This is a genomic window from Rhodococcus sp. Z13_19A (assembly GCF_058133575.1).
Genome location: NZ_JBYUNN010000001.1, coordinates 505,487 through 955,616, shown reverse-complemented (window position 1 = coordinate 955,616; position 450,130 = coordinate 505,487). Strand labels below are relative to the sequence as shown.

The window sequence follows — 450,130 nt, the reverse complement described above, 5'->3', positions numbered from 1 at the left end:
GGCACCCGATGGTCAGCGGCGAGGTCCAGCCCCACGAGCTGCCCTGCGACAGCGGCATCAACAGCAGCGCGAGGGTGGCACCGAGGGTGAGCGCGCCCAGCACGTCGGTGCGCCCCCGCGTGGTGGTCTGCGGGTCGGGCACCAGCAGGAACACCCCGACCAGCGCCACCGCGGAGAGGGCGAAGGCCAGCCAGAACACCCGGTGGTAGCTGCCGCCACCGGTGGTGAGCAGCCCGGTCGCGACCAGTCCGGCGCCGCCGCCGATGGACAGGGTGGCGCTGACCACGGCCATGCTGGTTGGCAGCTTGTCGGCGTCCACCTCGTCGCGCAGCACGCTGATGGCCAGCGGGAAGATGCCCGCCGCCGCGCCCTGCAGCACCCGGGCGACGATCAGCAGCGCCAGCGAGGTGGTGGTGGCGGCCAGCAGCGACCCGGCGAGCATGAGCACCAGGCAGCCCAGCAGCACCTTGCGCTTGCCGTGCTGGTCGCCGTAGCGGCCGAGCAGCGGGGTCATCACCGCCGCGGCCAGCAGGTTGGCGGTGACCACCCAGCTGATGCCCCCGGCCGAGGTGCCCAGCGTGGACTGCATCAGCCCGAGGATGGGGACCACCAGGGTCTGCAGCATGGCGACGGTCATGCCGGCCAGGGCGAGGCCCAGCAGGATGGTCCAGGACGGCCGGCCGGTGCGGCTGGGCAGAGGTCTGAGCACGGGACACCGTTCTGGCTGGGCGCGAGAGGCCTCGCAGGTCGTCAAGCGTTGACCTCCCACGCTAGAGCGGCCCCGACACACATGTCAACGACGGGTTACTTGCCGGGAGCACCGAGCCCGGCCACGCCGGCACGTGCTGGGCCAGGCTGGGCGGCGTCCAGGCCTGCCCACCGGGCGCGCTTGGTCAGCTCGACGCCCGGTGCGCGCTGGTGGGGCTGGCGGGGGCGGAGCGGTGCGCGGGCTCGTCGGCCTCGGTCAGTGTGCGGGCCCACCGGTAGTCGGGCTTGCCGGCGGGTGAGCGGCGGATCTCGTCGGCGAACCACAGCGCCCTGGGCACCTTGTAGCCGGCGATCATGGTGCGCACGTGGGCGTCGAGCTCGGCCAGGGTGACGCCAGCGCCGGGCCGGCGGGCGACCACCGCGGCCACGGCGGTGCCCATCCGCTCGTCGGGAACCCCCACCACCAGGGCGTCCAGCACCGCCGGGTGCGACTTCAGCGCGCCCTCCACCTCCTCGGGGAAGACCTTCTCGCCGCCGGTGTTGATGGACACCGACCCGCGGCCGAGCATGGTGACCGTGCCGTCGGCCTCCACCCGGGCGTAGTCGCCGGGGATGGAGTAGCGCACGCCGTTGAGCTCGCGGAAGGTCTCGGCGGTCTTCACCGGGTCGTTGTAGTAGCCCAGGGGGAGGTAGCCGCTGCGGGCGAGCATGCCGATCTGCCCGGAGCCCGGCTGCACCGGGACCCCGTGCTCGTCCAGGACCTGGGTGGAGGAGTCGATCTTGACCACCGGCCCCGCCGACCCGGCGGTGTCGGCGGAGACCACGCCCATGCCGCTGAACCCGGTCTCGGAGGAGCCGATGGAGTCGGTGATGAAGGCGTGGGGCAGGGCCTCGAGGTACTGCCGCTTGACGCTGGGTGAGAACAGCGCCGCGGTGCTGGTCAGCGCCACGACCGAGGAGGTGTCGTAGCGGCCGGAGAGCAACCCGTCCATCATCGGTCGCGCCATCGCGTCGCCGGTGATGAACAGGACGTTCACCTGGTGCTTCTCCACGATCTGCCAGGTGCGCTCCCCGTCGAAGTCCGGGTACACCACGGCCTTGCCGCCGGTGAACAGGCTCTGCAGCACCGCCCACTGCGAGCCGCCGTGGATGAACGGCGGGATGGGGAAGCGGGTGGCCTGCGGGCTCTCCGCGCCGGTGCGGGCCTGTTCCCACTCGTCGGCCAGGTGCTCGCCGGTGAGGAAGCTGATGCCCCCGCCCAGCACCCGCCACACGTCCTCCTGGCGCCACATCACGCCCTTGGGCATGCCCGTGGTGCCGCCGGTGTAGATCATGTAGATGTCCTCGCCGGAGCGTTCGCCGAAGTCGCGCTCGGGCGAGGCCTGCCCCAGCGCCGCCTCGAGCTCGAGCGCACCGAGCGCGGTCAGGTCAGCGCTGCTGCCGTCCTCGACGGCGACGAAGCTGCGCAGCCGGGGGCAGCGCGAGGCCACTGCGGCGACCTTGTCGGTGTACTGGCGCTCGTGGATGAGCGCGACCATGTCGGAGTTGGTGAACAGGTACTCCAGCTCGGGCTCGGCGTAGCGGAAGTTCACGTTCACCATCACCGCGCGGGCCTTGAAGATGGCCACCATCGCCTCGACGCACTCGATGGTGTTGCGGCTGTACAGGCCGACCTTGTCGCCGGGCTGCACGCCCTGGGCCAGCAGGTGGTGGGCCAGCCGGTTGCTGCGGTCCTCCAGCTCGGCGTAGGTGCGGGAGCGCTCCCCTGACTCCAGGGCCACCCGCTCCGGGACGAGGTCGATGCAGTGCTCGATGAGGTCAGCGATGTTGAGGGCCACGTGGCTGAACCTAGAAGGTGATCTGCGTCACCACAAGGTCTTCGCGGCAGTCAGCCCGGCAGCCCCAGCGTGCGGTAGCGCTTCCAGCGGGCGGCCAGTCGCTCCTCGGTGCCCGCACCCAGCACCGCGGCCAGCTCCTGCGACAGCGTCGCCCCCATCCGGGTGCAGAACGCCTCGCTCTCCTCGGCCGCGTCCGGGTGCTCCACCACGATCCGGTCCACGATGCCGGCCGCGGCCAGGTCGGCCGAGCGGACCCCCTGCTCGGCGGCCATCTGCGGCGCCTTCTCCGCGGTGCGGTGCACGATGGCGCTGGCTCCCTCCGGCGGCAGCGGGGACAGCCAGCCGTGCTGGGCGGCGACCACCCGGTCGGCGGGCAGCAGGGCCAGCGCGGCGCCGCCGCTGCCCTGGCCCAGCAGCACCGACACGGTGGGCGAGCGAGTGGTGATGAGGTCGGCCAGGCAGCGGGCGATCTCCCCGGCGAGGCCGCCCTCCTCCGCGGCCGGCGACAGCGCCGCCCCCGCGGTGTCGATCACGGTGACCAGCGGCAGGCCCAGCTCCTCGGCCAGCCGCATGCCGCGGCGGGCGGTGCGCAGCGCGGCCGGGCCCAGCGGGTCGGCGGTGGTCTGGCGGGCCCGGTCCTGGCCCAGCACCACGCAGGGAGCACCGCTGAAGCGGGCCAGCGCCAGCAGCAGCGACGGGTCGGACTCGCCCTCCCCGGTGCCGTTGAGGGGCACCACGTCGGTGGCCGCGTGGCGCAGCAGCGCCCGGACCCCGGGCCGGCGCTCGTCGCGGGAGCGGATGACCGACTCCCACGCCTCGACGTCGGGCACGTCCTCGTCGGGCACCCTGGGCACCTCGAGGCGGCGCGGGGCCATCAGCACCGCCAGCGCCCGGTCGATCAGCCCGGCCAGGCCCTCGGCGGGGATCACGCCGTCCAGCAGGCCGCAGCGGTGCAGGTTCTCCGCCGTCTGCACGCCCTCGGGGAAGGGAGCGTCGTAGAGCGCCTCGTACACCCGGGGGCCGAGGAAGCCGACCAGGGCCTGCGGCTGGGCGATGGTGACGTGGCCGAGCGAGCCCCACGAGGCGAACACCCCACCGGTGGTGGGGTGACGCAGGTAGACCAGGTAGGGCAGTCCGGCGGCCTTGTGGGCGGTGATGGCGGCGGTGATCTTGACCATCTGCAGGAAGGCGATGGTGCCCTCCTGCATGCGGGTGCCCCCGGAGGCGGTGGTGGCCAGCAGCGGCAGGCCCTCGGCGGTGGCGCGCTCCACGGCGCTGACCAGGCGCTCGGCCGCGGCGACCCCGATGGAGCCGGCCAGGAAGCTGAAGTCGCAGCCGATGAGCGCCACGGGGCGCCCGCGCACCAGCCCCTTGCCGGTGAGCACCGACTCGTCCAGCCCGGAGCGCTCGCGCGCCTTGGTCAGGGCAGCGTCGTAGCTGGTGCTGCCGGGCACCGGGACGAGTGGCTGGTCCCAGGACTCGAAGGTCCCGTCGTCGACCACGGTCTCCAGCAGCTGCAGCACGCTCGGGCGGTCGGGGGCCTCATCGGTCATGGGCGGTCATCTTTCCCTACGCCGGAGTCGTTCGTTACCAACACCTTTGGGAAAAAGCACGGCGCCCGCCCCACCGAGGTGGGACGGGCGCGCACTGGTGCGGGGGGAGGTGGGAGCCGGCTGGCTCAGGCCTCGCCCTCGCCGGCGATGAACGCCTCCAGCTGGGTGCGGGCGACGTCGTCGGCCAGCTGGCGCGGCGGCGACTTCATCAGGTAGCTGGCGGCGGCGAAGACGGGGCCACCCACGCCGCGGTCCTTGGCGATCTTGGCCGCGCGCACGGCGTCGATGATGATGCCGGCGGAGTTGGGCGAGTCCCAGACCTCGAGCTTGTACTCCAGGCTCAGCGGCACGTCACCGAAGGCGCGACCCTCGAGGCGGACGTAGGCCCACTTGCGGTCGTCGAGCCACGCCACGTAGTCGGACGGGCCGATGTGGACGTTGTTGGCGCCCATGTCGCGGGTCAGGTTGCTGGTGACGGCCTGGGTCTTGGAGATCTTCTTGGACTCCAGGCGGTCGCGCTCGAGCATGTTCTTGAAGTCCATGTTGCCGCCGACGTTGAGCTGCATGGTGCGGTCCAGCTGCACGCCGCGGTCCTCGAACAGCTTGGCGAGCACGCGGTGGGTGATGGTGGCGCCGACCTGGCTCTTGATGTCGTCACCCACGATCGGCACACCGGCGTCGACGAACTTCTGCGCCCACACCGGGTCAGAGGCGATGAACACCGGCAGGGCGTTGACGAACGCCACGCCTGCGTCGATGGCGGCCTGGGCGTAGTGCTTGGCCGCGGCCTCGGAGCCCACCGGCAGGTAGCAGACCAGGACGTCGACCTCGGCCTCGCGCAGCGCCGCCGCGACGTCGACGGCCTCGGCGTCGGACTCGGTGATGGTCTCGGCGTAGTAGCGGCCGATGCCGTCCAGCGTCGGGCCGCGCTGCACGACGATCCCGGTGGGCTCGACGTCGGCGATCTTGATGGTGTTGTTCTCGCTCGAGACGATGGCCTCGTTGAGGTCGAAGCCGACCTTCTTGGCGTCCACGTCGAACGCGGCGACGAACTCCACGTCGCGGACGTGGTACGGGCCGAAGCGCACGTGCATCAGCCCGGGCACCGTGGTGTCCTCGGGGGCGTCGCGGTAGTACTGCACGCCCTGTACCAGGGACGAGGCGCAGTTGCCCACGCCCACGATTGCCACGCGCACGCTGGTGCGATTCTCAGCCATGGTCGGCCTCTCCTCTGTTGGTTCGACTATCGGTCTGGGTGCTGCGGTGAGCAGCGGGTCTTGCCGTGGTGCTCTCGAGGGGGCTCGAGGTCGGCTCCGTGGAGCCTCCCGTGGTCGTGCTGTCCTCGCTGGTGCGTTCCCCCGTGGTGCTGTCCCCGGTGGTGGCTTCGCCCTCTGCCACGATCAGCTCGTTGAGCCAGCGAACCTCGCGCTCGCTGGTCTCCAACCCGAGTCGGTGCAGCTGGTGGGTGTAGCGGTCGATCTGCTCGCCGGCCCGGCCCATCGAGGTGCGCAGTCCCTCACGGCGCTCCTCCACCTGCCGGCGGCGGCCCTCGAGGATCCGCATGCGGGCCTCGGCCGGGGTGCGGCTGAAGAACGCCAGGTGCACCCCGAAGCCGTCGTCGGTGTAGGTCTGCGGCCCGGTGTCGGCCACCAGCTCGGCGAAGCGCTCCTTGCCGGCGACGGTCAGCTGGTACACCCGACGGGCGCGCCGCTTGGTGCCGGTGCCGTCTGGGTCGGCCTCCTCGGTGATCAACCCGTCGGCCTGCATGCGTCGCAGCGTCGGGTAGAGCGAGCCGTAGGAGAAGGCACGAAAGGCGCCGAGCAGACCGGTCAGTCGCTTGCGCAGCTCGTAGCCGTGCATCGGTGCCTCGTGGAGCAGACCGAGCACAGCGAGCTCAAGCATGGTCCACCTCCTCGAAACGTTTGCGATGCAGTCACTGACTATATCGCGCCGATACATTGAGCGCGCGCCGCGGGCCGGTGTCCGCAGGTGACGGGCGTGTGTGGGCCCGGTGCCGGGTGCACATCCGTCCTCAACCCGGCAAACGCCGCACGTACCCTGATCACGTGTGGATGCAGCGACAGGTGGTGGACTACGCGCTGCAGCGCCGCGCCCTGCTCGCCGACCTGCACTCCGGCCGCACCGACGTCGCCGACGTCTGCGACGCCCATCCGTGCCTGCTCCGGGCGGCGAAGTTCCACGGCCGCACCAGCAACGTGACGTGTCCGGTGTGCCGCAAGGAGCCCCTCACCCTGGTGTCGTGGGTGTGCGGGGAGCGCCTCGGAGCGGTGTCGGGCTCGGCGCGCAGCCCGGAGGAGCTGGTGCGGATGGCCACCACCCAGGACGAGTTCTCGGTGTACGTGGTCGAGGTGTGCCGCACGTGCAGCTGGAACCACCTCACCCAGTCCTACGTCCTCGGCGCACCGGCGGCCAGCCCGCCGACCGCCCGCCGCAGACGCTCCCGCAGGACCGCCAGTGAGTGACGCACCCCGACCTCGAGGCCCACGCAGAACCATGGAGAACCAGCACGTGACCGACACCCAACCCGCCAGATCCCGACGCAGGGACGGCGGACGGCCCCCTGGCTCCACCCGCTGGCGCACCGTGCGCAGGGTGGCCTACGGACTCGTCGGGCTGGCGATCATCGGCCCGATCGTGGCGTTCATGGTGGCCTACCTGCTGGTGGACGTGCCGCAGCCGTCCGACCTCAAGGCCAACCAGGTGGCCACCATCTACGCCCAGGACGGCAACAACCAGATCGCCCGGATCGTGCCGCCGGAGGGAAACCGCACCGACGTCACCATCGAGCAGATCCCCACCAGCACCCGCTTCGCCGTGCTGGCGGCCGAGGACCGCTCCTTCTACTCCAACCCCGGCTTCTCCATCACCGGCACCGCCCGGGCCGCGCTGAACAACGTGCGCGGCGGTGAGCGCCAGGGTGGCTCGACCATCACCCAGCAGTACGTGAAGAACGCCATGGTCGGCGACGAGCAGACGCTGGTCCGCAAGTTCCGCGAGCTGGTCATCTCCACCAAGCTGGCCCAGCAGACGTCCAAGGACGACATCCTCGCCGCCTACCTCAACACCATCTACTTCGGGCGCGGCTCCTACGGCATCGCCTCGGCCTCGCAGGCCTACTTCGGCAAGGAGAGCAACGCCCTCACCGTGGCCGAGGGCGCGGTGCTGGCCTCCACCATCCGCAGCCCCTCCGCGCTGGACCCCACCGACCACCCCGAGGCGGCCGAGCAGCGCTGGAGCCTGACCCTCGACGCGATGGTGCAGGAGGGCTGGCTCACCGCAGACGAGCGGGCCGCGCAGGTCTACCCCAAGGTCCTGCCCCCCGCCGACCCGGACATGACCAGCGGGACGCAGGGCCCCAGCGGGCTCATCGTCCGCCAGGTTCGCAGCGAGCTGGTCACGGCGGGCATCAGCGAGCAGCAGCTCAACACCGAGGGCCTGCAGATCACCACCACCATCGACCCCAAGGCGCAGCAGGCGGCGGAGGCCAGCGCGGCCAAGACGCTGGGCGGGCAGCCGCCCAACCTGCGCGCGGCGGTGGTCTCGGTGGACCCGCGCAGCGGCGCGGTGCGGGCCTACTACGGCGGTCCCAACGGCAGCGGGCTGGACTACGCCCAGTCCACCAGCCGCCCGCCCGGCTCCTCGTTCAAGGTCTTCGACGTCGCTGCCGCCCTGAAGAAGGGCATCTCGCTGAACAAGACCTACGACGGGTCCACCCCGCAAACCATCGCCGGGCAGAAGATCACCAACTCCGAGGGTGCCTCCTGTGGCCGGTGCACCCTGGCCACCGCGCTGAAGCTGTCGCTCAACACCGTCTTCTACCAGCTCACGGTGGACGTCGGTCCGCAGGCGGTGGCCGACGTCGCCCACGCCGCCGGCGTCCCGACGGTGTTCCCGGACACCAACCAGCGGACGCTGCAGGAGGCCGACGGCCCGCCCAACGCGGGCATCGGCCTGGGCTCCTACCCGGTGCGGCCGATCGACATGGCCGCCGCCTACGCGACGCTGGCCGACAACGGGATCCAGCACGACCCGTACTTCGTGCAGAAGGTGGTGACCGCCGACGGCAACGTGCTGCTGGACCGGGGTCTGCCGCAGGGCACCCGGGCCATCGACGACGCCATCGCCAAGAACGTCACCGCAGCCATGGAGCCGATCGCCGCGTACTCGCGCAACCACAACCTCGCCGGGGGACGGGAGTCCGCCGCGAAGACCGGCACCAACCAGCTGGGCGAGACCGGCAACAACCGGGACGCCTGGATGGTCGGCTTCACGCCCTCGCTGTCCACCGCGGTCTGGGTGGGCAGTGACGGCGACGACCCCATCAAGACCAGCGGGGGCGCCAACATCTACGGCTCAGGGCTGCCGTCGGACATCTGGAAGTCGACGATGGACGGGGCGCTGCAGGGCACGCCGCAGGAGCGGTTCCCCAACGCACCGGCCCTCAACGGCGGCTCGGGCGGGGTGCCCGCGGAGACCTCCTCGGCCACGCGCAGCACCGGCACCACCACGCGGCCGAGCACCACCACCTCCACCCCGGCGCCCACCACCACCGCGCCCACCACCACCCCGACGCCCACGCCCACCAGCACGGCGCCCACCACCACCCGGGCGCCGAGCAGCACCACCTCCGCGACCACGACGACCCCGCGGACGACGACCAGGACCGCGGCGCCGGGGCCCACCACCACGCTGCCGGCCGAGGCGGAGGACGACTAGCCGCACCACGGACCAGCACACGACGGGACCAGCACACGACGACGGGACCAGCGACGTGGCTGGTCCCGTCGTCGTCGTGGGTGCCGGGCAGCGCCCGGCGGCTGGTGCTGGCTAGCCGACCAGCGCGGGCTGGGGCTGGGTGCGGGGCAGCTGAGCTGCGAACGCGTCGGCGATCACCTGGTAGCCCGCCGGGTTGGCGTGGATGTCCGGTTCGTCGGTGCACATGTAGGTGAGGGTGCAGATCTGGTACACCGGCAGCGGCACCGGGCCGACCCCGGGCAGATCCCGCGCCTCCAGGAAGCGGTAGCTGTCGAAGGCGGCGGAGACGTCGGCCACGCGCACGCCGAAGCCGCTGTAGACCGCACCCTGCACGGAGTTCACCGCGTAGGAGAACAGCGAGGTGAGCGCAGCGGTGAAGACGCCGCTGCCCCCGTCGAGGTAGGACGCCAGGAACGGGTTGTAGTAGTTCATGCCCACGAAGACCGGGTGGGAGGTCACGGCCGCGACGTTGAGGTCCAGGACGATGCGGGGCAGGTTCTTGCTGATCGTCCCGAGGCCGTCCACGGCGCAGCGGATGTCGATGGAGCCGCCCTGCGCGCACTTCTGGACGTCGTTGGCGCCGATGTCGTTGGTGATGTAGCGGACCTGACCCGGGTGGTCGCGCAGGAAGGTCTTGGCTGCCTCCAGCTGGGAGACGGCACCGTCGTAGGTGCAGCGGCCGCCCTCGATCATGGTGGTCGTGGTCTCGCCGGTACAGCCGAGCTTGACCAGCTCCAGGGTGGGCTCGGTGACCTTCAGCTGGGCGTACAGCTTGTCGGCGTAGCCCTCCTCGGTGTCGCCCGCGGGCTGGCCGTCGTGCGCCGGCTGGTAGCCCACCGACAGCGAGTCGCCGAGGGAGAGCAGGTAGGTGGTCGGTTGCGGGGCTGCGGTTGCGGCGGCCTGGGAGGTGGCGGCGGCAACCAGGGCGACAGCCAGGGCTCCCGCGAGGCGGCGAATGTTCATGTGGTCCTTCGATCGTTCGGTGCGGCGGAGAGCCAGTGACCGGCGCCTCGCAGTGTGACTTCGGGTGCGGCGGAGCGCGAGTCGACTCCTGGAGAGTCTTACGCCTAGTAGTCCATTAAGTACAGAACGTGAGTGTTTGCCGCGAGCCGTCACCGGCGGCCGCCGGTCGCGACGGGCTGCGTAGGGTCGGGTCCGTGCCTGGTGACCCCCGCGGACGTGTCGCGCCTGCTCGCCTCGCCGACGACACCCGCGGGCTGCGGCTCGGCGTCGACCGGGTGGCGCCCACGCGCACCGATCCCCTCGTGGCGCAGGCCAGCGAGCTGGTCGGGGGACCGGTGGGCCGCCACGCGCTCGTCGGACGGGTGCGGTTCTTCACCCCGCTGCGGATCATCCTGCTGCTCGCGGTGGTGTTCCTCGCCCTGGGCTGGTTCGCCAAGGCGCCGTGCCTGCAGCAGACCGGCCCGGCCTCGGCCCTGCAGCTGGACTGGGGAAACGGCCGCCAGTACCTCGCGATGTGCTACTCCGACACGGTCCCGCTCTACGGCGCCGAGCACCTCGACGAGGGCGCCCTGCCCTACAAGAAGTCGTGGGTGGAGAACCCGGGCACCGACCAGGAGCAGGTTCGCCACATGGAGTACCCGGTGCTCACCGGGATGTACCAGTACGGCGCCATGCTGGTGGCCAAGAGCTGGTACGTGCTGGCCCAGCAGGGCGTGCTGCCCGGCGCGCTGGAGGTGGTCCTCTACTTCACCGTGGTCGCGCTGGGTCTGGCGCTGGCCTGGCTGGTGACGGTGTGGGCCACCGCCGTCGTCGCGCGCCGACGCATCTGGGACGCCGCGCTGGTGGCGGTGTCGCCGCTGGTCGCGGTGCACGCCTTCACCAACTTCGACGCGCTGGCCACGGCGGCGGCGGCGGCCGGGCTGCTGGCCTGGGCGCGCAGGCGGCCGGTGCTGGCCGGCGTGCTGCTCGGCCTGGGTGGGGCGGCCAAGCTGTACCCGCTGCTGCTGCTGGGCCCGCTGCTGCTGCTCTGCCTGCGCAGCGGTGACCTGGCCCGCTGGCGGCAGAGCCACTGGTGGCGCGCCCTGGGCGGGGCCGCGCTCGCCTGGGCGGCGGTGAACCTGCCGGTGGCGCTGCTGTACCCGGAGGGCTGGAAGGAGTTCTACCGGCTGAACTCGGTGCGCGGCGCCGACCCGGACTCGCTGTACAACGTGGTGCGCTCCTTCACCGGCTGGGCCGGCTTCGACGGACCGCTGGCGCACGGGCAACCCCCGAGCGTGCTCAACGCGGTCAGCCTGCTGCTCTTCGTCGCGGTCTGCGCCGGGGTGGGCTGGCTGGCGCTCACCGCGCCGCGGCGGCCGCGGGTGGCCCAGGTGTGCTTCCTGCTGGTGGCCGGCTTCCTGCTCACCAACAAGGTGTGGAGCCCGCAGTACTCGCTGTGGCTGGTGCCGCTGGCGGTGCTGGCCATCCCGCGCACCCGGCTGCTGCTGGGCTGGATGGCGCTGGACGCGCTGGTGTGGGCGCCGCGGATGTACTACTACCTGGGCACCACCAACCGGGGCCTGCCTGAGCAGTACTTCACCGGGGCGGTGGTGCTGCGCGACGTGGCCGTGCTGGCGCTGGTGGTGCTGGTGGTCCGGGAGATCTACCGACCGCAGCAGGACCTGGTGCGCGCCGACGGCATCGACGACGACCCGGTGGGCGGCGTGCTCGACCGCGCGCCGGACGAGCCCCCGCGGTGGTTGCCGCAGTGGCTGCGCCCCCGCTCGCCCGACCCCCGCCCAGTCCCGGCCCAGCCGCACCCGGTCTAGCCGGGCCCGGCCGCGCCAGTGGGCTCAGTCCAGCACGCTGTGCAGGTACTCCAGGTCGGCGGCCATGCCTGCGCTGGGCGTCTCCAGCACCACCGGCGCCTGTGCGGAGCGGCAGACCGCGGCGAGCACCTCCGGCTCGATGGAGCCGGCGGCGATGTTGGCGTGGCGGTCGCGGGCGGAGTTGAACTCGTCGCGGGAGTTGTTCAGGTGCACCAGGTCGATGCGGCCGGTGATGGCCCGCACCCGGTCCACCGCGTCCACCAGGTCCTCCCCGCCCGCCCAGGCGTGGCAGGTGTCCAGCACGAAGCCGGCGCCCAGGTCGCCGACGGCGTCCCAGAGCCGGGCGATGTCGTCGAAGCGCCGGGCCATGGCGTTGTCCCCGCCGGCGGTGTTCTCGATGAGCACCGGCACGGCGAAGCCCCCTGCGTCGTTCTGACGCTCGAACATCTTGCGCCAGTTGGCAAAACCCTCGGCGGGGTCCTCGCCCTCACGGACGTGCCCGCCGTGCACCACCAGCCCGAAGGCGCCGATGGCCGCAGCGGCCTCGGCCTGCTGGGTCACCGCCTTGCGGGAGGGGATGCGGATGCGGTTGTTCAGGCTGGCCACGTTGATGACGTAGGGGGCGTGCACCACCACCTGCACGTCGCTGGCCAGCAGCGCCTCGGCCTGCGGGTGCGGCGTGGGCTTGTGCCACTTCTGCGGGTCGGTGAGGAACAGCTGCACGACCTCGGCACCGAGCTCGGTGGCGGTACCGATGGGGTCGCTGTCGTTGCGGACGTGAGCACCTATGCGCATCGCCCCAGCGTAGGGTCCCTGTCCGCCAACGACCGTCACCGGCCCGGCACCCGGTCGTTAGACTCACGACAGCAGCTGTGCGGTGGGTCACCTACAGTTGCCCATGTGGGTGCGGTGCTCCGGTCACGGGGACGCCGCACCGTCGGGCGTGGTGCCGTACCGGGCGCAGCGCACGCGGGACGTGAGGAGCACGGCATGCGGGGACTTTCCAGGGCAGCAGCGGTCACCGGACTCGTGGGGGTGTGCGCCACGGGACTGTCCGTGCTGGGCGCAGGCACCGCCGCGGCCGCTCCCGCCGACGTCGCGGTGGAGAGCTGCACCGTGCCGGTGCAGGCCAACCCCGGCGACCGGCTGGTGGTCAGCGCCAAGACGCTGCTCGCGCCCCAGATGCAGGGCCTCAGCACCATCCCGCTGGTGGGTCCGGCCCTGGTGGACGCGCTCACCCCGGCGCTGAAGTCGCTGTCGCTGCCGCCCTTCGTCGTCTCCGCCGACCGCGCCCCGGTCACCGGCGCGCAGATCGCCGACGCACTGGTCGTCGCGATCCCGGCGATCCCGCCGCCCGCGGTCCAGCCGCTGCGCGACGCGATCAGCAGCGCCTGCACCCTCGCCGTGGTCCCGCCGGTGCCGGTGCAGACCCCTGAGGCCGTCCCCAGCGCCGCCGCGGTCGCCGCCGCTCCCGCCGCTGCCGGCCCGGTCCCCGGCGCGGTGGCCCCTGGCGCCGGCGTCGCACCGAACACCACCCAGACGGCCGGCTCCGCCTCCACCGCCGCACCGGCGGGGCAGAGCAGCTACGGCCGGGTGCCCCGCTACACCTACAACGACCTGACGGCCGTGCCCTCGGGCGGCGCCGGGTACACCGTCGGTGTCGCCCCGACCCTGCCGCCCAAGTCCCTCAGCGGCTACGGGCTGCCCGCGCTGCCCAGCCTGGGCGTGCCCGGCGCGGCGCAGGCCCCGGGCCTGCCCCCGCAGACCGACCTGCTCCGCCCCGGGGCCGGTGCGGCCACCAGCCAGGCCCAGCCCCCCGCGGTGCAGCCCGCCTCCTCGGCCAGCGTCGTCACGGCGATGCCCACCGTCCCCGCGGCCTCCACCAAGGTCCCCGCAGAAGCCGTCGTCGCGGCCCTGCTGCTCTCCCTCACCACGGCCGCCGTGGTGCGCACCTGGGTGCTGCGACGCACCGCGCCGCTGCCCGCCTGAGACACTCGCTCCAGCCAAACAGCCCCCTACCCAGCGATTTCGCTGGTCAGGGGGCTGTTTGCTACCCTTGCTCGGTTGCTGACGCAACGACCCTCCTGCCGCGGAACCGCCGCGGCCGAATTCACTAGTCCACAGGAGGTGCAGAGGTCCTATGCGTCATTACGAGCTCATGGTCATTCTCGACCCGAACCTGGACGAGCGCACAGTCGCTCCGTCCCTGGATACATTCCTCAACGTTGTTCGCAAGGACGGCGGCTCGGTCGAGAAGGTGGAGGTCTGGGGCAAGCGCAGGCTCGCCTACGAGATCCTCAAGCACGCCGAGGGCATCTACGCCGTCGTCGACATTGCCGCCGAGCCGGCCACCGTCACCGAGCTGGACCGTCAGCTCACCCTGAACGAGTCGGTGCTCCGTACCAAGGTGCTGCGGAACGAGCCCAAGAAGGTTCGACCGAAGGCAGTGCGCACCGAGAGCTGAGCCTCTCGCTCAGCGCTTGTGCCACTCCCACGACTCCAGGAGGACCCATGGCAGGCGAGACCAACTTGACGATCGTCGGCAATCTCACCGCCGACCCCGAGCTGCGCTTCACTCCCTCAGGTGCGGCGGTCGCCACCTTCACGGTGGCGTCCACCCCCCGCAAGTTCAACGCACAGACCAACCAGTGGGAAGACATGGACGCACTGTTCATGCGCTGCAACATCTGGCGTCAGGCTGCGGAGAACGTCGCTGAGTCACTGACGCGCGGTTCCCGGGTCATCGTCTCCGGACGACTGCGCCAGCGGTCGTTCGAGACGCGCGAGGGTGAGAAGCGGACCGTCGTGGAGCTCGAGGTCGACGAGGTCGGCCCGTCGCTGAAGTACGCGACGGCCAAGGTCAACAAGGTCAGCCGGGGTGGCGGCGGAGGCGGCGGCGGATTCAGCTCCGCACCGTCCGGCGGAGGCGGCGGCGCAGCCAACGACGACCCGTGGGGCTCCGCCCCGCAGACGGGCTCGTCCGTGGGCGGCGGCGGCGGTTTCGGTGGCGCGCGCGGCGGCTCGGACGACGAGCCTCCCTTCTGATCGACACGCAGGAATTACCCCGCCGCGTGCGGGGTCCCAGGTTTGAGATAGAGACCGGAGAAGATCCATGGCCAAGGCGCCAGTTCGCAAGGTGAAGAAGAAGGTGTGCACCTTCTGCAAGGAGCGCACCGCTCACATCGACTACAAGGACACGACGCTGCTGCGCAAGTACATCAGCGACCGCGGGAAGATCCGCGCGCGTCGGGTCACCGGCAACTGCACCCAGCACCAGCGGGACGTTGCCGTGGCCGTCAAGAACGCCCGTGAGGTAGCGCTGCTGCCCTACACGTCCACCGCACGCTGAGAGGGGGAACAACGATGAAGCTCATTCTCACCGCTGATGTTCCCAACCTCGGTGCCCCCGGCGACACCGTCGAGGTCAAGGACGGCTACGGCCGCAACTTCCTGATGCCCCGCGGACTGGCCATCAAGGCCACCCGGGGTGCCGAGAAGCAGGTCGAGAGCATCCGCCGCTCCCAGGAGGCTCGGGCCATTCGCGGCCTGGACCACGCCAACGAGGTCAAGGCCGCGATCGCGGGCCTGGACTCGGTCACCCTGCCGGTGCGTGCCGGCACCAAGGGCAAGCTGTTCGGCTCGGTCAGTGCCGGCGACGTCGCCGGTGCCGTCAAGGCCGCCGGTGGTCCCACGCTGGACAAGCGCACGATCGAGCTCCCCGCGTCGCACATCAAGACCGCGGGCAAGCACAGCGTGAAGGTGCACCTGCACCCCGAGGTGACGGCTGAGCTCGTCCTCGAGGTCACTGTCGCCAGCTGATCCACCCGCTCTGCAGAGCCCCCAGGCGATTGCTCGCCTGGGGGCTCTGCGCGCGTTGGGGGCGGTGCTCGGGCCCGACGGCAGTTAGCGCAGCGTAAAACTTGATCACCGTGTGCAGATGGCCTGGTCAGGCGTGCCTGTGGGTAACTCTGCCGTGCCGGACCGTTTCCGGAAGTCGACACGCCCGACCTGTCAACCCCCACGACACGCCGTGCCCAGAAGTAATCCACATCTGCCAACAGGCTGAAAACGGCGCTGACCTGCGGGTTGGGTGAGAACTTTCTTGTCTGTCCACAGGTTGTCCCCAGGGGGTGCACACCAACGCGCCCGCCCGTCCCCAACTTGTCCACAGGCGCGTGCACAGGGTCGATTGATGTTGTGTCTTCAGGCTCCTAACGTCTGCACGTCACCGCCACGGTGTGCACCGCCCAGCGCGGTGGCGCCGGCGTGAAGGCGACGTTCCTGACGGTGCGTCGCGGTAGGAATCCCTGCGGAAGTTCGCAGGGCTGAGCTCATGAGCAGAAGGTCAGGTGAGGTGCCCGTGGCGCTGGTTGATGATCGAGGACGGTCGCTGTCCTCGGCGCCACAGGAGTCGACGCCGTCGGAGGACTTCGGTCGGCAGCCGCCCCAGGACATGGCGGCCGAGCAGTCGGTGCTCGGCGGCATGCTGCTGAGCAAGGACGCCATCGCCGACGTGCTGGAGGTGCTCACCCCGGAGGACTTCTACCGGCCGGCCCACCAGTCCGTGTACGACTGCATCCTGGACCTGTACTCCCGGGGTGAGCCGGCCGACGCCGTGACCGTCTCGGCCGAGCTGGAGCGCCGCAACGAGCTGCGCCGGGTGGGCGGGGCCCCGTACCTGCACACCCTCATCGCCACCGTCCCCACCGCGGCCAACGCCGGCTTCTACGCCGCCATCGTGGCCGAGAAGGCGATCCTGCGGCGGCTGGTGCAGGCGGGCACACGCATCGTGCAGTACGGCTACGCGGGCGCTGACGGCCAGGACGTGGCCGAGGTCGTCGACCGCGCCCAGGCCGAGGTCTACTCCGTCACCGAGCGCAACACCAGCGAGGACTTCGTCCCGCTGGAGGAGCTGCTGCAGCCGACGATGGACGAGATCGACGCCATCGCCAGCCGGGGCGGGATGTCCAACGGCGTGCCCACCGGGTTCACCGAGTTCGACGCCATCACCAACGGCCTGCACCCGGGGCAGATGATCATCGTGGCCGCCCGCCCCGGTGTCGGAAAGTCCACGCTCGGCCTGGACTGGGTGCGCTCGTGCTCCATCAAGCACGGCATGCCCAGCGTGATCTTCAGCCTGGAGATGAGCCGCACCGAGATCGTGATGCGGCTGCTCTCCGCCGAGGCGCAGATCAAGCTGGGCGACATGCGCTCGGGCAAGATGACCGACAGCGACTGGACCCGGCTGGCCCGCCGGATGGGTGAGATCAGCGAGGCGCCGCTGTTCATCGACGACTCACCCAACCTCACCATGATGGAGATCCGCGCCAAGGCGCGGCGGCTGAAGCAGCGCCACGGCCTCAAGCTGGTGATCGTGGACTACCTGCAGCTGATGAGCTCGGGCAAGAAGGTGGAGTCCCGCCAGCAGGAGGTGAGTGAGTTCTCCCGCCACCTCAAGCTGCTGGCCAAGGAGCTCGAGGTGCCCGTGGTGGCCATCTCCCAGCTGAACCGTGGTCCCGAGCAGCGCACCGACAAGAAGCCGATGGTCTCCGACCTGCGCGAGTCCGGCTCGCTGGAGCAGGACGCGGACATGGTCATCCTGATCTACCGCCCGGACGCCTTCGAGCGCGACGACCCGCGGGCGGGCGAGGCCGACCTGATCCTGGGCAAGCACCGCAACGGCCCGCTGGCCACCATCACCGTGGCCCCGCAGCTGCACTACTCCCGCTTCGTGGACATGGCCCGCGGCTAGGGCTGGGGGGTGCTCAGGGGTGGTGCGGGGCAGCCAGCGCGCTGAGCTCGCGCACGTCCTGCAGGTGTCGGGTCATGGCCGCAGCTGCTCCCGGTCCGTCCTGGCTCAGCACCGCGGCGAAGATGGCCCGGTGGCCGTCGACGGAGATGCGTCGTCCCAGCGCCGTCCGGTGGGACAGCGCTCGGGTGGGCTCGGTCCAGGTCATCGTCATGGAGCACAGCGCCACCAGGAGCGGGTTCTGCGCTGCGTGCGCGAGCAGGCTGTGGAACTCGACGTCCAGCTGGATGGACGCCTCAGGCGTGAGGTCCGCCCCGGACCGGGTCAGCACGCTCTCCAGCGCCACGAGGTTGGACTCGACGGCGCGCAGGGCAGCCAGCTCGGCGATTCCCGGCTCCACCAGGTCCCGCACCTCGCTGGCGTTGCCGATCTGCACGTCCAGGTCGCTCAGGCTGTCGTAGAGCTGCGCCGTGCCTCGCGCGGGCTCGGCCACGATGCTGCCGCGACCTTGGTGGCGCTCCACCAGCTTCTTGGACTCGAGCTCGAACATCGCCTCCCGCAGCGACGGGCGGGAGACTCCCATCGTCGCGGCCAGCTCCCGCTCCGGAGGCAACCGGTCGCCCGGGCGCAGCTCTCCGCTGACGATGAGCCGCTCCAGGTGGGCGGCGACCTCTGCGCTCACGCTGTGGGTGCGACGCACCAGCGGAGGCACTGACACCGGGGTCATGGCAGGCGCCCTGCGTGAAGTGCCATGCGCACCATCCGTTCTCTGTGGTCTGACCAATCATTCCCTGGGCACCGGGTGCCGCGCAACCACCGAACAGCTGTGGGCGAAGCACGCCAGGGCGGTGGAACACCCAAACCGCGGCATTGCGGGCTGGTTAAACACCCGTTACGTTCGCCGGTTCCCCCTGTTCGGCAGTCCGGCCGAGCCATAACGTGCTCCGTGTCCGGTGGTCGGACCAATCGACGCCCGAGCAAAGGAACCTACGATGACCCGCACCCTCAGTCGCCTCCTGGTGGCCCTGATCGCCGTGCTTGCTCTGGGCTCGTCCTTGACCGCGTGCATCTCCTCACCCGGAGGTACCGCCGCCAGCGATCCGAACGCCGTGAAGGTGGGCACGCTGCGCGGCCAGCCGCACCTGTACCAGCCGTACTTCATGGAGCAGTTCGCCCCGGAGGGGACCAAGTACGAGATCGTCCTCTTCGACAGCTCGCCGGACATGAAGAACGCACTGGCCTCCGGCTCCATCGACTACGCCGTGATGGGTGCGCCGTCGGTGATCGCCGCGGTCGCCGCCGGGCAGGACCTGCGGATGGTGGCCTCGGCCGCGAACGGGGGCTCCGGCTTCGTCGGCAAGTCCGAGATCGCCTCGGTGAAGGACCTCAAGGGCAAGAAGATCGGCTTTCCCGCCGGTGCCTCGCAGGAGCTGCTGCTGCGCCTGACGCTGCAGGCCAACGGGCTCGACCCCAGCCGGGACGTGCAGCTGGTGAACCTCGCCTTCTCCGACATGGCCACCGCCTACAAGTCCGGCCAGATCGACGCGTTCCTCAGCGCGGAGACGGCGCCGTCCATCGTCATGCAGTCCGGGGCGAAGCAGATCACCTCGCCCTACGAGACCGCGATCGGCGGCGTGAACATCGTGTTCGCCACCACTGGCACCGTCACCGGCAAGGACCCGAAGCTGGCGCAGGCCGTCGTGGACAGCTTCACCAAGGCGGTGGACCACATGAACGCCAACCACGTTGCCTGGGTCGACGGGCTGGTCAGCACGTTCGGCCTGGACCGCACCGTCACCGAGACCGCGATCAAGAACATCACCCCCCGCTGGCAGCTGGACACCGCCTACCGCGCCCAGGTCGGCGCCCTGGCCGAGCAGATGGTCGCCTTCGACCAGCTCTCCGGGGTCCCGGACATGGCCAAGGTCTTCGACACCACGTTCGTGGACGCGATCCAGGCGGCGCGGTGACCCCGCCAGGACGGAGACGGACATGACCGCCTCCGGTGACCTGACCCCAGCCGCCCAGCTCGCCGCGACGGGGACCGCGCCCTCGCGACCGGCGGCCGCCACGGGAGCGCGCCGCGGCAGCGGGCTGCGTCGACGGCTGGCCGCCACGCTGTGGGCGCTGCCGGTGCCGCTGGTGCTGCTGCTGCTGTGGGACCAGGGGGTGAGCGGTGGGTGGACGCTGCCCTTCGGCATCCAGATGGAGTTCGTGCCCAGGCCCTACGACGTGGCCCGGCGGCTGGCGGACCTCGCGCTCGGCGGCGTCATCAACGACTCCTACAGTGGGGTGCTCTGGCTGCACCTGTACGCCAGCACGTTGCGGGTGGTGCAGGGCTTCCTCATCGCCGTGGTGATCGCGGTGCCGCTGGGCATCGTGATGGGCCGCTCCCGGGTGGTCTACCGGATGCTCGAGCCGACCATCAACCTCGTCCGTCCCATCCCCGTGACGGCCTGGGCGCCGCTCGCCCTGCTCATCATCGGCTTCGGCGACCGCTCGACCATCTTCCTGGTCTTCCTCGCCTCCGTGTTCTCCGTGCTGCTCAACACCATCTCCGGAGTGCAGGCGATTCCCGAACGGCTCTTCGAGGCCGCGGCGATGCTGGGCACCCGGCCGGTGCAGACGCTGTACAAGGTGGTGCTGCCTGCCGCGATCCCCAGCATCATCGGGGGGATGCGCATCGCGCTGGGCCTGGGCTGGGTGATTCTCGTGGTCGGCGAGACCGTGGGCATCAGCACCGGGTTGGGCGCGCTCATCACCCAGGCCCGCGAACAGTCACGCACCGACCTCATCGTCGCCGTGATGATCGTCATCGGACTGGCCGGGTTCCTGGCCGACCGCCTCCTCGTCCTGCTCGTGCGGCTGGCCAGCGGCCGCCGTCCGCTCGTGCCCTAAGTCCGGGCTCGCCCCCCGCACCCCACCCCTCCAGGGAGAAGACCCATGAAGATCTACTCCACCCGCCGTCGGCGCAACCCACCTGCTGGCATCACCATCACCGGTCTCGACAAGCGCTACGCCGGCGCGGACGACTACGCCGTCTCCGGGGTGAACCTCGACATCGGTACCGGGGAGCTGGTGTGCGTCATCGGCGCCAGTGGATGCGGGAAGTCCACCCTGCTGCGGATCCTGGCCGGCTTCGAGTCCGCCACGAACGGGACGGTGAGCGTCGGCGGTGAGGTGGTGACGGGGCCGGGCCCCGAGCGTGGGGTGGTCTTCCAGGACTATGGGCTGTTCCCCTGGCTCACCGTGGCAGAGAACGTCGCCTACGGGCCCAAGCAGGCACGGATGCCCCGAGCGGACGTCAAGGCGACCACCACGCGCTCCATCGAGGCGGTCGGGCTGACCCGGGTGGAGAAGTGGTTCCCGCACCAGCTCTCCGGTGGCATGCAGCAGCGCGTCGCCATCGCCAGGGTGCTGGCCAACCAGCCGTCGGTGCTGCTGATGGACGAGCCGTTCGGTGCGCTCGACGCCTTGACCCGCACGACCATGCAGACCGAGCTCACGCGCATCCACAAGGAGGCCGGGGTGACCATCGTCTTCGTCACCCACAGCATCGAGGAGGCGGTCTACCTGGCCGACCGGGTGGTGGTGATGGCAGGCGGGTCCTCGCACGGGAACTCCGGGTACGTGCGCGAGGTCGTGGAGATCGACCTGCCGGGCAAGCGGGACGTGACCTCGCCGAAGTTCAACGACTACAAGCGCACCCTCGACGCGCTGGTCCACCAGGGCAACCACGCTGCGGCCTGACCAGCCCGACACCACATGTCAGGAGAGCGACAGATGCCCCTCACCGATGAGCACAGCGCCGGTCCGTACGACACCGTGCTGCTCGGCGGCCACGTCATCAGCCCAGCCTCGGGGCTGGACGCGGTGCTCGACGTCGGGATCCGCGGCGGTCGCATCGCCGCGATCGGCGCCGACCTGGCAGGGGTGGCGGCCACCGAGGTTGCCGACGTCCGCGGCACGCTGGTGCTGCCTGGCCTGATCGACACCCACGCGCACGTGTTCGAGCACGTCTCGGGCCGGTTCGGCCTCAACCCGGACGTGGTGGGCGTGCGCTCCGGGGTGACCACCGTGGTCGACCAGGGCGGACCGTCGTGCATGACGTTGCCGGGCTTCCGGCACTTCATCGCCGAGCCTGCGCAGACGCGGGTGCTGGCGTTCCTGTCGGCCTACCTCGTCGGAGGGCTGGAGGGGCACCTCTACGACCAGCTGTACAGCCCGACGGGCGTCAACGTGCAGGCCACGGTGGCGTCGGCGGCAGCCAACCTCGACCTGGTGCGCGGGATCAAGGCCCACGCCGAGATCGGTGGCTTCGCCCGCTGGGGCATCGAGGTGATCGAGCTGGCCGCGGACATCGCCCACCAGGTGGGGCTGCCCCTGTACGTGCACTTCGGCCAGCTGTGGGGACTGCCCGCGAGCGGGGCCAACGGGGAGGACGCGGACACCATCGTGGAGCGGGTCATTCCGCTGCTCAGGGAGGGTGACGTGCTGGCCCATCCCTTCACCCGGCACCCCGGCGGCTTCGTCAACCGCGACGGCGAGGTGCACTCCGTCATCCGGGCGGCGCTGGATCGGGGGCTGAAGATCGACGTGGGTCACGGCAGCCACTTCTCCTACCGCCTGGCGGCCAAGGCCCTGGGGGCCGGGATCGTCCCGCACACCCTGGGCGCGGACATGCACGGCTACAACACCGAGGTTCCAGCCCCGGCCGGGACCCCCGTGGAGCACCCGGACGAGGAGAACCACCCGTTCCTGGGTCAGGCCCGGTTCAGCCTGACCCAGGCGATGAGCTCGATGCTGGCGCTCGGGCTGTCACTGCACCAGGTGGTCGAGATGGTCACGGCCAACCCGGCGGCGATGCTCGGCATGAGCGACCAGCTGGGATCGCTCGCCGTGGGCAGGGGCGCCGACATCACCGTGCTCCGCGACGAGCGTGGCTCGTTCCGCCTGCAGGACAACGACGGCACCGTGGTGACCACCGACCGGTTGCTGCAGCCGATGTTCTGCCTGCGTGACGGAGTGCGCGTGGACGCCGACTCGCCGATCCTGCCGCAGGCCGTCCCGGCATGAACGCGGAGCCGGCCTTGACCAGCTGCTGGGCGGGGTTCGGCAGCTAGCCACGTCGCCCTTGGGGAAGAAGGCGACGGCGATGGCGTTGGGCAGCTGTCCACGTTCAATCTCACAGCGATCAAGGTGCGCGACCGTCCGCAAGCGGTTACACACAGGGTGTGCACCCAGACCCGAGCGATCCTTTCGTCCACGTGCGCGGAGCCAGCGAGCACAACCTCAAGAACATCGACGTCGACCTGCCCCGCGACGCGCTGGTCGTCTTCACCGGCGTCTCCGGCTCCGGCAAGTCCTCCCTGGCCTTTGGCACGCTCTACGCCGAGGCGCAGCGCCGCTACTTCGAGTCGGTGGCGCCCTACGCACGTCGGCTGCTCCAGCAGGTCGGCGCCCCGCACGTGCAGGAGATCACCGGTCTGCCGCCGGCGGTGGCGCTGCAGCAGCGGCGTGGTGCCCCCAGCGCCCGCTCGACGGTGGGCACGCTGACCACGCTGTCGAACCTGGTGCGGATGCTCTACTCGCGCGCCGGCACCTATCCGGACGGTGCCTCGCGGCTGGAGGCGGAGGCGTTCTCGCCGAACACCGCAGCGGGGGCCTGCCCGCGCTGCCACGGGCTGGGGGTGGAGCACGACGTCAGCGAGGAGCTGATGGTCCCGGACACCTCGCTCAGCATCCGTGAGGGCGCGATCGCCGCCTGGCCCGGTGCCTGGCAGGGCGCCAACCTGCGCAGCATCGTGGCCGGTCTGGGGATCGACGTCGACGCCCCCTGGCACACGCTGAGCGCGAAGGACCGCAACTGGCTGCTCTTCACCGACGAGCAGCCCAAGGTTCTGATCAAGCCCGAGCGCGACCGCATCGACCACGGCTACTACGGGCTGTTCTGGAGTGCTCGCGCACACGTGCACCACGTGCTGGCCACCTCCAAGAGCCAGATGATGCGGGACAAGGCGCTGCGCTTCGTCCGCAGCGTCGAGTGCTCGGCCTGCCATGGTGCCGGGCTGCGGGCGGAGTCGTTGGCGGTGACCTTCGCGGGGATGACCATCGCGCAGACCAACGCGTTGTCGTTCAGCGAGCTGGTCGCGCTGCTGCGCCCGGTGGCCGAGCTCACCGAGGTTGCCGCGGCGACCTCCTCGGCCAGCTCGGGGGAGGGCACCGAGGTCGCGGTGCGCATCTGCGCCGACCTGGTGGCCCGGGTGCAGGTGCTGCTCGAGCTGGGGCTGGGCTACCTCTCGCTGGGGCGCAGCTCCACCACGCTCTCACCCGGTGAGGCACAGCGGCTGCGCATCGCCACGCAGCTGCGCTCCGGCCTCTTCGGGGTGGTCTACGTCCTCGACGAGCCCTCCGCGGGCCTGCACCCCGCCGACGCCGAGCCGCTGCTGGACGTGCTCGACGCGCTCAAGGGCTCGGGCAACTCCCTGTTCGTCGTCGAGCACGACCTCGACGTGGTGCGCCGCGCCGACTGGATCGTCGACATCGGCCCAGAGGCCGGCGAGCGCGGGGGGCACGTGCTCTACTCCGGGCCGGTGGCAGGCTTGGAGCACGTCGAGGGGTCGATCACCGGAAAGCACCTCTTCGGCCGTGCGGAGCCACTTCAGCGTCCCCAGCGCACGCCCCACGGGTGGCTGCGCCTGCATGGGGTCAGCCGGCACAACCTGCAGGACCTCTCCGTCGACGTGCCGCTGTGCGTGCTCACCGCCGTGACCGGGGTGTCCGGCTCGGGCAAGTCGACGCTGGTCAGCCAGGTGCTCGCCGAGCTGGTGCGCCGCCGCCTCGGCCAGGCCCCCGACGAGGAGGGCAGCGAGCTCGAGGTCGACGTCGACGACGCCATCGGCCTGGAGTCCTTCGATCGGCTCGTGTGCGTCGACCAACGCCCGATCGGGCGCACGCCGCGCTCCAACCTGGCGACCTACACGGGCCTCTTCGACGCGGTGCGCAAGCTGTACGCGGCGACCCCGGAGGCGCGCAAGCGTGGCTATGGCGCCAGCCGCTTCTCCTTCAACGTTGCCGAGGGTCGCTGCAAGACCTGCCAGGGAGAGGGCTTCGTCTCCGTCGAGCTGCTCTTCCTGCCCGGGACCTATGCGCCGTGCCCCACCTGCCACGGCGCGCGCTACAACGACGAGACTCTCGAGATCGACCACCGCGGCAAGAACATCGCGGACGTGCTGGCGCTCTCCGTCGACGAGGCGGTCGAGTTCCTGGCCGACGTGCCCGCTGCCGCGCGCAGCCTGACCACGCTGAGCGAGGTCGGGCTGGGCTACCTGCGCCTGGGCCAGCCGGCGACCGAGCTCAGCGGTGGTGAGGCCCAGCGAATCAAGCTGGCGACCGAGCTGCAGCGTGCCCGCCGCGGGCACGCGCTGTACCTGCTCGACGAGCCCACCGCGGGCCTGCACCCCGCCGACACCACCCTGCTCCTCCGCCTGCTGCACCGGTTGGTGGACGCAGGCAACACCGTGGTGCTCGTCGAGCACGACCTCGACACGATCGCCAGCGCCGACTGGGTCATCGATCTCGGCCCCGGCGGTGGGGACCAGGGCGGGTGCGTGGTGGCCGCAGGCACTCCGGAGACGGTGGCCCGGGCCGAGGGCAGCGCCACGGCGCCGTACCTGCTCACCCGGCTCGCGGCCCACGAGGCTGACCGGTAGCCGGCGGCCCGAATCGGCGCGGGGCCAGACCCTCTGCGGTCAGCGGCCGGACGGGTCCAGCCTGCACAGCGGCTGCGCGGTCTGCAGGCCCCCGGTGGTCACCGTGGTGTTCAGCCGGCACGGGTCGAAGCCGGCGTCGCTCACCGCGGCGAGCACGGTGCGCCACTGCGCCTCGTCCAGGGCGGGGGTGCGCGACAGGACGAACCCGGTGCTGCGGTCGGGCGAGCCCACCAGCGCCCAGGTGTAGTCCTCGTCGAGGGTGTCGGGGCTGTGGGCGGCCACCACGTAGTTGGTGCCGCCCAGGAACACCGGCTGGTTGAACGCAGCCAGGAAGGTCACCTGCAGGGCTCCGGTGGTCACCGGGTCGCTCACCCGTGCGGTGCCCTCGATGGGCACCGGGATGCCGAACGGTCCGGCGCAGCGGTTCTGCACGCGCACGGTGCCGTCGTCGTTGAGGCTGTAGCGCGCCTGGGTGTCGCGGACGCAGAAGACGTCGAAGAACGCGGGGATGGACGCCAGCTGGTTCCAGGTGCCCAGGTAGCGGGACAGGTCCGTGGGCACCGGTTGCAGCGGCCCGGGCGCCTGGGTCTGCGCTGGAGCCGGGGCCGCGGCGGCGGTGGCGAGGCCGCCGCTCAGCACGGCGCCGAGCGTGGCGGTAGTGAGGGTGGCGGCGGTGAGCGCCCGCCGGATCTGTGCACGCATGGTCGGCCTCCAGGTCAGTGTCCGGCAGAGTCACCTGGTCTTCGCCGCACCCGCGCCCCCCGGTTCGCCGGGCAGTGGTTGACGCCCCCTGCGTGGTCGGCTGTACTCCGAGCGTCTGCTTGTGTCCCTGCGCCACTCGACGTTCGCCGAAGGAACCGCCCATGCTTGCCGTCATCGCCACCCTCACCGTCCGCGAAGGAACGGGTCCCGACTTCGAGGCCGCCATTGCCGCGCTGGGGGTGCAGGTGCGGGAGAACGAGCCGGGCAACCTGCTCTACCAGCTCACCCGGTCCAAGACCGAGCCGAACGTCTACAAGATGCTCGAGCTCTACGCCGACGGCGCCGCCGCCAAGGCGCACGGGGAGTCCGCGCACTTCAAGGAGGGCGGCAAGGTGATGGCCGGGTTCCTGGCGGCCGCGCCCGAGCTGGAGTACCTTGACGCGCTCTGACCGGGCCGGTCAGTCCTGCAGGTAGTCGCGCACCACGGCACGCTGGCGCAGCTGGGAGATCTGGGTCTGGCTCCACGCCGAGAACTCCGCGGCGCGTCGGGCGACCTCGCTGGGCAGCTCCTCCCAGCTGAGCCACACCCAGTCGTTGACCTCGTCCGGGCGGGGCTGCGGGGTGTCGCCGGTGCGAGCGAGGTACACCGGGCAGATCTCGTTCTCCACCACGCCCTGGAACTCGGCGCGGTAGCGGAAGTCCGGCAGCGCCGGGCGGATGTCGGTGACGGTGATGCCCAGCTCGTGCTCGGCCCGGCGGCGGATGGCGTCGACGTCGTCCTCGCCGGGCGCCGGGTGCCCGCACACGGTGTTGGTCCACACCCCGGGGAAGGTGGACTTGTCCAGGGCGCGCTGGGTGAGCAGCACCTGTCCGTGCGGACCGAAGACGTAGCAGGAGAACGCCCGGTGCAGCGGGGTGTGCGCGGTGTGCACCTCGCTCTTGGGCATGGTGCCGATCTCGTGGCCGGACTCGTCGAGCAGGACCACGAGCTCGACGGCGGCGGGGGCGTGACTCACGGAACCAGGGTAGAGAAGTTGCCTCCCAGCAGCACACTTGCGATCTTTGGCACCGCCAGCAACCCTGGCCCCGGTGCAGCGCAGCGTGGACCAGGACGAGACGGCGATCGTGTGGTTTCGCCGGGACCTGCGCCTGGGTGACCTGCCGACGCTGAGCGCGGCCGCGGCCACCGCCCGCTCCTCGGTGGCGCTGTTCGTGCTGGACGACGCGTTGCTGGGTCCCGCCGGTGCCCCGCGCACCACCTTCCTCTACCGCTGCCTGCGTGAGCTGGACGCGGCGTTGCAGGGTCGGCTGCTGCTGGTGCGTGGCGACCCGGTGCAGGTGGTGCCCGAGGTGGCCAGGCAGGTGCAGGCGCGCACCGTGCACGTCAGCGCCGACTTCGGCCCCTACGGCCGCCGCCGGGACGACGCGGTGCGCGATGCGCTGGGCGAGACCGAGCTGGTCACCACCGGCTCGCCCTACGCGGTGGCGCCCGGCCGGGTGACCAAGCCCGACGGCACGCCCTACCGGGTGTTCACCCCGTTCCGGCGGGCCTGGGCCGAGCACGGCTGGCGCCCGCCGGCGCAGACCTCGGCCGCCACGGTGAGCTGGCTGGACCCGCCCCCGGTTGCTTCGCGGTGCGCCGTCCCGGCGGACGTGGACCTGGGCGCACTCGAGCTCCCGGACCCCGGTGAGGCGGCAGCGCTGGCCCGGTGGGAGCAGTTCCGCACCGAGGACCTGCCTGGCTACGCCACCGACCGCGACCGGCCCGACCGCGACGTCACCAGCCGGATGTCGGCGTACCTGAAGTGGGGCTGCGTGCACCCGCGGACGCTGCTGCACACCCTGGCGAGCGACCACGGCGAGGGCGCCACCACGTTCCAGACCGAGCTGGCCTGGCGGGACTTCTACGCCGACGTGCTGCACCACCGGCCGGACTCCGCCCGGCGCAGCTACGACCGGCGCTTCGACGCGCTGGGCTACGACAGCGGCCCGGACGCCGAGCGGGCCTTCGCCGCCTGGCGGGAGGGACGCACCGGCTTTCCCATCGTGGACGCCGGGATGCGTCAGCTGCGCCACGAGGGGTGGATGCACAACCGGCTGCGGATGATCGTCGCGTCCTTCCTCACCAAGGACCTGCACCTGCCCTGGTGGTGGGGCGCGCGGCACTTCATGGACCACCTGGTGGACGGCGACCTGGCCAACAACCAGCACGGCTGGCAGTGGACGGCCGGCACCGGCACCGACGCCTCCCCCTACTTCCGGGTGTTCAACCCGGTGACGCAGGGACAGAAGGTGGACCCCGACGGCGACTACGTGCGCCGGTGGGTGCCGGAGCTGCGGGGCGTGCCCGGCAAGGCGGTGCACACCCTGCCCGACGGACCCCCGTCCGGCTACCCCGAGCCACTGGTGGACCACGCCCACGAGCGGCAGGTGGCGCTGCAGCGGTACGGCGCGGTCACCGGCAAGAACTAGAACACATGTTCGACTGGTTCTGCTACCGTGGATCCATGGCAGGTGCGCTGCAGTCGTCGCTGTTCGACGTCGCCGACGAGGGCCCGGTGCTCGGCGAGCTGGGTGCCGCGGTGCAGCGCCGCCAGCTCAGCCACGGCGCCTGGGTGGACGTGCTGCCCGGCTGGCTCACCGGCTCCGAGGCGGTGTTCGACCGGTTGGTGGACGGGGTGCCCTGGCGGGCGGAGCGCCGACAGATGTACGACCGGGTGGTCGACGTGCCCCGGCTGGTCTGCTTCTACCGCGACGGCGACCGGCTGCCCGACCCACTGCTGGTGCAGGCCCGCCGACGCCTGGACGCCCACTACGGTCCGGAGCTGGGCGAGCCGTTCACCACCGCGGGCCTGTGCTTCTACCGCGACGGCGCCGACAGCGTGGCCTGGCACGGCGACCGGGTGGGGCGTGGCCGCAGCACCGACACCATGGTCGCCATCCTGTCCCTCGGCGCCGATCGGCCGCTGCTGCTGCGGCCCACCGAGGGCGGTGGACCCACGCTGCGGTACTCGCTGGGCCACGGCGACCTGCTGGTGATGGGCGGCAGCTGCCAGCGCACCTGGGAGCACGCCGTGCCCAAGTCGACCCGGCCGACGGGCCCGCGGATCAGCGTGCAGTACCGCCCCGCGCACGTCCGCTGATCCACGAGCCCGCCGAAGAACCCGGGCGTCAGCCGAAGACCACCACCGCCATCACGGTGGCCACCACCAGGCCGCTCATCACCGGGATGAAGCACTTGCGGGCCAGCTCCACCGCGGGCACCCGGACGAAGCCGGCCACCGCCAGCAGCGAGGACCACGCGACCAGGGTGCCGCCGCCGGACCAGATGTTGCCCATCTGTCCGATGGCCGCCAGCGTCGGGCTGCTCACCCCGGAGGTCTCCCCGAGCGAGCCGGCCAGCGACCCGGTGAGCGGCAGGCCGGAGAAGCCGGAGCCCTCCAGGCCAGCGACCAGGCCGACCAGCAAGATGCCGAACGCGGTGATCATGGTGTTCTGCGGCAGGCTGTCCTGGGCGGAGAGCACCAGGTCGAACAGCAGCGACGGGCCCTGCGCGTCCTCGCCCAGGCTGAGGATCTGGGCGGAGAAGTCGCCGTTGCCGAGGAAGAAGAACCCAGCGATGGGCAGCACCACACCCATCGCCTTGAAGGCGAACACCAGTCCGTCCACGATGTGCTCAGCGGAGGCCTCCATAAACGTGCTGCGGTCGCGGACGAAGGCGGCGCCGAACACCATCAGCAGCGCGATGCCGCCGACCAGTGCCGCGGCGTCGCCGCCCTTGAGGTCGGTCACCGAGTCGGAGGCGCTGGCCAGCACCATGTAGATGATCAGCGCCAGGTATGCCGCCGGTACCAGCACCGCGAAGGCCTTGGCCGCCCATGGCTTGTCGACCGGGAGGATGCTGTGCCGCTCCGGTGGCATCGGCTCACCAGCCGGGGTGCCGCGCAGCGCCGGGCCGTGCCCGACCACCGGCGGCGGACCGCCGTGCCCGCCAGTACCGGCGCCGACCAGCTCTCGCCGCTCCACCGCTACCGCGGTAGACCCTTCCGCGAGCTCCTCAACCACCTCGGCGTCCGCGGTGGGCGCCCCACGCTCGGCGGTGGACTCCCACTCCTCCAGCAGCGCGTCGGAGGGCTTACGCATCTTGCGGATCTCCATGGCATAGCCGATGGCCAGCGCGACCGCCCCGACCACCAGCGACATGACGAAGGCCCGGTCCGCGACGACGGCCGGGTCCGCCCCAGCCGCGGTGGCCGACAGGCCCGGCGCCACGCCGATCACGTAGTCCGACGACAGCGCCATGCCCTGGCCCGCGATGGCGATGGTGAAGCCCGCGGCCAGCGGCCGCAGCCCGGCCCGAATGGCCACCGGCACCAGCACCGCGCCAATCAGCGGCACCGCGGGCGTCGGCCAGAAGAAGAGCGAGATGAAGTAAGTGACGATCACCAGAGTCCAGAATGCGAGGTGGCCGTTGCGCATCACGCCACGGAATGGCGCGACCATTTTCCGGTCGGCGCCCAGCCCCTCGAGGGCGCGCAGCATTGCCGTGACCATGGCGATGATGAGAAAGATGTTGAAGAGCGAGGTGGCGGCGACCAGGCTGGCGTTGAAGATCGCGGAGAGCCCGGTGGCCAGGCTCTTCGACCAGACCAGCGCGGTGAGGAAGGTGGCCACCACCGCGGGGACCACGATGTTCTTGCGCATGACCATGGTCGCGAGGATCACCACCACCCCGGCCAGGAACACCCAGTGAGCTGCTGTCAGTTGCATCGTCGTCTCCCGGGGAAGCCCAATGTGATATTGGCGAAACTCCCTGACTTGGCTAGGCCCGTCCATGAACGATGTGCACACCCGGGTGGCCCACAAATGTGCAGCGTGCCGTAGTCCCTGCTCATGTGGTGCTGCACGATGTTTCGCAGACGTAAAAACATTGCGGCCGGCGAGAGGACGAGGGTGACGGCACGTCTCACGGCGTCTGACCAGGCGGTCTCGGCCGCCACCGGCCCCTCGCGGCGAGGGTGGCTGCTCGCCGCCCTGCTCGGCGCGACCTTCCTCGGGACGGTCAGCAACAACATCGTCAACGTCCCGTTGCGCCAGATCACCGACGACTTCGGCGCCCCGGTCACCCAAGGGGTGCTGGTGGCGTCCACGTCGGTGCTGGTGCTCGCGGTGATGATGCCGCTGACCGGGTGGGTCAGCGACCGGCTCGGGCGGCGCCGCACGCTGGTGCTCGCCCTCACCGTGCTCACCCTGGGCACGCTGGGCGCTGCCCTGGCCCCCAGCCTGCCGCTGCTGGTGGCCGCCCGGGCGGTGCAGGGTCTGGGCTGCGCGGCGGTGCCGACGGCGGTGATGGGGATGCTCTCGGCCAGCTGGCCGGAGAACCGGCGCAGCCGCGTCATGGGCGCCTGGGGCGCGGCCAACGGCATCGGCCAGGCGGTGGGTCCACCCGTCGGGGGCATCGTGTCCGACCTGTTCGGCTGGCGGGCGATCTTCGCCGGGCTGGTGCCGGTGACGGTGGGCGTGCTGGTGCTGACGCTGGTGGTGGTGCCCCAGCACGTCGGCCGCGGCGCGCGCATCGACTGGCTGGGGGCGGGGTCGCTCACCGCCGGGGTGGCGCTGCTGATGTGCGCCGCCACCGCGGCGCCCCAGGCCGGGGTGCCGCTGGCGCTGCCGCTGCTGGGCGTGGTGCTGGGCTTTGCCTCCCTGGCAGTGTTCGTGGTGACCGGGCTGCGCCGGCCCGCGCCGTTCATCGACCCGCGGGCACTGGTGGAGATCCGCTGGCTGCGCAGCGCCACCGGCGTCTTCGTGCAGCAGTCGTCGCTGGCGGCGGTGCTGGTCGCGGTGCCGCTGCACCTCACCGGCGCGGTGGGGCTGTCGGTGACCACCACCGGGCTGCTGACCTTCGCCCTCCCGCTGGTGTGGGCGGTCTCCGCGCCGTTCGTGGGCCTGCTGGCTGACCGGGTGGGACCTCGGCTGGTGCTGCGGGTCGGCCTCGGCGTGCTGGTGCTGGGCGACGTCGCCCTGGCGGTGGTCGTCGGCTCCGGGGTTCGGTCGCTGCCGGTGATCGCCCTGGTGCTGGTGGGCACCGGGTTGGGCGTCGCGCTGGTGCAGACGCCGGCGCTCACCGGCGCCACCAGGTCGCCGGCCGGCCAGCTGGGGCCCGGGCTGGGCCTGTTCAACATGATGCGATTCGTCGGCGCCGCGCTGGGTACCGCAGGGGTGGCTGCCGCCTACCCGGGGGCGCTGGGCTGGCTGTTCGGCGGCTGCGCCGTGGTGGCGGTGCTGGGCCTGGCGCTGAGCTTCGGCGGACGCGACGACCACCTGCAACCCACATCCGCGCTCAGAGTGGGCTGACCACGCGGTTGACCTCAGCGGTGGTGGTGGCCAGCAGGTCGAGGGTGTGCGCCAGCCACACCGCGAACTGGTTGTCGGCCTGCCGCAGGTCCATCCCCAGCCGCCGCGACGCCCGGTCGAGCTTGTAGAGCATGGTGTTGCGGTGGATGTGCAGGTCCCGGGACGCCGCGTTCACGTTGCCCCCGCTGGCGATGTAGGCCAGCACCACCTCTTCCATGTCGCCCACCGTCGGGTCGCGCAGCGGCGCCAGCAGGTCGGCGGCGAAGTCCCGCCCGGTGCGGCTGACGGCGACGTCCTGCAGCACGGCGTGCACCTGCAGGTCCTGGTAGCTGCACACCTCGGCCAGCCCGAGCCGGTTCTGCAGGCCCAAGGTCATCCGGGCCTCCCGGTAGCTGTCCGGCAGCGACAGCGCCCCCGTCACGGGGCGCCCGTAGGAGACGTGCACCGGGCGCCCGGCCTGGGCCCGTCGCCCGGTGAGGTGGCGGTGCAGGGCGGCGGCGTACTCGGCGGCCTCGGCGACGCCAGCTGCGGGAGCACCCTCGGCGGCGGTACACAGCTCGCGCACCATCACCAGCACGTCACCAACCACCGCCGCCTGGGTGTGGCGCTCCTGCTCGGGCACCAGCCGGGACGTCAGCGCGGCGAGGCTCAGCGCCTGCCCGGCCGAGCTGTCCCCGACGCCGACCACCCCGGAGGCAACCACCACCGCGAAGGTGGAGCGCACCGGCAGGCCGTAGTGCGCTGCGCGGGCGCTGAGCTCCTGCAGCGACGCGAAGTGCCCGTGCAGCAGGCCGTGCACGAAGTCGCCGCGGGCCTGCTCCTGGGCGCCGTGCACGCTGCGCAGCCGCAGCATCTCGGTGCCCACGATGGGGACTGCCTGCTCCACCAGCACCTGGTGCTCGGCCAGGTCGTGCGGGTGCGGCTCGGTGGAGGGCTCCACCAGCACCAGCCAACCGTCGTGCCGACCGCCGAGCACGATCGGGCTGAGCACGCAGGCCACCTCACGGCCCCCGACGGTGAAGGGCACCACCCGAGGGTGCAGCTCGGCGGGGTCACCGCCCGCCCCGAGGCGCTCGGCCCGTTCCTGGAACACCTGCGCCAGCTGGCGGGGCTCCACCATCCGTGGGTTGGCCTGCTCCATGGCCACCAGGGCGCCGGTGGCGTCGAGCACCGCGACGGGGCACTGCGACATGCGCGACATCTGGCTGCACAGCGCCGGCAGCTCGGCCCCGCGGTAGAGCAGCTCGGCCAGGGCGCGGTGCACGCTGAGCCCGTAGCGCAGCACGTGCGTCTCCCGGGCCAGCGTCAGGTCGGCGACCAGCCGGTTGACCGCGGCGAAGGAGACGGAGTCGGCGGTGGTGACCAGCGGCAGCCGGGCCGCCGCGGCGGCATCATCCGGGCCGGGTTGGTGCCCGTCCACCAGCAGCGCCGCCGCACCCCGCTCGGCCAGCGCGGTGGCCACCGCGTCCAGCCCACCGTAGCTGGGGATCTCGTGCTGGGCAGCGTGCACCAGCACCCCGTCGAGGCGGTCGTCGCGCTGTGCCGCGACCGCCCAGGGCACCACCCACTCCAGCGCGACCGTGGTCTCGTGCGGACCGGGGTGCCAGCAGGTGCGGCGCAGCACCGGCTCCTGCAGCAGTCGGGCCAGGGTCAGGACGTCTTCGTCGTGATGGTGCGGCACGGCTGGCTCCTCTGGGACAACATCCGCGCGACGCCCACCGCCGGCGGGTCCGGCGTGCGGGGGGCCACGAGGGTCAAACTTCCGGAAGCGACGACCGCCGTCCATGCGCAACGTGCACAACTGCACAGGGCCGATGATGTGCAGTGTGCACCGTGTCACAACTACTGGGTGTAAATGGCAGTTTCGGCTCGGTTAACAATCGGACCGCAACAGCTCTGGCCTAGCCGGACGAGGGCCCGTCGGTTCCCGTGAAGAGGTTGACAAGGCCGGAGGGTGCACTGGCGCCGAAGATGAGCTCGATGGTCTCGTGCGCGGCGATCGCTTCGGCCTCGCTGCGTCGGAACATCGCTTCCTCGTAGCCGGCGAGGGCGGCCTCGACGTCGTCCGGGTGGGCGGCGATCGCCTGGCCCAGCTCGGCACCGTCGAGCATCGCGATGTTCGCACCCTCGCCCCCGGGGAGGGTCACGTGCGCGGCGTCCCCCAGAAGTGTGACGCCGGGGACGCGGTCCCACTGGTGGCGGTTCGGGAGCCGGTAGATGCTGCGCAGAACGGGTCCGGTCTCTCCGTCGGCGATCAACGAGATGAGCTCGGGCGCCCATCCCTCGAGCTCGGCCGCGACGCGCGCCTTGGCGGCGGCGGCGTCGGTGAAGTCGATGTCGGCGAACCACTGGGCTGGACGGCTGAGCACGACGTAGGTGTGGATGGTCCCGCCCGGTTCGCGGTGTGCGAGGAACCCCTTGCCCGGAGCAAGGGCGTACAGCGCGCCACTGCCAACTACAGCCGCCGTTGCGGCATGGCGTTCGTCCACGTCGTGCAGGTACGTCTCCACGTAGCTCACGCCCGCATACGTGGGCTTCTGGCCGGAGAGCAGCTCCCGGACCTTCGACCACGCGCCGTCAGCACCGACCAGGACCTCGGCGCGGACCGCGGGCCCGCTCGCGAAGGCAAGCTCGTGCTGTCCTCGGCCGAGCGGAGTGGCGGAGAGGAGCTTCTTCCCCCACTGCACCGTGCCCGCCGGAAGGGATTCCAGGAGGATCCGTCGGATGTCGCCCCGGAGGGCTTCGGGGCTTGCCATGGAGCCGTCGTCGGGCAGCTCGGCAAGCACTGTGCCGTGTTGGTCGACCACTCGCTGGGCTGCGCCGCCCCGGTGGACGATCCCGCGGTACTCCCGGGTGAGCCCGGCGATCTCCAGCGCGCGCTGGCCGTTGTGCTCGTGCAGGTCGAGCTGCCCGCCCTGCGTCCGTGCCTCGGGTGAGGCGTCTGCGTCGTAGACGGTGACGGGAATGCCGTTCAGGTGCAGGACGCGAGCGAGGGTGAGGCCGCCAAGGCCCGCGCCGACGACGGTGACTGGAGTGATCATGGTGTCCCTCTCGAGAACTATTGGACCGTTGGTCCATCGGTACTTTGGACCTATGGTCCAATCGTGTCAAGATGGTGCTCATGACCAGCTCCACGCCGCGAGGTCCACGGCGCTCAGACGCGCTCTCGCGGGACCGGATCGTCGAGGCGACCATCGAGCTGCTCGACACGGCAGGCGAGAGTGGTCTGACGGTCCGGGCGCTGACGACACATCTCGCGACCGGTCGGGGCGCGATCTACCACCACGTCGCCAACAAGGAAGAGCTCCTTGCCGCGGCCACCGACGGCATCATCGGCCGAATCGTGGCGCGTGCCGAAGGTGACGAGGGCCCGAGGCGGAGCATCCGTGCTCTGGCGCTGGGGATCTTCGACGCGATCGATGCGCATCCGTGGGTCGGGACTCAGCTCTCCCGTGAGCCGTTGCAGGCTGCGGTCTTCCGGATCTGGAAGGGCATCGGCGCGCAGCTTCACCGCCTCGGCGTGACCGGGTCGGCCCGGTCAGATGCCGGATCAGCGTTGGTCAGCTACATCCTCGGTTCGGCAGCACAACACGCGGCCGGCGCACGCCGGGTTCCCCGGGACGCGGATCGAGAGGCGTACCTCAAGGCCCTGGCGGCAGAGTGGACGCGGCACGACTCCGACCCCATCGCGCAGGAGACAGCATCGCTGCTCCACGAGCACGACGACCGCGAGCAGTTTCTCGCCGGAGTGGACATCTTCCTGGCTGGCATCACGACCAGCCACTAGGTGTCGCTCCTCGGTAGGTTCAGATCAGAGTGGGCATTGTGCACAGCGAAAAGCGGTTCAGCACGGGCACTCTCACCATTGGCGCCACTACGGTGAGCCGCCAGGCTGGTGGAAACGGTCCCCCCGGGGCTGTGCCCATCGTCTGACCGGCTCGCCCGGAGAAGGAGCGTCCTGTGCACCAGGTCTTCCGCATCACCCTCGACGACGCGCTGCCCGTCCTCGTCGCCGCCCGGGCCAAGGCCGAGGAGATCGGCGTCAAGCAGACCATCTGCGTGGTCGACGACGGCGGCAACGTCATCGCTCTGCACCGGCTGCCCGGCGCCCGCCTGACCGGCGTGGACATCTCCATCGCCAAGGCGTTCACCGCAGCCGGCCACGAGCGGGCCACGCACCTGTTCAACGAGCCGCCCAACGGCCCGGTCCTGCCGGGCAACGAGGCGTTCGGCATCCAGCACATGCTGCCCGGCAAGTTCGCAGTCTTCGTGGGTGGCTTCCCGATCGTGCACGAGGGCCAGATCGTCGGCGGCGTGGGCGTCAGCGGTGGCAACGGTGAGCAGGACAAGGCCGTGGGCGCCGCAGCGCTGCAGGCCTTTGCCGACCACGTGGCCGCGCAGCAGGCCGCAGCGAGCACCGTCACCGCCTGAGCCAGGCCAACACAGTAGGGGCGCACCCGTGGGTGCGCCCCTACTGGTGCGTGCAACCCTCGCTAGTCGGCGAGCGCGACGGTCAGCTCCACCTCCACCGGTGCGCCGGAGGGCAGCGAGGCCACCCCGACCGCGCTGCGGGCCGCGCGACCCCGGGGGCCCAGCTGGGCGGTGAGGGCCCGCGACGCCCCGTCGGCCACCCGGGAGTGCTCGGTGAAGCCGTCGACCGCGGCCACGAAGACGGTCATCCGCAGGACCCGCGCCACCCGCTCCAGGCCGCCGGCGGCCTCCGCGACGGCCAGCAGCGCGTTGCCCGCCGCCATGGCTGCGGCTTCTTGCGCGGCGGCCAGGTCGACGTCGTCGCCGACCGTGCCGCGCACCTGCAGCACCCCGGCGCGGCGCGGGGTCATCCCCGCGGTGAGGACGAGCCCGCCGTGCACCACCGCGGCCACGTAGTCGCCCTGCGGTGGAACCGCACTGGTGAATTGATCAGACACCGAGGGCCACCCCGTCCATCCGGGGGTCCGCGGCACCGGCGAGCACACCCCGGTCGTGGTCCACGCTGATCACCTGGGCGCTGCCCCCGGCGCCCCACGGGCCCATGTCCCGCAGGTCGTGCCCGCGCTCGGCCAGCTCGGTCAACACGGTCGCGCCCAGCCGGCTCTCCACCTGCAGCGTCTCCGGCTGGTGCAGCGCGTCGGCGTCGGAGCCGGGGTGCACGGTGTGCCGCGGCGCGCTCACCGCGGTCTGCGGGTCGACGCCACCGTCGAGCAGGTGGGCCAGCAGCTGGGTGTTCCACTGCACCTGGCCGTCGCCGCCCGGGGTGTTGCCCACGTGGCGCAGCCGCCCGGCCGCGTCGGTGACGATCCAGGCGTTGAGGGTGTGCAGCGGCTTGCGCCGGGGAGCCAGGGCGTTGGGGTGTCCGGGCAGCAGGTAGGACCCACGCGCCAACCGGTTGTTCAGCGCGATCCCGGTGCCGGGAACGCTGATCCGGGCGCCGTAGGTGAAGGCCAGCGAGGAGATTGCGCTGACCGCACGCCCCTCGGCGTCCACCGCGACGCAGCTGGTGGTGTCACCGGCCACCGACACCGGCACGGTGGCGGGATCGGGGCGGGCGCCCAGCTCGGCACGGGTCGCGGCCAGCACGGCCGGGTCCAGCAGCGCCCGCCAGGCGTCGTTGTCGGAGCCGCAGCTGCGGTAGCGGTCGGCGAAGGCTCGGCGGGCGGCCAGGGCAAGCAGGTGCACCGCCTCAGCGTCCCAGGTGCAGCGACCGGCCAGCCGTCCGTCGAGCAGCCCGGCCTGCTGCAGCACCATCCAGCCGGGCGTGGGCGGCGGCGTCTGGTGCACCACGTGCTCGCCCCAGGACGCGCTGATGGCGGCCTCGGCCGGGACGTCGAGGCCCAGCGGCCACTCGTCCCCGGAGAACGGCGCCCCGCCGGCCTGCAGCAGCGCCACCGCGGCCTCGCCCATCCACCCGCGGTGCAGCAGCGTGGGATCAGCGGCCAGCGCCTCGATGCTGGTGGCCAGCTCGGGGCAGGCCAGTCGCTGGCCCACCGCGGGCAGGTGCCCGTCCGGCAGCAGCCAGCGGGCCAGGCTCTCGTCGGCCCGCAGCGCCGCGGTGTGCTCGGCGATGTCCGCGCGGTTCTTCGCGGTGCACGGAAAGCCCGTGCGGGCGGCGGCCGCGGCACCCGACCACAGCTCGCTCAGCGGCCGGGTGCCGCCGCGGGTGTGCAGGGTAGACAGTGCGCCCAGCGCGCCGGGGGTGGCGACCGACAGCGGTCCGGTGCCGGGCAGCACCCGCTGGCCACGCTCGGCCCAGCTCTCCGCGCTCGCCCCGTCCGGACCGTAGCCACTGCCGTTGACCGTCCACACCTGACCGTCGGGCTCGCGGACCACGGCAAACGCGTCGCCGCCGATGCCGGACTGGCCGGGCAGGGCGATCCAGGACAGCGCGGTCATCGCCAGCACGGCGTCCACCGCGGTGCCGCCGGAGGCGAGAACCCCCGCCCCCACCTGGCTCACTGCCGGGTGGGAGCTGCTGACCATCCCGCCGGTGGCCAGGGTGGAGGTGCGCACCGGGCCCCAGCTGTCGGGCCAGGAGCCGGTGGACACGGTCACTTCGGCAGCCGGCGTCGCCGGGGCCCGCCCTCGAGCACGTCGCGCTCGGTGAGCCCGACCAGCACCTTTCCGTCCTCCTCGCGCACCGGGTAGGTGGCGATCGGCTCGGTGGCCGGCGGCTGGATGGGGGTGCCGCCCTCCAGCTCGAACACGCTGTTGTGGCAGGAGCAGCGGATGCCGTCGTCCTGCAGCTTGCCCGAGCTGAGCAGGCAGTCCAGGTGGGTGCAGTAGTTGGACGTGGCGTAGGCCTTGCCGTGCAGCCGGGAGATCGCCAGCTCCAGCTCGCCGTGCTCGGTGGTGGCGTAGAACCGGCGGACGTAGCCGTCCCGGACCTGCCCGGCGCGGCAGACCGCGACGAACTCGCAGGGCGGGGGTGACGCGTTGTCCACCGGGGTGCCGTTGGTGGGTGTGCTGTCGGTGGGGGTGGCCGCGACCTGCGGCTGGTGGTCGGTCATGCGCTCAGGTAGACGGTCTTGTCCACCGTGTAGAAGGCCATCATGGCGTCACCTGCCTGTTCTTTGGATGTCTGGGTGCTGCTGTCCTTGATGCCGCCGAACGGCGCGTTCATGGCCTGCCCGGTGGTGGGCTGGTTGATCTTGACCAGGCCGGCGGGGGCCTCCCTGGCGAAGCGCATCGCCCGGCCGAGGTCGGCGGTGACGATCGCGGCCGACAGCCCGAACCGGGTGTTGTCGGCGATGGCCAGCGCCTCGTCGAAGGAGCCGACCCGCAGGAACGCCAGCACGGGGCCGAACACCTCCTCGGTGGCCAGGGCGGAGAGTGGGTCGACGTCGGCGAAGACGGTGGGCCGCACGAAGTGTCCGTGGGCCAGCGCGCCGGCTTCCATGTCGCCGTCCTCCGGGCCGCCGGCCACGCGGCGAGCCCCGTCGGCCAGGGCCCGCTCGACGTGGCCGAGCACCGTGGCCTTCTGCCGGGCGGTGGCCAGCGGCCCCAGGTTCACCCCGGCGGCGGTGCCCGGGCCCACGGTGAGCGCCCGGGCCGCGGCGGCGACCCGCTCGAGCAGCTCGTCGTGCACCGACTCGTGCACCAGCACGCGGCTGGTGCCGGTGCAGGCCTGACCGGCCAGGCCGAAGGCGCCCTTGACGATCAGGGCGGTGGCCCGGTCCAGGTCGGCGTCCTCGAGCACCACCACAGGGTTCTTGCCGCCCATCTCCAGCTGGGTGCGCCGGCTGGCGGGCACCGCGCGGTGGATGGCCTCGCCGACCGGGGTGGAGCCGGTGAAGGTCACCGCGCCCACCCGGTCGTCGGCCACCAGGGCCTGGCTGACCTCCGCGCCGCCGTGCAGCACGGCCAGCGCGCCGCGGGGCACGCCGGCCTCCAGCAGCGCGTCCACCAGCCGCTGCCCGAGCAGCGGGGTGACCTCGCTGGGCTTGAACACCACGCCGTTGCCCGCGGCCAGGGCGGGACCGAGCTTGCGGGAGGGGATGTTCAGCGGGAAGTTCCACGGGGTGATCGCCGCGACCACGCCCAGCGGCGCGCGGGTGGTGAACACCCAGCTGCCCTCCGCCGAGGCCAGGGTGCGCCCGGAGGTGCGGACCGCCTCGCCGGCGTAGAAGCGCAGGTTCATCGGGGTGCGGCTGACCTCGAAGGCCGCCTCGGCCGCGGTCTTGCCCTCCTCGCGGACCAGGTCCTGCGCCAGGCTGTCGGCCTGTGCCTCGAGCAGGCCGGCGGCGCGCTCGAGCACCACCGCGCGGGCCTCGGGGGCGGTGTCGGCCCAGGTGCGCCAGCCGGCGGCGACGGCGCCCACGGCCGCGTCGGCGTCCTTGGCGCTGGACTCCGGGGCGGTGCTCACCAGCACCCGGGTGTCGGCGGGGTCGCGGCGCTCGAAGGACCGGCCGGTCACCGACTCCAGCCACTCGCCGTCGAGCAGGTTGCGGACGGAGCTTGTCATCAGACCACCACTTCTTCGTCGTACATCGCGTCGGCCAGCGTCTCCACCAGCTCGTCCAGGTCGGTCGTGTCGTCGCGGAGCTGCTCGGGGTCCACCGGCGCGGCCAGGTCGATCAGCTCGCGGGCGGCCATCACGTCCTCGCCGCGGTCGATGGCGGCGGCGGCCACCACCACGCCGTGGCGGAGCCAGAACAGCGATCCGTCCAGGCCCGCCACGTCGCCGCGGGTGACCACGACGTCGCTGGGCCGGATGTCGCTGAGGCCCAGACCCTGCAGGTTGACGTCGTACTGGTCGGTCCAGAACCAGTGCGGGCCGTCGAAGGTGGTGGGTCGGCCGGCGATGGTGGCGGCGATGGCGGCGGCCTGCTGCTGGGCGACGTCGACGTGCTCCACCCGCACCCGGCCGTAGCGCGGGTGGTCGTGGGCGGCCACGTCGCCGGCGGCGAACACGGTGGGCAGGGAGGTGCGGCCCTGGGCGTCGACGTCGATGCCGTTGCTCACCCGCAGGCCCGAGCGCAGCGCCACCGCCATGTCCGGCTCGATGCCGATGCAGACCACCAGGTCGTCGACCACCTCGGTGGTGGCGCCCACGCTCAGGTGCACGCCGTCGGGGCCGACGCGGACGTCCTGCACCGGCTGGCCCAGCGCCAGCTCCACGCCGTTGTCGCGGTGCAGGCCCATCACGGCGGCACCGATGTCGGCGCCGAGCACGCGGGACAGCAGCACCGGGTCGCGGTCGACCACCACCACGTCGGCGCCCCGGCTGCGGGCGGCCGCGGCCACCTCGGTGCCCAGGAAGCCCCCGCCCAGGACGCCGATGCGCCGGCCGGGCTGCAGGCGCTCGCGCAGCCGGTCGGTGTCGGCGAGGGTGCGCACGTGGTGCACCCGAGCACCGCCGACGCCGGGCAGCTGCCGGGCCTGGCCGCCGGTGGCCACCAGCACCAGGTCGGCGCGCACCGCGGAACCGTCGAACAGCAGCACCTCGCCGGTGTCGGCGGCGATCCGCTCCACCCGGCTGTCGGTGCGCACCTCGACGTCGTTGGCGGCGCACCACGGGGCGTCGAGCAGCCAGAGGCCGTCCTCGGTGGCCGACGTCAGGCGCTCCTTGGACAGCATCGGACGCTGGTAGGGGCCGGTCGGCTCGTCGCCGAGCACGATGACGCGCCCGTCGAAGCCACGGCGACGCAGCCCGCGGGCGGCGGCGGCGGCCACGTGCCCGGCACCGACGACGACCAGGGTGGGGCGTGCAGTCATGGGGACACCTCGCTCGCTTCGTGGGGGGCTTCGGGGACGGCGACGGTGCCCCGGGGAGTGCTCACCCGGGGCACCGGGTCCAGGAGGATGCGGCCGTCGTCGGTCACCTGGACGGCGAAGACGGGCTGGCACAGGGCCTGGTCCTCGGCCTGGCCGGTGCGGGGGTCGAACTTCCACTGGTGGCCGGGGCAGATCACCTGCCCGTCCAGCACGGTGCCCTTGACCAGCGAGCGCTGCTTGTGGCCGCAGACGTCGTCGATGGCGTGCACCTCGTCGTCGAGGAGGAACAGGGCGATCGCCCGGCCCTCCACGACCACCAGCTTCTTCTTGCGTCGACTGAGCTCGCGGAGCTCGGCCACGTGCACCCAGCTGGTCACGCTGACCTCCGGTGTTGGGGGGCGGTGAAGGGGCCGGGGCGCCAGGCAGCTGCCCAGCGCCCCGGTCGATCCCGGTTGAGCGGAGTGGCTCAGGCGGTGACGAGGTCGGGCGCCACGTAGCTGTCGAACAGCGACTTGGTGTAGGAGTAGCGCATCTCCGCGCCCCACCGGACGAACTGCAGGCAGCGCTGCTGCAGCTCCACCGTGTTGGCGTGCTCCAGCACGATCTGGAAGCCGCGCTCGCCGTGCACCACGTCGGAGGTGATGTGCAGCTCGAAGAACTCGATCTCGTCCTCGGTGAAGCCGTACACACCGCGCAGCGGGACGATCTGCTTCTTGTAGATGTCGGGCACCTGCGACTCCAGGCCAACGACCAGGGCCGCGGTGGCGACGACGAAGTGCTCGCGCATGGCCACGGCGTAGCACCAGGCCTGCAGGCCGCGGGTGACGGCGTTGGCGTTGTTCGGGTCCTCGATGCGCTCCTTGGTGGTGCCGCAGACCTCACCGAAGCGGATGAGCAGGTCGGTGTGTCGGATGTCGGCCAGCTCCTCCTCGTACATGTTCTGCAGCAGGAAGTCCTTGGCGTCCACGCAGGTGTCCGGGGTGTTGCAGTAGATGTAGCCCAGGTAGTCGGCGAAGGGGCCGACGTACTGGTAGTGGTTCTCCGCCCAGCGGGCGAAGTGGTGGCGCTGCAGCTCGCCGTCGGCCCAGGCTTTGCTGAAGGAGGCGTTCTTCGCCTCGCGGCCCTTGATCGCGTCCTTGAGGGCGGCCCGGAAGTCTTCCTGGTTGAGAAGCTCGGTCATGTCATGCCTTCCGTTCTCGGGTGGCTCGCGTGCTGATGGCACTAGTCAAGCGGCCAGCGAGCAGCCCGAGGACGGTCAAGTGGCACAGGGGTTTGCCCTGTTCCTGTGCACGGTGCCCAAGCTAGAGGCGGGTCGCCGTTCGGACGAGGTCGGCGACCACCCGGGAGCGGCTGTGCGTCGGCCACGCGATGACGGTGGTGACCGCGGGTGCGTCGACCACCGGGGCGGTGGTGTGGCCCTCGCGCAGCTGGGCGCGGACCGATTCCGGCAGGATCGCTGACGCCCGACCCAGGGCGATCATCTGCAGCACCTGGGTGTGGTCGTGGGCCTGCGGGCCAGGACCGTCGGGGTACGTGCCGTCGACGCGGGGCCAGCGGGGCAGCGGCAGTCCGGGCAGCGCGGACACCTCGGCGGTGGTGACGTGCTGGCGGCCGGAGAACGGGTGCCCGGCCGGCAGCACCGCCACCTGTCCCTCGGTGCACAGCTCCTCGGTGTCGAACCCGGCGGTGGCGTCGAAGGGCTGGTGCAGCAGGGCGACGTCGGCGCGGCCGTCGGCCAGCAGCTGCGCCTGCTCACCGATTCCACAGAGGACCACGTCGACCGTGGCCGAGCCGGGCTCGGCGGCGTAGGCGTGGAGCAGCTTGGCCAGCAGCTCGCTGGACGCGCCGGCCTTGGTGGCGAGCACGACGGCGGGCTCACCGGCTGCGGCCAGGGCGGTGCGGCGAGTGCGACGCTCGGCAGCCGCCACCGCGGCCAGCGCCGCTCGCCCCTCCTCCAGCAGCACCGACCCGGCCTCGGTGAGGGTGACCGCGCGGCGGCTGCGCTCCAGCAGTGTCGCGCCCAGGCGGCGCTCGAGCTGGCTGATGGCGCGCGACAACGGGGGCTGCGCCATCCCGAGCCGCTCTGCGGCCCGGCCGAAGTGCAGCTCCTCGGCGACGGCCACGAAGTACCTCAGCTCTCGGGTTTCCACCCCGCAACGATACCCAGACCCTCCCTGTATCGATACCCGTGCGGTATCACGGCTCACCCGATCGGTCTTGGACGCTGCCCCCCTGGGCCGGGCACTGTTGCCGGCATGAGCGAACAGAGAACAGCGCTGGTGACCGGCGCGAACAAGGGCATCGGGTACGAGATCGCGGCCGGCCTCGGCCGCCTGGGGTGGAGCGTGGGGGTGGGCGCCCGGGACGAGCAGCGCCGCGATGCCGCGGTGGCCACGCTGCGGGCGGACGGGATCGACGCGTTCGGGGTTCCGCTGGACGTCACCGACGACGCCAGCGTGGCCGCAGCAGCCGAGCTGCTCGCCGAGCGCGGCGGCCTGGACGTGCTGGTGAACAACGCCGGGATCACCGGCAGCGCGGAGCAGCGGCCCACCTTGGTCGACCCCGCCACGGTGCGCGCGGCCGTGGAGACCAACGTCATCGGCGTCATCCGGGTGACCAACGCGGTGCTGCCGCTGCTGCGCCGCTCGGCCTCGCCGCGCATCGTGAACATGTCCAGCAGCGTGGGGTCGCTGACCCTGCAGAGCGCTCCCGGCTCGGACACCGGTCCCATCTCGGCCGCGTACTCGCCGTCGAAGACGTTTCTCAACGGCGTCACCGTGCAGTACGCCAAGGAGCTGCAGGACACGAACATCCTGATCAACGCCGCCTGCCCCGGCTTCGTCGCCACCGACCTCAACGGCTTCCGCGGCACCCGCACCCCGGAGCAGGGCGCTCAGGTGGCGCTGCAGCTGGCGACGTTGCCCGACGGCGGGCCCACCGGCGGGTACTTCAACGATGAGGGGCCACTGCCCTGGTGAGCGGCCGCGTGGCTACGCCTGAGCGTCCCGCGGTCGAGCGCCGTCGAGGAACAAGGCGACCAGCTGTCCCTCGCTGTGCGGTGTGGCCAGGTCGATCGCGCGGGCGAGGTGCAGGAAGGCGTTCATCAGCAGCTGTGGATCGCCGACCAGCTGGCCCTCGGCCACGGCGGCAGCGAAGAGCGCGGTGACCGGGTCAAGCACCTTGCTCACGTACAGCTGGGACACTCGTTCCCTGGTGGCGTCACTGACGTGGTCGAGGGCGTCGTAGACACGCTGCTCGAAGGAGATCGTTGACTGTCCGTGCTCAGCACAGGCCATCGCGAGGGCGGTCAGGCGTGCGTCGAGCGGACCCGCGCTGTCGACCGCTTGCTGCACTCGGTGGTGGAGCTCATCGATGTACCGCTGTGCCACGGCCAGGTAGAGGTCCTCTTTGCCGCCGGGGAAGTGGTGGTAGATCGACGGCTTCTGGATCCCGGCGGTGCGAGCAACACCCAGGAGGGAAACGCCGGAGTACCCCGTGGCGGCGAGCTGCTCGCCGAAGGCGGCCATGATCTGGGTCCGGGTGTCGGGGTGAGCGGTCATCGGGTCCTCCGTGCGTGGTGTATCGCGAGGACACAGGCAACGAGTGCGACTGCGACGAGTGCAACGAGCACGGCTGCGGCGAGCGGGCCCGCAGCGAGCGCGGCGCCACTCTCGAGCTGGCGGGTGGCTTCCACGATGGGGGTGAGGGGGTTGACGGTGGCAGCCGCACGCATCCATCCGGAGAGCTCGTCGACGGGCGCGAAGACGCCGGTGAAGAAGGACAGCCCGAAGACCACGAGCGTGACCAGGTTGATGCTGGACGTGGACGCGCCCCGGACAGCCAGTGCAACGGTGAACAAGGCAATGGCCAGGCCTAGGCCGAGCATCGGCGCCAGCATCGCGGTGGCGCCGAGCCACGTCTCCGGCCGGTAGCCCACCAGCATGGAACCGGCGACGGTGACGACCAGCTGGAGCGCGACGCCGGCCAGGGCGGCCAGCAGCGTGCCGACGAGGAACGGTGTCGTGGTTCCGTGCGCCATGCGGAGGCGGTCGAGGTAGCCACTGGTGACGTCCTGGTGCACCAGCGTGCCGGCCATCCCCGCGCCGGTAGCCACCCCGGTGAGGAGGATCAGCGGAAGCAGGAAGGCGATGAAGCTGTCGCCGGGGAGGTAGCTGTTCCCGACGGCACCCAGCTGCCCCGTGTAGACCACCAGGAAGAACAGTGACTGGGCGAGCGGGCTGATCAGCATCGATGGGGAGCGCAGCAGTGCTCGGAGGGAGCGGCGAGTGGCCGCGAGGGTGACCCGTGACGAGGCGGCGGGGCGTGCCGCCGCGAGCGGTATCGGGGGAGCTGACATGAGGAGGCCCTTTCTGGCGTGGTGGTGGGTGCGGTCAGCGGTCAGCGGGCGGCGAGAGCGAGGAAGACGTCGTCCAGGGACGGCTCGGTGAGGCGTATCTCCTCGACCGCCCCCGCGCACGCGCCGATCTCGTGCAGCGCGGCCTCGAGCGCCGCGGAGTCCCGGGGTAGCGCGAGGCGGACGGTGGTCGGTTCGCCTGGCTCTGCGCGAAAGCCCGCCCGGGTGGCCTGGAGAAGGTGCCGCGCCGCGCTCGGGTCGGCCAGTCCGAGCGTCAGCGTGCGGTCACCGACGCGGCTCTTGAGGACGTCGGGGCGGTCGTGGGCCACGACCTGGCCGTCCCGCAGGACGATGATGTCGGTCGCGAGCACCTCTGCCTCGTGCAGGTCCTGGGTCGAGATCAGGAGCGTTCGTGCGCTCTCCCCCTCGTTCAGGCGCATGAGCTCCTCCCAGAAGCTGATCCGGCTGAGGGGGTCGAGCCCGGTGGTGGGCTCATCCAGGATGAGCAGCGGCGGCTCCCCCACCAGGGCCACCGCCAGGTCGACCTTTGCGGCGAGTTCCTCCGGAGAGCGTTCCGATCCGCTTGCTGCGGTGCTCGCCCAGACCGAATAGCGCGACCAGTTCTTCCGTCCTGCTCCGGGCGGCGCGCGTGCCCATGCCCAGGGCCACGGCCTGGAAGCCCAGCACCTCGTCGGGCGTGGCCAGGGGATCCAGTGCCTGCGCCTGAGGGGTGAGGCCAATCAGCCGACGGGCCTCACGGACCTGGGTGATGGTGTCGTGCCCGTCGATCAGCACCGTCCCGGAGTCGGGGGTCCGGAGGGTGGCGATGATCTCCATCAGCGTGGACTTGCCGGCGCCGTTGGGTCCGAGCACGAGCGTCCGACTGCCGCGCGCGACGGTGAGCGAGACGTCAGCGAGGACGGCGCGACCGCCGTAGGACTTGGTCAGAGCGGTCACGGTGACCGCGGGGGTGGTAATCACGACTGCAGCCTACCGACCGGTCGGTAGGGGCGCGAGCGCGGTCTCCCTCCCTGTGCGGCTAGCGCAGCGGGTCGAGCTGACTGAGCACGTCTGGCACCGGATGCCCGGTGATCGCGTCCGCCAGCAGCCGCCCGCTGGCCGGACCCAGGGCCACGCCCCACATGCCGTGCCCACCGGCCACGTGCACCCGGGGTGAGCGGGTGCGGCCCAGCAGCGGCAGCCCGTCGGTGGTGCACGGCCGCGAGCCCACCCACTCCTGGGTGCGGGCGGCCCAGTCCACCCCGCGCAGCATGGGCGTCGTCGCGTCCACGATCGCCTGCACCCGGCGCGGGTCCAGCGGGGCCTCGGGGCTGCGCAGCTCCATCATCCCGGCCACCCGCAGCTGATCCCCGCCCAGCGGCGTGCAGGCCACCCGCTGGGTGGGGAAGTACAGCGGGTTGTCCACCGGCGTCTCGGTGCGCACGGTGAAGCTGTAGCCGCGCCCGGCCTGCACCAGCGCTCGCACCCCGAAGGGGCGGGCCAGGGCGTTGAGCCGGGCGCCTGTGGCCAGCACCACCGCGTCGGCGCTCACCTGCTCGTCGCCGGACCCGAGCACCTGCACGCCGCTCGCCGTCTCCCGCACCTGCCGCACCGGCCAGCTCGCGGACACCTCCCCGCCCCGGGCGCGCACCGACTCGGCCAGCGCCGCCAGGAACCGCGGCGGGTGCAGGAAGCGCTGCCCGTGCAGCCGCAGTCCCGCCACCACGCCCTCGCCCAGCGGCAGCCCCAGCGCGTGCGTCTGCTCTCGGTCGAGCAGGTCGTAGGCCACCTTGCCGCCCAGCTCCTGCACCGCCTGCAGCTCGCCCACCAGCACCTCGCGCTCCTGGACGTCGGCGAAGGCGGCCACGAAGGGATCGGCGACGTGGGTGGGCTCGGGCACCGGGTGCGGGCCCTCAGCCAGGGCGTCGTAGGCCTCCAGGGCCAGCGGGGTGAGCTGCTGGTACACCGCCAGCGCGCGGCGCCACCGGGACTCGGTGCAGTGCCGGGCGAAGCCCACCAGGAATCGCAGCAGGCGCGGGTCGGCGGTCAGCGGCACGTACACCGGCGAGGACGGCCGCAGCATCGCCCGCAGCCCGTAGCGCAGCACCGCCGGCTCGGGCAGCGGCAGGGTGAGCGCCGGCGTCAGCCAGCCCGCGTTGCCCCAGGAGGCGTCCGCGGCCACCCCGGTCGCGTCCAGCACCGTGACCCGCACGCCGCGCTCCTGCAGGAACCACGCCGCGCTCAGCCCCACCATGCCGGCGCCCACCACGACGACGTGCTCCGGTCGCGCTCCTGCACTCGCCACGTGACGCCTCCTGCCGCTTCGCACCAGCCCGCGTCGACTCAGTGTGGACCGCGACGCACCGGCGCGACAGGGTGGCGCCGGTCACCCACCCCGGGCCGCCATACTGGCGCGGTGATCATGGTCAGCACGGACGGCTCCTGCCTGCGCAACCCCGGGGGAGCCATCGGCTGGGCCTGGGTGAACCACGAGGGCACGTCCGCCTCGGGCGGCGCGGCGGTGGGCACCAACCAGATCGCCGAGCTGCAGGCGGTGCTGGAGGCCATCCGCGCGCACCCGGGCAGCGACGAGCTCTACATCGAGTCCGACTCCCAGTACGCCATCAAGTGCGCCTCGGTGTGGGTGCAGGGCTGGAAGCGCAAGGGCTGGAAGACCGCCTCCGGTGGGCCGGTGAAGAACCTGGAGCTGGTCAAGGCCATCGAGGCGGCCATTGCCAGCCGCGCCGGCACGGTGCGCTTCCAGTGGGTGAAGGGCCACCAGGGCAACCACTTCAACGAGAAGGCTGACGTGCTCGCCGGCCAGGCCGCCCTGCTGGCCGCGGCCGGCAAGCTCCCCGTGGCCGCCGCCACGCCGGCACCGCCGGAAGACCTCTCGCTCTTCTAGCCCCGGGATGGTCCCGGCGGTGCGCCGGTGGCCCCGGGCGCACCGCCGCGACGGGCGACCTCCTGGGCGGCGCGGTCGATCGAGCCGTGCTCCAGCGCCGCCAGCGCCGACTCCCCCTCCCACACCAGGCGTCCCCGGCGCTTCACCCGCACGCGCATCCGCCCGCCCAGGTGCTCGATGGCCCCGGGCACGTTGCGTCGCTCGGCCGGCAGCGGCACCGGCAGCACGTGCGCGGCGTGCAGCGGGGAGCTGGCGTCCACGTCGACGCTCCAGCCGAGGCTGCGCCCGTGCAGCAGCCACCGCTCGTCGCTCACCTCCGCCCGCACCGGGGAGACCACCGGGTCGCCCAGGCGCACCAGCGTGCCGTCGGGCAGCAGCACCACCAGCGCGGTCACCTCGGTGTGCAGCGGACCCGCGGTGACCTGCCCGCCGGCGAAGGCCACACACACCTGCGGCTCGGCGAAGGCCTGCGCCTGCCCCCACCACCAGGAGTCGGGGAATCCCCCACGGCCCCAGTTCTTCTCCGCGTACACCTGCGCGCCGTCGAGGTCCCACCGCTCGCCGCCCAGCACGGCGCTGCCCTGCGCGCGACCGCCCAGCAGCCACGGGTGCCAGTACTGGTTCAGCGCCGGCACCGACTGGAACACGCTGGAGCCGCCCCAGCGCCGACGCGGCCAGGGCACCGGCTCGGTGATGCGCACGTCCAGGCGCGCGTCCGGACCCAGGTCCACGGTCAGCCGGTCGCCCTCCCCGCGGAAGGCGGACCCGGCGTGGGCGCCGATGCCCACCGGGGCGGCCGCGCCCTCGTCGTGGACGGTGGTGCGCAGGAAGCCGTTGGGGTGGCTGGCCAGCCCGAGCGTGGCCCAGTGCCCGTCCTCGGCCCGGTTGACGCCGTTGAGGGCGAGCACCACCCGGCCGGTGTCGGGCTGGGTGAACCGCCAGAAGTAGCCCTCCATGGCCACTCCGTGCGCGTCGCGGGGGTCGCCGAAGGGCAGGTCGGCGCCGGTGGCCCGGTAGGCCTGCAGCAGCCGGCCCGGCAGGGTGCGTGCGGTGGCCGGCGTGGTGGGTGCGGTCATCGACGGATCATCCCAGCAGCGGGAACGAGCGGTGCCCGGCCTGCAGGGTCATCGACTCCTGCAGCGCGTCGACCACCTCCTGGTACTTGGCCTGCACGAAGTCCGGGTCGTCGGCCATCTCCGGGTCGTCCCCGACGTCCACCACGGGCAGGAACTCGGTGCGGATCTTGGCCGGCAGCGGCAGCTGCGGGATCACGCCCGGGGCCAGCCCGAACGGGAAGCCCAGGGCGATGGGAAACGACTTGGCCCGGGCCAGCTTGTCCAGGCGCAGCAGCCGGGCCAGGGTGCGGCCCTCGGTGAGCATGAACAAGGTGTCCGACCCGCCGACGCTGGCCACCGGCACGATGGGCACCCCCAGCCGGGTCGCGAGCTTCACGAAGCCCATCCGGTCGTCCAGGATGGCCTGGTCGCGCTGGGTCCACGGTCGCAGCGCGTCCACGTCACCGCCGGGCCACAGGATGACGTCGTGACCGGCCTCGAGCGCCTCGGTGATCGCTGACTTGCTGGCGGGGACGGTACCGATCTTGCGGAGGAACTGGCCCCAGCCCGGCAGGGACATGAGCACGTCGTGCGCGGTCCCGTGCAGCGGACGGTCGGCACCAAATCGGCGATACCACTGAAATCCAGTCAAGTACGCCTCCACCGGCAGCAAACCGCTGGCGTGCACTCCGATCAGCAGGGCGGGCGATTCCGGAAGTCGTTCCCACCCTTTGATTTCCATCCGAAAGTACCAATCAAGCACCGGTTGTGAAGCCCAGACGAGAAATTGCTGAAAACGTTCGCCGGCACTGTCCAGGGAGTACTCGTTTGCCCGACGATCGATCAATCCCCGAAGTCCCCCAGCGGATTTCTCGTCCGACATACCTCTCCTCCCGTGGTTGTGACACGGATCGTGGTGCCTGCCAGACTCTATGGGGTGGGTCCGCAGTTCGCTCGCCGACTCCGGTGGGCGGCTTTGCGCCTGGGTGGATTTGTGCTGGATAACGGCATGGGTGCAAAACCGCATCGGGTCCGACGGAAATGGCACGTCGTGCCCTACCCTCCGATGGTGGAGATGCGTTCAGCACTCCGACGGATGAAGGAGCCCAAAGACGTGCTCAGTGACCTGCCGTTGAGTGGTGTGCGCCGCCTCGTTCCGCTGCCCGAGCTGGTGGGTCGGCACGTCGGGCAGGTGGTCGACCTCCCCGGCCGCGGCCAGACCTACGTCACCGACATCGGCCGCCGTGAGGGGCCCACCCTGGTGATGCTGCACGCGCTCGCCTGCACCGCGATGCTCACCTGGTACCCGGTGCTGGAGGAGCTGAGCAAGCGCTACCGGGTGGTGCTGCTCGACCAGCGCTGGCACGGCCAGGGCATCCGGGCCGCGGGGTCCTCGCTGGACGACGCGGCGAGCGACGTGGTGGCGGTGGCCGACGCGCTCGGCATCGACCAGTTCGTCCCGGTGGGGTACTCGATGGGTTCGCTGGTGGCCCAGCTGACCTGGCGCCGGCACCCCTCGCGGGTGGCAGGCCTGGTGCTGTGCGCCACCAGCAGCTCCTTCAAGCGCAACAGCCGGGACCGCCTTGCCATGCGGTTGACCGAGATGGCGGTGTCCACCACGCGTCGTCGCGCCGAGCACCTGGCCACGCTGGCCCCGCACCCGTACCTGCCTGCGGAGGAGACCTACCGGTGGGTGCTGGGCGAGTTCCGTTCCACCAGCCCGCTGGCGCTGGGGCAGTCGGTGTCGGCGATCAGCCGGTTCAACTCCTCGGAGTGGATCGGTGACGTCGACGTCCCCACGTCGGTGGTGATCACCGGGCGTGACCGCATCATCCCGCCGGGGCGCCAGCGCTGGATCGCCAACCAGATCTACGGCTCCACCAGCTACGAGATCGCGGCGGGGCACGCCTCCTGCGTGTTGAACGCGGAGAAGTTCAAGCCAGCGCTACTGGCTGCCTGCGCCTCCGTCGCCGGTCGGCTGGCTCCCGCCTGACGCTGCGGAGCTGGTCGAGCCGGTAGCCGCGCTGGGACCGGTGGCCTTGGCCGCCGTCTTGCGCGGTGCGGTCTTGCGCGGTGCGGTCTTGCGTGGTGCCGCCGCCTTCTTCGTGGCGGTGGACTTGGCGGCGGTCGTCGCAGCTGCGGTCTTGCTGGCACTGGTCTTCGTGGCGGGGGCCTTGGTCGCTGTCGTCTTGGCTGCTGTCGTCTTGGTCGCTGTCGCCTTGCTTGCAGCCGCCCTGGGTGCAGCCGCCTTGGTGGCGCCAGCTTTGGAGGCGGTCTTGGTGGCAGCGCTGGTGGCCTTCTTCGCCGGCGCCTTGCGCATCGCCTTCTTGGTCGAGACCGCCTTCTTGGTCGGGACCGCCTTCTTGGCCGGGGCTGCCTTGGGAGCGGTGGGGGCCTCCTTGCCGGTGCGCTTGCGCGCCGCGGCCACCAGCAGCTCGATCTGGCGCGGGACCTCGTCGGCGATCGCCCACGGGTTGGGCACCTGCTCGAGGCACGCGATGATGCCCACGTCCAGCTTTCCGTTGTTGGACAGCACCGTGACGTTGAGCCCCGCACCGTGGAACACCGGGCCCAGCGGGTACAGCCCCAGCACCTCAGCGCCCAGGAAGTACATCGGGATGGGTGGCCCGGGCACGTTGGAGATCACCAGGTTGTAGACCACGGGGTGCCGCTCGGCCAGGCGCAGGCTGGAGTACGCCCGCACGGCCAGCCCGAACGTGGTGGGTGCCGCAAACTCCGCCCAGTCCTGCAGCATGGCGGCACTGATCGTCTGGTGGTGCTCCTTGGTGACCGCGTTGTCCGTGGCGATCGTCTCCAGCCGCTTGACCGGGTCAGCGATGTCGGTGGGCAACGACGAGAACAGGCCGGAGACCTTGTTGCGGCTGCCCGCGCTGGCGGCGTTCTCGTCCTCGCGCACCGAGACCGGCACCATCGCCAGCAGCGGGCTCTCGGGCAGCTCGCCCCGAGACTCCAGGTAGCTGCGCAGGGCGCCGGCGCACACGGCCAGCACCACGTCGTTCACCGTGGTGCCGAAGGCGCGCTTGATCTCCTTGACGTCGTCGAGGTTGGCAGCGGTGAAGGCCACGCTGCGGTGGCCGGTGATGGTGCCGTTGAACGAGGTGCGGGGCGCGGAGAACGGCGGCGGCATGGAGTCTCCGCGCTGGTGGCGGACTATCCAGTCGCCGGCCAGTGCCACCGTCTCCGGCAGCAGCTTCACGATGTCCAGGGGGCGCAGCGCCAGGTGGGTGATCCCGTCGATCGCCAGGCGCAGGGCACTGGGCTTGCGGGCCGGACGATAGCTGGGGTCGGGCTCCGGGCGCGGGGCGTCCGGCTCGATGCCGCAGAGCGCGCCCAGCAGGTTGGCCCCGCTCACGCCGTCCACGCTGGCGTGGTGCATCTTGGTCATCACGGCGATCTTGCCGTCGGCCAGCCCCTCGATCACCCAGAACTCCCAGAGGGGGCGCTGGCGGTCCATCGGTATCCCGGCGATGTGCGCGCAGGCCTCGGCCAGCTGCTCACGCCCGCCCGGGGCCGGGATCGCGGTGCGGTGCAGGTGCCGGTCGATGTCGAAGTCGGCGTCGTCGATCCACACCGGGTGGTCGACATTCAGCGGCGAATCGTAAAGCTTTCGTCGAAACGCCGGAATTGCGCGGGTGCGCAGAAAGATCTCATGCTTTAGCTTGTCAAACGAATATCCGTCGGGAACGGTCTCCGGGTCAAGCTCCAGCAGCCCGCACACGTGCAAGAGCTGGGTCGGGGTCTCGAGGTAGAGAAAGCTGGCGTCAAGGCCGCTGAGGCGTTCCATTCCCGGGATGGTAGCCGCAAGATAGAACCAGTTCTAGGCAAAAGATAGGATTGCGCAATGGGTCTCGGACATGTGGGTAGGCAGGCGCTCCAGCTGGCGGCGATCGGAAATGCCGTACGGCCGTACGGCAAGTCCTGGTCGGTGATTCCTGCCTTCTTCTCCGGGTGGCTCACCACCGAGCTGGCGCCGCACCTGCTGGCGCTCAACGCGGCCGGTGCAGCGCTGCACGTCCGCAGGCACGGCACCCGCGGGTGGGACGACCGGCTGGCGCTGGCGCTGCAGGCGGTGTCCGCCGCGGGCTACGTCAAGCTGATCCGTGACTCCCAGCTGGCCAAGGGCGAGATCGAGGACGCGCTGCGGGAGGCGCTCGGCGACGACTACGCCTCCGGCCTGGAGCGGGAGCCGGACGCCGACGACCTGGCCACCCCCTGGGGCCAGCTGGCGATGCCCTTCCGGATGGCCAACGACGAGGTGGTCCGCGAGTCCAACATCGCCTACGCCGAGGGCGGGAAGCGCTACCGGCTGGACGTCTACCACGGCCGGGAGCCCCAGCAGGGCCGGCCGGTGCTGCTGCAGGTGCACGGCGGCGGCTGGGTGATCGGCCACAAGGCGCAGCAGGGCGTGCCGCTGATGCAGCACATGGCCGAGCGAGGCTGGATCTGCGTGGCACCCAACTACCCGCTCAGCCCCAGGGCGAAGTGGCCCGAGCACGTGGTGGCCCTCAAGCGGGCCATCGCCTGGGTGCGGGAGAACATCGCCGACTACGGCGGAGATCCCTCCTTCGTCGCCGTCACCGGCGGGTCGGCCGGCGGGCACCTGGCCGCGCTCTTGGCGCTGACCTCCGACGACAAGAGCTGGCAGCCCGGCTTCGAGGACGCCGACACGTCGGTGCAGGCCTGCGTGCCGCACTACGGCGTGTACGACTTCGCCGGCCAGACCAACACGGCCGCCGCGGTGCAGCGGCGCGAGGAGGTGCTGGGCCGGGTGGTGATGCCCGCGCGCTACGAGGTGGACCCGCAGTCCTACCTGCAAGCCTCACCCCTGGAGCGGATCACCGAGGACGCACCGCCCTTCCTGGTCATCCACGGGCGGCTGGACTCGCTGGTGCCGGTGGCCGAGGCGCGGGAGTTCGTCCAGCGGCTGCGGGAGATCTCCCCCCACCCGGTGGCCTACGCCGAGATCAGCGGGGCACAGCACGCCTTCGACATCTTCCCGTCCATCCGCAGCGCTCACGTGGTGCGCGGCGCCGAGCGCTTCCTGAACTGGACCTACCGGCAGGCCACGGCGCAGCAGCCGCCCACGCCGACCGACCCGGACGAGAGCGCACCGACGGAGGTCGCCGCGCCGCAGGGCTAGCCCCGAGCAAGCCGCGGCAGGGCCGCGGGTGCCGGGTTGCTAGTGCAGCGCCGGCTCGGGGACGTCGGCCAGCACGCACCGGGTGCCGGTGTAGATGGTGGGCATGCACTTGTTGCAGTGCACGCACAGGCCGGTGGTGCGGCCCTTGGACTGGTACTGGTTGATCAGGTCCGGCTCGCGCAGCAGAGCCCGGGCCATCGCCACGAACTGGAAGCCCTCGTCCAGGCCGAGCTGGATGGTGTCCAGCTCGTTGATGCCGCCGAGCAGGATCAGCGGCATGTCCAGCGCCGCCCGGAACTGGCGGGCGAAGGGCAGGAAGAACGCCTCCTCGAAGGGGTACTCGGGGAACAGCATCTTCTTGCCGAACGCGCGCAGGCCCCACCCGACCACCGTCGCCTGGGTGGCGGCGAGCTCGCGCAGCGGCACCTCGCCGCGGAAGAAGTACATGCCGTTGAGCAGCGAGCTGCCACCGGTGAGCTGCATCGCGTCGAGGTGCCCGTCGTCCTGCAGCAGCCGGGCGAACTGCAGGCTCTCCTCCAGCCACAGCCCCTGGGGGACGCCGTCGGCCATGTTCAGCTTGGCGGTGACGGCGACGCCGGAGCCCACCACCTCGCGCACGGCGGCAACCACCTCTCGCGGGAAGCGCGAGCGGTTCTCGATGCTGCCGCCCAGGTGGTCCTTGCGGCGGTTGAGGTTGGGACTGAGGAAGGAGCTGAGCAGGTAGTTGTGCCCGAGGTGGATCTCGATGGCGTCGAATCCGGTGTCCACCGCGACCTGCGCGGCTCGGCGGAAGTCGCCCAGCACCCGCTCGAGCTGGGCCGGGGTGGCCGCCTTGACCAGGCCCATGCCCGGCGCGCTGAGGCGGGTGGACGGCCCCATGCTGGGCATCCGGTTGGACCGCTGGTCAGCGACGTAGCCGGCGTGGCCCAGCTGGGCAGCGACCAGCGCGCCCTCGGCGTGCACCGCGTCCGTGAGCCGGCGCAGCTCGGCGTCCTGCTTGCCGTCCATCACCAGGGTGTTGCGGTGCACCCGCCCGTCCGCGGAGACCGCGCAGTAGGCCACGGTGGTGAGCGCTGCCCCACCACGGGCGACCCGGGCGTGGAAGTCGATGAGGTCCTGGGTGATCGTGCCGCGCGGCATGACGCCCTCGAAGGTCGCGGCCTTGATGATGCGGTTGCGCAGGGTCAGCGGTCCCAGCCTGGCCTGCTCGAAGGGCACGGCACCGGTGGGCGCTCCCACGCCGGGCGTGCCCAGCGAGGCGCGGGTGGTGCTGGGCGTGCCGGGCTCGGGCGTGGTCATTGCTGGCCCCTCTCGGTGGGGTTGGCGAGGGCGCCTGCCGGTGCGGTCTGGCGCATGGTGTCCATCAGGGCCTGCCGGATCGGGCGCCAGGTCAGGCCGAGCTCGGAGCGGGTGCGGGAGTCGTCCATGGGGGTGGCCGCGGTGAGCAGCCAGGCCGCCTCGTAGCTGATGCCTGCCGACATCGGCAGGAATCGTCCGACGAGGTCGCTGATCCGGCCCAGCGTCCGGATGGCGCCCTGGCTCATCGGGATGCGCCGGATCTTGCGTCCGGAGAACTCCTCCAGCAGGTCCACCATGGTCCCGAAGGGCACCATCTCGCCGCCGCAGACGTAGCGGCGCGGCCCGCGGCCTGGCTCCATCAGCGCCGTGTGGACGGCGGCCACGTCGCGCACGTCGATCATGGCCATGCCGCCGTCGAAGACGGGTGCCACGCCCAGCTGCAGCATGGCGGCCCAGCCCATCGCGGTGATGCCCCGCTGGGTGCCCGCGGCCGGGCCCACCACCGAGGAGGGGTAGGTGATGACCACGGGAGCGCCGCCGGCCTGCAGCCCACGGGCGATGCGGTCGGCGGCGGACTTGGTGCGCCCGTACGCGCTGCGCCCGTCAGCGGTCTCGCTGTCCGGGCCGATCACCGGGTCCTTGCAGGGGAACAGCGCGCTGTAGCTGGCCACGTGCACGATCGGGTCGAGCCCCAGGCCGACCGCGCGGGTGAGCAGGGTGGCCGTCGCCTGGGTGTTGACCTGCCACATCAGCTTCTCGCGGCTGTCGTCCACCCCGACGATGCCCGCGGCGTGCAGCACCGCGTCGCAGCCGATGAGCAGCTCGGTGATGACGTCACCGTCGCGGACGTCCCCGACCATGGTCTCCAGCGCGGTGACGTCCACGCCGAGCGCACCCAGGGAGTCCTGCGGCGAGTCGTCGGGATGGATCAGCAGGCGCACCTGGTGGCCGGCGTCGAGCAGCGCCTTGGTGGTGTGGGCACCCAGGTACCCGGTGCCGCCGGTGACCGCGATCTTCATCCGTGTCCTCTGCTCGGAGTGCGCCCCCGCGGGCCAGCCACATCCTTGTTACGGTACCACTGGCCCCGAAAAAGGGGAATGGTTCTTCACCAGCTGTCGGGAGCTTTCATGAGTTCACCAGCCGCAGGACGTCCGCGCGACCCGCGCATCGACACCGCCGCGCTCGCCGCCACCCGGGAGCTCCTGCTGGAGGTGGGCTGGGAGGAGATGAGCATGCGCTCCATCGCCGCCCGCGCCGGGGTGGGCCGCTCGGCGCTGACCCGGCGGTGGCCGTCCAAGGCGCACCTGGTGCTGGACGCGCTGCTCGGCGAGGCGCCGGACCTCACCCCGTTCGCGGGCACCGACCGGCGCGGCTGGGTGCAGTGGGTCGTCGACGGCGCCAGCGAGCTGTTCACCCGCCCGGAGGTGCGTGCTGCCGTGCCCGGGCTGCTGGCGGCGCTGCGCGACCGCGAGGACCTGCGCACCGAGCTGTGGCAGGGCTTCTCCGTCCCGGCCACCGCGATGTTCGCCGGTGCCGACGACGAGGGACAGGCCCTGCGGAGCGCCCGTGCCGCCCTGGTGCTCGCCGGCGGGGCCGCCCTCCTGCTCAGCCTGGTGGCCACGGAGGACGACACCCCGCAGGTGCACGAGGAGATCGTTCGGCTGCTGGCGCCGATCGCCGACTAGACCAGCCCCTGGGCGTGCATCGCCTTGGCGACCCGCAGGAACCCGGCGGCGTTGGCGCCGAGCACCAGGTTGCCGGGCTCGCCGTACTCCTCGGCCGTCTCGAAGCAGTCGGCGTGGATGCGCTGCATGATCTCGGCCAGCCGCTGCTCGGTGTACGCGAAGCTCCAGCTGTCCCGCGAGGCGTTCTGCTGCATCTCCAGCGCCGAGGTGGCCACCCCGCCGGCGTTGGCCGCCTTGGCGGGGCCGAAGGCCACACCGGCGTCCTGGAGCACCGCGAGGGCGTCCGGGGTGGTCGGCATGTTGGCGCCCTCGGCCACGGCCACGCACCCGTTGCGCACCAGGCGGACCGCGGCGTCCTCGTCCAGCTCGTTCTCGGTCGCCGAGGGCAGCGCCACCGTGCACGGGACGTCCCACACCGACCCGTCCTTGACGAAGCTGGCGCCGGGCGTGCGGTCGGCGTAGTCGCTGATGCGGCCGCGCTCGACCTCCTTGATCTGCTTGAGCAGGTCGAGGTCGATGCCGTCCTCGTGCACCACGTAGCCACCGGAGTCGGAGCAGGCGATGACCTTGCCGCCCATCTGGTTGACCTTCTCGATGGCGTAGGTCGCCACGTTGCCCGAGCCGGACACCACCACGGTCTGGCCCTCCAGCGAGCTGCCGCGCGCGGTGAGCATCTCGGAGACGAAGAAGGCCAGGCCGTAGCCGGTGGCCTCGGTGCGCACGCGCGCCCCGCCCCAGCCCAGGCCCTTGCCGGTGAGCACGCCCGACTCGTGCCGGTTGGTGATGCGCTTGTACTGGCCGAACATGAAGCCGATCTCGCGCGCGCCCACGCCGATGTCGCCGGCGGGGACATCGGTGTACTCACCGATGTGGCGGTAGAGCTCGGTCATGAAGGACTGGCAGAACCGCATGATCTCGCTGTCGGAGCGGCCCTTGGGGTCGAAGTCCGACCCGCCCTTGCCGCCGCCGATCGGCATGCCCGTCAGCGCGTTCTTGAACACCTGCTCGAAGCCCAGGAACTTCACGATGCCCAGGTACAGCGAGGGGTGGAAGCGCAGGCCGCCCTTGTAGGGGCCCAGCGCAGAGTTGAACTCCACCCGGAAGCCGCGGTTGATCTGCGGGTTGCCGGCGTCGTCCTGCCACGGCACCCGGAAGATGATCTGGCGCTCGGGCTCGCAGATGCGCTCGATCATGTTGAAGGTCGTGTACTCCGGGTGGCGCTCGAGCACCGGTGCCAGGGAGTCGACCACCTCGCGAACCGCCTGGTGGAACTCGCTCTCACCGGGATTTCGGCGCAGCACTCCCTCGTAGATGTGCTCGATCGTCGCTCGGATGTCCGACATGACGCCTGGGTCCTCTCCTCGGTGTCTGCGCGGCAGCGGGGGTGTGCACCGCGCACGGCGGAGCCGCGATGACCTGTCCGGGTCCGCGCGCTCCCCCTACAGGCTGGCACGAAGCCGGGAGCGGTCTTCGTCCACTACCGTCTTGCTGTGCTTCTCGCGGACCCCACCACCACCACCCGGACGTGGCTGCGATCGCACCTGCGGGTGCTGCTGGGAGTGCTCGCCGGTCTGGTGCTGCTCGGTCTGGTGGAGGCACTCTGCGCGAGCCAGCAGCTCACCGGCCCCACCCTGGCGCTGCTCAGCGTGTACGTCACCGAGCAGCCCTCCGCGCCGGGCATCTACTGCGGCCTGCTCATCGCGCTGGTGCTCGCGCCCCGGCGGCTGTGGTGGCCCACGCTCGGCGCTGCGCTCGCGGTGGATGCGGTGCTGTCGCTGGCTCGGCTGGTGGTCAACGGCGAGGTTCGCTCGGTGGGCGCCGGCGCGCTGGTCGCCCTCACCGGCCTCGCGGTGCACGCCACGACTCGACTGCACGGCGCCGAGCGGCTCGCCGCCCTGCGGGGGCTGGGCTGCGGCGCGGCCCTGGTGGCGGCCACCGCGCTGGGCAACGTCTGGCTGGAGCTGACGGCGGCGCTGCGCCCGGAGGTGCTGGACGAGTACCTGGCGGTCGCCGACCACGCGCTGCTCTCCCCGGCGTGGCTGGTGGGCCGGCTCTTCGACCACCTGGGCGTGGTGGGCCACTACTTCTTCCTCACCGTGTACTCGATGCTGCCACTGATGGCGGTGTTCGCCGCCGGGGTGCAGCTGTGGCGGGGCTGGCAGCGGCACAACATCATGCTGACCTTCGTGGCGGTGGGGCTGCTGGGACCGGCGCTCTACCTGTTGTTCCCGGTGGTGGGGCCGATGTTCGCCTTCGGTGCCGACGGTGGGGAGTTCGCCTACTCCACGCAGTGGCCTGACGTGGTACCCGTGGTCGCGGCACCCGAGCCCCTGCTGTTCAACGACTTCACCCCCCGCAACTGCATGCCCAGCCTGCACACCGCGTGGGCGGTGGTGATCTTCGTGCACACCCGGCCGATGGGGCGGGCGATGCGCGCGGTGGGCACGTTCTGGCTGGTCGGCACCCTGGCCGCCACCCTGGGCTTCGGCTACCACTACGGCGTGGACCTGGTGGTGGGCGCGGTCTTCGCCCTCACCATCGAGGCCGCCCTGCGCTCCCGCGTGCACGGCTGGTCAGCGGGACGGGTGTGGCTGGTGGCCGGTGGCAGCGCGGTGGTGGCCCTGCTGCTGCTCAGCTTTCGGTACGCCGCGTCGCTCTACGCCGACCGACCGGCCGTGCTCGGAGTGCTGGTGCTGGCCGCGCTGGGGCTGGTCTGCGTCGGCTACGGCCGGCTGCACGGACGCCAGATCGCGACGCCCAGCACGGGGCAGGCAGCAGGGGGCACGGCCCCGTCCAGCTGAGCTGGGACGCCGCACCGGCTCTGGGTGCTCCGACCGGGGCAGATTTGCTGTTTGCGCGATCTTTCGATACGCGCCGCGGAGTGTCTACTGTGATCCCGCGCACCTATTTGGCGCTGCCGACGTTGAGTACTCGGGGTCGGTGGCCAGGTCCGTTACCAGGATTTGACACCGCAGAGCTGTAACGTGTTCTAGTTAGTATGGTTCTTGTCACACTCAGAACCCGGCGGGCGTCACGTCTGCCGGTCGGCGAGGCGGAGAGGGGGCGGGCGCGACGATGGCGGTTCCTGCGCTGATCGACACGCCGTTGCGCAACCTCGGCAGCTTCTTCGCGATGACCCTGGACGTGCTCCGGTTCTCCTGGCGCCGTCCCTACCAGTGGGGCGAGTTCGTCGACCAGTGCTGGTTCATCGCGCGGGTCTCCATGCTGCCCACCGTCCTGGTGGCGCTGCCGTTCACCGTGCTGGTCAGCTTCACCCTGAACATCCTGCTCAAGGAGATCGGCGCGGCCGACCTCAGCGGTGCCGGCGCCGCGCTCGGCGCGGTCACCCAGGTCGGCCCGATCGTCACCGTGCTCATCGTGGCCGGTGCCGGTGCCACCGCCATCTGCGCCGACCTGGGCGCCCGCACCATCCGCGAGGAGATCGACGCGATGGAGGTGCTGGGCATCGACCCCATCCGTCGCCTGGTGGTCCCGCGGGTGCTGGCCTCGACCTTCGTGGCGCTGCTGCTCAACGGGCTGGTGGTGTCCATCGGCCTGCTCGGCGGCTTCTTCTTCTCGGTCTTCCTGCAGGACGTCAACCCCGGGGCCTTCGTCTCCGGGCTCACCCTGCTCACCCACCTGCCCGAGGTCGTGATCTCCGAGGTCAAGGCGGGTCTGTTCGGCCTGATCGCCGGGCTCGTGGCCTGCTACCGCGGGCTGTCGGTCAAGGGCGGTCCCAAGAGCGTCGGTGACGCGGTCAACGAGACGGTGGTCTACTCCTTCATGGGTCTGTTCGTCATCAACGTGATCGTCACCGCGGTCGGCATCAAGGCAACGGCGGGCTGAGTCGATGGCTATCGCGATGACCGGCAAGTTCCCCCGCACGCGGCGCGTGGGCCAGCGCTTCTCCGGGTCCACGGACAGCTTCGGCGAGCAGGCTGTCTTCTACTGGACCGCGCTGCGCTGGTCCTGGCGGGCGGTCACCCACTACAAGAAGGAGACCCTGCGGCTGATCGCCGAGATCAGCATGGGCTCGGGAGCGCTCGCCGTGATCGGCGGCACCGTGGTCATCGTGGGGTTCCTGACGCTGGCCTCGGGCGCGACCATCGCGGTGCAGGGCTACAGCTCGCTGGGCAACATCGGCGTGGAGGCGCTCACCGGGTTCTTCGCCGCGTTCATCAACGTGCGCATCGCCTCGCCGGTCATCGCCGGAATCGGCCTGGCCGCCACCATCGGTGCCGGCTCCACCGCCCAGCTCGGCGCCATGCGGATCAGCGAGGAGATCGACGCCCTGGAGGTGATGGGCATCCCCTCCATGCCCTACCTGGTCACCACCCGAGTGGTGGCCGGGCTCATCGCCATCATCCCGCTGTACTCGCTGGCCGTGATCATGTCCTTCCTGGCCAGCCGGTTCGCCACGGTGGTGATCTACGGGCAGTCAGGCGGGGTCTACGACCACTACTTCACGACGTTCCTGATACCTACCGACATCTTGTGGTCGTTCCTGCAAGCCATCTTGATGGCCGTGGTCATCATGCTGATCCACACGTACTACGGCTACACCGCCAGCGGTGGCCCCGCCGGCGTGGGTGAGGCCGTCGGCAACGCGGTGCGCGCCTCGCTCATCGCCGTGGTGGTGGTGACCCTGCTCGTCTCCCTCGCCATCTACGGCGGCACCGGCAACTTCAACCTGTCGGGATGAGGGGCTAGCCATGGTGCGACACCACTACAAGCTCGCGGCGCTGGCACTGGTCGTCGCGCTGCTGGCCATCGTCGTCGTCGCCCTGGGCATGTTCCGAGGCAGCTTCACCAGCACGGTGCCGGTCACCATCTCCACCGCCCGCACCGGCCTGGTGATGGATCCCGGCGCCAAGGTGAAGGTGCGTGGCGTCGAGGTGGGCCGGGTGTCGGAGGTGCGCGTCAGCGGTGACGACGCCGAGATCACCCTCGCGCTGCAGCCGGACATGCTGCGGCTCATCCCCGCCAACTCCGGGGTGGACATCAAGTCCACCACGGTCTTCGGTGCCAAGTTCGTCAACTTCCTGCCACCCGAGCAGCCCTCCGCCACGCCCATCGCCGCGGGTGCCCGGATCGCCTCGCAGAACGTGACGGTGGAGTTCAACACCGTCTTCCAGAACCTCAACCGGCTCCTGGAGGCCACCCAGCCGCAGAAGCTCAACGCCACCCTGGGCGCGATCGCCGAGGCTCTGCGCGGCCGGGGCACCCAGCTCGGCGAGACGCTGGACCAGGCCAACAACGTCCTCACCCAGCTCAACCCCAGCATCCCGGCCCTGCAGAACGACCTGCAGAAGGGGGCCATCGTGGCCGACGTCTACGCCGACTCGGCCAACGGGCTGCTGCGCACGCTGGAGAACCTCACCACGACCAGCAACACCGTGGTGGACCAGCAGGGCAACCTCGACCAGCTGCTGCTGGGGCTCACCGGGCTGGGCACGGTGGGCACCCAGGTGCTCAACACCAACCAGGCAGGGCTGGCCGACGTGGTCAGCCTGCTGCGCCCGACCACCGCGCTGCTCTACGAGTACTCCCCGGAGTTCACCTGCTTCTTCAAGGGTCTGAACACCGCCCGAGGGCTCGGTGAGGAGATCGCCGGCGGCATCAACCCCTGGATCGGCGTGGACACCTCGTTCATCGCCGGCGGCGACATCTACCAGTACCCGCAGAGCCTGCCCGTGATCGGCGCCTCCGGCGGCCCGCGGTGCAACGGCCTGCCGAACCTGACCCTGGACCAGCTGCCGGGGAAGTACCTGGTCACCAACACCGGCAGCAACCCCAACAAGCCGGGCACCAACGTCCAGACCCCGCGGGTGCCCGACATCATCGACTACCTGCAGGGCGAGCAAGCCGGAGGAGGCTCATGACCTCGGCCCGTTCCACCCTGGTCAAGCTGGGTGTCTTCACCACCGTGATGGTGCTGATCCTGGCCGGGCTGGTGGTCATCTTCGGCCAGATCCGGTTCACGCCGACCACCTCCTACCAGGCGCTGTTCACCAACGCCTCCGGCATCAAGACCGGCGAGCGGGTGCGCATCGCGGGCGTGCCGGTGGGCACCGTCAACGGGGTGAAGGTCACCGCGGACAACACGGCGCAGGTGGACTTCGAGGTGGACACCAAGTACCGCCTCGCCGCCAGCACCAAGGCCGTGGTCCGCTACGAGAACCTCACCGGCGACCGGTACCTGGAGCTGCTGGAGGGCTCGGGCAACCCGCTGCCGCTGGAGGACGGTGACTCGATCCCCGCCTCCCAGACCACGCCCGCCCTCGACCTCGACGAGCTGCTCAACGGGTTCAAGCCGCTGTTCCGAGCCCTCGACCCGGCCCAGGTCAACCAGCTGTCCTCGGAGATCATCATGGTGCTGCAGGGCCAGGGCGGCACCGTGCAGTCGGTGCTGGCCCGCACCGGCTCGCTGACCAACACCCTCGCCAACCGCGACCAGCTCATCGGTCAGGTGGTTACCAACCTCAACACCGTGCTCGACACCGTCGCCACCCGCAGCACCCAGTTCGACACCACCGTCACCCAGCTCCAGCAGCTGGTCAGCGGGCTCTCCGGGGACCGGGCGGTGATCGGTGACGCCCTCAACAGCGTCAACACCGGGACGAACCAGCTGACCTCGCTGCTGCTGGACGGCCGCGAGCCGCTGCAGGGCGCGATCAACCAGGGCAACCGGCTGGCCACCGTGCTGGACGAGGGCAAGGGCGAGATCGACAGCGTGGTGTCGCGGCTGCCCGAGACCTACGCGGCCCTGGTGCGCACCGGCGTCTACGGCAGCTTCTTCCAGTTCTACCTGTGCCAGATCGTGCTGAAGCTGACCGGCCCGGACGGCAAGCCCACCACGGTCACGCTGAACGACCAGAAGACGGGCAGGTGCGCGGCGTGAGGCGCTTTCGCGAGATGAACCCGGTGCCGATCGGGGCGGTCGGCATCGTGGTGACCGCGGGGCTGGTGATGACGGCGCTGAACTACGACAAGCTGCCGATCTTCGCCAGCGGCACGGAGTACCAGGCCCTGTTCCCCGAGGCTGCCGGGATCAACCCGGGCGACGACGTCCGCGTGGCCGGCGTGAACGTCGGCAAGGTCGAGAGCGTCAAGCTGAGCGGGCCGCAGGTGCTGGTGACCTTCACCGTCGGCGACAGCATCACCCTGGGGCAGGACACCGGCGTGGACATCGAGACCAGCACCATCCTGGGCCGCAAGGCGCTGGGGGTCCGGCCCGCCGGGCCGGGGGAGCTGCCGACCGACACCCCCATCCCCCAGGGCCGCAACACCTCCCCGTACTCCCTGACCGGTGCGCTGGGCGACCTCACCGACACGGTGGACGCCCTGGACACCAACCAGCTGAGCGAGTCGATGAAGACGCTGGCGGCCACCCTGCAGAACACCCCACCAGACCTGCGGAACGCGCTCACCGGGCTGACCAACCTCTCCGCCAGCATCAGCTCGCGCGACGCCCTGCTGCAGGACCTGCTGCGCAACGCGGAGAGCGTGACAACGGTGCTCTCCCAGCGCAGCACCCAGCTGAACACCCTGGTGCTGGACGGGAACACCCTGCTGGGCGAGCTGGACAACCGCAGGCGGGTGATCGGCGAGCTGTTCACCAACGTGCAGGCCGTCGCCAACCAGCTGCGTGGGCTGGTGGCTGACAACGAGGCCCAGCTCGGCCCCACCCTCACCCGGCTGAACTCGGTGCTGGACGTGCTGCAGAAGAACCGGGACAACCTCACCGCCGGCCTCGAGGGGTTGTCGAAGTACCAGATCACCCTGGGTGAGGCCGTCTCCAGCGGGCCGTTCTTCAACGCCTACGTGCAGAACCTGATCCCCGGCGACAACGTCAAGCCCCTGGTGGACGCTGCGCTGCAGCCCTACCTCAACCAGGCGCAGGCCGGCCAGCCACCGGCACCGGCTGCCCCTGCTGCCCCCGCACCGGGAGGTGGCCGATGAGCACCAGGTCGATGGTGGTCCGCGGCGCGATCATCGCGCTGGTCGTCGCGGTGCTCGCCGCCGCCACCTACGTGCTGCTGCCGGGCACCAAGCAGCACACCGTCGTCGCCTACTTCACCTCCACCGCGAGCATCTACGAGGGCGACGACGTCCGCGTGCTCGGCGTGAAGGTGGGCACCATCGACTCCATCGAGCCGGAGGGCGACCGCGCCAAGGTGACGATGTCGGTGGATGCCGACCAGCCGGTGCCGGCGGACGCCAAGGCCCTCATCGTCGCCCAGAGCCTGGTCTCCTCCCGCTTCGTCCAGCTGGCCCCGGTCTACGACGGTGGGCCGGTGATGGCCGACAACGCGGTGCTCAACGAGGACCGCACCGCAGTGCCGGTGGAGTGGGACGAGATCAAGGACCAGCTGGGAACCCTGGCCACTGCGCTGGGCCCCAACGAGTCCAGCACCACCGGGGCGCTCGGGGAGACCGTGAACTCCGCCGCGGCCGCGCTGGACGGCAACGGGCAGTCGCTGCGGCAGACGCTGAACCAGCTCTCGCTGGCCATGAAGACGCTCTCCGACGGCCGGGACGACCTCTTCTCGATCGTGCGCAACCTGCAGGTCTTCGTCAGTGCGCTGGCGGCCAGCGACCGGCAGATCGTGGAGTTCGGCGGCCGCCTGGCCAGCGTCTCGGACGTGCTGGCCAAGAACACCACCGCACTGGGTGGGGCGCTGGCCGACCTGAACATCGCGGTCGGCGACGTGGAGCGCTTCGTGCGGAGCAACCGGACCGGGCTGTCCGAGGCGGTGAGCAGCCTCGCCGACGTTACCCAGGTGCTGGCCGACAAGCGCCCGGAGGTGGAGCGGATCCTGCACTCCGGACCCAACTCGCTGGCCAACTTCTTCAACATCTACCAGCCCGGGCACAACTCCCTGGTCGGCAACCTAGCCATCTCCAACTTCCAGAACCCGGTGAACTTCATCTGCGGTGGCATCGCTGGGCTCGCCACCGCCGCCGCGGACCAGAGCGCGAAGCTCTGCGTGCAGTACCTCGCGCCGTACCTGAACACGCTGAACTTCAACTACCCGGCGCTGGGCCTCAACCCGGTCAACGGCTACCGGGCCGAGCCGACCGACCTCCAGCTCAGCGAGCCCGGGCTGGACGTCGCCACCGGCACGCTGCCCGCGGCCGACAAGCCCGGCGCCCCCGGCTACACCGGGGTCAAGTGGCCGACCGTCGCCGAGCCCAAGGTCCCCGGCCTGACGGGTCTGCTGATGCCGGAGGGAGGACGTTGATGAGCAGGTCACGACGTGCGGCCGGGATCGGCGCGGCAGTGCTGGTCTCGTCGGTGGTGCTCGGCGGGTGTGAGTTCAAGGGGCTGAACTCGCTGCCGCTGCCGGGCACGGAGGGCTCCGGGGGCGGAGCGTGGACGGTGCAGGTGGAGATGCCCAACGTCACCACCATCGACCAGAACTCCCCGGTCCGGGTGGACGACGTCATCGTCGGCAAGGTCAGCGGCATCGAGCTGGACGGCTGGCACGCCAAGGTCACGCTGTCGCTGAACGAGGACGTCCAGCTGCCCGCCAACGCCACCGCGATGATCGGCCAGACGTCGCTGCTGGGTTCCAACCACGTCGAGCTGAACCCGCCGGTCTCCGAGGCGCCGGTCGGCCAGCTGCAGCCCGGGGCCACCATCCCGCTCAGCCAGGCCGGTGCCTACCCGACGACGGAGCAGACGCTGTCGTCGCTGTCGGTGGTGCTCAACGGCGGCGGGCTGTCGCAGATCCAGGAGATCGCCTCCGAGCTGAACAACGCGCTCAAGGGCCGCGAGGACTCGGTGCGCAGCCTGTTCACCCAGCTGAACACCCTGCTGACCGGGCTGGACACCCAGAAGCAGGACATCATCCGGGCGATGGAGGGCCTCAACCGGCTCGCCGGCCAGGTGGCCCAGCAGAACCAGGTGCTTGGCGGGGCGCTGGACTCCATCCCGCCGGCGCTGGCCGTGCTCAACCAGCAGCGCGCCGACCTCACCACCACGCTCGCGTCCCTGGGCAACCTCGGGTACGCCGCCACCCGGGTGGTCACCAGCTCCAAGGACGACCTCATCGCCAACCTGCAGTACCTCTCACCCAGCCTCGCCGCGCTCGCCGACGCGGGCAAGGACCTCCCGGAGAGCCTCAGCGTGCTCGGCACGTTCCCGTTCCCGATGAACTCCTTCAAGAACGCCTTCCACGGCGACTACGCCAACCTGGGCATCACCATCGACCTGACGCTGGCCCGCACCGACAGCGCCCTGCTCAAGGGAACGCCGTTCTACGGGGTGCTCACCCAGCTGCAGAACGTGCTCCAGCAGAACGCCGGGCAGGGCACCACCGCGGCCGACCCGCTGCAGGCGCCGCTGAACACCCCGCCGCAGCAGCAACCACCCAGCCAGGCGCTGCCCGGCCAGCCAGCAGGAACGGGGACCGGCCAGTGATCCTCTCCCGCTTCGTCCGCATGCAGCTCGCCATCTTCGCGGTGCTCACCGTCGTCGGCGTGACGGTGATGGGGCTGTACTACATCCAGCTGCCCGCGCTGGTCGGTGTCGGCCGGCACACCGTGACGGTGCAGCTGCCCGCCGCCGGTGGTCTCTACCCGTTCGCGAACGTCACCTACCGCGGCAACACCATCGGCAAGGTCTCGGCCGTGCGGCTCACCGACACCGGGGTGGAGGCGGAGCTGTCCGTCGACTCCGGCGCGGAGGTGCCCAGCGACCTCGACGTGGCCGTGAAGAGCGTCTCGGCCATCGGTGAGCAGTACGTGGACCTGATGCCGCGCACCGCCAGCGGGCCGTTCCTGCAGGACGGCGACGTGGTGCCCCTCGGCCGGGCCACCGTGCCCTCGGAGGTGGGGCCGCTGCTCGACCAGGCCAACGCACTGGTGGCGAGCATCCCGCCCGGCAACTTCCGCAAGGTGGTGGACGAGTCCTTCAACGCCTTCAGCGGCTCCGGCCCCGACCTGCAGCGCCTGCTGGACAGCACCCGGCTGTTCCTGCAGGAGGCGCAGAACAACATCGGGCCCACCCGGACGCTGCTCGAGGAGCTCGGCCCGCTGCTGGACACCCAGGTGGTCACCAGTGACGCCATCCGGGCGTGGACCAGCAACCTGGCCACGTTCACCGACCAGGTCCGCAGCAGCGACTCCGACGTGCGTGCGCTGCTGGTGAAGGGCCAGCCCTTCTCCCGCGAGGCGACGGCGCTGTTCCAGGACCTGCAGCCCACGCTGCCGATCCTGCTGGCCAACCTGACCAGCGTCGGGCAGGTGGCGGTCACCTACAACGCTGCGCTGGAACAGGTGCTGGTGATCTACCCACCGCTGGCCGCCGCGCTGGTGTCGGTGGTGCTCCCCTCGGCCGGCACCGGCCGGGCCAACCTGGACTTCGTCTACGCCCTCAACACGCCACCGCCGTGCACCACCGGCTACCTGCCCGCCTCGGAGCGGCGGCTGGCCACCGAGGTGGACGTGCCCTTCACCCCGGACGGGTTGTACTGCAAGATCCCGCAGGACGCGGCCAACGGGGTGGCTGTGCGCGGCGTGCGCAACCTGCCCTGCGCCGAGGTGCCCGGCAAGCGGGCGCCGACGCCCGAGCTGTGCCGCGACCCGGAGGGTTACGTCCCCGTCGGAACCAACCCCGGCGTGACAACGCCGTCGCAGCCGGTGACGGCCCAGTCGGCAGCGGCGCCGGAGGTGCAGCCCACGCCTCAATCCGTCACGGCCACGGCACCTTACGACCCCGTTACCGGCAAGTATGTTGGATCGGACGGCAAGACCTACGCCCAGGCCGACCTCGCCATGGGCAGCACGTACCGACCCGGCATGACCTGGCAGCAGCTGTTGACAGCACCGACGGGATCAGAGCAGTAGTGACACGAAGTGAGCTGGTAGTGCAGCAACGTTCACGCAGGAGAGCCACCAGGGCCCAGGGCCCGGCGGCCGGTGAAGTCGGCTCCACCGCCCCGCAGCAGACCGAGACGGCGGAGGAGCCGCAGTTCACGGCCGCACCGACTGCATCCCCGGCGCCGACCGCAGCACCGGCACCGGCTCCCGTCGACGAGACCGCGAAGATCGAACGTCCGTCGCTGGTCAAGGCGAGCACCGCCGCCACCGGGTCCACCACCGCTGACTCCACCACCGCTGACTCGGCCACAGCTGACTCCACCCCGGCTGACTCGGCCACGGCTGCCCCGGCCGGCGCAGGGCCCGACCTGCCCCCGTCGCGACCCCGGGTGCGCACCCTGGTGGGGGCGGCCGGTGCGCTGCTGCTGGTGCTCGCGCTGGCCGCGGCCACGGTGCTGCTGCTGCGTGCCACCACCTCCGCCGAGGACGACGCCCGGCGCGAGGCGTTCGTGCAGACCGCGCGGCAGGGTGTGCTCAACCTGACGAACATCCGGCACCAGACCGCGGCCGAGGACGTGCAGAACCTGCTTGACGGGTCCAGCGGGACCTTCGCCGAGGAGTTCGGCGCCGGCAAGGACTCCTACATCCAGGTGGTGCAGCAGGCGCAAGTCGACTCCGCCGGCACCATCGAGGCCTCCGCCCTGGAGCGGCTCGACGACAACACCGGGGTGGTGCTGGTCGCCTCCAGCGCCAAGGTCTCCAACTCCTCGTCCCCGCAGCCGGAGGACCGCAGCTACCGACTACGAGTGACCGTGGTCGACGATGGAGGCCGCATGACGGTCTCGAAGGTGGACTTCGTACCGTGAAGCTGATGCGCAGGGGCCGCGACGAGCAGCTGCCCAACACCGAGGACGGGGAGCCGGCCGAGACGTCGGAGACCGCGTCGGTCAAAACAGAGACGGCCAAGACCGAGACGGCCAAGACCGAGACGGCGGACACCAAGCCGGCGGAGACGAAGACCGAGACCGGGTCGGCTGAGGCCGAGACGGCCGCGACTGCCGGAGCCAAGACTGGGTCCGCGACGGCGAAGCCGGCCGCCACGAGGGGGGCCACCACCGCCTCGCCGCTGGCCGACGGCGTGCAGCGCCGGGCGCTGCTCGGCGCCGGTGCCCTGGTGGTCGTGGCCCTGGCGGTGGTGGTCGGAGTGCTCCTGACCCAGCGCACCACCGGCTGGCCGCTGCACCCGCAGCTGAAGACCACGGCGCTGGAGCAGGCGCGCACGGAGGCCGTGCAGGCTGCCTCGGACAGCGCCGTCGCGCTGCTGTCCTACGACCACACCACCGTGGACGACGAGCTGCGCAACGCCGCGGAGCGCACCACGGGCTCGTTCCGCGACGACTACACCAAGGTCACCACCGCCACGGTCGTTCCGGCGGCCAAGCAGAAGGCCGTGACCACCCGCGCCACCGTGGTGGGGGCGGCAGCCTCCAGCGCGAGCCCGGACAAGGTAGACGCGCTGGTCTACCTCAACCAGTCCACCACCACCCAGGACGCGCCGGACCCGTCGATGTCGGGCAGCCGGCTGGTGCTGACCATGGAGAAGGTCGACGGCCGCTGGCTGGTCGCGGCCATGACCCCGGTCTAGCGCCCCTGGTCGTCCAGCTCCGCCAAGCGGTTCCACTCCTTCTTCTCCGCCCGCCACACCTCGTCGGTGCGGCCGCGCTTCCAGTAGCCCGACGCCGACAGCGCCGCCACCGGGATGCCCACCTCGGTGCGCAGGTAGCGCCGCACCGAGCGGACGGCGGCTGCCTCGCCGTGCACGAAGGCCTGTGCACCGGGGGACACGGTGAGCTCGCGCACGGCCGCCAGCAGCAGGTCGGGGTCGGTGCTGTCACCGCGGTGCAGCCACCGCACCCGCACGTCGGCCGCGCTGGGAAGCTCCTGCTCGTCCGCGGGGCCGTCCACCTCCACCACCACCTGCGCGCGGGCACCTGCCGGCAGCTGCTCCAGCGCCACGGCGATGGCGGGCAGCGCGGTGGCGTCGCCCACCAGCAGGTGCTCCTCGGCGTCCGGGTCGATCGTGTAGCCACCACCGGGGCCCATCAGCGAGATCTGGTCGCCCGGCTGGGCGTGCAGCGCCCACGCACCGGCCAGCCCGGTGTCGCCGTGCACCACGAAGTCCAGGGTCAGCGTCGTGGCCGCGGGGTCGTAGGCGCGCACCGTGAACGTCCGGGTGCACGGCCACTGGTCCTTGGGCAGCTGCTCGCGCACCTGCTCCACGTCGAAGGGCATGCCATAGCTGGCGCCGGCGGGCGGGAACAGCAGCTTCACGTAGTGGTCGGTGCAGCTGCCCACCGGGAAGTCGCGCAAGCCTGGGCCGGTCAGCACCACGCGCACCATGTGCGGGCTCAGCCGCGTGCTGGAGAGCACCTCGGTGGCGATGGGCGCGCGCTTGGGCTTGGTGGCTGGCTGCGTCACCGCGGCCTCCTCAGGTTGGGTGGTCGGGCACGAGGGGAGAGGCATATGCTTGTTGGCAAGTAAGTGTAAGGGGAACCTGAGGTGAGCATGACACCGGTGAACACGGAGGACGTGGCGCGGCTGCGCTCGGCGCTGGGGCGCACCTCCCGGTGGCTGGACCGCAGCTCCCGGGGTGGTGACCTCAGCCGCTCGCAGATGTCCATCCTCGGCACGGTGGTCCGCCGGGGTCCGCTGGGCATCGGCGAGCTCGCCGACATCGAGGGGGTCAACCCCACGATGCTCTCCCGGGTGGTGGCCAAGCTGGACGAGCAGGGGCTGGTGGAGCGCCGGGTGCACCCGCAGGACCGCCGCGCGGCCACCGTGGAGGTGACCGAGCCCGGCCGCGAGCTGTTCCTGCGCATCCGGGCCGAGGGGACCCGGTTGCTGGCCGCGAGCCTGGAGGCGCTTCCCGAGGACCAGCGCGAGACGCTGCTCTCCTCGGCGGCAGCGCTGGAGACCCTCCTGGGCGTGGTCGAGGGCGGGCCCCGATGACCGGGGCCGCTCGCTCGCTCGGCCGGGAGACCTTCTCCTCGCTGGCCAACCCCAACTACCGCAGGTACTTCTTCGGCCAGGCCGTCTCGCTCATCGGCACCTGGATGCAGGTCGTCGCCCAGTCGTGGCTCGTGCTGGAGCTCACCGGCTCGGGCACGGCCCTGGGCACGGTGGTGGCGCTGCAGACGCTGCCCATCCTGCTGCTGGGGCCCTACGGCGGCGTCATCGCCGACCGGGTGGACAAGCGGCGGCTGATGATCGGCCTGCAGTCGATGATGGGCGTGCTGGCTCTGGTCCTGGGCCTGCTCATCTACACCGACACGGTGCAGCTGTGGCAGGTGTACGTCCTGGCCGCCCTGCTCGGGCTGAACAACACCTTCGAGAACCCGGCGCGCCAGGCGTTCGTGCTGGAGATGGTGGGCCCGGAGCACCTGCGCAACGCCATCAGCCTGAACTCGGTGCTGGTGAACTCCGCCCGGGCGATCGGGCCCGCGACCGCCGGCCTCATCATCGCCACCGGCGGGCTGGCGGTCTGCTACTTCATCAACGCCGTCAGCTTCATCGCGGTGGTGCTCTCGCTGCTCGCCCTGGACGTGTCCCGGCTGCAGCCGTCCCCGCCGGCGACCCGGGGCAAGGGTCAGCTGCGCGAGGGCTTCGCCTACGTGCGGCGCACCCCGACGCTGGCCATCCCGCTGCTGATGATGGCCCTGGTGGGCTGCCTGGCCTACGAGTTCCAGGTGGTGCTGCCCATCCTGGCCGACACCACGTTCCACGGCGGACCGGAGGCCTACGGGTTCATGACCGGTGCGATGGGGCTGGGTGCGGTGGTGGGCGGCCTGTACGTGGCCGCCCGCGGGCGCACCGGGCTGGGCACGCTGGTGACCAGCACCGTGGTGTTCGGGCTGACCATCCTGCTGACGGCGCTGGCCCCCAACCTGGTGACGGCGCTGCTGTGCCTGGGCCTGGTCGGCGCCGCCAGCGTGGCGGTGATGTCGAAGGGCAACTCCACGCTGCAGCTGGAAGCCGCCCCGCACATGCGCGGGCGGGTGATGGCGCTGTGGACCGTGGCGTTCCTGGGCTCCACCCCCATCGGCGGGCCCATCGCCGGCTGGGTGAGCGAGGAGCTGGGCGGGCGGGCCGGGCTGCTGCTCGGCGCCACTGCCTGCCTGGTGGCGGCCGGGCTGGGTGCGATGGCGGTGCACCGCCTGGGGGAGGTCACCGTGCGCGAGCGGGTGGACGCCGTGCGAGCCGGCCTCAGCCGCCGGCTGGTTCGCGTCCGGTGATGCCCAGCAGCCGGTCGTGCAGCGGCGCACCGGCCGGCACCGGCACCTCGGGCCCCAGCACGCCGGCGGCGCGCCACTGCGCGACGCGGGGGCTGAGCGCCTCCCACAGCGCCCGCACCAGGCTGGGCGACAGGACGCTGTCCACGTCGATGACCCGGGCGACGTCGTGCGCCCGGATGCCCCGGAAGTAGCTGGTCTGCCAGAAGTACTCGCGCGCGGAGACGTCGCCGAAGCTGCAGTGCACCACCCGGTCGTAGTCGTCGACCGCACACGCCGCCGCGCAGGCCCGCTCCACCAGGGCCGCAAAGGCGCGCTGGGGGGAGTCGCCGAGCAGGTCCCCGTCGTAGCGACCCGGGCCGACGTCCTTCATGGTGCGCCCGGCCAGCATGTCCGGCACCCAAGCGTCGTCGTAGGCGTGGTACCCGATCACCTGCCACAGGCTCAGCGGCGCGGCCGGCCGCGTGGTGAGCGCCGGCGGGAACGAGAGCGTCCAGTGCTCCTCCCGCAGCTGCTGCACCACGTCGTTGAGGGCGTTGTCGGCGAGCACGAACACGTCAGCGGCATCCATGGCCTGCCTCCCTTCGGTGACGTCGCCGCTCCCGGGCGACGGCGTCGGTGGGCCTCCCTCACCGACGGTAGGAGCAACTGGGACTGATTCCCACCACTGGCTGCGGTTGACACTTCGCAGGGCCTGCCGAAAGGTCACGACGGTGGATGCGAGCAGAGACATGAGCAGTGCCGGGGCCGGCAGCGTGACGACGGCGGGCCGCGGTACCGCGGCAGAGCGACCGACGCCCGGTCGCAGCACTCGCCGGGTGGTCTCCACCGACGGCGTCGGCCTGGCCGTGCACGTGCACGAGGTGCGGGACCCCGCGGGGCGGGGCACCGACCCGGACGTGCCCACGGTGGTCTGCGTGCACGGCTACCCGGACAACAGCACGGTGTGGGACGGGGTGGTCGCCGAGCTGCGCCAGCGCTACCGGGTGGTCACCTACGACGTCCGCGGCGCCGGCGACTCCGACAAGCCCCGCGGCCGCAGCGCCTACCGGATGGAGCAGCTGGCCGCCGACCTGGCCGCCGTGGTGGACGCCGTCTCCCCGGAGCGACCGGTGCACCTGCTGGCCCACGACTGGGGCTCCATCCAGACCTGGCACTCGGTGACCGGGACGCGCCTGGCCGGGCGCATCGCCTCCTTCACCTCCGTCTCCGGGCCCAGCCTGGACCACGTGGGCGCCTGGATGCGCGACCAGCTGCGGCCCAGCCCGCGCGCACTGAAGGCACTGGTGCGCCAGGTGCTGCACTCCACCTACATCGGCTTCTTCCAGCTGCCGCTGCTGCCGGAGCTGGCGTGCCGCGCCGGTGTGCTCGACCAGATGGTGGAGCTCGACATCCGCAGGCACCAGAGCCCGGGCGGGCGGCACGTGCGCCCGCACCGGTCCACCGCGGACAAGATCAACGGGCTGCAGCTCTACCGCGCCAACATGGGGTCGCGCATCGGCGGGCCCACGGAGCAGCGCACCGACGTGCCGGTGCAGGTGCTCGCCCCCAGCGGGGACAGCTACGTCACTGCCGCGATGCAGACCGAGGCGCCCGCACCGTGGGTGTCCGACCTGCGCACCCGCACGATCGCCGGCGGGCACTGGGTGGTCAGCAGCCGCCCCGACGTCATCGCCCGCTGCACCAGCGAGCTGGTGGAGCACGTCGAGCACGGCACGCAGACTCGTGACCTGGCGGTGGCGCACGCGTCAGCGCTGGAGGGCCGGCGCTTCGCCGGTCAGCTGGTGGTGGTCACCGGCGGTGGCCGCGGCATGGGCCGGGAGACGGCGCTGACCTTCGCCCGCCAGGGCGCCGACGTGGTGGTGGCCGACCTCGACGACGACGCGGCCGCCGAGACCGTGGACCAGGCCCGTCGGCACGGGGTGAGTGCGGCGGCCTACCACCTGGACGTGGCTGACGGCGAGGCCTTCGCCAGCTTCGCCGAGCAGGTGCGCACCGAGCACGGGGTGCCGGACGTGGTGGTGAACAACGCGGGCATCGGCATGGCCGGCCCGTTCCTGGCCACCACCGACGCCGACTGGCAGCGCATCGTGGACATCAACCTGTGGGGCGTCATTCACGGGTCCCGGCTGTTCGGGGCGCAGATGGTGCAGCGCGGGCAGGGCGGACGCATCGTGAACATCGCGTCGGCGGCGGCCTACGCACCCTCGCGCACCTACCCTGCCTACGCCACCACCAAGGCCGCCGTGCTCATGCTCACCCAGTGCCTGCGGGCCGAGCTGGGCCCGGACGGGGTCGGGGCGGTGGCGATCTGCCCGGGCTTCATCGACACCGACATCTCCCGCAGCACCGAGCACGTGGGGCTGAGCCCGGCCGCGCAGGAGAAGCGGCGCGAGCACGCGGTGCAGTCCTACGGCCGGCGCAACTACACCCCGGAGCGGGCGGCGCGGCACATCGTGGAGGCGACCTACCGCAACACCCCCGTCGCCACCATCACCGCGGAGTCCAAGGTGTTCCTGGCCATGTCGCGGCTCACCCCGGCGCTGGCGCGCCAGGTGGCCAAGGTCGACCTGAACAACCTCTAGGCCGTCAGGGGTGGGCGCCCTCCTCGTGGTCGGCGTGCCCGGCCGGCTCCAGCTGGAAGGTGGAGTGCTCCACGTCGAAGTGCCCGCGCAGGCAGGCCTGCAGCTGGTCCAGGATCTGCGGGCAGTGCCCGCTGTCGAAGCAGCCGTCGGCCACCACCACGTGCGCGCTCAGCGCGGGCAGGTCGGAGGTGACGCTCCAGGCGTGCAGGTCGTGCACGTCGGTGACGTGCTCGATCTCCAGCAGGTGGCTGCGCAGCGCGGGCAGGTCCACCTGCTCCGGTGCCGCCTCCAGCAGGATGCGCCCCGAGGCTCGCAGCAAGCTGTAGGCCGCCCGCAGCATCAGGGCCACCACCACCAGCGAGGCGATGGCGTCGGCGCGGGTGAAGCCGGTGGCCATGATGACCGCGGCGGCCACCGCGGTGGCGAGGAACGCGTAGAGGTCGGTCAGCACGTGCTGGAACGCGCCCTCCACGTTGAGGCTGGTGCGGTTGGCGCGGCCGAGCACCCAGGTGGCGGCCAGGTTCACCACGACGCCGACGATCGCCACCACCAGCACCAGCCCGCCCTCCACCTCCGGTGGGTGGACCAGCCGGTCCACCGACTCCACGGCCACCAGCAGCCCCACCACCAGCAAGGTGATGCCGTTGACGGCCGCGGAGAGGATCTCGGCGCGCTTGAAGCCGAACGTCCACACCCCACGGGCGGGCCTGGCGGCCAGGTTCAGCGCCCAGATGGACGCCGCGATCGCGCCGGCGTCGGTGAGCATGTGGCCGGCGTCGGCGAGCAGGGCCAGCGAGCCGGACACCAGCGCCACCACCACCTCGACGGCCATGAATGCCAGCAGCAGCACCAGCGCGATGGCCAGGTACCGGCGGTCGGCGTTGGCCGCCACGCCGTGGCTGTGCCCCTGGTGACTGTGCCCCTGGTGATTGCGCCCCTGGTGACTGCGCCCCTCGTGCTTGCGCCCCTCGTGCTTGCGGCCCTCGCGACGGGGCTCTGCGTGCGTCTCACCCATGGCTCGCCACGGTCCCCGCCGCGAGACCGGACTGGCAAGGTGATGCATTCATGCGCATGTATGCATACGCTACCGGGTCGTGACCGGGATGGGTAGCCCTCGCCGGCACCGCGGTGGGCGCGATGCTTGACGCTGTCGGTGCACCTCTGTGCAATGAGTGCTGTCGGTCACGACGACGTGGCCGACACGTCATCACCAGAGGAGCTCGTAATGGACGATTTTCAGGGTCGCGTGGCGCTCGTGACCGGAGCCGCCCGCGGGCAGGGCCGGGCCCACGCCCTGGCCTACGCCGAGCGCGGTGCCGACCTGGTCATCTGTGACCGCTGCGAGGACAGCCCTGCCGTCCGCTACCCCTTGGCCACCGAGGCCGAGCTCGCCGAGACCGAGAAGATGGTGACCGACCTGGGTCGCCGGTGCATCTCGCAGAAGCTGGACACCGCCGACCGGCCCGCGCTGGAGGCGCTGGTGGCCCGGGCGGAGTCCGAGCTGGGCAAGATCGACATCGCCGTGGCCAACGCCGGCGTCTCGGTGATGGGCGGGGTACAGACCCTGACCAGCGAGCAGTGGGACGAGGTGATCGGCTCCAACCTCACCGGCGTCTTCAACACCATCACCGCGGTGGCGCCGGGAATGATCGAGCGCGGCTACGGCCGGATCGTCACGGTCTCGTCCATGCTCGGCCGCCAGGGCGGACCCGGGATGATCGGCTACTCCGCGTCCAAGTGGGGCGTCATCGGCATCACCAAGTCGGCCGCTCAGGACCTGGCCTACAACGGCATCACCGTGAACGCGGTGGCCCCGGGCAACATCTCCACCCCGATGATCCACAACGACACCATGTACCACCTCATGCGCGGTGACCTGGAGAACCCGACCTGGGACGACGTCGCGCCGGTGTTCGCGTCGTTGCACGTGCAGCCGGTCCCCGCGATCGAGTCCGAGGAGGTCAGCCGGGTGGTGCTGTTCCTCACCGCGGAGGCCAGCGCCCACCTCACCGGCATCGTGGTGCCGGTGGACGCCGGCGTCGCGGCGAGGGTGACCGCCTAGCTAGCGGACGCGGGCGAGGCGCTCCCGCCGGAGCCCGTCGATGTTCGGCATCGGCAGCGGCTCCAGCGGGGCGCCCACCGCCCACTCCAGCAGCCGGTCGGCCAGGTGTGGGTTGCGGGCCAGCACCGGCCCGTGCAGGTAGGTGGCGATGATGTGGCCGGCGCAGGCGCCCTCCACGGGCTCGCCGGCACCGTTGCCCACGCCGTGCACCACACGACCCAGCGGGCGTGCGTCGGGCCCGATGGCGGTGGAGCCGCGGTGGTTCTCGAAGCCGGAGATCAGCTCGGTGGACCAGTCGCCGTCCGGGCGCACCGCGATCTCGCCGATGGTGCGGGTGGGCGCGGTGATGGTGGTGCTGACGTCCAGCAGGCCGAGGCCGCGGTAGCCGCCCTCCAGCTCGCCGACGTGGTGGCCCATCAGCTGCATGCCCGCGCACACCGCGAGCACCGGGCGACCCGCCTGCACCGCGCGGCTGAACGCCGGCTGCTGGGCCAGCAGGGCGGCGGCGGTGCGGCCGGGACCGTCCTCGCCCCCGCCGAGCAGGTAGATGTCGGCACTCTCCGGGATGTCGGCGTCGAGGTCGACGTCGAGCACCCGGGCGCTGATGCCGCGCCACTCCAGCCGGCGCAGCAGCACCTGGGCGTTGCCGCGGTCACCGTAGGTGCTCAGCAGGCTCGGGTAGAGCATCGCGATGGTGATCTCGGAGTCAGGCACTGGGAGACACCTCCGCGATCAGCTCTCGGAAGGCGGTGTAGTTCGCGAACACGTCCACGGTCCCCTCTGGTGCGTGCAGCAAGGCCTGCCGCGGCACCGGCACGGTCTCGTGCTGCACACCGGCGTAGCTCAGCCGCACGGACAGGTCCTGGCACCGCTCGCCGGTGGCGATCACGGTGCGGCCGGTGAGCTCCTCGAACGGCACGTCCCACAGCCACGAGAGGTCCCGGCCGTCGGCCTCGCGGCCGTTGATGGCGACCACCACGGGGGTGTCGGTGGCGCTGAGCATGTGCAGCGTCTCGGTGGCGCCCGCCGGGTTCTTGGACAGCAGGAACCGCAGCTCACGGCCCTGCAGGGTGACGGTGCTGTAGCGGCCGCTGACCGCGCCCATCTGCCCCATCAGCGCGACGGCAGCGTCCAGGTCGGCGCCCAGGGTGTTGGCCGCGGCGATGGCGGTGACCGCGTTGAACCGGTTGAACCGGCCCGGCAGCGACACCGACAGCGGCAGGACGGCGCCCCCGCGCAGCAGCTCGGTGTCGGTCACCGTCCAGCCGGCCTCGGGGCGGCGCAGCCCGCACTCGCAGGCCCAGTGCCGGCCGTCGCGCACGAGCACCCGGGCGCAGCGCGGGCAGGTGGTGGAGTCGTGCAGCCACAGCGCGTCTCCGCTGACCCACTCCGCCGGGTTGGCGCTGCCGGCGGAGGACACCACCACCGGGTCGTCGGCGTTGGCCACCACGGTGCAGGCGGGGTGGCGGCCCAGTGCCTCTCTCAGCCTGGCGTCGAGGTGGCTGACCTCGCCCACCCGGTCGAGCTGGTCCCGGCTGAAGTTCAGCAGCACCAGCACGGCGGGGTTGGTGGCGTCGATGACGGCGGGCACGTAGGGCTCGTCCACCTCCAGCACCGCGAACGGCGCGCGCGGGGCCGCGCACAGTGCGGCCACCAGCCCGTCGGGCATGTTCGCGCCGTCGTCGTTGGTGGCGACGTCGGCCAGCTGGCGCAGCACCGAGGCGGTCATGGCCGTGGTGGTGGTCTTGCCGTTGGTGCCGGTGACCAGCACGACCTGGCGCCCGGCCGTGAGCTTGCGCAGCGCGTCCGGCTCCAGGGCGAGGGTGACGCGCCCGCCGATGATGCGCCCGGCGCCGCGGCCGGTGCGGCGGGACAGCCAGGCGGTGGCCCGGCCTGCGCGCACCGCGAGCGCCGTGCGCAGGGGGAGGCGCGGTGCGCTGGGCGCAGCAGCGAGGGGCCCCACGGGCGGCTGCAGGGGGGCGTCGGGAAGCGGAGCAGTAGTCATCGCTACTCATTATGCGGGGCGGGCAGAGCGGATCTAGCCGGGGCAAAAGCGACACGCCACGGTGCGTGCGTCACAGGGGCGTGTCCGCACACCAGGACGCGAGGACGCGCAGTGGCCGGACTCACGGTAATCACAGGTGAACCACGAGATACTCAGGACTACTCCCTGTGCGGAAGGCATGCCATTGGACGCTCGCCCGACCCCGCAGCAGAGCGGCCGTCACCGCCTCCGGGCCGCCCGCCGCAGCCGGGCCGCGTCGCTGCTGCTGCAGTCGGTGGCCCTGCTCTGCTCGCTGGCGGTGGTGGCCTGCACCGGCGTGGGCTGGTACGTGCTGCGCGACGTCACGCAGGGCATGACCACCTCGGACGCGCTGGCTGGCGGGGTCAGCGGCGAGGGCGTGGCGCCGTCCACCGACGGAGCGGTGAACGTCCTGCTGATCGGGCTGGACTCCCGCAAGGACCAGAACGGCGAGCAGCTGCCTGCGGAGGTGCTCGAGCAGCTGCACGCCGGCGACGGCACCGAGGGCGGCTACAACACCAACACGCTCATCGTCATGCACATCCCCCGGGACGGGAGCACGGTCGCGGCGTTCTCCATCCCGCGCGACGACTACGTGCCGGTGCGCGGGATCCCCGGGCGCGACCACGTCAAGATCAAGGAGGCCTACGGCCGCGCCAAGGTCGCTGCCGAGGACGAGCTGGCCCGCACCGGCGTCTCCGACCGGCGCACCCTGGAGAGCGCCGGGCGCGAGGCAGGCAGGCGGTCCACCGTGCAGACCGTGCAGGACTTCCTGGGTGTCACCATCGACCACTTCGCCGAGGTGAACCTGGCTGGGTTCTACGACATGGCCACCGCCCTCAACGGGGTGGAGGTGTGCCTGAACAACCCGGTGCGCGACCTCTACTACTCCGGGGCGGACTTCGTGGCCGGGCGCCAGACGCTCAACGGTGCCCAGGCGCTGGCCTTCGTGCGGCAGCGCCACGGGCTGGCCAACGGCGACCTGGACCGCACCCGCCGCCAGCAGGCCTTCCTGGCCTCGGTCACCCACAAGCTGAGCAGGGCCGGGACCTTCACCAACTTCTCCCAGCTGCAGAGCCTGATCGAGGTGGTCAAGCAGGACGTGGTGCTCTCCGCCGGGTGGGACATCCCCACGTTCGTCCAGCAGGCCACCAACCTCACCGGGGGCAACGTCGAGTTCGCCACCCTGCCAGTGGAGCGCTTCGACACCGTGGACGGGCAGGCGGTGAACATCGTGGACTCCGCCGCCGTGCGCAAGCAGGTGCGCATTGCCTTCGGGATGCAGGACCCGGATCCGCCAGTGCCTGCCTTCGCCGGCCCGTACACGGTGGACGTGCACAGCGCCGCCGGCTCGGGGGCGGGAAGCACGGTGTCCAGGGCACTGGTGGCCGCCGGGATGCTGGCCGGCGCCCAGGAGGTGGCCGCCGCCGAGGACACCGCGGTGACCTTCGGCGAGGGAGCGCGTGACACTGCCGACGTGGTGTCCGGGCTGCTGGGTGCTCAGGCGGCCACCCCCGACCCGGCACTGCCGATCGGCCGGGTGAAGGTGGTGCTGGGCAAGGGCTTCCGCGTTCCCACCGCACTGGCGCAGGACGCCAGGACCCGGCTGGCGCCCCCGTCGGCGCCGGCTGGTGAGGCGCCAGCCGGTGCGGCGCCGGCAGTCACCCCGAGCGGACCCCTGGCGCTGCCGGCGGACAGCTCCGGGATCCCCTGCGTGGACTGACCCCGCGGCACCTCGGTACCGGTTCTGTCAGCCGGCGGGCTCGGCCTCCAGCAGCCGGCGCACCTCGGCGTTGAAGGCGTCCACGTTCTCCACGCTGGACATGTGCCCCACGCCGGGCAGCTGCACCAGCAGGTCGAGGTGGCCGTCGCGCTTGAGCGCCTCGGCCAGCCGCTTGGCGTGGCTGGGCGGGGTGAGCCGGTCGGCGGTGCCCACCAGCACGGTGGTGGGCACGGTGAGGTGGGTGAGCGACTCGCGCAGGTCCAGGCGGGCCAGCGCTGAGCCCCACTTGGCGCGGTCGCGGGTGCGGCTGCTGAGCACGATCTCCTCGCAGAAGGCCACCTGGGCCGGGCTGGCGCTGGGCGAGAGCGCGACGTACTTGACCGCGCGGTAGGCCAGCGGCGACGGCGGGCCGAAGGGCGTGGGGATGCCCACCGCGCCGCGGCCGATCGCCTCGGCGAGGCGGGGGAAGCGGCTGGGCAGGCGCACCACGGCGGTCTCGGTGAGCAGCGAGTCCAGCGCGGTGCTGGCCAGCAGCACCCGCCGGACGCGGCGGGAGACCTGGTCGGGCTGCTGCCCGGCCCACGCCACGATGCTCATCGCGCCCATGCTGTGCCCCACCAGCACCGCCTGCTCCTCCGGCGCCAGCACGTTCTCGAGCACGGCCTCGAGGTCGGCTGCCAGCAGCTCGGGGGTGAACCGGCCACGGCTGCTCCCGCTGGCACCGTGCCCGCGCTGGTCGTAGGTGACCACCCGGTAGGTGTCGGCGAGCGCTCGCACCTGGGGGATCCAGTACCGGGTGGAGCAGGTCCAGCCGTGGGCGAAGACCACCACCGGTGCGCCCTCCGGTCCGTGCAGCTCGACGTTGAGCCGGGTGCCGTCGGTGGAGGTGACCCAGCGCTGCTCCCCGGGCACGTCGAGGTCGTCGAGCAGCGGGGCCTGCGGGTCGGACCGCACCGCCTCGGCATCGGCGTGGGCCTGCGTCCGCCACAGGCCGGCGCCGGCGGCCAGCGCGGCACCGGCAATCACCATCGTCTTGCGCAACACGGGCTCTCCTCGTCTCGACCGGCTCCGCGTCGCCGGGCGGGGGTGCGGAGCCCGCACCCATCCCCGGCGTGGCGCGGACGATGGTGACATCGTGCATGGTCACACTGGGTGTTGGGTGCCTCGGGTGGCCCGAGGACCTCGGGCGGCTCGATCGCGCGGCTCGAGACCCACCGACAAGCAGGAGGAGACGCAGATGCTGGGTGACGTGGGCGGGCTTGGCCACCTCAAGAGTGGGATCGACGAGATGAAGGGCGCGCTGAACCACACCAACGAGCTGCTCGAGGCCGTGCTGGTGGAGCTGCGGCAGCTCAACGGCGAGCGGATGGCCGGCATGGTGGACCAGCTGCAGGTGATGAACGACCAGCTGGGCGGGGCGGCGGAGCGCTCGACCGACTGACCCAGGGCTCAGTCGCTGCTGGGGGTCTCGCGCTCGTCCCGCTGCTCCTCGGCGGCGGGGCCCTCGGTGAGCCGGGAGGCGGCCGCGTCGAACGCGGCGGCGGTGGCCTCCTTCATCGCACGGCCGAAGGTGGCGTCCACGGCCTGCGCGGCGTGCGGGCGCAGCTGGTGGATGAGGGCCGCGATCTCGTTGAGCTGCTCGGTGCTGGAGGCCAGTGGCCGCCCGTCGTCGGGCAGCACGTGTCCAGCCAGCAGGTCGACGAAGCGCTCCGCCACGCGCGCCATGTCGTGCTGCAGCGCCTCGGCCAGGTCCAGCACCGCGTCGATGGGGATGCCGGCGGTGACCAGGTCCCGGCCGGCGGCGAGCAGCCGCGGGCTGTTGACCAGGTAGCCAGTGCCCTGCCGGGTGAGCAGGCCGATCTCGCAGCCCCGCTGCAGCACCGCGCGGGACGCCTCCTTGCCGAACATCCGCCGCAGCTCCAGGGCGGACATCCGTCGCGGCCGCTCGTCGGTCCAGGGCTCGGCCAGCTCCTGCTCGATGTCCAGCAGGTCCTCCACCCGCCACCCCTGGGCCACAGCCGTGAGCAGCTCGTTGATGGTGGCGAAGGTGTAGCCGCGGTCCAGCAGCCGGCCGATCAGCCGCAACCGAGCCAGGTGGGAGTCGGAGTACCAGCCGGTGCGCCCCTGCTTGCGCGGTGGCGGGAGCAGTCCGCGGTCCTGGTACACCCGCACGTTGCGCACTGTCGTGCCACCCAGGCGGGCCAGCTCGTCAATGCGGTGCTCGGTCACCTGGACGACTATATCGACCGCCGGCGCGCCGCTCGGCGAGCGCGAACGCTGCGGCGCTCGTCGTCGGGCACCCCATCGGCTAGGTTCCGAGTGTGCAACGTTCACCCGGCCGCGCCCGCAGTGCCGCGACCCGGGTGGTGGGGCACGTGCGGGAGCTCGACCGCCACCCCCGCGCCGTGGAGGTGCTCCGGCGCCTGCGGCACTCCATGCCGGGTGATCCTGGCCTCGGCGACCCGTTGTCGGTGGCCGGCACCAGCGGCATCTCCACCGTGGTGCGGGTGGCTGACCGGCTCTTCGACGAGAGTCCCCGCGCCTCCCGCGAGGCCGGCCTGGGCGTGCTCCAGCTGTACCAGTCGCTGGCGGAGCGCTTCGGCAAGGGCCAGGGCAGCAGCGAGGTGACGCTGCTGTTCACCGACCTGGTGGGCTTCTCCTCGTGGGCGCTGCGCGCCGGCGACGACGAGGCGCTGCGCGTGCTGCGCGCGGTCTCCGCGGCCATCGAGCCGCCGATGCTGCAGCGCCGTGGACAAGTGGTCAAGCGGCTGGGCGACGGCGTCATGGCGGTGTTCCCGTCCGCCCAGCTCGCCTTCGACGCGGCGGTCGCGGCCCGCGAGCAGCTGGCCGAGGTCGCCACCGACGGGTTCACGCTGCGGCTGCGTGCCGGGGTGCACACCGGCTGTCCCCGGGCCATCGGGGGCGACTACCTGGGGGTGGACGTCAACGTCGCGGCCCGGCTGGTGGAGAAGGCCTCGGCCGGAGAGATCCTGGTGTCGGAGCCCACGCTGGCCGGCCTGGACGCAGAGGCGATCAGCAGCCGGCCCAAGAAGACCTTCCGGTTCACCAGGGTCAAGGGCGTCCCCGACGACCTCAAGGTCTACGTGGTCGAACCACAGGGCCGCTGATCTCGCACCCGCGGCAGGCCACGACTGCCTGCCAAAGCCGCTGTGCAGCAACAAGGTCAGGGATCTCATGGGCCGCGGAAAACTAACCGTCCGCTGGGACTGTTTTCCGGGTAGGTTCGTGGCGGAGTAACCCACGCCACACTTGAGGGAGCCATGCCCACCCTGCCCCAGCGCGTCCTGCACGAGCTCAGCAAGGTCACCGACCCGGTGCACAACATCGCCGTGATGCAACGGGCCGGGCTGGTGAACCTGACGCGGCCCGACCACACCTTGGCTTCGATGGTGGCCTTCCGGCGGTTGGGGCCGGTGGCCGGCGCCGCCGTCGCGGCGGCCGCACGGGTGCCCGACGCGGTGGCGCTGGTGGACGAGCGACGCTCGCTGACCTACCGCGAGCTGGACCTGCGAACCAACGCCCTCGCCCGCGCGTGGGGCACCCAGGGGATCACCGCGGGATCGGTGGTCGCCGTGCTCTGCCGCGACCACGCAGGGCTGGTGGAGGCGATGATCGCGACGGCCAAGATCGGTGCGCGCCTGCTGCTGATGAACACCGGCTTCAGCGCCCCGCAGCTGGCCGACGTGGCCCAGCGCGAGGGGGTCACCGCGATCGTGTGCGACCAGGAGTTCGCCGGGTTGCTGGCGGAGCTGCCGGAGTCGGTGCTGCGCTTCCTGGCCTGGACCGACGAGGCGCGCCCCGACCTGTCCACGGTGGAGGAGCTGATCAGCTCCACCGACAGCGGACCGGTGCCGCGCCCCGCGCAGGTCGGTGGGCTGGTGCTGCTGACCAGCGGCACCACCGGCACCCCCAAGGGCGCTCCCCGGCAGGTGCGCTCCCCGCTGGCGTCGGCGCACTTCCTCGAGCGCATCCCGCTGCGCCGCGGCGAGGCCACCTTTCTGGCCGCCCCGATCTTCCACGGGACCGGCCTGTCGCAGTTCCTCATCATGATGGGGCTGGGCTCCACCACCGTCGTGCGCCGGCGCTTTGATGCCGAGGCCACCCTGGCCGCCGTGGCCCGGCACCGCTGCACCGCGCTGGTCCTGGTGCCCACCATGCTGCAGCGCATCCTCGACCTCGGCCCGGAGGTGCTGGCCCGTCACGACACCTCCTGCCTGCGCATCATCTTCACCGCCGGCTCCGCGCTGTCGCCGGCGCTGGGCGAGCGCGCCACGGCGGAGTTCGGCGAGGTGATCCACAACCTCTACGGCTCCACCGAGGTGGCCGTGGCAACCGTGGCCACGCCGGCGGACTGGCGGGCAGCGCCGGGCACCGTGGGCAGACCGCCGCACGGCTGCACGGTCAAGCTGTTCGACGCGGAGGGTCACGAGGTGACTGCCCCGCACACCCAGGGCCGGATCTTCGCCGGCAGCGGGCTCGCCTTCGGCGGCTACACCGGTGGCGGGCACAAGGAGCTGATCGACGGTCTGCTCTCCAGCGGCGACGTCGGGCACTTCGACGAGGAGGGCCGGCTGTTCGTGGACGGCCGCGACGACGACATGATCGTCTCCGGCGGGGAGAACGTCTTCCCCCTGGAGATCGAGAACCTGCTGGTCCAGCTGCCCGGCGTGGTCGATGCCGCCGTGGTGGCGGTGGGCGACGTGGAGTTCGGTCAGCGGTTGCGGGCGTTCGTGGTCCGGGCAGAGGACAGCAGCCTGGACGAGGACCAGGTGCGCGCCCACGTGAAGAGCAACCTGGCTCGCTACAAGGTGCCCCGCGACGTGGTGTTCCTCGACGAGCTGCCCCGCAACCCCACCGGGAAGCTGCTGCGGCGCGCGCTGGCCGAGATGCCCGCCTAGACCAGGTGGGCGCGCTGCAGCAGCACCCGTGAGGGGCCGCCGACCAGCCCCACGTCGTCCAGGAAGGACAGCGTCCGGGACGCGCCGTGCCGCAGCTGGGCGTGGTAGTGCTGGTTGTTCCGCACGGCCCGGCGCGCCTCCCGCACGTCCAGCCCCGCAGCCGCGTAGACGTCCGGGTGCACCAGGCTCTCCACCACGGTGAGGGCGGTGGCGGCCAGCACGGCACGCACCCGGGCCCGCTGCAGGGGGGTGATGTCCTGTACGCGGCGGACGATCTCCTCCCGGGCGAAGCGGATGTGGCGCGCCTCCTCCAGCACGTGGATCTTGCTGATGGTGCGGCTGATCGGCTGCACCCGCTCGTCCTTCATGAAGTCGCGCTGCATCACGTCCAGCAGCTCCTCGACGAACAGCGTGCCGCCGTAGGCGACGGCACCGGTGGCGGTGGCGGCGAAGCCGCGTCCCAGCTCGAGGACCAGGCGCTGGGGCCGGTAGGAGGGGCACCCGAAGGCGGCCGCGCCGCGGGCGAACATCACCGAGTGGCGGCACTCGTCGGCGATCTCGGTGAGGGCGAACTGGAAGTGCGGCTCGGTGGCGTCGCGGCCGTACATGTCCCGCACCAACATCTGCATGAGGATCATCTCGAACCAGATTCCGGCCCCGCTGATGCTGGCGACCTCGTGCTTGGTGAGCGTGACCCGTTGCTGGTGGGTCATCCGGTCCCACAGCGACGTCCCGTACAGCGACGACCACTCCGGGCTCAGGCCGTAGAGGTCGTCCGGCACCTCAGCGGCCCAGTCCACGTCCACGGCAGGGTCGTAGGACTTCTTGGCCGAGGAGGCGAGCAGCCGGGTGGCGGTCTGCCCGCGGTCGGTGACCGGCCAGGCTCGGCTCCTGGTGCTGGCCGCGGATCTGGCGGCGGAGGTGGTCGAGGTGCTCATGGGCGCTCCCGGTGAGGCGGCTGCTGTGGCCTGAGTCACCACCTTAACGTGACAATGCTCATTGGGACAATGCCGAACGTGTGCGCAGGTCGAGGTCAGCGGCCCGGTGACCAGCAGGGTTGCCGACATATCTGTCAATCAATAGGGTCAGCGGCCGCGGTGCATCCGGTTCGTACCGCTCCGGGTGGGCCCGTTCGGGTCTGTCCGACATTGACAAAGGAGAGTCATGATCACCCTTGGCGTCATCCTTCTGGTTATCGGCCTGCTGGTCAGCGTGCCTGTTCTCACCACCATCGGTGCCGTGCTCCTGGTCGTCGGCATCGTGCTCTTCGCCCTCGGTGCCGCGGGCCGCGCGGTCGGTGGCCGCAAGCACTACTACTGACCTGACTCAGACGCAGAACGGCCCCCGTCCACGGACGGGGGCCGTTCTGCGTACTTCGCCGACGGCTCAGTCCTTGAAGACGTCCTTGACCTTCTCGCCAGCCTGCTTCAGGTTGCCCTTGGCCTGGTCGCCCTTGCCCTCGGCCTGCAGGTCCTTGTCGTCGGTCGCCTTGCCGGCGCCCTCCTTGGCCTTGCCGCCGAGCTCCTCGGCCTTGTTCTGTGCCTTGTCCGCAAGTCCCATGACAGGTCTCCTTCACGTCGCTGTGCCGGAAGCGCGCCCGATGTGCCGGACGTGCAGTACGTCCCACCGTAGCCCGCCAGCTGTTGTCCTGCAGCAGTGCTGGCCACGGGTGGCACCACGCGTCAGCCGCGCTCGCGGATCCCGTCGGTCGCCATGCTCAGGTCCCCGCAGGTGACGCCACTGGCGGTGTCGGCCGCGCCGGATCCCGGCAGGGCAGCCACGGTGTCGCTGGCTCCGTTGCGGGCCGAGGTGCCCTCGATCAACACCTGGGTACGGGTGACGTCCACCGACTGCCCGGAGTCGTCCAGGCGCTGGTTGAGCCCCACCAGGGTGCGACCGCTGCTGCCCTGCACCTGCGAGCAGCCCACCCCGGTGCCGTTGCCACGCAGGCCCAGGTCGAACCGGTAGGTCTCGCCCTGGGCGTTGTGGGCGGGGAACAGCCCGCAGTTGCGCACCACGAACAGCTCCACCGTCCGGCCGTCACTGACCAGGGCCGCGATGGTGCTGCCGCGGCCGTCGGGGTCGGCCACCAGCGCAGAGCGGGACCCGCCACCGGCCAGGTCGACGGGCAGGCTGAAGGTGGCCCCGGAGGCGGTGGTGATGCCGAGGGTGGTGCCGCGGTCGAGCCACCCGGTGTCGCGACGGCCGTCCCCGTCCACGTCGATCACCTCCCGGGTGCTGGCGGTGGCGGGTGCGCCGCCGCCGGTCGGGGCGCAGCCGGAGGCGGCCGGCTTCACCGGGGTGGCGGAGGTGGAGCCGGTGGTGACCGGTGGTGGCGCGGGCGTGGTCGCCGAGGGGGTGCTGCTGGGCGCCCCCACGGTGCTGGTTGCCGCGGCCGAGGGCACGGCGGCGCTGCTGGGCGCCGGCGCGGGGGAGGCGGAGGTGTCGTCGCTGGAGGAGCAGGCGCTGAGCGCCAGTCCGCCCGCCAGCACCAGGGCTGTGGTCGCGCTCCGTGCTCTCATCGCGTTCTCCATCCGTGCAGCGCTCGAGAAGTGCTCCGAATGGCGATCATACGACTACTGAAAGTGATGTCAGATCACTATTCGATCGCATCATCCGGCCGCACGGACGGCTGGACCCGATGCAGCACAGGCGATTCGCGGAGGGTGGCGACGCAGCTCGGCCAGAGTCCGATCAGGACCGCAGCGTCGCCTGCACCCGGCCGCCCACCACCTGGGTGTCGAACACCGGCTGGTCTGCCGTCGCCGGCCCGCGCCGCACGGCACCGTCGGCGAGGGCGAAGACGCTGCCGTGCCACGGGCACTCCACGCACAGCTCGCCCGCGGCGTCACGGCTCACGGTGCCCTGGTGCAGCGGCCCGTCGGCGTGCGAGCACTGGTCGGCCAGCACGTGCACGGCGTCGTCCTGGCGCAGCACCATCACCGGCACCGGGCCGATCATCCGGCGGACCGCCTCGCCCTCGGGCAGCTCGGTGAGCGAACCCAGGTCGGTGCTGCCGCTGGGCACGACGTCCGGCACGCCCTCCGCCCGGTTGGCGCCCATGGCCATGCTGAAGCTCAGGTGCCCTCCCAGCGAGGCGGCGATCCCGGACACCGCGAAGCCCGCCAGCGCGGTCAGCCGACCCGCGGTGCGACGTCCTCGACGACGCTGCGCCAGCGAGCCCAGGTACAGCAGGCTGGCGACGCCGTTGGCGGCGGCGTGCACCAGGCCCACCCGCTGCTGGTCGGGCTGGCCCTGGCTGTAGTCGGCGGCGCCGGTCACCGCGGCGGGGACGCTGGCCAGCAGCCCCACCGCGAGCAGGGTGTCGGCGTCGCGTCGGTCGCCAGGCAGCCAGTCCAGGATCACGGCGCTGGCGAACGCGCCGACCGGGAGCTGCACCAGTGCTGGGTGCAGCGGGTGCCCCAGCCACACCCCGTGCAGCGCGTCGCGCACCGGTCCGCGGGGCAGCACCTTCTCGATGGCGGCCGCGTAGAGCCCCGCCGGCTGGTCCAGGCCGGCCTGCTTCTCCAGCGCGTGCGCCGGCTCGTCCACCCGCAGCCTCATGCCGGGACCTCGTGAACGCCCTCGGCGAACTCCTCGATGATCTTCGCGCAGAACGCGTCCAGGTCACCGGGGTTGCGACTGGTGACCAGGCCGTTGTCGGTGACCACCTCCTCGTCCACCACGGTGGCGCCCGCGTTGCGCAGGTCGGTGCGCAGGCTCGGGTAGGAGGTCAGCGTGCGGCCCTGGGCCACCCCGGCGTCGATCAGCGTCCACGGCCCGTGGCAGATGGCGCCGATGGGCTTGCCGGCCGCGGCCATGTCGCGCACCAGGCGGACCGCGTTCTCGTCCATGCGCAGCTTGTCGGGGTTGACCGTGCCGCCGGGCAGGATCAGGCCGTCGAAGTCCTCGGCGGAGACGTCCGCGGTGACCGCACCCACCGCGAAGCTGTCCGCAGGGTGGATGTCGGAGTTCATCGCCTGGATCTTGCCTGCGCTGGGGGAGACCAGCGTGACCTGGGCGCCGGCGGCCGCCACGGCGTCGCGCGGCTGCACCAGCTCCACCTGCTCGACACCGTCGGCGGCCAGGATGGCGATCCGCTTTCCGTCCAGCTCGTTGCTCATCGGCTCTCCTGTCGTCCTCGCGTGGGTGGGGGCGCCCGGTTGCTGGCAGCGCCTCGCCGTGGAAACCAGCCGTCGGTGCGAACCTGGCGGCCGTCCCGAAAGTAGCGCTGCCCATGGGCACTCGCAGGACGAGACCGCGATGCGGGGGAGGTGTCCGGCGTGTACTCGGCGGCGGAGCGCGCGACCGGCGCCTTCCCCCAGCGGTGGCGGGCCGTGAACCGTAACCTCAGGGACTGCCCGTCAGCGTGCGCGCAGGCGGGCAGCAGCCCGTGCCTCAGCAGTGACGCTGGCGCCGCACCGACTAAGGAGATCGCACGATGACCGAAACCCAGGGCGTCAGCACCAGCAAGGACGTCAGCTCCCGCGAGTCGTCGTCGCCACTCGCGACCTCGACCGGCAAGACCACCATCGCCGACACCGTGGTCTCCAAGATCGCCGGGATCGCCACCCGCGAGGTTGCCGGGGTGCACGCGGTGGGCGGCGGCGCGTCCCGCGCAGTGGGGGCGCTGCGCGAGCGGATCCCCGGAGCGCGCATCAACCACGCCCAGGGCGTGGCCGTGGAGGTCGGCGAGCGCCAGGCCGCCATCGACATCGACATCGTGGCCGACTACGGCGTGGGCATCGCCGAGCTGGCCGCGGGCATCCGTCGCAACGTCATCGGCGCGGTCGAGCGGATGACGGGGCTCGAGGTCACTGAGGTCAACATCGACGTCCACGACGTGTACCTCAACGACGGGCAGGACGACAACGGCGAGGACACGCCGTCCCGGGTGCAGTGACCGCACCACGGGCGGACGGATCCCCGGCGGGCAAGGCTGCCGCCGGCGAGTCCGCTCCGCCACCGCCCGACCGCGCCGACCAGCTGGCTGCGGCGGTGCTGGCGGTGCCGGGGGTGGCGGGCCTACACGGCGGCATGTTCGGTGAGGCCGCCACCTACCTGCCCGGGCGCAAGGTGGCCGGGATCCGGCTTGCCGACACCGGCACCACCACGGTGCACGTCACGGTCGTCTACGGCCGGGACATCGACGAGGTCGCCGCGGCGGTGCGCCGCGCCGCTGCCGCGCTGATCGACGGACCGGTCGACGTGGTCGTCGAGGACGTGGCGGTGCCCGGGGCCGACCCGCTCACCGAGATCGCTCGACCGAGCTCACCCCAACCTTGGAGCACAGCATGAACGTCACCACCACTGGCCTGTACGCGGGACTGCTGCTCGGAATCGCCGCGGCTGCGGGCGGCTTCAGCGGCTTCCTCATCGCCATCGTGCTGGGGATCCTCGGTGTCGCCGTCGGCGCGCACTACGACGGGAAGCTCGACCTGGGTGAGCTCTTCCGCGGGCGCAACCGTGGCTGAGCACCCGGTCACGGACCGCGCCTCGACCGCCACCGCCGAACCCGGGGAGCGCGGCTCGCTGACCGTGCACGACCGGGCGGTGAACCGGGTGGCGGAGTACGCCGCCCTGCACACCGAGGGCGTGGTCCGCCAGTCCAGCGGGCTGGGCTGGATGACCGGGCGCGGACTGCCCAAGGTGGACAGCAACGTCAGCGGCGGCCACGTCCGGGTGAAGGTCAACATCGCCACCGAGTGGCCGCGGTCGGTGGCGGCCGTGACCGCTGCCGTGCGCGACCAGGTCGCCGACCAGCTCGGCGAGTACACCGGCCTCACCGTGGACCGCGTCGACGTCCGGGTGGACGACGTGGTGCACACCGACCTCGCCGAGGCCCCGAGGACAGTCCAGTGACCGCCGCGGCCGCGCAGGGCGGCACCGGCGCAGAAGTTGCTGCCGGCGCCGACCAGGAGGAGCGCACCGGGCGGCACCGCAGCGAGGCGGCAAGTCCGGGGCTGGCCGGGCGGACCCCGGTGGCCGCTCCTGGCGCAGCGTCGGTGGGCATCTTCCTGGCCGGCGTCGTCATCGTCATCGGACTGGTGGGCATCCGTGAGGCCGTGCTCGGCAGCGACGCGCTCGACGGTGAGTCGTGGGTGGCCGAGCTCGGCGACTGGGTTGACGGTCTGACCCCGCAGACCTGGATGGTTCCGGTCGGCGTGGTGGCCATCCTGGTGGGCCTCTGGTGGCTCTACCTGGCCCTCAAGCCCCGCCGGCGGACCGAGCTGAAGATCACCAGCGACGGCGGCCTGTGGATGCGGCCCCGGGACGTCTCCCGCATCGCCGCAGCCACCGCGGACGACGTCGCCGGCACCACCACCGCCCGCGCCACCACCGGCCGACGGCGGGTGACGGTGACCATCACGGCCGCCCGCAAGGAGGCGGACGCGCTGCGGGAGTCGGTGGCCGAGGCGGTCAGCACGCGCCTGCAGGCGCTGGACCGCCGACCGAGCGTGAAGGTGCGCACCAAGATCAGCCATGACGGGGGTGCCTCGTGAGCAGGGTGACGGTCGGCATCGACCGGTTCTTCGCGTTCGTCATCGGCGCTGCGCTGGTGGCGCTCGGCGTGCTGGGCATCCTGTGGCAGGCCGACGAGCTGCCCTGGGCGCAGGACGCCCTGCAGGCCTCGTGGATCGTCACCGCCACCGAGCAGGGCTGGTGGCCGTGGGCGGCCGGCGCCGCCGGCGTGGTGCTCGTGCTGCTGGGCCTGTGGTGGCTGGCGGCGCACGTGCCGCGCGCCCGCCTCACCGAGATCCGGCTGCCCGGCAGCGGGACCCGGGGTATCCTGCGCGCCGACGTCGGGGCGGTGGCCAACGCCGCCGCCAGCTCGCTCGGCGCCACCCACGGGGTGCGCTCCGCGACCGGCCGGGCCAGCCTCGACCGGGGCCGTCCGACCATCGTGCTCACGGCGACGGTCGACCCCAGCGCTGACCTGGCCACCGTGCGCGACGCCGCGGAGCGGGTGCGCGAGGAGGTGGACTCGGCGCTGGACGGCTCCGAGCTGGCGACTCGGCTGCACGTCCGCGTCGCCCGCAGCTGAGACACCAAACAGCGACGAGAGACCGCCCCCGCGCGTGCTGCGCGGGGGGCGGTCCTTCGTCCGGGGTGCGTTCGGTCAGCGGGTGCTGACCACGCCGGTCGCCGCGTCCCAGAACAGCGAGCCCCCCTGGAAGTCGCTCTGGCGGCCGCCGGGAACGGCGCGCTCACCACTGGTGGGATAGCCCAGCGCGCCACGCTCCCAGCCCTGCGCCGACCACGCCTGCTTGATCGCTCCGCGCACCTCGTGCGCACCGGTGGTCGGCGTCCAGTAGATCGACCCGCCCTGCAGGTGGTTGTACCGCCCGCGCCCGTCGGGGGTGCCCAGCTCGTCGGTGGTGGGGTAGCCCAGCACACCTGCCTCCCACGAGAGCGCGGCCCACTTCAGCTTGATGTCACCCCGGATCGACTGGGCCCCGGTGGTGGCCGTCCAGTAGATCGAGCCCTGCTGGAAGTGGTTGTAGCGGCCCTTGCCGTCGGGCGTGCCCAGCTCGTTGGTCACCGGGTAGCCGTGCGGGCCCGCCTCCCACGTGAGTGCGCCCCACTTCTTGTCGATGTCGCCGCGCACCTCGCGCGCGCCGGTCTTCGGCGACCAGTACAGGGCCCCACCACTGGCGAAGTTGTTGTACCGACCGGCGCCGTCGGCCGTGGACAGCTCGTCGGTGACGGGCAGGCCCAGCGGCGAGGACGGGCCCCCGAGGGCCAGGTACTGCTCCAGGATCGCGCCGCGCACCGCGCGGGCGCCGGTGGATGCTGACCAGTAGACGACGCCGCCGGCGAAGTTCTGCGCCCGCCCGCCCGGCACCGCGTACTCGCTGCTGGTCGCCGCGCCCAGGTAGGAGCGGGTGCCGCCGAGGGCCTGGTGGTGGGCGAGGATGGCCGAGGGAGCCACGACGGGCTGCTTGCCGCCGACGCCGCCGTTGGACAGCGAGGCCAGGGTGCCGGAGTCGCAGCAGAAGTGGGAGATGTCTACCCCGGTGCTCACGCCGGGGATGGTGCCGCGGTCGGTGTACTGCCAGAACGTCCAGCTCGTCCAGCCGCCGGGCAACGGGGTCTTGGGGGCGGAGGCGCCGTTGTAGTCGGCGATCCACAGCGGGTACTTGGTGAACGCGGTGCTGTTGGCCATGGCCGAGCGCCAGAAGTACGGGTAGGTGTAGATGATCGGCGTCCGACCGGTCAGCGAGGTGATGGTCTCCAGCCAGGTGCGGGCCCAGGCCACCAGCTCGGGGGGCGTGAGACCACCGGAGTCCTCGAGGTCGAGCACCGGAGCCAGCTCGCCGGCGCCCTGCATGGTGCCGGCCACCGAGACCATGTAGCGGGCCTGCGCCGCCGCCGATCCGGGCACCCGGTCCGGGCGGGCGTAGTGGTAGGTGCCGCGCACCATCCCGTTGGCCTTGATGGCCGCCCAGTCCTTGGTGAAGTAGGGGTTGGTGTAGCCCACACCCTCGGTGGACTTCACGAACGCGAACTCGCGCCCGTTGTTCTTCACCTTGGCCCAGTCCACGCTCGCCCCGTTGGGGTGCTGGTGGCTGGACACGTCGGGTCCGCTGATGGCTGCGGTGGCCACTCCGGCGGCGACGAGCACCATCAGGCCGGCCAGGAGCGTGGCCACGGTGGCTCGGGGGCGGCGCCGCGCCGCGCGGAGCGAGATCTGCATGAACGTGACACTAGAGGTACCAAAGTGACAACGGGGAGAATTGTTACCAAAGGGATTACTTTGCGTCCCTTGGCTATTGCGGCTGACGGCGCCGGTCCGCCCAGGTCCGCCCCGGTCAGGGCTTCGGTCCCGGACGCTGCTGCGGTTTCTCCCCGGTCTTCGGCTCCGACCGCGCTGGGGGCTGCTGGAAGGTCACCGTCACGTCCTCGAAGCCCTTGTGCCGGGTGGCCTCCGCCCGCGTGGTGTACACCCGGCGGTCCCCGGCGGTGAGGTCGACGTTGTCGGTGAAGGGCGTGAGCAGTGCCCGCGGGTAGAGGTGGTCCACCCGCACCACGTTGGCCTCCGCGCACAGCACCACGACCAGTGCCGCGATGTAGAGGAAGGCGATCAGCCCGAGCACCAGGGCGAAGACACCGTTGATGGCGCTGGCCCGGGCGATCACCCGCTGGACGAAGGTGGCCCCGAACACCTGCAACAGCTGCCAGGCCACGGCGGCAGCCACCGCCCCGGGCAGGACGTTGCGCAGCGTGAGCTTGCGGGTGCTGGCCAGCCGGAAGGTCAGCGAGAAGATCCAGCTGTTCAGCACCACGGTGGTCAGCATCAGCAAGGTGCCCACCCCGGGCCCGCGGATGCCGAAGCCGTCGGCGTAGCGGGCGAAGATGGACAGCGCGGTGATGCCCAGCACGGCCAGGCCCACGGTGGCGATGAGCAGGACGCTGCGCCCGCGAGCGGCGAAGGGGTTGGGCCGGTTGTTGCGCGGCACCCCCCAGGCGGTGTTCATCGCGTGCTGGGTGGCCTGGGCGACCCCGGAGGCGCCGTAGAGGGAGCCGAGCACGCCGATGCTGACGGGGACGAACCCGCCGGTCATCCGGTCGGGGTGCTGCAGCTGGTCGCCGATCACCGGAAACTGCCCCACCGCGGAGTCGATCAGCTGCTGCTGCAGCTGGACGTCGTCGGAGAGGACGTAGCCGAGCACCGTGGAGGACAGGTAGAGCAGCGGGAACAGCGAGACGAAGGCGTAGTAGGCGATGAGTGCGGCGAGGTAGTTGCCCTGGTCGTCGAAGAACTTGTAGACCACGGCCAGCGGGTACCCGGCCCACCGGTGCCGCCGCTGGAAACCGTCCACCCGCTCGGTGAAGGTGCCCTTCATCGTGGCGCCCCTACCACCGGCGGCAGGTCACTGCTCGACGCCGTCAACGGCGGTGGTGACGCCGGCACCGGCGAAGCAGCGCAGCCCGGCCACCGCGGCGGCCTCGGCGTGCGGCTCCGGGTAGCTCCAGCAGACGTCCTCGACGTCGCCATCGGGGCCGGCGAGGCTCCAGTAGGACGCAGTGCCCTTGTAGGGGCAGACGGTGGAGGTGTCGCTCTCCCGCAGCGTGGCGCGCACGTCGGCCTCGGGCAGGTAGAAGTGGGCGGGGAAGCCGGTCTCGAACAGCGCCACCGGGTGCCGGCTCTCGGCCAGCACGGTCTCACCGTGGCGCACCACCACGTGCCGGCTGGACGGGCGCGCGTCCACCCGGTGGAAGGGGTCGGTCGGGGGGCCGAAGACCTGCTGGTCCTCCTCGTACCACTCGTCCACGGCGTCCGTCCGCAGCGAGCACGTCCCCGCCACGGCGGCGGCACCGGGCAGCGGGTCGGCGTAGAACCAGGCGGCGTCAGGGACCAGCCGCCCACCCACCCGCAGGTTGTAGTAGCTGGCGTCTCCCTTGAACGGGCAGTGCGTGCGGGTGTCGCTGCGCTCCAGCACGCCGATGCTGAAGTCGTCCACGGGCAGGTACCAGACCGGCGGCAGGCCCGTCTCGTGCAGCATGACGGCGCGGTCGGTGCTCAGCACCGTGGTGCCGTCCAGCACGGCGGTGACCCGGCGCGGCTCGGGGTGCGCGTAGAGCGCGTGCGCGGGCAGTGCCGACCAGATGTCGCCGTTGAGGCGGCCCTGGGCGGGACGTGCGAGCGGGCCGAGGCCACGGGTCAAGGACATGGCGCGAGCCTAGTGGTGGGCTCCGCGCGGTGCCGCGCAGCACGAAGCCGCCCGCACCCAACGACGGTGGGGGCGGGCGGCTTCGGAGCGCGGCGGACGGCGCTGGGCGTCCGCAGTGGTCAGGCCTGCGGGCCGGCCTCGATCTCGATGGTGATCTTCACCTTGTCGCCGAGCACCACACCGCCACCCTCCAGGGGCATCTCCATGTCGATGCCGAAGGCGCTGCGGCTGATCTCCGTGCTGGCCTCGAAGCCGGCGACGGGGCCGTTGCCCATGCCCGGGCTGACGCCGTTGAACTCCACGGCCAGCTCGACCGACTTGGTCACGCCGTGGATGGTGAGGTCGCCGACGAGGGTGAACTCGGAGCCGGAGCCCTGCACCCCGGTGGAGCGGAAGGTGATGGTCGGGTACTTGTCCACCTCCATGAAGTCCGCGGAGCGGACGTGGCCGTCGCGCTGGGCGTTGCCGGTGTCGAAGGAGTCGACGGCGATCTCGGCGTTCACGGTCGGGGTGCCCTCGGCGGGGACCTCGATGGTGCCGCTGAAGGTGTGGAAGGAGCCGCGCACCTTGCTCACCATGAGGTGGCGCACGCTGAACGAGACGCTCGAGTGGGTGGGGTCGATGGTCCAGGTGCCGACGGACAGGTCGGGCAGGGCGAGGGTGGACGTCATGAGTGCCTCCAGGTGCGTGGTTGAACTTTCAACAATACTAACAGGCCGGCGCTCCGACTTGTTCCCACGGCACCGACTGGCTGCTGGTGGCCCCGCTGTTCGCCATCGTCAGTGCGGGCCGTCGCCCTCGGGGTCCTCGTCGTCCGGATCGAGGTTGGTGGAGCGGAAGAGCACCGCGAAGACCAGCCAGCCTGCGGCCGCCACGAGGGGGAAGCTGATGAGCCGGTAGACGACCACGGCGGGCAGCGCCGTGACGGCGGGCAGTCCCGCAGCGACGAGGGTGGCGGTGAGCGTGCCGTCGACGATGCCCAGGCCGCCCGGGAGCAGCGGCACGCTGGAGACGATCTTGCCGGCGGTGAAGGCGATGAGCACCCCGCCCACGCTGGGGTTGGCCCCGGCGGCCAGGCAGGCCGCCCACAGGCACGCGACGTCGGCGATCCAGTTGGCCAGGGCCCACCAGGAGGCCCGCAGCAGATCGGGGACGCGCAGCTGCACCGCCTCCAGCTGCGACAGGATCTCCCCGACGCGCTCCATGCCCTTGTCGGCGGGCTGTCCGCGCACGGCGTTCCAGCCGTGGAACAGCGGGCGCGCCATGGTGACCAGGAGGCTGGGCCGGGTGACGAGGAGGCGGACACCGAGGATGAGGACCAGGGCGAGGACGATGGCGGTGACCAGGCCGGCGATGTTGGAGGCGCTGCCCGCCAGCAGGCCGCCGGTGACGGCCACCAGGGCAAGGGTCCCGGTGGCGAGGACCCCGCTCATGGCCAGCTGCCACGAGGCCACCACGCGACTCGCCCCCCACTTGCGGGTCTGCCGGAAGGTGAAGGTGGTGGAGAACAGCGGCCCACCGGGCAGGCTCACGCTCAGCGCGTTGGCGGCGTAGACCACGGCGGTGGAGTCACGCTGGCGCACCGGGACCTTGGCGGCGGTCAGCAGGGTGCGCTGCAACCGGCCGAACGCGCTCATGGACAGTGCCTGTGCCGTGATCGACGCGGCCACCCACCACCAGCTGACGTCGCCGAGGCGCTGCCAGGCGTCGCGCAACGACGGTGCCAGCAGCACCACCTCGACGGCAAGCACCACGACGAGGGCGGTGCCGGCGACCCAGCGCAGCACCCGCATCCAGCGCTGGCGCTGCGCTGAGGGGGAAACGCCTTGGTCGCCTGGCACCACTGGAGGGTAACGATGATGGCTGCGCTTGTGGCGCACGCCCGCCGCCACGGGTCGACGTCGCTCCACCAGCGTCGATTCGCGCTGCTTGTCCGGATGCGCGGAGCCGCTCTACGCCGGTCGTGGCAGGGTGCGTGCGTGGGTGGCGAGCCGCCGAGGCGTGCCGTCACCGGAGACAACCGCTACCCGGAGGTGTGAGTCAGTGCAGGATCTGGTCGCGGTGATCGGCGGGAGCGGGTTCTACTCGTTCTTCGACGACGCCGACACGGTCACCCTGGAGACCCCGTACGGGGCTCCGAGCGGACCCATCACCATCGGCGAGGTGGCGGGCAGGCAGGTCGCGTTCCTGCCGCGCCACGGCGTTGACCACGAGTACCCGCCACACAAGGTGAACCACCGGGCCAACCTCTGGGCGCTGCGCAGCGTCGGGGTGCGGCAGGTGTTCGCCCCGTGCGCGGTGGGCAGCCTGCAGCCGGAGCTGCCCGCGGGCTCGGTGGTGGTGCCCAACCAGCTCGTGGACCGCACGTCTGGGCGCGCACACACCTACTTCGACGACGGCGGCGTGCACGTGGAGTTCGCCGACCCGTACTGCCCCGACCTGCAGGCAGCGGCGCTGCAGCCGGGCGTGCTCCCCGGCGGGGCGATGGTGGTGGTGGAGGGCCCGCGCTTCTCCACCCGGGCGGAGAGCCAGTGGTTCGCCGCACAGGGATGGAGCCTGGTGAACATGACCGGGCACCCTGAGGCGGTGCTGGCTCGGGAGCTGGCCCTCTGCTACACCCCGATCGCGCTGGTCACCGACCTGGACGCCGGCATCACCGCCGGGTCCGGCGTGCGGGCGGTGGACGTGTTCGCCGAGTTCGGCCGCAACATCGGCCGGCTCAAGGACCTGGTGCGTGCGGCGATCGCGGCCGCACCCACGACGCGGGACTGCCCGTGCGGACGGGTGCACGACGGCATCACCCTGCCCATCACGCTGCCGTAGCCGCCGCACGCTGGTTGGTTAGCTGGCGAGCGAGGTGGGGGTGTGGCTGGCGATCTCGACGCGGTCGCGGCCCGCCCGCTTGGCTGCGTAGAGCGAGGTGTCGGCCACCTCGAGCAGCTGCTCGACGGTGACCCCGTGGGGGCGCGGGCAGAAGGCCACCCCTACCGAGGCGGTCACCGGGGTGCCGGCGATGCTGCTCGCCGGGATGCACGCCCGGATGCGCTCGGCGATCTCGGTGGCCTGCCGCAGCGTGGGTCCCTCGAGGAGCACCACGAACTCCTCCCCGCCGAATCGGCCCAGGAGGTCGTGGCCGCGCAGCTCCACGCGCAGCACTCCGGCGACCTCGCGGATCACCCGGTCGCCCACCAGGTGGCCGTGGTTGTCGTTGACCAGCTTGAAGTGGTCGAGGTCGATGAGGATGACGCTGACCGGCACCCGGGCGCGGGCGGCGCGGCTGAGGCCCTCCCGAGAGCGCTCCTGCCACGCGGTGAAGTTGAGCAGCCCGGTCTTGGAGTCGGTGCTGGCTGCGACCTGCAGCTCCTTCACCAACGAGCTGCGGTGGAGTCCAGTCAGCAGGCCGAGCACCAACGGGGTGAGCCAGGGCATGTGCAGCACGAACAGCGCGGTGACCAGGCCCAGCCCCAGCGTCATCATCTCGAAGCCCACGCTCTCCCGGTCCGGGAGCAGGGTGCGCAGTCGGGTGGGTCTGCTGGCCAGGCCCATGCCCGCCATCAGCACGCCCAGGTTGACCACGGGGAAGACCGCGAGGGCACCCAACGTGGTGACGGCAGAGAGGAGTCCGCCGTTGAAGAGGCTGCCGCCAGCGAGGTTGAGCACCCCCGACGCCGCGAGGGTGGCCAGGACCATCGTGGCCGTGGTGAACATGAGGCGGTGCGGCCGGGCAGAACGGTGTCGGTGGCACAGCAGGAGATGGTGGCCGTACACCAGCATCAGCAGGATGGCTGCGTACCCGGCCGGCAGGCTCAGTGCGCCGGCGAACGCCCAGACCGACTTGTGGTTGGACCAGATGCGGTCACTACCGAGGTAGCGCTTGAACCGCTCGATCCGATCGGCGGCCTCGCCGTAGAGAATGCCCATGCTGGCCAGCAGCAGGAAGTGTGACGGCACCCCGGAGCGCTGCTCGCTGTCGACGGTGATGAACACGGTCAATCCGACAGTGAACAGCTCGACGCCGACGATGAACCAGCGCGCGCTGCGCGGCAGGGTCCACAGCTGCCACTCGCGAAACCACGTGATCAACGACCGGGGCGCGGAATCGCCGATGCCGGACTGAGTGATCACGAGCGACCGCCCCCAGTCCGGCGCACCTTCGTGGCTGCCACTGGATGTGAGCAGTTCCCCCTGCGCCCGGCTGACGATACAGCAGCAGGGCTGAGCCAGGTGGGTGAAGTTCCCGTCTGGGCAGGAGCGTCAGCAGGGCTTGGCCGCCAGCGGGATTCGGCTGTGCCGGAGGCGCGGGCCCTGGCGGCGGCGGTGGCGCTGGCAGGGCACCGACACGCGCGAGTCGACCAATCCAGCACCTCCACCACATCGGCGAAAAAAGTCGCACAATTGGGCTAGAAGGTGACTGGATGCGCCATTGTTCAATGGCGGCTGACAGTGCACTGAGTGCTGCCCTGATTGGAGAGCGAGGTGACCTTGATGCGCGGTTTCGAGTGGGGCTGACGAGTGAGCTGGCGCGTCCCGAGGCGTCCTGGGTGCACGGCCACGGCGTGAGTGGCTGCTTCCGTACCGCCTGGTGAGCGACGTGGGGGCGTGTCCCGTGTCCAGTCTGAGCTGTGGCTCGGCGAGGAAGCTGAGGAGGTGAGTGCGATGCGTGGCTTCGAGTGGGGCTGACAAGAATTGTCCAGCAAAGGCGTGCAGCAGTGCGGAAGGGGGTGCCGGCAATGCGTGGATTCGAGTGGGGCTGATGGGCGAGTAGATGTGTGTGCGAGCGGATCAGACAGGAAGGTGATGCGAGTGCGCGGATTCGAGTGGGACTGAGGCACGACGGCGGGGCCCCGGTGATCTCGCCGGGGCACGCCGTCGTCTCAGTGGCCAGCGCGTCTTAGTGGGCAGCGCGTCTTGGTGGGCAGCGCGTCTCAGCCGGGCTGTTCCGTCACCGCAGGGCCACGAGGTGGGGACGCCACGGACGGCGCCTCGGCCACCACGTCGGTGGACCGTGCCCGGCGCAGCGCCAGCGGGGCGGCCAGGGTGACCCCGAGAGCGCCTGCGGCGGCAACAGCGACGGAGACGTTCCACAGCTCGGCGGCCAGACCCCCGACCAGCAGACCGACACCCTGCGCGGCGAGCAGGCCGGCCGACGCGATGCCGATGGCCTGGCCCCGCCGCGGGCGGGGCACCGCGAGCACGTACTCCACGACGATCTGCACCTGGTAGGCCGAGCAGAGGCCAGACACGGCCCACAGCAGCAGGGTGACCTCCAGGCCTGGTTGCAGGCCGCAGAACAGCAGCGGCACGCCCGCGGCCACGGCCAACGGTCCCACCAGGGCGGTGCGCAGCCGGTGCGGCAGCAGGCGCACGAACAACAGCGATCCCAGCAGGACGCCAGCGGGGCCCGCGGCCAGCAGCAGACCCACGGTGCGGGCGCCGCCGCCGAGGGACTCCGCGTACGGGGCCGCCAGCCCTTCGGGAACGACGAACACACCAGCCAGCCACGCGAGCCCCACCAGGGACCGCAGCCGGCGAGTCCGGAACACCAGGGTGAGACCGTCGACCCAGCCGTGGCTCCCGGCGGGCACGCCGTGCCGGGCCGCCGGCCTGGCCTGCACGTGCAACCGGATCAGCACGGCAGACACCACGAAGGTTGCGGCGTTCACCGCCAGGGTGGTGTGCGCCCCCACGGCGGCAACTGCCGCGCCGCCGACCGCGAACCCGAGGAGCTGGCTGCCCTGGGTGGTGGCGATCCGAAGACTGGTACCGAGGACGAACCCTTCTCCGTCGAGGACCTCCGCCACCAGTGCGGTCTCGGCGGCTCGCCACGGGGTGCCCACGAGGACGGACACCACCAGCAGGGCTGCCACCACTGCCAGCGGCATGCTGGGCAGTGCCATCAGCGCCAGCAGGCCTGCGCGCAGCAGGTCGCCGCCAACGAGCAGGCGGCGGACGGGCAGGCGGTCGGCGAGCGTGCCCAGCAGGATGCTGCCGAGCAGCGCCGGCAGGTAGGTGAGGGCGTAGACGCCGGCGGTGAGGATTCCTGACCCGGTCTCGCTGAACACCAGCACCGACAGCGCCACGCGAGCGAGCTGGTCGCCAAACATGGACTGGATGTCGGCGAACCACAGCCAGCGGAACTCCCGCACTCGCAGCACGTCGCCGAACGTCGGCGAACTGGTGGCCGAGCGGGCGCCGTCGGCCTCCTGGCGTGCTCCCACGGGCTCCCGCCTCCCTGCTGCGACTCACCTGAGCGCGAGGAAGAAGCACTGCTCCGCAGGACGTTCCGCCCCCAGGTCGCTCGGGGGCACTCTAGGCGGTCTGCCGGTCGGGGGCGGGCGACTCGCGTGGATCCGCCACCGGGCTCTCCTTCGACGCTGAACGCACCCATTCGCCCGGTCAGCGCAGGTCAACGCTGTTTCTGTCCAGCACCACGGCACGTGGGATGCGCCACTTCGTCGCGCGGAGGCGCGACAACACTGCAAATGTACGAACAGGAGTTCAGTCGAGAGCCCGTCCGTCCCCACCCTTTGGATTGCTGAAGAGAGGAACGACCAACGTGTCCGACAATGACACCGGCAAGATCATCACCCAGCTCCGCATGCTGCTGCAGCTGACCAACACCGAGGCCCAGATCGCCCAGGCTCGGCAGGCCCAGGCGCGCACCGATGCGGTGCGCCGCGAGCTGGCAGAGAACGAGAAGAACTCCCGTACCCGCGCCCTGCAGATCGAGCGTGTGCTCCGCGACGTGGGCGGCGTGCCCGACGTGGTGTCCCCGCTGCTTGGCCGGCTGGCGGCCATGGTCAAGACCGTCGTCGAGCAGGCGGAGCCGCTGGACGGCGCCCTGCTGGAGGACCTGTCCCTGGAGCACCAGCTCTTCGACCGCGCCCGCTACCTGAAGGTGCTGGCCACCAGCGCCGACATGGCGCGCGTGCGCACCCTGGCCGAGCGCCTCGAGGTGGCCCACCAGGCCACCATCGACTGGCTGAGCACGGTGCTGGCCGAGGAGGCGCTGGGTGGGCCGACCGCGCTGCGTCCCACGCCGCTGCAGGCGGTCGCCGGCACGGCCACCCGCATCGTCAACAGCCCGGCGCGCTGGTCTGCCGATGGCCTCAACCGCGCCGTGGCCACGGTCAAGCAGACCCGCAGCAAGGCCGAGGACTTCGCTGACGACGTGGCCGATCGCGCCAGCGACGTCGCGGACAAGGCCGGCGACGTCACCGACGCTGCCCGCGAGGCGGTGGCTGCCGGCCGAGACGCCAGCATGCGCCAGGCCGAGAAGGTGGCCCGTCGCGACGGCAACTCCAACGCTGCCGAGGCGGTGCACGACAGCCGCAAGAGCAGTGGTCAGCTGAGCGCGTCGGAGCTGCCGATCAAGGGCTACGACTCGATGACCATCACCAAGGCCGTGGCCGCGATCAAGAAGCTGAGCGACCCGGACGACGTCCGGACGATCATCGCCTACGAGGAGGCCCACAAGAACCGCAGTGGCGTCGTCTCCGCGAGCCAGACACAGCTGGCCTCGATCGCCAAGGATGTCGCCGGGATCGGTTGATCTCTCGGCTGCACCAGCTGAGCACCGCCCCAGCCGAACGGCCAGGACCCCGCACCGGGGCCCTGGCCGTTCGGCCGTGCCGGCCACGCCGAACCGCCCGGTCGCGGAGAACTGCCTAGCCTCAGCCCATGCGGGTACTGCTGACCGGCGCAGCCGGCTTCATCGGGGGACACGTCTGGGACGCGCTGGCGGCAGGCGGGCACGAGGTGGTGGCGGTCGACGCGATGCTGCCGCTCGCCCACGGCGAGCAGGCGCCCACGCCGGACGGGGTGCGGCGCCTGGACGTGCGGGACGCCGGGGCGCTGGCGGCGGCGCTGCACGGGGTGGACGTGGTGTGCCACCAGGCGGCCATGGTCGGCGCCGGGGTCGATGCCGCCGACGCACCGATGTTCGCCGACCACAACGACCTGGGCACCGCCGTGCTGCTCGCCGCGATGGCGCGGGCCGGGTGTGTGCGGCTGGTGCTGGCCTCGTCCATGGTGGTCTACGGCGCGGGGCGCTACACCTGCCCGGTGCACGGCGAGGTCGAGCCGTCGCCGCGCACCACGGCCGACCTCGACGCCGGCCGCTTCGACAGTGCCTGTCCTCGCTGCGCCGAGCGGGTGGACTGGGCGCCGGTGGACGAGGACGCCCCGCTGCGCCCGCGCAGCACCTACGCCGCCAGCAAGCTCGCCCAGGAGCACTACGCACTGGCCTGGAGCCTGGCCACCACCGGGGCGGTCACCGCCCTGCGCTACCACAACGTCTACGGCGAGCGGATGCCGCGCGACACTCCCTACTCCGGGGTCGCAGCACTGTTCCGCTCGGCGCTGGAGGCCGGGGAGGCGCCCCGGGTGTTCGAGGACGGCCACCAAGCACGCGACTTCGTGCACGTGCACGACGTGGCCCAGGCGAACCGCCTCGCGGTGGAGGCGGCGCTCGCCGGCTTCCAGCCGTTCAACGTCTGCTCCGGGACACCGGTGACCATCGGCGAGGTGGCCGCCACGCTCTCCCGTGCGCACGGCGGGCCGGCGCCGGTCACCACCGGCCAGTACCGCCCCGGCGACGTGCGGCACGTGGTGGCCAGCCCGGAGCGGGTGGCCCGCGTCCTCGGCTTCCGGGCGTCCGTGCAGCCCGAGCCAGGCATCAGCGCCTTCGCCACGGCCCCGCTGCGACCGCAGCCCGGCAGCGGTTGAGGCACTTCCCCCTGGTGGCGAGCACGCTGACACTGGAGGGGTGACCGATCCGGAGCTCGCCTTCCCCGCCCGCCTGTGGCGTGGGCTGGCACGTCACCGGCCCCCGGGGCTGGGCCGCACCCGTGCGTGGCGCTCGCCGCTGCGCGGTCCGTGGCTGACGTCGGTGCTCGGGCTGGTGCTGCTGGTGGGACTGCCGGTCGTCGCCGTCACCGGGCTGCTGTCCTACGTCGCCTACGGTCCGCAGCTCAACCAGGCCATCCCCGCCGACGTGGGGTGGCTGCACCTGCCGTTCTTCGAGTGGCCCACCCGGCCGGTGTGGCTCTACCGGCTGAACCAGGGGCTGCACGTGGGCCTGGGTCTGGTGCTGGTGCCGGTGGTGCTGGCCAAGCTGTGGTCGGTGGTGCCCACGCTGTTCGACTGGCCGCCGGCCCGCTCCCTGGCGCAGGTGCTGGAGCGGCTGTCGCTGCTCGCGCTGGTCGGTGGCATCCTCTTCGAGCTGGTCACCGGTGTGCTGAACATCCAGTACGACTACGTGTTCGGGTTCAGCTTCTACACCGCCCACTACTTCGGCGCCTGGGTGTTCCTCGCCGGTTTCGTGGTGCACGTGGCGCTGAAGCTGCCGCGCCTGGTGACGGCGCTGCGCTCGGTGTCGCTGCGCGAGGTGCTGCGGACCTCTCGCGCCGACACCCGCCCGGAGCCGCCCGACCCGGACGGGCTGGTGGCCCTCGACCCCGCCCCGGCGACGCTCAGCCGGCGCGGGGCGCTGGGCCTGGTGGGCGGGGGTGCGGCGCTGGTGGCCGTGGTGTCGGTGGGGCAGACGGTGGACGCGCTGCGCCCGCTGGCCTTCCTGCTGCCCCGCGGCCGCGACCTGGGCGACGGCCCCAACGACTTCCCGGTCAACCGCACCGCCACCGCCGCCGGCATCAGCACGGACCAGGCCGGACCGTCCTGGCGGCTGGAGCTGAGCGGGGCGGGCACCCGCACGCTGGACCGGGCCCAGCTGCTGGCCCTGCCCCAGCACACCGCGGTGCTGCCCATCGCCTGCGTGGAGGGCTGGTCGACCACCCAGCGCTGGAGCGGCGTGCGGCTGCGGGACCTGGCGGCGCTGGCCGGGGTGGCGGACCCGGCATCGGCGCTGGTGCAGTCGCTGGAGACCAGCGGTCCGTTCAGCCAGGCGGCGCTGCAGGCCAACCAGGTGCTCGACCCGGACTCCCTGCTGGCCCTGCGGGTCAACGGGGTGGAGCTGTCCGCCGACCACGGCTACCCCGCGCGGGTGATCGTGCCGGCCCTGCCGGGGGTGCACAACACCAAGTGGGTGCGGGCCCTCGAGTTCCGGGCGGCCTGAGGTGCTTGCCAGGTTCCGGGCCTTCTACGGCGCGCACCCGCTGCACCTGCTGGCGATGCTGGCCAGCTTCGCACTGGTCGGCTACGTGATCACGGTGCTCACCCCGGAGGCGCTGTGGAACCGGGAGACGTGGTGGCAGTCCGTCCTGGTGTGGTTCCTCGGCGCGGTGGTGCTGCACGACCTGCTGCTCTTCCCGCTCTACGCCCTGGCCGACCGGTCCCTGGTCGCCGGGCTGCGGGCGGTTCGTGGGCGCTGGCCGGTCCGACCGCTGCGGGTCCCGGTGGTGAACTACGTGCGGGTGCCGGTGCTGGTCAGCGGGCTGGCGTTCCTGCTGTTCTTCCCCGGCATCGTCGAGCAGGGGGCACAGACCTACCTCGCGGCCACCGGCCAGACCCAGCAGCCGTTCCTGCGGCGCTGGCTGCTGGCGACGGCCGTGGTGTTCGGTCTCAGCGCGCTGGCCTACGCGGGGCGGGTTGGCCTGGCCCGCACCGACGAGGAGCCGGGTCGCTAGCCCTCCCCCTCGCCGAGCTTGCGGTACAGCGTGCCGATCACCGGGGCGGACAGGGCTCGGGGGGCGTAGCCGCCGGCCACCGACATCACCTTGCCCACGATGCCTGGCACCACACGCATCTTGTTGCGAGCCAGTGCGTCGATCGACTCCTTGGCCACCGACTCGCTGGTCACCCACACCGAGTCGGGCAGCACCTTGTCCACTATGGACGCCTCAGCCGGGTCGGGCGTCTCGGTGCGCACCGGACCGGGGGCCAGCAGCGTCACGTGCACGCCGGTGCCCTTGAGCTCGTGGCGCAGCGACTCGGTGAAGGTGTTGGCGAAGGCCTTGGTGGCGGCGTAGGTGGCGTTGTTGGGCACCGGCAGGTTGCCGGCGGCGGAGCCGGTGACCAAGATGGCGCCGCTGCGGCGGGCCAGCATGCCGGGCAGCACCGCCAGGGTCAGGTCGTGCACTGCCACTGCGTTCAGCTGCACCAGGTCGCGCTCGAACCCGGCGTCCAGCTGGGCCACCGGGCCGAAGGTGGCCACCCCGGCGTTGTTGCACAGCACGGTGATCTCCCGCTCCGCCAGCTCGCCGGCGAGCTTCTCCCGGGCCACCGGGTCGCTGAGGTCGACCGCGCGGACCTCCACCTGCACGCCGTGGCTGCTGGTCAGCCGCTCGGCCAGCGCGGTGAGCAGCTCGGTGCGCCGGGCCACCAGGATCAGCGAGTACCCGCGTCCGGCGAGCTCGGTGGCCAGCGCGGTGCCGATGCCCGAGGAGGCACCCGTCACCACGGCGCGGCTGTCGGCGGTGGGGACGGGCAGGCTCATCAGGGTGCTCCTTGGGGCGAGGGCGGGCAGGCGGCGGCCGGCCCACGGTAGCGAGGCCGGATCAGCCCTGCCGCTGGGAGGTGACGGTGCCGATGGTGCAGGCCTTGCCCTCCGTGCCGCGGGTGGTCACCCGAGCGATGCTCACGGACCGGCCGCGGTGCACGATCTCCACGGAGAAGGTCAGCTCGGCGTCCATCGGCGCCGGACGCAGGTAGTTCATCCGCACCGAGCTGGTGATGCCCTCCGGCATGATCTCGGCGATGGCGTGGTGCGCGGCGATCTCCGTGCCGCCCAGCAGCACCCCGCCGTGGGTCATGCTCAGCGGGTTGGTCAGGTCCAGCGAGGGCGCGAGGACCAGGTCGGTGCCGTGCTCGGTGGGCTGCAGCCGCGCACCCAGCGTCCCGAACAGGTCGCGGTCGCCGGAGGGCTCGGTGAGCGGCCAGTCGTCGGTCTTGGTGGGCATGGTGACGCCCTCGGGCAGCGGGATGTAGCGGCACCAGGTGGTGGCCACGGCGATCAGCCGGTCCTGGTCGTCGAGCACGCGGCACTCGGCCACGCCGCCGTCGCGGTGGGCGTGCAGCATGCGGGACTCTGCCCGCAGGTCCGGTGAGCTGGTGCGCTCGTCGGTGCCGCGCGGGTCGACGTCGGGCATCCGCACGATGTCCATGGACAGCTCGGAGGTGACCGAGGCCTTGTCGGCCGGGCGCTGCGTGAAGATGCGGTGGCCCACCGAGTCGTCCACCAGCACGCCGATGGCGCCGGCCGCCGGCTGCCCGTCCGGACCGATCATCCAGGCGCCGGTGCGCATCCGGGTGATGCTGACGTCGCCGAGGTCGTCGGGCGGGCCCACTCGGAACAACGACTCGGGAGTGTGGGTCCGGGTGGTCGCAGAGCTCTCGACGGGCATTGGCTGAGCCTAGTCACGCCGCCGTTCACCGCCTCCCACCTGCGCGTGTCGTGGTCGAGCGCTAGCCCCTGCGGGGGGCGTGGCCCAGACTGTGTCCACATCGGAGCAGGACGGGAAGAGGCAGGGCATGGGCACTGGGGCACGCAGGTTCACCGGCAGGCTGGCTCGTCGACCGGGGGCGGTGCTGCTGAGCGCGGTGCTCGCCGTGACGGTGCTGGACGGCGCTCTGGCGGCGGCTCCGGCCCAGGCGGCCCCAACCCCCAGCGCCGAGGACGCCCAGCCCTACCTGGTGGGGCGCGGCATCGGCGACGTCACCGGGGAGGCGGCCGACGCCGGCATGCTCGGCTACGCCGACCTCGAGCAGACCACCGCGGGCATCCACCAGCGGCTGCGGGCCCGCACGTTCATCGTGGTCGACCGCGCCAGCAACAAGCGGCTGCTGCACTCCACCGTCGAGGCGGGGCTGATGTTCCAGAGCGTGCGCGAAGAGGTCCTGCGCCGACTGGGTGAGCGCTTCCCCGGGGAGTTCGGTGAGGACAACGTGCTGCTCACCGTCACCCACACGCACTCCGCGGGGGGTGGCACCGCCGGGCACGGCCTCTACAACGTCACCACCCTGGGCTACCGCCCCAAGACCTTCGAGGCGCAGGTGGCGGGCATCGTGGACTCCGCGGTGAAGGCGCACGACGACCTGCGTCCGGCGCAGCTGAGCCTGTCCCGGGACGAGCTGACCGGCACCAGCGCCAACCGAACCAAGGTCGCCTTCGACCGCAACCCGGCCGAGGACAAGGCGCACTTCCCCGACGGCATCGACCCCACCTCCACCACGCTGCAGGTGACCAGGGACGGCCGGGTGGACGGCGCCATCAACTGGTTCCCGGTGCACGGCACCAGCATGTCCACCCAGAACAGGCTGATCAGCCCGGACAACAAGGGCTACGCGGCATACCAGTACGAGCACGACCACGCCGGGGTGGACTACCTCGGCGGCGACGACCCCGCCTTCGTCGCGGCCTTCGCCCAGAGCAACTCCGGGGACATGTCGCCGAACCTGGACCTGCACGAGGCTGAGGGCGAGCAGCAGTTCACCAACTCCCAGGCCGTCGGAGCCCGGCAGTCCGCCTCCGCCCAGGCCCAGGTCGCGTCGAGCGCGTCGGCCACGCCGCTGTCCGGCGGCCTGGACACCCGCACGGTCTACGTGGACCTCAGCAACGTGGAGGTGCGTCCGGAGTTCACCGGCGACGGCGCCACCCACCGCACCTGCAGCCCGATCCTGGGGGCGGCGTTCGCCGCCGGCAGCACCGAGGACGGCGGCGGCGGGGTCGCGCTGTTCAAGGAGGGCCAGTACGGCGGCAACCCGGTGCCGGCGGCGCTGAGCACGGTGCTCTACAACCTCGACCCGGCACTCGGGGACTGCCAGGGCCCCAAGGAGCTGCTGCTGCCGGTGGGCCTGGTGGACAACGCCGTGCAGACGGTGCTGCCGGTGCAGCTGGTGCGCATCGGTGACTTCTACCTGGTGGCCATGCCCACCGAGGTCACCGTGGTGGCGGGCCTGCGGCTGCGCCAGCAGGTGGCCGCCGCGGTGGGCACCTCGCTGGACAACGTGCTGGTGCAGGGCTACTCCAACGCCTACGCCCACTACCTGACCACGCCGGAGGAGTACGACACCCAGAACTACGAGGGCGCCTCCACCATGTTCGGCCGCTGGCAGCTGCCTGCCCTCGAGCAGACGGTGTCCGGGCTGGCCACCGCGATGGCCGCCGGGGAGCCGGTGAGCACCAGGGCCCCCAAGCCCGACCTGGGCGCGAACCAGCTGGTCAGCCCGGCGGGCCAGGTGCTCTTCGACACCACCGCAGTCGGTTTTGGCGCGGTGCTCACCCAGCCGGCCGCCAGCTACGCCCCCGGCGAGCGCGCCACCACGGTGTTCTCCGGGGCCAACCCGAACAACAACCTCCGGCGGGGCGGCACCTTCCTCACCGTGGAGCGCCAGGACGGCGACGGCTGGACCCGGGTGGCCGACGACGGCGACTGGTCCACCCGCTTCGGCTACGCCCACGACGGGCTGACCGGCTCCGTGGTCACCATCACCTGGGACGTCCCGGCCGCAGCGGCGCCGGGCACCTACCGCATCACCTACTCCGGTGACGCCAAGAACCCGTGGGGTGCCATCACGCCGTTCACCGGCACCTCGCGCCCGTTCACCGTCACGGGGTAGCACGCACACAACGGACGGGAGGCGGGACCGAGTGCTCGGTCCCGCCTCCCGTCTGGTGTGGAGCGGCTGTGAACCAGCGACTACTTCGGCTGCAGGCGCGCGCCACCGTCGACGCGGACGACCTCGCCGTTGGCGTAGGTGTTGGTGATGAGCTCCAGCACCATGGAGGCCAGCTCGTCGGCGGTGCCCAGGCGCCTGGGGAACAGCACGTCGCGCTTGAGCTTGTCCTTGAACGCCTCGGAGCCCTCACCCTCGCCGTAGATGGGGGTGTCGATCAGGCCGGGGGCGACGCAGTTGACCCGGACGCCGATGGCGGCGAGGTCGCGGGCCACGGGCAGGGTCATGCCGACGATGCCGCCCTTGGAGGAGGAGTACGCGGCCTGGCCGATCTGGCCGTCGAACGCGGCGACGGAGGCCAGGGTGACGATGGCACCGCGGGAGCCGTCGGCGTCCACGGGCTCGGTGCGGCCCATGGCGGTGGCGGCCAGGCGCACGCAGTTGAACGTGCCGATCAGGTTGATGGTGAGGACCTTGGTGTAGAGCTCCAGGTCGTGGGCGGAGGAGAACTGTCCGTCCTTGCCCACGGTGCGGGAGGCCCAGCCGACACCGGCGGCGGCCACCAGGCTGCGCAGCGGGCCGAGCTTCTCGGCGGCCTCGACGGCGGCGATGACCTGGTCGGGGTCGGAGACGTCGGCGCGGACGTACTCGCCGCCGATGGACTCGGCGACGGCCTTGCCCTTGTCGTCCTGCAGGTCGAGGATGACGACCTTGGCGCCACGGGCGGCAAGCTGGCGGGCGCTGGCCTCCCCGAGGCCGGAGGCGCCACCGGTGACGATGGACGAGGTTGCGGTGAGGTCAAGCACTGTTGCAGCTCCTGTACAGATCGGCCGCGGTGCGGCGACGGCTCGTCCTGGCGGGGCGCAGGCCGAGGGGGTCCTCGTGGGACTCGACGGGCCTGAGCCTATCGCGGTGACCCGGCCCGGAGGTGCCCGTCGCGCCAGGGTGTTCAGCTCACCGCGCGGTCGGGGTTAAAACCGGCTAGGGTCCTCCGCCCGCCATTTGAGCTGAGGCCATTTCGGGGCCTTGTCTGCACCACTCAGTTTTGATGTTTCTACATTTAGTGACTAGGTTGACGCAGTACGCATTCTGAAGCAGTCGGGATCTACATGAATTCGCCGCAGTTCCACTAGGCGGTGACTCCGGTGGTCCAGCCCTCAAGCGGCTGACCATCCTGATCCCAAGGAGCAACATGAGCAGCAACCAAGGACCCGCAGTGCGCACCGATGGCGGCCACGCGCAGGTGGACAACCGCACCCCTCGCCGCAGCACCGAGACCAAGATGGCCACCAAGACCACCGAGCTGATCGTGTACGTCGTCGCGGTTCTCGCGGTCGCCATCACTGCGCTCATGGTCAGCGGCAACGACGAGGGCACCCAGGACCCGTTCGGTGCCGCTGAGGCGCTGCGCTACATCACCTGGCTGAGCATCGGCTACATGATCGCCCGTGGCCTGGCGAAGTCCGGCAGCCGCGAGAGCTACAACGGCTCCTGACCGGCCGCCGCGCTCCGCGCGGCAGCACGTGAAAATGTCCCCTCTCCGCAGTCGCGGAGAGGGGACATTTTCCTGCACTGCACTCCGTGCGCCGGCGACAAGGGTGGAGCGCCATTTCCGGATCGGCGGTCGCGGACTCTCGACGCCACCCTTGAGCCATTTGTGACGTGTGCCGCAGGAAAAGGCGGTTGGGTCGGGGCGGCCTCAGCTCAGAGCAGGCGAGGGATGTTGCGCAGGTTGGCGCGGGCCATGTCCGCCATGGGCCCCACCCCGCCGTCGAGGACCGTCTTTGCTGGCTGGTCGGTCACGGTGGGCATGGTGTCTCCTCGCTGACCCGGTTGGGGGATCAGGCGGGTGCTGCGCCAGACGGGTGGTGCCGAGTCAGGTGGCGGGGTAGTGCACCGGCATCCGCTTGATGCCGTTGATGAACATCGACCGCAGCGCCCGGGGGGGCTCGGTGGGGGCGATGTCCGGGATGCGGTCGGCCAGCACGTCGAACATGATCCGGACCTCCGCCCGCGCCAGGTTGGCGCCCAGGCAGAAGTGCGGGCCGCCACCGCCGAAGGCCACGTGCGGGTTGGCCTCGCGGCGCACGTCAAAGGTGTCCGGCTCGGCGATGGCGGCGCCGTCCCGGTTGGCTGCCGTGTACATCAGCAGCACGCGCTCGCCCCTGCTCACCTGCTGGCCGCCCAGCACGTAGTCGCGCATGGCGGTCCGCTGGAAGTGCATCACCGGGGTGGCCCAGCGGATGATCTCCTCCGCCGCGGTGTCCAGCGGCCGCTCGGTCTTGAAGATCTCCCACTGCTCGGGGTTGTCGAAGAACGCCTGCATCCCGTGCGAGATCGCGTTGCGGGTGGTCTCGTTGCCGGCGACCGCCAGCAGCAGGAAAAAGACGTCGAACTGTTCGGAGGTGAGGTTGTCGCCGTCGATCTCGGCCCGCAGCAGCCGGGAGATGATGTCGTCCTTGGGGTTCGCCCGGTGCTCGGCGGCGAGCTCGTCGGCGTAGACGTACATCTCCATGGACGCGACCTGACCGTCCGCCGGGGAGGTCTGGTACTCCGGGTCGTCGAAGCCCACCATGCGGTTGGACAGCTCGAAGATCTTGGCGCGGTCGGCGTTGGGGATGCCCATCAGCTCGCACAGGGCCAGCAGCGGCATCTCCGAGGCGATGTCCTCCACGAAGTCGCCCGCACCCTGGGCCAGGGCTCGGTCGACGATCTGGTGGGCGAACTCGGTGAGCTGCGGCTCGAGGCTGCGGATGGTGCGGGGAGTGAAGGCCCGCTGCACGATGTTGCGCAGGTGGCTGTGCTCCGGGGGATCGATGTTGAGCATGAGCAGCCGCATGGTCTGCAGCTGCTCCTCGGGCTGGCCGAAGGTGTCGGCGCTGATGATGGTGCCGCGCTCGTAGGAGGAGAAGACGTCGGGCTGGCGGGACACCTCCTCGATGTCCGCCCGGGTGGTCACCAGCCAGAAGCCGTCCCCGGAGGTGCCCGGTGCCGGGTACCAGGACACGGGGGCCTCTTCGCGGATGGTGGCGAACTCACCCAGGGGCTGGCCGGCAGCGAACGTGTCCGGATTCATCAGGTCGACGTTCACCGGACAACCGCGCTTGGTGGGGGTGTGGCCTTGCTCAGACGCTGTCATCGGACGATCCTCCGATCAAGTGCGCTGCGTCACACGACCAGAACCACGGTAACCAGCGCAGATGGGCCGGTCAAGAACATGTTCTACCGAGGAGGGATCCATGGCTCGTTCGTTGAACGTCGAGGTTGACGCCACCTGCATCGGCTCGGCGTACTGCCGCGGCAGCGCCCCGGAGGTGTTCCTGGAGGGACCGGAGCGGCAGACGGTGGTAGCCACCAACCCCGTCCAGGACTCCCCGGAGGTGCAGGAGGCGATGGAGAGCTGCCCGGTGGAGGCCATCTCCGCCACCGACGCGCAGACCGGCGACGAGGTGTTCCCGTGAGGGCTTCCGGCCAGCGCCGGCCGGTGGTGGAGGAGCTCCGTCCGATCCTGCGCGGTCTGCTGGGCGAGGACTTCCCGCTGCGGCTGCGTGCCTGGGACGGCTCCGAGGCCGGACCACCCGACTCCCCGGCAACTCTGGTGATTCGCACGCCGCGGGCAATGCGGCGCTTCCTGTGGAGCCCGGACGAGCTGGGCCTGGGCCGCGCCTACGTCAGTGGTGACCTGGACATCGAGGGTGACCTGTACGCCGCGTTGTCGCTGCCGGACCTGCTCGCCGCCGAGGAGCGCCCCGACCTGTCGCTGAGCTGGCCGGACCGGCTCGGGGCGGTGCGCACCGCGCTGCGGCTGCGGGCGGTGGGGCTGCCGCCGGCGCCGCCGCCGGAGGAGTCCCGGCTGCGGGGCCGCCGGCATGCGCTGCGCCGGGACGCTGACGCCATCGCGCACCACTATGACGTCGGCAACGAGTTCTACCGCCTGGTGCTGGGCGAGACGATGACCTACTCCTGCGGCTACTGGCCGACCCCGGAGTCCACCCTGGACCAGGCGCAGGAGGCCAAGTACGCACTCATCGCCACCAAGCTGGGCCTGCGCCCGGGCATGCGGCTGCTGGACATCGGCTGCGGCTGGGGCGGGATGGTGCTGCACGCCGCCCGTGAGCACGGCGTGCACGCGGTGGGGGTCACCATCTCCACCGCCCAGGCCGAGCTGGCCCGCAAGCGGGTGGCCGAGGCCGGGCTCAGCGACCTGGTGGAGATCCGGCTGCAGGACTACCGCGAGGTGTCCGACGGGCCCTACGACGCCATCTCCAGCATCGGCATGGCCGAGCACGTCGGGCAGGAGCAGCTGCAGGTCTACGCCAACCAGGTGCACGGGCTGCTGGCCCCGGGTGGGCGGCTGCTCAACCACGCCATCTCCCGGCGGCCCGGCCCGGTGATGGACCCGCGGCGCAGCTTCCTGGTGCGCTACGTGTTCCCGGACGGCGAGCTGCACCCGCTGGCCACCACTGTGGACACCTTGGAGCAGGCGGGGCTGGAGGTGCGCGACGTGGAGTCGCTGCGCGAGCACTACGCACGCACCTGCCGGGCCTGGGTGCAGCGGCTGGACGATCGGTGGGAGGAGGCGGTGGAGCTGGGCGGTCCGGGCCGGGCGCGGGTGTGGCGGCTGTACCTCGCGGCGTCGGCGCTGGCGTTCGAGCAGCTGCGCACCGGCCTCAACCAGGTGCTGGCGGTGCGTCCGGACGTCCAGCTGCGCAGCGGCCTGCCACCCACCCGCGGGGAGTGGCTGGGCTAGCGGCTGCGCCGTGGCCCGGCGAGCACCCGGGCCACGGTGCGTGGGCTGACCCGGCCGAACGCCAGTCCCACCTCCACCAGGTCGTCGAACACCACCTGGTCGGCGGCCGCGGCCCGGATGCCCGCGCGCACCAGCAACCCGCTGGAGGACAGCCGGGCCACCGCCGCGGTGTGCCGCTGGTGCGAGCCGAGCCGGGCACGCAGCGCCGTCCGGTAGCGCCCGCCCGCCAGGTGGCCCAGCCCCTGCCCGATGGCGGTGGCCGCGGTGCGGCCAGCGACGATGCCGCTGGTCACCGCGTGGTAGATGCCCTCCCCGGTCATCGGGTTGACCAGCCCGGCCGCGTCGCCGACCAGCAGCACCCGGCCCAGCGGGTGCGGCCACCGCCACGACGACAGCGGCAGCAGGTGGCCCTTGACCTCGGCCACGCCGTCGGTGGCGCCGGGCAGCAGCTCGGCCAGCCGCCGCAGCAGCAGCGCACGGGAGGGCGGTGCCCCCGCCGGGTGCAGCAGCTCCCCGTAGCCCACGTTGGTGTAGCCGTCGCCCCGGTCGAACGACCACGCGTAGGCCGGCTGGTGGCCGTGGCCGTAGGCGATCACCTGCTGGGCGGCGCGGGCGTCGGGGGTGGGGGCGTAGCCGCGCAGCGCCAGGGCTCGGCGTCGCACCGGGGCGAGGCCGCCGCAGCGGCGCACCAGCGACTGCGCCCCGTCCGCCCCGATGAGCACGGTGGCGGTGCAGGCGTCGTCCACCAGCACCCGGTCGCCGTCCGGTCGCACCGCGCGCACCCGGTGCTGGACCAGCTCGGCACCGGCCGCGGTGGCGGCGTCCACCAGGCGGGCGTCCAGGACGGCGCGCGGCACCACCCAGGTCTGGCGCGCCAGTGGCCGGCAGACGCTGTCGGCGCCCAGGTCCAGTCGCAGCTGGGGCACGGGCGTCCAGTCGTCGAGCAGGCCGTGCACCCCCACCTCGGCCAGGGCGTCCAGGACGTGCGGGGTCACGCCGTCACCGCAGGTCTTGTCGCGGGGAAAGGCGTCGCGGTCCAGCAGCAGCACCCGCAGGTTCGGGTCGACCGACAGCGCGCCGAGTGCGGTGGCAGAACCGGCGGGCCCGGCGCCCACGACCACCAGGTCCCAGTGCGCGGTCCGTGCTGGTTCGGCCGTCATCGCCACCCCCTCGCCCCGCCGGCAAGGCTACGGCCGAGCCGCGGGCAGCGCTGGGAGCATCAGCACGCCCCCAGGCGGTGCGGCTGCCGGTTAGGGTGACCAGGACACGTGAGACCGTGTGGCGCAGAAAGCGTTTGCGGACGGGACGAGGTTCGGGGGAGGCCCCAGATGACGTTGACGACCGTGCCGGACCTGATCCGCGCAGCATCAGCGGCGGCGAAGGACCTGGCTGAGCAGGTGGGCGCGGTGAAGCTGCCCGTGGTGGCCGACACCGTGGAGACCGCGCTGCCGGCGTCGCAGAGCGCCTCGGCAGCGGCGACGCTGGGCACCGCGTGGAAGGCGCGGGTGGACAGCCTGGCCAGCCAGGTCGACACCCACGCCACCGGGCTCAAGACCGCGGCCGAGGCGTACTCCAGCCAGGACGGTGCCCTCGCGCGCGACTTCCGGGCCGTGCCGTGAGCCTCACCATCGGGGACGTGCGCCGCTGGTCGTTCGGCGGGGTCGACTCGGCGGCGACGGCCGCGCTGGGGCACCGCGGCACGCTCGTGGGACTGCAGGACGAGCTCGACGCCGCCGCCCGACCGGCCGACTGGACAGGTGGTGGCGCCACCGCTGCGGCCACTCGCCACGGCGAGATCTCCGAGGCGCTGCGCCGCACCGCCGCGCAGGCCGGCGCCGTGGCCAGGGCGCTGGACCAGGCTGGTGCCACCGTCACCACGCTGCAGCAGATGCTCTCCGAGGCGGACACCCTCGCCTCCCAGAACGGCTTCAGCCTCGGTGACGACGGCGTGGTCCGGGACGTCTCGGACATGTGCCTGACCGAGGCGGCGATGGCCGACCGGGTGCGGTTGCGCGACGAGCTGGTGACCCGCCTCGAGCGGGTGCTGGCCACCGCCACGGACATGGACGCCGACCTGGCCAAGGTGCTGCTGGCCGCGGCGCACGACGAGATCGACGACGGTGAGGGGACGAGCCTGTACGGCGCGGGCGCCACCGGCAGCGACTCCGGCCGCCTCAGCGCGCTGCCCCCGCCGGAGGACGGCTCCCCCGCGGAGAACGCCTCCTGGTGGGACAGCCTGACGCCCGCCCAGCAGCAGGACTACCTGAGCAACCACCCAGACGTGGTCGGCAACATGGACGGCGTGCCTGCCGACGTGCGCGACCAGGCCAACCGCTCCCGCCTGGACGACGAGCGGGCCGCGCTGGAGGCCGAGGCCGAGCGGCTGCAGAAGAACCTGGACGACAACCGCTTCGGCGGCTGGTTCACCTTCGACGACGGGCGGCTGGACGACGTCAAGAACAAGCTCAAGGACCTGGACGCCATCGAGGACACCCTCAACGGCGACGACAAGCAGCTGCTGCTGCTGGACACCTCCGGAGAGATGGTGAAGACCGCGATCGCCACCGGCGACGTGGACACGGCCGACCACGTCTCGGTGTTCACCTCCGGATTCGAGTCCAACACCCACGACAGCCTGGAGGGCTACGACCGCGCCCAGGCGGCGCTGCGGCAGGAGTCGCTCAACCAGCTCAAGCTGGAGGGCCGTGGGGACGAGACCGTCGCCAGCATCACCTGGATGGGGTACGAGGCGCCCTCGTGGGGCAGCTTCGTCGACGACTTCGACAACACCGACCTGGTGACCAACGACGGGGCCGCCCAGAAGGGCGCTCCCAGGCTCAACGACTTCCTCAACGGCATCGACGCCTCGCGGCCGACCGACCCGCACCTGACGGCGCTGGGGCACTCCTACGGCTCGCTGACCACCGGGCTGGCGCTGCAGCAGGGCACCGGCGTGGACGAGGCCGTGCTCTACGGCTCGCCCGGGCTGGGCACCGACGACGTCAAGGACCTGAAGGTGCCGGAGGGCCACGTCTACGTGGCGGAGGCCAAGAAGGACTACGTCGCCGACGCCGGGGGCCTCGGGCTGATGGGCTACGACCCCAACCAGCTGAACGGGGTGAACACGCTGTCCACCGAAGCGGGAGACACCCCGAGCGGGGACCACCGCACCGGATCGGAGGGGCACAGCGAGTACGTGCGCGACGGCACCATGTCCCAGTACGGCATGGGTGCCGTGATCGCCGGCATCCCGGACAACATCGTTGCCGGTGACCACTTTGGCTTCGGTGACGCGCTCGGCTGGAACCCCTTCTTGTGATGGTCGTCCGGCGCACCGCCGTGGCCACCGTCCTCGCCACCGCTGCCCTGCTCGCCGGGTGCAGCACAACCTCGGGAGAAACCATGGATGCCGACGAGGCCCGCTCGGTGCTGCAGTCGCGGCCCAGCTCTGCGGAGGCGGTCGCCACGGTGGTGGCGCTGCGCGACGCCATCGCCACAGCGGTCAGCCAGGCTGCCGGGTCGTTGGCGTGGGAGCCCGCGGGAGAGCAGAGCCGCGCAGGCTGCGGCGCCCCCTTCAGCGGTCAGGACGCGGCGACGGTGTTCGTCGGTGACCTGCTGGCCAAGCAGGCCATCCACGCGCAGTGGCCCGCAGCGCAGCAGGCGGCGCAGCGCCTCGCCGCCGACGCGGGATTCACCCAGGTGGTGGTCAAGGTGGACCGCCCGGACAACCACCAGGTCCGCTTCGTGGCCGAGGACGGGGCCTACATCGACCTCGGCACCAAGGTCACCACGCTGGTGAGCGGCGCGACGGGCTGCCACCTGCCCTGACCTGGTCGGGTGCGGGTGGGGCCGATCGTGGCCCTGCCGCCCGGGGCCCGATCGGCGTATGACTGGTGGGAGGGTCTTTCGCGGTGATCGACGCGCGTGGGCCGCGCAGGCCTGCCGAGAGGACGCCCCGATGTCGCACCCAGCCACCGCTGATCCGTCTCTTGCCGAGCTCTACAAGGACCTGCACCGGCACCCGGAGCTCGGCTACCAGGAGCACCGCACGGCCGGAATCATCGCGGATCGGCTTGCCGCGCTGGGCTTCACCGTCACCACGGGGGTTGGCAAGACCGGCGTGGTGGCGGTCCTGCAGCGCGGCAGCGGGCCGGTAGCCCTGCTGCGGGCGGACATGGACGCCCTGCCGGTGAAGGAGGAGACCGGACTGGACTACGCGAGCACCGCAACCGCCGTGGATGAGGCAGGCAACACCGTGCCGGTGGCGCACGCCTGCGGCCACGACCTGCACATCACCTGCCTGCTGGGCGCCGCGGAGACCCTCGCCGCCGACGGCGCGGGCTGGGCAGGCACGCTCGTCCTGGTCTTCCAGCCGGCGGAGGAGCTGGGGTCCGGTGCGCAGGCGATGGTGGACGACGGGCTGTTCGAGCGGTTCCCCCGGCCCGACGTCGTGCTGGGCCAGCACGTGGCCCCGCTGCCCGCCGGGAAGATCGCCGCGCACCCGGGCCCGGCCTACGCAGGTTCGGACTCGCTCAGCGTGCGAATGATCGGCAAGGGCGCCCACGGCTCCATGCCGCAGAGCTCCATCGATCCCGTCGTCATGGCGGCGGCCACGGTGCTGCGGCTGCAGACCATCGTCTCCCGAGAGGTTCCGAGCACCGACGTCGCAGTCCTCACCGTCGGCGCGCTGCGCGCCGGCGACGCGGCCAACGTCATTCCGGGGGAGGCCGAGCTGAGGCTGAACCTCCGCAGCTACACCGAAGCGGTTCGCCAGCAGATGCTCACGAGCGTGGAGCGCATCGCAAGGGCCGAGGCGGCCGCCGCGGGGGCTCCGGAGCAACCCGTGATCACCGAGACGGAGCGCTTCCCCATCGTGGTGAACGACCCGACCGCGCTGTCGAGGACGCTGGAGGCGTTCGCCCAGTGGCTGGGCGCGGGCAACATCATGGACCCGGGCGCAGGGGCCGGCAGCGAGGACGTCGGAAACCTCGCGACCGCGGCCAACGCCCCGCTGTCCTACTGGCTGCTGGGGGGAACCGATCCCGCCCTGTTCACCACCGGCGACCTGACCGATCCCGCCATGGCGAGCATCCCGTCCAACCACTCGCCCCGGTACGCCCCCGCCATCGAGCCGACCCTGAGCATCGGCGTGAGCGCGCTGGTGACGGCGGCCAGGACGTGGCTGCCGGCCTCGTGAGCCTGGGGGTGGGTGGGTGCCGTTGCATCCGCGCCCTGACCTGCGCCGACGGGGCAGATGGAATGCACGGCGGGGAGTGGTCGCTGCACCTGGGGAGAAGCGAGCACCGACTCGCGGCCACTCGATCGCAAGGAGAACCACATGTCTTCCGTGCTCATCGTCGTCACCGGCGCCAACCACTGGACCCTGTCCGACGGCACCCAGCACCCCACCGGCTTCTGGGCCGAGGAGCTGCTCAGCCCGGTCTCGGTGTTCCGCAAGGCCGGTGTCGACCTGACCTTCGCCACCCCCAACGGGGTGCGGCCCACCGTGGACGAGGGCAGCCTCGCCCCCGACGCCGTGGGCGGGCAGGAGGCGTCGGACAAGCTCCGCGCCGAGCTGGACACCCTCGCGGACGTGCTGGCCAAGCCGGTGCCGCTGGAGGAGGTCTCTGCTGGTGACTACGACGCGGTGTTCATCCCCGGTGGGCACGGCCCGATGGAGGACCTTGCCGTCGACCCGCAGCTGGGACGGCTGCTCATCGAGCTGCTCGACGCGGGCAAGGTCGTCTCCTCGGTGTGCCACGGACCGGCGGCCTTCCTCCCGGCTGTGCGCACCGACGGCAGCTGGGCCTTCACCGGTCGTGACCTGACCGCCTTCACCGACCAGGAGGAGACGCAGGCGGGGCTGGCGGACAAGGCGCCGTGGCTGCTGGAGGACCGGCTGCGCAAGGCGGGGGCGAAGTTCGAGCTGGGTGCGGCCTGGGAGCCGTACACCGTGGTTGACGGCACCGTGGTCACCGGCCAGAACCCGGCGTCGAGCACGCGGGTGGCCGAGCTGGTCGTGGAGCAGCTCAACGCCTCCTGATGCAGGAGGAGCTCAGCGGGCCTCGCGACACGCTCGTCCGCTACACCGCCCACCTGCGGTCCGCAGGGGCGACATCCACCGAAGGAGAACAGCCATGAAGACCCTGTACACCGCCGAGGCCCTCGCTACCGGAGCCGGCCGCAACGGCCACGCCCGCTCCTCCGACGGTCGCGTCGACTTCGACCTTGCCGCGCCCAAGGAGATGGGCGGGTCCGGGGAGGGCACCAACCCCGAGCAGCTCTTCGCCGCCGGCTACGCCGCCTGCTTCCACTCCGCGCTGCAGATGGTGGCCCGCGAGGCCAAGGTCGACATCGGCGACTCCAGCGTGGGCGCGCAGGTCAGCATCGGTCCGCGGGAGGAGGGCGGCTTCGGCCTGGCCGTCACCCTCGAGGTGACCCTGCCCAACACCGAGCACGCGCAGGCGACCGAGCTGGCGGAGAAGGCTCACCAGGTGTGCCCGTACTCCAACGCCACCCGCGGCAACATCGAGGTCACCCTCGTGGTCAGCGACGACTGACCGCTCAGTCGTCGACGCCGAGGCGGCGGGCCAGCTCAGCTCCACCGACCCTGCGGATCAGCTGCGGGTCGGCGCAGACGACGAGCTGGTCGCGCGCCCGGCTGAGCCCGACGTAGAGCCGCTCGCGGATGCGGGAGTGCTCGGCCAGGGAGTTCACCGCCAGGGCCACGGCTCGCCGCTCCAGCCCCTTGAAGCCCAGCACGTGACCGTAGAACACCTGCTCGCTGTCCCAGAAGCTGTCCCAGTAGGCCTCGTGGCCCTGCTGCTGCCGCTCCTTCTGCTCGGGGTGCCGGCTGCCGGTGGTCAGCAGGGCCACGTCCTCCGGACGCCAGCCTGCCTCGAGCAGCGCCTCCACGGCGTCGTCGGCGCAGTCCACGGCGTCGTCGCTGCTGCAGGGCACGAAGCGGACGGCTGGGCCCTCGCCGCCGTGCAGGCGCATGCGCTGCCCGGCGAGCGGGGTGAACGACTCCGCGATGGGCCGGGTGTTGCGCAGGTTGGCGTCCAGGATCAGCGGGACCAGGGGCACCGGCGGGCTGCCGTACCGCTCGAACACCCGCTGGCCCTCGTCGTTGAACACGTACAGCCCGCTGCGCTCGGGGTCCTTGAGCGCGGCCAGCACGGGGTACCACCACGAGTCGGCGAAGTCCTGCGCCTCGTCGACCACCACCGCGTCGAAGCGCTGACCGGGAGGGAGCGCCTCGGCCAGCTCCGTCATCTGCTGGGGCAACCGCTGCTCGAAGAAGCGGGGCGCCTCGTCGGAGTTCTCCGGTGGCCCCTCGTCGGCACCCCACCGCATCCCCAGCTCGTGCAGCTCGCCCACGTAGGCCGGCCGCTGGTTGCGCGGCCACTCAGCGCACAACCGCCGCAGGTACGAGGCCAGCCCGTGCGAGTAGCACAGCAGCGCCACGCGTTGTCCTTCCCGCGTGAGCCGGCGGGCCTGCTCGCAGGCCAGGTAGGTCTTGCCGCTGCCGGCGCCGCCGCGCACCTCGATGCGGTGCAGCGCCCTCGTCGCGGACAGGATTGACGACTGGGCCTCGGTGAGCCGGTCCGCGGCGTCCTCGTGCTCCATGGCGCGAGCGACGACGTCGCGCTGCGGCAGCATGCGCCCACCCAGCACCTCCTGCACCACCTCGACGTCCTCGGGGTTGGCGCACCGGTTGGCGCTGGCCTGCTGGCGCAGCGCGTCGCGTGCCAGCTCGGCGATGCTGCCGAGCTGGGTGCGGTCCACCACCGACCACCGGGGACAGTCGGGCAGGGCGAAGTCCATCTCGACGGCCGCGTGCGGGAGCACCACCAGGTGCGCCCACCGCACCCGACCGCGGCGGCCCCAGCGGGGGTCGGACTCGAGGTAGCTGCGGAGCGCGTACTTGGCGCCGCGGACCTGTCCTACGGGGTCGATCGGTCCGTGCCGCTGCCGCCAGGACTGCCCGTCGTGCCAGACGTCGCCACCCTTGACCTCGATGGTGACGATGCCGGCCCCGTCCAGCACAGCGACCACGTCGATCTCGAAGTCCTTGGCATGGTTGGTGACCCGCTGGCCGGCGACGAGCAGGTCCTTGCTGCCGCACTGCTCGCGCAGCGCGTCCCACACGACCTGCTCGGCGCCGTTGGCCAGGCGCGGACTCTCCGGTAGCAGTGTTGGCACTGTCGCATCCCCCGATGTGTGTGGTGAGAACCACATCATGCCCAGGGGGTCCGACAGCTGTGCGCAGCGTCAGGCGCGGCGGCGCTTCTCCAGGGCGGCGAGCCCGGCGGCGACCCCTCCGGCGGCGGCCACCCACGGTCCGGCCACCAGGATCGGGTCGATCCAGGTGTGCGAGTTGTCCACCCGCTTGCGGCCGAACCGCGAGGTCAGGCCGTGCCCGGTCAGCTCGGCCCGGATGCCCGTCTCGGTGATCGGGTTGTCCGGGTGCAGGGTGAGCAACGACCGCACGTGGCTGCCGACGGCGTCGACCCGGTCGGCGCCGAGCAGGATGAGCCAGTGCGCCGCCCGGGCCTCGCTGTACCGGCGGTAGGCCAGGCGCCGGATCGCTCCGGACACGCCGTGCAGCGGCGCCGACGTGCCGAACACTGGGGTGAGCATCGCGTGCTCGATGGAGCGCTCCCGGGGCTGGTGCTCGGGCTGGCGCTCCGGGAAGTCCCAGTGCGCGCCGGTCGCACCGGGGTCGAAGCGCAGCTTGGGCACCGAGGGACGGTCCTTGGGGTCGAGGTCAGCGCCCCACCCGGGGATGCGGGCACGCAGCTCGTCGGCGGACTCGGGTGGCTGGGGCCGGTCGGCGGTGTAGGTCATGTGGCGCTCCTTCCGAGCTAGCTGGCGTCCGGCACGATGATGGGCTTGATGACGTCGTCGAGCTTGGCCGAGAACAGGTGGTAGCCCTCGGCGATGTGCTCGAGCGGGATGCGGTGCGTGACCAGCTCGTTCGGCTTGATGTAGCCGTTGCGGATGTGCTCGAACAGGCGCGGCCACTGGCGCTTGACCGGGCACTGGTTCATCCGCAGGGTCAGCCCCTTGTTCAGCGCGTCGCCGAACTTCACGGCGCTGAACATGGGGCCGTAGGCACCCATCACCGAGATGTTGCCGCCCTTGCGCACGGAGTCGATGGCCCAGTTGAGGGCAGTGGGTGAACCGCCCTGCAGCTTGAGCTTGGCTGAGGTCACCTGCTGGAGGAAGCTGCCGTCGGCCTCTGCGCCCACGCACTCGATCACCACGTCGGCGCCGAGGTAGTCGGTGGTCTTCTTCATCTCCACCACGATGTCGTCGTACTCGGCGAAGTTGCGGGTCTCGGCGTGGGCGAAGGTGCGCGCCTTCTCCAGCCGGTACTCCAGGTGGTCGACCACGATCACGCGGCCGGCGCCCATCAGCCAGGCGGACTTGGCGGCGTACAGCCCGACGGGGCCGGCGCCGAGGACGAGGACGGTGTCGCCCTCCACGATGTCACCCAGCTGGGCGCCGAAGTAGCCGGTGGCCAGGGCGTCGGTGCAGAGCAGGGCGTCCTCCTCGTCCATCCACTCCGGAATGATCGAGGGTCCGACGTCGGCGAAGGGCACGCGCACGAACTCGGCCTGGCCGCCGTCGTAGCCGCCACAGGTGTGCGAGTAGCCGTAGATCCCGCCGACCGCCGTGGCGTTGGGGTTGACGTTGTGGCAGTTGGAGTACAGCCCCCGCGCACAGAAGTAGCAGGAGCCGCAGTAGACGTTGAACGGCACCATCACGCGGTCGCCGCGCTGCAGGTTCTGCACCGAGGGGCCGACCTCCTCGACCACGCCGATGAACTCGTGGCCGAAGGTGTGCCCGATCCGGGTGTCGGGCATCATCCCGTGGTAGAGGTGCAGGTCAGAGCCGCAGATCGCCGCCTGCGTCACCCGGATGATCGCATCGTTGGGGTGCTCGATCTTGGGCATGTCCTTGTTCTCCACCCGGACCTTGTAGGGCCCGCGGTACACCATCGCTCGCATCAAGCCTCCAGGGCGCAACATCGTCTGGTGCAGGACCGCGCCGCGACGTGGCGGCGGGTGCTTCTAGATCCGATACGGACCGTCCTGCGGAGCGTGCCCCGAGTTTGCCACCCCGGGCGTCCGGGCACTCGCTGAAACCTGGTGTGGCAGCAGGAGTGCCCGGCGGGGTGGGCGTGCGCGGTGGGTCAGCCGGTGGGGCCGGAGAGCTTGAAGACGATGCCGGTGGGGTCGGCGAGGGTGGCGAGCCGGCCGAAGGGCGTGTCCTCCGGCGGGTGGATCACCGTGGCGCCGAGCTCGCGGCCCTGCGCGACCGAGGCGTCGGTGTCCTCGGTGGTGAAGTAGATGCTCCAGCCGGTGTGGTGGTCGTCCGGGAACCTGCTGACGTCCATGATGCCGGCGCTCTGCGACGCACCCTCGCCCAGCGTGGTGTAACGGAAGTCTTCCGCGTCGCTGGCGGTGTGTGCGTCCCAGCCGAAGGCGTCCCGGTAGAACTGCACGGTCTGGTCGTAGCCGCGGGTGTGCAGCTCGAACCACGCCGGAAAGCCCGGCTCGGCCAGCGCGCCGAAGCCAGGGTGGGTGCCGGGCTGCCAGGCGGAGATCGGGTGCTGGCCCGGGTCGGCGTAGACGGCCATGGTGCCCAGGTCCATCACCGGCATCGGGGGGACGAGCACCGCGCCGCCGTGGGCGGTCACCGACGCGGTGGTGCCCTCGACGTCGTCGGTAGACAGGTACACCGACCACGCGTCGGGGCCCCCGGAGGAGCCGTCGTTGGGCATCCCCCCGGCCGCCAGCTTGCCGTCCCGGCTGTACTGCACGTAGTTGCCGTACTCGGGCCCCATGTGCTCAGCGGACCAGCCGAGCAGCTCGCCGTAGAAGCGGTCGGCGCGGTCGAGGTCGGAGCTGAACAGCTCGATCCAGACGGGTGCTCCGGCGAGCGCGGATGCGGTGGGCGTGCTGGCGGACTGGGTGGACACAGGCTCGGTCATGACGTCTCCTTGGAGTGGGTGGTGCTGCCATCTCCTGGGTAGACGCGGCGCCGGGCGCCGATTCATCGCCGGACTGGCCGCTACCCCGCAGCCGGCGGCGCCTCGGCCGAGTGCAGCACCCCCAAAAAGGCGCCGAGGGCCCGCAGGCCGTCGGTGGAGGTGGGCGTGATGCGCCGCAGCAGCGGCGAGTGCACCAGGTAGGCGGTGTGCATGGCCCGGGACAGCGCCACGTTGAGCCGGTTGCGGTTGAGCAGGAACTCCACGCCGCGGGGCAGGTCGTCCCCGCTGGAGGTGGTCATGCTGACGATCACCACCGCCGCCTCGCGGCCCTGGAACTTGTCCACCGTCCCCACCGCCACGTCGGGGTAGCCGGCGTGGTCCAGGCCGCGCCGCAGCGCCACCACCTGGCGGTTGAACGGGGCGACCACCAGTACGTCGGACTGGTCCAGTGGCCGGGGCGCGGCGTCCACGTCGGTCCACTCGGCGCCGAGCAGGCCGCTGACCAGCTGCATCACTGCGGCCACCTCCTCGTCGCTGCGGGTGCGGTTGTCGTGGTGGTCGACGTCCACCAGGTGCACCCCCGGGGCGACGCCGGCCAGGGTGCGACGGACACACTGCTCGTGGGAGTGCAGGGCGCCCTCGTACTGCAGCGCCGAGACCGGGGCACACACCTCCGGCCGCATCCGCCAGGTGACGTCGAGCAGGTAGCCGTGCGTGGCCGGGATGAGCGCGTGCTCGCCCAGCACGTGACCGAGCGCGGAGACGTCCACCGGCTCGGGGTGCTGGCCCTGGCTCACCTGGGGCAGCTGCTGGGGATCGCCGAGCAGCAGGATGCGGCTGGCCGCGGAGCCGGTGACCAGGGCGTCGGGCAGGCTGAACTGGCCGGCCTCGTCCACCACCACCAGGTCGAGCGGGTGCTCGCGCACCGTCGGACGCGCGAAGGTCCACGCCGTGCCGCCCACCACGTAGCCGCCCTCCTGCGCGGCCATCCAGTCGGCCAGCTTCTTCGGGGTCTGCCAGGTCTCGGTGCCACGCGGCCCGCTGGCGGGGACTTCCTTGGCCACCGTGGCGCCGAGCGCCACCACCCGCTCCAGCAGGTTCTCCACAGTCTTGTGCCCCTGGGCGGTGACCCCGATGCGCCAGCCCCGCTGGGCCAGCGCCGCGATCACGTGGCTGCCGACGTAGGTCTTGCCGGTGCCGGGCGGTCCCTGCACGGCCAGCACCCCGTGGTCGAGGGCGGCGACCGCGGCGGTGATGTCGGCGACGTTGTCCTTGGTCCGCGGCAGCGGGGTCACCGGCGGGCAGGCGGTGAGCAGCGCGAACCAGGCCGCGCGCGGCGCGGGATCGTCGAGCAGGTGCTCGCCGAGGCCGCAGAGCACCGCCTCCAGGGCCGCGGTGTGCGGCGGAGCGGCGGGGGTGAGCGCCAGGGGCAGCTGCGTCCACCCCTCGCTGCCCTTGGGTGCGCGCTCGGTGAAGCTGACGGAGCCGACCGCGGCCGTGAGGTCCTTGGCGCCGGTGTGGGTGGCGCGGTCGGAGTCGGCGCTGGGCTCCAGGTGCTCGGGCAGCGGCGAGCCGTAGACGACGAACGGTTGCTGGCCGAGGCTGGCGACGTCCTCGGGGGTGGACACCGTCTCGGCGGTGACGGTGCGGGCCAGGTTGCTGCGGGACGTGGGCTTGGCCCACTCGCTGCCCTCCGCGCACTCCAGCACCACCACCGCGTCGTCGTCCACCAGCTCGGTCAGCGGACGACGCAGCCGGTCGAAGTGCTCCCACCAGAACGTCTTCTGGTTGCGCCGGTGGTAGCCGAGCGCCGCGGCAACCAGCGCGGTGGCCTGCTGCTCGGGGGTGCGGTCGGCGTCGGGCACCCCGGCGCGCAGCCGCTCGGCGAGCAGCTCGGTCTCCGGCGTCTCCCGCTCCACCACCTCGGCCGGGGGCAGCGGGGCGGAGGTGGTGGTGGCCTGCAGCGACTGCAGCCACTGGTGCAACCGGTGGGTGCTGACGCAGTCGTACTCGTTGTAGTCGCGGATCGACTCCAGCAGCTCGTCGGCGGCGGCGTGGCGCCCGGCGCGGCGGTGCTCGACGGCCTGCTCGTACTGCACGATGGAGTCACCGGCGTTGGTCACGTCGCCGGTGCGCAGCTGCGCACCCATGTAGAGCGGCTCGAGCTTCTTGATGGAGTAGCTCTCGGTGGACACCCGCACGGCGCGGCGGACCACTCCGTAGAGGTCGACCAGCCGCCCGTCGCGGAGCAGCTGGTCCACCTGCTCCTCCCGGGTGGCGTGCCGGGCGGCCAGCGTGGTCAGGGCGGTCCGCTCGTAGGGCGCGTAGTGGTAGACGTGCATGCCCGGGTGGGCGGCGGCCGCGGCGGTGAGCGCGTCCACGAGCTGCTCGAAGGCCTGCTTCTCCTCGGGGCGGTCGTGCGCCCAGAACGCGGTGAATCGCTCGCTGGTGTCGACCAGGCCGTGCAGGTACTCCAGCCCCGCGCCGTCCTCGGCGAAGGGATCGCCCTCGATGTCGTAGTACAGGTCGCCGGGGTCGGGGGCAGGCAGCAGCGCCAGGCCCGCGTGGTCGAACACCTCGTGCCGCGGCGGCAGCACCCCGGCCCCGGCGACCTGCAGCGCCGCCTGGGCGCGCAGCCGAGTCCAGGTGTCGGTGCCCATGGTGGGCGGTCGCTGCCCGTCGGCGGCGGTGGCCAGCGCGTCCACGGTGGCAACGCCCTGCTCGCGCAGCCGGTGGATCTGGTCGCGCCGCATGCCCGCGACCAGGCTGAGGTCGCGGGCCTGCCGGCGTCCGTCGGCGCAGTGCTCCAGCCAGCCGCAGGTGCCGCAGGCGGGGCGGGCGTCGCCCCAGGTCGGGGTGGGTACGGCCGGCTCGGCGGTGAGCTGGGCGAGGACCCGGCCGCGGTACTCCCGGGCCAGCGGCAGCACGTCGGCCGCGGGCACGGCTTGGCGCGAGCCGTCGCCCAGCCACAGGTGCACCTGGCGGGGCACCGGGCGGCCGAGACGGACCAGGGCGTCGGCGTAGCAGGCCAGCTGCAGCAGCGCGGTGGGCTTGGCGTGGCGGGCGAGCTTGGTGTCCACCGGCTCGTAGCGCTGCCGCCCGTCGGCCTCCAGCAGGGGCTTGCCGGTGCCGAGGTCGACGCCGACCAGGAAGTCGGCGTAGCCGAGGAAGCCGTCCACCAGCAGCACCGCCTGGTAGATCACTGGGACACCGGCGTCCATGGCGTCGGTGGTGGCCTGGGCGGCGTCGAGCAGGGCCGGGTCGTCGTGGCCGGGGACGTCGATGGTGCGGACCTCGGCCACGCGGCCCAGGGCAGCCAGGGCGTCGTGCTCGTGCCGCAGGCCGTGGCTCTTGACCAGCTCGAGCGTGGCGTCGGGGCCGCCGGCGGCGCGCGGCAGCAGGTGCTGCGCCGCGGCGTGCTCCAGCTGCAGGCGGTGCTCGCACTCCAGCACGGCCAGCACGTCCCGCGGCGAGTACAACCACGTCTGTCCGAACCGTCGCACGGCTACCTCCCCAGTCCTTGGTCAGGGTAGGGGCGGGGTCCGACAGGTCCGGACGCTGGCTCGGCGACTACGCTGCGTGAGGATCCATGACGACGCGACGGCGATCCACGGTGTCTCCGGCCCTGTTAGCTCTAGCCGCGCGCGTCCGTGATCGGTGCGCGGTACCCGCAGAGCGCCCCCGCAGACCCAGCTGGGTGCGAGGCCGGCTCTGGTTGGGGTGCCGCGGCATCCCGAGACCGGCCCCCGACAGGGCAGACAGCAGAGGAACGATGTCGCGTGAGCTCAGTGCACAAGGCGTGGAGAGGACTCCGTAAACCCGTCTTCATCCCCGCCTCGATCGTGATCGTGGCGATGATCGTGTTCTCGGTGGTCTTCGCCAGCACCGCCTCGGATGCCTTCGAGTCGCTGAACTCGACGATCACCGACGGGGTGGGCTGGTGGTACATCCTCAGCGTCACCGGCTTCGTGATCTTCGCGCTGTACTGCGGGGCCAGCCGCATCGGCAACATCCGCCTGGGCCGCGACGACGAGAAGCCCGAGTTCGGGGTGCTGTCCTGGTTCGCGATGCTGTTCTCGGCAGGAATAGGCATCGGCCTGGTGTTCTACGGCGTGGCCGAGCCGCTCTCGCACTACGTCACCCCACCCGAGGCCGGGGGCGTGGAGGCCTCCACCGACGCCGCCGCCAACCAGGCGATGGAGCTGACGCTGTTCCACTGGGGGCTGCACGCGTGGGCCGGCTACGTCCTCGTCGGGCTGGGCATGGCCTACATGACCTACCGCAAGGGACGGCCGCTGTCGGTGCGGTGGCTGCTGGAGCCGCTGTTGGGCCGCGCCCGTATCGAGGGCTTCGTCGGGCACGCCATCGACACCGTGGCCATCATCGGCACCCTCTTCGGCGTCGCCACCTCCCTGGGGTTCGGCGTGCAGCAGATCTCGGCCGGCCTGGAGTACCTCGGGTGGATCGAGACCAACAACTGGTTCACCGTCGCGCTCATCGCGGCGGTCACCGGGCTGGCGACGTTCTCCGTGGTCTCCGGGGTGACCAAGGGCCTCAAGTGGTTGTCCAACATCAACATGGTGCTGGCGGCGCTGCTGGCGCTGTTCGTGCTGCTGCTCGGCCCGACACTGTTCCTGCTGCAGTCCTGGGTGCAGAACCTCGGCGGCTACGTCCAGGCCCTGCCTGACCTGATGCTGCGCACCTCGCCCTTCGCCGACGACGGCTGGGCCGGCGCGTGGACCATCTTCTACTGGGGCTGGTGGATGAGCTGGGCGCCGTTCGTCGGCATGTTCATCGCCCGCATCTCCCGGGGCCGCACCATCCGCGAGTTCGTCTTCGGCGTGCTGCTCGCCCCCACCATGGTGGCCTCGCTGTGGTTCACCATCTTCGGCGGCGCCGGCATCCTGCGGCAGCGCAACGACAACGACATGCTCGGCAGCGACGGCTCGGTGGACACCAACACCACGCTGTTCCACCTGCTCGACGGCTTCCCGCTGGCCACCGTCACCAGCGTCCTGGCCATCGCCGTGGTGGTGTTCTTCTTCGTCACCTCCTCCGACTCCGGGTCGCTGGTGATCGACATCCTCGCCTTCGGTGGCGAGCTGGAGACGCCGAAAGTCACCCGGGTGTACTGGGCCCTGCTGCAGGGAGTGGCGGCTGCGGTGCTGCTGCTGGTCGGTGGAGCGGGATCGCTGACCGCTCTGCAGACCGCTTCGATCGCCACCGCGGCGCCGCTTTCCATCGTGCTGGTGCTGGCCTGCGTGTCCATGCTGAAGGCCTTCCGCTACGAGGTGGCCAGCACGCCGCACTACGTGCGGATCGACAGGCCGGACGGCCAGTCCGCACCGGTCTCGGACTCGCCGGCGGCAGCGCGCGAGCCGGGACTGCGCCGCCGCACCGGCGCCGGCATCTCAGCCACCTTCTCCGGGTTGGCTCCCGCTCCGGAGGCCGCGGCGCCGAACGACTCGGGCCACCTGCTGGTGGCGGTGCACCCCGTCACCGCGAGCGAGCTGGAGGTCAACCGGACGACCGGGTCGGTGGAGTACTCCGCCGACAACAGCCCGCGCGACCCGTTGCGGGGCGAGTCCTTCGACACCCCGCAGTTCGCGGACTCGGCCGAGGGCCGCTCGCAGGCCGCGGACAGCGCACAGAGTCGCTGACTGCGCTGAACTGCGGGTGGCTTAACCGCGGGTGCTGCGCGCGCTGGCGGGGCTGCCGAAGGTGGATGGCGCGCTCGCCGCGGGTACCGGTGAGCAGCGTCGCGCTCCAGGTGGCCACCGTGCTCATCCGGTTGCGGATGCCGGCCAGGAACGCGACGTGGATGACACCTCAGGCCAGCCAGCCGAGCGCACCGGACAGGTGCAGCGGACCGGACTGCACGACGGCGTGGCCCCGGGCGATGTACGCGGCGCTGCCCAGGTCGCGGTAGCGGAAGGCGCCGGGGTTGGGCCTTCCGCCGAGCCGGGCAGCGATCCGGGCGCCGGCGTGGCGGCCGGACTGCATCGCCACCTCCGCCACGCCGGGTAGATCATCCACCGCCATGACGTCACCGACGACGAACACGTTGTCGTGGCCCGGCACGGTGAGCTCAGGGGTGACGGCGATGCGGCCGGCACGGTCCTGGTCGCGGCCCAGCGCCTTGGCCAGCGTGGTGAGGAAGGGGATGGCCTCGACGCCGGCCGTCCACACCACGGTGCGCGTGTCGTAGCGGGTGCGAGCCTTGGGTGCTGACTTGGTGGTGGTCTCGATGCTCGTGGCGGTGACGTCGGTGACGTGCACCCCGAGGTGGGTCTCCACCCGACGGCGTCCAGGGTTCGCTGAGCGCTGCGCGAGAGCGCGGTGGCGAAGGAGGGCAGCACCCGGTCTCGGGAGTGCAGCAGCAGGACGCGGGCCTCGGTGGGGTCGATGGAGCAGAACTCGTGGCGCAGTGCGTGGGTGGCCAGCTCGCGGATCTGTCCGGCCAGCTCCACGCCGGTGGGGCCACCGCCGGCGACGGCGAAGGTCAGCCATGGACGGCGCTGCCCGGGGTCGGGCAGCGACTCGGCCGTCTCGAAGGCGGAGATCACTGACCGGCGGATGGTGAGCGGGTCGTCCAGGGTCTTCATGCCCGGCGCGAGCTGCTCGAACTCCTCGTGCCCGGCGTAGGACTGGTGCATGCCGGCCGCCACCACGAGGTGGTCGTAGGGGAGGTCGTGGGTCGAGCCGTCGATGCAGTGCGTGATGACGGTCTGCTGGGTGACGTCGACGTCGACGGCCCCACCCATGGTCGCGTGGGCGTTGCGCTCGTGGCGCAGGAGGCGCCGCAGCGGACTGCTCATGGCGCCCTCGGAGATGAGTCCGGTGGCGCACTAGCAGAGCAGTGGCTGAAACACGTGGCTGGTGAGTGGTGTAGAACGGCTACTGCCAACCCGAGGTTAAGCCAGGGCAAGTGCGGTTCGTGGCCAGGCTTCGCGGGTCAACCGCTAAACATTTGGTCAAACTGGGCGCGTTGGGTTAGGTAAAGGTTAGGCGGCCGGACTGGCGCCCAGGCCGCGAACCAAGTAGGAAGCGGCGCAAACAGCTCCCTGGCGACCGCCTGGTCCATGAGTGCTGCGACGGTGCCCTTCGAGACAAGCACGCCGCGGTTGTTGGTAGATACCGGAACATCAACGAGCAGCTCTCTAGACAGCAGGTAGACACCCGGACGCAGGCCTTGAGAACTGACGGTGACTTCGGTCGAAGAATTCCCGTTTTGGGTGAGTGCTGAAACCTGGCGGGACGCCGCCAGACTGCTCGCATGCAGGACCTCCAGCGTATTCGCGCCCGCTCCATCCGCGTGCGGCCCTGTGAATGCTCCCCACAGCGTCCTGAAGGACACCAGCAAAGCTACGGTTGTGTCAGTCGATGCCTTCCATACCCCGAGGACTGTTGCTGTGCCCGTGGGCTCCCACCGCACAGCGACCAGGGAGTGTCCGGCCTTTACCGGCTGGTCCGGGCGCCCGGTCAACGGGCGAAGGTGGATGGTTTCCTCGTTGACATGAAGGTCGATACGTTTTGGTGAGTGCTCACTGCTCGTGAAGAGCACAGCACTGTCGAAGGACCAGGTCTTGAGCTCAGTTTTCGTGGCATCCCACAGGGCGGCGATAGTGGTTGGGCCCTGGCCTACCTTGTGCGACACTTGGGTATCTTCGAAGCAATAGTCCCAGCCCCGCGTCCCGCGCCCGGGACGAACTAGTTTTTTGCCTGGTTGGTACTGCTGCAAATAGTTGCTGAAGGCGTCGAAGAATAGGTCTTCCAGCAGTGCCGCGGCACTCATTCCGTAGTAGGCGTCGCGGAACTGCCGCTGTGCCGCTGCAAGCGGAAAGAGGTAGCCGCGTTCGGCCAGCATCGCACTCACGCCATCAAATAGTTCTCGTTCCCCGCGCTCCATGTTGCGGAGCGTAACTGCCCGCCTTCCACGCCCAATTAGGGGGTGGCTCTGGGGGTGTCTCGCTGATCGCTGATTCACTGCCAATGCAAACGGTGGCTTTCCTCGGCGCGGGAGGCGTGGCACGGCGTGCAACACGGAACCTGCCGCAATGAGCACTAGGTGTCCACGCTGTGCGTCCCGAGATGGACCCACCTGGCAGTTCCGAGGCGCGTGGCCCTGTGCATTGTGGCGGTCCAGAGCCGATGCGCAGCTAATTAGTGCCATACGTTGCATACCCGCCACCGGAGCGGACAGCGTTCAATGATGACGGCCGAACCCGGACCTGTCCGACGCCTTCCACGTCAGACGACGAGACGCATCCCCATATGGGCCGGTGTGTGGGGGCGCGTGCTTCTTGTGACGTTGCGCGCCGGACCGTGTCGCAGCTTGCCAAGCTCGAACGCACGTTCTAAGCTCCTTCCATGACTGCGGCACCCGGCTTCACCTTCGTGGACCTCTTCGCGGGTATCGGGGGCTTCCACGCCGCGCTCACCGCGATGGGCGGCACCTGCGTGTTCGCCTCCGAGATCGACCGGCACGCTGCTGCGGTGTACGAGCGCAACTGGAGCATTGACCCGCTGTGCGACATCGTGGACGCGACGACCGACCGGATGGACGTCCCCGAGCACGACGTGCTCGCCGCCGGCTTCCCGTGCCAGCCGTTCAGCAAGTCAGGCTTCCAGCGAGGCATGGACGAGGCTCGCGGCACCCTGTTCTGGAACATCCTGCGGGTGCTGGAGGAGCGCCGACCGGCAGTGGTCCTGCTGGAGAACGTGCGCAACATCGCCGGACCGCGCCACCGCCACGAGTGGGAGGTGATCATCGCCAGCCTCCGCGAGCTCGGCTACCAGGTCTCCAGCCAGCCCGCGGTGTTCTCCCCCCACCTGCTGCCGCCAGAGCGGGGCGGGCGCCCACAGATCCGCGAGCGCGTCTTCATCGTCGCGACGCTGGCCGGGTCGGAGGCGGCGAAGATCGACCCGCTCCCCGTGGTGACGCGCGGTCCCGTCGACTCGTGGGACCCGCAGTCGTGGTCGCTGGAGCAGCACCTGCCGCTCACCGCCGAGTCGGAGGTCGACGGACGCGAGCGCTACGCCTTGAACGGCGACGAGGTCGAGTGGATCAACGCCTGGGACGACTTCGTGGCCACCCTGCGGCGCGACGGTGTCCGCCAGCTCCCGGGATTTCCGGTGTGGGCCGATCACTTCACGCCCCTGGACCACCTGCGCATCCCCGTTGGCACTCCGGACTGGAAGAAGAACTTCCTGCACAAGAACGCCCTGCTCTACACCACGCACCGGCAGGCGATCGACGAGTGGCTGAGCCGCTGGAACGGGCTCGCGCACTTCCCGGCGTCGCGCCGCAAGCTCGAGTGGCAGGCAAAGGACGCCCCGTCGCTCTGGGAGACGGTGATGCACTTCCGCCCCTCCGGCATCCGGGCCAAGCAGCCGACCTACACGCCCGCGCTGGTGGCCATCACCCAGACCAGCATCCTGGGCGCGCACAAGCGCCGGCTCACCCCGCGCGAGGCGGCGCGCCTGCAGGGCCTGCCGGAGGACTTCACCTTTGGCGAGCAGCGAGAGGCGCTGACCTACAAGCAGCTGGGCAACGGCGTGAACGTCGCCGTCGCCTACCACGTGCTGCGCGAGCAGGTTCAGCGCGACCGGGACGTCATCGCGCAGAACGCGCCCGGTCTGGTGGCAGCCGTCGACGCTGCGCCGCTGAGCCCTGATGCGGCGCTGGAGAAGGAAGAGGTGCTGGCCGAGCTGGGTCGTCCAGGGCTGAAGACCCCGGTCGCGCTCGCCGGCTGAGGCAAAGTCACCGCCCGAGCGCCCGGGCCACCTGGTCGGCGGCCGCGTCAGCGCTCTCGTGCTCCCAGATGCGGAGCACGCTCCACCCCGCGTCCTCGAGCAGCTGCGTGGTGTTCTCGTCGCGCGCCTGGTTGCCCTCGATCTTCCAGCGCCACCAGTCGCTGTTGGCCATCGGCTTGGTCGCATGAACCGGGCAGCCGTGCCAGAAGCAGCCGTCCACGAAAACTGCCACCTTCGCGCGCGTGAACGCGATGTCGATGGTGCGGCGGCGGTTGCCGGGCACCTTGACCTGTAGGCGGTAGCGCAGCCCGCGGCGGTGCAGCTCCCGCCGCAGCGCCAGCTCGGGCGCGGTGTCGCGGCGGGCCAGCGTCGACATCTTGGCCGTCAGCGGCGCGGCCGGTCGCACCCGCGAGGGCTCGCTGCCTCGGCGGGGCACCACCACTTGGTCCTGGCTGGTCACAGGTCTGCCTCCCTTCGCGCCCTCCCAGCATCGCACCCGGATGACCCGTGGTGCAGCAACCCTTGACGAAGTAAGACACTGACTTATAGCGTCCGGACATGGAGACACTCATCTTTCCCGGGCCCACCGACGTCCTCGCCGCCTACGGCCCGCTGATCGCCCCCCGCGTGCCGGAGACCTTCGACGACCGGCCCTACGAGCGCTTCACCGTGCGCCCGATGACCCCCACCATCGGCGCCGAGATCGGTGGCGTCCGGCTCACCGGCGGCCTGGATGCGGAGCTGCTCGCCGAGCTGCGCCGCGCCCTGCTGGAGTGGAAGGTGCTGGTGTTCCGCGACCAGGACATCGACCGAACCGACCACCGCGCCTTCGCCGAGCAGTGGGGCGTGCTGGAGCAGCACCCGTTCTTCAAGTACATCCAGCCCGGCCAGACCGACGTGGACGTCGTCACCCTGGCCAAGGACGCCGAGACCGCGGGCACGGAGAACAACTGGCACCACGACATCACCTGGCACGCCACGCCTTCCCTCGGCGCTGTGCTGCGGGCGGTGGAGGTGCCCCCCGTCGGCGGCGACACCCTGTGGGCCGACACCGGCGCCGCCTACGACCTGCTGCCCGCCGACCTCAAGGCCAGGATCGACCCCCTGGTGGCCGAGCACGACTGGATCAGCTCCTTCGGCCGCTCCATGCCGGCCGAGGCGGTGGAGGCGCTGCGGCCTCAGTTCCCTGCGGTGCACCACCCCGTGGTCCGCGTGCACCCGGAGACCGGACGCAAGTGCCTGTTCGTCAACATGCTGTTCACCCAGCACATCGTGCGCATGGATCCGGCCGAGTCGAACGAGCTGCTCACGACGCTCTACCGCCACGTGCAGCGTCCGGAGCTGCAGTGCCGCCTGCGGTGGGAGCCCAACACCATCGCCTTCTGGGACAACCGGGCCTGCCAGCACTACGCCGCCAGCGACTACTTCCCGGCCCGCCGGGTGATGGAGCGGATCTCCATCATCGGCGACCGGCCCGTGGGCGTTGCCGGCTGAGGCTGGCCAGAGCCGGCCGTGCATGCTGCACGGATGAGCGAACCGGGCAGGGCAGGGGGCGCGCGGCAGCAGATGGTGGAGGCGGCCGAGCGGCTCTTCGCCGAGCGCGGGCTGCACGGAGTGTCCATGCGCGAGGTTGCCGCGGCGGCGGGCCAGCGCAACAACTCCGCGGTGCAGTACCACTTCGGCAGCCGCGAGGGCCTGGTGCACGCGGTGTTCGCCTACCGCATGCGCGACATCAACCTCGCCCGCCAGGAGGTGCTCGACGAGCTCGACCGGCAGGGCCAGGGCTCCGACGTCCGCGCCCTGGTGCGCGCCTACCTGGTGCCGCTGGCGGAGTTCCTGGAGTCCGCACCGGAAGGGCACTACGCACAGTTCATCGCCAGTGCCGCACCCGTCACCAACTTCACCGACGCGGACCTGCGGGAGGTGACCGACGCGCTCCTGGAGGTGGCCCGGCGCCTGGCCCTGAGCCTGCCCCAGCTGTCGCCAGAGGCGGCCCGGGCCCGTGTGTACCTGGTGCTCGGGATGCTGCCCAGCGCGCTGGCCGCCCACGAGCAGCGTCAGCTGGCCGGCCTGCCACAGCTGCACGCCAGCTTCCAGCACCTGGTGGACGACCTGGTCGACACCGGCGTGGCTGCACTGCAGGCTGCGCCGGGGCAACAGAACTAGCATCGGTGCAATGCCTGAGCTGAGCCGCGGACGCCGGTTGCTGGTGCTGGCGATCTGCTGCATGAGCCTGCTGATCGTGGGCATGGACAACACCATCGTCAACGTGGCGCTGCCGTCCATCGGCGCCGACCTGGGCGCCTCGCTGTCCGGTCTGCAGTGGACCGTGGACGCCTACATCCTGGTGCTGGCCAGCCTGCTCATGCTGTCCGGCTCCATGGCCGACCGCTTCGGCCGCCGCCGCGTCTTCCAGCTGGGGCTGGTGCTGTTCACCGCCGGCTCGGCGCTCTGCAGCATCGCTCCGAGCCTGGGCTGGCTGGTGGCCTTCCGCATGGTGCAGGCGATCGGTGGATCGATGCTCAACCCGGTTGCCATGTCCATCATCACCAACGTCTTCACCGATCCGCGCGAGCGTGCGCAAGCCATCGGGGTGTGGGGCGGGGTGGTCGGCATCAGCCTGGGGGTGGGCCCGGTGCTCGGCGGCGTGCTCATCGAGACGGCAGGCTGGCCATCGATCTTCTGGGTGAACATCCCGCTGGGCATCCTCGCGCTCGGCCTGGCCTGGCGCTACGTCCCCGAGTCCAAGGCGCCCCGCCCGCGCCGGGCGGACCTGGTGGGGCAGGCACTGGTGATCGTGCTGCTGGCGAGCCTCACCTACGCCATCATCGAGGCGCCCCGCGTGGGGTGGGGCTCCTGGCGCACGCTGGTGCTGCTGGGCGTGGCGGTGGCGGCCCTGGTGGCGCTGCTGCGCTACGAGCCGCGGCGTGCCGATCCGCTGGTGGAGCTGCGCTTCTTCCGCAGCGCCCCGTTCTCGGGCGCCACCGTCATCGCGGTCAGCGCCTTCGGGGCGTTCGCCGGGCTGCTCTTCCTGGGCACCCTGTACCTGCAGGAGGCCCGCGGGCTCTCGGCGCTGCGAGCCGGGCTGTGCATCCTGCCGCTGGCGGTCATGACCTTCTTCCTGGCCCCGTTGTCGGGCCGCATCGTCGGCTCCCGCGGGCCACGGGTGCCGCTGCTGCTCGCCGGTGCGGCGATGTGCGCGGGCGGGCTGATGCTCGTCGACGTCGGCGCCGAGACCCCGATGGTGTGGGTGATCGCCAGCCTGGTGGTCTTCGGCGCCGGGTTCGGCCTGGTCAACGCCCCCATCACCAACACGGCCATGGCGGGCATGCCCCGAGCCCAGGCCGGGGTGGCCGCAGCGGTGGCCTCCACCAGTCGCCAGGTGGGGACCGCGCTGGGGGTGGCGGTGGTCGGGTCGCTGCTCAGCGCGGGACTGGCCGGGGCAGCGGTGGGCACCGGTTTTCCGGACGCCAGCCGCGCCGCCTGGTGGGTGGTGGTGGCCGGCGGCGCCGCGGTGTTCGTGGTGGGCGGGCTCAGCACCAACAAGTGGTCGCTGCGCACTGCGGCGCGCACCGCGGCGCTGCTCCGGGACGAGGAGCGCACCGCGGCCGCTCCCGCCTGAGGAGCGCCACGACTTCACCGCTCCCACGTCGTGAACACATGTCTGGACGGGAGTCCGACCGGCCCATAGTGTCCTGCGTCACACGGGCTGCTCGAGCCCGCAGACCGGGGGAGACGCTGTGCACAGATCCACCATCAAGCTGGGGGCAGCTGGTTTCGCACTCTTGATCGCCGTCGCGGGGTGTAGCAGCGACCGCGCCGAGGACTCAGCGGGCGCGGCCCCCAGCGCCAGCGCGTCCGCAGGCGCGGCCACCAAGTTCGGCACCATGGACTCGCCGTGCGGCAACGGTGACGCCAAGGGCTCCACCGACCAGGGCGTGACCGACAGCGCCATCAGCATCGGCTACGGCGACGACCGCGGCTTCGCCGGCAGCCCCGGGCTGAACAAGGACGTCGGCGACGGCGTCACCGCGATGATCAAGTGGTGCAACGACCAGGGCGGCATCAACGGCCGCCAGATCAAGGGCACCAACTACGACGCGGCGATCACCAAGGTCAACACGGTGATGCAGCAGGCGTGCAAGAGCGACTTCATGCTCGTCGGGGAGGGCTTCGCCGGCGACGACGGCGCGGAGCAGACCCGCATCGGCTGCACGCTCCCTGCGGTGCCCGCCTTCGCCGTCGGGGCCAACTTCGCCAACGCCCCGATGATGTACCAGGCGCTGCCCAACCCGGTGGACCTCAACCCGGCCGCGATCTACAACCAGCTCGCCGCGCTCAAGCCCGAGACCAAGGGCGCGTTCTCGGTGATGAACTCCAACAACCCGGCGGCGGCCACCAACGTCACCAAGAGCCTGCCGCTGATCAAGGACGCCGGCTTCAACGTCATCGACTGCGGCGTCACGGTGAACATGCAGGGCGAGGCCAACTACGCGCCGTTCGCGCAGAAGTTCAAGGACTGCGGCGCGAAGATGGTCTGGGTCGCCACCAGCCCGGACGTCCCGGTCTTCAACTTCCTCACCGCGATGAAGCAGGCCGGAGTGCAGACCGACTACATGATGGTGGCCAACGGCTACACCACCGAGTTCGCCAAGTGGAACGGCGCCAACGGCGGGATCGCGGACAACCTCCACGCACCCAGCGCCTTCCAGCCCCTGGAGAACGCCTCGGCCGTACCCGCGGTGCAGGACTACCTGGACATCATGAAGGCCGGCAGCGCCGACCCGTCCCTGCTCAGCATGCAGGCCACCTCGTCGTTCTTGCTCTGGGCCAACGCCGCCAAGGAGTGTGGCTCCGACCTCACCCGGCAGTGCGTGATCAACAAGCTCGCCACCGTGCACGAGTGGACCGCCGGCGGGCTCAACGCGCCCACCGACCCGGGGGCCAACATCCCCACCAAGTGCGGCGTGCTGCTCAAGCTCGACGGGGCGTCCTGGAAGCAGGTGGTGCCCGCCAAGCTGGGTGAGTTCGAGTGCAAGGACACCTACCTGGGCAAGGTCCCCGAGGCGGCCTGGGGCACCAAGCTCAACGCCGAGCGCATCGCGACCACCTTCCTCACCCCCGACGTGATCAAGCCGCAAGGCTGATCGCGCAGGTGAGTGGGGCGGCGCCGGTGCCAGCGCCGCCCCACTCACCTGTCTCAGTGTTCGGGATCACACCCCGCTGTGGCTCGGCTGCGGGTTCTACTGCTGGCCATCACCCAGGGGCGCGCCAGGAGTGCACCCCGTGCTGTCCGGGAGGACCCGATGACCGACGCCCCGCGCTGGACCGACGCCCACGGCCAGGCTCAGCTGGTGGCCGCCGGGGAGCTCACCCCGCTGGAGCTGGTGGACGCCGCCATCGAGCGCATCGAGCGCCTCGACCCGCAGGTGAACGCGGTGGTCTCCGAGCGCTTCGAGCGGGCCCGCGCGGAGGCCTCCGCCGACCTGCCCGACGGCCCGTTCCGCGGCGTTCCCCTGCTCCTCAAGGACATCGCCGCGCACTCCACCGGTGACCCGCTCTACGCCGGCACCAGCTTCCTGCGGGAGCGGGACTGGCGCAGCGACCACGACAGCGCCTTCGTCGCCCGGCTGAAGCGCGCCGGGTTCGTCATCCTGGGCAAGACCACCACCCCGGAGCTCGCCGGCGCCATCACCACCGAGCCGCTCGCCACCGGACCCACCCGCAACCCCTGGGACACCGCCCGCTCCACGGGCGGCTCCTCCGGCGGGGCGGCGGCGGTGGTCGCAGCGGGCATGGTGCCGGTGGCGCACGGCAGCGACGGTGGCGGCTCCATCCGGATCCCGGCCAGCGAGTGCGGCCTGGTCGGACTCAAGCCCACCCGCGCGCGAGTGAGCATGGCCCCCGACGCCGGGGAGGGCTGGATGGGGCTGTCCGCCCACGGCGTGCTCAGCCGCACGGTCCGCGACACCGCCGCGCTGCTGGACGTGATGTCCGGCGCCGAGCCGGGTGATCCGTACCCGGCGCCGCCGCTGGCCCGTCCCCTCGCTGCGGAGGTGGGCGCCGACCCGGGCCGGCTGCGCATCGGCGTGCTCGACCACCCCGCGATGGCCGGGGCGTCCGCCGACCCCGACGCCGCGGCCGCGGTGAACGCCACCGCGAAGCTGCTGGCCGAGCTGGGCCACCACGTCGAGGTGTCGCACCCGGCGGCGATGGGCGACACCGACCTGTGGGCGCACTACGGAGCCGTCGTCTCCAGCTCGATGGCGGCCGAGGCCGACCGGTGGGCGGAGGTGCTGGGCACCTCGGTGGACACCCTGCTGGAGCCGGTCACCGCGGGCAGCGTCACCGGTGGCCGGGCGATCACCGCCGCGCAGCTGCTGGCCACCACTCGGTGGATCAACCGCTACCAGCGCCGGATGGCCACCTGGTGGGCCGAGGACGGCTTCGACGTGCTGCTCAGCCCGGTGCTCAACGGTGTCCCGCCGGAGATCGGCTGGCTCACCCACCCGGAGCAGCGCCTCGAGCGCACGGTGCAGCTGCTGCAGTACACCCCGCAGCTCAACATCACCGGCCAGCCGGCCATCTCGCTGCCGCTGCACTGGACCGCGGGCGGCCTGCCCGTCGGGGTGCAGCTGGCCGGTGCCTACGGGCGCGAGGACGTGCTGGTGCGCCTGGCCGCCCAGCTGGAGCAGGCCCAGCCGTGGGCTGACCGCCACCCGCCCCTGTAGTGCTGCGCCCCTGCGCTCCGCCCGAGCTCCGCTCACCCCTTCCGGAAGGTTCGTCCATGTCGCTCAACCTCGCCGACCTGCTCGAAGCCGTCACCGACGCCATCCCCGACCGGGTCCCGGTGATCTGCGGTGAGGACCGGCTGACCTACCGCGAGCTGGAGCTGCGGGCCAACAAGCTGGCGCACTACCTGCAGTCGGTGGGCGTGCAGCCCGGCGACCACGTGGCCATCCACATGCGCAACAGCATCGAGTACGTCGAGACGCTGCTGGCCTGCCTGAAGATCCGCGCCGTGGCCATCAACGTGAACTTCCGCTACACCGACGCCGAGCTGGTGTACCTCTACAACAACTCCGACACCAAGGTGCTGGTGGTGCAGGGCGAGTTCACCGCCACGGTGGCCAGCGCGCTGCCGGAGTGCCCCACGGTGGAGACGGTGGTGGTGGTCGGCGACGAGGCCGCGGACACCACCTGGGGCGCCGTGCGGGTGGACGACTACGCCTCGAGCGTGGCGGCGCAGTCCGACGCCCGCGACTTCGCCCCGCGCAGCGAGGACGACCACTTCATCATCTACACCGGTGGCACCACCGGCATGCCCAAGGGTGTGGTGTGGCCGCACAAGGACTTCTACTACGCGGCGCTGTCCGGGGCGAACATCGACGGGGTGCCGCACGACACGGTGGAGCAGGTGGTGGCCGCTGCGGTGGCCAACACCCACCCGCGGGTGGCGCTGCTGACCCCGCCGCTGATGCACGGCGCGGCGGTCTACTCGGTGCTCACCGGCTTCCTGATGGCCGCACCCCGCGTGCTGATGACCAGCTTCGACCCGGTGGAGGCGCTGCGGCTGATCGAGCGGGAGAACGTGGTGGTGGTGACCGTGGTGGGCGACGCCATCGCCCGGCCCATCGCCGACGCCATCGCCGCCCACCCCGGCCAGTTCGACCTCAGCTCGCTGCGCGCGTTCGGGTCCGGTGGTGCGCTGTTCTCCCGCACCACCAAGGACCAGCTCGCCCAGCTGGTGCCCGGGCTGGTGGTCCGCGACGCGTTCGGGGCGTCCGAGACCGGCAGCCACGGCACGGTGGAGATCGGCGACGACGGCACCATGCGCATCCGGCGCAACGACAACATGCTGCTGCTGGACGACGACCTCAAGCCCATCGAGCCGGGCACGGACACCATCGGTCGGATCGCCCGCACCGGTCACGTTCCCGTCGCCTACTACAACGACCCGCAGAAGACTGCGGACACCTTCCCCGTGGTCGACGGCGTGCGGATGGCCGTCATGGGCGACATGGGCCGGATGGAGGCCGACGGCACCATCGTGCTGCTGGGCCGTGGGTCGGGCTGCATCAACACCGGTGGGGAGAAGGTGTTTCCCGAGGAGGTGGAGGAGGCGCTGAAGAACCACCCCGCGGTGATGGATGCGCTGGTCGCCGGTGCACCCGACGAGCGGTTCGGCGAGCGGGTGGCGGCCGTGGTGCAGCTGCGCGAGGGCGCCGAGGACACCGACCTGGACCAGCTCGTCGAGCACTGCCGCACGCTGGTGGCCGGGTACAAGATCCCGCGGTCCATCGTGGTGGTGCCGCAGATCCCCCGCTCGCCCAGCGGCAAGGCCGACTACCGGTGGGCCAAGGCGACGGTGTCGGCCCCGTAGCGTCCGAAAAGCAGGAGCGACACGCGAAATCGCTACGGAGAGTCATGAGAAGCGCGTGTTCGTCGGGGTGGCGTGTCAAGGTGGGAGGTGACTGCGCCGCGCAAGGAGAAGCCTGATGAGCACCCCCACGACGACCGTTGCCTCGCTGCACCGCTTCCCGGTGAAGTCGATGCTCGGGGAAGACCTCGACAGCTGCGTCATCGGTGACCGCGGAGTGGTGGGCGACCGTGCCTACGCCCTGCTCGACGCCGAGGACGGCACCGTGGCCAGCGGCAAGAACCCCCGCAAGTGGGCCGCGCTGCTGCAGATGCGGGCGCGCTTCGTGGCCGAGCCGCACTCCGGCGAGGTGCCGCCGCCGGTGGAGATCACCTTCGCCGACGGCAGCGTGCTGCGCAGCGACGACCCCGGCGTGGACGAGGCGCTGTCGGCGGCGGTGGGCCGACCGGTGCGGCTGGTGTGCGAGCACCCGGGCGACGCGCGCTTCGAGGAGGTGTGGCCGGACATCGACGGCCTGGCGCCGCCGGAGGTGATCGCCTCGACCGCCTCGGGCACCGAGCCCACGGGTGAGACGGTCAGCACGATGCCGCTGGGGATGCTGGCGCCGGGCACCTTCTACGACCTGGCCCTGCTGCACGTGCTCAGCACCGCCACGCTGCAGCGGCTTGCCGAGCTCAACCCCGAGGCCGACTTCGACGTGCGGCGGTACCGGCCCAACCTGGTGCTCGACGGAGGTGCGCCAGGCTTCGTCGAGGACGGCTGGGTGGGGCAGACCGTCGCGATCGGCGAGCGCGCCCGCATCGGCGTCACCATGCTGACCATGCGCTGCGTGATGACCACCCTCGCCCAGCACGACCTGCCGGCCGACCCGGCCACGCTGCGCACCATCGCCAAGCACCACCGCAAGGAGATCCCCGGCCTGGGGGTGTGGGCCTGCGCGGGGGTGTACGCCGGGGTGGAGCAGGGCGGCGTGGTCCGGGTGGGCGACGAGGTGGTGCTCTGATGGCCACGGTCACCCGGATCTCGGTGACGCCGGTGAAGGGCACCGCACTGCAGCACCCCGACTCGGTGCAGCTGGACGAGCACGGTTGTCGCCACAACCGGCTGTTCCACTTCATCGACCCCGAGGGCCGGCTGGTCAACGGCAAGCAGTGCGGACAGCTGGCCACGGTGCACTGTGCCGTGCAGGACGATCGGCCGGACAGCCCGGTGCTCAGCACGCGGCTGCCCGACGGCACCGTGCTCACCGAGCCGGTGCAGCTGACCGCGGAGCGGGTGCAGACCAGCTTCTACGGCCGCCCGGTGGCCGGCACGGTGGTGGGTGGGCCGGTGGCGGCCGCCATCAGCAAGGCCGTCGGCAAGGAGCTGCGCCTGGTGCAGGTGGACCAGCCCGGCGCGGGGGTGGACGTGCACCCGGTGACGCTGATCGGCACCGCCAGCATGGAGCAGCTGCGCGCGGACGTGGCCGCCCCGGCGAAGCAGTGGGCCGACCGCTTCCGGATGCTGCTGGAGCTGGACGGGCTGGCCCCGTACGAGGAGGAGGGCTGGGCCGGCGGGCAGGTGCGCATCGGCGAGGTGGTGCTGTCGGTGGGAGACCGGGTGCCGCGCTGCGTGGTGACCAAGCAGAACCCCGCTGACGGCAGCCGCGACTTCAACACCCTCGACGCGCTGCAGAGCCACCGCGAGGGCCTGCTGCTGGGCATGTACGCCACCGTCCTGCAGCCCGGCACGGTGCACCTCGGCGACGCGGTGACCACCCGGTAACCACGCCCTCAGACCGCGGCGCGGAACCGCTCGTAGCGGATCGCCAGCAGCTTCTGGCTGGGTTGCTCGGATCGCTTGGTGGGCACCGCCATGAGCGGTTGACCGTGCCGCTCCACCAGCCCGTGGCGCAGCATGGGGCCGTCCACCTCGTCGAGCAGGTCGGTGCGGATCTCGACCACGTTGTCCGGGCGGATGCCGAGAATCTGCGTGTCGTACGCGGCGTGGTGGATCTTGCACAGCGCCAGGCCGTTGGTGACGACCGGAAGACCCTGCTCCTCGACGTCCGGGACGATGTGGGCGGCATCGAGCAGCTCACCGTGGCGCAGCGCGCACACCGCGCACCGGGTCTCGTAGGCCCGCATGACGGTGGCGCGAAACACCGGCTGGTGCAGCCGTCGCTTGGTCTCGGCCACCGCGTACCGGCGCAGCAACGCATCGGCGGCGGTTTCCACTGGAGAGTCTGGTCGCAGCGCGTGGCCGGCCTCGGTGGCGATGGCGAACTGCTGCTGGTCGACCTCCTCGCCAATCAGGTACACGGGATAGACCGGCTGGTAGAGCGCCGGGCCCACGCCGAAGAACCAGATCAGTGGCACCTGCTGCTTCATGGCTTCCCGCAGTGCACGGTTCTCGGCGTGGGCGGGGTCGTTGCCACGCCACTTGTAGCGCAGGTGGCCGTCAGCGCCGGTCGCGTCCTCGTACGGCCGGGTGACCCCTTCGGGGCGATAGACGGTCCGGATGGACAGGGCGGAGGTGAGCTGACGGGGCTTGCGGATGCCGCGCTGGTTGTCCATCAGGCGGAAGGGCTCGCCGTCGAAGGTGAAGTCACGCAGCTCGGCGGAGGAGATGGGGTTCAGCCCGTCGTGAGTTCTGACGGCCAGCCACGCCATGGCCTCGAGCCGAAGCCGCGCGTCGTCGAATTCCTCTGTCACGCAACGGAGCTAACCAGCTGAACCCCCACCGGTGGGCATTGGGGGCCCTAAGCCCTTGTCCGGCGTCCCTGAGGGCGACAAGGGCCCTCAATGCCCCCAGAGGAGTGGGAGGAGCCACCTGCCTCAGCCCGGCCATCGGGATGCCCGCCACCGCCCCTGCCCGCCGGAAGTGGTCAACTAGCGGTACAACGGTTCGGACACCGCGAGCCCACGTCGATCGGAGTGCTGCTGATGTCACGACCACTGAAGCTCGGGTACAAGGCGTCGGCCGAGCAGTTCGGCCCCCGCGAGCTGGTGGAGCTGGGCGTGCTGGCCGAGGCCGCCGGCATGGACTCCGCCACGGTCAGTGACCACTTCCAGCCGTGGCGCCACGAGGGCGGGCACGCACCGTTCTCCATCGCCTGGATGACCGCCGTCGGCGAGCGCACCGAGCGCCTGCAGCTGGGCACCTCGGTGATGACTCCGACGTTCCGCTACAACCCCGCCGTGGTCGCGCAGATGTTCGCCACCATGGCCTGCCTGTACCCCGACCGCATCTTCCTCGGCGTGGGCACCGGCGAGGCGCTCAACGAGATCGCCACCGGCTACCAGGGCGAGTGGCCGGAGTTCAAGGAGCGCTTCGCCCGCCTGCGCGAGTCCGTCACCCTCATGCGCGAGCTGTGGCTGGGCGACCGCGTCGACTTCGACGGCGAGTACTACCGCACCCGCGGCGCCTCCATCTACGACGTCCCCACCGGCGGTGTCCCGGTGTACGTCGCCGCCGGCGGACCCGTGGTCGCCCGCTACGCCGGCCGCGCCGGCGACGGCTTCATCTGCACCTCGGGCAAGGGCATGGAGCTCTACACCGACAAGCTGCTGCCCGCCGTCGCCGAGGGCGCGGCCAAGGTCGAGCGCGACGTCGCCGATATCGACAAGATGATCGAGATCAAGATCTCCTACGATACTGACCCGGACCTGGCGCTGGAGAACACCCGCTTCTGGGCCCCGCTGTCGCTCACCCCCGAGCAGAAGCACTCCATCGACGACCCCATCGAGATGGAGCGCGCGGCCGACGAGCTGCCCATCGAACAGGTGGCCAAGCGCTGGATCGTGGCGTCGGACCCCGACGAGGCGGTGGCCAAGGTCAAGCCCTACGTCGACGCCGGGCTCAACCACCTGGTCTTCCACGCCCCCGGCCACGACCAGCGCCGGTTCCTCGACCTGTTCAAGGCCGACCTGGAGCCGCGGCTGCGCCAGCTCGCCTGACCCAGCCAGATGACTGACGCCGCCGCCCTGGCCGCCGCGCTGCGCGGTGCCGGCGTCTCCGACGTGCTCGACGACGGCACCACCCGCGCCGCCTACTCCTCGGACGCCTCGCTGTACCGGGTGCCGCCCCTGCTGGTGGTGCGGCCCCGGCACGTCGAGGAGGTGGCGGCGGTGCTGGCGGTGTGCCGCGAGTCGGGGGTGCCGCTGACCGCCCGTGGGGCGGGGACGTCGATCGCGGGCAACGCCGTCGGCGCCGGGGTGGTGCTGGACTTCAGCCGGCACCTGGGCGCGGTGCTCGACGTGGACGCCGAGGCCCGCACCGCGGTGGTGCAGCCCGGGGTGGTGCAGGCCGAGCTGCAGCGGGTCGTGGCGCCGCACGGGCTGCGCTTCGGTCCCGACCCGTCCAGCTCCACCCGCTGCACCCTGGGCGGGATGATCGGCAACAACGCCTGCGGTACCCGCGCCCTGGGCTACGGCCGCACCTCCGACAACGTGCTCGGCCTGCGGGTGCTCACCGGCACCGGCGAGGCGCTGACCCTGGCCATCGGCACCCGACCGTCCTCGCCCACCCTGGACGCGCTGGAGGCGATCACCGCTGGCGGGCTGGCCACCATCCGCACCGACCTGGGCACCTTCTCCCGGCAGGTCTCCGGCTACGCGCTGGAGCACCTGCTGCCGGAGAACGGCTTTGACGTGGCCCGGCTGCTGGTGGGCAGCGAGGGCACGTTGGGCGTCGTCACCGAGGCCACGGTGCGCCTGGTCGCCGAGCCCGCCCACCGGGTGCTGGTGGCGCTGGGCTACCCCGACATCGCTGCCGCCGGCGACGCTGTCCCCGCGGTGCTGCCCTTCGCCCCCACTGCCTGCGAGGGGATGGACTCCCGCATCGTGGACGTGCTGCGTGAGCGCCGCGGGCCGCTCGCGGTGCCCGAGCTGCCGGCCGGCGGGGCGTGGCTGTTCGTGGAGGTGGTGGGCGAGACCCTGGGCGCCACCCTGGACACCGCGCACGCCGTGGCCCGCAGCTGTGGGGCGCTGGACGCCCGGGTGGTCACCGACGCCGCGCAGGCCGCCCAGCTGTGGCGCATCCGGGCCGATGGCGCGGGCCTGTCCGGCCGCAGCCCTGCCGGGTTGCCCGCGCACGCCGGGTGGGAGGACGCGGCGGTGCCCCCGGCGCGGCTGGGTGACTACCTGCGCGACTTCGAGGCGCTGATGGCGCAGCTGGGCCTGAGCGGGCTGCCCTACGGACACTTCGGCGACGGCTGCCTGCACGTGCGGGTGGACGTGCCGCTGCACCGCCCCGACGGCACGGCGGCGTACCGCGCGTTCGTGGAGGCTGCCGCGGCGCTGGTGGCCGGCTACGGCGGGTCGTTCTCCGGCGAGCACGGCGACGGCCGCGCCCGCAGCGAGCTGCTGCCGGTGATGTACTCACCCGCCGCGCTGCAGCTGTTCAGCCAGGTCAAGCACGCCTTCGACCCGGACAACCTGCTCAACCCGGGGATCCTCGTCGACCCGGTGCCGCTGGACGCCGACCTGCGCGTCCCGTCTGCGCCCACCCTCCGGCGAGACCTCGCGCTGGCCTACGCCGGCGACGGCGGTGACTTCAGCCAGGCGGTGCACCGCTGCACCGGGGTGGGCAAGTGCCGGGCGGACAACACCGCCACCGGCGGGGTGATGTGCCCGTCCTACCTGGCCACCCGCGAGGAGGTGCACTCCACCCGCGGCCGGGCCCGGGTGCTGCAGGAGATGCTCAACGGCACCGCGGTGACCGGTGGTTGGCGCGCCCCCGAGGTGCACTCCGCGCTCGACCTCTGCCTGTCCTGCAAGGGCTGCGCCTCCGACTGCCCCACCGGGGTGGACATGGCCGCCTACAAGGCCGAGGTGCTGCACCAGAGCTACCGGCGCCGCCTGCGCCCGGTGGCGCACTACTCGCTGGGCTGGCTGCCGCGGTGGGCGCGCCTGGCCAGCCACGCCCCACGGGTGGTCAACGCCGCGCTGCGCCTGCCCGGCGCCGGTCGAGCGGCGCTGTCGGCGGCCGGTGCCGACCCGCGCCGCGCCGTGCCGGCGTTCGCCGCGGAGACCTTCCGCGCCTGGTTCGCCCGCACCGCCGAGCAGCGCAGCGCCGACGGCGACCCGGTGGTGCTGTTCGTGGACACCTTCACCAACTACTTCGCCCCCGAGGTCGGCAAGGCCACGGTGGCGGTGCTGCAGGCCGCTGGCTACGCGCCGCGGCTCACCCCGCGCCAGCAGTGCTGCGGGCTCACCTGGATCAGCACCGGTCAGCTCACCGCCGCGCGCCGGATCCTGGGACGCACCGTGGACGGGCTGGCGCCGGCGGTGCAGGCCGGCGTGCCAGTGGTGGGCATGGAGCCCTCCTGCACGGGGGTGCTGCGCGCGGAGACTGCCGAGCTGCTCGGCACGCCGGCGGCCGCGGCGGTCGCCGGCGCCACCCGCACGCTGGCCGAGCTGCTCACCGAGCGGGGCTGGCAGCCGCCGTCGCTGGCCGGGGAGCAGGTGGTGGCGCAGCCGCACTGCCACCACCACGCGGTGATGGGGTGGGGTGCCGACGCGGCCCTGCTGCAGGGAGCCGGTGCGCAGGTGCAGCGCCTGGGCGGCTGCTGCGGCCTGGCCGGCGACTTCGGCATGGAGAAGGGGCACTACGACGTGTCGGTGGCCGTCGCCGAGCAGCAGCTCTTGCCCGCCGTGCGCGCGGCCGGCGCGAGCACCACCGTGCTCGCCGACGGGTTCTCCTGCCGCACCCAGCTGGCCGACCTCAGCGACCGGCCCGGTCAGCACCTCGCCCAGCTGCTCGCGTCCCGGCTGGACCGGGGCTGAGCAGGGACTCCGGCAGATACCGCTCACCGGGAGCGGCCGGCCACCGGCGGTCCCCGCGGTGTCTGCTGGCCTGCACCAGGTCGCAGAATCAGCAGGAGGTACGGATGGACGCCGTGATGTCGAGCTTCCGGATGGACGGCCGCGTGGCCCTGCTCTCCGGCGCGGGGCGCGGCATCGGCGCCCGTTCCGCGCTGGCCCTGGCCGAGGCCGGCGCCGACGTGGTGCTGCTCTCCCGCACCCAGTCCCAGCTCGACGGGGTGGCCGAGCAGGTGCGCGCCCTGGGCCGTCGCGCGCTGCCGCTGGCCACTGACGCCGCCGACCCCGACGCCGTCGCCGCTGCCGTGGAGCGCGCCGTCACCGACCTGGGCCGCCTGGACGTGGTGGTCAGCGTGACCGGCGGCAGCACCCCCAAGCCGTTCCTCAAGACCAGCGACCGCTCCCTGGCAGTGTCCTTCGAGACCAACGTGATCCAGGGGCTTCGCCTGGTGCGCAACGCCGTGCCGCACCTGCTCGGCTCCGACGCCGCGAGCATCGTGATGATCTCCAGCGCCATCGGCCACGTGGTGGGCCGGGGCTACGTGGGCTACGGCTCGGGCAAGGCCGCGCTGGATCACGCGGTGCGGCTGCTGGCCGCCGAGCTCAACCCAAAGATCCGGGTGAACGCGGTGGCGCCGGGGGCGATCCTCACCGAGTCCCTCGAGGTGGTGGCCGCCGACCCGGACATGAAGAAGGCGCTGGAGGACGCCACCCCGCTGCAGCGCATCGGCACCGTCGAGGACATCGCCGCCGCGGTGCTCTACCTCGCCAGCCCGGCGTCGTCCTACATCACCGGTCAGGTGCTGGCGGTGGACGGCGGACTGGCCGTGACCAACATGGACATGCCCTTCCCCGACCTCTAGCCCCCGGCTACCGGAACACCAGCGCCGCGGCGGCACGGGCGCAGCCCCAGGACAGGCTGACCCCGCTGCCGCCGTGGCCGTAGCTGTGCACCACCCGGGTGCTGCCGATGGTCTCCGCCTCCAGCCGGATCGCCGGTCGCTCCGGGCGCAGGCCGGTGCGCACCGCGCTCACCTCGGCCTCGCCCAGCCTGGGCTCCACCGCGCGGCAGCGCTGCAGGATCCGTTCGGTCACCTGCGGGTCAGGGGTGCGGTCCTGGCGGCCGGGAATGCTCACGCCGCCACAGAGCACCCGGTCGGAGTGCGGGAAGATGCTGGTGGTCTCCGCGGCGCTGGCGAGCTCCAGGAACACCCGGTCCAGGCCGGGGTTGGTGAGCACCACCCACTGGCCGAACGAGGGCTGGACCTCGGTGTCGCCCACCAGCTCCCGCGCCCCCAGGCCCGAGCAGTTGAGCACCACCTCCGCCGCCGCCACCGGCTCCGCCAGCGACACCACGGGCCGGATCTGCAGGCTGCCGCCGAGGTCGGCGAGCCGGTCGGTGAGGTAGTCGAGGTAGCGCGGCATGTCCACCAGCGGCATGGTCGCGGTGTAGCCCCTGCCGAAGCCGCGCGGCAGCTGCGACGCGGGGCACGGCCGCAGGTCGGGGATCAGCCGGGCCTGTGGCGGCAGCTCGTCGCTGGGCGGCAGCTCACCGACGGTCAGCGTGGGAGCCAGCCGCACCCCGGTGCGGGCGTCCTCGGCGAGCGAGCGGAAGTCGCGCAGGGACTGCTCCGTCCACTGCAGCGTCTTGGCCAGTGGCTCCTGGAAGGACGGACCCCACAGCGCACCGGCCACCGCCGACGTGGTGTCCTGCGGGGCCTCGGCGGCCCAGACCTGCACCGCACAGCCGGCCTCGGCCAGGCAGATGGCGGTGGTCAACCCCGTCACCCCTGCGCCGACCACCACCGCGGACGGGGACTTCTCAGCCATCACCCGAGACTCCCGACGTCGGCCGTCGGTGTCAACGGCTAGCGTCAGCGCCACCAGCACCAGCCGTGGTCACCATGCAGGAGGTTTCACCGTGAGCGAGCTTCTCGACCAACCGGTCACCACTCTGCAGGGCGAGCGGACCACCTTCGGTGCGCTGCTGGGCGGCCGTGCCGCGCTGGTGGTCAACGTGGCCAGCAAGTGCGGCCTCACCCCGCAGTACACCCAGCTGGAGCAGCTGCAGCAGGAGCTGGGCGGGGAGGCGTTCACGGTCATCGGCATGCCCTGCAACCAGTTCGGTGGCCAGGAGCCGGGCTCGGCCGAGGACATCGACACGTTCTGCTCCACCACCTACGGCGTCACCTTCCCGATGACCGACAAGGTCGACGTCAACGGCGACTCCCGCGCCCCGATCTACACCGCGCTGACGGCGGTGCCGGACTCCGACGGCACGGCCGGCGACGTGCAGTGGAACTTCGAGAAGTTCCTGGTGGCTCCGGACGGCACCGTGGTCAACCGCTTCCGCCCGATGACCACTCCGGACGCACCCGAGGTGCGCGAGGCGATCAGCGCGGTGCTGTCCGGCTAGAGCCCCGCCGAGCTGAGCCAGTCCTGCAGCACCTCGACGGTGCGGGCGTTGGCCCGCTGCACGCTCTGCGGCACCTGGCCGAACAAGGCACGTGGCAGGGGGTCGGCGTCGAGCACCTCGGTCGCCTCGTGGCACCACGCCACCTGCGCCACCCAGGAGCCCTCCGCCTCGTCGTGGCGCACGTCCAGCACCCGCGCCACCGCGTAGAGCACCTGCTGGCCGGCGGCGTAGAGCCACACCAGGTCGCCGGGGCGCATGGTGCGGTAGCCGGAGCTGAGCAGCCAGGTGGCGGTGCCGTCCTCGCCGACGCGCTTGCGGGAGCGAACGTTGCCCGGCGCGAGCACGTCCTGGGCGTCGCGACCCACCCAGCACCGCCGTCCCGGGTTGGTCGGGTAGAGCCAGTGCACCCCGGTCCACTGCACTGCGGTCACGGCCGAAATCCCTTGTGGGAAGACCCACATCGGGAAGCCCCGGCCTCGGCCGGTGGTTGTGCCCCCCATGACCGCTCTCGCATCTGACTCTCCCCTCCTGCAGCCGATCACCGTCGGCTCCCTGGTCGCGAACAACCGTCTGTTCATGGCACCGCTCACCCGCAGCCGCGCCACCGACGACGGGGTTCCCACCGACCTGCAGGTGGAGCACTACCGCCAGCGCGCGAGCGCCGGACTGATCATCGCCGAGGGCACCCAGCCCTCCGCCGGCGGCAAGGGTTACACCAACACTCCGGGCCTGCACACCGACGCCCAGCAGGCCGGCTGGGCGCGGGTGGCCGACGCCGTGCACGAGCAGGGCGGCACCATTGTGGTGCAGGTGATGCACGCCGGGCGGATGTCGCACCCGGACAACTCCGGCCACGAGTCGGTGGCACCCTCGGCCATCGCCCCTCCGGGGCAGACGTTCACCAAGTCCGGCATGCAGGACACCCCGACCCCGCGGGCGCTGGAGACCGATGAGCTGCCCGGGATCGTGGCGGACTTCGTCGCCGCGTGCACCCGCGCGGTGGACGCCGGCCTGGACGGGGTGGAGCTGCACGCCGCCAACGGCTACCTGCTGCACGAGTTCCTCTCCAACGGGGAGAACCTGCGCACCGACTCCTACGGCGGCAGCCCGGAGAACCGGGCCCGGTTGGTGGTGGAGGTGGCGCGCGCGGTGGCCGAGGCCATCGGCGCCGACAAGGTGGGCATCCGCATCTCACCCGGGCACGCGGCCAACGGCATCACCGAGACCGACAACTGGGACACCTACGCCGAGCTGCTGGCCCAGCTCGAGCCGCTGGACCTGGCCTACCTGCACGTGCTGATCGAGTCCGACGACCCGGTGCTGAGCAAGATCCGGGACGCCTGGAGCGGCGTGCTGGTGCTCAACACCGGCTTCGCCGTGCTCAGCGAGCGCGACGAGATGGAGCGGCTGCTCGCCGACGGGGCGGCCGACGCGGTGTCGGTGGGCCGGCCGTTCATCGCCAACCCCGACCTGGTGGAGCGCTGGGCCCTGGGGGCGCCGCTCAACGAGCTGCAGCAGGAGACGCTCTACGGCGGCGGCGCGGAGGGCTACACCGACTACCCGCCGCTGGCCCGCCGTTAGCTAGCGGTCGAACGGCGAGCGCAGCAGCGGGCCGTCCGGTCCGTCGTCCTCGTCCTGCTCACCCGGGCCGGACCGGGCTGCGGCGGCCTGCCGCTCGCCCTCGGCCGCCAGCTCGGCCTTCTCCTCGTCGGTCAGCGCCTCCCAGCGCTGGGCGAAGGCGCGCACGTGCACGTTCATCACCCGGGCGTAGGCGGGGTCGGTGTGTGCCTCGCGCAGGGTGCGCCGCCCGGCCAGCACGTCCTCGACCAGGCGGCTGAAGTCACGGTCGTCGCTGCGCTGCGACAGCGTGCGCAGCGACTCGGTGAGCTGGCGAGAGAGCACGGGGTCGCCGCCGGCCACGTCGAGCAGGCGCTCCTTCGGGACAGGCACGGTCAGACTCCCGGGTGGTCGTAGGCGGCGGACGGTAGGGCGTGCACGTCCAGGTCGTGCAGGCCGCCGAGGTAGCCGGCCATCACCCCGACCAGCCCCTGGCAGGCGATCCAGGCGGCGGAGTGCGCGTCGAGCACCGCGCGCCACACGCTGGTGGCCTTGGCGAGGGTGAGCGCGAGAGCCGCGCCGCCGGCCACCAGGCCCACGCCGGTCCAGCTGGTGGCGGCGGTGGCGGCGGCCTCGGCGGCGGCGGCGATGAGCAGGTCCAGCAGCGTGGAGAAGAGCCCGCTGATGGCGTTGGCGGTCTCGTACATGCCGGTGGCCATGGTGATGAGCTCGTTGCCCATGGCCTTGAGGTCCGGCGCCTGCGACTCGACCGCGTCGCCCAGGGTGGTGAAGTAGGTGCTGGCCGAGCCCGCCGCCTTCCCGTCCCAGGTGCCGGACAGGGTGCTCATCCCGTTGCGCAGGGCCACCCCGTACCCGGTGTTGAACTCACCCAGGTTCTCCAGGGCCTTGCCCGCCTTCTGCACCGCCTGCCAGTCGCCGGCGTACTGGTCGGCGATCCACTGCCAGGGGTTGGTGCCGGTGGCTTGCTCGGCCACCCAGCCGAGCCAGTAGGCCGGGCTCACGTAGTCGGAGACGCCGAGAATCTTCTCGACGAGGTCGGGCACCGGGTCGTGCGCGACCGGGGGCACCAGCTCGTCAACGGGTTGGGGGGTCATCGTCACTCCTGGAGGGGGGAGAAGTGGACTGGCTCAGTACTGGACTGGCTCAGTAGCGGGAGTCGAGGTCGGCGGCGGTGGCGGTGTCGGTGCTGGCGTAGAACACGCTCGCCTTGTCCAGCTCCACGGCGGCGTCCGCGCTCAGCCGCTCCATGCTCGTGTAGTTGGGCGGCAGCTCGCGGCACACCTCGTCGGCAGCGGCCACCACGGTGGCGAACATGCGGCCCTCGTTGGCCGTGAGCGACACGTGCTGGAGCAGGTAGGTGCCCGCCTGCTGGGCCTGGCTGGCGAGGTCGTCGAGCTGGGTGGCGTAGCTCTCCACGTCCTGGGGGACGACGGCGAAGGGCATGAGGACTCCTCTCGAGAGGGCGATCGCGGGGACGGTCGGGATTCTGACGCTGCCCACCCCGAAAGGGTTCCTGCGGCAAGATGATTCGTCATGACTGAGCTGAAGGTTCCCGTGGCCGTCCCCGCTGAGGGGCCGCCACGGCTGGACGCGACGCAGCTCCCGGTGTGCTCGCGCCACGGGGCGCCGGCGGCGCGGCGGGTGGACCTGGCCGCGAAGTGGCTGCCGGCGCCCGGAGAGCTCCCTGACCTGCCGGCCTCGCCGCGATGGATGCCGCTGGCCCGCTTGGGTGACCTCGCCGGCCGGATGGGCGCTGCCACCTACGTGCAGCTGGCCGGGTGGCCGCTGTGCGCGGACTGCGCCCGCACCCGCCGCAGGTGGAGCGCGCTGACCCGGGCGGTGCTCGGCCTCGGGGTGGTGCTGCTGCTCGCGGTGGTGGTGCTCCGGCTGGCGCTGGGCGAGCCCGTCGGGTGGCTGATGGCCCCGCTCCTGGGTGGTGCTGCCCTGGTGCTGCTGTCGGTGCTGCCGTTCTCCCGGGGCAGCCTGGCCACGCTCACCGGCACCACCTGCACCCGCGACACCTCCGCGGTGCTGGTGCAGGATCCGCACCCCGCGTTCGTCGCCGCACTGCAGGGCGACCTGCGGTAGAAAGACGGGCATGGCTGACGCGCGCACGGGCGAGGTACGAGGAAGCACCCAGAGTCTCGCCACCCGCACCTGGCCCAACCCCGACGCCACCTACGTCGCGGTGCTCGCCCACGGCTACGGCGAGCACGTGGGGCGGTACGAGCACGTGGCCGACGCGCTGGTGGCCCACGGCGCGGTGGTCGCCGGGCTGGACCACCAGGGCCACGGCCTCAGCGGCGGCGAGCGGGCGGTGATCACCGACTTCGAGTCCGTGGTGGCCGACCTCGACCAGCTGGTGCGCCAGACCGGCGAGGACAACCCCGGCCTGCCCACCGTGCTCGTCGGCCACTCCATGGGAGGGTTGATCGCCGCGCGGTACGCCCAGCGCTACGGGCACTCCCTGGCCGCGCTCGTGCTGTCCGGACCGGTCCTCGGCAGCTGGCCCACCGTGGAGCACCTGCTCGGGCTGGCGGAGATCCCGGACGAGCCGCTGGACGTCACCACCCTCTCCCGCGACCCCGCCGTCGGAGCTGCCTACACCGAGGACCCGCTGGTGTGGCACGGACCCTTCAAGCGGCCGACGCTGGAGGCCCTCGCCACCGCCCTCACCGCCGTCAACGACGGCCCCGACCTCGGCAGGCTGCCCACCCTGTGGCTGCACGGCGAGGACGACCAGCTGGTACCGCTGGCGGCCACCCGGTCCGGGGTGGAGGTGTTGCGCGGCACCCGCTTCGAGGCACTGGTCTACCGCGGTGCCCGGCACGAGATCTTCAACGAGACCAACCGCGACGAGGTGCTGGCCGACGTCACCGACTTCATCACTCGGGCGCTCAACCCCGGTGAGTGAGGCGGCGCACCAGGTACGGGTGGGGATCTCCGGGTGGCGCTACCCGCCGTGGCGCAAGGTGTTCTACCCCGAGGGGCTGGTCCAGCGCCGCGAGCTGTCCTACGCGGCCAGCAAGCTGCGCACCATCGAGATCAACGGGTCCTTCTACTCGCTGCAGCGACCCACCAGCTACCAGCAGTGGTACGCCGAGACTCCCGACGACTTCGTCTTCTCGGTCAAGGGGCCGCGCTTCGTCACGCACATGAAGAAGCTGCGCGACGTGCAGACCCCGGTGGCGAACTTCCTCGCCTCGGGGGTGCTGGCGCTGGAGGACAAGCTCGGCCCGCTGCTGTGGCAGCTGCCCCCCAACCTCGGCTACCACGCCGATCGCCTCGCGGAGTTCTTCGCCCTGCTGCCCCGCACCACCTTCGCCGCCGCCGAGCTGGCCCAGCGGCACGACGAGCGGATGGACGGCCGCAGCTGGACCACGCCCAGCCAGGACCGGCCGATGCGCCACGTGCTGGAGGTGCGCCACGACAGCTTCACCACCCCCGAGCTGCCTGCGCTGCTGCAGGAGCACCAGGTGGGCCTGGTGGTGGCGGACACCGCGGGCAAGTGGCCGCTGCTGGAGACGGTGACCGCCGACGTGGTCTACGTGCGCCTGCACGGCGCCGAGGAGCTCTACACCAGCGGCTACACCGACGAGGCCCTGCAGGCGTGGGCGCGCAAGATCCGGCGCTGGGCCGAGCAGGCCGACGTGTTCGTCTACTTCGACAACGACGTCAAGGTGCACGCCCCGTTCGACGCCATGGCGCTGGCCGAGCGGCTGGGCGTGGCGGCGGCTGCGGCCACCTGAGCCGAGCCCGGCTAGGCCTGCTCGCGCGAGCACCAGTAGGTGGTGCGCCCGCCCACGGTGGCCCGTTCCATCGGCGCCCCGCAGCGCGGACAGGTGCCGTCCCGCTTCCGCGCGGCGACCACCTCACCGGTGTGCACCCCGCCCATCGCGATGGCGGACTCGATGGCCCGGCCCAGGGCCTCCCACAGCCGGTCCAGCTCGGGCGCGGTCACGTCCCTGGCCGGTCGGCTGGGCCGGATCATCGCCTGCCACAGCACCTCGTCGGCGAGCAGGTTGCCGATGCCCGCGACCACCGTCTGGTCCATGAGCCGCGCCTTGATCGGGGCCAGGCTGGCGCCCACCCGCTCGCGCAGCTCTTCCCGGCCGATCTGCTGGGCGTCCGGCCCCAGCAGGTGGATGTCCGGCTCCAGGCGCACCCGGCCCAGGCGGCGCTTGTCGAACAGGGTCAGCTCGCCGCCGTCGGCGAAGGTCATCCGGAAGCGGGTCCACACCGGCTTGTCGTTGTCGCCAGCGACCAGGAACGGCTCCCCGCCGCCGTAGCGGCCGCCGGAGACGTGCGGGCCCTCCGGGTCGAGCACGTAGATGCGCCCGCTCATGCCCAGGTGGATGCCCAGCCGAGGGCCGGCGTCGCCGTCGGCGGTCGTGGTCTCGCACCACAGCGACTTGCCCACGCGGTGGGCGGCGACGAGCTCGCCGCCGCGCAGGGCGGCCGCGATCTCGCCGGGGACGTGCGGGCGGCAGACGTAGGTGTCGGTGTCGTCGACCTCGGTGATGCGCCGGTGCAGCGCACGCTCCAGGACCTGTCGGGCGCTCTCGACCTCGGGCAGCTCAGGCACCGGGTCAGTCTGGCAGCCCGCCGACTTCGCCAGGCCGCCGGTGTCAGGAGCCCTCGGCCCGGCCCAGCCGCCAGTAGCCCATGAACGCCACGTTGGTGCGGTCCACCCCGAGGTCGCGCACCAGGTGCCGGCGCAGGTCACGCACGGTGGCGGCCTCGCCGGCGATCCAGGCGTAGAACGACGACGAGCCGTCCTCGTCGTTGGCGGCCTCCCACAGGATGTCGCGGTCGATGTCCACCTCGGGCAGCACGTCGGCCGGCGGTGTGTCTCGGCTCGCGGTGGCGGGCGGGACGTCGGCCAGGGCGGCACGCACCGCCGTGGCCAGCGCAGCGCCGTGCGGCCGGCCGTCCCGGGGCAGCCACACCACCTCCACCTGGGAGGGAGTGGTCACCGCGAAGGTGTCCTCGGCGCAGGGCACCTCCAGGATGGCCTGCCCGTGGTAGCCGGCGGGCAGCGTGGCCAGCACCGACGTCACCGCGGGCACCGCGGTCTCGTCGCCGGCCAGCAGCACCCGCACCGGGTGCTCCTCGCTGGCCCGCGGCGGGTGCCACTCGATGCCCCCGGGCACCCCGCCGGTGGCCTGGTTGGGGCCGAGGATGGTGATCGGGTCGCCCACGGCGGCCGCGGCCGCCCACTGGGTGGCCGGGCCGCCGTGGCCGTCGGCGTCCAGGTGCAGCACGAAGTCCAGGTCGAGCTCGGGCACCGGCAGGTCCAGCCGCAGCCCACGGACGGTGTAGGTGCGCATGCATCCCCGCACCCGCGGGTCGGTGGCCAGCCAGCGCGGGTACCAGCCGGGCGAGAGGTCCAGCGGCGCCCACGGATCGCCCAGCTCGCCGGGCACGATCACCTTCACCCGCAGGTCGCGGGTGCCCAGCGGTCCGCCGCGGTGGAACTGCGCCAGGTCAGCACCTCGGAAGGTGATGCGCAGGTAGCTGGGGGAGAGGCGCTGCACCGCGGCCACCGTCACCGGGAAGGCGAGCAGCGTGGGCACCTCGACCGGGGCGGTCATCGGCGCACCGGGGCGGTCGTCGCGCCGGAGCGGTGCCGGCCCAGCGGCACCACCATCGGCGTGCCGGTCACCGGGTCGGGCACCACGGTGGAGCGCAGCCCGAAGACGGTGCGCACCATGTCCTCGGTGACCACCTCCGCCGGGCTGCCGCTGGCCACCACCGCGCCCGCCTTCATGGCCACCAGGTGGTCGGCGTAGCGGGCGGCGAGGTTGAGGTCGTGGAGGACGATCGCCACGGTGGTGCCTCGTTCCTGGTTGAGGTCGGTGAGCAGGTCGAGCACCTCGACCTGGTGGGCCACGTCGAGGAACGTGGTGGGTTCGTCGAGCAGCAGTATGTCGGTGTGCTGGGCCAGCGCCATGGCGATCCACACCCGCTGGCGCTGTCCGCCGGAGAGCTCGTCCACGCTGCGCCCGGCCAGCTCCAGGGTGTCGGTGGTGGCCATCGCCTGGGCCACGGCCTCCTCGTCGGCGTCGGACCACTGCCGGAACCACCCCTGGTGCGGGTAGCGGCCGCGGCCGACCAGGTCGGCGACGGTGATGCCCTCCGGCGCCACCGGCGACTGGGGCAGCAGGCCCAGCGAGCGGGCCACCGTGCGGGTGGAGAGCTGGTGGATGGCGCGGCCGTCCAGCAGCACCGCCCCCGAGGCCGGCTTCAGCAGTCGCGCCAGGCCGCGCAGCAGCGTCGACTTCCCGCAGGCGTTGGCTCCCACGATCATGGTGACCTGCCCCTGCGGCAGCGTCAGGGACAGGTCGTCCACCACCGTGCGCTGGTCGTAGGCCAGGGTCAGCGACCGCGCCTCGAGCGTGTGTTCGCGGTTCACGGTCATCCTCCTCGGCCCACCCGGTTGGCGGTGATCAGCAGGTACAGCAGGAACGGGGCACCCAGCGCACCGGTGACCACGCCGACCGGCACGGCCGCCCCGGGCAGCAGGTTGGCAGCCACGTAGTCGCCGGTCAGCACGATGAGCGCACCCACGGCGGCGGCGACCGGCAGTGCCACCCGGCCGCCCAGCAGCCGCCGGGCGATGGGGCCGGCGAGGAAGGCCACGAAGGCCACCGGCCCGGCTGCTGCGGTGGCCACCGCGGCCAGCGCCACGCCGATGAGCAGCAGCAGCAGGCGGGCGCGGGCCACCGGCACCCCCAGCCCGGCGGCGGTGTCGTCGCCCAGGGCCAGCCCGGTCAGGTAGCGCGCACCCAGCACCGCGGCCGGCAGCAGCACCACCAGGGCGATGGCCAGCGGTGCGGCGCGGTCCCAGCTGCTGTTGTTCAGCGACCCGTTGAGCCACCGCACCACGTCCGAGGCGGACTGGATGCTGGTGCGGGTGAGCAGGAACGAGGTGACCGCCTGCAGCACGGCGGCGATGCCGATGCCCACCAGCACCAGTCGCTGCCCGCCGAGGCCACCGGAGCGCGACAGCACGTGGATGGCCAGCGCCACGGCGCAGGTGCCGACGAACGCGGCCAGCGACACCGCGGTGCCGGTGGCGCCCAGCACCACCACCGCGAACACCGCCGACGCGCTGGCCCCGGCGGTCACGCCGATCACGTCGGGACTGGCCAGCGGGTTGCGCAGCATGGTCTGGAAGATGGTGCCGCTGATGCCGAAGGACGCGCCCACCAGCACGGCGATGACCGCCCGGGGCAGCTTGTCCTCCATCACGATGAAGCTGGCGCCGGGGATGGTCTCGCCGAGGAGGATGCGGAAGAAGTCCGGGATGGTGACGGTGTAGGAGCCCAGCAGCACGTCGACGAAGAACATGACCAGCACCGCCAGCGCCAGCGCGCCCGCGGTGAGGGTGGTGCGGCGCCGGTCACCGCGGCGGACCGCGCGCACCGTGGCGCGGGCCTCGGTCAGCGCCTGCTGGTCGGCTCCGGTGCCGGTGCGGAGGCTCACGAGGTGGCCACGGACTTGCGGCGACGGACCAGCCAGACGAACACCGGGCCGCCGATCACGGCGGTCATCACCCCGGCCGGCACCTCGCCAGGGGGCAGCGCCACCCGGCCGATGATGTCGGCGCCCACCACCAGCACCGCGCCGAGCAGCGCCGAGCCGGGCAGGATCCACCGGTAGTCCCCGGCGACGAAGCCTCGCAGGACGTGCGGCACCACCAGCCCGACGAAGCCGATGGGTCCGGCCAGCGCAGTGGCGCCGCCGCACAGCAGCACCACGCCCAGCCCGGTGACCACGCGGGTGAGCCCGACCCGTTGGCCGAGGCCCCGCGCCACGTCGTCGCCCAGTGCCAGGGCGTTGAGCACCCGGCCGGTGGCGAGGGTGAGCAGCAGACCCACCAGCAGGAAGGGCGCCACGGTGCGCACCTCGTCCCAGCCGCGGCCGGCGACGGCACCGACCTGCCAGAACCGGAAGGTGTCCAGCGTCTGCCGGCTGCTCACCAGCACGGCGCTGGTGAGGGAGACGATGCCGGCGTTGAACGCGGCGCCGGCCAGGGCCAGCTTCACCGGGGTGGCGCCCTCGCGGCCGATGCTGGCGACGGTGTAGACCACCACCCCGGCGACGGCGGCACCGGCCAGGGCGAACCAGATGTAGGCCTGCAGGGAGCTGAGGCCGAAGACGAAGAGGGCGATCACCACGGCCAGCGAGGCACCGGCGTTGATGCCGAGGATGCCGGGGTCGGCCAGGGGGTTGCGGGCCAGGCCCTGCATGGCCGCGCCGGCCAGGCCCAGTGCGGCGCCGACCGCGACGGCGACCACGGTGCGCGGCAGCCGCGCGCGGACCACGGTGTGGTCGGTGTCGGCCGGGTCGTGGTCGGTCCAGGCCTGCCAGACCGTGCTCCAGGCGACCGTCCGGGCGCCGTACTTCAGGGACAGGACGCAGACCACCGCCAGCACGAGCAGGGCCAGCACGAGCGCGGCCGAGCCGGCCACGCGGGATGCGCGTGGCCGGCTCGGGGTGCTCGCGGCGGTCGCCGCGCGGGTGGGGGTCTGCGTCACCGTCAGGAGGCCTTGCCGGCGGCGTCCGCCAGCAGCGGGAGGTACTGGTCCAGCGCCCACGGGATGCTCAGCACGCTGGCCGCCGACAGCGACAGGGTCAGCGTGTTGTCGCTGGTGGTGACCAGGGCGCCGTTCTGCACCGCGGGGATCTGGCTCAGCAGCGGGTCGGCCTTGATGGTGTCCACGGTCTTGGCGTCGGCGACCCAGCTGACGAAGACGTCGGCGGCGAGCTGGTCGGCCCGCTCCGGGGACCAGCTGACGTAGAACTCCTCGCCCTTGGCGTTCTGGGCCACCACCGGGGCCAGGGTCATGCCCAGCGAGGAGAGGAAGCGCGGCCGGTTGTCCACGTCGGTGTAGAGGTAGATCTTCTCCGCCGCAGACGGGTCGAGGTTGCCGTAGATGAAGGTCTTGCCCTTCAGCTGCGGGTACTGCGCGACCTTCTCGGCGATGAGCTTCTCGTTGTCGGCGATCAGCGTGTCGGCCTCGCTGGACTTGCCCAGTGCCTGGCCGATCATCTTGGCGGAGTCCTGCCAGGAGGTGCCGTAGGCGACACCCGGCGGGGCGATCACGGGGGCGATCTTGCTCAGCTTGTCGTACTCCTCCTGGGTGATGCCGGAGTAGGCGGCCAGGATGACGTCCGGCTGGGCCTTGGCGACCTCGGTGAAGTTGATGCCGTCGGTCTCGGAGTACTGCGCCGGCGCCTTGCTGGTGCCGATCTCCGCGCCCGCCTTCTTCAGAGCCTCGTCCTTCCAGGGGGTCGAGCCCTTGTCGTTGCCACCGAACTCGTCCTTGGACATCCCTACGGGGACGACGCCCAGCGCCAGCGCCACGTCGGCGTTCACCCAGGAGACGGTGGCGACGCGGGTGGGCTGCTTGGCGAGGGTGGTCTCACCGAAGGAGTGCTTGATGGTGACCGGGTAGGCCGTGGACGAGCTGGTGGTGGGCTCGGTGGCGGCGCTGTCGTCGGAGGTTCCGGTCGAGCATCCAGCCAGGGCGAGTCCGAGCACCACGGACACGGCGGCGATCGCGCGTGTGCGGCTCCAAAGGGACATGGTTCTCCTCAGACGACGGTTAGGTAAGGGGAACCTAACAGCAGGGGTGGGTCGCTGCCTACCGGGGCGGCACCAGCGCTGCCTGCAGCGTTGTTGTGGACGGTGAGGGAGCCCACGGTCGGAGGAAGTGGGCGAAGACGGACAATGGACCCGTGGGTTCCTCGAGCAAGAAGCGTCCGGGTGCCCAGCGCACCTCCCGTCCGGCCCCCGAGCCGGCTGCCGACGCGTCGGTGGCCGAGCTGCTGCACGCCGCGGCGGCCCTGGTGGGCGGCACCCGCACCGAGACCCGTCGCCTCGACGGGTACGTGCAGCGCCTGGCGCGGCTGGATGCTGAGGCCGAGGGCGCCTGGCCGGTGCTGCAGCCGGTGCTGGAGACGCTGTGGGAGCACGGGTGGCAGCCCGCCGACGTGGCCCACGTGGTGCGGCGTGACTGGCCGGCCACCGTGGTTGACCTGGCCGTGGGGCTGGTGGCGCGCGACGTCCGGGCCCGGCCGGACCTGCCGGAGGAGTGGTCGGTGCAGCTGCACACGATCGGCGCCGAGACGGCTGCTGCGGACACCGCGGCGTGGAGCAGGCGCCACCTGCTCTCACCCACCGAGGCCTGGTACGACGTGGCGTGCCTGCTGCACCGCCTCACCACGCTGCCCACGCTGCAGGTGCTCAGCCCTCCGCCGTCACAGTGGTCCACCGGCCCGGTGCTCACCCCGGTGGCGGGCAGCGGAGGCGCTGGCGAGCCGAAGATGCTGGCCCGCATCCGGGCCCTGCTGGCCAAGGCGGAGTCCACCGACTATCCCGAGGAGGCTGAGGCGCTCAGCGCCAAGGCCCAGGACCTGATGACGCGCTACGCCATCGACGTGGCCGTGCTGCGGGCCGGTGCCGGCAGCGGGGTACTCGGCCAGGTGCGCGCCCGCCGGGTGCACGTCGAGGCCCCCTACCCCGACGGCAAGGCACAGCTGCTCAGCGTGGTGGCCGAGGCCAACGGGGCCCGGCTGATCTGGGCGGAGAGCCTGGGCGTGGCCACCCTGGTGGGTCTGCCCGAGGACCTCGACCTGGTGGAGCTGCTGTTCACCTCGCTGCTGCTGCAGGCCACCCGGGCGATGACCGAGCCGGGGCAGGGCAGCGAGAACCGCTCGCGCTCCTTCCGGCGGGCCTTCCTCATCGCCTACGCGGTGCGGGTGGGCGAGCTGCTCGAGCGCAGCAGCCGCCACGCCCAGGACGAGGCCGCGCAGGCCTACGGCGCGGAGCTGGTGCCGGTGCTGCGCGAGCGCGGCGAGGCGGTGACGGAGGTGTTCACCCAGCTGTTTCCCGACGTGGTGGTGCGCCGCAGCCGGCCGGTGGACGCGCAGGGCTGGCACGCCGGCCGCGCGGCTGCCGACTCCGCTGACCTGGGCGCCAACCGCACCCGCCTGGCCCAGTAACCCACCGCGCTCGCCTGGCCGGGTGCTGCCGGGCTGCGTAGCGTCGGGTCCTGGCCCCGGTCGGCGGCGTGCGGGGAGGCGTGGGTGTCCACAGGTCGCTCCTACGCACAGCTCAGCGCGGCGCAGCGCCGCTCGCTGCTGCGTCGGGCGGTGGTGTGGCCCATCGGCACCGCGGTGGTGCTGGTGGTGGCGTACTTCGTGCTTCCACTGCGGCGGGTGGACGACGTGCGCACCTGGGTGCTGCTGGTCGCCGTGCTCGTCGTCGTCGTGGTGGTCGCGGCGTGGCAGGTCTACCGGATCACCCGGGACCGGTACCCGGTGGTGCAGGCGGCGGAGGCGCTGGCCGCGGTGGTGCCGACCTACCTCGTGGGGTTCGCGATGGTCTACCACCTGATGAGCGAGGCCAGCCCGACCAGCTTCGCCGAGCCGCTGTCCCGGATGGCCGCGCTGTACTTCACCGTCACGGTGGCCAGCACGGTCGGCTTCGGCGACATCACCGCTGACACCGACGCGGCCCGTGCGGTGGTGACGGTGCAGATGCTGGCCAACCTGGTGCTGCTGGGCCTGGGCGGGCGGTTGGTGCTGCTGGCGGTGCGCGCCGGGCGCAGCCGGTCCGCCGCCGGGGACGACCCGCCGTCCTAGCGGAGCTGGCGCTGGATCTCCTCGGCCACCGCCGGTGAGAACGCCACCAGCGTCACCTCGTCCACCGTGGTGGGTGCGTTGCGGATCGCGGTGATCGCCTGGCTCACGGCGTCCTCCAGCGGCCAGCCGTAGGCCCCGGCGGAGATCAGCGGGAAGGCCACGCTCGTCGCGCCCAGCTCGTCGGCCACGGCGAGGCTGGCGGTGTAGGCCGAGCGCAGCACCGCTGAGCGGTCCTGGCTGCGGGAGTACACCGGGCCCACGGTGTGGATGACCCACCGGGCCGGCAGGCGACCCGCCGTGGTGGCCACCGCCTGCCCGGCCGGCAGCCCGTCGGGCAGGCTGCTCGCGCGCAGCTGCCGGCACGCCGCGAGGATCTCTGGTCCGCCGGCACGGTGGATCGCCCCGTCCACCCCGCCACCGCCGAGCAGCCCCGAGTTGGCTGCGTTCACCACGGCATCCACCGGCAGGGCGGTGATGTCGCCCTCGACCACCCGAAGCTCGGTCACGGCTGGTCCTCCGCCCCGGGGGCTCCGCTGGTGCCCACCGCCCGCCCGTCCAGCAGCCGGTGGCAGGCCAGCCGCAGGTCGTACTCCGCCTCCGCGGTGGTGAACCGGGCGTTCAGGCTGGACTGCAGGATGCCGAACCACATCATGATGAGGATGCGGATGACCGCGGCGGTGTCCTGGTCGGGGTCGTCGGTGCCCAGCACCCGGGCGAGCGCCTCCCGGATGGAGGTGTCGATGACGCGCACCTCGGGCACGGTCTCGGCGTTGGCCGACTGCACCGCCTGGATCATCGCCGACGCCAGCGTGGGGTTGTCCAACAGGTAGCCGTGGATGCCCCAGAGCGTGTCGAAGATGCGCGAGGCGGGGGTGCCGCCGGTGGGGGGGTTGCGGGCGAAGCCCTCGCTCAGGCCCTGTACCTGCCGGGCCATCACGCCGACGAACAGGTGGGTCTTGGACGGGAAGTAGCGGTACAGCGTGCCGATGGCGACCTCGGCGGCCTCGGCCACGTCGTGCATCTGCACCCGGTCGAAGTCCTTGGCCATGGCCTGCTCGGTCGCGGCCTGCAGGATGCGCACCCTGCGGGCCCGTTGCGGCTGGGTGGTGGGAGCGGCCGCTGACCTGCTGTCGGCTACACGAGGCATCTGCCTACCCTTCCACCGTCCTGGGTGGTACACAATTAGAATACATACTAGTTTCCCTGCCCGTCCGGGCGAACAGCCCCGAGAGGCAGAATGCAGATGACCCAGGCAGACACCGGCTTCGGCTCGGCCAGCCCCAACGGCCAGAGCCCGACCGGCCACCCGGTGGCAGTGGTGGAGGCCACCCGGCGCGTGGGGGAGGCCCTGCTGCGCACCGACCTGCCGGCCGAGGAGCTGCAGGACATCGCCGCCCAGCTCGACGCCATCGCCGCCCGCCTGGCCGTGGGCGCCCCGAGCCACGAGCAGGTCGCTGACGAGCTGCGCGGGTGGAAGCGCCCGCCCGAGCACGACCCGGCCTCGGGGGCCCGCAACGTGGTGGCACCACCGCTGCGGCTGGTCGGCGACGGCCCCCGCACGATGATCGGCGAGGTCACCCTGAACTGGCTGCACCACGGGCCGCCGCACCACGCCCACGGTGGGGTGAGCGCGCTGATCCTGGATCACGCCCTCGGGGTGTGCAACGGCTGGGCGGGCAAGCCCGGAGTGACCGCGTCGCTGACCATGACCTACCACCGGATGACCCCGCTGAACGTCCCGCTGACGGTGCGCACCGAGTGCCTGAGCATCGAGGGCCGCAAGATCCGCACCGTCGGGAGCATCGAGCACGAGGGTCAGGTCTGCGTCTCCGCGGAGGGACTGTTCATCGCGCTGCCGGGCATGCAGCAGCCGGAGCAGGACTAGCGCCACGGCGGCCTACCCGGTGGCCGGGGCGGGCTGCTCACCGCCGGGCTCGGTCGCCCCGCCGCCCTCAGCCTCGGCGTTGCCGAACACCGCCACGGCCACCGCGCCCACCACCGCGAAGACGAAGCCCAGCGCCGCCAGCCACTGCAGCCCGGGCTTGGCGGCGTCGCCGAGCAGCCACACGCCCACCACGCCCGGGATCACCGTCTCGCCCACCACCAGCGCGGCGGTGGCCCCGGTGACCGAGCCCAGCTGCAGGGCGACGGTGAAGAGGTAGTACCCGCCGATGCCGCCCAGGGCGATGGTCCACGAGGCCGGGTCGCTGAGCAGCACGGGAACGTCCAGCGGGTCCAGCCCCTCGGTCACCCGCACCGCGATGGCCAGCACCCCGAACCCCAGCCCCGCGAACAACCCGGCGGCGATCGATCCACGGCTGCCCAGCCGGCGCACGGTGAGCTGGCCGATCACCAGCAGCGCGACGGCGATCCCCAGCAGGCTCCAGTGCAGCACCGGGTCGACGTCGCCGCCGCCTTCCTTGCCGGCCGAGACCCCCAGGGCCAGCAGCGAGGCCACGACCACCGCGATGGCCACCCAGTCCCGCCGGTACAGCCGGGTGTGCAGCACCACCACCGCCAGCAGCGCCGTCACCACCAGGTTGGAGCTCATGATCGTCTGGGACAGGAACAGCGGGATCAGCCGCGCCGAGACGGCGTTGCTGGCGAAGCCCAGCACGTCGAGCAGGGTGCCGGCGACGTACCAGAAGCTGAGCACCGCGGCGAGCGTGGCGGCCAGGGTGGGGGCGCCGGAGCTGGTGGCCTGGTTGGTCGCACCCTGCGCCTTGGCCCGGGCGGCGGAGCGGCGGGCGGCGTAGGCCTGCAGCACCGACGAGGTGCCGTAGCTGATGCAGGCGAGCAGGGCGCAGAGCAGGCCGACCAGCATGGATGCCCCTGCCTCTCAGCGAGCGCGGCAGCGATGGTTCTGCTCACCGACGATAGAGGAACCAGACCGGTGGGGCGTGCGGTCTCATCGCCGGGGTGCGCGGGGCTCACCCAGGTTCAGGGATCAGGTCAGCCGTCGGGGAGCTCACCGCCGTGGAACAGCAGCTCGGTCAGCGTGTCGACGTAGGCGTGAAACTCGGCGGTCCGCATCGTCGCCGCGGTGCGGGGACGCGGCAGGTCGATCGGCACGACCTCGATCACCCGACCGGGCCGCGCGCTCATCACCGCCACGGCGTCGGACAGCAGCACGGCCTCGCTGATGCCGTGGGTGACCATGAGGGTGGTTGCCGGCTTCTCGGTCCAGATGCGCTGCAGCTCCAGGTTCAGCCGCTGGCGAGTCATGTCGTCGAGCGCACCGAAGGGTTCGTCCAGCAGCAGGACCGACGGACGGAGCACGAGGGCTCTGGCGATCGAGACCCGCTGGCGCATGCCGCCGGACAGCTGCGCCGGCTTGGCCTTCTCGAAGCCGCTGAGGCCGACCAGGTCGATCAGCTCCCGCACTAGCTCCGGTTCGGCTGCCAGACCAGCCGCCTGCCGCGGCAGCGCGATGTTCGCCTCGACGGTGCGCCAGGGCAGCAACGCCGAGTCCTGGAACGCGACCCCCAGCTCGTGCGCCGTGCGCAGCTCTCGCGGGCTCATGCCGTGGACGAGGGCCTGCCCCGCATCGGGCTGGTCCAGTCCCGCGAGGATGCGGAGAACGGTGGACTTGCCGCAGCCCGAGGGGCCCAACAAGGACAGGAACTGGCCCTCCGAGGTGCGTAGGTCCACGTTGTCGAGGGCCGCGACGGAGGTGCGCCCAGACTTGAAGGAACGGGTCAGGCCGGTCACGTCGAGGCCCGTGCCGAGCGGGCGCTGGGGACGGGCAGCGGCGGTGCTGTGCTCCGCGGGTGAGCGAGTGGCAATCACGTTGTCGGAGCTCCGATCGGTGGGCACGGCAGGGGGCTGGGAAGAATGGCCGAGACAGCATCCGGAAATGGTGACCTGGCGAAAGCGCACGCTCCGGCAGATGATTGCGCTGCGCTTGCCGAGCGCTCACCGTGCCCGGCCGCAACATCTGCTGTCAAGCGGCAGTGGGGGCGTTACGCACCGTTAACGCGACAGCAACCACGCCGTTGTTCGCCGCGCGTAGCTTCCTTTCTGCGAGGGCGTGAACCACTGGCCCGAGCAGTCCGTCCGGCTCAGCCGGCAACGAGCTGGAGCTCCCCTCCAGCGGAGGACGTCATCTCCAGTGATGGGCGCGAGGGCCATCGCAGACACACATTCGTCTGTCTGTGGGAGGTACCTCATGCACGACCTGGTCATTCGCGACATCGGCCACCTCGTCCTCGAGCCCGGGTCTGAGCTCAGCAACGCCTGGTTGGCGGTGACGTCCGGCCGTGTCGCGGCAGTGGGCGAGGCTGGCACGGAACCTGCTGCGGAACAAGTGGTTTCGGTGGGTGGGCGAACGGTCACGCCCGGCCTGGTGAACACCCACCACCACATGTACCAAAACCTCACTCGCTCCTACGGGCCGGTGGTGAACGGATCGCTCTTCGACTGGCTGACCGGGCTCTACCCGATCTGGGCGGGCCTGGACGAGGAAGCGGTCTACGTCTCCACCTACGTCGGGATTGCCGAGCTGCTGCTGGGCGGGTGCACGACGTCCACCGACCACCTCTACGTGCACCCCCGCCCCAATCTCGTCGACGCACAGATCCGAGCCGCCCGCGACATTGGTTTTCGCTTTTATCCGACCCGCGGCTCCATGTCATTGTCGGTGAAGGATGGCGGATTGCCGCCGGACAGCGTCACGCAAGACACCGACACCATTATGGCGGACAGCCAGCGACTCATCGATGCGTACCACGACCCCGCGCCTGGGGCGATGACCAGAATTGCGCTGGCGCCCTGCTCGCCATTCTCTGTGGACGACACGCTGATGCGGCAGACCGCGGAGCTCTCCGAACGGACGGGGGTGCGAATGCACACCCACCTCGCCGAGGACGTCGACGAGCACACCTTCTGCTTGGAGCGGTACGGACGGACCCCGGTCGAGCACTTCGAGGACGTCGGCTGGGCCGGTGACCGCTCGTGGGTCGCGCACTGCATCTACCCGTCCGCCGACGAGATCCAGCGGCTGGCGAACGCCGGCGTCGGTGTGGCGCACTGCCCGAGCTCCAACATGCTCATCGGCAGCGGGACGGCGGGCGTGGCAGCGATGCGCCGGGCCGGAGTGCCCGTCGGACTGGGGTGTGACGGCTCCGCCTCCACCGATCACGCGTCCCTGTGGCTGGAGGCGCGGACCGCGCTGCTGCTGGGGCGCTTCGCCGGTGGTCCGACCGCCATGACTGCGCGCGACGCGCTGGAGATCGCCACCGTCGGCTCGGCACGGTGCCTCGGCTGGGAGGACGAGCTGGGCAAGCTCGTCCCGGGTTCGGTCGCTGACCTGGTCGCCTGGCACATGGACCCGGTCTCGCTCGCGGGTGCGCACAGCGACCCCGTGGAGGCGCTGCTGCGGTGCGGCCCTGCGCGCGCCTGGACGACCGTGGTGAACGGCCGGATCTTGGTCGACTCCGGTCAGCTGGTCCTGCCTGGCCTGGCGGATGCGCTGACCGACCACCGCCGCATCGCCACCCGCCTGCAGCACGCACTCGTGCACTGACGTCTCGCCAGCCGAGCCAGATCGGAGGTTCTGCACGTGATGGTGATCAGCAAGAGTCACAAGCCCCGTGTTGTTCCCGCCCACCTGGCGGGTGCGCTGGAGAACCCGCCGCTGCGCGCGAAGGGGTGGGCGCGATGACCGCGGTACCGATGGCCGGCGCGGGCCGCACGGCGGCCCCCGGGGCGGCTGTCGGCCTGCTCCGTCAACGGGGCGGAGGGCTGCTGCGGCGGGCCGGCGGAGTCGTCGCGGTGCTCGTGGTGTGGCAGGTGCTTGCCGCCACGGTGTTCTCGTCCTACTACGCGTTGCCCGCTCCGACCGCGATTCTCACGCAAGCAGTGGCTGACTGGTCGCTGGTGCAGCCGAACCTGGTGCAAACGGCCAAGGAAGCCGGCCTGGGCTGGCTCTTCGGCAACGGCTTGGCGTTCGCGCTGGCGCTGGTGTTCCTCACCGTGCGTCCGGTCGAGAAGATTGCGACGCAGGTGGCCCTGGCCCTGTACTGCCTTCCGGTCATCGCGATCGCGCCGATCCTCACCGCCGTGCTCGACGGTGATCGCCCCCAGATCGCGATCGCCGCGCAGAGCGTGTTCTTCACGACGCTGGTGGCGCTGATGCTGGGCGCGAAGTCGGCAGATCGCTCGTCCCTGGACGTGGTGGACTGCGCCGGCGGCTCCCGGTGGCAGCAGTTCCGCCGAATCCGGTTGCCCGCGGCGCTGCCCGCGACGTTCGGCGGACTGAGGATTGCGGCTCCCGCAGCGGTGCTGGGGGCAATCATCGGCGAGTACCTGGGCGCGCAGTCCGGGCTGGGCGTCGCCATGGTCTACGCCCAGCAGTCCCTCGACGTGGAGCGCACCTGGGCGCTGGCGCTGTACGCCACGCTCCTTGCCGGAGCCGCCTACGCCGCCACCGCCCTGGTCGAGCGGAAGGTCTGCTACTGGTCGGCGGACATGGCCAACGGCGCAGGGGCGGCCCCGGCGCCGCAGTCGATGCTGAAGCGGGTCGCCACGACCACCGTCACCGCGGTCGGTGCCACGGCGGGCGCAGCCGTGCTGTGGCAGCTGGCGATCGGGGGCCTGGACCCGTACTTCGCCAAGGGTCCCGCAGACGTGTGGACCTACCTGACCACGCCCGGGGAAGACCGGACGCAGCTGTTCGAAGCCCTCGAGACGACGGTGGTCCACGCCTTGGGCGGATACGTGCTCGGCACCGCTGCCGCGCTCGCCACTGCGGTGGCCATCCTCGTGTGGCCGGCGGTGGACGCCGCCGTGATGCCGTTGGCCATCGCGCTGCGGGCGGTACCCCTGGTGGCGATGACCCCGCTCATCGCGCTGGTCTTCGGCCGCGGTCTGGTCACGGTGCTGGTGATCGCCGGCATCGTGACCTTCTTCCCCTCGCTCGTCACCATCGTCACGGGCATGCGCACGGTCCCGCAGGGCGCGGTCGACCTGCTGACCGCGTACGGGGCCTCCACGCTCGGCGTCATGGCTCGGGCTCGAGTCCCCTACGCGCTGCCCAGCGTCTTCGCCGCCGCCCGGATCGCTGCTCCCTCGGCGGTGATGGGGGTGCTGCTCGCTGAGTGGCTGGCGACCGGGGACGGCATCGGTTTCCTCATGCTCCGCGCGTCCATGAATGCCAGCTACGACCGACTCTGGGCCGCGGTCGTGCTGATGACAGTCGTCTCCCTCACCGCTTACGCGCTCGCCGCCGCTGCCGAGAACGCGCTCACCCGCATCCGCTTTCACTAAGGAGCCATCAATGACCCCTGCAACATCTCCGCTCTCACGCCGCACCCTGCTTCGGGGCGCACTGGGGCTGGGCGCCCTCGCCCTCGGCGGCCCGGCCGTCCTGTCGGCGTGCGCGTCCGGCGCCACGAACCAGGTGGCCGCGGACGGCACCAGGGCGATGACCTACCAGCTCAGCTGGTTGCCGACCACTGAGCACTCGGGAAGCTGGATCGCCTCCGACCGTGGCTTCTACCGAGACGGCGGGCTGTCGGTGGAGTTCCTCAACGGTGGACCGAACACCAGCCGGGAGACGGTGGTGATGTCCGGCAAGGCGCTGGTCGGCGGCAGCGAGGCCGACGTGGTGGCCAAGGCGATCACGCAGGGTGCCGATCTCAAGATCATCGGCACCCGGTTCCAGAAGAGTCCGTTCTGCATCCTGTCGCTGGCGGACACCCCGATCAAGTCGCCACAGGAGATGGTCGGAAAGAAGATCGGTGTCGCGGCGGCGAACGAGACCGTGTTCAACCTGCTGCTGAAGATCAACAACATCGACCCGGCGTCGATCGACGTGGTTCCGGTGCAGTTCGACCCTGCCCCCGTCGCGAACCGCGAGGTGGATGGCCAGGTCGTCTTTGTCATCAACGAGCCGACCCAGCTCGAGGCAAAGGGCATCGACACCCACACCTTTCTGTTTGCAGACCACGGCTACACGCTGTTCTCCGGCGTCTACTTCGCGAAGACCCAGACCGTGCGCGAGAACCCCGAGCAACTCAGCGCGTTCTTGCTGGCGGAGCGCCGCGGCTGGGAGGCCAACATTGCCGATCCCCAGCTTGGCGCCGACCTGACGGTGAACGTGTTCGGCAAGGACCAGGGATTCGACCGCGCGCAGCAGCTCGTCGAGTCGCGCACCATCCCCCAGATCATGGTGACGCCGGACACGAACGCCGGGGGCTTGTTGACCCTCCCACCGGCGCTGATTGAGCAGAACATCAAGACGCTCAACACCGCTGGCATTGCTGTGGCGGCCGACCAGCTGTTCACCACGTCGATCCTCGACCGTCTCTGACGGCGCACCCCAGGAGGGAGAACATCTGATGACGGAGTGGATCCCGGTCGCGCTCGCGCGCGACATCGAGCCCGGATCGGCAACGGGCACCAGCATCGGCGGTGCGGCGGTCGCGCTGTGGCGCGGTGCTGACGGATCCGTGCACGCGTGGGCCGATCGCTGCCCCCACCGGGGCATGCGCCTGAGCCTGGGATTCGTGGCCGGCGAGCGACTGGTCTGCCTGTACCACGGCTGGCAGTTCGACCAGGCCGGTGCGTGTCGGCACATCCCCGCCCACCCCGACCTCGCTCCTCCAGCAGCCGTGCGCACGGTGCGCTACCGGGTGCGGGAGGAGTCGGCGATGGTGTGGGTGGCGTTGCCGGGTGACGACGAGGGCCCATTCTCCGCCGACCGCCGGGCAGAAGGAGAGTCAGTACCGGCGTGCTCGGTGTTCGTCGAGGCCGACCGGCACCGCGTCCTCGACGAGATGATCTCGTGCACGGGGGGCGGGGAGGTCGCCGGGACCACCGTGCGGGTAATGGTCGGCGGCACGCCGGTGCTGGTGGGGACTCAGGCGATGGGCGACGAGGTGACCGCTCTGCACGTCGTCGCGCAGGCGGGAGCCGACACTGCCGCGGTCACTTCCGTCGTGCGGTGGGCCCACGAGCTCCGCGACCGTGTGCACGCGACGACGGAGCTGGTGACCGCGTGACCGGCACCCTGGTCCTGCACGACTTTGCGCTTGATCCACGGTGCTACGCGGTGCGGCTGGCGCTGTCGGTGCTGGGCATCGACCACCAAGTCCGGCCGGTCGACGTGTACCCGGGTGGTGAGCACCGCGGCGCCGTCTACCGGAGGCTGACCCCGACCGGAGAGCTGCCGGTGGTCGAGCACGACGGCACCGTCGTGGTGGGGACTGCGCGGGTCCTCCAGCACCTCGTGCAGCTGACCGATCACCGGCGGACGTGGGCCGGACCGGGCGTTGACACCTGGCTGGAGTTCTCGGCCGGACCGCTGGCTGCGGTGTACGCGGCCAGGGACACCGCCATGTACACCACCGAACCGTTCCACCCCGGTGCTGCGGTGTCGGCGCTGCGCACGCTCGACGACCACCTCGCGCTACAACGACTCCAGGACCACTGGGTGGTGGGGAACCGTCCGACCATCGCCGACCTTGCCCTGTTCCCGGCCGCCGCACTGAGCCGCGACATCGGGGTTGACCACGACCGCTTCCCGGCCCTGCGGCACTGGATGCGCAAGGTCAAGTTGCTGCCCGGCTTCACCGAGATGCCCGGCATTCCGGTCTTTCCCTGAAGACCATTTCCCTCCAAGAGAAAGGGTCCAGCACGACAATGGACTCATCTACCGTTGCAGCGGTCATCCGCGGCCTCAAGCGGGCCGGTGTCAGCACCGTCTGCTACTTGCCTGACTCGCTGTTCAAGGAGCTCTACCCCGCGCTTGACGCCGACCCGGACATCCGCACCATCCAGGTGACCAACGAGGGGGAGGGTGCCGCCATCTGCGGCGGAATCTTCTTGTCCGGCAAGCGGGCAGCCCTCATCATGGAGAACTCGGGGCTGCGCGCCTCCGTCGAGCCCCTGGCTCGCATGGGCCTCGGCGCCGGGATACCCGTGATCATGCTGATGAGCTACCGCGGCGAGCTCGGCGAGAACAACTGGTGGGCTGTTCCGCACGGAATCACCATGGATCCGATTCTCGATGCCCTCCGGATTCCGTACCGCATCGTCCGCGAGGTGGACTCCGTGGAACGCGCGATCACGGACGCGTTCGACTGGTCCTACGCGGCTTATCACCATTCCGCTGTGGCTCTGGGTGGAGGACTCGTCCGATGACCATGACCCGTTTCGACTGCATGACGCTGCTCGCCGAGAAGCTGTCCGACGAGCTGGTGATCGTCTCGCTCGGCGCCAGCGTCGATGAGTGGTACAACGCCGCGCCGCACATGCGGGAGGCGAGCCTGTTCCAGCAGCAGCTCGGCTGCGTGACGCCGCAGGCCTTCGGGCTGGCGACCGGTCTGCCCCACCGCAGGATCATCTCCCTCGACACCGACGGCGGGATGCTGTTCAACCTCGGCATCCTTGCGACCGTGGCCAACGAGCGGCCCCGCAACCTGTTCACCGTGGTGTGGGACAACGAGTGCTACCAGTCCATCGGCGGGCCTCCCACGCACACCGCCAAGGGCATCGTGAGCATCGCCGCCATCGCTCGGGGCGCGGGCATCGAGCACGCCTACACGGCCACCACCGTGGAGGAGTTCGACAAGCACTGCGTGGCTGGGCTGGCGGCGGACGAGCCCTACGTGCTGGTGGCGAAGGTGTCCAGCGCCGTTCAGCCGGGGATCAGGCGCAAGCACAGCGACGGACGGGAGGACAAGTACATCTTCGTCCGCCACGTGGAGGCGACGGAGGAGATCACCATCATGGGGCCCAGTGAGCACAACTGAGGTCTTCGACTACGTCATCGTGGGCGGCGGGTCAGCGGGGTGCGTTCTTGCCGCTCGGCTCTCCGAGGACCCCGGCACCCGGGTCCTGCTCGTGGAGGCGGGTCCGGGCCACGCCGGCGCCACGCAGCTGGAGAAGCCCGCCACGTGGGCAGCACTGCTCGGCGGTGCCTACGACTGGGGCCACACCTACGCGCCGAACCCTCGGCTCGGCGGCCGGGCGGTGCCGATTCCGCGCGGACGGGTGCTCGGCGGCTCCAGCAGCATCAACGCGATGCTGTGGTACCGCGGCTGTTCCGCCGACTACGACGCGTGGGAGGCGGCGGGGGCGAAGGGCTGGAACTTCGCGTCCCTGCTGCCCTACTTCCGACGAGCGGAGGACTGGGAGGGAGGTGCCACCGACCTGCGGGGTGCCGGTGGCCCGATACGCATAACCCGTCCCGTGGATCCGCACCCGGTCGCCCGCGCGCTGCTGGAGGCCGCCGCTGAGCTCGGCATGGCAGTGCTCGACGACTCCAACGGCCACGACGTCGCGGGCGCGTCGCTGGCCAACCTCACGATCGCCGATGGCCAGCGCGTGAGCACTGCCCGTGCCTACCTTGACCCGGCGGCCCGCCGCGGCAACCTCACCGTGCGAGTGGGAGTGACCGTCAGAGAGCTGCTGTTCGAGGGGAACCGCTGCACGGGGGTGCGGGTCGACGGCCCGGACGGCGCCGCCGACATCCACGCGGACGTGGAGACGCTGCTGTGCGCGGGGGCCATCTCCAGCCCGCACCTGCTGCTGCTCGCTGGCATTGGCGACCCAGCTCAGCTGCGCCGCCACGGGCTCCCAGTGCGGCTGTCCCTGCCGGGCGTCGGGCGCAACCTGCAGGACCACCCGCTGCTGATGGGCGTGAACTTCCGCGCCCGTGCTCCGCTGGGCCCCGCGCGGGACAACGGCGGCGGGGCGATCCTCAACTGGCGGTCCGATCCGCAGCTGGAGCACCCGGACCTGCACGCGTTCGTGGTGCAGGGAGCGCACGCCACCCCGGAGGTGGCTGCCCGCCACGACCTCACCGGCGACGTCTTTGCGGTCTCGCCCGGCCTCATGCGCGCCCACAGCGTGGGGGAGCTGACCCTGCGGTCGGCCGACCCGGGGGTGAGTCCGCACATCGATCCGCGCTACCTGTCCGATCCGCGGGACCTCGCTGCCCTGGTCGCGGGGCTCGACCGTGTCTTCGACCTCGCGGACACCGTGGCGTACCGAGCGCTCGTGGAACGCCCCGTGGCGCCGGAGCGGCGTCTCGGACCGAGTGAAGCCGCGGAGTTCGTCCGGATGAGCTGCTCCACGTTCTTCCACACCGCAGGCACCTGCGCCATGGGCTACGGGGCGGAGGCGGTCGTCGACGCCGAGCTGCGCGTGCACGGCGCCGACGGCCTGCGGGTGGTGGACGCCTCGGTGATGCCAGTACTGCCGTCGTGCAACACCAACGCACCAGTGATCGCTCTCGCCGAGCGCGGCGCCGCGTTGATTCGTGGAGAGGAATGACGTCGTGCCCCAGCTGACCCTGCTGACCGCCGATGCGGTGGTGACGATGGACGCCGATCGAACCGTGGTCCCCGGCGGAGCCGTGGTGGTGTCGGGCGACCGGATCGTCGCGGTCGCCACCGCCACCGAGCTGCGGTCCCAGTTCCCCGACGCCACCGAGGTCGACCTGTCCGGGCGGCTGCTCATGCCGGGGCTCGTGAACACCCACTCGCACTCGGGGCTCCTGCGGGGAACTGCTGAGCACCTCCCGGTGTGGGAGTGGCTGCGGATACACATCGACCCGATGCATCGCGTCCTCACCGCGGACGAGGCCGAAGCCGCGTCGTGGCTCTGCTACGCGGAGAGCGTGCTGGCGGGAACCACCACCGTCGTCGACATGTGGCGCTTCATGGAGCGCAGCGTGGCCGCTGCGGCCGAGATCGGAAACCGGCTAGTCACCGTCAGCTACGTCGGTGCCCACCCAGACCACGACTACTTCGACTCGCTCGACGACAACGAGCGCCTGCTGCAGCGCTGCCAGGGAGCGGCCGACGGACGAGTGACCGTGTGGGTCGGTCTCGAGCACGTGTTCTACGCCGACGACGCCGGCCAGCGGCGCGCCGTCGACCTGGCCCGCGACTACGACACCGGCTTCTACACGCACTGCAGCGAGTCAGAGATCGAGATCGCCGAGTTCGATCGGAGGTTCGGCGCGCGCCCGGTGTTCGCCCTCGAGCGGCTCGGGTTCCTGGACACGCCGCGGACCATGCTCGCGCACGCGGTGTGGCTGGACGACGCCGAGATCAGGCACCTCGCGCAACGCGGGGTTGGAGTCGCCCACAACCCGGTCAGCAACATGAAGCTGGCCAGCGGCATCGCGCCGATCACCGCGATGCTCGACGCGGGCGTCGCGGTGGGGCTGGGAACGGACGGCGAGAAGGAGAACAACAACCTCGACATGTTCGAGGAGATGAAGGTCGCGTCCCTGCTGGGCAAGCTCGTCAGGAACGACGCGGCCGCGATGGACAGCTGGACGGTCCTGGAGGCCGCCACCACGGGTGGTGCCCGCGCGCTCGGGATGGACGCTGACATCGGGTCCCTGGAACCAGGCAAGAAGGCGGACCTCATTGCGGTGCGCACGGACACGCCGCGCATGACGCCGCTGTTCGTGGACGGCCCCTTCGCGAACCTGCACCACAACCTGGTCCACGCCGTCCGGGGCGGCGACGTCGACCTGACGATGGTGAACGGCTGTGTCGTCGTCCGTGACGGGAAGCTGGTCGAGCACGACCTGCCGTCGATCATCGCCCGTGCCCGGGCGGCCGTGCCCGGCTTGTTCGCGCGCCGTGCCCAGTGGTTGGCGAGCACCCATGAAGGTGACCTGAAAGGCGTGTTCCATGCAGAAGTGTGACGACCCGGTGGTTCTGGACCAGTGGTACGCCGTGTGCGCCGAGGACGAGCTCGTCGACGGAGTGGTCAACACCCGGCTGCTCGGCGCGGAGCTCTGCTGCGGCCGTGAGCCCGGTGGCAAGCCGGTAGTCACGGCTGACGGCAGTCCGGTGCCGGTTCGGCAGCGGTACGGCTTCGTGTGGACCACGCTGGGCACGCCGGCCCGCGACGTGTTCGACATTGAGGAGTCCCGTGAGCCCGACCGCCGCTACGTGCCCTGCGGCTGGATAACCCTGCGGACCTCGCCGGGACGCGTGGTGGAGAACTTCCTGGACATGGCGCACTTCCCGTTCGTGCACACCGGGATCCTGGGTGGTGATGCGAACACCGAGGTCGCCAAGTACCAGGCGGAGATCCGGCACGACGTGGACGAGGTGTGGGCCACGAACTGCAGGTTCTTCCAGCCGCAGGTCTCCGCCGCGACCGAGGGCGCCTACGCCCAGCTGACCTACCGAGTCCCCGCGCCGTACATGGTCATGCTGTACCGAGTGTCGCCGGTGGATCCGAGCCGCAGGGACGCCATTGCCCTGTTCATCCAGCCGATCGCTGAGGACCTGTGCCGGGCGCAGCCGGTGATGTACCTCGTGGACCCGGACTCGGAGCACACCGATCTGCTGCACTTCGAGCAGATCATCTTCCTGCAGGACCGGATCATCGTCGAGAACCAGCGTCCGCTGCTGCTTCCGCTCGAACCTCGCGAAGAGATCCCCACCCGCGCAGACAGCTCCTCCGTCACCTACCGGCGCTGGCTCAAGTCCAAGGGGCTGCGCTGGGGTGCGCTCCCCTTCACCCAGGTTCACCCCAGCAAGGAGGGCTCCCGATGACCAGCCTGTCCGTGGCGCCAGCCGCCACCGTCCGGCACAGCGCCGACTTCTTGTCCGGGGCCGCGAAGAAGCTGCTCATCGATGGCGAGTGGCGCACCGGGGGCGGTCCGGAGCTCCTGTCGGTGGATCCGGCCACGGACCGCGTTCTGGCCGTGCTCGGGTCGGCGGACGCGACGGATGTCGACGCCGCGGTGGAGGCCGCGCGCGCGGCCCTTGACGGCAGCTGGACCGCCCTCACCCCGAGCGCACGAGCGCGGATCCTGTGGCGTCTTGGCGAGGTGATCGATGCGCATGCCGATGAGCTGGCCGAGCTGGAGACGCTGGACCAGGGCAAGGCCTGGGCGACGGCGCGATTCGCGGAGATCCCCGCCGCCGCCGAGCAGTTTCGGTACTACGCGGGATGGGCCACCAAGATCACGGGCAGCACAGTGACGCCGTCGATCACCTACCAGCCGCAGGGTCGGAAGGTGCTCGCGCACACTGTGCACGAGCCCGTCGGTGTGGTGGCCGCGATCGTGCCGTGGAACTCTCCGCTGCTGATGGCCGCGATGAAGCTGGCCCCCGCGCTCGCTGCCGGGTGCACGGTGGTGCTGAAGCCGGCTGAGGACACCTCGCTCACGGCGCTGCGGTTCGGTGAGCTGCTCTCCGAGGTGGGGATGCCGGCAGGGGTGGTCAACATCGTGACCGGTGGCGGCGAGGTCGGACGCATGCTGGCCGAGCACCAGGGAGTCGACAAGGTGACGTTCACCGGTTCCACCGAGGTGGGGAAGAGGCTGGTGGCGGGGGCAGGGGCCGGCAACCTCACGCGGCTGACCTTGGAGCTGGGCGGGAAGTCCCCAGTGGTGGTGCTCGGCGACACCCATCTGGCCGAGACCATTCCGGGTGTCGCGCGCGGCATCTTCACCAACTGCGGGCAGGTGTGCGTCGCCGGGAGCCGGGTCTATGCCGAGCGCTCCGTCTACGCGGAGGTGGTCGACGGGCTCGCGCATGCTGCCGGGGCGCTGCGGCTCGGGCATGGGCTGGACAGCGGCACTGACCTCGGTCCGCTGGTGAGCCGGCGACACCGGGCAACGGTGGCCTCGTACGTCGATGACGGTGTGCGCCGCGGTGCCACGGTCGTGGCCGGGGGCCGGGAGGTGGGCGACGTGGGCAGCTTCTACGAGCCCACCGTCGTGGTGGACGCCGCGCCGGACCTGCCGATGATGCGGGAGGAGATCTTCGGCCCGGTGGTGACGGTGACCCCGTTCGACGACGTCGACGAGGTGGTCGCCTGGGCCAACGACACCGAGTACGGCCTCGCTGCGAGCGTCTGGACCTCTGACCTCTCCCGTGCCCACCGGCTGGCCGGCGCGATCCGCGCCGGCACCGTCTGGATCAACTGCCACTCCTACTTCTCACCCGAGCTGGTGAAGGGCGGCCACAAGCAGTCCGGCTGGGGATACGAGAACGGTGCGGCGGGGCTGCAGAGCTACCTCGAGACCAAGACGGTGTGCATGACCGTGTGAGGAACCAGGCCGGTGGGGCGTGCGGTCTCATCGCGAGTCCGTGCGGCGGGGTGGTGTGCCAGGCCGAGACGACAGCAGCTTGGCGTCGGGCAGCGGGAGGTTCGTAGGCTGGTGGTGGGTGCCCGGCCTCGGGCTCCGACGCCGGGCGAACCAACGCCACCCCCTGGTGAACGCGCCGCTGAGGCAGTCGCGCTCCGCAGACCGTAGAGGAGCAGCAGCTTTGTTCGTGGCGCACGGGTTGTGGTCGTCGGCGGCGGGACTCCTGCTGTGGACCGAGACCGACGAGCGTGCGGGTGCGCCCGTTCCGGCGGGACTGCACCCGCTGGCGGTGGCCGACCCCGCGAGGCTGCCTCCTCCGCCCTCGGACTGGTCAGGGCCGCTCAAGGAGGCGCTCACCCCGTACGAGCTCGACCGGCTGCCCACCCTGCTGCTGCCCACCGGCACGATCGCCGGCCTGGCACCCGCCCCGCTGCCCTCGCCGGCGCTGCGGGCGCCCGACGCCGGGGCAGCCCGCGGCACGGACCTGGCGCCGTGGCAGGTCCCCGCCTGCGCGGTGGCCCGGGTGGACTCGGCTGACCTGCTGATGGAGGTTGCCTCGCTGCGCACCCCGAGCAACGGGGCCTGGGTCGTCGCTGACGAGCTGGCGTTCCTCGGCGACGTGGCCGCCGGCGTTGCCCGCTGGGTCTACTCCGGACGGGTGGTGCCGACCGTGGTGCGCGACGGCCAGCAGTGGCGGGCCCGGTGGGTGCTTGCCGACGACGGCCCGATCCGCACGTGGCGCACCCAGGTGGGCGCGGCCCTGCCCCCGGTGCTGCGCGCGGAGGTGGTCAACGGGTGCACCCCCAGCGGCACCGCGGTGGTGGACAGCCTCCTGGAGTCGTTGTGCGACAGCATCACCAGCGCCACGCTGTCGCTGGTGGAGCCCCGGGTGCGCCGGCCCGCGCACCCGCTGTTCGAGGCCCTGGACACCGGCGAGCCGCTGGCCGCGGGTGAGGCCCCGGACCCGGCCCGGCTGAGCAGCCGGCTGCACCGCTGGGCGACCAGCTCCACCCTGGACACCCCGGACGTGGTGTTCCGGCTGCTGGAGCCCCCGGACGACGAGGCGGAGGAGCCCTACCCGGGCGCCACCGAGGAGCCGAGCCCGCGCTGGATGCTGGAGGCCTGCGTGCGCACCGCCGACACGGCCCCGGTGCCGCTGCGGAGCCTGCCGCGCTCGGCCGCCCACGACAGCGCCGCCATGCATGCCCTGGGCCGGGCGATGGCCGCCTACCCGCCGCTGCGCGGGCACACCCCCAACCTGCACGAGCACGTGCTGATCCTGACCACCGCCGAGGCGCTCGACCTGGTCACCACCGGGGCGGCCGCGCTGCGGTCGGCGGGGATCACGGTGCTGCTGCCGCGGGCGTGGGCCCGGCGCGACCCCACGCTGGCGCTGCGGGTGATGGCGCCGGACGCCCACGTGGCGGCGGAGGAGGCAGCCCTGGGCATGGCGCAGCTGCTCGGCTACCGGTGGCGGATGGCGCTGGGGGAGGTGGAGCTGACCCGCGCCGAGCTGACCCGGCTGGCGCGGGCGCAGGCACCGCTGGTGCGGCTGCGCGGCGAGTGGGTGCAGGTCGATCCCGAGGTGGCCGGTCGGGCAGCCCGCTACGTCGCCGAGCACCAGGGCAGCGACGCCACGCTCGCGGAGCTGCTGGCGATGCTCGCCGGCGACGACCAGCCGCCCGCCCCGGTGACGGAGGTGGTGGCCGAGGGATGGTTCGGCGACCTGCTGGCGGGCCGGGTGCCCAGCGAGGCGCCCGAGGGGGTGGGCCTGCCGCCCGGCCTGCACGCCGAGCTGCGGCCCTACCAGCAGCGCGGGCTGGACTGGCTGGCGTTCATGAGCGGGCTGGGCCTGGGGGTGGTGCTGGCCGACGACATGGGCCTGGGCAAGACCCTGCAGCTGCTGGGCCTGCTGGTGCACGAGCAGGCCCAGCGCACCGAGCCAACGCTGGTGGTGTGCCCGATGTCGGTGGTGGGCAACTGGCAGCGGGAGGCCGAGCGCTTCGCCCCGGGGCTGCGGGTGGCGGTGCACCACGGGCCGGAGCGGGCGCGGGGGGCGGCCCTGGGGGCGCTCGCCCGGCGCAGCGACCTGGTGCTCACCACCTACCAGCTGCTGGCGCGCGACCGCGACGAGCTGGCCGCGGTGCAGTGGGACCGCGTGGTGCTCGACGAGGCGCAGCACGTGAAGAACAGCGCCACCGAGCAGGCCCGCGCCGCCCGCGCCCTGCCGGCCCGGCACCGCGTCGCCCTCACCGGCACTCCGGTGGAGAACCGGCTGGAGGAGCTACGTGCCCTGCTGGACTTCGCCAACCCCGGCATGCTCGGCTCGCCGCAGGCCTTCCGGGCTCGCTTCGCGGTGCCCATCGAGCGCGAGCAGGACCCGGAGGCGCTGGCCCGGCTGCGCACGGCCACCGCGCCGTTCATGCTGCGCCGGGTGAAGTCCGACCCTGCGGTGATCGCCGACCTGCCCGAGAAGCTGGAGATGACGGTGCGGGCCAACCTCACGGTGGAGCAGGCGGCGCTGTACCAGGCGGTGGTGGACGACATGCTGGCCACGATCAAGCAGTCGCGGGGGATGCAGCGCAAGGCGCTGGTGCTGTCCACGCTCACCCGGCTCAAGCAGGTGTGCAACCACCCGGCGCACTTCCTGGCCGACGGCAGCGGCGTGCTGCGCGACGGTGAGCACCGCTCGGGCAAGCTCGAGCTGGTGGAGGACCTGCTGTACTCCGTGCTGGCCCAGGCCGCCGGTCAGCACCCGGACTGTCCGCCGTCGAAGGTGCTGCTGTTCACCCAGTTCACCCAGTTCGGGGAGCTGCTCGCGCCGTGGCTGGGCCGCGAGCTGGGCGTGCCGGTGCCCTTCCTGCACGGCGGCGTGAGCAAGGGGCGCCGCGACCGGATGGTGGAGGCGTTCCAGCGCCCAGCGGGCCCGCCGGTGATGCTGTTGTCGCTGAAGGCCGGTGGCACCGGGCTCAACCTCACCGCGGCCAACCACGTGGTGCACCTGGACCGCTGGTGGAACCCAGCGGTGGAGAACCAGGCCACCGACCGGGCGTTCCGCATCGGTCAGCAGCGCGACGTGCAGGTGCGCAAGCTGGTGTGCGTGGGCACCGTGGAGGAGCGGATCGACGCGCTGCTCACCGGAAAGCAGGAGCTGGCCGACGTGGTGGTGGGCGCGGGGGAGACCTGGCTGACCGAGCTCGGCACGGACGAGCTGCGCGCGCTGATGACCCTGGGCGAGGAGGCGGTCGGTGAGTGAGCGTGCGAGCGCACCGGTGGGCCCGCTGGACACGGACCTGGCTGACTGCCTGGACCGCTACTACCAGCCCAGCGCCCGCGTCCCGGTGCCGCCGGTGCGGTTCCGGCCGGTGGTGGACGAGCTCGACCCGGCGCTGCTGCGCACCGCGCTGGGCAGCGACCGGGCCGTGGCCTACCTGCGGGACTGCTACCGGCGCCTGGGCTAGACCTCCTGCAGCGGCGGGAACAGCGGTCCGCCCCCGAAGAACGGCCGGTGGGTGGGCGGCTGGCGCCCGTCGGAGTTGGTCAGGCCCTGCTCGCGCCCGTACTCGGCGGTGATGATGGTGTGGCCGTTGTAGGCGCGCAGCTTCTCGTCGTGGGCGAGGGCGTTGATCACCTGGCCGATGTACTCCGGCTCCTCGGCGTCGGCGATGGAGAACCCCTCGAAGCTGTCGCCCATGGACTTCACCCGCTCGGTCTGCACCAGGCCGAGCCACAGCGACACTGCGGTCACCCCGGTACCGGCCAGCTCGACGGCCATGTCCGCGGCCATCTTGTCCAGTGCGGTCTTGGACATCCCGTAGAGCACCGAGTGCAGGTAGCCGCGGGAGCCGAAGGAGGAGATGTTGGCCATCAGCCCGGAGCCCTGCGGCACCATGATCTTGGCCGCCTCGACACACGCAACGTAGTGGGCGCGCAGCCCGATGCCGATGAGGCTGTCCCAGTCCTGCACCGGCCGCTTCCAGAACGGCTGGGTGAACCCGGCGTATCCATCGGGGTTGGCCCACGCGTTGTTCACCAGCAGGTCCAGCTGGCCCTGCTCGTCGGCGATGCGCGCGAACACCTCCGCCACCTGGTCGTCCTGGTGGTGGTCGCAGGCCATGGCGTGGCCGGCTCCACCGGCGGCGGTGATGGCCTCGGCAGTGCTCGCGAGCCGGTCGGCGTGCCGGCCGGTGACGTAGACGGTCCAGCCTTCCGCGCCCAGCGCGCTGGCCACCCCCTTGCCCACGCCTCGTCCGCCTCCGGTGACCAGGGCGACCTTGTGCGCGCTCACGGCTGCTCCACCACGGTGTCGTCGGTGAGCGGGCGGGTGATCGACCAGCCCCGGGTGAAGTGGCAGCGGTCCATCTTCCAGTCGCCGTCCTCGATGACGTAGTGGTCGTCGTACTCGCCGCTGAGCACCGTCTCGGTGCGTGCGTGCAGGTCGACCTGGCGGAACTGCAGGGTCCAGCGGCCGGTGGCCTCGGCGGGGCCGACGATGGTGACGTCGGGGTGGAACCCGTGGTGCATGTCCAGCACCCGGTGGCCGCTACTGTCCTGGGCCAGCGCGATGCGCTCGAACACCGCGGCCATGCCGTCGGCGTCGGTCGCGCCGAGCGTCCCGTAGTCGATGGACGAGCCCGTTCGAGTGAAGCAGCTGCGAAACCCCTTGGGGTCCTTGGCATCACAGGCTCGCCAGTAGTCGTGCTTGAGCTTCTTGATGCGCTCCACCTGCACCAGCTGCTCCAGTTGTGTCACCGTCACCACGGCTCCCCTCGCCGGCGACCTCCGTGGTCGCCGGCGCCAACCTAGGGCAGATGAGGCGTGATGTCTCTCACAGTGTCCGTTCACCGGAACGGTCGTTCGTCTATCCCGCTCACCTGCGTGCCGTCGAGCCAGGTATCCAGAGTTATTGACCTATCACTAGATGGGCGCATAAAGCGCGAGCGGCGCCGGACGCAGCCCGCCGGCGAGGCCGTGGGCAATGCTGTCGAGGGCCCACGACGCGGTGGTGAACGAGGCGTCGTCCGGCAGGGAGAATGGGGGGGTGCACCCAGTCCCGCAAGAGCTCGCCGATCGTGTCCGCCGCCCCATTCCTGAAGGGTGCTCGGTGATCCCGCGCAGCCTGCCCATCGTGGCGCAGGGCGACCCCAGCGTGGCCGCAGTGGCCACCCTGACGGTCAACCCGAGCAAGCTCGAGCTGACCACTCCCACGGGGACCTGGCTGGCCGGGGAGTACCGCCGGGTGGAGTCGTTGCGCTCGTTGGACGTCACCGACGCCGCGACGCTGACCGACGAGCAGGTCGCCGCGGTGGTGGCGCGTTGCTACGGCTACTTCCAGGCCAACCCGCACCGCCCTGCCTTCGCCGCGCTGGAGGAGCTGCTCGGCGCGGTGGGAGCGGGCAGCTACTACGACGGCACCGCCTGCCACCTGCACCTGGTCCAGTGGGCGACCAACCCGGTCTGGCACGGGCTCCCTCCGGCCGTCCGGGAGCAGCTGGTGGCGGCGGACGCGGACTTCCTGCGCTGGCAGCTGCGCAGCTCCGGCGTGCGCCGAGTCCTGGTCAACGGCGGCAACGCCCTGGAGTGGCTCGTCCGCGCAGGGCTCGTCGCCGCGTTCGAGACCGAGGAGGTGGAGTACCGCAACGCCAAGGGCAACCTGCGCACCATGACGCTGTCCTCGGCCGAGGTCGACGGTGTGCGCTGGCAGGGCTGGCCCACCCCCGTGGAGGACACGCTCAGCCCGGACGGCCAGGCCGCGCGGTCGGAGTGGTTGCGCGCCTGAGCTTCACCGCTCGATCATGCTCTCTTCGGGAGTGTTGGGCCGACGCTAGACAGCTCTAGGCGCCGGTAGCGAGCGCTACTGGTCGATCACGGTGACGCCCGGTCCGGCGAAGCGGCCCGCCACCGGCCGGGGCAGGAACAGCGTGCGGGCGGAGCGGGCCGTGGTGGTGATGCCCACCATGTTCACCCCGGCCCCCACCCCGCCGCCGACGAACGGCACCAGCTTCACCAGGTTGACCGCGCCCCGCTGGCCGAACTTGGCCACCAGCTGGTACCCCACCGACCGGTTCAGCTCGCTCAGCTCGGCGGTCGACAACCCGCTCAGCGCGGTGAGGACGTCCTTGCCGTCGGTGCTCACCCCGTGCTGGGCGAGCAGGTCGGTGCCCTCCTCGCCGAGCAGGGTGATCAGCACCAGGCTGCGCACCTGCGGCGCGGCCAGGTCGTAGCCGCGCAGGTGCGCGATCGCCGCCGAGAGCCGGGCGGCAGCCACGTGGTAGCTGGTGACATCGGCGGGCAGGCCCACCACCAGGGCGAGAGCGCCGCCGATGCTGGTGGCGAACCCGGTGGCGCCCACCATCCTGCGGTGCGCCACCAGCAGCCGCTGGATCGCCGGCTCGGGATCCCCCTCGGCCGCGAGCGCCTCGGTGGCCACGGCCTCGGCGCTGCGCCACGGACCGAGCCCGTCCACCCCGGCGGTGAGCACCCGCTCCACCAGCTGGTCGCCGGTGGCGCGCAGGGCCGGGTTGTCGGAGAGCTCGCTCATGGCCCCACCGTAGCGACGTCAGCCGCAGAAGTGCCTGCCGCGCTCAGCGGTCGGTCCTCTGCCTCAGAGCTCGGCCTGCGCGTCAGAGGTCGATGACGACGACGGTGACGTTGTCACGCCCGCCGGCCTGCACTGCTGCCTGGACCAGCTCGGTGGCCGCCTGCGCCGGGTCCTCGGGCGCCAGGCCGGCCGCGATCTGCTCGTCGGTCAGCTCGCTGTTGAGCCCGTCGGAGCACAGCAGCAGCCGGCCGGCGTGGGCGGGCAGCTGGTGCACGGCCGGCACGGGGGGAGTGGGCTGGCCACCGCCGAGGGACGCGGTGAGCAGGTACTGGCCGGGGTGCACCCGGGCCTCCTCCGCGGTGATGTCGCCGTGGGCGAGCAGCACCTCGGCCTGGTTGTCGTCGGTGGTGACCTGCTGCAGCGCGCCGTCGGCGAGCAGGTAGGCCCGGCTGTCGCCCACGTTGCCCACCAGCACCTCGCCATCGGCGTCGCGGCAGGCGAGCACCATGGTGGTGCCCATCCCGGCCAGCTCGCCGTGGGCGGCGTCGCGCACCCGGCCGTGCGCGGTGGCGAAGGCGGCGGCGACCAGGTCGGCGTCGGCGGGCTGGTCACCGAGCACCTCGGCGGCTGCCTCGACCGCCATCCGGCTGGCCACCTCGCCGCCCGCGTGGCCGCCCATGCCGTCGGCGACGATCCACACGGTGTCGGTGGTGAGGGCGGCGTCCTCGTTGTTCTCCCGCACCTGCCCCACGTCGCTGGCGGCGGCGTACCGGCTGGTGTTCACGCGTGCTCCTGTACTAAGCGGTGGGCCTGCATTGCTCCACAGTGCATCACGCGGGTCCGGTCGATGGTGAATTGAGCGCCGCTGGGCGCAGGCTCGGTCGTCAGCCGACGGGCGGGACGATCCCGTAGTCGTGGATCTTGCGGTAGATGGTGGCGCGGGACATGCCCAGGGCGTGGGCGGTGGCGACCTTGTTCCCCCGGGCGTCGTTGAGCGCCTGCACGATCGCGTCGCGCTCCATCGACTCCAGCGGGCTGAGCAACCGGCGGCTCACGGTCTGGGCCGCCGGTGGCAGGTCCTCGGGCTGGATGACGCCGCTGCGCCGGCGCTGCGCCACCTGCCGCAGCACCTGCAGCACCTGCGCTGCGTTGCCCGGCCAGGACGACCGCATCAGCAGCCGCATCGTCTCCGGGGCGCAGGTCAGGTCGGCGCCGTGCTGGAGGCGGCTGAGGAACAGCGCCACCAGCTGGGGCAGGTCCTCCATGTGCAGGCGCAGCGGCGGAACCTCCACCGTGCGGGGGAACAGGCCCAGCAGGCGGTTGAGCTCGCGGCCCTCGCTCACCCGCTCCAAGGTCAGCCCGACCCACAGCGGCTGGGCGCGCTCCACCGTGGCGGCTTCGCGCAGCAACGCGCCGAGCTCGCGCAGCTGCGCCGGCCGGAGCCGGTCCACGTGGCGCACCACGAGGCTGTGGTCCCTGCGCAGCAAGGCTTGGCTCGCCCCGGCGAACCACTCCAGGTTGGTCGAGGCGTCGGCGGCGTCCAGCAGCACCAGGCGGCGGTCGGGCTGCTGGCGGGACTGTGCGGCCCGGAGCAGGGCAGTCTTGCCCACGCCCGGCTCGCCCTCCAGCGCGAGCCACTCGCCCGAGCGGACGACCCGCTCGGTCTCGTGACAGGCCCGCAGCCACAGCGGTGCGTACCCGACCAGCCCGGGCAGCGGCATCCGCACCGGGTCGCTGCTGGTCAGGTTGTGCCTGTGGTCAGGCTCGCCGAGCTTCGCGTGCGCCACCAGCCCGGCGACCTTGCCGTTCTCTCGGACCGGGCGGCAGTGCATCCGGGCGGTGATGCCGGTGGGCAGCTCCACCACGGTGGACACCCGGCTGCCGTTGCCCAGCAGCTCCGCGGCGTGGCTCAGCAGCGCGGCCTGGTCGGCCGGGTCGAGGGTGGCTCGGGCGTAGTCGTTGAGCATGGCCATGTTGTGGTTCACCGCGAAGACCACGCCGGACGTGCGGTGGCAGGTGCGCATGTACTCGTGGAACAGCTCCAGGTGGTTGGACCCGGTCTCGGTCAGCATCTGCTGGCGGATCTGCTCCGCCGTGGTCTTGGCCAGGGTGAGCAGCAGCGGCCCCGCGTCCTTGCGCCAGCACGTGAGGTCGATGGCGCCCACGGTGCGACCGGAGACGGGGTGGCGGACGGGCACGCCGGCGCACGCCAGGTTCTCCAGGCTCTCGACGTAGTGCTCGGGCCCGATCACCTCGGTGGGCTCGCCCGTCGCCAGAGCGGTGCCGATGCCGTTGGTGCCGGCGTAGTGCTCGCCGTAGGAGAACCCGGGGGCGAGCTGGACGTGGTCGAGGTGACGCTGCAGCTGGGAGTCGGCGGTCAGCCGCAGGAGCACCAAGCCGCTGGGATCGGTGAGCACGACGCTCACCGGTTGTCCGTCCAGCTGGTCGCACAGGTGGCGCAGCACCGGCTCGGCGCTGCGCGTCAGCGGAGTGTCGGTGTCCGGGTCCTGCAGGTAGGGCAGCTCGATCTGGTCGGCAGCGAGGTCACGGTCGCGCGATCGGCGCCACGAGGCCAGGATCGGCCCCCGCACCTCCGGCTCGGCGGAGAGCCGGCTGACCCGCTGTGCTGCGCGGCTGTTCCGCGCCGTCCCTGGCCTGGTCGGCGCTGAACTCGGTGGTGTTGGCCTCATTGCCTCGCCCAACTGATCACGCGGTCGGGCAGCCTCTTCTCGGCTGCGCACCGACCTCGGCTCCCCGCCCGCGGCGGTGGGTCTCGTCCCCCTCACGGTAGCCACCACCGCTGCGGTGCGCCTGTCGAAGCGTGGTGCTGGACGGGCCCGTGCGAGCGGTGGTTCCTGGACACGCCCGACCAGCGCGGGGCCGGTCTCAATGTGAGAAGTCCCGGCCCGGCGCGGCCTCCGCAGGGTCAGGGTCAACCAGGAAGTCCTGACCCCCTGACCCCACCGCACGCCCACCCACGAGGAGCCCAGCCAGGGCCGACACCAGAGGACCACGCATGAACATTCCCGACCGTGTAGCCAAGGCGGTATTCACCGGACTCGAGCCACGTCCGGCACGGGCCGGAGCCAGAGAACCGCAGGTGAGCCCCTACCCCGACCACGCCGAGGGCGGCCCGAGCTGGTGGAACGCCTCGGCCGAGGGCGGAGTCGGGCTGCCGCTGGACTGGACCGTGCTGCGTGCCTGGGGGCACGCGCCGCCACGCGCCACCACCCGAGGCGCAGGTTCCCGCAGCGCCCCCGGGTGGCAGGAGTTCCACGACGGCAACCTGGCGGGGGAGGCGATCGTCCACCAGGACACCGCGGCGGTCGGGGCAGCAGTGGCGCGGCAGGTGCACGTCGCCAGGTCCACCGGCGACCTCGGTCGCTGGGACCCCCGGTGGTCACGGTTCGTGGCCAACAACGTCGGCGCGTGGATGCACGTGGAGCGCAACCTCGGGCGCGGGCTCTTCGCCGAGGCCAACCGGCGCAGCCCCACGCCCGCGCACCGCAACGCCATCGCGCTGAACAGCATGCACCGCATCCGCTTCGGCCAGAACCTGGCGCTGCTGCTGCACACCCTGGCCGAGGAGGTCCCGCACTTCGAGGGCGGAGCCCACGTGCGGGTGTGGCAGCACGACCCGGCCTGGGCGGGGGTGCGGCGAGTCACCGAGCAGCTCGCGGCCGTGACCGACTGGGCGGAGGCGGTGTTCGTGGCCAACATCGTCTTCGAGCCGCTGGTGGGGGAGCTCTTCCGCAACCACCTGGTGCAGCAGGCCTGCCTGCGCAACGGGGACAACATCACCTCGACGGTGCTGCGCACCGGCCAGCGCTGCTACGCCGGCCGCGACCTCCGCTACACCACGACGATGTTCGGCCAGCTCGCCGCGGACCGGGAGTTCGCGATGCACAACCTGGCGCTGATGGACCTCTGGCTGGCGGTGTGGGTGCCGCCCTGCCTGGACGCCGCCCGCCAGCTGCAGACCCTCTGGTCCCAACCGCCGGTGGCCCCACCACGGTTCGAGGACGGCCTGGACCGCGCCCGGACCCGGCTCGCCCTGGTGCTCACCGACCTCGGGCTCGACCGGCCCGAGGAGCTGAACCGCTGAGCAGTGCTCGTTGCCGGTGGGCACCGGGTTGCGGGCGCGGCCAACCGGTGGTGCCGTGGTGCACAGCAGGACCCACCAGCAGCACGCCAGGAGGACACGCCATGGACAGCACGCCACGATGCCTGCCGAGCGCTGGTGGCCGAGCCTGGGTGCGGGCGTGAGCGCCCCTGAGGAGGGCGGGCCCCAGCTCTTGCGGCGGCTGGACTCCGAGGGCGCCGCGATCCTGGCCGGGCACACCGCCACCTTCGACGACCTGCGGATGGTGCTGCAGTGCTGCGAGCGGCTGGTGGTTGCCCTCGGCGGCGCCGAGGGCAGCGAGGAGCAGACCGATCAGCAGGCGGCAGACGCTGAGCGCGCCGCGGACCGGGTGCTGGTGGAGTCGTTGTGGACCACGGCGCTGCTGTCCTACGCCCGCTGCTTCAGCCCCTCGGCGCTGGGCACCCGGCTCACCGAGCACGACCTGGCCAAGACGGAGCTGGAGGGGGAGCTGCTGGAGTGGCACCGGGCGCTGATGGAGCTGGCGGCGCACTACGGCAGTCCGGTGGACAACCCGCGCGAGCGGTTCTTCGTCGCCATCTCCGAGAACGAGGACGGCCTGGCCGGTGGGCTGGCCCTCACCTCGCTGCAGCAACCCTTGGTGGACCTGATGACGGTGCGACAGACCGGGGCGATCGTGTTCGCGCTGACCGAGCTGGTGAACGACCGGATCGGCGCCCAGCAGGACGTGGTGCTGGCCGAGCTCGGCGAGCTCAGCGCCGACGAGCTGGACCAGCTGGAGACGCTCGAGGTGAGCCCCGAGTAGCTGAGCGTCCACCGCCGGTGCCCGCCGGTCCGTCTCCGAACCGCCGGGATCCAGAGCTGTCGGGGGGCCCGGCCAAGATGTGGTCATGGCCCAGCACCGCGTCGACGCCCGGTACCGGCACTTCACGCACCCCTCCGGCGGCCACGCCCGCCGCAGGCCCGGACCGGGGCCGGTGGGGCCGGAGCTGGTGGAGCAGGTGATCGACGAGGGCGCCCAGCGCGCCTTCGGGCCGTGGGCTGACGCCGCGGCGCTGGAGCAGGCGGCCATCGTGCTCACCGAGCTGGACGGCGAGCAGGGTGCCGCGTCCGGACGGGCGGCCCAGGCGCTGGTCGAGCAGGTGGCACGGCTGTGGGAGAACGGCTGGCAGCCGGCCGACGTGGTGCACGTGGCGCGCCGGCAGTGGACCCAGCGCGTGGGGCGCCTGGCCGCGGCCGTGGTGACGCGCGAGGCCCGGACGAGTCACGCCGAGGAGCGGGCCCCCGCGGAGTGGCGCGAGCAGCTGGCGGCCCTGCCCACGGTGCCGGCGGCAGGACCAGCGGTGCTGAGCGCCTGGCGCGGGTCCGAGGAGCTCACGGCCGTGCAGGCCTGGCAGGACGCGTTGCGGCTGCTGGGCTACCTGCGCTCGCTGCGGGGCGGGCTGCAGCCGCTGTGCCCGCCCCCGTCGCAGTGGGGTCGCGCCGCCGCCGCGCCTCGCCCGGCCCCCAGCGCGGCGGTCGACGCCAAGGTCCTGGGCCGGGTGCGCGCGCTGCTCGCCAAGGCCGAGTCCACCGACTTTCCGGAGGAGGCCGAGGCGCTCACCGCCAAGGCGCAGGACCTGATGACCAGGCACGCCATCGACGCTGCGGTGGTCGGAGCCGCGGCCGGTGCCCGGCTCGCCGAGCAGGTCCGCGCTCGGCGGCTGCACGTGGACAACCCGTACGGCGAGGCCAAGGTGCACCTGCTGGACGGCGTGGGCGCCGCCAACGGTGTGCGAGTGGTGTGGACCTCCGCCTACGGGATCGCCACGGTGATCGGCCTGCCCACCGACCTGCAGCTGGTGGAGGTGCTGTTCACGTCGCTGCTGGTCCAGGCCACCCGCGCGGTGTCGGCCGCGGCGCCGGGACACCCCGGGGTGAAGGCCTTTCGGCGGGCGTTCCTGCTGTCCTACGCGGTGCGCATCCGGGAGCGGCTGGCCGACTCCCAGCAGCAGGCGCACGCCGCGGCTGCCGACGTGTACGGCACCGCCCTCGTCCCGGTGCTGCAGCAGCGCTCCGAGGCGGTCCGTGAGGTGTTCACCGAACTGTTCCCACAGGTGATGACCAAGCGGACCAGTCCGGTCGACCCGCAGGGCTGGCGCGCGGGGCGTGCCGCAGCCGACGAGGCCGACCTCGGAACGGGCGGTCTCCGGCGGCGGTAGCACCCTGCAGCGTCGTACGGTGTGGCCATGGCTGAGCCCGTCGCGGAGATGCCGTACATGCCCGACTACGGCGTGCAGGCGCAGGGCTGGCACCCGTTGCCCTGGAGCTGGGCGGCCGAGCGGCTCGGCGCCGGACGCAGCTACTGGGTGGTCTCCGGCGCCGGAGCGCCGCACGCCCTGCCGGTGTGGGGCGTGTGGGACGACGACGAGCAGCGCTTCGCGTTCTCCTGCGGGCCACGCTCGCGCAAGGCCCGCAACCTCGCGGCGAACCCGCGGGTGGCCGTTGCCCTGGACGACACCGTGGAGTGCCTGTCCCTGCAGGGCAGCGCCGAGGTGGTCACCGATGACACCCGGCGGCAGGAGTGGGCCCGCCGGTACGTGGGCAAGTACCAGCCCCTCTCCGCCGACCTCGACGCCGCGTTCGTCCTGGCGCACCTCGTGTTCGAGGTGACCCCGGCCCGAGCCGTGGCCGTGATCGAGCGGGAGGAGGACTTCGCCAGCCGGCCCACCCGGTGGCGCTTCGTCGACTGAGCCGCGACAGTCCCGCTGCGACCTGCGGAACGGGGCGAACCGGCGAGCTCCCGCGTAGCGTCCGCGGGGTGATGACTGCTACCGAAACTGCTGCGGCCGTGCGCGAGGGATCGTTGACCGCTCGAGCGGCCACCGAGGCGGCGCTGGCGCGGATAGCCGAGCAGGACAGCGAGCTCGGCGCCTTCCAGGTGGTCCGCACCGAGCGGGCCCTTGCCGAGGCTGACGCCGTGGACGCCCGGGCCGACCGCTACGCGCTGCCGCTGGCCGGGGTGCCGGTGGCGGTCAAGGACAACGTGGCGGTGTCCGGCGAGCCGATGCGGGAGGGGTCGCTGGGCAGCGACGCCACCCCCCAGCCGCGCAACCACCCGGTGGTCTCTCGGCTGCGGGCGGCGGGCGCCGTCGTGGTGGGGCTGACCCGGGTGCCTGAGCTGTGCGTGTTCGGCACCACCGACTCCGCCTTCGGCGTCACCCGCAACCCCTGGAACACCACCCGCAGCCCCGGGGGATCCTCGGGTGGGTCCGCCGCCGCGGTGGCCGCGGGCATGGTGCCCGTTGCGCACGGCAACGACGGCATGGGGTCCATCCGCATCCCCGCGGCGTGCTGTGGCCTGGTCGGGCTCAAGCCCGGCCTCGGCGTGGTGCCCGCCCAGCTGGGCGACGGCGCGTGGTTCGACATGGCCGAGAACGGCCCGCTGGCCACCACCGTCGCCGACTGCGCCACGGTGCTCTCGGTGCTGGCCAAGCAGCCCGAGCTGGCCCAGGTGCGCGAGCCCACGGCCCTGCGGATCGCGGTCTCCACCCGCTCTCCAGTGCCGGGAGTGCGGGTCGACCGGCACTACGCCGAGGCCGCCCGCCGCTCTGGCGAGCTGCTCGCCCAGGAGGGCCACCGGGTGGCCCAGGCCCACCCGTCCTACCCGGTCTCGGTGGGACAGTCGGAGCTGGTGCGCTGGCTCGTCGGCACCGAGCTGGAGGCGCGAGCGCTCAGCGATCGGTCGCTGCTGGAGGCCCGCACCGCCAGGCACGCCGCAGTGGGCCGAGCACTGCTGCGGGCAGGGCTGCCCAAGCCCGCTGGTCGGGACAAGTGGCAGCACAAGGCCGAGGCGTTCTTCGCCGACCACGACGTGCTGCTCACGCCCGCACTGGCGCAGCCTCCGCTGCCGGCCGACCGCTGGGGCGAGAAGAGCTGGCTGTCCAACCTGTGGACGAACATCCGCTACGCCCCGTTCGCTGCACCGTGGAACCTGGCTGGCTGGCCGGCGATGGTGGTGCCCGCCGGTACCCACCCCAACGGCCTGCCGCTGTCGGTGCAGCTGGTGGCCCGGCCTGGTGGCGAGGCCACCCTGCTGGGGCTGGCGCTGCAGCTGGAGCGGATGCGGCCCTGGACCCGCACCGCCCTGACCCGCTAGGGCTGCTGCTGGTCGAGCGTGACCGCCACTCCGACGGTGCCGCTGCGACCCCGCCGCAGCCGGCTGCCGAGGATCGCCACCCGGCCGGCGATGCCGTACTTGCGCTGGATGAGCTGGCGGACCCGCTCGGTGGCGTCGGCGTCGAGCACGGTGGCGGTGCCACTGACGGCGGAGCCCCGGGGCTTGCCCCGGGCGTCGCACGGGGCGACCGTGACGGCCGGGTCGCGGCGGATGCGCTTGACCTTGCCCGCGTCGGTGGCGGTCCAGATCACCAGCGCGGCGCCGTCGCGGGCCACCCACACCGGGGTCGGCACGGTGGTGCCGTCGCGGCGCCGGGTGGTGAGCAGCACGTACTTGGCGGTGCCCAGCCGGTCGAGCTCGCCTGCGTGGGTGGTCATGGGTTCCCCTCGGTTGGTGTGTTGCCGGTGCTGCCCTCGCTGAGAGCCTTGGTCAGCGCCCAGATCGCCTGGTTCAGCGGGGCCGGCACGTCGTGCTCCCGAGCGGCGCGCACCACGGCCCCGCAGAGCAGGTCGTGCTCCAGCGGCCGGCCGGCCACCCGGTCGTAGTACATGCTCGTGCCGTTGTCGTCGGGGTAGGAGCGAAACAGCTCCAGCACCTCCTCCACGTCGGCGCCGCTGAGCCGGGCACCCACGGACGAGCCCACCGCGGCGGTCTCGATGAGCAGCGACCGGCAGAGCTCGGCCACCTCGGGCTCGCGCAGCACCTCGCAGCGGCGCAGGGTGAGCGCGGTCAGCGGGTTGGAGCCGATGTTGACCATCAGCTTGTGCCAGGCGGCGGTGCGGAAGTCGGGGTCCTGGCGCACCGAGGCGCCGCCGTCCAGCAGCGCGGCCAGCGACTTGCCGGCGGGCTCCTCCGGCACGATCAGCTGGTTGCCGAGGTGGTGGGTGACGGCGCCGCTGCCGGTGCGCTCGGCGGAGGCGCGCACCAGGGCGGGCAGCACCGTCGCCGTGCCCACCAGCGGCTGCACCCGCTCCACGTGGTCCACACCGTTCTGCAGCACCACCACCACCGTGTCCGGCCCCACCAGCGCGTCCAGCCACGGCTGGGTGGCGGCGGTGTCCTGGGCCTTGACGGTGAGCATCACCCAGTCCACCGGCTCGGCGTCGGCCGGGCCGGGCACCGGGGTCACCGGCACGGTGCGCGTGCCTCGTCCGCCCCGGCCGTCGCCGGTGATGGTGAGCTGCTCGACCGGCGTGCGGGTGCACAGCAGCGGGGTGGGCGCGCCGGCCAGCTCCAGCCAGGACGCCACCAGGCCGGCCACGGCACCGGCTCCGACGAGGGCGATGCGCGGCTCGTCCATCGACTGCTCAGCGCGCACGCAGCAGCTTCGCCATCTCCGGGAGGTTGAAGAACTCAGCGATGGCGACCGCCGACTTCGGCCCCTCCTCGGGGTCGGCCCCAGCCTCGAGCAGCGCCGTGACGATGGGCTCGGACTGCCGGAAGACGGCCGCGGCGAGCGCGGTCTGACCCATGTCGTTCACCCTCGAGGTGTCCGCGCCGCGCTCCAGCAGAGCCTGCACGGTGTCCAGGTGCACGTGGTAGGCCGCCAGGATCAGCAGCGTGTCGCCCTTGGTGTTGGTGAGGTTGACCGGAACGCCGGCGTCGAGGGCCTCGGTCAGCGGACCGGTGCGCCCCTCCCGGGCGTGCTCGAACAGGGACTGGACGAACTGCAGTTCTTCCTCGGTGAGCTCGGATGCCATGACAGCAACCTTAGGGCGATGGCGAGGTGTGTGCTGTCAGACTCGCCGCTTTTCTTGACTCATTCCAGAGTTTGCGGTCTGATGGGCACATGACACCAGCAGCCAGCTCCGCCGCCGCTCGGGTGCGCGCTGCCGGCCTGCGGGTGACCAAGCCCCGCGTGGCCGTGCTCGAGGCGCTGGAGCAGGCGCGGCTGGACCGACAGCACCTGCCGGCCGGGGCGATACTGGAGCAGGTCCGCCCCGTACTTGGCTCGGTGTCCACGCAAACCGTCTACGACTGCCTGGACGCGCTCACCCGCGCCGGGCTGCTGCGCTCGATCGAGCCGGCTGGACACCCCGTGCGGTACGAGATGCACGTGCCCGACGACCACCACCACCTGGTCTGCCGCGGGTGCGGACAGACCAGCGACGTCCCGGCCCTGGCCGGCAGCGACGCCTGCGTGCGCACCGCGCCGGTCGACGGCTTTCGGGTCGAGGCCACCGAAGTTATCTTTTGGGGGTGGTGCCCCAGCTGCGCGGCGACCACGCAGCCGGGCCAGCCCCTAGAGCGGCACGATTCCCCCTGAACCGCACGGCCCCCCTGAACTGCACAATCGCGGCACCTGAGAACACCGAACGAAAGGTCTCCACCGATGACTGACCAAGCCAGGACTCTTACCAACCGACAGGGACACCCTGTCTACGACAACCAGAACTCGCGCACGGTCGGCTCGCGTGGCCCGGCGACCCTGGAGAACTACCAGTTCCTCGAGAAGATCAGCCACTTCGACCGCGAGCGAGTCCCGGAGCGCGTCGTGCACGCCCGTGGCGCCACGGCGTTCGGCTACTTCGAGGCTGACGGCACTTGCGGCGACGAGCCCATCTCCAAGTACACGCGCGCCAAGCTGTTCCAGGAGAAGGGCAAGCAGACCGAGCTCGCTGTCCGCTTCTCCACCGTGGCCGGCGGCAAGGACTCCTCCGAGACGGCCCGCGACCCCCGCGGCTTCGCGGTGAAGTTCTACACCGAGGACGGCAACTGGGACCTGGTCGGCAACAACCTGGGTGTCTTCTTCATCCGGGACGCCATCAAGTTCCCCGACTTCATCCACTCGCAGAAGCCCGACCCGGTCACCTTCGAGCGTCAGGTCGCCAACCGCGTCTTCGACTTCGCCTCGCAGACTCCCGAGTCGCTGCACATGTTCAACCTGGTCCTGAGCCCCCGCGGCATCCCGGCCAGCTACCGCACCATGCAGGGCTTCGGCGTCAACACCTACAAGTGGGTCAACGAGCAGGGCGAGACCCAGCTGGTCAAGTACCACTGGGTGCCCAAGCAGGGCGTGAAGAGCTGGACCGAGGAGGACGCTGCCGTGGTGCAGGGTCGCGAGCTCGGCGTGCACACCCGTGACCTCTACGAGGCCATCGACAACGGCGAGTACCCCGAGTGGGAGCTGTACGTCCAGCTCATGGACGACCACGACCACCCCGAGCTGGACTGGGACCCGCTGGACGACACCAAGACCTGGCCGGAGAACGACTTCCCGCTGCGCAAGGTCGGCAAGATGGTGCTCAACCGCAAGCCGGTGAACTTCTTCGCCGAGAGCGAGCAGATCGCCTTCGGCACCGGCGTGCTGGTGGACGGCCTGGACTTCTCCGACGACAAGATGCTCGTCGGCCGCACGTTCAGCTACTCCGACACCCAGCGCCACCGCGTCGGCGCGAACTACCTGCAGCTGCCGGTCAACTCGGCCAAGAACGCCAAGGTCGCCACCAACCAGCGTGACGGCCAGATGACCTTCGGCGTCGACCTGGCGGAGGGGCAGAACCCGAGCGTCAACTACGAGCCGTCCATCACCGGCGGCCTGCAGGAGGCGTCCAAGCCCGCCCACAGCGAGCAGGGCCCGGAGATCAGCGGACGCCTCACCCGCGCCCGCATCGAGCGGACCAACGACTACCAGCAGGCTGGTGAGCGCTACCTGCTCTCCATGGACTGGGAGAAGGACGAGCTGGTCAGCAACTGGATCGGGAACCTGTCGCAGTGCGACAAGCCCATCCAGGAGCGCATGCTGTGGCACCTGTTCATGGCCGAGGACGAGCTGGGCCAGCGCGTCGGCGAGGGCCTGGGCATGACGGCGGACGACGTCCGCCACCTCGAGCCCCTGGCCACGCAGACCCTCAGCGAGGTGGAGCTCAAGCGCGCCGCGAACCTGGGCAAGAACGGTCGTCGCGACGTCTCCGGCGTCGTCATGACCCACTGCGTCCCCGTCGAGCGGGACGTCCAGGCCAGCTGATCCTGCGCACGGGGCTACTCGTCCCGTGACGGTCAGCAGCACTCCAGCGGGGGTGGGAGCACATCGTGCTCCCACCCCCGCTGTGCTGTCTCCGGTGTCGGCCCATCCTGCAGTCGATACCGTGGTGCTCCGCTCACGTACTAGCTGAAGGAGCCCCACCGTGGCTGTCGACCGCCTGCTGCCCACCGCCGAGGCCGCGGACCTCATCGCGCTCACCCGCGAGCTGGCGGACAAGGAGCTGGCGCCGGTGGTGGAGCAGCACGAGCGCGACGCCACCTGTCCCGAGGGCCTGTTCGCCACGCTGGGCGAGGCCGGCCTGCTGGGCCTGCCCTACCCCGAGGAACTCGGTGGCGGCGGTCAGCCCTACGAGGTCTACCTGCAGGTGCTCGAGGAGCTCGCCTCCCGCTGGGCCGCCGTCGCGGTGGCCACCAGCGTGCACGGGCTGTCCTGCTTTCCGCTGGCCACCTACGGCACGGCCGAGCAGCAGCAGGCGTGGTTGCCGGACATGCTCGGTGGACAGCTGCTGGGTGCCTACAGCCTGTCGGAGCCGCAGGCCGGCTCCGACGCCGCGGCGCTGACCTGCCGGGCCCGCCGCACCGACGCCGGGTACGTCGTCAACGGCAGCAAGGCCTGGATCACCAGTGGGTCCAGGGCCGACTTCTACACGTTGTTCGCCCGCACCGGCGAGGGCTCCAAGGGCATCTCCTGCTTCCTGGTGCCGGCGGACACGCCGGGGCTCAGCTTCGGCCGGCCGGAGGACAAGATGGGGCTGCGCGGGGTGCCCACCACCGCTGCCAGCTACGACGACGCCGTCATCGACGCCGGTCGGCTGATCGGCGCCGAGGGGGACGGCCTGCGCATCGCGTTCAGCGCGCTGGACTCCGGGCGGCTGGGCATCGCCGCGGTCGCCACCGGGCTGGCCCAGCGCGCGCTGGACGACGCCGTCGCCTACGCCAAGGAGCGCAAGACCTTCGGCAAGGCGATCATCGACCACCAGGGCCTGGGCTTCCTGCTGGCCGACATGGCGGCGGCGGTGGACTCCGCCCGCGCCACCTACCTCGACGCGGCCCGGCGTCGCGACCTGGGTCGCCCCTACGGCCGGCAGGCCAGCGTGGCCAAGCTGGTGGCCACCGACGCGGCCATGAAGGTGACCACCGACGCCGTGCAGGTGCTGGGCGGCTACGGCTACGTGCGGGACTTCCCGGTGGAGCGCTACATGCGCGAGGCCAAGGTGATGCAGATCTTCGAGGGCACCAACCAGATCCAGCGCCTGGTGATCAGCCGGGGGCTGGCGGCGGGCTAGCGCCGGCACTCGGGCGGGTCAGCCGGCGTCGGACTCGCGCTGGCGGTCCAGCTCGGGCAGGTCCTGCTGCACCACCCGGAGGTAGGCCCAGCCACCGGCGCGATCTTCCAGGCGGTGGTGCTGGAAGCGGAAGGTGTCCCGCCCGTCGTCGCGGAAGGTGACGCTGGGGCCACAGACGCAGTCGTCGGTGTGGTGCGCGACGGCGTCCTCCAGCGGCACCACGTGCAGGGCGAACATTTTCTCGGCCTTGGCCATGGGGGTCACTCCTTCAGTGGCGCCCGAGCTGGCGGCCCGAGCGCCTGTACTTCGTGCTCACAACAAAGGTAGGCCCGCGCCACCGGGATTTTCCACTGATTTATGACGAACCAGACACTGGCTGCGCCGCGTGCCGTCGGGGCTCCGGGGCAGACTGGGGCGCATGTGCGGCCGATTCGCCACCACCCAGACCGATGACGAGCTCCTCCAGGTGTTCGGCGCCGCCGAGGCGGTCGGTGAGCCGCTCCCGCCGTCCTACAACGTCGCACCCACCGACCCGGTGCGCACGGTGCTGGAGCGGGTGCCCAAGGACCACCCCGACTCCGCCGCGGTGCGCCAGCTGCGCACCGCCCGCTGGGGTCTCATCCCCTCGTGGGCCAAGGACCGCAAGATCGGCGCGAAGCTGATCAACGCGCGGATGGAGACCGTCACCGAGAAGCCGTCCTTCAAGGCAGCCGCGAGTCGCCGGCGCTGCCTGGTGCCGGCCAACGGCTACTACGAGTGGGAGAAGCAGGGCGCCACCAAGGTCCCGCACTTCCTGCACGGCGACGGGGTGCTGGCCATGGCCGGCCTCTACGAGCTGTGGCGTGACCCGCAGGCGGCCGCGGACGACCCGGACCGGTGGGTGCTGTCGGTGACGGTGCTGACCACCACCGCCAGCGACACCCTGGGCCACATCCACGACCGCAGCCCGGTGCTCGTGCCCGGGGAGCTCCGCGACGCGTGGTTGGACCCGACGATCACCAACCCGCACGAGGTGCAGCAGCTGCTGGCCGAGGTCGGAGAGCCGCACCTGGAGCCCTACGTGGTGAGCACCGCGGTGAACAACGTCGCCAACAACAGCCCCGAGCTGCTGCGCCCGGTCTGAGCACCGCTAGCTCCAGTGCTGCTCGCGGTCGCGCACGGCCCGCAGGTCCGTCCGCTGGCGCGCGGCGTCGCGGTCCCGGTGATCAGTGGGCAGCAGGCCGACCAGCGGGACGGCGGGGGCGAACAGGCGCAGCAGGCGCGGGGTGGGCCGCCAGGCCACAGCTGTCCTGGTCCAGCGGACCCAGCTCCGTTGCGGCGTGGACTGCCGCCCGAGCAGTAGCGGCAGCGAACTGGGGGCGATAGCGCTATCGTTGCGTCTCATGTTTGACGATAGCAGTGTGGGTCGGGTTGCGCGAGAGGTGTTTCGGCGCATCGAGGGCGCCCCGGCAGGGACACGGCTGCCCAGCACCCGGGCGCTGGTGGACGAGCTCGGCGTCAGCACCACCACCGTCGCGCAGGCGGTGGCCCGGCTGGTGGCCGACGGTGCGGTGGTCACTCGACCGGGCCGAGGCAGCTTCACCGCGCCGCGTCGTCGCTCGGTGGCCCGCGACACCACCTGGCAGGAGGTCACGCTCGGGGCCAGCCCGGTGCAGACCGCCGGGCTGCCCGAGGCGCTGGGCACCGTGGACCCCGACGTGCTGCAGATGTCGGCGGCCTACCTCGGTGCCGAGCTGCGCCCGGACCACCGCCTCTCCGCGGCGCTGGCCCGGGCGGCCCGCCGGCCGGACGTGTGGGCCCGGCCCCCGGTGGCGGGTGTGCCCGAGCTGCGGTCGTGGTTCGCCGCCCAGGTGGGCGGGCAGCCCGACGAGGTGCTGGTGACCCCGGGCGGGCAGGGCGCGGTGTCGGCCATCATGCGGGCGATCGTGCCGGCGGGCGAGCCGGTGCTGTTTGCCACGCCCACCTACCCGGGGGCAGTGGCTATCGCCCGCAGCGCCGGGCTCACCCCGGTCCCGGTGCCCACCGACGGCGACGGCGTGCGCCCCGAGCTGCTGGAGCGGGCGCTGCAGCTGAGCGGGGCGCGGCTGGTGTACCTGCAGCCGGCCTACGCCAACCCGGACGGCAGCGTGCTGGCCGCGGAGCGGCGCGGCGAGGTGCTCGAGCTGGCCCGGCGCTTCGGCGCGTTCATCCTGGAGGACGACTGGGCCCGCTGGCTCGGGCACGGCACCCCGCCGCCGCCGGCGCTGAGCCGCGACGACGAGCACGGGCACGTGCTCACGGTGAGCTCGCTGACCAAGGCCACCGGGCCTGGCCTCCGGATCGGCGCGATCCTGGCCCGCGGCCCGGTGGCCGAGCGGGTGATGGGCATGCGGCTGGTCGACGACCTGTTCGTCTCCGGCCCGCTGCAGCACGCGGCGGTGGAGATCGTCACCGCCCCGGCGTGGTCCAGCCACCTGCGGGCCCTCGGAGCCGGGCTGGCCAGCCGCTGCGCCACCCTCGCCGCCGCGCTGGCGGCGGAGCTGCCCGACTGCCACTTCACCCCACCGCGGGGCGGGGTGTCGCTGTGGCTGGAGCTACCCGAGGGCATCGACGAGACCGACGCGGCCCGGGCTGCGCTCGCCGAGGGGGTGACGGTTGTCCCCGGCCGGCACTACACGCTGGGCGAGCAGGCTCGAGCACACCTGCGGCTGTCCTTCGCCAGCCTCACCGAGGCGCAGATCGTCACCGCGGTGGGACGGCTGGCGCGTGCGCTGGACCCGCTGCGGTCCTGACCGCACGACGTGGCTCCTAGGATGGGGTGGTGGCCAGCACGGGGAGTCGCAACCTGGTGGCCGACTGCAGCAGCTGCTTCGGCCTCTGCTGCGTGGCGCTGCCCTTCGCTGCGTCGGCCGACTTCGCCATCGACAAGGACGCCGGCGATCCCTGCCCTAACCTGAAGCCGGACTTCGGCTGTGGCATCCACGACCACCTGCGCCCCGCCGGGTTCAGGGGCTGCACCGTGTTCGACTGCTTCGGCGCCGGCCAGCACGTCGCGCAGCACACCTTCGGCGGACACGACTGGCGGCAGGCGCCCCACACGGCGCGGCAGATGTTCGCGGTGCTGCCCGTGGTCCGGCAGCTGCACGAGCTGCTCTGGTACCTGGCCGAGGCCCAGACCCTGGCCGCAGCGCAGCCGCTGCGGACCGAGCTGGCCCAGGCCGCTGCGCTGATCGAGCGCCTCAGCAACGGCGACGCAGCGGCGCTGCTCGCGCTGGACGTGGCCGCGCACCGTGCCGAGGTCAGCGCGCTGCTGCTGCAGGCCAGCGAGCTGGCGCGGGCCGAGGTGCCGCTGTCCCGGAAGGCCCGCAGCAGGCGCAACCACCGGGGCGCCGACCTCGTCGGTGCAGCGCTGGCCGGTGCCGACCTGCGGGCAGCGAACCTGCGGGGCGCGTACCTGGTGGCGGCCACGCTGCGCGGGGCGGACCTGCGGCTGGCGGACCTCATCGGTGCCGACCTGCGCGACGCCGACCTCTCCGGGGCGGACCTGCGCGGAGCCCTGTTCCTCACCGCGTCACAGCTGCGTGCCGCCCGCGGTGATGCAGCCACCAGGCTGCCTGCCACCCTGGAACGGCCAGCGCACTGGCTGCCCTAGCCGGTGCGGGCGGGCTAGGCCTGGTGGGGCCGGGTGGCGGGGCCGTCCGGGGTGGGGTCCGTCCGGACCGGACCGGCCTCGTCCTCGTCGTCCTCGATCTTCTGCTCCCCGCGCTTGCGGAAGAACTTGAAGCCGGGAATGCCCACCGCGGCCTCGCGCACGTCCTTGGCCACCTCGAGCAGGTCGCTGACGTCCGGGCCCACCCGGTCCAGCGTCTCCAAGATGGGCAGGATGTCGCTCTCCATGTGCTCGACCAGCACCGGCGCGTGGTCGACGAACCGGATGATCGCCTGCAGCTCCTTCTCGGAGAGCGAGTCGAGGAAGCTGCGCAGCTTGGGTGCGGCCTGCTGGGCGAGGGGCCGGTACAGGTCCAGCAGCTCCTGGGCCACCCCGGAGAGCTGCTCGGCGGAGAGCACCAGCTCACCGGCGCCCCCGGCCACCCCCTGCGCGGTGGACAGCGTGTCTGCAGCCTCCAGCGTCAGCCCACGGGCCGAGCCCAGCACGTCGCCGGTCTGCACCACCAACCCGCGGGCGGCGCCCACCGCCTCCCCGGCGTCCAGTGCCACCACCCGGGCCGTGCCCACCACGTCAGCGGCGTCCAGCGCCACGGCGCGGGCAGTTCCCACCACGTCGCCGGCCTCCAGTGCCACCACCCGGGCCGTGCCCACCACGTCAGCGACGTCCAGCGCCACGGCGCGGGCGGTTCCCACCACGTCCCCGGCCTCCAGTGCCACCACCCGGGCCGTGCCCACCACGGCCTGGGCCTGGGCGGCCACCAGCTCGACGATCCCGACCACCGCCTTGGCGTCCATGGCCACCGTGCGCACCTCGCCGACCGTGGCCTCGGCCTCGTCGACCACCTTGGAGACCCGTTGCAGCAGCAGCTCGACGTCGGTGAGTGCGGCCCCGACCCGGCCGGGCAGCGTCACGGCCAGTGCCGCCGTCTCCAGGGACCAGTCGGCGACCCCGCGGGCAGCACCGAGGAGCTCGCGCGGGGACGGGATGAGCCAAGCCATCCGTTGATAGTGCCTCACCGGTCGGCGTGACGTGGATCATGGGCGGCGGTCCTGCGGGACTCGCTGACCCGCAGGCCGTCTCGCGGTTGGCAGACTGCGGGGCATGGCGGTGCTCGGGTTGGACGTGGGCGGGACCAAGCTCGCGGCGGCGCTGCTGGACGAGGACGGCACCGTGCTCAGCTCCGCCACGGTGGCCACTCCGGAGCGGGACGTGTGGCAGGCCGTCGACCAGGTCCTGCGGCGGGCGGCGGGCACGCAGCAGCCCACCGGCATCGGTATCGGGTCCGCGGGGCCCATCGACCGAGCGGCGGGCACGGTCAGCCCGTTGAACATCCCGACCTGGCGTCGGTTTCCCCTGGTGGCGGCGGTCGAGGACGCGTGGCCCGGCCGACCGGTGCGCCTGGCTGGCGACGGCGGCTGCATGGCCATTGCCGAGCAGCGCTTCGGGGCCGGCCGCGGCATCGAGGACCTGCTGGGGGTGGTCGCCTCCACGGGGGTCGGCGGCGGCGTGGTCCGCTCCGGGGCGGTGGTGCACGGTCACACCGGCAACGCCGGCCACATCGGGCACGTCGTGGTGGAGCCCGACGGGGATCCCTGCGCCTGCGGCGGCGTCGGGTGCCTGGAGACGGTGGCCAGCGGGCCGGCGGCGGTGCGGTGGGCGCGGGCCCGCGGCTGGGCGGGGGCGGACGGTCGGGCGCTGGCGGCCGCCGCGGCTGCGGACGACCCGGTGGCGGTGGCAGCCCTGGCCAGGGCCGGTACCGGCCTCGGTCAGGCGCTCGCCTCCAGCGCCGCGCTGCTGGAGGTGGGCCTGGTGGTGCTGGGCGGCGGATTCTCCCTCGCCGGGGAGCCGCTCTGGCGGCCGCTGCGGGAGGCGGTGCAGCGGTACGCCCGGTTGGGCTTCACCCGTGACCTCCGGGTGGTGCCCGCTCAGCTCGGCGCCGCGGCAGGGGTGGTCGGCGCCGCTGCTCTGCACCTCTGAGTGCTGCCTTGGTCACAACGAGTGCCTAGGTCGGTTGACTGATTTTGCCTGGTGGTTACCTTCGATATTGCCTTCGTTGACACGGCCGGGATCGAGCTGGGCCGCGCGAATGCCCAGGTCGGACGGCCGGAGCAAGGTGACCCTGTCCCCGACCCAGAGAGGGAGCAATGTTCTCCGTCCCAGCGACTGAGTCTCGTCGCAAGGCGCGTCGGATGATGCTCGCGACCGTCGCCGGTGCTGCTGCTGCGATGACCTTGGCGCCCACCGCAACCGCTCAGGCCCAGGTGCCGACGGGTGCGGCCACCACGACCAAGTCCACGACGGCGACCGTCAAGCAGGTCGCCCCCAAGGCCTACAAGGCGACGACGAGCAAGATCACCGTCAGCAACGCGGCTCAGCGTGCCGTCAACGTCGCGCTGGCGCAGGTGGGCAAGCCCTACGTGTGGGGCGCCACCGGCCCGAGCTCCTTCGACTGCTCCGGCCTGGTGCAGTACGCCTACAAGCAGGCGGGTGTCTCGCTGCCCCGCACCACCAGCCAGCAGGTGAAGGTTGGTGTCGCGGTGACGGCCTCGCAGATGCAGCCCGGTGACCTGGTGTTCGCCTACGGCGGCGGCCACGTCGGCATCTACGTCGGCAACGGCAAGTACGTGCACGCGCCCACCTCGGGCGACGTCGTCAAGGTCGCCTCGGTGCCCTACGGGCAGATCACCGCGATCCGGCACGTCACCTAGCGCACCCCGACCGGTGCGGTGCCGCGCACCGCACCGGTCACCACAGTGCGGTATGTCACGGCTTGAGCCGAGGCTGTTGACCTTCGTGACCATTTCGTTACCGTTAGAGTCACTTCCCGCCCAGCCCGGTTCACCCCGTGCGATGCGCGCCACGTCGGGCGCACGTGGGCGGGGTTCGACGCAACCGTCCCCGAACCCCCAAGGAAACATGCCTTCCGAGATCGCGACCAAGCCCCGTCACTCCTTCCGCCGCCTGGTGCTGGCGGCCGCCGCCGGCGCCTCCGTGCTGGCGATGGCTCCGACCGCCGCCGCGCAGGCCGCGCCGGCACCGGCCAGTGCCAGCGTCGTCAGCCCGTCCGTGCTCGCCATGGACGTGGCACTGGCCCAGGTGGGCAAGCCCTACGTCTACGGCGCCACCGGCCCCGGCGCGTTCGACTGCTCCGGCCTGGTGCAGTTCTCCTACGGTCAGGTGGGCATCTCGCTGCCCCGCACCACAGGGGAGCAGGCCGGCGTCGGTTTCCCGGTCGCCTACGACCAGCTGGCCCCCGGTGACCTGGTGTTCGTCTACGGCGGCGGACACGTCGGCATCTACGTCGGCAACGGCCAGTACGTCTACGCGCCCACCTCCGGCGACGTGGTCAAGGTCGGGGCCGTGCCCTACGGCGAGCTGACGGGCGCGCGCCGCATCTAGCCAGCAGCCGCTAGAACCACGCCGGGTCGGCGTCCAGCACCGTGGTGTCCAACGACGCCAGCAGGTCGAGCTGGGCGCCGACCTTCGGCAGCTCGAACCGGAAGAAGTAGCGGCCAGCCTGTCGCTTGCCCGCGTAGAAGTCCCCGGTGCCCGGCTGGGCCGCGAGCAGCTGCTCCAGCCACATCCAGGCGATCACCGTGTGCCCCAACGCCTCCAGGTAGACCGAGGCGTTGGCCAGGGTCACCGCGGGGTCGCCGGCGGCGAACAGCGCGGCGGTCACCGCCCCCACTCGCTCCACCACCACGCGCAGCTGCGCGCCCAGCTCTGCCAGCTCGCCGCCGGCCTGGTCCGCCCGTTGCACGGTGGCGGCCACCGACTCGCCCAGCAGCCGCAGGCCCGCCCCACCGCGCATGCTCATCTTGCGCCCCAGCAGGTCCAGGCCCTGGATCCCGTGGGTGCCCTCGTGGATGGGGTTCAGCCGGTTGTCCCGGTACATCTGCTCGACGTCGTAGTCGCGGGTGTAGCCGTAGCCCCCGTGCACCTGGATGGCCAGGCTGTTGGCCTCCAGGCACCACTGCGACGGCCAGCTCTTGGCCACCGGGGTGAGCACGTCCAGCAGCAGCGCCGCCCGCTCGCGATCGGCCGGCTCCGGCGCGGTGTCCTGCTCGTCCACCAGCCGGGCGCAGTACAGGCCCAGCGCCAGCCCGCCCTCCACGTAGGACTTCTGGGCCAGCAGCATGCGGCGCACGTCGGCGTGCTCGATGATCGGCACCGGCGGCGAGGCCGGGTCCTTGGCGGTGGCCGGTCGGCCCTGGGTGCGGGTGCGGGCGTAGTCCAGCGCGTGCAGGTAGCCGGTGTAGCCCAGCGCCGTGGCGCCCAGGCCCACCCCGACGCGGGCCTCGTTCATCATGTGGAACATGTAGGCCAGCCCGTGGTGCTCCTCGCCCAGCAGGTAGCCCACTGCGCCGGCCGCGCCGCCCGGGGTGTGCTGGCCCTCGCCGAAGTTGAGCATGGTGTTGGTGGTGCCCCGGTACCCCATCTTGTGGTTGAGCCCGGCGAGCACCACGTCGTTGCGCTCACCCAGGCTGCCGTCGTCGTCGAGCAGGACCTTGGGCACGATGAACAGCGAGATCCCCTTGACCCCGGCCGGACCGCCCGGGACCTTGGCCAGCACCAGGTGGACGATGTTCTCGCTCAGCTGGTGGTCGCCGCCGGAGATCCACATCTTGTTGCCGAAGAGCCGGTAGGTGCCGTCAGCCTGCGGCTCCGCTCGGGTGGTGATGTCAGCCAGCGAGGACCCGGCCTGCGGCTCGGACAGGCACATGGTGCCGAAGAAGCGTCCCTCGGTCATGGGGCGCACCCAGGTGTCCACCTGCTCGGGTGTGCCGTGCGCGACCAGCAGGTTGGCGTTGGCCATGGTGAGGAACGGGTACGCCGACGTGCCGACGTTGGCGGCCTGGAACCAGGCCAGCATCGCGCGGGCGACGACGCTGGGCAGCTGCATGCCACCGAGGGACTCGTCGAGCTGGCCGGACATCAGGCCCGCCTTGGCGAACACGTCCAGCGCGGCGGCGACCTCGGGGATGAGCTCGACGGTGCCGTCCGGGCGCATCACCGGCTCGTTGGCGTCGGCCTTCTTGTTGTGCGGCGCAAAGTGCTCGGTGGCGATCTGCTCGCCCAGCTCGAGCACCGCGTCGAAGGTCTCCCGGGAGTGCTCGGCGAAGCGCGGCCGGGTGGTCAGCGAGGTGACGTCCAGCCACTCGTGCAGGAGGAAGGCAAGGTCGCGGCGAGAGAGGATCAGTCCCGACTTGTCCATGCCGTCATCTCACCACGCGGTGGCAGGCCCGGGCCGGGCTGGGGGGAACTACTCAGGGGCGGTGGGTAGGCCCACCGAGTCGCCCCGGGCCGGAGCGGCCGTCTCACCTGTGCACGGCGACGACGGCTGAGGGGTTGTGCAGAGACTCGCACCCCGCCGGGGACGAGGAGAGGAGCTGACCACGTCGAGGCTGGACCGCGGAGGGGCGGTACGGCCGCGACACCCGCCGTCGACCGTCGAGCGGCAGCGCGGCCCGGGTGAGGGTGAACCTCCCCGGGCCGCGCTCACTCGTGCCAGGGCCGATGGCCCTCCCGCCAGCTACGGCTCGGCCTCGACCTCGACTCGCGCAGCTGCTCGGGCCGGACGACGCCCACTCCCGGGTGCTCGCCGGTGAGCCCACGCCGCCGGAGCCGGTGCACCACCAGGCTGAACACCAGCCAGAGCGCGGCCAGCGCAGCGATCACCATGACCGTCTCCACGCGCTCCACTCTCCCCCTGCACGGCCGAGGGGCGGGCACCCGGCCGGTTGGCCTGCGGTACCCGCCCCTCGGGCAAGCGCTCACACCCGCGTGGGGTGCGTCGTCGTGGTCAGCCCAGGCGGTGCTTGAGCGCGTCGAGCTCGTCGCTCAGGCTGCTGGGCAGCTTGTCCCCGAACATGGTGAACCACTCCTCGATGGAGGGGATCTCGCGCTTCCACTCCTCGTCGTTGACCTCCAGCGCCAGGTCGACGTCCTCGAGGCCGCCGGTGAGGCCGTCCAGGTCGATGTCGGCGCTGGTGGGCACGTAGCCGATGGCGGTCTCCCGCGCCGCGGCCTTGCCCTCGATGCGCTCGATGGCCCACTTGAGCACGCGGGCGTTCTCCCCGAATCCGGGCCACAGGAAGCGCTTGTCCTCGCCCCGGCGGAACCAGTTGACGTAGAAGATCTTCGGCAGCTTGGACTCGTCCGCGGACTTGCCCAGGTCGATCCAGTGCTGCAGGTAGTCACCGGCGTTGTAGCCGATGAAGGGCAGCATGGCCATCGGGTCGCGGCGGACGTCACCGACCTTGCCGCTGGCGGCAGCGGTCTTCTCGCTGGACATGGTGGAGGCCATGAAGACCCCGTTCTGCCAGTTGCGGGACTCGGTGACCAGCGGGATGGTGGTCGCCCGGCGGCCGCCGAAGAAGATCGCCGAGATCGGCACACCCTTGGGGTCGTCCCACTCCGGCGCGAGCACCGGGCACTGCGACATCGGGGTGCAGTAGCGGGAGTTGGGGTGGCTGGAGAGCTCGCCGCTCTCCGGCGTCCAGTCCTCCTGCTTCCAGGACGTCAGGTGCTGGGGGTCGCCCTCCATGCCCTCCCACCACACGTCGCCGTCGTCGGTCATCGCGACGTTGGTGAACAGCGAGTTGCCGCGCTCGATGGTGCGCATGGCGTTGGGGTTGGTGGCCCAGTTGGTGCCGGGGGCGACACCGAAGAACCCGAACTCCGGGTTGACGGCGTACAGCCGGCCGTCCTCGCCGAAGCGCATCCAGGCGATGTCGTCGCCGAGGGTCTCGACCTTCCAGCCCGGGATGGTGGGCTCGAGCATGGCCAGGTTGGTCTTGCCGCAGGAGCTGGGGAACGCGGCGGTGGCGTAGTAGACCTTCTCCTCCGGCGAGGTCAGCTTGAGGATGAGCATGTGCTCAGCCAGCCAGCCCTCGTCGTGGGCCATCGCCGAGGCGATGCGCAGCGAGTAGCACTTCTTGCCCAGCAGCGCGTTGCCGCCGTAGCCGGAGCCGAAGCTCCAGATCTCGCGGTCCTCCGGGAAGTGGGTGATGTACTTGGTGTCGTTGCAGGGCCACGCGACGTCGGTCTCGCCCTCGGTCAGCGGCGCACCCACGGAGTGCAGCGCCTTGACGAAGGGGGCGTCGGTGCCGAAGCGCTCGAGCGCCACGTTGCCCATGCGGGTCATGATCCGCATGGAGACGACGACGTACTCGGAGTCGGTGAGCTCCACGCCCAGCTTGGGGTCCTCGGCGTCGACCGGGCCCATGCAGAAGGGCACCACGTACATGGTGCGGCCCTTCATGCAGCCGCGGTAGAGGTCGGTCATGAGCGACCGCATCTCCGTGGGGTCCATCCAGTTGTTGGTGGGGCCCGCACTGGACTCCTCGCGGGAGCAGATGTAGGTGCGCTCCTCGACGCGCGCCACGTCCGCCGGGTCGGAGGCGCACCAGAAGGAGTTGGGCTTCTTCTCCGGGTTGAGCCGGGTGAAGGTCCCCGCGTCGACGAGCTGCGTGGTGAGTCGGTCCCACTCCTCGTCCGAGCCGTCCACGAAGACGACACGGTCAGGCTGGGTGAGCTCGGCAACGTCTCGTACCCAGGCCAGCAGGTCGCTGTGCTGGGTTGGCACGGTGCCGTTCTGCTCGTCGAGGCCGGGAATGGTCGCTGCCGTCATCAGACTCTCCTGAAGTGGACCGAAGCAGGACCTGACGAGCGGAGCCGACAGGCCCGGCTGCGGCCCTTGAAGGGACGCGGCTCGGGTGCCTGCCGGGTGGCGGGCACGAGCGCCGGGTTCAGTACGTCCTTAGGTTAACTGGGCGGCCCGGAGAAAAGCGACTCCACTTAGGGGAATTGGTCACAAGTTGGTCACGGCCCCTGGCAAAGTCGGCGCAAGCGCGCTACCGGGCGATCCACTCGCCGGTGACGGGGTCGGTCACGGCCGGCGCCGGCGGCTCGGTGGCTCCCGCGCCGGGGCTGCCGGTGCCGTCGCCGAGGTCCCCGCCCCCGGCCTCCCGCCACTGGCCGTCAGCACCCTGTTCGTAGGAGGTGTGCTCCCCGCTGCTGGTCACCTCGGTCAGCACGTCGGCAGTGCCGTCACCGTCCACGTCGGTCACCAGCACGGTCCGGCCGGCGGTCTGCAGCACGGCGGTGTCGGCCACGCCGTCGCCGTCGGAGTCCACGGTGGAGGGACCGGCTTGGTCTGCGGCGGCCTGGATCTCGGCGGAGACCGTGGGCGCGGTAGACACGGCTGCGGGGGTGGTCCTGTCGTCCGCGGTCCAGGTGCCGGTGGCGGGATCGAGGACGGCGTGGCCGAGGACCTTGCCGTGCACGTCGTAGCGGGTGAGCTCGTCCGCCGCGCCGTCCCCGTCGGTGTCGGAGTACTCGTAGCTGCCGTCGACGGTGTCCAGGTGGACGGTGTCCGCGATGCCGTCGGCGTCCGCGTCGACGGTGGCGTGGTAGGTGTGCTCGTCCCCGTCCACGGTGACGGTCAGCAGCTCGGCCGGGCTCTCGTCGATGTGCATGGACATTCCTCTCGGCAGGTTCGGGTCGGAGGTGAGACTCCCTCGCCTCGGGTTCGGTTCCCTCAGGGCATGCTCGCGGCCGCGGCCGGCGCTAGGGTCGCGCCATGCGCAGCCGGAGCCCCCAGGTGGTGGTGATGGGCGTCGCGGGTGCCGGCAAGAGCACGGTGGCGCGGTTGCTGGCTGAGCGGCTGGGGGCGGAGGTGGGCGACGCCGACGACTTCCACCCGCCGGCCAACGTCGCCAAGATGTCGGCGGGCGAGCCGCTGGAGGAGGCAGACCGGTCGCCGTGGCTGCTGGCGGTCAGTGCCTGGATGCAGGAGCGGGCCGACGCCGGGCGCACTGCGGTGATGGCCTGCTCGTCCCTGCGGCGGGCCCACCGCGACGTGCTGCGCGCTGCCGCCGGCGACATCTGGTTCCTGCACCTGCACGGCTCGCCGGAGCTGCTGTCGCGCCGCCTGGGCTCACGCGTCGGGCACTTCATGCCCCCGGAGCTGCTCGGCTCGCAGCTGGCCGCGCTGGAGCCGCTGGGCCGGGACGAGGCGGGGATGACCGAGGACGTCACCGCCCCGCCCGCCGTGCTGGCCGAGCGCGCTGCCCGGGCGCTGCGGCTGGGCGAGGGCGTCGCCCGGGTGCAGTAGCGCCCGGCCTCGGCCAGCTCCTCACCGTGCGTAGGTGACGATCCGGTACCGCAGGCCGGTGGTGGAGGTGTGCCAGCCCCGCTGGGGGTCGCGGTCCACCACCTGCCACCGCGAGCCGATCTCGGGGGCGTGCACGTCACCGTCCACCGGGTCAGCCAGCTCGGTGACCACCAGCTGCTCGGCCAGGGGCATCGCCGCCGCGTACACGCTGGCACCGCCGATCACCCAGGTGTCGCCGGCACCGAGGGCGACGGCCTCCTCCAGCGAGTGCACCACGGTGGCGCCGAACGCGGTCCAGCCAGGCTGCTGGGTGAGCACCACGTTGTTGCGGCCGGGCAGCGGGCGCACCAGCGGCGGCAGCGACTCCCAGGTGGCGCGGCCCATCACCACGGTGGCACCGCGGGTGGTGTGCCGGAAGTGGGCGAGGTCCTCGGGCAGGTGCCAGGGGAGGTCGCCGTCCCGGCCGATGACGCCGTTGGCGGCCTGCGCCCAGATCAGGTTCAGACCCATGCCGGCCTCACACCGCCACCGGCGCCTTGATGGCCGGGTGGTGCTGGTAGCCGACCACCTCGAAGTCGGCGTAGGAGTAGTCGAAGATCGAGGACGCCTTCTGCAGCTTCAGCTGGGGGAAGCCGTAGGCGGTGCGGGCGAGCTGCTCGCGGACCTGCTCGACGTGGTTGTCGTAGATGTGGCAGTCGCCGCCGGTCCAGATGAAGTCCCCGACCTCCAGGCCTGCCTGCTGGGCCACCATGTGGGTGAGCAGGGCGTAGCTGGCGATGTTGAACGGCACGCCCAGGAACAGGTCGGCGCTGCGCTGGTACAGCTGGCAGGACAGCTTGCCGTCGGCCACGTAGAACTGGAACAGCGCGTGGCAGGGCGGCAGCGCCATCTGGCTGATCTCGCCGACGTTCCAGGCCGAGACCATCATCCGGCGGGAGTCCGGGTTGGTGCGCAGGGTCTGCATCACCTCGGCGATCTGGTCGACGTGGCCGCCGTCCGGGGTGGGCCAGGACCGCCACTGCACGCCGTAGACCGGGCCGAGCTCACCGTCGGCCCCGGCCCACTCGTCCCAGATGCTGACGCCGTGCTCGTGCAGCCAGGCGACGTTGGAGTCGCCCCGCAGGAACCACAGCAGCTCGTAGGCCAGCGACTTGAAGTGCACCCGCTTGGTGGTGACCAGCGGAAATCCCTCGGCGAGGTTGTAGCGCAGCTGGTGGCCGAAGATGCTGCGGGTGCCCGTGCCGGTGCGGTCGGCCTTGGGCGTGCCGTGCTCGAGCACGTGCGCGAGCAGGGCTTCGTACTGGGTGTTCGGGGCGGGCTGGGTACCGGGAGCAGCCGAGGTGTTCACCGCGACCACCCTAGGCGAGCGCGCAGGGCACTAGGCCCGAGTGTCGCGGACCGCACGTACCCGGGTGAGCAAGCTCGCCGCGCGGTCCTGGGCCGCGAGCAGCAAGGCGAGCTGCCGCTCGGTGGCGCTCAGCTGCTCGGCGCGCTCGGCACCGTCCATCCGCAGCGCCTCGTCCACCGCGTGCAGCTCGCCGTCGATCTGCTCCAGCCGGGTCGCCAGGGCCTCGTCCAGCGCCGCGCTGAGCTGGTGCTCGGCGTCGATGAGCTGCTCGGCCACCACCTGGTCGAGGCTGGCCCGAGCCTCCGCGAACACCTCGCCCGACCACTGCTTCACGTGGGACTTGTCGGCCAGGTGCCCGCGGGCGCGGGCCATCCACCACGCGGCGCCCGCCCCCAGGCCGAGGGTGAGCGGGATGAGCACCACGTTGAGCCCCGGCACGAGGGCCAGCGGCATCAGCGCCAGCCGGCCCAGACCGATGCCACCGGAGGCGCCGGCGATCACCATCAACCGGTCCTCCGCGGCCGCCTGGCGCTTCTCCACCGGCCGGATCACCAGCGGCACCTGCTGGGCGCGGACCGTCTGCGCAGCCAGCGCCGCCAGCTCCTCGGGCGTGAACAGCTCGGCCAGCACCTGCTCCACCAGCAGGCGCAGCCGCTCGGCCAGCGCCGCGCTGACCTTGTCCGCCACCCCGGCCAGCGCGGGCTCGAGCTGGCCGGGCAGGGCGGCGAGGGCCTCCCGGTCGGCGTTGTCCACCGCGGCGCGGAACGCGGCCTGCACCTCCCGCACGTGCCGGGCCACCTCGTGGGTGGACTCCACCCTGGCGTGCTGGACGAGGGCGCGCAGCCGCAGCGACCAGCCTCGCTGCCCGGTGCGTCGCTGGGCCAGCAGCTCGGCGCGGCGGCGGCGCAGCTCGGTGGCGGTGCCCGCCCCGGAGCGCAGCACCCGCACCCGGTCGCGGCGCTGCTGGGCGGCGTGGCCCAGCGCGGAGTGCAGGGCGCGCAGCGTGTTGGCGTCGGCCAGCATCGCGGCTCGGTGGGTGACCAGCCGCTGCAGCTGTTCCTGCAGGTCGCTGATGCCCGACTGCAGGCGGAGCGTGGTGGCGACCTCGCGGCTGGGGGCCTGGGCGGCCAGCGTGGCGAGACGGGCCGACACCGTCAGGAAGGGTGCCTCGGCGAAGCGGGGGGCGTGCTCGGCGAGCACGGCGCGATCGGCGGCCAGCACCTCGCGCCAGCCCCGGTGGGCGTCGGTCTTGGTGAGGGCGAACACCACCGTCTCCACGCGCTCGCTCACCTGCCGCAGGAAGTCCAGCTCGCCGCGCGTGAACGGGCTGCTCGCGTCCACCACCATCAGCAGGGCGGTGGCCGTGGCAGCGGCCTCGGTGGCCAGCTCGGCGTGGAAGGGGCGCAGCCCGCCGACCCCGGGGGTGTCGACCAGGGTGAGGTTGGCCAGCAGCGGGACGGGGCCGCAGACCTCCACGTAGCGGGGCGGGGCGACCGGCTCGGCACGCCCGTTCGGGCCGCCGCACACCCACGCGGGCAGCTCGGCGAGATCCACTGGCACCGGTGGGCGCTCGTCGGCGTAGCGACCCTGAGCCGACCACTGGGGGCCGTGGCGCAGCACCAGGTAGGTCGACGTCGCTGGACCCGCCTGCACCGGGGACAGCTCCGGAGTGGCGAGCAGGGCGTTGACCAACGAGCTCTTGCCGCGGTTGGTCTCACCGATCAGCACCACGGTGGGCGCCTCGGTCGGCCTGGCCTGCTGCCGGCTCAGCTGCGCGGCGGCGGTGGGGTCGGCCTCGGCCAGCAGCGCGGACAGCTCGGTGATCGCGGCGCGGACCGCGGTCGGCAGCCCGCTCACCGAGCAGCGTCCTGCAGCTCCTGCCAGAGCAGGAAGTACGCGCGGTGGACCACCTGGCCCACCCGTGCCTGCCCGGTGTCCTCGGCGAAGGTGGCGAACGAGCGCCACCACCCCGCCCGCTGCAGCGCGCGCTCGGCCAGCTCGGCGCGGGTGGCGCCGGGCAGCCCGAGCTGGTGAGCGGGGGCGGTGCCGGGGCGCAGCCGCAGCGCCTCGCCCACCAGTGCCGGCGGCAGCGGCACCGCCCCGGTGCGCAGCAGCGTCTGGACCTCCACCAGGCGCAGCTGGTGGGCCTCCGGCCGTCGCAGCAGCTGCTCCACCGCCCCGCGCAGCAGCCGTTGGTCGCTCGGCTGCGGACAGCTGCGGGCCAGCGCGGACAGCGAGGCGAGTGCGGCGGAGGCCTTGATCCCCTCGGCGCGGGCGCTGAACACGACCGCCAGCCGCTCCCGCACCTGGGCCAGGCCGGACACCGCGTTGAGGGCGGTCCGCAGGCGGCCCACGGACATGTGCGGGTCGGCGCGCAGGGCCCGCACCGCGCACGCCACCCCGTAGAGGTCGAGCACCTCCAGCAGGTGCCGCCGGGTGGCCACGTCCAGGGGGCAGTCCAGGGAGAGGAACAGGTCGGTGGCCAGCAGCATCGCGATGCGGGTGTCGTCGGGGACGGCGGCGAGCACCCGCAGCGCCTCCACCTCGCGCGCCCCCAGGCCCCCGGTCTCGCAGGTCTCGCCCAGCAGACCGATCACCGGCAGCACCTCGGCCACCCGTGACCCCAGCAGCCGCTGCTGGGCGGCGGCGAGCAGCCGTGCCGCCTGCGAGACGTTGCCGCCGGCCTCGGCCACCGACTCCGGGGCCACGGTGTCGGCCTTGTTCAGCAGCCCCAGCGCGTTCACCGGGCCCGCCTCCTGGCCGGCGGTGGCGCCGGCGAAGGCGGCCAGTGCCTCGGCGTCGTCGGCGCGCACGGTCTGGGTGAAGACGTAGAGCACCGCCTCGGCTCCGGCGACCGCGCTGCGGGTGCTGCCCACCAGGTGCGCATCGGTGCGCGCCGACGACGCGATGTCCAGCGACCCCAGGCCGGGGGTGTCCACCACCGTCAGCTCCGCGAGCAGCGCGCTGGTCAGGTAAGCCTCGAGGTGGGACACCTCCTCGGGCCGCACCCCGGCGAGGGTGGCCACGTCGGCCGGGATCATGCCCTCGGCGGTCAGCGGCACCACCGTGCGGGCCCCGGCGTGGGTGATGACCTCCACCCGGTCGACGTCACCGTAGGAGAAGCGGGTGACCAGACGGGTGCACTCACCCACCGCGGTGGGCGCCACCCGGCGGCCGATGAGGGCGTTCACCAGCGTGGACTTGCCCGAGGAGATGCGTCCGGCGACGGCGACCTGCAGGGGACTGCTGAGCCGTGCGGCGACGTGCCCCACGCCGGCCGCGGTCTCCGGGGAGCAGCGCTGGGCCAGGTCGTGGCAGGTCGCGAGCAGGGCGTCGCGCAGGGAGGTGGCCGGGGCGCCGGGCAGGGCCTGGCCCACGACAGCGGTCATCAGCCCTCCCTCCGGTGCACGCCTGTCGGACGATCGTGCCATGACGCAGCGTTGCCGTGGGGTGACCGGCAGCAGTCAGCTCCCGTCACAGTGGGCAGGGTCCGTCGACGACCCGGTCAGGGCCATGAGGCAGCCTGGTACCGGCCCCGACCCCCGGAGCCCTGACCCCCGAAGCCCTGACTCTGGAGCACACCCGATGTCCGACACGTCCGCCCCGCTCGACCGGCCCCGCGCCCGGGTGGTCAGCTTCCGGTCCCGGCGCGACGCGCTGACCCCGGCCCGCCAGCGCGCCTGGGACGAGTGGTGGCCGGCCATGGGCACCGACGCGGGCGACGAGCCGCTGGACCTGGCCGCGTGGTTCGGCCGCGAGGCCCCGCTGGTGGTGGAGATCGGGTCCGGCACCGGCACGGCCACCGCCGCGATGGCTGCCGCGGAGCCGGAGGTGAACCTGCTGGCCATCGAGGTCTACCGGCCGGGCCTGGCCCAGCTGGTGCAGCACTGCAGGGCCGCGGGCGTGACCAACGTGCGGGCGGTGCGTGGCGACGCGGTGCAGGTGTTCACCCACCAGCTCGCCGAGGAGTCGCTGGCCGGGGTGCGGGTGTTCTTCCCCGACCCCTGGCCCAAGCACAAGCACCACAAGCGCCGCCTGCTCAAGCAGCCGGTGGTGCAGCTGATCGCGACCCGGCTGCGCTCGGGGGGCGTGCTGCACGTCGCCACCGACCACCTGCCCTACGCCGAGGAGGTGGCGGAGGTGGGCGACGCGGAACCGCTGCTGACCCGCGTCGACCTGGCTGCGGAGTCACCGATGCTGCTGCGTCGCCCCGTCACCAAGTTCGAGAACCGGGCCGAGCAGGCGGGCACGGCGGTCACCGAGCTGCTGTGGCGAAAGCGATGAACGTCGCGCGAGCGATGGTCGCCTGAGGCATCATCACAGCATGAGCACCAGCACTGCGAGCGCCTCACCCGCGATCTCCTCCCAGCCTGAGCAGAGCCGTCGGGTCCTGCTGGTGTGGGACGCCCCGAACCTGGACATGGGTCTGGGGTCCATCCTCGGCGGCCGACCGACAGCGGCCTTCCGGCCCCGCTTCGACGCGCTGGGTCGCTGGTTGCTGACCCGCACGGAGGACCTGCAGCGCGAGAACGGCTCGGGCGGCCCGCTGGAGCCCGAGGCGACGGTGTTCACCAACATCGCCCAGGGCACCGCGGAGGTCGTCCGCCCGTGGGTGGAGGCCCTGCGCAACGTCGGCTTCGCGGTGTTCGCCAAGCCCAAGCTGGACGAGTACAGCGACGTGGACGCAGACATGCTCGACCACATCGCGCTGCGCCAGCACACCTGCGGCTTGGCCGGGATCATCGTGGCCTCCGCCGACGGTCAGGCCTTCCGGGAGCCGCTGGAGGAGCTGGCCGCCGAGGGCGTGGCCGTGCAGGTGCTGGGCTTCCGGGAGCACGCCAGCTGGGCGGTCGCTGATCCGCTGGTGAACTTCGTGGACCTGGAGGACATCCCCGGGGTCTTCCGGGAGCCGCTGCCGCGGATCAACCTGGAGAACCTGCCCGACGACGGTGCCTGGCTGCAGCCCCTGCGCCCGCTGTCGGCGCTGCTCGCACACCGCTGAGCCGCGGACGGGCCACCGGTACGCGCGAGGGGGCCCGTCGCGCACGGGGGGTTGGCGCGACGGGCCCACCTTCGAGTTTGCCACGGTCGACGCGCTGGGGTCGGGCCGGTCAGTCGCCCTTCGGCGCCCGTTAGGCAGACTGTCCGCGGCCCTTCTCCCCACCGTCAGGAGTCCCGTCCGTGTTCGCCAGCTGGGGTTACCTCGTGCACCGCCGCCGCCGGTGGGTGCTGGGGCTGGTGGTGCTCGCGGCGGTGCTGGCCGGCGTCTTCGGCGCGGGCCTGTTCGATCGCTTGGCGCAGGGCGGATTTGACGATCCGGAGTCGGAGTCGGCGCGGGCCGCGCAGCTGGTGGAGGAGCGCTTCGGCCGCACCGGCGGGGACGTGCTCGCCGTCTACACCGCGCCGGCGGGCACGCGCATCGACGACCCCGTGCTGGGCCAGCAGATCCGCGACCGCCTGACGACGCTGCCGCCGGAGCACGTCGCGTCCGTGGTCTCGCTGTGGACCACCCCGGCTCCGCAGCTGATGGACGCGACCGGCACCCGCGGCCTGGCCGTGATCACCCTGGCCGGGCAGGACGACTCCGCGGTGCTGGACAGCTACACCCAGGTGCAGGACGCCTTCGCGGTCGACGGGGTGGAGCTGGCGCTGGCGGGATCAGCCCCGGTGGGCACCGAGGTGAACGAGCGCACCGCAGCCGACCTGGTGCGGGCGGAGAGCATCTCGCTGCCGGTGGTGCTGGTGCTGCTGCTGTTCATCTTCGGCGGGCTGGTGGCCGCGTCGCTGCCGCTGGTGGTGGGAGTGCTCACCATCCTCAGCTCGCTGGGCCTGCTGCGGCTGCTGAGCCTGGTGGTGCCGGTCAACTCCTTCGCGGTCAACGTGGTGACCCTCATCGGGCTGGGCCTGGCCATCGACTACGGGTTGTTCACCGTCAGCCGCTTCCGCGAGGAGCTGGCCGGTGGACGCACCGTGGCCGACGCGGTCGCACGCACCGTGGCCACCGCCGGGCGCACCGTGGCGTTCTCGGCGACGCTGCTGGCGGTGGCGATGTCCGGGCTGCTGCTGTTCCCGCAGAACTTCCTCAAGTCGCTGGGCTACGGCGGCATGGCCGCAGTGGGCATGGCCGCGTTCCTGGCACTGACCGTGCTGCCCGCGCTGCTGTCGGTGCTGGGTCCGCGCATCGACGCCCTGAGCGTGCCCGGTCGGGCTCGCCGCAAGGTGGGCACGGCGCAGCTGGACGGCTTCTGGGGGCAGGTCGCGAGCACGGTGATGCGCCGCCCCGCCCTGGTGGCGGTCCCCATCGTGGCGGTGCTGGCCGCGCTCACCCTGCCCTTCGCCGGAGCCTCCTTCGGCGACGTCAGCGAGCGTGCGCTGCCCGCCGACTCTGCGGCCCGCACCGCGACCGAGCAGGTCGCCCAGCAGTTCCCCGCGCTGGCCTCGGAGTCAGCGACCGTGGCGATCAGCGGCGCCACGCCCGAGCAGACGCAGCAGGTGGTCGCCGCCGTGAGCGGCGTGCGTGGCGCCGGCCCGGCGCAGCCGGGGGCCAGCGGCGAGGGTGTCACCGTGCTCACGGTGCCCCTGGGCGAGGGGGCCGAGGGCGCCCCTAGCCGGCAGCAGGTGGTGGACGAGCTGCGTGCCCTGCCGGTCCAGGAGGGCACGAACGTGCTGGTGGGCGGCAAGACTGCCAGCAGCATGGACAGCCTGTCCGCGCTGCAGTCGACGCTGCCCTGGATGGCGCTGCTGCTGGCGGTGGCCACCTTCGTGCTGATGTTCCTGGCCTTCGGGTCGGTGATCCTGCCGCTGAAGGCGGTCCTGATGAGCGCCCTCGGGCTCGGCTCGACGCTGGGCTTCCTGACCTGGATCTTCGTGGACGGCCACGGTGCGGGGCTGGTGGGCATCACCCCCGGTCCGATGGAGGCCGGCGTGGTGGTGCTGATGGCGGCCATTGTCTTCGGCCTGTCCACCGACTACGAGGTGTTCCTGCTCTCCCGGATGGTCGAGGCGCGGGCCAACGGGGCCAGCACCCGGGACGCCGTGCGCGCGGGCACCGCCCGGACGGGCGGGGTGATCAGTGCCGCTGCGCTGCTGCTGGTGGTGGTCACCGGGGCGTTCGCGTTCTCCGAGGTGTCCACCATGCGCTTCCTGGGTCTGGGCCTGATCTTCGCCCTGGCGCTGGACGCCACCGTGGTGCGGCTGCTGCTGGTGCCCGCGGTGATCGCGCTGATCGGGGACCGGACGTGGTGGGCCCCGCCGGCACTGCTGCGGCTGCAGCAGCGCATCGGGCTGTCCGAGCACGAGCCGAGCGAGCCGGGCGAGGACCATCCCGACGGCTCGGGCCCGCCGTCCTCGGGCGGACGTCGTGGATCACGGCAGCGCAGCGCCCCGGGCAAGCACCGCTCGACGCCGGAGCGCCCCGGCTACCCCGTCCCCCGCTGGTAGCGGGGGGAGGCAGCGCGGGGCGCCGGGCCCGGGCGGTCAGCCCAGGTGCTGTGCCGAGGGCACCTGCGGGCCACCCGGCTGCTGCTGCGACCCGGGCTGGCTGCCGATGGCCCTGGCGTAGCGCATGCCAGCGGCGATGAGCATCAGGCCCACCACGATGAACCCGATCACCCGGGCGATGCCGCTGACCGCGGCCAGGTCGAACAGCAGCAGCTTGGCCACGGCCGACCCGGCCAGGATCAGCCCGGCCACCCGGGCCACCAGCGACTGCCTCGTGGTGGACAGGCCCAGGCTCAGCAGCACCAGCGCGGCGATCATCCAGGTCACTGTGGCTGCGGTGTGGCCCCCCATGTAGCCGTGCTCCGGGGAGATCAGCACGCCGGCGGCGACGAGCGCGGTGCTGGCGCCGTAGAGCATCGCCGCTCCGCCGACGAGCCAGCTGATCGGGTCGGCACCGAGCACCCGGGACCAGTGCACCTCGTAGGCGAGGGCGCCGGCCGCCACGACGAGCAGCGTGCCGGCGACCACGGCGGGCCAGCCGGCGTGCGCCGAGGCCCAGGAGTCGGACAGCGCGAGCTCGGGCGGGGCGAGCTCCATCAGCATCGCGAGGCCCAGAGCACCGAAACCGGTGGCTAGCCCCAGCGCCAGCCGCGAGCGCAGCTGGTGGGCGATCACCACGAGCACGATGGTGGCCGTCAGCATCAGCGAGGCCCGCGACTCCACGGTGGCGGCCAGGCACATGGCCTCGAACGCCGCGACGCAGCCGGCGCCGGTGAGGACCATCTGCACCGATCGGGGCAGCCACGGCAGGGAGAAGCGCAGGGCGATGAGCACGGCAGCCGCGCCGGAGACCACGGCGACCGCCGACCACTGCGACAGGATCGTGGGAGTCAGCAGGGTGGGCACCACCGACAGCGGCAGCAGGCCCGGCGCCACGCTGTCGGTGCGATCACGGTGGACGGCCAGCAGCGCGAAGACCAGGCCCGTCACGGTCACCAGGACGCAGGCGCCGGCGGTGGTCCAGAGGAGGGTGTCGCGATCGGCTGCCACGACGATGGAGATCGCCGCTGCGAGCACCGGAGCCACGGTCTGCACCACGTAGAGGCCCTGCCAGGGTCGCAGCAGGTGCAGCACGCCGGCGGCGACGCACACCGCCAGGACGAAGCCAGTGAGCTCAGGACCGCCGTCCTGGATGAGGAACGGGGAGAGGGCGCACGAGGCCAGCACGGCGAGCAGGGCCATCAGCTGGGAGCGCCACCAGTAGGCGATGCCCAGCCCGGCTGCGGTGATGGCGAAGCCGAGCACGAGACCGACGGGCACCGGCACCCAGTGGTAGGTGCTGGTGACCACCACGACGTCCAGGTACAGCCCGACCGCTCCGGTGGCGGCCAGCGTGACCGAGCCGATCTGCCCACCGGGCCGGTTGCGCACCCAGAAGGACAGGCCCAGCAGCGCGGTGGCCAGCACGGCGCCGCCCACGACGCGTGGGACGACTCCCAGGAAGCCGTTCTGCACCGCGAGGACGAGCAGCATCACCACGCCGAGCAGGGTGATGACGGAGCCGGCGACCGCCAGCACGCGGCTGGTGGTGTTCTCCCGGGCCCACCACCCGGGCTGGGCGGCCGGGGCCGGCGGCGGGGGGTAACCCGGGGGTGAGCCGGACCACGGCGGTGGGCCCGCCGGCGGGCGGGGCGGGCCACTGGGCGGGCGGGGGCCGCGGGCGGCCGGGGGGATCGGCCCGCTGGGCAGCTGGGCGACCTGGGGCGGGCGAGGCGCGGGCCCCTGGGGGCCGGCGCGGAAGGCCGGCTGGGGGGGACGGACCGCGGCGGGCGGGGGCACCGGGGCCCAGCTGGGGCCCGGTCGGCCAGGCCCAGGCTCGGTGGGTGGCGCCGGAGTCTGTGGGGGTTCAGCACCGACCTCGTCCAGCCGCTTGCGCAGCGAACGGACCTCGTCGGCGAGCTGTGCCACGGCGTCGTCATGGTCGGGGTGCTGAGTCATGAACCCATCGTGGCCAAATGCCGCGGCCGTGTCCTGAGTATTGCTACTTGTGTCGGGCAGAAGTGTTCTGCGCGTTCACTACTCGAGGCCGTGCTCGATGGCGTAGCGGGCCAGCTCGACGCGGTTGGCCAGCTGCAGCTTGCGCAGCGTCGACTGAACGTGGTTCTCCACGGTGCGGTGGCTGATCACCAGCCGGGCGGCGATCTGCTTGGCGCTGAGGCCCTTGGCCACCAGTCGCAGCACCTCCGTCTCCCGCTCGGACAGCTGCGGGGTGGGCGGTCCTGCAGCCGCCGGCTCGGCGGACATGCGCCGGTACTCACCGAGCACCAGCCCAGCCAGGCCCGGGGTGAACACCGCCTGCCCCGCGGCAGTGGCGCTCACCGCGTCGACCAGCTCGGTGACGGACGCGCTCTTGACCAGGTAGCCCGAGGCGCCTGCCTTGACGGCGTCGAGCACGTCGGACTGCTCGCCGGAGGCCGACAGCACCAGCACCCGCGTGCCCGGCGACACCTGCAGCACCCGGGCAGTGGCGTCGACGCCGGAGCCGCTGCCCAGCTGCATGTCCATCAGCACGACGTCCGGCTGCACGGCACTGGCGATGCGCTCGGCGGAGTCCACGCCGTCGGCGGTGGCCACCACGTCGAAGCCGCGGGCCGTGAGGTCGCGGGCGACCCCGTCCCGCCACATCGGGTGGTCGTCGACCACCATCACCCGGACCACGGTGTCCCGAGCCGGCTCGGTCGTGCTCTCCTGCATGGTGCCCCCCGTTGGCAGTGTGGAACCTCGGGCCCGCTGAAGCTGGGCGCTGCTGATCTCGGCTACCGGCCGCGCCGGTGCGCCCACCGACGCACAGACATCATGACGGTCTCGTCGCTCCTGCGGGGCGTGCTCGGCCGCGCCACCCGGACCTCCCACTCGGTTCCCTCGCCCGGCGCGGTCTCCAGCACCAGCTCACCGCCGAGGTCGGCGACCCGGCCGCGGATCGACCGCGCGACCCCCATCCGGCCCTCGCGCTCGGCCTCCTCCAGGCGGCCCTCGGCGATGCCGCAGCCGTCGTCGCGAATGCTGAGCACCACCTCGCTGCCCAGGTCCTCCAGCAGGACGAAGGCCTTGGCCCCCACCCCGGCGTGCACCGCGACGTTGGACAGCGCGGTGCGGGTGACGGCAGCCAGCTCGGTCGCCACCGCTCCCGGCAGCGGGACGCTGGTGCCAGGCACGGACACCGACACCGTCGAGCTCGCCTGGGCCTGCAGCAGCGTGCGCAGGTCGATGCTGGGCAGCTGGCGATCGTCGGTCGGGTCGGTGGGCGCGGCCGAGACCATCGCCCGCAGGGCCACCTCCTGCTCCCCGGCCATCGCCGCCAGCGACGCGGCGTCACCGCCGAGCTCGCTGCCCTGGCGACGGATGTAGGCGAGCACCTGCAGCACGCTGTCGTGCACCTCGCGGGCCAGTCGGTCCCGCTCGGCGATCGCGGCCTGCACCCGCAGCGCGCGCTCGAGCTGGGCGTGCGAGCGTCGTGCGGTGTCGGCGGCCACCCCGAGCACCAGCCCGGTGCACAGCAGCAGCACCCCGTCCCGGCTGATGTCGGTGTCCACGTAGCCATTCACCAGCGCGGTGGCCACCGCGACCACCAGTCCCACCCCGAAGCCCAGCGCCGGGCCCGCGAGCACCGCGGCGGCCACCACCGGGTTGGCCGCCCAGATGGTGGTGACCAGCGGGTCGGGGGAGGCGAGCTGGTGGGTGGTCAGCGCCAGGCGGGACAGGGCCAGCAGCGCCAGGACCACGCCCACGTCGGCGGCCACCATGGCGAGGTTGCGGCCCCAGCCCTGCGTGTGGCCCAAACCGGTGACCACCGTCCAGGCGCCCATCACACCCACCAGCACCCAGCTCAGCACGGGGTGGGCGTAGCCGGGGGAGAAGGCGACCTGCACCCCGAGGGCGAAGAGGAAGGTGAGCACCCGGAAGACGGTGGCGCCCTGCCACAGCGGGGTGGCCGGGTCGATCCGTGTGCCGGCCGACGAGCGCGCGTGCTCACGCCGACGGCCGCCCCCCGTGGCGGTCACCGGGTCAGGCCGGTCCGGGGCCGGGGCCCGACGAGCCCGGACGGTCGGCGTCGGCATCGGCATCGGCGCTGGTGTCGGTGTCGGTGTTGGTGTCGGTGTCACGAGGCTGCGGCTGGCCGCTCGGCACCTTCGCCTCCGCGGGATCGGACCCGCTCAGTCCCGCCGCGTCGGTGTGCTCCTCGTCGGAGAACAGCGACCGCACGGCCGAGTTGAGCACCGCCACCATGGGCACGGCCAGGACGGCACCGAGGATGCCGCCGAGCACGGTGCCCGCCGCGATGGCCAGCACCACCGCCACCGGGTGCAGCGCCACGGCGCGCCCCAGCAGCAGCGGCTGCAGCACGTGGCCCTCGAGCTGCTGCACGGCCAGCACCACGCCCAGCACGATGAGCGCCACCACGAAGCCCTTGGTGACCAGGGCGACCAGCACGGCGACGATCCCGGTGAGCACCGCTCCGATGATCGGGACGAACGCGCCCAGGAACACCAGCGCGGACAGGGGCAGGGCCAGCGGGACCTGCAGCACCGCCAGCCCCACGCCGATGCCGATCGCGTCCACCCCGGCCACCGCGATGGTGGCCCGGACGTAACCGACCAGGGAGGCGAAGCCACGGTGGCCGGCGACGTCCACCGCGTCGCGGTTCTCGCGGGGGATGACCTGGATGCAGAACTCCCAGATCTGGCGGCCGTTCTGCAGGAAGAAGATGAGGGTGAAGAGCGTGAGCAGCCCGCCGGTGAGCACCTCCCCCAGCGTGCTGGCGGTGCTCAGGGCGCTGGTGGTCAGCGCCTCGCTGTGCGACTTCAGCGCGTCGGTAAAGGTGGTGCCGGCGTTGTTGATCTCCTCCTGGCGGAGGTGGAACGGCCCGGTCACCAGCCATTCCTGCACCTCGGTGACGCTGGAGCCGACCTTGTCCTGCATCTCCGGCAGGCCGTTGATGAACTGCTGCACCACGAACGTCAGGACGCCGCCCACCAGGGCGAGCCCACCGACCATCGCGATGGCCGTGGCGAGGGCACGGGGCAGACCGGCGCGCTCCATCCACGCCACGGCCGGCGACATCAGGGCCGAGCCCAGCAGCGCCAGCGCCACCGGCACCGTCACCACGCCGAAGTTGCTGACCAGCTGGAAGACCACGTAGACGAGGGCTCCGATGACGAGCAGGCGGGCGGACCACGACGCGGCGACGCGGACGCCCCACGTGACGGCTTCCTTGCTGTCCCTGCGTGCGGGAGCTTCTGGGACTGCGGCGGATCTGGTCACGGGGCGTGAGCCTAGTGACGCTGGGCGCACTACGGTGAGCGCGTGCCCACCCGCGTCGAGATTCTCCAGCGGATGCGCACCAGTCCATGGCCGGGCTACGCGGCAAGCATGTTGCTGGCCAACCTGGCTGGTGCGCTCATCCTGTGGGCCTTCGTCCGCTACGTGCTGCCGCTGCCGCCGGAGGACATGCAGTACGCGCAGGGCCTCAACCGGCTGATCTTCGGCACCTACCTGGCCCTGGCGCTGGTCGCTGACGTCGTCCTGGGGCTGCGGATCCTCAAGCCGGTGCTGCTCTGGCGACGCCGCGGCGGTCCGCCCACCGCGGCCGAGCAAGCAGCGGTGCTGCGCGCCCCGTTCTGGCAGACCGTGGTGCACGCCGGGATGTGGACGGTGGGCGGGGTGATCTTCGTGGCGCTGAACGTGGCCGCCTCGCACCGCCTCGCGGTGGTCATCGCCTTCAGCGTGGTGCTGGGCGCGGCGGCCACCTGTGCGGTGGGCTACCTGCTGGCGGAGCGCTGCCTGCGGCCGGTGGCAGCCGACGCGCTGAAGGCGACCATGCCGGACAACCCGACCGGGCCCGGCGTGGCCAGCCGGGTGCTGCTCACCTGGGGGCTGACCTCGGCCCTGCCCACGTCGGGGATCCTGGTGATCTGCGTGGCCCAGCTGACCGGCTCGCTGGTGGACGACCCCCAGCGGGTGGTCGGCGCGATCATCTTCGTCGGCGGCCTGTCCTTCCTGGTCGGCCTGCTCGGCACGGGGCTGACGGCGCGCTCCATCGCCGACCCCATCGAGCAGGTGCGCTGGGCGCTGGGCGAGGTCGGGCGCGGCCAGACCGAGGTGTCGGTGGAGGTGTACGACAGCAGCGAGGTGGGCCTGCTGCAGAAGGGCTTCAACGAGATGGTCTCCGGGGTGGCCGAGCGGGAGCTGCTGCGCGACCTGTTCGGCCGGCACGTCGGGGTGGACGTGGCACGGCGGGCGCTGGAGACCGGCACCGACCTGGGCGGGGAGCTGCGCGAGGTCGGCGTGCTGTTCGTGGACATGGTGGGCTCGACCCGGATGGCCGCCAGCCACCCTCCCGCCGAGGTGGTGGCCCTGCTCAACGACTTCTTCCGGGTGGTGGTGGACGTGGTCACCGAGCACGGTGGGCTGGTGAACAAGTTCGAGGGCGACGCCGCCCTGGTGATCTTCGGCGCCCCGCTGGAGCACACCGACGTGGCCACCGCCGCGCTGGCCGCCGCCCGCCAGCTGCGCCGCGAGCTGGAGCGGGCCACCGGGGTGGACCTGGGCATCGGGGTGTCGGCGGGCATGGCGGTGGCCGGCAACATCGGGGCGGCCCGCCGGTTCGAGTACACCGTGATCGGTGACCCGGTGAACGAGGCGGCCCGGCTGACCGAGCTGGCCAAGAACCGAGACTGCCGCGTGCTGGCGTCGGAGCGGGCCCTGCTCGCGGCGACCGTCGAGGAGCGCCAGCTGTGGGCCACCTGCGAGGAGGTCACCCTGCGGGGCCGGCTCGAGCCGACCCGCCTGGCCATGCCGATCGAGGTCTCCGCGGTCCCCTGACCAGTGGGTTCGCGTCCACCCCTTCGTCGTCTGGTTCTGCGCCGCCGGCCCAACATCGGCACACTGGCACCACGGTGTGCAGAACGCTGCGCCCAGGCGTCACCTCGCGGCCGCGGTGCCGTGCCGGTGCTGCTGGTACCGAGCGCAAAGAGGGAGACCGAGATGACGCACGCAGCGCCCCACGACCCCGACGACCTCTCCACCCCGCAGCTGCTGGAGCGGCTCACCGACCAGGTGTCCACCCTGGTCAAGCAGGAGGTTCAGCACGCCACTGCCGAGGTGAAGCAGAAGGGCGCCCGCCTCGGCGTGGGCCTCGGCATCTCCGGTGCCGGAGCGGTGGTGGCCCTCTACGGCCTCGGGGCGCTGGTGGCCTGCGCGATCCTGGCGCTGACGCTGGTGCTGGACGCCTGGCTCGCCGCCCTGATCATCGGTGCCGCGCTCGTCGTCCTCGGCGCGCTGATGGGCCTGTTCGGCGCCCAGCGCGCTCGCAAGGCCGTTCCCCCGGTGCCACAAGAGACCCTCAACAGCGTCCAGCGCGACGTGCAGACGGTGAAGGAGAACCTGAAGCGATGAGCGTGGACAAGACGCAGCAGAGCCGGGAGCAGACCCGGGCGGAGCTGGCGGAGACCCTTGACGCCCTGGCGCACAAGGCCGACGTCAAGGGACGAGCCAGGGCGAAGGCGCAGCAGACCTGGTCCGAGGCGCAGCAGACCTGGTCCGAGGCCAGCAGCCGGGTCGACCCCAAGGTGGCCGGCGCGGCCTGTGGGGCCGTGGTGGTCATGGTGGTCGGGCTGCTGATGTGGCGGCACCGGCGATGAGCGCGGTCAACAAGGTTCTCTACAAGCCGCTGAGCCTGCTGGCCAGCGTTCTCGGCGGGCTGGCGGCCAGTGCGATCTTCGGCAAGCTGTGGGGCCGCATCGGCGACGACGAGAAAAAGGCGCCCAAGCCGGACGACCTGCGCCACTCGACCCGCGAGGTGCTTCTCGCCGCGGTGCTGCAGGGCGCCATCTTCGCCCTGGTGCGGGCGGCGGTCGACCGGGCCAGCGCCAAGGGCTACCGCAAGATGACCGGGCAGAACCCGACCTAGGCCTGGACGGCTAGCTCTCGCCGGGGTCAGCCAGCACCGGGGCGGCGAGGATGGCGATGAAGTGGCCGGCAGCCTCCTGCACGTCGTGCAGCCGCAGGCCTGCGGCCATCGCGACGTGCTGGACCGCGTCCACCCCCAGCCGGGCCCAGTGGAACCACTCCCCGACGGCGGTCTCCGTCTCCATCCGCAGCCGCGTGCAGGGGGTGCCCACCCCGGGGCCGTCCACCTCGACCACGGCGAGCCCGCCGGGCTGCAGCAGCGCGGCGGCGCGGCGCAGCACCCGCACCGGGTCGCCACCGATGCCGATGTTGCCGTCGGCCAGCAGCACGCTGGACCAGCCGCCGGCGCCGGGCAGCGAGTCGAAGAGGTCGCGCTGCAGCGCCGGGGCACCGCGCGCGGTGGTCAGGCGGACCGCCTCCGCCGAGGAGTCCACCCCCAGCGCGCAGGCCCCCCGCCCCACCAGCGCGGCGGTGAGCCGACCCGGCCCGCAGCCCAGGTCGAGGGTCGCGCCGACACAGCGGGCGAGCAGGGCGGCGTCGGCCGTGCGCTCGGCGGTGCTCATGCCGGGCCCTCCCATCCAGCGGGTCATCGGCAGCTCGATGCGCCGCCCCGCGGTGTCGCCCACCCAGCAGGGCTGGCCTCGCGCGGCCCGCTGGTAGAGCTCGTCGGCAGAGACGGTGCCGCTGCCCTCCACGGCCGTCACCGGCCCGCCTCCCGCTGCTGGTGGCACCGCGCCGCAGCCGCGAACAGGGTGTCCGGGGCCAGCTCCGCCACCGCCAGCACGTCGGCGGGCCGGTCGACGTCGCGCAGCTCGGGCAACGACCGCGCAGGGGCTCCGGCCGCGCGCAGGGCCGCCGCGGTGCGCGGGCCGGTGTCGGGCTGCGACATCGGCACCCCGGCCAGGCACTGGGCCAGCGCAGGCCGGCCCACGCCCAGCGCCCACCAGCCCCCGTCGGTGGCCAGCCCCAGCGCGGCATCGGCCTCCCGCAGCACCGCCAGAGCGGCCCCCAGCAGCGCCGGCGTGACCTGCGGGGTGTCCATCCCGATCTGCAGCACGCCCGTGCCCGGACCGGCCGCTGCCGCATCGGTGTGGGCGGCGCAGAGCCGGGCGGCGAAGCTCGGGCCCCGCTGGGGCAGCACCACGAAGTCGCACAGGGCGTGGCCGATCTCCGCGCTGCGGCACGCCTGGTGCAGCTCCCCGGCCAGCGCCACCACGTGGCAGTCGGCGGGCGTGGCGGCCACCGCGGCGAGGGTGTCCAGCAGCGCGGCCGCAGCCAGGTCGGCCGCCTCCTCGGGCGCCACCCAGGGGCTGAGGCGGGTCTTGGCCCGGCCCGGCACCGGCGCCTTCGCCACCACCAGCAGCGTGCTCACCGCAGCACGGCCCCGAAGTCGCGGACCGCGTGCACCGTGCCCCGCACCGAGCCGGAGACCTTGGAGCGCCCCGCGGTCCGGGGGGAGTAGGTGACGTCGACCTCGGCCACCGACCAGCCGGCGCGCGCCGCCCGCACCATTAGCTCCAACGGGTAGCCCGACCGGCGGTCCCGCACCCCGAGCTGCAGCAGGTCGCCGCGGCGCACCGCGCGGACCGGTCCGATGTCGTGCACCGCCAGCCCGTGCCGCTGCCGCAGCCGGGCCGCGACGAGGGCGTTGCCCAGCCGGGCGTGCCAGGGCCAGCCGCTGCCCCGCACCGCGCGCCTCCGCCCCACCACCAGGTCGGCACCGGCGTCGAGCCGGGCGACCAGGCGGGGCAGCTCGGCGGGGTCCATGGAGCCGTCGCCGTCGAGCACGCAGACCACCTCGGCGTCGCTGGCCAGCACCCCGGCGTGCACCGCGCTGCCGTACCCCGCGACTGGCTCGTGCACCACCCGCGCGCCACCGGCGGTCGCGACACCGGCGGTGTCGTCACCGGACCCGTTGTCCACCACCACGGCCCGGTAACCGGTGGGCAGCGCGGCCAGCACCCCGGGCAGCGAGCCCGCCTCGTCCCGGCACGGGATGACGACGTCGATGCTGCTCACCGCATCGAGTGAAGCCGACCAGCGCCCCGCGCGCAGCACGAGCACAGGGGGCTGTGGCCGGGCCTGCGGCGACCGTCAGGCCTGGTCACGGCGCTGTGCCTAGGGTTTGGCGGGTGAACCTCGCACCGCCTGCCACCGCCGCGCGGCGCCACCCCGACCGGTCGCTGCTGGGTGACCTCGCCAGCGCGGTGCTGGCGGTGGCGCTGCTGGTCGCGGCGATCGTGGTGCCGCGCCGCATGGCGCCGGCGGAGCGGGACGCGCTGCACGCCGAGACCGCCCCGCTCTACGGCATCTGGGAGCCGCACGTGGGGGTGGGCACACCGCTGGCCGTGGTGCTGGCGGTGCTGGTGGTCGGCTGGGGCCCTCGCCTGGCGCAGCGGCTGCGCTGGCCCTGGCTGCTGGCCGGCACGGCCGCGGTCGCAGTCGGCTGGGCGATGGCGCTGCTCCTGGTGGACGGGTGGCAGCGCGGGTTCGTCGATCACCTGGAGGATTCGAACGAGTACCTGCCCACGGTTCGCACCATCGCTGACGTGCCCGCGATGGTGCAGGACTTCAGCAGCCGGATCCTGGAGGGGGTGCCCGGTTCCTGGCCCACCCACGTCTCCGGCCACCCACCGGGAGCCCTGCTGAGCTACGTGGCGCTGGACCGCCTGGGCCTGGACGGCGCGGTCCCGGCGGGGCTGGCCGAGGTGCTCGTGGGCTGCTCGGCGGTGGTGGCGGTGCTGGTGACGGTGCGGGTGCTGGCCGACGAGCAGACCGCCCGCCGCGCGGCCCCGTTCCTCGCCCTGGCCCCGGCAGCCATCTGGGTGGCGGTCTCCGCCGACGCCCTGTTCGCCGGGGTGGTGGCCTGGGGGATCGCCCTGCTGGCGCTGGCCGCCACGCGGGCGGTGCGCTGGCCCACCGTTGCCGCGCTGGCGTCGGGGCTGCTGCTGGGCTACGGCATCTTCCTGTCCTACGGCCTGGTGCTGATGGGCCTGGTGGCGGTGGCGGTGCTGGTCGCCGCGCGCACCGTGCGGCCGTTGCTGCCCGCCGTGGCCGGGGCGCTGGTGGTGGTGGCCGCGTTCGCCGCGGCGGGCTTCTGGTGGCTCGACGGCTACCACCTGGTGGTCGACCGGTACTACCAGGGCATCGCCACCGAGCGCCCGTTCAGCTACTGGGGCTGGGCCAACCTGGCGTCGTTGCTGTGCGCGGTGGGCCTGGCCACCGCCGCGGCGCTGCACCGGGTGCTCGCACCGGCACGGCTGCGGGCCAGGGACGGGCTGAGCCTGCTGGTGCTCGGCGCCGGGCTGGCGGTGGCGGCGGCGGACCTGAGCGCGCTGAGCAAGGCCGAGACCGAGCGGATCTGGTTGCCCTTCGCGGTGTGGCTGCTGGCCGCCACCGCGGCGCTGCCGGTGCGCTGGCAGCGCGGCTGGCTGGCCGTGCAGGCGCTGCTGGCGCTCGGGGTGGTGCACCTGGTGCTGACCAACTGGTAGCCCCTCAGGGGCAGCCGGCGGGAACCACCAGCACCGGGCGGGTGCTGTTGTGCAGCACTTGCTGGGAGACGCTGGCGTGCAGCAGCGAGCGCAGCCCGTGCAGGCTCCGAGTCCCGGTGACGATGATGTCGGCCTGGTGCTCCTCGGCGGCGTCCACGATGCCGGTCCACACCCCGCCGGCGGCCGGCTGGGTGGCGGCGGTGGCCTGCAGCCCCAGTGCGGTGGCCACGCCGGCGCCCTCCTCGGCGAGCAGGCGGGCCTGGGTCTCGGCGTAGCGGTCGGCGGGGTGGTCCTCCCCAGCCCAGCCCACGACGGACAGCTCACCCCACATGGTGGCCAGCTGGGCGGTCTGCACCACCAGTGGCGCCCACACGCTCACCACCACCACGTGCGTGGAGCGCAGGCAGCGCGCGACGTGCTCCAGCGCCCCGCGGGCGCAGGCGGAGCCGTCGTAGGCCACCAGGACCACGTCGGTGCTGGTGGCGGCCGGTCGTGCGCGGTCGGTGCGGGGTGCCGCCATGGTGGGCTCCTGACCTGCGGGCGCCGGGCGCACGTCCGGTCCGTGGGCTGGCGTCCGCCTGGTTCCCCGCCGATTGTGCGCCGTGCGCGCCGGTTCCGCGAGGGGTGGATCCGTGGCGGTCAGCCTCGGTCGAGGCCGGCGAAGACGTCCTCGCGCAGGGGTCCGGGAGCAGCATCGCGCTGGAGGAACCACTCGCGGCCCAGCACCTGGCGGAACACCGGGCGCGGCAGGCGCAGCAGCAGGGCGAGGGTGCGCTGGTCGGAGTCGGCGGTGGCCTGGCTGGCGTGGGCGGCCATCGCGGCGCGCTTGGCGGCGGCGTGCGCGCGGACGTCCACGCGGTGGGTCACCACGTCGCTGTAGGCCTCGGCGAAGGCGGCGGCTCGCACCCCTGGCAGCACGCCGGGCACCGCCTCGACCAGTCGCACGGCGCGCTGGACGAGCCGCCGGTCCAGCGTGGCCTCGAGCACCCGTGGAGTGCCCGCCAGCCGAGCCGCCAGCGCTCCCACGTGGTGCACCTGCACGTGGTCGGGGTGGCCGTAGCCGCCGGCGGGGTCGTAGGTGGTGAGGACCTCCGCCCGCTCCTGCTCCAGCACCCGCGCCACCCGTCGCGCCGCGCTCGCCCGGTCCACGTCGGAGAAGCCGCCCGGGGTCGCGCTGTCGCGCCAGCCGGAGTCGCGGTAGCCCAGCAGGACCAGGCGGGCACAGCCCAGCGCCCCGGCCGAGCGCTCCAGCTCAGCCACCCGCCGGGTGCCCAGCCCGCCGTCGGCGCGCAGGTGCGTCGCGGCCAGCCCGGCCTCCCCGTTGGTGGCCACCACCAGCACCACGCGGTGGCCCTCGGCGGCGGCGCGGGCGAGCGTTCCCCCGGTCAGCAGGACCTCGTCGTCGGGGTGGGCGTGGAAGGAGACGAGGGTGCGGGCCACGGGCTCAGCATGGCAGCCGGCTCGCTCAGCCGTGACGCGTGCTACACCTGAGCGCGGTTGGTGCTTACATTGTGCGGACTGCTTGTACTTCACCTGAGCCCTACGACGCACGAGGACCCGCACACGATGACCACCACTCCGGCTGAGGAGACCCCTGCCGCCGCGCCCCGGCGCGGCTGGGTGGGGCTGCGCGCGCTCGCCTCCGTCGCCGCGCTGGCCACCGTCGTCGGGCTGCTGCTGGTGCTGCCCCGGGTGCTGGGCACCTCGTGGGACCCGGTGAGCAAGGTGCTGGCCGGGGTGCCGCTCACCGCGCTGCTGCTGCTCGCCGCGCTGTGGCTGGCGGGACTGTGGTCCTACACCTGGGTGCTCACCGCGGCCCTGCCCGGACTCACCCACCGCCAGGCGCTGATGCTGAACCTCACCGGCAGCGCCGTGGCGAACGTGGCGCCCTTCGGCGGGGCGGCCGGGGTGGGGCTGAACTTCGCGATGATCCGCTCCTGGCGGTTCACCCGGTCCGCCTTCGCCACCTTCACCGCGGTGAGCAACCTGTGGGACTGGCTGGGCAAGCTGGTGTTCGCCGGCGCGGTGCTGGCCTGGCTGTTGTCCACCGGCACGCTCACCTCTGGTCCTGTGCTCAGCGCGGTGCGCACGGCCGTGGTGGTGCTCGCGCTGGTGCTGGTGGCGCTGCTGTCGGCGCTGAGCAGCCACCGCGTGGCCCGCGGCTGCGGCACCGTGCTGGACCAGGCGGTCGCCGGCGGCATGCGCCTGGTCCGCTCCCCGCGGCGCTCCCGCATGGTCGACGTGCTGCCGCAGCTGAGGTCGTCCACGGTGGAGGTGATCCAGACGGCGTGGCTGCAGATGAGCGTCGCCGTCACCGGGTACCTGCTGCTGCAGGTGCTGCTGCTCGGCAGCTGCCTGCACCTGCTGGGTGAGGACCTGCCCGTGGGGGTGATCGCGGCCGGCTTCGCCGTGGAGCGGCTGCTGACGCTGGTCCCCATCACGCCCAACGGCGCGGGCTTCGCGGAGACCGCCTGCGCCGGCATGCTCATCGCGCTGGGCGGGGGAGCGGTGGGGGTGGCCGCGGCAGTGCTGCTGTACCGCGGGTTCACCTTCCTGCTGGAGATTCCGGTGGGCGGGCTGGGCATCGTCGCGTGGTTGGTGCAGCAGTCGCGGCGCCGTCGCGCACTGGTGCCGGTGGCCACCGCGTGAGGATCACCCACGTCACCGACTGCTACCTGCCCCGCCTGGGCGGCATCGAGATGCAGGTGCACGACCTCGCCCGGCGCCAGCGCGCCCAGGGCCACGAGGTCCGCGTCATCACCCGCACCGCCGCCGAGGCGCCGGAGGACCCCGCCGGGCCCACCGTGCACCGGGTGCCGGGCTTCCGGCAGGGGGTGCCCGGGGTGAGCACCCGTGCGGCACTGCACCGGCTGCTCGCACCGGGGGAGGTGGACGTGGTGCACGCGCACGCGTCGCTGGTGTCCCCGCTGGTGTGGACGGCCGGGGCGATCACCTCGGCCGCGGGGGTGCCCATGGTGGTCACCATGCACTCGGTCCCGCCGCCGGGGGCGATCCTGCGGGTGGCGGGCACAGCGGCGGGCTGGACCCGCTGGAAGGCCCGCTGGACCGCGGTGAGCCAGGTGGCGGCGAAGCCGATGCGCTACATGCTGGCCGGCCAGGAGGTGGCCGTGCTCGGCAACGGGGTGGACGCCGCGGCGTGGCAGCTGCCCGCCCACCACGCCGACCCGCGCGAGCTCACCATCGTCAGCGTGATGCGGCTGGCCCAGCGCAAGCGCCCGATGCCGCTGATCCGCACGCTGCAGGCCATCCGGGCACAGGTGCCGGCCGACGTCCGCCTGCGCGCGGTGATCATGGGCGAGGGCCCCCGGCGCGCCTACATGGAGAAGGCACTGCGCCGGCACGGCATGCAGGACTGGGTCAGCCTGCCCGGCGCTCGCACCCGCGAGGAGATCCGGCAGGTCTACCGCACCGCCGACGTGTACCTGGCGCCGGCGCGGCTGGAGTCCTTCGGCATCGCTGCGCTGGAGGCCCGCAGCGCGGGTCTGCCGGTGGTGGCGATGTCCTGCGGCGGGGTGGTGGAGTTCGTGCGCGACGGCGTGGAGGGGCTGCTGGTGGGCTCCGACGCCGACATGGCCGCCGCCACCGCCGGGCTGCTCACCGCACCGGAGCGGCTGCGGGCCATCCGGGAGCACAACGTGGCCACCACGCCGGAGATGACCTGGGACCACATGCTGGCGCGCAGCATGGAGCACTACCAGCAGGCCGCCGTCATCGCCGGCACGCGGCTGCCCGACCCCGTGCTGGCGCGCACTGGCTCCGACGGGGCGGTGGGCCGCCCGGGCGGTGCGCGGCTGCGCAGCAGGGTCAGCACCGGCGGCACTGCTGGCGGCGAGTGCCGGTGTGGGACCGGGCGAGACGGCCGTCACACCTGCGTGCCAGACTCCCACGGATGAGCGACTGGACCACACCTGGCGTGTACCCCGTGGCCGAGGGCGTGCACCGCATCCCGCTGCCCCTGCCCAACGACGGGCTGCGCGCGGTCAACGTCTACGCCATCACCGACGGCGACTCGCTGGTGCTGGTGGACTCCGGCTGGGCGATTCCGGAGTCCATGGAGCAGCTGGAGCGCGGCCTGGCCACGCTGGGCGCGGACCTCGGCGACGTCAGCCGGATCCTGGTCACCCACGTGCACCGCGACCACTACACGCAGGCGGTCACCATCCGCCGCCGAGTGGGCTCCGACGTCGCGCTGGGCGCCGGGGAGAAGCCGTCCATGGACCTGCTGCTGCACCGCGCCGCCGAGGCCAACGTCCTCAACGCCGACCGGATGGCCCGCTACGGGGCGCAGCAGCTGGCCGACCTCATCCGCAACGCCCCGCCCAGCGAGGGCGGCCCGTGGGAAGCCCCCGACCAGTGGCTGGAGGAGGGCGACACCATCGCCCTCGGCAGCCGCAGCCTGGACTCGGTGCCCACCCCGGGCCACACCCGCGGCCACGTGGTGTTCGTCGACGCCGCCGCCGACCTGCTCTTCGCCGGCGACCACGTGCTGCCCAGCATCACCCCGTCCATCGCCGTGGAGCCCGGACCGCCCCGACTGGCCCTGGGCGACTACCTGCAGTCGCTGCGCGTGGTGCGGGCGATGCCTGACCGGATGCTGCTGCCCGCGCACGGGGCCGTGACCGACAGCGCACACAAGCGCATCGACGAGCTGCTGGAGCACCACGACACCCGGCTGGCCGACACGCTCGCCGCGGTGACCCAGGGCAGCACGGTGCTCGACGTGGCCCGCATCCTGCGGTGGACCCGGCACAAGCGCAGCTACGCCGACCTGGACATCTTCAACCAGGTGCTGGCCATCGGTGAGACCGCCGCTCACCTGGATCTGCTTGTGCACCAAGGCCGGCTGCGCTGCGACGACAGCTCGGGAGTCAGCACCTACGGCAGCTGAGGCCGGTGGCTCCGCCCCGGTCCACCGTGCTTGACTGGCGCGATGGTGAAGACGGACCGCACGGGCCCCCGCGCGTTCCGATCCGCGCGTCGTGGCCTGCTCGCCGGCGTGCTGGGCGCGACGATGGTGGTCGGTTGCAGCTCCCCTGGGCCGCCGCCCAGCGCGGCGCTGCCCCCGGCCAGCGGCGCCCCGTCGAGTCCTGGTCCGAGCGAGCCGACCGGACCCACCACCGCACCCGTCCCCGGGCCGTCGTCTCCCGCGCCGTCGTCTCCCGGGCCGTCGTCTCCCGAGCCACCAACCACCTCGGTGCCGGCTGCTGCGCCGGTCCCCGGCTGTGTGCCCACCGACTACCTGGCCACCCTGCCGCTGCGCCAGCAGCTGGGACAGCTGCTGATGGTCGGGGTGGACTCGTCCGGACCCGGTCAGGTCACCGACGTGGTCCGCCAGGGTGTCGGCGGCGTCTTCGTCGGCGGCAACGCCACCGGGTTGCTCACCAGCGGCGCGCTGTCCCGGCTCGACGCCCAGTCCCCGGCAGGCCTCGGAGTGATGGTGGCGGCCGACGAGGAGGGCGGTCGGGTGCAGCGCATCGACGCCCTGGACGGCAGCATCCCCTCGGCGCGGGCCATGGTGCAGTCCGGGATGAGCCCCGCCCAGGTGCGCCAGCTCGCCCTCACCCGTGGCCAGCAGCTGCGCGGCTACGGCATCACCGTGGACTTCGCCCCCGACACCGACGTCTCCGCCCAGGCGAGCACCACCGTCATCGGGGACCGCTCGTTCAGCCCGGACCCGCAGGTGGTGACCAGCTACGCCCGGGCGTTCGCCGACGGCCTCCGAGCCGCCGGTGTGCTGCCCGTGCTCAAGCACTTCCCGGGCCACGGCGCCTCCAGCGGCGACTCGCACCGGGGCACGGTGACCACGCCCGCCCTGCCTGCCCTGCAGCAGCGTGACCTGGTGCCCTTTCGCGCGCTGGTCGCGGAGTCGTCACCGGCGGGCACCGGCGTGATGGTGGGTCACCTGGCCGTTCCCGGGCTCACGGAGCCGGGCCTGCCCGCGAGCCTCAGCCCGGCCGCGGTCGGGTTGCTGCGTGCTGGCAGCGGCTACGGTGCCCCGCCGTTCGAGGGGGTGGTGTTCAGCGACGACCTCGCGGGCATGGCCGCCATCAGCGACCGGTTCGACGTGCGAGAGGCGTCGCTGCGTGCGCTGCGGGCCGGCAGCGACGTGGCGGTGTTCATCACCGCCACTCGGCTGCCCGCGGTGCTGGACTACCTGGAGGCGGCGGTGGCCGACGGGCGGCTGCCGGCCGCGCAGGTGCAGCAGTCGCTGCGCCGCGTGGTGCTGGCCAAGCAGGTTCCGCTCTGCGCGTGAGCTGAGCGGCGGCCGGGGCTGGCATGCTCACCCCGTGACGCGACTCCTGGTGACTGCCGGACTACTGGGTGCCATCGGCGTGCTGGCCGGCTGCGGTGGTTCTCCCGCGCAACCGGCCCCGCAGACGACCGTGGCGCCCCCCGCCAGCTCCGTGTCCGCGCCGCCGAGCACACCGCCGCCGGTGCCGGCCGAGCCCGCCCCGCGCACGACCCTGGCGCCCCCGACGCTCGCCCCCTCGGCCACCACCCGGCCCGTGACCCCCACGACGGCGGCGCCCACGCCGGCGGCACCCACCTCACGGGCGGCGGCGGTGTCGCTGCCGCCGAACCTGTGCGCCGCCACCGACCGCGCGCAGGACACCGCGGACGCCTTCATGGGTTCCCTCAGCGCCGGGCAGGTGGCCGAGGCCAGCAAGTGCGTGGCGCCCGGGGCGGTGCCGGCCGAGCTGGTGGCCAGCCTGGCCGGTCAGCAGCGGCAGACGGCCGGGTACGCGCCGGTCGGTGGCGGCGAGGGGCCGGTGTTCACCTACCGCGGCGACGGCAGGACCGTGCTCGTGACGGTGTCCCGCTTGGCGGACGGCGCCACCTGGGTCACCGGGCTCGTGGTGCGCTGAGAGCGGTGATGCTGAGGCCGGTGGTTACGTGCAGTGGTTGAAAGATCACCACACGTAACGGTTTTCGTGTTAGATGACGCGCACCACTGGTCGAGCCCTCGGAGCACCATGCGCCCCAGATCGATGCGCCCCAGAGTTGTCGTTGCGTCGCTGGTCCTGCTGGCGCAGGTGTTGTTCGGGGCGGTCGTCACCGCCCCCTCGGCGGCCGCCGAGGGCGCCGACGACGCGGCAGCCGCGGTTGGCTACGCCAACGCCCGCGGATACCGCTCGGCGATCGGCGTCGTGGACACCACCAACGGCCAGTTCTGGGGTGGCGGTGACTTCGACCTGCAATACGCCTCGGAGTCGGTGATGAAGGTCTTCATCGCCACGCGACTGCTCGTCCAGGGCCAGATGAGCGGCTGGAACGAGACCACCGCCTGGAAGATGATCACCCAGTCCGACGACGCCTCCGCCAACGCGCTGTACTACCGAACCGGCGGCGACAGCGTGGTGACCTGGGCCGCCCAGCACTACAACATCCCGTTCCTGGGTGCTCCGCCACCGCGCTCGGGCTGGTGGGGCGGCACCCGCATCACCGCGCACGGGATGGCGGTGTTCTACAACGCCGTGGCGCACGACCCCCGGGTGTGGCCGTGGCTGAGCAACGCCATGCGCAACACCACCGTCCACGGCTCCGACGGCACGTTCCAGCACTTCGGCCTACCCAGCGCCACGGTCACCTGGGCCGTCAAGCAGGGCTGGGGCGCCGACAGCGCCAGTGGGCTGCCCACCTTCAACTCCACCGGCTACGTCGGCCCCGGTGACCGCTTCGCGACCGTCATCCTCACCGAGGGGCCGGGCTACGGTGCGCCGATCGCGGGCGTGGTCACCGAGCAGGCCCGCACCCTGCTGCACGCCGGCACCATCCGGCCCCCGGTGGCGGCGCAGGACCCGTTCGCGTTCCTGTTCCAGCTGCTGCTGAACTACCTCATCGACCTGGCCCGCCAGTTCCACTGGTTCGGCTTCTAGTCCGCAGGCCCCGGCCGACGCGCGCAGGGCACCGGCCCCGTCCGTACCGCGACGGTGCGGGGTGGTCTGATGGGGCCATGAGCGCAGTGGGCAGGAGCGACGTGGCAGAACCCGGGCGCGACGCGGTGCTGGTGGACTTCGGTGGCGTGCTCACCTCCAGCGTGATGCGCTCGTTCGCGGACTTCGGTGCCACGCTCGGTGGCGACCCGGGCCTGCCGCTGCGACTGCTCAGCGAGGACGAGGTGGCCCGACGGCTGATCTCCGAGCACGAGTCCGGTCGCACCAGCGCCGAGGAGTTCGAGCGCGGCTTTGCCGAGCGGCTCACCGCCCACGGTGCACCGGTGAGCGCGGAGGGGCTGATCGCCCGCATGCAGGCGGGCCTGACCCGCGACGAGGACACCATCGCCCTGGTGGCCGGGCTGCGGGCGGCGGGTCACCCGGTGGCCCTGGTGACCAACGCCTTCGGCCGCGGTGGCTACGCAGGCTTCGACCTGGCGTCCATGGCCGACCAGGTGGTGGTGTCCTCCGAGGTGGGCGTGCGCAAGCCCTCGCGCAAGATCTACGCGCTGGCCTGCGAGCGGCTCGGGGTGTCCCCGGAGACGGCCGTGCTGATCGACGACCTGCAGCAGAACCTGGACGGCGCGGCGCGGCTGGGCATCGCCGGGGTGCTGCACACCAGTGCCGCCGAGACCCGGCGCCAGCTGGCCGAGCGGTTCGGGATCGTGGCGGCGGACTAGCGCGTCAGCCCTGGTCGGTGCTCATCCCTGGCCGGCGCCGACCCGCAGCACCAGCCGGCCGTCCCGGATCCACTCGCTCAGGGCGGTGATGCCCTGTTCGAACGACCTCGTTGAAGTCGACACCGGATTCAGATATACATCGGCCCATGACCACCAACGCCGCCGCCGCGCCCGCGCGGCGGGAGCCCCCGGCCACCAGTCGCGGAGTGCGCACCCGGACCGCGCTGGTGCAGGCGGCGCGGGTGGTGTTCGAGCGGGCCGGCTACCTCGACGCCCGGCTGGTGGACATCACCCGGGAGGCCGGCTGCGCCACCGGCTCGTTCTACACCTACTTCGCCAACAAGGAGGAAGTCTTCGCCGCGGTGCTCGAGGTGGCCCAGGAGGACATGCTGCACCCCGGCGTGGACCGCGAGGTGGACGGCGACGACGCCTACGCGGTGCTGGAGGCGAGCAACCGGGCCTACCTGGAGGCCTACCGGCGCAACGCCCGGCTGATGGGGCTGCTGGAGCAGGTGGCGCACATCGACCCGGCGTTCCGCGCCTTCCGCGCGGAGCGGGCGGCTGCGTTCATCCAGCGCAACGCTCGGGGGATCGCGGAGCTGCAGCGGCGCGGGGTGGCCACCACGCGGGTGGATCCGCTGCTGGCCTCGCGGGCACTGTCCGGAATGGTCAGCCGCCTGGCCTACAGCGTCTTCACCATCGGGGAGGGTGAGGACGCCGAGCGGCCCACCGACTTCGACGAGCTGGTGCACACGCTCACCCAGCTGTGGGCGCACGCCCTGGGCATCCCGGTGCCGCCGGACCCCGACCGGGGCTGATCCAGCCTGCTATTGAAACTGAAGCCGGATTCACCTATACATAGGTTCACCCAGGCCCCGGCCCCTGTACCGGCGGATCTCTCCAGGGTGGCGAGACCCCGAGGAGCTGCTGTGCCGGTTGCGGACACCCAGGGCGGGCTGGTGCTGGCCGAGCGCCGGGGCGCGGTGGCGGTGCTCACCTTCAACCGGCCGGAGCGGCTCAACGCCTGGACCAACGCCATGGAGGACGAGTACTTCGACCTGCTGCTGGCCGCCGAGGACGACCCTGACGTGCGCGCCGTGGTGGTCACCGGCGCCGGCCGCGGCTTCTGCGCCGGTGCCGACCTGGCAGGGCTGCGCAACGTCGGCGATGCCCGGCCCGAGGACCTCGCCCGCGCTCGGCCCCGTGACCTCCCGCTGACCCTGCGCAAGCCGCTGGTCGGGGCCATCAACGGTGTCGCCGCGGGCCTGGGCCTGGTGGAGGCGCTGTACTTCGACGTCCGGTTCGCCTCGACCGCCGCCCGGTTCACCGCGGCGTTCTCCCAGCGCGGGCTGATCGCGGAGTACGGCAGCTCCGTGCTGCTGCCCCGCCTGGTCGGCCACAGCCGGGCCACCGACCTGCTGCTGTCCAGCCGGATGGTGGACGCCGCCGAGGCCCACCGCATCGGCCTGGTGGACCACCTGGTGGACGGCGACGTGCTCGCCGCGGCCGTCGACTACGCCACCGCCCTGGCCACCACCTGCTCGCCCACCTCCATGGCGGTGATGAAGCAGCAGCTGCGGGCCGACGTGCCCTACGCCGAGGCGCTGCGCCGCTCCGAGGAGCTGATGCTCGACGCCTTCCGCGGACCCGACGTCAGCGAGGGCGTCTCCAGCTTCCTGCAGCGTCGTCCCCCCGAGTTCCCGCCCCTACCGATGAGGACCAGCCATGTCGATGTTTAGCTTCTCCGACCGTTCGCTCGAGCTGCAGGACGAGCTGCTGGCGTTCATGGACTCCCACGTCTACCCGGCCGAGGCGGTGTACGAGGAGCAGATGCGCGCCTCGGGCAACCCGCACTTCCAGCCGCCGGTGCTGGAGGAGCTCAAGGTGGAGGCCAAGCGGCGCGGGCTGTGGAACCTCTTCCACCCGCACCCGGAGTGGGGCCCGGGGCTGAGCAACCTCGACTACGCGCCGCTGGCAGAGATCATGGGCCGCAGCCACCTGGCCCCGGAGGCCTGCAACTGCAACGCCCCGGACACCGGAAACATGGAGGTGTTCACCCTCTTCGGCACCGACGAGCACAAGCAGAAGTGGCTGCGGCCGCTGCTGGACGGGGAGATCCGCTCGGCGTTCGCGATGACCGAGCCGGCCGTCGCCAGCTCCGACGCCACCAACATCCAGCTGCGCATGGAGCGCCACGGTGACGAGTACGTGCTCAACGGCCGCAAGTGGTTCGCCTCGAACGCCCTGCACCAGAACTGCAAGGTGATGATCGTGATGGGCAAGACCGATCCCACCGCGGCCACGCACAAGCAGCAGTCGATGATGGTGGTGCCGATGGACGCCCCCGGCGTGACCGTGCTGCGCGGGTTGCCGGTGTTCGGCTACCAGGACCGGGAGGGCCACGCCGAGATCGACTTCCAGGACGTGCGCGTGCCGGTGAGCGACCTGCTCTCCGGGGAGGGCGAGGGGTTCGCCATCAGCCAGGCCCGGCTGGGCCCGGGCCGCATCCACCACTGCATGCGGGCGATCGGGATGGCTGAGCGTGCCCTGGAGCTGATGTGCCGCCGGGCCCAGTCCCGGGTGACCTTCGGCCAGCCGCTGTCCGAGCGCGCCAACATCCAGGATTGGATCGCCGAGGCGCGCATCGAGATCGAGATGGTGCGCCTGCTCACCCTGAAGGCGGCGCACCTGATGGACACCGTGGGCAACAAGGAGGCACGCACCGAGATCGCGGCCATCAAGGTCGCTGCCCCCAAGATGGCGCTGAAGATCATCGACCGCGCCATCCAGGTGCACGGTGGAGCCGGCGTCACCGACGACTTCCCGCTGGCGATGGCCTACGCGCACATGCGCACCCTGCGCCTGGCCGACGGCCCCGACGAGGTGCACCAGCGCGCCATCGCCCGCCAGGAGCTGCGGAAGTATCGCGACGTCACCGCGGCGAGCAACGGCCACGAGGCCGTGGTGCGCTGAGTGACCAACGCGCAGGTGGTGGGGCTGGACCCCCACGCGGTGACGGAGTGGTTCGACAGCCTGGGCCTGCAGCGGCAGGGACGGCTGAGCTTCGAGCGGGTGGGCCTGGGCCAGTCCAACCTGGTGTTCCTGGTGCAGGACGAGGGCCGGGGGCGGTGGGTGCTGCGCCGCCCGCCGCTGGGCCACCTGCTGGCGTCGGCGCACGACGTGGCCCGGGAGGGGCGCATCCTCTCGGCCCTGCAGGACACCGCGGTGCCCACCCCGCGCGTGCACGGGCTGTACACCCCCGGGGCGGGCTCCGGCCCGGCGGTGAGCGAGGTGCCGCTGCTGCTGATGGAGTTCGTCGACGGCCGGGTGGTGGACCGCATGTCGGTGGCCGAGGCGCTCACCCCGGAGCAGCGCCGTGCCATCGGGGTGTCGCTGCCGCGCACCCTGGCCACGATCCACGCCGTGGACCTGGACGCCACCGGCCTGGCGGACCTGGCCAGCCACAAGCCCTACGCCGCCCGCCAGCTCAAGCGCTGGGGCGGGCAGTGGGAGCAGTCGCGCACCCGGGAGCTGCCCGAGCTGGACGACCTCACCGCCCGGCTGGTGGCCGCGGTGCCGGAGCAGCACGAGCTGACCCTGGTGCACGGCGACTTCCACCTGCGCAACGTGATCGCCGCCGCCGACACCGGGGAGGTGGTGGCCGCGCTGGACTGGGAGCTGTGCACCCTCGGTGAGCCCCTGGCCGACGTGGGCACCCTGCTGGCCTACTGGCCCGAACCCGGTGAGGACACCGGCGGTGACTTCCCCGCCTCCGCGCTGCCGGGCTTCCCCAGCCGCGCGGAGATCGCCGAGATCTACCTGGCCGAGACCGGGCGCGACGCCGCGGCGCTCGCGTACTGGCACGCGCTGGGGCTGTGGAAGGTGGCGATCATCGCCGAGGGCGTCATGCGGCGGGCCTGGGACGAGCCGCAGAACGCGGCCGCGAGCGGCACGCCCACCGTGGCGCGGATCGACCAGCTGGTGGCCAAGGCCCGCGAGGTGGCCGACCATGCCGGGATCTAGCGGTGACGGCCCTGGTCAGCGCCGCCCGGTCAGCGGGATCGTGGTTGGCCCACGCCCCTCGGGTTGCCACGCTCAGCGCATGACTGAGACGCCCGCCACTTTCGCCGACGTTCTGCTGCGCCGCGCCGACGACGAGCACGACGGACTGCTCTTTGAGGACTCGCGCTGGAGCTGGCGGGAGCTGGTGCAGGAGTGCGCCGACCGCTCCGCCGTGCTGCAGGAGCTGCGGCGCCCGGAGCGCGCGTTCCACGTCGGCGTGCTGCTGGAGAACGTGCCGGAGTTCCTCTTCCTCATCGGCGCGGGCGCGCTCAGCGGTGCCACCGTCGTGGGGATCAACTCCACCCGCCGCGGCGAGGAGCTGGCCGCCGACATCCGCGGCGTCGACTGCGACCTGGTGGTGACCGACGCCCACGGCGCGGCCCTGCTGGCGGGCCTCGACCTGGGCCTGCCCAGCGAGCGGGTGCTGGAGTGCGACGGCGCCGACTGGCAGGCGCGGCTGGAGCGGCACCGCGGTGCACCCCTGGAGCCCACCGCCGAGGCGCGCGACCCCCGCACCCTGCTGATGCTGCTGTTCACCTCCGGCTCCACCGGCAACCCCAAGGCCGTCATCTGCAGCACCGGCCGGATGGCGATGCTGGCGTCGGCCAACGTCATGCACATCACCCGCGACGACGTCTCCTACAACGCCATGCCGATGTTCCACGGCAACGCGATCATGGCCTGCTTCGCCCCCGCGGCGCTGGTGGGCGGGACGTTCGTGCTGCGCCGGAAGTTCTCCGCCTCCGGGTTCCTGCCCGACGTGCTGCGCTACGGCGTCACCTTCTTCAACTACGTGGGCCGCTCGCTCGCCTACCTGCTCCACCAGCCCGAGAACCCCGACGAGAAGCGCACCAGGCTGCGCGCCGCGTTCGGCACCGAGGCCGCGCCGCTGGACCGGGCGGAGTTCGAGCGGCGCTTCGGGGTGGCGCCGACGGAGAGCTACGGCTCCAGCGAGGGTGCGGTGGTGATCAGCCACGGCCCCGACGCCCCGCCCGGGTCCCTGGGCACGCCGCCGGCGGTGATGCCCGTGCAGATCCAGGACCCCGACGGCAACGAGTGCCCGCCGGCGGAGTTCGACGTCGACGGCAAGCTGCTGAACTCCGCCGAGTGCATCGGCGAGATCGTGAACACCCAGGGCGCCATGATGTTCGAGGGCTACTACAAGAACCCTGAGGCCACCGCGGCTCGGCTCGACGGCACCGCCTACCGCTCCGGCGACCTCGGCTACCGCGACAAGGACGGCTTCTTCTACTTCGCCGGTCGCGCCGGCGACTGGATGCGGGTGGACAGCGAGAACTTCGCCAGCGCCCCCATCGAGCGCGTGCTGGCGCGATTCCCCGGGGTGCTGCTGGTGGCGGTGTACCCCGTGCCCGACAGCCGCACCGGCGACCGGGTGATGGCCACGCTGAGCATGGCCGACGGCGAGCAGTTCTCGCCCGCGGCCTTCTACCAGTTCCTCACCGAGCAGCCCGACATGGGCACCAAGTGGGCGCCCACCTACGTGCGGCTGGTGGAGGACGTCCCGGTGACCGCCACCCGCAAGATCGACAAGATGCGGCTGCGCCGGGAGAGCTGGCTGGTGGACGACCCGATCTACGTGCGCGAGGAGGACTGCTACGCGCTGCTGCGCGAGGACAAGCGTGCCGAGATCCTCGCCGAGTACGCGATGTTCGACCGGCCGACGGCAGCCCTCTGAGCCCTCGGGGCGGCTAGTAGTCGGGCCGGCCGCGCAACCGCTTGGTCTGTCCCCGCGCCACCTTCGCGTCCACCCGCCGCTGCCGCGCCCGCCGGCTCGGCTTGGTGGGGCGGCGCGGCGGGGCGTCGGGGGCGAGCGCCTGCGCCAGCAGCATCGCCATCCGGGCCCGGGCGGCCTCGCGGTTGCGCAGCTGGGAGCGGGTCTCCGACGCCGCGATGGTGAGCACGCCGTCCACGGTGCGGGTGTGCAGTCGGTGCAGCAGCCGCTCCCGCTGGTGGGCGTCCACGGTGCTCAACGTGCTCAGGTCGACGCTGAGCTCCACCCGCGAGTCGGTGGTGTTGACGCCCTGCCCGCCGGGACCCTGCGAGCGGGAGAACCGCCAGGTGAGCTCGGCCGCAGGTACCGCCAGCCGCGCGGTCACCCGCAGGTCGCCCTCCACCGGATCCGCCACCCGGCCATTATTGCCCCGCCTCACGGCCGTGATGCGGGGCACTGGTGCCACGACGGGCGGACGTCCGTGCCGCCCGGACCCGCTGAACCCCGCAGCAGCAGCCAGCGGGACCCCGTCCTCCCCGCAAGGAGAGGGGAGGAGAGCGAGGGTCAGCGGATGTGCACGCCGGAGATGGCGCGCGCGATCACCAGCTGCTGGATCTGCTCGGTGCCCTCGAAGATGTCGAAGATCTTGGCGTCGCGGTGCATGCGCTCCACCGGGTACTCGCGGGTGTAGCCGACGCCGCCCAGGATCTGGATGGCGCGCTCGGTGGACCAGACCGCCACACGACCGGCCTTGAGCTTGCTCATCGAGCCCTCGGCCGCGGCGAAGGGCACGCCGTTCTTGGCCATCCACGCCGCACGGTGCACCAGCAGGCGAGCGGCGTCGATCTCGGTCTTCATGTCGGCCAGGGTGAACGCGATCGCCTGGTTCTCGATGATCGGCCGGCCAAAGACCACGCGGCCCTTGGCGTACTCCAGGGCGTAGTCGTAGGCGGCGCGGGCGATGCCCACCGCCATGGAGCCCACGGTCGGGCGGGTGAGCTCGAAGGTGGCCATGGCCGCCTGGCCACCGCCCTTCTTGCCCTCCCGCGCCCGAGCCAGCCTGGCGTCGAGCTTCTCCTTGCCGCCCAGCAGGTTGGCGCCGGGGATGCGCACGTCGTCCAGGAACACGTCGGCGGTGTTGGAGGCGCGCAGCCCGTGCTTCTTCAGCTTCTTGGCCACCTCCAGGCCCTTGGTGCCGGCGGGCACCACGAACGCCGCCTGCCCGCGGGAGCCGAGGGTCTTGTCCACCACGGCCTGCACCACGAACACGCTGGCGACTCCGCCGTTGGTGGCCCAGGCCTTGAGACCGTTGAGCACCCACTCGTCGGTGGCCGCGTCATAGACCGCGCGGGTGCGCATGTTGCCCACGTCCGAACCCGCCTCGGGCTCGGAGGAGCAGAACGCGCCGACCTTGGGGTCGTTGACGTCACCGAAGCACTGCGGCACCCACTCGATCATCTGCTCGGGGGTGCCCGCGGCCACGATGCCCGCTGCGGCCAGGCCGGTGCCCATGATGGCCAGGCCGATGCCGCCGTCGCCCCAGAAGAGCTCCTCGTTGAAGATCGGCATGCTCAGCCCGGTGGGATCGGCCTGCAGGGTGCCCATGGTCTCGTAGCCGTAGAGGCCGATCTTGGCCGCCTCCTGCAGGATCGGCCACGGAGTCTCCTCCCGCTCGTCCCACTCGTGGGCAGCCGGCCGGACGACATCGGCGGCGAAGCCGTGCACCCAGTCGCGAAGCTCGGTCTGTTCCTGGCTGAGCTCGAGCGAGAACATGGGCGTTCGTCCCTTCGGAGGCGTGCGGTACCCGGGGCAGCGGGATGGAGCGGTGCGGCACCGGAGAACACCTTACTGCGGAGTAACATTACCTGTGGGTAAGGTCTTTGGCGACACGCAGGGAGAGGTGAGCGATGAGCGCGAGCAAGCGGCTGCCCCGCGCGGTCCGGGAGCAGCAGATGCTCGACGCTGCGGTGTCGGTGTTCGCCCGCAAAGGATTTCACGATGCTGCCATGGACGACATCGCAGAGGCCGCGGCGATCTCCAAGCCCATGCTCTACCTCTACCTCGGCTCCAAGGAGGACCTGTTCGCCGCGTGCATCACTCGGGAGGCCGAACGCTTCCTGGCGGCGGTGTTCACCGCGGTCGACCCGGACCTGCCGCCCCGCGAGCAGCTGGCCAACGGCATCACCTCGGTGTTCACCTTCGCCGCCGAGCACCGCGACAGCTGGCTCGTCCTCTACCGGCGCGCCCGGTTGCAGCAGCCCTTCGCCGCCCAGGTGTCCCAGGTGCACGACGGTGCGGCGGCGGCGGTGTCCCAGCTGCTGCAGCGCTCCGCGTGGGGCAACCACCCCGCTGCACACTTCGACAGCCTCGCCGTCGCCCTGGTCGGCGCCGCGGAGGCGCTGATCGACCGGATGCTCGACGACCCGGCCGCCGACCCGGTGGTGACCGCGGAGCTGCTGGTGGACTTCGCCTGGCACGGCCTGGGCGGGCGGCGGCGCACCGAGTCGGCCGACCGCACCGAGCCGGCCGAGCGCACCGGGGCCGCCGCCCCCCGCTAGCGCTGGGTGATCTGCCCGCCCAGGTGGGCGGTGCCCTTGGTGGCGTTGCGCAGTCCCACGTTCCAGCCGTTCTTGGTCTGCTCCGCCGCGAAGGCGACGGTGGAGGGCAGCAGGATCGGCTTGCGGAAGGCCACCGTGTAGTCCATCGCCTCGGGCAAGCGCCCCTCCAGCGCGGACAGGCAGCGGGCCGCGCTCCACATGCCGTGGGCGATGGCTCGGGGGAACCCGAAGGCCTTGGCGCTCAGGGCGTGCAGGTGGATGGGGTTGCGGTCGCCGGACACCGCGGCGTAGCGCCGGCCCAGGCCGTCGTCGAGCTTCCAGATCGCTGAGGGCTCCACCTCGTCGTCCACGCCCACCTTGGGTGCGGGGGCGGCGGTGTCGGACTTGCCGGCGCCCTTGCGCAGGTAGGTGCTGGTGCCGGTGTAGACCAGCTCCTCGCCCACCCGGGCCTCGGTGACCAGGTCGAGCTGGCGGCCCTGCCGGTGCGGACGCAGGTTGGTCGCGCGCACCCTCAGGTCGAAGCTCTCCCCGGCCAGCGCGGGCCGGGTGGTCTCGATGCGGTTGGCCACGTGCACCAGCCCGAGCAGCGGGAACGGGAAGTCACCGGCCGTCATCAGCTTCATGCTCATCGGGAACGACAGCATGTGCAGGTAGGTGGCCGGCAGGGTCTCGCTCAGCCGGAAGCCGCACACCTGCGCGTACTCGGCCAGGTGGTTGCGGTCGACGGTCACCCCGTCCAGCCGCAGCTCTCGCTCGGGCAGGGCCTGCGGGCGACCACCGGGCAGCGGCAGCGCGGCCAGCGCGGCCTTGAGGTAGGGCTGCGCCAGGCCGGGGGAGGAGCTGAGCGTCTCGGTCTGCACGTCAGGCCCCCAGCAGGCTCTGGCCGCACACGCGCACGACCTGTCCGGTGACCGCCGAGGAGGCCGGGCTGGCGAAGTACGACACGGTCTCCGCCACGTCGATGGGCAGCCCGCCCTGAGTCATCGAGTTCATCCGCCGGCCGGCCTCGCGGACCACCAGCGGGATGGCCGCGGTCATCTGCGTCTCGATGAACCCCGGTGCCACGGCGTTGATGGTGATGTCCTTCTTGCCCAGCTCCGGGGCCAGCGCCTCCACCAGTCCGATGACGCCGGCCTTGGAGGTGCCGTAGTTGGTCTGGCCGTTGTTGCCCGCGATGCCCGCGATGGAGGCCACGCCGATCACCCGGCCACCGTCCTTCAGCGCACCGGACTCCAGCAGCTCGGCGGTGAGGCGCTCCGGCGCGGCCAGGTTCACGCCGATGACGGCGTTCCAGCGGTCGGCGTCCATGTTGGCCAGCGTCCGGTCCCGGGTGATGCCCGCGTTGTGCACGATGACGTCGGCACCGCCGTGGCGCTCCAGCAGGTGCGCGGACAGGGTGGCGCCGGCGTCGGCCGCGGTGACGTCCAGGGCCAGCGAGCTGCCGCCCACGGCGTTGGCGGTCTTGGACAGCGCCTCGCCCGCGCCGGCCATGTCCACGCACACCACGTGCGCGCCGTCGCGGCTGAGCACCTCGGCGATGGCGGCACCGATGCCCCGGGCGGCCCCGGTGACCACGGCGACCTTGCCGGCGAGCGGGCTGTCCCAGCTGCGGGGCACGGCCTCGGCGTTGGTGGTGGAGCCGTGCGCGCCGATCCGGATGACCTGCCCGGAGACGTAGGCCGACTTGCCCGAGAGCAGGAAGCGCAGGGTGGACTCCAGCGCGGAGGGGTCAGCTTGGGGTGCGGCGTAGACCAGCTGCACGGTGGCGCCTCGCTTGACCTCCTTGCCGGCGGAGCGGGTGAAGCCCTCCAGCGCGCGCTGGGCGATGTGCTCCTGGGTGGAGTCGGTCTCCTCCGGCGGCGTGCCGATGACCACCAGGCGACCCGACGGGGCGACCTTGCGCATCACCGGGTGGAAGAAGCTGTAGAGCTCCTCGAGCTGGTCGATGTGGGTGATGCCGGTGGCGTCGAACACCAGGGCGCCGTACTTGTCGGCGTCGGTGGCCAGCCCGTAGTCGGCGCTGGAGAACAGCTCGCGCAGCGGCTCCACCAGGCGGCCGGACCCGCCCAGCAGCACCGGGCCGGGCAGCGGGGGCTTGCTGGGGTCGTGACGACGCAGCTGCTCCGGGCGCGGCAGCCCGAGCTGGCCGGCGAGGAAGCTGCCCGGTCCGGATGCCATCAGCTGCGAGTAGCGGTCGGAGGGCTGGCGGGGACTGGACTGGGTCGAGGTCACAGGGTGCACCTTCTCGCTCGGGTGAGGCTTGGGTCGACAAGGAACTTACTGGCGGGTAAGAATACCCATCAGTAGCTACAGCGTCGAGTCCACCAGGGCCGAACCCACAGCGCCGAACCCCCACAGCGCCGAGCAATGGAGATGAACCGTGGCCACACAGCCTGCCCGCAGCAACCCCACGGCGCCGGCCGGAAACGCCGGACGCCCCGTCGCCGTGCTCGGCGGCAACCGCATCCCCTTCGCCCGCTCCAACGGCGTCTACTCCCGCGCCTCCAACCAGGACATGCTCACCGCCACCCTGGACGGCCTGGTGAGCCGCTTCGGCCTGCAGGGCGAGCGCCTGGGCGAGGTGGTGGCCGGTGCCGTGCTCAAGCACAGCCGCGACTTCAACCTCACCCGTGAGTCGGTGCTGGGCAGCGCGCTCTCGCCGGAGACCCCGGCCACCGACATCCAGCAGGCCTGTGGCACTGGGCTGCAGGCGGCCATCCAGGTGGCCAACAAGATCGCCCTCGGCCAGCAGGAGGTGGGCATCGCCGGCGGGGTGGACACCACCAGCGACGCGCCCATCGCCGTCAACGAGGACCTGCGGCGAGTGCTGCTGGAGCTCAACCGCACCCCCAGCACGGTCGGCCGGCTCAAGCTGCTCGGCTCGCTGCGCCCCGGCCAGGTGGTGCCGGAGATCCCCCGCAACGGTGAGCCCCGCACGGGCCTGTCGATGGGTGACCACGCGGCGCAGACCGCGCTGAAGTTCAACATCTCTCGCGCCGACCAGGACGCGCTCGCCGCGGCCAGCCACCACAAGATGGCGGCCGCCTACGACCGCGGGTTCTTCGACGACCTGGTCACCCCGTTCATGGGGCTCTCCCGCGACCAGAACCTGCGCCCGGACTCCAGCGTGGAGAAGCTGGCCAAGCTCAACCCGGTGTTCGGCAACGGGCCCAAGCAGACGATGACGGCGGGCAACTCCACCCCGCTCACCGACGGCGCGTCCGCGGTGCTGCTGGCCAGCGAGGAGTGGGCCACGTCGCGCTCGCTGCCGGTGCAGGCGTGGATCACCCACTCCGAGACCGCGGCGGTGGACTTCGTGCACGGCGAGGACGGGCTGCTCATGGCCCCCACCTACGCGGTGCCGCGGATGCTCGCCCGCGCCGGGCTGAAGCTGGGCGACTTCGACTTCTACGAGATCCACGAGGCGTTCGCCTCGCAGGTGCTGGCCACCCTCGCCGCCTGGGAGGACCCCGAGTACTGCCAGACCAAGCTCGGCCTGGACGGTCCGCTCGGCTCCATCGACCGCGCCAAGCTCAACGTCAACGGCTCCTCGCTGGCGGCGGGCCACCCGTTCGCCGCCACCGGCGGGCGCATCGTGGCCAGCCTGGCCAAGTTGCTGGCGGAGAAGGGCTCGGGCCGCGGCCTGATCTCCATCTGCGCCGCCGGCGGCCAGGGAGTCACCGCGATCCTGGAGCGCTGAGCGCGACCACTCCACCAACGGCGCGGGTGGGACGGTGACCACCGTCCCGCCCGCGCCGTTCGGCGTCCCCAGGTCCAGGGCGTGCTCTTTCTGCGCGCCTATCGGTGGGCCTCTAGATTGGCCGATACTGTCCGAGCGTGGATCCCGTACGCAATCCCTTCGCGCCCGGCGCCGGCCAGCGCCCACCCGAGCTGGCCGGACGCGACCGCGAGCTGCAAGCCTTCGACGTGCTGCTGGAGCGGGTCTCGCGGGGCAAGCCCGAGCGCAGCCTGGTGCTGACCGGCCTGCGCGGGGTGGGCAAGACGGTGATGCTCGGCGAGCTGCGCTCCCGGGCGCTCAACCGCGGCTGGGCCAGCGGCAAGGTGGAGGTCAAGGCGGGCTCGCCGTTGCGGCGCCCGCTCAGCGCCGCGCTGCACCGGGCGGTGCGCGACCTGGCGGTGCGCCACCGTGCGCCCGACCGGGTGGACGACGTGCTCGGGGTGCTCAAGGCGTTCGCGCTCAAGGCCAACCCGGAGGGCACCGGGATGCGGGACAAGTGGCAGCCCGGCATCGACGTTCCCGCCACCCGCGGGCGTGCCGACTCCGGGGACATGGAGATCGACCTGGTGGAGCTGTTCACCTGCGTGGCCGAGCTGGCCGCCGACGTGGGCACCGGCCTGGTCCTGCTGCTCGACGAGATGCAGGACCTGGGCATCGACGACGTCTCGGCGATGTGCGCCGCCTGCCACGAGCTGAGCCAGTCCGGGGCGCCGCTGGTGGTGGTGGGTGCGGGCCTGCCGCACGTGCCCAGCGTGCTCGCCGCCAGCAAGTCCTACTCCGAGCGGCTGTTCCGCTACCTGCGCATCGACCGCCTGGACCCCGCCGCCGCCGAGCAGGCCATCCGCGCGCCCATCCAGCGCGAGGACGCCGACATCGACGACGACGCCCTGGCCGCGCTGTACGAGACCTCCGGTGGCTACCCCTACTTCGTCCAGGCCTACGGCAAGGCCGCCTGGGACGCCGCCCCCGGCGCCAGCATCACCGCCGCCGACGTGGCCATCGCCGGGCCGGAGGCCGAGGCCGAGCTGGCGGTCGGGTTCTTCGGCTCCCGGCTGGAGCGCGCCACGCCCGCCGAGCGGGAGTACCTCTACGCGATGGCCGAGCTGGCCGACCTGCGTGGCGCGCCCGACGAGGCGGTGCCCACGGCGCAGGTGGCCGAGCACCTCGGCCGCAAGGCGTCGTCGCTGTCCCCGGCGCGGGACAGCCTGCTCAAGAAGGGGCTCGTCTACGCCACCGAGCGGGGCTTCGTCGCGTTCACCGTCCCGCACTTCGGCCGGTTCCTGGCCGGCCGGGCTGCCTGACCGGGCGCAGACCGGCACGTCACGCTGACGCACGCGTCGACAAAAGAAAATTCAACTGATGTGTAACGCAGGCAGACCCGCCCTCGATGTACCTGATAGCTCCGCGCTGCTGCCTACCCCGACTTGGCAGCAGCGCGGAGCTTTCCAGTGCCCGCTCCGCGGTGTTCCTGAGATGGACGCCGGTCTGTGCGCCCTGTCCCCCGTACGCTGATCAGGTCAAGTGTCCGTTTGATCTGGGGAGTACCGCGTGTCCGACAGCAGCGAGCTTCGAGGCAGGGTGGCCGTCAAGGTCGCGCTGGGCGCCGCAGTCGTGCTGGCGGTCCTGGGCATCGCCTACACGGCCGACCTGCTCAGCTCTCGCGGCGAGGTGCCTCGCGGCGTGCGGGTGGCTGGCGTCGAGGTCGGCGGGCTGGACACCGCTGCCGCCGAGGAGAAGCTGCGCCGAGAGCTGACCCCACGCTCCGGCCAGCCCGTGCCGGTGCAGGCCGGGGACGTCAGCACCACGCTCGACCCGACCACGGCCGGGCTCAGCGTGGACTGGTCGGCCACCCTGGAGCAGGCCGGCTCCCAGCCGCTCAGCCCCGTCACCCGGGTTCGCTCGGTGGTGGGCACCATCGACGTCGGCATCGTCACCACCACCGATCGGGCCCAGCTCGACCGGGCGGTGCAGGGCCTGCGCGGCCAGACCGACCGGCCGGTCGCCGAGGGCGGTGTCCGCTTCGACGGCGCCACTCCGGTGGCCGAGGCGCCGCGCGCCGGGCAGCAGCTCGATGCGGCAGGGGCCGCCACCGCGCTGGTCGACGGGTGGCTGGACGAGACACCCGTGCCGCTGCCGGTGACGCGCCAGGAGGTGTCGGTGTCGCAGGCCGCGGTCGACAGTGCCCTCGCCGTGGCGCGCACCGCGGTCGCCACCAGCGTCGTGGTGGAGGGCAGAGGGGCCAGCGCCGCGCTGCGCCCCGACGCCATCGCCACCGTGCTCAGCTTCGAGGCCGACGGCGACGGCGGGCTGCGACCCAAGGTCGACGTGGCGGGCGCCACCCGGGTGCTGGCACCCCAGCTGGCCAAGACGGAGACCAAGCCCACCGACGCCACCGTCGTGCTCCGCGACGGGGCTCCGCAGGTGGTGCCCTCCTCAGACGGCGTCGCCATCGACTGGGCCCAGACGCTGGCGGGGCTGGAGAAGGTCGTCGTCGCCGAGCGCAAGCCCCTGCAGGCGGTCTACGCCCCCAAGCAGGCGTCGTTCACCACCGCCCAGGCCGAGGGGCTGGGCATCAAGGAGGTGATCGGGGAGTTCCGCAGCGGCGGCTTCTCCTACGCCAGCGGCGTCAACATCCGCCAGGTGGCCAAGGAGGTCACCGGGGCGGTGGTCAAGCCGGGCGAGACGTTCTCCCTCAACGGCCACACCGGGCCGCGCGGGACGGCCCAGGGCTACGTCGACTCCGGCGTCATCATCGACGGCCACGCCGGCAACGCGGTGGGTGGCGGCATCAGCCAGTTCGCCACCACGCTGTACAACGCCTCCTACTTCGCCGGGATGACCGACGTCGCCCACACCGAGCACAGCTACTACATCTCGCGCTACCCCGCGGGCCGCGAGGCCACCGTCTACGAGGGCGCCATCGACCTCAAGTTCAGCGTGCCCACCAGCACCGGGGTGCTGATCGAGGCCTTCGGCGACGCCACCTCGATCACGGTGCGCCTGTGGGGCACCAAGACGGTGGACGTGGAGTCGATCAACGGCGGCCGGAGCAGCTACACCGACCCCAAGGTGATCGAGCTGCCCAAGGGCAAGGACTGCGCCCCCTCGGCCGGAGCCAAGGGCTTCACCACCACCGACACCCGCGTGGTGCGCGACAGCACGACGGGCAAGGAGCTCTCCCGCAAGACCCGCACCGTGGTCTACGACCCCAGCCCGATCGTGCGCTGCATTTAATCCAGCGCTGCATCTAGTCCACGCGGCATCTAGTCCAGCGCTGCATCTAGTCGCCAACGCACTCAGGGCCCGCAACGTCCTTTTCCGGCGGCTGCCGGGACGTTGCGGGCCCTGAGTGCGGTCTTGCTAGCGGGCTAGCGGAGGCGCGGGATCAGAACGCGGCCTCGTCGAGCTCCATGATGTCGTTGTCGGTGTTCTCCACGATCTGCCGGCTGGCGGTCAGCTCGGGCAGCACGTTCTTGACGAAGAAGGAGGCCACGGCCACCTTGCCGTTGTAGAACGCGGTGTCCTTGGCGCTGATGGTGCCGTCCAGCTTGGCCAGGGCCACCTCGGCCTGGCGCAGCAGCAGCCAGCCGATGAGCAGGTCGCCCACGCTCATGAGCAGCCGGACGCTGGCCAGGCCCACCTTGTAGAGGTTCTTGGCGTCGTCCTGGGCGGCCATCAGGTTGCTCGTCATCGCGGCGAGCATCGCCTGGACGTCGGCCAGCGCGGTCGCCAGGTGCGCCCGCTCCTCCTTGAGGCGGCCGTTGCCGGACTCCGCCTCGATGAACTTCTGGATCTCCCCGGCGACGAAGCCCAGCGCGGCGCCCTTGTCGCGGATGATCTTGCGGAAGAAGAAGTCCTGCGCCTGGATCGCCGTGGTGCCCTCGTAGAGGGTGTCGATCTTGGCGTCCCGGATGTACTGCTCGATCGGGTAGTCCTGCAGGTAGCCGGAGCCACCCAGGGTCTGCAGGCTCTGCGCGAGCTGCTCGTAGGCACGCTCGGAGCCCACGCCCTTGACGATCGGCAGCAGCAGGTCGTTGACCCGCTCCGCCAGCGTGACGTCGGTGTCGTTGCCGTCGCCGGCGATGATCTCGTCCTGGAAGGAGGCCGCGTAGAGGTACACCGCACGCAGGCCCTCGGCGTAGGCCTTCTGCATCATCAGGCTGCGACGCACGTCGGGGTGGTGGGTGATGGTGACGCGCGGCGCCGCCTTGTTGCTCATCTGGGTGAGGTCGGCACCCTGCACGCGCTCCTTGGCGTAGTCCAGGGCGTTGAGGTAGCCGGTGGAGAGCGTGGCGATGGCCTTGGTGCCGACCATCATGCGGGCGTTCTCGATGACCTTGAACATCTGCGCGATGCCGTTGTGCACCTCGCCGACCAGCCAGCCCTTGGCGGGCACGTCGGTGTCGCCGAAGGTCACCTCGCAGGTGGCGGAGACCTTCAGGCCCATCTTGTGCTCGACGTTGGTGACGTAGACGCCGTTGCGCTCGCCCAGCTCACCGGTCTCGGGGTCGAAGTGGAACTTGGGGACGAAGAACAGCGACAGGCCCTTGGTGCCCGGCTTCGCGCCCTCGGGGCGCGCCAGGACCAGGTGGTAGATGTTGTCGAAGAGGTCGTTGTCGGCGGAGGTGATGAACCGCTTGACACCCTCGATGTGCCAGGAGCCGTCGTCCTGCTGGATGGCCTTGGTGCGGCCGGCGCCCACGTCGGAGCCGGCGTCGGGCTCGGTGAGCACCATGGTGGCGCCCCAGCCCTTGTCCACCGCGAGAGCCGCCCACTTCTTCTGCTCCTCGGTGCCCTCCTCGAACAGCACCTGGGCGAAGCTCGGGCCGGCCATGTACATGTGGGCGGCGGGGTTGGAGCCGAGCACCAGCTCGCCGATGGCCCACACGACGGTGCGCGGAGCGGGGATGCCGCCGATGTCCTCGGCCAGGCCCATCCGGTACCACTCGCCGTCCCACAGCGCCTGGAAGGACTTCTTGAACGACTCGGGCAGGGTCACCGAGTGGGTGGCCGGGTCGAACACCGGCGGGTTGCGGTCGGCGTCGGCGAAGGACTCCCCGAGCGGACCCTCGGCCAGCTCGCGGACCTGGCCGAGCATGTCGCGCACGGTCTCCTCGTCGAGGTCGCTGAACAACCCCTTGCCGAGACGGTCGCCGAGACCGAGCACCTCGAAGAGGTTGAACTCGATGTCGCGGAGGTTGCTCTTGTAGTGGCCCATCGTGATGCTCTTCCCGTTTCGTCGGCCCAGGTGGGATGGATCGTCGACGGAGCAGCATTCACTACCCGCCGGTAACAAGAGGATATTACCGACCGGTAACCACGGCAACCACTAACCCTGGGCGCTCCGGCGCGCGACCACCACGGCATCGATCGCCATCCGCAGGCCGTCAGGCGTGTCCACCTCGCGGTGGGGCTGGGCGGCAGTGACCAGGGTCATGTCTGCCGGCAGCTCCGCAGCCACGTCGGCGGGGGTGAACAGGATGTCTGGGTCCTGCGGGCCGCCGTAGCCGTCGGTGAGGTTGGTGGAGTCGTGGGCGACCACCAGCAGGTGTCCGCCGGGGGCGAGGGCGGCGCAGGCCGCGGCCAGCACCGCGCGTCGCTGCTCGCGCGGCAGGTGCAGGTAGACCACCAGGACCAGGTCGTAGGGCGCCTCGCCGGGACCGCGCAGCTCCGTGGCGGTGACGTCGGCCTGCTGCCAGTGCAGCCGGGACACCACCGACCGGGGGGAGCGCGCCGCGACCTCGGCCGCCTTGGTCAGCGCCACCCGGGAGAAGTCCAGCGCGGTGACGTCCCAGCCCCGGGTGGCCAGCCACAGGGCGTTGCGCCCCTCCCCACAGGCGAGGTCGAGCGCCCGCCCGCGGGGCAGCGCGGTGGCGTGCTCGACCACGTAGCGGTTGGGCGGAGCACCCCACACCAGGTCGCTGTCGGCGTAGCGCTCGTCCCAGGCGTCGGCATCCATGCCCCGACGCTATCGCTCCACCGGCCCTGTCCCGTGCGGGCAGGGTGGGACTAGCAGTAGGTCCGCTCGGCCGAGCCGACGAACAGCTCGGAGATCTCCCGGGAGGACTTCTTGGTGGTGGGGGCCAGCATGGTCCCGATCTGGTCGAACTGGGTGAGGATCGACTGGCGGGAGTCGCCACGCGCCTTGGCTTGGCAGGTGGCCTGCGCGAAGAGGATGTAGACGCCGTTGATGGCCTCGTTGCCGGGAACACCACCGGCCGCGAGGGCCTGCAGGTAGGCCTGCCCCTTGGGGCCGGCGTTGGCGAGGGCCTTGGCGGGATCGGTGTCCACCTGCGGCAGGGCGCCGGCGCCGGCTGGAGCCGGCGCGGGCAGCGTGGACGGGGCCTGTGCCGGCGGCTGGGCGGCCCCGTTGGGCGCTGGTGCGGGGGCTGCCGCGGTGGGCGCGCCTGCGCCGGTGCCCGGTGCCGGTGCCGGTGCCGGTGCCCCAGGGGCCGCCGGGGCACCCGGAGCCGCGCTCGGAGCCGCTCCCGGGGCGGCGGGCGCACCCGGAGCGGGTGCCCCCGGGTCGGCCGCAGCGGGACCGGGTGCGGCCGGGTCGGCCGCGGTGGGGCTGGCGGCGGCGGTGGAGGAGGCCGGCGGCAGCGCGGGGGCCACGTCGTCGTCGCTGCTCGAGCCGCAGCCGACGAGGCCGACGCAGAGGATCGCGGTCAGGGGGACGGTGAGCTTCCGCAGTGACATCACCTGCCTGATAGTGCCATGCGTGTGATGCGGGACGCATCTACTTAGGAGCAGGGCGACACCAACGGTCGGCGAGACTGGGCGGATGGACCTCAACAGCGATCTGGGTGAGTCGTTCGGCCGGTGGGTGCTGGGCGACGACGAGGCAGTGCTGGCCGCGGTCACCAGCGCCAACATCGCCTGCGGTTTCCACGCGGGTGACCCCTCCACGCTGCGGCAGACCGCCGCGCTGGCCGCGGCGGCCGGGGTCGAGGTGGGCGCCCAGGTGGCCTACCGCGACCTGGCCGGGTTCGGCCGCCGCTTCATGGACGTCTCGGCCACCGAGCTGGCCGACGACGTGCTCTACCAGATCGGCGCGCTGGAGGGCATGTGCCGGGTGAGCGGCACCCAGGTGCGCTACGTCAAGCCGCACGGCGCGCTCTACCACGCCGTGGTGCACCACACCGACCAGGCCGCCGCGGTGGTGGCCGCCGTCCGCGACTACGACCCCACCCTGCCGATCCTGGGACTGCCCGGCTCGGCCCTGCTCGCTGCCGCCGAGGCCGCGGGGATGCGGGCAGTGCCGGAGTTCTTCGCCGACCGCGGCTACCTGTCCGACGGTCAGCTGGTGCCGCGGACCTCGCCGGGCGCGGTGCTCGACGACCCGGCGGCCGTCGCGGAGCGGGTGGTGCGGGTGGTGCAGGAGGGTGTGGTGCGGGCGGTGGACGGCACCGACGTGCGGGTGAGCGCGGAGTCGGTGTGCGTGCACGGGGACTCGGCGGCGGCCGTGGCGATGGCGGTGGCGGTGCGGGCGGCGCTGCGCGAGGCTGAGGTCGACGTGGCGGCCTTCGTGCGGGGCTGACGTGAGCGGGGGGAGGCCGGTGGTGTTCCAGGTGCACGCCCTCGGTGACACGGCGCTGCTGCTGGAGCCGGCCGACGCCGAGGTGGTGCACGCCCTCGCCGCCGCGGCGCGCGAGCTCGACGACGTGCTGGACGTGGTGCCCGGCGCGCGCACGGTGGTGCTGCACGCCCGCGGCCCCGCCGCCCTGGTCGCCCTGCGCGGGCGGCTGGAGCAGCTGCAGGTGCAGCCCGGGCTGGCGCAGGCCCGTGCCGGCGACGTGGTGGAGCTGGCCACGGTCTACGACGGGCCCGACCTGGCGGAGGTGGCGCGGCTGACCGGGCTGAGCCCGGCGGAGGTGGTGGCTGCGCACACCGGCTCGCTGTGGCGGGTGGGCTTCGGCGGCTTTGCGCCCGGCTTCGCCTACCTGGTGGGTGGCGACCCTCGGCTGCACGTGCCGCGCCGCGACGAGCCCCGGGAGCGGGTCCCTGCGGGCTCGGTGGGGCTGGCCGGCGAGCACAGCGGTGTCTACCCGCGGTCCTCGCCCGGCGGCTGGCAGCTGATCGGCCGCACCGACGCGGTGCTGTGGGACGTCGACCGCGACCCGCCCGCGCTGCTGCACCCTGGCGGGCAGGTGCGGTTCGTGGCGGTGGAGCGGCCGTGACCGCGCTGCGGGTGCTCGCCACCGGACCGCTGGCGCTGGTGCAGGACCTGGGCCGGCCGGGCCTGGCCGCCCAGGGGGTGAGCCGTTCCGGCGCCGCCGACCGCGCCGCCCTGCGCCTGGCCAACCGGCTGGTGGCCAACCCCGAGGACGCCGCGGCCATCGAGGCCACCCTGGGTGGGCTGCAGGTGCGCGCCGAGGTGGACCTGCTGGTGGCGCTGGCGGGGGCCGCGGCGCCGGCGGTGCTGGACGGCACCCCGGTGGGCCACCACGCGGTGCTGCGCCTGCCCGCGGGCAGCGTGCTGCGGCTGGGTGCGCCGGCGGCCGGGCTGCGCACCTACCTGGCCGTGCGCGGCGGGATCACCGTGCCGGCGGTGCTGTCCTCGCGCAGCACCGACGTGCTCTCCGGGCTGGGGCCGGACCCGCTGGCGGTCGGCGTGGTGCTTCCGGTGGGCCCCGCTCCGGAGGCCTACCCGGAGGTGGCCCAGGCCGCGGTGGCGGTGCCCGGCGGCGGGCTGGTGCGACTGCGGGCGCTGCGTGGGCCCCGCGCCGGGTGGGTGGCCGACGTGGACGCGCTCACCACCCGGGCGTGGACGGCGTCGGCACGCAGCAACCGGGTGGGCATGCGGCTGGAGGGCCACCGGCTCACCCGCTCGCGCACCGAGGAGCTGCCCAGCGAGGGGCTGGTGCGCGGGGCGGTGCAGGTGCCCCCGGGTGGGGAGCCGGTGCTGTTCCTGGCCGACCACCCGGTGACCGGCGGCTACCCGGTGGTGGCGGTGGTGCTCGACGCCGACGTCGACCGCGCCGCGCAGGTGCGCCCCGGCCAGCAGCTGCGCCTGCACTGGGTGGGCTGAGCCCACCGGTCGAGGGCCGGAGCGGACCAGCTCAGGGCTTTTGGCCCGGACGACCTAGGTTGACCGACAGGGCGACCACGCCACAAATCGGCCCGTATGAGTGACGGTGTGTACATACTGTTAGCCCCTGGTGGTGGCTGACGGTGGAGAGGCAGCGGATGCGCGAGCTCGATGTTCGTCGGCAGAGTGACTCCGCCCGGCGCTACCTCGACCTCGCTGCTCCCTCCTCGGCCCTGCGCACCACGCTGTTCCTCGCCGCGGAGTCGGTCACCTACCCGGTGGCGGCGGTGAACATCCTGGACGAGCACGAGCAGCACACGCTGATCAGCGTGGGCACTGCGCCGCCACCGCCCCAGCCCCGCTCGGCCACCCCCTGCGACGTGGTGGTGCGGACCGGGCAACCGCTGGCGATCAGCGACCTCCCGACCCGCGGCTACCCCCAGCAGCCCTGTGTGGGCACGGCGGCCGCGCGGTCCTACATCGGCATCCCGCTGGTGGGCCGCGAGGGCCTGGTGGTGGGCACCCTGGCACTGGTGGACGTGGCCGAGCGGCACACCACCGAGCAGGCACTGCGGCGGCTGGTCCAGTTCGGCTCGGTGCTGGAGGAGCAGCTGGACCTGCTGCGCCGGGTGGGGCCGAGCCGGCCGCAGACCGACGTCTACCAGCTCGCGGTGGCCATCGACGAGGGCCAGATCCTGCCCTACTTCCAGCCGCTGGTGCACCTGGCCACCGGCGAGGTGGTGGCCTACGAGGCGCTGGCCCGCTGGCACCACCCCACGCGCGGCGTGCTGCCGCCCGCGGAGTTCATCCCGCTGGCCGAGGACAGCGAGCTCATCATCGACCTCGACCTGGCCGTGCTGCGGCAGGCGGCGGTGGTGGCCCAGCGGTGGCGGCAGACGTCACCGGAGCTGCGGATCACCGTGAACGTCTCCGGTCGGCACTTCGAGCACCCCGGGTGCGTGGACCGCATCCACGACGCGGTGACCGCGTCCGGCCTGCCGCCCAGCGCAGTGTCGCTGGAGCTCACCGAGACCGCGGCCATCGCCGCCAGCCCGGCCAACGTGGCGTTCCTGGACCAGCTGCGCGCGCTCGGCTTCCGCATCGTGCTGGACGACTTCGGCAGCGGGGTGTCCACCCTGGAGCACCTGGTGTACCTGCCCTGTGACGGCGTGAAGATCGACCGGAGCACGGCGGCGGCGCTGCACACCCGGTCCGGCGCCGCGGTGGTGCGGGCCATCGCCGGGCTGGCCGTGGAGCTGGGCAAGACGGTGGTGCTGGAGGGGCTGGAGACCGTCGACCAGGCGGAGCGGGCCCTGGAGCTGGGCTGCATGATCGGGCAGGGCTACCTGTGGTCGGAACCGCAGCCGGAGGACGTGCTCGTCGGCTAGCAGGGCAGTGGTGGAGCGGATGACGGGAATCGAACCCGCGTGTTCAGCTTGGGAAGCTGATGTTCTGCCATTGAACTACATCCGCGTGACGCTGCCGGTTGGCTCAGGCCGTGGCCCGGGTCGGGTGGCAGCGTCGAGAGGCAGCATAGCGGCTCACCACCCGCGCAGGTCCACCGGCCAGCGCTGCAGCACCTCCTCGCCGTCCACCAGCCACATCGCCTCGTGCAGAGCGACCGTGGGATCGACGTGCGCGGGCAGCACCCGCACCCGCTGGCCGACGGTCGGCAGCTCTGCGCCGGACAGTTCTGCCGCCCCGAAGGTGGTGTGCTCGTCGCTGCAGAACCACACCTGCCCGTCGGCGATGGTGGGGTTGCCGTGGTCCATCCCCAGCGACTTCAGCCCGACGTCGGCCACCGCGTACGGCGTCTCGCCCGCCGTCCCGGTGGACAGGACGGTGGCGAGCAGGCTCAGCGCGTGGCCGAAGGGCAGGCCCAGCTCGGCGTAGGCGGTGTCCATCAACGCGTAGGAGCCGGCCTGGATCTCGGTGGCCCAGGTGTTCACCGCGTAGGTGCCGGTGCCTCCGGCGCTCACCAGCTCCCCGCCGACGTCGGCGTGCGCGGCCAGCAGCAGCGCCATCGCCTCCTCGGTGAGCCGGGCCTGCTCCGCCGCGGGCTGGGCCATCATCAGGTGGCCCTCGTAGCCCATCACCCCGCGCACGGCCAGGCCCCGCCCACGGGCCAGGTCGGCGATGCGGCCGGCCTCGGCGGGGGTGCAGCCGCAGCGGGGCAGGCCCACGTTGACGTCCACCACCACCTCGCGCACCCCGCCGTCGGCCGCGGCCGCCACGGTCTCGGCGGAGTCCACCGCCACGGTCACCCGGTGCCCGGCCGCCACCAGCACCCCCAGGCGCCGGGCGTCCAGCACCTCGTTGGCCAGCAGCAGGTCCGTGCCGAGTCCGGCGGTGGCCATGCCCTCCACCTCGCGGATGGTGGCGCAGGTGAAGCCGTGGTGGCCCACCGCGTCCTGGCGCCGGGCCAGCTCGGTGCACTTGTGCGCCTTGACGTGCGGGCGCAGCCGCGCCCCGGGGTGGGCGGCGGCCATGGTGTCCAGGTTGGCCTGCAGGACGCTCTGCTCCACGAGCAGGGCGGGGGTCTGCAGCTCGTCGATCTTCATCCCAGCACCCGTTCCAGGTAGTCGTTGCCGAAGCGCCGCTCGGGATCCACCGCGGCGCGCACCGCGGTGAACTCGTCGAAGCGGGGATAGCGCTGCCGCAGGGTGGCCGCGTCCTGGTAGTGCATCTTGCCCCAGTGCGGACGGCCGTCGAGGCGGTCCATCACCGCCTCCACGGCGCGGAAGTACCGCTCGAAGGGCTCACCGCGGAACACGTGCACGGCCAGGTAGGCGCTGTCGCGGCCGCTGGCGGTGGACAGCGGGACGTCGTCGGCGGCGGCGAAGCGCACCTCCACCGGGAAGGACACCCGCAGGTGGTGCTCGGCGATCACCCGCTCGATGCCCGCCAGCGCCTCGCCCACCGCCGCGGCGGGCACCGCGTACTCCATCTCCACGAAGCGGACTCGGCGCGGGGAGACCAGCACCCGGTGGGAGACGTCGGAGTACTCCCGCGCGCCCAGGGCCCGGGAGGCCACGCGGTTGATCCGGGGCACCAGCCTCGGCCGGGACCGGCCCAGCCGGCAGGTGAGCTGGAACAGCCCGTTGCTGAGCACCTCGTCCTCCAGCAGCGCCCGACCGCGGGGCAGCGGCTGGGGCACGGCGTCGGCGGGCAGCCGGTTGTTCCGCTTGGTGAGCGTGGCCGTGGTGTGCGGGAACCAGTACAGCTCGAAGTGGTCGTTGTCCCGCACCAGCTCCGGGAGGTTGTCCAGCACCTCGCGCAGCGGCATCGGCTCCTCCCGGGCGTGCAGGGTGTAGGCGGGCTCGGTCTGCAGGGTCACCGTGCTCAGCACGCCCAGCGCGCCCAGACCCACTCGTGCCGCGCTGAACAGGCCGGGGTTCTCGGTGGGGCTGGCGGTCACCACCGAGCCGTCGGCCAGCACCAGCTCCAGCGCCCGCACCTGGGTGGCCAGCCCACCGAAGCTGCCGCCGGTGCCGTGGGTGCCGGTGGACAGCGCCCCGGCCAGGGTCTGGGCGTCCACGTCGCCGAGGTTGGTCATCGCCAGGCCCAGCTGGGCCAGCACCGTGTTCAGCCGCCGCAGCGTGGTGCCGGCCCGCACCGTCACCAGCCCGCTGCTCGGGTCGGCCGACACCAGCCCGGTCAGCAGGCCGAGGTCGACCTGGACGCCGTCGGTCAGCGCGATGCCGGTGAAGGAGTGTCCCGACCCGACGGGCTTGACCCGCTCGCCGGCCGCAGCGGCGGCACAGACCACCTCCGCCAGCTCCGCGGTGCTGGTGGGCCGGGCCACCGTGTGCGGGTCGGCGTGCTGGTTGCCCGCCCAGTTCGTCCAGTTCACGTCCGTGGCCCTTCTGTCGTCCGGTCGTGTCGAGACCCCGAAGTTAGTCGCTCGTCCAACAGTGCGCCGAGCGGACCGGCGGCCATGGGCATTGCCGTTCGGCCGGCATAGGCGCTGTTCAGGGCTAGTCTGGCGCGGGGCGGTCGTCAGCGTTGGGGGACTCAGGTGGCACGCATTGCGGTAGCAGAACGACGTCAGCAGCTGATCGACGCGACGATCCGGGTGATGGTCGAGGACGGGGTGGCCGCGGCCACCACCCGCCGGATCGCGGGCGAGGCCGGGGCCACGCTGGCCACCGTGCACTACTGCTTCGAGTCCAAGCAGGCGCTGCTGCGCGAGGTCATCACCACGCTGGTGCGCCAGCTGGCCACGGCGGTGCGGCAGCCGCCCCGGCAGACCAGCGACCTGGCCACGCTGGTGCGGGAGTACCTCGACGCGGTGTGGCAGGTGGTGGAGGGCGAGCCCAAGCGGCAGCGGCTCACCTACGAGCTCACCCAGTTCGCGCTGCGCGAGCCCGACCTGGCGGAGCTGGCCCAGTGGCAGTACCGGCTCTACCACGAGGAGTGCGAGCAGACGCTGGGCGCGGTGGCCCGCGCGGCGAACGTCAGCTGGATCCTGCCGTTGGACGTGGTGGCCCGGATGGTGCTCAGCGCCATGGACGGTGCGGTGCTGGGTTGGCTGGTGGACGGTGACGCGGCCCGCTCCCGCCAGGTGCTGCTCACCTACGGCGAGCTGCTGGCCGGGCTGGCCGAGCCGGTCCGGGACGCGCACCCGGCCGTGGTCGGGGTCCGGCCCTAACGCTGCACGGGTCGGCGCTCGAGGGCGCTGGCGCTGCACGGGGCGGCGCCCGAGGGGGTGCTAGCCGACCGCGCTGCGGCTGGGTGCGGCCACGGGTCGCCCGAACAGGAAGCCCTGCGCCTGCGGGCAGCCGTGCTCGCGCAGCCAGTGAGCCTGCTCGACGGTCTCCACGCCCTCGGCCACCACGTCCAGCGCCATGCCGGCGCCGAGCCCCACCAGCCCGTCGACCAAGGTGCGAGCCTCCCCGGTGTGCGGCAGCCCGGCGATGACGCTGCGATCGATCTTGACCGCGCTGATCGGCAGCCGGTGCAGCGCGGCGATGGAGGAGTGCTGGGTGCCGAAGTCGTCCAGGGTGAACCGCACTCCCAGCGCGCTCAGCCGGGTGGCGGCCGCGCGGGTGGACGGCGAGGAGCTCAGCGCCGTGTGCTCGGTGATCTCCAGCCGCAGGCGGGTTGGCGCCAGCCCGCTGCGGGTCAGCTCGGCCTGCACCATGTCGGCGAAGCCGCTGCGGCCCAAGTGGTTCGCGGAGACGTTGACGCACAGCTGCACGTCCTCGGGCCAGCTGAGCGCGTCGGCGCAGGCTCGCTGCAGCACCCAGCGTCCCACCGCGGGCACGCGCTGCCTGCTCTCCGCCGCGGACAGGAACGCCTCCGGCAGCAGCAGTCCGCGCCGTGGGTGCTCCCACCGCAGCAGCGCCTCCCGGGCCACCACCTCCTCGTCGTCCAGCCGCACGATCGGCTGGTAGTCGATGCGCAGCTGGTCGCCGCGCACCGCGCTCTCCAGCTCCGCGATGAGGTGCAGCCGATCCACCGCCGCGGTCTCGCTGACCTCGTCGGTGCGCACCCCGACGGCGGCTCCGCCGGCACGCTGGCGCTTGACCCGGTACATCGCGGCGTCGGCCTGGCTCAGCAGCACCTCGGCGGGCCCCCCGCTGCCCACCGCCATGCCGATGCTGGCGTGCATGCTGAGCTGCTCGCTGCCCACCTGGAACGGTTCGTGGAAGAGGGTGCCGATCCGCTTGCGCAGGGCGCGGACCTGCTCCGGCTCGGCCACCTGCTCGCAGACCACGACGAACTCGTCACCGCCCAGGCGCACCGCGGTGTCGCCCTCCCGGACGGCGCCGGACAGCCGCGCGGCCACCTGCCGCAGCACCTCGTCGCCGCGCTCGTGCCCGTAGGTGTCGTTGACCTCCTTGAACCCGTCCAGGTCCAGGAACAACACTCCCACCGCGGTGCCCTGCCGGTCGGCCAGCGCCAGGGCGTGGGTGAGCCGGTCGAGCAGCACCAGGCGGTTGGGCAGCCCGGTCAGCGGGTCGGACAACGCCTGCCGGGCCAGCTCGGCCTGGGCCTGCTTGCGGGCGGTGATGTCCTGCACCTGCACCACCAGGTGGCTGACCTCGCCGTCGTGGCCCCACACCGGCACCGCGTGCCGGTGCACCCACACCACGGTGCCGTCGGCGCGCACGTAGCGCTTGTCGGTCTCGGTGGGGCCGGGAGTGCCGTCCTCGTCGAGCATCTCCTCGAACAACGACTGCGACTCGTCGAGGTCGTCAGGGTGGGTGATGTCGCGAAAGGTCCTGGCCATCAGCTCGGCCTCGGTGTAGCCGGTCAGCTCGCACAGGGCGCGGTTGACCTGCACCCAGTGTCCGTTGCGGTCGACCACGGCCAGTCCGATGGGGGCGTGGGCCATGGTCAGGTGGAACAGGCTGACCGCCTGGTCGCGAGCCTGCTCGGCCAGCACCCGCTCGGTGATCTCGCGGGTGACGGTCTGCAGCTGCACCTGGCGCAGGGCGCGGTCGTACATCGCCTGGCCGGTGATCTCCACCCACACGGGGCGGCCGTCGGCGTGCCGCGCGCACACCACCTCGGTGACCGGGGTGCCGATGCGGGCGTGCCGGAAGGAGGCGACCAGGCTGTCGCGGTCGCCGGGCTCGACCAGCTCGATCGCGCGCACCCCCAGCAGCTGCTCGGGGGTGTAGCCCAGGTGGGTGCGGGCCGAGCCGGACACCCAGGTGATGGTGGAGTCGGGCAGGTGCAGGGCCACCACGCTGTCGGCCCGCTGCAGCAGCATCTGCGAGGCGCGCTCGGCCTGGCGGCGGCGCAGCTGGTGCAGGCGCTGTCCCCGCACCGGGCTGACGGTGCTGAGCGCCCCGACCAGCGTGCCGTGCTCGTCGTGCACCGGCTCGGAGCTGCTGTGCAGCCACAGCTCCTCGGGCTCCCCGGCCAGGCCTCGCCGGCGAACGCCGACCACGAAGTCGTGGGCGGGCACCGCGGTGCGCAGGACCTGGGCGGCCGGGTGGTCGCGCAGCCGGATCGGCTGGTCGTCGCGGTCCACCACGGCGAACAGCAGGGTGGACGGGTCGTGCTCGGCGGAGCCCCCCTGCGCCAGGCCCAGCAGCCGACGCCCGGCCGGGTTGACCGCCAGCACCGCCCCCCGGCAGTCCTGCAGCAGCCGCCCCACCTCGGCTGGCCCGGTCGGGGCACCGGCGTCGGCGTCGGTGCGCTCGGCATCGGGATGGTCGGGCTCGGCGCTGATCTGTGCCGCGAGCATGATCAGGTCCATGCGACTGTGTTGCTCCCCCCAGAGACGGTGAGCACCCGGATGGACGACGTCCCGCGGGCATTCGGCGCCCAGAATGGCACCGACCAGGCACTTTCGCCACCACGGCGGGTCCCGTGGGGGTGGGCCGGGGGATACCCGGCGTCGACTACGCTCGCGTCGTGCTGCTCTCTGATCGTGACATCCGGGCCGAGATCGACGCAGGGCGTCTGGGGCTCGACCCCTACGACCCGGCGATGGTCCAGCCCTCCAGCGTGGACGTGCGGCTGGACCGCTTCTTCCGGGTCTTCAACAACACCCGGTACACCCACATCGATCCCGCCCAGCGGCAGGACGAGCTGACCTCGCTGGTGGAGGCCGAGGGCGACGAGCCCTTCGTGCTGCACCCGGGCGAGTTCGTGCTGGGGTCGACGCTGGAGACGTGCTCGCTGCCCGACGACCTGGCCGGGCGGCTGGAGGGCAAGTCCTCGCTGGGGCGGCTGGGCCTGCTCACCCACTCCACCGCGGGGTTCATCGACCCGGGGTTCAGCGGGCACATCACCCTGGAGCTGTCCAACGTGGCGAACCTGCCCATCACGCTGTGGCCGGGCATGAAGATCGGCCAGCTGTGCCTGCTCAAGCTGTCCTCGGCCGCGCAGGACCCCTACGGCAGCGCCGCCGCCGGCTCCCGGTACCAGAACCAGCGCGGCCCCACCCCGTCCAAGGCGTACCTGAACTTCCACAAGGTCAGCACCCAGCGCTGACTGGGGGCGTCTGCAAGTACGCCCATCCCCGCGCTTGGCGCGTCTGCAAGTACCACCTACTCAGCACGGCGGCCCCGCACCCTCCACGGTGCGGGGCCGACTGCGTGCGGGGCTAGCGGACCAGGTGGCCGAGGTCGACGGGCAGCTGGATGCCGGTGACGTGCCGGGCCTCGTCGGAGGCGAGCCACGCCACCGCGTTGGCGATGTCCTCGGGCTGGCTGATCGGGTCGGACAGCGCGTTCATGAACATCGGTGCCAGCGTGTGCGCGTGCTCGGCGATGTAGGGCGTCATGTCGGTGGGCCGCATCCCGCTGTCCACGCCGTTGGGGTGCACCGTGTTCACCCGGATGTTGTGCTGGCCCAGCTCGTTGGCCATGGTCCGGGCCAGCCCGACGATGCCGTGCTTGCTGGCCACGTAGTGCCCGACGAAGGGCAGCCCGCGCAGGCCCGCCACCGAGCTGGTGAAGATCATGCTGCCGCCGGTGCCCTGCTCGAGCAGGATCGGGATGGCGGCCTTGGCGGTGTGGAAGACGCCGGTGAGGTTGATGTCGATGGTCTCCTTCCACTGCTCGGCAGTGATCTCCCAGGAGTTGGCGGCGGAGCAGACCCCGGCGTTGGCGATCACCACGTCCAGGCGGCCCAGCTCGGCGACCCCGGCCTGCAGCGCCGCGGACAGCCCGTCGAAGTCCCGGACGTCGGCCTCGGTGGCGATCATCCGCCGCCCGGTGGCCTCCACCAGGCGCACGGTCTCCTTGAGGTCGGCGGAGGTGGCGCCCTCGTAGATGGTGGACGGCAGCTTCTCGCAGATGTCGATGCCGATGATGTCGGCGCCCTCCTCGGCCAGCCGCACCGCCTCGGCACGTCCCTGGCCGCGGGCGGCTCCGGTGATGAAGGCGACCTTGCCGGTGAAGCGCTGCATCGAGGGCATGCGGGGTAGACCTTTCGCGAGACGGCGGGTGCAGGTGCCGGCTGCGAGCTCGCCGGGCCCTGGCGGACGCTACGCCGGGGCCTGGGCGGGCCTGGGGCACTTCCCGCTCGGTGGGACAGGTCACACTCGACGGGTGACCTCGGACAACCCGCCCGGGACAGCCGCGCCGGGACGGGGCTCGCCGCGGGAGTTCAGACCGGGGTGGCCACGTCCGCCGTGGTGCGCCCGAGCAGGGCCACCAGCTCGGTGGCGGGCATCGGGCGGCCGTAGTAGTAGCCCTGCGCCATCGGGTAGCCCAGCTCCGCCAGCGTCTCCGCCTGGTAGTCGTCCTCCACGCCCTCGGCGATCACCTCGATCGTCAGCGCCTTGGACAGCGCGGCGATGGCGGTGAGCACGGCGGGGACGGGCTCCCCGCGCTGCAACGTGGAGACGAAGGCGCGGTCCAGCTTGAGGAAGTCCCGTGGCAGGTCGTCCAGGCGGCTCAGCGAGGAGTACCCGGTGCCGAAGTCGTCGATGGCCACGCGCACGCCGAGGGCGCGCAGCTGCTTGAGCAGGTTGACCGCGTGCACCGCGTCGGGGACCAGCACGCTCTCGGTCACCTCCAGCACCAGCTGCTCGGCCGGCCAGCCCGTGCTGGCGAGGACGTCCTGCACCCCGTGCAGGTAGCGCGAGCTCATCAGCTCCAGGCCGGAGACGTTGACGTTCAGCCGCAGCGCCACCCCGGTGGCGTCCTGCATCCAGGCCGCGTCGGAGCAGGACTTGCGCAGCACGTGGTGACCCAGGGCGTGGATGCAGTCATCGCGCTCGGCGATGGCGATGAACTGGTCCGGGGTGATGCCGGGGTAGCTGCTGCTGCGCCAGCGGGCGAGCGCCTCCATGCCCACCACCACGCCGGTGCGCAGGTCCACGACCGGCTGGTAGTGCACGTCCAGGGCCCCGGTCTCCACCGCGGCGCGCAGCTCCACCGCCACCGGTGAGCGGCGGGTGCGCTCCACCACCACCCGGCTTCCGCCGTCCTTCTTGGCCCGGTACAGCCCGGCATCGGCCCGGCCCACCAGCAGCGACGCCGACTCCCCGGCCTGCCAGGTGGTGACGCCCGCCGAGCAGGCGTGCTGGGGGAGTGCAGCGCGGACCTGCTCGACCACCGCGGCGGCCTCCTCCTCGCCGCAGCCGAGCAGCAGGGCGAACTCGTCGCCGCCGAAGCGGGCGATGGCGTGGTCGGGTCCGACGACCTCGCGCAGCACGGTCGCCACGGTCTGCAGCACCGCGTCGCCGGCGGCGTGCCCACCGGTGAGGTTGACCAGCGAGAAGCGGTCCAGGTCCAGCAGCGCGAGGGTGAGCGGCTGGCTGGTGAGCCGGGCCTTGTCCACCGCGGCGCGCAGGTAGCGGTCGAAGCCGCGGCGGTTGTGCAACCCGGTGAGGGTGTCCACGTCGGTCTGGTCGGCCAGCCGCATCAGCCAGTGCTGCAGGTACCCGATGATGACCACGATGGCCGCGACCACCAGCCCCGCCCAGCGCTGGGTGTCCCCGTCGGCCCAGGTCACCCCGATGCAGGAGGCCACCGCGCTGAGCAGGTGCACCACCACCCACCAGCGGGAGAAGAAGAACACCACCGCGGCCACGAAGACGTTGCAGCACAGGATGGAGATGGCGGGTGCACCGCCGCCGCTGGTGTGCGCCCCGACGCCCAGCAGGAGCACGCCCAGGGAGACCAGCGGGTTGAACGCGGCTCGGCGCAGCCGGTCGCCGCACAGCAGCAGCGCGGTACCCAACACCACCGCGACCCCCGCCACCACGTACAGGGTGCCGAGGGAGGCGGCCTGGTTGTGCGGGACGAGCGCGGCCAGGCTGACCAGCAGGCCACCGGCGGAGAAGAGCAGGCCGAAGGCGCGGGCCATCACCATCGGGGTGGCGATCACCGGGTGTCGGCGCTGCCGCCGGTGCCAGGCGCTCGCGGAGTCAGGCCAGCGGGGCACGGCTCACCTCCTGGGCGCTGGGGCGCAGGTGCCCCACGAGGAAGGGCCGCCCCAGCTGGTCGGCCACGTGGTACAGGTTCAGCTCGCTGGGCACCGAGCTGCCGTCGGCGTGCAGCAGCACCAGCCCGCCGCTGATCTCGGTGCCGCCGCCGGTGCGGGCCTGGCGCAGGTGCGCGGCCACCTCGTCGTGGGTGTCCGGGCGCACCAGCTCGTGCAGCCGCAGGCCGACCAGCTCCGCCGCGCCCCGGCCCAGCAGGCTGGCCAGCGCGGTGTTGGCCTGCAGCACCGTGCCCTGCGGGGACAGCGCGAGCGCCCCGTGCGGCAGGGCGTCGAACGCCCGGCGCAGCAGCTCGGCGCGGTTGACCAGCGCGGTCTGGGCGTGCACCCGGTCGGTGACGTCGACGGCGGTGGTGGACAGCCGGCGCAGCCCGCCGGTGCCTGGCTCGCGGATGGGCCGGAAGGCGACGTCCACCCAGGCCACGCTGCCGTCCTTGCGCACCAGCGGATGGGTGCGGGTGCGCTCAGCGGCCGCCAGGTCGCCGGAGGCCAGCTGGTCGCGGTGCGGCTGGGGCACCAGGTCCAGGGCACGGGTGCCCATCAGCTCGGCGGGCTGGTAGCCCAGCAGCTCCACACAGTCGGCGGAGACGTAGGTGATCAGGCCGTGGTCGTCCAGCAGGGTGGTCAGGGTGCCGGCACCGTGGCGCTGGGTGGGCCCGGCGGTGATGAGGTGGCGCACCGCCCGGTCACGCGTGTCCAGCAGGGTGGCGCTGACCGGCCCGCCGAGCAGGTGTCCCTGCGCGACGTCGCAGCCCAGCGCCGCCAGCTGCTCCAGCTGGGCGTGACGGTCCACGCCCTCGGCGCACACCCGCAGCCCCAGCGCGTGGGCGGCCTCGATGATGAGCCGGGTCAGCACCGCGTCGGTGGGGCTGGTGTCCACGTGCGAGACGAGGTCGGCGCCGATGTGCACGCAGTCCAGGGGCAGGTGCCGCAGCAGGGTGACCGAGGAGTGACCGGCGCCGTAGCCGTCCACCGCGATCAGCACGCCCTGGGCCTGCAGCGTGTGCAGGGTGTCGGCGACGGTCTCCTGGTGCGCGCTGGTCCCGGTCTCGGAGACCAGCAGGCACAACCGCTCGGCGGGCAGCCCGGTCTCCTCCAGCGTCGCCATGACCAGCGCGGGCAGCGCCGGGTCCTCCAGCTGGGCCGGGCGCACCCGCACGCTGAGCACGGCGGCCTCGGTGTCGTCCAGGCGAGCTCGCGCGGCGATGTCGCGGCAGGCCTGGCGCAGCACCCACTCGCCCAGCGGGCCGATCAGCCCGGTGCGCTCGGCCAGCGGCACCAGCTGGTCGCTGGGCATGGCCTGGCCCGGGTGCTGTGGCCAGCACGCGCCGGCAGTCACGCCCTGCACCTGGCCGCTGACCAGGTCGACGCTGGGCTGGTACTGCATCGTCAGGGCATCGTTGTCCAGCGCGTCCTGCAGGCGCCGGCCGGCGGCGGGGTCGTCGGCCCAGCGGCGGTTGCGCGAGCTCACCGGCGGCTTGATGCGCTCGGTGTAGACCTCCGCCCGCCCGCGGCCGCGCGACTTGGCCCGGTACATCGCCAGGTCCGCCTGGTGCAGCAGCACGTCCAGCGGCGGCGGGTCCTGGTGCGCGGTGGGCACGGTGGTGACACCCACCGAGGCGCCGATGGTGACGAGGTGGGTGTCCACCAGGAACGGCTGTGCCGCGGCCCGCACCACCCGCTCGGCCACCGACAGCGCCTGCTCGGTGGTCAGCGGCTCCACCATGAGCAGCGCGAACTCGTCGCCGGCCAGCCGGGCGGGCACGTCGTCGGGACGGCAGGACTCGCGCAGCCGACGAGCGAACTCCACCAGCACCGCGTCGCCCACGGTGTGCCCGTAGTCGTCGTTGACCGACTTGAAGGAGTCCAGGTCGATGTAGAGCAGCACCGGGTGCACCGCCTGTGCGGAGTCGGCGGAGCGGTCGGGGGCGGCGGGAGACCGGGTGAGGTGGGCGGTGCGCTGCTCCAGCAGGCTGCGGTTGGCCAGGCCGGTCAGCGCGTCGCGCAGCGCAGCCTCGGCCAGCTCGGCGTTGACCCGGGCCAGCTCACGGGCGGCGCTGGACTCCTCGACGACGGCACGCAGCAGCTGCTCGCGCAGCAGGGCGGTGGCCAGCCCGGTGTCCGCGCTGAGGGCGAGCTGCTCGGTGAGCGCACGCTCGTGGTTGGTGAAGCCGCGGGGTACGGCGTCGCTGTGGGCGACGGTGAGCAGCGCGGCGGGGGGCTCGCCCACGGCGACCGTCAGGTACGAGCAGATCCCCGCGCTGGGGTCGAGCGGGTAGCCCAGCGGGTTCTCCGTGGCGTCCTGCACGCAGCTCGGCAGCTGGTTCCGGTGGTCCCACTGCCGACGCATCACGTCGTCGAGCAGCGCGGTGTCCAGGGTGAGCCCGGGCGGCCCGGACACGCGCAGCCTGCCGTCGGGCAGCCAGATCACCGCTCGGGCGCATCCCAGGGCCTCCCGGGACACGTCGGCCACGGCGGCGAGCGCGTCCTCCACGCTGCTGGTGGGCCCGCTCCGGTCGCTGAGCACGCGCCGAGCGGTGAGGATCTCCAGCTCGTCGGCCAGCGGCTTGGCGGCGGGCACCTCGCGCACCTGTCCGGCGGCGGCGCCGGCGATCTCCACCAGCTCCACGTCGGTGCGCTCCAGCAGCGCGGCGTGCGGGTCGTCGGTGCCGAACACCACGACCAGGTCGTCGCTGAGCCGCACCACCACGGCGGCCCGGGCGAAGTAGGGACCAAACACCCGCTGCGGCCGGGAGTGGTGGAACACCCGCACCGCGCCGACCGCCAGGTGGCGCTCCAGCGGGTCGCTCCGCGGGTCCAGCCACAGTCCGCCGGCCCAGCGCTCGCCGGCGCCGACCCCACCGACCAGGCGGAAGCGCGGCTCTGCGGACCCAGCGCCGTGCTGCGAGGTCCCGCGGCGCAGGACGAGCAGGTCCTGCGCCCCGAGCACGCCGGCGAGCCGGTCCAGCGCGGCGGTCTCGGCGACCGCCTCCAGGCGCAGCGCGCGCGGCACCGTGCCCGGGGAGGACGGCGCTGCGGACGAGGGGCCCATCGGAGTCTCCTGTGCTTGGGACAGCTGCTGGGTCCAGCGTCGTCGCGGCTTTACCCTCAGTAATCGGCCGGGTGTCGCGAAAGTGAAGCGCGGTGCGCCCCGCGACAATTCACCGATCTCAACCCTATAGTCAGGGCGGGGCAGGGGTGGTTTCGGACATCGGGGGCGGGCTGAGGTGCAGTGTCGAGTGGGGTGCGACCTGCAGTCGGTCGGCGAGGTCGCCGACAGCGTCGCCACCTTCGGCAGGCGCTACCTGGACCGGGTCTACACCGCCGGTGAGCTGGCGGCCTCGGGCGAGCGCCCCGAGCGCCTGGCCGCCCGCTTCGCAGCCAAGGAGGCGGTGGCCAAGACGTTGCGCACGGCCGACGCCGCGCTGCCCTGGCCCAGCATCGAGATCGTCAGCGATCCCGGCGGCTGGTGCGGGGTGCGCCTGAGCGGACCGGCGGAGGCACTGGCGCGCGCCCAGGGCCTGGGCGAGTTCGAGGTGTCGCTGTCGCACACCAGCGAGCACGCGATGGCCATGGTGCACGTGCCGGTTCGCTCAGGACGGGACGCACCCGTGCCGAAGGAAGCAGGGACGGCACTGGTGGTCCAGCAGGACGACCAGCACGAGCGCAAGGCGGAGGACCAGCTGTGACGGCGGACGAGCAGATCGCGGACGAGCAGATCATCGTGGACGTGCTGCGCGAGCACGGCAAGGTGCCGATCTCCAGCGCGGGCGTGGATCCCGACGCCGACCTCTACGCGCTGGGGCTCACCTCGCACGCCAGCGTCAACGTGATGCTCGCGCTCGAGGACGCCTTCGACATCGAGCTGCCGGACCGGTTGCTGCGCAAGTCCACCTTCGCCAGCGTCGGGGCCATCCGCAGCGCCGTGCAGGAAGTCCGCGGGGCTGCCTGAGATGGGCACTCCCACTGACGCCGCCAGGTCCATCGCCGCCACCGTGGTGGGCGAGCACGCGGAGGAGGTGGACCGCGACGCCCGCTTCCCCCAGGAGGCGGTCACGGCGCTGCGCGAGGCCCGGCTGATGTCCTGCGCGGTGCCGGTGGAGCTGGGTGGGGACGGCTGCTCGCTGGGCGAGGTCGGTGCCGTGGTGCAAGCCCTGGGGGAGCACTGCGCCTCCACCGCGATGATCTTCGCGATGCACCAGATCCAGGTGCTGTGCCTGGTGCGCCACGGCGGCACCGAGGCGGCCCGCCAGCTGCTGCAGCAGGTGGTGCGCGAGCAGCTGCTGCTGGCCTCGGCCACCACCGAGATCGGCATCGGCGGCGACGTCCGCTCCAGCAGCTGCCACGTCGCCGACGGCCGTGCCGGCCGGGTGGTGCTGACCAAGAACGCGCCGGTGATCTCCTACGGCGAGCACGCCGACGTGGTGCTGGCCACCGCCCGGCGCAGCAGCGACAGCCCGCCCAGCGACCAGGTGCTGGTGGTGTGCCCCCGGGCCGACCTGCGCCTGGAGCCCACCGGCACCTGGGACACGCTGGGCTTCCGCGGCACCTGCAGCCCCGGCTTCCTGCTGCACGCCGACGTGCCGGCCGAGCTGGTGCTGCCCGAGCCCTACGCCGAGGTGTCGGCGCAGACCATGCTGCCGGTCTCGCACGTGCTGTGGGGCCACGTGTGGCTGGGCATCGCGGTGGCCGCCACCGCCCGGGCCCGCCGCTACGTCCAGCAGGCCGCGCGGCGCACGCCGGGCACCGTGCCCCCTGGCGCCGTCCGCCTGGTGGAGCTCACCGCGCTGGTGCAGCAGCTGCGCGACCTGGTGACCGGCGCCGCGCAGCGCTTCGACGACGCGCCGCTGGGCTCGGACGCGCTCACCAGCATCGGCTTCGCCGTGGCCATGAACAACCTCAAGGTCACCGCCTCCGGGCTGGTGGTCGACGCGGTGGGCCAGGCCATGCTGATCTGCGGCATCTCCGCCTACCGGGAGGACAACGAGTTCCGCCTGGGCCGGCACCTGCGCGACGCGCACGGCGCCGCGCTGATGGTGAACAACGACCGCATCATCGCCAACAACGCCCAGCTGGTGCTGGTGCACCGAGGTACGTCATGACCCTGGATCCTGACCCGAGCACCACCGTCGCCGACGTCTCCGCGCTGGCGGCGGCGCACGGCGACTTCCGCACCGAGCTGGTGGGTGCCGGGCTGCTGGTGCCCACCTCCGTCCCCGGCCTCTACGGGCGCTCCGGCGTGTTCGAGGACGTGGTGGAGGGCATCGACGTGGTGGTCCGCGCCGCCGGTCCCGGTGCCGCCGCGGACCGCTACCGCTTCCCGCCGGTGTTCCCCCGCGACAGCTTCGAGCGCACCGACTACATCGCCTCCTTCCCGCACCTGACCGGCGCGGTCAACACCTTTGCCGGGGACAACCGCGCGCACGCGGCGCTGCTGGCTGCGCGCGCGGACGGGCAGTCCTGGGACGGCTGGCTCACCCCGGCCGACACCATGCTGGTCTCCGCCGCCTGCCACCCCGCCTACGCCATGCTCGCCGGCACGCTGCCGCCGGAGGGCCGGCTGCTGGACGTGCACGGCTACTGCTTCCGGCACGAGCCCGCCGTGGACCCCACCCGCATGCAGGCCTTCCGGATGCACGAGTTCGTCACCGTCGGCACCGCCGAGCAGGCGGCGGCCCACCGCGAGCAGTGGATCGGCCGCGGCCTGCAGGTGCTGGCCGACCTGGGCCTGGCCGCCGAGGCAGTGGTGGCCAACGACCCGTTCTTCGGCCGGGCCGGTCGCATGCTCTCGGCCAACCAGCGCGAGGAGAACCTCAAGACCGAGCTGGTGGTGCGCCTGTACGGCGACCTGGACGCGGGCACCGCGGTGGTCTCGTGCAACTGCCACCGGGAGCACTTCGGCGCCACCTTCGGCATCAGCACCGCCGCCGGGGACGTCGCGCACAGCGCCTGCGTGGGCTTCGGCATGGAGCGCATCGCCCTGGGCCTGTTCCGCACCCACGGCCTGGACCCCCGCGGCTGGCCGGCGCCGGTGCGGGCCCGGATGCAGCTGTAGGCGTCATGTCTCCCGCCACCGCGCCCGACCTGCGGCTGCTGCCGCTGGACGCCGACACCTACCGCTGCCACCGGCTGCACGCCGGGGAGCGCGCCTGGTCGGAGACCAGCTGCTACGTGGACCTGTGGGTGGAGCTGCTGCACGCCCTGGGCCACGACCCGGTGCCCGCGCTGGCGTCGGTGCTCAGCGCCGACCACGACGGTGCACAGTGGACCTTCCTCAAGCCGGCCCCCGAGGACCTGCGCCGGCTCTACGGCATCGACGTCGACGAGCTCAACGTGTGGCGCAGCGTGCTCGAGCACGTCGTCGAGGCCCTCGGACAGGGCCGGCTGCTGACGGTGGAGGTGGACTCCTGGTGGCTGCCCGACACCGCCGGCACCACCTACCGCGCCGAGCACGGCAAGACCACCGTGGTGGCCAACCGGGTGGACGCCGCCGGGCAGGTGCTGGAGTACTTCCACAACGCCGGCTACCACCGGCTGGCCGGCGAGGACTTCCGCGGCCTGTTCCACCTGGACGGCACCGACCCGCGGGTGCTGGTGCCCTACGTGGAGCAGGTGCGCCTGGACCGGGTGCACCCGCCGGAGCCCGTTCCGGTGCGGGCGGTGGTCCGCGAGCACCTGGCCCGGCGCCCCGAGCACAACCCGGTGGCCGCGCTGGGGACCGCGGTGCGCCGCGACCTGCAGTGGCTCACCGGCGGTGGGCTGGAGCTGTTCCACCGCTGGGCCTTCGGCGGCCTGCGCCAGTGTGGGGCGGGGGCCGAGCTGGCCGCCGACCTCACCACCTACCTCGGTGCCGAGGCGGGTGTCGCGGGCCTGGAGGCGGCCGTGGAGAGCTTCCACGCGGTGGCCACCGGAGCCAAGAGCGTGCAGTTCCGGCTGGCCCGCGCCGCGCGGGGACGGACGGTGAGCGTGGACGCCGAGCTGGACGCGATGGCCGCGCACTGGGCCGCGGCCACCACCACCCTGGCGGAGCAGGTGTGAGCACCGACCTGCTGGCCGACCGACCCTGGCGCTGCGCCGCCACCGCACCGGGCGCGGCGCTGAGCCCGGCGGAGCTGGCCGGGCTGGACCTGCACTGGTACCCCGCCACCGTGCCCGGCACCGCCGCCGCTGCCGTGCGCGCCGCCGAGGGACGCGACGCCGCCCTGGCCCGCGACTACGACGCGCAGGACTGGTGGTTCGTCACCACCCTGGGCGAGGCGGTGGGTGCGGGCCCGTGGACGCTGCACGCCCTGGGCCTGGCCACCGTGGCCGAGGTGTGGGTGGACGAGTGCTGCGTGGCGCGCTCGGAGTCGATGTTCACCACCACCACCGCCACGCTGGACGCGTTGGCGCCGGGAAGCGTGCTGGCCCTGCGCTTCGCCGCGCTGCGCCCGCTGCTGGGCGTCTCCCGGCGACCCCGCGCCCGCTGGCGCAGCCTGCTGGTGGACGAGCAGAACCTGCGGTGGTGGCGCACCAGCCTGCTCGGCCGCGCCCCGCTGCTCACCGGCACCGCTGCGGTGGTGGGCCCGCACCGCCCGCTGACGCTGCACCGGCGCCCGGACCTCGAGGTGCTCAGCCGCGACCTGCACACCGGCGTGCGCGGCGACACCGGGGTGCTCGAGGTGCGCGCTCGGCTGCGTGGCGCGGAGCAGCTGCACAGGGCCACCGTGCGGGTGGGGGCGCACCAGTCCACCGTGGACCTGGAGCACGTCGGCGACGAGGCGGTGCTGCACGCGGTGGTGGAGGTGCCGGCGGTGGCGCGGTGGTGGCCGCACACCCACGGCGACCAACCGCTCTACCCGGTCCGCCTGCACCTGGGCGAGCGGGAGCTCGACTGGGGCACCGTGGGCTTCCGCGACGTGCAGGTTGGCACCGACGACGGCGGCTTCGAGCTGTCGGTCAACGGCGTGGCGGTGTTCTGCCGCGGCGCCTGCTGGACGCCGCTGGACCCGGTGGGCCTGAGCAGCGACCCCGACGCGCTGCGTGCCGCCCTCACCGCGGTGCGCGAGGCCGGGCTGAACATGCTGCGCGTCACCGGGACGATGACCTACGAGGAGCCGGAGCTCTGGCGGCTGTGCGCCGAGCTTGGCTTGCTGATCTGGCAGGACGCCATGCTCGCCACCCTCGATCCGCCCGCCGAGGAGCACTTCGAGGCGCTGCTGCGCACCGAGGTGGAGCAGCTGTGCACCGCGCTGCAGGGCAACCCGGCGCTGGCCGTGCTCTCCGGCGGCAGCGAGACCGAGCAGCAGCCCACCATGCTCGGCCTGGACGCCACCCGCCGCCGCGTGCCCGCGGTGCACGAGCTGGTCCCGGCGGTGGCGCAACGGCTGCTGCCCGGCGTGCCCTGCGTCAGCTCCAGCCCCTCCGGCGGTGCGCTGCCCATCCACGTCGGCACCGGTGTGGCGCACTACTTCGGCGTGGGCGGCTACCTGCGCCCGCTCACCGACGTCCGCACCGCCGGGGTGCGCTTCGCCGCCGAGTGCCTGGCCTTCGCCACCCCGCCCGAGGCCGCCGCCGTGGAGCGCGAGTTCGGCTCGGCCGCGGTGGCGGGGCACCATCCGCGGTGGAAGGCGGCGGTGCCCCGCGACCACGGCGCCTCCTGGGACTTCGAGGACGTCCGTGACCACTACGTGCGCACCCTGTTCGGGGTGCAGCCCGCCGAGGTGCGCCGCCACGACCCCGCGCACTACCTGGACCTGGGAAGGGCCGCGGTGTGCGAGGCGGTGCAGGCCTGCTTCGAGCACTGGCGACGGGCCGACTCCGGCTGTGCCGGCGCCCTGGTGCTCACCCTGCGTGACCTCGAGCCCGGCGCCGGGTGGGGCCTGCTGGACTCCACCGGCGCCCCCAAGGCGCCCTGGTACGTGCTGCGGCGGCTCAGCGCCCCGGTGGCGGTGAGCATCACCGACGAGGGCCTGGACGGGCTGCGGGTGGACGCCTGGAACGACCGCCCGCACGACCTGCCGGGCGTGCTGGTGGTGACCGCGCACCAGCGGCTCGGGGCGCGCCAGGTGCTGGCCGAGACCGACGTGGTGCTGCCCGCCCACGGCGGCGGCACCTGGGGGGTGGACGCGCTGGTGGGGACGTTCCTGGACCTCAACCACGCCCACGGCTTCGGCCCGCAGACCTACGACGCGCTCACGGTGCAGCTGCGCACCGCGATCGGCAGCACCCGTGCGGTGCGCCTGCTCGGTGGCGCCGACCGTCCCCTGCAGACCGACGTGGGCCTGGCCGCCACCGCCACCGGCGACGGCGACGGCGGGTGGGCGCTGGAGATCAGCACCCGGGGCACCGCCCAGCACGTGCACGTCGACGTGGCCGGCTTCCTGCCCGAGGACTCCTGGTTCCACCTGGGCGCCGGGGACCGGCGGGTGGTGGCGCTGCGGCCGACGGGCCCGGACGCCCCGGCCGTGCCCACCGGCACCGTGGGAGCACTCAGCTCGCTCACCGCTGCCCCCGTGGTGCTGCCGCGATGAGCGCGCACCCCACCTGGTTCGGGCCCGAGGCCGCCCCGTTGCTGGGCGTGCTGCACGTCCCGGACGACGCGACCGCTCGCGGCGCCGTGGTGCTGTGCCCGCCCCTGGGCAAGGAGCACACCGACTCCTACCGCGGCCTGGCCCTGCTGGCGCAGCAGCTGTGCGCCGCCGGCGTGGTGGTGCTGCGCTTCGACTACCAGGGCACCGGTGACTCTGTTGGCGAGCCGGCGGACGACTCGGTGCAGCGCTGGCTGGACAGCATCGCCACCGCGGTGGCACACGTGCGCTCCACCGGCGTGGACCACGTCGCGCTGGCCGGGCTGCGGGTGGGGGCGCTGCTCGCCGCTGCCGCCGTGGCGCGCTGCGGGGAGCTGGCCGGGCTGGCGCTGTGGGACCCGGTAACCAACGGCCGCAGCTTCCTGCGTTACCAGCGCACCCTGTACCGGCTGACCATCGGCACCGACGTCGCCGAGGACGGCATGGTCTCGCTGCCCTTCACGCTGCTCGCCCCGGGCGCCGTGGCCGAGCTGGGCGGGCTGCGGCTCACCGTCCCGGAGCCCGCGGGCGGACGACCGCTGCCGGTGCTGGTGGCGGGCAGGCCCAGCGCCGCCGACGACCAGGCCCTGGCCGCGCTGGCCGCTCGCCCCGAGACCACCCGGGTCACGGTGCACGAGCACGAGGGCTTCCTGGAGCCCACCACCTCCATCGTGCGCATCCCCGCCGACAGCGTCGCTGCCGTGGCCCGGTGGCTGCTCGGCGTGCTGCCCGCGCAGCGACAGCCGGTGGTGGCCCAGGCACAGACGTCGGCGGTGGTGGCAGTGACGCCGGACGGCACCGCGGTGCGGGAGAGCCTGCACCGACGTGGACCCCACCAGCTGTTCACCATCGTCACCAGCACCGACCACCCGCCGCGGCGCTCGCTAGTGCTCAACAGCCTGGGCTCGCACCACCGCATCGGGGCGGGTCGGATGCACGTGGACCTCGCCCGGTCGCTGGCCGCTGAGGGCGTGGAGGTGATCCGCTTCGACCGCAGGCTGACCGGGGACACCACCGAGGTGCGCGCCGACGAGCTGGCCCCGATGTACGCCCAGGTATGTGTGCAGGACGCCCGGATGGCGGCAGGCACGGTGCGCAGCGCCGCCCGGGACACGGTGGTGGCCGGGGTGTGCGCCGGTGGATGGATGGCCATGCACGCCGCGGCGGCCGGTGACGCCGGCACCGTGGTGGTGCTCAGCCCCACCATCTGGGGGCTGCGCAGCCAGGAGCGCTACCGGGAGGCGGAGCTGGCTGCCGCGCAGCAGAGCGGGCCGGACGAGCAGGGCCCCGCACCGGTGTCGGCCACTCGGCGGCACCAGGTCAAGCAGCTGCTGCGCCGCCGCCTGCCCTACCCGCTGTGGCTGCTGCTCGGCCGGGCCGGGGTGACCCAGGTGCCGGAGGTGGCCCTGGCGCGGCTGCTCCGGGCTGGAGTGGACGTCACGGTGGTGCTCACCCCGAGCGACCACACCTGGTTCGTGGAGCAGCGCGGTCCCGAGGGGCTGCGCCGGCTGCACCGTCGGGGTCTGCGGCCCCGGGTGGTCATCGGCGCGGAGGGCGACCACAGCCTGTTGCACCGCGGCATGCGGGAGCAGTCCGTGACCGAGGTCCGCCGCGCCGTGCTCGCTCACCTTCGCCGGCGGGACGCCGATGAGGACGCTGCACCGGTGTGACGGTGCGCCCCTGCCACGCGGGTCAGGCAGGCTGGCGCAGGTGAGTGGTTGCGCGACAGTGCCGCTCACCTGCAGTTCGCAGTAGGCTGCCACCGTGCCCACGGGGGGTCGCGAGGAGAGGGCGTGCGGGTGACAGCCACGACGGACGAGCGCGGGTCGTCAGCTGCTGCCCCCGGGGTGCCACCCACCCTGGACCTGGCGCAGCACTTCCGTGACCTGCGCAGCGTGCTGCTGCCGGCGCTGGTGGTCGCCGTGGTCTGCGCCCTGCTGGTGTTCCTCGGCCGCGGCATGGCGGCCGAGCGCTGGGAGGCCACCGTCACCGCGCGGGTGGACGCCCCCACCGCCAGCACGAGCAGCACCGACACCACTGCGCTGACCACGGCCTCCTACCTGGCCCTGGCCACCGATCCCGCCGTGCTGCAGCAGGCCGCCCAGGCCACGGGCGCCACCTGGCCCGCCAGCGAGCTCACCTCCCGGGTGACGGTGACCGAGGGGGACACCCCCGGCCTGCTCACCGTCACCGTGCGGGGCGACACCGCCGGGCAGGCCGCTGCCGTCGCCAAGCAGGTGGTGCAGGTCTTCGACGCCGAGGCGCGCAACACCGCCGCCGAGGCCGCCGCGGTCCAGGTGCGCCAGCTGCAGGAGCGCACCTCCCCGCTGTTCGACCGTCTGCAGGCGCTGGGGCCCAACGACCCGGCCCGCCCTGCCGTGGAGGCGCAGTACCAGGCCCAGCTGGCCCAGATCGGCCAGCTCGGGGCGGTGGCGACCGGTCGGCTGGTCGCGCTGTCCGCCCCGACCACCTCCGACGGCCCGGTGGCGCCGACCCCGGCCCGCGACGCCGCCCTCGCCCTGATCGCGGTGCTCATCCTGGCCGCCGAGGCCCTGGTGCTGCTGCGCGGCCGGTTCGGCCGGACGGTGTCCCGCCCGTGGGCCACCCATGCTGCGCAGTCCACCGGGGCGGAGCTGATCGACTGCACCGCGGGCAAGCACAGCGGCGCGGCGGTGCGGATCGAGATGATGGTGCGCCGCGAGCTGCGCGCCGGCGACGACGTCCTGGTGCTGTACTGCCCGCCGCTGGTCCCGGGCACGGAGGGCAACCAGGCCGCCGACGCCGCAGAGGCTGACGCCGATGCCGCTGGCGCCGCCGCTGAGCAACCCAGCGACGGGCGTGGTGCGCTGGTCCAGCTCTCCGCCGACGAGCCGTGGTGGCGCAGCACTCCGCTGGAGCAGGTGACGCTGGCCGTGGTGGTGGTGGAGCGAGGCGCCCGCACCCGTGCAGTGGTGCAGCGCACCCTGCAGGTGCTGGCCCAGTCGCAGGTGCGCACCGTCCTCAGCGTGGTGCGCCCCGGGCGGGCCGTCGCCGAGGTGCTGCTGGCCACCCAGCTGGCGGCGGCCCGGCAGGCCCCGGACCGGCAGGACCCGGACCGGCAGGACCCGGACTGGCAGGACCCGGACTGGCAGGAACCGGAGGAACCGGAACTGGAGCCGGCCCGGGTGGACCCCCGAGACCACTCCGAGGCGCCCACCCAGCCGCAAGAGCGCGTGCGCGCGGACACCGACCCCGCCGCGCGGGCACGACGCGCTGCCGCCCGTCCTGGGCTGTCCCCGGACCGGGGTTCGCTGCGTTGGTGAGCACCCCACGGCTGGCCCTGGTGCACGAGCGCCTCACCGAGGTCGCCGGTTCGGAGAACGTGGTCGAGCAGCTGAACCGGCAGTGGCCGGAGGCGCGCGTGCACGTGCCCATCGCCCGACCCGAGGGCATCCCCGCCGGGCTGACCCACGCACCGGTGACCACCTGGCTGGACCGGCTGTACCGCCGCAGCGGGCAGGGCTCCTACGCGCCGCTGCTGCCGCTGCTGCCCGGCTCCTTCCGCCGGATGCCGCTGCGCGAGGCCGACGTGGTGATCACCAGCCACCACGCCTTCGCCACCCAGGTGGTGCACGCCACCGACGCCCCGGTGATCGCCTACGTGCACAGCCCCGCCCGCTGGGCCTGGCACGCCGAGCTGCGCGCCGGCGAGGCCGGTGGTCGCCTGGGTGAGCTGGCGCTGACCGCGCTGGCCGCGCGCACCCGCCGCCAGGAGCTCGCCGCCGCCCCCCGCCTGGCCCACGTGGTGGCCAACTCCACCGCGGTGGCCGAGCGCGTGCAGCAGTGCTGGAACCGCACGGCCGAGGTGGTGTACCCGCCGGTGAACACCAGCTACTACCACCCGGACCCGGCCGTGGAGCGCGAGGACTTCTTCCTGCTGGCCGGGCGGCTGGTGCCCTACAAGCGGCCCGACCTGGCGGTGCGGGCCGCCGAGGTGGCCGGGGTGCGGCTGGTCGTGGCCGGCGACGGCCGGTTCCTGCAGCGCTGCCAGGAGCTCGCCGGCCCGCGCACCACCTTCGCCGGCCGGGTCTCCGACGCTGCGCTGCGCGACCTGCACCGGCGCAGCCGCGCGCTGGTGATGCCTGGCGTGGAGGACTTCGGCATCGTCCCGGTGGAGGCCATGGCCTGTGGCAGCCCGGTGCTCGCCCTCGGCAGCGGGGGCGCGCTGGACACGGTCCTGCCGCAGGTGAGCGGTCAGCTGGTGGCGGCGGGCGGCGACGACCAGGTGGTGGCGGCCCTGGCCGAGGCGATGACGGGGTTCCGCGCCGGCGACTACGACCCGCAGGTCGTGCGCAAGCACGCGGAGCGCTTCTCCGAGGACGTCTTCCGCACGGCGATGCGCGACGTGGTCACCCGGGTGACCCGGTGAGCGATCCGGTGCGGGTGCTGTTCGTGAACGAGAACATCGGTGGCCACGTCACCGTGCACAACGCCATCCGGCGCTGCGTGCAGGGGCGCACGGACGTCGTCGCGGAGTTCCTGGACGCCCAGGACCCGCACCTGGCGGGCAAGCTGCTGCGCGCCCCGCTGCCGGGCCTGGCCCGCCTGGACCTGGACCTGCAGCCGCTGCGCGCCCAGCTGGTGCGCTCCCGCGGGGTGCGCCGCGCCCTCGCCGCCCGCCTGGCCCGCGGGGACGTCGACGTGGTGCACGTCTACACCCAGAACTGCGCGCTCACCTCGGCTCGCCTGCTGCGCCAGCTCCCGTGCGTGGTCACCACCGACAGCACCACCGCGCTCAACGCCTACCGCATTCCGTACCGCACCCCCACCCGGTTCACGCGGCTCACGGTGCGGGCCAGCGTCCCGGCCGAGCGGCGCGTCCTGGACGCCGCCGACCACGTCATCGCCAACAGCGCCGAGGCCGCCGACTCGCTGCGGCAGGTCTACGGCGTGCGGGAGCCGCGGCTGGAGGTGCTGCCCTTCGGGGTCTGGCTGCCCCCCGAGCCGGCTGAGCGGCCGGAGCGACGCCCCACCCTCGTCTTCGTCGGGCACAACCTGGAGCGCAAGGGCGGCAACCGGTTGCTTCGCCTGCACCAGCAGCACCTGCGGGACCGCTGCGACCTGGTGCTGGTGACCACGCAGCCGGTGCAGCCCGCGCCCGGGGTGCGGGTGGTCGCCGACCTCGCCGGCGGTGACGACCGGCTGTGGGAGGTGCTCGCCGGGGCCGACGTCATGGTCTTCCCCAGCACCATCGACCAGGCACCCAACGCGGTGCTCGAGGCGGCCGCGGCCGGGTTGCCGGTGATCGCCCACCCGGTGGCCGCGGTGGGGGAGATGGTCCGCGACGGGGTGACCGGGCTGCTGGTGCCGCCCGAGGACGACGCCGCGCTGCTGACGGCCATCACCAATCTGCTGGACGACCCCGCTCGGCGCCGGGAGATGGGCCGCCAGGGCCGCCGGCACGTGGAGCAGCACTACGACATGCGGGTGGCGGTGGACCGGCTGCTCGCGATCTGCCGAGACCTTGCCGCTGCACCCCGTGCCGGGCGGGGCCACCCGGCATGAGCTCGACCACCGACCACAACCGCGCCGCGGTGAGCAACTCCGTCGCACTGGTGCTGAGCCGGGTGGTCATCGCCGCGATGGGGTGGCTGGGCAGCGTGCTGGTGGCCCGGGCGCTGTCGCCGGAGGCCTGGGGCCAGTACTCCTTCGTCTTCGGCCTGCTCGGGCTGCTGTCGATCATCACCGACCTCGGGGTCGGGCGGGTGGTGCTGGCCCGGCTGGTCGCTGACGACGAGCGCGAGGTGTCCCTGGTCGCCGGCTCCTACATCGCGCTCCGGCTGGTGCTCGGCCTGCTGGGCTACCTGGTGGGGCTGGGCTTCGTGCTGGCGCTGGGGTACCCGGGGGAGGTGGTCCGGGCGACCGCGGTGGCGGGCATCGTGGTGGTGGTGGCCACGCCCAGCCACGCGCTGACCGTGCTGTTCCAGAGCCGGCTGCGGCTGACGGTGGTGGCCATCGCCGAGTCGGTCGGGCAGGCCGTGCAGCTGCTGCTCACCGTGCTCGCCGCGGTGCTCGCCCCGACGCTGCTGATCTTCGTGCTGCCGGTGATCGTCAACGAGCTGGTCAAGATCACCTGGAAGCTGCGGGCAGTGCGCCGCGGCGAGGCGGGCCCGCTGCCCGCCCGGCACGTCGGTGCCCACCGCTGGCGAGCACTGCTGGTGGACGCGCTGCCGATGACGGTGGGTGCGGGCCTGGGCATGCTGCTGTCCAAGATCGACCTGCTGCTGCTCAGCCGGCTGGACACCTTCGACTCCGTCGGCCTGTACTCAGTGGGCTACAAGTTCGCCGACGTGCTCGACGTCGTCTCCTACGCGGTGATCACCCCGGTGCTGACGCTGCTGGTGCGGGCCTGGCCCGGTGACCTGGCGGAGTTCCGCCGGCGGGTGCAGGAGTCGGTGCTGGCGCTGGCGGTGCTCGGCGCGGTGAGCCTGGCCGTGTTCTGGGCTGCCGCGGAGCCTATCCTGCGGCTGCTCTACGGCGAGCGGTTCGGCGAGGCCGCGTTCGCCAGCCGGATGCTGGTGCTCGGCTCCTGCTTCGGGATGCTCACCTACCTGGGCTTCATGGTGGCGGTCTCGGCGGAGCGCCGCCGTGCGTACCCGTTGGTGGCGGTGGTCGGCCTGGTGGTCAACGTCGGGCTCAACCTGGTGCTGATCCCCCGGATGTCCTACGACGGTGCGGCCATCGCCACCGTCGCCACCGAGGCGCTGGTGCTGGTGCTCATCTGGACCGTGGCCGCCCGGGCGGTGCGCGGCCTGGTGCCGCTGGGCACGGGGCTGGGCCTGGTCGCGGTCACGGCGGCGGTGATCGGCCTGAGCGAGCTGCTGGTGGACGTGCTCCCGTGGCCGCTGGTGTCGGCGGGCAGCGGGCTGGTGGTCCTCGCGGCTGCCTGGCTGCTGCGGGTGCCGGTGGTGCGGGGCGCGCCGGCCTTCGTGCGCGAGCGCTGGACCGCGCGCCGCTCCTGAGCTCGGCCTGCTCGGACGTCGCTGGAGCGCACGACCCCCGAGGTCGTGCGCTCCAGCCTGGCCAGGCGGTCGGTGGTCGGGCCGGGCAGGGCGGTGTGGGTGGCGCCAGGTGTCAGCGGAACCAGGTGTCAGCGGAACCAGGTGGTCAGCAGGGCCAGCAGCCAGGTCCACACCGAGGAGAAGAAGTCGGGCGCCGGGACGGCTGCCGTGGGAGCAGGCGCCGGCGCCGGGGCGGGGGCGGGGGTGCTCGGGGCCACGGCGCCGGTGTCCCGGGCGGCCTGCGACACTGCGGTGTAGGCGGGCTTGGCCGAGCGGTCGGTGCGCAGCAGCCCGAAGTTCTCCTCCAGGTCTGCGGTCCCGGTGCGGGAGTCGCGGATCTCGTAGAGGAAGGTCGGGCCGGTGTAGGACAGGCCGCGGGCGGTGGCCAGGCCGTCGGCGATGATCGAGGCCTGCTGCTGCTCGGTCACCGCGTTGTTGCCGGGGCCGGTGGGAGCGCCGAACTCGGTGAGCCAGATCTTCTTGCCGGCGTCACCCTTGCTGACCATCAGGTCGTGCACGTTGCGCAGCCGGTAGAAGGTGTTCCAGTTCGCCGTGGTCGGGTCGCTGGGCAGGGCCGGGAAGCTGTACGGGTGCACCGACACCGCGTCCATGTAGGGCTGGACGCCCGCGTTGTACATCTGCTGCAGGAAGGTCACCGGCGAGGTCGAGCTGCCGTCCCGGCTGTCCACCGCGGGGGCCATCGACCCGGCGAGCACGGTGGCGCCCGGGGCGTTGGCGCGGATGGCAGTGGCGCTGGCCTTGACCAGCGAGGTGTAGAAGCCGGCGTCCACGCGCGGGGAGAAGAACGTGGCCAGGTTCGGCTCGTTCCAGATCTCCCACGCGGAGATGCGCCCGGCGAAGTGGGCGGCGGCCTGGCCGGCGAAGGTGCCGAAGGCCTCGGCGCTGGCCGGACGTCCGTGCGTGGTGCCCGCGGGCACCGAGGCGTCCTGGGCCCAGCGGGGGGCGTAGGTGGCGATGCCGAGGACCTGCAGGCCGCGGCTGCGGGCGGCGTCGACCACCCGGTCGGCGTTGGACCAGCTCTGGCGTCCCTTGGTGCCCTCGATGGAGGACCAGTCGATGTCCAGCCGCACCCAGCCCGCGCCGGCGGCGCGCATGGCGTCGAGGTCGGCGGCCAGCTGGTCGGCGGGCTCCCACATCAGGTCGCCCCCGCCGTTCATGCCGATGCTGCCGGCGGCGGGCACGGTCGCTGCACCGGCCGACAGGGCGGGGGCGGCGGACGCGGCTCCCGACGTCAGGGGCAGCACCAGGGTGGCGGCGGTGAGGGCGGCGGCGGCGAGGACGCGGAACCTACGCATAGTTGTTTCTCCACTACGTAGAGTGACCTCGACGGGTACGCCTGCGCCCGTGGAAATGTCAGGGAGTGACGGGGGTGAACTGGCCGTAAAGTTAGCCCTCGTCCCGTGTGATTGGCAACACCCGGTCAGAGTGAATAACTCTTAGTGACTATCGGCCGCTGCGCTGCTTTGTTGAGCGGTCTGGGGGAGTCGGACGGCTACCGCGGCCGGGTGTACTCCTGCACCACGGTGTAGGCCGCCTTGCGGGTGAAGTCGGTGCGGACCAGGCCGAAGTTGCGCACGCTCTCCCGGTGGCCGGTGTCCTCGTCCCGGATGCTGTACAGGAAGACCGGGCCCACGTAGCCCAGCTCCCCGGCGTAGCGCAGCCCCTCGGCGATGATCGCCGCCTGCTGGCGCTCGTCGATGCGGACCAGGTTCTCCCCGGCCCGGACCGTCCCGGTGGGGGCGCCGTACTCGGTGAGCCAGACCTGCTTGGCGGCGTCGTCGAAGCGGAGCATGGTGGCCCGCATGTACCGCAGCCGGTAGAAGGTGTTCCAGTCGGCCGTGGCCGGGTCCGACGGCTGGGCGGGAAAGCTGTACGGGTGCACCGAGACGGCGTCCATGAAGTCCTTGGCCCCGGCGGCGTACATCTGCTCCAGGAAGGTGGTGGGCGCCACGGCGGAACCATCCGGCAGGTTCTCCGCCGGTGCCAGGCTCCCCCCCAGCACGGTGGCCCCGGGAGTGGCCGCGTGAATGGCTCGGTGGCTCGCCCGCAGCAGCTGGGTGTAGGCCTGCACGTCCGGGCGCGGCAGGAAGAACTCCTCCAGGTTCGGCTCGTTCCAGATCTCCCACGCGGCGACGTCGCCGCCGAAGTGGCGAGCCGCCTCCCCGGCGAAGGCGCCGAACAGCTCGGGGTTGGCCGGCCGGACGTGGGTGCTGTCGTGGCTGCTGGCGGGGTCCTGGGCCCAGAAGGGGGTGTAGGTGAGGATGCCGAGCACCTGCAGGCCGTGCCCGCGCACGGCGCGGACCACCCGGTCGATGTTGGTCCAGTCGAAGCGGCCCTGGGTCGGCTCGATCTCGGCCCAGTCCACGTCGATGCGCATCCAGGTGGCGCCGAGGTCACGGGCGATGTCCAGCTCGCGGTTGAGCTCGGTGTTGGACAGGTAGGAGAACGGCGCCCCGGAGGACATGCCGACCGGAGGCCTCTCCCTCGCCGTCGGCGCCGGGTCCACGAGCGTGCGCCCGTCCGGGGTGGTGGCGGAGACCGGGGCGGACAGCGGCCCGGGGCCTTCCGGTGCGGAGCAACCCAGCACGGTGAGGACCACGGCCAGGGCGCAGGCAGCCAGCCCCGGCCGTCGCACCCGCCTGCCTGCTGGTGCGGTCACGGCAGCGCCCTCGACGTCATGCTCGTCCCCCGGTCGTCTGCGGTGCGCTGTCACTGTCTCCCCCGTCCGCACCGGCCCCGGCGTGCAAGCCCGGACCGGTCCACCTGTCTCCCATGATATTTCGGCAGCGAAGTCGCGCCCCTGATCAGCTCGGCAGCAATTCGTCCAGCATCCGCGGCAGGGTGTGGCTGCGGTCGTGCTCGGCGGCGACCCGGGCCCGCCCGCAGCGGGCGGTCTCGGCCCGCAGCCCGGCGTCGTCCAGGACGCGGGTGAGGGCGGCAGCCAGGGCCGCCACGTCGCCGGGCGGCACCAGCAGCCCGGCCCCCTCGCGCAGCAGCTCGGAGGTGCCGCCGTGGTCGGTGCCCACCACCGGCACTCCCAGGCTCAGCGCCTCCAGCACCGACAGCGGGCACGCCTCCGGGGAGGTGCTGGCCGAGACGCAGACGTCCCAGCCCCGCATGGCGTCGAGCGCGGCGACGTGGCCGAGGAAGCGCACCCGCCCCGCGAGGTCGGGCTGGGCCGCGCGCCGGCGCAGGCCCTCGGCGTGGACGGCGTCGCCGGGAAACTCCCCGCCGGCCAGCTCCAGGTGCACCTCGGGCAGCTGGGCCACCGCCTCCAGCAGCACGGCGTGCCCCTTCCAGGGGGTGAGCAGGGCCAGGCAGCCGACCACTGGGGGGTGGTGCAGCGTCGTGGTGGGCACCGCGTCCACCGGCCAGCTCACCCCGTTGCCGACCACCTGCGCCGGCAGGCCCAGGGCGCGCAGCGGCGTTGCGGTCGCTGTCGAGACCGCCACCACCCGGCGCAGCCCGGCTCGGCCGGCCCGGACCACCAGCCGCTGCTGGGCCTGGTGCACCGTGTCGTGCACCAGCCACGACGCGCCCCCGGTCGGGGCGGCCAGGCGCACCGCGGGCAGGGCCAGCAGGGAGTTGACCACGGTGCGAGCGCCCGGCCGGCGCACCGCCGGCCGCAGCACCCGCGCAGCCTGCGCCCAGCGCGCAGCCAGCCGGGCCGCCCCGAGCGCCCGGCCCCCACCCAGGCCCAGCGCGGGCAGCGACAGGTGGGTGACGCCCGCGGGCCGCCGGGCCGCCAGCGGGCCCGGCGGGCAGGCCAGCGTCACGGGGTGTCCGCGCTGCACGGCCAGCTCCAGCAGGTCCAGCAGCACGCCCTCGGCGCCGGAGACGTTGGCGGTGGCGTTGACCAGCACCAGCGGTGCGGGCGCCGCGGCGCTCACAGCCGCGCGCCGAGGTTGCGGTAGGCGGCGACGGTCTGGGCGGCGGTGCTGCGCCAGCTGAGCAGATCCGCGTCGGCCACCGCCCGCTCGCGCAGCTGCTGGCGGGCGGGCTCGTCGGCCAGCAGCGGGCGCAGCGCGGCCACCCAGGCGTCCACGGTGTGCCGGCGCACCAGCACGGCCCCGTCGTGCACCACTTCCGGCAGCGCGCCCACTGCGCTGGCCACCACGGCGCCACCGCAGGCCATCGCCTCCACCGGCGGCAGCCCAAAGCCCTCGTAGCGGGAGGCGTAGGTGACCACGGTGGCGGCCCGGTACAGGGCGGGCAGGTCGGCCACGTCCACGTAGCCCAGCCCGGTGCTGCCCGCGGGAGCGTCCGGCCCGGTGGACCCGGCCCCGGCCAGCACCAGCGGCACGTCCAGCTCCCGAGCGGCTGCAGCCACCAGGGCGACGTCCTTGCGGGGTTCCACGGTGCCCACCTGCAGCAGGAAGCGTTCCGGCAGACCGTGCCGCGCGCGCACCTCGCGGACCTGCTCGGGGTCGGGCACCCGTGCCCAGCGGGCCGGCGCCAGCGGGGTGACCACGCAGGTGCGGCCCAGCAGGGCCTGCACCCGCTCGGCGGTGAACGCCGAGACCGCCAGCAGCAGGTCCGCCCGGCCCAGCGACGTGCGCAGCAGGGCCCGCTCGCCGGTGGCCCGCACCCGGCTGTAGGCCTCGGGCACGTCGAACACCGACATGTCGTGCACGGTGGCCACCCGCAGCGCCGGGGTCAGCACGGGCAGGTCCACGTCCAGGGCGTGCACCAGGTCCACCCCGCGCAGCGGGGCCATGGCCATCGCGGCGCGCCGCGCCCCCGCGGCCACCGGCCGGCGCACCGGGTGCACCCCGGCGGGGAGCTCGCCCACCGCGTCGCGCTGCACCACGGCCGACAGCGCCGCGGCCGGCAGCTGCTCGGCCACGCCGTGGATCAGCTCGCGGGCGTAGGTCTGGACCCCGCTGCCACCGGGGCGCAGGGCGAGGGCGCCGAAGCGGATGCGGCCACCTCCTCGCTCCTCGGCGCCTGCCGCGCGCTCGTCAACCCGGCCGCGCGCTGCGAGACGGCGCATCCCACGCTCCCTAGTAGTAGCCAGAAGTAGATGTCGAGCGGAAAGATCTCCAGGTAGGTGGCGAACAGCGAGGCTGCCGCGGCTCCCAGGACGGACGCGCTCACGCCCACGGCGAGCGCGGCGTCGCGGCCCCGCAGGAAGCGGGCCGCGCGCAGGCAGGAGACCAGCGCGCACACCAGCACCAGCACGAACAGCCACAGCCCCAGCGGTCCCAGCTCGAGGATCATCTTCACGTAGTAGTTGTCCGGCTGGTAGGTCAGCGCCGCCGAGCGTCCGCTGGCCTCGGCCATCTTGTCCGCCGCCGAGCCGCTGGCCCCCAGCCCCAGCCCCAGCGGGTGGCTGAGCACGTCGGAGATGATGGCGCTCCAGCCCGAGCCACGCTCGCCCAGGCTGGAGGAGGAGAACAGCGTGCTCACCACGCGCGGGGAGACGAAGCCGGCGACCACCGCGGTGGCCACCACCGCCCCACCGAGCAGCGCGAGCAGCCGGGGGTGGCGGTGCAGGCCCAGCCACAGCAGGCCCACCGCCAGCGCCACGTAGCTGGCCCGCACGATGGACACCCCCATGCCGGCCACCATCACCGGCGTGGCCAGCAGGAACAGCCGGTTGCGCAGCCGGCCGGGCTCGGCCAGTGCCGCCGCGCCACCGACCACCAGGCTGAGCATCACGTACAGGCCGAACGCGAACGGGGCGTCGAAGGTGCTGAACGAGCGCAGCAGACCACCCGCGGTGCGCACCTGCACGTTGTAGGAGTAGCCCAGGTCCACCAGGTGCTGCGCCCCCACCACCTGCTGCCACAGCCCCACCACGGCGACCACCAGCCCCACCGCCATGAGGATGCTGACGAGGGTGTCGCGGTCGCGGCTGCTGAAGGGGGCGCGGAAGAGCACCACCACCACCAGCAGGTAGAAGAAGGTGATCTTGATGGCGATCAGCCCCACCAACCCGGCGGTGGCCAGCGCCGACACCGAGCCCAGCACCACGAGCGCGGCCGCGGCGGGCCACCAGGGCAGCGACGGTGCGGGACCGGCGCTGCGGGCACCGGGACCGCGAAGGGCGGTGCGCGGGGCCAGGAAGGTGGCGCCCAGGGTGGTCAGCACCAGCGCCTCCTTCCAGTAGGAGGCGACGTCGCCCACCGGGGCGATCACCAGCAACCCGTGGAAGGGGGCGAGCGCGGCGAGCGCGAGCAGGCCACGCTGCGGGCGGTCGAGCAGCGCCCGCAGGGCCAGCAGCAGCGCCACCAGTGCCGCCAGGCCGGCCAGCACCAGCACCGGATCAGCCACCGGTGCGGCGCACCACCGCGAGGATGGTGCGGCAGATGATCTTGAAGTCGAGCCAGAGGCTCCAGTTCTCGATGTAGTAGTTGTCGTAGGAGGCCCGCTCGCGCACCGAGGTGTCCCCGCGCAGCCCGTGCACGGCGGCCCAGCCGGTCAGGCCCACCGGCACGCGGTGGCGGGCACCGTAGTGGCGCAGCGCCTCGGCGAACTCGGCGGCGAAGTGCGGACGCTCGGGGCGGGGACCGACCACGCTCATGTCGCCGCGGAGCACGTTCCAGAACTGCGGCAGCTCGTCCAGGGAGGTGCGGCGCAGGAACCGGCCCACCCAGGTCAGCCGCGCGTCGTTGGCGACGTTCCACAGCGTGGCCGACTCGGTCTCGTCCACCGGCCGCAGCGTGCGGAACTTCAGCACCGCGAACTCCTCGCCGTCCAGACCGATCCGGGTCTGCCGGAACAGCACCCCTGCCGAGCGGTCGGACAGCCACACCACCACGGCGATCACGGCCAGCAGCGGTGCGAGCAGCACCAGCGCGACGGCGCTGAACAGCACGTCGAACCACCGCTTGAAGCGCCACTCCACGGTGCGGTGCGGGGCCCGGCGCACCCGGGTGAGCGGGATGTCGCGGACCAGCTCCATGTCGCCGGTGACGCTGGCCAGCTCGAAGAGCCGGGGCACCACCAGCAGCTCGCAGTCGAGCCGGTCGCAGGTGCGCAGGGTGTCCAGCAGCTCCAGGTCGTTGGTCTCGGAGAACGCCACCACCACGGTCTCCACCCGCAACGAGGTGATCACCTCGGCCAGCGGGTACCCGGGTGCGATGAGCTGCACGTCCAGGGTCTGCGTCTCCGGCACGGGGTTGGCGTCCACGATGCCCACCGGGTGCAGCCCCAGGCCGCCGTGCTGCAGCGCGTTGCGGGTGAGCTGGGCGCCGATGGTGCCGCCGCCGATCACCAGGGTCCGGGAGGTGAGGGTGCCGCGTCGACGCAGCCACCGCACCAGTGCCTGGCTGAGCACCCGTCCCACCACCAGCGCGAGGAGCACGGCGAGGGCGAGCCGGGCAGCGGGCAGCGGCTGGTCGTCCGGGTGCAGGAGGACACCCGCCGCGAAGACGCCGATGGCGGCGGCCAGCGCCAGGCGGGGCAGCTCGTCCAGGGTGGAGAGGGTGAGCCGTCGGCGGTAGGACCGCTGCAGCGCCAGGGTGACCACGATGACCGCCACGGTCGTGGCCGTGTCTGCCGTGGCGCGACCGAGCGCCACCAGCGCCAGCGCGCTGAGCAGCACGTCGCCGAGCAGGAGGATCGCCCCGGACCAGCGAGCCCGCAGGTGCCGGTTGGTCTGTGTGTCGCCGGGCTCGAGTGGCGGTACCGCTGGTGCCGGGAGGAGGCTGGGCTCGGGGGCCAGATCCTCGCGGTCGCGCACGTCCACAGTGGGGTCGGCGGGGTCGTACAGAGGCTGCATGCACCCCTCCTCGCAGACGCGCTGGCCAGGCGACGGATGTTACTGGCCGTCGGTCCACATTGGTGGGAGTTCGGCGTGCGGTAGGTCCTGTGTCACAACCTAGTGCGAACCTGGGTTGCTGTGCCAGTTCCCGTCCCGCCAGACATGCTCAGCGCCAGTGCTTCTCGGTCTCCGTGGGTGCCCATGGGACGCGGGATCCCGGGCCGGTACCCGGCTGCGAACTACGCTCGAGGCGCGGGCGGGGCCCTCGGGACGTGGACAGGAGTGCCAGATGATTCGCCAGACGACAGTCGCCGAGCTCTCGGACGCGGTGCGAGACCAGCAGCTGGTGGTGGACGTGCGCAGTGCCGAGGAGTTCGCCGAGGGCCACGTCCCCGGGGCGGTGAACATGCCGCTGGAGACGCTGGTCCGCCACTGCGCAGACCTGGACACCGCCAAGCCGGTGTACCTGGTCTGCGGTGGGGGCACGCGCAGCATGGAGGCGGCGGGGGCGCTCGACCTCGGCGGTTTCGACGCCCGCCCCGTGCAGGGCGGCACCAGGGCCTGGACCGAGGCCGGCCACCAGCTCGACCGCTAGGAGCCGGGCCGCCCCCACGGCGGCAGCAGGGTCCCGCTGAGGGTGACCAGCGCGCGCGGCGACAGCAGCCCCACCGTGTGCTCGGCGGCACCGACCAGCCGAGACGCACCCACGGGCAGTGCCCGCAGCGGGCGGGTGCCCAGCCGCACCGCGGTCGGGGCTGGGGCCGTCGCAGGGACGCCGGACAGCCGCGACCCCCAGGTTTGCAGGGCCACCTCGTGCGCCCGCGGGTCGTCCCGGCTGACCGTCTCGCTGGGCTCGCTGAGCTCGGCGCCAGGGACGCTGGGGCCGTCGCCGCTCACGGTGCGGCCGACCAGGCGAACCAGGGCCGCGGCAAGGTCGGGGAGCAGCAGGTTCTCCTGCTCGGCCACCCGCTGCAGCTCGGCGAACGCCGCCAGCTCGTCCCGGCCGTCGAGCACCATGAGGGCCCCGGTGGCGACGTCGGAGCTGGGACGGTCGCGCATGCTGTGGCGCAGGTGCTCGGCCTCGAGGGCGAGGTCAGCGCCGGTCCGGATCCAGGGTTCGGGGCTCACTCAGGACCTCCTTGCTGCTCGACCGCAACGGCCTCGCAGGACACATCTCCAGGATGACGTTGCCTGGTCGGCGGGCCACCGAACCGCCTGGTGACACGCCAGGAGATGACCCCGCTGCAGGACGCTGACCTGGGTGGTTACGTCTCAGTGGGGATTCTCACACTGGTTTTTCTGCCGCCTCGGGGCCAGGTGGGGGGCGGGGGTGGCCCGGCCACGTCCGGTACTCGACCGCGACCCTCGCTACCGTGGACCGTGCCGGCCAACCTGTCCGGCGTCCACGCCGCCGGCGAGCGGAGGGGCCGATGAGCGCAACTGCGGGACTAATGGTTTGGTAAACGACATGCTGCTGCTGCGCCCACCGGGCGTGTACCCACCGCAAGACGACACGTGGCTGCTGGCGGAGGTGTACCGCCGCGAGGTCCGGGCTCCTGGCCAGCACGTGCTGGACATCTGCACCGGAACCGGTGCGCTGGGGGTGGTCGCCGCCATCGAGGGCGCGGCCAGCGTCACGGTGGTGGACGTGAGTCGTCGCGCGCTGACGGCGGCCTGGGTCAACGCCCGGCTGCGCGGCCACAAGCTGACGCCCAGGCGCGGTGACCTGGTGGAGCCGGTCTCGGACCAACGCTTCGACGTGATCCTGTCGAACCCGCCCTACGTGCCCGCCCAGGACGACCGCCTGCCCACTCGTGGTCAGGCTCGGGCCTGGGACGGCGGGGTGGACGGCCGGGCGGTGCTCGACCGCGTGTGCGCCGAGGCCCCCAAGGTCCTCGCCCCGGGCGGGACGATGCTGGTCGTGCACTCCGCGGTGTGCGGGGTGGAGACCACGTTGAAGCTGCTCTCCGCCGACGGGCTCTCCGCCTCGGTGGCCGACCGCGCCACGGTGCAGTTCGGTCCCGTCATGCGTGCCCGGGCGGCGCTGATGGAGTCGCGCGGGCTCATTCCGCAGGGCGAGCGCACCGAGGAGCTCGTGGTGATCCGCGCGGTCAAGCCGCTGGTCTGAGCGGCCCCTCGCCACGCAGCGAGCTCTGCCCGGCCTGCCAGCGGTCCATCATGTGCTGGGCCCCGAGCTCGTCCATGGCCAGGCACACCGCCGCGCCGAGGACGACGTCGGCGGTCCGCTCCGGCTGCTGGCGGGCCAGGCCGCCGGCCAGGTCGCGGCTGACGATCTGCTCGTGCACCGCATCCGCCTCGACGTGCTCGTCGAAGAACAGGGTGGCGGCGGTGCCGAAGCCCAGCCGGCGCAGACCGCGGGCGTAGACCTTGCAGGGCAGCGACGACGTCATCTCCACCGCGCACAGGTGCCCGACGAGAGCGCCGAGCAGGCGGCGGTGCAGCGCGAACAGCGACAGGGCGTTGACCGAGGCCAGGGTGACGGCGGGCACGCGGTCCAGGTGTGTGGCGTAGCTGGCGTCGATGCCCAGCTCGCGCATGGTGTGGCCGAAGAGGGTGGAGTGCATGCGCTCGGCCCGGCCCCCGCCGTACTCATCGGCCTGCACCTCGACCAGCGCAGCCTTGGGGCCACCGGCCAGCCGGGGGATGCCCAGGGTGTGGGGGTCGGCCTCGCGCAGCTGGTAGATCGAGCGGTGCGCGCAGAACTCCTGCCACTGCTCGAGGGTGCCGGTGCGGGCCAGGTGGCGGGACAGGCCCGGGCCGCCCTCGGCGGTGGTCATGGTCTCCAGCGTCTGCTGCAAGGTGTCCGGCGTGGCCTCGGGCAGCTCCACCAGCGCCCGCAGCGCTGCCTCGAAGGGGCCCTCCAGCAGGGCACGGGTGGCCAGCAGGTCGGGGTTCCACTCCCAGGAGTCGTCCACGCCGGCCAAGCCCTGCAGGTGCAGCTCGTAGAGCAGCGTCAGGGTCAGCTGGGCGTCCTCGTCGGTGAAGATCCCGGCGCCGCCTGAATCGGTCGTGGCGGCCCACTCCTGCGCGGCGCCGTGCAGCTCGGCGGAGGGGCGCTCCTCGCGCAGCACGGCCAGCAGGGCGGTGCTGACGGGTCCGCGGGCGGCCGGCAGCGGCATGGCGGTGCCGGCACCGACTGGCGCTGCGCAGGCCTCGGCGAGTACTACTTCAGACATGGCAGCCCTTCCTGACGACTCCACCGACGAGGACTCCACTGTTGAGGACTCCACCGTCGAGGACTTCACTGCTGAGGACGCCGCTGCAGCCGAGCGCGCCGCGCTGCTGGGACCGGAGGTCACCATCACGGTGTGTCCGGACGGTCCGCTCCTGGTGCGCGGCCCGGCCGAGCTGTTGGACGGCGACGGCAACGCGCTGACCCGCAACCGGGAGACGGTGGCGCTGTGTCGCTGTGGACGGTCGGGCATTGCGCCGTTCTGCGACAGCACCCACAAGAAGCGAAGGGCCACCACGGGTTCCGCGGGAGGCTCGGCGAGCTGAGGAGGGCATGGGCCGAGCCTAGGCAGGCCCTGGCGGGTGTGCCGAACGGGGTGTTCAGGCCAACAGCACCGGGGGCAGGCCGAAGGCGGCGAACTGCTCAGCACCGAGGAAGTTGTGGTGACCGCTGATGCGGCCGTCGCTGACCTCGATGACCTGGATGGCCCACGGCTCCCAGCGACCAGGTCCCACCCGGTGGTAGTTGCCGAAGCCGGCGGTGCCGTTCACCTGCACCGGTAACAGCCGGCCGCCCTGGCAGACGATGCCAGGCCCCAGGAACCACGCCGCCAGGTCGTCGGCGCCGCGCATCCAGAACGGAAAGGGCGGCATCGACAGCACCACGTCCTCCTTGAGCAGCCGCACCAGCGCGTCGATGTCGTAGCGCTCGAAGGCATCGACGTAGCGGGCCAGCAGGTCCGTCTGGCGAGCGTCGAGCGTGGAGTCCAGCGGGGCGGACCTGGTGGTGGCCATGGTGGCCCTGGCCCGCTGCAGCGCGCTGTTCACCGAGGCCACCGAGGTGTCCAGCAGCACGGCAACCTCCGCGGCCTGCCAGCGCAGCACCTCGCGCAGGATCAGCACCGCGCGCTGGCGGGCGGGCAGGTGCTGCAGCGCCCCGATGAAGGCCAGCCGGATGGACTCCCGGGCCACCGCGACGTTCGCCGGGTCGCCCTGGGTGTCGATCACCGAGTCGTCCCGCACGGGCTGGACGAACACCGACTCGGGCAGCTGCTCGCCGACGACCACCTCGGCGGCGGGGGTGGGGGCGGCCAGGTCCATCGGCCGGGCCCGTCGCTGCGGGCTGCGGATCATGTCCAGGCACACGTTGTGGGCGATGCGGTACAACCACGACCGGAGCGAGGAGCGGCCCTGGAAGGTGTCGATGCTGCGCCAGGCGTTCACCAAGGTTTCCTGCACGGCGTCCTCGGCCTCCGAGGCCGCACCGAGCATTCGGTAGCAGAAGCCGGTCAGCTCGCGGCGGTGCGACTCCAGCGCGCGCTCCAGGTCGCCGCCGGACAGGTCACTACCCACCAGGGAGGTGCTGTCGCTGCCCGTCGTAGAGATCGACATGGGCCGAGTCTAGGGGTGCAGCCCCCTCGCCGGGAAGCGGTTTCTCGGCCAATCGTGCAGGTCAGCGGGCCGCAGGCGGGAGGCGCTCCGCGACGTTCTGCGGAGGGTGCCGCAGGGGGCTACGTTCAGTAGTCCAGCCGTCCGTGTCGCCCAGGCGTGCGCGGAGGAGGACACCATGAGGAGCAGTGATGACTGAGTACGGCACCACGACGAAACAGCCCCGACGCGCGAAGGGCATCCCTCGCACCCGCGGCGCCATCACCGGGCTGCTGCTGGTGCTGCTAGGTCTGTGGGGTGCGCTGATCCCGTTCGTGGGGCCGTACTTCGACTACGCCACCACACCCGACTCCACCTGGGAGTGGACCACCGGCCGGTTCTGGCTGGAGGTGCTGCCCGGCGGGGTCGCCGTGATCGCAGGCCTGCTGCTGCTCCTCGCCGCCAACCGGCCTGCCGCCGTCCTCGGCGGGTGGCTGGCCAGCCTGGCCGGCGCGTGGTTCATCGTCGGGCCGGTGCTCAGCCGGATCTGGCCGGACTTCCTGGGCGAGACCGGTGCCCCGGTCGGTGACACCACTCGACAGGCCCTGGTGGACCTCGGCTTCTTCTACGGCCTCGGCGCGCTGATCCTGTTCCTGGGGGCACAGGCAGCCGGCCGGCTGAGCGTCAAGTCCGTGCGGGACGTCCGCGCCGCTGAGCGCAGCGCGGAGACCGCGCCGGTCACCACGCACGAGACCCAGCACCGCGGCGGCACGGAGCACTCCGGCACCGCCCACCAGCGCACCGAGCCCGGCGTGTCCGACAGCTCGGCGGAGACCCAGCGCATCAACGACCCGTCCGGGCAGGGTCGCACCAGCGGTGCCCGGGTGATGGGCAGCCAGGACGGGCCGCCGGAGACGCGCCGCTAGGACGGCAGCCGCAGCTTCGCCACCAGCTCCTCCCTGCTCGGCTGCCACGGCGCCGGCCAGTCCCGTCCGCGGATCAGCGCGTCGGTGCCGCCGTCGGTGAAGACCACCGTGCCGCAGAGCAGGGAGGAGCGCTCGTCGAGGAGGAACTCGATCACCGAGGCCACCTCCTCCGGTCGTCCCCGGCGTCCGAGCGGCACCGGGTAGACGTCCAGCAGCTTCACCAGCTCGGGGTCGAGGTCGGGCCCACCGGTCATCGGGGTGTCGATGGTGCCGGGGGCCACCGCGTTCAGCCGGATGCCCGCGCCGATCCACTCCGCAGTCGGGGCCTGCGTGCGGATCCACCACGCCAGGGCCAGCTTGGTGGCCGGGTAGGTGCCCAGCGCGCCCAGCTCCTCGGCGCGCGCACAGGCGTCGCCCTCTGACCCGGCCAGGCACGCCTGCACCAGCTCGAGGGGGATGCCCGGCTGGGTGCTGCTGCTGCTGGAGGACACCGCCACCACCGCAGGGTGCTGCGCCGCCAGCAGCGTGGGGCGCAGGCCCTGCACCACCTCGACCACGCCGAAGTAGTTCACCGCGGCCAGCACGCTGCCGGGGCGGTCGGAGAGCGGGCCGACCCCGGCGCAGGCCACCAGGCCGTCCAGCACGCCGCCGCACTGCGTGGTCACGGCCTCGACGGCCGCCGCGCGGCCCTGGGCAGTGGCGAGGTCGGCGACGACGTCCGCGCCGGGCTGGACGTCCACCCCGATCGTGCGGTGCCCGGCGGCCTGCAGCCGCGCCACGCAGGCGGCGCCGATCCCCGACGCGGAGCCGGTGACGGCCACTGTCCTGGTGCTGGTGTGTGTCATTCCCGGAGTACAGCACGCGAGGGGCGCAGGGGCAGTGCTCTCAGCGGGCGAGCCCCTGGGGGTGTCAGCGCTCCGTGAGCGGCTTGGCCACGGTGAGCAGCACGACGGCGTCGGTGTCGGCGTGCAGGGAGTGGCGCGCAGGCGGAACGATGATGAGGTCGCCCGGGGAGCCCTCCCAGGAGCTCTGCCCGGCCACCAGCCGCACCCGGCCCTGCAGCACGTGCACGGTGGCCTCGCCCGGGCTGTCGTGCTCGTCCAGGTCCTGCTCCGCCACCAGCGCGATCAGCGTCTGCCGCAGCGTGTGGGTGTGCCCACCGAAGACGGTGGCGGCACTGCGCCCGGCCGATCCGTTCTTCGCCAGCTCCAGCTGCTCGCGGGCGAGGGCGCTGAGGGAGAGCTTGTCCATGGTGTGCTCCTCCGGTGTGGTCAGTAGTCGCGCGGACGACGCAGCGGGCGGCCGTACTCGTCGACGTCGGCGGGGGCCACGTAGTCGTCGCGACGGCGACGCCGGGGCATCAGGATCGCCAGGTCCAGGATGATGCCGAGGACACCGACGATCATGAGGATGATGCCGACGACCTGCAGGTCGACTCCCTGTACCTGCACGTCCAGCGCGAACTTCAGGATCGCGCCTACCGCAAGCAGGAAGATTCCGGCTCCGATGCCCATGAACAGCTCCTCGTCGTGCGGTGTGGTCGCGGTGATCGTCGGGTCGCGCGCAGGCAGCGTGCTTCACGTCCCTGCACCGTCAAGGTAGAGCATTCGGTGTGTCCGAAGCACTTCTGAGCTGGTTGCGCAGGCGGCGCGGCGGTGTCCACCGGCCGCCGACCGCATGCAGCCTGGTCACCGCAGGTTCTCCCGGGCACTGCCGGAGTCGGGCGGCGCCAGCGGGTCCTGGGCCCCGGCCCGGTGCGGTGCCGACCCCACCGAACGTGGGTCGAAGCCGAACGGCAGCTCCAGCCGGTGCGCGCGCATGAGCTCGTCGTCGGTGAGCACCTCGTACGTCGGCCCGTCGGCCACGATCGACCCCCCGGAGAGCACGACCGAGCGCGGGCAGAGCTCGAGCGCGTACGGCAGGTCGTGGGTCACCATCAGCACGGTCACGTCCAGCGACCGAAGGATGTCGGCGAGCTCGCGGCGCGAGGCCGGGTCGAGGTTGGAGGACGGCTCGTCGAGGACGAGCACCTGTGGCTCCATCACCAGCACCGTGGCCAGCGCGACCCGGCGGCGCTGGCCGAAGGACAGGTGGTGCGGCGGGCGGTCGACGTGCTCGGCCATCCCGACCTGCTCCAGCGCGGCCAGCACGCGGCGGTCGAGCTCAGCGCCGCGGATCCCGAGGTTGGCTGGGCCGAAGCCGACGTCCTGGCGGACGGTGCCCATGAAGAGCTGGTCGTCGGGATCCTGGAACACGATGCCGACGCGGCGCCGGATCTCCGCGAGGTGCTTCTTCTCCACCGGCAGCCCGCCGACGGTCACCGTGCCCGCGCCGGCGGTGAGGATTCCGTTGAGGTGGAGCACCAGGGTGGTCTTGCCGGCCCCGTTGGGACCCAGCAGCGCCACCCGCTCGTGGCGCTGGACCTGCAGGGTGACCCCGAAGAGCGCCTGGTGCCCGTCGGGGTAGGCGTAGGCGAGCCCCTGGAGGTCCAGCACGGGCGCGCTCATCGGTCCGCTCCAGGCATGGTCCCGGTGTAGCCGCGCGAGAGCATCGCGAGATGGACCCGTTCGCCGCGCTCGTAGGAGCGGATGAACAGCGCGCCCAGCGACCGGGCGAGGCTCGGCCAGTGGCGCGGCCACCGTGGGTCGCACCCGCGGGAGCGCATCGCCACCAGCATCCGGCCCATCTCCGCGGTGACGACGTCGAGGTAGCGGATCATGAAGCCCATGATCTCCACGATCAGGGCGGGTGCCCGCAGCCGCCGCAACCCGGCGAGGACTGCGGTGGGCTCGGTGGTGGCCGCCAGCGTCAGCGAGGCCAGCACGCCCAGGGTGCCCTTGGCGAGCAGGGCCCACGCACCCACCAGCCCGGCCTGGGAGACGCTGAGCCCCAGGACCTCGGTCCGTGGGCCGGTGGCCACGAACGGCATCAGCGCGGCGAAGACCACGAAGGGCAGCTCCACCACCATTCGCTTGACGAGGTAGAGCGGCGGCACCTGGGAGGCACCGATCACCCCGACGAGCACCAGGAACCAGACCAGGTGGACGGCGTACCACTGCCTCGGGGTAGCCACCACGAGCACCATGAATCCCAGCAGGACAGCGAGCTTCAGGTGCGCGGGGGCCCGGTGGACGGGGCTGTGCCCGTGGTAGTGCAGACGGTGCCCGTGCCCGGCGCCCACTAGCGCTGCGACGAGGCGGGGACGCCCTCGTCGTCCTGCTCGGCGGCGGGGCCGCGGCGGCGCACTCCCCAGGCGATCCCACCGGCCAGCAGCAGGACGACGAACACCCCGGTGACGCCGGCCAGCCCGACGCTGACCCGCTCGTCGTCGACCCCGCTGACCTGGTAGTCGGCGAGCGGGCTGTCGGCCGCCGCAGAGTCCTCGGCGGTGTCGGCGAACCCGGTCCGCTCGGCGACGTGCTCCAGCCCGTCCGGGTGGGCGCTGGCGTAGTAGCTGGCCACGCCGGCCAGGAGCAGCGCCGCCACCAGGGCGCAGACGTAGAAGGTGCGAGTCTTCATGCGGCGCTCCCGGTCGTGCGGATCTCCATCGGACGGCTGCGAACCAGGTCCTGCGCCCCGTGCACCAGGTCCGGGCGGGCCGTCATCACCGCGCCCACCACCAGGCCGGTGATGATCGCTTCGCCCACTCCGATCAGGACGTGCCAGCCGAGCATCGCGGCCAGCACCGAGCCGGTCTCCACCGGGGCGGTGCCGCCGACGGCGAACAACAGGGTGAACACCGCCGCGGCCGTAGGCACGGAGACCAGCGCACCCAGCGCCGCCGCAGGGGCGATCACGCCCGGGCGGCGCGGCAGCACGGCGCGCAGACCGCGGAACACCAACCAGCCCACGACGACGGTGACCACCCCGATCAGGGTGATGTTGGTGCCCAGGGCGGTGATCCCCCCGTCGGCCATGAACAGCGCCTGGACGATCAGCACCACCGCCAGGCAGAGGATGGCGGTCCACGGCCCCACGAGGACGGCCGCCAGCGCACCTCCCATCAGGTGCCCGCTCGTGCCTGCACCGACGGGGAAGTTGATCATCTGCGCGGCGAACACGAAGGCCGCCACCAGTCCCGCCATCGGGGCGGTGCGGTCGTCGAGCTCGGAGCGCGCCTTGCGCAGGGCCACGCCCACCGCAGCCACGGCGACGACACCGGTGGCCACCGACGTCGGCGCGTTCAGGAATCCGTCGGGCACGTGCATGGTGGCTCCTCAGGGGCTGCTCGGCCCGGCGTCACAGGTGGTCCGGCGCGACCAGGGGCGATGCGTGCTGCAATCCACTGTAGGTTGTTGCGCACCGATTGCAAGAAGACGGCTCCTGGGCCCAGGCGGGCGCTGACCAGGCCAGCGGGGGAGGGTGCCTCAGCCGGCCGGGGTCTCGGCGCCGCTGGTGTAGTACAGCCCCAGCAGGTGCCCACCCACCTGCTCGATGGCGATCTCCATGTCGAAGACACCACGCAGGCAGTCGGTGGTCATGATCTCCGCGGGCGAGCCCTGGCAGCACACCGCGCCGTTGCGCATGGCGACGATGTGGTCGGAGTAGCAGGACGCGAAGTTGATGTCGTGGATGACGATCACGATGGTCTTGCCCAGCTCCCGGGCCGCCCGGCGCAGCAGCTGCATCATGGCCGCAGAGTGCTTCATGTCCAGGTTGTTCAGCGGCTCGTCCAGCAGCACGTAGTCGGTGTCCTGGCACAGCACCATGGCGACGAACGCCCGCTGCCGCTGGCCGCCGGAGAGCTCGTCGAGGTAGCGGTCGGCCAGGTCCTGCAGGCCCAGGTACGCCACGGACTCGTCGATGTGGCGCTTGTCCTCCACGGTGAGCCGGCCGCCGCTGTGCGGGAACCGGCCGAAGGCCACCAGGTCGCGCACGGTCAGCCGCACGGTGACGTGGTTGTCCTGGCGGAGGATGGCCATCCGGGTGGCCAGCACGCGGCTCTTGGCCTGGGAGACGTCCAGGTCGTCCACGGTGATCACCCCGGAGTCCATCGGCAGCAGCCGACTCATCATGGCCAGCAGGGTGGACTTGCCGGCACCGTTGGCGCCGATGATCGAGGTGATCCCGCCGCGGGCGATCTGCAGCGAGACCCCGTCGACCACGGTGGTGTGGCCGTAGCTCTTGGTGACGTTGTCGATGGTGATCACGGGGTGGACCTCCGCAGGAGCAGGAAGATGAAGACCAGGCCGCCGAGGAAGTCGACGATGATGGACAGGCTGGTGTCGGAGCGGAAGACCCGCTCGAGCACGGTCTGGCCACCGACCAGGGTGATCACCGAGACGAGGGCGGCGGCGGGCACCGTCACCCGGTGCTTGTGCGAGCGCATCAACCGGTAGGCCAGGTGCGCCACCAGCAGGCCGAAGAACGTGGTGGGCCCGACCAGGGCGGTGGCCACCGACACCAGCAGGGTGACCATCACCAGCACCGTGAGCAGCGTGCGGCGGTGGTCGACGCCGAGGTTGACCGCGGTCTCCCGGCCCAGCGCCATCACGTCCAGCTTGGCGAGCATGCGCCAGGCCAGCACGCTGATCACCACGACCACGAGTGCGCTGACCACGAGCAGGCGCCGGTCCACGCGGGAGAAGTCGGCGAAGAAGCTGTCCTGCAGCACGATGAACGCCGCTGGGTCCATCAGTCGCTGCAGGAAGCTGGAGATGCTGCGGAAGAAGACGCCGCAGATGATGCCCACCAGCACCAGCAGGTGCATGCTGCGCTGCATGCCCACCAGCAGCCAGCGGTAGAGCAGCAGCGAGAACACCACCATGAACGCCACCTCGACGCCGAAGCGGCTGATGGGGTTGGCCGTGGCGGTGGCCGTGGCGCCGATGAAGAACGCCGCCACCGTCTGCATCAGCAGGTAGAGGGAGTCGAAGCCCATGATGGACGGAGTGAGGATCTGGTTGTTGGTGACGGTCTGGAACAGCACGGTGGACAGCGCGATGGCGTAGCCGACCACCACCATGGTCACCACCACCACGGCACGCCGCTCCAGCACGTACGACCAGTTGCCTCGCACGCCCAGGGTGAGGAACGCGACCACCGACACCAGCGCCAGCAGCCCGAGCAGGGCCAGCCGGACGCCGTCGGAGCCGAGCAGGCCGGCAACCGTCCGGGAGCGCGTGCGCTGCGGTGCCGTCAGTGCCTCAGGCGGGGCCACGGCGAGTGCCTCTCAGCAGCAGGAACAGGAACACGGCGGCACCGATCACGCCGACCACGGTGCCGATGGGCATCTCGAAGGGGTAGCGCACGGTGCGGGCCACGATGTCGCAGGCCAGCACGAAGCCGGCACCGCCCACGGCCACCCAGGGGATGCCGCGGCGGGCGTTGTCGCCCACGATCATGCTGACCACGTTGGGCACGATCAGGCCGAGGAAGGGGATGGCGCCCACGGTCACCACCACGACCGCGGTGACCAGGGCGACGATGGACAGCCCCAGGGTGAGGACTCGGCGGTAGTTCAGCCCGAGGTTGGTGGTGAAGGTCTCGCCCAGGCCGGCCACGGTGAACCGGTTGGCCACCGCGTAGGCGATGACGGCGAGCAGCCCGGCGAGCCAGAGCATCTCGTAGCGACCCTGGATGACGGCGGAGAAGTCGCCGGTGGTCCAGGCCGACAGCGACTGCAGCAGGTCGGCGCGGTAGGCGAAGAAGTCGCAGACCGCGCCGATCACGCCGCCGAGCATCAGACCCACCAGCGGGACGAGCAGGGTGTTGGCGGTGGGCAGCCTCCGCAGGATGCGCAGGAAGAGCGCGGTGCCGATCAGGGCGAAGACCGCACCGCCGAGCATCTTGGCCAGCACCGGCAGGCCGGGGGCGAGCATGGTCATGACGAGGATGCCCAGGGTGGCCGACTCCACGGTGCCCGCGGTGGAGGGCTCGACGAACTTGTTGCGGGCGAGCATCTGCATGATCAGCCCGGCGATCGCCATGGAGGCGCCGGCCAGCACCAGCGCCAGGGTGCGCGGGACGCGGCTGATCACCAGCACCTCCCAGGCCTCGCTGCCGCCCTCCCACAGCGTGGACGGCCGGACGTCGCTCACCCCGATGAACAGGCTGACCCCCGCCAGGACCGCCACCGCGACCGTCCCCAGCACGAGCCAGAGACGGTCGCGAGACGGCCGAGTGGCCACCGGCGTGCTGCCGGTGGCCACTGCGACGGGAGACGGGAGCGTCACTTGGCGAAGGTGTCCTGGACGGACTTGATCATCTCGGAGACGTTGCTCAGACCGCTGCCGAGGGAGTACCAGCGGTAGCCGTCGAGGGTGACGACCTGCTTCTTCTGCCACGCGGTGGTCTTGGCGACCAGCGGGTTGTCCAGCACCTCCATGGCGGCCTTGCTCTGCTGGCCGATGGCGGCGTCGCGGTCGATGACGAACAGCCAGTCGGGGTTGGTCTCGGCGATGTACTCGAAGGAGACCGACTGGCCGTGGATGTCGACCTTGAGCTCGGGTGCTGCGGGGGTGACGCCGAGGGCGTCGTGCAGCAGGCCGAAGCGCGAGCCCGCGCCGAAGGCGCTCATCTTGCCGCCGGTGACCAGCACGATGAGGCCGTCACCCTTGCCTGCGGTGGCCTTCTTGGCCGCTGCGACCTGGTCGTCGATCTTCTTCAGCGCTGCGCTCGCCTGGTCCTGCTTGCCGAAGATCTGGCCCACGGTGGTGGTGGTGCTCTTCAGCGCCTCCAGCGCGTCACCGTCGCTGGTCAGGTCCACGGTCGGGGCGATCTTGCTCATCTCGGCGTAGCTGGCCGCGCTGCGGCCGGCGACGATGATGAGGTCGGGGGCGGAGGCGGCCACGGCCTCGGCGTCCGCGGTCTTGTTGGTGCCGTAGTCGGCGTACTTGCCGTCGGCGTACTTGCTCAGCATCGGGGGCAGGGCCTGCTTCGGAACGCCGGCCACCGGGACGCCCAGGGTGTCCAGGGTGTCCAGCACGGCGAAGTCGAGCACGGCGACCTTCTGCGGGTCGGCCGGCACCTGGGTCTCGCCCTGGGCGTGCTTGATGGTGAGGGTGCTGCTGCCCGACTCGTTGGCGGAGGCGTCGTCGCCACAGGCCGTGAGGGTGAGCGCGGCGACCAGGGCGACGCCGGTGGCGGCGACGGCGCCGCGGAAGCGGCGGGTACGACTTGTCATGAGGGCTCCGGGTTCTTGCGCAGGCTCAGTGGTTGCGAGCAACCGATTCTGAGGTGACCCTAACCTAAGAACTGCGGTGCGTGTGCCGCGTCGTCCCAGCCAGCGGACGGTCCGTCGGCGGAGAGCCACGCACGAAGGGCCACAGCCGTGTGCTCGGCTGTGGCCCTCGGTGCGCGTCGGGCTCGGCTAGCGGTCGGCGTCGGTGTAGCGGATGACGCCGCGCAGGTTCTTGCCGTCGAACATGTCCTGGTAGCCCTGGTTGATGTCCTCGAGCTTGTAGGTGTTGGTGACCAGCTCGTCCAGCTTGAGCTGGCCCTCCTGGTAGAGCGAGAGCAGCTTGGGGATCTCCACCCGGGGGTTGGCACCACCGAAGATGTTGCCCTTGAGGTCCTTCTGCAACATGGTGAAGGTGAAGAGGTTGAGCTTGACGTCCATGTCGGCGATGTCGCCCATGCCGGTGATGACGGCCGTGCCGCCCTTGCCGATGATGGACACGGCGGTGTCGACGTCCTCGCCGTGGATGTGACCGATGCAGACGATCGACTTGTCGGCGCCGCGGCCCCACGTCATCTCGTACACCTTCTCCATCGCCTCCTGGGCGGTGGCGTAGGCGTGCGTGGCACCGAACTCCATGGCCTGCTCGCGCTTGAACTCCACCGGGTCGACCACGACGACGCGCTTGGCGCCGGAGGCGGCCGCACCCTGGACGGCGTTGATGCCCACGCCACCGCAGCCGATGACCACCACGGTGTCGCCCACCTGGACGTTGGCCACGTTGGTGGCTGAGCCGAAGCCGGTGGTGACGCCGCAGCCGACCAGTGCCGCCACCTCCAGCGGGATGTCCTTCTCGATCTTGACCACCGACGCCTGGTTGACGGTCATGTACGGCGAGAACGTGCCGAGCAGGACCATGGCGGAGACGTTCTGACCGCGCGCCTGGATGCGGAACGAGCCGTCGCTGATCGACGCGCCGCCGAGGAGCGAGCCACCGAGGTCGCAGAGGTTCTGGTGGCCCGAGGAGCAGGCCGGGCAGTGGCCACAGGAGGGGATGAAGGAGCTGACCACGTGGTCGCCCTCCTGCAGCCCGGTGACGCCCGGACCGACCTTGGTGACCACGCCCGCGCCCTCGTGCCCGCCCAGGAAGGGGAACGTGCTCGGCGTGGCCCCGGTGACGACGTGATGGTCGGAGTGGCACATCCCGGAGGCGACGAGCTCGACGGTCACCTCTCCCGCGTGCGGGTCACCGATCTCGATCTCCTCGACCGACCACGGCTCGTTGAGTCCCCAGAGGATTGCGCCCTTAGTCTTCACGTCGCCTTAACGCCCTTCGTTGTGATGAGAGACTTGCTCCTTGTGACGTGAGTCATTGTGGCCCACGACACGTGCTCGACTCTGCATCACCCGCCCAGCGGCGTCAAGAACACGTTCTAGTCCTTTTTGCGCAGGCCGATCTTGCTGCCCAGCCACACCAGCGGGTCGTAGCGACGATCGGCCACCCGCTCCTTCATCGGGATGATCCCGTTGTCGGTGATCTTGATGTGCTCGGGGCACACCTCGGAGCAGCACTTGGTGATGTTGCACAGGCCGATGCCCTGCTGGTCTCGGGACACCTCGGCCCGGTCGGTGCGAACGTCCAGCGGGTGCATGGCCAGCTCGGCGGCGCGGATCAGGAAGCGCGGGCCGGCGAAGGCCTCCTTGTTGTCCTCGTGGTCGCGGATGACGTGGCAGACGTCCTGGCAGAGGAAGCACTCGATGCAGCGGCGGAACTCCTGCGAGCGCTCCACGTCCACCTGCTGCATGCGGTACTCGCCGGGCTCCAGGTCAGGCGGGGCGAAGGCGGGGATCTCCCGCGCCTTGGCGTAGTTGTAGGAGACGTCGGTGACCAGGTCGCGGATCACCGGGAAGGTGCGCAGAGGCGTGACGCTGATCGTCTCCTCCTCGGTGAAGGTGGACATCCGCGTCATGCACAGCAGCTTGGGGCGGCCGTTGACCTCGGCGCTGCACGAGCCGCACTTGCCCGCCTTGCAGTTCCACCGCACGGCCAGGTCGCCGCACTGGGTGGCCTGCAGCCGGTGGAGGACGTCGAGCACCACCTCACCGTCGATGGCCTCCACGGTGTAGTCGACCAGCTCGCCGCCCTCGGCGTCACCGCGCCAGACCTGGAAGTGCGCGTCGTAGCTCATTGGTCCTCCCGGACGGTCTCGAGCTCCTCGTCGGTCAGGTACTTCGCCAGCTCCTCGCGGGTGAACAGCTCCTGCAGGTCCGGGCGCATCGGCTCCATCACCTGCTCGACGATGTCGACCTTGCCGTCCACGGCCGAGCAGAGCAGGTTCTTGCGCCGCCACTGGGGATCCATCGTCGGGAAGTCGTCCCGGGTGTGCCCGCCCCTGCTCTCCTCGCGCAGCAGGGCCGCCCGGGCCACGCACTCGCTGACCAGCAGCATGTTCCGCAGGTCCAGCGCCAGGTGCCAGCCCGGGTTGAACTGCCGGTGCCCCTCCACGGTCAGGTGCTCGGCACGGCCCTTGACCTGCTCCAGCCGGGACAGCGCCTCCTGCATCTCGTCGGCCTTGCGGATGATGCCGACCAGGTCGTTCATGGTCTGCTGCAGGTCCTGGTACAGCGTGTACGGGTTCTCCCCGCCGTCCTCCTCGAACGGGGCCAGCGCGGTCGCCGCCGCCGCGTCCACCGCCTCCTGCTCCACCTGCGGCCGCTGCCCGTCCAGCCCCTTCACGTGCTCGGCGGCACCGATCCCGGCCCGGCAGCCGAACACCAGCAGGTCCGACAACGAGTTGCCGCCGAGGCGGTTGGAGCCGTGCATGCCGCCGGAGACCTCTCCCGCGGCGAAGAGCCCCGGCGCCCCCACCGCGGCACCGGTGTCCGGGTCCACCTGCACCCCGCCCATCACGTAGTGACAGGTTGGTCCCACCTCCATCGGCTCGCTGGTGATGTCGACGTCGGCGAGCTCCTTGAACTGGTGGTGCATCGACGGCAGGCGGCGCATGATCTCCGCGGCGTCACGCCGGGTGGCGATGTCCAGGAACACCCCGCCGTGCGGGGAGCCCCGCCCCTCCTTGACCTCGGTGTTGATCGCCCGGGCCACCTCGTCCCGCGGCAGCAGCTCCGGTGGGCGCTTGTTGTTGTCCGCGTCGTCGTACCAGCGGTCGGCCTCCTCCTCCGACTCCGCGTACTGGCCGCGGAAGACGGCGGGCACGTAGTCGAACATGAAGCGGCTGCCCTCGGAGTTGCGCAGCACTCCACCGTCGCCGCGGACCGACTCGGTGACCAGGATTCCCTTGACCGACGGCGGCCACACCATGCCGGTGGGGTGGAACTGGACGAACTCCATGTTCACCAGCGTGGCGCCCGCGCGCAGGGCCAGCGCGTGGCCGTCGCCGGTGTACTCCCAGGAGTTGGACGTCACCTTGAACGACTTGCCGATGCCGCCGGTGGCCAGCACCACGGCGGGGGCGTCGAGGCGGAGGAACCGGCCGGTCTCCCGCCAGTAGCCGAACGCACCGGCGATGGCACCGGAGGGGTCGCGCAGCAGCTCGGTGACGGTGCACTCCTGGAACACCCGGATGCGGCTCTCGGCGTCGCCGGAGGCGGCCAGGTCCTCCTGCTGCAGCGACACGATCTTCTGCTGCATGGTGCGGATGAGCTCCAGGCCCGTGCGGTCGCCGACGTGGGCCAGCCGCGGGTACTCGTGCCCACCGAAGTTGCGCTGGCTGATCCGGCCGTCCGGGGTGCGGTCGAACAGGGCCCCGTAGGTCTCCAGCTCCCACACCCGTTCCGGCGCCTCCTGCGCGTGCAGCTCGGCCATCCGCCAGGAGTTGAGGAACTTGCCCCCGCGCATGGTGTCGCGGAAGTGCACCTGCCAGCTGTCCTTGCTGTTGGCGTTGCCCATGCTGGCGGCGATGCCGCCCTCCGCCATCACCGTGTGCGCCTTGCCGAGCAGCGACTTGCACACCACCGCGGTGCGCATCCCGGACTCGCGGGCGGCGATCGCCGCCCGCAGGCCCGCTCCGCCGGCGCCGATGATCACCACGTCGAAGTCGTGCTGCTCCACGTCGGCAGCCATCAGTTCACCAGCCGCAGGTCGGTGAGCGTGCCCGAGGCCACCAGCGCGACGTAGCCGTCGGCGATCACCAGGGTGGCCAGGGTGATCCAGGCCAGCTCCATGTGCCGGGTGTTGAGCTTGGAGACCCCCGTCCACGCCTTGTACCGCAGGGGGTGGGCGGAGAAGTGCTTGAGCCGGCCGCCGATGAGGTGGCGGCAGGAGTGGCACGACGCCGTGTACGTCCACAGCAGGGCCACGTTGAGCACCAGGATCAGCGTGCCCAGCCCGATGCCGAAGCCACCGTCAGCGCCGCGGAAGGCGCGCGCCGCGTCGTAGGTGTTCAGCGCCGAGACCAGCACGGCGGCGTAGAAGAAGTAGCGGTGCACGTTCTGCAGCACCAGCGGGAGGCGGGACTCTCCGGTGTAGCGGGAGTGCGGCTCGGCCACCGCGCACGCCGGCGGGGACAGCCAGAACGAGCGGTAGTAGGCCTTGCGGTAGTAGTAGCAGGTCAACCGGAAGCCCAGCAGGAACGGCAGCACCAGCAGCGCGTAGGGCAGGAACGGCGGGAACTCCCCGAACCAGGTGCCCAGGTCGCGCGCGGCGGGGGCGCAGGAGGCGGACACGCAGGGGGAGGAGAACGGGGAGAGGTAGTGGTACTCCTCCACGAAGTACGCCCGCTGCGACGCGGTGCGCACCAGTGCGTAGAGCAACCAGGCGGTGAGCAGGGTGAAGGTGACCGCCGGCTGCAGCCACCACCGGTCCCGGCGCAGCGTGCGGGCACGGATGGTGGCCCGGCCGGCCTCGGCGTCGCCCACCCCGGCGCGGACCGCCGAGCGGGTCACAGCCCCCTGCCGCCGTGGTAGCCGCCAATGCCCTCGTCGTCGACGCCCAGCCACATCGCGGGGTCCACCGGGGTGTCGTCGATGCGCTCCAGCGGGGGCCGGGTGGCCACCACGGGGGCGGGCAGCGTGTCCATCTCCGACAGGTCGAGGTCGATGCGGTCAACGTCGCCCATCAGCCGGCGCACGTGTGGGATGTCTCCGTAGCGCCCGCGCAGGTCGCCCACGCAGCTGCGCAGCTGCTCGACGGCGCGGTGGAGGGTGTGCAGCTCTGCGGTCTCGGTCATCAGTCGACTCCTCAGCAGCGTCGTGTTCGCCAGCCGAGTGTGGCCCACCGAGCAGTTGTGAGCAACATCTCACTTTCTGCGCGCGAGCTCCAGCATTCCCTCCACCAGCAGCAGCTGGGCGAGCACGTACGAGGCGAGGACGACGCCCTCCGCGGCGCTGCGACCAGCGCCGTTGGCAATCACCGTGCGACGCACCGCGACCAGCGCGTCGGAGGCGGCGAACGTCAGTCCACCTGCGGCCAGCCAGGTACGGGGGTCGCTGCGGCGGGGCAGCGGCAGCCCCAGCAGTCGAGGCGCTGCGGGGGCCAGCGCCGGGTCGGCGGCCAGGGTGGACGTGGCGCTGAGGGTGAGGCCGTAGGCGCCCAGGGGTGCTGCCACCTCCGGGGCGCGCCGGGCCAGCAGCGCACCCAGGCCACCACTCGCGGCCAGTCGGGGCAGGGCCGTCGCCAGGTGCGAGCGCGCGCCGTGGCGGCGCAGCAGCCGCGAGTAGGCACCGTGCATGGCCGCGAACGCCGAGGCGCCCTGCACGATGCGAGCGTCGTCGTCGGGCTCGAGCATGTACACGTCGCCCACCGTCGCGGCAGCGAGGCCGGCGAGCAGCAGCGCGGTGTCGGTGCCGCTGAGGTCGGCGCGTGCCCGCAGCACCCGGACGGCCAGCGACGGCCCGATCAGCGGCTTGGCCGCCCGCTGCAGCGCGGGACGGTCGGTGAGCGCCCCTGCGACGGTCACGGCCGCCGCAGCGGCCAGCACCAGGTGCTCGGGGCGCCTCACGAGGCGGGGGTGACGTCGGCGGGCCGGTTGGCGGCTCGCTGGTTGGTGGCTTGCTGGTTGTTCGCGGCGACCAGCTGGTAGCGGCTGGGGTCGAACCGCTTGGTCAGCTGCCGGTAGCGCCAGGTGAACGTCGGCCACATGGCGGAGTTGCGCCCGCTGGCGTCGAGGTACCAGCTGGAGCAGCCGCCGGCGTTCCACACCGTGCCCTGCAGCTGGTCGTCGATCCGGGCGTTGTAGGCCTGCTGCTCGGTGGGCAGCACCTGCAGGGAGGACAGCTCGCGGCGGCGCATCACGGCCAGGGCGTCGCTGATGTAGGCCGCCTGGCTCTCCAGCATGTAGACGATGGAGCTGTGGCCCAGGTTGGTGTTGGGCCCGTACATCAGGAACAGGTTGGGAAAGCCCGCCACCGTGGTGCCCAGGTAGGCGTGCGGGCTGCCGGCCCAGTGCTCGGCGAGCGCCTGGCCGTCGGCCCCGCGCAGCAGGTGCGCCACCGGCGGCTCGGTGGGGGTGAACCCGGTGCCGAAGATGATGGTGTCGACGGCGTGCTCCACGCCGTCGTTGTCCACCACGCCACGCTCGGTGACGTGGTGGATGCCGCTGGCCACCAGGGTGAGGTCCGGTCGGGCCAGGGTGGGGATCCAGGTGTTGGTGAGCAGCACCCGCTTGCAGCCCAGGGTGAAGCTCGGAGTCAGGGCCTTGCGCTTGCCCTCGTCGGTGACGTGCTTGCGCAGGTAGCGCCGCGGCCACACGCTGATGATCGGCAGCAGCCGGGTCAGGTGGGCCAGCACCAGCACCAGCAGCTCCAGGATGGCGTACACCCCGCCGCGCACCAGCTTCTGCACCAGCGGGACGCGACGGTAGAGCGCGCGGGTACGGGCCGAGGGCGACCCGTCGGGCCGTGGGCAGGCCCAGGCGGCGGTGCGCTGGAAGACGGTGAGGTGCTCGGTGTCGTCGATGATCTCCGGCACGAACTGCACCGCGGAGGCACCGGTGCCCACCACGGCGACCCGCTCGCCGCGCAGGTCGTGGTCGTGGTTCCAGGTGGCGGAGTGGAAGGTGGTGCCGGTGAAGTCGGCCAGGCCGGGCAGCGCGGGCAGCTTGGGCTGGGAGAGCGTGCCGGTGGCGGCGATCAGCACCGTCGCCGTCAGCTCGCCCAGGCTGGTGCGCACTCGCCACAGCTGGGCGTCGTCGTCCCAGGTGGCGCCGAGCAGCTCGCAGCCGGTGACCAGGTTGCGGCGCACGCCGGCACTGGTGGCGACGTTGCGCAGGTAGTCGAAGATCTCCGGCTGGCGCGAGTACGAGTGCTTCCAGTCCGGGTTGGGCGCGAAGGAGAAGGAGTACAGGACGCTGGGCACGTCGCAGGCCGCGCCGGGGTAGGTGTTGTCCCGCCAGGTGCCACCTACCTCGTCGGCGCGCTCGATCACCAGCACGTCGGCGTTGCGGTCGGCACGCAGCAGCTTGGCGGCCATGCCGATGCCGGCGAAGCCCGCACCCACCACGAGGGTGTGGACGTGGCCGGGCAGCGTGCGCGGGCGGGTGGGGGCGTTCTCGGTGGTGGTCACTGCTGCTCCAGCATCTCTCGCCAGGCGGCGAGCAGCCGCTGGCGACGTCGTTGCGCGGTGGCGGGGGAGTTGAACAGGACGGACATGCCCAGGCCGCGGACCAGCTCGATGGTGAGCTCGATCGTGGCGGCGTCGGCGGGGACCTCGAGCAGCTCGGCGCCCAGGGCGGTCAGCGCCTCGGCCACCTCCCGCTCCAGGGGCAGCAGCGCCGCGCGGAGCGCCGGGTCGGTGCGCGCGGCAACCCAGAGCTCGAGCGCGGCGAGGAACAACGGGCCGTCGAAGGCATCGGCCAGCAGCTCCAGCGCCCGGCCGCGGTCGTGGTGCCCGCCCAGCTCCGCGCGGATCTCGGCCTCCCGCTTGCGGGCGAGGTGCTCGACCGCGGCGACCACCAGGGACTCCTTGGTGGGGAAGTGGTGCAGCTGCGCGCCCCGGGACAGCCCGGCGCGCGCGGCGATGCCCGGGGTGGTGGTGCGGGCGTAGCCCAGCTCCACCAGCGACTCCAGGGTGGCGTCGAGGAGCTTGGCGCGGGTGGTCGCCGTGCGCTCGCTCTGCGTGCGCGACGACTTCGGTTGCTGTTCAACAGGCACGTCTCTACCCTAAGGTGAACTCAACAAACAGTCCAACCTGCATTTAAGTCTGAGCACCCCGCCCCTGGAGGCATCCTGTGGATCGCACCATCTTCGAGCCGGAGCACGACCTCTTCCGCGAGTCGTACCAGTCCTTCCTCGCCCAGCACGTCGCGCCGTTCCACGACCAGTGGGAGGACGACGCGATCGTCGACCGCGAGCTGTGGAAGGAGGCCGGCAAGCAGGGCTTCCTCGGCATGGCGGTGGAGGAGTCCTTCGGTGGCGGTGGCGTCAAGGACTTCCGCTACAACGCGGTTGTGGCCGAGGAGCAGGCCCGCAGCGGGTTCAGCGGCCTGGGCTTTCCGCTGCACAACGACGTGGTGCAGCCCTACCTCACCGAGCTGGCCACCGAGGAGCAGAAGCAGCGCTGGCTGCCCGGGTTCTGCAGCGGCGAGCTGATCACCGCCATCGCGATGACCGAGCCGGGCACCGGCAGCGACCTGCAGGGCATCCGCACCAGCGCCAAGCGCGAGGGCACCGACTGGATCCTCAACGGGTCCAAGACCTTCATCACCAACGGCATCAACGCCGACCTGGTGATCGTGGTGGCGCGCACCAACCCCGAGGCCGGCGCCCAGGGCTTCAGCCTGCTGGTGGTGGAGCGGGACATGCCCGGGTTCAGCCGCGGCCGCAACCTCGACAAGATCGGCATGAAGGCGCAGGACACCGCCGAGCTGCACTTTGACAACGTGCGGGTGCCGGCGGAGAACCTGCTGGGCACCGAGGGCCTGGGCTTCGTCCACCTGATGACCAACCTGCCCCAGGAGCGGCTGTCCATCGCCGTGGTGGCGGCGGCGGCCATGGAGGGCGTGCTGGAGATGACGCTGCAGTACTGCAAGGACCGCAAGGCGTTCGGCAAGCCCATCGGCTCGTTCCAGAACAGCCGCTTCACCCTGGCCGAGCTGGCCACCGAGACCGCGGTCACCCGCAACTTCGTGGACCGCTGCATCATGGAGCTCAACGCGGGCAAGCTGACCGTGGCCGACGCCGCGATGGCCAAGTGGTGGAGCACCGAGAAGCAGGTCGGCCTGATCGACCGCTGCCTGCAGCTGCACGGCGGCTACGGCTACATGCGGGAGTACCCGGTGGCAAAGGCGTACATGGACTCCCGCGTGCAGACGATCTACGGCGGCACCACGGAGATCATGAAGGAGATCATCGGGCGCAGCATGGGCGTCTGACCCTCCCGCACCACGACGGCGCCGCAGCCGCACGGATCTCCGTGCCGGCCGCGGCGCCGTCGTCGTGTGGCGGGGCCTCGGGTGCGCGCTAGCGGCGGGAGTGCTCGGGCACCAGCGCGCCCAGCAGCCAGTTGACCAGCGAGACGATGAGGGCGCCCCAGAACGCGGCACCGAAGCCGGAGATGGTCAGGCCGTAGTCGGTGGCCTGGGAGATCCACGCGGTCAGCCACAGCATCAGGGCGTTGATCACCAGGGTGAACAGGCCCAGGGTGACGATCAGCAGCGGCAGCGACAGCAGCTTGACCACCGGGCGGATGGCCGCGTTGACCACGGTGAACACCAGCGCGATGAACAGCACCACCACGACGTCCCAGCCCTGGCCGCGGCCGGAGGAGGCGATCTCGATGCCGGACACCCACTCGGCGGCCAGCCAGATGGCGACGGCGTTGATGACGAGACGAACCAGGAATCTCATCCCGGCATGTTGGCACACACCGACGGCAGCGCGGGCCTGCTGCCGGGAGACGCCACCCGGACCTACTGCGTGTACGACGCCAGGAAGTTGCCCAGCCGCTGGATCGCCTTGGACAGGTCTCGCGCCCACGGCAGGGTGACCACGCGCAGGTGGTCCGGCGCCGGCCAGTTGAAGCCGGTGCCCTGCACCACCAGGATCTTCTCGGCCAGCAGCAGGTCGAGCACCAGCTTCTGGTCGTCGTAGATCTCGTGCACCTGCGGGTCCAGCCGGGGGAAGGCGTACAGCGCACCGCGCGGCTTGACGCAGGAGACGCCGGGGATCTTGTTGAGCTCCTCCCACGCGGTGTCCCGCTGCTCCAGCAGCCGGCCGCCGGGCAGGATCAGGTCGTTGATGCTCTGGTACCCGCCGAGCGCAGCCTGGATGGCGTTCTGCGACGGCACGTTGGGGCACAGCCGCATCGAGGCCATCAGCGTGAGGCCCTCGAGGTAGCTGGCCGCGTGCGCCTTGGGCCCGGTCACCGCCATCCAGCCGGCGCGGTAGCCGGCCACCCGGTAGGCCTTGGACAGGCCGTTGAAGGTCAGGCAGAACACGTCCGGCGCCAGCGAGGCCAGCGGGACGTGCACGGCGTCGTCGTAGAGGATCTTGTCGTAGATCTCGTCGGCCATCAGCACCAGCCGGTGCTTGCGGGCCAGCTCCACCAGGCCGGTCAGCACCTGCCGGGTGTAGACCGCCCCGGTCGGGTTGTTCGGGTTGATCACCACCAACGCCTTGGTCTGCGGGGTGATCTTCGCCTCGAGGTCGGCGAGGTTGGGGTTCCAGCCGTCGGCCTCGTCGCAGAGGTAGTGCACCGGGGTGCCGCCGGCGAGGTTCACCGAGGCCGTCCACAGCGGGTAGTCCGGCGCGGGCACCAGCACCTCGTCGCCGTCGTCGAGCATGGCCATCAGCGACATGGTGATCAGCTCGGACACGCCGTTGCCCAGGTAGACGTTGTCCACGTCGAGCTCGGGGAAGCCCGTCTGCTGCTGGTAGTGCTGCACCACCGCGCGGCGGGCGGAGAGCACACCCTTGGAGTCGGAGTAGCCCTGCGCGGTGGGCAGGCCGGCGATGACGTCCTGCAGGATCTCGTCCGGCGCGTCGAAGCCGAACGGCGCCGGGTTGCCGATGTTGAGCTTGAGGATCCGGTGTCCCTCGGACTCCAGCCGCGCCGCGTGCGCCTGAACCGGTCCCCGGATGTCGTACAGCACGTTCTCCAGCTTGCGGGACTGGTTCAGCGCGCGGTGGCTGTGCGTCAGCAGAGTGCTGGGGGACTGGTCCACGTGGTTGCTCACCCCTACATAGTTGCACTCGGGTCCAGGCAATATTTTTCGGACATTTCCTGGGGCCGTTCCCGACCCTCTCCGGGGTGCCGGCCACTGACCGTGCCCGTGTCGACACTGCAGGTCAAGCGGCTGCTGCCCCCCGGTGCGGCACGCCGAAGTGATCGGCGTCTCAGATCGAAATTGCTTGTGTGCACGTGATTTTCGGGATGCGAACCGCTCGCCGTCGTCGCACACTGGGACGCGAGCATCTCCACGAGAGCAGGACGGAGCCACCGGTCCAGCAGCGTGGCCGGAAGCAGTACGGGTGTGGCTTCGACCGTCAGGTCGTAGCCACACCCGTACTCGTGTGTCAGGCGCCTCGCGGCGCCGCCGGCTCAGCTCGCGTCGCCGTCCTTGCGGGCGGTCGCGGCGTCGTCGGGCTCCGACGTGGTGCCGGTCCCGTTGGCCGAGCCACTCTCCTGCTCCGCACCGGCGCCGCTTCCGTTGGGCGAGGACTCGGTGCCCTCGGTGCCCTTGGTGCTCGGGTCGTCCGAGCCGTCGGCGGGCTGGGTGGCGGACTGCGCGGCGCCAGGGGCGTTGTCCTCGTCCGGCAGCGGGGTGCCGGTGGGCACCTCGTCGGTCGGCACGTCAGCAGGCTCCTCGGTGGCCAGGTCGCCAGCGCCCGGCTTGCGGTCGGCGGTGACGGACTCCAGCAGCAGCTGGGCCACGTCGACCACCTGCACCGACTCCGGCGCCACCTTGGTGTCCTGGCGCGCGGTCAGGCCGTCGGTCAGCATGACGCGGCAGAACGGGCAGCCGGTCGCGATCTTCGTCGGAGCGGTGGACAGCGCCTCGTCCACGCGCTCGAGGTTGATGCGCTTGCCGATGCGCTCCTCCATCCACATCCGGGCGCCACCGGCACCACAGCAGAGCGAGCGCTCGGCGTGGCGCGGCATCTCCCGCAGGGTGGCACCGGAGGCCCCGACCAGCTCGCGGGGAGCGTCGTAGACCTTGTTGTGCCGACCCAGGTAGCACGGGTCGTGGTAGGTGACGTCCTCGCCGACGCTGGCCACCGGCACCAGCTTCTTCTCCCGCACCAGGCGGTTCAGCAGCTGCGTGTGGTGCACCACGTCGTAGTCACCACCCACCTGCGGGTACTCGTTGCCCAGGGCGTTGAAGCAGTGCGCACAGGTGACGACGATCTTGCGCTTGCCCTTCTCCACACCCTCGAAGACGGAGTTGAGCACCTCGACGTTCTGCTGGGCGAGCATCTGGAAGAGGAACTCGTTGCCGGAGCGGCGCGCGGGGTCGCCGCTGCAGGTCTCCTCCGTGCCCAGCACCGTGTACTTCACGCCGGCGATGTGCAGCAGCTCGGCCACCGCGCGGGTGGTCTTCTTGGCGCGGTCCTCGAAGGCACCGGCGCAGCCGACCCAGAACAGGTACTCGGCGTCGCCGAGCTCACCCTCGAAGACGGGCACGTCGAAGCTGAGGCCCTCGGCCCACGCGAGGCGGTCCTTGGCGTTCTGGCCCCACGGGTTGCCCTTGTTCTCCAGGTTCTTGAACAGCCCACCGAGCTCGGTGGGGAACTCCGACTCGATCAGCACCTGGTAGCGACGCATGTCGACGATGTGGTCGACGTGCTCGATGTCCACCGGGCACTGCTCCACGCAGGCGCCACAGGTGGTGCAGCTCCACAGCACCTCGGGGTCGATGACGCCGCCGTCGACCGCCTCGGCGATCAGCGAGCGGGCCGCCTCGTCCCGGGCGGCCTGCGGGACCGCGTCGAGCTTCGCCTGGTCGACGTTGCCCTCGCCGTCCACCAGGCCCACCTCGTCGCCGGCCATGTCGGTGGAGCCACCGGCCAGCAGGTAGGGCGCCTTGGCGTAGGCGTGGTTGCGCAGGGAGGTGATGACCAGCTTCGGGGAGAGGGGCTTGCCGGTGTTCCAGGCCGGGCACTGCTCCTGGCAGCGGCCGCACTCGGTGCAGGTGGTGAAGTCCAGCCACCCCTTCCACTTGAAGTCCTCGATCTTGCCGGCACCGAAGACGTCCTTGTCCGGGTCGGCCTCCTCGAAGTCCAGGGCCTTGCCCTGCGACATCATCGGCAGCAGCGCGCCGAGCGCGGCACCACCGTCGTCCTGGCGCTTGAAGTAGATGTTGAAGAAGGCGCTGAAGCGGTGCCACGCCACACCCATGGTGAGCGAGCGGCCGACGACGAGCAGCCAGATCATGCCGGAGAGCAGCTTGACCAGGGCCACGACGGAGACCGCGGTGGCGCTGTCCGGCAGCGCGTGCCCGATCGGGTTGGTGAGGAAGTTGGCCCAGTTCGGCGCGTGCTCGATGTCGCTGGCGACCTTGAACGCCTTGACGGCCAGGATCCCCAGGCCCTCGATGATGACCACGGCCTCGACGAAGTAGGCCTGCTTGAAGTTGGAGCCGCCGAAGCGGGACAGCCGGTCAGCGCGTCGCGGGTGGTTGATCTGCCGGATGATCACCAGCGCCAGGCCACCGAGCACCGTGCCCACACCGAGGATCTCGGTGAGCAGCAGGTACGGGGCCCAGTTGCCGATCAGCGGCCAGTGGAAGTGCGGGTCGAAGGTCTCGCCGTACGCCTCGAACCACGCGAGGCTGCCGATGAGGAATCCCCACATGACGAACCAGTGCGCAGGTCCCACGTTGCGCTTCTTGTTCATCTTGGTGTGGGCGACGACCTCCTTCGCCATCTGCGTGAGGCGGGCCGCGAGCGGACCGTTGCGGGTGGCGTCGGGCTGGCCCAGTCGGATGATCTTGATCATCTTGACCACGCCCTGGATGAAGATGTACCAGCACACAAGGCTGATGAGGACACCAACGGTGCCCATGGTGATCGTCAACGCGTTCATTGACCTGCAACCTTCCGTCGCGACAGTGCTCGGGTGACCCTACTTTGCGGTAGCCGCCTCCTTGCATACGGAGCGGGAACAGTCGTCACAGGTGGTGCGTTGAAGGATCCGCAGCGCCTTGAGCGGACCCGACTCAGGTTGGATTTGACCGAAGTGTCAGTGCTCAGGCAAACTTGAGCCGATCACGCTTAAGGTTGCCGTTCGCCGCGCGAGCGGGGACGCAATCGGTAACCCAGGACAGAACTAGTAGGAGGAACCACCATGGCTCGTGCGGTCGGGATCGACCTCGGTACCACCAACTCAGTCGTATCGGTGCTGGAGGGTGGCGAGCCCACCGTCATCGCCAACTCTGAGGGCTCGCGCACCACGCCGTCGGTCGTCGCGTTCGCGCGCAACGGCGAGGTGCTCGTGGGACAGCCGGCCAAGAACCAGGCTGTCACCAACGTGGACCGCACCATCCGATCCGTCAAGCGCCACGTCGGCACCGACTGGAAGGTGGGCATCGACGGCAAGGACTACACCTCGCAGGAGATCAGCGCCCGCACGCTGATGAAGCTCAAGCGCGACGCCGAGGCCTACCTGGGCGAGGAGGTCACCGACGCGGTGATCACCGTCCCGGCCTACTTCGAGGACTCCCAGCGCCAGGCCACCAAGGAGGCCGGCCAGATCGCGGGCCTCAACGTCCTGCGCATCGTCAACGAGCCCACCGCGGCTGCCCTGGCCTACGGCCTGGACAAGGGCGAGAAGGAGCAGACCATCCTGGTCTTCGACCTCGGTGGCGGTACCTTCGACGTGTCCCTGCTGGAGATCGGTGACGGCGTCGTCGAGGTGCGGGCGACCTCCGGTGACAACCACCTCGGTGGTGACGACTGGGACCAGCGGATCGTCGACTGGCTGGCCGACAAGTTCAAGTCCTCGCAGGGCATCGACCTGACCAAGGACAAGATGGCCATGCAGCGCCTGCGCGAGGCCGCGGAGAAGGCCAAGATCGAGCTGTCCTCCGGGCAGAGCACCTCGATCAACCTGCCCTACATCACCGTGGACGCGGACAAGAACCCGCTGTTCCTCGACGAGCAGCTCTCCCGGGCCGAGTTCCAGAAGATCACCTCCGACCTGCTCGAGCGCTGCCGCGCGCCGTTCAAGGCCGTGGTCAAGGACGCCGGCATCTCCGTGGGCGCCATCGACCACGTCGTGATGGTCGGTGGATCCACCCGCATGCCCGCCGTGACCGACCTGGTCAAGGAGCTCACCGGTGGCCGCGAGCCCAACAAGGGCGTGAACCCCGACGAGGTCGTCGCCGTGGGCGCCGCCCTGCAGGCCGGTGTGCTGCGCGGTGAGGTCAAGGACGTCCTGCTGCTCGACGTGACCCCGCTGTCGCTGGGCATCGAGACCAAGGGCGGCGTGATGACCAAGCTCATCGAGCGCAACACCACCATCCCGACCAAGCGGTCGGAGACCTTCACCACGGCCGACGACAACCAGCCGAGCGTGCAGATCCAGGTGTACCAGGGTGAGCGCGAGATCGCGGCGTACAACAAGAAGCTCGGCATGTTCGAGCTCACCGGCCTCCCGCCGGCGCCCCGCGGCGTCCCGCAGATCGAGGTCACCTTCGACATCGACGCCAACGGCATCGTCCACGTCAGTGCCAAGGACCTGGGCACCGGCAAGGAGCAGTCGATGGTCATCACCGGTGGCTCGGCCCTGAGCAAGGACGAGATCGACCAGATGATGAAGGACGCCGAGGCGCACGCCGAGGAGGACAAGAAGCGTCGCGACGAGGCCGAGGTCCGCAACCAGGCCGAGTCCCTCGTGCACCAGACGGAGAAGTTCGTCAAGGACAACGAGGAGAAGGTCCCGGCCGAGGTCAAGACCAAGGTCGAGTCCGCCATCGCCGAGGTCAAGGACGCCCTCGGTGGCACCGACACCGAGGCCATCAAGTCCGCGGTGGAGAAGCTGGGCACGGAGTCGCAGGCGCTGGGTGAGGCCATCTACGCCTCCGCCAACGCCGAGGCCGCCGACGGCCAGCCCACCGGCGGTGCCGACGGCGCCGACGACGTGGTCGACGCCGAGGTCGTGGACGAGCCCGACGACGCCAAGGAGGGTGACTCGAAGTGAGCCCCCGCGAGGAGGAGCACCGCGAGGAGCCCGTGCGGGTGACCGACCGGCGGCGGATCGACCCGGAGACGGGTCAGGTCCGCCCGCCGGGCGGCCCGGTGGACGAGGCCGACCTCGACGAGGTGGCCGTGGAGTACCACGACGCGGAGCCGGCCAGTGCCGAGGACGCCGTCGGCAGCGGTGTCGAGGAGGGGGCCGCCGACGAGGGCATGGACCCGCTCCAGACCGAGCTGCTCGAGCGCACGGCCGACCTGCAGCGCGTCTCGGCGGAGTACGCCAACTACCGCCGCCGGGTGGAGCGCGACCGGCAGCAGGTCATCGACACCGCCAAGGCGTCGGTGGTCTCCTCGCTGCTCGGCGTGCTCGACGACCTGGCCCGCGCCCGCAGCCACGGTGACCTGCAGGGCCCGCTCAAGGCCGTGTCGGACAAGCTCACCGACGCGCTGGTCGGCCAGGGCCTGGCGGCCTTCGGCGCGGAGGGCGACCCGTTCGACCCCGCGCTGCACGAGGCGGTCTCGCACGAGGGCTCCGGTGGCGAACCGGTGCTCAGCGCCGTGATGCGCCAGGGCTACCGGTTCGGCGACCGGGTGCTGCGCCCGGCGATGGTGGCGGTGTCCGAGGACCCCGTGCCGGACGCCGGCTCCGCCCCGGCCGAGGACGCTGCGGCGACCTCGGCGGTCCAGGACAAACCAGCAGAATGAGGGGAGGAGACGCCCAGTGAGTGCGCGGGACTGGATGGACAAGGACTTCTACGGCGAGCTGGGCGTCTCCTCCGACGCCTCCTCCGAGGAGATCAAGAAGGCCTACCGCAAGCTCGCTCGCGAGCTGCACCCGGACGCCAACCCCGGGGACGCCAAGGCGGAGGCGCGCTTCAAGGCGGTGTCGGAGGCGCACGGTGTGCTCTCCGACCCCGCCAAGCGCAAGGAGTACGACGAGGCCCGCAGCCTCTTCGCCGCCGGCGGGGGTCGCGGGTTCGGTGGTGGGCGCCCCGGTGCGGGGATGCCCAACGACTTCGACCTGAACGACCTGTTCGGCCAGGCCCGCAACGGCGGGTTCCAGGCCGACCCGGGCAGCTTCAACGACCTGTTCGGCGGGCTGTTCGGCAAGTCCGGCGGGCAGCAGGCGAGCCGTCCCCAGCGCGGGGGCGACGTGGAGACCGAGGTGCGCCTGGACTTCGCCGACGCCACCAAGGGTGCGGTGGTCCCGCTGCGGCTCACCAGCCCGGCGGCGTGCACCACCTGCCACGGCAGCGGCGCCAAGCCGGGCACCCACCCGCGCAGCTGTCCCACCTGCGGCGGAGCCGGCGTGGTCAGCCGCAACCAGGGGGCGTTCGGCTTCAGCGAGCCCTGCCGGGACTGCCGCGGCACCGGCTCGCTGGTGGACGACCCGTGCCCGGAGTGCCGGGGAACCGGCACCACCACGCGCACCCGCACCATCACTGTGCGAATCCCCGCCGGGGTGGACGACGGGCAGCGCATCCGGCTGGCCGGGCAGGGCGAGGCCGGCCTGCGCGGCGCCCCGGCCGGCGACCTGTTCGTCACCGTGCACGTCACCCCCGACCCGGTGTTCCGCCGGGACGGCAACAACCTCACCATCACCGTGCCGGTGAGCTTTGGCGAGCTGGCGCTGGGCACCACGCTGTCGGTGCCCACGCTGGACGGCCGGGTGAAGATGAAGGTCCCCGCCGGCTCGGCCAACGGCCGGGTGCTGCGCCTGCGCGGCCGCGGGGTGAGCAAGCGCGACGGCCAGGCCGGTGACCTGCTGGTCACCCTGGAGGCGGCGGTGCCCCCGACGCTGAGCCCCGAGGCCCAGCAGGCGCTGCAGGCCTACGTCGAGGCCGAGCGCGCCAGCGGGTTCGACCCGCGAGCACGCTGGGCGGGCGCGATGGCGGGCGATCGCTGATGGCCGGGCCCGGACCCACCCCGGGGCCCTCGCCGTCCATGGACCCCGACGCCCGGGTCTTCGTGATCAGCGTGGCTGCCGAGCTGGCGGGCATGCACGCCCAGACCCTGCGCACCTACGACCGGCTCGGCCTGGTCACCCCGCACCGCAGCCCCGGCGGCGGGCGGCGCTACTCCCCACGGGACGTGGCGCTGCTGCGCGAGGTGCAGCGGCTGTCCCAGGACGACGGGGTGAACCTCGCCGGCATCAAGCGCATCATCGAGCTGACCGAGCAGGTGACGGCGCTGCAGGACCAGGTGGAGGAGCTCACTGACGAGCTCGAGCGCACCCGCGCCTCCGCCGAGCAGGCCACCGCTGGCGTGCACGCCAGCTACCGGCGCGACCTGGTGCCGGTGCGCCGCTCCACCGCCGTGGTGGTCTGGAAGCCGCGCCGGTAGCTGCGCCGGCTCCCGTGCCGGTGCGGGCGACCGGTCAGGCCGTGGCTTTCTCCAGCTCGGCCAGCGAGTCCTCCAGGTGCACCAGGAGACGTTGCAGCCGCGGCACGTTGCGCCGGCAGCCGGTGAGCCCGAACTGCATGGTGTCGGCGTAGCTGGCCACCGTGATGTTCAGCGCCTGGCCGTCCACGGGGATGGAGGCGGGGAAGAAGTTCTCCAGCCGCGCCCCGTTCCAGAAGCGCTCCGTGTCCGGCCCCGGCACGTTGGAGATGATGATGTTGAACGGCGGCCCGGTGAGGCGATCGGCGCCCCCGAGCGGGCCCAGCGCCAGGCCACCGATGTTCAGCGCGCTCACCGCCAGGCTCTGCAGCGGGCTCAGCCCGGCCAGCACGTTCTTGGAGTACCGCATCGACTGGTGCACGCGGTGCAGGCGCTGCCCGGCATCGGTCAGCTCGGTGCCCAGGTTGCACAGCACCGCCCCCACCGCGTTGCCCTCGCCGTCGCCCTCCTTGCGCAACGACACCGGCACCATCGCGACCAGCGGCTCGTCGGGCAGGGCGCCCAGCTCCAGCAGGTAGCGACGCAGCGCCCCGGCGGACATGGCCAGCACCGTGTCGTTGACCGTCACTCCCGCGGCGTCGCTGACCGCGCGCAGCCGCTCCATCGGCCAGGCCTGCGCGGCGAAGCGTCGGGCGCCGGTGATGGGGACGTTGAAGATCGTGCGCGGCGCCTGGAAGGGCAGGGCCGCGGTGTTGTCGTTGAACGCCTGCAGCGCGCTGCCGATGGTGGCGGGGGCGATCCCGGCCACGTCCAGCGCCGCGCGGGCGACGCCGCCGAGCGCGGCGGACAGCGGGCTCGACCCGCCGCTGCTGGGCTTGTCCGCACGCTCTGCCTGCTTGCGGTCCTCCGGCTCCACCCACGGCGAGACGAACGGCATGGTGGCGTCCTCGCTCAGCGCGCGGTACCACGCCCGGGTGGCCGCGACCCCGTCGATCAGCGCGTGGTGGGTCTTGAAGTACACCGCCACGCGGCCGTCGTTGAGGCCCTCGATCACGTGCAGCTCCCACAGCGGGCGGTGCCGGTCCAGCAGGGTGCCGTGCAGCCGCGAGACCAGCTCCAGCAGCTCGCGGACCCGGCCCGGGCTGGGCAGCGCGGACAGCCGGAGGTGGTAGTCCGCGTCGACCGTGGCGTCGTGCGTCCACCGCAGCGGGGCGAAGCTGGTGAGCAGGTGCTGCGGCTTGCGCAGGAAGAGCTGGCGCATGTTGTCGGTGTCGGAGAGGTCCTCGTACATCGAGCGGGCCAGCCCGGCTCCGTCGCTGCCCTCCGGCGGGGTGAACAGCGAGAGCCCACCCACGTGCATCGGGTGTTCCCTGCTCTCCATGAGCAGGAACATCGAGTCGACCGGCGACATGAACGCCATGCCAGAGCCCCCTACCGCATCATCTTCGTGGAGTTCGTCCGACCAGCGGTGACGCCGGCTCGGCGGCGACGGCCAAGACGGGGACAGCGCTGTCAGCGAAACGCTTCCTGCACAGTAGGGCGCGTCTGCTGCTGCGGCCACCCGTTGGTGCTCAGCGGTTGAGCCAGCCGATCACCTGGCGGTTGAGCCAGTACGGGGTCATCCGGGTGAGCGGGGCCGCCAGCCTGGTCTGCGCACCCACCATCACGTGCGGCGAGCGCACCCGGCGGCGGCCGGACAGCACGCGGTGCACCTGGCGGGCCACGTCCTCCGGGCCCAGCCGGACGCCGAGCCTGCGGGTGGTGCCCAGGTCCTTGATCTCGTCCACCATGGCGGTCCGGACGAACAGCGGCCACAGCGAGGTGACGGTGATCCCGGTGCCGCGCCACTCGATGTCCAGGGCCTCGGTGAGGCTCTTGACCGCCGACTTCGTGGCGCCGTACACCGCGAGGCCGGGCTGGCCGTACATCGCCGACGCCGAGGCCAGGTTGAGCAGGTGCGCCTGGGGGGAGCGCAGCAGGTACGGGTAGGCCAGCCGGGCGCCGCGGATCACCCCGCCCACGTTGACCTGCACCAGGCGCAGGTGGGTGTCCACGTCCTGCTCCACGAACGTGCCTGCGGAGATGACCCCGGCGTTGTTCACCAGGGCGTCGAGCACGCCCCCGGTGCCAGCGGTCAGCTCGGTCAGCGCCTGCTCCCAGTCGGCGGTGCTGGTGACGTCCAGGCGCCCGCAGTGGATGGGCACCGCCGCGCCGGCGGCCTCCGGAGCCTCGGCCAGGTCGGGGACCGTGAGGTCGAACGCGCCCACCCGCCAGCCCTGCTGGGCCAGCAGCAGCGCGGTGGCGCGGCCGATGCCCGACTGGGCGCCGGTGACGAGGACGGTGCGTGGGGCCACGGTTGCTGCTCCTAGCTGAGGGTGGGGCACGGGGTGGGGGAGGTCAGCACGTAGCGGCTGGTGGGCACCACGTCGATGCCCTGGGCGGCGCCGAAGGTGTCGACGCTGGCCGCCATGGCCTGCAGCCGGCGAGCGAGCTCGGCGTCGTCGCCGCCCGAGCCGTAGAAGGCGTGCACGTCCTGCAGCGCCTCGGGGCGGAAGACCTCCTCCACGATGCCGTCCACCACCGGGGCGTCGGGAGTGAGCGCGCGCACCACCACGTTCTGCACGTAGCCGTGGGTCTCCTGGGTCTCGATGGCCACCGTGGTGTGGTGGTTCTGCCAGCGGTCCAGCCAGGTCGCCGGGTCCAGCTCGGCCGGGCGGCGCAGGAAGGCGACGTTGGTGAAGCCGTAGCCGCGCGCACCCGGCTCCCACTGCGGAGCCATCGGCACCGACTCGGTGACCAGGTAGCCGGCGATGCGTCCGCTGATCTCGGCCAGCAGCTGCTCCAGGGCGGGCCGGACCGGGCCGGCCACGGTGTCCACCCACACGCTGACCACGGCGCTGATGGGAACATCGAAGGTGGTGATCCGCAGCATCGCCGTGGCCACCGCGTCGTCGGAGACGTTCACCTGCACGCCCCGGGCGCCGGCGGCGGTGAGCTGCTCGGCCACCTCGCCGCGCAGCCGCTCCGCCCAGCCTGCTGAGGGCTCGTCCGGGCGGGGCCACAGCGCGTACACCAGCTTCTCCATGGGCGCGGATGCTACGGAGCCGGCGGGCGGGGCGGAACCGCGAAGTTCCGACCACCGGAATCGCAACGGCCCCAGGGCAACGCCTAGACTTGAGCGGAACAGGCTAAGGTTTGTTGACGTTGGACCTTGCAGGGCCTTCGGGCGCAGCACGAGCAGACCATGAGGTGGATCAGTGGACTCCTTCACGCCGACGACCAAGACGCAGCAGGCGCTGTCGACCGCTGTGCAGTCAGCGACCAGCGCCGGACACCCCGACGTGCGGCCCGCGCACCTGCTGGTCAGCCTGCTCGGAGTCAGCGACGGCATCACCGGACCGCTGCTGACCGCCGTCGGCGCCGACCCGGCCGCCGTGCGCGCCGAGGCCGAGACCCTGCTGCGGCGCATCCCCGCCGCGTCCGGGGCCACCGTCGCCGCGCCGCAGCTCGACCGCCCGGCGCTGCGGGCCCTCAACGCCGCCCAGCAGCTGGCCGAGTCGATGGGCGACGAGTACGTCTCCACCGAGCACCTGCTGGTCGGCCTGGCCGAGGGTGACTCCGACGTGGCCAAGCTGCTGGTGGGCCACGGCGCCACCGCGCAGGCCCTGCGCGAGGCCTTCACCACCGTGCGCGGCTCCGCCCGGGTCACCAGCCCCGACCCGGAGGGCAGCTACCAGGCACTGGAGAAGTACGGCTCCGACCTCACCGCCCGCGCCCGCGACGGTGAGCTGGACCCGGTGATCGGCCGCGACGCGGAGATTCGCCGGGTGGTGCAGGTGCTCAGCCGCCGCACCAAGAACAACCCGGTGCTCATCGGTGAGCCGGGCGTGGGCAAGACCGCCATCGTGGAGGGCCTCGCCCAGCGCATCATCGCCGGCGACGTGCCCGACAGCCTGCGCGGCCGCCGGGTGATCTCCCTCGACCTGGGCTCCATGGTCGCCGGTGCCAAGTACCGCGGCGAGTTCGAGGAGCGCCTCAAGGCGGTGCTCGCCGACATCCAGGCCAGTGCCGGCGAGGTCATCACCTTCATCGACGAGCTGCACACCATCGTCGGCGCCGGCGCCACCGGGGAGGGCGCCATGGACGCGGGCAACATGATCAAGCCGATGCTCGCCCGCGGCGAGCTGCGCCTGGTGGGGGCCACCACGCTGGAGGAGTACCGCCAGCACATCGAGAAGGACGCTGCCCTGGAGCGCCGCTTCCAGCAGGTCTTCGTGGGCGAGCCCAGCGTGCCCGACACCGTGGGCATCCTGCGCGGGCTCAAGGAGCGCTACGAGGTGCACCACGGCGTGCGCATCACCGACAGCGCGCTGGTGGCCGCGGCCACCCTGTCCGACCGCTACATCACCGCCCGCTTCCTGCCGGACAAGGCCATCGACCTGGTGGACGAGGCGGCCTCGCGGCTGCGCATGGAGATCGACTCCCGGCCGGTGGAGGTGGACGAGGTGGAGCGCGAGGTGCGCCGCCTGGAGATCGAGGAGGTGGCGCTGTCCTCGGAGAGCGACGCCGCCTCGCAGGACCGGCTGGAGACGCTGCGCGGTGAGCTCGCCGACGCCCGGGAGCGGCTCAACGCCCTCAGCGCCCGCTGGCAGAACGAGAAGAATGCCATCGAGGGGGTGCGCGAGCTCAAGGAGCAGCTGGAGACGCTGCGCGGGGAGTCCGAGCGGGCTGAGCGCGACGGCGACCTCGGCCGGGCCGCGGAGCTGCGCTACGGCCGCATCCCCGAGCTGGAGCGCAAGCTCGCCGAGGCCACCAGCGTGGCCACCGACGGCGACGTGCTGCTCAAGGAGGAGGTCGGGCCGGACGACGTGGCCGACGTGGTCTCCGCCTGGACGGGCATCCCGGCCGGGCGGCTGCTGGAGGGCGAGACCGCCAAGCTGCTGCGCATGGAGGAGGTCATCGGCTCCCGGGTGGTGGGCCAGGAGGCGGCCGTCGCCGCGGTCAGCGACGCCGTCCGCCGCGCCAGGGCCGGGGTGGCCGACCCGGACCGGCCGACGGGATCGTTCCTGTTCCTCGGCCCCACCGGCGTCGGCAAGACCGAGCTGGCCAAGGCGCTGGCGGAGTTCCTCTTCGACGACGAGCGCGCCATGGTGCGCATCGACATGAGCGAGTACGGCGAGAAGCACTCCGTCGCCCGGCTGGTGGGGGCGCCCCCGGGCTACGTCGGCTACGACGCCGGTGGCCAGCTGACCGAGGCGGTGCGCCGCCGGCCGTACACGGTGGTGCTCTTCGACGAGGTGGAGAAGGCGCACCCGGACGTCTTCGACATCCTGCTGCAGGTGCTCGACGACGGCCGCCTCACCGACGGCCAGGGCCGCACGGTGGACTTCCGCAGCACCATCCTGGTGCTCACCTCCAACCTGGGGGCCGGCGGCACCAAGGAGCAGGTGATGGAGGCGGTGCGCCGGGCGTTCAAGCCGGAGTTCGTCAACCGCCTGGACGACGTGCTGGTCTTCGACGCGCTCACCGAGGCCCAGCTCGAGCACATCGTGGACATCCAGCTGGCCGCGCTGGCCAAGCGGCTGGAGGCCCGCCGGCTCACCCTGCAGGTCTCCGCGGCGGCCCGCACCTGGCTGGCCGAGCGCGGGTTCGACCCGCAGTACGGCGCCCGGCCGCTGCGGCGCCTGGTGCAGCACGCCATCGGTGACCAGCTGGCCCGAGAGCTGTTGGGCGGCAAGGTGCACGACGGTGACACCGTCGCGGTGGACGTGGCGCCGGACGGGGCGGCGCTGGTGGTGGGCGCACCCGAGCCGGTCGCCTGAGTCGCCCTCCGCGGCGGTCCCTCGCCGACGCCGGCGACGGTTAGGGTGTCGGGCGTGAGCGCCCGATGAGCACAGCCCTGGTCGTCGCCGGCATCGTGCTGCTGGCGGTGGGTCTGGCCGTGCTGGCGCTGGACGCCCGCCGCAGCACCGCCGGTGTCCGTGCGCGCCGCCAGTGGGCGCAGGAGCACGGCGGCCGCCACCAGGAGGCCGACCCTGCCCTCGCCGGGTGGTGGCGCCACGGGGTCTTCGCCGACAGCGACGCAGGCCGCGCGGTGCAGGTGGTGAGCCTGGTCGACGACGGCCGGCCAGTGCACCTGTTCGACCTGCAGCGCGCCGGCGCCACCGCCTGCACGGTGCTGGCGGTGCGCCGGCCGAGTGAGTCCGAGGTGGTGCTGGAGCTGCGCCAGGGCTCGGTGTCCACCGGCAGCGCCGGCCTGGCGTCCGGGCTGGACCTGCTGGGCCCGGTGGGAGAGCGCTACGCCTTCACCAACGACCTCGAGGCGGCCCGCGCCGTGGTGGACGACCAGCTGGTGGAGCTGGTCACCGCCGCCGGCTACGACCTCACCGTGCTCTGGGTGGAGGGTGGCTGGGCGCTGGCCGCGCTGGACCCCACCGCGGGACCCGAGCGGTGGGATGACGTGCTGGTGCTGCTGGGGCGCCTGGGCGAGCTGGCGCACGGCCTGCCCGCCACCCAGCCGGTCTGACCACCGGTGCGCAGCTAGCCTCTCGGCCATGACCTCCCGCACCGCCCTCGTCACCGGTCCCACCTCCGGCATCGGCGCCGCGTTCGCCCGCCGCCTGGCCGCCGACGGCTACGACCTGGTGCTGGTGGCCCGGGACACCGCCAAGCTGGAGGCGCTGGCCGCGGAGCTGAGCAGCCACCACCGCAGCACCGCCACCGTGCTCACCGCCGACCTCACCCGCGCCGAGGACCGCGCCGTCGTGGCTGACCGCGCCCGCCAGGGCCTGGACCTGTTGGTGAACAACGCCGGCTTCGCCACCTCGGGGGAGTTCTGGACCACCGACCCCGAGCAGCTGCAGGCCCAGCTGGACGTCAACGTCACCGCCGTCATGCAGCTGAGCAGGGCTGCGCTGCCGGCGATGATCGCCGCGGGCAGCGGGGCGGTGGTCAACGTGGCCAGCGTCGCCGGCCTGGTTCCTGGGCGGGGTTCCACCTACTCGGCCAGCAAGGCGTGGGTGATCTCCTTCTCCGAGGGTCTCGCCGGTGGGCTGGCCGGCACCGGCGTGCAGGTGCAGGCGCTGTGCCCAGGCTTCGTGCGCACCGAGTTCCACGCCCGCGCCGGCATCGACATGAGCTCCACCTCCGACCGGCTGTGGCTGCAGCCCGGCGACGTCGTCCACGCGAGCCTGGCCGACCTGCGTCGCGGCAGGGTGGTCTCCGTGCCCGGCCGGCAGTACAAGGCGCTGGTCGGGGCCTCCCACCTGCTGCCGCGCAGCGCCCTGCGCTGGGCGGCCACCCGCGTGGGCAACGCCCGCGGCCGCAGCTGATCTCGCGGCCAGGGCTGAGCACCGCCTGGCTGGTCGGGCCGCCGCCTCGGTAGCGTGAGCGCCATGCCTGCCGCCGTGGATCCTGCCGCCCGTGCCCGCCTCGCCGAGCTGGTCCGCGACCTCGCAGTGGTGCACGGCAAGGTCACGCTGTCCTCCGGCGCGGAGGCCGACTACTACGTGGACCTGCGCCGGGCCACGCTGCACCACGAGGCCAGCCCGCTGATCGGCCGGCTGCTGCGTGAGCTGACCGCCGACTGGGACTTCGCCGCGGTGGGCGGGCTGACCCTGGGTGCTGACCCGGTGGCCACCGCCATGCTGCACGCGGGCACCGGCCTGGACGCCTTCGTGGTGCGCAAGTCCACCAAGACGCACGGCATGCAGCGGCTCATCGAGGGCCCGGACGTGGCGGGTCGCCGGGTGCTGGTGGTGGAGGACACCACCACCACGGGAAACTCCCCGCTCACCGCCGTCGCCGCGCTGCGCGAGGTGGGTGCGGAGGTGGTCGGCGTGGCCACCGTGGTGGACCGGGCCACCGGCGCCGACGCGGTGATCGCCGAGCAGGGGCTGGAGTACCGGTCGCTGCTCACCCTGGCTGACCTCGGGCTGGCCTGAGCGCCATCCACGCGGGAGAGCAGTGAGCGAGCACGTGGTGGACGCCGCGGAGGCTTCAGCGGTCTCCGAGGCCGGGCCCACCGAGTGGGCGCAGGCGCCGGTCGGCGTGGGTCCCTGGGTGGGACCGCTGCCGGAGGACCCGCGCTACGACCCCGAGCTGCTGGCCGAGGGCGATCGGCGCAACGTCGTGGACGCCTACCGGTACTGGCGGCGCGAGGCCATCGTCGCCGACCTGGACACCCGCCGGCACCCGCTGCACGTGGCCATCGAGAACTTCGGTCACGACGGCAACATCGGCACCGTGGTGCGCACCGCCAACGCCTTCGCGGCAGCGGCCGTGCACATCGTGGGCCGCAAGCGGTGGAACCGCCGTGGCGCCATGGTCACCGACCGCTACCAGCACGTGCACCACCACCCGGACGTCCCCACCCTGGCCGGCTACGCCCGCGCGCAAGGGCTGACCGTGGTGGCGGTGGACAACACCCCGGGTGCGCAGCCGCTGGAGACCACCGAGCTGCCCCGGCACTGCCTGCTGCTGTTCGGCCAGGAGGGTCCCGGGGTGAGCCCGGAGGCCGTCGAGCACGCCACGCTCACCGTGTCCATCGCCCAGTTCGGCTCCACCCGCAGCATCAACGCCGGGGTGGCTGCGGGCATCGCCATGCACACCTGGGTGCGCCAGCACGCTGACCTGCGCCAAGCCTGGTGAGCACCTGGGCGCAGCGGGCCGCCGCCGCCGAGGACGCGGTGCTGCACCACCACCTGCGGCCGCTGTGGGGGCTGCCCGGTACCACGCTGGGGCTGATGGTGGTGCCCCCGGCGCCGGAGCACCGCACGTTCGCCAAGTGGTGCTACTGGTGGCAGGCGCACCTGCTGGACTGCCTGGTGGACGCGGCCACCCGCGAGCCCGACCCGCAGCGGACCCGCCGGGTGCGGGAGGTGGCCCGGGGCATCCAGGTGCGCAACCTCGGCAGCTGGACCAACAGCTACTACGACGACATGGCTTGGCTGGCGCTGGCCCTGCAGCGCGCCGACACCGAGCTGGCGGTGGCGCACCCGCGCGGGTCGCAGGCCCTGCTGGTCGAGCTGCAGCAGGCCTACCAGCAGGCCGGCGGGCAGGGCATCCCGTGGCGGCGCGGGGACGACTTCCGCAACACCCCCGCGAACGGACCGGCGGCCATCCTCTTCGCGCGCAGCGGCCGCGTGTCGGCGGCCGCGGACACCGCCGACTGGCTGCACACCCGGTTGCTGGACCCCGCCACCGGCCTGGTCTGCGACGGGCTGCGTCCTGGTGCGGCCGGCGCGGTGGTGGAGGCCACCAAGTACACCTACTGCCAGGGCGTGGTGCTGGGGGCGGAGACCGAGCTGGCGGTGCGCACCGGCGCCGCCGTGCACGCGCGTCGGGTGCACCGACTGGTGCGCGCGGTGCAGACCCACCTGGCGCCCAGCGGCGTGCTGGTGGGTGCCGGCGGCGGGGACGGCGGGCTGTTCGCCGGCATCCTGGCGCGCTACCTGGCCGTGGTCGCCCGCCAGCTGCCCGGCGACGACGACGCCGACGCGCAGGCCCGGGCCACGGCCCGCCGGTTGGTGCTCAGCTCCGCCGACGCCGCGTGGCGCCACCGCGACGAGGTGGCGGGACGACCGGTGTTCGGCCCCAGCTGGGCGCAGCCACCGCTGGCCGGCCGGCGGGACCTCTCGGTGCAGCTGTCGGCGTGGATGCTGCTGGAGGCTGCCGCCACCCTGCCCGGTTGAGCGGGGGCTAGTGGTCCAGCGCCGGCAGGTCGGGGGCGGGCACCACGTCGGGGTCCTCCGGGCGCTCCACCTCCTGGCGGTAGCGGAACAACCCCCACGCGGTGCCCACCACCAGCAGCACCACCAGCACGGCGACGGCGGTGTGCAGCAGCCACGGGACGGTGTCGAGCAACCCGGCGCCGTAGTAGCCGAGCAGCAGCAGGGTGGGCACCCAGATCAGCGCACCCAGGCTGCTGGCCAGCAGGTAGCGCCGCGGGTTCATGTGCGCGGCCCCGGCGAGCATCGGCGCCAGGGTGCGCACCCAGGGGATCCAGCGGGCGATCACCACGGCCCAGAAGCCGTAGCGGTGCATCAGGTCGGTGGCGCGCAGCAGGTTCTTGCGGTTGAGCACCCGGCCGCCCTTGCGGGCGAGGACCTTGGTGCCGGCGTGCGTGCCCACCTGGTAGCCCACCTGGTTGCCGGCGATGGCCACCACCGTGGCCGTGCCCGCCAGCCACCACGCCTGGTGCTCGCTGTGGTGCGCGGCCAGCACCACGCCAGCGGTGAGCAGCAGCGAGTCGCCGGGGAGGAACAGCCCGACGATGAAGGCGCACTCCAGCAGCACGAAGCCCAGCACGATCACCCACACCAGCACCGGGCCCGCGGTCTCCAGCGGACCGTAGGTCGCCGCGACGAGCTGGGCGCCCGGCGGCACGTCAGACGGCGGCGGTCCCGCGGGCGGTACCGCCGCTCTCGTCCTGCGCCGACGCGTCGTCGGTCGGGACGGCAGCGCTGGCGGCGTCGGCGCGCACAGCTGCATCGGCCTGGGTCCTGGCCCGCGTGGACGCCCGGCGGTTGCGGAGCACCTCGACGAGGATCGGCACCACCGACAGCGCCACGATGAGCAGCAGGATGGCCTCGATGTTCTTGCTCACGAAGTCCACGTTGCCCAGCAGTCGTCCCAGCAGGATGACCCCGGCACCCCAGAGCACGCCACCGACGATGTTGTAGGTGACGAAGGTGCGGTAGCGCATCTTGGCCACCCCGGCGGTCACCGGCATGAAGGTGCGCACGATGGGCACGAAGCGGGCCAGGATGATGGCCTTGGGGCCGTGCTTGTCGAAGAACTCGTGCGCGTCAGCCACGTACTTGCGCTTGAAGAACCGGGAGTCCTCCCGGTTGAAGATGGCCGGCCCGGCCTTGCGGCCGATGAAGTAGCCGACCTGGTCACCGGCGATGGCCGCGATCGGCACCGTGAGCATCAGCAGCCACACCGGGGCGATCGAGGGGACCGGGTGCCCGGCGAGCACCGCGTCCCCGGTGGAGATGAGCCCGGCGGTGAACAGCAGCGAGTCGCCCGGGAGGAAGAAGCCGAAGAGCAGGGCGCACTCCACGAAGACCACGGTCAGCAGTCCGGCGAAGCCGAAGTTCTCGAGCAGGTAGTTCGGCTGGATGAACTCCGGGCCCACGGACAGGACGGCGGTGCTGGCTGGGGTCACCGCGCCCACGATACCGGCGAGCCGTTGGTCCCTTGCCCTTCCGTGGGGGCAAGTTGTCATACTGACTGTCAATTACTGCCCGTGCGCCACCACCACGGCGTGCGCGGGTGCCGTCGCTCAAGGAGGACCGTCAACGATGCCGATCGCCACCCCAGAGGTCTACGCCGACATGCTCGACCGGGCCAAGGCCGGCTCGTTCGCCTACCCGGCCATCAACTGCACGTCCTCGGAGACGATCAACGCCGCGCTGAAGGGCTTCGCCGACGCCGGCAGCGACGGAATCATCCAGTTCTCCACCGGTGGCGCGGAGTTCGGCTCGGGCACCGGGGTGAAGGACATGGTCACCGGGGCCGTGGCGCTGGCGGAGTTCGCGCACGTCGTGGCCGAGAAGTACTCCATCAACGTGGCGCTGCACACCGACCACTGCCCCAAGGACAAGCTGGACAGCTACGTCCGCCCGCTCATCGCCATCAGCAAGGAGCGCGTGGACGCCGGGCGCAACCCGCTGTTCCAGTCGCACATGTGGGACGGCTCCGCCGTGCCGCTGGAGGAGAACCTGGAGATCGCCAAGGACCTGCTGGCCGCCACCGCGGCCGCGCGGATCATCCTGGAGGTGGAGATCGGCGTGGTCGGTGGCGAGGAGGACGGCGTCGACAACGAGATCAACGACAAGCTGTACACCACCGCGGACGACTACCTGAAGACCGTCGAGGCGCTCGGCGGCGGCGACACCGGCTCGCGCTACCTGCTGGCCGCCACCTTCGGCAACGTGCACGGCGTCTACAAGCCGGGCAACGTCAAGCTGCGCCCGGAGGTGCTCGCCGAGGGTCAGCGGGTGGCCGCGGAGAAGCTCGGCCTGCCCGCCGACGCCAAGCCCTTCGACCTGGTCTTCCACGGCGGCTCGGGCTCGCTGCTGTCGGAGATCCACGAGGCGCTGGGCTACGGCGTCATCAAGATGAACGTGGACACCGACACCCAGTACGCCTTCACCCGCCCCATCGCCGGGCACATGCTCGGCAACTACGACGGCGTGCTCAAGATCGACGGCGAGGTGGGCAACAAGAAGGTCTACGACCCGCGCAGCTACCTCAAGAAGGCCGAGGGTGGCATGGCCGCCCGCGTCGTCGAGGCCTGCGAGAACCTCCGCTCGGCTGGTCAGTCGAAGGGCTGACCCGCCCCCTCGTTCGGCACTCAGGGCCCGCAACGCCGTTCTCCGCGCTCGCGCGGGGCGTTGCGGGCCCTGAGTGCTGGGGGTGGGGCACCGGGTGCCTGCCCGTCCGGCTGCGGGGCATGATGGGCCCATGACCTACCCCGATCTGCTTGGCCCCCAGCCCACCCTGCTGCCCGGCGACCCCGAGGCGGAAGCCGCTCTGCGCGAGGGCACCGACCCCGTGGCCGTGGCCGCCGAGCACCCCGCCGCCAGCATCGCCTGGGCCACCCTCGCCGAGGGCGCCCTCGAGGCCGGCGAGCCCGTCACCGCCTACGCCTTCGCCCGGACCGGCTACCACCGTGGTCTGGACCAGCTGCGCCGCAACGGCTGGAAGGGCTTCGGCCCGGTGCCGTACTCGCACGAGCCCAACCGTGGCTTCCTGCGCGCCGTGGCCGCGCTGACCAAGGCCGCCACCGCCATCGGCGAGACCGACGAGCAGGCTCGCTGCCTGACGCTGCTCAACGACTGCGATCCCGAGGCCGCCGTGCAGCTCGGCCTCGCCTGATCCACCTCCCGGCGGTGCTGCGGCGTCTGTTCGACCGGCTGCACCCGGCTCTGCAGACCCGGGTGCGGCGGCTGCGCGCCACCGAGCTGGCGGTGCTGCAGTGCGCCCTGGCCGCTGGGCTGGCCTGGTTCCTGGCCCGCGACGTCGTCGGTCACGCGGAGCCGTTCTTCGCGCCCATCGCCGCCGTGGTGTGCCTGGGGGTCTCCCTGGGTGCCCGGCTGCGCCGCGCCGTCGAGCTGGTGGCCGGGGTCAGCGTGGGCATCCTGGTGGGCGACCTGCTGATCTCGGTGATCGGCAGCGGCGCCTGGCAGATCAGCGTGGTGGTGCTGCTGGCCATGACCACCGCGCTGCTGCTCGACGGCGGCGGGGTGTTCACCCTGCAGGCCGGCACCTCGGCCGTGCTGGTCGCCACCCTGCTGCCGCCGGGGGGCTCAGCCGGCGTCAACCGCTTCGTGGACGCCCTCGTCGGTGGTGTCGTGGGCATCGTGGTGATGTCGCTGATACCGGCCGATCCGGTGCGCTCGGCCCGCAGCGACGTGGCCAAGGTGCTCGACGAGCTGATGGCCTCGCTGCACCTGGTGGCCCGCGGACTCACCGACGCCGAGGAGGCGCCCGTGCTCGAGGCGCTGCGCCGGGCGCGGTCCACCCAGGGCAGCCTCGACAGCCTGCGCGCCAACCTCGCCGCCGGGCGGGAGCTGGCCCGCATCGCCCCGCTGCGCTGGCGCTCGCGGCAGCGCCTGGCCCAGCTGGACGCCACCGCCACCCCGCTGGACAACACCGCCCGCAACCTGCGGGTGCTGGCCCGGCGGTCGCTGGCGGCGGTGCGCGACCACGAGCAGGTCGAGCCGCGGCTGGTGGCGCAGGTGGAGGGCACCGCTGCGGCGATGGCCACGCTGCGGGCCGCGGTGTGCTCCGCGCGCGAGGAGGTGCCCGAGCTGGGCCCCGCGGCGCTGCAGCTGCGGCAGGTGGCGGCCGGGCTGACCAGCGACCTCGGAGCCAGCGGTGGTCTTTCGGTGCGGGTGGTGGTCGGTCAGCTGCGCTCCGCCGTGGTGGACCTGCTGCGGGTGGCCGGGGCCAGCCGCGTCTCGGCGCTGGCCAGCCTGCCGCCCACGGTCGAGCACCCCGCCGTTCCGCCGGACGTGGAGAACCTGGACCGCTGAGAACCTGGGCTGCTGAGAACCTGGACCGCTGAGCGGCGAGCCCCTCAGCCCACGAGCAGCCAGTCGGTGGTGTGCCGGTAGAACGTGGAGCGCTTGAGCACCCGCTCGTGCGGCACGCCGTCGCGGGTGAGCACCAGCCCCGTGGAACCGGTCTGCACGGCCCGGCCGGTGACCCACCGCGGGCGCCAGCGCCGCTGTTCGGCCACCCGCAGCCCCGGCTCGTCCCCGCTCGGCTCGATCCACAGCCCGGCGCTGGTGCCGGTGAACACCCGGGTGTTGTCGGCGTAGGTCTCGCCGGTGAGCCGGTCGCCGTCGGGCCCGGTGATGCTGGCCCGCCCGACCAGCGCGATGCCGGCGTCGTCGCGGGCCAGCGGGCGTGGGCGGGCGGTGCCGGTGAGCGCCAGCGCGGCAGCGGCGGCCCCGGCGGGCAGCCCCCAGCACCGGGTTGCCGCGCTCGGTCGCGGGCTCACGTGGGCCAGCTCGACGTCGAGCCGCTCGGTGCGCAGCAGCCGGGTGAGCACCGCCGCCAGGTCGGCGTCATCGCCCACCACCACCAGCCGCTCGGCCTCGCCCAGCAGCGGGTCCACCTCGTCCTTGCCCGGCTGCGCGAGCACCGGTACAGCCGTCATCTGGGCAAGCTCCTGCGGCGGCGTCGTTCCGCCGCAGGTCAGCACTACAGTCCGCACCCGCGAGCTCCTGGTCTAGGGTTCTTCCGGCGCCCACTGACGTGCGCCGCGTCAACACGATCATGCACATGCAGGGAGCAGAACATGCCGGCAGTCGTCCTCATCGGCGCCCAGTGGGGCGACGAGGGCAAGGGCAAGGCCACCGATCTACTGGGCGAGCGGGTCCAGTGGGTGGTCCGCTACCAGGGTGGCAACAACGCGGGACACACGGTGGTCCTGCCCACCGGGGAGAACTTCGCCCTGCACCTCATCCCCTCCGGGATCCTCACCCCTGACGTCACCAACGTCATCGGCAACGGCGTGGTGGTGGACCCCGGCGTGCTGCTGGCCGAGCTGGCCGGGCTGGAGGAGCGCGGGGTGGACACCTCCCGGCTGCTGCTCTCCGCCGACGCGCACCTGCTGATGCCCTACCACGTGGCCATCGACAAGGTCACCGAGCGCTTCCTGGGCAACGCCAAGATCGGCACCACCGGCCGCGGCATCGGACCGGCCTACCAGGACAAGATCGCCCGCGTGGGTGTGCGCGTGGCCGACGTGCTGGACGAGAAGATCCTGCGCCAGAAGGTCGAGGCGGCCCTGGAGTTCAAGAACCAGGTGCTGTCCAAGATCTACAACCGGCGCGCGCTCGACCCCGACCAGGTGGTCGCGGAGGTGCTGGAGCAGGCGGAGGGCTTCAAGCACCGCATCGCCGACACCCGCCTGCAGCTCAACGAGGCGCTGGAGCGCGGCGAGACGGTGCTGCTGGAGGGCAGCCAGGGCACCCTCCTCGACGTCGACCACGGCACCTACCCCTACGTCACCTCCTCCAACCCCACCGCCGGCGGCGCGTCGGTCGGCTCGGGCATCGGCCCCACCCGCATCACCACGGTGCTGGGCATCCTCAAGGCGTACACCACCCGCGTCGGCTCCGGTCCGTTCCCCACCGAGCTGCACGACGAGATGGGCGAGTTCCTCAGCAAGAAGGGCGGCGAGGTGGGGGTCACCACCGGCCGCGCCCGCCGCTGCGGCTGGTTCGACGCCGTCATCGGCCGCTACGCCACCCGCGTCAACGGCATCACCGACTACTTCCTCACCAAGCTCGACGTGCTGTCGGGCCTGGAGACGGTGCCGATCTGCGTGGCCTACGAGGTGGACGGGGTGCGGGTGGAGGACATGCCGATGACCCAGTCGGACGTGCACCACGCCGTGCCGGTCTACGAGGAGATGCCGGGCTGGTTCGAGGACATCAGCGGTGCCCGCACCTTCGAGGAGCTGCCCGCCAACGCCCAGGCCTACGTGCTGCGCATCGAGGAGCTCTGCGGCGCCCGGGTGTCGTGCATCGGGGTCGGTCCCGGCCGGGACGAGACCATCGTCCGGCACGACGTGCTCGCTGGCTGAGAGCGGCGCCCGCGGGGTCCCGGGCCAACAGGGTCGGGACCCCGCCGCGCCGCCCGGTTCGGCGCGCGAGGGCGGCTGCGCAGGTGTTCGAACGGGCCGTCGGTCACTGACCCGGTGACCTGCAGGACTCCGGCGCTGACCTCGGGCGTGGGGAGAATGTCGGAAATGCCCGGGTGTAGTGGATCTCACTGTTTCCAACATGTTACGTGACTCGCACACGGCACCTTTGTTACGTTCGAACACCGTATGACTCCCCCTGACACAGGTACGACCCCGCCCGCTGCTGCCGACCCAAGCTCCCCAGGGCCGTCCGACGGCCTCTCGTTTCGTGCTCCCGGCCCCGGTGACGGCACCCGGATGTGGGAGATCGCCCGCGACTCGCAGGTGCTGGACGTGAACTCCTCCTACGCCTACGTGCTGTGGGGTCGCGACTTCTCCGGCACCTCGATCGTCGCGCTGGACCACGATCGGGTCGTCGGTTTCGTCACCGGCTACCGACGCCCGGACCGCCAGGACACGCTGTTCGTCTGGCAGGTGGCGGTGGACGCCGACCAGCGCGGCAAGGGAGTGGCCGGCCGCATGCTCGACGGCGTGCTCGACCGGCTGGCCACCGCGGGAGTCGTCCGCCTGGAGACCACGATCAGCCCCGACAACGAGGCGTCGCAGGCCCTGTTCACCGCTCTGGCACGCCGGCGCGGCGTGCCCATCAGCACCGAGGAACTGTTTCGACCGGAGCACTTTCCGGACAGCCACGAGGCCGAGGATCTCTACACCGTCGGCCACCGACACGGAGGATGATCGTGACTTCAATCTTCGAGACGCTCGAATCAGATGTGCGCAGCTACAGCCGTGGGTGGCCCGCCGTGTTCGACACCGCCCAGGGATCCTGGATGCGGAGCGAGGACGGCACGGAGTACCTCGACTTCTTCGCCGGGGCCGGCGCGCTGAACTACGGCCACAACCACCCGGTCCTCAAGCAGGCCCTGCTGGAGTACCTCGGCCGCGACGGCGTCACCCACGGGCTGGACATGTCCACCGTGGCCAAGCGCAACTTCCTGCAGACCTTCTCCGACCGGGTGCTGAGCCCGCGCGGGCTGGACTACAAGGTGCAGTTCCCCGGCCCGACGGGCACCAACACCGTGGAGTCCGCGCTCAAGCTGGCGCGCAAGGTGACCGGCCGCGAGGCCATCATCAACTTCACCAACGCCTTCCACGGCATGACGCTGGGCGCGCTGTCGGTCACCGGCAACTCGATGAAGCGGGGCGGTGCCGGCATCCCGCTGGTGCACTCCACCCCGATGCCCTACGACCACTACCTGTCCGAGAGCGACGGGGAGAACTCCGACTTCGACTGGATGGAGCGGGTGCTCGACGACTCCGGCAGCGGCTTCAACCGCCCCGCCGCAGTCATCGTGGAGACCGTGCAGGGTGAGGGCGGCGTGAACGTGGCCCGCGCGTCGTGGCTGCGCTCGCTGGCGGAGCTGTGCGCCAAGCGCGACATCCTGCTCATCGTCGACGACGTGCAGATGGGTTGCGGGCGCACCGGTCCGTTCTTCTCCTTCGAGGAGGCGGGCATCACCCCCGACATCGTCTGCCTGTCCAAGTCCATCAGCGGCTACGGGATGCCGATGGCGCTGACCCTGTTCAAGCCCGAGCTGGACGTCTGGGAGCCCGGCGAGCACAACGGCACCTTCCGTGGCAACAACCCCGCCTTCGTCACGGCCACCGTGGCGCTGGAGCAGTTCTGGTCCGACGACACCCTGCAGCGGGAGACGCTGGTCAAGGGCAAGCAGGTGCACGACGCGTTCGCCGCGCTGGCCGCCGAGCACCCGGGCGTGAGCACCCGTGGTCGTGGTCTGGCCCAGGGCCTGGTCTTCGCCGACGCCGACCTGGCCGGCAAGGTCTGCTCGCTGGCCTTCGACAACGGCCTGCTGGCCGAGACGGCGGGGCCGTCCGACGAGGTGGTCAAGCTGCTGCCCGCGCTGACCATCACCGCCGACGAGCTCGACCACGGCCTGAAGATCCTGGCCGAGGCCACCGCCACCGTCAGCTCCTGACCGGGCAAGGCCCGCACCAGCTTTCCCTACCGTCAACACATCGGAGGCAGCATGATTGTCCGCACCATCGACGAGATCACCGGCACCGACCGCGACGTCACGGCGCCGAACGGCCAGTGGGCGAGCAAGCGCATCGTGCTCGGCGGTGACGGCGTGGGGTTCTCCTTCCACGAGACCGTCATCGAGCCGGGCACGGTGAACGACTTCCACTACGCCAACCACATCGAGGCGGTGTGGCTCGTCGAGGGCGAGGGCACGCTGACCGACCGCGAGACGGGCGAGGTCTACCCGCTGGCTCCGGGAACCATGTACCTGCTCAACGGGCACGAGCGCCACACCGTGGAGCCGACCACGCGGATGCGCATGTTCTGCGTGTTCAACCCGCCGGTCACCGGCAAGGAGGTGCACGACGAGGACGGCGTGTACCCCCTCGTCGCCGCTGACTAGCGGCGCGCTGCCGCGCTGACCCACGACCGGGCCGGACGTCGCTCCCTCGCGGGACGGCGACCGGCCCGGCCGTCTGCGTGGGGGATACCGTGGCCGCATGAGCAAGCCGACGCGGTGGGTGACGGCGCACGACGCCGGGCACTCCCAGTGGTACATCGACCGGTTCCGCACGCTCGCCGCCGAGGGGGCCGACCTGGTCGGCGAGGCGCGCACGCTGGACGCGATGCTGCCCCGCGGTGCCCGGGTGCTCGACGCCGGCTGCGGCCCCGGGCGGGTGGGCGCCGAGCTCGCCGCCCGCGGGCACCAGGTGGTGGGCGTGGACGCCGACCCGCAGCTGATCGAGGCCGCGGAGGCCGACCACCCCGGGCCACGCTGGCTGGTGGCCGACCTGTCCGAGCTGGACCTGGCCGAGCTGGGGGAGCCCGAGCCCTTCGACGCCCTGGTCTGCGCCGGCAACGTGATGCCCTACCTGCGCCCGGGCACCGCGCCGGAGGTGCTGGTGCGGATGGCGGCGCACCTGCGCTCCGACGGCGTCGCGGTGATCGGCTTCGGTGCTGGCCGCGGCTACACCGTGGAGGAGCTGGACACCCACGCCGTCGCCGCCGGCTTCGTGGTGGAGCAGCGGTTCGCCACCTGGGACCTGCGGCCCTGGCACGCCGACGCCGACTTCTCCGTGACGGTGCTGCGCAAGCCCTGACCAGGCAGATGCCGGCGCCATGGCGCCGACGTCGCCCCGTAACCTGTACCGCTGTGCGCGTACTCGTGATCGGCTCCGGTGCCCGTGAACACGCTCTGCTGCTGGCCCTGCGCCGTGATCCCGGGGTGACCGAGCTCTTCTGCGCCCCGGGCAACGCGGGCACGGCCCACGTGGCCGAGCAGCACCCGGTGGACGTGGCCGATCCCGAGGCGGTCACCGCCATGGCTCGTCGCCTGGCTGCCGACCTCGTGGTCATCGGTCCCGAGGTGCCGCTGGTGCTGGGGGTGGCCGACGCCGTGCGCGCCGCGGGCATCGCCTGCTTCGGACCCTCCCGCCAGGCCGCCCGCATCGAGGGATCCAAGGCGTTCGCCAAGGACGTCATGGCCGCGGCCGGGGTGCGCACCGCGCACAGCGAGATCGTGGACAGCCCGGCCGACCTCGACGCCGCGCTGGACCGCTTCGGCCCGCACTGGGTGGTCAAGGACGACGGGCTGGCGGCGGGCAAGGGCGTGGTGGTCACCGAGGATCGCGACGCCGCCCGCCGGCACGCCGCCTCGCTGCTGGAGGACGGCCACCCGGTGCTGCTGGAGAGCTACCTGGACGGCCCCGAGGTCTCGCTGTTCTGCCTGGTCGACGGCGAGACGGTGGTGCCGCTGCTGCCCGCCCAGGACGCCAAGCGAGTGGGCGACGACGACACCGGCCCCAACACCGGCGGCATGGGTGCCTACGCGCCGCTGCCCTGGGCGCCCGAGGGCATGGTCGAGGACCTGGTGGAGAACACCGTCAAGCCGGTCGCGGCGGAGCTGGTGCGCCGGGGCTGTGGGTTCTCCGGGCTGCTCTACGCCGGCTTCGCGCTGGGTGCGGCCGGGCCGGCGGTGGTGGAGTTCAACTGCCGCTTCGGTGACCCGGAGACCCAGTCGGTGCTGGCCCTGCTGCGCACGCCGCTGGGCGAGCTGCTGCACGCCACCGCCACCGGCAGCCTGGCCGAGCACACCGACCTGGAGTGGGCCCCCGGCGCCGCGGTCACCGTGGTGCTGGCGGCGGAGAACTACCCCGGCAAGCCACGCACGGGTGACGTCATCAGCGGCGCCGACGAGGAGAGCGTGCTGCACGCCGGCACCGTGGCCCGCCCGGAGGGCACCGTGGTCTCCGCCGGTGGACGGGTGCTCAGCGTGGTGGGCACCGGCGCCGACCTGGCCGCCGCGCGCGAGGACGCCTACCGGCGGATGGCGCAGGTGCACCTGCCCGGCGGGCACTACCGCAGCGACATCGCCGCCCGGGCCGTCGCCGGGGAGATCACCGTTCCCGGCCCGCGCTGAGCGAGGCGGCGCCCGCTGGCCGGGACGCGGCCGGTTCCGGGCTCGGCCGCGGCCTACCTTGGCGGCACACCCCTAGCGGAGGAGCCGCGTCGTGTTCAAGGCTGTCGCCCTGCTGACCCGCAAGCCCGGCACCTCCCGCGCGGAGTTCATGGCCTACTACGGCAGCACCCACGCGCGGCTGATCCGTGAGCTGCACCCGCAGATCCGGGCCTACCGCCGCAACTTCCTCCAGCACGAGAGCGTGCTGGGCTCGCCGACCGCGCCGGTGCCCGACTTCGACGTGATCACCGAGATCTACTTCGACGACCGCGCCGGCTTCGACCAGATGATCGCCGACTCCGCCGGCACCGAGGTGGGTCGAGCCATCGCCGCGGACGAGGACCGGTTCGCCGACCGCTCGCGCACCCGGATGTACGTGGTCGACGTCCAGGAGGACACCGATGTCCACGGAGGCACCGATGTTCCAGCAGACACCGATGTTCCAGCAGACACCGACGCCTGACCGGGGAGACCGGCCCGCCAACTAGGGTCGGAGCGCGGCGCGGCCGGTCAGCGGCGGCGCCAGAAAGGGGACACGGGTGCACGAGTCACGGCGCTCCCTCATCGAGCCGTTCCACGTGATGGACGTGTGGGCGGCTGCCGCCATCCGCCAGCGCACCCACGGTGACGTGGTCAACCTCGCCGCCGGGCAACCCTCCACCCCCGCGCCCGCCGCGGTGCTGCGCGCCGCCCGCAAGGCGCTGGACGAGCAGCTGCTGGGCTACACCGTCACCCTGGGCATCGACGAGCTGCGCCTGGCCATCGCCGGTCACCACAGCCGGCGCTACGACATCGAGGTGAGCGCGGAGGACGTCGTGGTCACCACCGGATCCTCCGGTGGGTTCCCGCTGATCTTCCTCGCCGCCTTCGACGCCGGCGACACCGTGGTGATGTCGCGGCCGGGCTACCCGGCCTACCGCAACTCCCTGCAGGCGCTCGGCTGCACCGTGGTTGAGCTCGACTGCGGCCCCGACACCCGCTTCCAGCCCACGGTGGCGATGTTGGAGGCGCTGGAGACCCCGCCGGCCGGGCTGGTGGTGGCCAGCCCCGCCAACCCCACCGGCACCATCCTGGCCGCCGACGAGCTGGCCGCCCTGGCCCGCTGGTGCGAGGAGCACGGCACGCTGCTGATCTCCGACGAGATCTACCACGGCATCAGCTACGGGCCGGAGACCGCCAGCGCCTGGCAGACCTCCCGCGAGGCGGTGGTGATGGGTTCGGCGTCGAAGTACTTCTGCATGACCGGCTGGCGGCTGGGCTGGATGCTGGTGCCGGCCCGGCTGCGCCGCGCGGTGGACCGCCTCGCCGGCAACCTCACCATCTGCCCGCCCGCCCTGTCCCAGCACGCGGCCGTCGCGGCCTTCACCGAGGAGTCCTACGCCGAGCTGGACTCCCACGTGCTCCGCTACCGCACCAACCGCGACCTGCTGCTGGAGGGCCTGCCCCAGGTGGGTCTGGGCGACCTGGCCCCGGCCGACGGCGCGTTCTACGCCTACGCCGACATCAGCCACCTCACCGACGACTCCACCGCCTGGTGCGCCGAGCTGCTGGCCGAGACCGGGGTGGCGCTGGCCCCCGGCGTCGACTTCGACACCGTGCACGGCGGCAGCACCGTGCGGCTGTCCTTCGCCGGGGCCACGTCGGACATCACCGAGGCCCTCACCCGGCTGCGCGGGGCCCGCGCGCTGCAGCGCTGACCCACCGGAAGGACCACCATGACCACCTCCACCACCACCTCCGTGCACCCGCGCCCCGCCGCGGACGTCGCCAGCTGGGACCACGAGGCGGACGTCGTGGTCGCGGGGTACGGCGTGGCCGGCGCCTCGGCCGCCATCGAGGCCGCTCGGGCCGGGGCCGACGTGCTGGTGCTCGAGCGCACCAGCGGGTGGGGTGGCGCCGCGGCGCTGGCGGGCGGGTTCATCTACCTGGGCGGCGGCACCGCGCTGCAGCGGGCCTGCGGCTTCGAGGACTCCCCGGCCACCATGCAGGCCTTCCTCACCGCGGCGCTCGGACCCGGGGTGGACGGTGCCAAGATCGAGGCCTACTGCCAGGGGTCGGTGGAGCACTACGACTGGCTGGTGGACTGCGGCGTGGTGTTCAAGCCGGAGTTCTTCGGCGAGCCGGGCTGGGAGTCCGTCGGCGACGAGGGGCTGATGTACTCCGGCGGGGAGAACGCCGCCCCGTTCACCGCCGTCGCCACCCCGGCACCGCGCGGGCACGTCCCGCAGATGGCCAACAAGCGCGCCGGGGAGAAGAGCGGCGGCTACATGCTGATGAAGCCGTTGTCGGAGACCGTGGCCGCGCTGGGGGTGCGGGCCGAGCACGACGTGCGGGTGCAGACCTTGGTCACCGATCCCGACGGGCGGGTGGTCGGGGTGATCGCCAAGCAGTACGGCCACGAGATCGCCGTGCGGGCCCGCCGCGGCGTGGTGCTGGCCACCGGGAGCTTCGCCTACAACGACCAGATGGTGCAGAGCTTCGCGCCGCTGATGGCCGGTCGCCCGGGCTCGGCGATCGAGGAGCACGACGGGATCTCCATCCGGATGGGACAGGCCGTGGGGGCCGACCTCGCCCACATGGACGCCGCCGAGGTCGCCATCCACTGCGACCCGCAGCTGATGGTGCGCGGCATCCTGGTCAACGGCCGCGGGCAGCGCTTCGTCCCGGAGGACACCTACCCCGGCCGCATCGGTCAGCTGGCCCTGTTCCAGCAGGACAACCAGGTGTTCCTGGTGGTCGACGAGGCCGGCTACGCCGCAGCCGCCGCCTCCCCGACGGCAACTCGGCACCTGCAGCGCAAGCCCACCTGGGTCTGCGAGACCGTCGCTGAGCTGGAGGCGGAGATGGGCCTGGTGGCCGGCGCGCTGGAGTCCACCGTGGAGCTGTACAACCGGTACGCGGTCACCGGCGAGGACCCGTTGCTGGGCAAGAAGGCGGAGTGGGTGAAGCCCCTCACCGGGCCCTTCGCCGCGATCGACCTGCGCGGCGCGACCAGCGGGTTCACCCTGGGCGGGCTGCGCACCACCGTGGACTCCGAGGTGCTGCACGTCTCGGGCGAGCCGATCCCCGGCCTGTTCGCGGCCGGGCGCTGCACCGCCGGCATCTCGGCCTGGGGTTACGCCTCGGGCGCCTCGCTCGGCGACGGCAGCTTCTTCGGTCGCCGGGCCGGGCGCAGCGCAGCGGGCACGAGGACGGCAGCGGGCACGAGCACGGCAGCGCACCCGCGTGCCGAGGCGGAGCCCAGCCTCGGCTAGAGGGTGTTCGGTCGCCCGGCGGTGCGGGCGTCGTGTGCCGCCCGGTGGGCGAGGACGTCGTCCATGTGTGTCTCCGCCCAGCCCTTGAGTCCGCGGATGAGGTGGTGCAGCGACAGGCCGAGCTCGGTGAGCTCGTAGGTGACCGTGACCGGAACGGTGGGAGTCACGGTGCGGGTGACGAGGCCGTCTCGCTCCAGCGAGCGCAGCGTCTGGGTGAGCATCTTCTGGCTGACGCCGGCGAGCTGCCGGGACAGCTCCGAGAAGCGCATCGCCCGCGGTTCACCCAGCCGATCGGCGTCGCCCCCGCCGCCGAGCGCGCAGAGGATCAGGGCGACCCACTTGTCGGAGATCCGGTCGAGCAGCTTCCGGCTCGGGCAGGAGGCCAGGAACGAGTCGTACTCGAGCTTCGCCTGGGCTCTCTGCTCGGCCGCCGTGCTCGTGCTCATCGTCTGCTCCTGTCACCTGGTGGATACCAACGCACTCTGAGGTGCCTACTTCCCACCGGGAAGCTGCGCAACCAGCATGCACTTGGGCACCAAGAGAACCCACCATGCGACGACACGAAGGACAGCACGAATGAGCGCACTCTCCACGTCACTGCCCGGCAGCACCTGGGACCTGGGCGACCTGACCGTCTCCCGCTTCGGCTACGGCGCGATGCAGCTGGCGGGCCCCTGGGCCATGGGGCCGCCCGCCGACCGGGTCGGCGCGATCGCGGTCCTGCGCGAGGCCGTCGACCTCGGAATCACCCACATCGACACCAGCGACGCCTACGGACCGCGCATCACCAACCACCTGATCCGCGAAGCACTGCACCCCTATCCGGAGTCGCTGCACCTCGTGACCAAGGTCGGCGCGCAGCGCGACGAGCAGGGCGGATGGCCGACGGCGCGGCAGCCAGACCAGCTGCGTCGTCAGGTCGAGGAGAACCTGGAGTCGCTCGGACTCGAGGCACTGGACCTGGTGAACCTCCGGCTCGGCGACGCCACGGGACCTCAGCCGGGCTCGATCGCCGACGCGTTCCAGGCGCTCGTCGAGCTCCAGCGGCAGGGCATCATCCGCCACCTCGGGGTGAGCAACGCGACCGCCGAACAGGTTCTCGAGGCTCAGGGCATCGCGCCGATCGTGTGCGTGCAGAACCGGTACAACCTCGCGCACCGCGAGGACGACGAGCTGATCGACCGGCTCGCCGCCGAGGGCATCGCCTACGTGCCGTTCTTCCCGCTCGGCGGGTTCAGCCCGCTCCAGTCGTCCGCGCTCTCCGCGGTCGCCACCCGGCTGGACGCCACTCCGATGTCGGTGGCCCTGGCGTGGCTGCTGCACAGGTCGCCGAACATCCTGCTGATCCCGGGCACCTCGTCGGTCGCGCACCTGCGCGAGAACGTCGCCGGCGCCGGACTGGTGCTGTCCGACGTGGACCTCGCTGAGCTGGACGAGATCGCCGGCGAGTGACCCCGCCTGGCTCTGAAGTGCTCGGCTAGCGCGCCGCGGAAAGCCCGGCCACGCGCTGCACCGCCTCGGTGACGTCGGCGGCGGACACGTCGCGGTGGGTGATGAACCGGACCCGGCCGGCCAGCGGGAGCGAGCGCACCCCCACCTGCTCCAGCTGGGCCACCGTGGCCGCGGGGTCGGGGGAGTCGGCCAGCACGATGTTGGTCTGCGGCACGTCCACCGTCCAGCCCAGCTCGCGCAGCCCGTCGGCCAGGGCCACGGCGTTGGCGTGGTCGATGGCCAGCTCCTCCACCCGGTCCAGCGCCAGCATCCCGGCCGCGGCCAGCACCCCGCCCTGGCGCACCCCGCCCCCGAGCATCTTGCGCACCCGCCGGGCCTCGGCGATGCGCGCCGACGTGGAGGCCAGCACCGAGCCCACGGGGGCGCCCAGGCCCTTGCTCAGGCACACCTGCACGGTGTCGGTGCCCGCGGTGAGCGCGGTCAGCGGCACGTCCAGCGCCACCGCGGCGTGCCACAGCCGGGCACCGTCGAGGTGCACGGCCAGGCCGCGCTCGGCCGCCGCGGCCACCAGGGCGCGGTGCTCGGCGGGCGGGGTGACCGCGCCGCCGGCGAAGTTGTGGGTGTTCTCCAGGCACAGCAGAGTGGTGTTCAGCGTGTAGTACGGGCCCTCGCCGCCGATGGCCTGGCGCACCGCGTCCGCCGACGGGCGTCCCGGGCCGGCGTCGTGGGGCAGCGGGTCGGGCATGCCGCCGGCCAGCCACGCAGCAGTGCCCAGCTCGGAGCCGAGCACGTGCGCAGCGGCCGGGGCCAGGAAGCGGTCACCGCGGCGCAGGTGCAGCATCAGCGCGATGAGGTTGCCCATCGTGCCGCTGGGCGTCCACAGCGCGTCCTCGCAGCCGAGCAGGTCGGCCACCCGCTCCTCCAGGGCCCGCATGGTGGGGTCGCGGTCGAGGACGTCGTCGCCCACCTCGGCGGTGGCCATGGCGGTGCGCATCTTCTCGTCCGGCACGGTCACGGTGTCGGAGCGCAGGTCGATCGGGTGGGGATTCGTCACCGGTCCACACAACCGCTCCCGGCACGAGCACGCAAGTCGCCAGGTGCCCGCCGACTAGGCTCACCCCCCGTGAGCACACCCATCCCGAACGTCCTGGCCTCCCGCTACGCAAGCCCCGCACTGGCCGCGCTGTGGTCGCCCGCCCACAAGGTGGTGCTGGAGCGCCAGCTGTGGATCGCGGTGCTCAAGGCGCAGGCCGAGCTGGGCGTGGACGTGCCGGCCGAGGCGATCGCCGACTACGAGCGCGTGGTCGACGACGTGGACCTGGCCTCCATCGCCGAGCGCGAGCGGGTCACCCGGCACGACGTCAAGGCCCGCATCGAGGAGTTCAACGACCTCGCCGGCCACGAGCACGTGCACAAGGGCATGACCAGCCGCGACCTCACCGAGAACGTCGAGCAGCTGCAGGTCCTGCGCTCGATGCAGCACGTGCACGGCCACGGCGTGGCCGTCGCCGCCCGGCTGGCCGAGCGGGCCACCGAGTACTCGCAGGTGGTGATGGCCGGGCGCAGCCACAACGTCGCCGCCCAGGCCACCACGCTGGGCAAGCGCTTCGCCTCCGCCGCCGACGAGCTGCTGCTGGCGCTCACCCGGCTGGCGGAGCTGATCGCGCGGTACCCGCTGCGCGGCATCAAGGGCCCCATGGGCACCGCCCAGGACATGCTCGACCTGCTCGACGGTGACGCCGGCAAGCTCGCCCAGCTGGAGGCCAAGGTCGCCGAGCACCTGGGGTTCGCCCACGTGCTGCACAGCGTCGGCCAGGTGTACCCCCGCTCGCTGGACCACGACGTGCTCTCCGCCCTGGTGCAGGTGGGTGCCGCCCCGTCGTCGCTGGCCCACACCATCCGGCTGATGGCGGGCCACGAGCTGGTCACCGAGGGCTTCCAGCCCGGCCAGGTGGGCTCCTCGGCCATGCCGCACAAGATGAACACCCGCTCCTGCGAGCGGGTCAACGGCCTGCAGGTGGTGCTGCGCGGCTACGCCTCGATGGCCGCCGAGCTGGCCGGCGCGCAGTGGAACGAGGGCGACGTGTTCTGCTCCGTGGTGCGCCGGGTCGCGCTGCCGGACGCCTTCTTCGCCATCGACGGCCAGATGGAGACCTTCCTGACGGTGCTGGCCGAGTTCGGCGCGTACCCGGCCGTGATCGAGAAGGAGCTCACCCGCTACCTGCCGTTCCTGGCCACCACCCGGGTGCTGATGGCCGCGGTGCGCGCCGGGGTGGGGCGCGAGACCGCGCACGAGGCCATCAAGGAGCACGCGGTGGCCGTGGCGCTGGCCATGCGGGAGCAGGGCAAGGAGCCGGACCTGCTGGACCGGCTGGCCGCCGACGACCGCCTGCCGCTGGACCGTGCCGCGCTGGAGGCGGCGCTGGCCGACAAGAGCGCCTTCATCGGTGCCGCCGACGCCCAGGTCAGCGCGGTCGTCGCCGCGGTGCAGCAGCTTGTCGACGCCCACCCCGAGGCGGCCGGCTACGCGCCCGGCGCGATCCTGTAGCCGCCGGGGGCGGGGGTCACCGGTCGTCGGTCAGGGCGCCGAGGATGCGGTGCAGCTCGGCGCGGTCGCGCGCGCCGAGCGGGGCGAAGAACTCCGCGGCCTGAGCATCGCGGGCCGCGGCCATCTCGCCGACCAGGCGTCGGCCCTTGTCGGTGAGGCGGACGCACACCGCGCGCCGGTCCGCCCCGTCGGCGACCCGCTCCACGAGGACGCGCTCCTGCAGGCGGTCCACCACCTCCGTCGCCGAGCGCGGAGCGATGCGCAGCGCCTTGGCGACGTCGCCGAGCCGCGGCTGTCCCTCGTCCGCGCCGTCAATGGCCCGCAGTGCGCGGAACTCGTGCGGCGAGAGCTCCCAGGGCTCGAGCGCGGTGGACCAGCCGCGGCGCAGCGCACGGGAGGCGGCCATCACCAGGTCGCGGAGCTGCTCGCCCGATGCCTCCGTCATGGTCAGCGAGCCTACCTCATTTGACAAGTACCTCATGTTGAGGGAACCTCAGCATAGTTGCCCCGACACTGGAGAGGGGTGGTGACACATGACGGCTCCACCCTTCGGTGGGCGCGGTGGGGGTCGTGGCGGCCCCCGCAAGCTTGATCCCGCCGACCGTGCCCAGCTGCAGGACTCCCCGGTGAGCCTGCGCCGGATCGGCTCGCTGTTCGCGCCCTACCGCTGGCAGGTCGCGGCGGTGATGGCGCTGATCGTGGTGGCATCCACGGTCGCCCTGGCCACCCCGTTCCTGGTGCGCGAGGTGATCGACCGCGCGATTCCCGAGCAGGACGTGCCGCTGCTGGTGTGGGCGGTGGTCGGCATGCTCGTGGTCACGGTGGTGAGCGCGGTGCTGGGCGTGGTGCAGACGTGGATCTCCACCACCGTCGGCCAGCGCGTGATGCACAACCTGCGCACCAGCGTGTTCTCCCACCTGCAGCGCCAGTCGCTGAGCTTCTTCACCCGCACCCGCGGCGGTGAGGTGCAGTCCCGGCTCACCAACGACATCGGTGGCATGCAGACGGTGGTCACCTCCACCGCGACGTCGATCGCCTCGAACGTGACCACGGTGGTGGGCACCGTGGTGGCGATGGCGGTGCTGAGCTGGCGGCTGTCGCTGCTGTCCCTGGTGGTGCTGCCGCCGGCGATCTGGCTCACCCGTCGGGTGGCCCTGATGCGCCGGGCCATCACCGCCCAGCGCCAGCGCGCGCTGGCGGACATGCAGACCCAGATCGACGAGAGCCTGTCCATCAGCGGGGTGCAGCTGGGCAAGACCCTGGGCGCCGGCCCGGTCATGTCCGACCGCTTCGCCGCCACCTCGCACCTGCTGGTCGACCTCGAGGTCCGCTCGCAGCTGTCCGGACGCTGGCGGATGGCCACGATGAGCATCATCTTCTCGGCCATCCCGGCACTGCTGTACCTCGCGGCCGGGCTGCCGGCCACCTCCGGCGGCATGACCATCGGCACGCTGGTCGCCTTCACCGGGCTGCAGAGCACGCTGTTCCGGCCGCTGATGAGCCTGCTCGACGTCGGCGTCTCGGTGACCAGCTCGCTGGCCCTGTTCAGCCGCATCTTCGAGTACCTGGACCTGCCGGTGGACATCGCCGATCCCGAGCACCCGGTGCCCATGCCGAAGGAGGAGGTGGCCGGCGCCGTCCGCTTCGTCGACGTGGGCTTCCGCTACGAGGGCTCCCACCGCGACGCCCTCACCGGCGTCTCCATCGAGGTGCCCCCCGGGTCGGCGCTGGCCCTGGTGGGGGAGACCGGCTCCGGCAAGACCACGCTGGCCTCGCTGGTGGCACGGCTGCACGACCCCACCACCGGCCAGGTCACCCTGGACGGGGTGGACCTGCGCGACATCCGGCTCGCCGAGCTCTCCGAGCTGGTGGGCGTGGTCTCGCAGGAGACCTACCTGCTGCACGCGACGATCCGGGAGAACCTGCGCCACGCCCGCCCGGGGGCCACCGACGCCGAGATCGAGGCGGCGGCGCGAGCCGCGCAGGTGCACGAGCTGATCTCCTCGTTGCCCGACGGCTACGACACCGTGGTCGGGGCCCGCGGGCACCGCTTCTCCGGCGGGGAGAAGCAGCGCATCGCCATCGCTCGCACCTTGTTGCGCGACCCGCGGGTGCTGGTGCTGGACGAGGCCACCAGCGCCCTGGACAACGAGACCGAGCGCGCCGTGCAGGCGGCGCTGGACGTGGTCAGCCGCGGACGCACCACCATCACCATCGCGCACCGCCTCTCCACGGTCCGCGACGCCGACCAGATCGTGGTGCTCGACCACGGCCGCGCCGTGGAGCGCGGCACGCACGAGCAGCTGCGGGCCCTCGGCGGGCGCTACGCCACGCTGCTCGCCCGGGGCAGCGAGGTCCGCCCCGCGGTCGACGGGCAACCGACGCTCGCCCGATAGGCTCGATCACCGTGCGCCCCTCCCTTGCTGACTACGCCCACGTCGCCGCCGGCAAGGTGCGTGACCTCTACGCCATCGACGACGATCACCTGCTGCTGGTGGCCTCCGACCGGATCTCGGCCTACGACCACGTGCTGCCCACGCCGATCCCGGACAAGGGCCGGGTGCTCACCGCGATGAGCGTGTTCTTCTTCGGGCTGCTGGGCGGGGCGAACCACCTGGCCGGCGAGCCCGACGACCAGCGCATCCCCGCGGAGCTGCTGGGCCGGGCGCTGGTGGTGCGCCGGCTGGACATGGTGCCGGTGGAGTGCGTGGTCCGCGGCTATCTCACCGGCTCCGGCCTGGCCGACTACCGGGCGAGCGGCTCGGTGTGTGGGGTGACGCTGCCGGCGGGCCTGGGCGAGGCCAGCCAGCTGCCGGAGCCGATCTTCACCCCGGCCACCAAGGCGGTGATGGGGGAGCACGACGAGAACGTGGACTTCGCGACGGTGGCGGCGCAGGTGGGTGTTGAGCTGGCCGAGCAGCTGCGCACCGCCACGCTGGACATCTACTCCCGGGCCGCCGCGCACGCCGCCGAGCGTGGCGTGATCCTGGCCGACACCAAGCTGGAGTTCGGCCGCGACGCCGAGGGCAGGCTGGTGCTGGGCGACGAGGTGCTCACCCCGGACTCCTCCCGCTTCTGGCCGGCCGAGGGCTTCACCGAGGGGCGGGTGCAGCCCAGCTTCGACAAGCAGTACGTCCGCGACTGGCTGACCGGCCCGGACTCCGGCTGGGACCGCCACGGTGACGACGCCCCGCCGCCGCTGCCGGCGGAGGTGGTGGCCGCGACCCGCCAGCGGTACGTGGAGGCCTACGAGCGCATCTCCGGGCTGTCCTTCGCCGACTGGCTGGGCCGCTAGCGACAGTTCACCCAGCGTGCGCCGCGGCCACGCCTGGAGTTCACCTCCACCGGGTGTGCTGGGCAGGTGGCTTCCGTGATCGTGTCGCTGTCCGGGGTCCGCGCCGAGACCCTCGGGCCGGCGCGGGCCTTCGCCGCTGAGCTCGACCGCCGGGCCGTGCCGTTGTCGCTGCTGGTGGCCCCGCGGCGCAAGAGCGGCTACCGGCTGACCGCCGACGCCGCGGCCCAGCACTGGCTGCGCCACCGCCGCGAGCACGGGGACGCCGTCGTGCTGCACGGCTACGACCAGGCGGCCGTCCGCAAGCGTCGCGCCGAGTTCGCCGTCCTGGCCCAGCACGAGGCCCTGCTGCGCCTGACCGCCGCCGACCGGGTGCTCGAGCAGGTGGGGCTGCGCACCCGGCTGTTCGTCCCGCCGCAGTGGACGATCTCCGCCGGTGCCCTGGCCGCGCTGCCGCAGGCGGGCTTCCGGCTCTGCGCCGACCGCGGCGCGGTCCGTGCGCTGCCTGCCGGCCCCACCACCTGGTCCCGGGTGCTCGGCGTGGGTGGCGGCACCACCACCGAGCCGTGGCGCTGCCGGGCGCTGGTGCTGGCCGCGGACCGGACCGCCCGGCGCGGCGGAGTGCTGCGGCTGGCGGCCAAGGCCGCCCAGCTCGACAGCTCGGGGCCGCGGCAGGCTCTGCTGGACGCGCTGGACCTGGCCCTGCACCACGGCGCGGACCCCGTCACCTACGCCACGTGCCGCCCCGGGGCGGCCCGCAGCGGCGCGGCCTAGACCTCGCTGGCCACGCCGTGCTCGAGCACCCGCAGCTCGGTGTGCTCCGGGCGCAGCTGCTCCAGCAGTCGGTAGTGCATCTCGGGCTTGGCCAGCACGGCCTGGTGGATGGGGACGGCGACCTCCGGCGACACCGCCCGCAGGTAGTCCACCGCCTCGGCGATCTTCAGCCACGGGGCGCCGGCCGGCAGCGCCAGCACCGCCACCGGCTCCTCGGGCACGTGGAGGGAGTCACCGGGGTGCAGCAGGTGGTTGGGCTGGGCCGCGGTGCCGAACAGGTAGGCCACGTTCTCGATCACCGGGACGTCCGGGTGGATCACCGCGTGCGTGCCGCCCTCCACCCGCACCCGCACCGGTCCCACCGTGAACCGCTCGCCCGGGCTCACCGGCGTCCAGGGGTCACCCAGCTTGGTGGCGGTCATGTAGTCGGCCACCAGCCGCGCACCCGGGTTGTTGCCCAGCAGCTGTGGCAGGGCGTCCACGTCCACGTGGTCCGGGTGCTGGTGGGTGACCAGCACCGCGTCCAGTCCGGTCAGCTCGGCGAAGCCGGTGGCGAAGGTGCCTGGGTCGATGAGGATGCGGACGCCCTCAGCCTCCAGGAGCAGGCAGGAGTGCCCGAGGTGGGTGAGCTGCATCTAGGACTCCTTCTCCCACCGGCCGGGCTTGTCCTGGCCGTCCTTCCACTGGCGCAGCACGCGGTCGGCCGGGACGTGGCGGCGACCGGTGGCGAGGAAGCTGCGCGTCAGCCGCATGGTCAGCTCCGGCAGCTCGAACTGCGGCACGTGCCCGCAGTCGGGGATCACCACCGACTCCGCATCGGGCAGGGCCTCGGTGACGTGGCGGGCGAAGCTGGCCGGCACCAACCGGTCCGCGGCGCCCCAGATGAACAGCGCCGGCGGCTCCAGGTGCGGCAGCCGTTCCCAGAACCCGGACTCCCCGAACGGCTCGTCGGTGTAGATGTTGAGCATCGCCGAGAGCGCGGCGCGCCGGTGGGACGGGTCCTTCATGGCGATGAGGAACTCGTCGATGGCGGCGTCGTACCAGGTGGAGGGCAGCCGGCTGGGGTCGGCGAACATGGCCTTGAGCCCGGTGACCAGCGCGGGCCGGGGCGGGCCGAACGGCATCCGGGCCATCAGCATGGGCAGCCGCTTGGCCACTGGGGCCAGCTGGCGGAAGCGGCGGAACGCGGGCGCGGGGCACAGCAGCACCAGCCGGTCCACCGCGTCGGGGTCGCGCAGCGCCAGCTCCAGGGCCAGCCGCCCGCCCAGGGAGTTGCCGATCACCACGGCACCGCGGGCGTCGACGGCGTCCAGGAACGAGCGCAGCCAGCGGTGCATCTGCTCGGCGGTGTACTTCCACGGCGGCGCCTCGGACGCGCCGAAGCCGGGGGTGTCCGGGGAGATCACCCGGTGGTCCTTGGCCAGGTCGGCGAGCACCGGCAGCATCGAGGCGTTGGTGGCGCCCAGGCCGTGCAGCAGCACCACCGGGCGGCCGTCGGCCGGTCCGGCCTCCAGGTAGGCGGTGCGCACGCCGTAGGCGCTGACCTCCCGGGAGTGCGCCCGGGTGGGCAGGTGCGCCTCCGGGGCGAAGGCGCCGCCCACCTGCAGCACCGTGTTCAGGCTGCCGCGGGCCACCAGGTCCCCGGTCAGGAACGCCTCCACGCCGCTGCGCCGGCCCATCAGCAGGTCGGCGAGGGTGGCGGCGTCGGTGCGGATGCAGCAGGTGGGACGTGCGATCGCACCCACCACCAGGCTGACCTCGCCGTGCTTGATGTAGAGGGTCCAGCGGCCGCGCCCGGCGATGTCCAGCACCACCGTCACCAGGGGACGGCGGGCGAGCACCGATCGGGTGAGATCCATGGGGAGGTGGTTGCGCAACACCGTGGATGGATCGATGCTCTCCCGTAACGGTGACATCGTGCTCGTGCTCCTGTCGCGTCGCGGAAAGTTGTTGCCCAGACCAACAACCCGAAAACTATCGGACCGAGCCGAGTTCGGCTGATCAAGCAGTCCCGTGCCCGGATGACCAGTGGGGGAAGACAACACGTCCGGCGAACCTGCCGGCGCAGCGACCTTTCGCAGTGCGTGGCCAGTGGGCCGTCCCTGCGGGGCGGTCTGGCCCTGGCGACGAGAGGCGTCCTCCGGCCCTGCCAGTAGGCTCACCCTCGTCAACACCGATTCTAACCAGGGAGCGCCGCGTGGCCCGAGTAGTCGTGGACGTCATGCCGAAGGCCGAGATCCTCGACCCCCAGGGTCAGGCCATCGCTGGGGCGCTGCCGCGGCTGGGCTTCACCGGGGTCGCTGACGTCCGCCAGGGCAAGCGCTTCGAGCTGGAGGTCGCCGACGACGTCGACGACGCCGCGCTGGCGCAGATCGCGCAGACCCTGCTGTGCAACACCGTGATCGAGGACTGGACCGTGCGGAGGGTGCAGGAGTGAGCGCGCGCATCGGAGTCATCACCTTCCCGGGGACGCTGGACGACGTCGACGCCGCCCGCGCCGTGCGCCTGTCCGGCGCGGAGCCGGTCAGCCTGTGGCACGGCGACGCTGACCTGCGCGGAGTCGACGCGGTGATCGTGCCGGGTGGCTTCTCCTACGGCGACTACCTGCGTGCCGGAGCCATCGCCCGCTTCGCGCCGGTGATGACCGAGGTGGTGCGCGCCGCGGGCGCCGGCCTGCCGGTGCTGGGCATCTGCAACGGCTTCCAGGTGCTCTGCGAGGCCGGGCTGCTGCCCGGGGCGCTCACCCGCAACGACGGCCTGCACTTCCTGTGCCGCGACCAGTGGCTGCGGGTGGAGTCCACCAGCACCGCCTGGAGCTCGCGCTACGAGGCCGGCGCAGAGATCCTGGTGCCGCTGAAGTCCGGCGAGGGCCGCTACGTGGCCGCCGAGGACACCCTGGACGAGCTGGAGGGTGAGGGCCGCGTGGTCTTCCGCTACGTCGGCGACAACCCCAACGGGTCGATGCGCGCCATCGCCGGCATCTCCTCGGCCGACGGCCGGGTGGTGGGGCTGATGCCGCACCCCGAGCACGCCACCGAGAAGCTCACCGGTCCCACCGACGACGGCCTGGGCATCTTCCTGTCCGTGCTGGACGGCGTGCTCGCCAGCGCGTGAGCACCGCGGGGCCCGCTCGTCGGGCCCCGTCCTAGGCTCGGGGCATGACTGCTGCGCTGAGCCCCTCCGAGTCCGAGCTGCGCGAGACCCTGGCGCAGGTGCTGCCCGCGGTCCGGGCCGACCTCGAGGACCTCGTGCGCATCCCCTCGGTGTACGCCGACCCGGCCCGTGCCGCCGACGTGCAGCGCAGTGCCGAGGCCGTGGCCCGGCTGCTGCGCGAGGCCGGCTTCGCCCAGGTGGACGTGGTCAGCGAGGGTGGCGCACCCGCGGTCATCGCCCACCACCCGGCACCGCCCGGAGCGCCGACGGTGCTGCTCTACGCCCACCACGACGTGCAGCCCACCGGCGACGTCACGGCGTGGACCAGTCCGCCGTTCGAGCCCACCGAGCGCGGCGAGCGCCTCTACGCCCGCGGCGCCGCCGACGACAAGGCGGGCATCGCGGCGCACCTGGCCGCCTTCCGCGCCCACGGCGGCGCCCCGCCGGTGGGGGTCACCGTGTTCGTGGAGGGCGAGGAGGAGTCCGGCTCGCCGTCGCTGACCCGGCTGCTGCACACCTACCGCGACCGCCTCGCCGCGGATGCCATCGTCATCGCCGACTCCGCCAACTGGGACGTCGGCGTCCCTGCCCTCACCGTGTCGCTGCGCGGGCTGGCCGACTGTGTCGTCGAGGTCCGCACCCTCGGGCACGCCGTGCACTCCGGGCTGTGGGGCGGGGTGGCGCCGGACGCGCTCACCACCCTGTGCCGGTTGCTGGCTACGCTGCACCACCCCGACGGCTCGGTGGCGGTGGCTGGACTGCCGCAGGGCGAGGCGGCCGACCTGGACTACCCCGAGGAGCGGGTGCGGGCGGAGTCGTCGCTGCTCGACGGCGTGCAGCAGCTGGGCACCGGCTCGGTGGTGTCGCGGCTGTGGAACGGCCCGGCCATCGCCGTCATCGGCATCGACGCCCCCACCGTGGCCGCCTCCTCCAACACGCTGGTGCCGGTGGCCCGGGCCAAGGTGAGCCTGCGCGTCCCGCCGGGCACCGACGCCCACGCGGCGCTGGCCGCGCTCACCGAGCACCTGCGCAGCCACGTCGGCTGGGGCGCTCAGGTGACGGTCACCGGTGGGGAGACCGGCCAGCCCTGCGCCATCGACGCCACCGGACCGGCCTACGACGCCGCCCGGTCCAGCTTCCGCGACGCCTGGGACGGCACCGAGCCGGTGGACATGGGGATGGGTGGCTCCATCCCGTTCATCGCCGAGTTCGTCGACGCCTTCCCGGACGCGGCCGTGCTGGTCACCGGGGTGGAGGACCCCGACACTCGTGCGCACGGCGTGGACGAGGGCCTGCACCTGGCCGAGTTCGAGCGCGTCTGCCTGGCCGAGACCCTGCTGCTGGCCCGCCTCGCCCGGGGCTGAGCCGGCTCTCCCTACCCGGATCCCGGCTGCCTGGGCCAGGATGGGCAGATGGACCTCCCGGTGCGCCCGCCCGTCAAGCCCATGCTGGCCAAGGCCGCCGACGCCGTGCCCGTGCAGGGTGCCGGCGAGCCGATCTGGTCCTACGAGCCCAAGTGGGACGGCTTCCGCTGCATCGTCTTTCGTGACGGCGACGAGGTGGAGCTGGGCTCGCGCAGCGGAAAGTCGCTGACCCGCTACTTCCCCGAGGTGGTGGCGGGGGTGCTCGCCGAGCTGCCGGAGCAGTGCGTGCTGGACGGCGAGATCGTGGTGCCCCGGGAGATCGACGGCCGCACCCGGCTGGACTGGGACTCCCTGAGCCAGCGCATCCACCCTGCCGCGAGCCGCATCACCCTGCTGGCGGAGCAGACCCCGGCGCAGGTGGTGGGCTTCGACCTGCTGGCGCTGGGTGCGGAGGACCTGACGGCCGAGCCGTTCTCCCGCCGCCGCGAGCTGCTGCTGGGCCTGGGCGTCACCGGGCCCACCTGCCACGTCACCACGGCCACCACCGACGCCGCGATCGCCCAGCAGTGGTTCGCCGAGTTCGAGGGCGCCGGGCTGGACGGGGTGGTGGCCAAGCGGCTCGCCGGGCACTACGCCCCGGACCGCCGGGAGATGATCAAGGTCAAGCACCACCGCACCGCCGACTGCGTGGTCATCGGCTACCGGCCGCACAAGAGCGTGCCCGGCATCGGCTCCATGCTGCTCGGCCTCTACGACGGCGACGAGATGCACATGATCGGCGGCGCGTCGGCGTTCACCGCACAGCGGCGCAAGGAGCTGTTCGAGGAGCTGCAGCCGCTGCGCCTGGGGTCGGACGTGGTCCACGAGGGTGAGCCCAACCGGTGGAACGCCCGCGAGGACCACTCCTGGGTGCCGCTGCGACCGGAGCGGGTGGTGGAGGTGGCCTACGACCAGATGGAGGGCGACCGGCTGCGCCACGCCGCCAAGTTCCTGCGCTGGCGCCCCGACCGCACCCCCTCCTCGTGCACCTACGACCAGCTGGACGTGCCCGTCCGGTTCGACCTCGCCGACGTGCTCGCCGATGGAGGCCAGTGATGCCCAGCAAGACGCCCGCAGGAAAGACACCGCCGGAGCTGCTGGACGTCCACGGTGTGGAGGTGCGGCTGAGCAGCCCCGACAAGATCATGTTCCCCGCGCTCGGCGCGGACGGCGGCACCAAGCTCCACCTGGCGCACTACTACCAGGCCGTCGCCGAGGCCGGGGTGATCGTGAACGCGCTGCGTGACCGGCCCACCTACCTGCAGCGCTTCCCCGACGGCATCGAGGGCGAGGAGGTGTACCAGAAGCGGATCCCCGCCAAGCACCCCGAGTACCTGCAGACCTGCCAGGTGGCCTTCCCGTCCGGGCGGACCGCCGACGCGCTGCGGGTGCGCCACGCCGCGGAGGTGGTGTGGGCGGCGCAGATGGGCACGGTCACCTTCCACCCGTGGCACGCCCGGTGCACAGACACCGACCACCCCGACGAGCTGCGCATCGACCTCGATCCGCAGCCGGGCACCGCCTTCGCCGAGGCCCGCGCGGTGGCGCTGGAGGTGGTGCAGCCGCTGCTGGACGAGCTCGGGCTGGTGGGGTTCCCCAAGACCTCCGGCGGGCGCGGCCTGCACGTGTACGTGCGGATCGAGCCCCGCTGGACCTTCACCGAGGTGCGCCGCGCCGCCATCGCCCTGGCCCGCGAGGTGGAGCGCGGCGCTGGCGGCAGGGTGACCACGGCGTGGTGGAAGGAGCAGCGCGGCGAGCAGATCTTCGTGGACTTCAACCAGAACGCCCGCGACCGCACCATCGCCAGCGCCTACTCGGTGCGCAAGACCCCGCGGGCCACGGTGAGCACCCCGGTGACCTGGGCCGAGCTGGTGGACGTCGACCCGGACGACTTCACCATGGCCACCGTGCCCGACCTGCTCGCCCGCCGCGGCGACCCGATGGCCGACCTGGACGCCAAGGCGTTCTCCCTGGACACGCTGCTGGAGCTGGCCGAGCGGGACGAGGCCGGCGGGCTCGGCGACCTGCCCTACCCGCCGAACTACCCCAAGATGGCGGGTGAGCCCAAGCGGGTGCAGCCCAGCAAGGACCGCGACCGCCAGGGCTAGCCGGCGTGCTCGGCGGGCGCGGCGGCGGTCGGGTCCTCCTCGGCCGGAGACCGGCGGGTGCCCAGCCGGCTCACCAGGTACAGCACCACCCCGATCGCTACCAGACCGCCGGCGCGCGCCCAGGTGGCCGCGCTCTGCTGGGTCAGCAGCACCACGCAGCTCACCAGCGCCAGCACGGGCAGGACCGTGGGCGTGCGGAAGTAGTCGTGGTCCACCTGCTCCTTGCGCAGCACCAGCACCGCCAGGTTGGTGCTGATGAACACCACGAGCAGCAGCAGCACCACGGTCTCGGCCAGGGTGGCCAGCGAGCCGGTGGTGGCCAGCGCCATGGCCACCACGGTGGTCGCCGCGATGGCCACCCACGGGGTCCTGCGGTGGGTCAGCACGCTGTTCAGCACGCCCGGCAGCAGGCCCTGGTTGGCCATCCCGTAGGCCAGCCGGCTCGCCATGATCATGGTGAGCAGCGCACCGTTGGCCACCGCCACCAGGGCGATGGCGCTGAACAGCCGGGACGGCACCCCGGCGTCGGCGGCGCTGACCACCTCCAGCAGCGGCCCGGTGGACTGTGCGAGCTGGTCGGGCGGCAGCACGACCGAGACGGCGATGCCCACAAGCACGTAGACGGCACCGGCGGTGAGCAGGGCCCCGAACATGGCCCGCGGGAAGACGCGGCGGACGTCGCGAACCTCCTCGGCCACGTTGGCGGAGGTCTCGAAGCCGACGAAGGAGTAGAACGCCAGCAGCGCCGCGCTGAGCACCGCCAGTGCCGGGGTGGTGTCGGCGTTGAACTCCACCACCCGGCCCAGGTCGCCGTCGCCGCGGCCCAGCACGATGCCGGCGAGCACCACCACCAGCACCAGGCCGCCCACCTCCACCGTCGTCATCACCAGGTTCGCCCGCAGTGACTCCTTGATGCCCCGGGCGTTGAGCAGGGCCACCACCAGCAGGAACACCAGCGCAGCAGGGACCATCGGGACGTCCAGGAAGACGCCGAGGTAGTCGCCGGAGAAGGCCAGGGCCAGCCCGGCGGCGCTGGTCACGCCGGCGGCGAGCATGCAGTAGCCGACCAGGAAGGAGATGAGCGGCTTCTGGTACGCCCGCTGGGCGAAGATCGCGGCACCGCCGGCGCGCGGGTGCTTGGTCACCAGCTCCACGTAGGAGGAGGCCGTCAGCAGCGCCATCGCCAGCGCCACCAGCAGCGGCACCCACACCGCGCCGCCGACCTCGCCCGCCACCTCGCCGACCAGGGCGTAGACCCCGGCGCCGAGGACGTCACCGAGGATGAAGACGTAGAGCAGCGGCCCGGTGATGCCGCGGCGCAGCGTGGTCTCGGCCCCGCTCCCGCCCGTCCCGGCGCTGGGGCCGGGGGATGCTTCGGTCATCGGGGTGCTCCTGCCAGTGGGAGAGAGGTCGGGCGGAGAAGTTACTCCTTGGTAGCCGGTGGTGTGCTGTGGAGCCCTGACCAGGCGAGTAAGAGGGGTGCTGCGGCCCCTCGATAGGCTGTTGCGCGTGCCTGTGCCTGTCGATACCACTGCCAACGCCGCCGAGACTCCCGACCTGGAGCAGCCCTACGCCGCGCTCGGTCTCAAGGACGACGAGTACGCGCGCATCAGGGAGATCCTCGGGCGGCGGCCCACCGACGCCGAGCTGGCCATGTACTCGGTGATGTGGAGCGAGCACTGCTCCTACAAGTCCTCCAAGGTGCACCTGAAGTACTTCGGCGAGACCACCACCGAGCAGATGCGCTCCGGCATGCTCGCCGGCATCGGGGAGAACGCCGGCGTGGTCGACGTCGGCGACGGCTGGGCGGTCACCTTCAAGGTGGAGAGCCACAACCACCCGTCCTACGTGGAGCCCTACCAGGGGGCGGCCACCGGGGTGGGCGGCATCGTCCGCGACATCATGGCCATGGGTGCCCGCCCGATCGCGGTGATGGACCAGCTGCGCTTCGGCAGGGCCGATGCCCCGGACACCAAGCGGCTGGTGCACGGCATCGTCGCCGGCGTCGGTGGCTACGGCAACTCCCTCGGCCTGCCCAACGTGGGCGGCGAGCTGGTCTTCGACGAGTCCTACGCGGGCAACCCGCTGGTGAACGCGCTGTGCGCCGGCGTGATGCGCACCGAGGACCTGCACCTGGCCTTCGCCTCCGGCACGGGCAACAAGATCATCCTGTTCGGCGCCCGCACCGGCCTGGACGGCATCGGCGGCGTCTCGGTGCTGGCCTCGGCCACCTTCGACGGCGACGAGCACGGCGGTGGCCGCAAGAAGCTGCCCGCGGTGCAGGTGGGCGACCCGTTCACCGAGAAGGTGCTCATCGAGTGCTGCCTGGAGCTGTACTCCTCCGGCGTCGTGGTGGGCATCCAGGACCTGGGCGGAGCCGGGCTGTCGTGCGCCACCTCCGAGCTGGCCAGCGCCGGCAGCGGCGGCATGCGCGTGGAGCTGGACGCCGTCCCGCTGCGGGCCACCGGGATGACCCCGGCCGAGGTGCTCTCCAGCGAGTCCCAGGAGCGCATGTGCGCCGTGGTGGCGCCGGAGAACGTGGACGCGTTCATGGCCATCTGCCGCAAGTGGGACGTGCTGGCCACCGTCATCGGCGAGGTCACCGACGGCGACAACCTGGAGATCACCTGGCACGGCGAGACCGTGGTGGACGTGCCGCCGCGCACCGTGGCCCACGAGGGCCCGGTGTACGAGCGCCCCGTGCAGCGTCCGGCCGGCCAGGACGCGCTGGTCGCGAACACCCCAGACGCGCTGGCCCGTCCGTCCACCCCGGACGAGCTCAAGGCCACCCTGCTGCAGATGGTGGGCTCGCCGCAGCTGTGCAGCCGCCGCTGGGTGGTGCAGCAGTACGACCGCTACGTGCGCGGCAACACCGTGCTGGCCGAGGCCGCCGACGCCGGCGTGCTGCGCATCGACGAGACCACCGGCCGGGGCATCGCGCTGGCCACCGACGCCAGCGGGCGCTACACCGCGCTGGATCCCTACACCGGGGCGCAGCTGGCGCTGGCCGAGGCGTTCCGCAACGTCGCCACCACCGGTTCCACCCCGGTCGCGGTGACCAACTGCCTGAACTTCGGCTCCCCCGAGGACCCGGGCGTGATGTGGCAGTTCAGCGAGGCCGTGCGCGGCCTGGCCGACGGCTGCGTGCAGCTGGGTATCCCGGTGACCGGCGGCAACGTCAGCTTCTACAACCAGACCGGCACCACCGCCATCCTGCCGACGCCGGTGGTGGGGGTGCTCGGTGTCATCGACGAGGTGGACCGCCGCATCCTCACCGGCTTCGGCAACACCCCCGGGGAGACGCTGATCCTGCTGGGCGAGACCCACGAGGAGCTGGGTGGCTCGATCTGGAGCCAGGTCGTGCACGACCACCTCGGCGGCACCCCGCCCAAGGTGGACCTGGCCCGGGAGCAGCTGCTGGCCGAGATCCTGCTGGCCGGCTCCCGCGACGGACTGATCTCCGCCGCCCACGACCTCTCCGAGGGCGGGCTGGCCCAGGCCGTGGTGGAGGCCGCGCTCAACGGCGACACCGGCTGCCGCATCCTGCTGCCCGAGGGTTCCGACCCGTTCGTGCAGCTGTTCAGCGAGTCCTCCGGCCGCATCCTGGTGGCGGTGCCGCGCAGCGAGGAGCCGCGCTTCACCAGCATGTGCACCAACCGCGGTCTGCCGTGGACGCGCATCGGCGTGGTGGACGAGGGCTCCGACGACATCGAGGTGCAGGGCCAGTTCACCGTGTCGCTGGCCGAGCTGCGGGAGACCTTCGAGGCGACCCTGCCGGCCCTGTTCGGCCAGGACGTGGCGGTGACGTCCTAGCGGAGCAGCGCCGGCTCCATCGCCTCCCAGAAGGCCCGGGTGTAGCGCTGGTAGCCGACGTCGTCGGGGTGGGCGAAGCCGGTGCCGAACTCGGTGACGGTCATGCCCGCGGTCGCGGCCTGCACCGCCACCGGCACCAGTGCGGGGCGGGCGGCCACCACCTCGCGGATGATCGCGGACAGCTCGCGGGCCTCGTCGTCGCCGTGGCCGCCCTGGAAGTCGGGCACGTCGGCGACGAAGGTGCCGTTGGGCAGGGCGTCGCACAACCGGGTGAAGACGTCGCGGAAGTGGTCGGGGTCGGTGTGGGTGGCGTCGTTGGTGCCGATGCAGACGGTCACGACGTCGGGGCGCACCCGCGCCAGCGCCGGCAGCTGGTCGATCACCAGGTCCTCCAGCCGGGCCCCGCACACCGCGAGGTTGGTGACGGCCACCGAGGCGCCGGTGGCGTCGGTGAGCAGGCCGGCGAGGGTGCTCACGAAGCTCTGCGCCGGGGACGCTGCGCCGTAGCCCTGGGTGAGCGAGTCGCCCAGGGCCAGGTAGTGGATGTCGCCGGGCTGCTCGGCCCGCCTGCCCCAGTACGTCGCCAGGTCGTCGATGCTCAGCACGCGCCAACCCTACGGCGCGGGCACCGGTGAGCCGGCGGGGTGCGCAGTCCTAGGCTTCACGGCCGTGGCTACCCGTGGACCCGTCGACCAGGCCCAGATGCGTGCGGCGGTGCTGGCGGTGCTGCCCTGGCTGGACGACCCACAGGTGCCCGAGCCCGACCGGAGCTCGCTGGCGGCGGCGGTGCGGCTGTCGGCTCGCACGCTGGCCCAGGCCGCGCCGGGCAACAGCGTGGAGGTGCGGGTGCCGCCGTTCGTGGCGGTGCAGTGCATCGCCGGGCCGCGGCACACCCGCGGCACCCCGCCCAACGTGGTGGAGCTCGACCCGCGCACCTGGCTGCTGCTGGTGACGGGACGGACCACCTTTGACGCGGCGCGCGCCCAGGCGCTGCTGCAGTCGTCCGGGACCCGGGCCGAGGAGATCGCCCACTGGCTGCCGCTGCTGCGTCCTTAGCCCAGCAGCCCTTAGCCGACCAGCCCCAGCACGCCCTTCACCGCCTTCACCGGGGCAGTGAGCACCTCCGCACGGTCGCCGACGATGGATGCCGCGGCGTCGGCGGCGTCGCCCACCATCTCCTTGCCGGTGGCGGCCACGCTTCGCCTCGCGTCGTCGAGATCGCCCTGCAGCAGCTCCCCCACGGTGCGCGCGGTGCCGTGGGCGACGTCTCCGGCAGCCTCGAGCCCCGCCAAGGCCAGCGGCTTCGGGGCTGCGGTGTCCCACGGCTTGGCCGCGGTGACGTCGTCGTAGTCGCCGGTGGAGATGGCCGCCAGGTTGCGCAGCGACGGCGTGCCCTCGTGGTAGTAGCCGCCATGGGCGTTCTCGAGGATGTCCGTGCTGGTGGCCTCGAACTGCCGGCTGCCGAACCCAGGGTCGTAGGGGCCGACGCCCGAGGGCAGGCTGGTGAGGCCGCTGCCCCGGGTGAGCTGGACCACCGGGTCGTGCTCGGCCGAGCCTGCCCACACGTGGCCCCGGCCGGGGGAGAGCTGGTCCGCCGAGGTCGCACCGACGCCGGGTGACCCGACCAGGGCCACGTCGTCGGCCGCCAGCCCGTGCTGCGCGGCGAAGCCCACCACGGTGCTGCCGTAGGAGTGACCCACCACGGTGACGTGCTGCGGCGGGCCGACCTGCGCAGTCCCCGCCGCGGCCCGCCACCCCGCCACGTCGCCGACCAGCGTGGGCGCGCCCTTCTCGGCGTTGCCCGTCTGGGCCACGGCCTGCACGTCACCAATGCTGTCCGGGGCGTCGTAGTCCACCCACTGCACGGTCGCGTGCGAGCCGCCGGGGTCGCGCTCGTCCATCGCCCGGCGCAGGGCCGCGGCCTGGTCGAGGCCGGGGCTACCCGGACCCGACGAGGTCCCCGGGACGGCAACGGCGACGTGCTTGCTCAGCGAGGGGTCGCCGAAGGAGATGGCCAGCCCGCCGGGACCGGTGGAGCGGTAGCTGAGCAGCTGCACCGGCCCGGTCCCCGGAGACTGTGCCGCCATGGCCTGCGCGCTGCGAACAGCGTCGTCCACCTGCTGGGTGCGCTGCAGCAGCTGCTCCGCGGTGGCCCGGTCCAGCGCGGCTGCGCGGACCTCGGGCGGGAAGCTGCCCAGCAGCATCGCGTCGGGCGTGCCGGACAGCCCGAGCTCGCGCAGCCGCCGATCGGCGTCGTCGAGCTGCTGCTGGGCGGAGTCGTGGTCGCGACGCAGCCGGGCGCGGTTCACCTCGTCCAGGACGGCCGGCGGCAGCCCGTCCAGCTCGCTCAGCGCGTCGGGGTGCTGGGAGCGCAGGCTGGCCTGCTGCTCGGTGGTCAGGCTCTTCCACCACGCGGCGACGGCAGCGGGCTGCGTTCCCGGCGCGGGCAGCGCGGCGTCGCCGGGAGTGCTGGCCGAGGCGCCCACCGCGGGCTGCACCGCCAGCCCGTCGAAGGCGCGGGCGATGCGGTCCAGCTCGCCGCGGTGGATGGACTGCACCTCCTTGAGCCGGCTGTGGACGTTCTCGGTGACCAGCTCGAACAGGGGAGGGTTTGCCGGCAGCAGCACCTGGGAGGCCCGCTGCCACTCCTGCATGAGCACACCGGCCACCTGGTGCACACGCTGCTGCTCGGTGGCCAGCTCGCCCAGCAGCCGGGCGGCCGCGCTGAGGTCGTCGTCGGCGCGGCCGAGGTCGGTGCTGCGCTGGTCCAGGCTGCGCAGCGCACTCGCGGAGCCCAGCCCGGCGAACCACAGGGTCACCAGCTGTCCGCGGGTGTCGGCCACCGCGCGCAGCTCGGCGGCCAGGGCGCTGCGGCCCCCGGCCACGGTGGTGGCTGGGCCTGCGCCGAGGTTTCCGCTGGTCAGCTCGGCGTAGACGGTGCGCGGGTCGCTCATCGCTGGGTCATCCCGCGCATCCGCCCCAGCTGGTCCGCCAACCCCTGGTCGACGCCGGCGTACGTCGCGCCGGCCGCGCCGACCAGCTGGGAGAAGCGCTGCAGGTCGACGCTGGTGGTGCGCACCGCGGCCGAGACCCGGTCGGCGAAGCGCTGCACCGCCAGGCCCAGCGCCTCCCCGTCCGGGGTGCCGGCGTCACCCGGGGTCAGCCGCAGCTGGCCGAGACCCTCCGCCCCTGACCTGGCCGACCCGCCCAGCGGGGCCAGCCCCTGTAGTCCCGCAACGTCGATGCCCACCCCGGTTGTCATGCCCGTGGGACGGAACGCTCCCACGGACGGTTCCGGGCTGGCAGCATTGCAGCCATGACTGCTGCCGCTCCCGGACCGCCCACCCGGGAGGCCTACCTCTCCACGATCGGGGCCGCGCTGCAGGTCCTCACTGCGGCCGATCCCGCCCGCCCGGTGGTGCTCGGGCCCGGCACCGACGTGGCGGAGGTGATGAGCTGGGCCGCCGTGTTCGCCACCGGGGTGACCGAGCAGCTGTCCTCCACGGCGCTGGTGCCTCGGCGCGCCCCCGAGCAGGCCAAGCCGCTGGACGTGGCCGGGGAGAAGCTGCTGGGTGCGCTGTCCCGCTCCCCGAGCCGCCGGCCGTGCTGGTCGCCGTCGCCGGCCGTGGCGCCGCAGGCCGGGTTCTGGCTGCGGCGCAGCGCGCACGCGCTGAGCGTGCGCGCGTGGCAGGTGCAGGTGGCGATGGAGGTGCCCGCCGCGCTGCCCCCGTGGCTGCTGCTGGACGGCATCGACGAGCACCTCACGGTGCTGCTGGCCACCGCGGCCGCCGAGCCCGGGTCCGCCACCGCCGAGGCGGCGGGCACGGTGGCGGTGCGCTGCACCGACGTGCCGGCGAGCTGGACCCTCCGGCTCGATCCCGGCGCGGTCCCGCTGCCCCTCGGCGTGCCCACCGGCCTCGTCGACCCGGCCGGGCACGTGGCGCCGGAGTCGGTCTCGCGCCGGGGTGCGGCCAGTGGCGCGGCGTCGGAGGCGGTGCTGGCGGCAGACGCGGCCACGCTCCGGCTCGGCCTGGCCGGCATGGTGGTGCTGCCCCGGGGAACGGGCTCGCCCGAGCTGCTGGCGGGACTGCGGGTGCGGTGACTCCTGCGGCGCCGTCGCCGCTGGTGGTGGGCATCACTGGAGCCCGGTCGGCGCGCAGCGTGTCAGGCCGTAGACTCGGTTGTGCCCCAGGTCCTATCTGTGAGGGAGCGCCACCCGGTGGTCAAAGCTGAACACTCGCCAGCCGCGCAGGACAGCCCCGCTGCGCTGGAGGACGACAGCCCTCGGGAGGAGTGCGGCGTCTTCGGTGTCTGGGCGCCCGGTGAGGACGTCGCCAAGCTCACCTACTACGGGCTCTACGCCCTGCAGCACCGCGGCCAGGAGGCCGCCGGCATCGCCGTGGCCGACGGCACGCAGGTGCTGGTGTTCAAGGACCTCGGGCTGGTCAGCCAGGTGTTCGACGAGCAGACCCTGAGCGCGCTGCGCGGGCACGTCGCCGTCGGGCACACCCGGTACTCCACCACCGGCGTCACCAGCTGGGACAACGCCCAGCCCACCTTCCGCACCACCGCCGCCGGAACCGGAATCGCCCTGGGCCACAACGGCAACCTGGTGAACACCGCCGAGCTCTCCCAGCGCACCCGTGAGCTGGGCCTGCTGCCTCCGCGCGGCGGCATGAACTCCACCACCGACTCCGACGTGGTCGCGGGACTGCTGGCGCACGCCGCGGCCGACTCCACCGTGGAGCAGGCCGCCATGGCGCTGCTGCCCACCCTGCGCGGCGCCTTCTGCCTGGCCTTCATGGACGAGAACACCCTCTACGCCGCCCGTGACCCGCAGGGCGTGCACCCGCTGTGCCTGGGCCGGCTGGAGCGAGGCTGGGTGGTGGCCAGCGAGACCGCGGCCCTCGACATCGTCGGCGCCTCCTTCGTCCGCGAGATCGAGCCCGGTGAGCTGCTGGCCATCGACGCCGACGGCCTGCGCTCCACCCGCTTCGCCCAGGCCGAGCCCAAGGGGTGCGTGTTCGAGTACGTCTACCTCGCCCGCCCGGACACCACCATCGCCGGGCGCTCCGTGCACTCCACCCGGGTGGAGATCGGCCGGCTGCTGGCGCGCGAGCACCCCGCCGAGGGCGACCTGGTCATCCCGGTGCCGGAGTCGGGCACCCCCGCCGCGATCGGCTACGCCCAGGAGTCGGGCATCCCCTACGGGCAGGGCCTGGTGAAGAACTCCTACGTCGGGCGCACCTTCATCCAGCCCTCGCAGACCATCCGCCAGCTCGGCATCAGGCTCAAGCTCAACCCGCTCAAGGAGATCATCCGCGGCAAGAAGCTCGTGGTGGTGGACGACTCCATCGTCCGCGGCAACACCCAGCGGGCCCTGGTGCGGATGCTGCGCGAGGCCGGTGCCCTCGAGGTGCACGTGCGCATCGCCTCCCCGCCGGTGCGCTGGCCCTGCTTCTACGGCATCGACTTCGCCAGCCCGGCCGAGCTCATCGCCAACGGCCTGGACACCGCCGACGGAATCTTCGAGGGTGTGCGCCGGGCCATCGGCGCCGACTCCCTGGGCTACGTGTCCATCGACGGGATGGTGGAGGCCACCGAGCAGCCCCGCGACCGGTTGTGCTCGGCCTGCTTCGACGGGCACTACCCGATCCCGCTGTCTCGCGAGACGAAGATCGACGAGAACGTGCTGGGCGACATGCTGGACAGCGCCGCGGAGGACCTGGTCCGCTCGGTCGACGCCGCCATCCGCTAGCCGGGCTGCTGGCTCGAGCCGGCTGCCCGCCGCTGGTCCAGCCGCAGGCGCAGGCCGTCCACCAGGGCCACCAGCGCCAGCTCCACCGCGTCGGCGTCCACCCGGCTGCGGTGGCTGGCCAGGCGGTGGGCGCTGCCCAGGTTGGGGTAGCGGCCCGCGTACAGCTCCGGGTCGGCCGGAAACCCCGCCGCGATCGACCCCGACGCCGCGCCCATCACCAGGAACTTCACCGCGGCCGCGATCTCGGTGGCCTCGCGCGGCGTCCATCCCGCAGCCACCAGCCCGCCGTGCACGCGGTCGATGCGGCGCAGCGCCGCGTCCGAGCTGCCCGGAGAGCTGACGAAGAGCGGGGCGAGCGCGGGGTGCGCGGCCAGTGCGGCGTGGTACGTGCGGCCCCACCGCAGCAGCGCCTCGTCCCAGGCGTGCTCGCCGAACCAGGACGCGTCCGCGCCGGCCCCCACCTGCTCCACCAGGGAGTCCAGCAGCTCCGTCTTGCCCGCCACGTGGTGGTAGAGCGAGGGTGCCTGCACGCCCAGCTCCGTGGCCAGCCGACGCATGCTCAGCGCAGCCAGGCCCTCGGTGTCGATCAGCTCGAGGGCGGCCTCGCGCACTCTTTGGGGGTTGACGTCACGCACGGGCCCCAGCGTAACCTAACGGTGTTAGGCACGGCTGGAGATCGGCGGAGGGAGCCCCGCGTGGACCTCACGTTGTCCGAGGAGCACCAGGCCCTGAAGGAGTCGGCGGCAGCGTTCGTCGACAAGGAAGTGGTGCCCTTCGCCGCGGAGTGGGACCGCGCCGAGCAGGTCGACCGGTCCATCGTGGGCAAGCTGGGCCGAGCCGGGCTGCTGGGCCTGGGGGTGCCCGAGGAGCTGGGCGGGTCCGGTGGCGACATGTTCGCCTACTGCCTGGCCATCGAGGAGCTGGGCCGGGGCGACCAGGCCATCCGTGGCATCGTCAGCGTCTCCCTGGGCCTGGTGGGCAAGAGCATCGCCCGCTTCGGCACCCCGGAGCAGCAGGAGCGCTGGCTGCCCGGCATCTGCTCGGGGGAGCTGGTGGGCTGCTTCGGCCTCACCGAGCCCGGGGTGGGCTCCGACGCCGGCAACCTCACCACCAAGGCGGTCCGCGACGGCGACGACTACCTGATCACCGGCTCCAAGCAGTTCATCACCAACGGCAACTGGGCCGACGTCGCGCTGGTGATGGCCCGCACCGGCGGCGAGGGCGGCCGCGGGGTGAGCGCCTTCCTGGTGCCCACCGACTCCGCCGGCTTCTCCACCACCAAGATCACCGACAAGCTGGGCCTGCGCGGGCAGGACACCGCGGCGCTGCACCTGGACGCCGTGCGGGTGCCCGCCTCGGCCATGCTCGGCGAGGAGGGCCGCGGGTTCACCGTGGCGATGACCGCGCTGGACCGCGGCCGCACCTCCATCGCCGCCTCGGCCGTGGGTCTGTCCACCGCATGCCTGGACGCTGCGCTGGACTACGCCGCCAGCCGTGAGCAGTTCGGCCGCACCATCGCCGGGCACCAGCTGGTGCAGCAGCTGCTGGTGGAGACACAGGTGGAGCGCGACGCCGCCCGGCTGCTGGTGTGGCGTGCCGCCGACCTCTGCGACCGCGGTCAGCCCTTCCGGGCGGAGGCCTCCGCCGCCAAGTACTACGCCGCCGAGTCCGCGGTGCGGGCGGCCAACCGCTGCCTGCAGGTGTTCGGTGGCTACGGCTTCGTGGAGGAGTACCCGCTGGCCAAGTACCTGCGCGACGCGCGCGTGCTCACCCTCTACGAGGGCACCACCCAGGTGCAGACACTGCTCCTGGGCCGCGCACTCACCGGTGTCAGCGCCTTCTAGCCCACCAGCCTTCTAGCCCGCCCAGCCTTCTAGCCCACCCAGCCTGCTCGCTCCCTCTGACGCAAAGGAACTCTGATGGTCGACTTCTCGATCTCTGACGAGGAGCGCGCGATGCGCTCCACCGTGCGCACCTTCGTGGAGCGGGAGCTGATCCCGCTGGAGAGCGAGATCATGCGTCGCGGCCGGGAGGGCGGCCCCAACGCCGTCACCTCCGACGAGATGGCCGAGCTGCAGGCCAAGGCCAAGACGTTCGACCTGTGGGGGCTGAGCACCCCGGAGGAGTACGGCGGCCTGGCCCTGCCGGCGGTCACCCGCTCGCTGGTGGAGATGGAGTTCGGGCGCAGCTTCATCTGGTTCCGCCCGGGCGGCGAGGCCGACAACATCCTCTTCTACTGCAACCCCGAGCAGGCCGAGAGCTACCTCAAGCCGGCGATCTCCGGGGAGCGCAAGTCCTGCTTCGCCATCACCGAGCCGGGTGCCGGCTCCGACGCCGCGAACATCCGGACCTCCGCCAAGCGGGACGGCGACGACTGGATCATCAACGGCGAGAAGGTCTTCATCACCGGCGGCAACGACTCCGACTTCATCATCTGCATCGCGGTCACCGACTCGGACAAGGGCACCAAGGGCGGCTTCACGGCGTTCCTGGTGGACCGCGAGATGGGCTACACCACCTCGCCCATCGAGACGATGGGCTCGGCGCGGCCGGCCACCATCGTGCTGGACAACGTCCGGGTGCCGGGCAGCAACGTCCTGGGCGAGGTGGGCCAGGGCTGGGAGCTGGCGATGGCGTGGATCGGAAAGGGCCGCTACCTCATCCCCTCCCGCGCGGTGGGAGGCGCCGAGCGCCTGCTGTCGCTGGCGCTGCAGCAGGCCAACGACCGCACCACCTTCGGCAAGCCGATCGGCGCCAACCAGGCTGTCGCGTGGATGATCGCCGACTCCGACGTGGAGCTGGAGGCCGCGCGCTGGCTCGTGCTCAAGGCGGCGTGGAACGTCGACCAGGGCCTGGACTCCCGGCACGACAGCGCCATCGCCAAGCTCTACGGGACGAACATGATCAACCGCGTGGTGGACCGAGTCATGCAGATCCACGGCGGCATGGGCTACACCCGGGAGATGCCCATCGAGCAGTGGTACCGCGACGTGCGGCTGTGGCGGATCTTCGAGGGCACCGACGAGATGCAGAGGCTGATCATCAGCCGGGACCTGCTGCGGGGATACACCAAGGTCGGCGGCCAGCTCGCGTAGCGCAGCGGAGCGGGGCTGGCCCAGGGGGCGCGGCCAGCTCGCGTAGCGCAGCGGAGCGGGGCTGGCCCAGGGGGCGCGGCCAGCTCGCGTGGCGCAGCGGAGCGGGGCTGACCTGGCGTGGGTTCCGGTTTCGGGACGGAGAATAGGGTCGCCAGCGGGTACTCCGGTACCGTTGCGGCGCATCCCGCAACGAATGATCCGGAGCTTCCCTGCCATGAGCGACCACCCGCACGATCCTGCTGAGTCCTCCTCGGCGGGCGCCTCCTACGCCGCTGCCGGCGTGGACATCGCGGCTGGGGACCGGGCGGTGGAGCTGTTCGCCCCGTCTGCTCGGCGCGCCAGCCGCCCGGAGGTGCTGGGTGGTCTCGGTGGTTTCGCCGGGCTGTTCGCCCTGAAGCCCGGCCACTACCGCGAGCCGGTCCTGGCTGCCTCCACCGACGGGGTGGGCACCAAGATTGCCGTGGCTCAGGCCATGGACAAGCACGACACGGTGGGCCTGGACCTGGTGGCCATGGTGGTGGACGACCTCGTGGTCTCCGGTGCCGAGCCGCTGTTCCTGCAGGACTACATCGCGGTGGGCAAGGTCGTGCCCGAGCGGGTGGCCGAGATCGTCGCCGGCATCGCCGAGGGCTGCGTGCTGGCCGGCTGTGCCCTGCTGGGCGGAGAGACCGCCGAGCACCCCGGACTGATGCCCGACGACGCCTACGACATCTCCGCCACCGGCGTGGGGGTCGTGGAGGCGGACTCGATCCTCGGTCCCGACCGCGTGCGTCCCGGCGACGTGGTGATCGCCATGGGTTCCTCCGGCCTGCACTCCAACGGCTACTCGCTGGCCCGCAAGGTCCTGCTGGACATCGCCGCGATGCCCCTGCACGGACACGTGGAGGAGTTCGGCCGCACGGTGGGCGAGGAGATGCTCGAGCCGACCCGCATCTACGCCAAGGACTGCCTGGCGCTCATCGCCGAGACCCAGGTGCGCACCTTCTGCCACGTCACCGGTGGTGGCCTGGTCGCCAACCTCGAGCGCGTGGTGCCGAAGGGTCTGGTGGCCGAGCTCGACCGAGGCACCTGGAGCCCTGCGCCGGTGTTCGGCGTGATCGCCCACCGCGGCCGCGTGGAGCGTGCCGAGATGGAGAAGACCTTCAACATGGGCATCGGCATGGTTGCCATCGTCGGTCCCGAGGACGCTGACCGGGCGCTGGCCGTGCTCACCGCCCGCCACGTGCCCTCCTGGGTGCTGGGCTCGGTGCAGAAGGCCACCGACTCCGCCCGGGCCTCCCTGGTGGGCGAGCACCCCCGCTTCTAGCGGTCTCGGTGCTCAGCGGTCCCCGCCAGGCGGGGTGCCGCCCCGTAGCGTCATCGCCAGGCGCCTGCTGCACCCGGACGCCAAAAAGCACCACACCCGCCATACCACCGGATGGGGGGATGGCGGGTGTGGTTGCTATGAGTCAGAGGTTTAGTCCTGCAGGATCGAAAGCGCGAAGACTGGGCCGGTGCTCAGCGGGAAGCTCAAGGCTTCCAGTCGTCCTCTTCCTCCCAGGGGGGCCGGACATCATCGGCCTCGGTGCGCCTGGGGTGCACCCGGAGCGAGTCCGGTCCGTGCCCAGAGAGCTCTCGTTGAAGTGTCTCGAAGTCAGTGTTCGGAGAGCTGTACTTGAGCTCTCGCGCAACCTTGGTCTGCTTCGCCTTAGCCCGGCCGCGGCCCATGGCTCGACCCCCTCGCGCAAGGACGGGGCGGCCAGGGGATTCGGCGGCCCCGTTCGATTGTGTGTTTCTTCCTACGACACACCATACCGTGCCCCGGCCGCTGCTGACGACACGAAGCGCGGCACCTCACTCGGGTGAGCAGGGGCTGCTGCGTCAGCGCCCCCGCAGCCGGCTGAGCGCGGCCCGCCCGGCCTGCACCTCGGTGTCCTCGGTCACCGAGTCCGGGTCGATCGCCGCCGCCGAGGGACCGGCCACGAGCTCGGTGTCCGCCGGCACGGTCCGCTTGACCAGCGCCAACGCGATCGGTCCCAGCTCGTGGTGCTCGGCCACGGTGCCGACCCGGCCGACGACCCGGCCGGCGGCAGTCACGTCGTCGCCGGTCTGCGGGCGGGCATCTGCAGAGCCGTCCAGGTGCAGCAGGACCAGCCGCCGTGGTGGCTTGCCCAGGTTGTGCACTCGCGCCACGGTCTCCTGCCCCCGGTAGCACCCCTTGTCCAGGTGCACGGCGCGGTGGATCCAGCCGGCCTCGTGCGGGATGGTGCGCTCGTCGGTGTCCACGCCGGCGCGGGGCCTGCCCTGCTCCACCCGCAGCGCCTCGTGGGCCCAGGAGCCGGCAGGTCGCGCACCGGCCTCGGTGAGGCGCTGCCACCAGGTGGCGAGCGCGGCGCGGGGGACCACGACGTCGGCGGCGTGCGAGCCCGCAGGCGCGGGCATCCGCCGCACGAAGCCGCCGCCCGGCAGGGCACGCACTCCGTGCACCTCGGCGGGCAGCTCCAGCAGCTGGTCCGCCGTGGGTCCGAGGACGGTCAGGACGGCCAGCTCGTCGCTGGCGTCCCGGGGGGCGACGTCGGCCCAGAACACCATCTTCTGCAGGTAGGCGAGCAGGCTCTGCGTGCTGGTCGGCTCGGTGTCGATCCAGGTGGTGCCGTCGAGGTCGGCGAGCACCAGGTGGTGCTCCACCCGGCCGTTGACGTCCAGGATCAGCGCCTCGGTGCCCTGCCCGTCGGCGAGGCCGAGAACGTGCTGGCTGGTCAGCGAGTGCAGCCACGACCGCCGCTCACCGCCGGGCACGGCGATCACCCCGCGGTTGCTGCGGTCGACCACCACGGCGCGGGTGGTGGCGGCCCGCTGCTCACCGAACGGGTCGCCGTAGTGCCAGGCGACCCCCACGTCGGGGGAGTCCTCTGCGGCGGGGGTGGCTCCGGGCGTGGACAGCAGCGGCGAGGTCACACCGGCTCCTCAGGGTTGCGGGTGGTGTGGTCCTGGCCGGGCACGGGCTGGTCGGCAGGCGCGGGTTGGCTGGCGCAGTCGGCGCACTGCCCGGACAGGGCGAGGTGAGCGGGATCGAGGGTGAAGCCGCGGGTGGCGGCGAGCGTGGCGGCCAGCGGCTCGAGCAGCTCCGGCTCCACCTCGATCACCTGCTGGCAGGAGTGGCAGACCAGGTGGACGTGCTCGTGCGGGTCGCAGGAGTAGGTGGGGGCCCCGTGGCCGAGGTGGGTGTGGCGGACCAGCCCGATCTGCTCGAGCAGGTCGAGCGTGCGGTACACGGTGCTGATGTTCACCGCCGGCGACTGCTGCTGCACCTCGGCGCAGATGGCTTCCGGGGTGGCGTGGCCGAGCGTGCGAACGGCGTCGAGGACCATCTGCCGCTGCGGCGTCATGCGCATGCCGCGCTGGTGCAGCGTCCCTCGGAGACCTGTTCCTCTCAGCTCCGTGCCTGCCTTGCCCACGCTGCTCATCCTAGGCTCCGGGTCGCCCGTCCGGGTGCCTAGGCAACGCCAGGGGCACCAGACACCCGCCCCTGGCGATCCGGTGGCGCGGCGGTCTGCCGACAGTAGGGTGCAGAGATGGCCGTGCAGGTAGTGGTGACGCTGGACGAGAAGGTGCTTGATCCCGACGAGCCGCTGCTGCGGGCGGACGACCTCGGCGCGGTGCGTGGCGACGGGGTGTTCGAGACCTTGCTGGTGCGCCGCGGGGTTGCCCGCGAGCAGGAGCGTCACCTGGCCAGGCTGGCCCGCTCTGCCGCGATGCTGCACCTGCCCGAGCCGGACCTGGACCAGTGGCGGCGCTGCGTGCGGACGGTGATCGAGCTGTGGCGGGGCGACGAGGACTTCGCCCTGCGGCTCATCCTCACCCGGGGCCGGGAGAGCGGCGGACCCTGCACGGGCTACGCCACGGCCTCACCGGTCAGCGCCACTGCCCTGGAGCAGCGGGTCGCCGGAGTCTCTGCCCTCACCCTCACCCGTGGCGTGGCCAGGGACGCTGCGCAGCAGGCCCCCTGGCTGCTGCTGGGGGCCAAGTCGCTGTCCTACGCGACGAACATGGCCGCTCAGCGCCACGCGCAGGAGCAGGGCGCTGACGACGTGATCTACACCAGCACCGACGGCTTCGTGCTCGAGGGGCCGACCTCGTCGGTGGTGCTGGCGACCGGGCGGACGCTCTGCACGCCCCCGGTGGATGCGGGCATCCTGCCGGGCACCACCCAGGCGGCGCTGTTCCGGCAGGCGGAGCTGGCTGGGTGGACCTGCGAGGTGCGCCCGGTGCCCACGCCGGAGCTGCTGGCCGCGGACGGAGTCTGGCTGGCCTCCAGCGTGCGCCTGCTGGCGCGGGTGCACACGCTCGACGGAGCGCCGCTGCCGCGCGCGGAGCGCGCCCAGGAGCTGACCGGCCAGCTGCAGGACCTGCTCGACCAGGCATGACGCGCACCTCCGTCAAGTGTGACGCAGACCACTGGTTCGCCGTGGGCAAAACCCGTTGCCGGACCCGCGCGGCCGGGCGTAGTTTCTGGGTACACGAGAGAGGAGGTGGTCCGAAGTTGATGAATTCTTGGACGCGTGAGGTGGCTGTCAGCTAGCCGCTAGTGCCCACGGGTTTGCCCCTGCGACAGCGGCCGGCGAATCCCAGGCAGCTACCCGACCCCCGAGCCCCCGGAGAGTCCGACCGGGACCGCGACGCAGCGACCACAGGTCGCGCGAGCCGCGGTATGGCTCGGGGGTCGCTCCACGTCTGGGGGACGGTGGCGCTGCGTCGCGCAGGGACACCGGCGCAGCAGAAGGTGCGGAGAGGTGAGGGGTGTTCAGCCGGCGTGGCGGACGAGCCGGGCCGACAGGTGCGGCTGCAGCGGTTCACCCATCATGGCGCGCTCGTCCACGTAGCCGAGGTCGCCGTCGATGATCCCGTAGAGCCGCTTGGCCGCGGTCACGGGCTTGGCCGTCTCGCTGCGCAGGACCACGTCGGTGGCCAGCTCCCAGGACGACTGGTTGAGCGGAGCCCCGTAGTAGAGCTCGACGATGCCGGTGTTGTGGGTGAGCAGCAGCTCGAGGGTGTCCTCGCCGTCGTCCCGGGCGTTCACCCGCAGGAAGCCGGACTCGCGGGCGGCTGGCCGGACGTAGGCGCCGTCGGCGTCGAGGATCCACGACCGCGACTCCCAGGTGAGGAAGGGGCGCCCGTCGTGGGCGATCACCAGCTGCTGGCCGAAGCGGTAGGTGTCGATCGTGGGGTAGCTGACCAGCCCCTCGCCCCGCCACACGCCCACCAGCGGCAGCACGGCGAGCAGGGCGGCGTTGAGGTCCGCCCCCTCGCGCAGGTTGGCGGTGTCGTCGGGCACCGGCAACCCGGGCAGCTGGGGAACGTTCACCGCACGCGTGCGGGCAGCCCGTTCCTCGGCATCACGCAGCGCCGCGTCGCCGGAACCGGCACGCGGGGCAGGGTGACCGTCGGGACCAGGGCCGGAGCCGGTCACGAGTCGTTGGTGACCGCTCGGTTGATCACGTACACCGCGAACCACGTGATGAGCACGGCGTCCAGCACCAGGAGGGTCGTGTAAAAGATTTCCACGGCACCACTCTAGCCAGGTGCGGCCCCTCGACGCAGACCGCCCCCGCGCGCACCGGTTCTGGTGCGGGCGAGGGCGGTCTGTCGTGCTCAGGGTGTTCGGTCAGGCGACAGCGACCTCGGCGGAGTGCAGGCCGGTGGAGTCGGCGGTGATGTCGGTGCTGCCGGTGCCCACCCGGCTCAGGGCGCGCAGCGTCCAGGTGCCGGGAGCGGCGTAGAAGCGGAAGTCGCCGGTGGCCGAGGCGACCACCTCGGCGGTGAACTCGCCGGTGCCGTCGAGCAGGCGGACGAAGGCTCCACCCACCGGCTCGCCGCCGGAGAGCACCTTGCCGACGATGACGGTCTCCTTGTCGAGGTCCGTGCCGGCGGGCAGGTCGGGGGTCTGCTCAGGAGCGCCGCACATCAGCGCACCTCCTTGGAGATGGGGGCGCCCACGAGGGAGCCGTACTCGACCCAGCTGCCGTCGTAGTTCTTGACGTTCTGGTGGCCCAGGATCTCCTTGAGCACGAACCAGGTGTGGCTGGAGCGCTCGCCGATGCGGCAGTAGGCGATGGTCTCCTTCTCCCCGTCCAGGCCGGCCTCGCCGTAGAGGGTGGCGAGCTCCTCGTCGGAGCGGAAGGTGCCGTCCTCGTTGGCGGCCTTGCTCCACGGCACGTTGATGGCGCCGGGGACGTGGCCGCGGCCCTGGGCCTGCTCCTGCGGGAGGTGCGCGGGGGCGGCGATCTTGCCGGAGAACTCGTCGGGGGAGCGGACGTCCACCAGGTTCTTCTTGCCGATGGAGGCGATGACCTCGTCCCGGAAGGCGCGCAGCGAGAGGTCGGGCTCCTGGGCGTTGTAGCTGGTGGCCGGGCGCTCTACCTTGTCCGCAGTGAGCTCGCGGCCGTCCAGCTCCCACTTCTTGCGACCGCCGTCGAGGAGCTTGACGTCCTGGTGGCCGTAGAGCTTGAAGTACCAGTAGGCGTAGGCGGCGAACCAGTTGTTGTTGCCGCCGTAGAGCACGACGGTGTCGTCGTTGCCGATCCCACGCTCGGAGAGCAGCTTGCTGAACGCCTCCCGGTCGATCACGTTGCGGGAGCTCGGGTCCTGCAGGTCCTTGGTCCAGTCCAGGCGGACGGCGCCGGGGATGTGGCCGTCGTCGTAGGCGCTGGTGTCCTCGTCGACCTCGACGAAGACGATCCCGTCGGTGTTGAGGTTCTGCTCAGCCCAGTCGGCGGTGACCAGGACGTCGGAGCGGCTCATGGAGTTCCTTTCGATACGCGAGCTGGTTGGTGTGAGTTCGGGTGGACAAGCACGGGAGTGAACGGTGGGGCGGGCACAGGGCCAGCGGTCAGGGGCGGCGGCCGGCACGAGCGCGGACCGTGGCCGCCAGCGGGTAGAGCCGACAGCCGAGGCAGATGCCGAAGGCCGCGTTGAGCAGCGCGGCCACCAGGGCGAGGCCGGTGGCGACGGCGCCGAGCAGCGGCGCGCCCAGCAGGTAGCCCAGGAGGCCGACGACGGAGAACACCAGGCCGACCAGCTGGGCGAAGCGCAGCGGTGCCACCGGCTCCAGCTCGGTGGGTGGGCCGATCCTGGGTGCCACCAGCGTCGCGTACAGCCAGCCGTACGGGCTGCGACGCGGCCCGAGCGCGGCGCCCATGGCGAAGACGACGGCCTGGACGCCGAGCAGGATCCAGTTCCCGGTCAGCAGCACCGCGGCCAGCACCACGGTGCTGATCCACGCCGCGCAGCGGGGACCGCGGACGTCGACCTGCTGCGGGGCAGCCGGTGAGCGGAGGGTGGACACAGCGGGAGCTCCTGCACTGAGGGGTGGACGCGCGACGGATCAGCCGGGGTTCGCAGACACCCGGGGGCCTCCCAGCGGGACGTCTGCGTCAGTGCATGCGGCACAGCGCGCTGCCGACGCGGCACAGGTCAACTGTGCGGCGACGGGTGAGCAGCAGCTCGTGCCAGGTGAACACTCCGCGAAGTCTACTCAGACACTCAACTATTGCCCGCACGGCGGCCCACCAGCGGCTGCAGGACGGTTCGCAGGTCAGCGGCGTGCGGGGCCCCAGTGGCGCGGTGGCGCTGCTGCAACCCCGGGGCGTAGACGACCACGGTGGGCAGCGACAGCACCCGCAGGTGGCTGGCCAGCTCGGGGTGCTCGGCCACGTCGACCTCCAGGTGAGCCAGCTCGGGCAGGTCCTCGGCGAGCTGGTGCACCAGCGTCCGCACCCCCGCGCAGGGGCCGCACCAGGTGGCCGAGAAGTGCAGGAGCAGCGCGCTGCTCGCGGCCCTCGGGGCGCCGGCGGCCGCCAGCAGCTCGACCAGACGTTGTTGCTCGGCGGCGGGCGCGGGTGCACCGCTGGTCGCCCGCAGGGACCCGTTGCTCCTGCGCAGCAGCCACCCGAGCAGCAGCGCCACGGCCACGGCGGCGATCAGCACCACCAGCCCGACGGTCACGAGCGGGACAGCCGCGCCAGCCGCACGTCGGTGCCCTTGCCCTCCACCACGATGTCGGCGCCCTCGGCGTGCACGGTGGTGGGGGTCACCCCGAAGGGCAGGTAGTCGGAGTCGAGGGTGAGGGAGAACTTCTGCATGGCGATCTCCGACAGCGGCGCGGCCAGCGTGAGGGTCTTGCTGGACTGGCCGGCCATGGCGAAGCCGGTGGCGATGATGCGGACCTGCTGGCCGTCCAGCACGAGGTCGGCGTTCACGCTCACCTGCTGCTTGACCACACCACCGAGCTTGACGGTGCCGGTGAGCACGATGCCGCTCTGCGGCACCTTGTAGGCGTCGCCGCCGCTGGTGCCGAGTGTGGGATCCGCCACGGGCGCAGACACTTTCAGGTCGGAGATTCCGATCAGCTGGCCGAGGCGGGTCTCGTTGATCCGGATGCGGCTGTTGAGCTCGGACACCACGATGTCGTCCAGGTTTCCGCCGAACACCGAGGACGCAGGCACCTTCGCGCCGCGCAGCGTGGCCTCGACCGTCACGTTGCCCAGGTCGGCCATCGGCACGCCCACCGCGCGCACGTTCACCTGGCTGAAGCTGCCCTGGGCGGCCTGGGTCAGGAAGGGGAACCCGGTGATGCGCACCTCGGGGTCGCTGTTGAGGGTCAGCTCCTCGCGGAGCTCCTTGGACACCCGGTACTCCGCGTAGGCGGCGGTGCCGTAGTCCGCCAGCACGGCGACGAGCAGGACGCCGATCAGGGAGAAGACGAAGGTGCGCACTGGCCCATCTTCCATGATCGTTAACGGTGCTTGGGTGCTCGGCCGGCGGGCGTCCCGCTATTGTTTGCCGGACGGATGCCTGATGGGTACGAGGTGGGAGGCGCATGGACCTGTTGCTGCTCACCGCTGATCCTGACCCGGACACGGTCCTGCCGGCGTTGACGCTGCTGGCGCACTCGGTGCGGGCCGTGGCACCGGACCTGCCGGCCCTGCTGGAGGCCGGCGCCTGTGACGTTGCGCTCATCGATGCGCGCACCGATCTGGCCGGCGCCCGCGGGCTGTGCCGGCTGCTGGTCGGCGGGGCCGCGATCAACGTGCCCGTGGTGGCGGTGCTGACCGAGGGCGGCCTGGTCGCGGTGAACCCCGAGTGGGGCATCGACGACGTGCTGCTGCCCGGCACCGGCCCGGCCGAGATCGACGCCCGGCTGCGCCTGGTGCTGGGACGCCACCAGAGCACCCACGCCCCGGTGTCCTCCACCAAGGTCACCCTGGGCGAGCTGGTCATCGACGAGGAGACCTACAGCGCCCGGCTGCGCGGCAAGCCGCTGGACCTCACCTACAAGGAGTTCGAGCTCCTCAAGTACCTCGCTCAGCACGCCGGCCGGGTGTTCACCCGTGCCCAGCTGCTGCACGAGGTGTGGGGCTACGACTTCTTCGGCGGCACCCGCACCGTCGACGTGCACGTGCGTCGCCTCCGGGCCAAGCTCGGCGCCGACCAGGAGGCGCTGATCGGCACGGTGCGCAACGTCGGCTACAAGGCCGTGCGCCCCAGTGCCCGGGGCGCGGTGGCCGCCGAGCCCGACACCACCGAGCCCGGCAGCACCGAGGACGCGACGGCCGAGGCCGCCGCCGCCCACAACGCCGGTGCGTCCGCACCGGGGGACTCCGGGCCTGGCGCGGCCGTGGACCCGGAACGGATGAGCGGAGCCCGGGCGTGAGCAGCCCCGGCCCGGCCGCGGCCACGCTGCAGGTCTGCGACACCCTCGACGACGCCCAGCGACACGCGGTGGGTGAGCTGCTGCAGGCAGCCCACCAGGCTGACGGCGTCGCCGCCGTCTCCGAGCAGGTGGTGCTGGCCGTGGCCGCGGACAGCTCCGGGCCGCACCTGCTGGCCACCCGCGGCGGGGAGCTGGCCGGCTACGCCCACCTCAGCGCCGCCTCCGCCGAGGAGGCCAACCCCATGGCCGAGCTGGCCGTGCACCCGCGGCACCGCCGCCGCGGCGTGGGCACCGTGCTGGCACGGGACCTGCTCGACCGGGCCGGGGAGTCGCTGCGGGTGTGGGCGCACGGCAACCTCCCCGCCGCCCGGGCGCTGGCCCGTCGGCTGCAGCTGACCAGCCGCCGCGAGCTGTGGCAGATGCGGGTGGACCTCGCCGGCGCGGAGCTGCCCGCCGTCCGGCTGCCGGAGGGGGTGCGGCTGCGCACCTACGTGCCCGAGCGCGACGACGCGGAGGTGCTGCGGGTGAACAACGCGGCGTTCTCCTGGCACCCCGAGCAGGGGGGCTGGGGCCCGGCCGACCTGGCTGCGCGCCGGGCTGAGCCGTGGTTCGACCCGAACGGCTTCTTCCTGGCGGTGGACTCCGACGACCGGGTGCTGGGGTTCCACTGGACCAAGGTGCACCCCGCCGAGGGTGACGAGCCGGCGCTGGGTGAGGTCTACGTGGTGGGCGTGGACCCGGCCGCGCAGGGCGGTGGGCTGGGCCGGTCACTGACCATCGCCGGCCTGGAGCACCTGCGCTCGCGCGGGCTGAGCACGGTGCTGCTGTACGTGGAGGCGGACAACGCCGCCGCGGTGCACACCTACACCAAGCTCGGGTTCAGCCAGTTCCACGTCGACGTGGCGTACGGGCGCTAACCACCGCTCTGCTGTGGGTGTGCTCACCCGCAGCGGCCGCGGCGCAGGCTGTTCACCTTGCGTTCACCCGCACAGGGGCAGGTAGTCACTCACGGTGTCTACGTTCTCCTCAGACGGCACACAGTCGTCCGGTGGACACGGGGCCGTGGTCGTGGCCCGTTCCTCCCCATGACCTGAGGTGGGCAGCGCCCCGCAGCGAGCGGTGCGCACCCCGAGATCTCTGGAGGAGCTAGGTGAAGCTCAATCGACGTGCGGCCCGATCCAGCGTTGCGATCGGGTTCGTCGCCGCCGGTGCCGTGCTGCTGTCGGCCTGCGGGACCGACGACAACACGAGCTCGAGCAGTGCAGCAGGCTCCGCCTCCACCGACACGGTGCAGTGCGGCGGGACGGCCACCCTCAAGGCCAGCGGCTCCACCGCGCAGGCCAACGCCATGAAGCGATTCATCACCGCCTACCAGGACGCGTGCAGCGGCAAGTCGCTGGACTACAACGGCAACGGCTCCGGCGCCGGCATCACCGAGTTCCTCGGCAAGCAGACCGACTTCGCCGGCTCCGACTCGCCGCTGAGCGAGTCCAAGGGCGAGGTCGCCAAGGCCGCAGAGCGCTGCGGCGGAGCTGAGGCGTGGAACCTGCCGGTCGTCTTCGGCCCCATCGCACTGAGCTACAACCTCAGCGGGGTGGCCAACGTGGCGCTCGACGGTCCCACCGTGGCCAAGATGTTCAACGGCGCCATCACCACCTGGAACGACCCCGCCATCGCCGCGCTGAACCCGGGCGTCTCCCTGCCGAGCACCAAGGTCACGGTGATCTTCCGCAACGACGAGTCGGGCACCACGGACAACTTCCAGATGTACCTGGAGAAGGCCTCCGACGGGGCGTGGACCCAGGGCGTGGGCAAGGCGTTCAAGGGCGGCGTCGGTGAGGGGGCCAAGGGCAACGACGGAACCGCAGCCGCGGTGAAGTCCACCCCGGGCGCCATCACCTACAACGAGTGGGCCTTCGCCAAGGCGCAGAACCTGCAGACCGCGGCGGTGCAGACCTCCGCCGGCGGCGGGGCGGTGCAGATCAGCACCGAGTCGGTGGGCAAGACCATCGCCGGTGCCACGGTGAAGGGCCAGGGCAACAACCTGGTGCTGGACACCTCCAGCTTCTACAAGCCCACCCAGCAGGGCGCCTACCCGATCGTGCTCGCCACGTACGAGATCGTCTGCTCGAAGTACCCGGACGCGCAGACCGGTGAAGCGGTGCGCGCGTTCCTGCAGACGGCGATCACCACGGGGCAGCGGGGCCTGGAGAACAACGGCTACATCCCGGTGCCTGACTCCTTCAAGAACAAGCTCAGCACCGCCGTCGACGCGATCGCCTGATCGAGAGAAGCAGTGACGGACTGATGACAGTGCGACCGAACGTCGTGCAGGGATCCGGCCGGGCACCCGAGGGGTCCGGCCGGACTGCGGCAGGCAAGATGGGCGGCATGCCCGACCCAGGACAGACCGACCGGGCGAAGCCGAGATCCACCGGACGGCGCGGCGACGTCGTGTTCCGGAACCTGACCACCGCGTCGGGTGTCTCGATCATCGTCGCCATCGCCCTCATCGCGATCTTCCTGCTGCTGCAGGCCGTGCCCTCGCTGCTCGCCGACCACGCGAACTTCCTCACCTCCGACGAGTTCGCCGTCGGCAACACCAACGACATGCGCTTCGGCATCCGGAGCCTGTTCATCGTCACGGTGCTCAGCTCCTTGTTCGCGCTGGTCATCGCCGTGCCCATCGCCATCGGCATCGCGCTGTTCGTCACTCAGTACGCCGACCGGCGAGTGGCCAAGCTGTTCAGCTCGTTGATCGACCTGCTGGCCGCGGTGCCCTCGATCATCTTCGGCCTGTGGGGAATCCTGGTGCTGGCGCCCAAGATCACCCCGTTCGCGGAGTGGCTCAACCGCAACCTCGGCTGGTTCCCGCTGTTCGCCACCGGCAACGTGTCGGTCTCCGGCGGCGGCACCATCTTCACCGCCGGGATCGTGCTGGCGGTGATGATCCTGCCGATCATCACCTCCGTGACCCGTGAGGTGTTCCGGCAGACCCCCAAGGCGCACATCGAGGCCGCCCAGGCCCTCGGGGCCACCAAGTGGGAGGTCATCAGGATGACCGTGCTGCCCTTCGGGCGCAGCGGCACCATCGCGGCCTCCATGCTGGGTCTGGGTCGTGCGCTCGGGGAGACCGTGGCCGTGCTCATCATCCTGCGCTCCTCCAGCACCGGCGCCACGTTGTCGCTCTTCGACGGCGGCTTCACCTTCGCCTCCAAGATCGCCTCGGCGGCCTCGGAGTTCAGCCAACCGCTGTCCACCGGCGCCTACATCGCCGCCGGCTTCGTGCTGTTCGTGCTCACGTTCGTGGTCAATGCAGCGGCCCGGGCCATCGCGGGCGGGAAGGTGAACGGATGAGCTCGGTACTGGAGAAGCCGCTCGTCGGCCCCACCTTCACCACCGTCAGCGGCGGCCGCAAGGCCAAGAACCTGCTGGCCACCGTGCTGGTGTCGGCGGCGTTCGTGGTCGCGATGATCCCGCTGGTGTGGGTGATCTACACGGTCGTGCGGCGCGGCATCGACGCCGTGACCGCCGCGGACTGGTGGTCGCACTCCCAGCGAGGCATCCTGCCGGAGGACTTCGGCGGCGGGGTGTACCACGCGCTCTACGGCACCATCGTGCAGTCGCTGATCGCCTCGGTGGTGGCGGTGCCGCTGGGGATCCTGGTGGCCATCTACCTGGTGGAGTACGGCCGGGGCCGGCTGGCCAAGGCCACCACCTTCATGGTGGACGTGCTGTCCGGCATCCCGTCCATCGTGGCCGCGCTGTTCGTGTTCAGCGTGTGGATCACCACGCTGGGCTTCGAGCAGAGCGCCTTCGCGGTGTCGCTGGCGCTGATGCTGCTGATGCTGCCGGTGGTGATCCGCTCGGCCGAGGAGATGCTGCGCCTGGTGCCCGACGACCTGCGGGAGGCGTCCTACGCCCTCGGGGTGTCGCGGTCCACCACCATCCTCAAGGTGGTGCTGCCCTGCGCCATCTCCGGGATCATCAGCGGCATCCTGCTGGCGGTGGCCCGCGTGGCCGGGGAGACCGCGCCGGTGCTGGTGCTGGTCGGCTACACCACCTCGATCAACACCGACGTGTTCCACAACAACATGGCCTCGCTGCCGCTGGTCATCTACAACGAGCTCACCAACCCCACGGTGGCTGGGCAGCAGCGGGTGTGGGGCGCCGCCCTCACCCTCATCCTGCTCATCGCCGTCCTCAACGTGCTGGCTGCCTTCGTCGCCCGCGTGTTCGCCCCCAAGACCAAGTGAAGCGGTAGGAGCCCTCCATGGCCAAGCGCCTCGACCTCAAGGACCTGAACATCTACTACGGCAAGTTCCACGCCGTCAGCTCGGTGAACCTGTCCGTCCCCCCGCGCAGCGTCACCGCCTTCATCGGGCCGTCCGGCTGCGGCAAGTCCACCGTGCTGCGCACCCTCAACCGGATGCACGAGGTGATCCCCGGAGCCCGCGTGGACGGCGGGGTGCTCCTCGACGGCGAGGACATCTACGCCAGCACGGTGGACCCGGTGGCCGTGCGCCGCACCATCGGCATGGTGTTCCAGCGGCCCAACCCGTTCCCCACCATGAACATCCGGGACAACGTGGTGGCTGGGCTCAAGCTGCAGGGGATGAAGGGCAAGAAGGCCCTGGAGGAGGTGGCGGAGAAGAGCCTGCGCGCGGCCAACCTGTGGAACGAGGTCAAGGACCGCCTGGACAAGCCCGGTGGTGGGCTCTCCGGTGGCCAGCAGCAGCGGCTGTGCATCGCCCGGGCCATCGCCGTGCAGCCGGACGTGCTGCTGATGGACGAGCCGTGCTCGGCGCTGGACCCGATCTCCACGCTGGCGATCGAGGACCTGATCACCGAGCTCAAGCAGGAGTTCACCATCGTCATCGTCACCCACAACATGCAGCAGGCGGCCCGGGTGAGCGACCAGACCGCGTTCTTCAACCTGGCCGGCGTGGGCCAGCCGGGCCAGCTGATCGAGGTGGGCGACACCGAGGTGATCTTCTCCAACCCGGTGGAGAAGGCCACGGAGGACTACATCTCCGGCCGCTTCGGCTAGACCCACCTGCGGCGGCGACGCTGCGGGCGGTGTGGCGGTGCCCCACCAGCTGGGTCAGGCGCCGCGTGGGGCGTACATGATGACCGCGACCCCGACCAGGCAGAGCAGGGCGCCGGCGAGGTCGTAGCGGTCCGGGCGGAAGCCGTCCATCACCATGCCCCAGACCAGCGATCCAGCGACGAACACCCCTCCGTAGGCGGCGAGGATGCGGCCGAAGCTCGCGTCAGGCTGCAGCGTGGCGACGAAGCCGTAGAGACCCAGGGCGATGACTCCGGCGCCGACCCAGATCCAGCCGCGGTGCTCCCGGATGCCCTGCCAGACCAGCCACGCGCCGCCGATCTCGGCGAGTGCGGCGAGGACGAAGAGGGCCAGGGATCGGACGACGTCAGTCACGCCAGGCAACGATGCCAGACGCCGGCCCCGGCGGTAGCCGGCTGGCTCCCGCGAACGACGGCGGCCCCCACCCGATCGGGTAGGGGCCGCCGTCGTTCGCGTCGGTGGGGGAGCTGCTACTCCGAGACCTTGATGTCCGGGGTGGCGGGCTCCGGGTGCTTGCCGGTGACCAGGAAGATGACCTGGCGCGCGACCTCGACCGCGTGGTCGGCAAAGCGCTCGTAGAAGCGGCCCAGCAGGGTGACGTCCACCGCGGCGGCCACGCCGTGCGGCCACGCGTCGTCCATGATCACGCTGAACAGGTGCTTGTGCAGGTCGTCCATCGCGTCGTCCTCGTCCTCGAGGAGTGCGGCGCGGTCGGGGTCGCGGGTGAGCAGCACCTCCCGGGCGGAGGCGGCCAGGGAGACCGCCACGTGCCCCATCTCGGTGAAGTAGCCACGCACCTCGTCCGGCAGGACCCGCTTGGGGTGGCGGCGGCGGGCGATCTTGGCGACGTGCAGCGCCAGCTCCCCCATCCGGTCGATGTCGGCGACGATGTGGATGGCCGCGACGACCGTGCGCAGGTCGCCGGCAACCGGCGCCTGCAGCGCGAGCAGGGCGAAGGCCTTCTCCTCGCAGGCCAGGGCCAGCTCGTCGATGTGGTCGTCGTCGCTGATCACCTGCTCGGCGAGCGGGAGGTCGGCCTCGAGCAGGGCCTGGGTGGCTCGTTGCATGGCCAGCTCGGCCAGGCCGCACATGGCGGCGAGCTCTCCGGCGAGGTCACTGAGCTGTTCTGTGTAGGCGACGCGCATGCATGCAGAGTACGTGCTCAGCAGGACAATTCCGGGCAGCCGACGTGAACGGTCGGTGAACGGTCGAGGGACGGTGGGCTGCGCGCTCAGGTGCAGCTGACGTCGCCGGCGTTGACCACCGCGAGATCGCTGGGCAGTGGCTTGGTGCCGACGCCTTCCGGACCGCTGGGTGGCACCACGGAGCCGTCAAAGCTGTTGCCCAGCACCACGTCTACCGTGGCGCCCAGGCCGGCGACCAGCTGCAGCTGGGACCCGGGGATGGACGTGGCCAGCTGCTCGGCCGCCGCGGCCTGCTCGGCGGAGTAGCGGATGACTGTGCTGGCCCGCACCCCCTCGGCGCTGTCGATCCGGGCCACGGTGTAGCCCAGGTCGGTGAGCTGCCTGCCGGTGCTGGTGGCCAGCCCGGCGGTGTTGGTGGCGTTGCGCAGGGTGAGCTGGGCGCTGCCGCCGGGCTTGGGCACCTCGGGCGGGGTGGTGGGCGCAGGCGTGGTGGGGGCGCCCTGCTCGCCCGGCAGCGGGGTGCCGTTGATGACGGCACGGAAGATGCTGGTGATCTCCGGCAGGTTGGGGACCTCGTTGCCGTAGCGGGTGCCGTTGGTGGGCACGGTGAGGAAGGTGACCCGCCCGGCGGACAGGCCCTGCAGCGACTGCCCGAGGGTGAGCAGGGAGTCCGAGTTCATGTTCTCGCCGAAGGTGGCGGCGGTGAACCCGTTGATGAAGCCGTTGAGCTTGCGCAGGTCCAGCAGCACGTCGGTGGACATGGACTTGCGCAGCAGCGAGGACAGGAACCGCTGCTGACGGGTGATGCGCCCGTAGTCGCCGTTGGTCTCGGAGTCGACCTTGCGGGCCCGCACGTAGTTCAGGGCCGTGGTGCCGTCGATGGTGCTGGTGCCGGCGGTGGGCAGGATCGTGCCCAGCTCGCCGTCCACCAGTGGGCGGGTGGCGCACACCTCCACGCCACCGATCTGGTCGACCAGGGCGGAGAAGCCGGAGAAGTCGATGCCCACGAAGTGGTTGATCTTGAGGCCGGAGATCTGCTGGATCACCTGGACCAGGCACTTGGGTCCGCCGGTGGCGTAGGCGGAGTTGAGCTTGGCGCGCTTCTCCGGCTCGGCCACCGTGCTGGTGTAGGAGGCGCTGGGGTTGTCCCACTCCGCGCACGCCGGGCGGTCGATCTCCAGGTCGCGGGGGAAGGACACCACCACGACGCGGCCGCGGTCGGCAGGCACGTGGGCCAGCATCACGGTGTCGGAGCGGGCGCCCTCGGCCTGCGCCGTGGTGCCGGCGCCGATCTCGCCGTTGGTGCCGGCGCGGGAGTCCGAGCCCACCAGCAGGTAGTTCTCGTCGCCGCGCTGACCGTCGGCGTCCTGCACCGAGGCTGAGCCCTCGTCGAGGGCCTCGACGTTGCGCACCTTGGAGTCGAGGTACTGCGTGGCTGACCACATGGCGCCGGTGACGACGAAGACTGCCACGGCGACCAGGGCGGCGAGCGTGCGGCGCAGCAGTGCCGTGCGGTGGCGGCGCTGCCCGCGCTTGACCTCCAGGCGGGTGGGTCGACGCGGCTCGATCTCCACCGGGGCCACCGTCCGGCCGCGCGCACCAGGCAGGGCCACCGGGCGGGCCACCGCGAGGCCGGCTGCGCGGGGGGTGTCCGCCGCGCTCTCGGCGGGGGTGCGCCGGCGCCGTGGCGGGGTGGGGCTCACCGCCCAGGGGCGCTCCCACGGCGCTGGGTGGTCACGGCGACCGGGGGACGGTGCCGCGCCAGGCGCACCCGCGCGTTCGTCGTCGCTCAACCGGTCTCTCCTCGTCCCGACGCACCGCTGTCCGCCTCGCACGCGCGAGGTGCCTTGGCTGTGCTGCGGCACCGATCAGGTGCGCCGGCTCATGGTACGGACCTGGTGGTGGTGTGCTAACGCGAGGTTCCACTGGCTGACCAGCGGTGTCTCCGAACGAGCGCCGCTGGTGAGAGGGCGCTCGGCGCGGCCCGGGGCTCAGCCGCCGGAGCTGTCGATCTCCGCGCCCACCGGGACGGTGCTGTCCTCGGGGTCGTCCAACCACCCCTCGGGCAGCGCCACCTTGCCCGGCGAGCCCTGCCGGCCCCGCGGTCCCTCGGCGTCGGCGGGGTAGGGCACGTCGGCGTCGAGCTGGTCCAGCAGCCGGTCGAGCTCGTTCAGGTGTGAGACCAGCGCCAGCTTCTGGCGCAGCTCGGAGCCCACCGGGAAGCCACGCAGGTACCAGGACACGTGCTTGCGCAGGTCGCGCAGGCCCCGGTCGTCGCCGTGGTGGGCGGCCAGCAGCTCGGCGTGGCGGCGCAGCACGACCGCCACCTCGCCCAGGGTCGGAGGAGTGGGGACCGGCGACCCGGTGAGGGCGGCGGAGAGCTCGGCGAACAACCACGGTCGGCCCAGGCACCCCCGGCCCACGACGACGCCGTCGCAGCCGGTCCGGTCCATCATGGACACGGCGTCCTCGGCGCTGAAGATGTCGCCGTTGCCCAGCACGGGGACGTCGGTGACGTGCTCCTTGAGTCGCGCGATCTCGTCCCAGCGGGCGGTGCCGGAGTAGCGCTGGGCCGCGGTGCGGGCGTGCAGGGCCACCGCGACCGCGCCCTCGGCCGCGGCGATGCGACCGGCGTCGAGGTGGGTGTGGTGCTCCTCGTCGATGCCGATGCGGAACTTCACGGTGACCGGGACGCCCGCCGGCTCAGCGGCCCGCACGGCCGCGCCCACGATCGCCGCGAACAGCCGGCGCTTGTAGGGCAGCGCCGACCCGCCACCCTTGCGGGTCACCTTGGGCACGGGGCAGCCGAAGTTCAGGTCGATGTGGTCGGCGAGGTCCTCCTCGACGATCATCCGCACCGCGTCCGCCGTGGTGGCCGGATCGACGGTGTAGAGCTGCAGCGACCGCGGCTGCTCGCTGGGCGCGAACGTGGTCATGTGCAGCGTGTCCGGGTGGCGCTCCACCAGCGCACGGGCGGTGACCATCTCGCACACGTAGAGCCCGGCCGCAGGACGACCGCTGTAGAGCTCCTCCTGCTCGCGGCACAGCGTGCGGAACGCGACGTTGGTGACACCGGCCATGGGCGCCAGCACCACCGGGCTGCGCAGCGCCAGCGGGCCGATGCGCAGGGCCGTCGGAGCGGCGTCGAGGGTGGAGGTCACCGCTACATTGTGCCGTGTCGGCCGTGGGCCCCCCAGCGGGGCGCGACCAGGGACGCACCGACCAGCGCTGTTGCCGGCGGAGGGTGTCAAAACTGCTGCCAAATCCTGCTGTGCGCGTGCGATAGTGCGTAGATGAGCGACCTGAAGCAGGGTGCCGGTGGGCGCCGCCTCAGCCGGCCCGAGCGCCGCGCCGCCAGGAAGGCGGCCCGGGAGCGCCACCGAGCCGACGTCCGCTACCGGGCGGCGCACCGTCGCGACCCGCTGCCCCACGGGGTGCGGATGGTGTACCTCGAGCACCGGGCGGCCGCGCTGTGGGTGCGGGCGCCCGGCCAGGCGGCCCTGCGCACCGAGCGCGACGGCCCCTGGCAGGAGCTGAAGATCCGCAGCGTCCGCCGCTGCCTGCGGCCCTGGCTGGTGCGGATCACGCTGGCCGACGGCACCCGGTTGACGCTGCGGCCGATCGTGCCCGGCCACGCCGGGCTGGCGGACTGCGGTCATGACCAGGGCGGGCCGGAGGGGTCCACGCCGGACGACGTCGGCGGCGGGGACGACCCGTTGACGCTGCTGCTGCTGGTGCTGATGTGGCTGTTCATGCTGGTGCTGCTGCCCTGGTCGGGCTGGAACAACGCTCGGCGGTGCGTCCACGCACACCGCCTCGTTCGGGCGCTCGCGCGGCGGCCCTGAGCGAGAGGCGGCTGTTCGAGAGGCGCGACCTGGTCAGCGGTTGCAGCGGCGGGCCAGCACGCGGGCCAGCGTGCCGATGGCCAGCTTGAGCACCACCTGGGCGCCAGGAAAGGCCGGCTGGAAGTCGATGGTCCAGGTGAAGCGGGTTCCGCTGCCGGCCGGCTCCAGGACGATCTCGCCGGTGTAGCTCTTGGCCGGCACCCCGGACAGGGCCTCGTAGGCCAGCAGCTTGCCCGGCTCGAAGGCGGTGATGCGCTCCCGGATGGGCGGGCCGGCCAGGGTGATCCGACGGATCGCCCCCACGCCGTTGCGGTGACCGGTGCCCTCCTGCTCCAGCGCCACCTTGGGCAGCGGCAGACGCTGCGGAGTCCAGCCGGCCATGCCCTCGTGGTCGGAGACCTCACCCCAGACGTGCTCGGGGGACGCGGACACGGTGTGGGTGAAGGAGTACCGGCTCATGGCTGCATCCAACCAGAGCGGCCCGGTTCCGTTGTGCTGGAACCGGGCCGGGCTGAGGAAGCAGGGGTGTCAGGCGCGGGCGGCCTGGCGGGCCAGCGCCCGGTCGCGGGACTCTTCGAAGCGGGTGGCTGCGGCGTCGAGGGCCTTGAGCGCAGCCGCGAGCTCGTCCCGGGCCTGCTCGCCCTCGGCGGTGAGGCCCCCGCGCTCGAAGACCTGCCACTTGCGCAGCACCGGCATGATCACGTCGTCGTGGTGCTGCCGGAGGTCGTAGATGCCGGCCTTGGCGATGAGCACCGAGCTGCGGCGGTAGTTGGCCATGTCCGAGCCGGGCATCTGGAAGTTGATGACCTCCTCGGTGATGGCGCGCATGGTCTGGTCCGGCGCGCGGTCGAAGGCGGCGTCGACGAGGTTGCGGTAGAAGATCATGTGCAGGTTCTCGTCCGCGGCGATGCGCGCGAGCATCTTGTCGGCGATCGGGTCGCCGCAGGCCTTGCCGGTGTTGCGGTGCGAGACCCGGGTGGCCAGCTCCTGGAAGCTGACGTAGGCCACGGTCTGCAGCATGGACTTGCCCGGTGCGTCGTAGCCGTTGGTCATGTGCGCCATGCGCGCGTTCTCCAGCGCCACCGGGTCCACGCCACGGGTGACCACCAGGTAGTCGCGCATGACGATGCCGTGGCGGTTCTCCTCCGCCGTCCACCGTCCGACCCAGGTGCCCCAGGCGCCGTCCTGCCCGAAGTGCTGGGCGATCACGCGGTGGTAGGAGGGCAGGTTGTCCTCGGTGAGCAGGTTGAGGACCATCGCGGCCTTGGCGGTCTCGCTCAGCGCGGACTGCTCGGGCTCCCAGTCCTGTCCGCCCATGGCGGCGAAGTTGCGGCCCTCGTCCCACGGGACGTAGTCGTGCGGGTGCCAGTCCTTGGTGATCGCGAGGTGTCGATCGAGGTTCTCGGCCACGACAGGTTCTAGCTCGTGCAGCAGCTCGAGCTCCGTCATCATTCTTGGCACTGGTCCTCCTGGGTCCCCTGGTGTGATGCGCCCACCGGTCTGGCTACGCCCTCGTAGGTTACGCCGCCGTAGGTTGCCGGGGTGCCTGCTCCTCCCGCTGGAGCAGGCACCATGGAGACATGAGTGACGAGTCCCCCAACGACAGCCAGATCGACGAGACGTCGGCGGCGCTGCTGCACGCCCGCGCGGTGGTGCTGCACGACATCGTGGCCTGCGGCGCTGACGTGCCCGGGATCGTGGACGTGCTCGACGCCGCGGTGCACGAGCGGGAGTGGTGGGTGCGCCGCTGGCCGGAGGGAATGCAGTTCCTGGCCGGCCAGGTGGCTCAGGACGTGCAGGACCGGTTGGTGGACACCGAGGGGCGGTGGCCACCGTGTCCGGTGCACCCCGACGAGGCACTGCAGCTGGAGCCGCCGCTGGGCGCCGACCCGCGCTGGGTGTGCGGACGCGGGTGCGGTGAGGTCGCCGCGCTCGGTGCGCTGTCCCCGCAGTCCGGCTCGGAGGCCCAGGGAGGCAGGAGCTAGACGGTCTCGGCTTCCTCGAAGGTCATCTGCACCGATCCGATGCTGCTGCTGAGCATCGGCCGCTTGGGCAGACCCAGCTGGCGCAGCTCGTCGGCCCACGGGTGCTCACCCAGCACCAGCTTGGCCCCGCCCGGGCGGAACCGGGTGCCGGAGGCGTCCATCAGCCAGGGCACGCGGCGCAGCACACCGTCCATGTGGGTGTAGGCGTCCAGCGAGGTGGCGACGCCGCTGCCCGGCACGGGCACCCCGCCGCCCACGGTGAGGTCGAACACCAGCTGGTCGTCCAGGCGCAGCTGGCCGCGCCGGCCCGCGGGAGTGTCGGTGAGGTCGATCTCGGACATCACCTTGGGGAAGCCCCAGATGGAGCGTCCGGCCTCCAGCGTGAAGCCCTGGTCGACCGGGAGGCGGTGGATGAACACCCCGGCCTTGCCGGTCAGCAGGCTGCGCAGGTCGCCGCGCTTGGGTCCGGCTCCCTTGGGCCGCACCATGAACCCGACGCCGTACTCGTGGTACTGGCCGAGGTCGCCGTCGACGTAGTTCACGAACAGCACCGCGCAGATCGCCCGGCCCGGCCGGTGCTGGAGCAGCTCCAGGCCGGAGTAGTCGATGACCTGCTGGGCGGGCCGCACCGGGACCGAGAACATCGCCACGTGGGCGCTGGCCTCCCGGATGCGCACCGGCATGGTGACCTGCTGGCCCTGCACCAGGTGGACGCTTGGTTCACTGATCGTCATTGCACTACTCCCCGCAGGCCGTCCTTGCCGTACACGCCCTCGAGCATAGAGCTGAAATCCGGTCCGCGGCGGAGCATCTGGCCGCCGTCGACGTTGATGACCTGCCCGGTGACCCAGCTGGAGGCGGGTCCGAGCAGGAACTCCACCAGGTTGGCGACGTCAGCCACCTCGCCGACCCGGCCGAGGGGGGTGCACTCGAGGTAGTCGTCCAGGATGGGGCCACCCTCGGTGATCATGGCGACCAGCTCGGTGCGCGTGAGGCCGGGGCGCACCCCGTTGACCCGCACGCCGCTGGCGCCGAGCTCGTCGGCGGCCAGCTGCACCAGGTGGTCCACCCCGGACTTGGAGACGCCGTAGGCGCCGAACCAGCGGTGGGTGTTGCTGGAGGCGATGGAGGACACCGCGACGATGGATCCGCCGCCGCCGCGGACCAGCTCCCGGGCGGCGTGCTTGATGGTCAGCATGGTGCCCGTGACGTTGAGGTCCACCGTGCGGCGCCAGGCCTCGGTGTCGAGCTGGGTGATGGGTGCGATGGTCTCGTTGCCCCCGGCGCACGCGACCACGCCGTGCAGCCCGCCGTGCCGGGCCGTGGCGGCCGCGACCGCCGCGGCCACCGACTCCTCGTCGGTGACGTCGGTGGCCACCGCGGTGGCGGTGCCCGACGCGCCGGACTGTTCGGCGGCGGCGGCGAGCTCGGCGACGGCCTTGTCCAGCCGCTCCTGGCTCCGGCCGCAGATGGTGACCTGGGCGCCGCCGCGGACGAGCAGGTCGGCCACGCCCAGCCCGATCCCGCTGCCCCCTCCGGTGACCAGGACCGATCGTCCCGCCAGCCCGCCTGCCCCGCCGCTGTTCTGCACAAGTTCCCCTTCCGTAGTGGAACACGTTCTACCATGATGTAGGTCACACCCGGCGACGGGCAACCTCATGAACGGCGGTAGCGCGGTGGCAGCTCTCTCGGTTGACCTCCTGGACGGGCGCTTCTACTCCGGAGACCTGGGTGACCCACGTGCGGCCTACCGGTGGATGCGGGAGAACCAGCCCGTCTACCGCGACAGCAACGGGCACGCCGCGATCGCCACCCACGCAGCGCTGCTGGAGGCCGAGCGGATGCCCGAGGTGTTCTCCAACGCCGGCGGCATCCGGCCGGAGACCGGCGCGCTGCCGCAGATGATCGACATGGACGACCCCGAGCACAAGCTGCGGCGGCTGCTGGTCAGCGGTGGGTTCACCCGCAAGAAGGTGGAGGCGAAGACCGAGGAGATCCGCGAGCTCTGCGACCAGCTGATCGACGCGGTCTGCGAGCAGGGGGAGTGCGACTTCGTCCGCGACCTCGCGGCCCCGCTGCCGATGGCCGTGATCGGCGACATGCTCGGGGTGCGCCCGGAGCAGCGCGAGACCTTCCTGCGCTGGTCGGACGACCTGGTGAAGTCGCTCGGCAGCAACGCCACGCCGGAGGGCCTGCAGGCGGCGATGCAGGCGTACATGGACTTCACCGCGTTCACCATGGGCATCATCGACCAGCGTCGCAAGGAGCCCACCGACGACCTGACCAGCCTGCTCATCAACGCCGAGATCGACGGCAACCGCCTCACCGACGAGAACATCGTGGGCGAGACGCTGCTGATCCTCATCGGCGGTGACGAGACCACTCGGCACGTGCTGAGCAGCGGCATGGAGCAGCTGGTGCGCCATCCCGAGCAGCGCGACAAGCTGGTGGCTGATCCCGCGCTGATCCCGTGCGCGATCGAGGAGATGCTGCGCTGGGCCTCCCCGATCAAGAACATGTGCCGCACCATGACCCAGGACCTCGACTACCACGGCACCGAGCTGCACGCCGGGGAGAAGGTGCTGCTGCTGTTCGAGTCGGCGAACTTCGACGATGCGGTCTTCGATGGCCCGGACGTCTTCGACATCGCGCGCACCCCCAACAACCACCTGGCCTTCGGCTTCGGCGCGCACTTCTGCCTGGGCAACCAGCTCGCCCGCCTGGAGGGCCGGCTGATGTTCGAGCAGCTGATGGCCCGCCTGCCGGACATGGAGCTGGCCACCGACGAACCGCTGCCCCGCCGGCCGGCGAACTTCGTGTCGGGGCTGGAACAGATGCCGGTCCGCTTCACGCCCACGGCCCGCCGCTCCGGCTGAGTCCGGTCCGCGGGCGCACCACCGCAGGCACCGCTCGGCGCAACCGCTGAGGGCAGGGCGGGATGCTCCTCAGTGCGCCTGGGCGCCCGGCGAGCCCGACGACCCCGGGGTGTCCGGGGACAGCGCCCCGTGCACGATCGGCTTGTTGTGGGGCACCGGGGCGAACTTCTTCTGCGGCAGCAGGAACAGCCACGTGGCAAAGACGAACGGCGCGGTACCGGCCGGCAGGCCCACCGGCTGCAGGCCGGAGGTGAGCGTCCCGTGGATCACCACGGTGAACAGGATTCCGAAGATGGTGTAGGCGAAGGACTTCAGCCCCGGCCGGTAGAAGGTGCAGCCCAGGGCGATGCCGGTGAGCACGGCGCTGAAGCCGTACAGGCCCTTGGCGACGTCGGAGGTGTCCGCGCCCAGCGACAGCACCGCGATCATCGCCGTCACCGACCCGATCAGCGCGTAGCCGGCCGCCCACGCCGAGGAGCACAGCAGCCCGAGCACGAACAGCACCCCGGTGACGGTGTTGTCGATCAGGAAGATCTGGGCGATGTTGCGGAACAACGTGTCCCACAGGAACTGGAAGCTCCAGTCGATGCTCGTGTCGGCCTCGGCGACCGGGGTGGGCAGCCGGTTGGACGCCAACCCGGAGGTCTCGATGCGCAGGAAGTTGAAGGCGGCGAGCAGGAACACCCAGTTGACCAGGTTGAACGGGAAGGTCAGCGCGGACACGCCCCAGCTCTTGAACTGGGCGGAGATGGCCATGAAGACCACGGTCGAGACCGCTGATCCCACGACGAGGTACACCCACAGCAACCAGCCACCGGCCAGGAACGTGGGGAAGGCCGCACCCACCAGGATGCCGTTGTAGCCGTAGAGACCCTGGTCCATCGAGTCGTCGTCGGAGTTCAGCAGCAGCCCGGTGACGGTGGAGACCACCAGCCCGACGACCGCGCCGATCGCCACCGACACGGTGTCGGCGGCGATCGCGCCCCAGAAGATGCCGGCCAGGAAGAACAGGCCGGTGAGCGCGTTGCCCTGGAACATCACCTGCCCGGCGCCCTTGAGGTTCCAGTCGAGGAAGCCGACCGCCGGGTAGGCCTTGGACCAGCTGTTCCACGTGCTGCTCAGCATGTCGGTCATTCGCACACCTCAGGTCGGATCTGGGGGTGGGTGAGGATCAGCCTGCTCAGCCCCACAGCGGCTTGTCGGGGATGGGCTGGTCCAGCACCTCGTGGCGCACCAGCCGCCAGAACTCGCGGATCGCGGCGTGCACCGGCTCGGTCTCGGTGCCCAGCACCTTGAACACGAGCCCGGCCTGGTGCGGCAGCACGCTGGCGCCGCACACCACCCGTCCGTCTGCGGAGGGACCGGTGGGCACCTGCTCGAGGACGGCGGCAGCGTGGTGGGCGGGGGTGAGCAGGAAGACGTTGCCGAACACGTCGTGCTCGCCCATCACGCCCGCCTGCCGCACCGAGCGCTGCTTGGGCTCCACCAGCAGCTTCTCGGTGAACAGGTGCTCGCCGTCGGGGCGTCGCGCCGTCATCCCCATGGACAGCAGGTCGTAGACGAACAGCTCACCGCCGGCGTGGTGCTTGCGTCCACCGAGGACCACCTCGGAGTACAACAGCGTGGCGGTGGGGTGGATGGTGACCTCGGTGCGCGCCAGGTACCGGGTGTCTCGGTGCGGGATCAGCGTGCCCGGCATGAGCTCGAGGTAGGAGTCCTCGTCCAGGGTGAGCGTCTGCACCATGGAGGCGAAGTTGGCATCCATCCGGTGCACCTTGGTGGCCGACTGGGTGGTCACGTGCGCCATCGAGCCCGGCTCCATGTCGATGCGCACGTACAGCCGGTCCCCCTGCAGCACGCAGCCGGAGGTGGAGATCATGTAGACGCACGGCAGCCCGCGCACCACCGGGTCCCAGTACAGCGCCTGCTGCACCAGCAGCGGCGTCTTGCGGTACAAGTCGGTCATCAGCGACCGGTCGCCGCGCTGGGCGAACCGCATCCGCAGGATCCCGGTCTTCATGAACCCGCCGGCCGGGGCTTGCCCCGGCTCGTCCTGGTACGGGGCCAGCTCCGGCACGTCGAGCAGCTCGGTGGGCAGCTCGTCCAGCGCCTCGGACGACTCGACGGTGGTCACGGGCCCGCCGTGCCGGCAGCAGCCACCCCGTTGCTGGTGCCCTTGTCGCTGCTGTCGAAGAGCACGCCGTGGTCGATCAGCTCGACCACCTGCTGGATGCCCTCGCCGGTCATGCAGTTGGTGAACACGTAGGGCTTGCCCGGCCGCATCAGCGCGGAGTCCCGGTCCATCACCCCGAGGTCGGCGTGCACGTAGGGGGCCAGGTCGGTCTTGTTGATCACCAGGATGTCCGACTGCGAGATGCCGGGGCCGTCCTTGCGCGGGATCTTGTCGCCGGCGGCCACGTCGATGACGTAGATGAAGTAGTCCACCAGGGCCGGGCTGAACGTGAGGGTCAGGTTGTCGCCCCCGCTCTCGATGAAGACCACGTCGGTCTCCGGGAACTGGGTCTCCATGTCCTCGACCGCGGCGAGGTTCATGCTCGGGTCCTCGCGAACGGCGGTGTGCGGGCAGGCGCCCGTCTCCACGCCCACGATCCGCTCCTCCACCAGCACGCCCTTGAGGGCGCGGCGCACGTGCTTGGCGTCCTCGGTGGTCACCACGTCGTTGGTGATCACCAGCACGGTGGTGCCCCGCTTCACCAGCTCTGGCGTGATCGCCTCGATGAGCGCGGTCTTGCCCGAGCCCACGGGCCCCCCGACACCGATGCGCGTCGTCTTCTTCATGTGTCTCCTCTGGTGCTCGCTAGTTCATGAACATCCGGACGTGGGCCTGCACGTGCACCGCAGCGAGCACGTCGGTCATCGGGGCGAAGGTGCACATGTCGGTGAGCGCACGGTCGCGCACCAGGGCGTACTCCGCGGCGGCCTGCTCGTTGACCGCGAAGAGGATCGACTGGGTGGTGGTGTGGTCCACCCGCAGCAGGCGCAGGGCGGCGCCCAGGATGGTCATCGCCACGCCGTACTGGTGCACGGCGAAGGCGTCCTCCTCCGGCGAGCCCATCTCGGCGAACACCACTCCCAGCCCGGCGGGGAACGTCCCCGGCGCCTCGCCGCTGGTGATCGCGGACAACCACGTGCCGAGCACCGGGTTCTCGGTGTTCTCGGTGAGCCGGGTGCCCAGCTGGCCCAGCTTCTTGCCCATGCGCACCGACATCAGCCGGGTCTCCTCGTTGAGCTTGCGCACGGTCACCGCGTGGTCGGCGCTGAGCACACCGGCGAAGTCCCCGGCCAGCGCCGCCCGGTGCGCCTGCAGCACCGCGACCCCGTCCCCGGTCGCCGCCTGGTGGGTGGCGGTGTGGACGTACTCCCGCAGGCTCTCCGGGCCGGTCACCTCCTGCTGGGCGACCGCCGACTCCAGGCCGCTGGAGAAGGAGAAGGCCCCGATCGGCAGCATCGAGTCACCGAACTCCATCACCCGCATGGTGCGGGTGATGGCGTCCGGGCCCGTCTCAGGCGAGCGGGTCATGGGTGTGGCCCTCGCCCTCGCGCGCAGCGGCGCCGAACAGCCGCCGCGCCTCGTGCGGGGCCAGGTAGGGGATGACCTCGGCGCCGGGCAGGAAGCTGTGGCTGACCCCCTCGAAGGCGTGGGTCCGCATCACCGAGCCCATCACCGCCTTGTCCACGGTGAGCGGGACGTAGACCTTGGTGCCCTTGACCACCGCGGGCCAGTGCTGGTTGCCCAAGGCGTGGCCGAGCTCCAGGCAGGTCTGCACCACCGTCTCCGGAGCCTGGCCGAGCACCCCGGCCAGGTCCACCTCCAGGACGTCCTTGAGGTCGATCCGTGCGACCACGGCAGTGGCGCTGGGCTCGTCCCAGGCCAGCACGTCGCCGTCGCGCAGCTGGGCGCCGCGCTCCAGCGACAGCGTTACCTCGTGCCCGTCCTCCGTGGTCCGGCGCAGCCGGCTCTTCTGCGCCTCCCACTGGTCCAGGGCGAGCACGTCCACGGTGGCGCTCGCCAGCTGTCGCTGCCAGCTCTCGTCGCTGGTGTTGCCCAGGATCGCCTCGACCCGCAGCGGCTGGGTCGGGTGGGCCTGCCCGGTCTGGTGCGTCCCGGTCTGGTGCGTCCCGGTCTGGTGCGTGCTGTGTGACAACGGTCCTCCTCAGCTGAAGAAGTGCAGCTGGTTGAGTGCCAGCGACTGTGCCGGCTCGGCGTAGACGTGCTCGCCGTCGGCCTTCACCGCGAAGGTCTCCGGATCGACCTCGATGTCAGGCAAGGCGGTGTTGCGGACCATGTCCTGCTTGGTCAGCTCCCGGCAGTGCCGCACCGGCAGGACGATGCGGTCCAGCTCGAGGCGCTCCTTGATGTCGTTGTCCATCGCGGCCTGGGAGACGAAGGAGATGGTGGTCGCGCCCAGCGCCTTGCCCATCGCTCCGTACATCGGCCGGTAGATCACCGGTTCCGGGGTGGGCAGCGAGGCGTTCGGGTCGCCCATGGCGTACCAGCTCGGCACCCCGGCCTTGATCACCATCTTGGGCTTGGCCCCGAAGAAGGCCGGCTCCCACAGCACCAGGTCGGCCATCTTGCCCGTCTCGATGGACCCGAGGACGTGCGCGGTGCCCCACGCCAGCGCCGGGTTGATCGTCACCTTGGCCAGGTAGCGCAGCACGCGGAAGTTGTCGTTGCCGGCCGCGTCCTCGGGGAGCTTGCCCCTGGCCTTCTTCATGGCGTCGGCCAGCTGGATGGCGCGCAGGAACGACTCCCCGACGCGTCCCATGGCCTGGGAGTCGCTGCTGATGATGGAGATGGCGCCCATGTCGTGCAGCACGTTCTCCGCCCCGATGGTCTCCGGCCGCACCCGGCTCTCGGCGAAGGCGACGTCCGAGGGGACCTTGGGGTTGAGGTTGTGGCAGACCATGATCATGTCGAAGAGCTCGGCCTGGGAGTTGATGCCGTAGGGGATGGTCGGGTTGGTCGAGCTGGGCAGCACGTTGTTGTAGCTGGCCACGCGCAGCAGGTCGGGCGCGTGCCCGCCGCCGGCTCCCTCGGTGTGGTACGTGTGGATCGTCCGGCCCTCGAAGGCGGCGATGGTGTCCTCCACGTAGCCGGACTCGTTGAGGGTGTCGGTGTGGATGGCTACGCCGACGTCCTGCTCGTCGGCCACCGCCAGGCAGGCTCGGACGGCGGACGGCGTGGACCCCCAGTCCTCGTGGATCTTGAACCCGGCGGCGCCATTGATGATCTGCTCGGCCAGCGAGCGCGGGTTGGAGCTGTTGCCCTTGCCGCACAGCCCGATGTTGATCGGGATCCCCTCGTAGGCGCGCAGCATCTGCGCCAGGTTGTAGGTGCCTGCGGTGATGGTGGTGCCGTTGGTGCCGTCGGTGGGACCCATGCCGCCGCCGAAGAGGGTGGTGATGCCGTTGCTCAGTGCGGCCTCGGCCTGCTGCGGCGCGATCATGTGCACGTGGGCGTCGGTGGCGGCGGCCGTGAGGATCATCTTCTCGCCGGAGATGGAGTCGGTGCCGGTCCCGGTGGTCATCCCCACGGTGACGCCGGCCATGGTGGAGGAGTTGCCCGCCTTGCCCACGCCGGCGATGCGGCCGTTCTTGATGCCGACGTCGGCCTTCACCACGCCGATGGTCGGGTCGACCACCACCACGTTGGTGATCACCAGGTCGAGGGCGTCGTTCTCGCTGGTCGCCGAGGCGTCCGAGCCCATGCCGTCGCGAAAGGTCTTGCCGCCGCCGTAGATGATCTCGTCGCCGATCACCCGCAGGTCCTGCTCCACCTCCACGTACAGGTCGGTGTCGCCCAGACGGATCTTGTCCCCGGTGGTGGCGCCGAACAGCCCGGAGTACTCGAGCCTCGAAATCTCAGCCATGTGGTCTGTCCTTTCAACGATCAGGGGTCTGAGCAGGGTCGAGGTCAGCTGCCGGAGAAGCCGAGCTCCTTGGCGCGCTGGGCGGCCTCGGCGGCGCGCGGCCGGTAGCCGGCCTCGACCGGGGCCCAGCCGTTGACCAGGTCGTTGAAGCCGTGCACCCGCTGCTTGCCGGCGAACGGGACCAGGGGGACGTCCTTCTGGTCACCCGGCTCGAAGCGGATGGCCGTTCCGGCAGGAATGTCCAGGCGCCACCCGAAGGTCTCGGCGCGGGGGAAGGACAGGGCGCGGTTGACCTCCATGAAGTGGAAGTGCGAGCCGACCTGGACGGGCCGGTCGCCGGTGTTCTTGACCGTGACGGTCTTGCGCTCGCGACCTGCGTTCAGCTCGACCGGCTCCTCGCGCAGGACGTAGCCCCCGACGGGGGCCTGGTTTCCCTCGGTGGTGGCTCCGGACTTCTGGGGGTTGGACATGCGTGCTCCTCGAGTGGGACGACCTCAGGTGGGTGGGCGGGCAGTCACTGGATGGGGTTGTGCACGGTGACGAGCCGGCTGCCGTCCACGAACACGGCCTCGACCTGGATCTGCTCGATCATGTCGCTGACGCCGGGCATCACGTCGTCGGCGGTGAGCACGTGGGCGGCGCTGTGCATGACGTCTTCCACGGTCTTGCCCTCACGAGCACCGTCCAGCGCGGCGGCCGTGATGATCGCCACCGACTCGGGATGGTTCAGCTTGAGGCCCTTGTCCTTCCGGCGCTGCGCCACCTCGGCGACCATGTAGATCGTCAGCTTGTCCATCTCTCGCGGGGTCAGATGCATCGCTCTCTCCTGCCGGTAGGGACTGGGCCCGGGTGGACGGCTGAGCCACCGGGTGCGCACAGGGGGCGGGCACGGCACGTGGTGCTGGAGCCCCGGCGGGACAGCAGGGTCGTGCTGCTGTTCAAGATTGGCTTCACCGCTAAGCGAGAAGAATGCGTCAACCTGGCCAAGAATGGCCGGAAAGGATGACGGGACGCGAATGTCCTGCAATTATCATTTCTGTCCAGAACGGACAACTATCGTACAAATCTCCTGGTCAACGCCCTAATGGCCGTTGCCGAGAGCATCTTCTCCGACCTGATCGACGGTACGCGCGGTGCGCTCGGGCGGTCAACGTGAGAGCAATTCTCGCGAGCCCAGCCGCCCGGGGTGTCAGCGCGCCGAGACGGTCGGTCCGGCCGCGGTGTCGGTGGTCGCCCCCGCCCCGTCCGTCGCTGGTGCCTGGGGGGCGTCGGACCTACCGGCACCAGTCCGCACGCCGGCCAGTGCGTGCGCCTTGAGCGAGTCGAACTCCTCCCGGCTGATGACGTCCGCGTCGAGCAACCGGCGCGCGGTCTCGATCTGCTCTGCCGGCGAGGTGCCGGCGACCTGCCTGATGTAGGCCGCCTCGCGCTGCTGCTCGGCCTGCATCGACCGGCGGGAGCGCTGGGCCATCCCGTCCCCCCGGACGACCAGGTACACCAGGGAGGTGAGGACGGGGAAGAGCAGCAGGAAGACCACCCAGGCCGCCTTCGCCCCGCCACTGGTCTCGTGGTCGGAGAAGAGGTCCGCGAAGATGGAGAACAGGATCACCAGGTAGGCGATGAACCCGAAGACGATGACGATGTACCAGAAGACTTCCCAGAACGACATGGCGTGGTCCTTGTCTCGCGCGGCCCTGGAGGGGCCGGTCGAGGAACCGGGTCGTGCTCGCGGTGCGCCGCCGTTGGCGGAGCCGATCCCTCGCGGGAGGAGCAGCTGGTTGGCCGTCCTCCGGGCCGCGCCAGAGGAGCTGCTCACCGGTGGAACAGCCGGCACGCGCACGCGCCGGCTTCCTCACTGTACTGCGCAAAACCGCTGGTAGGAGCGCCGCAGTGGTGCGCGGTCGTCGAGGTTCGGTGGTCGTTCGCTGCGGTTCGCGCTGGGACTGGCGCTCAGCAGAGCAGCTCGCGGAGCAGGTGCATGGCCACGATGACCGAGCGCTCCCGCACGTCGGCCCGCGAGCCCGGCACCCGGATCTCGCGGCTCAGCGTGCGCTCCGGACTGCTGGCGCACAGGTGCACCAGGCCCACCGGCTTCTCCGGCGTGCCGCCGCCGGGCCCGGCCACCCCGGTGATGCCCACCCCGACGTCGGCCCCCAGCCGCTCGCGCACGCCGGTGGCCAGCGCCTCGCCGACCTCCTTGCTCACCGCGCCGACCGCCTCGACCAGCTCGGCCGGCACCCCCACCACGCCGCTCTTCACCGCGTTGGCGTACGCCGCGACCCCGCCCAGCACGCGCACCGAGGAACCGGGCGGGTTGGTCAGCCGGGCCACCAGCAGGCCCGCGGTGCAGCTCTCGGCGGTGGCGATGGTCCAGCCCCGCCCGTCCAGCAGGTCGGCCACCTGGTCGTCCACGGTGGACCCGTCGGTGGAGTACACCGCGTGGGGGTAGGTGTCGGCCATGGTGCGGGCCAGCCGCTGGTAGGCCTCCTCGGCGTCCGGCTCGTAGCGGGTGACCACCTCCAGCTCGCCGCCCCGCAGGCAGGTCGTCACCTCGAGGTCGCCCAGCACGTCGTCCAGGCCACGCAGGGTGGCGGCCAGCTCGGGCTCCTGCACGCCCCACAGGCGCAGCGTCTGCTGGCGCAGCTCGGCCCGCTCGGCGAGCGCGGTGCGCACCAGCGGCGAGGCCACCGCGGCCGGCCACATCCCCTGCAGCTCACGCGGCGGGCCCGGCAGCACCAGCACGGGCGGGCCGCTGCGGCCCTCGGCCACCGGGACCACCAGCCCGGGGGCGGTGCCCACCGGCTCGAGCACCTCGGCGCCCTCGGGGACCATCGCCTGCTTGCGGATCCCGGCGGCGGCGGCCTCGGCGTCGATGTTCCAGCGCAGTCGGGCGGAGAGTCGCTCGATGATCGCGGCCACCCGCTGCTGCAGCTGGGGGTCCAGCCGCGACTGCCGGCCCTGGAACTCGCCGACCACGGCGGCGGTGAGGTCGTCGGCGGTGGGCCCCAGGCCGCCACTGGTGATCACCAGGTCGACGCCGGTGCTCACCGCGAAGGACAGCGCGGCGGTCAGCTCGCCGGGGCGGTCGCCGACCACCACGGTGTGGCTGATGTCCACCCCGAGCAGGCGGAGCTGCTCGGCCAGCCACGGGCCGTTGCGGTCGGCCACCCGACCGGTGAGAACCTCGGTGCCGGTGACGACGACGGCTGCGCGTGCGCTCATCGGCTCAGCCTAAGGGGCGCAGGTGGCGTCGACCGGCGGACGCCGGCGGCACGGCCCAGCAGAGCGAGTGGGTCAGTACAGGCGGCGCAGGTGCTCGCGGGGGTTGAACAGCGGCAGGTCGGCGCCGGAGACCAGCGTGCCGGCCACGGCGGGGTCGGCCAGGTGCAGCCGGCCCACGGCGACCAGGTCGAACTCGTCGGCGCCCAGGCGCTCCAGCAGCCCGTCCAGGCTGGCCGGCAGCGCGGGCGCGGCGTCGCGCAGCGAGGCGGTCAGCCCCACGCTGCCCACCGCCATGCTCAGCGCGCCGGTGAGCTTCTTGGCCCACCCCGCCAGGGTGAGGTCGCTGCCGTCGAACGCGGGAGCGTCGAAGTAGCGGGCGCTGGCGTCGAGGACGTCCACCCCCGCCTCGACCAGTGCGCCGAGCACCACGCCGAGCTCCTCGGGGGTCTGGGCGGTGCGAGCGGTGTAGTCCTGCTGCTTGTGCTGGGAGAAGCGGAAGAACAGGGCAGCGTCGGTGCCGATGGCGGCGCGGATGGCGCGCACCACCTCCGCCGGGAAGCGGGTGCGGGACACCAGGTCACCACCCCAGTGGTCGGTGCGGGTGTTGGTGGAGTCCCACAGGAAGGCGTCCAGCAGGTAGCCGTGGCCGCCGTGCACGGCGACGCCGTCGAAGCCCACGTCCATGGCGTTGCGGGCGGAGCGGGCGAAGGCGTCGATCACCGCGGTGATGTCGTCGTCGGTCATCGCCGGGGTGGGCACCGAGGCAGCCTCGATGTAGGCCTCGGGGTAGACGGTGCGCCCGACCTTGCCCCAGGTGCCGGAGGGACGCATGGACACCGCGTGGGAGTCCACCGCGTTCATCGCGCCCCACAACGGACCCACGTGCCACAGCTGCGGGATGATCCGGCCGCCCTCGGCGTGCACCGCCTCCACCACGCGCCGCCACCCCTCGAGGGCGGCCGGGTCGTGCAGGTTGGGCACGTTGTCGCTGTCCACCGCGCTGTGGTGGTCGACGGCCACACCCTCGGTGACCACCAGGCCCGTGCCGCCCGCGGCCCGGCGACGGTAGTAGTCGAGCACGTCCGGCCCGGGCACCCCGCCGGGGGAGTGCTGCCGGGTCATCGGCGACATCACCACCCGGTTGGGCAGCTGCAGCGACCGCACCGAGAGCGGGCGGGCGAGGGGGGAGGTGGCCAGGCTGGAAGTCACGTCGATGCGCTCCGGTAGTCGTAGAAGCCGGGGGTGGTGTCCACCCGCAGCCGGGTGAGCCTGCGGTGGCTGATCAGCCACGCGCCGTCCACCTTGCGGTACTGCTCGTGGTAGTGGCCGAAGCCGTGCAGCAGCTCGTCCTGGTCCCCGTTGCGCCACCAGAGCTTGTCCTCCATCGCCCAGGTGCCGTGGGCGGTGGTGTCGGAGTCCAGCACGATCTCGGGGGTGTGCCCGTGGTGCACGCTGGTGACGGTGGTGGGGCCGTCCAGGGTGGTGCGGATGGCCCGGGTGAGGGCCTCGCGACCGATCACCTGCCGGCCCACGTAGGCCTCGCTGACCACGTCCGGGGTGTGCAGCTCGCCGTAGCGGTCCCACTGCTTGGTGTCCATCACCCGCAGGCGCTGGGCGAAGAGCCGCTTGATCTCCTCGATGGCGAGCAGCTGCTCGGCCAAGCTCGTCGTCAGCGCTGGCGGGGTCACGCCTGGGACCGTCGCACCACGATCACCGACGGTCAACGTCCGGACCTGCTCAGTGGGACCGCGGCTGGCACACTGGCGCAGTGATCGACATCGAGCCGGGCCGCGCGTGCGCCCAGACCCCCACCCGCTGCGACGCCCGCACCCGGCTGTACCGCGACGGGGTGCTGGAGTCCGAGGGCTTCCCGGTGGAGCAGATCAGCGACCACCTGGGCGACGACCGGGTGGTGGTGTGGCTGGACCTGCTCGACCCCGAGCTGGACGACCTGGTGGTGCTCTCCGAGGAGTTCGGGCTGCACCCGCTGGCGCTGGAGGACGCGGTGCACGACCACCAGCGGCCGAAGGTGGACCGCTACGGCACGCACCTGTTCCTCACCTCCTACGGCGCCTGGCTGGACACCGACAGCGCCGAGCTGCAGACCACCGAGGTGGCCGCCTTCGTCCTGCCGCAGGCGCTGATCACCGTGCGCAAGGACGACCGGCTGCGCATCGAGAAAGTCATGCAGCGCTGGGACGACAACAGCGACCTGGCCAAGCACGGGGTGGCGTTCCTGCTGCACGGGCTGCTGGACTTCATCGTGGACGGCCACTTCGAGACGGTGCAGCTCCTCGACGACGCGATCGAGGACCTCGAGGACCAGCTGTTCTCCGACGAGCCGCAGGGCAAGGAGGTGCAGCGTCGCAGCTACGAGCTGCGCAAGTCGCTGGTGCTCACCCGGCGGGTGGTGATGCCCATGCGCGAGGTGCTCAACACGGTGATGCGTCGCGACCTGCACGTGCTCGACGAGGAGATGCTGCACTACTTCCACGACGTCTACGACCACGTCCTGCGCGCCACGGAGTGGACCGAGAGCCTGCGCGACCTGGTGACCACCGTGCTGGACACGCACCTGACCATGCAGGGCAACCGGCTGAACGAGATCATGCGCCGGCTCACGGCGTGGGCGGCGATCATCGCCATCCCCACCGCCATCACCGGCTTCTACGGGCAGAACGTGCCCTACCCCGGCTTCGAGCAGTGGTGGGGCTTCCTCTGCAGCCTGGCGCTGATGGTGGGTGTCGCGGGCGGTCTGTTCCTGGGCTTCCGCCGCAAGGGCTGGCTCTAGCTCTCCACCGGCGCGGGCTCGGCCTGGGCCGTTGCGGCGCCCTTGTCTGCCTCGGTGCGGATGCCGGTCAGGATGGCGGTGGCCATGTCCTCCACGTGCGGAACCTGCAGCAGCGAGGCGTGATCGCCGACGAAGGTGTGCACCCGCAGCGGCCCCCGGTGCAGCTCGCGCCAGCCGAAGCTGGAGTCTCCGCTCTCCGCAACGGACTCGGTGGTCACGAACAGCTCCGCGGGCAGGTCCAGCCCAGGCCGGTCGTAGCGGGCGCCGACGACGTTGGCGGCCCGGATGTCGAACACCTCGTCCGGGGCCGCGGCGTGCACCCCCTGGCGCAACGCCCGCAGCGGCACCTCGCGCAGCTTCTGCAGCCGGTGGCGCCAGCCGTGCTCACGCAGACGCTGCAGGCGGGCCCACAGCGACAGCGCCGGCAAGGCGGTCCGGCACGCCGTCGGCGCGGGCGCGTCCAGCAGCCCCACCCACTGCACCTGCTCGCCGGCCTCGCTGAGCCGCCGAGCCAGCTCGTAGGCGACGAGCCCACCCACGGAGAACCCCGCCAGCAGGTACGGGCCGTGCGGCTGGACGTCGCGGATGGTGGCCAGCATGGGCTCCGCCAGGTGCTCCACCGTCTCGTCCTTGGCGAAGCGCCCGTTCGGGTCGGCCGGGGTGAGGGCGTGCACCGGGAGCTGCGCGCCCCAGGTGCGGGTGAGGTGCCGACGGCTCATCGCCGAGGGCAGGTCGGGGTAGACGCAGAACAGCGGCGCCAGTGCCTCCCCGAGCTCCGGTGTCGGGCCGCCGTCCAGCAGGGCCGCCAGCCCGGCCACGGTGGTGCCGCGGTCGAGGAAGTCGCGCACGGTCAGGGTGGGCCCGGGCTGCTCGTTGAGCCCGGCCACCAGGCGGGCGGCGAGCAGGGAGTCGCCCCCCAGCACGAAGAAGTCGGCGTGCACGTCGGTGACCGGCGCGGGCAGCACCGAGGTCCACAGCGCCGCCACCCGCTGCTCGGTGGCGGTGCGCGGCGCGGTGGCGTCCTGGGTGGCGTGCTCCACGCCGGGCGCGGGCAGGGCCCGGCGGTCCAGCTTGCCGCTGCTGGTGCGGGGCAGCGCGTCCAGGTGCACCACGGCGCTGGGCACCATGTAGTCGGGCAGGCGCTCGCGCACCCAGCTGCGCAGCTCCACCGCGGTGGGCTGGGGCTCGGTGGTCTCGGCCTGCCGGGCGCGGGCCTCGGGGGTGCCGATGACGTAGGCGACCAGCTGCAGCTCGCCGTCGGTGTTCTCCCGGGCGATGACGCTGCAGCTGCGCACCTCCGGGTGCCCGGCCAGCACGGCCTCCACCTCACCCGGCTCCAGCCGGTAGCCGCGGATCTTCACCTGGTCGTCGCCGCGGCCGAGGTGCTGCAGGCGACCGTCGGCCAGCACGCGGCCCAGGTCGCCGGTGCGGTAGAACCGAGCGCCGGCGGCGTCGGTGCCGAAGCGCGCGCTGTGCTCCTCCGGGCGGTTGAGGTAGCCGCGGGTGACGCCGGCCCCGCTGATCACGATCTCGCCGGTCTCACCGTCGGGCACCGGCTGGCCCTGCGCGTCGCACACCTGCACCTGGGTGCCGGGCAGTGCGCGGCCGACGGTCACCGTGTCACCGGCCGTGACCGGGCCGACGGTGGACCAGACGGTGGTCTCGGTGGGGCCGTAGACGTTCCACACCGCGGCGCACGCCTCGAGCAGCCGGCGGGCCAGGCGGTCGGTGAGCGGCTCCCCGCCGGCGACCGCCACCAGCCGGCGGTCGCCCCGCCAGCCCCCGTCCAGCATGGCCGTCCAGGTGGTGGGGGTGGCGTTCATGACGGTGGCGCCGGAACGCTGCACCAGCGCACCGAGCGAGTAGGGGTCGGCGGCCTCGTCCTCGGTGGGCAGGATCAGCCGCGCGCCGGTGGCGAGGGTGCTGAAGATGTCGCCGACGGAGACGTCGAAGGTGTACGCGGCCAGGGACAGCACGGAGTCGGTGGGGCCGATGCCGAGGGCGGGGAAGAGCTCGCGCACCAGGCGAGCGATGTTGTGCTGCTCCACGAGCACGCCCTTGGGCAGACCGGTGGAGCCGGAGGTGTAGAGGATGTAGGCGACGTCGTCGCGGGCCGGGTCGGTCCGGCCTGCCGTGCCCGTGGGGTGCGGACCCGGGCGGTCGGCGTCGGGGCTCGCGTCCAGCAGCAGCACCGGCAGGTCGGCCGGGAGCTTGTCGGACACGGCGGGCAACAGGTCGGTGCGGGTGAGCACCAGCGAGGCGGCGGTGTCGCTGAGCATGAAGCGGCAGCGCTGGACGGGCTGGCGGGCGTCGATGGGCACGTAGGCGGCGCCGCTGAGCAGGATCCCGAGCAGGGCCTCGACGAGGCCGCACGAGCGGTCGAGCACCACCGCCACCACGGTTCCGGGCCCGGCACCGGCCGCGCGGAGGCGGTCGCGCACCTGCGTGGCGCCGGCGACGACCTCGGCGTACGTGCGCTGCTCGCGGCCCACCGTGAGGGCGGCTGCGGAGGGGGTGCGGGCAGCCTGGGCAAGCACGAGGTCACCGACGAGCGATCCGGGCTCAGTCGTCTCGGTGGCCGCCGACGCCAGGGCCGAAGCCCCGGCGTCAGCTCCGTCGTCTGCCGCTACCTGCACTGAGTCCCGCTTCCCCGCCATGGGCAAACCCTAATGCCCAGGTAAACGACTTACCAGGTTTCCCACCGTGTTTCAGATGCGCACGCCGCGCGCCCGCAGCCACTGTGCGGGGTCGACTCGGGTGCCGTTGGGCAGCCGGACCTCGAAGTGCAGGTGCGGGCCGGTGGAGTCGCCGCGGTTGCCGATGTAGGCGATGACGTCGTTGACCTTGACCACGTCACCGACCCGCACCTTGTTGCTGTCGTTGTGGCCGTAGGTGGTGATGGTGCCGTCGGTGTGCTGGATGCGGACCCACAGCCCGAAGCCGCTGGCCGGTCCGGCGCTGATCACCTTGCCGGCGTGGGCAGCGACGATCGGGGTGCCGATCTTGTTGGCGATGTCGATGCCGTAGTGCCAGCTGCCCCAGCGCTCACCGAAGCCGGAGGTGTAGGTGCCCTTGGCGGGCGCCACGTAGGCGGCGGTGGTCGGCTGGCCGGGGTTGTTCCCGCCCACGGTGCCGCCGGACCCGGGCACGTCAGCCTCGGGGTTGCCTGCGTCGGCGAAGGCCTCGAAGCAGGAGGTGAAGCCGTCGGCGGCGGTGAAGACGTCGAAGCGGCCACCGACGAGGTTCTCCACCTGCACGGTCACCTCGTTGAACAGGCAGAACACCAGGTCCAGGGTCGGGTCGGAAGCGGCGGTGGCCACCGCGCTGTTGATGGTCTGCAGCAGCTGGGCGCCCTGCTCCACCAGTGGGACCGGGGCGGGGGCGGGAGCCTGGGCGGACGCCATCGCGGGGGCCGCGGTGAGGGCGATGGTCGAGGCGGCCACGGCGAGCGCGCCACGGGCGATCCAGCGGCGCGGCCGCGTGGGGGTGGGGAGGAGGGACACAGAGAGCTCCTTGACTTGCCCCAGACGAAACGCGTGGCGATTCACCCCGGGCACGGCGGCGGGACGGTACCTCTGGTTGATCGGCACTTACGAGGCGTAGTCAAGCAAACACGCCGAGTTATTTCTCTTCTCCATCAGATTGATGCAGTAGAGCACTCGAGTCACATCTGCACCACCCGTGACCAGTGACGACGGCGGACCTGGTCCGCCGCGCGCTCGGCGGTTGTCACCTCGAGGGCTCCGGCGTTACATGGAGAGATGACCGAGCCCAGCGGTATCAACGTCTCCATCCCGCCCAGCGGCCCCGGCTGCGCGGAGTGCACGAAGACCGGCGGCTGGTGGTACCACCTGCGTCGCTGTGCCGAGTGCGGTCACGTCGGCTGCTGCGACGCCTCGCCGGGCCAGCACGCCAGCGCGCACTTCCGGTCGTCCGGCCACCCGCTCATCCGCAGCTACGAGCCGGGCGAGCACTGGTTCTACGACTTCCGGGACGGGCAGCTCTACGAGGGGCCCGCGCTGGCGTCGCCGGAGACCCACCCCGCCGACCAGCCAGTGCCGGGTCCGGCCGGTCGGGTGCCGCTGGACTGGGAGTCCCAGCTGCACGTCTGAGACTGGCTAGCCCGGCACCTGCTAGCCCGCTGCCTGCTAGTCGGCTGCCTTCTTGGCCTTCGCGGCGGCCTTGGCGGCGCGCTTGAACTCCCGCACCTCGTGCAGCGACGTCCCGTCCACCACGTCGGCCACCGAGCGGCGCCCGTCGGGCTCGCCGTAGTCGCCGGCGGCCTCGCGCCAGCCCTGCGGCTGCACCCCGATCTGCTTGCCCAGCAGGGCCAGGAAGATCCGCGCCTTCTGGTCGCCGTACCCGGGCAGCGCCTTCAGCCGGCGCAGCACCTCGCGGCCGTCGGGGTCGCCGTCGGTCCAGATGCCCTCGGGGCGTCCGTCGTAGTGCTCCACCACGTACTGGCACATCGCCTGGATGCGCTTGGCCATGGAGCCGGGGAAGCGGTGCACCGCGGGCGGCTGCGCGCACAGGGCGGCGAACTCGTCCGGATCTGCAGCGGCGATGCGGGCCAGGTCGAACCCGCCCATGCGCTCGGCGATCTTCTGCGGGCCGCCGAAGGCTGACTCCATCGGCACCTGCTGGTCCAGCAGCATGCCGGTGAGCAGCGCGGCCGAGTTCTCCGCCAGCAGCTCGTCGGCCTCGGGGTCCTGGGCGAGGCAGAGCGTGCGGGCCATCAGACGGCCCGCCCGCGCTGGCGGCGGTAGTAGCGCACCAGGGCGTCGGTGGAGGAGTCGTCCTGGGCCGGGGGCGCGGCGTCGTCGGTGAGCACCGGCGTCAGCTGCTGGGCCTGGGTCTTGCCCAGCTCCACCCCCCACTGGTCGAAGCTGTCGACGCCCCAGATGACGCCCTCCACGAACGTGGCGTGCTCGTAGAGGGCGATCAGCTGACCCACCACCGACGGGGTGAGCAGCGGGGCCAGGATGGAGGTGGTGGGCCGGTTGCCGGGCATCACCTTGTGCGGCACCACGTCGGCCGGGGTGCCCTCCGCGGCGATCTCCGCTGCGGTCTTGCCGAAGGCGAGCACCTTGGTCTGCGCGAACAGGTTGGACATCAGCACGTCGTGCATGCTGCCGCTGCCGTCCATGGTGGCCAGGTCCTCCACCGGCTCGGCGAAGCCGATGAAGTCGGCGGGCACCAGCCGGGTGCCCTGGTGCAGCAGCTGGTAGAACGCGTGCTGGCCGTTGGTGCCGGGCTCGCCCCAGAAGATCTCCCCCGTGCTGGTGGTGACCGGGGTGCCGTCGGCGCGCACCGACTTGCCGTTGCTCTCCATGGTGAGCTGCTGCAGGTAGGCGGGGAAGCGGGCCAGGTCGTTGCTGTAGGGCAGCACCGCGCGGGTCTCGGCGCCGAAGAAGCTGGAGTACCAGACGCCGAGCAGCGCCATCAGCACCGGCGCGTTGCGCTCCAGGGGTGCGGTCTGGAAGTGCTCGTCCACGGCGCGGAAGCCGGCCAGCACCTGCCCGAAGGCCTCCTTGCCGATCGCGCACATCACCGACAGACCGATGGCGGAGTCCACGGAGTACCGGCCGCCCACCCAGTCCCAGAAGCCGAACATGTTGGCCGGGTCGATGCCGAAGTCGCGCACCTTCTCGGTGTTGGTGGACACCGCGACGAAGTGTCGGGCGACGGCGTCGGACTCCGGAGACTGCCCGGCCGCGGGCAGGCCCGCCAGCAGCCAGCGCCGCGCCGCGGTGGCGTTGGTCAGCGTCTCCAGGGTGGAGAAGGTCTTGGACGCCACCACGAACAGCGTGCGGGCCGGGTCGAGGTCGGCGGTCTTGGCGATCAGGTCGGCGGGGTCCACGTTGGACACGAAGCGGCAGCTGATGCCGGCGTCGGCGTAGGCCCGCAGCGCCTGGTACATCATCACCGGGCCCAGGTCGGAGCCGCCGATGCCGATGTTCACCACCGTGGTGATGCGCTCGCCGGTCGCACCCAGCCACTCGCCGGAGCGCACCCGGTCGCTGAACTCGCCCATCCGCTCCAGCACCTCGTGCACGTCGGACACGATGTCCTGGCCGTCCACGCTGAGCTCGGCCTCCTTGGGCAGGCGCAGCGCAGGGTGCAGCACGGCACGGTCCTCGCTGGTGTTGATGTGCGCGCCGGAGAACATCAGGTCACGGCGGCGCTCCACCTCGGCGGCGCGGGCCAGGTCGAGCAGCAGGCGCAGCGTCTCGCGGGTGGCCCGGTGCTTGGAGTAGTCCAGGTACAGCTCGCCGGCGGTGACGGTGAGGTCGCGTCCGCGGTCGGGGTCGTCGGCGAAGATCTGCCGCAGGTGCAGCTCGGCCACCTCGCGGTGGTGCGCGGTGAGCGCCTGCCACTGCGGGGTGGCAGAGAGGTCGGACACGGAGATGTCGGACACTGCTCGGTCCGACGAGGTGGCGTCTGTCATGGCGTCTGCTCCCTTGCCGGCGTGGCCCGTCGCTCCTCATCCTCGCCTGTGGGCGGCAGCCGGCGCTACCGCGCGTTCAGGTTCCGAGGAGGGTGGGCAGGTAGCTGCGCTCCTCGTGGCGAGCCTGGATGCGCCACCCGGCGGGGGTCCGCACGAAGGCGTCGCGGTACCAGAGTCCACAGAGGAACACCTGGGTGGAGCCGTCGTCGGCCGTGCGCAGCATCGGGTTGTGGCAGATGGTCTTCCCCGTCGCGGTGTCGCCGTCCACCACCACCTTGCTGGTGGAGATCATGTGTTGGAAACCACTGAACAGCGGCATCACCTCGGCCAGGAACTTCTTGGTCTCGGCCACGGTGCCCCGGGTGCCACCCATCTCGGTGTAGTCGATGACGGCGTCGGTGGTGAAGACGTCGTCCAGGGCGTCCCAGCTGCGGGTGTCCACCGCGTGGCAGTAGTCCACCAGCAGGTCCTGGATCTCCAGGCGGTCGGAGATCTCGGTCAGGCTCAGGCTCACGGCTACTCCCTCGGGGCGGTGGAACGCGGTGGGACGCTTCCTCGCTGATCGTGCCACCGCTGGGCGGGCCGTAGTGGGCCGCTGCTGCACCGGTGGGCCAGGTCGTAGGCTGCGGGCATGGCTGCGAGCACCTCTTCCGACACCACCACGACTCCCGACATCAAGCCGCGGTCCCGCGACGTCACCGACGGCCTGGAGAGCACCGCCTCGCGCGGGATGCTCCGCGCCGTGGGCATGGGCGACGACGACTTCGCCAAGCCGCAGATCGGGGTGGGGTCGAGCTGGAACGAGATCACCCCCTGCAACCTCTCCCTGGACCGCCTGGCCAAGGCGGTCAAGGAGGGGGTGACCGCGGCCGGTGGCTTCCCGATGGAGTTCGGCACCATCTCCGTCTCCGACGGCATCTCCATGGGCCACGAGGGCATGCACTTCTCGCTGGTCTCCCGCGAGGTCATCGCCGACTCGGTGGAGACGGTGATGAGCGCCGAGCGGATGGACGGCTCCGTGCTGCTCGCCGGCTGCGACAAGTCCCTGCCGGGCATGCTGATGGCCGCCGCGCGCCTGGACCTGGCCAGCGTCTTCCTCTACGCCGGATCCACGCTGCCCGGCAAGGTCGGTGACCGAGAGGTCACCATCATCGACGCCTTCGAGGCGGTCGGAGCCTGCATGCGGGGCCTGATCACCCGCGAGGAGGTCACCGAGATCGAGCGCAACATCTGCCCGGGCGAGGGCGCCTGCGGCGGGATGTACACGGCCAACACCATGGCGTCGGTGGGCGAGGCGCTGGGCATGTCCCTGCCCGGCTCCGCGGCGCCGCCGGCGGTGGACCGTCGCCGGGACGGCTACGCCCGCCAGTCCGGCGAGGCCGTGGTGGAGATGCTGCGCAAGGGCATCACCGCCCGCCAGATCATGACCAAGCCGGCGTTCGAGAACGCCATCGCCGTGGTGATGGCGCTGGGCGGATCTACCAACGCGGTGCTGCACCTGCTGGCCATCGCCCGCGAGGCCGACGTCGACCTCACGCTGTCCGACTTCAACCGCATCGGCGACAAGGTCCCGCACCTGGGTGACCTCAAGCCCTTCGGCCGCTTCGTGATGAACGACGTGGACAAGGCCGGTGGCATCCCGGTGGTGATGCGGGCCCTGCTCGACGCCGGCCTGCTCAACGGTGACTGCCTCACCGTCACCGGCAAGACCATGGCGGAGAACCTGGCTGACATCGCGCCGCCGGACGTGGACGGCACGATCATCCGAGCCATGAGCAACCCCATCCACCCCACTGGTGGGCTGGCGATCCTGCACGGCTCGCTGGCGCCGGAGGGTGCCGTGGTCAAGAGCGCCGGCTTCGACACCGCGGTGTTCGAGGGCACGGCTCGGGTCTTCGACGGCGAGAAGGCGGCGATGGCGGCGCTGGAGGACGGCACCATCAGCGCGGGCGACGTGGTGGTCATCCGGTACGAGGGCCCCAAGGGCGGGCCCGGCATGCGGGAGATGCTGGCGATCACCGGCGCCATCAAGGGCGCGGGCCTGGGCAAGGACGTCCTGCTGCTCACCGATGGCCGCTTCTCTGGTGGCACCACCGGCCTGTGCGTGGGCCACGTGGCGCCGGAGGCGGTGGACGCCGGCCCGATCGCGTTCGTCCGCGACGGCGACCCCATCCGGCTGGACATGGACAAGCGCACCCTGGACGTGCTGGTGGACGAGGCGGAGCTGGAGTCGCGCAAGGAAGGCTGGGCGCCGCGCCAGCACGGCTACACCCGGGGCGTGCTCGCCAAGTACTCCAAGCTGGTCGGCTCGGCCGCAGACGGCGCCATCTGCGGGTAGTCGCTCGCTGCTTGTCCGGAACGGGTCGTCCCCTGGTGGGGGCGGCCCGTTCTGCGCTCTGGGTGAGGGTTCCGGGCGAGCTGGCGCACCGGGCGGAAGGCTGGTGTGGGTAAGGCGCTCGTGCTGGTTACCGGGGCTGACCGCGTGGCGACGATCGACGTTACATCGGGTGCTGGGTCTGGGCTTCCACGTTGGGGGCCACCCATGGTGGCGGCGCCCGGGGTGGTGAGCCGCCGCTGCGCCGCGGCTGTCTGGGCCATCCTGTGGGACTCCTACCTGGCTCCGGTGCTGGTCAGGGGCAGAAATTGTCGGGGCGGGGTTCTATGATTCGAACATGAGTTCGAACGGTGTGGCGGTGGCAGCGGAGGACCTCCCTGACGAGGTCGCCTCCTTGCTGGCTGAGCATGCCGCGGTGATGGGGCGACTGCAGCAGGTGCCGCTGGCCGGTCTGTCCGATGCTGGGGTGTTGACGGTGTGCCGTGAGGTGGAGCGGGTGCACCGGATGAAGCCGACGGTCGATCATCGGTTGATCGTGGAGATAGAGTGCCGTTCCCTGGCCACGGTGTTCCTGGCTCGCGGGACGGCGGGGTTGCTGTCGGAGGTGCTGCACCTGGACATGCAGGAAGCACGAGCCCGGGTGCGGGCTGCGCAGCTTCGTGGGCCACGCACCTCTTTCTCGGGTGCGGATCTCGGACCGCTGCAGCCCGCCACTGCCACCGCCGAAGCCGCTGGTGAGATCTCGCCGCGGCATGCCGACATCGTCGCCAAGACGATGCACGACCTGCCTGCCTCGTTGGACGCCGAGACCATCGGCCTGGCCGAGCAGACGCTGGCTGCGCAAGCCTGCGCGTTGCGGCCCTCCGAGCTGGCCAAGGCCGCGGAGCGACTGGTGGCCTACCTCGATCCCGACGGGCGGGAAACCTCCGAGGTGGATCGGGCCAGGCGGCGCGGGTTCAGCATCGGTAGGCCGCGCCCGGATGGGATGAGCCGCATCAGCGGTGAGCTCGACCCGATGACCCGCGCCCTGGTGGACGCGGCGTTCTCCGCCGCCGCGCGGCCCGTCACCGAGGACGGGGTGGCGGATCCGCGCAGTGCCGCACAGCGCAACCACGACGCGCTGGCCACGTTGTGTCGCAACGCATTGGCGGGCGGTGAGCTGCCCAGCAACCGCGGGCTGCCAGCAACGGTGGTGGTGACCATGGGACTGGCCGATTTGGAGCGCCGAGCGGGCACGGCCAGTACCGCCTCCGGCGGAACGGTGCCGGTGCGCGACGTGCTCCGCATGGCCGCGGACGCGAGGTGGCTGCCCTGCGTGCTCGACTCCGCCGGCCAGGTCCTGCACCTGGGCACCGGGCAACGACTGGCGTCCTCGGCGCAACGGTTGGCCCTGTACGTCCGAGACCGCGGCTGCACCCGGCCCGGCTGCGAGATGCCCGCCCAGTGGACCCAGGTCCACCACCTGCACGAGTGGCAGCACGGCGGCCCCACCGACCTAGCGAATCTGGCCCTGGTCTGCCCGTTCGACCACCGGCTCATCACCCACGAAGGCTTCACCGTCCGCATGGGCACCGGCGGCCGGGTGGAGTGGATCGCACCCCGGCACGTTGATCCACAACAACGACCACGCACCAACCCGATCCACCACCCACCCGACCTCAGCGACCCGGACCCGCCCGCGGCATGCGGGTAGCGCGGGCGGGCAGATCCGTGCACATCTCCACCTTCGTTGTTACGGTGTAATCATGTAACAACGACGAATGGAGAAGCTCATGCGCCACCACCAGCACAGGGTCAACCGGTCCGGCCTCGACGGGCCACGCCGCTTCCGGAAGGGGGAGCCGCCGGAGGAGCCCTTCGACAACGAGGGCGGCCCGGGCCCCGGGCGTCGTCGGGGTGGAGGTCCGCGGGGCGGTCACCGTGGTGGCCCCCACGGACGCCCCGGCGGAGGCGGACGGGGCTTCGGCCGGCGTGGCGGCTGGCAGCAGGCCGACCTGCCGGACGCCAGCGACGCCGGGGCCTGGCTCAACGGCAGGCTGCCCGCCGAGTGGTTCACCGGTGCCCCCACCGTCACGGTCGACCGCGAGGAGATCCTCGTGGTGGGCGAGCTCGACCCGCCCGACCTGGCCGAGCACCAGGCAGCCGCTCCGGGCGCTGCCGACCCCAAAGCAGCGCAGGCCGCGGCCGAGGGACGGATGAGCCGCTTCCGGGAGGACACCCGCGGCGAGCGGATGGCGATCGCCGCGGAGGCGGAGGCACGCTACGGCCGCACGCTGTCCTGGGGCGTGCGCATCGGTGACGTCGAGCGACTGTTCACCCACCTCTCGGTTCCCGTGATGACTCGGCTGCGCCAGCCCGAGCGGCAGGTCCTGGACACCCTGGTCGACGCCGGCATCGCCCGGTCGCGCTCCGACGCCGTGGTCTGGGCGGTCCGGCTGGTCGCCGAGCACACCGACGACTGGCTCGAGCAGCTCCGCGAGGCCATGAGCACCGTGGACAAGCTTCGTGCCGAAGGTCCGCAGTAGGGCGGGGCGAGCCACCGCGAGCTAGCTGGTCCTGGGCCGCGGCTCGTGCCGCCGCATCGGCTCCCGACCCACCGGCTGCTGCGGTGGCTCCCGCTCCGGGGGCGGAGCCACCGCCCGCGTCACGGGCTGGCCGGCCGTGAGCGTGAGCGACGTGCCGAAGTGGGTGATCTCCAGCGGCTCACCCTCGACCACCAGGTAGGTGGCGCTGTCGGGCGTCACCTCCACCGACATCCGCCGGTGGCGCAGCACGATGTGGAACTTCAGCCGGTGCATCCCGCTGGGCAGGCGAGGGCTGAAGTGCTGCACGGCGGTGGCCTCCCGCATCCCCCCGAAGCCGTACACCAGGGTGATCCACGACCCGGCCAGCGAGGCGATGTGCAACCCGTCGCGGGTGTTGTGCTCGAGGTCCTTGAGGTCCATCAGCGAGGCCTCGCCGAGATAGTCGTAGGCGAGGTCGAGGTGACCCAGCTCGGCCGCCATCACTCCCTGCGTGCACGCCGAGAGCGAGGAGTCACGCACCGTCAGCCGCTCGTAGTAGTTGAAGTTGCGGCTCTTCTCGTCGTCGGTGAACATCTCGCCGCGCAGCTGCATCGCCAGCACCAGGTCGGCCTGCTTGATCACCTGCTTCCGGTACAGGTCGAAGTACGGAAAGTGCAGCATCAGCGGGTAGTCGATGGGGCGGGTGCTGGCGAAGTCCCACACCTGGTGCTGGCTGAAGGACTCCGCCTGCAGATGGATTCGCAGCTTCTCGTCGAAGGGCACGTACATCGCCAGCGCCGCGGCCGTCCAGTCGGCCATCTCCTCGCCGGAGACCCCCATCTGCTTGGCCCGATCCGGGTGCGCACCGGCCACCTCGGCCGCGAACTGCAGGTTCTGCTGTGCCATCAGGTTGGTGTAGAGGTTGTCGTCGGCCACCGCGCTGTACTCGTCGGGCCCGGTCACCCCGGCGATGCGGAACTCGCCCCCAGGTCCGTAGTGCCCCAGGCTGCGCCACAGCCGCGCGGTCTCCACCAGCAGGGGCAGCCCGACGAACTGGCTGAAGTCGACGTCGCGGGTGTTGCGGAGGTAGCGCACCACCGCGTCGGCGACGTCGGCGTTGACGTGGAAGGCGGCGGTGCCCGCCGGCCAGTAGCCCGAGCACTCGCTGCCGTTGATGGACCGCCACGGGAACGCTGCCCCGGCCAGGCCCAGCTGCTGCGCCCGGGTGGTCGCCCGGGTCAGCGTGTTGTAGCGCCACAGCAGGGCGTTGGCCGCAGCGTCGGGCTGGGTGTAGGTGAGCACCGGCAGCACGAACATCTCGGTGTCCCAGAAGGCGTGCCCGTCGTAGCCGGTGCCGGTGAGGCCCTTGGCCGGAATCGCCCGCCCCTCCGCCCGTGCCCCCGCCTGCAGCACGTGGAACAACGCGAAGCGCACGGCCTGCTGGAGCTCGGGATCGCCGTCGATCTCCACGTCGGCGCGGTCCCAGAACGTCTCCAGGTAGCGCTGCTGGTCGGTGAGCAGGTCCTCCCACCCGGTCTGGCGGGCCGCCGTGAGCGCCGCCCCCACCTGGGCGCGCACCCCGGGCAGCGACCGCTCGGCCGACCAGCCGTGGCTGACGTACTTGACGAACCTCAGCGACTGCCCCTTCTTGAGGTCCACCGCCAGGGTGACCCGCCCCAGGTTGTCGGTGCTCTCCGAGCTGAGCTGGTAGGTGGGGGGATGCAGCACCTCGTGGTCCATCGCCGCACCCACCCGGATGCCGCTGCGCCGGGTGCGGTGCACGGTGTCCACTCGGGCGCCGAGCGCCTCGTGCCGCTCGGCCACCAGCACGTTGTCCATCGCCACCGCCACCCGTGGATCGCCCACCGGCCGAGGCAGCTGCTCGTTGGTGACCAGCTCTGACTGCACCACCACGCGGGCCGGGCCGTCCACCGGCTCCACCTCGTAGTAGGTGGCCGCGATGGAGCGCTGGGTGAACGACACCAGCCGGGTCGTCTTGATCCGCACGGTGCGCCCGGTGGGGGAGGTCCACTCCACGCTGCGGTGCAGCACCCCGTCCCGGAAGTCCAGCGTCCGCTCGTGGCTGTGCATGCGGCCGTAGCGGATGTCGAAGGGCTCGTCGTCCACCAGCAGCCGGATCATCTTGCCGTTGGTGACGTTGATGATGGTCTGCCCCGACTCCGGGTACCCGTAGCCCGCCTCGGCGTAGGGCAGCGGGCGCAGCTCGTAGACGCCGTTGAGGTAGGTGCCGGGCAGCCCGTGCGGCTCACCCTCCTCGAGGTTGCCCCGCCAGCCCACGTGTCCGTTGGCGAGCGTGAACACCGACTCGGTCTGGGCCAGCACGTCCAGGTCCAGGTTCTTGGCGTGCAGGCACCACGGATCGACGGTGAACTCCGGGTGGTTGATCAGTCGCGACACAGCAGCTCCCCCAGGTCGGTGACGACGACGTCGGCCCCGTGCTCGCGCAGGGCCTGGGCCTGCCCGACCCGGTCCACGCCGACCACCAGGCCGAACCCGCCGGCGCGTCCCGCGGCCACCCCGGCCAGGGCGTCCTCGAACACCGCGGCCTGCAGCGGCTCCACCCCGACGGCCTTCGCGCCGGCCAGGTAGGTGTCCGGTGCGGGCTTGCCGGCCAGGTGGCGCTCGGCCGCGGTGACCCCGTCGATGCGCGCGTCCACCAGGTCCTGCAGGCCCGCTGCCACCAGCACGTCGCGGCAGTTGGCGCTGGAGGACACCACCGCAGTGCGCAGCCCGGCCTCCCGCACCGCCTGCACGTAGCGCACCGACCCGGGGTAGGGCTGCACTCCGTCGTCGTGGATGCGGCGCAGCACGGCCCGGTTCTTCCGGTTGCCCAGCCCGTTGACGGTGTCGGCCGTCGGTGGGTCGTCCGGACTGCCCTCGGGCAGCGTGATGTCGCGCGAGCGGAGGAAGGTGCGGACCCCGTCGGCGCGGGGCCGGCCGTCGACGTAGCGGTCGTAGTCGGAGCTGGTGAACGGGCGGTAGCCAACCCCCTCCCGCTGCTGCAGGAAGGCGTCGAACATCTCCCGCCAGGCCGCCTCGTGCACGGCGGCGGTCTGGGTGAGCACGCCGTCCAGGTCGAACAGGCAGGCGTGCACGCTGGGCGGCAGCCCCAGCGGGGGTCGTGGCTCCGGGTCGGTGGGCATGACGCTCCTCCCGCGGGCGGTGCGGGGACCCACCCGTCCCGCCAGTATCGCCCCGGTGCGGCAGTGCGTGCAGCGGCTCGGCCACGGATCCACCACTGGCGCCTCCGGTGCGCCAGACTGGCAGGGCACCCATGGCCGAGACGTGCCGGAGGAATCAGACGATGTCGAGCTGGGCCGCCCCGTTCGCCGAGGTCCGGGAGACGCACTCCGGTGTGGTCGTGCTGGTGGGAGAACGTGCCTACAAGGCGAAGAAGCCGGTCACCACCGGGTTCCTGGACTTCAGCACCCCACAGCTGCGCGAGGAGGCCTGCGCCCGCGAGGTGCAGCTGAACCAGCGGCTGGCCCCGGACGTCTACCTCGGGGTGGCCCACCTCAGCGATCCGGCCGGCGGCCCCGCGGAGCCGATGGTGGTGATGCGCCGGATGCCCGAGGACCGCCGGCTGTCCACGCTGGTCACCGCCGGCCACGACGTGCGCGACCAGCTGGCCGAGCTGGCCCAGCTGCTGGCGGACTTCCACCGCAAGGGCCGCCGCGGACCGCAGGTGGACGCCGAGGGCACCGCCGAGGCGCTGCAGCAGCGCTGGCTGGCGAACCTGCGGGAGACCCAGCCGTGGGCCGAGGAGCTGTTGCCGCCGGGTTCGCTGGAGACCGTCGGCCTGCTCGCCACCGGCTACCTCGACGGGCGGCAGCGGCTGCTGGAGCGACGCATCGGGGAGGCCTGCATGGTGGACGGCCACGGCGACCTCATCACCGACGACGTCTTCTGCCTGGAGGACGGTCCACGGGTGCTGGACTGCCTGGACTTCGACGAGCGGCTGCGGTTCGTGGACGTGCTCGACGACGTGGCCTTCCTGGCGATGGACCTGGAGTTCCTCGGCCGGCCGGACCTGGCGGGGCTGTTCCTGCAGCGCTGCACCAGCGCTGCCGCCGCACCGCCGCCGCCGACGTCGCTGTACCACCACTACCTGGCCTACCGGGCGTTCGTGCGCACCAAGGTGGACTGCATCCAGCACAGCCAGGGTCGCGCCGGCGCGGCGGCCGACGCCCGCAGGCACACCGAGCTCGCCCTGGCCCACCTGCGCCGCGGCACGGTCCGCCTCGGCGTGGTCGGGGGCCTGCCCGGCACCGGCAAGTCCACCGTGGCCACGGCCTTGGCCGCCCAGGTGGGCGCAGTGGTCATCTCCAGCGACGCGGTGCGGGCCGAGCTCACCGAGCGCGGGCAGCTGTCGGGGGAGGCGGGCACCTTCGGCGCGGGACGCTACCGCCCGGAGGCCACTGCGCTGGTGTACGACACCATGCTGCGCCGGGCCGAGGCGTGCCTGGAGCTGGGGGAGTCGGTGGTGCTGGACGCCTCGTGGACCGACGACAAGCACCGGCAGGCCGCCACTGCACTGGCGTCGACGACCACCTCCGTGCTGGTGCAGCTGCGCTGCGTGGCGCCGCCGGAGCTGGCCGCTGAACGCATCCGCACCCGCCGGCCGGGGTTCTCCGAGGCCACCCCGCAGACCGCGACCGCGATGGCGGCTGTCGCCGACCCGTGGCCGTGGGCAGTGGAGCTGGACACCAGCGCCGACCTCGCCCGGACCACCGACGCGGCAGTCGCCGCCTGGACGGCCACCGAGCACGCCGAGCACGGCTAGCGCCCGGCCCACCCGCCGCTAGGGGCGGGTCGCGCGCACCGTGTCCAGGGTTGCCGGGTGCTGCGGGGACGGGGCGGGACGGCCCCACAGGTAGCCCTGGCCGTGCACCGTGGTGGGCAGCGCAGCCAGCTGCTCGGCGGTCTCGATGCCCTCCACCACGCAGTCCAGCCCCAGGTTGGCTGCGAGCGTGGTGATGGCCAGCACGATGGTGGCGCTGGTGCCGTCGGTGCCCATCCCCGCGGTGAACGACCGGTCCACCTTCACCGCGCTCACCGGCAGCATCGCCAGGTGCCGCAGGCTGGCGTAGCCGATGCCGAAGTCGTCGATGGCGATGCCCACGCCCAGCTTCCGCAGCTCGGCCAGCTGGCGCAGCGTGGACGAGCCCGCCTCCAGCAGCACCGTCTCGGTGAGCTCCAGCGTCAGGTCGGTGGGCTGCAGGTTGCGCTCCTCCAGGGCGGCGCAGATCAGCCGGGGCATGTCTGCGTCGCGGGCCTGGCGGCCGCTGAGGTTGACCGACACGGTGGCTGCCGCGTGCTCGGGGTGGTCGCGGCGCCACTGGACCAGCCCGTCCAGGGCCAGGCCCAGCACCCGCTCGCCGAGGCCGGAGATGAGGCCGGTCTCCTCGGCCACCGCGATGACGCTGTTGGTGTCGACCGGGCGACCGTTGGCGTCGGTGAGCCGGGCCAGGGCCTCGAAGCTGACCAGCGCACCGGTGCCCAGGTGCACCATCGGCTGGAACGCCACCGACAGCCCAGGCCGGTCGCCGGGGGCGGTGGTGAGGGCGGTGTGCAGCGCCTGCTCCACCCGCCCCCGCTCGATGATGTCCGCGCGCAGCCGGTCGTCGAACACCTCGAAGCGGTTCTTGCCCCGCTGCTTGGCCAGGTACATCGCGGCGTCGGCGTCGCGCAGCACCTCCTCGGCGGCGCGGTTGCGCCCGGCGAAGGTCATCCCCACGCTCACCGAGATGGCGTGCTCGTTGCCCTGGTGGACGAAGGCCTCCGACAGGTCGACCCGGATGCGCTCGGCCAGCATGGTGGCCACCTCGCGGGTGCGCATCGGCTGGCTGTCCTCCGGTGGCTCCAGCACCACCACGAACTCGTCGCCACCCACCCGGGCCACGGAGTCGCCCTTGCGCAGCACCCGCCGCAGCCGCTCGGCCACCTCGATGAGCAGCACGTCGCCGGCCGCGTGGCCCTCGGTGTCGTTGACCCGCTTGAAGCCGTCGAGGTCGCAGAAGAGCACGGCCACCTCGTCGCCGGCACGGTCGGCCCGGTTGACCGCAGAGGTGATGCGGTCCAGCAGCAGCGTGCGGTTGGGCAGGCCGGTGAGCGGGTCGTGCAGCGCGGCGTGCTGCAGCCGCTGCTCCGCCTCCACCAGGTCGGTGACCTCGCGGATGACCGACAGGGCGCGCACCGGCAGGCCGCTCGCGTCGCGGCCGAACGGCGTGGTGCGTCGGGAGATCCAGTGCTTCTCCCCGTCCGGGCCGTGCAGCGCGAACCGGTCGGTGAGGGTCTCCCCGTCGGCCAGGTCGCGGATGGCCTCGTTGATCGAGGACAGTCGGAGGCGGTCCTCCGAGGCCAGCAGGTCGCGCAGCAGCAGCCCCTCCCGGGCCTGTACCTGCTCCGGGCTCCACCCGACCAGCGCGAACGCGTCGCGGGAGGCCCACTCGAGCTCGCCGGTGGCGAGGTTGCTGATCAGCGTGATGTCCGGCGAGGTCGCCAGCACCGCCTCGCTGAAGGCGTGTGACTCCTGCAGCTGCTGGTGGGCGGCTCGCTCGCTGGTGACGTCCTCGGCGATGAAGAGCACGCCCACCACCGTCTCGCTCTTGTCGCGCAGCGGGCGGACGTGGTTCTGGTAGGTGCGCCCGTTGGTGTCGCTGACGAAGTCGAAGTCGGCGGGCGTGCCCTCCAGCGCCGCCTCGAAGTACGGGACGTAGGCCGCCAGCAGCCGGCCGGACATGACCTCGGAGACGAGCTTGCCCTCCAGCTGGGTGGCGCTCAGCGACGTCGCGGCCGCATCCCCGGAGAGCCCACCCCCGGCGGCGAGCAGCACCCGCTGCTTGCGGTCGAGCATGTAGATCTGCGTGTTGGGCAGGTTGGCCGCGAGCTGGCGGTAGTTGCCCTCGCTGGACATCTCGAACATGGCGGGGCTGCGCAGCAGCACCCCGTAGGACCGGCGCAGCGTGAGGTAGACGATGCCGACCGCCGCGGCGAAGGCGTCGATGGCCACGCCGTGCCAGCCGCCCATCACCTCGCGCACCGCCTCGAGGTGGTGCGCCGAGTGGTGACCGGTCGTCAGCATCCCCAGCGCCATGTGGCCGTGGTGCAGGCAACAGCTGAGGAAGATGAACGAGGTGGCCAGCGCCAGCCGGTTGGCGAACAGCTGGCGGGTCTGGACCAGTCCCTTGAGGATGGTGCCGGCGATGCCCAGGTAGGCCGCGGCGGTGACGAGGTTGAGGATGACGACCCACTGCCACCCGCTCAGCACGCGCCGGCTCCCTCGGTGGTCGGGCAGGCGCCAGCGAGCCTTGCAGTCACTGGGAGATCCTTCCGACGTTGCGACACCATGCTGTGGACAGGTGTAACCCTATGGCACACCTAGGTTTTCGGCCTCAAGGCGGCGGGGACGCGCGACGGTGGTGGCCGCACAGCAGCGATCGGGGGACCGTGGAGGTGCCGGGCCGCGTCCACCGGGGCCGGAGCAGGTCACCGTCCTGACGAGAGGAACGACCATGACGTCACTCGCACCCACCCAGCGGATGCTCCCGAGCCTGGCAGCCTGGCTGGAGAGTCCGTGGCTGGACTCGGAGTTCAAGCCGGTGCGCATCGAGGAGCGCAGCAAGGACGGCAGCTACGTGGTGCGCGCCGAGCTGCCGGGGTTCGACCCGGAGAACAACATCTCGGTCACCGCACAGGATGGTGTGCTGACCATCAGCGCGGAGCGCCAGGAGTCGCACAGCGACAACGACCGCAGCGAGTTCAGCTACGGGTCGTTCCGTCGCAGCATCGCGCTGCCGCAGGGCGCGGACACCGCCAAGATCTCCGCCACCTACCAGGACGGGATCTTGGAGATCACCATGCCGCACGACACCGAGCCGCAAGAGAAGAAGGTGAAGATCGAGGTCAAGAAGTAGCCGGCTCCGCGCCGGGGCCGAGCAGCGCGAGCAGGGTCGTCACCCACAGCTCGAGGTGGGTGTCGCCCAGGAACTTCTCCCGCACGCGCTGCTCGGCGCCCCGGCCGAGCTGGTCGGCCAGGGCCGGGTCGTCGAGCACGCGGCGCAGCGCCGCCCCGAAGGCCCCGAGGTCGCGAGGGTCGTCGAGCAGGATGCCGCTGGTGCCGTCCACGATCTGCGCCTGGATCCCGCCGACCGCGCTGGCCACGACTGGCCGGCCCTTCCACATGGCCTCGGCCACGGTGAGGCCGAAGCCCTCGGCCAGGCTCTTCTGGGTGATCACGGTGGCGTGCCGCTGGATCGCGTTGACGATGGCAGCGTTCTCGTCGATGTCGGCCATCGGCAGGCAGGCCAGGTGGACGCGGGCCCGGATCCAGTCGGGCAGCTCGCTCCACTGCTGCATGCAGGCCAGCAGCACCGCCCGGGCCTCCGGGTCGTCAGCCACCCCGGCGACGGCCGGCCCGGCCAGCAGCAGGTGCGCGGGGGTGTGCGGGGCGACGAGCTCGGCGAAGGAGCGCATCACGCCGCCCATGTCCTTGGCGTGGTCCCAGCGCGAGATCTGCGCCACCAGCGGCGCGTCCACCGGGGCCGGCGGGCCGGCCTGCAGCGCGTCGACGCAGCGGTCCACCCGGTCGGGCGAGCCGTCGGTGCGGGTGAAGGTGGGCAGTGACGTCGCGTCGGGCGCGCCCTGGACCACCCCGGTGTGCACCAGGATGGCGCGCACCTGCTCCGGGGACAGGTAGTGGTTCTTGGGGCTGAAGGGGTCGATGGAGGGTGGGATGGCGCTCACCTGGTCGGGAGCGAGCCACGGCGGGGCGAACGCGGGCAGGGTGACCACCACCCGGTCGACCTGGCGCAGGTAGGGCTCCAGGAAGGCCCAGCCCGTGGCCGAGAAGTGGTTGGGGTGGTCGATCCCGATGTGGCAGCGCCAGAGCGCGGTCGCCCCCAGCTCGTGCACCGCGTCGACGAGCCCAGCGGTCTGCGGGTCGTGCAGCACCACCACGTCACCGGCGCGCACCACGGCACGCAGCTCCTGGGCGCTGGGCGCCAGCGTGGCCTCGTACAGGGCGTGCTCTGTCGTGCCCAGCTCCCCGCCGTCGCCGGCGAAGCCGTAGATGTTGTTGTGCACCCGCTTGGTCACCGCGAAGAACTCGGGCGGGCCGGGGATGACCAGCCACCGTGCGCTGACCCCGACTCCGCGGGCCCAGCCCAGCAGCGCGCGGAGCATCTCGGCGACGCCACCGCCCTGGGCGGTGGAGCTGACGTTCCAGATCGCCGGGCGGCCGAGCTGGTGCTGCAGGTCGTCGGCCACCTCCGTGAAGTACGCGACCCGCTCGGCGCCGAGCACCGGGGTCAGCCGCTCCGGCGGGAACGCCGGGATGGTGACCTCGTGCAGCCCGCTGACGGCGGTCACGGGAGACGGTCCTGCGCGTGGTGGCTCATGGGTCGCCCTCTCCTCGTCGGTGCTGCCGAGCTGGTGTCGGGTGCGCTAGCCCTGCGTGGTGACGGTGTCGGTGAGGGGTCTGCGCGGGGTGCGCGGAGCGGGGAACTCCTCGGTGACGGGCTCACCCACCCGCACCATCACCTGCGGCTCACCCTCGCCGTCCAGGGCCACCAGGCGGGCGAGGTTGCGGACGACCGGGGACTCCGACACCTGGCTCAGCGTGCACGTGGCGAACCCGTCCAGGGTGGCCTGCAGCAGCACGGCCGACAGCGTCTCGCCCGAGCACAACCAGTCGACCTGCTGGTCGGTGTGCGTGCTCAGCACGCAGAACACCGCGCCGTCGTCCTGCGCCGGCGGCGACGCGAGGTCGCCGGGCTGGCCGGCCCGACCGGGCACCGCGCCGGGCACGGTGCCGGTGGAGGGCAGGTTCCCGGCGGGGATCCCCTCCCCGGAGGCCACCGAGGTGTGCGTCCAGCTGGCCAGCTCGTCCCGGTAGCGCGGGTCGTTGCGCTGCACCGCGTCGGCGTGGCCCAGGCCCACCACCAGCTCGTCCCGGCGGGTGGGGTCGGTGATCAGCGTGACCTGCACCCGCGGGTCGCGTGGCACCTGGGCGACGTCGGCCAGGGTGGTCTCGGGAACCACCACGGAGCGGAACGGACGCCGGTCGGTGTGCCGGGCCTCGGCGGCAGCCACCAGGGCGATGGCGTCACGGTCCGGCTCGGTCGCCCGGTGCAGCTGCATGGTGGCCAGGTGCAGCGGCTCCCCGGGACGAGGCAGGCGGGTGATCTCGCTGCGCCAGCCCATCGCCAGGAACGCCACCCGGGCGTGGTCCAGCGCCGCGCCGCAGCTGATCGTCATGTCCCGGCCGTGCGGGTCCACCACCGTCAGCTGCCGCCCGGGGTCGGCGTACAGGTCGACGGTGCGGCCCTGCACCCGCCAGCTCCAGGGCTGGGTGTTGAGCACCGAGGGTGCGCGCGAGGCCACGGCGAGCGCCTCGCGAGCCGTGGCCAGGTCCAGCTGATCCGCGTCGACCATGCCGGGACTCCTTCCGCTCACCACCTCAATCATGACGCGCCGTCCCGGCTGGTCAACTGGGCTGCCTGCAGGCCCGGCCGAGCTACTCCTCAGCAGCCAGGAAAGGGCGGATGGCGGCCAGGGCCTGCTCGGGCTGCTCGAGCTGCAGGAAATGTCCTGCGCCGGCGATGGTCACCGCCGTGCTGCCTGCGGGCAGCGCCGAGGCTGCACCCTCGGCCAGCTCAGGGCGCAGGCAGCCGTCGCGGTCGCCGTGCAGGTACAGCGTGGGCACCTGGGGCACGCCGAGTGCCCTGGCCTGCTCGGCGGCGTAGGTCGGCGAGCGCAGCCACGGGTAGCCCCAGGCGCGGTAGTAGCGCAGCGCCGCGGTGCGACGGGCGCCGGTGTCCAGCGCGTCGGCGACGTGGGCCAGGTCCTGCTCGGCGTCGTAGCCCGGCGACCAGTCCTGCCACAGCCGGCGGACCAGCCACGGCAGCGTCCGCTCGCTGAGCCCGGGCAGGTGGTTGTAGGCGATGTACCAGGAGGAGCGTGCCTGCCGGACCAGCACCGCGGGGTGCCGGCGCCTGGCGGCCATGGCGGGGATGGGCGGCACCGCCATCGTGACGATCCGCGCGAACAGCGTCGGCGCGAAGGCGCCCACCCCGTAGGCGGTGATGGCACCCCAGTCGTGGCCCAGCAGCACCGCGCGCTCGTCGCCGCCGAGGGCGGCGTGCAGCGCCACCACGTCGCTGACCAGTGCGCCGGTCTGGTAGCTGCCGTCGGGGGCCAGCGAGGTGGGCGCGTAGCCGCGGGAGAACGGCGCCACCACCCGCCAGCCGTCAGCGGCCAGTGCGGGCGCGAGGTGCCGCCAGCTCCACGCGGTGTCGGGGAAGCCGTGCAGGCAGAGGGCGAGCGGCCCGTCGGCCGGGCCCCACTCCAGCACACCGACCCACAGGCCGGGAATCTCGACGGTGGACCTGCGGGGCTGTGCCGCGGAGCTGGTCATCCCGTTATCCAACCTGGTGGGGCCAGGCGCGCCAAGCCCCCGGACCGGTCAGTCGACGGAGGCCATGCGGCTGATGCCGGCGCAGAGCATGGCCACCAACCGCTGGTAGACCAGGTCGAGGTCGGTGGCGGCCGGGCTGCCCTCGGTGGCCTCCAGCACGCAGAAGCCGTGCAGGGCGCTGCGCAGCGACCAGCCGGCCTGCTCGGAGTCGACCGCGTCCAGGCCGTAGCCGGCGAGCACCTGGCTGATCGCCGTCACCACCTCACCGGCGGCGGCGCTGAGCTCGGCGTCCGGAGCGGTGGGGTAGCGGTCGGTGGCGGCGTAGAGACCGGGGTGCTCCTGGACGAACCGGCGCCAGGCCTCGGCGAGGGCCCGCACCGCGTCGTCGCGGGCCAGGCCCACGGCGGCGTTGCGCAGGTCGGCGGCGAGGATCGAGCGGGCGTGCAGGCTGAGGCCGCGGAGCACGTCGCTGACCCCGCTGACGTGGTTGTACAGCGCCGACTGCCGCACCGAGAGCGTGGCGGCGAGCCGGGTGAGGTTCAGCGCGTCCACGCCGTCGCGGTCGACCAGCTCGGCGGCGGCGGCCATGACGCGATCCCGGGTGAGGAAGGTCCTGCTCACTGCGTGCTCCCTGCCTGAGGCGTGCTGGTGATAGGTTATCACTGTGAATGATGGTCCATCTCCGCGTGCTGGGGACGCGCAGGGGCGCGCGCTGCTCCAGGTGGGTGCGGGGGCGACCATCCTCGGTCTCACCTCCATCCTCTACGAGCTCTCCGCCACCACGCCCTCCACCGGGGCCTTCTTCCGCTGCCTCTACGCCGTCGTGCCCCTGGGGCTGCTGGTGCTGCTCCGTCGCCGACGCGACGGTCGACCCATCACGGGCGGCTGGTCCGGCGCCGCGGTGGGTGCGGGGGTGTTCCTCGGCCTCGACCTGCTGCTGTGGCACCACGCGATCAACGAGATCGGCGCGGGGCTGGCCACCGTGTTGATCAGCCTGCAGGTGGTCTTCGCCGCCGGACTGGGCTATCTCGTGCTGCGCCAGCGGGTGAGCCCCCGGCTGTGGTGGTGCCTGCCGGTGCTGCTGCTCGGGGTGGCGCTGGTGGGCGGGCTCACCGTCTCGGGCCTGGCCGTCACCAGCCTGTCCGGGTTCGTCGGGGCAGTGGTGGCCGCCGCGGCGTACGCGGTCTACATCGTCGGGGTCGGCGCGGCCACCCGCCGGGCGCGTCAGTCCAGCGGCCCGATGCTGGTGTCCACGATGGCCACGGCGGTGACGGTCGGACTGGTCGGCCTGTGGGACGGCAGCCTGGACCTGACGCCGCCGGCTGCCGCCCACGGCTGGTTGGTGCTGCTGGCCCTGGACGCCCAGGTGCTCGGCTGGCTGCTGGTCTCCCGGGCCAGCCAGCGGCTGCCCGCCAGCTCCGTGGCCGCAGGACTGGTGCTGCAGTCCACGGCGGCGCTCGGCTTTGCGGCGCTGCTGCTGCACCAGCTGCCCACCACGACGCAAACCGTGGGCGCCGGCCTGGTGCTGGCCGCCGTCACCGCCACCGTCTCCACCCGTGCCTCCCGCACCCCCGTCCTCACCCCGAAGGTGGCCCTGCCATGACGACCGACCGGATCTACCGCAACGCCACGGTGCACACCATGGCACCGCAAGCCAGTGCCACGCCGGCGACCGCGCTCGCCTGCCGCGACGGGCGGTTCCTCGCGGTGGGCACCGAGGAGGAGGTGCGGGCGGCGGCCAGCGCCGACGCGGAGGTGGTGGACCTGGGCGGGGCCACCGTGGTGCCCGGGTTCATCGAGACGCACCTGCACCCGCTGATGTGGGGGATGCTGCTGGCCGACGTGGACGCCACCAGCGAGGCCTGCCCGTCCATCGAGGCGGTGGTCGAGGCGATCCGGGTGCGGGCGGCCAGCACGCCCGCCGGCGAGGCGATCAACGCCTGGGGCTTTGACGACAGCCTGGTCGCCGAGGACCGGGCCCTCACCGCCGCCGACCTCGACCGGGCCACCACCGCGCACCCGGTGCGGGTGCGGCACCTGTCGGTGCACGCGGAGTACGTGAACACCCTGGTGCTGCAGCAGTGCGGCGTGACCGCCGAGACCCCCGAGCCGGCCGGCGGCCACATCGTCCGTGACGCCAGCGGCCAACCGACGGGGGAGCTGCAGGAGCCCGGCGCCATGGCACTGGTGGCCGACCACAGCCAGGCGATGGCCCCGGACGCGGCCCGGGCGGGGCTGCTGCGGGCGCAGCAGCGGATGGCGGAGGTGGGCGTCACCAGCTTCCACGACCTCTACGTCACCGCCGACATGCTGCAGGCCTACCGGGCGGTGCACGCGGCCGGGGAGCTGCGGCTGCGCGGGCGCCTGTACGTGGGCCACCACCTGCTCGATGCAGAGCTGGACGGCGCAGGAGCAGACGGGGCAGGAGCACTGGAGGCGGCCGACGACGACCAGCTGCGGGTGGGCGGGGTCAAGCTGATCTCCGACGGCTCCATCCAGCTGCACACCGCGGCGCTCAGCGAGCCGTACCACGACCTGGGCGGGTGCAGCTGCGGGTCGATGGTCATCCCCGCCGCACCGCTGGCCGCGCTGGTGGAGCGGGTGCACGCCGGGGGCAGGCAGGTGGCCGTGCACACCAACGGCGACCTGGCCATCGACCACGCCCTGGACGCGATCGAGCAGGCGCAGGCCGGGCGTCCCGACGAGCAGCTGCACCACCGGCTCGAGCACGTGCAGACCTTGCGCGAGGACCAGGTGCAGCGGATGGCCCGGCTGGGGGTGTCGGCGTCGATCTTCGTCAACCACGTCTACTACTGGGGCGACCGCCACCGCGACCGCTTCCTGGGCCCGGACCGCGGTGCCCGCATCAGTCCGGTGGCGTCGGTGGCGCGGGCCGGCATCCGCTACGCGCTGCACTGCGACTGCCCGGTGACGCCGGTGAACCCGCTGTTCACCATGGCCACCGCGGTCACCCGCCGAACCCGGCAGGGCGCCGTGCTCGGCCCGGAGCAGGCGGTCACCCCGCGGCAGGCCCTGGCCGGCTACACCAGCTCGGCCGCGGCGCTGGCCGGCGAGGACGCGGTGAAGGGCACCATCGAGGTGGGCAAGCTGGCCGACTTCGTGGTGCTGGGGGCCGATCCACTGGCCACCGACCCTGCCGCGCTGGCGGACGTCCCAGTGCTGGCCACCGTGGTGGGCGGCCGGCAGGTGCACCCCGCCTGACGGTGGCGGAGGCGGGTCAGCTGCCGAGCAGCCCGCGGGCGGTCAGCTCGGCGCGCAGCTGGTCGGGTCCGGCGTAGAGCACCGAGTCGAGTCCCGCGGCCAGGCCGCCGTCCACGTTCTCCTGCTTGTCGTCGACGAACAGGCAGCTCGACAGCGGGACATCAAGGGCCTGTGCGGCCTGGGTGTAGGCGCGCTCGTCCGGCTTGGTCACCTTCATGAACCCGGCCACCAGCACCGCGTCGCAGCGCTCGGCCACGCCGGGCAGGTGCTCGGCCAGGAGGGTGCCCACCAGCGCGTCGTTGTTGGTGAGCAGCGCGACCACGGCGGGCGGGCGCACCGCGTCCAGCACCGCCAGCGCGGCGTCGTCCTCGGCGAAGGCGGCCATCCACGCGGCCTCCAAGTCAGCCAGGGGGCAGTGCAGGTCGAGCCGGCTGCGGATGCCCGCGCGCACGCCGTCGGCGTCCACCTCCCCGGCGTCGGCGGAGTCCACGAAGCCACTGCCGTAGAGGCGGCGGTGCACCTCGTCCTCGCTGAGCCCGGCCAGCTGGGCCAGTGCGGCGACGCGGGGTGCCCGGTCGAATCCGGCGAGCACTCCGGCCAGGTCCATCAACAGGTGGGTGGGCGCCATCTCGCGATGCTAGGTCGACACCCGCCCACGGTGGCGACGAAGCAGCGTCAGGACACCTGCGCGGTGCCGACCAGCACGGCGTAGCAGCGCCTCGCTGACCTGCGACATCAGCTGGGCGGCGGTGGCGCCGCGAGGGGCAGGTGAGACGGTGAACCACACCTCGGTTCC

The 450,130-nt window shown here is 72.2% G+C and carries 430 protein-coding genes, 1 tRNA gene and 1 pseudogene (2 of these 432 cut by a window edge); 220 read left to right on the top strand and 212 right to left on the bottom strand.

Annotated elements, in window-relative coordinates; all coding sequences use genetic code 11:
- The 5 genes from AC3YNX_RS04470 to AC3YNX_RS04450 all read right to left on the bottom strand — a co-directional run.
- Positions 1–709, bottom strand: partial view of an MFS transporter gene (locus AC3YNX_RS04470; protein ID WP_489994718.1) — the 5' end (the start) only. 770 nt of this gene lie to the left of the window's left edge; 709 of the gene's 1,479 nt are visible here — the first part of the coding sequence; the start codon lies at positions 707–709; its stop codon lies beyond the left edge, outside the window.
- 184 nt (positions 710–893) lie between these two features.
- Positions 894–2,546, bottom strand: a complete 1,653-nt coding sequence (locus AC3YNX_RS04465; protein WP_489982264.1) for an acyl-CoA synthetase — start codon at positions 2,544–2,546, stop codon at positions 894–896.
- Positions 2,547–2,596: 50 nt separating this feature from the next.
- A complete protein-coding gene (locus AC3YNX_RS04460; protein ID WP_489994717.1) occupies positions 2,597–4,099 on the bottom strand; it encodes a carboxyl transferase domain-containing protein in 1,503 nt (500 codons plus the stop codon).
- A 125-nt stretch (positions 4,100–4,224) separates the two neighbouring features.
- Positions 4,225–5,316 carry an inositol-3-phosphate synthase gene (locus tag AC3YNX_RS04455; protein WP_127784497.1) on the bottom strand — a complete coding sequence of 364 codons (1,092 nt, stop codon included), beginning with the start codon at positions 5,314–5,316 and terminating at the stop codon, positions 4,225–4,227.
- On the bottom strand, positions 5,309–6,001 hold the full coding sequence (locus AC3YNX_RS04450) for a PadR family transcriptional regulator (RefSeq protein ID WP_489982262.1): 693 nt from the start codon (positions 5,999–6,001) through the stop codon (positions 5,309–5,311). Before AC3YNX_RS04450 ends, AC3YNX_RS04455 begins: the two co-directional genes overlap by 8 nt.
- Before the next feature lie 170 nt (positions 6,002–6,171).
- On the opposite strand from AC3YNX_RS04450, the gene AC3YNX_RS04445 reads away from it, so the two are divergent.
- A complete protein-coding gene (locus AC3YNX_RS04445) occupies positions 6,172–6,582 on the top strand; it encodes a DUF5318 family protein (protein ID WP_164860714.1) in 411 nt (136 codons plus the stop codon).
- A gap of 130 nt (positions 6,583–6,712) precedes the next feature.
- Entirely contained in the window at positions 6,713–8,836 is a 2,124-nt protein-coding gene (locus AC3YNX_RS04440; RefSeq protein WP_489994716.1) for a transglycosylase domain-containing protein, read from the top strand.
- A gap of 111 nt (positions 8,837–8,947) precedes the next feature.
- On the opposite strand, the gene AC3YNX_RS04435 is transcribed toward AC3YNX_RS04440, so the two are convergent.
- Positions 8,948–9,838 carry an SGNH/GDSL hydrolase family protein gene (locus tag AC3YNX_RS04435; protein ID WP_489994715.1) on the bottom strand — a complete coding sequence of 297 codons (891 nt, stop codon included), beginning with the start codon at positions 9,836–9,838 and terminating at the stop codon, positions 8,948–8,950.
- A 194-nt stretch (positions 9,839–10,032) separates the two neighbouring features.
- On the opposite strand from AC3YNX_RS04435, the gene AC3YNX_RS04430 reads away from it, so the two are divergent.
- A complete protein-coding gene (locus tag AC3YNX_RS04430; RefSeq protein ID WP_489994714.1) occupies positions 10,033–11,646 on the top strand; it encodes a glycosyltransferase family 87 protein in 1,614 nt (537 codons plus the stop codon).
- Between the two features lie 24 nt (positions 11,647–11,670).
- Here AC3YNX_RS04430 and AC3YNX_RS04425 read toward each other — a convergent pair whose 3' ends face one another.
- On the bottom strand, positions 11,671–12,441 hold the full coding sequence (locus AC3YNX_RS04425) for a deoxyribonuclease IV (RefSeq protein WP_489994713.1): 771 nt from the start codon (positions 12,439–12,441) through the stop codon (positions 11,671–11,673).
- Positions 12,442–12,636: 195 nt separating this feature from the next.
- Between AC3YNX_RS04425 and AC3YNX_RS04420 the strand changes: the two genes are divergently transcribed.
- The 6 genes from AC3YNX_RS04420 to dnaB all read left to right on the top strand — a co-directional run bounded on the left by AC3YNX_RS04420 (position 12,637) and on the right by dnaB (position 17,398).
- Positions 12,637–13,635: a hypothetical protein gene (locus AC3YNX_RS04420; protein ID WP_489994712.1), complete on the top strand. Its 999-nt coding sequence runs from the start codon at positions 12,637–12,639 to the stop codon at positions 13,633–13,635.
- 151 nt (positions 13,636–13,786) lie between these two features.
- The gene (gene rpsF / locus AC3YNX_RS04415; RefSeq protein ID WP_127784490.1) at positions 13,787–14,110 is read left to right on the top strand and encodes a 30S ribosomal protein S6; all 324 of its coding nucleotides are present in this window, start codon (positions 13,787–13,789) and stop codon (positions 14,108–14,110) included.
- Between the two features lie 47 nt (positions 14,111–14,157).
- Positions 14,158–14,691: a single-stranded DNA-binding protein gene (locus tag AC3YNX_RS04410; protein WP_127784489.1), complete on the top strand. Its 534-nt coding sequence runs from the start codon at positions 14,158–14,160 to the stop codon at positions 14,689–14,691.
- A 67-nt stretch (positions 14,692–14,758) separates the two neighbouring features.
- On the top strand, positions 14,759–14,995 hold the full coding sequence (gene rpsR, locus AC3YNX_RS04405) for a 30S ribosomal protein S18 (RefSeq protein WP_127784488.1): 237 nt from the start codon (positions 14,759–14,761) through the stop codon (positions 14,993–14,995).
- A gap of 14 nt (positions 14,996–15,009) precedes the next feature.
- Positions 15,010–15,465: a 50S ribosomal protein L9 gene (rplI, locus tag AC3YNX_RS04400; protein ID WP_127784487.1), complete on the top strand. Its 456-nt coding sequence runs from the start codon at positions 15,010–15,012 to the stop codon at positions 15,463–15,465.
- Between the two features lie 541 nt (positions 15,466–16,006).
- A complete protein-coding gene (gene dnaB / locus AC3YNX_RS04395) occupies positions 16,007–17,398 on the top strand; it encodes a replicative DNA helicase (RefSeq protein ID WP_127784486.1) in 1,392 nt (463 codons plus the stop codon).
- Between the two features lie 13 nt (positions 17,399–17,411).
- Here the strand turns inward: dnaB and AC3YNX_RS04390 are convergent, their stop codons facing one another.
- Positions 17,412–18,113, bottom strand: a complete 702-nt coding sequence (locus AC3YNX_RS04390) for a FadR/GntR family transcriptional regulator (RefSeq protein WP_241249416.1) — start codon at positions 18,111–18,113, stop codon at positions 17,412–17,414.
- A 274-nt stretch (positions 18,114–18,387) separates the two neighbouring features.
- On the opposite strand from AC3YNX_RS04390, the gene AC3YNX_RS04385 reads away from it, so the two are divergent.
- The 5 genes from AC3YNX_RS04385 to uvrA all read left to right on the top strand — a co-directional run bounded on the left by AC3YNX_RS04385 (position 18,388) and on the right by uvrA (position 25,107).
- Complete coding sequence (locus AC3YNX_RS04385) at positions 18,388–19,365, top strand: ABC transporter substrate-binding protein (RefSeq protein ID WP_489994711.1); 978 nt, start codon at positions 18,388–18,390, stop codon at positions 19,363–19,365.
- A 22-nt stretch (positions 19,366–19,387) separates the two neighbouring features.
- Positions 19,388–20,293 (top strand): ABC transporter permease, encoded by a 906-nt coding sequence (locus AC3YNX_RS04380; protein WP_127784483.1) that lies wholly within the window; start codon positions 19,388–19,390, stop codon positions 20,291–20,293.
- A 45-nt stretch (positions 20,294–20,338) separates the two neighbouring features.
- The gene (locus AC3YNX_RS04375) at positions 20,339–21,145 is read left to right on the top strand and encodes an ABC transporter ATP-binding protein (protein ID WP_127784482.1); all 807 of its coding nucleotides are present in this window, start codon (positions 20,339–20,341) and stop codon (positions 21,143–21,145) included.
- Between the two features lie 33 nt (positions 21,146–21,178).
- Positions 21,179–22,471 carry an amidohydrolase/deacetylase family metallohydrolase gene (locus AC3YNX_RS04370; RefSeq protein ID WP_489994710.1) on the top strand — a complete coding sequence of 431 codons (1,293 nt, stop codon included), beginning with the start codon at positions 21,179–21,181 and terminating at the stop codon, positions 22,469–22,471.
- Between the two features lie 191 nt (positions 22,472–22,662).
- Complete coding sequence (uvrA, locus tag AC3YNX_RS04365; RefSeq protein WP_489994709.1) at positions 22,663–25,107, top strand: excinuclease ABC subunit UvrA; 2,445 nt, start codon at positions 22,663–22,665, stop codon at positions 25,105–25,107.
- 39 nt (positions 25,108–25,146) lie between these two features.
- On the opposite strand, the gene AC3YNX_RS04360 is transcribed toward uvrA, so the two are convergent.
- Positions 25,147–25,809, bottom strand: coding sequence for a lipocalin family protein (locus AC3YNX_RS04360; RefSeq protein ID WP_489994708.1), 663 nt, complete (start codon positions 25,807–25,809; stop codon positions 25,147–25,149).
- A 161-nt stretch (positions 25,810–25,970) separates the two neighbouring features.
- Between AC3YNX_RS04360 and AC3YNX_RS04355 the strand changes: the two genes are divergently transcribed.
- Positions 25,971–26,258: a putative quinol monooxygenase gene (locus tag AC3YNX_RS04355; protein WP_127784478.1), complete on the top strand. Its 288-nt coding sequence runs from the start codon at positions 25,971–25,973 to the stop codon at positions 26,256–26,258.
- Positions 26,259–26,267: 9 nt separating this feature from the next.
- Here AC3YNX_RS04355 and idi read toward each other — a convergent pair whose 3' ends face one another.
- Positions 26,268–26,825 carry an isopentenyl-diphosphate Delta-isomerase gene (gene idi, locus AC3YNX_RS04350; protein ID WP_127784477.1) on the bottom strand — a complete coding sequence of 186 codons (558 nt, stop codon included), beginning with the start codon at positions 26,823–26,825 and terminating at the stop codon, positions 26,268–26,270.
- 46 nt (positions 26,826–26,871) lie between these two features.
- Between idi and AC3YNX_RS04345 the strand changes: the two genes are divergently transcribed.
- Positions 26,872–28,281, top strand: a complete 1,410-nt coding sequence (locus AC3YNX_RS04345; RefSeq protein ID WP_489994707.1) for a cryptochrome/photolyase family protein — start codon at positions 26,872–26,874, stop codon at positions 28,279–28,281.
- 35 nt (positions 28,282–28,316) lie between these two features.
- Positions 28,317–28,952: an alpha-ketoglutarate-dependent dioxygenase AlkB gene (locus AC3YNX_RS04340; protein ID WP_127784476.1), complete on the top strand. Its 636-nt coding sequence runs from the start codon at positions 28,317–28,319 to the stop codon at positions 28,950–28,952.
- 28 nt (positions 28,953–28,980) lie between these two features.
- On the opposite strand, the gene AC3YNX_RS04335 is transcribed toward AC3YNX_RS04340, so the two are convergent.
- Positions 28,981–30,579 carry a hypothetical protein gene (locus AC3YNX_RS04335; RefSeq protein ID WP_127784475.1) on the bottom strand — a complete coding sequence of 533 codons (1,599 nt, stop codon included), beginning with the start codon at positions 30,577–30,579 and terminating at the stop codon, positions 28,981–28,983.
- Positions 30,580–30,762: 183 nt separating this feature from the next.
- On the opposite strand from AC3YNX_RS04335, the gene AC3YNX_RS04330 reads away from it, so the two are divergent.
- Positions 30,763–32,163, top strand: coding sequence for an MFS transporter (locus AC3YNX_RS04330; RefSeq protein WP_164860690.1), 1,401 nt, complete (start codon positions 30,763–30,765; stop codon positions 32,161–32,163).
- On the opposite strand, the gene AC3YNX_RS04325 is transcribed toward AC3YNX_RS04330, so the two are convergent.
- Together AC3YNX_RS04325 and AC3YNX_RS04320 are read right to left on the bottom strand one after the other, a co-directional pair.
- Positions 32,150–33,844, bottom strand: a complete 1,695-nt coding sequence (locus tag AC3YNX_RS04325; RefSeq protein ID WP_489994706.1) for a PucR family transcriptional regulator — start codon at positions 33,842–33,844, stop codon at positions 32,150–32,152. The two genes, AC3YNX_RS04330 and AC3YNX_RS04325, sit on opposite strands and share 14 nt — an antisense overlap.
- 220 nt (positions 33,845–34,064) lie before the next feature.
- Positions 34,065–35,204 carry an FAD-dependent oxidoreductase gene (locus tag AC3YNX_RS04320; protein WP_127784472.1) on the bottom strand — a complete coding sequence of 380 codons (1,140 nt, stop codon included), beginning with the start codon at positions 35,202–35,204 and terminating at the stop codon, positions 34,065–34,067.
- Between the two features lie 80 nt (positions 35,205–35,284).
- Between AC3YNX_RS04320 and AC3YNX_RS04315 the strand changes: the two genes are divergently transcribed.
- Together AC3YNX_RS04315 and AC3YNX_RS04310 are read left to right on the top strand one after the other, a co-directional pair.
- Complete coding sequence (locus AC3YNX_RS04315) at positions 35,285–35,950, top strand: TetR/AcrR family transcriptional regulator (protein ID WP_489994705.1); 666 nt, start codon at positions 35,285–35,287, stop codon at positions 35,948–35,950.
- 173 nt (positions 35,951–36,123) lie between these two features.
- The gene (locus AC3YNX_RS04310) at positions 36,124–36,594 is read left to right on the top strand and encodes a GlcG/HbpS family heme-binding protein (protein ID WP_127784470.1); all 471 of its coding nucleotides are present in this window, start codon (positions 36,124–36,126) and stop codon (positions 36,592–36,594) included.
- 62 nt (positions 36,595–36,656) lie between these two features.
- Here AC3YNX_RS04310 and AC3YNX_RS04305 read toward each other — a convergent pair whose 3' ends face one another.
- From AC3YNX_RS04305 to AC3YNX_RS04270, 8 genes are all read right to left on the bottom strand, one after another.
- On the bottom strand, positions 36,657–37,091 hold the full coding sequence (locus AC3YNX_RS04305; protein WP_127784469.1) for a RidA family protein: 435 nt from the start codon (positions 37,089–37,091) through the stop codon (positions 36,657–36,659).
- The gene (locus AC3YNX_RS04300) at positions 37,084–38,640 is read right to left on the bottom strand and encodes a gamma-glutamyltransferase family protein (RefSeq protein ID WP_489994979.1); all 1,557 of its coding nucleotides are present in this window, start codon (positions 38,638–38,640) and stop codon (positions 37,084–37,086) included. The genes AC3YNX_RS04305 and AC3YNX_RS04300 overlap by 8 nt, the downstream gene beginning before the upstream one ends.
- A 68-nt stretch (positions 38,641–38,708) precedes the next feature.
- Entirely contained in the window at positions 38,709–39,167 is a 459-nt protein-coding gene (locus AC3YNX_RS04295) for a Rieske (2Fe-2S) protein (RefSeq protein WP_127784468.1), read from the bottom strand.
- Complete coding sequence (locus AC3YNX_RS04290; protein ID WP_127784467.1) at positions 39,164–40,621, bottom strand: aldehyde dehydrogenase family protein; 1,458 nt, start codon at positions 40,619–40,621, stop codon at positions 39,164–39,166. Before AC3YNX_RS04290 ends, AC3YNX_RS04295 begins: the two co-directional genes overlap by 4 nt.
- Entirely contained in the window at positions 40,621–41,874 is a 1,254-nt protein-coding gene (locus tag AC3YNX_RS04285) for an NAD(P)/FAD-dependent oxidoreductase (RefSeq protein ID WP_127784466.1), read from the bottom strand. Before AC3YNX_RS04285 ends, AC3YNX_RS04290 begins: the two co-directional genes overlap by 1 nt.
- Positions 41,871–42,251, bottom strand: a complete 381-nt coding sequence (locus tag AC3YNX_RS04280) for a Rieske (2Fe-2S) protein (protein ID WP_127784465.1) — start codon at positions 42,249–42,251, stop codon at positions 41,871–41,873. Before AC3YNX_RS04280 ends, AC3YNX_RS04285 begins: the two co-directional genes overlap by 4 nt.
- Before the next feature lie 89 nt (positions 42,252–42,340).
- Complete coding sequence (locus AC3YNX_RS04275) at positions 42,341–43,054, bottom strand: iron-containing redox enzyme family protein (RefSeq protein ID WP_127784464.1); 714 nt, start codon at positions 43,052–43,054, stop codon at positions 42,341–42,343.
- 121 nt (positions 43,055–43,175) lie between these two features.
- Positions 43,176–44,024: a LysR family transcriptional regulator gene (locus AC3YNX_RS04270; RefSeq protein WP_489994704.1), complete on the bottom strand. Its 849-nt coding sequence runs from the start codon at positions 44,022–44,024 to the stop codon at positions 43,176–43,178.
- Between the two features lie 105 nt (positions 44,025–44,129).
- Between AC3YNX_RS04270 and AC3YNX_RS04265 the strand changes: the two genes are divergently transcribed.
- Positions 44,130–44,852, top strand: a complete 723-nt coding sequence (locus tag AC3YNX_RS04265) for an SDR family oxidoreductase (RefSeq protein ID WP_489994703.1) — start codon at positions 44,130–44,132, stop codon at positions 44,850–44,852.
- Between the two features lie 12 nt (positions 44,853–44,864).
- On the opposite strand, the gene AC3YNX_RS04260 is transcribed toward AC3YNX_RS04265, so the two are convergent.
- Genes AC3YNX_RS04260 through AC3YNX_RS04240 form a run of 5 tightly spaced genes read right to left on the bottom strand, consistent with a single transcriptional unit; the run spans position 44,865 to position 48,533 of the window.
- Positions 44,865–45,434: a TetR/AcrR family transcriptional regulator gene (locus AC3YNX_RS04260; protein ID WP_489994702.1), complete on the bottom strand. Its 570-nt coding sequence runs from the start codon at positions 45,432–45,434 to the stop codon at positions 44,865–44,867.
- Entirely contained in the window at positions 45,431–46,231 is an 801-nt protein-coding gene (locus AC3YNX_RS04255) for an ABC transporter permease (RefSeq protein ID WP_489994701.1), read from the bottom strand. The genes AC3YNX_RS04260 and AC3YNX_RS04255 overlap by 4 nt, the downstream gene beginning before the upstream one ends.
- 41 nt (positions 46,232–46,272) lie before the next feature.
- Positions 46,273–46,761 carry a DrrA family ABC transporter ATP-binding protein gene (locus tag AC3YNX_RS04250; RefSeq protein WP_489994700.1) on the bottom strand — a complete coding sequence of 163 codons (489 nt, stop codon included), beginning with the start codon at positions 46,759–46,761 and terminating at the stop codon, positions 46,273–46,275.
- Positions 46,721–47,209, bottom strand: coding sequence for an ATP-binding cassette domain-containing protein (locus AC3YNX_RS04245; RefSeq protein WP_489994699.1), 489 nt, complete (start codon positions 47,207–47,209; stop codon positions 46,721–46,723). The genes AC3YNX_RS04250 and AC3YNX_RS04245 overlap by 41 nt, the downstream gene beginning before the upstream one ends.
- Before the next feature lie 58 nt (positions 47,210–47,267).
- The gene (locus AC3YNX_RS04240; protein ID WP_489994698.1) at positions 47,268–48,533 is read right to left on the bottom strand and encodes an NAD(P)/FAD-dependent oxidoreductase; all 1,266 of its coding nucleotides are present in this window, start codon (positions 48,531–48,533) and stop codon (positions 47,268–47,270) included.
- Between the two features lie 111 nt (positions 48,534–48,644).
- Between AC3YNX_RS04240 and AC3YNX_RS04235 the strand changes: the two genes are divergently transcribed.
- On the top strand, positions 48,645–49,133 hold the full coding sequence (locus tag AC3YNX_RS04235) for a ribonuclease H family protein (RefSeq protein ID WP_489982240.1): 489 nt from the start codon (positions 48,645–48,647) through the stop codon (positions 49,131–49,133).
- On the opposite strand, the gene AC3YNX_RS04230 is transcribed toward AC3YNX_RS04235, so the two are convergent.
- Both AC3YNX_RS04230 and AC3YNX_RS04225 read right to left on the bottom strand, forming a co-directional pair.
- A complete protein-coding gene (locus AC3YNX_RS04230) occupies positions 49,130–50,209 on the bottom strand; it encodes a tocopherol cyclase family protein (protein WP_489994697.1) in 1,080 nt (359 codons plus the stop codon). The genes AC3YNX_RS04235 and AC3YNX_RS04230 overlap by 4 nt on opposite strands.
- A 7-nt stretch (positions 50,210–50,216) precedes the next feature.
- Positions 50,217–50,930, bottom strand: coding sequence for a lysophospholipid acyltransferase family protein (locus AC3YNX_RS04225; RefSeq protein ID WP_489994696.1), 714 nt, complete (start codon positions 50,928–50,930; stop codon positions 50,217–50,219).
- A gap of 354 nt (positions 50,931–51,284) precedes the next feature.
- On the opposite strand from AC3YNX_RS04225, the gene AC3YNX_RS04220 reads away from it, so the two are divergent.
- On the top strand, positions 51,285–52,181 hold the full coding sequence (locus tag AC3YNX_RS04220) for an alpha/beta fold hydrolase (protein WP_489994695.1): 897 nt from the start codon (positions 51,285–51,287) through the stop codon (positions 52,179–52,181).
- Here the strand turns inward: AC3YNX_RS04220 and AC3YNX_RS04215 are convergent.
- Positions 52,134–53,993 carry a WS/DGAT/MGAT family O-acyltransferase gene (locus tag AC3YNX_RS04215; RefSeq protein ID WP_489994694.1) on the bottom strand — a complete coding sequence of 620 codons (1,860 nt, stop codon included), beginning with the start codon at positions 53,991–53,993 and terminating at the stop codon, positions 52,134–52,136. The genes AC3YNX_RS04220 and AC3YNX_RS04215 overlap by 48 nt on opposite strands.
- A 57-nt stretch (positions 53,994–54,050) precedes the next feature.
- Between AC3YNX_RS04215 and AC3YNX_RS04210 the strand changes: the two genes are divergently transcribed.
- The gene (locus AC3YNX_RS04210) at positions 54,051–55,349 is read left to right on the top strand and encodes an alpha/beta hydrolase (protein WP_489994693.1); all 1,299 of its coding nucleotides are present in this window, start codon (positions 54,051–54,053) and stop codon (positions 55,347–55,349) included.
- A 39-nt stretch (positions 55,350–55,388) separates the two neighbouring features.
- Here AC3YNX_RS04210 and AC3YNX_RS04205 read toward each other — a convergent pair whose 3' ends face one another.
- Both AC3YNX_RS04205 and AC3YNX_RS04200 read right to left on the bottom strand, forming a co-directional pair.
- The gene (locus tag AC3YNX_RS04205; protein ID WP_489982234.1) at positions 55,389–56,648 is read right to left on the bottom strand and encodes an NADH:flavin oxidoreductase; all 1,260 of its coding nucleotides are present in this window, start codon (positions 56,646–56,648) and stop codon (positions 55,389–55,391) included.
- Positions 56,645–57,667: an NAD-dependent epimerase/dehydratase family protein gene (locus AC3YNX_RS04200; protein WP_489994692.1), complete on the bottom strand. Its 1,023-nt coding sequence runs from the start codon at positions 57,665–57,667 to the stop codon at positions 56,645–56,647. The genes AC3YNX_RS04205 and AC3YNX_RS04200 overlap by 4 nt, the downstream gene beginning before the upstream one ends.
- Positions 57,668–57,775: 108 nt before the next feature.
- Between AC3YNX_RS04200 and AC3YNX_RS04195 the strand changes: the two genes are divergently transcribed.
- A complete protein-coding gene (locus AC3YNX_RS04195; RefSeq protein ID WP_489994691.1) occupies positions 57,776–58,333 on the top strand; it encodes a TetR/AcrR family transcriptional regulator in 558 nt (185 codons plus the stop codon).
- Here the strand turns inward: AC3YNX_RS04195 and gdhA are convergent.
- Positions 58,330–59,676 carry an NADP-specific glutamate dehydrogenase gene (gdhA, locus tag AC3YNX_RS04190; RefSeq protein WP_127784453.1) on the bottom strand — a complete coding sequence of 449 codons (1,347 nt, stop codon included), beginning with the start codon at positions 59,674–59,676 and terminating at the stop codon, positions 58,330–58,332. The genes AC3YNX_RS04195 and gdhA overlap by 4 nt on opposite strands.
- Positions 59,677–59,823: 147 nt before the next feature.
- On the opposite strand from gdhA, the gene AC3YNX_RS04185 reads away from it, so the two are divergent.
- From AC3YNX_RS04185 to AC3YNX_RS04135, 11 genes are all read left to right on the top strand, one after another.
- Positions 59,824–61,134 (top strand): phosphatase PAP2 family protein, encoded by a 1,311-nt coding sequence (locus AC3YNX_RS04185; RefSeq protein WP_489994690.1) that lies wholly within the window; start codon positions 59,824–59,826, stop codon positions 61,132–61,134.
- A 274-nt stretch (positions 61,135–61,408) separates the two neighbouring features.
- Positions 61,409–62,179, top strand: a complete 771-nt coding sequence (locus tag AC3YNX_RS04180) for an MlaE family ABC transporter permease (RefSeq protein WP_127784451.1) — start codon at positions 61,409–61,411, stop codon at positions 62,177–62,179.
- A 4-nt stretch (positions 62,180–62,183) separates the two neighbouring features.
- Complete coding sequence (locus AC3YNX_RS04175; protein ID WP_127784450.1) at positions 62,184–63,035, top strand: MlaE family ABC transporter permease; 852 nt, start codon at positions 62,184–62,186, stop codon at positions 63,033–63,035.
- Between the two features lie 10 nt (positions 63,036–63,045).
- Positions 63,046–64,215, top strand: a complete 1,170-nt coding sequence (locus tag AC3YNX_RS04170; protein ID WP_127784449.1) for an MCE family protein — start codon at positions 63,046–63,048, stop codon at positions 64,213–64,215.
- Positions 64,212–65,234 (top strand): MCE family protein, encoded by a 1,023-nt coding sequence (locus AC3YNX_RS04165; RefSeq protein ID WP_127784448.1) that lies wholly within the window; start codon positions 64,212–64,214, stop codon positions 65,232–65,234. The genes AC3YNX_RS04170 and AC3YNX_RS04165 overlap by 4 nt, the downstream gene beginning before the upstream one ends.
- Positions 65,231–66,295, top strand: a complete 1,065-nt coding sequence (locus tag AC3YNX_RS04160) for an MCE family protein (protein WP_489982231.1) — start codon at positions 65,231–65,233, stop codon at positions 66,293–66,295. The genes AC3YNX_RS04165 and AC3YNX_RS04160 overlap by 4 nt, the downstream gene beginning before the upstream one ends.
- On the top strand, positions 66,292–67,578 hold the full coding sequence (locus tag AC3YNX_RS04155) for an MCE family protein (RefSeq protein ID WP_489994689.1): 1,287 nt from the start codon (positions 66,292–66,294) through the stop codon (positions 67,576–67,578). The genes AC3YNX_RS04160 and AC3YNX_RS04155 overlap by 4 nt, the downstream gene beginning before the upstream one ends.
- On the top strand, positions 67,578–68,759 hold the full coding sequence (locus AC3YNX_RS04150) for an MCE family protein (RefSeq protein WP_489982229.1): 1,182 nt from the start codon (positions 67,578–67,580) through the stop codon (positions 68,757–68,759). The genes AC3YNX_RS04155 and AC3YNX_RS04150 overlap by 1 nt, the downstream gene beginning before the upstream one ends.
- On the top strand, positions 68,756–70,186 hold the full coding sequence (locus tag AC3YNX_RS04145; protein WP_127784444.1) for an MCE family protein: 1,431 nt from the start codon (positions 68,756–68,758) through the stop codon (positions 70,184–70,186). Before AC3YNX_RS04150 ends, AC3YNX_RS04145 begins: the two co-directional genes overlap by 4 nt.
- A gap of 20 nt (positions 70,187–70,206) precedes the next feature.
- Positions 70,207–71,025 carry an Rv1363c family protein gene (locus tag AC3YNX_RS04140; protein WP_489994688.1) on the top strand — a complete coding sequence of 273 codons (819 nt, stop codon included), beginning with the start codon at positions 70,207–70,209 and terminating at the stop codon, positions 71,023–71,025.
- Between the two features lie 5 nt (positions 71,026–71,030).
- Entirely contained in the window at positions 71,031–71,804 is a 774-nt protein-coding gene (locus AC3YNX_RS04135) for an Rv1363c family protein (RefSeq protein ID WP_489994687.1), read from the top strand.
- On the opposite strand, the gene AC3YNX_RS04130 is transcribed toward AC3YNX_RS04135, so the two are convergent.
- A complete protein-coding gene (locus AC3YNX_RS04130) occupies positions 71,801–72,637 on the bottom strand; it encodes a siderophore-interacting protein (protein ID WP_489994686.1) in 837 nt (278 codons plus the stop codon). The genes AC3YNX_RS04135 and AC3YNX_RS04130 overlap by 4 nt on opposite strands.
- Before the next feature lie 96 nt (positions 72,638–72,733).
- Here AC3YNX_RS04130 and AC3YNX_RS04125 point away from each other — a divergent pair, with 96 nt between their 5' ends.
- Complete coding sequence (locus AC3YNX_RS04125; protein ID WP_489982225.1) at positions 72,734–73,168, top strand: MarR family winged helix-turn-helix transcriptional regulator; 435 nt, start codon at positions 72,734–72,736, stop codon at positions 73,166–73,168.
- Positions 73,165–74,451: an MFS transporter gene (locus AC3YNX_RS04120; protein ID WP_489994685.1), complete on the top strand. Its 1,287-nt coding sequence runs from the start codon at positions 73,165–73,167 to the stop codon at positions 74,449–74,451. Before AC3YNX_RS04125 ends, AC3YNX_RS04120 begins: the two co-directional genes overlap by 4 nt.
- On the opposite strand, the gene AC3YNX_RS04115 is transcribed toward AC3YNX_RS04120, so the two are convergent.
- The gene (locus AC3YNX_RS04115) at positions 74,423–75,019 is read right to left on the bottom strand and encodes a DinB family protein (protein ID WP_127784440.1); all 597 of its coding nucleotides are present in this window, start codon (positions 75,017–75,019) and stop codon (positions 74,423–74,425) included. The genes AC3YNX_RS04120 and AC3YNX_RS04115 overlap by 29 nt on opposite strands.
- A gap of 160 nt (positions 75,020–75,179) precedes the next feature.
- Here AC3YNX_RS04115 and AC3YNX_RS04110 point away from each other — a divergent pair, with 160 nt between their 5' ends.
- Positions 75,180–77,033: an SDR family oxidoreductase gene (locus tag AC3YNX_RS04110; RefSeq protein ID WP_489994684.1), complete on the top strand. Its 1,854-nt coding sequence runs from the start codon at positions 75,180–75,182 to the stop codon at positions 77,031–77,033.
- 4 nt (positions 77,034–77,037) lie between these two features.
- Here AC3YNX_RS04110 and AC3YNX_RS04105 read toward each other — a convergent pair whose 3' ends face one another.
- Positions 77,038–78,048: a cation diffusion facilitator family transporter gene (locus tag AC3YNX_RS04105; RefSeq protein ID WP_489994683.1), complete on the bottom strand. Its 1,011-nt coding sequence runs from the start codon at positions 78,046–78,048 to the stop codon at positions 77,038–77,040.
- Positions 78,049–78,258: 210 nt separating this feature from the next.
- Here AC3YNX_RS04105 and AC3YNX_RS04100 point away from each other — a divergent pair, with 210 nt between their 5' ends.
- The gene (locus tag AC3YNX_RS04100; RefSeq protein WP_489982222.1) at positions 78,259–79,095 is read left to right on the top strand and encodes a mycofactocin-coupled SDR family oxidoreductase; all 837 of its coding nucleotides are present in this window, start codon (positions 78,259–78,261) and stop codon (positions 79,093–79,095) included.
- On the opposite strand, the gene AC3YNX_RS04095 is transcribed toward AC3YNX_RS04100, so the two are convergent.
- A complete protein-coding gene (locus tag AC3YNX_RS04095; protein ID WP_489994682.1) occupies positions 79,096–79,809 on the bottom strand; it encodes a type 1 glutamine amidotransferase in 714 nt (237 codons plus the stop codon). It abuts the gene before it with no gap.
- Positions 79,802–81,100, bottom strand: a complete 1,299-nt coding sequence (locus AC3YNX_RS04090; RefSeq protein WP_489994681.1) for a DUF1727 domain-containing protein — start codon at positions 81,098–81,100, stop codon at positions 79,802–79,804. Before AC3YNX_RS04090 ends, AC3YNX_RS04095 begins: the two co-directional genes overlap by 8 nt.
- 178 nt (positions 81,101–81,278) lie before the next feature.
- Between AC3YNX_RS04090 and AC3YNX_RS04085 the strand changes: the two genes are divergently transcribed.
- The gene (locus tag AC3YNX_RS04085) at positions 81,279–82,841 is read left to right on the top strand and encodes an LCP family protein (RefSeq protein ID WP_489994680.1); all 1,563 of its coding nucleotides are present in this window, start codon (positions 81,279–81,281) and stop codon (positions 82,839–82,841) included.
- A gap of 27 nt (positions 82,842–82,868) precedes the next feature.
- Here the strand turns inward: AC3YNX_RS04085 and AC3YNX_RS04080 are convergent, their stop codons facing one another.
- Positions 82,869–83,885, bottom strand: coding sequence for an alpha/beta fold hydrolase (locus AC3YNX_RS04080; RefSeq protein ID WP_241249378.1), 1,017 nt, complete (start codon positions 83,883–83,885; stop codon positions 82,869–82,871).
- A gap of 193 nt (positions 83,886–84,078) precedes the next feature.
- Between AC3YNX_RS04080 and AC3YNX_RS04075 the strand changes: the two genes are divergently transcribed.
- The gene (locus tag AC3YNX_RS04075) at positions 84,079–84,282 is read left to right on the top strand and encodes a hypothetical protein (protein ID WP_127784433.1); all 204 of its coding nucleotides are present in this window, start codon (positions 84,079–84,081) and stop codon (positions 84,280–84,282) included.
- Between the two features lie 8 nt (positions 84,283–84,290).
- On the opposite strand, the gene AC3YNX_RS04070 is transcribed toward AC3YNX_RS04075, so the two are convergent.
- The gene (locus AC3YNX_RS04070) at positions 84,291–85,070 is read right to left on the bottom strand and encodes a MerR family transcriptional regulator (RefSeq protein WP_127784432.1); all 780 of its coding nucleotides are present in this window, start codon (positions 85,068–85,070) and stop codon (positions 84,291–84,293) included.
- Positions 85,071–85,162: 92 nt separating this feature from the next.
- Between AC3YNX_RS04070 and AC3YNX_RS04065 the strand changes: the two genes are divergently transcribed.
- Positions 85,163–85,969 (top strand): adenylate/guanylate cyclase domain-containing protein, encoded by an 807-nt coding sequence (locus AC3YNX_RS04065; protein WP_489994679.1) that lies wholly within the window; start codon positions 85,163–85,165, stop codon positions 85,967–85,969.
- A gap of 153 nt (positions 85,970–86,122) precedes the next feature.
- Positions 86,123–87,760, top strand: coding sequence for an acyl-CoA synthetase (locus AC3YNX_RS04060; RefSeq protein ID WP_489994678.1), 1,638 nt, complete (start codon positions 86,123–86,125; stop codon positions 87,758–87,760).
- Here the strand turns inward: AC3YNX_RS04060 and AC3YNX_RS04055 are convergent.
- The gene (locus tag AC3YNX_RS04055) at positions 87,757–88,698 is read right to left on the bottom strand and encodes an AurF N-oxygenase family protein (protein WP_127784430.1); all 942 of its coding nucleotides are present in this window, start codon (positions 88,696–88,698) and stop codon (positions 87,757–87,759) included. The genes AC3YNX_RS04060 and AC3YNX_RS04055 overlap by 4 nt on opposite strands.
- Positions 88,699–88,924: 226 nt before the next feature.
- Here AC3YNX_RS04055 and AC3YNX_RS04050 point away from each other — a divergent pair, with 226 nt between their 5' ends.
- Positions 88,925–89,080, top strand: coding sequence for a DUF6131 family protein (locus tag AC3YNX_RS04050; protein WP_164860688.1), 156 nt, complete (start codon positions 88,925–88,927; stop codon positions 89,078–89,080).
- A gap of 66 nt (positions 89,081–89,146) precedes the next feature.
- Here AC3YNX_RS04050 and AC3YNX_RS04045 read toward each other — a convergent pair whose 3' ends face one another.
- The 4 genes from AC3YNX_RS04045 to AC3YNX_RS04030 all read right to left on the bottom strand — a co-directional run bounded on the left by AC3YNX_RS04045 (position 89,147) and on the right by AC3YNX_RS04030 (position 91,884).
- A complete protein-coding gene (locus AC3YNX_RS04045) occupies positions 89,147–89,320 on the bottom strand; it encodes a CsbD family protein (RefSeq protein ID WP_127784429.1) in 174 nt (57 codons plus the stop codon).
- Positions 89,321–89,442: 122 nt separating this feature from the next.
- Positions 89,443–90,282, bottom strand: coding sequence for a hypothetical protein (locus AC3YNX_RS04040; protein ID WP_489994677.1), 840 nt, complete (start codon positions 90,280–90,282; stop codon positions 89,443–89,445).
- 172 nt (positions 90,283–90,454) lie between these two features.
- Complete coding sequence (locus AC3YNX_RS04035; RefSeq protein ID WP_489994676.1) at positions 90,455–91,324, bottom strand: Rieske (2Fe-2S) protein; 870 nt, start codon at positions 91,322–91,324, stop codon at positions 90,455–90,457.
- Positions 91,321–91,884 (bottom strand): type 1 glutamine amidotransferase domain-containing protein, encoded by a 564-nt coding sequence (locus AC3YNX_RS04030; protein ID WP_127784425.1) that lies wholly within the window; start codon positions 91,882–91,884, stop codon positions 91,321–91,323. The genes AC3YNX_RS04035 and AC3YNX_RS04030 overlap by 4 nt, the downstream gene beginning before the upstream one ends.
- Positions 91,885–92,201: 317 nt before the next feature.
- Between AC3YNX_RS04030 and AC3YNX_RS04025 the strand changes: the two genes are divergently transcribed.
- Genes AC3YNX_RS04025 through AC3YNX_RS04000 form a run of 6 tightly spaced genes read left to right on the top strand, consistent with a single transcriptional unit; the run spans position 92,202 to position 94,805 of the window.
- The gene (locus AC3YNX_RS04025) at positions 92,202–92,663 is read left to right on the top strand and encodes an Asp23/Gls24 family envelope stress response protein (protein WP_127784424.1); all 462 of its coding nucleotides are present in this window, start codon (positions 92,202–92,204) and stop codon (positions 92,661–92,663) included.
- Positions 92,660–93,058, top strand: a complete 399-nt coding sequence (locus AC3YNX_RS04020; protein ID WP_346773858.1) for a hypothetical protein — start codon at positions 92,660–92,662, stop codon at positions 93,056–93,058. Before AC3YNX_RS04025 ends, AC3YNX_RS04020 begins: the two co-directional genes overlap by 4 nt.
- Positions 93,055–93,234: a hypothetical protein gene (locus AC3YNX_RS04015; RefSeq protein ID WP_164860687.1), complete on the top strand. Its 180-nt coding sequence runs from the start codon at positions 93,055–93,057 to the stop codon at positions 93,232–93,234. Before AC3YNX_RS04020 ends, AC3YNX_RS04015 begins: the two co-directional genes overlap by 4 nt.
- Positions 93,227–93,622 carry an Asp23/Gls24 family envelope stress response protein gene (locus AC3YNX_RS04010; protein WP_489994675.1) on the top strand — a complete coding sequence of 132 codons (396 nt, stop codon included), beginning with the start codon at positions 93,227–93,229 and terminating at the stop codon, positions 93,620–93,622. Before AC3YNX_RS04015 ends, AC3YNX_RS04010 begins: the two co-directional genes overlap by 8 nt.
- Positions 93,619–94,263, top strand: coding sequence for a DUF6286 domain-containing protein (locus AC3YNX_RS04005; RefSeq protein WP_489994674.1), 645 nt, complete (start codon positions 93,619–93,621; stop codon positions 94,261–94,263). The genes AC3YNX_RS04010 and AC3YNX_RS04005 overlap by 4 nt, the downstream gene beginning before the upstream one ends.
- The gene (locus AC3YNX_RS04000) at positions 94,260–94,805 is read left to right on the top strand and encodes an Asp23/Gls24 family envelope stress response protein (protein ID WP_127784421.1); all 546 of its coding nucleotides are present in this window, start codon (positions 94,260–94,262) and stop codon (positions 94,803–94,805) included. The genes AC3YNX_RS04005 and AC3YNX_RS04000 overlap by 4 nt, the downstream gene beginning before the upstream one ends.
- Positions 94,806–94,880: 75 nt before the next feature.
- On the opposite strand, the gene AC3YNX_RS03995 is transcribed toward AC3YNX_RS04000, so the two are convergent.
- From AC3YNX_RS03995 to AC3YNX_RS03975, 5 genes are all read right to left on the bottom strand, one after another.
- On the bottom strand, positions 94,881–96,458 hold the full coding sequence (locus AC3YNX_RS03995; protein WP_489994673.1) for a GH25 family lysozyme: 1,578 nt from the start codon (positions 96,456–96,458) through the stop codon (positions 94,881–94,883).
- A 115-nt stretch (positions 96,459–96,573) separates the two neighbouring features.
- A complete protein-coding gene (locus AC3YNX_RS03990; RefSeq protein ID WP_489982211.1) occupies positions 96,574–97,608 on the bottom strand; it encodes a YihY/virulence factor BrkB family protein in 1,035 nt (344 codons plus the stop codon).
- Between the two features lie 27 nt (positions 97,609–97,635).
- Positions 97,636–98,436, bottom strand: coding sequence for a DUF427 domain-containing protein (locus AC3YNX_RS03985; protein WP_489994672.1), 801 nt, complete (start codon positions 98,434–98,436; stop codon positions 97,636–97,638).
- Between the two features lie 119 nt (positions 98,437–98,555).
- Positions 98,556–99,107 carry a YceI family protein gene (locus tag AC3YNX_RS03980; RefSeq protein WP_489994671.1) on the bottom strand — a complete coding sequence of 184 codons (552 nt, stop codon included), beginning with the start codon at positions 99,105–99,107 and terminating at the stop codon, positions 98,556–98,558.
- Positions 99,108–99,215: 108 nt separating this feature from the next.
- Positions 99,216–100,277: a lysylphosphatidylglycerol synthase transmembrane domain-containing protein gene (locus tag AC3YNX_RS03975; protein WP_127784418.1), complete on the bottom strand. Its 1,062-nt coding sequence runs from the start codon at positions 100,275–100,277 to the stop codon at positions 99,216–99,218.
- 211 nt (positions 100,278–100,488) lie between these two features.
- On the opposite strand from AC3YNX_RS03975, the gene AC3YNX_RS03970 reads away from it, so the two are divergent.
- The gene (locus tag AC3YNX_RS03970) at positions 100,489–101,259 is read left to right on the top strand and encodes an S-methyl-5'-thioadenosine phosphorylase (RefSeq protein ID WP_489994978.1); all 771 of its coding nucleotides are present in this window, start codon (positions 100,489–100,491) and stop codon (positions 101,257–101,259) included.
- An 18-nt stretch (positions 101,260–101,277) separates the two neighbouring features.
- Here the strand turns inward: AC3YNX_RS03970 and AC3YNX_RS03965 are convergent, their stop codons facing one another.
- Complete coding sequence (locus AC3YNX_RS03965) at positions 101,278–102,561, bottom strand: GGDEF domain-containing protein (RefSeq protein ID WP_127784417.1); 1,284 nt, start codon at positions 102,559–102,561, stop codon at positions 101,278–101,280.
- Between the two features lie 800 nt (positions 102,562–103,361).
- Complete coding sequence (locus AC3YNX_RS03960; RefSeq protein WP_489994670.1) at positions 103,362–104,654, bottom strand: MFS transporter; 1,293 nt, start codon at positions 104,652–104,654, stop codon at positions 103,362–103,364.
- A gap of 338 nt (positions 104,655–104,992) precedes the next feature.
- Between AC3YNX_RS03960 and AC3YNX_RS03955 the strand changes: the two genes are divergently transcribed.
- The 4 genes from AC3YNX_RS03955 to AC3YNX_RS03940 all read left to right on the top strand — a co-directional run bounded on the left by AC3YNX_RS03955 (position 104,993) and on the right by AC3YNX_RS03940 (position 109,019).
- Positions 104,993–105,988 carry a ferritin-like domain-containing protein gene (locus AC3YNX_RS03955; RefSeq protein ID WP_489982208.1) on the top strand — a complete coding sequence of 332 codons (996 nt, stop codon included), beginning with the start codon at positions 104,993–104,995 and terminating at the stop codon, positions 105,986–105,988.
- 128 nt (positions 105,989–106,116) lie between these two features.
- A complete protein-coding gene (locus tag AC3YNX_RS03950; protein ID WP_489994669.1) occupies positions 106,117–107,163 on the top strand; it encodes an NAD-dependent epimerase/dehydratase family protein in 1,047 nt (348 codons plus the stop codon).
- A 73-nt stretch (positions 107,164–107,236) separates the two neighbouring features.
- On the top strand, positions 107,237–108,508 hold the full coding sequence (locus AC3YNX_RS03945; protein WP_489994977.1) for a molybdopterin-dependent oxidoreductase: 1,272 nt from the start codon (positions 107,237–107,239) through the stop codon (positions 108,506–108,508).
- Between the two features lie 55 nt (positions 108,509–108,563).
- Complete coding sequence (locus AC3YNX_RS03940) at positions 108,564–109,019, top strand: hypothetical protein (protein WP_489994976.1); 456 nt, start codon at positions 108,564–108,566, stop codon at positions 109,017–109,019.
- Here the strand turns inward: AC3YNX_RS03940 and cmrA are convergent.
- The gene (cmrA, locus tag AC3YNX_RS03935) at positions 109,016–109,828 is read right to left on the bottom strand and encodes a mycolate reductase (protein ID WP_489982206.1); all 813 of its coding nucleotides are present in this window, start codon (positions 109,826–109,828) and stop codon (positions 109,016–109,018) included. The genes AC3YNX_RS03940 and cmrA overlap by 4 nt on opposite strands.
- Before the next feature lie 61 nt (positions 109,829–109,889).
- Positions 109,890–110,735 (bottom strand): PaaI family thioesterase, encoded by an 846-nt coding sequence (locus AC3YNX_RS03930; protein WP_127784410.1) that lies wholly within the window; start codon positions 110,733–110,735, stop codon positions 109,890–109,892.
- 127 nt (positions 110,736–110,862) lie between these two features.
- On the opposite strand from AC3YNX_RS03930, the gene AC3YNX_RS03925 reads away from it, so the two are divergent.
- Positions 110,863–112,950, top strand: a complete 2,088-nt coding sequence (locus AC3YNX_RS03925) for a neutral/alkaline ceramidase (protein WP_489994668.1) — start codon at positions 110,863–110,865, stop codon at positions 112,948–112,950.
- Positions 112,951–113,030: 80 nt separating this feature from the next.
- Here the strand turns inward: AC3YNX_RS03925 and AC3YNX_RS03920 are convergent, their stop codons facing one another.
- Positions 113,031–113,813, bottom strand: coding sequence for an SDR family NAD(P)-dependent oxidoreductase (locus AC3YNX_RS03920; RefSeq protein WP_489994667.1), 783 nt, complete (start codon positions 113,811–113,813; stop codon positions 113,031–113,033).
- A gap of 386 nt (positions 113,814–114,199) precedes the next feature.
- Between AC3YNX_RS03920 and AC3YNX_RS03915 the strand changes: the two genes are divergently transcribed.
- The gene (locus AC3YNX_RS03915) at positions 114,200–114,502 is read left to right on the top strand and encodes a hypothetical protein (protein ID WP_127784407.1); all 303 of its coding nucleotides are present in this window, start codon (positions 114,200–114,202) and stop codon (positions 114,500–114,502) included.
- 381 nt (positions 114,503–114,883) lie between these two features.
- Here the strand turns inward: AC3YNX_RS03915 and AC3YNX_RS03910 are convergent, their stop codons facing one another.
- The gene (locus tag AC3YNX_RS03910) at positions 114,884–116,146 is read right to left on the bottom strand and encodes a cytochrome P450 (RefSeq protein ID WP_489994666.1); all 1,263 of its coding nucleotides are present in this window, start codon (positions 116,144–116,146) and stop codon (positions 114,884–114,886) included.
- 100 nt (positions 116,147–116,246) lie between these two features.
- Here AC3YNX_RS03910 and AC3YNX_RS03905 point away from each other — a divergent pair, with 100 nt between their 5' ends.
- Together AC3YNX_RS03905 and AC3YNX_RS03900 are read left to right on the top strand one after the other, a co-directional pair.
- Complete coding sequence (locus tag AC3YNX_RS03905; protein ID WP_127784406.1) at positions 116,247–116,468, top strand: ferredoxin; 222 nt, start codon at positions 116,247–116,249, stop codon at positions 116,466–116,468.
- The gene (locus tag AC3YNX_RS03900) at positions 116,465–117,757 is read left to right on the top strand and encodes a class I SAM-dependent methyltransferase (protein ID WP_489994665.1); all 1,293 of its coding nucleotides are present in this window, start codon (positions 116,465–116,467) and stop codon (positions 117,755–117,757) included. The genes AC3YNX_RS03905 and AC3YNX_RS03900 overlap by 4 nt, the downstream gene beginning before the upstream one ends.
- On the opposite strand, the gene AC3YNX_RS03895 is transcribed toward AC3YNX_RS03900, so the two are convergent.
- Entirely contained in the window at positions 117,754–118,917 is a 1,164-nt protein-coding gene (locus AC3YNX_RS03895; RefSeq protein ID WP_489994664.1) for an NAD(P)/FAD-dependent oxidoreductase, read from the bottom strand. The genes AC3YNX_RS03900 and AC3YNX_RS03895 overlap by 4 nt on opposite strands.
- 168 nt (positions 118,918–119,085) lie before the next feature.
- Between AC3YNX_RS03895 and AC3YNX_RS03890 the strand changes: the two genes are divergently transcribed.
- From AC3YNX_RS03890 to AC3YNX_RS03865, 6 genes are all read left to right on the top strand, one after another.
- A complete protein-coding gene (locus tag AC3YNX_RS03890; RefSeq protein ID WP_127784404.1) occupies positions 119,086–119,376 on the top strand; it encodes a hypothetical protein in 291 nt (96 codons plus the stop codon).
- Positions 119,373–121,076, top strand: coding sequence for an alpha/beta hydrolase (locus AC3YNX_RS03885; protein ID WP_489994663.1), 1,704 nt, complete (start codon positions 119,373–119,375; stop codon positions 121,074–121,076). The genes AC3YNX_RS03890 and AC3YNX_RS03885 overlap by 4 nt, the downstream gene beginning before the upstream one ends.
- A gap of 83 nt (positions 121,077–121,159) precedes the next feature.
- Positions 121,160–121,585 carry an LppA family lipoprotein gene (locus AC3YNX_RS03880; protein WP_489994662.1) on the top strand — a complete coding sequence of 142 codons (426 nt, stop codon included), beginning with the start codon at positions 121,160–121,162 and terminating at the stop codon, positions 121,583–121,585.
- Positions 121,586–121,715: 130 nt separating this feature from the next.
- The gene (locus tag AC3YNX_RS03875) at positions 121,716–122,954 is read left to right on the top strand and encodes an amidohydrolase (protein ID WP_489994661.1); all 1,239 of its coding nucleotides are present in this window, start codon (positions 121,716–121,718) and stop codon (positions 122,952–122,954) included.
- 141 nt (positions 122,955–123,095) lie between these two features.
- Positions 123,096–123,800: a type 1 glutamine amidotransferase domain-containing protein gene (locus tag AC3YNX_RS03870; RefSeq protein ID WP_489994660.1), complete on the top strand. Its 705-nt coding sequence runs from the start codon at positions 123,096–123,098 to the stop codon at positions 123,798–123,800.
- 94 nt (positions 123,801–123,894) lie between these two features.
- Entirely contained in the window at positions 123,895–124,317 is a 423-nt protein-coding gene (locus AC3YNX_RS03865) for an organic hydroperoxide resistance protein (RefSeq protein ID WP_127784399.1), read from the top strand.
- A gap of 4 nt (positions 124,318–124,321) precedes the next feature.
- On the opposite strand, the gene AC3YNX_RS03860 is transcribed toward AC3YNX_RS03865, so the two are convergent.
- The 5 genes from AC3YNX_RS03860 to AC3YNX_RS03840 all read right to left on the bottom strand — a co-directional run bounded on the left by AC3YNX_RS03860 (position 124,322) and on the right by AC3YNX_RS03840 (position 132,262).
- Entirely contained in the window at positions 124,322–125,962 is a 1,641-nt protein-coding gene (locus AC3YNX_RS03860; RefSeq protein WP_489994659.1) for a nuclease-related domain-containing DEAD/DEAH box helicase, read from the bottom strand.
- A 69-nt stretch (positions 125,963–126,031) separates the two neighbouring features.
- Positions 126,032–126,607 (bottom strand): hypothetical protein, encoded by a 576-nt coding sequence (locus tag AC3YNX_RS03855; RefSeq protein ID WP_489982195.1) that lies wholly within the window; start codon positions 126,605–126,607, stop codon positions 126,032–126,034.
- 17 nt (positions 126,608–126,624) lie between these two features.
- Positions 126,625–127,773 (bottom strand): zinc-dependent alcohol dehydrogenase, encoded by a 1,149-nt coding sequence (locus AC3YNX_RS03850; protein WP_489994658.1) that lies wholly within the window; start codon positions 127,771–127,773, stop codon positions 126,625–126,627.
- Positions 127,774–127,958: 185 nt separating this feature from the next.
- The gene (locus tag AC3YNX_RS03845; protein ID WP_489994657.1) at positions 127,959–128,759 is read right to left on the bottom strand and encodes a VOC family protein; all 801 of its coding nucleotides are present in this window, start codon (positions 128,757–128,759) and stop codon (positions 127,959–127,961) included.
- Positions 128,760–128,839: 80 nt separating this feature from the next.
- Positions 128,840–132,262: a TM0106 family RecB-like putative nuclease gene (locus AC3YNX_RS03840; protein WP_489994656.1), complete on the bottom strand. Its 3,423-nt coding sequence runs from the start codon at positions 132,260–132,262 to the stop codon at positions 128,840–128,842.
- A 276-nt stretch (positions 132,263–132,538) separates the two neighbouring features.
- Here AC3YNX_RS03840 and AC3YNX_RS03835 point away from each other — a divergent pair, with 276 nt between their 5' ends.
- Entirely contained in the window at positions 132,539–134,419 is a 1,881-nt protein-coding gene (locus AC3YNX_RS03835) for a BCCT family transporter (RefSeq protein WP_489994655.1), read from the top strand.
- A gap of 21 nt (positions 134,420–134,440) precedes the next feature.
- On the opposite strand, the pseudogene AC3YNX_RS03830 reads toward AC3YNX_RS03835, so the two are convergent.
- A pseudogene (locus AC3YNX_RS03830) lies at positions 134,441–135,631 on the bottom strand (NAD(P)/FAD-dependent oxidoreductase).
- Between the two features lie 83 nt (positions 135,632–135,714).
- Positions 135,715–136,668 (bottom strand): hypothetical protein, encoded by a 954-nt coding sequence (locus AC3YNX_RS03825; RefSeq protein WP_489994654.1) that lies wholly within the window; start codon positions 136,666–136,668, stop codon positions 135,715–135,717.
- 461 nt (positions 136,669–137,129) lie between these two features.
- Between AC3YNX_RS03825 and AC3YNX_RS03820 the strand changes: the two genes are divergently transcribed.
- Complete coding sequence (locus tag AC3YNX_RS03820) at positions 137,130–138,515, top strand: DNA cytosine methyltransferase (protein ID WP_489994653.1); 1,386 nt, start codon at positions 137,130–137,132, stop codon at positions 138,513–138,515.
- Between the two features lie 7 nt (positions 138,516–138,522).
- On the opposite strand, the gene AC3YNX_RS03815 is transcribed toward AC3YNX_RS03820, so the two are convergent.
- Positions 138,523–138,891 carry a very short patch repair endonuclease gene (locus AC3YNX_RS03815; protein WP_489994975.1) on the bottom strand — a complete coding sequence of 123 codons (369 nt, stop codon included), beginning with the start codon at positions 138,889–138,891 and terminating at the stop codon, positions 138,523–138,525.
- A 182-nt stretch (positions 138,892–139,073) separates the two neighbouring features.
- Between AC3YNX_RS03815 and AC3YNX_RS03810 the strand changes: the two genes are divergently transcribed.
- From AC3YNX_RS03810 to AC3YNX_RS03775, 8 genes are all read left to right on the top strand, one after another.
- Positions 139,074–140,009, top strand: coding sequence for a TauD/TfdA dioxygenase family protein (locus tag AC3YNX_RS03810; protein WP_489994652.1), 936 nt, complete (start codon positions 139,074–139,076; stop codon positions 140,007–140,009).
- A 33-nt stretch (positions 140,010–140,042) separates the two neighbouring features.
- Complete coding sequence (locus AC3YNX_RS03805; protein WP_127784387.1) at positions 140,043–140,681, top strand: TetR/AcrR family transcriptional regulator; 639 nt, start codon at positions 140,043–140,045, stop codon at positions 140,679–140,681.
- Between the two features lie 10 nt (positions 140,682–140,691).
- Positions 140,692–142,137: an MFS transporter gene (locus AC3YNX_RS03800; protein WP_489994651.1), complete on the top strand. Its 1,446-nt coding sequence runs from the start codon at positions 140,692–140,694 to the stop codon at positions 142,135–142,137.
- 118 nt (positions 142,138–142,255) lie between these two features.
- On the top strand, positions 142,256–143,662 hold the full coding sequence (locus AC3YNX_RS03795; protein WP_489994650.1) for an ABC transporter substrate-binding protein: 1,407 nt from the start codon (positions 142,256–142,258) through the stop codon (positions 143,660–143,662).
- Positions 143,663–143,821: 159 nt separating this feature from the next.
- Positions 143,822–145,246 (top strand): amidase, encoded by a 1,425-nt coding sequence (locus AC3YNX_RS03790; RefSeq protein WP_489994649.1) that lies wholly within the window; start codon positions 143,822–143,824, stop codon positions 145,244–145,246.
- A gap of 56 nt (positions 145,247–145,302) precedes the next feature.
- A complete protein-coding gene (locus tag AC3YNX_RS03785; RefSeq protein ID WP_489994648.1) occupies positions 145,303–146,898 on the top strand; it encodes an acyl-CoA synthetase in 1,596 nt (531 codons plus the stop codon).
- Positions 146,899–147,013: 115 nt separating this feature from the next.
- Positions 147,014–147,898, top strand: a complete 885-nt coding sequence (locus AC3YNX_RS03780) for an MOSC domain-containing protein (protein ID WP_489994647.1) — start codon at positions 147,014–147,016, stop codon at positions 147,896–147,898.
- The gene (locus AC3YNX_RS03775) at positions 147,898–148,659 is read left to right on the top strand and encodes an MOSC domain-containing protein (protein ID WP_489994646.1); all 762 of its coding nucleotides are present in this window, start codon (positions 147,898–147,900) and stop codon (positions 148,657–148,659) included. The genes AC3YNX_RS03780 and AC3YNX_RS03775 overlap by 1 nt, the downstream gene beginning before the upstream one ends.
- Positions 148,660–148,667: 8 nt before the next feature.
- Here AC3YNX_RS03775 and AC3YNX_RS03770 read toward each other — a convergent pair whose 3' ends face one another.
- Positions 148,668–149,588 carry an HNH endonuclease gene (locus tag AC3YNX_RS03770; RefSeq protein WP_489994645.1) on the bottom strand — a complete coding sequence of 307 codons (921 nt, stop codon included), beginning with the start codon at positions 149,586–149,588 and terminating at the stop codon, positions 148,668–148,670.
- Between the two features lie 231 nt (positions 149,589–149,819).
- Here AC3YNX_RS03770 and fgd point away from each other — a divergent pair, with 231 nt between their 5' ends.
- The 3 genes from fgd (at position 149,820) to AC3YNX_RS03755 (ending at position 154,561) form a co-directional block, all read left to right on the top strand.
- Positions 149,820–150,833, top strand: coding sequence for a glucose-6-phosphate dehydrogenase (coenzyme-F420) (gene fgd / locus AC3YNX_RS03765; protein ID WP_489994644.1), 1,014 nt, complete (start codon positions 149,820–149,822; stop codon positions 150,831–150,833).
- A 9-nt stretch (positions 150,834–150,842) separates the two neighbouring features.
- Entirely contained in the window at positions 150,843–153,662 is a 2,820-nt protein-coding gene (locus AC3YNX_RS03760) for an FAD-binding and (Fe-S)-binding domain-containing protein (protein WP_489994643.1), read from the top strand.
- A 104-nt stretch (positions 153,663–153,766) separates the two neighbouring features.
- Entirely contained in the window at positions 153,767–154,561 is a 795-nt protein-coding gene (locus tag AC3YNX_RS03755; protein ID WP_489994642.1) for an SDR family oxidoreductase, read from the top strand.
- A 7-nt stretch (positions 154,562–154,568) separates the two neighbouring features.
- Here AC3YNX_RS03755 and AC3YNX_RS03750 read toward each other — a convergent pair whose 3' ends face one another.
- The gene (locus AC3YNX_RS03750; RefSeq protein ID WP_489994641.1) at positions 154,569–155,528 is read right to left on the bottom strand and encodes an FAD-dependent oxidoreductase; all 960 of its coding nucleotides are present in this window, start codon (positions 155,526–155,528) and stop codon (positions 154,569–154,571) included.
- Between the two features lie 91 nt (positions 155,529–155,619).
- Between AC3YNX_RS03750 and AC3YNX_RS03745 the strand changes: the two genes are divergently transcribed.
- Positions 155,620–156,114 carry a glutathione peroxidase gene (locus tag AC3YNX_RS03745; protein WP_489994640.1) on the top strand — a complete coding sequence of 165 codons (495 nt, stop codon included), beginning with the start codon at positions 155,620–155,622 and terminating at the stop codon, positions 156,112–156,114.
- Here AC3YNX_RS03745 and AC3YNX_RS03740 read toward each other — a convergent pair.
- Positions 156,111–156,545: a hypothetical protein gene (locus tag AC3YNX_RS03740; protein ID WP_489994639.1), complete on the bottom strand. Its 435-nt coding sequence runs from the start codon at positions 156,543–156,545 to the stop codon at positions 156,111–156,113. The two genes, AC3YNX_RS03745 and AC3YNX_RS03740, sit on opposite strands and share 4 nt — an antisense overlap.
- A gap of 67 nt (positions 156,546–156,612) precedes the next feature.
- On the opposite strand from AC3YNX_RS03740, the gene AC3YNX_RS03735 reads away from it, so the two are divergent.
- Positions 156,613–157,695, top strand: a complete 1,083-nt coding sequence (locus AC3YNX_RS03735) for an alkene reductase (RefSeq protein WP_127784375.1) — start codon at positions 156,613–156,615, stop codon at positions 157,693–157,695.
- Here the strand turns inward: AC3YNX_RS03735 and AC3YNX_RS03730 are convergent, their stop codons facing one another.
- From AC3YNX_RS03730 to AC3YNX_RS03720, 3 genes are read right to left on the bottom strand one after another with little or no spacing between them, the layout of a single operon-like run.
- Complete coding sequence (locus AC3YNX_RS03730) at positions 157,696–158,064, bottom strand: hypothetical protein (protein WP_489994638.1); 369 nt, start codon at positions 158,062–158,064, stop codon at positions 157,696–157,698.
- A gap of 2 nt (positions 158,065–158,066) precedes the next feature.
- Positions 158,067–158,786: a hypothetical protein gene (locus AC3YNX_RS03725; protein ID WP_489982177.1), complete on the bottom strand. Its 720-nt coding sequence runs from the start codon at positions 158,784–158,786 to the stop codon at positions 158,067–158,069.
- 49 nt (positions 158,787–158,835) lie between these two features.
- Positions 158,836–159,135, bottom strand: a complete 300-nt coding sequence (locus AC3YNX_RS03720; RefSeq protein ID WP_164860683.1) for a type VII secretion target — start codon at positions 159,133–159,135, stop codon at positions 158,836–158,838.
- A 90-nt stretch (positions 159,136–159,225) separates the two neighbouring features.
- Between AC3YNX_RS03720 and AC3YNX_RS03715 the strand changes: the two genes are divergently transcribed.
- From AC3YNX_RS03715 to AC3YNX_RS03705, 3 genes are read left to right on the top strand one after another with little or no spacing between them, the layout of a single operon-like run.
- Positions 159,226–159,780: a hypothetical protein gene (locus tag AC3YNX_RS03715; protein WP_489994637.1), complete on the top strand. Its 555-nt coding sequence runs from the start codon at positions 159,226–159,228 to the stop codon at positions 159,778–159,780.
- A 10-nt stretch (positions 159,781–159,790) separates the two neighbouring features.
- The gene (locus AC3YNX_RS03710; protein ID WP_489994636.1) at positions 159,791–160,606 is read left to right on the top strand and encodes an alpha/beta hydrolase; all 816 of its coding nucleotides are present in this window, start codon (positions 159,791–159,793) and stop codon (positions 160,604–160,606) included.
- Positions 160,599–161,441, top strand: coding sequence for a DUF72 domain-containing protein (locus AC3YNX_RS03705; RefSeq protein WP_489994635.1), 843 nt, complete (start codon positions 160,599–160,601; stop codon positions 161,439–161,441). Before AC3YNX_RS03710 ends, AC3YNX_RS03705 begins: the two co-directional genes overlap by 8 nt.
- An 11-nt stretch (positions 161,442–161,452) precedes the next feature.
- Here the strand turns inward: AC3YNX_RS03705 and AC3YNX_RS03700 are convergent, their stop codons facing one another.
- From AC3YNX_RS03700 to AC3YNX_RS03675, 6 genes are read right to left on the bottom strand one after another with little or no spacing between them, the layout of a single operon-like run.
- Entirely contained in the window at positions 161,453–162,277 is an 825-nt protein-coding gene (locus tag AC3YNX_RS03700) for an Fpg/Nei family DNA glycosylase (RefSeq protein ID WP_489982174.1), read from the bottom strand.
- A gap of 43 nt (positions 162,278–162,320) precedes the next feature.
- On the bottom strand, positions 162,321–163,286 hold the full coding sequence (locus AC3YNX_RS03695; protein WP_489994634.1) for a siderophore-interacting protein: 966 nt from the start codon (positions 163,284–163,286) through the stop codon (positions 162,321–162,323).
- On the bottom strand, positions 163,283–164,107 hold the full coding sequence (locus AC3YNX_RS03690; protein WP_489994633.1) for an ABC transporter ATP-binding protein: 825 nt from the start codon (positions 164,105–164,107) through the stop codon (positions 163,283–163,285). Before AC3YNX_RS03690 ends, AC3YNX_RS03695 begins: the two co-directional genes overlap by 4 nt.
- A 2-nt stretch (positions 164,108–164,109) precedes the next feature.
- Positions 164,110–165,180: a FecCD family ABC transporter permease gene (locus AC3YNX_RS03685; protein ID WP_489994632.1), complete on the bottom strand. Its 1,071-nt coding sequence runs from the start codon at positions 165,178–165,180 to the stop codon at positions 164,110–164,112.
- Positions 165,177–166,235, bottom strand: coding sequence for a FecCD family ABC transporter permease (locus AC3YNX_RS03680; protein WP_489994631.1), 1,059 nt, complete (start codon positions 166,233–166,235; stop codon positions 165,177–165,179). The genes AC3YNX_RS03685 and AC3YNX_RS03680 overlap by 4 nt, the downstream gene beginning before the upstream one ends.
- A gap of 2 nt (positions 166,236–166,237) precedes the next feature.
- Positions 166,238–167,287, bottom strand: coding sequence for an iron-siderophore ABC transporter substrate-binding protein (locus AC3YNX_RS03675; protein ID WP_489994630.1), 1,050 nt, complete (start codon positions 167,285–167,287; stop codon positions 166,238–166,240).
- Positions 167,288–167,439: 152 nt separating this feature from the next.
- Here AC3YNX_RS03675 and AC3YNX_RS03670 point away from each other — a divergent pair, with 152 nt between their 5' ends.
- Positions 167,440–168,705 (top strand): DUF2786 domain-containing protein, encoded by a 1,266-nt coding sequence (locus tag AC3YNX_RS03670; protein WP_489994629.1) that lies wholly within the window; start codon positions 167,440–167,442, stop codon positions 168,703–168,705.
- 84 nt (positions 168,706–168,789) lie between these two features.
- Positions 168,790–169,347: a potassium channel family protein gene (locus AC3YNX_RS03665; protein WP_489994628.1), complete on the top strand. Its 558-nt coding sequence runs from the start codon at positions 168,790–168,792 to the stop codon at positions 169,345–169,347.
- Here the strand turns inward: AC3YNX_RS03665 and AC3YNX_RS03660 are convergent.
- Together AC3YNX_RS03660 and AC3YNX_RS03655 are read right to left on the bottom strand one after the other, a co-directional pair.
- Positions 169,344–169,853: an O-acetyl-ADP-ribose deacetylase gene (locus AC3YNX_RS03660; RefSeq protein WP_489982166.1), complete on the bottom strand. Its 510-nt coding sequence runs from the start codon at positions 169,851–169,853 to the stop codon at positions 169,344–169,346. The genes AC3YNX_RS03665 and AC3YNX_RS03660 overlap by 4 nt on opposite strands.
- Positions 169,850–170,494 carry a TetR/AcrR family transcriptional regulator gene (locus AC3YNX_RS03655; protein ID WP_127784363.1) on the bottom strand — a complete coding sequence of 215 codons (645 nt, stop codon included), beginning with the start codon at positions 170,492–170,494 and terminating at the stop codon, positions 169,850–169,852. The genes AC3YNX_RS03660 and AC3YNX_RS03655 overlap by 4 nt, the downstream gene beginning before the upstream one ends.
- 96 nt (positions 170,495–170,590) lie before the next feature.
- Between AC3YNX_RS03655 and AC3YNX_RS03650 the strand changes: the two genes are divergently transcribed.
- Positions 170,591–171,232 (top strand): hotdog domain-containing protein, encoded by a 642-nt coding sequence (locus AC3YNX_RS03650; protein WP_127784362.1) that lies wholly within the window; start codon positions 170,591–170,593, stop codon positions 171,230–171,232.
- 12 nt (positions 171,233–171,244) lie between these two features.
- On the opposite strand, the gene AC3YNX_RS03645 is transcribed toward AC3YNX_RS03650, so the two are convergent.
- Positions 171,245–172,171, bottom strand: a complete 927-nt coding sequence (locus tag AC3YNX_RS03645) for a hypothetical protein (protein ID WP_127784361.1) — start codon at positions 172,169–172,171, stop codon at positions 171,245–171,247.
- 128 nt (positions 172,172–172,299) lie between these two features.
- The gene (locus tag AC3YNX_RS03640; protein WP_489982566.1) at positions 172,300–173,136 is read right to left on the bottom strand and encodes an ABC transporter ATP-binding protein; all 837 of its coding nucleotides are present in this window, start codon (positions 173,134–173,136) and stop codon (positions 172,300–172,302) included.
- 325 nt (positions 173,137–173,461) lie between these two features.
- Between AC3YNX_RS03640 and AC3YNX_RS03635 the strand changes: the two genes are divergently transcribed.
- The 13 genes from AC3YNX_RS03635 (at position 173,462) to AC3YNX_RS03575 (ending at position 188,883) form a co-directional block, all read left to right on the top strand.
- Positions 173,462–174,871, top strand: a complete 1,410-nt coding sequence (locus AC3YNX_RS03635) for an 8-oxoguanine deaminase (protein WP_206518045.1) — start codon at positions 173,462–173,464, stop codon at positions 174,869–174,871.
- Positions 174,872–175,005: 134 nt separating this feature from the next.
- Positions 175,006–176,613 carry an ABC transporter permease gene (locus AC3YNX_RS03630; RefSeq protein WP_127784359.1) on the top strand — a complete coding sequence of 536 codons (1,608 nt, stop codon included), beginning with the start codon at positions 175,006–175,008 and terminating at the stop codon, positions 176,611–176,613.
- 10 nt (positions 176,614–176,623) lie between these two features.
- Complete coding sequence (locus tag AC3YNX_RS03625; protein ID WP_489994627.1) at positions 176,624–177,658, top strand: ABC transporter substrate-binding protein; 1,035 nt, start codon at positions 176,624–176,626, stop codon at positions 177,656–177,658.
- Between the two features lie 28 nt (positions 177,659–177,686).
- The gene (locus tag AC3YNX_RS03620) at positions 177,687–178,349 is read left to right on the top strand and encodes a Rieske 2Fe-2S domain-containing protein (RefSeq protein ID WP_489994626.1); all 663 of its coding nucleotides are present in this window, start codon (positions 177,687–177,689) and stop codon (positions 178,347–178,349) included.
- A complete protein-coding gene (locus AC3YNX_RS03615) occupies positions 178,346–178,951 on the top strand; it encodes a glutathione S-transferase family protein (protein ID WP_489994625.1) in 606 nt (201 codons plus the stop codon). Before AC3YNX_RS03620 ends, AC3YNX_RS03615 begins: the two co-directional genes overlap by 4 nt.
- A 38-nt stretch (positions 178,952–178,989) precedes the next feature.
- On the top strand, positions 178,990–179,490 hold the full coding sequence (locus tag AC3YNX_RS03610) for a thiamine pyrophosphate-binding protein (protein ID WP_489994624.1): 501 nt from the start codon (positions 178,990–178,992) through the stop codon (positions 179,488–179,490).
- On the top strand, positions 179,487–180,101 hold the full coding sequence (locus AC3YNX_RS03605; RefSeq protein ID WP_206518043.1) for a thiamine pyrophosphate-dependent enzyme: 615 nt from the start codon (positions 179,487–179,489) through the stop codon (positions 180,099–180,101). Before AC3YNX_RS03610 ends, AC3YNX_RS03605 begins: the two co-directional genes overlap by 4 nt.
- Positions 180,088–181,626: a GMC family oxidoreductase gene (locus tag AC3YNX_RS03600; RefSeq protein ID WP_489994623.1), complete on the top strand. Its 1,539-nt coding sequence runs from the start codon at positions 180,088–180,090 to the stop codon at positions 181,624–181,626. Before AC3YNX_RS03605 ends, AC3YNX_RS03600 begins: the two co-directional genes overlap by 14 nt.
- 85 nt (positions 181,627–181,711) lie before the next feature.
- On the top strand, positions 181,712–183,016 hold the full coding sequence (locus AC3YNX_RS03595) for an amidohydrolase (protein WP_489994622.1): 1,305 nt from the start codon (positions 181,712–181,714) through the stop codon (positions 183,014–183,016).
- Positions 183,003–183,878 carry an aromatic ring-hydroxylating oxygenase subunit alpha gene (locus AC3YNX_RS03590; RefSeq protein ID WP_127784354.1) on the top strand — a complete coding sequence of 292 codons (876 nt, stop codon included), beginning with the start codon at positions 183,003–183,005 and terminating at the stop codon, positions 183,876–183,878. The genes AC3YNX_RS03595 and AC3YNX_RS03590 overlap by 14 nt, the downstream gene beginning before the upstream one ends.
- On the top strand, positions 183,875–185,383 hold the full coding sequence (locus AC3YNX_RS03585; RefSeq protein ID WP_489994621.1) for an aldehyde dehydrogenase family protein: 1,509 nt from the start codon (positions 183,875–183,877) through the stop codon (positions 185,381–185,383). Before AC3YNX_RS03590 ends, AC3YNX_RS03585 begins: the two co-directional genes overlap by 4 nt.
- A 226-nt stretch (positions 185,384–185,609) precedes the next feature.
- The gene (locus AC3YNX_RS03580; protein ID WP_489994974.1) at positions 185,610–188,678 is read left to right on the top strand and encodes a DEAD/DEAH box helicase; all 3,069 of its coding nucleotides are present in this window, start codon (positions 185,610–185,612) and stop codon (positions 188,676–188,678) included.
- Positions 188,671–188,883: a hypothetical protein gene (locus AC3YNX_RS03575; protein ID WP_127784352.1), complete on the top strand. Its 213-nt coding sequence runs from the start codon at positions 188,671–188,673 to the stop codon at positions 188,881–188,883. The genes AC3YNX_RS03580 and AC3YNX_RS03575 overlap by 8 nt, the downstream gene beginning before the upstream one ends.
- Here AC3YNX_RS03575 and AC3YNX_RS03570 read toward each other — a convergent pair.
- Positions 188,880–189,710, bottom strand: coding sequence for an SDR family NAD(P)-dependent oxidoreductase (locus AC3YNX_RS03570; RefSeq protein ID WP_489982153.1), 831 nt, complete (start codon positions 189,708–189,710; stop codon positions 188,880–188,882). The two genes, AC3YNX_RS03575 and AC3YNX_RS03570, sit on opposite strands and share 4 nt — an antisense overlap.
- Positions 189,707–190,180: a nuclear transport factor 2 family protein gene (locus AC3YNX_RS03565; RefSeq protein WP_489994620.1), complete on the bottom strand. Its 474-nt coding sequence runs from the start codon at positions 190,178–190,180 to the stop codon at positions 189,707–189,709. Before AC3YNX_RS03565 ends, AC3YNX_RS03570 begins: the two co-directional genes overlap by 4 nt.
- Before the next feature lie 346 nt (positions 190,181–190,526).
- Between AC3YNX_RS03565 and AC3YNX_RS03560 the strand changes: the two genes are divergently transcribed.
- Positions 190,527–191,201: a hypothetical protein gene (locus AC3YNX_RS03560; protein ID WP_127784349.1), complete on the top strand. Its 675-nt coding sequence runs from the start codon at positions 190,527–190,529 to the stop codon at positions 191,199–191,201.
- A 75-nt stretch (positions 191,202–191,276) separates the two neighbouring features.
- On the opposite strand, the gene AC3YNX_RS03555 is transcribed toward AC3YNX_RS03560, so the two are convergent.
- The 3 genes from AC3YNX_RS03555 to AC3YNX_RS03545 form a co-directional block, all read right to left on the bottom strand.
- Entirely contained in the window at positions 191,277–191,963 is a 687-nt protein-coding gene (locus AC3YNX_RS03555) for an EcsC family protein (protein ID WP_489994619.1), read from the bottom strand.
- Positions 191,964–192,045: 82 nt separating this feature from the next.
- A complete protein-coding gene (locus tag AC3YNX_RS03550; protein ID WP_489994618.1) occupies positions 192,046–192,747 on the bottom strand; it encodes a PP2C family protein-serine/threonine phosphatase in 702 nt (233 codons plus the stop codon).
- 100 nt (positions 192,748–192,847) lie between these two features.
- On the bottom strand, positions 192,848–194,554 hold the full coding sequence (locus AC3YNX_RS03545) for a sigma-54-dependent Fis family transcriptional regulator (RefSeq protein WP_489982149.1): 1,707 nt from the start codon (positions 194,552–194,554) through the stop codon (positions 192,848–192,850).
- A gap of 509 nt (positions 194,555–195,063) precedes the next feature.
- Here AC3YNX_RS03545 and AC3YNX_RS03540 point away from each other — a divergent pair.
- The 5 genes from AC3YNX_RS03540 to AC3YNX_RS03520 all read left to right on the top strand — a co-directional run bounded on the left by AC3YNX_RS03540 (position 195,064) and on the right by AC3YNX_RS03520 (position 200,203).
- Positions 195,064–196,068 carry a ferritin family protein gene (locus AC3YNX_RS03540; protein WP_489982148.1) on the top strand — a complete coding sequence of 335 codons (1,005 nt, stop codon included), beginning with the start codon at positions 195,064–195,066 and terminating at the stop codon, positions 196,066–196,068.
- Between the two features lie 157 nt (positions 196,069–196,225).
- Positions 196,226–196,870: a hypothetical protein gene (locus AC3YNX_RS03535; RefSeq protein WP_489994617.1), complete on the top strand. Its 645-nt coding sequence runs from the start codon at positions 196,226–196,228 to the stop codon at positions 196,868–196,870.
- An 85-nt stretch (positions 196,871–196,955) separates the two neighbouring features.
- Positions 196,956–198,266, top strand: coding sequence for a DUF2786 domain-containing protein (locus AC3YNX_RS03530; RefSeq protein WP_489994616.1), 1,311 nt, complete (start codon positions 196,956–196,958; stop codon positions 198,264–198,266).
- A gap of 27 nt (positions 198,267–198,293) precedes the next feature.
- A complete protein-coding gene (locus AC3YNX_RS03525) occupies positions 198,294–198,797 on the top strand; it encodes a pyridoxamine 5'-phosphate oxidase family protein (protein WP_489994615.1) in 504 nt (167 codons plus the stop codon).
- A 71-nt stretch (positions 198,798–198,868) separates the two neighbouring features.
- Positions 198,869–200,203, top strand: coding sequence for an amidase (locus AC3YNX_RS03520; protein WP_489994614.1), 1,335 nt, complete (start codon positions 198,869–198,871; stop codon positions 200,201–200,203).
- Here the strand turns inward: AC3YNX_RS03520 and AC3YNX_RS03515 are convergent.
- The 3 genes from AC3YNX_RS03515 to AC3YNX_RS03505 are packed head-to-tail and all read right to left on the bottom strand — an operon-like array spanning position 200,200 to position 201,924.
- A complete protein-coding gene (locus AC3YNX_RS03515; protein WP_489982143.1) occupies positions 200,200–200,601 on the bottom strand; it encodes a PPOX class F420-dependent oxidoreductase in 402 nt (133 codons plus the stop codon). The two genes, AC3YNX_RS03520 and AC3YNX_RS03515, sit on opposite strands and share 4 nt — an antisense overlap.
- The gene (locus tag AC3YNX_RS03510) at positions 200,598–201,542 is read right to left on the bottom strand and encodes a 2-dehydropantoate 2-reductase (protein WP_489994613.1); all 945 of its coding nucleotides are present in this window, start codon (positions 201,540–201,542) and stop codon (positions 200,598–200,600) included. The genes AC3YNX_RS03515 and AC3YNX_RS03510 overlap by 4 nt, the downstream gene beginning before the upstream one ends.
- Positions 201,532–201,924, bottom strand: coding sequence for an ankyrin repeat domain-containing protein (locus AC3YNX_RS03505; protein WP_489982141.1), 393 nt, complete (start codon positions 201,922–201,924; stop codon positions 201,532–201,534). Before AC3YNX_RS03505 ends, AC3YNX_RS03510 begins: the two co-directional genes overlap by 11 nt.
- 89 nt (positions 201,925–202,013) lie before the next feature.
- On the opposite strand from AC3YNX_RS03505, the gene AC3YNX_RS03500 reads away from it, so the two are divergent.
- The 3 genes from AC3YNX_RS03500 (at position 202,014) to AC3YNX_RS03490 (ending at position 205,494) form a co-directional block, all read left to right on the top strand.
- Complete coding sequence (locus AC3YNX_RS03500; RefSeq protein ID WP_489994612.1) at positions 202,014–202,490, top strand: Fur family transcriptional regulator; 477 nt, start codon at positions 202,014–202,016, stop codon at positions 202,488–202,490.
- Positions 202,491–202,556: 66 nt separating this feature from the next.
- Entirely contained in the window at positions 202,557–204,191 is a 1,635-nt protein-coding gene (locus tag AC3YNX_RS03495) for a catalase (protein WP_489994611.1), read from the top strand.
- 160 nt (positions 204,192–204,351) lie between these two features.
- Positions 204,352–205,494 carry an acyl-CoA dehydrogenase family protein gene (locus AC3YNX_RS03490; protein WP_489994610.1) on the top strand — a complete coding sequence of 381 codons (1,143 nt, stop codon included), beginning with the start codon at positions 204,352–204,354 and terminating at the stop codon, positions 205,492–205,494.
- Positions 205,495–205,512: 18 nt separating this feature from the next.
- Here AC3YNX_RS03490 and AC3YNX_RS03485 read toward each other — a convergent pair whose 3' ends face one another.
- Positions 205,513–205,749, bottom strand: a complete 237-nt coding sequence (locus AC3YNX_RS03485; protein WP_127784335.1) for a hypothetical protein — start codon at positions 205,747–205,749, stop codon at positions 205,513–205,515.
- A gap of 163 nt (positions 205,750–205,912) precedes the next feature.
- Here AC3YNX_RS03485 and AC3YNX_RS03480 point away from each other — a divergent pair, with 163 nt between their 5' ends.
- Positions 205,913–206,617 carry an SOS response-associated peptidase gene (locus tag AC3YNX_RS03480; protein ID WP_489982139.1) on the top strand — a complete coding sequence of 235 codons (705 nt, stop codon included), beginning with the start codon at positions 205,913–205,915 and terminating at the stop codon, positions 206,615–206,617.
- A gap of 6 nt (positions 206,618–206,623) precedes the next feature.
- Here the strand turns inward: AC3YNX_RS03480 and AC3YNX_RS03475 are convergent, their stop codons facing one another.
- The gene (locus AC3YNX_RS03475) at positions 206,624–206,776 is read right to left on the bottom strand and encodes a hypothetical protein (RefSeq protein ID WP_164860677.1); all 153 of its coding nucleotides are present in this window, start codon (positions 206,774–206,776) and stop codon (positions 206,624–206,626) included.
- A 100-nt stretch (positions 206,777–206,876) separates the two neighbouring features.
- Here AC3YNX_RS03475 and AC3YNX_RS03470 point away from each other — a divergent pair, with 100 nt between their 5' ends.
- Together AC3YNX_RS03470 and AC3YNX_RS03465 are read left to right on the top strand one after the other, a co-directional pair.
- On the top strand, positions 206,877–208,265 hold the full coding sequence (locus AC3YNX_RS03470; RefSeq protein ID WP_489994609.1) for an aminotransferase-like domain-containing protein: 1,389 nt from the start codon (positions 206,877–206,879) through the stop codon (positions 208,263–208,265).
- A 92-nt stretch (positions 208,266–208,357) separates the two neighbouring features.
- Entirely contained in the window at positions 208,358–209,125 is a 768-nt protein-coding gene (locus tag AC3YNX_RS03465) for a pentapeptide repeat-containing protein (protein ID WP_489994973.1), read from the top strand.
- A gap of 14 nt (positions 209,126–209,139) precedes the next feature.
- Here AC3YNX_RS03465 and AC3YNX_RS03460 read toward each other — a convergent pair whose 3' ends face one another.
- Positions 209,140–210,141, bottom strand: a complete 1,002-nt coding sequence (locus AC3YNX_RS03460) for a hypothetical protein (protein WP_489994608.1) — start codon at positions 210,139–210,141, stop codon at positions 209,140–209,142.
- A 103-nt stretch (positions 210,142–210,244) separates the two neighbouring features.
- Between AC3YNX_RS03460 and AC3YNX_RS03455 the strand changes: the two genes are divergently transcribed.
- The 3 genes from AC3YNX_RS03455 (at position 210,245) to AC3YNX_RS03445 (ending at position 212,542) form a co-directional block, all read left to right on the top strand.
- Positions 210,245–211,120, top strand: coding sequence for an ROK family protein (locus AC3YNX_RS03455; protein ID WP_489994607.1), 876 nt, complete (start codon positions 210,245–210,247; stop codon positions 211,118–211,120).
- Positions 211,121–211,332: 212 nt separating this feature from the next.
- On the top strand, positions 211,333–211,851 hold the full coding sequence (locus tag AC3YNX_RS03450) for a C40 family peptidase (protein ID WP_241249330.1): 519 nt from the start codon (positions 211,333–211,335) through the stop codon (positions 211,849–211,851).
- A 208-nt stretch (positions 211,852–212,059) separates the two neighbouring features.
- Positions 212,060–212,542: a C40 family peptidase gene (locus tag AC3YNX_RS03445; protein ID WP_127784328.1), complete on the top strand. Its 483-nt coding sequence runs from the start codon at positions 212,060–212,062 to the stop codon at positions 212,540–212,542.
- A 10-nt stretch (positions 212,543–212,552) separates the two neighbouring features.
- On the opposite strand, the gene AC3YNX_RS03440 is transcribed toward AC3YNX_RS03445, so the two are convergent.
- The 4 genes from AC3YNX_RS03440 to AC3YNX_RS03425 form a co-directional block, all read right to left on the bottom strand.
- On the bottom strand, positions 212,553–214,358 hold the full coding sequence (locus AC3YNX_RS03440; protein WP_489994606.1) for an acyl-CoA dehydrogenase: 1,806 nt from the start codon (positions 214,356–214,358) through the stop codon (positions 212,553–212,555).
- Positions 214,359–214,642: 284 nt separating this feature from the next.
- The gene (locus AC3YNX_RS03435; RefSeq protein ID WP_489994605.1) at positions 214,643–214,825 is read right to left on the bottom strand and encodes a hypothetical protein; all 183 of its coding nucleotides are present in this window, start codon (positions 214,823–214,825) and stop codon (positions 214,643–214,645) included.
- A gap of 121 nt (positions 214,826–214,946) precedes the next feature.
- Positions 214,947–216,776 carry a phosphoenolpyruvate carboxykinase (GTP) gene (locus tag AC3YNX_RS03430; RefSeq protein WP_489994604.1) on the bottom strand — a complete coding sequence of 610 codons (1,830 nt, stop codon included), beginning with the start codon at positions 216,774–216,776 and terminating at the stop codon, positions 214,947–214,949.
- 223 nt (positions 216,777–216,999) lie between these two features.
- Positions 217,000–217,623 carry a DUF6802 family protein gene (locus AC3YNX_RS03425; RefSeq protein WP_489994603.1) on the bottom strand — a complete coding sequence of 208 codons (624 nt, stop codon included), beginning with the start codon at positions 217,621–217,623 and terminating at the stop codon, positions 217,000–217,002.
- A gap of 104 nt (positions 217,624–217,727) precedes the next feature.
- Here AC3YNX_RS03425 and AC3YNX_RS03420 point away from each other — a divergent pair, with 104 nt between their 5' ends.
- Positions 217,728–218,261 (top strand): gluconokinase, encoded by a 534-nt coding sequence (locus AC3YNX_RS03420; RefSeq protein WP_127784323.1) that lies wholly within the window; start codon positions 217,728–217,730, stop codon positions 218,259–218,261.
- 21 nt (positions 218,262–218,282) lie between these two features.
- Here the strand turns inward: AC3YNX_RS03420 and AC3YNX_RS03415 are convergent, their stop codons facing one another.
- The 4 genes from AC3YNX_RS03415 to AC3YNX_RS03400 are packed head-to-tail and all read right to left on the bottom strand — an operon-like array spanning position 218,283 to position 222,998.
- Entirely contained in the window at positions 218,283–218,771 is a 489-nt protein-coding gene (locus AC3YNX_RS03415) for a dihydrofolate reductase (RefSeq protein WP_489994602.1), read from the bottom strand.
- A 7-nt stretch (positions 218,772–218,778) separates the two neighbouring features.
- On the bottom strand, positions 218,779–219,618 hold the full coding sequence (locus AC3YNX_RS03410; protein WP_489982132.1) for a thymidylate synthase: 840 nt from the start codon (positions 219,616–219,618) through the stop codon (positions 218,779–218,781).
- A 21-nt stretch (positions 219,619–219,639) separates the two neighbouring features.
- Positions 219,640–221,466 carry a dynamin family protein gene (locus tag AC3YNX_RS03405; RefSeq protein WP_489994601.1) on the bottom strand — a complete coding sequence of 609 codons (1,827 nt, stop codon included), beginning with the start codon at positions 221,464–221,466 and terminating at the stop codon, positions 219,640–219,642.
- On the bottom strand, positions 221,463–222,998 hold the full coding sequence (locus tag AC3YNX_RS03400) for a dynamin family protein (protein WP_489994600.1): 1,536 nt from the start codon (positions 222,996–222,998) through the stop codon (positions 221,463–221,465). The genes AC3YNX_RS03405 and AC3YNX_RS03400 overlap by 4 nt, the downstream gene beginning before the upstream one ends.
- A gap of 124 nt (positions 222,999–223,122) precedes the next feature.
- Here AC3YNX_RS03400 and trmB point away from each other — a divergent pair, with 124 nt between their 5' ends.
- From trmB to AC3YNX_RS03385, 3 genes are all read left to right on the top strand, one after another.
- Positions 223,123–223,893: a tRNA (guanosine(46)-N7)-methyltransferase TrmB gene (trmB, locus tag AC3YNX_RS03395; protein WP_489994599.1), complete on the top strand. Its 771-nt coding sequence runs from the start codon at positions 223,123–223,125 to the stop codon at positions 223,891–223,893.
- A gap of 40 nt (positions 223,894–223,933) precedes the next feature.
- Positions 223,934–224,611, top strand: a complete 678-nt coding sequence (locus tag AC3YNX_RS03390) for an NYN domain-containing protein (RefSeq protein ID WP_127784317.1) — start codon at positions 223,934–223,936, stop codon at positions 224,609–224,611.
- 179 nt (positions 224,612–224,790) lie between these two features.
- The gene (locus tag AC3YNX_RS03385; RefSeq protein ID WP_489994598.1) at positions 224,791–227,049 is read left to right on the top strand and encodes an MMPL family transporter; all 2,259 of its coding nucleotides are present in this window, start codon (positions 224,791–224,793) and stop codon (positions 227,047–227,049) included.
- 36 nt (positions 227,050–227,085) lie between these two features.
- On the opposite strand, the gene AC3YNX_RS03380 is transcribed toward AC3YNX_RS03385, so the two are convergent.
- From AC3YNX_RS03380 to AC3YNX_RS03365, 4 genes are all read right to left on the bottom strand, one after another.
- On the bottom strand, positions 227,086–229,047 hold the full coding sequence (locus AC3YNX_RS03380) for a DUF2339 domain-containing protein (protein ID WP_489994597.1): 1,962 nt from the start codon (positions 229,045–229,047) through the stop codon (positions 227,086–227,088).
- 78 nt (positions 229,048–229,125) lie between these two features.
- On the bottom strand, positions 229,126–229,803 hold the full coding sequence (locus tag AC3YNX_RS03375) for a response regulator (RefSeq protein ID WP_489994596.1): 678 nt from the start codon (positions 229,801–229,803) through the stop codon (positions 229,126–229,128).
- 62 nt (positions 229,804–229,865) lie between these two features.
- Positions 229,866–231,110: a MacS family sensor histidine kinase gene (macS, locus tag AC3YNX_RS03370; RefSeq protein ID WP_489994595.1), complete on the bottom strand. Its 1,245-nt coding sequence runs from the start codon at positions 231,108–231,110 to the stop codon at positions 229,866–229,868.
- A 4-nt stretch (positions 231,111–231,114) separates the two neighbouring features.
- A complete protein-coding gene (locus tag AC3YNX_RS03365; RefSeq protein WP_489994594.1) occupies positions 231,115–232,371 on the bottom strand; it encodes an AI-2E family transporter in 1,257 nt (418 codons plus the stop codon).
- 72 nt (positions 232,372–232,443) lie between these two features.
- Between AC3YNX_RS03365 and AC3YNX_RS03360 the strand changes: the two genes are divergently transcribed.
- The 4 genes from AC3YNX_RS03360 to AC3YNX_RS03345 all read left to right on the top strand — a co-directional run bounded on the left by AC3YNX_RS03360 (position 232,444) and on the right by AC3YNX_RS03345 (position 235,018).
- Positions 232,444–233,931, top strand: coding sequence for an adenylate/guanylate cyclase domain-containing protein (locus AC3YNX_RS03360; protein ID WP_489994972.1), 1,488 nt, complete (start codon positions 232,444–232,446; stop codon positions 233,929–233,931).
- Positions 233,932–234,093: 162 nt separating this feature from the next.
- On the top strand, positions 234,094–234,504 hold the full coding sequence (locus AC3YNX_RS03355; protein ID WP_489994593.1) for a phage holin family protein: 411 nt from the start codon (positions 234,094–234,096) through the stop codon (positions 234,502–234,504).
- The gene (locus AC3YNX_RS03350) at positions 234,501–234,749 is read left to right on the top strand and encodes a DUF3618 domain-containing protein (RefSeq protein ID WP_127784311.1); all 249 of its coding nucleotides are present in this window, start codon (positions 234,501–234,503) and stop codon (positions 234,747–234,749) included. Before AC3YNX_RS03355 ends, AC3YNX_RS03350 begins: the two co-directional genes overlap by 4 nt.
- Positions 234,746–235,018: a DUF4235 domain-containing protein gene (locus tag AC3YNX_RS03345; RefSeq protein WP_127784310.1), complete on the top strand. Its 273-nt coding sequence runs from the start codon at positions 234,746–234,748 to the stop codon at positions 235,016–235,018. The genes AC3YNX_RS03350 and AC3YNX_RS03345 overlap by 4 nt, the downstream gene beginning before the upstream one ends.
- 10 nt (positions 235,019–235,028) lie before the next feature.
- Here AC3YNX_RS03345 and AC3YNX_RS03340 read toward each other — a convergent pair whose 3' ends face one another.
- Genes AC3YNX_RS03340 through AC3YNX_RS03330 form a run of 3 tightly spaced genes read right to left on the bottom strand, consistent with a single transcriptional unit; the run spans position 235,029 to position 237,036 of the window.
- Entirely contained in the window at positions 235,029–235,721 is a 693-nt protein-coding gene (locus AC3YNX_RS03340; protein WP_241249326.1) for a methyltransferase domain-containing protein, read from the bottom strand.
- Entirely contained in the window at positions 235,718–236,389 is a 672-nt protein-coding gene (locus tag AC3YNX_RS03335) for a TIGR04282 family arsenosugar biosynthesis glycosyltransferase (protein WP_489994592.1), read from the bottom strand. The genes AC3YNX_RS03340 and AC3YNX_RS03335 overlap by 4 nt, the downstream gene beginning before the upstream one ends.
- On the bottom strand, positions 236,386–237,036 hold the full coding sequence (locus AC3YNX_RS03330; RefSeq protein ID WP_489994591.1) for a glycosyltransferase family 2 protein: 651 nt from the start codon (positions 237,034–237,036) through the stop codon (positions 236,386–236,388). The genes AC3YNX_RS03335 and AC3YNX_RS03330 overlap by 4 nt, the downstream gene beginning before the upstream one ends.
- A 113-nt stretch (positions 237,037–237,149) precedes the next feature.
- Between AC3YNX_RS03330 and AC3YNX_RS03325 the strand changes: the two genes are divergently transcribed.
- Positions 237,150–238,508, top strand: coding sequence for a hypothetical protein (locus AC3YNX_RS03325; protein ID WP_489994590.1), 1,359 nt, complete (start codon positions 237,150–237,152; stop codon positions 238,506–238,508).
- 4 nt (positions 238,509–238,512) lie between these two features.
- Here the strand turns inward: AC3YNX_RS03325 and AC3YNX_RS03320 are convergent, their stop codons facing one another.
- Complete coding sequence (locus AC3YNX_RS03320) at positions 238,513–239,028, bottom strand: universal stress protein (protein WP_127784307.1); 516 nt, start codon at positions 239,026–239,028, stop codon at positions 238,513–238,515.
- 119 nt (positions 239,029–239,147) lie between these two features.
- Complete coding sequence (locus tag AC3YNX_RS03315) at positions 239,148–239,948, bottom strand: PIG-L family deacetylase (RefSeq protein WP_489994589.1); 801 nt, start codon at positions 239,946–239,948, stop codon at positions 239,148–239,150.
- Positions 239,949–240,074: 126 nt separating this feature from the next.
- Between AC3YNX_RS03315 and AC3YNX_RS03310 the strand changes: the two genes are divergently transcribed.
- The 12 genes from AC3YNX_RS03310 (at position 240,075) to AC3YNX_RS03255 (ending at position 252,901) form a co-directional block, all read left to right on the top strand.
- A complete protein-coding gene (locus tag AC3YNX_RS03310) occupies positions 240,075–241,157 on the top strand; it encodes a lysylphosphatidylglycerol synthase domain-containing protein (RefSeq protein ID WP_489982121.1) in 1,083 nt (360 codons plus the stop codon).
- A complete protein-coding gene (locus AC3YNX_RS03305) occupies positions 241,154–242,422 on the top strand; it encodes a glycosyltransferase family 4 protein (RefSeq protein ID WP_489994588.1) in 1,269 nt (422 codons plus the stop codon). Before AC3YNX_RS03310 ends, AC3YNX_RS03305 begins: the two co-directional genes overlap by 4 nt.
- Positions 242,419–243,417, top strand: coding sequence for an MBL fold metallo-hydrolase (locus AC3YNX_RS03300; RefSeq protein ID WP_489994587.1), 999 nt, complete (start codon positions 242,419–242,421; stop codon positions 243,415–243,417). The genes AC3YNX_RS03305 and AC3YNX_RS03300 overlap by 4 nt, the downstream gene beginning before the upstream one ends.
- Positions 243,418–243,723: 306 nt before the next feature.
- Positions 243,724–244,782, top strand: a complete 1,059-nt coding sequence (locus AC3YNX_RS03295; RefSeq protein WP_489994586.1) for a glycoside hydrolase family 3 N-terminal domain-containing protein — start codon at positions 243,724–243,726, stop codon at positions 244,780–244,782.
- 34 nt (positions 244,783–244,816) lie between these two features.
- A complete protein-coding gene (locus AC3YNX_RS03290) occupies positions 244,817–245,395 on the top strand; it encodes a hypothetical protein (protein ID WP_127784301.1) in 579 nt (192 codons plus the stop codon).
- Between the two features lie 123 nt (positions 245,396–245,518).
- On the top strand, positions 245,519–246,406 hold the full coding sequence (locus tag AC3YNX_RS03285) for a hypothetical protein (RefSeq protein ID WP_489982116.1): 888 nt from the start codon (positions 245,519–245,521) through the stop codon (positions 246,404–246,406).
- 77 nt (positions 246,407–246,483) lie between these two features.
- Complete coding sequence (locus AC3YNX_RS03280; RefSeq protein ID WP_489994585.1) at positions 246,484–247,143, top strand: HAD family hydrolase; 660 nt, start codon at positions 246,484–246,486, stop codon at positions 247,141–247,143.
- 146 nt (positions 247,144–247,289) lie between these two features.
- A complete protein-coding gene (locus AC3YNX_RS03275; protein ID WP_489994584.1) occupies positions 247,290–247,961 on the top strand; it encodes a TetR/AcrR family transcriptional regulator in 672 nt (223 codons plus the stop codon).
- A 111-nt stretch (positions 247,962–248,072) separates the two neighbouring features.
- Positions 248,073–248,882, top strand: a complete 810-nt coding sequence (locus AC3YNX_RS03270; RefSeq protein WP_489994583.1) for an enoyl-CoA hydratase-related protein — start codon at positions 248,073–248,075, stop codon at positions 248,880–248,882.
- On the top strand, positions 248,869–250,116 hold the full coding sequence (locus tag AC3YNX_RS03265) for an acyl-CoA dehydrogenase family protein (RefSeq protein WP_489994582.1): 1,248 nt from the start codon (positions 248,869–248,871) through the stop codon (positions 250,114–250,116). Before AC3YNX_RS03270 ends, AC3YNX_RS03265 begins: the two co-directional genes overlap by 14 nt.
- On the top strand, positions 250,117–251,166 hold the full coding sequence (locus AC3YNX_RS03260; protein ID WP_489994581.1) for a phosphotransferase family protein: 1,050 nt from the start codon (positions 250,117–250,119) through the stop codon (positions 251,164–251,166).
- Between the two features lie 79 nt (positions 251,167–251,245).
- Positions 251,246–252,901 (top strand): AMP-binding protein, encoded by a 1,656-nt coding sequence (locus tag AC3YNX_RS03255; RefSeq protein ID WP_489982110.1) that lies wholly within the window; start codon positions 251,246–251,248, stop codon positions 252,899–252,901.
- A gap of 13 nt (positions 252,902–252,914) precedes the next feature.
- On the opposite strand, the gene arfB is transcribed toward AC3YNX_RS03255, so the two are convergent.
- Together arfB and AC3YNX_RS03245 are read right to left on the bottom strand one after the other, a co-directional pair.
- The gene (gene arfB / locus AC3YNX_RS03250) at positions 252,915–253,352 is read right to left on the bottom strand and encodes an alternative ribosome rescue aminoacyl-tRNA hydrolase ArfB (RefSeq protein WP_489982109.1); all 438 of its coding nucleotides are present in this window, start codon (positions 253,350–253,352) and stop codon (positions 252,915–252,917) included.
- A 149-nt stretch (positions 253,353–253,501) separates the two neighbouring features.
- Positions 253,502–254,710 (bottom strand): acyl-CoA dehydrogenase family protein, encoded by a 1,209-nt coding sequence (locus AC3YNX_RS03245; protein ID WP_127784292.1) that lies wholly within the window; start codon positions 254,708–254,710, stop codon positions 253,502–253,504.
- A gap of 134 nt (positions 254,711–254,844) precedes the next feature.
- On the opposite strand from AC3YNX_RS03245, the gene AC3YNX_RS03240 reads away from it, so the two are divergent.
- Positions 254,845–255,495: a TetR/AcrR family transcriptional regulator gene (locus tag AC3YNX_RS03240; RefSeq protein WP_127784291.1), complete on the top strand. Its 651-nt coding sequence runs from the start codon at positions 254,845–254,847 to the stop codon at positions 255,493–255,495.
- Here the strand turns inward: AC3YNX_RS03240 and AC3YNX_RS03235 are convergent.
- Both AC3YNX_RS03235 and AC3YNX_RS03230 read right to left on the bottom strand, forming a co-directional pair.
- On the bottom strand, positions 255,492–256,355 hold the full coding sequence (locus AC3YNX_RS03235; protein ID WP_127784290.1) for a MaoC family dehydratase: 864 nt from the start codon (positions 256,353–256,355) through the stop codon (positions 255,492–255,494). The genes AC3YNX_RS03240 and AC3YNX_RS03235 overlap by 4 nt on opposite strands.
- 1 nt (position 256,356) lies before the next feature.
- Positions 256,357–257,727: a 3-oxoacyl-ACP reductase gene (locus AC3YNX_RS03230; RefSeq protein ID WP_489994580.1), complete on the bottom strand. Its 1,371-nt coding sequence runs from the start codon at positions 257,725–257,727 to the stop codon at positions 256,357–256,359.
- A 148-nt stretch (positions 257,728–257,875) separates the two neighbouring features.
- Between AC3YNX_RS03230 and AC3YNX_RS03225 the strand changes: the two genes are divergently transcribed.
- The 3 genes from AC3YNX_RS03225 (at position 257,876) to AC3YNX_RS03215 (ending at position 262,468) form a co-directional block, all read left to right on the top strand.
- Entirely contained in the window at positions 257,876–259,195 is a 1,320-nt protein-coding gene (locus tag AC3YNX_RS03225; RefSeq protein WP_489994579.1) for an acetyl-CoA C-acetyltransferase, read from the top strand.
- A 137-nt stretch (positions 259,196–259,332) separates the two neighbouring features.
- Positions 259,333–260,535 (top strand): ATP-binding protein, encoded by a 1,203-nt coding sequence (locus AC3YNX_RS03220; protein WP_127784288.1) that lies wholly within the window; start codon positions 259,333–259,335, stop codon positions 260,533–260,535.
- 247 nt (positions 260,536–260,782) lie between these two features.
- Positions 260,783–262,468, top strand: coding sequence for a VanW family protein (locus tag AC3YNX_RS03215; RefSeq protein WP_489994578.1), 1,686 nt, complete (start codon positions 260,783–260,785; stop codon positions 262,466–262,468).
- 151 nt (positions 262,469–262,619) lie between these two features.
- Here AC3YNX_RS03215 and AC3YNX_RS03210 read toward each other — a convergent pair whose 3' ends face one another.
- From AC3YNX_RS03210 to AC3YNX_RS03200, 3 genes are all read right to left on the bottom strand, one after another.
- On the bottom strand, positions 262,620–264,452 hold the full coding sequence (locus AC3YNX_RS03210) for an acyl-CoA dehydrogenase (RefSeq protein ID WP_489982103.1): 1,833 nt from the start codon (positions 264,450–264,452) through the stop codon (positions 262,620–262,622).
- A 111-nt stretch (positions 264,453–264,563) separates the two neighbouring features.
- Entirely contained in the window at positions 264,564–265,193 is a 630-nt protein-coding gene (locus AC3YNX_RS03205; RefSeq protein WP_489994577.1) for a class I SAM-dependent methyltransferase, read from the bottom strand.
- Positions 265,194–265,243: 50 nt separating this feature from the next.
- The gene (locus AC3YNX_RS03200) at positions 265,244–265,933 is read right to left on the bottom strand and encodes a DUF732 domain-containing protein (protein WP_489994576.1); all 690 of its coding nucleotides are present in this window, start codon (positions 265,931–265,933) and stop codon (positions 265,244–265,246) included.
- 85 nt (positions 265,934–266,018) lie between these two features.
- Between AC3YNX_RS03200 and AC3YNX_RS03195 the strand changes: the two genes are divergently transcribed.
- From AC3YNX_RS03195 to AC3YNX_RS03180, 4 genes are all read left to right on the top strand, one after another.
- Positions 266,019–266,774 carry a LamB/YcsF family protein gene (locus AC3YNX_RS03195; protein ID WP_489994575.1) on the top strand — a complete coding sequence of 252 codons (756 nt, stop codon included), beginning with the start codon at positions 266,019–266,021 and terminating at the stop codon, positions 266,772–266,774.
- A 19-nt stretch (positions 266,775–266,793) separates the two neighbouring features.
- Complete coding sequence (pxpB, locus tag AC3YNX_RS03190) at positions 266,794–267,414, top strand: 5-oxoprolinase subunit PxpB (protein ID WP_489982563.1); 621 nt, start codon at positions 266,794–266,796, stop codon at positions 267,412–267,414.
- Positions 267,411–268,265, top strand: a complete 855-nt coding sequence (locus AC3YNX_RS03185) for a 5-oxoprolinase subunit C family protein (protein WP_489994574.1) — start codon at positions 267,411–267,413, stop codon at positions 268,263–268,265. Before pxpB ends, AC3YNX_RS03185 begins: the two co-directional genes overlap by 4 nt.
- Positions 268,266–268,423: 158 nt before the next feature.
- The gene (locus AC3YNX_RS03180) at positions 268,424–269,653 is read left to right on the top strand and encodes a sensor domain-containing phosphodiesterase (RefSeq protein WP_127784281.1); all 1,230 of its coding nucleotides are present in this window, start codon (positions 268,424–268,426) and stop codon (positions 269,651–269,653) included.
- Positions 269,654–269,664: 11 nt separating this feature from the next.
- Here the strand turns inward: AC3YNX_RS03180 and AC3YNX_RS03175 are convergent.
- The 3 genes from AC3YNX_RS03175 to AC3YNX_RS03165 all read right to left on the bottom strand — a co-directional run bounded on the left by AC3YNX_RS03175 (position 269,665) and on the right by AC3YNX_RS03165 (position 272,118).
- A tRNA-Gly gene (locus AC3YNX_RS03175) sits at positions 269,665–269,738 on the bottom strand.
- A gap of 68 nt (positions 269,739–269,806) precedes the next feature.
- Positions 269,807–270,826, bottom strand: a complete 1,020-nt coding sequence (locus AC3YNX_RS03170) for an alanine racemase (protein ID WP_489994573.1) — start codon at positions 270,824–270,826, stop codon at positions 269,807–269,809.
- Positions 270,823–272,118, bottom strand: a complete 1,296-nt coding sequence (locus AC3YNX_RS03165; RefSeq protein ID WP_489994572.1) for a D-arabinono-1,4-lactone oxidase — start codon at positions 272,116–272,118, stop codon at positions 270,823–270,825. The genes AC3YNX_RS03170 and AC3YNX_RS03165 overlap by 4 nt, the downstream gene beginning before the upstream one ends.
- Positions 272,119–272,283: 165 nt before the next feature.
- Between AC3YNX_RS03165 and AC3YNX_RS03160 the strand changes: the two genes are divergently transcribed.
- Complete coding sequence (locus AC3YNX_RS03160; RefSeq protein ID WP_489994571.1) at positions 272,284–272,916, top strand: TetR/AcrR family transcriptional regulator; 633 nt, start codon at positions 272,284–272,286, stop codon at positions 272,914–272,916.
- A 60-nt stretch (positions 272,917–272,976) separates the two neighbouring features.
- Here the strand turns inward: AC3YNX_RS03160 and AC3YNX_RS03155 are convergent, their stop codons facing one another.
- On the bottom strand, positions 272,977–275,478 hold the full coding sequence (locus tag AC3YNX_RS03155; RefSeq protein ID WP_489994570.1) for a sensor domain-containing protein: 2,502 nt from the start codon (positions 275,476–275,478) through the stop codon (positions 272,977–272,979).
- 158 nt (positions 275,479–275,636) lie between these two features.
- On the opposite strand from AC3YNX_RS03155, the gene dcd reads away from it, so the two are divergent.
- Positions 275,637–276,218, top strand: coding sequence for a dCTP deaminase (gene dcd / locus AC3YNX_RS03150; RefSeq protein ID WP_489994569.1), 582 nt, complete (start codon positions 275,637–275,639; stop codon positions 276,216–276,218).
- A gap of 112 nt (positions 276,219–276,330) precedes the next feature.
- Here dcd and AC3YNX_RS03145 read toward each other — a convergent pair whose 3' ends face one another.
- From AC3YNX_RS03145 to AC3YNX_RS03135, 3 genes are all read right to left on the bottom strand, one after another.
- Positions 276,331–277,146 carry a mycofactocin-coupled SDR family oxidoreductase gene (locus AC3YNX_RS03145; protein ID WP_127784275.1) on the bottom strand — a complete coding sequence of 272 codons (816 nt, stop codon included), beginning with the start codon at positions 277,144–277,146 and terminating at the stop codon, positions 276,331–276,333.
- Positions 277,147–277,337: 191 nt separating this feature from the next.
- Complete coding sequence (locus AC3YNX_RS03140; protein WP_489994568.1) at positions 277,338–279,122, bottom strand: putative bifunctional diguanylate cyclase/phosphodiesterase; 1,785 nt, start codon at positions 279,120–279,122, stop codon at positions 277,338–277,340.
- Entirely contained in the window at positions 279,106–282,231 is a 3,126-nt protein-coding gene (locus tag AC3YNX_RS03135) for an EAL domain-containing protein (protein WP_489994567.1), read from the bottom strand. The genes AC3YNX_RS03140 and AC3YNX_RS03135 overlap by 17 nt, the downstream gene beginning before the upstream one ends.
- Before the next feature lie 187 nt (positions 282,232–282,418).
- Here AC3YNX_RS03135 and AC3YNX_RS03130 point away from each other — a divergent pair, with 187 nt between their 5' ends.
- The 11 genes from AC3YNX_RS03130 to AC3YNX_RS03080 all read left to right on the top strand — a co-directional run bounded on the left by AC3YNX_RS03130 (position 282,419) and on the right by AC3YNX_RS03080 (position 295,728).
- Positions 282,419–282,868: a holo-ACP synthase gene (locus AC3YNX_RS03130; protein ID WP_489994566.1), complete on the top strand. Its 450-nt coding sequence runs from the start codon at positions 282,419–282,421 to the stop codon at positions 282,866–282,868.
- Entirely contained in the window at positions 282,865–283,131 is a 267-nt protein-coding gene (locus tag AC3YNX_RS03125) for an acyl carrier protein (protein ID WP_241249314.1), read from the top strand. The genes AC3YNX_RS03130 and AC3YNX_RS03125 overlap by 4 nt, the downstream gene beginning before the upstream one ends.
- Position 283,132: 1 nt before the next feature.
- Positions 283,133–284,281, top strand: a complete 1,149-nt coding sequence (locus AC3YNX_RS03120) for an acyl-CoA dehydrogenase family protein (protein ID WP_489994565.1) — start codon at positions 283,133–283,135, stop codon at positions 284,279–284,281.
- On the top strand, positions 284,278–285,234 hold the full coding sequence (locus AC3YNX_RS03115) for an amino acid--[acyl-carrier-protein] ligase (RefSeq protein ID WP_489994564.1): 957 nt from the start codon (positions 284,278–284,280) through the stop codon (positions 285,232–285,234). Before AC3YNX_RS03120 ends, AC3YNX_RS03115 begins: the two co-directional genes overlap by 4 nt.
- Positions 285,235–285,239: 5 nt before the next feature.
- A complete protein-coding gene (locus AC3YNX_RS03110; RefSeq protein ID WP_489994563.1) occupies positions 285,240–286,217 on the top strand; it encodes a DUF1839 family protein in 978 nt (325 codons plus the stop codon).
- Entirely contained in the window at positions 286,214–288,691 is a 2,478-nt protein-coding gene (locus AC3YNX_RS03105; protein WP_489994562.1) for a glycoside hydrolase family 2 protein, read from the top strand. Before AC3YNX_RS03110 ends, AC3YNX_RS03105 begins: the two co-directional genes overlap by 4 nt.
- The gene (locus AC3YNX_RS03100) at positions 288,688–290,397 is read left to right on the top strand and encodes a serine aminopeptidase domain-containing protein (RefSeq protein ID WP_489994561.1); all 1,710 of its coding nucleotides are present in this window, start codon (positions 288,688–288,690) and stop codon (positions 290,395–290,397) included. Before AC3YNX_RS03105 ends, AC3YNX_RS03100 begins: the two co-directional genes overlap by 4 nt.
- 129 nt (positions 290,398–290,526) lie before the next feature.
- The gene (locus tag AC3YNX_RS03095) at positions 290,527–292,029 is read left to right on the top strand and encodes a YveK family protein (protein ID WP_489994560.1); all 1,503 of its coding nucleotides are present in this window, start codon (positions 290,527–290,529) and stop codon (positions 292,027–292,029) included.
- Positions 292,026–293,135, top strand: a complete 1,110-nt coding sequence (locus AC3YNX_RS03090) for a glycosyltransferase (protein ID WP_489994559.1) — start codon at positions 292,026–292,028, stop codon at positions 293,133–293,135. The genes AC3YNX_RS03095 and AC3YNX_RS03090 overlap by 4 nt, the downstream gene beginning before the upstream one ends.
- Positions 293,132–294,271 (top strand): glycosyltransferase family 4 protein, encoded by a 1,140-nt coding sequence (locus AC3YNX_RS03085; RefSeq protein WP_489994558.1) that lies wholly within the window; start codon positions 293,132–293,134, stop codon positions 294,269–294,271. The genes AC3YNX_RS03090 and AC3YNX_RS03085 overlap by 4 nt, the downstream gene beginning before the upstream one ends.
- Complete coding sequence (locus AC3YNX_RS03080; RefSeq protein WP_489982082.1) at positions 294,268–295,728, top strand: oligosaccharide flippase family protein; 1,461 nt, start codon at positions 294,268–294,270, stop codon at positions 295,726–295,728. The genes AC3YNX_RS03085 and AC3YNX_RS03080 overlap by 4 nt, the downstream gene beginning before the upstream one ends.
- Before the next feature lie 128 nt (positions 295,729–295,856).
- Here AC3YNX_RS03080 and AC3YNX_RS03075 read toward each other — a convergent pair whose 3' ends face one another.
- From AC3YNX_RS03075 to AC3YNX_RS03050, 6 genes are all read right to left on the bottom strand, one after another.
- A complete protein-coding gene (locus AC3YNX_RS03075; protein WP_489994557.1) occupies positions 295,857–297,083 on the bottom strand; it encodes a cellulase family glycosylhydrolase in 1,227 nt (408 codons plus the stop codon).
- Positions 297,084–297,280: 197 nt separating this feature from the next.
- Positions 297,281–298,447 (bottom strand): glycoside hydrolase 5 family protein, encoded by a 1,167-nt coding sequence (locus AC3YNX_RS03070; protein ID WP_489994556.1) that lies wholly within the window; start codon positions 298,445–298,447, stop codon positions 297,281–297,283.
- A gap of 145 nt (positions 298,448–298,592) precedes the next feature.
- Positions 298,593–299,678 (bottom strand): glycosyltransferase family 4 protein, encoded by a 1,086-nt coding sequence (locus AC3YNX_RS03065; RefSeq protein WP_489994555.1) that lies wholly within the window; start codon positions 299,676–299,678, stop codon positions 298,593–298,595.
- Positions 299,675–300,607 (bottom strand): glycosyltransferase family 4 protein, encoded by a 933-nt coding sequence (locus AC3YNX_RS03060; RefSeq protein ID WP_489994971.1) that lies wholly within the window; start codon positions 300,605–300,607, stop codon positions 299,675–299,677. Before AC3YNX_RS03060 ends, AC3YNX_RS03065 begins: the two co-directional genes overlap by 4 nt.
- Positions 300,608–300,642: 35 nt before the next feature.
- Positions 300,643–302,064 (bottom strand): O-antigen ligase family protein, encoded by a 1,422-nt coding sequence (locus AC3YNX_RS03055; RefSeq protein WP_489994554.1) that lies wholly within the window; start codon positions 302,062–302,064, stop codon positions 300,643–300,645.
- Entirely contained in the window at positions 302,057–303,514 is a 1,458-nt protein-coding gene (locus AC3YNX_RS03050; protein ID WP_127784257.1) for a sugar transferase, read from the bottom strand. The genes AC3YNX_RS03055 and AC3YNX_RS03050 overlap by 8 nt, the downstream gene beginning before the upstream one ends.
- Before the next feature lie 271 nt (positions 303,515–303,785).
- Here AC3YNX_RS03050 and AC3YNX_RS03045 point away from each other — a divergent pair, with 271 nt between their 5' ends.
- A complete protein-coding gene (locus tag AC3YNX_RS03045) occupies positions 303,786–304,091 on the top strand; it encodes a rhodanese-like domain-containing protein (protein WP_489982077.1) in 306 nt (101 codons plus the stop codon).
- Here the strand turns inward: AC3YNX_RS03045 and AC3YNX_RS03040 are convergent.
- The gene (locus AC3YNX_RS03040; protein ID WP_489994553.1) at positions 304,088–304,624 is read right to left on the bottom strand and encodes an ANTAR domain-containing protein; all 537 of its coding nucleotides are present in this window, start codon (positions 304,622–304,624) and stop codon (positions 304,088–304,090) included. The two genes, AC3YNX_RS03045 and AC3YNX_RS03040, sit on opposite strands and share 4 nt — an antisense overlap.
- A 340-nt stretch (positions 304,625–304,964) precedes the next feature.
- Here AC3YNX_RS03040 and AC3YNX_RS03035 point away from each other — a divergent pair, with 340 nt between their 5' ends.
- Positions 304,965–305,624, top strand: coding sequence for a HemK2/MTQ2 family protein methyltransferase (locus AC3YNX_RS03035; protein ID WP_489994552.1), 660 nt, complete (start codon positions 304,965–304,967; stop codon positions 305,622–305,624).
- On the opposite strand, the gene AC3YNX_RS03030 is transcribed toward AC3YNX_RS03035, so the two are convergent.
- Entirely contained in the window at positions 305,608–306,693 is a 1,086-nt protein-coding gene (locus AC3YNX_RS03030) for an iron-containing redox enzyme family protein (RefSeq protein ID WP_489994551.1), read from the bottom strand. The genes AC3YNX_RS03035 and AC3YNX_RS03030 overlap by 17 nt on opposite strands.
- Before the next feature lie 103 nt (positions 306,694–306,796).
- Between AC3YNX_RS03030 and AC3YNX_RS03025 the strand changes: the two genes are divergently transcribed.
- Positions 306,797–307,015, top strand: a complete 219-nt coding sequence (locus AC3YNX_RS03025) for a CDGSH iron-sulfur domain-containing protein (protein WP_241249961.1) — start codon at positions 306,797–306,799, stop codon at positions 307,013–307,015.
- A gap of 54 nt (positions 307,016–307,069) precedes the next feature.
- On the opposite strand, the gene AC3YNX_RS03020 is transcribed toward AC3YNX_RS03025, so the two are convergent.
- The gene (locus tag AC3YNX_RS03020; protein ID WP_489994550.1) at positions 307,070–308,080 is read right to left on the bottom strand and encodes a sigma-70 family RNA polymerase sigma factor; all 1,011 of its coding nucleotides are present in this window, start codon (positions 308,078–308,080) and stop codon (positions 307,070–307,072) included.
- Between the two features lie 188 nt (positions 308,081–308,268).
- Here AC3YNX_RS03020 and AC3YNX_RS03015 point away from each other — a divergent pair, with 188 nt between their 5' ends.
- On the top strand, positions 308,269–308,982 hold the full coding sequence (locus AC3YNX_RS03015; RefSeq protein WP_127784253.1) for a hypothetical protein: 714 nt from the start codon (positions 308,269–308,271) through the stop codon (positions 308,980–308,982).
- Here the strand turns inward: AC3YNX_RS03015 and AC3YNX_RS03010 are convergent.
- The 19 genes from AC3YNX_RS03010 to AC3YNX_RS02920 form a co-directional block, all read right to left on the bottom strand.
- A complete protein-coding gene (locus AC3YNX_RS03010) occupies positions 308,979–309,827 on the bottom strand; it encodes an SDR family oxidoreductase (RefSeq protein ID WP_489994549.1) in 849 nt (282 codons plus the stop codon). The two genes, AC3YNX_RS03015 and AC3YNX_RS03010, sit on opposite strands and share 4 nt — an antisense overlap.
- 64 nt (positions 309,828–309,891) lie before the next feature.
- Positions 309,892–310,233, bottom strand: a complete 342-nt coding sequence (locus tag AC3YNX_RS03005) for a cupin domain-containing protein (RefSeq protein WP_127784251.1) — start codon at positions 310,231–310,233, stop codon at positions 309,892–309,894.
- A 20-nt stretch (positions 310,234–310,253) separates the two neighbouring features.
- The gene (locus AC3YNX_RS03000; RefSeq protein WP_127784250.1) at positions 310,254–310,496 is read right to left on the bottom strand and encodes a DUF6458 family protein; all 243 of its coding nucleotides are present in this window, start codon (positions 310,494–310,496) and stop codon (positions 310,254–310,256) included.
- A gap of 174 nt (positions 310,497–310,670) precedes the next feature.
- Complete coding sequence (locus AC3YNX_RS02995; RefSeq protein ID WP_489994548.1) at positions 310,671–311,489, bottom strand: energy-coupling factor ABC transporter ATP-binding protein; 819 nt, start codon at positions 311,487–311,489, stop codon at positions 310,671–310,673.
- Positions 311,486–312,163 carry a cobalt ECF transporter T component CbiQ gene (cbiQ, locus tag AC3YNX_RS02990; RefSeq protein WP_489994547.1) on the bottom strand — a complete coding sequence of 226 codons (678 nt, stop codon included), beginning with the start codon at positions 312,161–312,163 and terminating at the stop codon, positions 311,486–311,488. The genes AC3YNX_RS02995 and cbiQ overlap by 4 nt, the downstream gene beginning before the upstream one ends.
- A complete protein-coding gene (locus tag AC3YNX_RS02985) occupies positions 312,163–312,501 on the bottom strand; it encodes a PDGLE domain-containing protein (protein ID WP_127784247.1) in 339 nt (112 codons plus the stop codon). Before AC3YNX_RS02985 ends, cbiQ begins: the two co-directional genes overlap by 1 nt.
- A complete protein-coding gene (locus AC3YNX_RS02980; RefSeq protein ID WP_489994546.1) occupies positions 312,498–313,190 on the bottom strand; it encodes an energy-coupling factor ABC transporter permease in 693 nt (230 codons plus the stop codon). The genes AC3YNX_RS02985 and AC3YNX_RS02980 overlap by 4 nt, the downstream gene beginning before the upstream one ends.
- A gap of 159 nt (positions 313,191–313,349) precedes the next feature.
- On the bottom strand, positions 313,350–314,132 hold the full coding sequence (locus AC3YNX_RS02975; RefSeq protein ID WP_489982070.1) for an iron ABC transporter ATP-binding protein: 783 nt from the start codon (positions 314,130–314,132) through the stop codon (positions 313,350–313,352).
- Positions 314,129–315,142 carry an iron chelate uptake ABC transporter family permease subunit gene (locus tag AC3YNX_RS02970; protein WP_489994545.1) on the bottom strand — a complete coding sequence of 338 codons (1,014 nt, stop codon included), beginning with the start codon at positions 315,140–315,142 and terminating at the stop codon, positions 314,129–314,131. Before AC3YNX_RS02970 ends, AC3YNX_RS02975 begins: the two co-directional genes overlap by 4 nt.
- Positions 315,129–316,157 carry an ABC transporter permease gene (locus tag AC3YNX_RS02965; protein WP_489994544.1) on the bottom strand — a complete coding sequence of 343 codons (1,029 nt, stop codon included), beginning with the start codon at positions 316,155–316,157 and terminating at the stop codon, positions 315,129–315,131. Before AC3YNX_RS02965 ends, AC3YNX_RS02970 begins: the two co-directional genes overlap by 14 nt.
- A complete protein-coding gene (locus AC3YNX_RS02960) occupies positions 316,154–317,107 on the bottom strand; it encodes a siderophore ABC transporter substrate-binding protein (RefSeq protein WP_489982068.1) in 954 nt (317 codons plus the stop codon). The genes AC3YNX_RS02965 and AC3YNX_RS02960 overlap by 4 nt, the downstream gene beginning before the upstream one ends.
- A gap of 186 nt (positions 317,108–317,293) precedes the next feature.
- The gene (locus AC3YNX_RS02955) at positions 317,294–318,418 is read right to left on the bottom strand and encodes an NDMA-dependent alcohol dehydrogenase (RefSeq protein ID WP_127784243.1); all 1,125 of its coding nucleotides are present in this window, start codon (positions 318,416–318,418) and stop codon (positions 317,294–317,296) included.
- A 116-nt stretch (positions 318,419–318,534) separates the two neighbouring features.
- Complete coding sequence (locus tag AC3YNX_RS02950) at positions 318,535–319,290, bottom strand: succinate dehydrogenase/fumarate reductase iron-sulfur subunit (protein ID WP_489982067.1); 756 nt, start codon at positions 319,288–319,290, stop codon at positions 318,535–318,537.
- Positions 319,287–321,185, bottom strand: coding sequence for a fumarate reductase/succinate dehydrogenase flavoprotein subunit (locus tag AC3YNX_RS02945; RefSeq protein ID WP_489982066.1), 1,899 nt, complete (start codon positions 321,183–321,185; stop codon positions 319,287–319,289). The genes AC3YNX_RS02950 and AC3YNX_RS02945 overlap by 4 nt, the downstream gene beginning before the upstream one ends.
- Positions 321,185–322,006 (bottom strand): hypothetical protein, encoded by an 822-nt coding sequence (locus AC3YNX_RS02940; protein WP_127784240.1) that lies wholly within the window; start codon positions 322,004–322,006, stop codon positions 321,185–321,187. Before AC3YNX_RS02940 ends, AC3YNX_RS02945 begins: the two co-directional genes overlap by 1 nt.
- Positions 322,003–322,290, bottom strand: coding sequence for an Rv0250c family protein (locus AC3YNX_RS02935; protein ID WP_127784239.1), 288 nt, complete (start codon positions 322,288–322,290; stop codon positions 322,003–322,005). The genes AC3YNX_RS02940 and AC3YNX_RS02935 overlap by 4 nt, the downstream gene beginning before the upstream one ends.
- 69 nt (positions 322,291–322,359) lie before the next feature.
- A complete protein-coding gene (locus AC3YNX_RS02930) occupies positions 322,360–323,061 on the bottom strand; it encodes a lysoplasmalogenase (RefSeq protein ID WP_489994543.1) in 702 nt (233 codons plus the stop codon).
- Positions 323,058–324,530: a flavin-containing monooxygenase gene (locus AC3YNX_RS02925; protein WP_489994970.1), complete on the bottom strand. Its 1,473-nt coding sequence runs from the start codon at positions 324,528–324,530 to the stop codon at positions 323,058–323,060. The genes AC3YNX_RS02930 and AC3YNX_RS02925 overlap by 4 nt, the downstream gene beginning before the upstream one ends.
- 89 nt (positions 324,531–324,619) lie before the next feature.
- Complete coding sequence (locus AC3YNX_RS02920) at positions 324,620–325,210, bottom strand: TetR/AcrR family transcriptional regulator (protein WP_127784237.1); 591 nt, start codon at positions 325,208–325,210, stop codon at positions 324,620–324,622.
- A 77-nt stretch (positions 325,211–325,287) separates the two neighbouring features.
- On the opposite strand from AC3YNX_RS02920, the gene AC3YNX_RS02915 reads away from it, so the two are divergent.
- On the top strand, positions 325,288–326,430 hold the full coding sequence (locus AC3YNX_RS02915) for an acyl-CoA dehydrogenase family protein (protein ID WP_489982063.1): 1,143 nt from the start codon (positions 325,288–325,290) through the stop codon (positions 326,428–326,430).
- A gap of 88 nt (positions 326,431–326,518) precedes the next feature.
- Here AC3YNX_RS02915 and AC3YNX_RS02910 read toward each other — a convergent pair whose 3' ends face one another.
- The 3 genes from AC3YNX_RS02910 to AC3YNX_RS02900 form a co-directional block, all read right to left on the bottom strand.
- The gene (locus AC3YNX_RS02910) at positions 326,519–326,905 is read right to left on the bottom strand and encodes a phage holin family protein (protein WP_127784235.1); all 387 of its coding nucleotides are present in this window, start codon (positions 326,903–326,905) and stop codon (positions 326,519–326,521) included.
- A 62-nt stretch (positions 326,906–326,967) separates the two neighbouring features.
- Complete coding sequence (locus AC3YNX_RS02905; protein WP_489994542.1) at positions 326,968–328,233, bottom strand: pyridoxal phosphate-dependent aminotransferase; 1,266 nt, start codon at positions 328,231–328,233, stop codon at positions 326,968–326,970.
- Positions 328,234–328,598: 365 nt separating this feature from the next.
- Positions 328,599–331,082 (bottom strand): heterodisulfide reductase-related iron-sulfur binding cluster, encoded by a 2,484-nt coding sequence (locus AC3YNX_RS02900; protein ID WP_489994541.1) that lies wholly within the window; start codon positions 331,080–331,082, stop codon positions 328,599–328,601.
- Positions 331,083–331,343: 261 nt separating this feature from the next.
- Here AC3YNX_RS02900 and dnaK point away from each other — a divergent pair, with 261 nt between their 5' ends.
- Genes dnaK through AC3YNX_RS02880 form a run of 4 tightly spaced genes read left to right on the top strand, consistent with a single transcriptional unit; the run spans position 331,344 to position 335,536 of the window.
- Positions 331,344–333,197, top strand: a complete 1,854-nt coding sequence (dnaK, locus tag AC3YNX_RS02895; RefSeq protein ID WP_127784233.1) for a molecular chaperone DnaK — start codon at positions 331,344–331,346, stop codon at positions 333,195–333,197.
- Complete coding sequence (grpE, locus tag AC3YNX_RS02890) at positions 333,194–333,898, top strand: nucleotide exchange factor GrpE (protein ID WP_489982060.1); 705 nt, start codon at positions 333,194–333,196, stop codon at positions 333,896–333,898. The genes dnaK and grpE overlap by 4 nt, the downstream gene beginning before the upstream one ends.
- 16 nt (positions 333,899–333,914) lie before the next feature.
- Positions 333,915–335,099, top strand: coding sequence for a molecular chaperone DnaJ (gene dnaJ, locus AC3YNX_RS02885; protein ID WP_127784232.1), 1,185 nt, complete (start codon positions 333,915–333,917; stop codon positions 335,097–335,099).
- A complete protein-coding gene (locus AC3YNX_RS02880) occupies positions 335,099–335,536 on the top strand; it encodes a heat shock protein transcriptional repressor HspR (protein ID WP_127784231.1) in 438 nt (145 codons plus the stop codon). Before dnaJ ends, AC3YNX_RS02880 begins: the two co-directional genes overlap by 1 nt.
- Before the next feature lie 34 nt (positions 335,537–335,570).
- Here the strand turns inward: AC3YNX_RS02880 and AC3YNX_RS02875 are convergent, their stop codons facing one another.
- From AC3YNX_RS02875 to AC3YNX_RS02865, 3 genes are all read right to left on the bottom strand, one after another.
- Positions 335,571–336,953 (bottom strand): WS/DGAT/MGAT family O-acyltransferase, encoded by a 1,383-nt coding sequence (locus AC3YNX_RS02875; protein WP_489994540.1) that lies wholly within the window; start codon positions 336,951–336,953, stop codon positions 335,571–335,573.
- A gap of 151 nt (positions 336,954–337,104) precedes the next feature.
- Positions 337,105–337,887, bottom strand: a complete 783-nt coding sequence (locus AC3YNX_RS02870; protein WP_489982059.1) for an SDR family oxidoreductase — start codon at positions 337,885–337,887, stop codon at positions 337,105–337,107.
- Positions 337,888–337,898: 11 nt separating this feature from the next.
- On the bottom strand, positions 337,899–338,618 hold the full coding sequence (locus tag AC3YNX_RS02865; protein ID WP_489994539.1) for an EthD domain-containing protein: 720 nt from the start codon (positions 338,616–338,618) through the stop codon (positions 337,899–337,901).
- 172 nt (positions 338,619–338,790) lie between these two features.
- On the opposite strand from AC3YNX_RS02865, the gene clpB reads away from it, so the two are divergent.
- The 6 genes from clpB to AC3YNX_RS02835 all read left to right on the top strand — a co-directional run bounded on the left by clpB (position 338,791) and on the right by AC3YNX_RS02835 (position 345,225).
- A complete protein-coding gene (clpB, locus tag AC3YNX_RS02860; protein ID WP_489994538.1) occupies positions 338,791–341,355 on the top strand; it encodes an ATP-dependent chaperone ClpB in 2,565 nt (854 codons plus the stop codon).
- 65 nt (positions 341,356–341,420) lie between these two features.
- Positions 341,421–342,059, top strand: coding sequence for a hypothetical protein (locus AC3YNX_RS02855; RefSeq protein ID WP_489994537.1), 639 nt, complete (start codon positions 341,421–341,423; stop codon positions 342,057–342,059).
- 28 nt (positions 342,060–342,087) lie between these two features.
- Complete coding sequence (locus AC3YNX_RS02850) at positions 342,088–342,864, top strand: SDR family NAD(P)-dependent oxidoreductase (RefSeq protein ID WP_489994536.1); 777 nt, start codon at positions 342,088–342,090, stop codon at positions 342,862–342,864.
- Between the two features lie 63 nt (positions 342,865–342,927).
- A complete protein-coding gene (gene pyrE / locus AC3YNX_RS02845) occupies positions 342,928–343,476 on the top strand; it encodes an orotate phosphoribosyltransferase (RefSeq protein ID WP_489994535.1) in 549 nt (182 codons plus the stop codon).
- A gap of 22 nt (positions 343,477–343,498) precedes the next feature.
- Complete coding sequence (locus AC3YNX_RS02840) at positions 343,499–344,182, top strand: TrmH family RNA methyltransferase (RefSeq protein WP_489982053.1); 684 nt, start codon at positions 343,499–343,501, stop codon at positions 344,180–344,182.
- Positions 344,176–345,225, top strand: coding sequence for a glycoside hydrolase family 76 protein (locus AC3YNX_RS02835; protein WP_489994969.1), 1,050 nt, complete (start codon positions 344,176–344,178; stop codon positions 345,223–345,225). The genes AC3YNX_RS02840 and AC3YNX_RS02835 overlap by 7 nt, the downstream gene beginning before the upstream one ends.
- A gap of 7 nt (positions 345,226–345,232) precedes the next feature.
- Here the strand turns inward: AC3YNX_RS02835 and AC3YNX_RS02830 are convergent, their stop codons facing one another.
- Both AC3YNX_RS02830 and AC3YNX_RS02825 read right to left on the bottom strand, forming a co-directional pair.
- Positions 345,233–345,919 (bottom strand): DedA family protein, encoded by a 687-nt coding sequence (locus tag AC3YNX_RS02830; protein WP_489994534.1) that lies wholly within the window; start codon positions 345,917–345,919, stop codon positions 345,233–345,235.
- A gap of 1 nt (position 345,920) precedes the next feature.
- On the bottom strand, positions 345,921–346,703 hold the full coding sequence (locus tag AC3YNX_RS02825) for a DedA family protein (protein ID WP_241249258.1): 783 nt from the start codon (positions 346,701–346,703) through the stop codon (positions 345,921–345,923).
- Positions 346,704–346,839: 136 nt separating this feature from the next.
- On the opposite strand from AC3YNX_RS02825, the gene fbaA reads away from it, so the two are divergent.
- The 3 genes from fbaA to AC3YNX_RS02810 all read left to right on the top strand — a co-directional run bounded on the left by fbaA (position 346,840) and on the right by AC3YNX_RS02810 (position 349,578).
- Positions 346,840–347,874, top strand: a complete 1,035-nt coding sequence (fbaA, locus tag AC3YNX_RS02820; protein WP_127784220.1) for a class II fructose-bisphosphate aldolase — start codon at positions 346,840–346,842, stop codon at positions 347,872–347,874.
- 130 nt (positions 347,875–348,004) lie between these two features.
- On the top strand, positions 348,005–348,418 hold the full coding sequence (locus tag AC3YNX_RS02815) for a DUF3151 domain-containing protein (protein WP_127784219.1): 414 nt from the start codon (positions 348,005–348,007) through the stop codon (positions 348,416–348,418).
- Between the two features lie 14 nt (positions 348,419–348,432).
- Positions 348,433–349,578 (top strand): FUSC family protein, encoded by a 1,146-nt coding sequence (locus AC3YNX_RS02810; RefSeq protein WP_489982052.1) that lies wholly within the window; start codon positions 348,433–348,435, stop codon positions 349,576–349,578.
- A gap of 44 nt (positions 349,579–349,622) precedes the next feature.
- On the opposite strand, the gene AC3YNX_RS02805 is transcribed toward AC3YNX_RS02810, so the two are convergent.
- Entirely contained in the window at positions 349,623–350,207 is a 585-nt protein-coding gene (locus tag AC3YNX_RS02805) for a hypothetical protein (protein WP_489994533.1), read from the bottom strand.
- 141 nt (positions 350,208–350,348) lie between these two features.
- On the opposite strand from AC3YNX_RS02805, the gene AC3YNX_RS02800 reads away from it, so the two are divergent.
- The 9 genes from AC3YNX_RS02800 (at position 350,349) to AC3YNX_RS02760 (ending at position 359,454) form a co-directional block, all read left to right on the top strand.
- Complete coding sequence (locus AC3YNX_RS02800) at positions 350,349–351,641, top strand: adenylosuccinate synthase (RefSeq protein ID WP_127784217.1); 1,293 nt, start codon at positions 350,349–350,351, stop codon at positions 351,639–351,641.
- Positions 351,642–351,887: 246 nt separating this feature from the next.
- Positions 351,888–352,439, top strand: a complete 552-nt coding sequence (gene ectA, locus AC3YNX_RS02795; RefSeq protein WP_489994532.1) for a diaminobutyrate acetyltransferase — start codon at positions 351,888–351,890, stop codon at positions 352,437–352,439.
- Positions 352,436–353,698 (top strand): diaminobutyrate--2-oxoglutarate transaminase, encoded by a 1,263-nt coding sequence (ectB, locus tag AC3YNX_RS02790; RefSeq protein WP_127784215.1) that lies wholly within the window; start codon positions 352,436–352,438, stop codon positions 353,696–353,698. The genes ectA and ectB overlap by 4 nt, the downstream gene beginning before the upstream one ends.
- Before the next feature lie 51 nt (positions 353,699–353,749).
- Positions 353,750–354,145, top strand: coding sequence for an ectoine synthase (locus AC3YNX_RS02785; RefSeq protein ID WP_489994531.1), 396 nt, complete (start codon positions 353,750–353,752; stop codon positions 354,143–354,145).
- A 97-nt stretch (positions 354,146–354,242) separates the two neighbouring features.
- On the top strand, positions 354,243–354,842 hold the full coding sequence (locus AC3YNX_RS02780) for a class I SAM-dependent methyltransferase (RefSeq protein ID WP_489994530.1): 600 nt from the start codon (positions 354,243–354,245) through the stop codon (positions 354,840–354,842).
- Positions 354,843–354,895: 53 nt separating this feature from the next.
- Positions 354,896–356,161, top strand: coding sequence for a phosphoribosylamine--glycine ligase (purD, locus tag AC3YNX_RS02775; RefSeq protein ID WP_489994529.1), 1,266 nt, complete (start codon positions 354,896–354,898; stop codon positions 356,159–356,161).
- Positions 356,162–356,252: 91 nt separating this feature from the next.
- Entirely contained in the window at positions 356,253–356,663 is a 411-nt protein-coding gene (locus AC3YNX_RS02770; protein WP_489994528.1) for an EthD domain-containing protein, read from the top strand.
- Positions 356,664–356,781: 118 nt separating this feature from the next.
- Positions 356,782–357,897 carry a pyridoxal phosphate-dependent aminotransferase gene (locus AC3YNX_RS02765; protein WP_489994968.1) on the top strand — a complete coding sequence of 372 codons (1,116 nt, stop codon included), beginning with the start codon at positions 356,782–356,784 and terminating at the stop codon, positions 357,895–357,897.
- Between the two features lie 18 nt (positions 357,898–357,915).
- On the top strand, positions 357,916–359,454 hold the full coding sequence (locus AC3YNX_RS02760; RefSeq protein WP_489994527.1) for an FAD-dependent oxidoreductase: 1,539 nt from the start codon (positions 357,916–357,918) through the stop codon (positions 359,452–359,454).
- Here AC3YNX_RS02760 and AC3YNX_RS02755 read toward each other — a convergent pair.
- Positions 359,451–359,900, bottom strand: coding sequence for a winged helix-turn-helix transcriptional regulator (locus tag AC3YNX_RS02755; RefSeq protein ID WP_127784209.1), 450 nt, complete (start codon positions 359,898–359,900; stop codon positions 359,451–359,453). The genes AC3YNX_RS02760 and AC3YNX_RS02755 overlap by 4 nt on opposite strands.
- Positions 359,901–360,030: 130 nt before the next feature.
- Here AC3YNX_RS02755 and AC3YNX_RS02750 point away from each other — a divergent pair, with 130 nt between their 5' ends.
- A complete protein-coding gene (locus AC3YNX_RS02750) occupies positions 360,031–360,906 on the top strand; it encodes an aldo/keto reductase family oxidoreductase (RefSeq protein ID WP_489994526.1) in 876 nt (291 codons plus the stop codon).
- A gap of 25 nt (positions 360,907–360,931) precedes the next feature.
- Here AC3YNX_RS02750 and AC3YNX_RS02745 read toward each other — a convergent pair whose 3' ends face one another.
- Positions 360,932–361,960 (bottom strand): threonine aldolase family protein, encoded by a 1,029-nt coding sequence (locus tag AC3YNX_RS02745; protein WP_489994525.1) that lies wholly within the window; start codon positions 361,958–361,960, stop codon positions 360,932–360,934.
- 69 nt (positions 361,961–362,029) lie between these two features.
- On the opposite strand from AC3YNX_RS02745, the gene purB reads away from it, so the two are divergent.
- Positions 362,030–363,454 (top strand): adenylosuccinate lyase, encoded by a 1,425-nt coding sequence (purB, locus tag AC3YNX_RS02740; protein WP_489994524.1) that lies wholly within the window; start codon positions 362,030–362,032, stop codon positions 363,452–363,454.
- Positions 363,455–363,470: 16 nt separating this feature from the next.
- Here the strand turns inward: purB and AC3YNX_RS02735 are convergent, their stop codons facing one another.
- The gene (locus AC3YNX_RS02735; RefSeq protein ID WP_489994523.1) at positions 363,471–363,899 is read right to left on the bottom strand and encodes a MarR family winged helix-turn-helix transcriptional regulator; all 429 of its coding nucleotides are present in this window, start codon (positions 363,897–363,899) and stop codon (positions 363,471–363,473) included.
- An 88-nt stretch (positions 363,900–363,987) separates the two neighbouring features.
- On the opposite strand from AC3YNX_RS02735, the gene AC3YNX_RS02730 reads away from it, so the two are divergent.
- From AC3YNX_RS02730 to AC3YNX_RS02720, 3 genes are all read left to right on the top strand, one after another.
- Positions 363,988–365,850 carry an ABC transporter ATP-binding protein gene (locus AC3YNX_RS02730; RefSeq protein WP_489994522.1) on the top strand — a complete coding sequence of 621 codons (1,863 nt, stop codon included), beginning with the start codon at positions 363,988–363,990 and terminating at the stop codon, positions 365,848–365,850.
- Positions 365,851–365,861: 11 nt separating this feature from the next.
- On the top strand, positions 365,862–366,749 hold the full coding sequence (locus AC3YNX_RS02725; protein ID WP_489982040.1) for a phosphoribosylaminoimidazolesuccinocarboxamide synthase: 888 nt from the start codon (positions 365,862–365,864) through the stop codon (positions 366,747–366,749).
- 66 nt (positions 366,750–366,815) lie between these two features.
- Complete coding sequence (locus tag AC3YNX_RS02720) at positions 366,816–367,520, top strand: DUF2334 domain-containing protein (RefSeq protein WP_489994521.1); 705 nt, start codon at positions 366,816–366,818, stop codon at positions 367,518–367,520.
- On the opposite strand, the gene AC3YNX_RS02715 is transcribed toward AC3YNX_RS02720, so the two are convergent.
- Together AC3YNX_RS02715 and AC3YNX_RS02710 are read right to left on the bottom strand one after the other, a co-directional pair.
- Positions 367,517–368,155 carry an MBL fold metallo-hydrolase gene (locus tag AC3YNX_RS02715; RefSeq protein WP_489994520.1) on the bottom strand — a complete coding sequence of 213 codons (639 nt, stop codon included), beginning with the start codon at positions 368,153–368,155 and terminating at the stop codon, positions 367,517–367,519. The genes AC3YNX_RS02720 and AC3YNX_RS02715 overlap by 4 nt on opposite strands.
- The gene (locus tag AC3YNX_RS02710; protein WP_489994519.1) at positions 368,156–369,379 is read right to left on the bottom strand and encodes an alpha/beta fold hydrolase; all 1,224 of its coding nucleotides are present in this window, start codon (positions 369,377–369,379) and stop codon (positions 368,156–368,158) included.
- A gap of 338 nt (positions 369,380–369,717) precedes the next feature.
- Here AC3YNX_RS02710 and purS point away from each other — a divergent pair, with 338 nt between their 5' ends.
- The 5 genes from purS to ligD are packed head-to-tail and all read left to right on the top strand — an operon-like array spanning position 369,718 to position 374,184.
- The gene (gene purS, locus AC3YNX_RS02705; RefSeq protein ID WP_127784200.1) at positions 369,718–369,957 is read left to right on the top strand and encodes a phosphoribosylformylglycinamidine synthase subunit PurS; all 240 of its coding nucleotides are present in this window, start codon (positions 369,718–369,720) and stop codon (positions 369,955–369,957) included.
- Complete coding sequence (gene purQ, locus AC3YNX_RS02700) at positions 369,954–370,634, top strand: phosphoribosylformylglycinamidine synthase subunit PurQ (RefSeq protein WP_127784199.1); 681 nt, start codon at positions 369,954–369,956, stop codon at positions 370,632–370,634. The genes purS and purQ overlap by 4 nt, the downstream gene beginning before the upstream one ends.
- A gap of 44 nt (positions 370,635–370,678) precedes the next feature.
- A complete protein-coding gene (locus AC3YNX_RS02695) occupies positions 370,679–372,037 on the top strand; it encodes a dipeptidase (protein WP_489994518.1) in 1,359 nt (452 codons plus the stop codon).
- Positions 372,038–372,085: 48 nt separating this feature from the next.
- A complete protein-coding gene (locus AC3YNX_RS02690; protein WP_489994517.1) occupies positions 372,086–373,132 on the top strand; it encodes an ATP-dependent DNA ligase in 1,047 nt (348 codons plus the stop codon).
- Complete coding sequence (gene ligD, locus AC3YNX_RS02685) at positions 373,132–374,184, top strand: non-homologous end-joining DNA ligase (protein ID WP_489994516.1); 1,053 nt, start codon at positions 373,132–373,134, stop codon at positions 374,182–374,184. The genes AC3YNX_RS02690 and ligD overlap by 1 nt, the downstream gene beginning before the upstream one ends.
- On the opposite strand, the gene AC3YNX_RS02680 is transcribed toward ligD, so the two are convergent.
- Positions 374,181–375,566, bottom strand: coding sequence for an APC family permease (locus AC3YNX_RS02680; protein ID WP_489994515.1), 1,386 nt, complete (start codon positions 375,564–375,566; stop codon positions 374,181–374,183). The two genes, ligD and AC3YNX_RS02680, sit on opposite strands and share 4 nt — an antisense overlap.
- A gap of 127 nt (positions 375,567–375,693) precedes the next feature.
- Here AC3YNX_RS02680 and purL point away from each other — a divergent pair, with 127 nt between their 5' ends.
- On the top strand, positions 375,694–377,997 hold the full coding sequence (gene purL, locus AC3YNX_RS02675) for a phosphoribosylformylglycinamidine synthase subunit PurL (RefSeq protein WP_489982034.1): 2,304 nt from the start codon (positions 375,694–375,696) through the stop codon (positions 377,995–377,997).
- Here the strand turns inward: purL and AC3YNX_RS02670 are convergent.
- Positions 377,994–378,602, bottom strand: a complete 609-nt coding sequence (locus AC3YNX_RS02670; protein WP_489994514.1) for an SGNH/GDSL hydrolase family protein — start codon at positions 378,600–378,602, stop codon at positions 377,994–377,996. The two genes, purL and AC3YNX_RS02670, sit on opposite strands and share 4 nt — an antisense overlap.
- Positions 378,603–378,666: 64 nt before the next feature.
- On the opposite strand from AC3YNX_RS02670, the gene AC3YNX_RS02665 reads away from it, so the two are divergent.
- Positions 378,667–379,053 (top strand): sterol carrier family protein, encoded by a 387-nt coding sequence (locus tag AC3YNX_RS02665; protein WP_489982032.1) that lies wholly within the window; start codon positions 378,667–378,669, stop codon positions 379,051–379,053.
- 11 nt (positions 379,054–379,064) lie between these two features.
- On the opposite strand, the gene AC3YNX_RS02660 is transcribed toward AC3YNX_RS02665, so the two are convergent.
- Together AC3YNX_RS02660 and AC3YNX_RS02655 are read right to left on the bottom strand one after the other, a co-directional pair.
- Positions 379,065–380,951: an alpha/beta hydrolase gene (locus AC3YNX_RS02660; RefSeq protein WP_489994513.1), complete on the bottom strand. Its 1,887-nt coding sequence runs from the start codon at positions 380,949–380,951 to the stop codon at positions 379,065–379,067.
- On the bottom strand, positions 380,948–381,259 hold the full coding sequence (locus tag AC3YNX_RS02655; protein ID WP_489994512.1) for a hypothetical protein: 312 nt from the start codon (positions 381,257–381,259) through the stop codon (positions 380,948–380,950). Before AC3YNX_RS02655 ends, AC3YNX_RS02660 begins: the two co-directional genes overlap by 4 nt.
- A 54-nt stretch (positions 381,260–381,313) precedes the next feature.
- Here AC3YNX_RS02655 and AC3YNX_RS02650 point away from each other — a divergent pair, with 54 nt between their 5' ends.
- On the top strand, positions 381,314–382,099 hold the full coding sequence (locus AC3YNX_RS02650; RefSeq protein ID WP_127784190.1) for a hypothetical protein: 786 nt from the start codon (positions 381,314–381,316) through the stop codon (positions 382,097–382,099).
- A 117-nt stretch (positions 382,100–382,216) separates the two neighbouring features.
- Positions 382,217–383,755 carry an amidophosphoribosyltransferase gene (gene purF / locus AC3YNX_RS02645; RefSeq protein WP_489994511.1) on the top strand — a complete coding sequence of 513 codons (1,539 nt, stop codon included), beginning with the start codon at positions 382,217–382,219 and terminating at the stop codon, positions 383,753–383,755.
- On the opposite strand, the gene AC3YNX_RS02640 is transcribed toward purF, so the two are convergent.
- Positions 383,752–384,390 (bottom strand): TetR/AcrR family transcriptional regulator, encoded by a 639-nt coding sequence (locus AC3YNX_RS02640; RefSeq protein ID WP_489994510.1) that lies wholly within the window; start codon positions 384,388–384,390, stop codon positions 383,752–383,754. The genes purF and AC3YNX_RS02640 overlap by 4 nt on opposite strands.
- Before the next feature lie 60 nt (positions 384,391–384,450).
- On the opposite strand from AC3YNX_RS02640, the gene AC3YNX_RS02635 reads away from it, so the two are divergent.
- From AC3YNX_RS02635 to purM, 3 genes are all read left to right on the top strand, one after another.
- On the top strand, positions 384,451–385,599 hold the full coding sequence (locus tag AC3YNX_RS02635) for an acyl-CoA dehydrogenase family protein (RefSeq protein ID WP_489982027.1): 1,149 nt from the start codon (positions 384,451–384,453) through the stop codon (positions 385,597–385,599).
- A gap of 75 nt (positions 385,600–385,674) precedes the next feature.
- Positions 385,675–386,850, top strand: a complete 1,176-nt coding sequence (locus AC3YNX_RS02630; RefSeq protein WP_489994509.1) for an acyl-CoA dehydrogenase family protein — start codon at positions 385,675–385,677, stop codon at positions 386,848–386,850.
- 214 nt (positions 386,851–387,064) lie between these two features.
- On the top strand, positions 387,065–388,156 hold the full coding sequence (gene purM, locus AC3YNX_RS02625; protein ID WP_127784186.1) for a phosphoribosylformylglycinamidine cyclo-ligase: 1,092 nt from the start codon (positions 387,065–387,067) through the stop codon (positions 388,154–388,156).
- A gap of 203 nt (positions 388,157–388,359) precedes the next feature.
- Here the strand turns inward: purM and AC3YNX_RS02620 are convergent, their stop codons facing one another.
- The 3 genes from AC3YNX_RS02620 to AC3YNX_RS02610 form a co-directional block, all read right to left on the bottom strand.
- Positions 388,360–388,557: a DUF3073 domain-containing protein gene (locus AC3YNX_RS02620; protein ID WP_127784185.1), complete on the bottom strand. Its 198-nt coding sequence runs from the start codon at positions 388,555–388,557 to the stop codon at positions 388,360–388,362.
- Positions 388,558–388,710: 153 nt separating this feature from the next.
- Entirely contained in the window at positions 388,711–389,787 is a 1,077-nt protein-coding gene (gene ygfZ, locus AC3YNX_RS02615; protein ID WP_127784184.1) for a CAF17-like 4Fe-4S cluster assembly/insertion protein YgfZ, read from the bottom strand.
- Complete coding sequence (locus AC3YNX_RS02610; protein WP_489994508.1) at positions 389,784–390,296, bottom strand: Fur family transcriptional regulator; 513 nt, start codon at positions 390,294–390,296, stop codon at positions 389,784–389,786. The genes ygfZ and AC3YNX_RS02610 overlap by 4 nt, the downstream gene beginning before the upstream one ends.
- Before the next feature lie 108 nt (positions 390,297–390,404).
- Between AC3YNX_RS02610 and AC3YNX_RS02605 the strand changes: the two genes are divergently transcribed.
- Positions 390,405–391,256: an aminodeoxychorismate lyase gene (locus AC3YNX_RS02605; RefSeq protein WP_489994507.1), complete on the top strand. Its 852-nt coding sequence runs from the start codon at positions 390,405–390,407 to the stop codon at positions 391,254–391,256.
- Between the two features lie 377 nt (positions 391,257–391,633).
- On the opposite strand, the gene AC3YNX_RS02600 is transcribed toward AC3YNX_RS02605, so the two are convergent.
- The 6 genes from AC3YNX_RS02600 to AC3YNX_RS02575 form a co-directional block, all read right to left on the bottom strand.
- Positions 391,634–392,299, bottom strand: coding sequence for a heme-binding beta-barrel domain-containing protein (locus tag AC3YNX_RS02600; protein ID WP_241249196.1), 666 nt, complete (start codon positions 392,297–392,299; stop codon positions 391,634–391,636).
- Positions 392,300–392,494: 195 nt separating this feature from the next.
- Positions 392,495–392,794: a DUF1416 domain-containing protein gene (locus AC3YNX_RS02595; protein WP_127784180.1), complete on the bottom strand. Its 300-nt coding sequence runs from the start codon at positions 392,792–392,794 to the stop codon at positions 392,495–392,497.
- Positions 392,794–393,630, bottom strand: a complete 837-nt coding sequence (locus AC3YNX_RS02590) for a sulfurtransferase (RefSeq protein ID WP_489994506.1) — start codon at positions 393,628–393,630, stop codon at positions 392,794–392,796. The genes AC3YNX_RS02595 and AC3YNX_RS02590 overlap by 1 nt, the downstream gene beginning before the upstream one ends.
- Before the next feature lie 88 nt (positions 393,631–393,718).
- Positions 393,719–394,174 (bottom strand): DUF4395 domain-containing protein, encoded by a 456-nt coding sequence (locus AC3YNX_RS02585; RefSeq protein ID WP_489982024.1) that lies wholly within the window; start codon positions 394,172–394,174, stop codon positions 393,719–393,721.
- 197 nt (positions 394,175–394,371) lie between these two features.
- Entirely contained in the window at positions 394,372–394,833 is a 462-nt protein-coding gene (locus AC3YNX_RS02580; RefSeq protein ID WP_489982023.1) for a thioredoxin family protein, read from the bottom strand.
- The gene (locus AC3YNX_RS02575; protein ID WP_127784177.1) at positions 394,830–395,618 is read right to left on the bottom strand and encodes an LmeA family phospholipid-binding protein; all 789 of its coding nucleotides are present in this window, start codon (positions 395,616–395,618) and stop codon (positions 394,830–394,832) included. The genes AC3YNX_RS02580 and AC3YNX_RS02575 overlap by 4 nt, the downstream gene beginning before the upstream one ends.
- A gap of 89 nt (positions 395,619–395,707) precedes the next feature.
- Between AC3YNX_RS02575 and AC3YNX_RS02570 the strand changes: the two genes are divergently transcribed.
- From AC3YNX_RS02570 to pstB, 6 genes are all read left to right on the top strand, one after another.
- Positions 395,708–396,541, top strand: coding sequence for a winged helix family transcriptional regulator (locus tag AC3YNX_RS02570; protein WP_489994505.1), 834 nt, complete (start codon positions 395,708–395,710; stop codon positions 396,539–396,541).
- A complete protein-coding gene (gene mshD, locus AC3YNX_RS02565) occupies positions 396,538–397,458 on the top strand; it encodes a mycothiol synthase (RefSeq protein WP_489994504.1) in 921 nt (306 codons plus the stop codon). The genes AC3YNX_RS02570 and mshD overlap by 4 nt, the downstream gene beginning before the upstream one ends.
- A gap of 233 nt (positions 397,459–397,691) precedes the next feature.
- Entirely contained in the window at positions 397,692–398,825 is a 1,134-nt protein-coding gene (gene pstS / locus AC3YNX_RS02560) for a phosphate ABC transporter substrate-binding protein PstS (RefSeq protein WP_127784175.1), read from the top strand.
- Positions 398,826–398,932: 107 nt separating this feature from the next.
- The gene (pstC, locus tag AC3YNX_RS02555) at positions 398,933–399,898 is read left to right on the top strand and encodes a phosphate ABC transporter permease subunit PstC (RefSeq protein ID WP_127784174.1); all 966 of its coding nucleotides are present in this window, start codon (positions 398,933–398,935) and stop codon (positions 399,896–399,898) included.
- Positions 399,895–400,797: a phosphate ABC transporter permease PstA gene (gene pstA / locus AC3YNX_RS02550; protein ID WP_127784173.1), complete on the top strand. Its 903-nt coding sequence runs from the start codon at positions 399,895–399,897 to the stop codon at positions 400,795–400,797. The genes pstC and pstA overlap by 4 nt, the downstream gene beginning before the upstream one ends.
- 17 nt (positions 400,798–400,814) lie before the next feature.
- Positions 400,815–401,591: a phosphate ABC transporter ATP-binding protein PstB gene (gene pstB, locus AC3YNX_RS02545; protein WP_127784172.1), complete on the top strand. Its 777-nt coding sequence runs from the start codon at positions 400,815–400,817 to the stop codon at positions 401,589–401,591.
- A gap of 54 nt (positions 401,592–401,645) precedes the next feature.
- Here the strand turns inward: pstB and AC3YNX_RS02540 are convergent, their stop codons facing one another.
- The 4 genes from AC3YNX_RS02540 to dusB form a co-directional block, all read right to left on the bottom strand.
- Positions 401,646–401,984, bottom strand: a complete 339-nt coding sequence (locus AC3YNX_RS02540; RefSeq protein WP_489994503.1) for a YnfA family protein — start codon at positions 401,982–401,984, stop codon at positions 401,646–401,648.
- Between the two features lie 116 nt (positions 401,985–402,100).
- The gene (gene phoU / locus AC3YNX_RS02535) at positions 402,101–402,775 is read right to left on the bottom strand and encodes a phosphate signaling complex protein PhoU (protein ID WP_127784171.1); all 675 of its coding nucleotides are present in this window, start codon (positions 402,773–402,775) and stop codon (positions 402,101–402,103) included.
- Between the two features lie 86 nt (positions 402,776–402,861).
- Complete coding sequence (locus AC3YNX_RS02530) at positions 402,862–404,568, bottom strand: LCP family protein (RefSeq protein WP_127784170.1); 1,707 nt, start codon at positions 404,566–404,568, stop codon at positions 402,862–402,864.
- A gap of 198 nt (positions 404,569–404,766) precedes the next feature.
- On the bottom strand, positions 404,767–405,903 hold the full coding sequence (gene dusB, locus AC3YNX_RS02525; RefSeq protein ID WP_206518278.1) for a tRNA dihydrouridine synthase DusB: 1,137 nt from the start codon (positions 405,901–405,903) through the stop codon (positions 404,767–404,769).
- A 165-nt stretch (positions 405,904–406,068) separates the two neighbouring features.
- Between dusB and AC3YNX_RS02520 the strand changes: the two genes are divergently transcribed.
- Positions 406,069–406,620 carry a hypothetical protein gene (locus tag AC3YNX_RS02520; RefSeq protein WP_127784169.1) on the top strand — a complete coding sequence of 184 codons (552 nt, stop codon included), beginning with the start codon at positions 406,069–406,071 and terminating at the stop codon, positions 406,618–406,620.
- A gap of 33 nt (positions 406,621–406,653) precedes the next feature.
- Here AC3YNX_RS02520 and AC3YNX_RS02515 read toward each other — a convergent pair whose 3' ends face one another.
- Complete coding sequence (locus tag AC3YNX_RS02515; protein ID WP_489982018.1) at positions 406,654–407,079, bottom strand: SRPBCC family protein; 426 nt, start codon at positions 407,077–407,079, stop codon at positions 406,654–406,656.
- A gap of 69 nt (positions 407,080–407,148) precedes the next feature.
- Complete coding sequence (locus AC3YNX_RS02510) at positions 407,149–408,072, bottom strand: acyl-ACP desaturase (protein ID WP_489982017.1); 924 nt, start codon at positions 408,070–408,072, stop codon at positions 407,149–407,151.
- Positions 408,073–408,200: 128 nt separating this feature from the next.
- Between AC3YNX_RS02510 and AC3YNX_RS02505 the strand changes: the two genes are divergently transcribed.
- The gene (locus tag AC3YNX_RS02505; RefSeq protein WP_489994502.1) at positions 408,201–408,605 is read left to right on the top strand and encodes a DUF8819 family protein; all 405 of its coding nucleotides are present in this window, start codon (positions 408,201–408,203) and stop codon (positions 408,603–408,605) included.
- On the opposite strand, the gene AC3YNX_RS02500 is transcribed toward AC3YNX_RS02505, so the two are convergent.
- Together AC3YNX_RS02500 and AC3YNX_RS02495 are read right to left on the bottom strand one after the other, a co-directional pair.
- Complete coding sequence (locus tag AC3YNX_RS02500) at positions 408,602–409,339, bottom strand: acetoacetate decarboxylase family protein (protein WP_489982016.1); 738 nt, start codon at positions 409,337–409,339, stop codon at positions 408,602–408,604. The genes AC3YNX_RS02505 and AC3YNX_RS02500 overlap by 4 nt on opposite strands.
- Positions 409,336–410,196 carry an SDR family oxidoreductase gene (locus AC3YNX_RS02495; protein WP_489994501.1) on the bottom strand — a complete coding sequence of 287 codons (861 nt, stop codon included), beginning with the start codon at positions 410,194–410,196 and terminating at the stop codon, positions 409,336–409,338. Before AC3YNX_RS02495 ends, AC3YNX_RS02500 begins: the two co-directional genes overlap by 4 nt.
- Positions 410,197–410,281: 85 nt before the next feature.
- Here AC3YNX_RS02495 and AC3YNX_RS02490 point away from each other — a divergent pair, with 85 nt between their 5' ends.
- Positions 410,282–411,481, top strand: a complete 1,200-nt coding sequence (locus AC3YNX_RS02490; RefSeq protein ID WP_489994500.1) for a cytochrome P450 — start codon at positions 410,282–410,284, stop codon at positions 411,479–411,481.
- 69 nt (positions 411,482–411,550) lie between these two features.
- Here the strand turns inward: AC3YNX_RS02490 and yut are convergent, their stop codons facing one another.
- The 12 genes from yut to AC3YNX_RS02430 form a co-directional block, all read right to left on the bottom strand.
- Positions 411,551–412,615: an urea transporter gene (yut, locus tag AC3YNX_RS02485; RefSeq protein ID WP_489994499.1), complete on the bottom strand. Its 1,065-nt coding sequence runs from the start codon at positions 412,613–412,615 to the stop codon at positions 411,551–411,553.
- A gap of 46 nt (positions 412,616–412,661) precedes the next feature.
- Positions 412,662–413,615 carry an urease accessory protein UreD gene (locus AC3YNX_RS02480; protein WP_241249153.1) on the bottom strand — a complete coding sequence of 318 codons (954 nt, stop codon included), beginning with the start codon at positions 413,613–413,615 and terminating at the stop codon, positions 412,662–412,664.
- The gene (gene ureG, locus AC3YNX_RS02475; protein WP_127784162.1) at positions 413,612–414,280 is read right to left on the bottom strand and encodes an urease accessory protein UreG; all 669 of its coding nucleotides are present in this window, start codon (positions 414,278–414,280) and stop codon (positions 413,612–413,614) included. Before ureG ends, AC3YNX_RS02480 begins: the two co-directional genes overlap by 4 nt.
- Before the next feature lie 19 nt (positions 414,281–414,299).
- Positions 414,300–415,022: an urease accessory protein UreF gene (locus AC3YNX_RS02470; RefSeq protein WP_489994498.1), complete on the bottom strand. Its 723-nt coding sequence runs from the start codon at positions 415,020–415,022 to the stop codon at positions 414,300–414,302.
- Entirely contained in the window at positions 415,006–415,647 is a 642-nt protein-coding gene (locus tag AC3YNX_RS02465) for an urease accessory protein UreE (RefSeq protein WP_489994497.1), read from the bottom strand. The genes AC3YNX_RS02470 and AC3YNX_RS02465 overlap by 17 nt, the downstream gene beginning before the upstream one ends.
- A gap of 9 nt (positions 415,648–415,656) precedes the next feature.
- Positions 415,657–417,375 carry an urease subunit alpha gene (locus AC3YNX_RS02460; RefSeq protein ID WP_127784160.1) on the bottom strand — a complete coding sequence of 573 codons (1,719 nt, stop codon included), beginning with the start codon at positions 417,373–417,375 and terminating at the stop codon, positions 415,657–415,659.
- Positions 417,376–417,419: 44 nt separating this feature from the next.
- A complete protein-coding gene (locus AC3YNX_RS02455) occupies positions 417,420–417,845 on the bottom strand; it encodes an urease subunit beta (RefSeq protein ID WP_127784159.1) in 426 nt (141 codons plus the stop codon).
- 44 nt (positions 417,846–417,889) lie between these two features.
- Positions 417,890–418,192: an urease subunit gamma gene (locus AC3YNX_RS02450; protein ID WP_127784158.1), complete on the bottom strand. Its 303-nt coding sequence runs from the start codon at positions 418,190–418,192 to the stop codon at positions 417,890–417,892.
- 372 nt (positions 418,193–418,564) lie between these two features.
- Positions 418,565–419,044 carry a PLDc N-terminal domain-containing protein gene (locus AC3YNX_RS02445; protein ID WP_489994496.1) on the bottom strand — a complete coding sequence of 160 codons (480 nt, stop codon included), beginning with the start codon at positions 419,042–419,044 and terminating at the stop codon, positions 418,565–418,567.
- A 281-nt stretch (positions 419,045–419,325) separates the two neighbouring features.
- Complete coding sequence (locus AC3YNX_RS02440; protein WP_489994495.1) at positions 419,326–420,597, bottom strand: competence/damage-inducible protein A; 1,272 nt, start codon at positions 420,595–420,597, stop codon at positions 419,326–419,328.
- Positions 420,598–420,669: 72 nt separating this feature from the next.
- Entirely contained in the window at positions 420,670–421,806 is a 1,137-nt protein-coding gene (locus AC3YNX_RS02435) for an oxidoreductase (protein WP_489994494.1), read from the bottom strand.
- Positions 421,803–422,285 carry a nuclear transport factor 2 family protein gene (locus tag AC3YNX_RS02430; protein WP_489994493.1) on the bottom strand — a complete coding sequence of 161 codons (483 nt, stop codon included), beginning with the start codon at positions 422,283–422,285 and terminating at the stop codon, positions 421,803–421,805. The genes AC3YNX_RS02435 and AC3YNX_RS02430 overlap by 4 nt, the downstream gene beginning before the upstream one ends.
- A gap of 80 nt (positions 422,286–422,365) precedes the next feature.
- Here AC3YNX_RS02430 and AC3YNX_RS02425 point away from each other — a divergent pair, with 80 nt between their 5' ends.
- Entirely contained in the window at positions 422,366–423,388 is a 1,023-nt protein-coding gene (locus AC3YNX_RS02425) for a magnesium transporter CorA family protein (RefSeq protein WP_241249142.1), read from the top strand.
- On the opposite strand, the gene AC3YNX_RS02420 is transcribed toward AC3YNX_RS02425, so the two are convergent.
- Positions 423,385–425,925, bottom strand: a complete 2,541-nt coding sequence (locus tag AC3YNX_RS02420) for an amino acid adenylation domain-containing protein (RefSeq protein ID WP_489994492.1) — start codon at positions 425,923–425,925, stop codon at positions 423,385–423,387. The genes AC3YNX_RS02425 and AC3YNX_RS02420 overlap by 4 nt on opposite strands.
- 171 nt (positions 425,926–426,096) lie before the next feature.
- Positions 426,097–426,891 carry a M23 family metallopeptidase gene (locus tag AC3YNX_RS02415; protein WP_241249139.1) on the bottom strand — a complete coding sequence of 265 codons (795 nt, stop codon included), beginning with the start codon at positions 426,889–426,891 and terminating at the stop codon, positions 426,097–426,099.
- Between the two features lie 258 nt (positions 426,892–427,149).
- Between AC3YNX_RS02415 and AC3YNX_RS02410 the strand changes: the two genes are divergently transcribed.
- Positions 427,150–427,500 carry a UBP-type zinc finger domain-containing protein gene (locus AC3YNX_RS02410; protein WP_127784152.1) on the top strand — a complete coding sequence of 117 codons (351 nt, stop codon included), beginning with the start codon at positions 427,150–427,152 and terminating at the stop codon, positions 427,498–427,500.
- Between the two features lie 36 nt (positions 427,501–427,536).
- Here AC3YNX_RS02410 and AC3YNX_RS02405 read toward each other — a convergent pair whose 3' ends face one another.
- The 3 genes from AC3YNX_RS02405 to AC3YNX_RS02395 all read right to left on the bottom strand — a co-directional run bounded on the left by AC3YNX_RS02405 (position 427,537) and on the right by AC3YNX_RS02395 (position 430,344).
- The gene (locus AC3YNX_RS02405) at positions 427,537–428,124 is read right to left on the bottom strand and encodes an HhH-GPD-type base excision DNA repair protein (RefSeq protein WP_489982004.1); all 588 of its coding nucleotides are present in this window, start codon (positions 428,122–428,124) and stop codon (positions 427,537–427,539) included.
- On the bottom strand, positions 428,124–429,836 hold the full coding sequence (gene pgi, locus AC3YNX_RS02400) for a glucose-6-phosphate isomerase (protein WP_489994491.1): 1,713 nt from the start codon (positions 429,834–429,836) through the stop codon (positions 428,124–428,126). Before pgi ends, AC3YNX_RS02405 begins: the two co-directional genes overlap by 1 nt.
- 76 nt (positions 429,837–429,912) lie before the next feature.
- Entirely contained in the window at positions 429,913–430,344 is a 432-nt protein-coding gene (locus AC3YNX_RS02395; RefSeq protein ID WP_489982557.1) for a nuclear transport factor 2 family protein, read from the bottom strand.
- Positions 430,345–430,467: 123 nt separating this feature from the next.
- Between AC3YNX_RS02395 and ilvD the strand changes: the two genes are divergently transcribed.
- The 3 genes from ilvD (at position 430,468) to AC3YNX_RS02380 (ending at position 434,696) form a co-directional block, all read left to right on the top strand.
- Entirely contained in the window at positions 430,468–432,174 is a 1,707-nt protein-coding gene (gene ilvD, locus AC3YNX_RS02390) for a dihydroxy-acid dehydratase (RefSeq protein WP_127784149.1), read from the top strand.
- A gap of 334 nt (positions 432,175–432,508) precedes the next feature.
- Positions 432,509–433,864: an HNH endonuclease signature motif containing protein gene (locus AC3YNX_RS02385; protein ID WP_489994490.1), complete on the top strand. Its 1,356-nt coding sequence runs from the start codon at positions 432,509–432,511 to the stop codon at positions 433,862–433,864.
- Between the two features lie 301 nt (positions 433,865–434,165).
- Positions 434,166–434,696 (top strand): hypothetical protein, encoded by a 531-nt coding sequence (locus AC3YNX_RS02380; RefSeq protein WP_489994967.1) that lies wholly within the window; start codon positions 434,166–434,168, stop codon positions 434,694–434,696.
- Between the two features lie 21 nt (positions 434,697–434,717).
- Here AC3YNX_RS02380 and AC3YNX_RS02375 read toward each other — a convergent pair whose 3' ends face one another.
- Both AC3YNX_RS02375 and AC3YNX_RS02370 read right to left on the bottom strand, forming a co-directional pair.
- The gene (locus AC3YNX_RS02375) at positions 434,718–437,084 is read right to left on the bottom strand and encodes a glycoside hydrolase family 65 protein (protein WP_127784952.1); all 2,367 of its coding nucleotides are present in this window, start codon (positions 437,082–437,084) and stop codon (positions 434,718–434,720) included.
- Positions 437,081–437,839, bottom strand: coding sequence for an HAD family hydrolase (locus AC3YNX_RS02370; protein ID WP_489982001.1), 759 nt, complete (start codon positions 437,837–437,839; stop codon positions 437,081–437,083). Before AC3YNX_RS02370 ends, AC3YNX_RS02375 begins: the two co-directional genes overlap by 4 nt.
- A gap of 161 nt (positions 437,840–438,000) precedes the next feature.
- Here AC3YNX_RS02370 and AC3YNX_RS02365 point away from each other — a divergent pair, with 161 nt between their 5' ends.
- On the top strand, positions 438,001–439,479 hold the full coding sequence (locus tag AC3YNX_RS02365) for a bifunctional aminoglycoside phosphotransferase/ATP-binding protein (protein ID WP_489994489.1): 1,479 nt from the start codon (positions 438,001–438,003) through the stop codon (positions 439,477–439,479).
- A gap of 18 nt (positions 439,480–439,497) precedes the next feature.
- Here the strand turns inward: AC3YNX_RS02365 and AC3YNX_RS02360 are convergent, their stop codons facing one another.
- The gene (locus AC3YNX_RS02360; protein WP_489994488.1) at positions 439,498–441,966 is read right to left on the bottom strand and encodes a putative bifunctional diguanylate cyclase/phosphodiesterase; all 2,469 of its coding nucleotides are present in this window, start codon (positions 441,964–441,966) and stop codon (positions 439,498–439,500) included.
- A gap of 244 nt (positions 441,967–442,210) precedes the next feature.
- On the opposite strand from AC3YNX_RS02360, the gene AC3YNX_RS02355 reads away from it, so the two are divergent.
- Positions 442,211–442,612 carry an Hsp20/alpha crystallin family protein gene (locus AC3YNX_RS02355; protein ID WP_489994487.1) on the top strand — a complete coding sequence of 134 codons (402 nt, stop codon included), beginning with the start codon at positions 442,211–442,213 and terminating at the stop codon, positions 442,610–442,612.
- Here AC3YNX_RS02355 and AC3YNX_RS02350 read toward each other — a convergent pair.
- The 4 genes from AC3YNX_RS02350 to AC3YNX_RS02335 all read right to left on the bottom strand — a co-directional run bounded on the left by AC3YNX_RS02350 (position 442,602) and on the right by AC3YNX_RS02335 (position 446,733).
- Positions 442,602–444,065 (bottom strand): glycosyltransferase, encoded by a 1,464-nt coding sequence (locus AC3YNX_RS02350; RefSeq protein ID WP_489994486.1) that lies wholly within the window; start codon positions 444,063–444,065, stop codon positions 442,602–442,604. The genes AC3YNX_RS02355 and AC3YNX_RS02350 overlap by 11 nt on opposite strands.
- Positions 444,066–444,140: 75 nt before the next feature.
- Positions 444,141–445,130, bottom strand: a complete 990-nt coding sequence (locus tag AC3YNX_RS02345; protein WP_489994485.1) for an Acg family FMN-binding oxidoreductase — start codon at positions 445,128–445,130, stop codon at positions 444,141–444,143.
- An 82-nt stretch (positions 445,131–445,212) separates the two neighbouring features.
- Positions 445,213–446,112, bottom strand: a complete 900-nt coding sequence (locus AC3YNX_RS02340; protein WP_489994484.1) for an alpha/beta fold hydrolase — start codon at positions 446,110–446,112, stop codon at positions 445,213–445,215.
- A 48-nt stretch (positions 446,113–446,160) separates the two neighbouring features.
- The gene (locus AC3YNX_RS02335; protein WP_489994483.1) at positions 446,161–446,733 is read right to left on the bottom strand and encodes a TetR/AcrR family transcriptional regulator; all 573 of its coding nucleotides are present in this window, start codon (positions 446,731–446,733) and stop codon (positions 446,161–446,163) included.
- Between the two features lie 43 nt (positions 446,734–446,776).
- Here AC3YNX_RS02335 and AC3YNX_RS02330 point away from each other — a divergent pair, with 43 nt between their 5' ends.
- On the top strand, positions 446,777–447,715 hold the full coding sequence (locus AC3YNX_RS02330) for a DMT family transporter (RefSeq protein ID WP_489994482.1): 939 nt from the start codon (positions 446,777–446,779) through the stop codon (positions 447,713–447,715).
- Positions 447,712–449,334: an amidohydrolase gene (locus tag AC3YNX_RS02325; RefSeq protein WP_489994481.1), complete on the top strand. Its 1,623-nt coding sequence runs from the start codon at positions 447,712–447,714 to the stop codon at positions 449,332–449,334. Before AC3YNX_RS02330 ends, AC3YNX_RS02325 begins: the two co-directional genes overlap by 4 nt.
- Positions 449,335–449,350: 16 nt before the next feature.
- Here the strand turns inward: AC3YNX_RS02325 and AC3YNX_RS02320 are convergent, their stop codons facing one another.
- Both AC3YNX_RS02320 and AC3YNX_RS02315 read right to left on the bottom strand, forming a co-directional pair.
- Complete coding sequence (locus AC3YNX_RS02320; protein WP_127784139.1) at positions 449,351–449,962, bottom strand: HAD-IA family hydrolase; 612 nt, start codon at positions 449,960–449,962, stop codon at positions 449,351–449,353.
- Positions 449,963–449,971: 9 nt separating this feature from the next.
- Positions 449,972–450,130 carry the 3' portion of a hypothetical protein gene (locus AC3YNX_RS02315; RefSeq protein WP_489994480.1) on the bottom strand. Its footprint extends 444 nt past the window's final position, so 159 of the gene's 603 nt are visible here — the last part of the coding sequence; its start codon lies off the right edge, out of view; its stop codon occupies positions 449,972–449,974.

Excerpts from the sequence above, each read along its gene's own strand:
- AC3YNX_RS04460 (WP_489994717.1), bottom strand. The coding sequence starts at position 4,099 with ATGACCGATGAGGCCCCCGACCGCCCGAGCGTGCTGCAGCTGCTGGAG.
- AC3YNX_RS04455 (WP_127784497.1), bottom strand. The coding sequence starts at position 5,316 with ATGGCTGAGAATCGCACCAGCGTGCGCGTGGCAATCGTGGGCGTGGGC.
- AC3YNX_RS04450 (WP_489982262.1), bottom strand. The coding sequence starts at position 6,001 with ATGCTTGAGCTCGCTGTGCTCGGTCTGCTCCACGAGGCACCGATGCAC.
- AC3YNX_RS04445 (WP_164860714.1), top strand. The coding sequence starts at position 6,172 with ATGCAGCGACAGGTGGTGGACTACGCGCTGCAGCGCCGCGCCCTGCTC.
- AC3YNX_RS04435 (WP_489994715.1), bottom strand. The coding sequence starts at position 9,838 with ATGAACATTCGCCGCCTCGCGGGAGCCCTGGCTGTCGCCCTGGTTGCC.
- AC3YNX_RS04425 (WP_489994713.1), bottom strand. The coding sequence starts at position 12,441 with ATGCGCATAGGTGCTCACGTCCGCAACGACAGCGACCCCATCGGTACC.
- AC3YNX_RS04420 (WP_489994712.1), top strand. The coding sequence starts at position 12,637 with ATGCGGGGACTTTCCAGGGCAGCAGCGGTCACCGGACTCGTGGGGGTG.
- rpsF (WP_127784490.1), top strand. The coding sequence starts at position 13,787 with ATGCGTCATTACGAGCTCATGGTCATTCTCGACCCGAACCTGGACGAG.
- AC3YNX_RS04410 (WP_127784489.1), top strand. The coding sequence starts at position 14,158 with ATGGCAGGCGAGACCAACTTGACGATCGTCGGCAATCTCACCGCCGAC.
- rpsR (WP_127784488.1), top strand. The coding sequence starts at position 14,759 with ATGGCCAAGGCGCCAGTTCGCAAGGTGAAGAAGAAGGTGTGCACCTTC.
- rplI (WP_127784487.1), top strand. The coding sequence starts at position 15,010 with ATGAAGCTCATTCTCACCGCTGATGTTCCCAACCTCGGTGCCCCCGGC.
- AC3YNX_RS04385 (WP_489994711.1), top strand. The coding sequence starts at position 18,388 with ATGACCCGCACCCTCAGTCGCCTCCTGGTGGCCCTGATCGCCGTGCTT.
- AC3YNX_RS04380 (WP_127784483.1), top strand. The coding sequence starts at position 19,388 with ATGACCGCCTCCGGTGACCTGACCCCAGCCGCCCAGCTCGCCGCGACG.
- AC3YNX_RS04375 (WP_127784482.1), top strand. The coding sequence starts at position 20,339 with ATGAAGATCTACTCCACCCGCCGTCGGCGCAACCCACCTGCTGGCATC.
- AC3YNX_RS04370 (WP_489994710.1), top strand. The coding sequence starts at position 21,179 with ATGCCCCTCACCGATGAGCACAGCGCCGGTCCGTACGACACCGTGCTG.
- AC3YNX_RS04360 (WP_489994708.1), bottom strand. The coding sequence starts at position 25,809 with ATGCGTGCACAGATCCGGCGGGCGCTCACCGCCGCCACCCTCACTACC.
- AC3YNX_RS04355 (WP_127784478.1), top strand. The coding sequence starts at position 25,971 with ATGCTTGCCGTCATCGCCACCCTCACCGTCCGCGAAGGAACGGGTCCC.
- AC3YNX_RS04340 (WP_127784476.1), top strand. The coding sequence starts at position 28,317 with ATGGCAGGTGCGCTGCAGTCGTCGCTGTTCGACGTCGCCGACGAGGGC.
- AC3YNX_RS04335 (WP_127784475.1), bottom strand. The coding sequence starts at position 30,579 with ATGCAACTGACAGCAGCTCACTGGGTGTTCCTGGCCGGGGTGGTGGTG.
- AC3YNX_RS04320 (WP_127784472.1), bottom strand. The coding sequence starts at position 35,204 with ATGATCACTCCAGTCACCGTCGTCGGCGCGGGCCTTGGCGGCCTCACC.
- AC3YNX_RS04315 (WP_489994705.1), top strand. The coding sequence starts at position 35,285 with ATGACCAGCTCCACGCCGCGAGGTCCACGGCGCTCAGACGCGCTCTCG.
- AC3YNX_RS04300 (WP_489994979.1), bottom strand. The coding sequence starts at position 38,640 with ATGGTCAGCAGCTCCCACCCGGCAGTGAGCCAGGTGGGGGCGGGGGTT.
- AC3YNX_RS04295 (WP_127784468.1), bottom strand. The coding sequence starts at position 39,167 with ATGACCGACCACCAGCCGCAGGTCGCGGCCACCCCCACCGACAGCACA.
- AC3YNX_RS04290 (WP_127784467.1), bottom strand. The coding sequence starts at position 40,621 with ATGACAAGCTCCGTCCGCAACCTGCTCGACGGCGAGTGGCTGGAGTCG.
- AC3YNX_RS04285 (WP_127784466.1), bottom strand. The coding sequence starts at position 41,874 with ATGACTGCACGCCCCACCCTGGTCGTCGTCGGTGCCGGGCACGTGGCC.
- AC3YNX_RS04275 (WP_127784464.1), bottom strand. The coding sequence starts at position 43,054 with ATGACCGAGCTTCTCAACCAGGAAGACTTCCGGGCCGCCCTCAAGGAC.
- AC3YNX_RS04265 (WP_489994703.1), top strand. The coding sequence starts at position 44,130 with ATGAGCGAACAGAGAACAGCGCTGGTGACCGGCGCGAACAAGGGCATC.
- AC3YNX_RS04260 (WP_489994702.1), bottom strand. The coding sequence starts at position 45,434 with ATGACCGCTCACCCCGACACCCGGACCCAGATCATGGCCGCCTTCGGC.
- AC3YNX_RS04255 (WP_489994701.1), bottom strand. The coding sequence starts at position 46,231 with ATGTCAGCTCCCCCGATACCGCTCGCGGCGGCACGCCCCGCCGCCTCG.
- AC3YNX_RS04230 (WP_489994697.1), bottom strand. The coding sequence starts at position 50,209 with ATGACCGCACCCACCACGCCGGCCACCGCACGCACCCTGCCGGGCCGG.
- AC3YNX_RS04225 (WP_489994696.1), bottom strand. The coding sequence starts at position 50,930 with ATGGAAATCAAAGGGTGGGAACGACTTCCGGAATCGCCCGCCCTGCTG.
- AC3YNX_RS04220 (WP_489994695.1), top strand. The coding sequence starts at position 51,285 with ATGAAGGAGCCCAAAGACGTGCTCAGTGACCTGCCGTTGAGTGGTGTG.
- AC3YNX_RS04215 (WP_489994694.1), bottom strand. The coding sequence starts at position 53,993 with ATGGAACGCCTCAGCGGCCTTGACGCCAGCTTTCTCTACCTCGAGACC.
- AC3YNX_RS04210 (WP_489994693.1), top strand. The coding sequence starts at position 54,051 with ATGGGTCTCGGACATGTGGGTAGGCAGGCGCTCCAGCTGGCGGCGATC.
- AC3YNX_RS04205 (WP_489982234.1), bottom strand. The coding sequence starts at position 56,648 with ATGACCACGCCCGAGCCCGGCACGCCCAGCACCACCCGCGCCTCGCTG.
- AC3YNX_RS04200 (WP_489994692.1), bottom strand. The coding sequence starts at position 57,667 with ATGAAGATCGCGGTCACCGGCGGCACCGGGTACCTGGGTGCCCACACC.
- AC3YNX_RS04195 (WP_489994691.1), top strand. The coding sequence starts at position 57,776 with ATGAGTTCACCAGCCGCAGGACGTCCGCGCGACCCGCGCATCGACACC.
- gdhA (WP_127784453.1), bottom strand. The coding sequence starts at position 59,676 with ATGTCGGACATCCGAGCGACGATCGAGCACATCTACGAGGGAGTGCTG.
- AC3YNX_RS04180 (WP_127784451.1), top strand. The coding sequence starts at position 61,409 with ATGGCGGTTCCTGCGCTGATCGACACGCCGTTGCGCAACCTCGGCAGC.
- AC3YNX_RS04175 (WP_127784450.1), top strand. The coding sequence starts at position 62,184 with ATGGCTATCGCGATGACCGGCAAGTTCCCCCGCACGCGGCGCGTGGGC.
- AC3YNX_RS04170 (WP_127784449.1), top strand. The coding sequence starts at position 63,046 with ATGGTGCGACACCACTACAAGCTCGCGGCGCTGGCACTGGTCGTCGCG.
- AC3YNX_RS04165 (WP_127784448.1), top strand. The coding sequence starts at position 64,212 with ATGACCTCGGCCCGTTCCACCCTGGTCAAGCTGGGTGTCTTCACCACC.
- AC3YNX_RS04155 (WP_489994689.1), top strand. The coding sequence starts at position 66,292 with ATGAGCACCAGGTCGATGGTGGTCCGCGGCGCGATCATCGCGCTGGTC.
- AC3YNX_RS04150 (WP_489982229.1), top strand. The coding sequence starts at position 67,578 with ATGAGCAGGTCACGACGTGCGGCCGGGATCGGCGCGGCAGTGCTGGTC.
- AC3YNX_RS04135 (WP_489994687.1), top strand. The coding sequence starts at position 71,031 with ATGCGCAGGGGCCGCGACGAGCAGCTGCCCAACACCGAGGACGGGGAG.
- AC3YNX_RS04120 (WP_489994685.1), top strand. The coding sequence starts at position 73,165 with ATGACCGGGGCCGCTCGCTCGCTCGGCCGGGAGACCTTCTCCTCGCTG.
- AC3YNX_RS04115 (WP_127784440.1), bottom strand. The coding sequence starts at position 75,019 with ATGGATGCCGCTGACGTGTTCGTGCTCGCCGACAACGCCCTCAACGAC.
- AC3YNX_RS04110 (WP_489994684.1), top strand. The coding sequence starts at position 75,180 with ATGAGCAGTGCCGGGGCCGGCAGCGTGACGACGGCGGGCCGCGGTACC.
- AC3YNX_RS04105 (WP_489994683.1), bottom strand. The coding sequence starts at position 78,048 with ATGGGTGAGACGCACGCAGAGCCCCGTCGCGAGGGCCGCAAGCACGAG.
- AC3YNX_RS04100 (WP_489982222.1), top strand. The coding sequence starts at position 78,259 with ATGGACGATTTTCAGGGTCGCGTGGCGCTCGTGACCGGAGCCGCCCGC.
- AC3YNX_RS04090 (WP_489994681.1), bottom strand. The coding sequence starts at position 81,100 with ATGACTACTGCTCCGCTTCCCGACGCCCCCCTGCAGCCGCCCGTGGGG.
- AC3YNX_RS04085 (WP_489994680.1), top strand. The coding sequence starts at position 81,279 with ATGCCATTGGACGCTCGCCCGACCCCGCAGCAGAGCGGCCGTCACCGC.
- AC3YNX_RS04075 (WP_127784433.1), top strand. The coding sequence starts at position 84,079 with ATGCTGGGTGACGTGGGCGGGCTTGGCCACCTCAAGAGTGGGATCGAC.
- AC3YNX_RS04060 (WP_489994678.1), top strand. The coding sequence starts at position 86,123 with ATGCCCACCCTGCCCCAGCGCGTCCTGCACGAGCTCAGCAAGGTCACC.
- AC3YNX_RS04055 (WP_127784430.1), bottom strand. The coding sequence starts at position 88,698 with ATGAGCACCTCGACCACCTCCGCCGCCAGATCCGCGGCCAGCACCAGG.
- AC3YNX_RS04050 (WP_164860688.1), top strand. The coding sequence starts at position 88,925 with ATGATCACCCTTGGCGTCATCCTTCTGGTTATCGGCCTGCTGGTCAGC.
- AC3YNX_RS04045 (WP_127784429.1), bottom strand. The coding sequence starts at position 89,320 with ATGGGACTTGCGGACAAGGCACAGAACAAGGCCGAGGAGCTCGGCGGC.
- AC3YNX_RS04040 (WP_489994677.1), bottom strand. The coding sequence starts at position 90,282 with ATGAGAGCACGGAGCGCGACCACAGCCCTGGTGCTGGCGGGCGGACTG.
- AC3YNX_RS04035 (WP_489994676.1), bottom strand. The coding sequence starts at position 91,324 with ATGAGGCTGCGGGTGGACGAGCCGGCGCACGCGCTGGAGAAGCAGGCC.
- AC3YNX_RS04030 (WP_127784425.1), bottom strand. The coding sequence starts at position 91,884 with ATGAGCAACGAGCTGGACGGAAAGCGGATCGCCATCCTGGCCGCCGAC.
- AC3YNX_RS04025 (WP_127784424.1), top strand. The coding sequence starts at position 92,202 with ATGACCGAAACCCAGGGCGTCAGCACCAGCAAGGACGTCAGCTCCCGC.
- AC3YNX_RS04015 (WP_164860687.1), top strand. The coding sequence starts at position 93,055 with ATGAACGTCACCACCACTGGCCTGTACGCGGGACTGCTGCTCGGAATC.
- AC3YNX_RS03995 (WP_489994673.1), bottom strand. The coding sequence starts at position 96,458 with ATGCAGATCTCGCTCCGCGCGGCGCGGCGCCGCCCCCGAGCCACCGTG.
- AC3YNX_RS03990 (WP_489982211.1), bottom strand. The coding sequence starts at position 97,608 with ATGAAGGGCACCTTCACCGAGCGGGTGGACGGTTTCCAGCGGCGGCAC.
- AC3YNX_RS03985 (WP_489994672.1), bottom strand. The coding sequence starts at position 98,436 with ATGTCCTTGACCCGTGGCCTCGGCCCGCTCGCACGTCCCGCCCAGGGC.
- AC3YNX_RS03980 (WP_489994671.1), bottom strand. The coding sequence starts at position 99,107 with ATGACGTCCACCCTCGCCCTGCCCGACCTGTCCGTCGGCACCTGGACC.
- AC3YNX_RS03950 (WP_489994669.1), top strand. The coding sequence starts at position 106,117 with ATGCGGGTACTGCTGACCGGCGCAGCCGGCTTCATCGGGGGACACGTC.
- AC3YNX_RS03940 (WP_489994976.1), top strand. The coding sequence starts at position 108,564 with ATGCTGGCCAGCTTCGCACTGGTCGGCTACGTGATCACGGTGCTCACC.
- cmrA (WP_489982206.1), bottom strand. The coding sequence starts at position 109,828 with ATGAGCCTGCCCGTCCCCACCGCCGACAGCCGCGCCGTGGTGACGGGT.
- AC3YNX_RS03930 (WP_127784410.1), bottom strand. The coding sequence starts at position 110,735 with ATGCCCGTCGAGAGCTCTGCGACCACCCGGACCCACACTCCCGAGTCG.
- AC3YNX_RS03925 (WP_489994668.1), top strand. The coding sequence starts at position 110,863 with ATGGGCACTGGGGCACGCAGGTTCACCGGCAGGCTGGCTCGTCGACCG.
- AC3YNX_RS03915 (WP_127784407.1), top strand. The coding sequence starts at position 114,200 with ATGAGCAGCAACCAAGGACCCGCAGTGCGCACCGATGGCGGCCACGCG.
- AC3YNX_RS03910 (WP_489994666.1), bottom strand. The coding sequence starts at position 116,146 with ATGACAGCGTCTGAGCAAGGCCACACCCCCACCAAGCGCGGTTGTCCG.
- AC3YNX_RS03905 (WP_127784406.1), top strand. The coding sequence starts at position 116,247 with ATGGCTCGTTCGTTGAACGTCGAGGTTGACGCCACCTGCATCGGCTCG.
- AC3YNX_RS03895 (WP_489994664.1), bottom strand. The coding sequence starts at position 118,917 with ATGACGGCCGAACCAGCACGGACCGCGCACTGGGACCTGGTGGTCGTG.
- AC3YNX_RS03890 (WP_127784404.1), top strand. The coding sequence starts at position 119,086 with ATGACGTTGACGACCGTGCCGGACCTGATCCGCGCAGCATCAGCGGCG.
- AC3YNX_RS03880 (WP_489994662.1), top strand. The coding sequence starts at position 121,160 with ATGGATGCCGACGAGGCCCGCTCGGTGCTGCAGTCGCGGCCCAGCTCT.
- AC3YNX_RS03875 (WP_489994661.1), top strand. The coding sequence starts at position 121,716 with ATGTCGCACCCAGCCACCGCTGATCCGTCTCTTGCCGAGCTCTACAAG.
- AC3YNX_RS03870 (WP_489994660.1), top strand. The coding sequence starts at position 123,096 with ATGTCTTCCGTGCTCATCGTCGTCACCGGCGCCAACCACTGGACCCTG.
- AC3YNX_RS03865 (WP_127784399.1), top strand. The coding sequence starts at position 123,895 with ATGAAGACCCTGTACACCGCCGAGGCCCTCGCTACCGGAGCCGGCCGC.
- AC3YNX_RS03855 (WP_489982195.1), bottom strand. The coding sequence starts at position 126,607 with ATGACCTACACCGCCGACCGGCCCCAGCCACCCGAGTCCGCCGACGAG.
- AC3YNX_RS03850 (WP_489994658.1), bottom strand. The coding sequence starts at position 127,773 with ATGCGAGCGATGGTGTACCGCGGGCCCTACAAGGTCCGGGTGGAGAAC.
- AC3YNX_RS03845 (WP_489994657.1), bottom strand. The coding sequence starts at position 128,759 with ATGACCGAGCCTGTGTCCACCCAGTCCGCCAGCACGCCCACCGCATCC.
- AC3YNX_RS03825 (WP_489994654.1), bottom strand. The coding sequence starts at position 136,668 with ATGGAGCGCGGGGAACGAGAACTATTTGATGGCGTGAGTGCGATGCTG.
- AC3YNX_RS03820 (WP_489994653.1), top strand. The coding sequence starts at position 137,130 with ATGACTGCGGCACCCGGCTTCACCTTCGTGGACCTCTTCGCGGGTATC.
- AC3YNX_RS03815 (WP_489994975.1), bottom strand. The coding sequence starts at position 138,891 with ATGTCGACGCTGGCCCGCCGCGACACCGCGCCCGAGCTGGCGCTGCGG.
- AC3YNX_RS03810 (WP_489994652.1), top strand. The coding sequence starts at position 139,074 with ATGGAGACACTCATCTTTCCCGGGCCCACCGACGTCCTCGCCGCCTAC.
- AC3YNX_RS03805 (WP_127784387.1), top strand. The coding sequence starts at position 140,043 with ATGAGCGAACCGGGCAGGGCAGGGGGCGCGCGGCAGCAGATGGTGGAG.
- AC3YNX_RS03800 (WP_489994651.1), top strand. The coding sequence starts at position 140,692 with ATGCCTGAGCTGAGCCGCGGACGCCGGTTGCTGGTGCTGGCGATCTGC.
- AC3YNX_RS03790 (WP_489994649.1), top strand. The coding sequence starts at position 143,822 with ATGACCGACGCCCCGCGCTGGACCGACGCCCACGGCCAGGCTCAGCTG.
- AC3YNX_RS03785 (WP_489994648.1), top strand. The coding sequence starts at position 145,303 with ATGTCGCTCAACCTCGCCGACCTGCTCGAAGCCGTCACCGACGCCATC.
- AC3YNX_RS03780 (WP_489994647.1), top strand. The coding sequence starts at position 147,014 with ATGAGCACCCCCACGACGACCGTTGCCTCGCTGCACCGCTTCCCGGTG.
- AC3YNX_RS03775 (WP_489994646.1), top strand. The coding sequence starts at position 147,898 with ATGGCCACGGTCACCCGGATCTCGGTGACGCCGGTGAAGGGCACCGCA.
- fgd (WP_489994644.1), top strand. The coding sequence starts at position 149,820 with ATGTCACGACCACTGAAGCTCGGGTACAAGGCGTCGGCCGAGCAGTTC.
- AC3YNX_RS03760 (WP_489994643.1), top strand. The coding sequence starts at position 150,843 with ATGACTGACGCCGCCGCCCTGGCCGCCGCGCTGCGCGGTGCCGGCGTC.
- AC3YNX_RS03755 (WP_489994642.1), top strand. The coding sequence starts at position 153,767 with ATGGACGCCGTGATGTCGAGCTTCCGGATGGACGGCCGCGTGGCCCTG.
- AC3YNX_RS03750 (WP_489994641.1), bottom strand. The coding sequence starts at position 155,528 with ATGGCTGAGAAGTCCCCGTCCGCGGTGGTGGTCGGCGCAGGGGTGACG.
- AC3YNX_RS03735 (WP_127784375.1), top strand. The coding sequence starts at position 156,613 with ATGACCGCTCTCGCATCTGACTCTCCCCTCCTGCAGCCGATCACCGTC.
- AC3YNX_RS03725 (WP_489982177.1), bottom strand. The coding sequence starts at position 158,786 with ATGACCCCCCAACCCGTTGACGAGCTGGTGCCCCCGGTCGCGCACGAC.
- AC3YNX_RS03720 (WP_164860683.1), bottom strand. The coding sequence starts at position 159,135 with ATGCCCTTCGCCGTCGTCCCCCAGGACGTGGAGAGCTACGCCACCCAG.
- AC3YNX_RS03715 (WP_489994637.1), top strand. The coding sequence starts at position 159,226 with ATGACTGAGCTGAAGGTTCCCGTGGCCGTCCCCGCTGAGGGGCCGCCA.
- AC3YNX_RS03710 (WP_489994636.1), top strand. The coding sequence starts at position 159,791 with ATGGCTGACGCGCGCACGGGCGAGGTACGAGGAAGCACCCAGAGTCTC.
- AC3YNX_RS03695 (WP_489994634.1), bottom strand. The coding sequence starts at position 163,286 with ATGACCGCCCCGGTCGAGGTGCCCACGCTGCTCGCCTTCCCGGTGACG.
- AC3YNX_RS03675 (WP_489994630.1), bottom strand. The coding sequence starts at position 167,287 with ATGTCCCTTTGGAGCCGCACACGCGCGATCGCCGCCGTGTCCGTGGTG.
- AC3YNX_RS03655 (WP_127784363.1), bottom strand. The coding sequence starts at position 170,494 with ATGCCTCGTGTAGCCGACAGCAGGTCAGCGGCCGCTCCCACCACCCAG.
- AC3YNX_RS03650 (WP_127784362.1), top strand. The coding sequence starts at position 170,591 with ATGACCCAGGCAGACACCGGCTTCGGCTCGGCCAGCCCCAACGGCCAG.
- AC3YNX_RS03645 (WP_127784361.1), bottom strand. The coding sequence starts at position 172,171 with ATGCTGGTCGGCCTGCTCTGCGCCCTGCTCGCCTGCATCAGCTACGGC.
- AC3YNX_RS03635 (WP_206518045.1), top strand. The coding sequence starts at position 173,462 with ATGGGCGCGAGGGCCATCGCAGACACACATTCGTCTGTCTGTGGGAGG.
- AC3YNX_RS03630 (WP_127784359.1), top strand. The coding sequence starts at position 175,006 with ATGACCGCGGTACCGATGGCCGGCGCGGGCCGCACGGCGGCCCCCGGG.
- AC3YNX_RS03625 (WP_489994627.1), top strand. The coding sequence starts at position 176,624 with ATGACCCCTGCAACATCTCCGCTCTCACGCCGCACCCTGCTTCGGGGC.
- AC3YNX_RS03620 (WP_489994626.1), top strand. The coding sequence starts at position 177,687 with ATGACGGAGTGGATCCCGGTCGCGCTCGCGCGCGACATCGAGCCCGGA.
- AC3YNX_RS03610 (WP_489994624.1), top strand. The coding sequence starts at position 178,990 with ATGGACTCATCTACCGTTGCAGCGGTCATCCGCGGCCTCAAGCGGGCC.
- AC3YNX_RS03605 (WP_206518043.1), top strand. The coding sequence starts at position 179,487 with ATGACCATGACCCGTTTCGACTGCATGACGCTGCTCGCCGAGAAGCTG.
- AC3YNX_RS03590 (WP_127784354.1), top strand. The coding sequence starts at position 183,003 with ATGCAGAAGTGTGACGACCCGGTGGTTCTGGACCAGTGGTACGCCGTG.
- AC3YNX_RS03585 (WP_489994621.1), top strand. The coding sequence starts at position 183,875 with ATGACCAGCCTGTCCGTGGCGCCAGCCGCCACCGTCCGGCACAGCGCC.
- AC3YNX_RS03555 (WP_489994619.1), bottom strand. The coding sequence starts at position 191,963 with ATGAGCGAGCTCTCCGACAACCCGGCCCTGCGCGCCACCGGCGACCAG.
- AC3YNX_RS03530 (WP_489994616.1), top strand. The coding sequence starts at position 196,956 with ATGGCCCAGCACCGCGTCGACGCCCGGTACCGGCACTTCACGCACCCC.
- AC3YNX_RS03525 (WP_489994615.1), top strand. The coding sequence starts at position 198,294 with ATGGCTGAGCCCGTCGCGGAGATGCCGTACATGCCCGACTACGGCGTG.
- AC3YNX_RS03520 (WP_489994614.1), top strand. The coding sequence starts at position 198,869 with ATGACTGCTACCGAAACTGCTGCGGCCGTGCGCGAGGGATCGTTGACC.
- AC3YNX_RS03515 (WP_489982143.1), bottom strand. The coding sequence starts at position 200,601 with ATGACCACCCACGCAGGCGAGCTCGACCGGCTGGGCACCGCCAAGTAC.
- AC3YNX_RS03505 (WP_489982141.1), bottom strand. The coding sequence starts at position 201,924 with ATGGCATCCGAGCTCACCGAGGAAGAACTGCAGTTCGTCCAGTCCCTG.
- AC3YNX_RS03500 (WP_489994612.1), top strand. The coding sequence starts at position 202,014 with ATGACACCAGCAGCCAGCTCCGCCGCCGCTCGGGTGCGCGCTGCCGGC.
- AC3YNX_RS03495 (WP_489994611.1), top strand. The coding sequence starts at position 202,557 with ATGACTGACCAAGCCAGGACTCTTACCAACCGACAGGGACACCCTGTC.
- AC3YNX_RS03485 (WP_127784335.1), bottom strand. The coding sequence starts at position 205,749 with ATGGCCAAGGCCGAGAAAATGTTCGCCCTGCACGTGGTGCCGCTGGAG.
- AC3YNX_RS03480 (WP_489982139.1), top strand. The coding sequence starts at position 205,913 with ATGTGCGGCCGATTCGCCACCACCCAGACCGATGACGAGCTCCTCCAG.
- AC3YNX_RS03470 (WP_489994609.1), top strand. The coding sequence starts at position 206,877 with ATGTTTGACGATAGCAGTGTGGGTCGGGTTGCGCGAGAGGTGTTTCGG.
- AC3YNX_RS03460 (WP_489994608.1), bottom strand. The coding sequence starts at position 210,141 with ATGGCTTGGCTCATCCCGTCCCCGCGCGAGCTCCTCGGTGCTGCCCGC.
- AC3YNX_RS03455 (WP_489994607.1), top strand. The coding sequence starts at position 210,245 with ATGGCGGTGCTCGGGTTGGACGTGGGCGGGACCAAGCTCGCGGCGGCG.
- AC3YNX_RS03450 (WP_241249330.1), top strand. The coding sequence starts at position 211,333 with ATGATGCTCGCGACCGTCGCCGGTGCTGCTGCTGCGATGACCTTGGCG.
- AC3YNX_RS03445 (WP_127784328.1), top strand. The coding sequence starts at position 212,060 with ATGCCTTCCGAGATCGCGACCAAGCCCCGTCACTCCTTCCGCCGCCTG.
- AC3YNX_RS03440 (WP_489994606.1), bottom strand. The coding sequence starts at position 214,358 with ATGGACAAGTCGGGACTGATCCTCTCTCGCCGCGACCTTGCCTTCCTC.
- AC3YNX_RS03435 (WP_489994605.1), bottom strand. The coding sequence starts at position 214,825 with ATGGTGATCGCTGCGCTGGCCGCGCTCTGGCTGGTGTTCAGCCTGGTG.
- AC3YNX_RS03430 (WP_489994604.1), bottom strand. The coding sequence starts at position 216,776 with ATGACGGCAGCGACCATTCCCGGCCTCGACGAGCAGAACGGCACCGTG.
- AC3YNX_RS03425 (WP_489994603.1), bottom strand. The coding sequence starts at position 217,623 with ATGCACATCGACGAGAGCCCGGCCGAGCTGCTGACCGTCACCGTGGAC.
- AC3YNX_RS03420 (WP_127784323.1), top strand. The coding sequence starts at position 217,728 with ATGCGCAGCCGGAGCCCCCAGGTGGTGGTGATGGGCGTCGCGGGTGCC.
- AC3YNX_RS03415 (WP_489994602.1), bottom strand. The coding sequence starts at position 218,771 with ATGGGTCTGAACCTGATCTGGGCGCAGGCCGCCAACGGCGTCATCGGC.
- AC3YNX_RS03400 (WP_489994600.1), bottom strand. The coding sequence starts at position 222,998 with ATGACCGCTGTCGTGGGCCAGGCCCTGCCCGGCGCCCCGGCCACCTCC.
- trmB (WP_489994599.1), top strand. The coding sequence starts at position 223,123 with ATGAGGCAGCCTGGTACCGGCCCCGACCCCCGGAGCCCTGACCCCCGA.
- AC3YNX_RS03390 (WP_127784317.1), top strand. The coding sequence starts at position 223,934 with ATGAGCACCAGCACTGCGAGCGCCTCACCCGCGATCTCCTCCCAGCCT.
- AC3YNX_RS03380 (WP_489994597.1), bottom strand. The coding sequence starts at position 229,047 with ATGACTCAGCACCCCGACCATGACGACGCCGTGGCACAGCTCGCCGAC.
- AC3YNX_RS03375 (WP_489994596.1), bottom strand. The coding sequence starts at position 229,803 with ATGCAGGAGAGCACGACCGAGCCGGCTCGGGACACCGTGGTCCGGGTG.
- AC3YNX_RS03360 (WP_489994972.1), top strand. The coding sequence starts at position 232,444 with ATGCGCACCAGTCCATGGCCGGGCTACGCGGCAAGCATGTTGCTGGCC.
- AC3YNX_RS03355 (WP_489994593.1), top strand. The coding sequence starts at position 234,094 with ATGACGCACGCAGCGCCCCACGACCCCGACGACCTCTCCACCCCGCAG.
- AC3YNX_RS03350 (WP_127784311.1), top strand. The coding sequence starts at position 234,501 with ATGAGCGTGGACAAGACGCAGCAGAGCCGGGAGCAGACCCGGGCGGAG.
- AC3YNX_RS03345 (WP_127784310.1), top strand. The coding sequence starts at position 234,746 with ATGAGCGCGGTCAACAAGGTTCTCTACAAGCCGCTGAGCCTGCTGGCC.
- AC3YNX_RS03320 (WP_127784307.1), bottom strand. The coding sequence starts at position 239,028 with ATGGCGGCACCCCGCACCGACCGCGCACGACCGGCCGCCACCAGCACC.
- AC3YNX_RS03310 (WP_489982121.1), top strand. The coding sequence starts at position 240,075 with ATGACCACCACTCCGGCTGAGGAGACCCCTGCCGCCGCGCCCCGGCGC.
- AC3YNX_RS03300 (WP_489994587.1), top strand. The coding sequence starts at position 242,419 with ATGAGCGACTGGACCACACCTGGCGTGTACCCCGTGGCCGAGGGCGTG.
- AC3YNX_RS03285 (WP_489982116.1), top strand. The coding sequence starts at position 245,519 with ATGCGCCCCAGAGTTGTCGTTGCGTCGCTGGTCCTGCTGGCGCAGGTG.
- AC3YNX_RS03280 (WP_489994585.1), top strand. The coding sequence starts at position 246,484 with ATGAGCGCAGTGGGCAGGAGCGACGTGGCAGAACCCGGGCGCGACGCG.
- AC3YNX_RS03275 (WP_489994584.1), top strand. The coding sequence starts at position 247,290 with ATGACCACCAACGCCGCCGCCGCGCCCGCGCGGCGGGAGCCCCCGGCC.
- AC3YNX_RS03265 (WP_489994582.1), top strand. The coding sequence starts at position 248,869 with ATGTCGATGTTTAGCTTCTCCGACCGTTCGCTCGAGCTGCAGGACGAG.
- AC3YNX_RS03255 (WP_489982110.1), top strand. The coding sequence starts at position 251,246 with ATGACTGAGACGCCCGCCACTTTCGCCGACGTTCTGCTGCGCCGCGCC.
- AC3YNX_RS03245 (WP_127784292.1), bottom strand. The coding sequence starts at position 254,710 with ATGTTCTCGCTCGAGCTCAGCCAGGAACAGACCGAGCTTCGCGACTGG.
- AC3YNX_RS03240 (WP_127784291.1), top strand. The coding sequence starts at position 254,845 with ATGAGCGCGAGCAAGCGGCTGCCCCGCGCGGTCCGGGAGCAGCAGATG.
- AC3YNX_RS03210 (WP_489982103.1), bottom strand. The coding sequence starts at position 264,452 with ATGGGCCACTACAAGAGCAACCTCCGCGACATCGAGTTCAACCTCTTC.
- AC3YNX_RS03205 (WP_489994577.1), bottom strand. The coding sequence starts at position 265,193 with ATGGATGCCGACGCCTGGGACGAGCGCTACGCCGACAGCGACCTGGTG.
- AC3YNX_RS03200 (WP_489994576.1), bottom strand. The coding sequence starts at position 265,933 with ATGTCACTGCGGAAGCTCACCGTCCCCCTGACCGCGATCCTCTGCGTC.
- AC3YNX_RS03195 (WP_489994575.1), top strand. The coding sequence starts at position 266,019 with ATGGACCTCAACAGCGATCTGGGTGAGTCGTTCGGCCGGTGGGTGCTG.
- AC3YNX_RS03180 (WP_127784281.1), top strand. The coding sequence starts at position 268,424 with ATGCGCGAGCTCGATGTTCGTCGGCAGAGTGACTCCGCCCGGCGCTAC.
- AC3YNX_RS03170 (WP_489994573.1), bottom strand. The coding sequence starts at position 270,826 with ATGAAGATCGACGAGCTGCAGACCCCCGCCCTGCTCGTGGAGCAGAGC.
- AC3YNX_RS03155 (WP_489994570.1), bottom strand. The coding sequence starts at position 275,478 with ATGGACCTGATCATGCTCGCGGCACAGATCAGCGCCGAGCCCGACCAT.
- AC3YNX_RS03145 (WP_127784275.1), bottom strand. The coding sequence starts at position 277,146 with ATGCCCTCGATGCAGCGCTTCACCGGCAAGGTCGCCTTCATCACCGGA.
- AC3YNX_RS03135 (WP_489994567.1), bottom strand. The coding sequence starts at position 282,231 with ATGGGCCCCTCGTCCGCAGCGCCGTCCTCCCCGGGCACGGTGCCGCGC.
- AC3YNX_RS03120 (WP_489994565.1), top strand. The coding sequence starts at position 283,133 with ATGGGCACTCCCACTGACGCCGCCAGGTCCATCGCCGCCACCGTGGTG.
- AC3YNX_RS03115 (WP_489994564.1), top strand. The coding sequence starts at position 284,278 with ATGACCCTGGATCCTGACCCGAGCACCACCGTCGCCGACGTCTCCGCG.
- AC3YNX_RS03110 (WP_489994563.1), top strand. The coding sequence starts at position 285,240 with ATGTCTCCCGCCACCGCGCCCGACCTGCGGCTGCTGCCGCTGGACGCC.
- AC3YNX_RS03100 (WP_489994561.1), top strand. The coding sequence starts at position 288,688 with ATGAGCGCGCACCCCACCTGGTTCGGGCCCGAGGCCGCCCCGTTGCTG.
- AC3YNX_RS03080 (WP_489982082.1), top strand. The coding sequence starts at position 294,268 with ATGAGCTCGACCACCGACCACAACCGCGCCGCGGTGAGCAACTCCGTC.
- AC3YNX_RS03075 (WP_489994557.1), bottom strand. The coding sequence starts at position 297,083 with ATGCGTAGGTTCCGCGTCCTCGCCGCCGCCGCCCTCACCGCCGCCACC.
- AC3YNX_RS03050 (WP_127784257.1), bottom strand. The coding sequence starts at position 303,514 with ATGCAGCCTCTGTACGACCCCGCCGACCCCACTGTGGACGTGCGCGAC.
- AC3YNX_RS03045 (WP_489982077.1), top strand. The coding sequence starts at position 303,786 with ATGATTCGCCAGACGACAGTCGCCGAGCTCTCGGACGCGGTGCGAGAC.
- AC3YNX_RS03035 (WP_489994552.1), top strand. The coding sequence starts at position 304,965 with ATGCTGCTGCTGCGCCCACCGGGCGTGTACCCACCGCAAGACGACACG.
- AC3YNX_RS03030 (WP_489994551.1), bottom strand. The coding sequence starts at position 306,693 with ATGTCTGAAGTAGTACTCGCCGAGGCCTGCGCAGCGCCAGTCGGTGCC.
- AC3YNX_RS03020 (WP_489994550.1), bottom strand. The coding sequence starts at position 308,080 with ATGTCGATCTCTACGACGGGCAGCGACAGCACCTCCCTGGTGGGTAGT.
- AC3YNX_RS03015 (WP_127784253.1), top strand. The coding sequence starts at position 308,269 with ATGACTGAGTACGGCACCACGACGAAACAGCCCCGACGCGCGAAGGGC.
- AC3YNX_RS03010 (WP_489994549.1), bottom strand. The coding sequence starts at position 309,827 with ATGACACACACCAGCACCAGGACAGTGGCCGTCACCGGCTCCGCGTCG.
- AC3YNX_RS03005 (WP_127784251.1), bottom strand. The coding sequence starts at position 310,233 with ATGGACAAGCTCTCCCTCAGCGCCCTCGCCCGCGAGCAGCTGGAGCTG.
- AC3YNX_RS03000 (WP_127784250.1), bottom strand. The coding sequence starts at position 310,496 with ATGGGCATCGGAGCCGGAATCTTCCTGCTTGCGGTAGGCGCGATCCTG.
- AC3YNX_RS02995 (WP_489994548.1), bottom strand. The coding sequence starts at position 311,489 with ATGAGCGCGCCCGTGCTGGACCTCCAGGGGCTCGCCTACGCCTACCCC.
- AC3YNX_RS02985 (WP_127784247.1), bottom strand. The coding sequence starts at position 312,501 with ATGAAGACTCGCACCTTCTACGTCTGCGCCCTGGTGGCGGCGCTGCTC.
- AC3YNX_RS02980 (WP_489994546.1), bottom strand. The coding sequence starts at position 313,190 with ATGCACGTGCCCGACGGATTCCTGAACGCGCCGACGTCGGTGGCCACC.
- AC3YNX_RS02960 (WP_489982068.1), bottom strand. The coding sequence starts at position 317,107 with ATGACAAGTCGTACCCGCCGCTTCCGCGGCGCCGTCGCCGCCACCGGC.
- AC3YNX_RS02950 (WP_489982067.1), bottom strand. The coding sequence starts at position 319,290 with ATGAGCTACGACGCGCACTTCCAGGTCTGGCGCGGTGACGCCGAGGGC.
- AC3YNX_RS02945 (WP_489982066.1), bottom strand. The coding sequence starts at position 321,185 with ATGGCTGCCGACGTGGAGCAGCACGACTTCGACGTGGTGATCATCGGC.
- AC3YNX_RS02935 (WP_127784239.1), bottom strand. The coding sequence starts at position 322,290 with ATGACCGAGACCGCAGAGCTGCACACCCTCCACCGCGCCGTCGAGCAG.
- AC3YNX_RS02925 (WP_489994970.1), bottom strand. The coding sequence starts at position 324,530 with ATGGCCGCCAAGCTGCTGCGTGCCGACCGCAACGCCGACGTGCTGGTG.
- AC3YNX_RS02910 (WP_127784235.1), bottom strand. The coding sequence starts at position 326,905 with ATGAGATTCCTGGTTCGTCTCGTCATCAACGCCGTCGCCATCTGGCTG.
- AC3YNX_RS02900 (WP_489994541.1), bottom strand. The coding sequence starts at position 331,082 with ATGAACGCGTTGACGATCACCATGGGCACCGTTGGTGTCCTCATCAGC.
- dnaK (WP_127784233.1), top strand. The coding sequence starts at position 331,344 with ATGGCTCGTGCGGTCGGGATCGACCTCGGTACCACCAACTCAGTCGTA.
- AC3YNX_RS02880 (WP_127784231.1), top strand. The coding sequence starts at position 335,099 with ATGGCCGGGCCCGGACCCACCCCGGGGCCCTCGCCGTCCATGGACCCC.
- AC3YNX_RS02875 (WP_489994540.1), bottom strand. The coding sequence starts at position 336,953 with ATGGCGTTCATGTCGCCGGTCGACTCGATGTTCCTGCTCATGGAGAGC.
- AC3YNX_RS02865 (WP_489994539.1), bottom strand. The coding sequence starts at position 338,618 with ATGGAGAAGCTGGTGTACGCGCTGTGGCCCCGCCCGGACGAGCCCTCA.
- AC3YNX_RS02855 (WP_489994537.1), top strand. The coding sequence starts at position 341,421 with ATGAGCACAGCCCTGGTCGTCGCCGGCATCGTGCTGCTGGCGGTGGGT.
- AC3YNX_RS02850 (WP_489994536.1), top strand. The coding sequence starts at position 342,088 with ATGACCTCCCGCACCGCCCTCGTCACCGGTCCCACCTCCGGCATCGGC.
- pyrE (WP_489994535.1), top strand. The coding sequence starts at position 342,928 with ATGCCTGCCGCCGTGGATCCTGCCGCCCGTGCCCGCCTCGCCGAGCTG.
- fbaA (WP_127784220.1), top strand. The coding sequence starts at position 346,840 with ATGCCGATCGCCACCCCAGAGGTCTACGCCGACATGCTCGACCGGGCC.
- AC3YNX_RS02815 (WP_127784219.1), top strand. The coding sequence starts at position 348,005 with ATGACCTACCCCGATCTGCTTGGCCCCCAGCCCACCCTGCTGCCCGGC.
- AC3YNX_RS02805 (WP_489994533.1), bottom strand. The coding sequence starts at position 350,207 with ATGACGGCTGTACCGGTGCTCGCGCAGCCGGGCAAGGACGAGGTGGAC.
- AC3YNX_RS02800 (WP_127784217.1), top strand. The coding sequence starts at position 350,349 with ATGCCGGCAGTCGTCCTCATCGGCGCCCAGTGGGGCGACGAGGGCAAG.
- ectA (WP_489994532.1), top strand. The coding sequence starts at position 351,888 with ATGACTCCCCCTGACACAGGTACGACCCCGCCCGCTGCTGCCGACCCA.
- ectB (WP_127784215.1), top strand. The coding sequence starts at position 352,436 with ATGATCGTGACTTCAATCTTCGAGACGCTCGAATCAGATGTGCGCAGC.
- AC3YNX_RS02785 (WP_489994531.1), top strand. The coding sequence starts at position 353,750 with ATGATTGTCCGCACCATCGACGAGATCACCGGCACCGACCGCGACGTC.
- AC3YNX_RS02780 (WP_489994530.1), top strand. The coding sequence starts at position 354,243 with ATGAGCAAGCCGACGCGGTGGGTGACGGCGCACGACGCCGGGCACTCC.
- AC3YNX_RS02765 (WP_489994968.1), top strand. The coding sequence starts at position 356,782 with ATGGACGTGTGGGCGGCTGCCGCCATCCGCCAGCGCACCCACGGTGAC.
- AC3YNX_RS02760 (WP_489994527.1), top strand. The coding sequence starts at position 357,916 with ATGACCACCTCCACCACCACCTCCGTGCACCCGCGCCCCGCCGCGGAC.
- AC3YNX_RS02755 (WP_127784209.1), bottom strand. The coding sequence starts at position 359,900 with ATGAGCACGAGCACGGCGGCCGAGCAGAGAGCCCAGGCGAAGCTCGAG.
- AC3YNX_RS02750 (WP_489994526.1), top strand. The coding sequence starts at position 360,031 with ATGAGCGCACTCTCCACGTCACTGCCCGGCAGCACCTGGGACCTGGGC.
- AC3YNX_RS02735 (WP_489994523.1), bottom strand. The coding sequence starts at position 363,899 with ATGACGGAGGCATCGGGCGAGCAGCTCCGCGACCTGGTGATGGCCGCC.
- AC3YNX_RS02730 (WP_489994522.1), top strand. The coding sequence starts at position 363,988 with ATGACGGCTCCACCCTTCGGTGGGCGCGGTGGGGGTCGTGGCGGCCCC.
- AC3YNX_RS02715 (WP_489994520.1), bottom strand. The coding sequence starts at position 368,155 with ATGCAGCTCACCCACCTCGGGCACTCCTGCCTGCTCCTGGAGGCTGAG.
- AC3YNX_RS02710 (WP_489994519.1), bottom strand. The coding sequence starts at position 369,379 with ATGGATCTCACCCGATCGGTGCTCGCCCGCCGTCCCCTGGTGACGGTG.
- AC3YNX_RS02695 (WP_489994518.1), top strand. The coding sequence starts at position 370,679 with ATGACTGCTGCGCTGAGCCCCTCCGAGTCCGAGCTGCGCGAGACCCTG.
- AC3YNX_RS02690 (WP_489994517.1), top strand. The coding sequence starts at position 372,086 with ATGGACCTCCCGGTGCGCCCGCCCGTCAAGCCCATGCTGGCCAAGGCC.
- ligD (WP_489994516.1), top strand. The coding sequence starts at position 373,132 with ATGCCCAGCAAGACGCCCGCAGGAAAGACACCGCCGGAGCTGCTGGAC.
- AC3YNX_RS02680 (WP_489994515.1), bottom strand. The coding sequence starts at position 375,566 with ATGACCGAAGCATCCCCCGGCCCCAGCGCCGGGACGGGCGGGAGCGGG.
- AC3YNX_RS02660 (WP_489994513.1), bottom strand. The coding sequence starts at position 380,951 with ATGAGCGACCCGCGCACCGTCTACGCCGAGCTGACCAGCGGAAACCTC.
- AC3YNX_RS02655 (WP_489994512.1), bottom strand. The coding sequence starts at position 381,259 with ATGACAACCGGGGTGGGCATCGACGTTGCGGGACTACAGGGGCTGGCC.
- AC3YNX_RS02650 (WP_127784190.1), top strand. The coding sequence starts at position 381,314 with ATGACTGCTGCCGCTCCCGGACCGCCCACCCGGGAGGCCTACCTCTCC.
- AC3YNX_RS02630 (WP_489994509.1), top strand. The coding sequence starts at position 385,675 with ATGGTCGACTTCTCGATCTCTGACGAGGAGCGCGCGATGCGCTCCACC.
- purM (WP_127784186.1), top strand. The coding sequence starts at position 387,065 with ATGAGCGACCACCCGCACGATCCTGCTGAGTCCTCCTCGGCGGGCGCC.
- AC3YNX_RS02620 (WP_127784185.1), bottom strand. The coding sequence starts at position 388,557 with ATGGGCCGCGGCCGGGCTAAGGCGAAGCAGACCAAGGTTGCGCGAGAG.
- AC3YNX_RS02610 (WP_489994508.1), bottom strand. The coding sequence starts at position 390,296 with ATGAGCAGCGTGGGCAAGGCAGGCACGGAGCTGAGAGGAACAGGTCTC.
- AC3YNX_RS02605 (WP_489994507.1), top strand. The coding sequence starts at position 390,405 with ATGGCCGTGCAGGTAGTGGTGACGCTGGACGAGAAGGTGCTTGATCCC.
- AC3YNX_RS02595 (WP_127784180.1), bottom strand. The coding sequence starts at position 392,794 with ATGTGCGGCGCTCCTGAGCAGACCCCCGACCTGCCCGCCGGCACGGAC.
- AC3YNX_RS02590 (WP_489994506.1), bottom strand. The coding sequence starts at position 393,630 with ATGAGCCGCTCCGACGTCCTGGTCACCGCCGACTGGGCTGAGCAGAAC.
- AC3YNX_RS02575 (WP_127784177.1), bottom strand. The coding sequence starts at position 395,618 with ATGGAAGATGGGCCAGTGCGCACCTTCGTCTTCTCCCTGATCGGCGTC.
- AC3YNX_RS02570 (WP_489994505.1), top strand. The coding sequence starts at position 395,708 with ATGGACCTGTTGCTGCTCACCGCTGATCCTGACCCGGACACGGTCCTG.
- pstC (WP_127784174.1), top strand. The coding sequence starts at position 398,933 with ATGCCCGACCCAGGACAGACCGACCGGGCGAAGCCGAGATCCACCGGA.
- pstA (WP_127784173.1), top strand. The coding sequence starts at position 399,895 with ATGAGCTCGGTACTGGAGAAGCCGCTCGTCGGCCCCACCTTCACCACC.
- pstB (WP_127784172.1), top strand. The coding sequence starts at position 400,815 with ATGGCCAAGCGCCTCGACCTCAAGGACCTGAACATCTACTACGGCAAG.
- phoU (WP_127784171.1), bottom strand. The coding sequence starts at position 402,775 with ATGCGCGTCGCCTACACAGAACAGCTCAGTGACCTCGCCGGAGAGCTC.
- AC3YNX_RS02520 (WP_127784169.1), top strand. The coding sequence starts at position 406,069 with ATGAGCGACCTGAAGCAGGGTGCCGGTGGGCGCCGCCTCAGCCGGCCC.
- AC3YNX_RS02515 (WP_489982018.1), bottom strand. The coding sequence starts at position 407,079 with ATGAGCCGGTACTCCTTCACCCACACCGTGTCCGCGTCCCCCGAGCAC.
- AC3YNX_RS02510 (WP_489982017.1), bottom strand. The coding sequence starts at position 408,072 with ATGATGACGGAGCTCGAGCTGCTGCACGAGCTAGAACCTGTCGTGGCC.
- AC3YNX_RS02505 (WP_489994502.1), top strand. The coding sequence starts at position 408,201 with ATGAGTGACGAGTCCCCCAACGACAGCCAGATCGACGAGACGTCGGCG.
- AC3YNX_RS02500 (WP_489982016.1), bottom strand. The coding sequence starts at position 409,339 with ATGACGATCAGTGAACCAAGCGTCCACCTGGTGCAGGGCCAGCAGGTC.
- yut (WP_489994499.1), bottom strand. The coding sequence starts at position 412,615 with ATGACCGACATGCTGAGCAGCACGTGGAACAGCTGGTCCAAGGCCTAC.
- ureG (WP_127784162.1), bottom strand. The coding sequence starts at position 414,280 with ATGAAGAAGACGACGCGCATCGGTGTCGGGGGGCCCGTGGGCTCGGGC.
- AC3YNX_RS02470 (WP_489994498.1), bottom strand. The coding sequence starts at position 415,022 with ATGACCCGCTCGCCTGAGACGGGCCCGGACGCCATCACCCGCACCATG.
- AC3YNX_RS02460 (WP_127784160.1), bottom strand. The coding sequence starts at position 417,375 with ATGGCTGAGATTTCGAGGCTCGAGTACTCCGGGCTGTTCGGCGCCACC.
- AC3YNX_RS02455 (WP_127784159.1), bottom strand. The coding sequence starts at position 417,845 with ATGTCCAACCCCCAGAAGTCCGGAGCCACCACCGAGGGAAACCAGGCC.
- AC3YNX_RS02450 (WP_127784158.1), bottom strand. The coding sequence starts at position 418,192 with ATGCATCTGACCCCGCGAGAGATGGACAAGCTGACGATCTACATGGTC.
- AC3YNX_RS02445 (WP_489994496.1), bottom strand. The coding sequence starts at position 419,044 with ATGTCGTTCTGGGAAGTCTTCTGGTACATCGTCATCGTCTTCGGGTTC.
- AC3YNX_RS02440 (WP_489994495.1), bottom strand. The coding sequence starts at position 420,597 with ATGAGCGCACGCGCAGCCGTCGTCGTCACCGGCACCGAGGTTCTCACC.
- AC3YNX_RS02410 (WP_127784152.1), top strand. The coding sequence starts at position 427,150 with ATGACCGAGCCCAGCGGTATCAACGTCTCCATCCCGCCCAGCGGCCCC.
- AC3YNX_RS02405 (WP_489982004.1), bottom strand. The coding sequence starts at position 428,124 with ATGGCCCGCACGCTCTGCCTCGCCCAGGACCCCGAGGCCGACGAGCTG.
- pgi (WP_489994491.1), bottom strand. The coding sequence starts at position 429,836 with ATGACAGACGCCACCTCGTCGGACCGAGCAGTGTCCGACATCTCCGTG.
- ilvD (WP_127784149.1), top strand. The coding sequence starts at position 430,468 with ATGGCTGCGAGCACCTCTTCCGACACCACCACGACTCCCGACATCAAG.
- AC3YNX_RS02385 (WP_489994490.1), top strand. The coding sequence starts at position 432,509 with ATGAGTTCGAACGGTGTGGCGGTGGCAGCGGAGGACCTCCCTGACGAG.
- AC3YNX_RS02370 (WP_489982001.1), bottom strand. The coding sequence starts at position 437,839 with ATGCCCACCGACCCGGAGCCACGACCCCCGCTGGGGCTGCCGCCCAGC.
- AC3YNX_RS02365 (WP_489994489.1), top strand. The coding sequence starts at position 438,001 with ATGTCGAGCTGGGCCGCCCCGTTCGCCGAGGTCCGGGAGACGCACTCC.
- AC3YNX_RS02355 (WP_489994487.1), top strand. The coding sequence starts at position 442,211 with ATGACGTCACTCGCACCCACCCAGCGGATGCTCCCGAGCCTGGCAGCC.
- AC3YNX_RS02345 (WP_489994485.1), bottom strand. The coding sequence starts at position 445,130 with ATGGTCGACGCGGATCAGCTGGACCTGGCCACGGCTCGCGAGGCGCTC.
- AC3YNX_RS02340 (WP_489994484.1), bottom strand. The coding sequence starts at position 446,112 with ATGACCAGCTCCGCGGCACAGCCCCGCAGGTCCACCGTCGAGATTCCC.
- AC3YNX_RS02325 (WP_489994481.1), top strand. The coding sequence starts at position 447,712 with ATGACGACCGACCGGATCTACCGCAACGCCACGGTGCACACCATGGCA.
- AC3YNX_RS02320 (WP_127784139.1), bottom strand. The coding sequence starts at position 449,962 with ATGGCGCCCACCCACCTGTTGATGGACCTGGCCGGAGTGCTCGCCGGA.